This is a genomic window from Pedobacter sp. AC402, assembly GCF_979252805.1.
The window spans coordinates 56,555-517,927 of record NZ_CEEDAI010000007.1 but is presented as its reverse complement, the minus strand read 5'-3'; the positions used below and the strand labels follow the sequence as shown (position 1 = coordinate 517,927).

Genomic DNA, 461,373 nt, shown 5'->3' with positions numbered 1-461,373 from the left:
CTGTACTTTCGATATGGGCGTGCTCACCAAGCTTAGCCGCTATAAATTGTGGGAAAGGGGTGAAGCCTATGGAAACGATTACTCCTATAACCATGGTAACCCTAAAGGGTGGACACTCTGGGGATCGGCCAAAACCGCACCGGCAGATATCGATTTACCTGTAACATCAGCAAAAGGTACTGTAGTTGGCGATTGGATTAATCTTGGCAATTTTACCTGTCCGCCTCCGCCATCAGGCAATGCGCCCGGGCAAACCACACCCCTTGATCTTGCAGCTGTAAAAGCTGGCTTTGAGTTTAATATCGCTTTGGATATACCGAAAGTGAGGTTTATCAGGCTGGCCGTTAACACTACGTGGGGCAATGCAGATTTTGCACACGTAATGGAATTATCTTTTTGGGGAAACACCAATTAAAAATTAATGAAGATGACAACTAAACATATAAATGGCATTTTAATGGTTTTTATGGCCATTGCAGTGCTTTGTGGCTGTAGTAAAGATGCGCTCGACTACAGAAAATACCTCGATGGAAAAGAAAGAATCTATCCTGGCTTTGCGGGTAAGGTTGGTGCAGCACCAGGAAATTACAGGGTTAAACTCAATTGGAAAGCAAGTCCTGATCCGAGTGTTACCCATTACAGAATTTTTTGGAACAACTTTGCTGATTCTTTGGAAATGAAAGCACCAGATCGGAACATTACTGATGTATCGGTAATTATTCTTAAACTGGTTGAGTATAACTATTCTTTCACCATTTATTCTTACGATAAAGCGGGCAATAAATCGGTGCCTGTTCAAATCAGTAACATAAAAATTTATGGCGATAGTTACAAAGCCAGTTTAACCAACAGGTTTCTGGTTTCAGCAGATCCTTATCAGCTGGATGATACAGGCATTACGCTTCACTTTGAAAAGCCCGATACCATTAACATTGCAACAGAAATAAAATACACTTACAAAGATGGAACAATCCATAAAAGCTCGTTAAGGCCGGATGAAAATTCGATCAGGCTGGCCGACTACAAAACCGGAACAAAAATTTATTTTAAATCAGCATATATCCCTGTTAAATCGGCAATTGATACCTTTTATACAGCAGATTATGATTCTTTGAGCAACATCTTAATAACCTGTGGATAAATCGCTCTTCCGCCCGTTAAAACTCGCCAATGATGTTGGCACTTATTCGGATGAAACCACATTATCTCAACTGTGGAATGGAAATAAAACACCAACAGATTATCCGGATATTTTCCATAGTGACGATCAAACTCCGCTTCCACATCACTTTACCTTTGATATGGGTAAACAGATAAACAACCTCGCACAGTTCGAAATTATCGGGCGCAACGGCTACAATAACCCCACTAAATTTGAGATCTGGGGAATTGCAAATCTTACAGGAGCAGTAAACGCAGTCGCCAGGTAATTCGCCAGGCTGGACCGCAGAATCTAAAGGAAGAGGGTGGACTTTGCTTAAAACTGTAGAACGTTCAGATGATGGATCGGCACCATTTAAAGTAAGCCTCCCCGATGGTTTGCCTGCAATACGGTATATCCGGATCAGAGTGATTCAGGTAGCCAGTGGCGATGCCTATTACAGCAACATCAGTGAAGTTACTTTCTGGAATAAATAGGTTTGCTCTGGTAAAATGGAAGAATAATGTAAATGATGAATAAGAATAAAACAATAATTTATGTGCTTGTCCCAATTTTATTATTGGGACTGGTTTCAAGGTCTGAAGCGCAGATTAAGGATCAATTTAATAAAGCCACAAGTACTCCCGATTCTGTTTGGAAAGAACATTGGTTTGAACACCATGAAGAGCTTAAACTGGTAGCAAGCAATGCTGATGTGGCTGTTTTTTACGATAAAAATATGCCGATAAACATTAAATGGCCTGTTTCGGTAATGGCCGATTGTTGGGCATATGTTAAGCATAATTATGGAAATTTTGGACCTGATCCGAAACTGTATGTGATTTTGCACCGCGCAATGGGTAAAGATTATGGTGGTGGCCACCCATCACCATTTTTTGATGCCAGTCATGATTATCGTAACGTTATCGATTGTGGTTTGGGGCAATGGGATAATCCAGGCGGAGAGCAGATTGGCATGCCGATACATGAGATGGGTCATATTGTAACCAGTGCCAGTCATGGCACCAAAGGATCGCCTTCTGATGTACTCTGGGGAGATAGTAAGTTTATGGAGATTTTTAATTATGATGTACTTAAAAATATAGGAATGGCCGATGAAGCCAATAGGGTGTTTACGCAGATGCAAAGCCAGTACGACGACTTTCCGAGGCCGGGTACGCAGTGGTTTAAAAACTGGTTCTTTCCTATTTATAGCAAGTATGGTGAAGGAAAAGTATTGAACAGGTATTTCGAAGTGCTGGCTTTAAATTTCCCTAAAAATAAAAACGGACGTTTTATCAGGGATTTAAATTTTGGAGAGTTTATTCATTTCTGGAGCGGTGCAGCTGGAATTAACCTACAATTGGTTGCAGAAAAAGCTTTTGGCTGGCCGATTGAGTACGATCTTCAGTTTAAACAGGCGCAAAAAGATTTTCCTAAAGTACATTATAAAACTGAAGGCAATACCAGGTAGGAAGGTGCTTAGCTAACAAAATGTTCACATAAATGGGGTACTTGTATCAAGTATCGGCATAAACCATTTATGGATAAGATACCCGGTGTGGACCGGTCATAATAAGCTTAGGTGAGGTTTATGCTCATTAAAAGCTAATTTAAATTTGGTAAAAACATAGGTTGTGGTGGATACCCAACCTATGTTTTATTTTTAACACAATTTTTTTTCAAATCTGTCATCCTGAGCCAGCCGAAGAACCTTTTTGAATATTATAAAGGCATTTCTACAAACTTAATTGCACAAATTCCAAAAACGGTCGTCTTTCCCGCGCAGGGGGGAATTTTAATACAACCTACCAAAGCATTATGATTCCCAATCGAGTTGGGAATGACGCAAGATTTTTAGCGATTTTTCACCTTAATTAATGATAAATTGCGATAAATCATCATTTCGAATGAAGCGTAATCTGTCATTCTGAGCCTGCCGAAGGACCTTTTTAACCAATTTACAAGGCATTTCGACAAGCTCAATATGACAGTTTTGTTTAAAAAAACTTACGATTTAATAAACGCTAAAAGATCTTTATTAATCGTTTCTGCTTCCGTAGTTGGCATACCGTGAGGGAAACCCGGATAAGAAATCAATTTTCCGTTTGTTAAAAGCTTCGCTGCTCTTGGTGCCTGGTTAAAAGGAACAATCTGATCGTCTTCACCATGTAAAACCAATACCGGAATTTCTACACTTTTTAAATCTTCAGTAAAATCAGATTCTGAAAATGCTTTAATACCTTCATAATGTGCCAATACAGAACCCATCATGCCCTGGCGCCACCAGTTGTGTTTAATACCTTCCTGAACTGTTTTACCTTCGCGGTTCCAGCCATAAAATGCCACAGGAAAATCGTAGAAATATTGTGCTCTTGTAAAACCGGTACCTTGACGGATTTCATCAAATATCGACATTGGCACGCCTTCCGGATTGTTTTCGTTTTGAATCATTATTGGTGTTACTGCACTAATTAATACCGCTTTTGCAACGCGGCCTTTGCCATGTTTTGCCACATAACGGATAACTTCACCACCACCGGTTGAGTGACCAATGTGTATGGCATCTTTTAAATCGAGTGCTGCTGTAAGCTCTGCAATATCGGCAACATAAGTGTCCATATCGTTGCCATTTGCACTTTGTCCAGAACGGCCATGTCCACGGCGATCGTGTGCAATTACACGGTACCCTTGTTTAAGGAAAAACATCATTTGTGTATCCCAGTCATCTCCCGATAATGGCCATCCATGATGAAATACGATTGGCTGTCCTGTACCCCAATCTTTGTAATAAATTTCAGTTCCGTCTTTTACTTTAATAGTACTCATAGCTTTTTTAGATTAAATTTTAATTATTTAAAGCAGCTTCGCTAATCACCGCATCTGGATCACCGCTTAGCCTCGATATTTTACAAATCCATTTATTCAAATTATGGGCCATTGCTTTAAATGTTTGAAATATAGGGGTTTACGATTGGGATGTGGATTATTCTATTGGCTTTATTTCGTTAATTTACGGTAATGATTTAGTAAAATGAAATTACCTGCTTTATGTATTTCTACTGAGGTGTTGCATTGTTTAATCTGCCTTCCATTATTTAGTAATAATTAATTTTTTACTCCATTAAAAATTGTGTTGATGGCTTGCTCGTTTAGGTTTAATAGAATAGCTAAACGGCATATTTTTGTGTAAAATCACGATATATCGTCATTAATTTTTTTGTGTTTTAATAAATCCGGCAGTCAAATAACTGATTGTTTGTTGATTATATTTGTGGTTTATTCTTTGAAGAGAAAAAGCCATGCATTACACCCTTTTACAGTTTCTTATTTTGCTTTCTGCTGCTTTCCTGTTGATTATGCTGGCACAAAAGGTAAAAATTTCTTATCCTATCTTTTTGGTAATTGCGGGCCTGGGAATTAGCTATATTCCGGGTATCCCGCCAATGTCTATCGATCCGGAAATGATATTCCTGATTTTTCTTCCTCCATTGCTTTATGAGGCAGCCTGGTACACCTCATGGAATGATTTCTGGCGTTGGCGCCGGCCAATCAGTTTGCTTGCTTTCGGCCTGGTTATCATCACGTCAGTAGCAGTGGCATTTTTAACCTCATCCATGATTCCGGGTTTTACCCTTGCTATGGGCTTTTTACTTGGCGGCATGGTTTCTCCCGCCTGATGCCATTGCAGCAACCTCGGTTTTAAAAAATATAAAAATTCCAAAGCGAATTACCACTATTTTAGAGGGTGAAAGCCTGGTTAATGATGCATCCAGTTTAATTGTACTCCGTTTTGCACTGGCAGCCGTAATAACCGGGCAGTTTTCTTTTTCAAATGCAGCAGGCGATTTTTTCTTAAGCACTGTGATGGGCATTGTAATCGGTTTGGCGGTAGCACATGTACTGTATCTGATTCATCGTTTTTTACCTACTACACCGAGTATAGATGCCGCAATTACGTTAATTTCTCCTTATTTCATGTATCTGGCTGCCGAGCAGTTTCTCATTTTTCGGGGGTAATGGCTGTAGTTAGTGGAGGTTTGTTTTTATCATACCGTTCGCACGAGATTTTTGTAGATGGCCAGAGCCGTTTACAGGCCATTAATGTATGGGCAACATTAACGGTGATCCTTAATGCGCTTGTATTTATATTAATCGGGTTAGCGTTACCCATCATTATGGCTGGTTTAGAGGGGTATTCCCTTTGGGAAGCTTCTGCTTATGGTTTGGTTATCAGTGCCCTGGTAATTGTGCTGCGTATTGCGTGGATTTACCCTGTTGCGTTTATTCCAAGGTGGTTATCGGCAAAGGTAAGAAAGAGTGAAGCCCATCCGGGTTGGAAAGGACCGTTAATTATCGGCTGGGCTGGTATGCGGGGTGTAGTTTCTTTGGCGGCGGCACTCTCATTGCCCATTACCACTGCGGCAAACATTAATTTTCCGCATCGAAACTTAATTATCTTCATCACTTTTGTAGTTATTTTGGTAACCCTGGTTTTTCAGGGCCTTACGTTGCCTTATATCATCAAGGCAATTAATATTTATGAAATTGATCCATTGGTGCCTGATGAACAGCAAGAAGCCAGCATTAAACAACGCTTGTTAAGCGTATCATTAAAAAGGCTGAAAGAAAATTACGCCGTTGAAATTGAAGGGAATGGCTTGATAAATGGTTTAAAAAATGAGTTGGAAAACAGTTTAAACCACGCAGCCAGGCGGTTAGAATCGATGGAGTGCGAAGCCATAGAAAGTGCAGAGATGGAAATTTACAACCATATTTTAAAAGATATCTATCATATTCAAAGACAGGAACTGCATAAAATACGGAAAGAAAAACAGTTTAGTGATGAAGTAATCAGGAAGCAAGAAATGCAGATTGACTTATCGGATACGAAAGTTCCACACCAAAAATTGGGTTAATTTAATTAAAGCAAAGTATTTGTTTAATTGTTAATTAAAGCAGGAAAATCGAGACTGATTTTAACGCCAGCATCGGAGGTTATACTCACTTCACCGCCCAGCTGACCGCCTAAACCTTTAATCAGTGTAATGCCCAAACTCGAGGCATTTTCATCTTCATGGTAGTTTGCCAAACCAATTCCATTATCTTCTATGCTGAAATGGTAATGGCCGTTGTTTAAATCGGATAGCGAAATTAAAACCTTTCCTTCGGCATTATTTGGAAAGGCATATTTAATAATGTTTGTTATGGCCTCATTAATAATCAGCCCCAGTGGCATGGCCTGTATGATATCCAATTCAATTTCCGGCACGTCGAATTCGAATTTTATTTTTTGATTTACATGAAAGGTATCGCATAAAAACTTCATTAAATCCACAATGTAGCTGTGTATGTTGATTGAGGCCACATGATCAGACTGGAAAAGTTTTTGATGGATAAGTGAAATGGATTGAATCCTGTTCTGGCTATCTTTAATTGCTGCCAAAGCTGCGTCGTTTTGCAGGTAGTTGCTTTGTGCGTTCAGTAAACTGGTAATTACCTGTAAGTTATTTTTTATCCGATGGTGAATTTCTTTAATCAACCATTCTTTTTCCAGTAATAATTTGGCTTGCTTATCAATCAGGTGTTGTAACGATTCATTTTTAAATTCAATTTCATGCTGATGCGATACCAGTAAACGGTTAGCTTTCTGCCGGTTACTAAAGCCGTATAACGAAAGCGCCACAATTACCAAAAGTGCTAAAAGGCCAATAACGGTTACCTTGGTTAACCATTCTGCCCTTTGTAATTTATTGTGTTGTAAAGTACTTTCTTTACGTAAAAGCTCATTGTCTTGCTCTTTTTGGTTGGCTTTGTATTGAATGAGCAACTCCTGCATATCGCGGCTGCTCCTTTGCCTTAAGTAACGAATCGTTTATCTGTTTATAACTTTTATAATGCTCAATGGCTGCTTTGAGGTTATTTTGGGCAGAATCGGCCTGGTATAAATTATAATAAATATTTCTGATACTCGATAATGGGGTAACACCTTTGGGCAATGCCAGTACCTTTTCGTAATAATACTTTGATTTTGCAAAGTTGTTTCGTGAGGCGTAAAATTGGGCTATGGTATAAAAGCTTTCGGCTGAATGAAAAAGATTGGATTGCATTTTCGATTCCCAATCGATCATTTGCAGGTAGTATTTTTCGGCAATATCATACCGTTTTAAGCTTTGGTATACATTGCCTTTTACGGTAGCCAGTATTACTTTTGCAAGTGGTGTTTTGCTGTCGGCCTCGTAAATTTTAGTGAGCGATAACACTTCACGATAGTGCCCTTCTCTAATCAAGCCATCGGCCAGCATTTTTAAACTGGTAAGCCTGGCTTCGGCACTCTGAAACTGCATGGCCTCAAGCGATTGCTGGTAAGCTTTAACACTTTCTGGTGTATTGCCCAATTCGGCATAGGCACTGCCCAGGTTGTTTAAAAAATAACCTTTAGCTGCATCGCTTCCTGTAAGTTGCATGTACCTGATGGCCAGGAGCGAATTGGATAACGACTCTTTTAATTTACCCTGCAGCCTGTACACAACCGAAAGTAGATCGTAAGTAAACTGCAGGTTTTTGTAGCGTAAATTTTTATATTGAGCAAGTACGGATAATAAGCCTTTTTCTGCACTCTGTAAATCGCCCATATTTAACTGAACATCTGCAATGGCTTTTTGCATACCTATATATTCCTGTACATTGCCACTCTGTTGGTACAACCTAGCGGCAGCTTGATAATAAGCTAATTTTTGCTGCGAAAAGGGCAGGTGATCTCCCCATCTGGAACTTGCGGCTGCTGCGGTTTCATCATCGCCCGCTTTTTTACATTTGTCGATTAATGTTGTAAAAGCAATCTGAGCACGTAAATTTTCGCCCCGTTCCCGGTACACATCACAAATATAAAACTCTGCTAAATGCTCAAGTTTAGGTAAGGTGAGGGTTTTTGAGCGCTGTAATGCCTGGTTAAGGAAAAGCATAGCACTGTCCAGGTCACTTTTTTCTTCTTTGGCTTTATAGAGGTAATAAGACCCTGTTTCAATTAAAAACTCAATTTTTGTGTCTTGCCGCTGCGGCTTTAGTTGAGTTAAAATAAAACCAACATCGTTAAGTTTTAACTTTGCTTTTATCAGGCTTAACTGGCTTTGGCCGTATAATTTACCTGTAAGCTGAGCTGAACTTTCTTTTTGTGCAATATTTGCGAAATAGATGGCACTGTCGATATTTTTTTTACTGAAAATTTTATTGTTTGCGTAAAAATTGCTGATGCGGTTGTTGTAAGCAATCCGTTCTTCTGCTGTTTTGCTGTTTTTTAGTAATTGATGAAGTTCTGGTAAAGAATATTTCAGCTCAGTTTGCGCAAACAGCTTTTGGAGCGGCAAACTAAGTAAAAATAATATCGGAAATATTTTCAGATACTTCAACATAATTCTCTTTTATTCCACATCAATTACCTGTGTAGATGTCTGAAATTAAAATATATACATTCAGCCTTAAACTGTTATTTAACATATTCGAATTTTATTCCCAATTTTTTAATTTTTGAATTTAAGGTTGTTGAGGGAATGTTAAGAATTTCTGCAGCACCACCCGGACCAAATATTTTGCCTTTACACATTTTTAAAATGCTCATAATGTGTTCCCTTTCCATCTCTTCCATGGTTTTAACTTTAAAATGGTCTCCTTCGGCAAAGTTAGTGGCAGCAGTAATATTAGGAAGTTCAACTTTGGTTATTGTATCTCCTTCTGTGAGGCAGCATGGTTCTTTCAATGAGGTGTTCCAGTTCCCTGATATTTCCCGGCCAGTCGTAATCCTGCAGTTCATTCAGCGCATCAGCAGCTATCGCAGTAACCGATGAAGATCCTTTTTTGCCATATTTATCAATAAAATAAGCAACTAAAGCAGGTATATCCTCTTTTCTATCACGTAAAGAAGGTAATTCAATCGGAAAAACATTCAATCTATAATATAAATCCAGGCGGAAACGGCCTTCTGCAACTTCTTTCTCCAGGTTTCTGTTGGTGGCCGTAATAATCCTGACGTTTATTTTCTTGGTGTAATTTCCGCCCAAACGTTCAATTTCTTTTTCTTGCAGTACCCTTAAAAGTTTTACCTGTGCTTCTAAAGGAAGTTCTCCAATCTCATCAAGAAAAATCGAACCTCCGTCGGCCTGTTCAAATTTACCGATACGTTTATCGTTAGCACCTGTAAATGAACCTTTTTCATGTCCAAAAAGTTCCGATTCTATTAATGTTAAAGGCAATGCCGCACAGTTTACGGTAACCAGTGGTTTGTTTTTCCGCGGAGATAATTTATGAATGGTTTGTGCTATTTTTTCTTTTCCTGTACCACTTTCGCCCAAAATAAGCACCGAAGTGTCATCAGGTGCCACCAGCTCCAGCTTTTTAAAAGCGGCATGCAGTAAACTGCTGTTCCCGATAATGCCATTAAAATCTTTAGGCTTTTCTATTGCCTGCTCCTTTTTAATAATGTTTTTTTCAACTGCTGGTGCGGTTATCACAGGAGCTTCTGCAACACTATCCTTACTTAAAATGATTTTATCTAAAACGAGCTCAAGGCTTTTTTTGAACTGATTAATTATGCCCGAATGCACTTTGGTATAAATATCTGAAAGTTTATTAAAGAAAACGAACTGAAACACTTCGCCATCCCTTTCAATTTCGGTAATTAAGGCCGATTCAAGATTGTAATGATTAGAAAGTGCCTGGATGTACAAACTTTCCATTCTCAATTTTCGAAAATCGTAACCGTTAAAAATCGATTTTCCATTATAAATAATCGCATTGCTGTTCCATGCCTTAAAATCCCGACCAGAAATACCGGTTTCTTTTAATAAGGCATCGGTATTCAGGATGTTGAATTTACCCTCCGCGCTGCGGCTGATGTATACATCTTTCGTTGTGGTACGCGGTGTTGATCGGGTAATCCACAAAAAATCAAAAGGTACCACAGGGTGCAAAACGGTGCTGATTTGTTTCAGCCTTTCTGAGCCAGATTCTTGCTTTTCGGCAATATGTTCGATTTGGTTTTGTAGCGATGGCTCTGCATGGTGATTGTATTTCTGGTTTTGTTCATGCCTGTAGCGGGCAATGTCCAGCATCACCATCAAGTCTTTCTCGCGGAACGGTTTAACCAGAAAGCCATAGGGCAGGGTTGCTTTTGCGGCTTCCAAAATCCCCTGGTTGGTGTTTGCAGAGATATAAATAAAAGGAATGCCCATTTTGGTAAGTTCACCAGCTAAATCGATTCCTGTTTTATCACCCTGCAAAAAAATATCAAGCAAAATCCAGTCGGGTTCTTTTGTTGCGATTAATTCAAGAGCCTTTACTACCGATGGTGCAATCCCACACACTTTATAACCAGCTTTTTCGAGCATAATCCGCAGATCGTTGGCTACAATAAATTCATCTTCTACAATTAAGATCTTCTGTTTCATGTTCAATTTCAGCGAGCGTAAGAATAAACCCACAATTAAGGTTTGTGGAGGTTAACATGGTCTCATCAAATCAAGAAAAATACCATATACTAAGCTTTTGTTTATCAGCACTTTATTTGCTTTACTATATTTTAGAATTGATGATATATCGTCGATTTACTAAATATCATGAGCGTTGAATATTGAGTTTTTTTATTTTTGAATTTAATGTGGTTGCCGGGATGCCCAATAGTTCGGCTGCGCCACCGCTGCCGGCAACCTTGCCTTTACAGAGTTCTAATACCCTGATAATGTGATCTCTTTCGTTTTCGCTGATTGATTTTATTCCACTTTGCGAAGTAACATCATCATTTTTAATTCCGGGTTCGAGCACAGATGGATCGAGTTTGCCGTTTGAAGAGAGGAGGATGCTCCGAAGCATAACATGTTCCAGCTCACGGATGTTACCCGGCCAATCATATAGCATAAGTTTATCCATAAAATCGAGCGTTATTTGCGGCACACTTTTTCCAATGGCTTTAGCGTGTTTCTGCGCAAAAAAATCGGCCAATACCGGAATGTCTGTTTTACGCTGCCGGAGTGGAGGAGCCTGTATCGGAAAAACATTGAGTCGGTAGAAAAGGTCAAGTCTGAACCTCCCTTTGGCAATCTCTTTTTCTAAATTGAGGTTGGTGGCTGCAATTATCCGTAAATCAACCGCAATGGGAGCTTTACCACCAATGCGCTCAATTTCCTTTTCTTGCAATGCCCTAAGCAGTTTTGCCTGAAGATCGAACGGCATTTCACCAATTTCATCTAAAAAGATGGTGCCGCCATTGGCCTCTTCAAATTTCCCTATTCTGGTATCAATTGCACCTGTAAAAGCTCCTTTTTCGTGCCCAAATAAAATAGATTCAATTAAATCGCCTGGTAATGCAGCACAATTTACCGCCACCATGGGTTTTGTATTTCTGTGTGATAAGCGGTGCAGGCTTTTTGCAATTTCTTCTTTTCCTGTTCCGCTTTCTCCGGTAATTAATACCGATGTATCCGTTGGAGCAACGATTTTTATCTTATCTAAAACGCTCAATAAGGCCGTGCTTTTGCCAATAATGTTTTCGAAATCTTTTTTTGCCAGTGGGTTATGATCGCTTTCTTTATGTGAAACAGGTTCTATTCCGGCTTTTTCAAGTTCGATGATATGTACCAGTTTTTTTGCCAGTGTGCCTGATAAGAAATTAAGCATTTCCATATGTGCCTGATGGTAAATGTTTTCTGTTCTGCTGTAAAATGAGAAACTGATCTGATCGCCATTTTCGAGGTGAAATGTTTTTACCAGATTGGAATGAAGGTGATAGGTGGTGGCAATTAAATTTTTCATCGCGGCAGCTTTTTTTACCGCTTCAAAATCATCGCCGATATAAATGGCATCGGCTGTGGTTTGTGGCACCAGCTGGTTAATTTTGTTGTATTCGGCCCTGCTTAAACCCGTGTAGGTTAAAAATTCGTTTACAGTAAATAAATCATATAAATCGAAATTTTTTCTGGTAATTCCAATTTCGCTGTACCGCTTTTTATCTTTTCCAATGCCCGAAAGTGCGATAAAATCAAATGGAATATAGGGCTGAAAAGCGCGTGCAATCGACAAAATTTTCTTTTGCCAGGTTAACGATTTTAAGGAAATATCAACAATAAAATCGCGCATAAAAAGCTCGCTGCTCATTTTCATGTTGTTGTTGTTTTCCTTTCGGTACCTGGCAATATCTATGCTCATTAAAACGTCACGATCCCGATAGGGTTTAACAATAAACCCATAAGGTGCGGTAGATTTTGCCGCCTCCAATACTTTTTCGTTCGAGTTTGCCGAAATATAAATGAAAGGAATCTGGCTTTTCATCAGCTGCTGTGCCAAATCAATTCCGGTAAGCCTGCCTTTTAGGTAAATATCCAAAAGAACAAGATCTACCGATTGTTTTTCGAGTATGGCCTGTGCACTTTTTACTGAATCGGCAATGCCTGCAACGGTATATCCGGCACGTTCTAAAATCATTTGCAGATCGTGGGCTACAATAAACTCATCTTCAACAATTAGAATTTTTTCAGTCTTCATCTTCATTTAATCATTCGATAATAATAAGTCTTCCGGTGTGTTTGCAAAAATCAGGCTTACCAATACACCGTTATTATCTTCCATGTTAAAAATACCATCAATTTGCGCACTTAGGCCTTTCATTAAGGTAAGGCCCAGCGTACGGCTTTGTTCATAGTCAAAATCAGGTGCTAAACCAATTCCATTATCTTTTATTGATAATTTATATTGTGTTTCCTGGTACTTTTTTAAACTAACCGAAATCTGTCCGCCAGTTGTGTTTGGAAATGCATATTTAAAAATATTGGTAATGGCCTCGTTAATAATCAAACCCATCGGTACTGCTTTTGTAATATCCAGTTCGAGGTTTAAAATATCCAATTCAAAATTTAACCTTTTATCATCCGAAAGGCTTTCTTTTAAATACTCAACCAATTCCATAATATACGGCTGAATATTGATCGTGGAGACATTATCTGTTTGATAAAGCTTTTGATGAATTAATGCGATGCTTTTAAGCCGGTGCTGGCTCTCTTTTATGGCTTCAATTGCCGAAACATCTTCAAGGTAATAGCTCTGGCTGTTTAACAAGACTCATGGTAAGCTGAAGGTTGTTTTTAACCCGGTGGTGCACTTCCTTAATTAAGCTTTCTTTTTCTTCAATCAGTTTGTTTTTTGTTGCACATTAACTTCAAGTGCTGCATAGGCGAGGTCTATATCTGCTTTTTTCTTCACCAATGTATCATGAAGTTTCTTTTTCAACCTAAACCTGCCATAAATGAGGAGGATTAAAACGGTTAAAAAGGCGAGACCAACAACTGTAGCATTTTTTATCAGTTGAATGCGGTTAAGCTCCTGGCTCTGCAATTGTGATTTTTTACGCAGAATTTCATTTTCATTTTCTTTTTGCGAGGCCTGAAACTCTACCTGTAAACGCTCAATGGTATTTAAATTTTCCTGACTAAGCATGGAATCCCTAAGCTTGTGAAAAGTTTGGAGGTGGGTAATTGCTTCTGCCGGATGCTTTGTAGATAAATCAATTTTGTAAAGAATTTCATTTAAACGGATCTGCCTCGGCAACGTCATGCTGATTTGGTTTTCGCGAGCCTTTTCGGCAAATTGTAAGGCAAGTTGGTATTTGTTCTGTGCAAAGTAAAATTCGCTTATGGAGAAGAATACAGAAGTTTGAAAAGTATTGGAGTAGTTTTTTAAGGTGCCATCTACAAGCAGTTGATCGAAGTACTTTTTAGCGAGATCGTATTTTTTTAATGCCGAGTAACATTCGCCAAATGCCAGAAACATAAAATATTCGTGGCCGCTTGAAGGATTATTAACTTCCTTCCAAGTTCTTTCCAGTATGGATAATGCTTTTTTTGCCTGCCCCAGTTTAATCATCTGGCTGGTAATAGAATAGGCGGTAACAAACCGGTAAGGATCATTTTTTTCCTGATTGTTAAGGGTTTTACTGTACCAGGCAATGCTTTCTTTTGTTTTGCCCATGGCTTCGTAAGCAGAACCAACGCGGTTTAAATACGTATCAAGCACATCTTCGTGATTGTTTTGGGCAATTTTTACGCTTAGCAAAGCGCAATTTAGTGCCTTACTTAATTCTCCCTTTCTTTCGTAAACTGCAGAAAGTAAATCATAAGCCATTGGCAAATCGGGCAGTTTAAACTTTCTATCCAGTGCAATAACCTCAAATAGTTCTTTTATCGACAGATCAAACTTTTCTTCCTCTAAATGAAAATCGGCCATAGCCTTTAAAACTGTTGCCTCTCTGTATTTTCTCGTCAAAAGAAGTGCCGATTTCCTTATATAAAGCATGTGCATTGGCGGCACGGTTGTAAAATGATTTGTTTTTGTAATCCGAAACCGTATCCGGCACATTAATATAATAGGTGTACCAGGCGTTCGCCTCAAATTGTTTGTTTTTGATTGCTTTTGCTATAGAAATTGCTTTTTCATAGGCCAAAGCCTGTTGCACCCTAAAATGTTTTTTATTGTAAAACCGGCCGTACATCATCCAACTGCGGTATTCCCAATTTGCGGAAATAATTTTTTCGGATAGATTTAATGCATTTCTCAGGTACAATGAAGCGCTTGCCAAATTTTTAGGATTATTGCCTTTTTGCCTGATATAATGGCTGGCAAGACTTAAAAAGTATTTTACCCTGTTCGTATCGGGTTTAGACTCAGCAAGAAGTGTTTTTAATGTTTCTAAAGAATCTGTATTTGAATTGTTTAACTGGATTCGGGCTGAGGTATTTTTGCTTTTGATGAGGATTAAACTAAAAATTCCGAACATAGCAAAAAGCAGCACAAGTTTATTGATGCTTTTTCTTGCAATCGTATATTTAAGCAGTTTTTTTAAATCAATCATCAATTTTACTTATTCAGAATATGTTCTCTTGTAATTTTAAATTTTTTAATTTTTGAGTTTAGGGTAGTAGCAGGAATATTTAAGATTTCTGCAGCACCACCAACACCGGAGATTTTACCTTTACAGCGTTTTAGTATTGATAAAATATGGTCGCGTTCGTTTTCGTGGATACTCTTGATCTTTTGCTCCTCAGTATTGTTTATGGCTTCATTCCGATCTATTTTGGGTAAATGTATTTCCTTTAACACGTTGCCCGATGTTAACAATATGCTCCGTTCTATCAGGTGCTCAAGCTCCCTCACATTGCCCGGCCAGGGGTAAAGCATTAGTTTGTTTAAGGCACTTTTTGAAATAGAATTTACCTGGCGACCTGTTTTTTTCGAAATGCGCTCAATAAAAAATCCTGCCAGGTTTGGGATATCGTCCAATCGCTCTCTCAGTGGCGGAATAGAAATGGGGAATACATTTAATCTGTAATATAAGTCGCTTCTAAAATTCCCTTTTTCTACTTCTTTTAAAAGGTTTCTGTTGGTTGCAGCAATAATTCTAACATTTGTTTTAATTACGGTTTTACCGCCAATTCTTTCAATTTCCTTTTCCTGCAAGGCCCTTAACAACTTCACCTGGAGATCAAGCGGAAGTTCGCCTATTTCATCCAAAAAAAGTGTTCCGTTATGGGCCAGCTCAAACTTCCCGATCCGCCGCTCTGTTGCGCCTGTAAAACTGCCTTTTTCATGTCCAAAAAGTTCACTTTCAGCCAAACCTGTGGGAATTGCAGCGCAATTAATTTTTACCATCAATTCCTTTTTCCGTAGTGAGGCGTTGTGTAATGCCCTTGCTATCAGTTCCTTTCCGGTTCCGGTTTCTCCAATAATGAGCACTGTGCTATCAGTAGTCGCTACATGATCAATGAGGTGAAAAATTCCTTTTATTTGCTGGCTCTGACCAATAATTTCTGAATGGTTGTATTTGTGTTGAATTTCTTCCTTCAGGTAACTTTTTTCGCCTTCTAATTTCTCTTTGTATGCATTGATTTCTACTAGTTGCCGCTCGATTTTTTCGTTTGCGATAATGTTCGATATTGCGATTGAAATTTGTAACGAAATACCGTGAAGTAAATCAAAATAGATGTTGGATAAAGAATTTATATTTTTAGTGTAGAGGTAAAAGAAACCAATGCATCCCGATCGATCGACCATTTTAAGTCCGATCATTTCTTTAATGCCTTTATTGTGCCAAAATTCCAGCCAGGCAGGTGCATCATCCCAGGTCAAAACATTTTTTACGTTAAAAACGATTGGTTTTTCTGATGAAATCATTGCCCTGCACATGCCATCATCAAGTGTATATTTCTTAGAAGCTTCTGGCGCTACACCTGCTGTTTTAAGGAAATCTTCTTTTTGGTTATAGATAAAAGCACTATGGGATTTCCGGTCTTCATTGATCAAACAGATTACAAAATCATTGAAATCGAAGAGTTTTTTAAGCTTTTGGTCAATCACTTCAAAAAGATCAAGCTTATTGCGAATGGAAGCTATTGAATTGCTTAACGATAACAGCACTGCATTTTCTCTTTCTTTTTGCTCAAGCTTTTTTTTCAGAAGTGCATTTTCATTTTCAAGAGAGGACGCTTCATCAAAACTTACGCCGGCATGTTCTTGATTTTGAACTTCAGATAAATTGCCCTTGCTTTCCATGCTGCTAAAGTAAGGTTTATAATTTTAATTAATGATTACTGGTGTGTTAAATGTGTAACGAAATTTCGTGAGGAAGTTTATTTTGTTTTTGACTTTTAGCAAGTTATGGTTGTTTATTATGATTTATATTTTTTGTATTATTTCGTTATAAGTATTGTTTTCTCGGGCAGATTTCCGAGATTTTATCACCCATATTTCGTCCTGCTCAACTTGTTTCTGTCATTCACAGCGAGTCGTCCTGCTGAACTTGTTTCAGCATCTTATCTACACAAAAAAAGATCCTGAAATAAATTCAGGAAGACGATGTGACGGAAGAAGCTTCTAATTATTCAGCTCCGTGTTCTCTGTGGTAAAAACCAAAATACCAAGTCGTCCTGCTGAACTCGTTTAAGCATCTATCAACACAAATGAACAGATCCTGAAATAAATTCAGGATGACGGTGTGACGGAAGAAAACTCTAATTACCCAGCTTCGTGTTTTCCTTTGTGTTCTCTGTGGTAAAAACCAACAAACCAAGTCGTCCTGCTGAACTTGTTTTAATTACTACACATGTATCGTCCTGCTGAACTCGTTTCAGCATCTATCAACACAAATGAACAGATCCTGAAATAAATTCAGGAAGACGGCGTGAGGGAAGAAGACTCTAATTACCCAGCTTCGTGTTTTCCTTTGTGTTCTCTGTGGTAAAAACCACCACACCAAGTCGTCCTGCTCAACTTATTTCAGTTATTCACAGCGAGTCGTCCTGCTGAACTCGTTTCAGCATCTTATCCACGCAAAAACAAATCCTGAAATAAATTCAGGAAGACGATGTGACGGAAGAAGATTCTAATTACCCAGCTCCGTGTTTTCCTTTGTGTTCTCTGTGGTAAAAACCACCACACCAAGTCGTCCTTCTGAACTTGTTTTAGTCATTCACAGCGAGTCGTCCTGCTGAACTTATTTCATCATCTATCAGTACAAGTGAACAGATCCTGAAATAAATTCAGGAAGACGAAGTAGTGGAACTATTTTCCTCAGCACCCGTGTTGTTAAAAAACTCAAAATTCGTAAATCAACGATATATAGTTAATTGTAAACTAGCTTTTTAATTGTAAATAATTGATATATAATATCTTAACTGATGGTATGTTTCTTGGAAAGAGGATAGAAACAAAAAATATTATAATTATGAAACCATCACCAGACTTATTATCCCCAGAAAACCACGCCTTAGTATTAATTGATTTTGAAGGACAAATGGCTTTTGCAACAAAGAGCATTGCCATTACCGAACTCCGTACCAATGTAGCCATTATTTGCGGTGCATCTAAAATTTTTAATATACCAACCATTGTAACCACCGTTGCTGAAGAATCTTTTTCAGGACCAGTTTTTCCGGAAGTTGAAGAATTTTATCCTCAGGCCACTTCAAATTATATTGATAGAACTTCGATGAATACCTGGGAGGATGAACCTGCTTACAAAGCAATTACCGGAACAGGAAAAAAGAAACTTGTATTGGCTGGTCTTTGGACAGGCGTTTGTATCGTTGGTCCGGCATTATCTGCTTTATCAGAAGGTTTTGATGTTTTCGTAATTACCGATGCCTGTGGCGATGTAAGCAATGAGGCACATGAACGTGCAGTACAGCGAATGGTACATGCAGGGGTAAAACCAGTAACATCGGTTCAATATCTGCTCGAATTGCAGAGAGATTGGGCAAGAACAGAAACCTATGAGCCTGTAACTACATTGATGAAAAAATATGGTGCGGGTTATGGTCTTGGCATTCAGTACGCACACAAAATGTTAAAACATTAATCCTCATTTACAATAAAAATGAGAACCAATTATCCCCATTTGGCATTTATTTTGGCTATTTGTTTTTGCTTATCAACAGCAACTGCATTTGCCCAGAGCATTAAATTAATGCGCTACGATGAGGATTATAGCAATCTGAAAGATTCGGACAGGAATTTCTACAATACATTAAAATTCCTGCCGCTTTCTGCCAGTAAAAAAGTTTACTTCAGTTTTGGTGGCGAATTAAGAGCCGAATATGGGGGCGAAATAAATGAAGACTGGATTAAAAGCCAGGGTTATAACCACTCATTTCTGCAAAGGTACTCGCTTTATACCGATTTAAATATTGGTACAAGATTGCGTTTTTTCGCCCAGGTAAACAGTGCCCTCGAAAATGGCAGTAAATACGGACCATCTCCGGTTGATGAAGATCAGCTTGCGGTACAAAATTTATTTGCAGAATACAGGATTCTTAAAGATTCTACACAAAAATTAGCCATTAGGGTAGGCAGGCAGGAGATTAATTATGGTTCGGGCAGGCTAATATCTGTTCGCGAGGGTACAACGGTGCGCCAGTATTTTACAGGGGCCAAACTGATGTATAAAACACCGCGTTTTACTGTGGATGCATTTGTGCTGGCGGCTGATGAAGTTAATTTCGGCGTATTCGATAACCATACAAACCACCAGGCCAACCTTTGGGGAGCATATTCAAATTTAAATATCCAGCAAGGTGGAAACTTCGATTTTTATTATTTAGGTATCAGGCGTGATAATGCCGAATTTGAAGAAGGTATTGAAAAAGAAATCAGGCATACCCTGGCTACACGTTATTGGAAAGGTGGAGGTGGCTTTATTTATAACCTGGAAGCGGCCTACCAGTTTGGAAAGTTTGGAAATGGATATATCAATGCCTGGACAATGGCCATTGAGTTTGGCTATACTTTTGAAGAAATCAAATTTAAACCTTCTTTAAACCTGCGTAATGATTACATCTCCGGAGATAAAAAAGCTGGCGATGGAAAGCTTCAAACTTTTAATCCTTTATATCCAAAGGGAGGTTATTTTGGATTCAACCCACTCATCGGGCCTTCCAATTTAATCGATCTGCACCCATACCTAACCCTTAACCTAACCGATAAATTAAGTGCACAGGCAGATGTTGTTTTCAACTGGAGATACTCCTTAAATGATGGGATTTATCGCCCAAGCGGAAATTTTAACACAGCAGGCTCACTTTCAAACCACCGCTTTATTGGTACAACTTATTTGCTCAGTGCAGATTATAAATTCAATAATCATCTTTCATTCAGCTGCGGAGGGCAATATTTTAAGGTAGGTGGCTTTATTAAAGATCTCGTACCACTCAACGATAACTCAAAGTTTTTTAATGCACAAGTATCATACAAATTTTAAATAAAAGAAAATGAAAAATAACTTCACAAAACAATCAAAATCTGCTTTTAGAAGCATTAGGGTAGCTATAACTATATTTTGTGTATTTGTAGCAGGAACAACTTTTGCACAGAGCACAACAACCGCAATTGGAACCTCAAAAGTATGGGGAACAGTAGATGGAATTGCAATCGAAGGCGTAGTTCAAGGTCCTTCAGCGCAGGTTAGCGAATTACAGGTAGCTTGTGTTTTCGAATACACTGAAGGTGATATTTTTAATTCGCCCCCAGCGCTGCCACCAGCTTTAAACGGTTTGGTACATTTAGATCAGGATACCAAAGGTTTATTAACTGAAATCCGTAAGAGTGGTAAATTTCTTGGTTACGCCAACGAAACATTACTAATAACGCCCCCAAAAGGCATAATTGGTGGCAAACATTTGCTTTTAATCGGTTTGGGTGATCGCAGCAAATTTACACCAGAACTTATGACAGGCGTAGGCAGCGTGGCGATGAGAGAGGCATTAAAACTTGGTGTTAACAATTTTGCTTTCGCAAGCGATTTAAAAGACGCCGGAATTGATTCGCCAACAGCTTTGGTTGCAGGCAATGTGGTAAAAGGTATTTTCGAAGCGTACCGTACCCAGGTTTGGTTAAAAGAAAAGAAAATGACTGCTATTAAACCCATCACAAAGGTAATTCTACTTGCAGGTCCGGCATTTTTTACCACAGCGGGAGAAGGAATTCAGGAAGCCATTGCAGCAATTAAAAATTAATCACCATAAAACTGATGAACACGATGAGTGCAGACATGATTTTATTCAATGGTAAAATACATACCATTGCCAAACATACAAGTGAAATAACTGCGGTTGCCATTAAAGACGGAAAGTTTGTTGCCGTGGGTACCGATGCAGATGTAATGGCTTTTTCAGGTTCAGAAACCAGGCTGATCGATCTTGGAAAAAAACGTGTGGTACCTGGTATAAACGATTCGCATATCCATTTAATCCGTGGTGGGTTAAACTTCAACCTCGAATTGCGTTGGGATGGCGTGCCATCACTTGCCGATGCACTCAGGATGCTTAAAGAGGCAGGTAGATATTACCCCTTCGCCTCAATGGGTACGCGTGGTAGGAGGTTGGTCTGAATTTCAATTTGCAGAAAGAAGAATGCCAACGCTGGAAGAAATAAATGCCATAGCACCCGAAACCCCGGTTTTTATCCTTCATTTATACGACCGTGCTTTTATGAACCGCGCTGCCCTTAAAGCAGTTGGCTATACAAAAGATACGCCTGCGCCTCCGGGTGGCGAAATCCAGAGAGACGCAAATGGCGAACCTACCGGATTAATTATCGCCAGCCCCAATGCCATGATTTTATACTCAACTTTGGCCAAAGGACCGAAACTATCGTACGAACACCAGGTAAATTCTACGCGTCATTTTATGACGGAGCTAAACCGCTTTGGTATTACCAGTGTAATTGATGCAGGGGGTGGTTTTCAAAATTTTCCTGATGATTATAAGGTAGTAAACGAACTCAACGAACAAAAGCAACTCACCGTTCGAATTGCCTATAATTTATTTACCCAACGCCCAAAACAGGAATTTGAAGATTTTGACAACTGGACCAGCTCGGTAAAACTTTACCAAGGTGATGACATGTACCGTCATAACGGAGCAGGCGAAATGCTTGTTTTTTCTGCAGCTGATTTTGAAGATTTTCTTCAGCCAAGGCCCGATCTTTCTGATAATATGGAACCCGAACTTGAGCGTGTAGTGCGTTTACTGGTGGAGAAAAGATGGCCGTTCAGATTGCATGCTACCTATAACGAAAGCATTGGCCGTTTTTTAAATGTTTTTGAAAAAGTAAACCGGGATATCCCTTTTGCAGGCTTGCCTTGGATATTCGACCATGCCGAAACCATTGATGAGCGGAATATCGAACGTGTAAAGGCGTTGGGTGGAGGTATCGCAATTCAAAGTAGAATGGCTTATCAGGGCGAATATTTTACCGAACGTTACGGTGCTAAAGCGGCATTGCAAACACCGCCGGTTAAAAAGATGCTCGAAATGGAAGTTCCTGTAGGTGGTGGTTCTGATGCTACCCGGGTAAGCAGTTACAATCCATGGGTTTCGATGTTTTGGCTAACCGCTGGTAAAACAGTTGGTGGCTTAAAAATATACAATGAAGAAACTGTTCTCTCAAGAGCAACCGCTTTAGAACTTTATACCCGGGGCAGCGCATGGTTTTCCAACGAACAGCAAAAGAAAGGTGATATCGAAGTGGGCATGCTGGCCGATTTAGCCGTACTTAACCACGATTATTTCGAAGTGGCTGATGATCAGATCAAAAGTATCGAATCTGATTTAACCATTGTTGATGGTAAAATTGTGTATGCAAAAGGAGATTTTTCGCCTTTTTCGCCGCCAAAAATTCCAATTCTGCCCGATTGGTCGCCAATAAACAGTTACAACGGCTATTATTCAGCAGCTACCCACAAAACAAATCAGCAGGGAAAAACAAAAGGAGCGAACGGAACCGATGCTGTTTTAGCCATGGTGCACTCGTGTGTAGGCAGTTGTAACGTGCATAACCATAACCACGATGCAGTAAGAACCAGTAACCTACCTGTAAACAACTATACCGCTTTTTGGGGCGCACTGGGTTGCTCATGTTTTGCTTTTTAAATTATGGAAAATATCATCAAATACCTGCTTTATTCTGACTTAGGGTCAGACATAAACAATTGGGCCGTACTAATTTTCAGGGTGTTGCTCATGCTTGAACTTTTCAGGGTTCATGGAATGAAAAAATTCCGTGTACAAAACGGAGAAAAAGAACATGTTCCCAATCCGCTGGGTTTACCAGATAAACTGAATGGGCTTGTGGCTACTTTTTCTGATACCATTGTGCCATTTCTGGTTGCAATAGGGTTCGGAACCAGGCTTTTCCTGCTGCCTTCAATAGGGGTAACGGCAATCGGTTATTTTGTAGTGCACCGTAAAGATTCGATAGAAGTACGTGATGTACCCTATATGTACACCCTCGCCATGCTTTTTTTATGGCTCATCGGACCAGGAACATTATCAATAGATCATTACATATTGAACAATTTTTTTAACTAATAAATAACATCAAAATCACAAAAACATGGAAGCTAAAATTGGAATCAGCGCAGAAAACCTCGCAGAGGTGGCACATTCATTAAGCAAAATTCTTGCTGATGAGTACGTTTTATACACCAAAACCCGCAAGGCACATTGGAATGTAGAAGGACCGGATTTTTACAACAAACACAAGTTCTTTGAGGAACAATACACGCAATTGGAAGATATTGTAGATGAAGTTGCAGAACGGATCCGCAAACTCGGTCACTTTGCCCCAGCCTCACTTAAACAGTTTCTTGAATTAACCCACTTAACAGAAGATGACCGCGGTAAAAACGATGCCCCAACTTACATTAAAATGTTATTGGCAGATCATGAAAGTATTTTAATTCACCTAAGAGAGAATATCGATAACTATGCTGGCGCACTTAAAGATGCCGGAACCAGCGATTACATTACAGGTTTAATGGAAACGCACGAAACCATGGCCTGGATGTTAAGGGCCCACTTATCATAAATTACAAATAGAATGGAAGAAAAACAGAATAATATCTGGTTTGTAACCCTTGTATTAACCATCATTGCGGGTTATTGTGATACGATTACTTTTGTATCTGCTGATAAAATTTTTTCGGCACACGTTACCGGGAACTTTATTGTATTTGCCTATCAAATGATTAAAGGCTCTGATGGTGACGCATGGATCAAACTGCTAACTTTTCCAATATTCATGCTCTCGGTAATGGCTGGCGGCTGGATATCGGCAAAATTTTCGAACAGGCATTTTCTGCTTTTATGCGAAGGGATTATTCTTTTGCTCGGTGGCGCATTGGCCTACTCACTAGGCTATATCGATAATACCGAAATTACCTGGCCAATGTACCTGGTTACCATGATAGTGGTTTTTGCTATGGGTCTTCAAAATGCTTTCGGAAAACTTTTTGCCAAAGAAACCTACGGACCAACTACCATGATGACGGGTAATGTAACGCAGTTTGCGCTAGATATCAGGTCTTTTTGCAACTCAGGATTTAAGAATACCGATTTCCTTTCGGGTATAAACAAAGGTTTAATTACGCTTGGAGGGTTTTTAACCGGCTGTATTTTGGGAGCGTGGATTGGGCAGCTTTTTGGCCTGGTGGGTATTGTGCTGCCAGGTATTGCCATGGTAATTTGCTACTACAGCACAAAACCGGTTAAAAACGATGTTATAAGCTAAGCATGCCAACCCATAACAAAATACACCATTTTTGCAGCCATAGGTTTTGGTTAATTACTTTAATGCTAATCAGCCCTGCCCTTGCAAAAGGGCAGGGCATTAGAACCGCAAAAGAAGTAGAAACTGCAGAAATTAAACTCCGCAGGCTTGGCCAAACAGAAAGTAAAGTAGATTTATGGATCGATTTGGGTACTTATTACCTCAATTTACCCGGCGAATTAAAAACCGACCTCGCTAAGGCGATGCAACTCCGTGAACAGGCTTTTTCGCTTGCAGGCAAAATCGAATATCCTAAAGGCATTGCCAAAAGCTTGGTGCTTAAAGGCAATATTTTACGTGAATCGGGTAATAAAACTTTGGCAACAAAAATATATGAACAGGCAATTGCTTACACCTCAAAGTTAAACCTGAAAGATCAATTGGCAGAGGCATATTCTGCCATGGGTAATCTGTATGGTAACGAAGGGGCAGATCTGGACAAAAAAATCGCTTACAATGAGAAATCGCTGAAATTATACCGCCTTGCAGAAAATAAGTTAGAAGAAGGTAATTCGCTTAAAAACCTGGGCGATTATTACAATATAAAAGGTCAGCCAGCCTATGCCATAAAGCTGATGGACACTTCGCTTGCCGTTTATAAAACTGTTGGTTTTAAAGAACTGCAAGGGGTTTACAATAACATGTGTATTACCAATATCAGTTTGGGTAACTTTTCAGAATCCCTAAAGTATGGTTTACTGGCCGAAAAAACTGCCGATCAACTGGCCGATACAAGTTTGCAAAGGAGTTCAATAAATAACCATTTAGGTTTAACCTATTATTACCTCAGGAACGATCAAAAAGCCCTTGATTATTGGTTAAAAGCAAAAAATATTGCTGAGCGATACAAAGATCCCGGTTATATGCAAACCATCATTGCCAATGTGGCCACAATTTATGTCAGGATGAAAAGGTTTGAAGAAGGAATTGCAGCACTGAAAGAACTGATAAAAAAATATCCGCCAACAGATACACAGATGAAGCTGCGCATTCCCTACATTTTATTCAATACCTATTATGATATAGCACAGTATGCGAAGGCAGAACCCTATTTTAAAACCTTAATTAAATTTCACCATGAACTACCGAAAGATGATCCGAACCAGATTTATTTATACCGGAGTATTATCAGGAAACTGATTCATGATAAGCAATTTATAGCTGCCGATAGCTATTTAAAAGAACACGAAAAACAAAGTATACAGCAAAAAAACTTACTCGCACTCTCACAGTTGCACAGGCTTTGGTATGATGTAGATTCTGCTTTAAATAAACCATGGTCTGCTGTGGCGCATTATAAAACCTATAAAAGGTTAACAGATTCCATCTGGAACAATGATAAAAACAAACAGATTTCAGGATTGGAAATTGAATATCAAACAGAGAAAAAAGACAAGGATATTGCGCTGCTTCATCAAAAAAATCAGTTGCAACAGTCGCGTATCGGTAATGAGGAACGGGCAAGGTATTTTTTTATCGGTGGCTTAATTATAGCAGCACTGTTTGTTGGCCTCATTTATAACCGTTACCGTTTAAAAAAACGGAGTAATCTTATTTTAGAGCAAAAGCAGGAAGAAATTAACACACAAAACGAGCTGCTGCGAAAAATACTCGGAGAAAAAGAATGGCTGCTGCGCGAAATTCACCATCGGGTAAAAAACAACCTTCAAATAGTAATCAGTCTGCTCAATACACAATCCGCTTATCTCGATAATGAAGATGCACTGGTTGCCATAAGGAATAGCCAAAACCGGATGCACGCCATGTCGCTCATTCATCAAAAACTGTATCAGTCTGATAATCTGGCAGAAATAGACATGAAGTGGTACATTAAAGAACTGGTAGAATATATGATCGAATGCTTCGGAACCGAAAAAAGAATTCAGTTTGTTTTAGATACAGAAGCCATTAAGTTAGATGTGGCACAGGCAGTTCCGCTAGGATTGATTTTAAATGAGGCGATTAGTAACGCAATTAAATATGCTTTTCCTGCCGGAAGAAAGGGAAATGTGAAAATAACTTTTAAAGCAAAAGACGATGGAACCTGCATACTCAGTATTTATGATGATGGAGTAGGTTTGCCCCTGAATTTTGATGCCGATGATAGCGAATCGTTGGGCATGAGTTTAATGACGGGGCTTACCGATCAGCTAAACGGTAAAATAGAAATGTGGAATGATAACGGTTTAACCTTAAAGGTTTCTTTTTTGCGCCACAATGAATTGTTAGTAGAAAACACCAGATAACCATAAATAAATAGTCAATCAATAAAATAAATTTAACAATATGAACAACAATATTTTAGGCTTGCACCACATCACAGCGATAGCGGGCAATGCGCAACAAAACTTCGATTTTTATACCAAAACAATGGGTTTAAGGTTGGTTAAAAAAACCGTAAATTTTGATGATCCTGGTACTTACCATTTATATTATGGCGATGAAACCGGCTCAGCAGGTACCATTCTTACTTTTTTTCCATGGGATGGAATAGGCCCGGGTACCGAAGGTGTTGGTATGGCGACAGAAATTGGTTACTCAGTACCTGATGGCAGTCACCAGTTTTGGCTCGAAAGATTTGGTGCGGCAAATGTTAAAACCAAAGAAATTATAGAGCGTTTTGGTGAACAGGTACTGGCTTTTAAAGATCCTGATGGTTTATCATTAAGTTTAATTGTACCCAAAAATGCAGATGTTAGAAATCCATGGGAAACTGCTGAAATAAAGAAAGATACTGCTACCAAAGGCTTTCACAGTACCACGCTAACTTTGCAAAGTATCGATCAAACGGCAAAAATTTTAACCGATTTATTTGGTTACCGATTACTAGGACAGGAAGAAAACCGCTACCGTTTTATTACCGATACAGTAGAAAATGCAGCAATTGTAGACCTTTTAGAAGTGCCCGCTGGTCATAGAGGCAGAAATGCAGCAGGTACAAATCACCACGTTGCATTCCGCGTTAAAAACGAAGATATTCAAATGGAATTAAGGGAGCAGATACTAAGTAAAAACCTGCAGATTACCCCTAAAATCGATCGCGATTATTTCTATTCACTGTATTTCCGTGAGCCGGGAGGCGTGCTTTTCGAAATTGCGACCGAAAATCCTGGCTTTACTGTTGATGAACCGCTTAATGAATTGGGAACACATTTAAAATTACCACATCAGCATGAGCATTTACGCGAAGATTTAGATAAATTACTTCCAAAATTAATTTAGAAAGTTATGGCACAAGTAAAATTAAATATCCAGGAAGGCGAACCAAGTTCATTCGATATCTACGATGAAGACGGAAAAGTTGGCGAAATGATTTTTGATATCAAAGATGCAGACCTAACCGTTTACCACACCGAAGTAGAACCTGCAAAAGAAGGAAAAGGTTATGCCAAAATGTTGCTCGATGCAATGGTAGCTTATGTACGCGAAAATAAATTAATGGTTATTCCAATGTGTCCTTACGTGCATGTTCAGTTTAAACGGCATGAAGCGTTGTATGCAGATATCTGGAATAAAACAAACGAAGAAGAATAAAATGAAAGAACTTATAAAAGCCGGTAAAAACTTTAATCAGGCAGAAAAAGTGCTGATCATGATTCATGGTCGCGGCGGTACTGCGCAGGATATATTATCAATGTCCGAATACCTTAATGTGTCTAAATTTGCACTCGTAGCCCCGCAAGCAGAAAATAATACCTGGTACCCACAGTCGTTCCTTGCACCACGAACAGCCAATGAGCCATCGCTAGGCAAGGCACTACAAACCTTAAAAGATACTGTCCTTTATCTCGAAGATGAAGGTTTTTCAAAAGAACAGATTTACTTTTTAGGTTTTTCACAGGGTGCCTGTTTAACGCTTGATTTTGTTGCAGCCAATGCTGCCCGCTATGGTGGTGTGGTGGCTTTTACAGGTGGACTTATCGGCGAGCAGGTAGATCACCGCAATTATCATGGTAATTTCGATGGCACACCCATTTTTATTGGCAGCAGTGATCCTGATATGCATGTGCCTGTATCAAGGGTAAAAGAATCAACAACTTTACTCGAAAGTATGGGTGCACAGGTAACCGAAATTATTTACGAAAACATGGGTCATACCATCAGCCATTCGGAAATTGAACAGGTAAATAAGCTGATTTTTAAAGATTAGTAAAGCGAATGGAAAAGGAAACAGAAAGAATAGAAGCCTTTAGTGATGGTGTTTTTGCCATTTCAGTAACCCTTTTGGTGCTCGAATTGCATGTGCCTGCACTAAAAGAAGGCAATACTGCCCTTCATTTATTTGAAGAACTAAGGCTCCAGTGGCCCGGTTACATTGCTTTTATCATCTCTTTCTTTAGCATTTTTATTATTTGGGTTAATCACCACAAGGTTTTTAAACAGATATACAAACGAAACACAGGGCTGATGTTTGCTAACGGGCTCATTTTGTTCCTGGTTTCGCTTGTTTCTTTTCCCAGCGCCTTATTGGCCAGGTTTTTTTTAACAGATTCCAAACAGCTTTCAGTAACCATCTACACCGGCTTGTTTGTTTTAATTAACCTTGCATTTAACCTGCTATGGCAACAGGCCACTGCTGATAAAAAAATATTGCGCCCAGGGATAAGCAACGCTGCCATCAGGCAACTCAGAAATAACTATCGCTATGGCTTCCCCACATATTTACTCGCATTTTTGCTCTCATTCTTTTATCCCAATTTTGCGCTGCTCATCTGTATTCTGCTTTGGATATTCTGGGCAGCATCATCAAAGAAAATTAACTTTACCGAAACACAACCCCTGTAGTTAGAGAGCTTTAAATTCATAAAATATGCAAAAATATAAAATTGCCATACTTGATGATTATCAGGATGTGGCAAAATCATATGCCGATTGGACCGTACTTAGCGAATATGCCGATATTAAAATATTTACCGACCATTTGCACCAGGAAAATGAAATTGTAAATCGTTTAATGCCTTTTGATATCATTTGCGTAATGCGTGAGCGTACTCCTTTAACCGCAAGCCTGTTGATGCAATTGCCCAACCTGAAATTGATAGTATCCACAGGTGCCAGAAATCGATCTATCGACCTTGTGGCCGCAGAAAAACTGCAAATTGAAGTGCGAAATACAGGTTATTTAGGTCATGGCGCACTAGAGCTCACCTGGGCTTTGTTGATGGCTATTGCCAAACATATTCCGCAAGAAAATGCCAATCTCCGTGCCGGCGGATGGCAGCATATGGTAGGGAACGATTTAAAAGGTAAAACCCTGGGTATTTTGGGCCTTGGTAATCTTGGTGCACAGGTTGCAGCAGTAGCCAAAGTTTTTGAGATGGATGTAATTGCCTGGAGCGAAAACCTAACCACCGAAAAGGCAGAAGCAGGTGGGGCAAGGTATGTTGATAAGAAAACGCTATTTGAGGAATCGGATTATTTAACCGTGCATATGGTATTAAGCGATAGGAGCAAAGGAATTGTTGGTGCTGATGATTTGGCTTTAATGAAAACAACGGCCTACCTGATTAATACTTCAAGAGGACCTTTGGTTGATGAAAATGCATTAATTAAATGTTTGCAGGAAAATAAGATTGCCGGAGCAGCTTTAGATGTTTTTGATAAAGAACCACTAGATGCCGATCATCCTTTTAGAACATTAAAAAATGTGCTGGCAACACCGCATATTGGCTTTGTTACGCAAGATACCTATCAGCTTTTCTTTAACGATATTGTAAAAGTTCTGGAGGAATGGCTGCCGCAACATTCAAAAAATTAAATTTAGTATTTGAATTAATTCCCCTCTTTCAGAGGGGTGTCCGCAGGACGGGGTGTTCTTTTGTTGTAGCCTTTGCTTTTATATTCTATAAGGACGTTATTCCCGCTCATGCGGGAATCGTAATGCGGTAGCTATGTTTTACTGATATGTTGGCCGCTATGCCTAAGGCGATCGTCATACTGATCCAATTGCTATCGGATTTATTTCAGCACCTTTCTTGCTGTGTTTAAAACGTTGAGGGAATGCGTTAAATTCGTCATTGCGAAGCTGGGGGAGAGCGAGCTGAAGCAATTTTTTTAATGGTATTTATAACACGGTCGTCATTCTCGCGCATGCGGGAATCGTAATGCGGTCGCTATGTTTTACTGATATGTTGGCCGGTATGTCTAAGGCGATCGTCATGCTGATCCGATTGCTATCGGATTTATTTCAGCACCTTTCTTGCTGTGTTTAAAACGTTGAGGGAATGCGTTAAATCCGTCATTCATGGATTAATCCTAATGTTTTCGCTCCGCTCGGGCTTGCCTCGGTTCGCCGCCACCGAAGGGCTCTTACTTTTGGCTTGGCCCAAAAGTAACAAACCTGAGCGCAGCGAAAGCATGACTACCTATAAAAACAACAAACAATAAGGCATAACTGAAAGGCTTGGAACTGATGTCGGATAAATTCGTTAAAGCTTTTTGGTCGTCAGCACAAGTTCCGCCGAAGGGGGCGGAAAGTGTGTGCTGCCTTAATGCAACGATGGAAGGAAAGGTAATGATAAAGCTTTAACGTTTTCTCCTTCCATCATTTCCTATGCCGGATAGCAAGGAGGAAATAGCAAAGCGCATCTCGGAGGTGCAGTAAGTTTTTAATACGGTCGTCATTCCCGCGCATGCGGGAACCGTAATGCGGTCGCTATGTTTTTCGCTCCGCTCGGGTTTGCCTCGGTTCACCGCCACCGAAGGGCTCTTACCTTTTTCTTGATAAAAAGGTAACCAACCTGAGCGCAGCGAAAGCATGACTACCTATAAAAACAACAAACAATAAGGCATAACTGAAAGGCTTGGAACTGATGTCGGATAAATTCGTTAAAGCTTTTTGGTCGTCAGCACAAGTTCCGCCGAAGGGGGCGGAAAGTGTGTTCTGCCTCAATGCAACGATGGAAGGAAAGGTAACGATAAAGCTTTAACGCTTTCTCCTTCCATCATTTCCTATGCCGGATAGCAAGGTTCAAATAGCATCATGTAGGGAATGTGTTAAATCTGTCATTGCAGTTAATTCCACATTTTGGAAACCAACTTTACTAACCTGAACAGCCGTTTTAATGGGTAATGATAAAGAAACTTCAGATTAACATTCAATCATACTCTAAATCATTTAATACTAGAAACCTCCTTACTTTATTTCGTCTCCAAAGTCGCTTTTTAGCGAAATATCGTGAGCCATTTAAGGTAAATAGATCATCCTTTAGCCTTACAAGGCACATTTCTTCCTTTGGCATGTTCTTTGAATTCGCGGAATAAATAATCACAGCAAAAAATCCCTATTGAATCTGTATTCAATATGCTGTAATGTCTAAAAATGCAGCATTTGGTCCAAGATGGTGATTGATGTAATATTTAGTCAACCCAATTCCTTTAGGTATTTGGGAAAATCAATTTTGAAAAGAATGAGAAAGCAAGAATCAGATTATCGCTCTACTACAAATGTTGATGAAAACGATGCTCAGCATATTGCAAACACTTATTTTAAACAAAGGGCTGAAACGATTGCTGAACTTGAAAAGAATTTTAGTTTAAGTGAACTGTTTCAAGGCGTGTTTTCTAAGTTGAACCCCTTGTTTTCGATTGATTGTGCTGCATTGGTATTGTATAATGAAAACATAGATCACATTACGCGTGCTTACCTCACCGAGGCTATTTCCGGCCAGGTATCCTGTACCGAAATCATATCCGATCCCATCAGTCTTTCGCTCATTACAAAAGAAATTTCGGATTTTGATTTTCCTGTGCTTAAATCTCGGCTAGATTGGATTGCTGATTTTGGCGAAAACCATTGCTTAATCAATCATGCTACAGAGTACCATTTTCATTGTTATATTCCATTAGAAAATAACGGACGCATATGGGGCACTTTCGAGCTACACAACAATAACCGAGAATTAAGTGCAGAAGGCTTAACTTTTTGTTGTAACATAGCCGATTTTATTGCAGGCTTATTGGCCGTAATGGAAAAACGGAATACTTTGGATTTTAATCTTGAAACAGTTCACAAAACTCAGGTTACAGATGTTCCAGGAATATTGCTTGCCGAAGCAAAAATTAAAAATTTAGAAGACGAAATTGAAAGATTAAATACACAACTGGCCCAATTTTTAGTTTTTACACCCGAAAACGATGTGGAAACCTTTACGAGCACCGAAATTGTAGGCACCAGTGCAGAAATGCAAGAAGTTTACAAATTACTCAACAGGATCTCTTCCTCAGAAACAACCGTATTAATTTTAGGTGAAACAGGAACCGGAAAAGAACTGATTGCAAAGGCTATTCACAATGGATCACAACGAAGAGAAAAAGAAATGGTTAAGGTGAACTGTGCCGCCATTCCGCCAAATTTAATAGAATCAGAACTTTTTGGCCACGAGAAAGGAAGTTTTACCGGTGCCACAGAAAAAAGAATAGGTAAATTTGAACAGGCCCACAAAGGCACCATATTTTTGGATGAAGTAGGAGAATTACCGCTCGATTTACAAGTAAAACTCCTTCGGGTTTTACAGGAAAAAGAAATAGAACGTGTAGGTGGCAAAACAACCATTCCGACTGATGTACGCATTATATCAGCAACCAACAGAAATCTTTTAGCAGAAGTAGAAGCAGGAAGGTTTAGACGTGATTTATTTTACAGATTAAATGTTTTTCTTGTTTCGCTGCCTCCGCTTAGAGATAGAAAATCTGATATTCCGGTACTCGCGTCTTATTTCCTGGATAAATTTGCAATAAAATCAAATAAAAAGCTCCAGGGATTATCAAAAAAAGCAATTTCAACAATGATGGCCTACAGCTGGCCTGGTAATGTTAGAGAGTTGGAGCACCTGATAGAAAGGCAGGTAGTAATGGCGCAAGGAGCTTTAATTAAAGATGTCGAAATTCCTGCCAGCACAGAAAAATCCAAATCTGTTGTTGCCGGAGTTAAAACCATTTTTGAAAATGAACGCGATCACATTTTTGCTGTTTTAGAATTGTGCAACGGAAAAATCTCTGGTAAAAATGGCGCAGCAAAATTATTGGGTGTTCCTGCAACAACACTTAATTCGAAAATTAAAAGACTTGGTTTAGCTAAAAAACACATTTATTAATCACTGTAATGCAAAAGCATTTGCGCCGGCTATTTAAAAAGTCTTGATAAAAAATGGCGATACCTTGTAATTAAAGATATCGCCATTAATTTTTTAAGTTACAATTGGCTTAAATATCCAATTCGTAAGATGATCTTGAAGCTTTATCAGCTTGATCGAGTAAATCAGCATCGTGTTCGCCAGCCATCTCATCACTTATTACCGTGCTTTGATTTAAGGCATCTTCTTCACTTGTTAATGCATCTTCCTTATCGTCAGAAAGTTCTTCTTTATTTGGGTCTATAATCATGGCTTTTTTATTTAAAGATAGCCATTTAAAATAGTTTAAAGCTAATTTTTTTGCATCAAAAAACTCAATTTTTAATTGTCTTAATTACTGTAAAACACATTTCCTGAAACTGATCATAAATTCACTTTATATCGTCAGTTTTATAATTGTTGTATGTATTTAAGTGTTTGTTTAGCAATGTGTTGTGTGTTGGTTTGTTTTTTGGTAAATTAAACACGTCATCCTAAAACAGTACACGATTATGGCCAACGATAATTTGAAACACATTGGAGAAATGACTTCACTTTCTGAAGTAATCAATGCACTTGCAGCACAAGGTTATACTTTGGATTTTAACCTGAGAAGTAGCCAGATCAATGGTGGAGAAAATCCACTGCAAGAATTTCCTGAGCAATTTTTGATTGATAAACATTACCGCTTCGAAGGCGAATCAGACCCGGAGGATGAGGCCATTGTATATGCCATATCTTCTGTGGATGGCAAAACCAAAGGAATACTGGTAAACGGTTACGGAACTTCATCCGAAAATTGTGGTGAAGAAATAATCAGCAAATTAAAAACAAGAACCGAATAATATTTTATCCATGAATAAACTGAAGCTCTACGGTAAACCAGATTCTCCAGAAATTTATCCAATAAGGGATTTTTTAAAACGCAGTGTTGTCGATTTTGAATGGTTTGATATTACCCATGACGATTTGGGCTGGGGACAGGGAATAACCTCCTTTAATAATCCCGATAAACTTCCAGTTATAGAATTTCCTGATGGCAAAGTTATCATCAACCCCAGTTTATCACAAATTGCCTGCAACCTCGGCTGGATTACGCAACCAAAATATACAGAATACGACCTTTCCATTTATGGAACAGGTCCCGCCGGTTTAAGTGCTGCGGTTTATGCAGCATCAGAAGGTTTAAAAACCATCCTGATTGAACGCGAAGCTATTGGCGGGCAAGCGGGAACAAGTTCCCTGATCGAAAATTATTTAGGCTTCCCCGAAGGTATTTCCGGAGCAAACCTTGCTGAAAGGGCCAGGCAGCAAGCCCTGAAATTTGGTGTAGAAATACTGCTTTTAAAAGAGGGGATTAAAGGCACATTTTATAATAACAGAATACATGTTGATTTTGCTTCCGGTGAAAAACTGGTTGCTAAAACGAATATTTGTGCCACAGGTGTAGAATATGCAAGGTTGAACCTTCCTGATGAAAACCGCTTTTTTCATAAAGGTGTTTATTACGGGGCTGGTGCAAGCGAGGCGTTTTTCTGTCAGGATAAAGACCTGTATATAATTGGTGGCGGTAATTCGGCAGGGCAGGCAGCCACTTATTTTTCTGGCTTTGCCAAACGGGTTTTTATGGTGATCAGAAAAGGAAATCTTGCAGAAACCCTCTCTGAATACTTAATTAAGCGCATAGCTTCTATCAAAAATATTCATGTATTGTATTATTCGCAGGTAACAGCACTCGAAGGAGATGATTATTTGCAACGCATTAAAATTGTTAACAGCCAAAACGGAACTGAAACTTGGCACGATACCTCAAAATTGTTTATTTGTATAGGAGGGAAACCGAATACCGAATGGGCCGCCGAAACCGCAATCTGCAGAGATCGGAACGGATACCTGTATACCGGAAATGATTTAATCAATCTCGATCAATATCAGGGGTGTTGGACGTTAGACAGACCACCTTATCATTTAGAAACCAGTGTTCCCGGATCATTTGCCGCTGGCGATGTAAGGTTTAATTCAGTTAAAAGAGTAGCATCAGCCGTTGGAGAAGGGGCCATGGCCGTTACACAGGTTCATCAATACTTATCAAAACTATAATTATGGAAAGCAAAAATATATGCAGCCATATAATGGCCGTAAAAGCTTTAAAAACAGCAAAAGAGCGCGTTTGTGAAGAATGTATAAAACAGGGTACCGATTGGGTACACCTTCGCACCTGCCAAACCTGTGGAGTTACTTTATGCTGCGATTCATCTCCAATGCAGCACATGTCGCACCATTGCCGTGCAGAAAAACATCCGGTTGTTATTTCATCAGAACCTGGAGAAAGATGGTTATATTGTTTCGTAGATGATGAAATGGCAGAATATTAGGTTTTGCCATTCATCAATTTTTAGCTTTTTGTTATTTGCATCCAGACAAGATTAAAACAGGTCTCGTTACAATTTTCCCTTGTTTATCGGTTATTTCTTCAGTAATTTTCTTTAAGCCGAAAGTTGTAAAGCCTGCTTTATAAAAGAAATCCTGTACCTGGTCGGTTTCATAAAAAGTAAAATCCATTTGCGTCCATGGCAAATCTCCCCCGAATTTTTTTTCAATAAAAGCCAGGTCAAATCTCCCACCAGGAGTTAAAACCCGATAAATTTCTTTGAAATATTCTACCGGATTCTTCCAGAAATAAAGGCTGTTTACCGAGAAACAGTAACTGAAAAAATGATCCTCAAAGCCTAATTTTCCACTTTCTTCAATCCTGATGAATTGTCTCCACTTTTCTTTATTCGTTAATACATTGCTCGATAATGCCTGTTGCAGCTGAATTTCGGAAATGCTAGCACTGTAATATTGACTTTCGGTTATTTTTTGAAATAAAAAAGGAAGATGTTCCCCATCACCAGCACCAATTTCCAATACTTTGGTGTCGGCCTCTAATTCCAGTTCATGTATAAGTTTAAAAACAATTTTATTTTTAGGCAGCGGTGTATCAATTTCAACATCTTTAACACCCGTTTTGCTAACAATAGCCATTTGTTTGCCTTTTGCTGTAATATCTGTCTGCTCGTCCATAATCACATTTTTTTCTCCTCCCGGAATTTTTTCCGTTCAGCGGTTTAACAAGTCGGCAAAGGTGGATAATGCCCATTTTATGTATTTACACAAAAGGGATTTTCTTTTACAAAAAATAGAATTGTTGATAACCGATTTATAATAGTTCCGTTTTTTTTATGATAATTGTCATTATGGGAATCAATGTTGGTAAGGATTACGGGAGCTGGAAAAAGGTAGGGGGCAGTTTTGATGATTTTCCGGTAGAGGAACAATTGGTAACTGAACGGAAAGAGAAATACAGTTTTTCATTTAGTGATGCAGAGCTCGTTCAGATTAATACACCAGATATTTATATCGTTTATGGCGACATTCTTTTTAAACAGCATTATATGTACTTCAGGCCAACTTATGATGTTCCTGATATGATAAAATTGCGCTTTACACTATCCGGTAAGGGAACAATATTTAATAAGGTTAACAATCAGAAATATATTTTTAATTCCAATCAGCAGAACATCATTTATATGCCTGAGTTGGATGGCACCGGTGAATATGATACCGGAAGCAACTATCGTTTTTTTGAAGTACATTTTTCAAAAGAGAAATTTTTGCAGCTCGCTGAAAATTCTTGCAGAACGCTGCAGGTTTTAGCCGAACATATGGATTCAGGTCATTATGCCCAACTGGCAGAATATAATCTTCCCATTTCTTGGGCAATGCAAAATTGTATATCCGAAATACTAAATTGTAAGTATTCGGGAGGATTAAAACTCATGTTTCTTGAATCAAAATGTATCGAATTGCTTGTATTGCAAGCCAATGCTTTTGAAGCAAACACATTTAAAATGAAACAACCTTTATTGGCCACATATGAAAGAGATTGTTTGTTTTACGCACGGGATTATTTAATTGACCATATTGATCAACCACCATCAGTAGCTGAACTCGCTAAAATTTGTGGTATTAATGAATTTAAACTTAAACAGGGGTTTAAAAGCCTGTTTGATAACAGCATTTTCGGTTACTTAAGCGATTACAGGTTAAATTTTGCAAAAACTTTATTAAGTGAGGGTACGCCGATAAAATCTGTTGCTTTTGAAATGGGGTATTCCTCTGTTCAGCATTTTAGCAACGCATTCAGAAAGAAATTTGCAACATCACCAGGGAAATATTGCCATTCTTAATTCAATATAAAAGGTTATCTCTGTAATGGATTGATACTACACCCAATATCTAAAAATTAAATATACAATTTAAATTAATTCCCCTTTTTCAGAGAGGTGTCCGCAGGAAGGGGTGTTCTTTTACTTTAGTCTTTGCTTTTCTAAAACGGTCCTCATTTCCGCCTATCAAGCAACCACGTAGTCCTCAGTGCAACTAATCTTAATGCAGACAGTTATAACCCCTCCTTTTACACCGCGATATTATTCGTCATTTTATATTCAGAAGGAGTGATTCCTGTTTGCTTTTTAAAATACTTGCCAAAAAACGAAGAATTACTAAAACAGAGTTCATTGGCAACTTCTGAAATATTCATAACATGACTCGTTAACAGTAATTTAGCTTCCCTGATTACCATTTCGTCGATAATTTCTCCTGCTGTCCGGTCTGTAACCTGTTTAACCACCTGCGACAAATGTCTTGGCGTAATCCGCAGGCAATTTGCATAAAAAATTACCCGTTTTTCCTCCTTAAAATTTTCCGATACCAAGGCCAAAAAACGGTTTGTGAGCTCTGTTTGGCTATTATGCACAAATGGAGAAGTCTCTTTCTGCTTGTTTTTCAATAGAAATATATCATAAACAAGCTCCAAAAAGCTGTTATGTACAATGTTTTGAATCTGCGGCATGTCTTTAGGCACATTAAGTTTTTTGTGCAATGCCAGCATATCATAATAGATAAAAGTATATTCCTCTTTAGATAGTGAAAATTTATGCGATTGGCTATCCTGCGACATTCGATAGGTTTCGCCGCTATTAAAGAATACGCCTTTGTTTTTTAAGTAACTTTTATTGAAGTGGATGCTGATAAATGAAACGTTGCCATTATCGGTAATTTCGTAAACAGAATGTGGCAAAACCAATAAAATATCACGGTGATTGAGTATATGATCCACAAAATTAATCTTAATGTTCAGCTTACCTTTTGTGATCAGTATCAAGGCATAACTGGATACGCGGAAAGGTTCAGAACTGCAATAATTTGGATCGTTGCTGTTGTGGATTTTGGCCATCAATCCATCATTTAAAGACAGCGCTTCCTCATGGTTTATTTCTGAAAAAGTTTTATTAAGTAACTGTTGTTGCATAAAATCGTTCAGCGGTTTTTTAATAATTTCTTAACAGATACGATCATCTTTTACACACCAATTCCAGCCATCTTCTTTTTGATGGATTTTGCCCTTTATCTGTCGGATTTTGTAATGGCAAATGTAATATTCGAGATCAATTTTGCAAGTATTTTTTTTTAAAATGACTAATTCGTGATTGATTTTTAAGTTTTTGATTAATAAGCACTTTTTCTGTATCGTGCTTTATTACAGTATATTATGTTGTTTTAAACGAATTTTTGACTGGTTTTTATTTTTTTACTATTTTATAATAAAAGTCAGATTGTCAATTGGTCAATTCATTTGAATGTCACATTTTGCCAATCCTACATTTTGACCAATATATCCCACATTTGAACCTTTTTTTCGCTTCAATTCCGCGTTAAAATTGTGTTATCAAATCGTATGGTTAATGCAACCTTAATCTACAGGGTTGATTTCGGTATCAACATATAGTTACAGGAGCAGGCCAAACTTTCAGAACAGGGTTTTAAAAAACTGAAGAACAATAGCGTTCAGTATGCGTAAAAAATTACAAGATAGAATTGCCTCTTTTAAGGATGCAGCTATGATAAAGGAAAAGGGATTATATCCTTATTTCAGGTCGATAGAATCTGCTCAGGATACCGAGGTAGTAATCGACGGGAAAAAGGTATTGATGTTTGGTTCAAACTCTTATTTAGGGCTTACCAATCATCCCAAAATAAAGGAAGCAGCAAAAGCAGCCATCGAAAAATATGGTACAGGTTGTGCCGGCTCAAGGTTTTTAAACGGATCACTTGATATTCACCTCGAACTGGAAAAACGCCTTGCCGATTATGTTGGTAAAGAGGCTGCTGTGCTTTTTAGTACAGGCTTTCAGGTAAATTTAGGTGTAATATCCTGTTTGTTGGATCGTAACGATTATTTGCTGCTTGATGAATACGATCATGCTTCAATTATTGATGGGAGTCGCTTGGCTTTTGCACGCACCATTAAATATGCACATAACGATATGCAGGATCTGCGCCGCAAAATAAGCCGTTTGCCAGAAGATGCAGCTAAATTGATTGTATCAGATGGTATTTTCAGTATGGAAGGTGACCTGGTTAATTTGCCCGAAATGGTAGAAATAGCCAATGAATTTGGTGCAAATATTATGATGGATGATGCGCACAGCTTAGGGGTAATTGGCTTTAACGGATCAGGAACCGCTTCACATTTCAACCTTACCGAAGATATAGATTTGATTATGGGCACGTTCAGTAAATCGCTGGCCTCATTAGGCGGTTTTATTGCTGGCAGTACCGAAACTATCGAATACATTAAACACCGCGCCAGATCGTTAATGTTTAGCGCAAGTATGCCTCCATCGGCTGTAGCGAGTGTTATTGCAGCCCTTGATATTATAGAATCGGAGCCAGAGCGCATCGATAAACTTTGGGCCAATACCGAGTATGCAAAAAAACTTTTAATCGAAGCTGGTTTCGATATCGGGCATAGCAACAGTCCGATTATTCCGGTTTACATCCGCGATAACATCAAAACTTTTATGATAACCAATATCCTGCAACAGAATGGGGTATTTGTAAATCCTGTGGTTTCTCCTGCGGTTCCTTCAGATTCATCATTAATCAGGTTTTCTTTAATGGCCACACACAGCTTCGATCAGATCGAATCGGCTATAGAAAAATTAAGTGCAGCTTTTAAGGCCGTTAACGTAGAATTAGTAGGAAGCCAATCATGAGAGAACTTATAAAAGTTTCAGGTAAAAAAGCATTGGCCGCATTTGTCGATTTTCCACATGAACTTTATGCGGGCGATGTAAATTACGTACCAGAACTTTTTATTGCCCAGCGCGATCTGCTTACCCCAGGCAAACACCCTTTTTACGAACATTCCGAAATACAGCTTTTTTTGCTGTACAATGATGGCAAAATAATAGGCAGAATTGCCGCAATAAATAATACCAACCACAATAAGGTTTACGGCGGACAAGATGGTTTTTTTGGCTTTTTCGACTGTATAAACGATGTGGAAGCTGCCCAACAGCTGTTAAAAGCAGCACAAGACTGGCTTTTGGAAAAAGGGCTTACAAAGGTTTTAGGACCGGTAAATTTCTCTACCAATGAGGTATGCGGATTATTGATTGAAGGTTTCGATGGACCTCCAGTGGCCATGATGCCATACAATCCGCAGTATTATTTGCCGCTTTTGGAACAGATTGGATTTAAAAAAAATGTTGATTTAAGGGCTTACCGTTACACTGCAGGTAATTACAGTGAACGATCAGTTAAACTGCTGGATAGGATAGAAGAGCGTTTACTCCGGAATGATATCGTGTTGCGCAAAATCAACATGAAGAAATTTAAGGAAGAATGTAATGCTGTAAGAGAGGTGTACAACAAAGCATGGGATAAAAACCTGGGTTTTGTACCGATGACGGATAAAGAATTCGATTATACAGCAAACGACCTCAAAATGATCCTTGATCCTGAGTTTTGTATTCTTGCCGAACAGCATGGTAAAATTGTAGGCTTTGCTTTGGCCATACCTGATATCAACCAGATCCTAATCAAGATTAAACGCGGCAGGTTATTTCCTACAGGGTTGATTAAACTATTGGCCAATAAAAAGAAAATAGACGGCATCCGTATTTTATTGCTGGGTGTGGTAGATGGCTACCGTAAAATGGGTATCGAAGCCTGCTTGTATGGGCGTATCATTAAACATTTTAAGGCCAAAAACATGAAATATGCTGAAGCCAGCTGGACTTTGGATCATAACGACATGATTAATAAGCCTATTGAAGATATAGGTGGCAAACTGTACCGAAAATACAGGATTTTGGAAAAAGCGATATGAAAAAGCGCGTGTTGATAACAGGAGCAACGGGATTTGTGGGCTATCACCTGATTAAATCTGCTTTGGCCAACAATTTGGAAGTTTATGCAAACGTTCGCCAATCTGCTAACGCAACGCATTTAAAAGATTTTCCGATCAACTATGTAGATCTCGATCTTTCTTCGATATACCTGTTAAAAGAGAATATTGAAGATAAAAAGTATGATTATATCGTGCATGCTGCTGCGGTTACCAAAGCAAAAAAACTCGATGATTATAATCAGGTAAATGCTATTTATACCCGAAACCTTGCTGTAGCGGCTTCAAAAGCAACACACCTTATTAAAAAATTTGTATTCATCAGCAGTTTGGCTGCATTGGGGCCTTTAAATCAAAAAAGCGAACGGTTAACTGATAAAAGTGCATCACATCCGGTAACCAATTATGGCATCAGCAAGGCACTTGCAGAAACTTACCTGGCTCAGGTTCCAAATCTGCCCTTAATTGTATTCAGGCCTACTGCGGTTTATGGTCCACGGGAAAAAGATATTTTCATCCTCATTAAAACCATAAAAGCTGGCCTGGAGCTTTACATCGGCAAACAGGAACAAGAACTTAGTTTTGTGTATGCAACAGATCTGGCCAGTATCATTATTAACGCATTGGCCTCTGATGTGATTGGCAAAAGCTACAATATTTCAGATGGAGCTGTATATAGCCGCTCATCGCTCGCAAATTATGTAAGTAAAGCACTTGGCAAAAAAACGCTGACTGTAAATGTACCTGTGCCACTTATTAAAGGCTTAGCATGGTCTATGGAACGTGTATACAGCATATTTAATAAAATTCCAGCCTTAAACGTAGATAAAATTAAAGAACTCACAGCCCTGAACTGGGGTTGCGACATAAAAAATATCCAGAAAGACTTTGGCTTTACACCTCAATTTGGGCTTGAGCAAGGTATTAATGAAACGATAAACTGGTACCGTAAAAACAATTGGTTATAAGATTTTAAATAAAAATAGAATGAAACAACAAGTAAAAGCAGCTGAAGGCAAGTTGGGTATATTAATGCCAGGACTTGGCGCTGTAGCAACAACCATGATTGCCGGAGTTGCTGCAATTAAAAAAGGGATATCTAAGCCTATTGGTTCGTTAACCCAGATGGGAACAATCCGTTTAGGTAAAAGAACTGAAAATAAACAACCAAAAATTAAAGATTTTGTGCCTTTGGCAGGTTTGGAAGATTTAGTATTTGGTGGCTGGGATGTTTACGAAGATAACGTTTACGAAGCAGCATTAAATGCCCGCGTACTCGATGCAAACCTTTTGCGCGATGTGCGTGAAGAATTGCAGGCCATTAAACCAATGCGTGCAGCTTTTGATAGAAATTATGTAAAAAACCTTGATGGCAAATACGTAAAAGATATTGATAACCGTTACGAACTGGCTTTAGCCGTAATGGAAGATATTAAAAACTTCAAAGCAGAAAATAATTGCAATCGTATTGTTTTGGTATGGTGCGGTTCTACTGAAATTTATTTCGAAGCATCGGAAGTGCACGAATCGCTTGCTGCATTTGAGCAAGGTTTAAGAGATAACGACCCACGCATTGCACCAAGTATGATTTATGCTTATGCTGCTTTAAAATTGGGTATTCCGTTTGCCAATGGTGCGCCAAATTTAACGGTAGATATTCCTGCATTAATCGAATTGGCTAAAGAAACCAATACACCAATTGCCGGTAAAGATTTTAAAACCGGACAAACTTTAATGAAAACCATTTTAGCCCCAGGTTTGGCTGCACGCTCTTTAGGTGTAAATGGTTGGTTTTCTGATAATATTTTAGGTAACCGTGATGGTTTGGTACTGGATGATCCGGATAACTTTAAAACAAAAGAAGTATCTAAACTAGGCGTACTGGAAGATATCTTCAAACCAGACGTTAACCCGGATTTATATGGAGAAATGTACCACAAAATCAGGATCAACTATTATCCGCCTCACGGTGATAACAAAGAAAGCTGGGATAACATTGATATTTTCGGTTGGTTAGGTTATAAAATGCAGATCAAAATCAATTTCCTTTGCCGCGATTCTATTTTAGCTGCGCCAATTGTGTTGGATCTTGCCTTGTTTATCGATTTGGCTAAACGTTCAAATATGTCGGGCATTCAGGAATGGTTATCATTTTACCTTAAATCGCCACAAACGATACCAGGTGTACCTGCAGAAAACGACATTTTTAAACAGTTAATGAAACTTCAAAATACCTTGCGTTACATCATGGGCGAAGAATTGATTACCCATTTAGGTCAGGATTACGAAGAAGAACTGATAGAAACCGTATAGTGTTTATCCACAAATTTCTTTCAACGGCTCTGGGAATAGGTTATATCGGCAAAGGTGCTGGTACTTATGCTGCTATAGCAACCTGTATCTGCTGGCACCTTACCCAGAGCCCTTATAGCAACCCCTACTTATGGCCTGTATTAATCACCATATTAATTATAATGCTGGGCATAATGAGTGGAGATCGGGTTGAAGAAATTTGGGGAAAAGACCATCAAAGGGTGGTAATTGATGAAGTGGCCGGAATGTGCATTACGCTGTTATTTGTGCCATTAAAGTGGCAATATACGCTTATCGGATTGATACTTTTTAGGTTTTTTGATATCCTTAAACCTTTTTATATCCGCAAAATGGAAGAATTGCCAGGTGGCTGGGGTGTAATGGCTGATGATGTATTGGCTGGTATTTATGCCAATGTGGTTCTTCAGCTTGTTGTTGTTTTAGCACTTTTTTAATACCATGTTTACTTTTTTAAAGGCACAGGGATCTTCATTAATCGCTTCAGCAATTGATTTTGGCGTAACGGTTATGGCTGTAAATCTTTTAAGTTGGTGGTACCTCGCAGCAAGCATAACCGGAACCGTTTGCGGTGGGATTGTTAATTTCTCGATAAATCGCAAATGGGTTTTCGAAAGCCAGTCTAAAGCCATCAAATGGCAAATATTAAAATACATTTTGGTATGGGCGGGCAATTTGGCCATTGTTACAACCGGTGTATTTGTTTTTACCCACTATTTTAACCTCAATTACGTACTCGCCAAAGTTTTTAGCTCTGTTTTAACGGGCGTAAGCTACAATTATATCATGCAAAAGCAGTTTATTTTTTCAAGTTAAATGAAACCCAACTATTCGTTTTTTCTCACTGTAGCGCTCAGTTTTATCCTGCAGGTAAATGCTTTTGCTCAACGCACCGCAGTTTCGGGTACCATACGCGATGCCGTAACCAAAGAAACTTTACCAAATGTTTCTGTTTTTTTTAAAGATACCCAGATTGGTACACAAACAGATGTAAATGGGAAGTATACCCTGGTTTCGCCAAATCCGCAAAGCGAAATCAGTTTTAATTATGTAGGGTACCGTACAGTTTATAAAAATATTCTGCCAGGTGCAACTCAAGAATCTGATGTGACCCTTGTGCCTGATGCCAAAGCTTTAGATGAAGTAATCATTGTTGGAGGCAAAAAAATAAAATACCGCAATAAAGATAATCCAGCGGTAGAACTTATCCGCCAGGTAATTGACCATAAAGAAGAAAACCGCATAAAAAGTTACAATACGGCATCGTACAGGCAATACGAAAAGATGTTGTTTTCGTTAAGCAACGTTTCGGATAAGTTTAAAAACAAAAAAATGTTCCGCAATTACCAGTTTTTGTTTCAGGAACAGGATTCGACTTTAATTGGTGGAAAAAATCTGTTGCCGGTATATATCCAGGAGAAACTTTCTGATAGTTACCTCAGTAAAAATCCTGAAAAAAATAAAACCATTGTAATTGCCGAGAAACAGGTAAACTTCGACAGTAGATACATTGATAATAAGGGAATGAAAACTTATTTCGACCGGATGTATCAGGATATCGATATTTACAAGAACAACATTTCGGTTATCAGTAATGAGTTTTTAAGTCCCATTTCGGATGGTGCGCCAGCTTTTTACAAGTTTTTTATCACCGATACACTAAAGAATCAAAAACCTCAGATCATTGAGCTTTCTTTTACGCCCCGTAATACGAATGATATGTTGTTTGAAGGCAAAATATATGTAACCAATGATAGTCATTATGCCGTTACCGGTGCTTCATTTGGGGTAAACAAAAACATTAACCTCAACTTTGTACGCTCACTAAAAATCGACCTTAATTTTGAAGCAAATGACAAAGGAAAATACAGCCTGAGTAAAAGCAACCTATTGGCCGATTTTGGTATAGGTAAAACCAAAGGCATAGGCTTTACAGGAGAGCGAACGGTTACTTTTAAAAATTATCAGTTCGATACCGTATTGCCTGATACTATATTTGAGGGTAAAAGTACTGTTGTATTGGCCGATGCAGCCAAGAGGGACGATAAATTTTGGGAAAAGAACCGTTTGGATACGATTTCGAAAGATCAATTAAAAATTTATGGAAATATAGATACATTGCAAAACCTGCCGTCGTTTAAACGCACAATGAAAATTGTTACCCTTTTATTTGCAGGTTATCAGAATTTAGGACCCTACGAAATTGGACCGGTAAATACCTTTTACAGTTTTAATAACGTAGAAGGTTTAAGGTTGCGTGTTGGCGGAAGAACCACACCAGAGCTGAGCAAGCGATATTATTTCGAAAACTATCTGGCTTATGGCATTAAGGATGAAAAATGGAAGTTTTTCCTATCGGCAACCTATTCGTTAAATAACAAATCGATCTATGAATTCCCTCAAAATTATGTAAGGGCAAGTTTTCAGCGTGATACCAAAATACCAGGGCAGGAGCTACAGTTTGTACAGGAAGATAACTTTTTACTATCCTTTAAAAGAGGGGTTAACGATATGTTGCTGTACAACGATTTTTATCGTTTAGATTATGTAAAGGAATTCGAAAATCATTTTTCTTACAATCTTGGCTTTAAAAAATGGAGTCAAACACCAGCAGGTGGACTTAATTACATCAATTCCAATAATCAATTCGTTAACAGGTTAACCACCAGCGAAGTATCCTTACAGTTAAGGTATGCACCAAATGAAAAGTTTTACCAGGGAAAAATTTACCGGGTGCCCATTGCCGATCGTTATCCGGTATTTAATTTGCGCTATACCGCAGGTTTAAAGGAGTATTGGGTGGAGAATACAATTACCATAATATTATGGGGAGCATTGATAAACGCTTTTATTTATCGCAGTTGGGTTATAGCGATGTAACTTTTGAAGGCGGTTATATTGCCGGCAAAGTGCCTTTTCCATTGTTGGATATACACCGCGCCAATCAAACCTATGCTTATCAGCTCAACTCATATAACCTGATGAACTTTTTAGAGTTTGTGAGCGATCATTATGTAAGCATTAATATCGATCACAATTTTAACGGCTTCTTTTTTAATAAGGTGCCTTTAATAAAACGTTTAAAATTAAGAGAAGTGGTATCATTCAAAGCATTGTATGGTGGTTTACGGAATGAAAATAATCCAAATTTTCAAAGCGGATTATATCAGCTTCCCATTTATGAAAACGGTGCACAAAGAACTTATGCTTTAGGTAACGAACCTTACATGGAAGGAAGCGTTGGCATAGGAAACATTTTTAAATTATTAAGGGTTGATTTGGTAAAGCGTTTCAATTACCTCAACAATCCAGAAGTTTCGGAATGGGGAATAAGGGCAAGGGTTAAATTCGATTTTTAATAAAAAGTTATGGAAACTAAATTGCGCGACAGACTGCAGCAAGGCATCTACAAGGTAATTAATCCTTTTGTTAAGGGCTTAATTAAGATTGGCTTAACGCCAAATATGGTAACCTTAATTGGCTTAATTCTGAATATTGGAGTGGCGGTTATTTTTGTACTTGGTGCCGAAAAATCAAACCGTGGCGATATGTCGTACATCGGTTGGGGAGGAGCATTGGTACTCTTTGCAGGCCTTTTTGATATGCTCGATGGCCAGGTAGCCCGGTTAGGAAACATGAGTTCCAAATTTGGTGCCTTGTTCGATTCGGTTCTTGATCGTTATAGCGAAATGATTATGTTTTTGGGCATTTGTTATTACCTGGTGGCGCATCATTATTTCTTAAGTTCCCTGTTTGCTTTTATTGCACTAATTGGCTCAATGATGGTAAGTTACACCCGTGCCAGGGCCGAAGGTTTAGGGGTAGAGTGTAAGGGCGGTTTAATGCAACGGCCAGAAAGGGTAGTTACTATTGGTGTATTTGCCATTGCCTGTGGTGTTGCAGGGCATTTTATTGGCGGCGATTATAAGGTGTATATGCCGGGTATTTCATTCCATGTGTTCGAAACGATGTCTATTTTTACCATGCCCATTACCTTAATGGCGGTATTAACAAATATTACCGCTGTAAAACGTTTGCAAGATGCTAAGAGGGGCTTAGAGGCGCAGGAGTATAACGAGCGTAAAGGCAATAACAGGGCGGCCCTGGTTGCTGGTTTGGTATTGATGGGAAGTTTAAGCCTTGGGTTATCTTTCAATGCAAATGCACAGGGGGCAGATCCTTCTCCAATTACTTTTCCTACACCAAATGGCATCAATAACCAGTTGTTTTATTTACAGCGCGATCCGAATACAAATACCATTATCTGCCAGTTAAACGTAGATAAACGCGGTGTAGTGGATAAAAACCAACCCGTTAATGTATTTTGGATGCGGTATGGTGACAATGGAGAGAAGAAAGATTTAAGTTATATCCAGCGGAAATTTGCCTACGGAATTATTAGTAAAGATTTGGGCAATGGCCAGTTTGAGCTTCGATTTACCTCGCATAAAAAGTTACCAATGTACCTCAATAAATTAGGTGCAGATAAAAAGTACCATGTATTTGCCACCATTAATAATAAAAAAATGCAGGTAGAGCGCATATTTCTTCGCATTGAAGGAGGTACATTCTGGTTTCCAAATGTGAAATATGTAGAAATAAAAGGGTTTGATGCTTCAGAACCCTCAAAAGTGTTGGTAGAGCGGATTAAGGTTTAGCGGAGGGTGTTGAGCGTTTTGCGGGTGGCGTTCCCACCCAATCCGTCATTGCGAGAAGGCTTTTTCAGCCGACGAAGCAATCTCTCTTGAATCGTCATTTCGAGCGGACCCTATAGCTATCGCGTGCAACGGAGCCGGGAAATCTAATAGCAAAGATCTCTCCATTCCGCTACCGATGAAGAATTGGAAAGCTACAGTCGAGATGACGACCGAACATAAATAGAGTTGAATGTCAGTCCAAGCGTAGGCGAAGACAAAAAATAATTTTATCAAATGAAAAAGAATTTTGTATCTAATTCAACTGCATCCATCAGGATGTTTAAAAACGACTTTTTAGAAAGCCTGTCGAAAGTGCGGTTTTATGTACCATTGGTTGTTTATATCCCTGTAATTGCCTTCCTTTTCTGGAAAGCACTTGGCGAATTACAAATGCCTGTCTTAATTTTTGCGGGTTGGTTTCTGCTCGGTTTGGCCATCTGGACCATCACCGAATACATCCTGCACCGTTATGTTTTTCATTTCGAACCTGATGTAGAATGGGGTAAAAAGATCCATTTTATTTTCCACGGCGTACACCACGATTATCCCAATGATGCCAAAAGATTGGTAATGCCACCTTCGGCCAGTATCCCTATGGCTTTGGGCTTTTATTTTCTTTTCGATTGGTTATTTCCAGAAACGATGGTTTATCCGTTTTTCTCTGGCTTTATGATTGGCTATTTATTTTACGATATGGTGCATTATGCGCTTCACCATGCCAATTTTAAAAGCGGTTTCTGGAAACAGTTAAAACAACACCATATGCTTCACCATTATTCTGATTCGACAAAAGGCTATGGGGTAAGCTGGACTTTCTGGGATCATATTTTTAGATCTAACTTTGATAAAAAATAATATGCAGCAAGAGATTTTGCTCAAAAACAATTTTTATAGCATTCGCAATGTTTATCTAACAGTTGCTATATCTGTTGGGTATCTATTGTTATCAGCATTTCTGGTCGGCTTTAAAACCGATCAGCTCGTATTGATTTTTATTTTTAACAGTCTTTTTTACCTCTCTGAAGGTACCCGTCGCTTTATACTGGGCTTTTCGATTTTCATCGTATACTGGATTCTTTTCGATTATATGAAAGCATTTCCTAACTATCTTTTTAATGTAGTTCACATTAAAGATTTATACGAAATGGAAAAAAATGTATTTGGCATACATCAACATGGCCTAACACTTACGCCCAATGAGTATTGGCAACTGAACAGCAACTCTTTTTTGGATGTATTAACAGGTATTTTCTACCTGATGTGGGTACCGGTTCCCCTTGCTTTTGCCACTTACCTTTTCTTTAAAAATAAGGAACAGTTTGTACGGTTCTCGCTCACTTTTGTTTGGGTAAATTTATTGGGTTTCGTGGTTTATTATGCTTTTCCGGCAGCGCCACCTTGGTATATTCAGGAGCATGGCTTTACATTTGTTGCCAAAACTGCAGGCAATACAGCAGGCTTGGCCAGGTTCGATCATTATTTTAATATTACCCTTTTTCAAGGGATTTACAGCAAAGGTTCTAACGTTTTCGCAGCTATGCCCTCGCTGCATTCATCATATCCGGTAATTGTGGTATATTATGGGTTAAAGAACAAGCTTGGAAAAATTAATATTTTCTTTTTGGTAGTGATGATAGGCATCTGGTTTTCTGCTGTTTATACCAGTCACCATTACTGCCTTGATGTTTTAGCTGGAATAAGTTGCGCTGTAATTGGGATTATTAGTTTTAACTACCTGGTTAAACAAACCAGATTAAGGGAGTTTATCGGGTATTATGTTAAGGTATTAGCAAGGCACTAAGATCATAGAAATAGCGATAAACCCTTATTGCAAAGATGCTTTTTCTGCCGGATGAGTAATCTTTCGATGATCTCTACAAATGTACGCATTAAGATTGTTCCCTCAAAAATCGGCGCAGGCTGTGCTTCGAAATTCCTAATGCTCTTTGAGGTTAGTTAATGGTAGCGAATTGAAAAACACTTTAATTAATTGGAGTTAAAAATATAAATTGAACCATTTTTTTTATGCGGGGTATTAAAAAGTTGTAAATTGAGTGCTCAAACCCTGCATGAACATGAAATACAACCGACGGAATTTTATTGGAGGAAGCCTAGCCTTAACGTCTGCTTTATTTTTAACCCCAACAGATACATTCAGTTATCCTGATACTGAACCAGTAAAAACATCAAATGGATTTGCTTTACTCATTATGGCACCATATTGGGGATTTAATGGCTCGGTATCTGATTTTTGCAAAAAAGCAAAAAAGGATGGTTACGATGGAATAGAAATTTTATGGTCGGCAGAAATTGCAGATGAATTATTTAAGGCCTTAAAAGAACATCAGTTAGCAGTTGGTTTCCTTTGCCGAGGAGATGAAGCCCAGTTCGGTACACATTTTACAACGTTTAAAAAAGTATTAAAAGAAGCTGCAGAAAATAAAGCGCAAAAACCACTTTATATCAATGTTCATTCGGGCAAAGACTTTTTCACTTTCGAAGAAAATAAAAGATTTATTGATTTTACTGTACAGTATGCTAAAGAAAGCGGTGTTCCGATTTATCATGAAACCCATAGATCCAGGATGCTGTATTCGGCACCGGCATCTTTACCGTATTTAAAAGAAAAGCCTGATTTAAGACTTACGCTTGATATTTCTCACTGGTGTAACGTAAGCGAAAGCCTTCTAGAAGATCAACCCGAAACAGTTGCACTCGCCATTTCCAGAACAGACCATGTACACTCAAGGGTTGGCCATGCGGAAGGACCACAGGTAAGTGATCCGAGGGCTCCGGAATGGAAGGAGGCAGTAGATGCCCATTTTAAATGGTGGGATAAAATAGTGGCCCTTAAAAAACAGCAAGGGAAAATCCTTACGATGTTAACCGAGTTTGGCCCACCTAGTTATATGCCAACAATTCCATATACCAACCTTCCAGTGGCCGATCAGTGGGCAATAAATGTTTACATGATGCAGGTTTGGAGAAAAAGGTACCAGTAATTTAGCAATTGCTTTTTTCCATAAAACACAAAATCCGCTTTGGCCAGCAACTTATTTAGCCAATTGTACCAGTGATTGTGCAGTTAATGTTTCTTGAGATTTATCAACATTTGGCAAACGCATTTTAACCACTTTAGTTTCCAGATTTAAAGATGGGTTGTTGGTTTTTGTAAGTGCTGCGATGTCTCTGGTTGTTGTAGATAACATTTTTAATGAAAGCAGGAATAACCTTTCATTTTGAAAATCGTTATCAGATTTTTCACTGTAGCTGTATTGAGCGACTATCCAGCAACACTAGTTTTTGCGTAATTTGAGCAAGTACCTCCGTAGATAAAGCTAAACCTTGTATGCCTATTACGCGATTATTTTTTACAAGGTAATCAAGGCCGTTAAAGGTAATGATGGTTAAATTTTCTCTGTTGATAAAATACTCAGGTTTAGAAAGTTTTCCTTTTTTACGGTTCTTAATAAATTCGTCACCCAATCTTTCGATCATGTGATTCCCATTTATTCTGTCAACATTTTCGAAAGAAACAGCTTGTTTATTTAAGTTTTGAGCCAACACCTGGATTGATGTTGAAGAGATTGAAGTAATTACAAGAAATATAAATAACGTTTGTTTGGCAATTTTCATGGCGCAAAGATAAAATTTCATTTTCTATTTCGGAACTTTATGTATTTTTAATACTACAGATTTTAACGATTCTTGAAATTTTAATGATGATAAAAATCAACATTTTAATTTTTACACATATTTTGCCTCATAATACCCTGATAATTGTAATTATAGTGTCAGCCAGCTCTTGTATCCGTTATTTTTCCGTTCCTGTAACACCTCGTTTGCAAAAAGAGGTTAAGCGATTTTAAATGCTTAAATTTTGGTAACAAATTTTTAGGCATCGCCTGCTTCATTTTTGGAATATCTAAATGCCTATGTTAAATATCCTGATATTAACACAACCTTAATATTTGGTTTATAATTCAGTCCTACTTTTGTGGTGTAAATATTTGGTTAGTATTATACAGTTTAGTTAGTTGATTAGTAAAAGGCTACAATGGATATTGTAGCCTTTTCCGTTTTAATAACTTAAATAATCTATTTTCTGAGCTAGAGAGCAAGCCAATGAAGGGTTGTTAATAATTAATTTCTGGTAATTTTTCTTTGACACTTCTTGCTTTTTTTGTAATGCCTGGTTAGTTAACTTAAAGAAGATCAGGCAATATCGCCTAAATAAAGAAATAGATCAGTGTTAAAAGAAAAGGATTAATTGATGTGAATGCTTCATTGTTAATAAAATTATTAGTTTTGCGGTCCGTTTATTGTAGATCGGAAAGAATATATTTAATTACGGATGGTCTATCATCCTATTAAAAAGAAAACATTATGGACAAATTTAAAGAAGTACAAGATCTGATTTCTTCAGTTGAAGCAGATGTAACCAAGTTTTATGATGGTGGTAATGCAGCTGCTGGTACACGTGTACGTAAAGCAATGCAAGACCTTAAAGTTTTAGCTCAAGATATCAGAGCTGAAGTAACAGAAAAAAAGAATAGCGCGAAATAATAACATTATTGCGTTTTGGGAAAAACAAAGCCTCCTGCCTCACGGTTGGAGGCTTTGTTGTTTTACAGGCATTACATAACCTTACACAGTTGCGTGTGGAACAAACATGAGTTCTTGGATGTACCCTTTGAGATAATATTAAGTTACTTTCCTGCTGTTTAAATACTAAGGGGATGAATATAATCCTCATTGCGAAGATTTGGGAGAGCGAGCTGAAGCAATCTTTTAAGTTGTGTTTCTAATATAATCGTCATTCTTGCGCATGCGGGAATCTTAATGTTTTCGCTTCGCTTGAGCTTGCCTCGGTTCGCCGCCACCGAAGGGGCTCTTACCTTTTTCTTGATAAAAGGTAACCAAAAATCAAGGCTTGGAACTGATGTCGGATAAATTCGTTAAAGCTTTTTGGTCGTCAGCACAAGTTCCGCCGAAGGGGGCGGGAAGTGTGTGCTGCCTTAATGCAACGATGGAGGGAAAGGTATTGATAAAGCTTTAACGTTTTCTCCTTCCATCATTTCCTATGCCGGAAAGCAGGGTGCAGATAGCTAGGTTTAAATAGCATGATGCAGGGAATGCGTTAAATTCGTCATTGCGAAGCTGGGGGAGAGCGAGCTGAAGCAATCTTTTCAGTTTTAACTCGCGGTCGTCATTCCCGCGCATGCGGGAATCGTAATGCAGTCGCTATGTTTTGCCTCCGATCGGGCTTGCCTCGGTTACTGATATGAAAGCGGTACAGGTCAGCAACCACCAAGTGGCTCTTACTTTTGGCTTAGCCCAATATTAACAAACCTAGCGCAGCGAAAGCATGACTACCTATAAAACAACAAACACTAAGGCATAACTGAAAGGCTTGGAACTGATTTCGGATAAATCAATTAAAGCTTGTGCTGCCTCACTGTAATAAAAGAAGAAAAGTTAATGATAAAGCTTTAACGCCCTGAGCGTAGTCGAAGGTCTCTTTCCATCGTTTCGCAGGGGCCTAAAATCGCGCAAAATTATCAGTCGCAAACTTGCAGGAGATCAAAATCGCATAAAATTGGTCGTTACATTTCTGCAGGGGCCCAAAATCGCGCATAATTATCAGTCGCAAACTTGCAGGAGATCAAAATCGCATAAAATTGGTCGTTACATTTCTGCAGGGGCCTAAAATCGCGCATAATTGGCAGCTGCAAACTTGCAGGAGATCAAAATTGCATAAAATTGATCGTTACATTTTTGCAGAAGCCTAAAATCGCGCATAATTGGTAGCTGCAAACTTGCAGGAGAGTAAAATCGCATAATATTGGTCGTTAACGATATGCACATTGATTAAAAGTTTGAAAAATTTAAGTCCGCTGATCATCAGCTGTATTTATTCGGGATTCCACTTGGATGATATGCCGGCTCAAGTTAAAAATATGAGCAAGGGCAAACTTATGTTGGGGTTTGAACAGTCAGATATAGCAGATTTAACAGCTCAACCTTTCGATGTTTGGTTTGCTGCAAATCTTAAACAATCATTATCTTGGTACTCAAATCAAATCCCTGATAAAAAAATAAGCGCATATCCCATGACAGATTTCAGCAAACTTAAAATGCATATCCAAAAACGCCATGCTTTCACAGATAGCGAAGCCGATGATTTTTGCGGGAACTTTAAATTGATGAGGGTAAAGAAAAGACAGTTTATTGTTCAGCCCGAATTTATTGCGAAAAACAGATTTTATGTAGTACAAGGAAGTTTCAGGGCTTATGTAATTGGTGATGAGGGCAGGAACATACCATTCAGTTTGCCATAGAAGATTGGTGGATAACCGACTACAATAGCTACATTTTTCAACAGCCGGCTTCAATGTTCGTAATGGCCCTGGAAGACAGCATTATTTTGCAAATCAGTTATGAAACAGAGCAGCAACTAAAAAAACAGAAACATCTCTTCGAAACTTTCTTTCGGGTGCTGGCCGAGCATACCGCTGCACACATGGCCCGCCGTGTAATTTTAAACTTAACCAAAACGGCAGAACAGCGTTTTGAATTTGTTCAGGAACGTTATCCCGATATTGTAAATAGAGTACCACAATATGCACTGGCATCTTTCCTGGGCATTACTACAGAATACCTTTCAAAGTTGCGCAATAAGCGTGTAACTCAAAAAAGTTAATCTACTTCAACTTTTTACATTGAACCAGTTTGTGCTCATTTCCTAAACCAGTTCATCGTTAGAGAGATAAAGACTTGCCAACTTTGTATTGTTACTGAAACACATTTTAAAAAGTAAAAACACAAAATATAATGGCAAATCTAACGAAAACCCAGGTATTGATTATGGCTACTACAGCAGGAATTGCAGTTGCCAACGTTTATTACAGCCAGCCTATTTTACAGGCCCTGGCAACACATTTCCACATCAGCATTGAAAAGGCCGGTAACATTTCTGTATTTTCTCAAATTGGCTACGGGCTTGGCCTGTTCCTCCTTACACCCATAGGAGATATGATTGAGCGTAAGCAACTGATATTTTATCTTCAAATTGGATTGATAGTTTCTCTTCTGCTTATGGCTTTTGCGCCGAACATCATACTTCTTTATTTAGGCAGTTTACTGATAGGAGTTTTTTCAGTAGTGGCTCAGGTAATTCTGCCCATGGCTGCCAGTTTAGTAAAAGAAAACCGTGGTAAAATAGTAGGGCAGATATTTACCGGTCTGTTAATTGGAATTTTGGTTGCAAGAGTCTATAGCGGTTTTATAACAAGTATGTTAGGGTGGCAATACGTATATATTATTTCTGCAATTATGGTATCGGTTACAGCAGTGTTAATGCAGCGCGATTTCCCTTCAACAGCAGAGCGTTTTAGTGGAACCTACACAGGTTTGCTAAAATCTACTTTTGCCCAGCTTGGCAGGTTCCCTTTATTGCGAAGAACTGCACTTACCGGTATGTTGGCATTTGGTACCCTTAGTGCTTTCTGGGTAAGCCTTACTTTTTACCTCAGCGGTGCCCAATTTAATTATTCATCATCAAGCATCGGCATGTTTGGTTTGCTTGCAGCCGCAGGTGCCCTGGTTGCTCCGGTTTTTGGTAAGATGGCAGATAAAGGATCTCCTGCAAGATCACTGATATTTTCAACCGCACTAACCCTCATTAGTATACTGCTGCTAAAGCTGTTTCCAGGATCAATTGCTGTTATCTGGGTTACTGTTATGCTTTTGGATATTGGTGTACAGGCCACTCAGGTTACCAATATAGCCGTAATATATACACTTGATGAAAAGGCAAACAGCCGCATAAATACGGTTTACATGACCAGTTATTTTATTGGTGGTGCATTGGGTTCTTACATTGCTATTCAATTTTACCAATTGGGAGGGTGGAGCTTATCCACTACATTCATGGCCGTGCTGGCTTTGGTGGCCATTGCAAATGTGGTACTCACAAAACGTTTTTCTAAAAACACTCAACAACTTAAGAAATGAAAATAACAATAATAGGAGGCTCAATTGGTGGGCTATGTGCCGGAATTGCACTGATGGAGAGGGGCTTTGATGTAGATATTTATGAACGCTCAGCTAATGAATTGAAAGATCGGGGTGCAGGGCTTGTAATCCAGCCCGATATGATGGATTACCTTATCGAAGCTGGCGTATCTACAAAGGAAATCTTTGGTGTTTTGGCAGCCCAACGTCAGGTACTCGATGATAAGGGGAATCCATCATTGATTTATCCAAACGATACGGTTTTTACTTCATGGAATTACCTGTGGAAACAACTCAGAAATGCTTTCCCATCCTCAAAATATCATCAGGGATATGAGTTAACAAGTATTCGTAATGAGGAAGGACAGGTTTGGGCGAGTTTTAAAAATGGCCGGGTTATCCAGGCCGATCTGCTTATCGGTGCCGATGGAGTAAACTCTGCAGTAAGAGCACATCTATTTCCAGGAATTCATCCGAGGTATGCAGGTTACATTGCTTACAGGGGTTTGATTTCGGAAAGCGAGCTCAGCACAGCTGAAATTGATTTCTTTTCAGATAAGTTTTCAATATATCCCTATGCAAACTCACATTTGCTTTGTTATACCATCCCAGGGCCTGGTGGTGAACTCGGAGAAGGAAAACGTATCCTGAACTGGGTATGGTTTCAGAATAAGTCATTACAAGAGCTTAAAGATCTTCTTACCGATAAAAATGGAAACGTCCATGAATTTTCCCTTCCCGCCGGCTGACCTGAGTGATAAAAACTTAAGTGAGCTTAGGGCAAGGGCAGATGCCGAACTACCAGAAATTTTGAGAAAAAGAGTGTACCAAACTAAAGCACCCTTTATACAGGCTATTATGGATATGGAAGTGCCGAAGATGTTTAAAGGGCAGGTTGCTATATTGGGCGATGCAGCCTTCCTGGTGCGCCCCCATACGGCCTCAGGTTCGGCCAAGGCATATAGGGATGCAATTACGTTAGCCATGGCCATTCATGATGCTGGCAATCTTCAGAGCGCACTCGAAGGCTGGAACAATCAGCAGATTGTACATGCAAGAGCGTTGGCTATCCATGGCACACAGCTTGCATTAAGGAGCCAGCTAGGCCAGTAATATCAGTGTACATCATCATGAATTGTAGACTGGCAAGCCAGAAAGGTTGGATAAAATGCTGGCGATGGTGGCGGTTTAGCTATCAGGTTATTTGTAGGTATCGATAACAAATCGTTATCGTTCCAGATCAATACCTTTCGAAGTATTCAGGCAATTAAATGCTACTATTTTTATTATGGACGTAAATCCTCATTTTCAAAAACGGTGCTGCTTAATTTAGGCAATATAATTTGTCCTTCCTCCGGATTACCTATCGACTCATATTGACCAGCAATGAAAAACAGACCAGCTATAGCAGCTGTAATGGCATCTGCTTCATCATGGCTTATATTTGTTTTTAAATACTCACCTCTTATACCCAATGCCGAAATGCCTGCAATAAGTTCTGGCAAACCTTTTTGCTTGCGTGTTAAACCAAGTATATCCTGGCAGCCGCCGGGAAACGTCTCAATTACAGTATACCCAAGTTGCCTGAATTGCAATGCCAGTGATTTACCTCTTTGGGTAAGTTGTTGCATGCTTTTAATCAACGGCGGATAAGATCTGATGCCACGCTTTAACAACAAGCGTTCGCACAACCTGGTAATTCCGAATTCACTTCTTCCAGGGTCGTCGTCAAAAACCGTAAGCCTGCCATGGGGCAGTGTAAGCGGAGCATCAATGGAGATAACTGCTGGTTGTTGTTCAATAGCCAGGTCAATCATTTCCTGATCAGTTTTAACCCTTTTGGTTTCAACAATATTGTTCTTCAAAACTGCCCAGCCAGAAGGTTTCTTTTCGGAACCGGTAAGATCAATACCAATTACCGCTTGCTGAGCAATATTACCAGTTTCGGCATTGTTTTGTTGATATAAGGATGTTAACATTTTTTTAGTGGGCTCTATAATAAATTGCTGATCATTTTTTGATAGCCATTAAGGCTTTCGCCTTTTACAATGAACGTTACAGATGGCAAATATCGGTGAAAGTAAAATGATATACTGAAGGATTCATACTGCCGAACCATTTTAACGGAATTATGATTTTAGCTTATAAATTAACATCATTTTTTAATAGGATATGAAGTTGGAAGCTTTATAGAAACATAAAGGGGAAGGTTTTTTCACATTATCCTTTGTTTAAGTTAAACAGGTTCGAAAAAACACTTTTGTAGCGGTTTATTATCAAACTGTTAAGCTTTTGGTTAACGCTTTTTAATGTCAGCTAAGTCACTACTTTTGCGGTGATCAATAGAAAATGATCGATGTAGAGCGCTTTTTGGTAGCAGGCTGAAGGTTCGATTCCTTCCTCTACAACTCCAATAACGAAAGATTTGTCGTTCATCTGTTCAATGCCCTGCATTGATAAAACTTCATTTATTTTTCATCTTCCCGTGTTAGTTTTGAAGAATAAATATCATAGATATTGGTTATATTTGGTTAGTAATAAGCTGCAATGGATGTTGTGGCTTATTCTGTTTTACCTCAAACCATAATTCAGCTAATTGAAATCAGGCAGTTACATTCTTCTCGAAGTAAATGATATTATTATCGAACTTACCCTGGTAAGGATTCCCTTTTTGCCTAAAACCATTGAACAGCAAAAAAACGCTGACTGCTGGGAGTGGCCGTAGTTGAAAAACAGGATGCCCTGGTGATCATTGATTTTTTTGAGTAACATTCGTTTCAAGGTACTGCTGATTCCTTTTCTCCGGACAGATTCACGCGTAAAAGAGTAACCTACCTCCAGAAAATTTTGATGGATTCCATTGCTTATATCAGCTTTTTGATGTACATCTTTCAGATAAGTTAAGCTAGGCTTTTTAATGGCTGAAATACCTACCAGCCTTTTGCCATTGTAGCAAAATGCCAGAAAAGCTGCACTGAAAATCTTTAGTGGCAAATCTACAGGCGAAACCTTGTTACCCTTTTTTAACAACATATAAAAATGGTGGAGTTGTGTGATAGAACAATCTGCCGGTTTTTTGATCTCGAAATAGCAATTGCCAAGAAAATTCGGCTCATCGTATTGGTCCTGGTAATATACCAGGCCGGTAGGGGCATGCTGGTTCATAAGAATAGGTTTAGGTAAAAAGCAGAGATGGTTCAGCCTTTAGGCCAGCTTATCTGCGTTTGGCTCTCATTGATTCTTTTAATGATCCGGACAGCGAAAGCATTTCACAAACCTTATCATTCCAATCGATTAGGGCGTCTTCAGGCGAGGTGCCCAGGCCCGAAACATCGTGTTCATCTTCGAATGATAATACGGCATAGTAAGAATCACCATCCTGATAGACGGATGGTTTAAATTGCATCACAAATGTAGGTAGCCTGTACCTGTTATAATCAAAATCCACAAGTCTTCCCGGATCGTTCTGGCCTGTTGTTTCATAATGTATCCGTTTTTTTTGATTGTTATGCAATCGCTAACTGTTTCCGACAAACAAACGTGTTTCCAAATTAAGTCTTTCATGTTTCCTTAAGGTTAGAACCTTGTTGTCTGTTTGTTAAATTTATTTGAGTATGCTCGTGGCTTTCGGTCAGCGTCGTAAGCTTGACCTGAATAAACAGCATAACTCACAAAAATATCTTGTCGGTTAAAACGGATTTAGACTTTTTTGAGACCGGGAAATTATGCTTACTGAATTAAGTTTAAGATAGGAAAAAGAGGATGCTGGTATACACCCTCTTATTGAATTCGCTGGAATTTTGAATATCAGGAAAAATGCCAATGCGCTAAACCTTTGCTACTGGCAAAAGTTGTACGGCGGGATCTGATAAATGGTTATGGTTTGGTTTAGAATAGTCATCCGAGCCCCTTTTATTACTAAATCCCAATCAAATAAAAAAAGCCTGCAATCATACGATTTGCAGGCTTTTTTATTTTTAAACCATTTAAGCGGAGAGCGAGGGATTCGAACCCCCTGGACCTGTTACAGTCAACAGTTTTCAAGACTGCCGCATTCGACCACTCTGCCAGCTCTCCGCTGCAAAAGTACAAACTCAGCTTAAAACTGCAAACTCCGAATGCTTTTTTTTTATTTAAACTTGATAATTCCTTAACACAGAGGGAGAAAAAATTATTTTTTCTGTATGTTTTCTTCTATTGGCTCAGATTTTTTGAAAAGATTAAACGTAGGGCGGATAATCTTAACGCTCCGTTTGCTTACATCAACGCTGGCATTTAATTCGAAACCGATTAATAAAATCAACGAATTTAAATATAACCAGATCATTACAACGATTAGTGTACCAATGGAGCCGTAAACTTTGTTATATGAAGCAAAGTGATTGATGTAGAAGGAAAAACCCCAAATGGTAATGAAGGCTAAAAATTGTGGCAAGCCACGATCCAGCACTAAACAATCGCCATTTTTTGGTATGTGAGGGCCCATATCGGTATAAAATAGAAATGGTAATAAAGTAGAGGGTAGCCAATAAAGCCCATCGTGTAAATTGAACAGCGTAAACTAAAAAGCTATCTTTAATGTGCAATTCGTTGGTAATTTTATTTAATAGTACCTCGCCAAGGGCCATTGCACTAATGCAGATAATAATTGAAAAGCAAATAATTGTGGTAAGTACCAAGGCTATTAAACGCTGTTTTAACCAGCCTCTGGTTTCAATAATCAGCGATGATTTATTAAAAGCTTTCATCAGGTTTTTAACGCCATTGGTAGCAAAAAATATCGCCGAAAGGAAACCAAAAGATAATAAGCCCCTGTTCTGGTTTTTGATGATATCTTTTAAAGTGGCTTCAAAAGCATCAAAGGCATTGTGTGGCAATACCAGTTTGTATTAAGTTTAAAAGCTGATCCTGGAAACCTTTAATCGGGATAAAGGGAATTAATGTAAACAGGAAAATAATACCCGGAAAAATGGCCAGCATAAAACTATAAGCCAGAGAAGAAGATTTATTTACCAGTGAATCTTTTCCGATTTCGCGAAAGAAAAAATGTGGCCACGGTATACAATGGGAGTGGACTAAAACCGGGCAATATACAGCCTTTGGTCCATTCGATAAACCGCGAATAGAGCTTAACATGTAATAATTGCCTGTGTAACCATTCCATTTTATTGTTACTTAAAAAATACCGATAACTTCTCCATAAAGTTCTGTGGCGGGTTTGTGGGTTCGTTTTTATGCATATCCACAAATACAAGGGTGGTAGCCCCGATATTTATCAATTCTTCTTTCTCATTATACAACTCATAATCAAAGAAAATTCTGACACCCGGTAATGTTTTAATAATTGTTTTTACGGTAATCTCCTGATCGTAAAGTGCAGGTTTAATGTATTTGCATTTCAATTCTAAAACAGGCATCATAATGCCGTCGGCTTCCATTGCGCTGTAACTCATGCCCAAACTGCGCAACATTTCTACACGGCCAACTTCGTAATATTGGGCATAATTACCATAATACATATAACCCATCTGATCGGTTTCGCCATAACGAACCCTGATTTTTGTGCTGTGGCTATACATTATTTAAATATATTTCTTTTATTTAAAGCCTCGCGGTATTTCCTTGCATTAATTTCGTGCTGTGCTTTATCAGCCGCAAAGTTATGGTAGCCCGAAAAATCTTCTTTCGCACACATGTAAATGTAATTGTTCTGGTCGCGGTTAAGCACGGCATCAATGGCATTAATACTCGGCATCATAATCGGGCCCGGAGGCAAGCCGGCATATTTATACGTATTGTAAAGCGATTGTACCTGCAATAATTTGCCAGTTACCCTTTTAACAGTAAAATCATTATTGGCAAAAATAACTGTCGGGTCGGCCTGCAATAATATTCCCTTATTTAAACGGTTCAAATACAAACCAGCAATAATCGGCATTTCTTTATCGTAAAGTGCTTCAGCATCAACGATAGAAGCCAGAGTATATACCTCGAAGGAGTGAGGTTTAAACTTGCTGCCTTTTGCTTACGGTCTGCCGTCCAAAATTTATCGTATTCTTTATGCATACGCTCAAAAAAATCAACTGGCGAAATATTCCAGTACATTTCGTAAGTATTGGGGATAAACATGGCGTAAACATTATCCTGGTTAAAGCCATACTTGCTGCTTAATGCAGTCGAATCCAAAACATGAATAAAACTCAAAGAATCAGCCTCCAGGTTACTGGCTAAGTAAGCTGCAAAATTTTCTTTCTTGCGGATGTTGTGAAATTTCAATTTAACAGGATCCTGGTTACCCGCTTTAATTAAATTGATCAGGGTACGGTTTGTCATCCCTTTCTTCAGGCGGTAACGCCCTGGTTTAACATTGGTAGCCAGGTTCATTTTTCCAGCTGCGGCACTAAAAGAAGAAATACTTTTTACCACGAGTCTTTCTTTTTCATTTCAGCAACTAAATCGTCGTAGCTGCTTCCGGTTTTAATGTATAGGTATTTTTGGTTTTCGGTAACGTTAGGGGCAAAATATAGCCTGTAAAGGTTTAATGCAAAGTAACCGGCAATTAAGATCACAACAAGGGCAGCAATAATTGCCGCTTTTTTGCCAGTAGATCTCATGTTCTTTTTTTTTCTACTTCAGTCATCTGTATAATGTGCGTATTTTATTGTTGTTTGTTAGATAATGTAATGTTGATTTTTGTGCCGATAGCTACTTTTGTTACCGAATCAACCAACATAGGATCCTGTTTGGTAATAATGGCTGCAGCACTGTCGGTAATTGGTCCATCGTAAATAATGGTGCCCAAACTTAAATTTGAACCCCTTAAACTAAATTTAGCCTCATCCATGGTTAATCCCATTAATTGTGGAATGTCCACTTCCTCATTGCCACGTCCGTCTCCCAATACCAGATTGATTCTCGAACCTACAGGTACAATCTGCCCGGCTGTAATCGGCTGACCGCCAAAAGAGGCTTCTAAAACTACATCACGGCTTACATCAGGTTTATAAGTGGTATCGCCAAGTTTTAATCTCGAACTTTCAATTATGGCGGTGCCTCCCGTAAGGTTTTAAACGCAACATCAGGGAATTTGGTATTAGGTGTTTTGCCTGCATTAATGGTTAAATAAATCGTCCGGTTATCTTTAACAAAGGTATTTGGGTCAGGATCCTGATCAATTACAATCCCCGCTGGCTGATCCATGATGAAAACAGAATCTACTTCATATTTCAATCCGGCATCTTCCAGTTTCTTTACCGCCTGCTCAAAAGATAAGCCTTTCACCATTGGCACATTTAAGCCTTCGCCATGTTTTGTATAATACCTTAGGCTAAAAAAAGCGATCAGCAGCAGGGCAACAACAGTTAATATAGCAGCTAAAATGTTGTTTCTAAACGATTTGGTTTTTAAATAATCTATAAATTTAGACATGAATCTTAATTTGGGTTATGCGTACAAGCTCAAATGTAACTATTTTAATTATCGAATGACTTACTGAATCTGATTCACCACTCAATCAATAACTAATTCTCTCATTCAATCATTTAATATTTCTATCCTTCGATATTATTAAAGCACAAAGATATTTATATTTTTGAGGATATATTTACATTCAAATTCAATTTAATTAAGGATTTCTGACATGAAGAAAACGATTGCGTTGTTAACAGGCGGTACCACAGGCGAATGGGTTGTTTCGGTAAAAAGTGCAGCTACAATTGCCCAAAATATCGATCCAAACTTATACGATGTATATAAAATTATGCTTAACGATAAGGGATGGTTTTATGAGCCTGCCGATTCTGTTAAAATTGATGTAGATAAAAACGATTTTTCGATAACACTTGAAGGAAGAAAGATAAAGTTCGACGGGGTGTTTATTGCCATTCACGGTTCGCCGGGCGAAGATGGAAAACTCCAAGGGTATTTCGATATGCTGGGCATTCCTTACACCACTTGTGATGCCTTAACTTCATCAATTACAATGAATAAAGGGTACACAAAAGCCATTGTAGAAGGAATTGACCACTTGTATACAGCCAAATCAGTTCAGATATTTAAAGGTGGAAACTACAGTCTGGATAAGATTAAACAAGATTTAAAATTACCCTATTTTGTAAAACCAAACAGTGGAGGCAGCAGCATCGGCATGAGCAAAGTGAAACATGCTGATGATCTTGACGGGGCGATTGATAAAGCTTTTCAGGAAGATGACCAGATTTTAATCGAAGAATTTGTTAGCGGGAGAGAGTTTTCAATCGGCGTTTTTGGTGCCGAGGGTAATATCACGGTTTTACCTACAACGGAAGTAATCCCTCAGAATGAATTTTTTGAATTCCGAAGCCAAATATACACCAGGATCTACTGAAGAAATTACCCCGGGGAGGATGAGCGATGAAGAACTGGTTCGCGTGCAACAGGTAGTTACAGCCGTTTACAAAAAGTTGAATTGCAGAGGTGTGGTAAGGGTCGATTATTTCCTGGAACACGAAACTGGTTAAGTTTTATTTTATTGAGATCAATACCATTCCAGGCGGCAAACCGCTACCAGTTTTATTCCTCAGCAAGTAGCTGCAATGGGCATTACATTAAAAGAATTTTATACACGTTTGATGAAAGAGAACACTTGGCTAGTTTTGTTCGTTCGCAGTCATAAGCCTTATAGTTGAAGATTAAAGCGAGTAAGGAATTCAGAAATTAACAGATTAATCAAACTACTCAATGACATAATTTGTTGAGAGATTATGGCGGTATTATCGAAATTTCAAGCTTTTATACAATGTAAATGTCCACGCTGCCGTAGAGGGAGATATCTTTAGCGGAAGTGCCTATGCTTTTAAATTACAGAAAAACAAATGTGCACTGCCCGCATTGCAATTTAAAATTCGAGCGCGAACCTGGTTTTTTCTGACGTGGCAATGTTTGTGAGTTACGCCATGAATGTTGCTGAAATTATCACCATCGGTGTTGCATCCTATGTTTTAGTGTCTCTGATTCGGTTTATGAAAACCTCTGGTATTATGTAGGTTTCATATTGGCCGGTATTTTATTGCTCTCCCCAATTAATTATCGTTATTCGAGGGTTATCCTATTGCATTACCTCACACCTGGCTTGCATTATGTGCCCGGAAGTCGGCGATTAGGTCGTATTTTGATAAGAAAAGCGAGAAAATTTATCGTTGTATAGTTTTGCATAAGTGCCATTTCTTAAGGATAAACCTTAAATATGCTTGGCTAAAGAATGCTTTCGTTTGGTTAAACCAGCAATTAAGTTAATAATAGGTAAAGATTGAAACAAGTATAAAGCCAGAAATTGCTACCATAATTTGTGTGTTTGTAATGCTGGAAATAATCAATCGAATTTTCATCTGTTAATTCTGCCAAAGCAAATAACTTACTCAACCGGTAACTCATAAATGATGCAGCAAAATATAGCGAAAATTGATAGTAGAACATGCTATCCAGCTTAATGTGTTCCAGGCTAAATAGGGGCTCAATAGTTTATACAATAAAGCGACGATAAATAAGAAAATAGCTAAATATCTTATACAATTGATGTTTGTAATTACATAATAAGTATCATGTAGATTAATATCCAGATTGACTAAAGGAATGAAAAATGAAATAATTAAAAGCAAAACGCCTAAAAGCACAAGAAAGTTGTAAGTTTTAAAAAGTAATTTCATTTTTAGTCTTTGTGTATCAAATATTAACTTGATCGTCAGCTTGAGCATAGTCGAAGACGGCTTAATTCATCGTGTTCTTTTGTAACAAGGATGACAGAGAAAGGCGATTTTATCGCCATAATTAACGCATTAAAAATGCGAATCTCTTGAATCCTCGTTAAAAACGAGGACTATTTACCTTTTGATTCATCGTCCTCGTTTGTAACGAGGATGATCGAGAAAGGCGATTTTATCGCCATTAATTCTGATTATTTACGCATTAAAAATGCAAATCTCTTGAATCCTCGTTACAAACGAGGACTATTTACCTTTTGATTCATCGTCCTCGTTTGTAACGAGGATGATCGAGAAAGGCGATTTTATCGCCATTAATTCTGATTATTTACGCATTAAAAATGCAAATCTCTTGAATCCTCGTTACAAACGAGGACTATTTACCTTTTGATTCATCGTCCTCGTTTGTAACGAGGATGATACGAGAAAGGCGATTTTATCGCCATTAGTGCTTATAATTACGCATTAAAAATGCGAATTTCATAAATCTTTGTTAAAAACGAGGGCTATTTACCACTTAATTCATCGTCCTCGTTTGTAACGAGGATGATCGAGAAAGGCGATTTTATCGCCATTAATTCTGATTATTCACGCATTAAAAATGCGAATTTCAGAAATCCTTGTTATAAATAAGTACTATTCACCTTTTGATTCATCGTCCTCGTTCGTAACGGGAATGACTGAGAATGGCGATTTTATCGCCATTAATTCTGATTATTCACGCATTCAAAATGTGAATTTCATAAATCCTCATTACAAACGAAGACTATTTACATAATAATAAAATTGTCAGTCTGAGCGTAGTCGAAGATCTTATCAAATACCTCTTAAACGCTAAATACAACTTCTTTTTCTACTGCTTAGCTAACAACTTCATTTATACAATCAACCAAAGCCTTAACTTTTTTTTCTGAAGTGAGCTCGTATTGGTATTCATCTTCAATGCTACCCATTTTGGTTTCGGTGTTTCGGAACTTCATTTTGCTGGCTACAAATTCTTTCGCCGAAGCATGAAACTGCGTTGCACCCGTTAGTTCCATTAAGTTTTTAATGTTGTTTTCGTTTATGCCTGCACCGGGCATAATGATGATGCGGCCATCTGCTTGTTTTATGAGTTGGGCGAGCTTTTCGGCACCAAGTATGGCAGAAGGAGCGCCTCCTGAAGTGAGCAACCGCTTAATTTTAAGTGAAATTAAATCTTCCAGAGCCTGATCCATATCATTACTCATATCAAACGCACGGTGGAAAGCAACTTCCATCGGTTTCGCAAGTTCAATAAGTTCCGCACATCTTTGTATATCAATAGAACCGTTTTCTTTAAGTATTCCTATAACAATGCCTTCGCATTTTAATGATTTACAGATTTTTATATCCTCTTTCATTAACTCAAACTCTATGTCGTCATATAAAAAATCGCCACCCCTCGGGCGGATAATTGGCCACACCTCGATTGATAAATTCTTCTTTGCCAAAGCAATCTGAGCATAACTTGGTGTGGTACCACCTTCGGCAAGGTTATCGCAAAACTCAACCCTTTTGGCACCACCGTTTTGGGCAGCCAATGCCGAACGGTAAGAATTTGCACATACTTCCAAGCAACCAATTACCTTTTCACTATTCATATTTCTGTTTAATTGATTAAAATTATTCCTGTGGTCCTGCCGGACCTAAAACCACCCATCCCTTTGGCGATTTGTAAGTATTAAGCAGTTGTACCGATTTTCCTCCGTCAGGGTACCAGCAAACCTCAGTAATCAGGTAGTGGGTATCGTCGATTTTTTTACGTTCAGGAAAAGCATTTTGTACGGTAGAGAAATCTGGAAAACCATGTTCTTCGATGCTGTTTATGAAAGATAATTCGAGCTACTTCAGCGGTTTCATTAATAATGTCATGGTTGATTTTCATATTCATTACCGAAAGCAGTGATTTAGCTTCCTCATAAAAATCTTTACAAGCTAATGCTGCATTTAAATCTTGATTGATGTAAGCCTGTTCAATTGCCAGAATAGCACCTTCAGGTGTATCGAGATTTGCTTTAAAATGATCTATGCCTTCGTCAATGTATAAGCCTATGCTATTGTCAAAAGCTGCTCTATCTTTTTCCGGAACGCCGTCTCGTATCGCCCTTATGGTATATCCCCCTATTAAACGGCCATTTTCTTATACTCATCCAGTCTGATATCAAATTGCGGTTAATTCCAATTTTTTGATTCAAACGAACAGTTTTTACATCTACAGGTTCATTACCAACTGTACCGAAAAGATTGCCTTCATCATCAAAATGCGGCTCTGTTAACCAAATATGTTCACTGTTTTTGCCATCGATAATATGAACCTTAACCGAGAAATAAGCATGGTGTGGTTGTGGGTTGGCAAGGCTTTCTTCGAAATACCAAAGTGTTAACCTGGCTTTTTCTATTGCCCATTTCATGCGTTCATCTTCGTTGGGGATATAAACCATATCAGGTTCACCCTTACGCTCCTCCACATTTTTTTTGCCGAAAATTTTAGATAATAATCCCATCGAGCGTTTTTTTTATATTTTTTGGGATGTTACTTAATAATAACTTTTACCTTTTATTAAAAGATCTTGTTTCTCTGCATTGCAAACCGCATAACTGAAACCTTGTTGAATGGCATAGGCACCATATTCGCCCTTTTTGTTGATGGCCAAAAAACCCACCTGAATATTTTTGGCTGTTTCTGGTTTCTTTTTGATAATTCGCATAACTGCCTCTTTACAAGCTGCTTCTGGAGTATAACCCTGGCGCATTAATTCTACTACTAAGAACGAGCCAACATTTCGCACCACTTCCTCGCCAACACCCGTTGAAGTTGATTCCACCTACCTCATTGTCTACGTATAAACCAGCTCCAATAATCGGACTATCGCCAATACGGCCATGAAGTTTGTAAGCCATGCCACTTGTAGTACATGCACCAGAAATATTTCCTTTGGCATCAATTGCCAACATGCCAATGGTATCGTGGTTGTACTGGTTACCTGGCAATTTTTGTGGAGCGGCTTTTTCGTAAAGTTTATTCTCGATATTCATTACCGGAGCATACTTCGCTGTTTTTAACCACTCTTTCCATGCCTTTTCGCTGGCAGGCGTAAGCAGGTTTTCTTTTTTAAAACCCTGTTCCAAGGCAAACTGTAATGCTCCATCGCCAGCCAACATTACATGTGGTGTTTTTTCCATAACCTTGCGGGCTACTGAAATTGGATGTTTAATGTGCTCTAATGCCAAAACAGCACCACAATTGCCCAGTTCGTCCATAATACAGGCATCAAGTGTTACATTACCATCGCGATCAGGCAAACCGCCATAACCAACTGATTGATTTTTTTCATCAGCCTCGGGCACCCAAACCCCTTGTTCAACAGCATCTAATGCTCGTCCGCCAGATGATAGTACTTTCCAGGCATCGGCATTTGCCGCAATTCCGAAATCCCAGGTAGATATAACAATAGGATAGTTTTTTTCCTTTGAATCTTTTTGAGGCACTATTTCGGCAATACTACTTTTATCAATAGCCAGTAATCCGGCAGATAGGGCAGATGTTTTAATGAATTTACGGCGGTTAAACATGTAGGTGGTTAATTGTTAGAATGGGGGTTAACTGGTTAAATTGTTGAAATTAGTTAATCGTTTAACTGATTGCTGGGTTTTTTAATGCTAAATTATGAATTTGCTCATTGGTATTGTTCAAGCTGTTGATTGATTTTTTAGATCATCAGTTACTCAATGGTAAACCTGTCTGCATCTTTAAGAAAAGGGAATTGTCGTCTGATTTTTACCAGTTCCTCATAATTTATGCTAAAGGTATACAAATCTTCATCTTCTGGTTTGTAATAAACGGTATTGCCATAAGGATCTAAACACATGGATAATCCGCTGTGGTAAATCTGGTTTCCGTCATGACCAACGCGATTAACGGCAATTACATAACTTTGGTTTTCTATCGCCCTTGCCGGAATTAAAGCCTTCCAGTGTGCCGAACGTTTATCAGGCCAGTTGGCAACCAAAAGCAGGATATCATATTCCTGGTCTACATTGCGCAACCATACAGGGAAACGGAGATCGTAACAAATGGCCAGCCTGATTTTCCATCCTTTAAGCTCAACAATCAATTTTTCTTTACCTGGGCTAAAATGATCGTCTTCATTGCCCATACCAAAAAGATGGCGTTTATCGTAATGCTGGTGTTTACCATCTGGTTCCATCCAGATTAATCTGTTGTAATATTGGTTGTTTTCTTTTATAATTAAGCTGCCGGTAACCACACAATTGTATTGGTGGGCCATTTTTTGCATCCATTGCATGGTTTTTCCACCCATTTCTTCTGCCAGCGTTTCCGAATTCATACTGAAACCTGTATTAAACATCTCTGGCAAAATAATGATATCTGTTTTCTCCCGAACACCCATCGATAAACGTAGGGCCAGGTTTAACAGGTTTTTTTCTATGTTTTCCCAAAAAAGATAAGCTTGAAAGACAGTTACTTTCAGGTTTTCTATTTGAGTGTAAACAGGTGCTTCCATTTTTATTTATTTGGGATGGTTAAACATTTTTTAATTTCTCTGCAGCCAAAGCAAGCGTTGCATTTTCTTTGGCAAAGCAAAACCTGATAATTTTATGGTCGGTAGCTCTTTGATAAAATGCAGAAACCGGAATAGTAGCTACGCCAAATTCTTTAATGAGCCTCATACTGAAATCGGTATCTTTTTCATCACTGATATCGCTGTAACTAACGCATTGAAAATATGATCCGTTGCAGGGCAGGAGTTTAAATCTGCTATCAGCTAAAAGTGTTCTGAAATAGTCGCGCTTTTGCTGAAAGAAACCAGCGATTCCGTTATAATTTTCAGGTTCTTTAATGTAATTGGCAATAGCCTGCTGCATGGGACTATTAACGCTGAAAACATTAAATTGGTGTACTTTCCTAAATTCTTTCATCAGTTTCTCTGGCGCTAAACAATAACCCAGTTTCCAACCAGTGGCATGCAAAAGCTTGCCAAAAGAAGCTATAATGAAGCTGCGGAGTCTTAATTCAGGGTAGAGGATCACACTTTGATGTTTTTGTTCATCGTAGATTAAATGTTCATAAACCTCGTCGCTTAAAATTAAAATATCGGTGCCAGTAACAAGTTTTATCAGCGATTTCATATCATCTGATGATAAAATACTACCTGTAGGGTTATGTGGCGTATTTAAAATAATCATCCTGGTATTGGCGGTAAAAAGTTTTTTTACCATGTCCCAATCTATGCCGTAATTTGGTGGGGCAAGCTCATAAGTTTTAACCAAACCGCCTAAAAGTTTTACCGTGGGCGCATAACTATCGTAAGCTGGTTCGAAAATAATTACCTCGTCGCCAGCACTAATAATTGAGGCCAATGCCGTAAATATCGCTTGTGTACCGCCAGCGGTAACGGTTATTTCTGTTTCAGGATTATATTTTACATTGTAAAGTTTTTCAACTTTCTGAGCGATGGTTTCTTCAAAAAGTTGGCTCCTGGCATTGGCGCATACTGATTAAAACCATCTTTCATGGCCTCATTTACCAAATTTATCAATTTTGGGTCGCAGGCGTAGTCGGGAAATCCCTGTGCAGTAAATTGATGGCGATTGTGTTCTGCACGCAAGTTTCGCGATTGCCGAAAAAATGGGTGAGTGCTTACGCCGGGAGGTTTAAGATTGTATATTAAGACATCGTGTTAAGCGAAAATAGGAAAAAAAAAGCTTAAACCTTAAAAATAGGAGGTAAAAGCTGCTTAGAAATTGGTGATTATTGGAAAAATATAATCAAATTTTGAAAAAGTGGATAAAAATATCCTGAATTGTAATTAAACCCTTGATCGATACGATGGTCAATAAATTTTAATAAGACGAATCGATTTAACCCCTGTAAAAACGAGCTGATTGTATTATTTCAAATATATTTTCATCTTATTTAAAATTATTCCAAATAAACTATTTTCTTTGCATTAAAAATCTCCAAATTATCCATAACATATGAAGTTTAGACATCTAGTCGCAGCCTTTTTAGTGGTAATAACTGCATCAGCATTTGTTAACCCAAAAAAAACCTTAAGAACATACGTTTCCAATTATGAAAATGTATTGGGAACATCATTAGAATTAAAATTTAAAGCAAACAATCAATCCGATGCAGATCTGGCAGAAGAAAATGCTTTAAATGAGATCGATCGTTTAGATAATATTTTAAGTGCTTATAAAACAACTAGTGAGTTTAATAAATGGATAAATAACGGAAAACAAACAACTAAAATCTCCGCCGAATTATTTGAAGTGTTGCAACAGTTCGAAAATTATAAAGGTTTAACCAATGGTGCACTCGATGCTTCCGCTGCTGTAATCGGTAACGTTTGGAAAAAAGCAGCCAGCGAAAATCGTTTGCCATCTGCGCAATCGCTTCAAGTTGCGGTTAATCAGGTTAAACAACAACACTATGTGCTCGATGAAAAAACAAATCCGTTACCCGATTGGATGATGTGCCTTTGGCATTAAATTCTTTCGCAAAGAGTTACATCATTAATAAAGCTGCTGAAAAGGCAATGCAAACCTCAGGCATCGAAAATGTTGTGGTAAACATTGGTGGCGATATGGTTATTAAAGGAAATCAGCCAGAAGCCATTGAAATTGCCAACCCTAAAGCCGACGCTGAAAATGATGCTGCGCTAACAACCATCAAAGTTTCTAATATGGCTGTTGCTACCAGTGGTAATTACCGCAGGGGTTTTAGTGTAAATGGAAAGTGGTACTCGCACATTGTTGATCCGCGTACTGGAAATCCAGCTACAAACATTATCAGTGCTACTGTGATTGCAGCTAATGCAAGTGAAGCAGGTGCGCTGGCAACTTCATTCAATGTGCTCTCGGTTTCAGAAATCGAAAAACTAACCGCAAATAGGAAAGATATTGCCTATTTATTGGTTACCAAAGATGGAAAAGAGCTTAAAAGCAGAGAGTGGGCAAATTACGAAGTGGCCTTAAATAAACCTGCACTTGCCATAACTAAGGCAAATAAACCAGAAAAACCATGGAATACGAAATATGAATTGGTCGTAAATTTAGAGATTGCCAATATCGAATCAACTGATGGTAAGCGTGTTCGCCGTCCATTTGTTGCTGTTTGGGTTGAAGATGCTGCGAAAACACCAGTGCGTAATCTTGCAATCTGGTACAATAAACCACGTTGGTTGCCTGATTTAAAGTCGTGAAGCACGTGCCAATGGCGACGAATTTAAAAAAGGAGCAGAAGGCAAATTAAGTTCTACAAGTTCGGCTACCCGTGGCCCTGGCAAATACAGCCTTTCATGGGATGGAAAAGATGATAGCGGCCAATTGGTAAAAGCCGGAACATATACCGTTTTTATCGAAGTAGCCCGCGAACATGGATCATACCAGGTAATTTCTAAAGAAATGAAATTTACCGGTTCAGCACAAAAAATAGAATTAACCCCAAATACAGAATTAGCATCAGCATCCCTTGACTACAGAAAAATCCCAAAAAAGTAATCCAATTCCCGTACCAAGTGGCCTTGGGAAAAAGCCGGTTAAAAAGGATAGCGGAAAAGGAAAAGGTAAAAAACGTTTAGCCGGACTATCACGATGGCTGCATATTTATTTGTCGATGGTGAGTTTTACCATCCTGCTGTTTTTTGCAGTATCGGGTTTAACACTTAACCATGCAGACTGGTTTACTTCTGGGAAAGAAGTGGTAACCAAAGATTCTGGATCGGTTGATTTGAAGTGGGTGAACCAACCAGATACCAATAAAATTAATAAGCTTCAGATTGTTGAGTTTTTTAGGAATAAGCACCAGGTTAAGGGGGCTTTAAGTGATTTTAGGATGGATGACAGAGAATTGAGTTTAACCTTTAATGGCCCGGGTTACCTGGCTGATTCTTTTATTGATCGCGAAACCGGTAAATATGAATTAACAACAACAAGATTCGGAGCTGTAGCTGTAATAAATGATTTACATAAAGGAAGAGATTCTGGTAAGGCCTGGTCGTGGATTATTGATATTTCGGCAGTACTGATGACTTTAGTGTCCATTTCAGGAATTATCTTAATCTGTTTTATTAAAAAGAAACGATTAAGTGGCTTTATCATCGCAGCAGTAGGTACACTTGTTTGCTATCTGATTTACAAGTTATTTGTACCATAATAAAAAACCACAAAGGCAAGAAGAAAATTGCTTTTGTGGTTAAAAAATTAATGCGCAACAACAGCCGAATCAGCAGAGGCTTCTACTTTAGTGGTGATAAATCTTCTGCCGATTAATAAACAACCTAAAGCAATAAATGCAGCAGCCGTCATTACCAATGGCATAGGCACAACAGAATGTTCGCTGAATAAACTTACCATTACAGATGCTAAAGCACCCAGGCCCATTTGCAGGGCACCCATTAATGCCGAGGCACTTCCTGCATTTTTGGTAAATGGTGCAAGTGATAAAGCGGCAGCATTTGGATTGATTAAACCTAAACAGGCCAGAAATAAAGCAATAAAGCCAATGGTTGAGTATAAATTTAACCAGTTGTTTAAAGCAAATATCAAAAATATCAGGCTAAAAATACATTGTGCAATAAGCGCATAGCTTACAATTTTTTTGCTCGTAAACCACCTTAATATTAAGCTGTTTACCTGGCTCGATCCAATAAAAGAAACAGAAAGCAATGCAAAAATCCACCCGTAACCCGTTTTGCTTACTTCATATATCTTCATAAAAACCTGAGGCGAAGAAGATACATAAGCAAATAACCCTGAAAATGTAATCGAACTGATTAAGGCATAAGTGTAAAATTGAGGTTCTTTTAAAACCGTTAAGAAATTGGTTAAAATAGGCTTTGGCTTTAATGAATAGTTCGGATCAGGTTTATAACTTTCTGGCAATTTAAAAATAGATGCCAAAAGCATTAATATGGCCATTAATCCTAAAAATACAAACACATATTTCCAACCTAAGGCCGAAATTAAATAGCCTCCAGCCGTTGGGGCCAGCATTGGCGAAACAGCAATAACCAGCATTAATGAAGCAAACACTTTTGGGCTTTCTTCAACAGAAAAAAGATCCCGTACCATCGCTACAGATGCCACAGCAGTTGCACAACTCCCAATAGCCTGTACAAAACGTAAAACAATCAGTTGGTTTACATCTGTTACAGCCAGGCATAAAAAGGAAGCAACAATATAAAGGGCTAAACCAAAGTATAAAGGTTTTTTTCGGCCAAATTTATCCAATAGCGGACCATACAATAACTGCCCGGCAGAAATTCCGATAAAAAAGCTCGATAAGGAGAGTGCTACAGTAGATTCTGTGCTTTTTAAATCTTTTGCAATATCAACAAAACCAGGTAGATACATGTCAATTGAGAAAGGGCCAAGTGCTGCCAATGAACCTAAAATGAGTATAAGATAGAAGTGTTGTTTTTTAGCCATGAAAATTACTGGTTTTGAAGGCGCAAAGATTGGGAGATTTAATTGGTTAACCTATTTTTAAGGTCGAATGATTGTAAAAATCATATTTTTAGTTAAAATAGCTGTATATGCGTAATCTTTGTGTTATCTCTGTTAAAAATACACTAATCAATATACTAAATAGGCTATTTATTTCTAGATTTATAGTCTATGACTTTTAAAACAAAAGAAAGCCGTTTGCTCCTCATTCTGGGAAGCTTTTTTGTGGCAAATGCTATATTATCAGAATTTATCGGGGTTAAGTTGTTTAGTGTTGAAGAAACACTTGGAATTAAAAAGTTCGATATCAATCTGTTGGGGGTGCCCAATTTGTCATTTGTGATGTCTGCAGGCGTATTAACCTGGCCCATCATTTTTATCATGACAGATATAATAAATGAATATTTTGGCGTAAAACAAGTCCGTTTCCTTTCCATTATGACTTCGATTTTAATTGCTTTTGCTTTTTTGGTTGTATGGGGATCAATGCATTTGAGTGCTGCCGATTTTTGGGTGCATCAAAAAATCAATGGTGAAGATTTAAACATGAACAATGCTTTTGCCGGCATTTTCGGACAGGGAATGTGGATTATTGTAGGTTCAATCACCGCTTTTATAATCGGACAGCTGGCAGATGTGGTCATTTTCCACCGGATAAAAAAAATTACCGGAGAACGTGCCTTGTGGTTGCGCGCAACAGGATCAACGCTGGTTTCGCAGTTAATTGACAGTTTTGTGGTGATTTTTATTGCGTTTTACTTAAACCCGCAATACCATTACAGTTGGCAAATGGTTGCTGCAATTGGATTGGTTAATTATACCTATAAATTTGTGGTAGCCATTTTAATGACACCAATATTGTATGTGGTGCATACTATTATTGATGGCTATTTGGGAAAGATCTTGCGCACAAATTAATTAAGATGGCTGGGAGGGGATAATTTTAAGAATACCATAACCAAATAATTGTACTTATGAGATTAAACATTGTAACGTTACTTGCTGCGCTTACATTGGCCTCTTGTGCCAATAAAGATAATAGCAAAAAAGAGAATCTTGATATTCAAGGTAACTGGCAGTTATTTTCTGCTACAACCATCGAAAATGGAAAAAGCCAGACCACCGATTATTCAGGTAACTTAAAAATGATCAAAATGTTCAACAATACACATTTTGCATTTTTAAGACATAGCATTAACCCTAAAGACACAAGTAGTTTTGATGCTGGAGGGGGGCAACATTTACCTTAAACAAGGATGATTATACCGAACGCCTTGAATATTATAAAGATAAAAACTGGGAAGGCAAAACCTTTAAATTTAAACTGGCCGTTCATCAAGATACGCTGATTCAAAAAGGTATTGAAAAAGTAGAAAAGCAGGGGTTGACCGGGTGATTATTGAAAAATATATCAAAATTAAATAGAAATTAATTCGATCCCTGTTGTTTAATATCAGGTTCTCTGTAATGGGAATAAATAAACAATTTATGGGGTTGATTGCGTTGTTCTATAATCCATCATTATATTGTTTTATATTAAAACATTTGTATCTTTGGGTATGGGATACGAATTATCAAAAAAAGAAATCGGAGAAGGAATTGCTAAACTTCGATTAAATAAAGGCTTTTCTCAAGAAGATTTGGCTAAGAGTATCGCCATTTCAAGATCATCATTAACTCAGATAGAATTGGGCAATAGAGTGGTGAGCCTGAGCGAAATGCAGAAATTATCGATGGTATTGGGCTTTTCTCTTGATGGTTTTATGGCTAAAGATTTTCTGATCTCCCAGGATTTAAATTTATCTGAAGAGACAAACGAAGATGTTATTGAGGAACGTATTTCTGTTCCAACCCTGAATGTAAATAAATTCAAAAATGTTTTGCTTTATATTTTAGAGCGTTGCGCAGGCAAGCCGAATGTTGGTGAAACTGTACTTTATAAATTGCTTTATTTCTCTGATTTTAATTACTATGAATTATATGAAGAGCACTTAACAGGAGCAAAGTATAAAAAATTACCTTATGGCCCGGTTCCTCAAAAACTAGATGCAGTTATAAACCAAATGATTGATGCCAATATGCTCCAAAGGATTAAAACGGAGTTTAAGGGCTATCCACAGAAACGTTACTTACCATTGGAAAAAGCAGATTTAACTGTACTTAAAGCAAGTGAGAAGGATGTTATTGATAAAGTGATCGAACAAATGAGTGATTGGTCTGCCACGGCGATAAGTGATTATTCACATAAAGATTTACCTTGGGAAGTTACAGAAGAAGGCAAAGATATTAGTTACGAATTGGCCTTTTACCGGGAACTGCCATATTCTGTTAGGGTGTATGATGAAGATGATAATTAAATTATGCACTTCAATTCGCTCAATGAATTTAATAGAGATTTAAAGTTTTTATTAAAAAAATATAGAACATTAAACGACGACTTAGAAATGGTTAAGGCAATTATAAATGTCAGACCAAGTCAGCAGCCACCATTTAGTTTTACCATAGATAATTTGGGTATTCAAACCTGTGTGATTAAAATAAAACGGATGGCTTGTAAATCTTTAAAAGGCCGGGGTGTAAATTCTGGATTGAGGTTAATATATGCCTACTTCGCCGAAGAAAAAAGATTGTTTTTATAGAGCTTTACCATAAAAACGACAAGCAAAACGAAGATAAGCAACGCATTTTAGAAAATTTTAAATAAACGCAAAAGGTCGGAATCGCTCCGACCTTTGTACTTAACAACAAAACAAATAAAAAAAATAACCCTAAAATAAATTATAGGCTTGCCAGCTCCCGGGCAAAAACATTTTCACTTAATTGCTCTTGTTTGTAAATCTGCCTGCCGGTATATGCCACAAAAACAGATTTATCCAAAAGCAAGTCGCGGTTTTTAATTAAGCTTTCTAGCTTAACGGTTCCAACCACATATTTATAGCTGCTGGCAGCATAACGTTCGCTAATGATATCAAATTCCAATAGCGTAATCAAATCTTCATCTGCATAACGCAAATAGATTTCCAATAAAATTTCTTCAGTATGTTTTACACCATTTTCCGAATGGTACTTTTTATATTCATAACGGTAATCATAGCGTAATGCTGCAATATCCGAAAGTACAGCTGCGCCAGTTGGATGGCCGCCAGCACCTTTACCATAAAAAAACTGTTTATCTGCAAAAGCAGCCTGAACAGCAACCGCATTGTATTCATTTTCTACATTGTATAGAAAATCATCTTTAGCTACTAGTTTTGGCAATACATAAGTCACTATTTCCTTTGTGTTCACTTTACGTGCTGTAGGAACTAATTTGATTTTAAAATTCTTTTCACGTGCATATTTAATGTCGTATTGAGAAAGATTCTGTATTCCGATGTTCAATATAAAATCAGGATTTACAAATAATCCATAGGCGTGCGCTGTAGCGATAGCCAATTTGTATTTCGGATCGTAGCCTCCTACATCGAGGATTGGATCTGTTTCAGCGAAACCTAAATCCTGTGCTTCTTTTAAAGCAGAATCATAACTTTGGTTTTCGTTAAATATTTTCGATAAAATGTAATTGGATGATCCATTAAAAATGCCGCTTAAAGCATGGAAAAGCTCATTGTCGTAATATTCTTCCAGGTTTCGAATAATCGGAATACTACCACAAACAGCTCCTTCGTATAATAAAGATGTACCATGTTCCTGCTGTAAATCAACAAGTTCTTTCAAATGTGTAGCAATCATTTTTTTATTGGCCGATACTACATTTTTGCCATTTTTTAAGGCTGTAGTTACAATTTCGTAAGCTGCATCAGCATCATTGATTAACTCTACAATTGTATTGATCTCTGTATTATTCAGTATTTCGTTACGATCGGTAGTAAACAGATCTTTATTTAGGGTACGTTTCTTTCTTGGATCTTTTATCGCAATTTTAATAATCTCCAAATTCAGGTTCTGGCTTTGGATAATATCCAATAAACCTTGTCCTACAACTCCGAAACCAAATAAACCGATTTTTAAATTCTTACTCATTATTGTATTTATGATTACGCACATAGATGGTTTATCCCCACACTAACTGCTTTTATTTTGTGATTTGTTTTAACTTGCGGCATCTGGTATTTAACTTTCAATCTTTACACCCTCAGCCTTGTAGCTTTTTAAGCCGTATGCTGTAATTTGATTATCTTTTTATTACGGCTTTCTTTAATAAAATTCCCGATTACATTGGTAAGCGCATCGGTTTCAATTAGAAACCCGTCATGTCCATAATCAGAATGCAATGCGATAAATTCTGCACCATCAATATGATCAGCTAAATATTTTTGTTCGGATAATGGAAACAAAACATCATTTTCTATTCCTATTACCAGCGTATTTGCCGTAATTAATTTTAAAGCTTCAGCAATGCTTTTGCGGTTTCGGCCTACATTATGACTGTCCATAGCTTTAGTTAAATAATAATAACTATATGCATTAAAGCGGTTGATCAGCTTTTCTCCCTGATAATTCTGGTAAGAAGACGACCTGAAATTATCGGTTTTATCATTTACGCTTTCTACCTGAGTACTGCCATAAGCACTGTACGTTCTATAACTCAAAAGTGCAATACTACGTGCAGTTTTTAAACCTTTGCTGCCTCCGTTTGGCTGGTTGGCATAAAAAGTTCTGTCGGTTGTAATGGCCAAACGCTGACTTTCGTTAAAAGCAATTCCCCAAGGTGAATGTGCAGCATTAGTTGCTATCAAGATCAGGTTTTCAATTTTGCCAGGTTCAGAAATACTCCATTCAACAGCTTGTTGCCCACCTAAAGAACCACCGATCAACAGTTTAATGTAATCAATACCCAAATGCGCAGCCAATAATTGATGGGCTGATACTAAATCCCTTATCGTAAACTGTGGAAAGGATAAGTAATAGGGCAGGCCATTTACAGGATTTGTACTTAATGGATTTGTACTTCCATAATGCGAACCCAAAACATTGGCGCAAACGATATAATGATCTTCCGGATTAAATAAAGCATTATCGCCAAACAGGCCTTCCCACCATTCAAAAACATCTGCATTGGCTGTAAGTGCATGGCAAACCCAGATTACGTTATCCTTATTCGCATTTAATTTGCCATAAGTTTGATAAGCAATCTGAAGGTTTCGGATCTTTTTCCCGCTTTCTAATTTGAATTGTTTATTGTAATTATATGTAGCGCCTAAATTTCCCGAAGAAGATTTTGGAGTATTATCATGTTTAGCGTTATGCATTTTGTAATGTTGTTGTTTTTTAATCCCTTAGGCAGGGTTGGGTTAAGCTTGTAAATGAGCTGCTGTAGTTAAATTATTGATACTTGCGAATGCCTGTTCGAAATCGGCTTTAATATCATCAATATGCTCAATACCGACCGAAACCCTTAATGCGTTTGGTTTTACGCCAGCCGCCAGCTGTTCTGTTTCACTTAACTGTTGATGGGTGGTTGCTGAAGGCTGAATAATAAGCGTTTTCGCATCGCCCACATTTGCCAGGTGAGATACCAGTTTTAAATTATCAATAACCTGTGTTGCGTTTTCTTTGCTTCCGGCCAACTCAAAAGATAAAACTGCGCCAAAACCATTGCTTAAATATTTTTTAGCCAGATTGTTGTATTTACTACTCGCTAAGCCCGGATATTGAACTTCTTTAACCAGCGGATGGTTTTCTAACCAGGTGGCCAATTCCAATGCATTATCTACATGGCGTTGAACGCGGAGCGATAGCGTTTCTAATCCCTGCAACAAAAGAAAAGAATTAAAAGGTGATAGGGCAGGGCCAAGATCTCTTAATCCCTCAACCCTTGCACGGATGATAAACTGAATATTGCCAAATGGTCCACCGATGCCAAAAACATCGCTGAAAACCAGTCCATGGTATCCTTCAGCAGGTTCTGAGAACTGCTTAAATTTCCCGTTGCCCCAATTGTAATTTCCACCATCAATAATAACACCTCCAATACTTGTACCATGACCACCAATCCACTTTGTTGCAGATTCTACAACAATGTTTGCGCCATGTTCTAATGGTTTAAATAGATAACCACCTGCGCCAAAAGTATTGTCTACAACCAAAGGAAGGTCATATTTTTTAGCAATTGAAGCAATTTTTTCAAAATCGGGGATACTAAAAGCAGGGTTGCCGATGGTTTCGAGGTAGAGCGCTTTGGTTTTATCCGTAATTTTATTTTCAAATTCTTCAGGCACATCCGGGTTGGCAAAATCAACATGTATGCCTAATCTTTTAAATGCTACTTTAAATTGGTTGTATGTTCCGCCATAAATATGAGAAGAGGAAACGATGCTATCTCCGGCTTCTAAAATATTGTTTAATGCAATAAACTGAGCCGCCTGACCAGATGCTACCGCTAGTGCTGCAACGCCACCTTCTAATGCAGCGATACGTTTTTCGAAAACATCATTTGTTGGATTCATAATCCTGGTATAGATATTTCCGAACTCTTTTAATGCAAATAGATTTGCGCCATGTTCTGCATTTTTAAACCCATACGATGTGGTTTGGTAAATAGGTACTGCTCTGGAACCTGTTGTTGGGTCTATTTCCTGACCCGCATGTAATTGTAAGGTTTCAAATTTATATGAAGTTGACATAATTTCTTTTTTTTTAATGTTGATTGATGAGCTACAGGTAAAGGCTTAGCCTAATATTAACCTAACAGGGCGTATCCCGATTTCCCGGGACCTTCCAGTTTGAATGAAACAAAAAAGGAAGATTTTTAAACTACTGTATGCAACAGCACATACAAGTAACCTCACGCATGTTGCAACAAATAAAAGAAATAGAATTTTTTTCTGACTTTTTCAGGTTTGCAATGGGCTCGCTTAGCGATTGAAGATTTAATGTTTTCATCAGTTCTAATTTTATATCTCCAAATAACACCTTGTTATCCGGTCAGGAATTGGCACCTTCTCTCTCGAGGGTTGCCAGTGGGTCGTCGAGCCAGTCTCTCGCCACTTCTTTATAAATCAACCTGCGAAGATTGACTTTTATTTAGCTTTCCGCCAAATAATATTTCAAATGTCTGAATTTAATTTTAATTCACAAAATAAAATTCCGAATTTAAGTTAACTTTATGAAAATGAGGTATGTATTTTTTGTTAAAATATTGGCTTAAAACTTTTAATATAAAATTAACGCTTAAAATTCTAAGTTTGTGTTACCTATCTAAATTTAATCATGATGAAAAATACAAAATCCCTATGTTTAGTGCTACTATTTGCCATAGGAAGTTTAAACAATGTAAGCGCTCAATTCGGAGGTTTAAAAGATAAATTATTAAAAGTAGGCACTGCCCAGGGTGCTAAAGCTTTAGGTGTAGATAGGTTTTTGAAACAACCAGCAGCCATTACAACTAATTTTGAAGATGTAAACAGAGGGGCCAAAAATTGCCAGATTTTATCACCACTTTAAATTTAAAAGCACAACCTTTATATCTATTGCCGAAAAATCCTGATGGAGGATTTGTACTATGTGAAGGCCTTTACGAAATGACCAATAAAAGTTATTGCTTAAAAGCAGGAACTTTTGCTCCATCAAAAGGAGACGGTTATATGTTTGCGCCTGTTTTAGGTCCGAAAGAGGAAATTGTGGTATCTATTTTAAAAAGTGCTGAAAAACATCCAGATGTAGAACAACACGATATCCAGGCTTTATTATGGACAATAATTGCAAGAACTAAATTTGCTGATTATAACGGTCAGATTAAATTAACTGCAATTAAATTATTAACACCAAAACAACTTACTCAGCTGGAAGGTGGTGCATTGGGCGTTTTGCCATTTGATGTGATGGAAAAAGCAAAAGATCAATTGCCATCGGGTGTGGAAAGCGGTTTTTGAAGCTGAAAATAACATTCGCCAATTGGTTGCTTCCGGAAATTATACCTATGCGGATCTTGAAAAATATGCAATTGTTGCGGGTATGGCTCCGCCAAGAAGTGATGTGCCAAGTGGCATCTGGACGAAACACCCTGATGGTTATTATGTACGTCATCTTCCTTCGGGATACTCAATTACCAAAGTACAGGTATACGTACCGAAAGAATTGTTAGCGAATGGAACCAAATTAATTTGACGATGCAGCAGGAGATATTGCCTGTCCTGCCAATACAGGTTCTCAACGTTTGGCAGCAAAACTAACGGAACCATTGGAAGCAAACTATTCGTTAAAGTTGAGTACGGTTTGGTAATCCGAAGTAAATTTTAAGGCCACGCAGGTTTTAAAACCTGGCGCGGTTTAATTAAATTAACCCAGTGCCTGCGCTAAATCGGCTGATAATATCATCTACGTGCTCTAGGCCTACAGAAATTCGAAGAAAATTTTTTGGTGTTTTACTATCCGGTCCTTCTACTGAATAGCGGTGTTCTATTAAACTTTCCACGCCACCTGAACTGGTTGCCTAGCAAATAACTGAACTTTGTTCACCACCTCACGTGGCAGCTTCAACATCTCCTTTAACTCAAAACCGACATCATTCCGCTAAAATCTTTCATTTGTTTTTTAGCAATTTCGGTGCTGTGGGTGGCTTTCAAGTCCTGGGGCAAAAAAACAGCCTCAACTTTTGGATGGTTATTTAAATAATCGGCTACAATTTTTCCATTTTCGCAATGGCCTTTCATGCGATAAGCCAGGGTTTTAATGCTCCTGGTTAATAAAAAACAATCAAAAGGAGAAGGAACAGCCCCACCAGTTTGTTGAATATATTGAAATTTCTCCCATCAGCTCATCTTTTTTTGCCGTAACTCAAAATTCCACCAAGCACATCACTGTGGCCGCCAAGGTATTTAGTGCTGCTATGCATCACAATGTCGGCTCCTAATAAAATCGGGTTTTGCAAAATTGGAGAGGCGAAAGTGCTATCGCAAACCAATGTAATGTGATTTGATTTGGCTATATTAGCAATTGCTTCAATATCAGTTACTTTTAATAACGGATTTGATGGTGTTTCAATCCAGATCAGTTTGGTATTGGTTTTAATGCTCGATTGTATCAGATTTAAATCAGTTTGATCTACAAAATCGAATTCCAGGCTATCATTAAAAATGGTTAATAACTGTTTTTTAATTCCCCAGTACATATCATCGGGTGCAATAATATGACTACCCGGTTTCAGTGCTTGGAACATGGCCAAACCGCAGGTGTTACCAGAAGAAAAAGCTGCTGCATCTTCGCCATACTCTAATTTAGCCACAGTGTTTTCTAAAGCAGACCGGTTTGGGTTGCTTACCCTGCTAATACGTGTGCCCGCCGGGATAACCGCCATCTTCTCCACGAAAAAAAGTTGTTGACAGATTAATTGGGGGCGTTACATCACCTGTGGTACTTTTTAACTAGATTAAGAAGCGTGAATAGCAAGGGTTTCGGGTTTCATGAGGATTTATGTTTATCGAAATAATATTGGAATACAATTTAATAATTTGGTGCTAATTTAAGGTTCGTAATCGTTTTGGCAAGATTTATGTATAAAGTTTGACGAAAATTAAATTAAACAAAAATGAAAAGATTATTTATAGCTATCGCAATAGCATGTTCTACTTTAGTAATGTTACAAAGCTGTAATACCGCAAAAAGAGTAACTGCAGGTGTAACGGGTAGCAGGGGTACTGTTGTTCGTGAGTGGGTAGTGAGTAATATTGCTTTGGAAGGTTTACCAGATGGTGCTGTTCAAGGATTATTTGGAGAAAAATCATACAAATGTTTTCGGGAAGTACCTGGAATTTAACCAATAGCGGTAATGGTTCTTATACTTTACCTGCATCAAGTGCATGTGGTTCGGTAATGCAAACCATTTTCTGGTCGGCTGCACCTAAAGACCAGACTTTCCAGTTCAAGAAAATATTTGAAGGAGATAAAGCTAAAAATGTAACTGAAGGTTATCGTTTGGTATTAACTGATCTTTCTAGCACACAAATGATCTTAAAATCACCAATTGAATTTGGTGGTAAAACGGCAAACATCGGTACTTACATTTGTACCTGCTGCAAGATAGTTAGCTTAAACATTTACCTGTGAAAAACATAATAAGAGCACCTCTGTAAAGAGGTGCTTTTTTTGTTTACCATCTTTTAGGATTGCCACGAAAACACGGATTTACACGGAGTTTCTTAGACTCTTTGTAGTAGGTTTTTAACCACAGATATAAATTAGAATCAGGTTTTGTCTTGCATATCTTGCCATCAAGCGGGGAAACATCAATTTATACTTGAGTTTGACTGTTATTTTCAGTGACTTCCGTTTTTCCGTGGCTAATATTAACGCCACAGCTAAGCTCACCTAAAAAAGCAATCAATATCTGTGTTTATCCATTTTCATCTGTGGCTAATAATCAAGAACAACATTCAAAAATCGCGGTTTGTTACAAGAAAATGATTTTCAAATCAGCTCATTATTGTATTTTTGTTCAAAATAAATCAGGAATGAATACAACTGAGCAAGTTGAAAAAATATTAGCTGATACCAATTTATCAACTGAATTACAAAACATAGCACACAAAGTTCTTCACGGAGAACGGATTACATTTGATGAAGGTGTGCATCTTTACGAGCACGCCGAACTGGGTTACCTGGGTGTTCTCGCAAATTATATTCGCGAAAAGAAACATGGCGATAAAACATATTTTAATCGTAATTTCCACTTAGAACCAACAAATCTTTGCGTTTACGACTGTAAATTTTGTTCTTATTCTCGTTTAATCAAGCAAAAAGAGGAAGGTTGGGCATTAACCATGGAGCAAATGCTCGATATTGTTAAAAAATATGATGGCGAGCCTGTAACCGAAGTCCACATTGTAGGTGGGGTACTTCCTCAGTATGATGTAGCATTTTATTCTGCTTTATTTACCGCAATTAAGCAACACCGCCCTGATTTACATGTTAAAGCCTTAACACCTGTTGAGTATCATTATATTTTTAAGAAAGCCAAAATCGATTATGCAACAGGTATGCGTTTGATGAAAGAAGCCGGATTGCAATCGATACCAGGTGGTGGAGCGGAGATTTTTCACCCTGAAATAAGAGAGCAGATTGCCAAAGATAAATGTACCGGACAACAATGGTTGGATATACATGAAGAATGGCATAAACTTGGTATGCGCAGTAATGCAACGATGCTATACGGACATATCGAGAAATACTGGCATCGGGTAGATCATATGGAAAAACTGCGTGAGCTGCAAGATCGTACGGGTGGTTTCCAGACATTTATCCCATTGAAGTTTAGAAATCAAAATAACCAGATGAGTAATGTGGCTGAATCTTCAGTAATTGAAGATTTAAGGAATTATGCCATTGCCCGTATCTACATGGATAATTTCGACCACATTAAAGCCTATTGGGCAATGATCAGTCGTGAAACAGCGCAGTTATCTTTAAACTATGGCGTTGATGATATTGATGGCACTTTAGATGATACCACCAAAATTTATTCAATGGCCGGTGCAGAAGAACAAACCCCTGCTATGAGCACTAAAGAGTTGGTTAATTTAATTAAACAGGTAGGGCGAAAAGCAGTTGAACGGGATACTTTATATAATGTGGTTACGGATTTCGAAAATGTAGTTTTTGAAGAAGAAAAAAAGCCACAATATTATAAGTTACCTGTTGTGAATTAAGGATTGATTGAATTTAATAGGCAATTCCCATTAAATTATTCAAATTTTCTAATTCGAGAATCAATAACTCAACTATTCAAAATCAATCATTATTAATGAAGGAAATATACATCATACGCCACGGCGAAACGGAACTTAACAGGCAAGGCATAGTACAGGGCAGAGGTATAAATTCTGACTTAAATGATTTAGGAAGAGCACAAGCTGAAGCCTTTTATCAAACTTATAAAGATATTCCTTTCGAGAAGATTTATACATCAGATTTAAAACGTACCTGGCAAACCGTTCAGAAGTTTATCGATTCAGGCTTGCCTTGGGAAAACTTTCTGGGCTGGATGAACTGGCCTGGGGTGTTTGGGAAGGAAAACCGAATACTGAAGATGCACGTGATGCCTTTCGTGAGATGTTACAAAGCTGGCAGGATGGCAATTATACAGCTCATTTTGAGGGTGGCGAAAGTGTTCAGGATGTTTACGAACGTTTAAAACAGCCCATGGAAGTATTGATGAGCAGACCTGAAGAAAAAACAGTTTTAGTTTGCATGCATGGCAGGGCAATGCGTGTTTTCTTTTTATGTTTATTGCTCGGAAAACCTTTAAGCGAAATGACTGAATTTCCACATCAAAATACAGTACTTTATAAAATGGGTTTCGAAGATGGTAAATCTTCTGGTCTCGAGTTTAACAGTGCCGTTCATTTAGACGGCTTAGTAATTGAATAATACGCTTATTGCAAAACGCGAAGCGCAAAATATAACACCTTGAATAAGATTAAAATATCGGCTGTTGCCTATACCAATACCAAAGCGTTTATATACGGATTAACACATTCGGACATTATTAATAAAGTTGATTTAAGTTTAGATATCCCTTCAGATTGTGCTGCCAAAGTGATTAACGGTGAGGCAGATCTTGGTTTAATGCCGGTAGCTGCAATACCTTTGGTTCCGAATGCAAATATTGTGGCCGATTACTGTATTGGAAGCGATGGGGGAGTAAATTCGGTATTCATTTTTAGCGATGTACCTGTAACTGAGATTAAAACAGTTAGGTTAGATGCCCATTCGCGTACATCTAACAATTTAGCCAAAGTTTTACTGAAATTTTATTGGAAAAAGGAAGTGGAGTTTACGACACATCCAACGGTAAAAACAGATGCATTCGTTTTAATCGGCGATAGAACTTTTGGTAAAAAAGACGATTTTGCTTACGCTTATGATATGGGAGAAGAACGGAAAAACTTTACAGGATTACCATTTATGTATGCCGCCTGGCTGGCAAATAAAGAAATCTCAAAAGAATTTAAAGAAGAGTTTAATGCCGCTTTAAAATTTGGACTTGAGCATAGAAAAGAAGTTTTGCAAGAGCTACCGATAACACAAAATTTTGATCTTGAGGATTATTTATACAACAAACTTCAGTTTGATGTTACAGAAGATCGTAAGAAAGCATTAAATCTATTTTTGGGTTATATTGAGCAGTTGTAGAATTTGATATTTGTTAGAACGTCATTCCCAACTTGATTGGGAATCTTAATGCATTTGCTTTTAGTGCATTAAGATTACCGCCTGCGCGAGAATGACGTCCGTACTATAATTACTTAGTGACTTTTCATTTTTCCAGCCACTTTTTCCAATGCGCTTTTCAATTTTGTTAATGCTCCGGTAATGGCTAAATCGTAAGTATTGCCTAAATTGGTAACAGCAACAGGTTCTTTGCCAGAAATTCTGGCCTCCAACAAGCATCTTTTATCGTCTAATCCTTCTTTGCTTCCGTTTTCATCTGATAAATGCACCTCCAAGCGTGTAATTAAATCACTATATCTGCTCAAACCTTCATTTAGCTGAGTTTGAATTTTTTCGTCGTATTCCTGGTGGATGGTTAAATTTTTGTCGGTATTAAGTTGGATCGTCATAATTAAAAAATTAGGTTAAATTTATAATAGTTTAACATACAAGTAGGTGAATTGTTTAAATTGTTAAGGTTGCTTAATCTATTAATCTTTTATATTGGTTAACTGTAATATCCTACGATAAACCAATTCAAATGGTTAAACAGCATTTTTTTTAACTTTTCAACAAAACAGTTGTAAAATGCTTATTCGTGTTATCTTTATGGCTTTTGTAAATTAATTTCAATTTTGGCTAAAGACACGAATAAAGAAACCCCGTTAATGCAGCAATACAACGCAATTAAAGCGAAGTATCCGGGCGCACTTTTACTATTTAGGGTTGGCGATTTTTATGAAACCTTTGGCGAAGATGCCATTAAAACGGCACAAATTTTAGGTATAGTACTTACAAGAAGGGGTACTGGCCCAAATGGCGGTGCATTGGAGCTGGCTGGCTTTCCGCATCACTCTTTGGATAACTACCTTTCTAAACTGGTAAGGGCTGGTCAAAGGGTAGCCATTTGTGATCAGCTTGAAGATCCAAAAACTACAAAAACCATTGTTAAACGTGGTGTAACAGAGTTGGTTACCCCTGGTGTAGCTTATGGCGATAATATTGTAAATCAAAAATCAAATAATTTCCTAGCCTGCGTTTTCTTCGATAAAACACAATTGGGAGTTTCTTTTTTAGATATATCAACTGGTGAATTTTTAATCGCACAGGGCAACAGCGATTATATAGATAAACTTTTACAAGGATTTAAACCTACAGAAGTAATTTTTCAGAAATCAAAGCGACAGGTTTTTACAGAAAACTTCGGCGATCGTTTTTACACCTTTGGCCTGGATGAATGGCCATTTACTACTGATTTTGGGAACGAAACCCTGATGAAACATTTTGAAGTTTCTTCCTTAAAAGGTTTTGGTGTAGAGCGTTTGCAAAGTGGTGTTGTTGCTGCCGGGGTTATTTTACATTACTTGGGTGAAACTGAGCACCGCAACTTGCAGCATATCAGCTCGATAAGCCGTATCGAAGAAGACCGTTACATGTGGTTAGATCGTTTTACCATTCGTAACCTCGAACTGGTGAATTCGCCAAATGATAATGCGGTAACCTTATTCGATATTTTAGACCATACCTGTACCCCAATGGGTGCACGTTTGCTGCAAAAGTGGATTATTATGCCACTTAAAGAATTAAAACCAATCCAGGAACGTTTAGGAATGGTGGATTATTTTGTACAGCATGAAGAACTTCAGGGTGAGTTTATAAATAACATTAAACAAATAGGGGATCTGGAACGCCTGATTTCTAAAGTAGGTTTACAACGTGTTGGTCCCCGAGAATTGGTGGCTTTAAAACGTGCGTTATACCATATAGAAGCAGTTAAAAAACTGGCTGCTGATTCGAAAAATCCTTTTCTGATCAAAATAGCTGATCAGTTAAATCCATGTTTGGCCATTAGAGAAAGAATTGAAAAAGAGTTACAGCCCGAGCCGCCAGCCTTACTGATTAAAGGAAATGTTATCGCGGATGGAATTGATGAAGATTTAGACCAGCTGCGTAAAATTGCTTTCGGAGGTAAAGATTACCTGGTTCAGATTCAGAAACGGGAGGCAGAAGCAACCGGTATTCCATCTTTAAAAATTGCTTTTAATAATGTTTTTGGTTATTACCTGGAAGTTACCCATACCCATAAAGATAAAGTGCCCGAAGGTTGGATACGGAAGCAAACCCTTGTAAATGCCGAGCGATACATTACCCCCGAACTTAAAGAATATGAAGACCAGATTTTAGGGGCGGAAGAAAAAATTCAGGCTATTGAAATCCGTTTGTATAACGAACTGATGTATGAAACGGCCAGTTACATTAAACCAATTCAGCTCGATTCCTTTTTAATTGCCCAGCTGGATTGTTTATTGTGTTTTGCGCAATTGGCAGTTAAAAACCATTACAATAAACCTAAAGTTACTACCGATAAAGTTCTGGATATTAAAGGTGGTCGCCATCCGGTAATAGAAAAGCAATTGCCTGTAGGCCAAGAGTATATTACAAACGATGTTTACCTGGATACCGAAAGTCAGCAGATTATCATGATTACCGGTCCCAATATGGCAGGTAAATCGGCTATTTTAAGGCAAACGGCTTTAATTGTGCTTATGGCACAGATGGGCTCATTTGTTCCGGCGAAAGATGCAGAAGTGGGCATTGTAGATAAGATTTTTACCCGTGTAGGGGCTTCAGATAACATTTCTTCCGGAGAAAGTACGTTTATGGTCGAGATGAACGAAACGGCCAGTATTTTAAATAATATTTCTGATGACAGTTTGATTTTATTGGATGAGATTGGTAGGGGAACCAGTACTTATGATGGAATTTCAATTGCCTGGGCCATTGCAGAATTTTTACATCAGCATCCTACCGCCAGACCGAAAACACTTTTCGCAACCCACTATCACGAATTGAATGAGCTGGCCAATACCATGCCACGCATCAAAAACTTTAACGTTTCGGTAAAAGAAATGACCAATAAGGTAATCTTTTTAAGGAAACTGATTCCTGGTGGAAGCGAGCACAGTTTTGGTATACATGTAGCGAAAATGGCGGGTATGCCATCCAAATTAATTGGGCGCGCGAATGAAATATTAAAGAAACTGGAAATAGACCGCACAGAAGGACAAAGCATTAAAGACAGTATTAAGAAAGTGCAAAACCAGGCTTACCAGTTGCAGATGTTCGCTATTGACGATCCTGTGTTGGTGAAGATTCGTGATACACTGAACAATTTGGATGTAAACGCATTAACCCCGGTAGAAGCATTATTAAAGCTGGATGAAATACAGCGATTGATAAAAAATTAACCAAAAATTCGAATGATGAATACTGCAGTTCATTAAAATAGTTGAGTGAATGTTGATCAAGGAATTAAAAATTATGCTAAAATCTAAATATTCTTTTTCTATAATTTTAGTGCTCTCTATCTTCATAACTTCTTGTGGAACAAGAAAATATACCGTTAAAAGTGATACAAAAGCTTCCAAAGCCGCCGATGCCATGGCAAATTTAAAAAGTAAACCACTTTACCGTTTTATCACTGATTGGACAGGGGTGAGGTACCGTTTTGGCGGGCTTGATAAAAGTGGTATTGATTGGCTCTGGTTTTGCTTTTTTATTGGAGAAAGAGATTTATGGCATTACGCTTCCACGCATATCACGCGATCAGGCCAATGCAGTAAGAAGAAAAGATATCGATAACTTAAAAGAGGGAGATCTAGTATTTTTCTCATTCGGTGGTAACGATGTAGATCATGTTGGTGTTTATCTTAATAACGGTTTTTTTGTGCATGCCAGTACCACAAGGGGGGTAATTGTTGATGATTTAATGTTACCCGCCTATCAAAAGGTTTTGGTTAAATCAGGATCGGTGAACTAATCATTTTCGTAATTTCGACTGGAGTGCGCTTCCTATTAGAAATAGGTGACGTCAGTAAAAATGACTATCGCTTTCTAGGTTACAATCAATAAAACAAACGCTATCATTTTTCGTTATTCTTTTATGCGTATATTTTTTATAATCTGCTTATCTTTAGTTACTTATTCAGTTAATGCACAGGTGAAATTGCTTAAACTTGATGATTTGGATAAACGCATTGCCAACGGGAACGATACTACCTATGTCATCAATTTATGGGCAACGTGGTGTTCGCCATGTGTAGCCGAATTGCCAAATTTTGAAAAATTACGTTTAGCCAATTTAAAAAAGCCGGTTAAAGTACTTTTGGTGAGTTTAGATTTTAAGTCAAAATTGCAAAAGGAAGTGATTCCATTTGTGAAAAGTAATAAAATTAATGCTGAAGTATTTCTTTTAAATGAGCCTGATCAACAACAATATATAGAAAGGATCGATAAGAAATGGTCTGGTGCTATTCCGGCTACTCTTTTTGTAAATAAGAAAATCAGGCGTTTTTATGAGCGGGAATTTACAGAAACAGAACTGAAAAATACTTTGTTAAACTTAAAATAGATGGCAATGAAAACAATTATTTTGATGGCATTTATGCTGATTTCACGATTCGCATTTGCACAAACTGAAGGCTATAAAGTGGGCGATGTAGTAAAAGATTTCTCGCTGAAGAATGTAGATAACAAAATGGTAACCTTAGCCGATTACAAAGATGCAAAAGGATATATTTTTGTTTTTACCTGTAATACCTGCCCTGTGGCTAAAGCTTATCAAAATCGCATCGCTGCTTTAAATGAAGTTTATGCGCCAAAGGGTTATCCAGTTATAGCCATCAATCCGAACGATGCAGGCACTATTCCTGATGAAAGTTTCCAAAAAATGCAGGTGCTGGCCACAGAAAAGAAATTTAATTTCCCTTATCTCTTAGATCCTGACCATTTGGTAACCAAACAATTTGGTGCTTCAAGAACGCCCCATGTTTTTGTGCTGAATAAAACCGACATGGGTAATAGAGTTGAATATATCGGAGCGATTGATAATGACCCCGAAGAAGCCAGTCCAACAAAAATCGAATATGTAAAAATTGCCGTTAACGAATTATCTGCTGGTAAAAAACCGATAGTATCATCCACTAAAGCTGTTGGTTGCAGCATAAAATGGAAAAAAGCTTAAACATAGCTTAACCACCACTGTTTGTGGGTTTCTTTGTATTTCTTAAACCATTTACATGGTAAATAAAGGGATGCTACGGCACAAAACCATATCAGGTATACAATAGGGAGATTAAAACCAAATGTTGCCGGCCTAAACCAGAACGGAATTTGTACAATTTCTTTATCGGTATGCCCTGTGGCAAAAAATACGATTACTAGTAGCGTATGCAGCAGATAAAAGTGTAGCACATAATAAAAAAATGGCACAGCACCATATACAGATGTGATTCGGGTAAACCAGTTGCTTATGTTTTCAGTAAAGGCCAAAATCAGCATTGCCGTGCCAAGAGTCATTGTTGCATATTGTAATGACGGCGGGTATTTATTGACGTTAAAAAAAGCAAGCAGGTTTTTAAATAGATCATGGTATTCTTTTCTAGGCACCAGGATCTCCATATACATTGATCAATCTTAATGCTATAAATGTAAAAAGAGTGAGTGACCCAACTATTAATAAATTACGTTTTCTACGATCAATATTGTAGCCTTTTTTGTACCATGCGCCAATGCCATAACCCACAAACATAATTCCCGTCCACGGGAGTATGGCATAAAAATCGCCGATAAGATGGTTATTGGATAAGGGAATTACAGTTCCTGATGCCGTAAAAAACACTTTCAGAAATAAACCGCCATTGCCATCCGCTGTTGCAGGGAATACATTAAAAAGATTATGGCCGAAAACCAATACCAAACCAGTAATTAAAACCATTTTATAAGAAATACGGCTAAATAGTGCCAAAAAAATCATGCTAAAGCCAATAGCCCATATTACCTGAAGGATAATAAAATTGTAAAATGGATTAAAGGTTAAACCAATCGTAATCAATGCAATTTCTATTACAATTAGCCATAAGCCACGCTTTAATAAAAATGAGCTTTGCTTGGGCTGGGGTTTTAACTTTGGGCAGATAAGTATGCAGATAATCCGGATAAAAATACAAATGTGGGTGCGCAGAAATGAGTTATCCAACGGGTAAAGAACAAAATTCCGGTTGTGGTATCAGGATTTAATGGATCAGCAGTCATTGCACCAATGTGGAAGAAATCTCTGGTATGGTCTAAAGCCATAATGATCATAACTAAGCCACGCAATATGTCAATGGATAATATGCGCTTTGATGGGGTACTGCTGTCGGCACTCATAGCAATTAGTTTGGTTGCTTAAAGATAACAATTCACAATTATTTATAAGACCTTAATTTATTACCTTTAAATTTACCATATTGATCTTTACAGGTATTATAATGTATTGTTTAAGAAAATCGATTTAGGAATAGTTTAATTGCTGATAATGATTTTGATGTTCCGAAAATTATAATAATATTTGTTAAGCGCTAACCGAATAATATCTTATCCTTAAATTGATCATGATCAATACCAGATGGCTTTCGGTTATTTAAAATTGACCAAATTATCATAACACATCATAATGAAAAGAAGAACATTTATACAAAACACAGGCTTGTTGGGAGCAGGCGTAGTCGCATCGAAATTCTCCTTTGCGGCTAATCTCGCACCAGAATTTCCTGTGGTACGTGTGGCTGCTGCTAAACGACATTTCCAGAGTAAAGCTGTAGATGCAGCAATCAAAACTTTTCAGGCAAACGTAAAAAACCCTGAGCTTGCCTGGTTATTCGAAAATTGTTTCCCGAATACGCTGGATACTACCGTTTATCATTCTGAAAAAAATGGCAGACCAGATACTTATGTAATCACTGGTGATATTGATGCGATGTGGTTGCGCGATAGTTCTGCACAGGTTTGGCCTTATCTGCAATTTGTAAACGAAGATGCACCACTTAAAAAGGTAATTGCAGGTGTAATCATTCATCAAACACAATGTGTTTTGAAAGATCCTTATGCCAATGCATTTTACGGGGATGCTACCAAAGTTGGCGAATGGAAAACAGATAAAACCACCATGCAGCCCGGCGTACACGAGCGCAAATGGGAAATAGATTCTTTGTGTTATCCAATCCGTTTAGCTTATCATTATTGGAAAAAAACAGGTGATAAAACCCCTTTTGATGGCGATTGGAAAAAAGGAATTGAAGCAACTTTGAAAACTTTCAAAGAGCAGCAGCGCAAAACAGACAAAGGTCCATATCATTTCCAGAGAGAAACTACCCAACCTACAGATTCGTTGCCAATGGCGGGTTATGGTTTCCCGGTAAATCCGGTGGGCTTAATCTGCTTTTGCTTTTCGTCCGAGTGATGATGCTACAATTTTCCCTTTCCTGGTGCCTTCAAACTTTTTTGCAGTATCTAGCTTAAAACATGCAGCAGAGATGATTAAAGCTTTGCAGCCTGATAAAACTTTGGAGAGCAATTTATTAAATCTTGCCGATGAAGTTAATGCAGCTTTGCAAAAGCATGCGATAGTTAACCATCCAAAATATGGTAAAATCTACGCTTTTGAGGTTGATGGTTTTGGAAGTTCATACCTTATGGACGATTCGAACGTACCGAGTTTGCTTGGTTTACCATATTTAGGAGCAATGAAAGTAGAAGATCCCATTTACCAGAATACAAGGAAATTCGCCCTTTCAAAAGATAATCCTTACTTTTTTAAAGGTACAGCAGCAGAAGGTATTGGTGGTCCGCATGCCGGGCAAGATATGATCTGGCCAATGAGCATTACCATGCGTGCCTTAACCTCAAAAGATGATGCAGAAATTAAATACTGCATCGATACTTTACGTAAAACGCATGCTGGTAAAGGTTTCATGCACGAATCTTTTAATAAAGATAATCCTGCTAATTTTACCAGGGCCTGGTTTGCATGGTCTAACACCTTATTTGGTGAATTGCTTTGGAGAACCTATCATGAAAAACCAGCTTTATTGAAAGCTTAAAATCAAGACGGTATTTATTCAAAATCGATTGCCAATAAATACAGCTTGTTCATATAATTTTAGAGTGGAATTGAATTAATTCCACTCTTTTTGTTCTTTTCTGATTCAGCAATCAATTTGTTCTGATCACTTTGGCAGTAAAAAGTCCTGTTACGAATACTCTAAAGCCATATTTTAATGTTTTTATACATTTTATATCCAAAATGTTACATTCTTTGGTCGAATTGTGTTATTTTTATTCAACATGAATTGACCGTCTATCCGTTCACTGTAAATAGGTCTGTTTAATTTGTGATGACTTTAAACAGGAAAAGGGCGAACGTAAATAATGTTTGCCCTTTTTTGCATTACAAATTGTTGCACAAATATATAATTACATTGCAGTTCAATAATAGACCTTAAATAATACCATTTATAAGTTGATTGATACAATAATTAATCATGTTCGGGTTTTTACCTTTGGTAAACGAATTTCATTATGGAAAACACAATTAACAATCAATTCTCAGATTTAAAATTAAGTAATCAAAAAACCTGGCGGTTTCTCAATGGAGTGGTTTTATTCATTCAAAATGCCCTAGGTGTAGAATGGGATCGGTTTTTACCGGAGCAGTTTACGGACTTAAAATTCAAAAAATGAATGAATTTTGTAAGGTGTGTGCATTAAAATTCGAACGTGAACCTGGTTATTTTTATGTATCAATGTTTGTGAGTTATGCCATGAATGTTGCAGAAATAATTTCGATTAGCGTTGCGGCCTATATTTTAGGTCTTGATATTGTTTATGAAAACCTGTGGTATTTCGTTTTGGTAATATTTACTGGGGTTGCTTTGCTTTCACCTTTTAATTACAGATATTCCAGAATGGTATTGTTGTATTGGCTTTCTCCGGGATTGCACTATGATCCAAGTCGGATTAATGAGCATACCGTAAAAAAATAATTTCTAATTGAAGCGCTTTCTTAAATGCATTACCTTTCGCAATTGTTAAATTTGCGAATGAAAGACGTTATACCAATTCTGGATTCCTGTACATTAATTGATGGCAATCATGGTGATATTTTAGTAGATCACCTAAAGCATTATTTAGCGGTACACCAGAATCTGATCTTTCCACACCGCCACACTTTCTATCATTTCGTTATTTTTACCGCAGGCTCCGGCACTCATTCTATCGATTTTAATAAATATAAAGTTACGCCCTGGCAAATTTATTTTATGTCGCCAGGACAGGTGCATACCTGGAATTTTGATGATAAGGTAGATGGTTACATTTTCAATTTTGAAAAGGATTTTTTCCAGTCTTTTTTGTTGAAACCAGATTATTTGGAAGGTTTTTCTTTTTTTGCAGGGGCAGACCAAGGAAATGTGAAAGATTTACCGCCAGGAATTAGAAATGATGTAGAGGTACTATGTAATCAATTATATACCCAGGTAAACATAAATTCAAATAAGAATACTGATTTTCAAAGGGTGCTGCTACTTTCTCTTCTGCATTTGGTAGAACAGCAAACGGCTGTTACACAATTGCAGCAATTTCAAACCCATAACATGGTGGTATTGCGTAATTTTCAGAAACTGGTTGAAGAAAATTACTTGCTGAAAAGGATGCCAAAAGATTATGCCGAAATGCTGTTTATTACTCCAAACCATTTGAATGCAATTTGTAAAGAATTAATAGGAGCTACAGGCGGGAGAGGTTATCAGGGAACGTATTCTACTTGAAGCTAAACGTTTGCTGGTGAGTGGTGAAGTAAATATTTCTCAAATCGCTAATGAACTTAACTTTAACGACAATTCTTATTTCACCAAATTCTTTAAAAAATACTCAGGTTTAACCCCAGAGCAATTCAAAAGGGATTACACCACATAGGTTACTATTAAAAGAATGTTTTGAATAAAAAGCTATCCTCATCAAAATTATGCCAATAATAATAAGCTAACATACCTATCTGAACGCAATTTAACAGCCTTTTGTTAGCAGATTTATAGGCTCATTTTAAAGAAACCGCATTTATAAAAATAAATAAGAAATTATTCAACCTCATTTTCAGTTGATTGATAAATTGCCCTTGTGGTTATGAGATAGGTTTTTATTTTTGCACACATGGTGGTTACGGTATTGGCTATCCTGGAAACTGATTTTGTTCCGGATAAGGCACTTTCGAAGTTGATGAATGAACGGTTACAGCGGGCAGCAGAAGAATTGCGTGATAAACATCTCGAATTCCTATCCGATGTTGGAGAGCGTAATGCAGACCTTATTATCTATATCAGTTATAATCCTAAGTATAAAATACGTTTTCGCGTTGTAAATGATGTGCCTGCAAAAATTGAAGAGCAAGTAATCGAAATCTGTGGCAACCTGGGTTATCTGCATTGGCGAACAGGAGTACTAAACGTAGTCAGGAATCTTGGTATTGCTTCCAACGATGATGAAGCAGGTTCGTAAAAATAAATTGTAATTCAAGACCAAAACCCTTTAATGCGGATATTGGCATGCCCTAAGCTTTTTAATAATTTGCGCAATTCCGTAACGAAATGGTGGTTACCAACAAGGTAAAACCAGGTGTGTGTTGTGCAATATCCTTGTTTTAACAGCCAATCTGTAATTTCTGTAACTGTGGTTAAGGGATTTAAGGATACAGAAAAATATTCAGATAGCAATTTTCCGCAATTTAGGTTTGGAAGCAGTGCAGCACCCTCAAAGCGGGCTTTTGGCATGGTGAGTTGTTGCAAAGCAAGCAGATGACCAAGGCTGCTGGAATCGCCCAATCCCACCACAAAATCTGTTGGATGTGGTGCCTGGCGCGTACTTTCCATTTTTAAATAGTGAATGGTATCACCGTTATGAAGTGCTTTGGCCCAACGACTCCCCGGACCGTCATGATCAGTATCAATCAAAAGCGAGCAGGTTGCTGTTTCCGCATCCCAGCCAAACGGTGTATAGTCACGAAAAGTAAAATCATCCACACAGAGTTTGATGTATGGAATCTGGTTCCAATTTTGCATTTCTGCATGGGGAAGGTGGAGATCAATTTCAATCATATCAGAAGATTCCCAATACCGCACATCCAATACGCGTCCTGGTTTAAGCAATTGGCTTTCAATTACTCTTCCTGCCTTTTTTCTGATTCGTGTTAATATAGAGGTTTCCATTTCGTATGTTTTTACACTACAAAGAAACCTGGTTTTTGAGAAGGATAAAATAGCCGAATCGTTGTAATGATAGGACTATTTCCGGTATTGCTGTCTAAACGCTATTGCTGGGGTTCCCGTTACCTTTCTAAATAAACGGCAAAAGTATGAGTGATCGTTATAACCTAAACTATGGGCAATTTCTTTAACTGTGAGTTCGCTGTAGTATAACAATCTTTTGGCTTCCATCATCACTTCCTGCTGTATCCAATAACTTGCATTAAAACCAGTATGCTTTTTAAGGGCTTCACTCAGATAAGATTCAGAAATATTTAAAAGTGAGGCATACGCAGCCGGACTTTTATTAGAATGCATTTCAGCACTCAGCAATTGTTTAAACTGCGAACTGATCTGCGCCGGACGTGACAAATTAAGGTTTAACCCAGTATGTTGACTGTAACAGCCTGCCGCCATCCCGATAAAGGATTGAAGTAAAGAATGTACAATGGTGGTGTAAAACGGACTGTTGGTGTCATCACTCTGTTTTTCGGTAAGAAGAAGCAATAGTTCGTGGCATTGCCTCAGTTCGTTGGTATTGAGTGGGTAGGGCTGCTGGAGTGATAACTGCCCCTCAAAAACATTCCTGCATTCGCGTGGAATGAGGGAAGTATCTACAGCCACAAACCATCCTGTTGCAGCTTCATTCCGGATTCGGTGATGCACCTGGGCAGGTAAAACATAATATAGCATATTTCCCGACAAGTGTACTTCATTAAAATCAATCATTAATGATCCAATACCTTCTTCCAGCAGAAAGAAAATATAGTGGTCATCACGGTGCGCACCAAGTGTTATTGCATCATCATTCGGCAGCTCATCTTTATTAAAATGTTTAATCTGCAAGCCATGTGCAGTTCTGTCCTGTAACGAATGTACCGGGATGTAGTTCATGCCCAAAGTTACTTGTTTTGTACGCTAATTAATTTCTAATTAACTGAATTTGATTCCCCATATCGATTAACAAATTCACATTTTTGATTCTAAAACGATATAAACTTTAAGGTGAATTCACCACATATTGGCATGGTTTATGAATAAGTAAATGAAGAGCAAATAAACTTTATGAACAAATTGATCAGTGCAGAAAAACTACTTTTTGAATGCCTTTTAGAACTTTCTTGCAAAGATGGGCACGAACAGCTTGAGGTAAGTAGTGCAGTTAATGAGGCTGTTTTATGCGCCATGCACCGCCATACCGAGCAATTTCTTCTTCCTTTATCAAAGCTATTGAAAAAGTTTTCGAAGTTAAAATTGATGAAATCTAACTCAACCATCAAGGAGCTTGAACGCTTTCGGAAAAAGATTAAATCTTATCTTGGAGATAAAGATCCAAAAGAACAAAATGCAGAATAAAGCCAATTGAATTCTGATGATTTGTTAAAGTCAATCACAAATTATTTATGCAGTCCCAGGTTCAAAAAAGTACAAAAAATCGCCGCTTTTAGCGGTTGTTAACAAAATATTAAATAGCAGTATATAATTTACATATTTTAATGCAAAAAAAGCATTCAGTTTAAATAACTTTGTTTTTGAATAAAGAATCGGGAAATCGATTTAGCTTGTTTTAAACCAAATAATTTAAAATGCTTTTAATTATCCTTAACATTATTTTTTGTATCTCGTTTTTAGGTTTTGCTTATGTAAACTTAAATGATAACGATGCTTTTCTTTGGGTTTCCATCTACTTAAGTGCCGCTATATCATGCGGATTGGCTGCTGCAGGTAAATTTTATCCTTTTGTATACCTTTTTTTAATTGCCTTTTACCTTATTTATGCCATCATTCTTTTTTTTGCAAAGGATGGGGTACGCGATTGGATTACAAAATACAGGCGCGAAAGTTTAGTACAAAGCATGCAGGCAACAAAACCCTATATTGAGCAAACACGTGAATTTTTTGGCCTACTGATTATTGCAGGAGCTTTGCTGATCAATTATTTTGTTTCAGCCGGAATGACAAGTTAAAAGCGTTTATGATGATGAGAGCGGATGATAAGAAATTGATCGATGAAATTTTATCGGACATTGTAAAAAGTAACGTAAACCACGAGTGTAAAAACTGGCTTGATGTAACCCTGCAATCAACCGATAGCAATGCACAGATTAGCAAGGCTTTTGTAATGGTGCCGCGAAAGACAGGGAAAGCCAGTATTAAAATTAATGATGCACAAAAGAAATTGTTGGATAAAGCTGGAATCGGCTACATTGATACGTGGACAATTGATAGGCTAAGCAGGTTATGGCTATTAAGTACTTTAAATTCAGAAAATCAGGATCAGTTATATTCCACCATAGATAGGTTATTTTTATCGGCCGAGATGAATGAGGCTGTGGCATTATATTCAGCATTACCGTTTTTAGCCCATCCCGAAATTTGGGTAAAGCGTTGTGCAGAAGGAATCAGAAGCAATATCGGTTCTGTATTGGAAGCTATTATGGAAAATAATCCATATCCATCAGAAAACCTTAATGAAGCCGCCTGGAACCAATTGGTGCTAAAAGCCTTTTTTACCGAAAAAAATGTTAAACTGATTGTTGGTTTGGATGAACGTGCTAATTTAGCACTGGCTTTAACGCTTACCGATTATGCAAAAGAACGTTGGGCAGCAGGGCGAGATGTAAACCCACAACTATGGCGCCTGGTGGGCAAATTTATCAATGCAGAAATTTTTGAGGCCTTAAAAATTGGTTTACAGCGTTATAATCAATCCGAACAACGTGCCATAGCGCTTGCAGTTGATGAATCTGAGTATCAACCTGCTAAAGATTATATAAATACCTTTCCGGAACTTAAAATCGCTCTTGCTGATGGGCAGTTAAACTGGAATTCATTTTAAAGATTAAAAAATCAAAATAGATAGTATATGTGTTGCAGTAGTTCAATTGAAAGAGATAAAGCATTAATGGGAACGCCTGAGGCTTTTGATATCAGTGCAGTAAAGGGGATGAAGTTTTTCGATCCGCATGTGCATATGACTTCTAGAACAACAGATGATTACCAGGCGATGGCCGATGCAGGAGTTGTTGCGCTGATAGAACCTGCATTTTGGTTAGGCCAGCCACGTACAGGATTGGATAGCTTTCGAGATTATTATAGTAGTTTAATTGGCTGGGAACGCTTCCGTTCATCACAGTTTGGCATTAAACATTATTGTACCATTGGCCTTAATTCAAGGGAAGCGAATAATGAAAGTTTAGCCGAGCAGGTGATGGAAATATTGCCTTTATTTATTTATAAAGAAGGTGTGGTAGGTATTGGTGAAATTGGTTTCGACGACCAAACCGCTGCCGAAGAAAAATATTACCGCCTGCAACTCGAGCTGGCTAAAGAAGCTGGCTTGCCTGTGCAGGTACACACCCCTCACCGCGATAAGAAAAAAGGAACACAACGGAGTATGGATATTGCTTTGGAACATGGCCTTGATCCTTACAGCATAATTATCGACCATAATAATGAAGAAACCGTAAAAGAAGTATTAGACAGAGGTTTTTTTGCTGCTTTTACCATTTACCCTTTTACCAAAATGGGCAATGAAAGGATGGTAGAAATTGTAAAACAATACGGAGCCGAACGCATTATGGTTAATTCTGCCGCAGATTGGGGTATCAGCGATCCATTGGCTGTGCCTAAAACAGCTGCCTTGATGAAAATGCGTGGTTTGAGCGATCAGGACATTGAGTTGGTTACTTACCGAAATGCGATTACTGCATTTGCTCAGAGCGGACAGATTGAGGAAGCTGATTTTAATGTACAAAAAAATGTAGACCTAACCGAGAAATTTGAAGGTAATACCATTTTACGTGGCGGACAGCAACCAAAACCAGACAAATCTTCGATTATTATTAGTTAAGCGTATTGAAAAAAATAATTGTTTATCTGCGCATGATGCGCCCAGCCAATATTGTTACATCGGTAGCTGATATTTTGGCCGGAATTGCTATTTCTGGCATTTTAAGTAACGGTTTGTCCATTCCATGGCTATCCATTGTACTTTTGGCCGTATCTACAGCTTGTTTATATGGAGGTGGAATCGTTTTTAATGATGTTTTTGATGCCGATCTTGATAAAATAGAACGGCCCGAACGTGCGATTCCAAGCGGATTAATCAGCCTAAAAAAAGCTGCTGTTTTAGGGAGCTTTTTGTTGATCGCTGGGATAGTTTTGGCTACATTAAATAGTGTTACATCGGGCATATTTGCTTTTTTAGTCGCAGTTTTTGCATTGCTTTATAATAAATTTGGCAAACACCATTCTTTTTTTGGTCCATTAAACATGGGATTATGCAGAGGCTTTAATTTACTTTTGGGTTTAAGCATCGTTCCGGCTATGCTTTACAGCCATTACTATTTGGCCATTATTCCGGTAATTTACATTTTTTCTATCACCATAACCAGTCGTGGAGAAGTGCATGGCGGTAATACTAAAAATTTGTATCTGGCTGCAGTTTTGTATGCCATTGTAATTTGTGCCATTACATATTTCGCTTTTGTAAACGACAGGCTTTTGTGGTCGTTATTGTTTTTGGTTCCTTTTACCTTTATGATTTTTAAGCCTCTTTTAAAAGCAATAAAACAGCCTGTTGGTAAAAATATAGGTGCTGCGGTGAAGGCAGGCGTAATATCCCTCATTTTAATGGATGCTGCCTGGGCAGTAACTTTTGATGCCCTTATTTTAGCTTTTATAATTGCTGCATTGTTGCCACTATCCATGTGGCTATCTAAATTATTCGCCGTTACTTAACAGAACATTACATTATCCAATAAAAATGGAACATTTACAACAATCTTTTACGGTACAGTACAATTACAATGTATTTTTTACTTCAGCACTTTTCTCACCTGAAAACGAGTTACTGAACAGTTTTTTAGTGAACCTAAATCCAGCTGTTACCATAAAAAAAATCCTTTTTGTTATAGATGAAGGCGTAGCAAACACACACCCAAACCTAAATAATCAGCTTAAAGCATATTTTTCAAAATATGCTCAAACGCAGCTTATTCAGGATATTTTAGTAATTCCAGGCGGAGAGCTGGTGAAAAACGATACAAAGTATTTCGACCAGGTTTTGGAGGCGATCAATGTTCATGGTATAGACAGGCATTCTTTTGTGGCTGCAATTGGCGGCGGGGCTGTACTCGATATGGTGGGTTATGCTGCTACAGTTGCCCACAGAGGTATAAAACACATCAGGATACCAAGTACAGTGCTTTCGCAGAACGACTCTGGTGTAGGCGTAAAAAACGGCATTAACTATTTTAATAAAAAGAATTTCCTGGCACATTTTCACCTCCGGTTGCTGTTTTTAATGATGAATTATTTTTGAAAACATTATCCGACCGTGATTGGCGTTCAGGCATTGCAGAAGCGATTAAAGTTGCATTGATAAAAGACATTGAATTTTTCGAATGGCTTGAGGCCAATGCTGCTGCACTTGCGGCCCGCGATATGGCTGCAATGAATTATCAGATCTGGAAATGTGCCAAACTTCATATGGAACATATCCGTAGCGCCGATCCTTTTGAAAACGGTTCGGCAAGGCCGCTTGATTTTGGTCATTGGAGTGCCCATAAACTCGAGTACTTAACCAATTTCGAAATCAGACATGGTGAAGCGGTTGCCATGGGTATTGCATTAGATACTGTATATTCCAATTTGTCCGGAAGGATCAGTGCTGAGGATGCACAAAGGGTAATTGCCTTAATTCAGGTGCTTGGTTTCGAATTAACCCATCCATTATTGCAGGTTACTGAAGGCAACAGTCCGATTTTGCAAGGATTGGAAGAATTCAGGGAGCATCTTGGTGGTGAGTTAACTATCACTTTGTTAACGGCACTGGGTAGTGGTGAAGAAGTACACGAAATAGATACCGAAATTTTGAAAAAGGCAGCCGAAATTTTAAATAATCAAGCACTATTTATCCAACAATAAACACATGAAATTAACTTCCGGACATTTAACTTTCTGTACCAATATTTATGCAGGCGAAAACTGGATGGCGCATTTTGAAGTGTTAAGGGATAGTTTTCCCATATTAAAAGCACAATTATCGCCCGATGCACCCATGGGTATTGGTTTGCGCCTATCTAACCTGGCCTGCATAGAACTATTGCAGGAAGATCATTTAATCACCTTTAAGCAATGGCTTGATGTAGCGGGTGGTTACGTGTTTACCATGAATGGATTTCCGTATGGTGGTTTCCATAATACAAAGGTGAAAGATCAGGTACATGCACCCGATTGGACCACCAGAGCACGGGTAGATTATACACTTCGTTTGGCTGAAATCCTTACGCAGTTACTTCCAGAAGGTATGGATGGTGGCATTTCTACCTCACCATTGAGCTATAAACCCTGGTTTAAAGATGCTCAGGAAAGGCAGGCAGCAACAACTACTGCAACATCGAACATAGTAGAAGTGGCCACTGGTTTAGCAGTTTTGCATAAACAAACCGGTAAAATTATCCATCTGGATATTGAGCCTGAACCCGATGGTTTTTTAGAATCGGGACCTGAATTTATCAACTGGTATCAAAATGAACTTTTACCCGCCAGTAAGGATCATGATGGAGAAACGATAGTTAAAACACATATCTGTTTGTGTTATGATGTTTGTCATTTTGCCATTGGTTACGAACCGCATACAGCCATCATAAATGAGTTGAACGAACAAGGCATAAAAATTGGGAAAATACAGATTAGTGCTGCCCTGAAAGCGAAGTTACCAGCAATTGTTTCTGAACGGACGGTAGTTTTGGATCAATTGAGGGGTTTTGATGAGCCTACTCTATCTCCATCAGGTAATTGCCAAAAAGAAGGATGGTAATTTAGTGCGGTACCCCGATTTTCCCAATGCATTACTTGAAGGAGGAGACACAACAGTAGAGGAGTGGAGAGCGCATTTTCATGTGCCGATTTTTGTTGAGGATATGGGATTGATCCAATCTACACAATCTGATATTACAGAGGTATTAAATTTGCACAAAAGCAATCCCTTTACCAACCACCTGGAGGTAGAAACCTATACCTGGGAAGTTTTGCCTGCTGCTTTAAAAGCACCTTTGAACGATTCAATTATCAGGGAGCTGGCCTGGGTGAAAAATTTATTAACATCTTAAAATCATGCACAAAACAGTTGTTATCGATATTGTAGGTTTATCTGCTTCCGTAATTGGAGCACATACACCTTTTATTCAAAAATACATTTCTGAAAATCATTTAACTCATATCGAACCTTTATTGCCAGCGGTTACAACAGCGGTTCAATCCAGTTATCTAACGGGTAAGTTTCCTGCTGAAAATGGCATTGTAGGCAATGGATGGTACGATCATGCAGATGCAGAAATTAAATTCTGGAAGCAATCCAATAAACTGGTAAATGCCGAAAAAATATGGGATCAGGCTAAAAAAGAAGATCCAGATTTTACCTGTGCCAATATGTTCTGGTGGTACAATATGTACTCTACTGCCGATTATTCGGTAACACCACGCCCGAATTACCTTGCTGATGGTCGTAAACTGCCTGATTGCTATTCACAACCTGCCGAACTCCGTGATCATTTACAAAATAAACTTGGGCAATTTCCATTGTTTCAGTTTTGGGGACCAGGTGCCAATATTAAATCTACTAAATGGATTGCTGATGCCTCGATTGAGACTGAAAAGCTTCATAATCCAACATTAACACTGATTTACTTGCCACATTTGGATTATTGCCTGCAAAAATTTGGTCCTGATTTGGAAAAAATCAGTACAGAACTCACAGAAATTGATCAGGTGGTAGAAGAAAGCTGGTGCGCTTTTACGAAAGCAGAGGTGCTAAAATTATGCTGCTTTCCGAGTATGGTATTTCACCAGTAAATAACCCGATCCATTTAAACCGTTTGTTGAGGGAAAATGGTTTACTACAGATCCGTGAAGAAAGAGGGTTAGAACTTCTGGATGCAGGAGCATCTAAAGCTTTTGTTGTGGCCGACCACCAGATTGCGCATGTGTACATTAACGATAAAAGTGTAACCGAAAAAGTGAAGTCGATATTAAAAGGTGTTGCTGAGATTGAGTTGGTACTTGATAAAGAAGAACAGAAAAAACATCACATTAACCACGAACGTTCTGGCGATTTGGTGCTGGTAGCGAAGGAGGGGAGTTGGTTTACTTATTATTTCTGGTTGGATGATGCCAAAGCCCCAGATTATGCGAGGGTGGTAGATATTCATAAAAAACCAGGATATGATCCGGTAGAAATGTTTATGACCTCCAAACTCAGGGCAGGCTATAAACTGTTAAGAAAGAAAGCCGGATTCCGCTATGTGATGGACGTTATTCCGCTTGATGCTACCCTGGTTAAAGGATCTCACGGTCGTACAAATGTTGAAGATGCATTTAAACCTATTCTGGTGACTTCAAAAGCTGTAAATAAAAAATTACAGGCACCCGATGTATATCAGGTAATTTGGGATAGTTTAATGGGATAATTAAATGTTTTATTATTTGCCTATGTTGGTGCTAAGCCCTAGCTACGGGCAAACTTAATTTAACACAGATAAAAAGAATGGACACAGATATAATCCGTGTTTATCTGTGTCCATCTGTGACTAAAAAAACGCTTTTAATCGAATTGGTACCTCATCAACCGAAACTGAATGTGATTTGCTTCTAATTTAAGCTTGAAATTGCTTCGCACGCTGAAAAAGCCTTTTCGCAATGACGACGCCTTGATGGGATTTGATCTATAATGTTGGTGTTAAGCCCTAGCTACTGACAAATTTAATTTACCACAGATAAAATGGATGGGCACAGATATAATCCGTGTTTATCTGTGTCCATCTGTGGTTAAAAAAACGCTTTTAATCTTTCTACCAAGATAATCCGCTTTCTCATTTGAAGTTAAATAGTCATATTTGATTATGAAAACTAGTGATGAATACAATGGTTACAGGATACCAGTGCCAGCTGAATTTGACGAACTGATTTCACATTTCTACTTTGCCGAAAACAAATCAAGCAATCCCATCATCCAGACCTTTTTGCCCACTTTCCAATCAATAATGGTATTTAACTTTGGTGCGGCAATTTCGCTTATTACAAAAGAAAAGGAAGAAATATCAATGGATAAATGCCTGGTTTTAGGGCCCGTTAAGCAAGCTTTTACGTATGTGATGCCATCAGGGGGTGAAATGCTGGTAGTGAATTTTAAAGACGATGCTTTTTTCCGTTTTTTTGGTACAGCGTCACTAATGGAACATGTTCATCCGGATGATTTGTTAAATGATAATTGTTTCACCATGCTTTGGAAAAGCCTGAGTAAAATGGATCAGGTTAGTGATAAAGTTACGCAGTTGCTCCAATTTAGTAAACCGTACATCCAAAACCGGCATCCACTAACCGAACAAATTATTGCTTTTGGCAATAGTGCAGTTAGCCCTGTGAAACAAATCGCTGATCAGCAAAAAATATCAGAACGATCGGTACAAATGAAAGCAAAAAAACATCTGGGCTATTCATCTAAAGAGATTGGCCGTTACATGCGTTTTTTAAAAGCGGTTGAGCTTGTTCAGCAATTAACTGTAAATAACAATGACGTAAATTGGTTTGAAGTAATTGAGCGTTGTGACTTTTACGATCAAAGCCAATTAATTCATGATTTTAAACATTACCTTAATTTAAGTCCATCCAGGTATTTAAAATTTCAACAAGGTATTTGTAATTCGAGGAGCTAATGCTGCTTTTACGTTATTCTTTCACAAATTTATAGCCGCATCCTTCAAAGCAGGGAGGATTAAGTTCCAATGCTTTTGCTGAAACTTTGTAACGATAAATAAGCGGCCTTTTATAGGTATTATTATAAACTTCCATTTGAACACTGTCTAAAATCTTAAAAGATGATAAGTCTGGAAGAGCATCTCCCTGAAGTTTTCCTGATTTCTCAATTGTGAGGTATTTTGCATCGCCCATTACTTTTCTATATTTACCACTTCCATCACCGGGATCTTGATAAGTTTCTGTTAGTTTCCATTTGCCATAAACTTCACCAGGTCCGTCGGTACTATTTGTTTTTTTACACGATAAATAAAGAGTGCAGGCAATTGCAAAGAGAGATAATAATATTTTTTTCATAAGGCATTAATTTAAAGCTTAAACGGTTGTGAAATGGAATACGCTACATAAGCACTAAACTTTTGTGAATATACATGTTCTTTTATTCCTCCAAGTTTGGAGAGGTTTAATGGTGGTTATAAATAAAGAATTTGTTGCAACCATAATTTTAAGCGTTTTTTCGTAACTATTGTTTCCTTTTAGCAGGTAATTACTTTCCATGGCGTTGCACCAGCCAGTAATGTGATCTATATGGTAAAATCCTGTTGAGTTTATTTCAGTAATTTGATTCCCCGTTTTCTTAAACCAATTATTGAAATCGGTGATATTCATGAGGTTTTCACATTCACCAGAAAAGGTAATCAAATGGCCTGTTGCTGAGGTTTGAAGTAGCCACTTCTCATTAAGTTTGATGGGGAATGGGCATAAGCCGTGTACTGTTCGTTTACAGGTAAAGGTATCTTGGTGAAAGACGGCATCATATATCGCCCTAAAATATTCGTTAAGAAATAAATCTTCCATAATGTAATTGGTTATGGCTGCTCCCGGCAACATTTTCTGATCAATCTCTTTCAGCGCAAAATCAATCCAATTTCCAGTAAAGCTATCTGCCAGGTTAGCTCGTATAGCCAACCAATTTAACCAAAGTTCATTTTGTTGTTCAATACCTATTGGCATTCCATTAAAACCTAATTTAAAGGTGATCTGATGTAGCGTTGTAGAAACCTGTTGCATAAATGCATCAGCAACATTATGGGCTAAATCATTTATTGAATTAAGTCTTCGAATTATTTTTATGCGCTGATTTCCTGTCCAAAAAGAAGTTTCATCTGGTAAAATATCTATTTCATAAAGCCTTGTTGTATTTTTAATTTTTAGAGGCGTTTTTTCAGAGATTTCTACATTAAAAAATAACTTTAGCGGGCTTAATAAAGGTTTGTAGGAGTATTCTCATTGTTCAATGTTTTCTTTATTTAATATTACATATCGCCGCCATACCCTATAATCATAAAGTAAATAATAAATTCTGCCACGAATGAAAAAGCGGTAAATAGTATAATGATAACAGCGGAACGATTATCTAATTTTTTTAGAGATCTAATTAGAAATAATGCAATAGAAATGCACAAAAGCAATAAAGATAAAAACGGTGCAAACAAAACAACTAGCCCCAGATCCAAGCTTTCAAAATTTAAGTAAAAAACCAAAATTATAGAGATTAGAAAAGCTATCAATAGTATGATATTAAGGTATAGTATTATTTTCCAAGGTCTTTTCATTTCAAAAATTGTTTTTAATTGTCTTCTGCATCCTTAACTAATAAAACTAATTCTCTAAAATTTCTTGCCTTAGTATGTACCTTGCATTTGCAGCTTTTATCCTCAATAGCTTCATATTCGCCATATACAACTTTGGTTCCGCTCTTTAATACCACTTCTTTGGCAGCATTAAAACTTATATTTCCATTTGTGGCTACCCATTTAATACTTCCTGCATTTTCGGTTATGGTTTTAGCAATATATTTAATAGTTCCCATTTTAAAACAGCTTTACTTTACTACCACTTTTGTTTGTAATCTCTTTAGAACTGTGAAATTCAATGTTCTCCTTAGTACTGTTTATATTAATTTCTTCGGCATTTTTTTCAATTTGAGTGGCAGTTTTACTAACGTTGTCATTCGCAACCATCATGATGTTTTGGGCCATTAATGAATAATTTTCGCCGGCATTACTCGCAATATTTTCTGCAGCATTATTATAAATATGGTTTCCTGCTGATAATGAAATGTTTTGCTGGGCATTAATATCTATATTTTTAGCTTTAATACTAATGTTTTCAGGTGCAGAAATCTCTATACTTGAGGCATTGGTATCAAACCTGATGATGTTCTTATTTTTATCCGTTATAGTAATGGTTTCAGCACCTGATGTATCGTTAAACTCAACCAAATGCCCACTTTTGGTCGAAATCGATTTTAAATGATTGTTTTCGTAACCTCCAGCACCGTTATTGCCATGAAAAATACTTCCCATTACAATTGGTCTGGCAATATTCCCTTCTTCAAAAGTTACCGCCACCTGGTCGCCCACTTCAGGAACAAAAACAAAGCCCCTGTTTGTATTTACCTGTACGCTACTGCCAGCATCTGGTGTTATAATTCTCAGCCATTCGGTAACATCATTGCTTAAACAATCCCATTTAAATTTCACTTTAATCCTGCCTTTCCCTAGTGGGTCATTATTATCTACCACATCAGCCAGATGCGTATCCGAATGAGGTTTTCGGAAATTTTTAACTGAAATACGTTCAGTTGTTGCCACTAAACCTTCAAATGTGTTGTGGTATTTACCCGCTACATTGATGTGGTGATTAACGCTTGTAATCAGGAATTTACCTAAACTTTCGTTCATGAAATCAGCATCCTGCTTAACGCTCATTATAATTTCTGCAATACAACCAATGCCAAGTGCAGCATTATCACCTTTGGCATTTATTTTTAAAAGCTCCGAAACAGTTGCTTTTTCTAAATCATCTACATGGTTTTGTATCTCATTATGGTTATTTACCCTAATTAATGATGATTGATTAAAGCTTTTGCTGAAAGTATTATTTGATGCCTGTATTGCATGAAGCAAGATTTGGTAGATTATCACTTTCAATAGTATCTTCACTTTGCAACATTTCATCTTCGGTTGGATGGTAGGAAAAATGTTTTGATTTGATCGGGGCAACTTCCATGGCATATTGCAGCTGCTGCACATCGCGACCATAAAATAGAGAAACTTCCTTCAGTTCGTCTGGTTTGCCAAAATTTAGTTGCTTACCATCATAAAAAAGCCATTCGTGGTACTCTCCAGATAACCGGTTAAGAAATTCAAAATCACTTTCCTTATACTGGATAATATAATCTATGGGTGTTTTGCGCCTCGTATTGCAAACAATTTTAAGGTCATTAGCAGGAGTATCCTTTGCAATTAAGACAGCAATTTCATTTAAATCTTTGCCTAGATAGGAACCTAAATCTGCTCCGCGATCTATTAAGATGGTTGGACTATATCCACTTACAATCAATTCGCCATGATAACCATGGCTTTGGCTGAGCTCCACCTTGGTAATGAGGCCTGCAAATTCCTGCATTTTCTCTGCATGATATCCAAATGAAATGGTAAGTGTTTTGCCAACATAATCCCGACTATTATCAAGGGTAATTAAACCGGGTAGGCCAATTTGGTTAGGCTTAAACCGAAGTTCGAAATGGTGGTGACTGTTAAATTGTTGTTTTAAATCAAAAGAATCGAAATGGGTAATGCGTTTGCCTTCAATATTAATTTCAGTAATGAGTTTGTTTTCCATGAGCGTTAGTTAGAACAAATTAAGTTAGTGTGCATCATTTGCCAGCTATCTCTAAACAAACCTTTAACCAGTTTTGAAATCCGAAGGATATAAAACAGTTTTTGAAGCATGTTAGGTACTAAATTTCCGGTAAAATGTTCATTTGTTGTTCGCAAATGGTATTTATAGACTTTTGCTAAGACTGTGAAAAAATAATAACATTGACATTTTTGCTTTTAAGATTTATTGCAAATGGAGCTAATTTTCCCCGATTGGGTTTGTAGTTGTGGAAATACTTCTACATGTTTTAATTATGGAATTGTATTATGACTAAAGTATTTTGGCTGTTGCAAAAAATTAGTCAATCGTTTGCGCTGTGATTTATGTTGTTTTGCTCATTTGCTTGTTCTACTTTTAAAAAATACAAATCAACAAAACCGAACAAATGCGTTATCGTTTGCTTAAAACATCTCTACACTGGTGCTATAATATAATTGATGCATTCCCGTATGACAGAAGCAATTCAGTCAACATGTTCAGGCTTAGTGATTATTAATATATAGAATAACCTGTGCGAAGTTAATTGTCATAAAAAATGCTTCAGCAAGGGATGGATACAAGCTTAACTTACGCAATTGAAAGATTAAAGTTATTGTAATGGCGGATATTGCAAATGGAAGGTAAGATGTTAAAGGGAATACTTTAAAATAAACACCACTTAAAAAGAATTTAGCAGAATAAAAAGCGCGAAAGCAGAGTTAGTAAAACGTTTGTTCAGCACATTAAGGGATCAATTAAAAAACTAAACAATAAATATTAAACAACACAAATGGAACGTAGAGATTTTATCAAAAATGGGGCATTTACGGCTGCTGGTTTAACCATCCTGCCAACCGGAAGTTTATTTGCTTCATCAGACAGTGGGAAAGTAAGATTGGGATATATCGGAGTAGGGGCCCGTGGAATGAGCCATATTTCTGAAGGTGCACTAAGAGATGATGTAGAAATTGTTGCAATTTGCGATACACAAGAAAGCTCACTTAAAGTTTGCCGTGCATTTATTGCCAAAAAAGGCAGACCAGCTGCAACCGAATATACAGGTGGTACCGATGCCTACAAAAAATTAATCGAGCGTAAGGATATTGATGCCGTAATTATTGCTACACCATGGCAGTTTCACCGCGACCAAGCCGTTGATGCCATGAAAGCAGGTAAATATGTAGGCTGCGAAGTTATTGCGGGTTTAACCGTACAAGATCATTGGGACATTGTAAATACATCCGAAAAAACCGGTATGCCTTACATGACTTTGGAAAATGTTTGTTACCGCAGAGATGTGATGGCAGCTTTAAATATGGTTAGACAAGGTCTTTTTGGCGAATTGGTACATTTAGAAGGTGGCTATCAGCATAATTTACGAAATGTTCTTTTTAACAATGGTAAAGATTATTATGGTGGTGGGGTAGAGTACGGGCCTAAAGCACTCAGTGAGGCGCAATGGCGTACCCAGTTCAACATCGATCAGGATGGCGATTTATACCCAACACATGGGGTAGGGCCACTCATGCAATACGCCAACATCAACAGGGGTAACAGCTTTACCAGTTTGGTTTCATTCAGCTCTAAAGCAAAAGGTTTGGCTGCATATGTAGAAGAAATGTCGCCAGGCCACCCAAATGCCAAAATAAATTATAAAAATGGTGATGTAACCACTACAATGATCAATTGTGCAAATGGAGAAACCGTTTTATTAAGTCACGATACCCATTTACCGCGGCCATATTCTATTGGTTTCAGGGTTCAGGGCACAAAAGGTTTATGGATGGATGTAAACAAATCTGTTTATATCGACCACAAATCGAAAAAGGATGATGTTTGGGATCCGGCTAAGGAATGGTTTGCTAAATATGACCATCCACTTTGGAAAAAATACGAATCAGAAGCTGTGGGTGCCGGGCATGGCGGTATGGACTGGTTTGTGTTTAATGGATTTATCCAGGCGGTTAAACAGAAAAAACAAACGCCAATTGATGTTTACGACTCGGTTACAATGAGTGTAATTATGCCCACTTTCTACAAAATCGTTGAAAGAAGGAAATATGCCACAGAAATTCCCTGATTTTACAAAGGGAAAATGGAAAGACAGAAAAAATACTTTCGCTTTAGACGATAGCGGCTTTTAGTCTCGTTTGCGTGGCAATGCTTTAGGGCTTGCCCGCCCTTTTTAACAAGAAACTTTATCCAGTTACCTGGAACTATTTTTATATAAATATATCACCATCTTATGTTTCAAGCAGTATTAGGTGCTTATGGACTTAACGCAGAACAATTTAAAGTTGAACCTTTCGGCTCGGGTTTAATTAACCATACCTGGAAAGTTTACAACGAACAGCAGGCCTACATTTTGCAAGAGGTTAATACGGAGGTTTTTCGTGAGCCTCAGCACATTGCACATAATATAGAAACCATCAAAAAATATCTTGATCAAACCGCACCAAAATATTTATTTGTTGCACCAATCGAAGCCACAAATGGCGGTGATTTTGTTGTGATTGATGATCACTTTTACAGGATTTTCCCTTTTGTTGAAAACTCTTGCTCCATTGATTTTGTGCACCATCCTGAGCAGGCTTACCACGCTGCAAAGCAGTTTGGTAAATTTACAAGGATGCTTTGCGCTTTTAATGTGAAAAAATTAAAAGCCACCATCGAAGATTTTCATAACCTGCCGCTGCGGGTTGAGCAATTTAAAAAAGCTTTGGAGCAGGCTAGTAATGAAAGAATTAGTGAAGCAAAATTTGCCATCGAAGAAATTATCAAACATTACCACATCGAGGAACAATATGTGCACATGGTTGATAGTGCTGCGCATTGAACCTGCGTGTAATACACCACGATACCAAAATTAGCAATGTACTTTTACAGGTAGAAACAGGTTTGGGTTTATGCGTAATTGATTTGGATACGGTAATGCCTGGCTATTTTATTAGCGATGTAGGAAGATATGATGCGTACTTATTTATCAGAAGCGAATGAGGAGGAAAGGGATTTTAACAAAATAGCCATCAGAACAGATGTATTTGCAGCCATCCATAAAGGTTATATGGAAGAAATGGACCAGGTTTTGGGTTTTGCCGAGAAACAGTTCTTTATTTATGCTGGTAAGTTTATGATTTATATGCAAGCTGTACGGTTTATTGCCGATTTTTTGAATGGTGATATTTACTACAAAACCACATATCCTGAACACAACCTGGTAAGGGGTTTAAACCAGATCGATTTATTGAATAAATACATTGCTAAAGAACCGGAATTTGAAGAAATCATTAAAAAGATTAACGAAGATAGACTTAGCGATTCTAAAACAATATTAAATTAATAAGGTAATTTAAGGTGTTCAGTTTTTTATGCTTCATCGTTTGAGCTGGACATCCTTTTGCCTTTTTTAGCTAATTATTTCGATTTTTTTGCATAAAAATCAAGTTCTCATACTCAATATTATTGCTTTTAAGATTCATTCATCAAGCGAAAAATCTGCTCAATAATTACGTCATTTCGATAACAATCATTTCTTACTTATTTAACATAAGCTAATGGTTTGAAAAAAGCGCAAACGTTTGATGGGGCTAAATTATGTGTACTGAAGAGGGTAGAAGCATATAATTAAGCCCTTTGTTTTTCGCCAAACTGCTCATAATAATCTTCTTCGTCAGCCTCATAATCGCTGAATTTATTGATCTTGAATACCCAATATTTCATTAATGGATAATTAAATCCATAAGAAACCACGCTATCAATTAAAAGTCTGCCGATTTTATAATCCACATTCAAAGTTTGCTGGAGCAGGTAAGTTCCACCGGATTTTAATGAGATACTTCCTAAAACCACGGTAAAAAATCGAATCAACTGTCCGCTTGTAGAACTGCAATAGCCCTCATTGGTTTTAAATGCCCAGAAACGGTTGATGCAGAAATTAACAATGCCTCCCATTGTTCCTGAAATTAAAATGGAAATGGTAAAATGAATGTGCAACCATTCTGTGAGCAAAATCATTAAGCCATAATCGGTTACACCACCAGAAAAAGCCGATACTTGTGCCTTGAGGAAAAGTTTAACTGAAGACCAGGTCATGATATTTTCTCCTCTTTATCTTTAGCATCGCCAGCTTTTAAAAGCTTAAACGTATCGCTAATATTGATAACCAGTAAAAGTGCTACCATAGCAATTGCAAAATAAGTAATGGAACCTGTAAATAAGGTTTCGGCAATTAAGACAAGTGAAATAATTACCCGCAATTCCGTCGGACCTAAAGCGCCTGCATCAATTTGATAAAAGCCTGTAATTTTATAACGAAGTTGAGAAATAATCATCGACCAGCCGTATAATACCACAAAGAGAAACGCAAAAATCTGTGTGCCGCCATCGGCATAATAATAGTAGCCTAAACCAATCAAGATGATGCTCAGCCAATCCATCACAATATCGATGGCAAAGCCATACCATTTTCTAGGAATTTTACGGAAGTAAGCCAATCGGCCATCAAGCGAATCGCCAAGCCAATTAATAACAAAGCCTAAAATTCCGATTAATAAACAGCTTTTTGCATAAAAACTTGCTAAAATGAAGCTTAAAAACACAATCAGTGAGCCAAACATGCCAATTCCGGTCATTATATTTGGTGTAATCCACGCAGGAACCCTTTGAAGCAAAAATAAGATCAGTGCTTGTTCGCCTTTGCGTAAAACATTCGTTCTTTCGCGGTCTGCAAATACCCTTTTGCCATCTAGATGGTCTTTTTTTAGTTTAATAATAGCCTCCAATTTAAGTGCCAACCAAAATTACACCAAAGAGGATGGCTGTTTCCGGTCGGTAAAATTTTAAACTGATCTTCTTAGGAATTCCTTTAGAATAATCAGTTATTCGCTTTAGCTTCCCCGATCTGACCAGGTAAGTAAACAATAGGGCAAATAACATAAAATTATTTTACAATTCCGGCGAAGCGCTGATAAAATACTGTTGGACTATTCTCATTTTTTGGGGCATATTTACCAGCAATGATCGGTACATAAATTACACGTCGTCTACTTTCTTCACCACGTATTGCCGATTCTGCAACCCTGTGCCATAACCTGCCATCATGAATGGTTAAATCACCTGCTTCTGGTAAAATCGATACTTCTTCAGCATCTGGTTTATTATCCAGGAAATATTTCTTGCGGAAAAGCATCTGGTAAATACTTTGTTTGTGTGTGCCCGGAATAATCTTCAATCCGCCATTTTCTGGCTTTAAAGTACTCAGGTGGATTCCAACATTCAACATTGGGTTCAGTTTTGCGCCATAAAAAATATCCCTTAAACCATCTGTATGCCAGCCCATTTTACTGAATTTGCTATCTGGTCCGTTAATGTAATGGTTAAAAACCATACCGTCTTTTTCTTCGGTGCCCAGGCGAGCACCATCACCAGCCAATTGCAATAGGGCATTAAAGCGTGGGTCTAACAGCAATCCGCTTAAAGTTTGATGTTGTTGATTAATAAACGCGAAACGTTGTACAATTGCTGAGCCATCAAGATCTTTTCCATACTTAATCGGTACGCCATTTATTTTTTTAATATCTTGCTCAATCCATTTTTGCTCTACCTGTTTAGAGGCATCAATGATGGATGAAACAGTTTCTGGTTTAATGAAATTTTTGAAATGGATAAACCCATGTGTGTTAAAAAAATCAAGCTGCTCTGCTGTTAATTGTTCAGATAAGGTGAAGGTTGGATACGATGTGGCCATGTGTAAAAAGTTAAAAGATTAAAGGAAATAATAGATAGAAAATAGAATTATGCGCAGCAACAGCACATTCGCATTCGCACGTGGTTCGGTACTGAAGGAAAATAAAACAGGGTTGTTTTATCCGACATAGTCTATAGAATTAGTAGTATTTAATACAAACGTAACATAATTTTAATACTCCAAAGAATTTTATTTAAAATATTTTAAAAATAATTTCTTTATGATTGAAGTGATGGCCAAACGATAGTTGCTTTGGGGCACGGAGGTATTCGAATAATTGAGTTTATGGATACCTTTAAACTTAGACTATTTGTTATGAAGGTAGCATCTTGCAGCACCAAATCTCGGCTAGACTTATGTACCCACACAAGCCAAACTTCCAACTCTTTACATCCAACTAGCAGTGTTTTATGTCTTATATATCCCTGCGGCCATTTTTTCTATAAACCCTTTTGGTAAAATCCTGTTGGCATACACACTAACGATATTGGTGAAACCTGGAATAATTTCTGATTTTTTAGCGAACATACCATTTAAGGCAATTTCGGCTACAACATCCGGTTTCATGTTAAATTTCTCGGCCATTTTACTAAAAGCATCCAAGCCTGCGCGGTGTGCAAAACCAGTATCAACAGGGCCCGGACTCAAACAGCTAACCGAAACAGGTCCATCTTTAAGTTCAAATCTTAATGCCCTTGTAAAGGATAAAACATATGCTTTAGTTGCCGAATAAATGGCTAATGTTGGCACCGCCTGATAAGCTGCAGTGCTTGAAACATTAAGGATATAAGCTTCATGGTGTTGTGAAAGTGCAGGAAGAAATGAATGACACATTGATGTAACAGTATTCATATTTAACTGACACATTTCTAGCTGGCTGGCCAAACTAAGCTCGCCGAATTTGCCCCACAAACCATAACCAGCATTGTTAATCAGAATATCAATGGCATAACCTTTTTCTGTTACCCAATTTAATACGAGCTGTGGAGCTTCAGGTAGACTAAGATCTGTTGGTAAAATATCTACCTGAACGCCATATTGCGCAATAATGTCTGTTTTGAGCGCATTTAATTCATCAGCTGAACGGGCAATAAGCAACAGATTTCTTTTTCTTTTGGCAAGGGCAACGGCCATCGCTTTGCCAATGCCTTTACTAGCTCCGGTTACCAGTGCATACTTAATTTCTGTTTTCAACATCCTTCTTAAATCAATATGGTTGATGCACAAATATCAAATAAATAAAATCTTATGCCTTATTTATTTTCAAATGTTGTGCAATTACTTTTGATCTTTTTTAACTTATTATTTTTAACCAGTCTAAATAATGTTAGCTTTGCCGAAAATTCCAACTTCATGAAGCACTTATACCTCCGATTTTTATCTATATCGCTTTTCACATTATTGTCGATTACCTTATTTGCACAAACACAACAGGGAGCAATTAGCGGTAAGGTGGTCGATTCGTTAGGAAACAACATTCCCTTTGCCAACGTACAGATCAAAAAGCAGAATTTAAAAACCACTTCAAACAAATCAGGAGCTTTTAAATTAGCCGCTGTGCCTGCCGGATATCAGGAGGTTAAGGTTTCGATAACCGGATACGATCAGTTTGAGCAGCGTGTTATGGTTGTTGCGAATGATACCACCCAGGTTACTTTTATTTTAAAAGAGCAGCATTCAGAACTGAACGATGTAATTGTTTCTGCAAGCAGGCGACCTGAATCTTTATCGCAAACACCATCATCAGTAACGGTGCTTACGGCAAAAGAACTTAACACTCAATCTACCATCAGTCCTAATTTAGCCAATATACTTTCTTACAGCGTACCGGGTTTGGGTTTTTCTACCAACCAAACAGGTAATTCTGGTCAAACTTTACGTGGCCGGAATGTTTTGGTATTGATTGATGGTATTCCACAATCTACACCTTTAAGGGCAGGAGGGAGGGATATCCGCAGTATTGATCCTTCGGTTATTGAGCGGGTTGAAGTAATTAAGGGTGCAACTGCCATTTATGGAAATGGTGCAGAAGGTGGTTTGATCAATTATATCACCAAGAAAGCAGATAATGGCAAATCATTTGGTGGATATACACAGGCCGGTATTACCGGAAACTTAAAAGGCGATAGCACTATCGGTTACCGTTTTTCGCAGCAATTATATGGCAAGGAGGGTAAATTTGATTACCTGGTAAGTGGTATGTTCGAAAAAACGGGCGTTTTCCGTGATGCAGATGGTTTGGTACTTTCACCTGAGTATGGTTTAGGCGAAACCAAATCATACAATGGTTTTGTAAAGCTGGGCTATAATTTTACGCCAAAACAACGCTTACAGGTAATGTACAATTATTTTAGCTCGAGGCAGCATTCTAAATATGTTACCAAAGATGGTGTTTATGGTCAATTGCCTGCCATTGGTATTTACGGTACGCGTTTGGGCGAAGATGAAGGTACAAGGTTTAATCACAATGCCAATTTACAGTATACCAACCAGCAAATTTTTGGCAAAACCGATTTAACTGCCAATGTATATTATCAGGATTTTTATACCATTTATTCCAATTCTGCATCATTTTTTGGAAGCGGTCAATCGGCCATTACCTCCACTAAAAAGGGAGCAAGGGTAAACTTAAATACACCATTTAACATTACCACACAGGTACCAATGCAGTTAAATTACGGTTTGGATTTAATGAACGATAAAACAGCTCAAAGTTTAACTGATGGCCGTTTATGGGTGCCCAACATGAATATGATAAACTTTGCACCTTATTTACAGGCTTCGGCAACTTTAATAAACGATTTAACAATTAAAGGTGGTTTAAGGGTAGAAAATATCAATATTGATGTAGATGATTTTAATACGCTTGCAACTGGTGCAAATGGTGCAGGAAGCATTGCTGTGCAGGGTGGTAAATTAAACTACAATGCTTTGGTATTTAATGCAGGTGCGCGTTATTCTAAATTCAAGTTTTTTAACCCTTTTATCAGTTATGCACAGTCTTTTTCGGTATTTGAGCTGGGCAGGGTTTTAAGGGCAGCGAAAAGTAATACTTTATCTCAATTGGAAACTAAACCGATTATTGTAAACAATTACGAGGCTGGTTTTAGCAGTACAATAGGCAAATTAAATTTTAGTGCCGCATACTATTACAGTACTTCTAAATTGGGTGCAAACTTATTGGAAGTTAACGGAACATACATTTCTCAACGGATACCTGAACGTGTTTATGGATTTGAAATTCAGGCAGATTACCAAATTTTAAGCGATTTAAGCGTTGGTGGTAATTACGCCCAGGTAGAGGGTAAAGGTGATGTAGATAATGATGGCAAATTTGATGGCGATAAAGATGTGTACCTGAATACCACACGGATCCCACCATCTAAAACCACGGTATACCTTAAATATTCGGGCATTAAAATGTTAAGTGTGGATGTAAACTGGATGCGTGTAGGCAACCGCGACCGTTTTAAAACCAATGCTGCGGGTAAATACTTAATTGGAGAAGGACCGGTAAAGGCCTTTAACTTATTTAATGTTGCTGCGGTTTACCAGGTAACGCAACCTTTAAAACTATCTTTAGGGGTAGAAAACTTATTAAATAAAGTTTATTATCCTGCTATATCTCAATTTTATGGCAGCAATGTAAATTATGTACGCGGAAATGGCCGGAGGTTTAACCTTTCTGCCGGCTATGCTTTTTAAGCAATGAAAAACAAGAAATTTAAAAATGCCATCAGGAACATTCACCTTTGGCTAGGCCTCGTTACTGGCCTGGTGGTTGTTATTATTAGTATAACGGGAGCGCTTTACATCTTTGAAGAAGAAATCAGGGAAGCTACCCAAAAAGATTTCCGATATGTAAAAGCTCAGCCGAAACCTTTTATAGGCTTGGATAAAGTTATTTGGGGTTTCGAAAAACTTTCGCCTAAAGATCCCCTAAGGTTAATCAGGATTGGGGATGCTTTGCCAAATGCTACGGTAGAGCTAACGAGTAAAAAGGGTAAGGTTTATTATTTTAATCCTTACAATGCCGCTTTGGTAAAAAAGGGAAGTGAAGATTGGCTGGAAACTGTTGAGCATATTCATACTTCGCTATTATTGGGCAAAACCGGGCAATTTATTATGCAGTGGTCGGTGGTTATTTTTGTGCTGATGCTGATAACGGGGCTCATACTTTGGTTCCCCGGGCAAATGCGTTTGCTAAAACAATCTTTAACCATTAAAAGAAAAGCCTCTTTTAAAAGGCTCAATTACGATTTGCATAATGTGCTGGGTTTTTATGCATCTGTAGTACTATTGGTAACTGCTTTAAGTGGTTTATATTTTGCCTTTAAGGGTGTAAAAAATGCAGCAAGTTTTTTTACAGGCAGTAAATTAAGTCAGGGGAAGGCTATTGTTGCTGCCAAACCCTTACAAATTGATCCGATACCTGTACGGTACAATAAAATTTATACTGAAGCTAAAGCCAAGTATCCAGGTGCGGTATCTACCAGTTTTTCGTTACGTGGTAAAGGCGAGTTGCGGTTAAGAATGGTTTATCCTTATCGATGGGCACGAAACCAAAATACCTTTTTTTACGAGGAAGCTACGGGTGCTATGACTAGGGCCAAACTGTATAAGGATTTTAACGGCGCCGACTTGATAGAGGCCACCAATTATGATCTGCACACTGGCAGACTCCTTGGATTGCCGAATAAAATACTTTCCTTTTTGGCTGCTTTAATTGCAGCTAGTTTACCCATTACAGGTTTTATCATCTGGTTAAAAAAGAGAAAGAAAACTAAAAAGAAGCCTGTTATATTTGCTCAGCATAAGCTTTAAGCTGATTAAGCCCCGATTGGCAGAATTCATGTTGCATTTTAAGATCAAGACCTGCAACGGGTTCAAAAATCTCGGTAAGTGTTACCGGGTTATTCCCTTCAAAAATGATCAGGCTTTTTCTATGATCATCCAATGTATAGGCAATGCGCTGATGTTCAATAATCTCAGTATAGGTGCCTCTGAATTCGAAATTTTCACTGCCATCTTTTTTGGCCATAACGTACAAAAAACATCCGCCCAGGCTGAGGTTATTTTCAATGTTCTTGTTTATCCACTCGTTAGCTGGCGCATTCCATTTGGCAATGTGCTCTGGTTCATTCCATACTTTCCATACCAGATCGATTGGTTGGTTTATGGTAACGCTTGCTGTTAAGCTATCTTTGTTCATATTGAAAAAATATGTCCTAAATTACATGCTATCGATTTAATTTTGATGGTCATTACAGACAAATAAGGGGCTGTTTGGGTAAACTTATTTAATTTTATTGCCTTGCTTTACCGCTTGGTTAAAATGACATTCCTTTTGGGTGTATGTTGAGTATTATTTTTATTGGTTTTCTTTCATTAAAGGCATCAATCTATATTTTAGCTGTGTAATGCTTCAATAAAGGTAATTTTAACCGGCTTTACGCCAAATGCCAATTTAGTTGGCAGTATAATTGTTGAGAAATGAAATCTTCTGCTTTCCCTGAGCATTGGATTTCCTTCAAAAAGATAGTCAGAAATGTCAGATAAAAGAAACTATGATGCAGAGTTCTGCGGAAATTTACCTATTCACCACATCAATTCTATCCAGGATTATGGATACCTCCTTGTATTGGATAACAAAACATTAAATCTTATTCAACTCAGTGAAAACCTAGTGGAAGTTACCAACCAGGTACCGGCACAAATGGTTAATAAGCATTTATCATCATGGTTTAGCCAACAGGATGTAGATCAGATTGCGAAATTGATTAAGGGAGATGCCAAGGATAGGATTCCAATTACACTAAGCTCGGATATTGAAGGCAAACAACTGCGTTTTGACGGTTTGATTCACATAAAAAAAGATTTTACCTTATTGGAAATAGAAGCGGCTTCAACGGATGGACAGAAAAGTTTTTCGGATGTTTTTCAAGAAGTTAGGCAGTTTATATCGGCGATGGAAAGTGCAGCTACGCTTGAGGAAGTGTGTAGTGTTGCCATTAAGCAATTGCGTAAAGTTTCGGGCTTTGATGGCATAAGAATGTATCAGTTTGATGCTGCCTGGAACGGGACGGTAATTGCGGAGGAAATTTCTGGTGAGCTGGAAAGTTATCTTGGGCAAACTTTTCCAGCTTCTGATGTACCAAAGCAGGCGAGGGCCCTTTACCTTAAAAACCCCTTCAGGCTAATTTCCAACAGGGCATATAAAGCCTTTAGGTTATTCCCGGTTATCAACCCTATATCCAATGCTTTTATCGATTTATCTGATTGCAACCTGCGTGGTGTGGCATCAGTGCATCTGGAGTATATGCAAAATATGAATGTTAGCGCGTCAATGTCTATCAGGGTGCTGCGTGATGGTAAACTTTGGGGCTTAATTTCCTGCCACCACATCGAACCAAAACATCCAAATGTGGATATGCGTTATATTTTTGAATGGCTTTCGGTAGAAATTTCCAACCGGATTACCGCTATCATAAACCAGGAAGATTATCAGGAATCGGCATTGAGACTTGAGAAAAGAACTTCAGTTACGGATCTTATTTATGCTAAAGATGATATTATTGAAGGTTTGCTGGAAGATGAAAACCTAAACATTCTTTCTTTGTTTAGTGCAGGTGGCGTTGTGGTAAAAATCGGTAACCGGATCGAATCGCGTGGCGATATACCCGATAAAAGTGAGGTTTATAACCTGATGCTTCTGGCTTGAAGGAAAAGGAATTGAAAAAGTATATTTCAGCGATCAGCTTAGCGGCCAATATGAAGAGGCAAAAGCTTACGAAAAACTGGGAAGCGGGATTCTCGTAATCCCTATTGATGGCAGAAATGGCGATTATATAATCTGTTTCAGGCCGGAGGTTATCCAGCAGATTAAGTGGGGCGGCGATCCTGAACAGGTAATTAATTTTGATAAAGATGGTAAAAACTATCATCCAAGAAATTCGTTTAACCTCTGGCTGCAAACTGTATATGGCCAATCATTACCATGGCATAATAATGAGCTGGAAATAGCAGAATCGTTGAGGAATTTTATATTTGAATTTAGAACAAAGCAACTTTATAATTAGCTTAATGGACAACAAGCAGGAAAAGGAAAAGCAAGAACTGGTATTAAATAAGCGTTACGACAAATATATTGTTGCCATTGGCGCATCGGCCGGGGGCTTGGAAGCTATTCACGAATTCTTTGATCACATGCCGGCAAATTCGAGTTTCTCGTTTGTCGTAATCCAACACCTTTCTTCAGATTATAAAAGTTTATTGGTTGAGCTTGTAGGTAAACACACCCATATGAAGGTGTTTGAAGCTGCAAATGATATGGCTATTCAACAGGATTGTGTGTATATCATTCCCAATAATAAACTGATGACTTTGGTTAAGGGCAGGCTCAGACTTGCAGAGAAATCGCAGATTAAAGCTCCTAATACCGCTATTGATCATTTTTTACATACCCTCGCAAAAGATAAAAAAGAGAAAGCCATTGCCATAATCCTTTCAGGTACAGGTACTGATGGCACAAAGGGCATACAAAGTATAAAAGAAAACGGAGGGATGGTTATTGTTCAGGATCCATCTTCTGCCAAATTTGATGGCATGCCTAATTCTGCCATCGCATCAGGCAATGCCGATCATGTAATGATCCCGTCGCGGATGCAGGAAGAACTTTTTAGCTATGTAAATGAAGAGCCTGTTAAGGTGCTCGAAAACGGCAAAATTAATGAAGAACTGCTTGATGAGGTTTTTAAACTGGTGCATAACAGTAGCGGCAATGATTTTAACCTTTATAAAACCCCAACCATCATCAGGCGTATTGGCCGGAGAATGAATGAACGGGGCATAAAAAAGCTCGATCGTTATGTTGATTTTTTGCGCAGCAATGCTGAAGAAGTAAAAATTTTAGCTCAGGATTTTCTTATTGGTGTAACTAAATTTTTTAGAGATGACCAGGCTTTTGCGCAGCTTAATGAATTTGCCATTCAGGATATCGTTAACCGTAAGGAAGATGGTGATGTAATTAAAATCTGGGTTTGTGCCTGTAGTACCGGGCAGGAAGCATATTCTATTGCTGCTCTTGTAAACGATTGCGTAGAACGATCGGGTAAAAAGATTGATATTAAAATATTTGCTTCTGATATTGACGAGAAAAGCATCGAAATTGCTTCGAAAGGACAATACCCGATTTCGGTTAAGAAAGAGATACCGGCTAAACTTTTTAAAAAGTATTTTATACAGGAAGGAAAATTTGTTAGCGTAGTGGCCAGCTTGCGTAAACAGGTGGTTTTTGCCAAACATGACGTAATTAAATCGCCTCCTTTTATTAAAAATGACCTGGTTACCTGCAGAAATATGCTTATTTATGTAAATAGCATCCTTCAGGAAAAAATACTTTCGATTTTCCACTTCTCCCTTTTACCAAACGGATACCTTTTTCTTGGATCGAGTGAAACGGCTTCTTCTATGAAGGCCGGCTTAACAGAAGTTTCGAGTAAATCAAAAATTTATAAGAAAACCGGAAAAATCAACTATTCTACCTATAATACTTACAATACTGGTGCTAAAACTGCCTTGGGCCAGGAGCGTAAAAAAGGAAGTATTACCGAAGCAATTCAAAGTCCTTTAGAAAAACGTTTGGCCGATTTTCTTTCATCAGATCTTGGTTATGTTGCGGTATTTATTGATAAAGGGTACATAATGCAGGATGCCGTTGGCGACTACCGCAAATATTTATCCTTGCCTGAGCAAAGTATCGAACTTAATATTTTAAAAATGGTACCGCGTGAGGTATCGATTGTAATCAATACGGGTTTAAGAAAAGCCTGGAAAGAAAACATAAAGATAGAGTTAAAAAAGATTCGCTTTAAGCAGGGTGCTGAAGATGTTTTTGTGGATATTTCCATAGTGCCTGCATCCACAGATCATACCAATGGTTTCACGATGGTTGTTTTTGCAGAGCATCTTTTAGAAATTGTTGCCGACAGGGATGAATCTGCCGTGCCTGGTTTCCATGATGCAACGCATTCTGAATATGTATTTGAGCTCGAAGCGGAACTGAACGAAACCCGCTCTAACCTACAGATGGCTGTAGAAGAGATGGAAACCACAAATGAGGAACTCCAATCAAGCAATGAAGAACTGCTTTCTGCCAATGAAGAACTGCAATCGAGTAATGAGGAACTGCAATCATTAAACGAAGAACTGCATACCTTAAATACTGAACACCAGTTAAAAATCAAAGAACTGATTGAGCTAAATGATGATTTGGACAATTATTTCAGGAGTACCGATATCGGGCAGATTTTTCTGGATTCAGGCATGTTTATCCGCAAATTTAATCCTGCGGCAATAAGTATGGTAAACCTTATTGAGGCTGATATAGGCCGTTCGATAGAGCATATTTCGAATAACATTAAAGCTGAAAACCTTACCGGCGACATTAGAAAGGTGTTGCTGAACGGACATGTGATTGAAAAGGAGGTGCAACTGAAAAACAATACACGCTGCCTGATGCGGGTGATGCCTTATTTAAGAAAAGATAAGCGGGCAGATGGTGTAGTGATTTCTTTTGTGGATATTTCTAAAATTACCGAACTTAACAACATCATCAGCGGTGTTTTTAATGCAAGTTTGAATGGTATTTTAGCATTTAAAGCGGTTAGGGATGCCAAACATTTCATTATCGATTTTGAGTGCAGCACCTTCAACGATTCGGCTTTAACTATTTTAAAGAAAACAAAATCAGAGCTAACTGGTGCAAGGATAATGAAATTGATTCCTGAGCTTACGGTAAGTAATCTTTTTAACAAATATGTTGGCGTGGTAGAAAACGGTAAGGTGCTCGAAATAGAGCTTCAGTTTTCTAAAGAGCAGTGGTGCCAGTTAATCGCCGTAAAAATGTCTGATGGTTTTGTAGCGACAATAACCGATATCAGTCAGCAAAAGTTGGCCGAACATAAGCTGAAAAAGAACTATAACGAACTTTTAGGTACGCGGGAAAACCTGCGCCAACTTAACACCGATCTCGAATTGAAGGTGAAGGAGCGTACAATGAAACTTTCAGAAAGTGAAGAACGTTTCAATCTTGTATCGCATGCCACCAACGATACCATATGGGATTGGAACCTGGCACATAATACCATGTGGCGCAGCGATAATTTTACTTTGATGTTTGGTTATCCGAAAGAGCTGCAAACGGAAAGTGTTGCATTTTGGTTTGATAAAATTCATCCGGAAGATAGGGAACGTGTTAAAAATAGTGTTTACGATGCTATAAACCACAACGAAACCCAGTGGACAGCCCAATACCGCCTTGAAAAAGCTGATGGAAGTTATGCTACATTGCTCGATCGTGGGAGTATCTTGCTCGATGATCTGCAAACGCCTTATCGTATGGTTGGCTCTATAGTAGATATTTCAAAACTGGTTGATACAGAGGTGAAATTGAATTCTACAGAACGCAAATTCAGGAAAATTTTCGAATCAAATGTGATTGGCATTTTGTTCAGCGATATTGAAACCGGAAGAATTGAAGATGCAAACGATATTTTCTTGAAGCTATTGGGTTATTCGCGTTCTGATTTCGAAGATGGAAATATCGATTGGAGGCAAATCACACCTGAATCTTTCTTACCGATTAGTAATATATCAGCTAAATTGTTAAAGGAAGAGGGCTTTTGTCCGCCGTTCGAAAAACAATACCTCACTAAATCAGGCACCCCTGTTGATGTTTTGGTTGGTTCGGCATTATTGGATGAAGAAGTTGCAAATGGTGCAGTAACCTATGTAATCGATATCACGAAACAAAAGCATACAGAGAAAAAACGGAGTGAACTGCAAAAGCTGATCAAAAAACAGCAAGATGAGTTTTACAGCATCTTTAAAAATGCTCCGGCATTAATTACCATCCGCAGGGGAAAAGATCTGAAGTACGAATTTGTTAACGAAGCTTTTAAAACCTTTGATGGCGGTACCGATTATATCGGGCGATCAAGAATTGGAAGTGGTTCTAAATTTGAATCGCCTGAGTTGTTGGAGATAGAGAAAAACGTATTGGAAACGGGCGAAACTTATGTGGCTAACGCTTACCGGATTGAGCAGGTAAACAATGCAACAGGTAATGTAGTAGAAAAATGGTTTGATATTATTTTAAACCCGGTTTTTTCTGATCATGGGGTAATTGACGGGATTGCTTTCTTTGGGTTTGAAGTAACCGATTTAATGAAAGCGCAACAGGCTACCAAAGAACTGATGCACCGTAAGGATGAGTTTATGAGTATTGCCAGTCATGAGTTAAAAACACCGATTACGAGCATTAAAGGATTTTTGCAGTTTGCTTTGCGAATGGCTGAACAGCAGAAGTTTGAGAAAATTTATGAGTTTGTAGATAAAGCAAACCGCCAGATTGGAAAACTGACTGCCCTTGTTGAGGATTTATTGGATGTAACTAAAATACAGGCTGGTAAAATGACATTCAATTTCTCTGATTTTAACATCGCTGGTGTTATTGAAGATGCTATTGATGGTTTACAGGAAAGTATGCATGGGCATAACATTATTCAGGATATTACTGATGTTGAGGTGCATGCGGACCGAAATCGTATTGAGCAGGTGCTAAGCAATTTTATGTCTAACGCGATTAAATATTCGCCAGATGCTGATAAAATTATTGTGCAGGCCAAAACAGAAGGTAATTACCTGATGATTTCGGTACAGGATTTTGGAATTGGTATCCCTCATGATAAATCGCAGTTTGTGTTCGATCGCTTTTTCCGTGTGGAAGCTTCTTCTTATAGTTTTTCTGGTCTTGGTTTAGGATTATATATTTCAGCAGAAATTGTAGAGCGCCATGGAGGTGAAATTGGGGTAAACAGCAAAGAAGGTGAGGGCTCTGTATTCTGGTTTAAGATTCCGTTAAAAGATAAATAAGCGTGTATTTATTTACAGACCAACGATGTATGATGATCTAGATGAAGCAAACAAAAAGTGCTTAATAAATGTAATTATAATTCCTCTAACACGGGAGTAATTAGAAAGGGGTAACTATGGATATGGTTACCCTTTTCTATTTTGACAACAGTTTACGTAAGCAGTTGTTTAGTTCATTTTGTTCAGTTATCAGTCTTGCTTACCCTCTCAGGTTGTATATAATTCTCAACTATTCATTAATAGTGGTGTTGTTTAGGTATGGACGACAGGGCAAATTTAATTTTAGGGATTATATTTTTATTGGCAGGTGTATTTGTTTTCTATATTATTTTTAAGCCTGATCGAGAGAAGAGGAGGTGATGGTTTGGTAGGATTTTTTGGTTATTCATTCTCGCGCGTGCATAATGCTTTCGCTCCGCTCGGGCTTACCTCGGTTACCGATGTAAAATCGGTACAGGTCAGCCACCGAAGGGCTTTTACTTTTGGCTTGGCCCAAAAGTAACAAACCTGAGCGCAGCGAAAGCATGACTACCTATAAAAACAACAAACACCAAGGCATAAACCCAAGGCTTGGAACTGATGTCGGATAAATTCGTTAAAGCTTTTTGGTCGTCAGCACAAGTTCCGCCGAAGGGGGCGGAAAGTGTGTGCTGCCTCAATGCAGTGAGGAAAGAAAGGTAATGATAAAGCTTTAACGTTTTCTCCTTCCATCATTTCCTATGCCGGATGAGCAGGGAGGAGATAGCGAAGTGCAGATACAGGCATGTGTAAATTGATTATTCTAAAACTATGAGGGAACGCATGAATTCGTCATCTCGACCGTAGTGGAGAGATCTTTGGATTTACTATCTATATAAATTCGTCATTGCGAGGCAGGGAGAGAGCGAGCCGAAGCAATCTTTGTTGTAATGTTTCTAACACGGTCGTCATTCTCGCGCATGCGGGAATCGTAATGCGGTCGCTATTTTGGCCACTTTGCTATATTTCGCTCCGCTCGGGCTTGCCTCGGTTGGCCACCGAAGGGCTCTTACCTTTTTCTTGATAAAAAGGTAACCAAAAATCAAGGCTTGGAACTGATGTCGGATAAATTCGTTAAAGCTTTTTGGTCGTCAGCACAAGTTCCGCCGAAGGGGGCGGAAAGTGTGTGCTGCCTCAAATACTGTGATGAAGGGAAAGGTAATGATAAAGCTTTAACGCTTTCTCCTTCCATCATTTCCTATGCCGGATAGCAGTGAGGAGATAGCGAAGTGCAGATACAGGCATGTGTAAATTGATTATTCTAAAACTATGAGGGAACGCATAAATTCGTCATCTCGACCGTAGTGGAGAGATCATTGGATTAGCTATCACCAAGTTTCTACAACGGCCGTATTATATAGTTCTGAAGTCGCAGTAGATAGTTCTGAAGTCGCAGTAAGTAGTTCTGAAGTCGCAGTAGACAGTTCTATACTCGCAGTAGACAGTTCTATACTCGCAGTTGATAGTTCTATAGTCGCAGTAGATAGTTCTGAAGTCGCAGTAGATAGTTCTGAAGTCGCAGTAGATAGTTCTGAAGTCGCAGTAGATAGTTCTATACTCGCAGTAGATAGTTCTGAAGTCGCAGTAGATAGTTCTATACTCGCAGTTGATAGTTCTGAAGTCGCAGTTGATAGTTCTGAAGTCGCAGTTGATAGTTCTGAAGTCGCAGTTGATAGTTCTGAAGTCGCAGTAGATAGTTCTGAAGTCGCAGTTGATAGTTCTGAAGTCGCAGTTGATAGTTCTGAAGTCGCAGTTGATAGTTCTGAAGTCGCAGTAGATAGTTCTGAAGTCGCAGTAGATAGTTCTGAAGTCGCAGTAGATAGTTCTGAAGTCGCAGTAGATAGTTCTGAAGTCGCAGTAGGTAGTTCTATACTCGCAGTAGATAGTTCTGAAGTTGCAGTAGGTAGTTCTGAAGTCGCAGTAGGTAGTTCTATACTCGCAGTAGGTAGTCGGGTCTGTTCAATAAACTGTGTCCAAAAGAAAATTAATAGTTTTATACTTGCAGTCGCTTCCAATTTACCTCTTTCACCATTTTTTGTAACTTGTGTAAAAATACTACAATGGAAAAACCACTCATCAGTATCACTTATTGCCCTAAATGCGGGTGGATGTTACGTTCGGCATATATGGCACAGGAAATTTTAACCACTTTTGTTGATGAGGTAAAAGGTGTGGTTTTAATGCCAAGCGAAACATCTGGTGTTTTTACTGTATTGGTTGGCGAAAAGCTCATCTTCGATAGAAAAGAAATGCAGCGATTTCCCGAAATTAAAGAGCTGAAACAGCTTATCCGCAATGAGGTAGATCCTTCAAAGCATCTCGGTCATTCGGATATTAAATAGCTCATGTTTAATGCATCAGCTTATTCAGCACCTTTTTATAATCATTTACTTTATTAAGCGATCCTGATTATAAACTTAAGAAATACCGTCTCAAATACTCCTTGTAGGAGAAATTTCATGGTTTTTACTATTAAATCCTAAATAAACGTCCATGTAACAGTTTTAGGAAAATATGTATATTCGTTTCATACCAAGTATATGCCAGTACTGTTCTCCTATGTTTAACCTAAAAAAGATTTCCGTATGTTTTATGCTTATCGCATGGATGTATGGAGGTATGTGTTTTGCCCAGCCTTCAACTATTCCGATTAAATATCTGGGGGTAGAAAACGGACTGTCTAATAACGTGGTAAACTCCTTATACCTTGATCGTTTTGGCTTTATGTGGATGGGTACCTACGATGGCTTGAACCGTTACGATGGTTACCATTTTAAAGTTTTCAGGAATGGTTGGGGCGACGAGCATTCTTTGGTAAACAACCACATTACGGTACTTAACGGCGATGCGGAAAACCGGGTATGGGTAGGTACACAAAAGGGAATTTCATACTATGATTATGCCGATTCTAAATTTCATCAGCTTATTTATGAAGAAAAAGGGAAAAAAAACGAGGTAAGTTATGCCATCACTTCTATTGCGGTTAGTAAGGCTACAGTGGTTTACGTTGCTACGGATGAAAAGGGATTGTTTATGCTTAAAAAAGACAGTGAAATTGCTCAGCGCATTCCTTTCGGAAAAAACAGCGACTTCTCTGTTAAAGCCTTGTATGTTGATGAAGCGCAAACGCTTTGGCTTTTTATTAAAGATGTAGGCTTGTGCCGGTTCGATCCTGGCAAAAATACCCTCCGTTTGGTAAATGCGGCACTGCGTTCGGTAACCAGTATTACAAAAGGCGATAAGCAAAATATATGGGTTGGAACGGAACGCGGCCTTTATCAATTTGATACCGTTAATGAAACTTTAACCCGCTTTAACCAGCATCTTGGCAATGAGAACATCATGAACCTTTTGGTTGATAAACAACAAAAGTTATGGATTTCTACAGACGGGGGTGGAATTACGGTTTATGATACCAAAACCCATAAAATCAATTATTTATCGGCCGGTAAAGAAAAAAGTTTATTAAGCAGCAACTCCATTGCGCAGGTATATGAAGACCGTGAATCGAGAAAATGGATTGCTACTTTACGTGGTGGGGTAAACATCATCGATCAGGAAAGCGAACAGTTTAGTACTATCAAACATGATCCTTTAAAAAGCAATTCGCTCATTAACAATTTCGTACTTTCATTCAGTGAGGATGAATACAATAACATTTGGATAGGCACTGATGGCGGCGGTTTAAGTGTTTGGAACAAGAAGCTGAATACCTTTACCAATTATGCAAAAAACAGCGATCCCAATTCTTTAACAAGTAATTTTGTAACGAGTATTTTAAGCGATTCGGATCGGAATACCTGGGTGGCTACCTTTAGCGGCGGGATAGACCGTTTTGATAAAACCACCAAAAAATTTGTTCATTACAACTGTTACAATACTTTTAAGGGGGTAGATGATATCAACATCTGGAAACTTTATCAGGATAAACAGCAAAACATCTGGGCAGGTACTACCAAAGGTGGCGCACTGTACCGATACAATAAAAGCACTGATAAATTCGACCTTTTTGATCATCAGCTAAAAGATATACATACATTATTCCAGGATGCCAAAGGCAGGCTTTGGGCCGGTAACTATACACAACTGATTAAAATTGATCCTGTAAATAGGAAGCACGAGTATACCAAGATCAATTTTGCAATCAGGGCCATTCAGGAAGATTTTAACCACCAGATCTGGATCGGAACTGAGGGTGGTGGCTTATTGCTTTTCAACCCTGAAAACAAAAAAATAAAACGCTATATCCAAAGCGACGGACTACCGAGCAATTCGGTGCTTAATATTCTGCAGGATGGGGCTGGTAATTTATGGTGCAGTACCTATAACGGGCTATCTAAATTTGATGTAAAACACCATACCTTTAAAAATTATTATGCTACCGATGGTTTGCAAAGCAACCAGTTTAATTATAATGCAGCTTTAAAGCTTGCCAATGGCAACTTTTTGTTTGGTGGCATTGGCGGTTTCAACCTCTTCTCGCCAGATCACATTAAAAAGAATAAACGCACACCCAAAATGGTGCTTACCGATTTTAGGATCAACAATATTCCCCTCGATCAGGATTCTGGATACAAAAATATATCAGTGGTAAACTTAGCGAAGATAGAAATACCTTACAGTGCCGCAGTAATTTCTGTGGATTATGCGGCGATCGAATTTTCGTTTCAGGAGCAGATTTCTTATGCCTACTACCTGGAAGGATGGGATAGGGATTGGAATTATGTAAATAAATTAAGTACGGCCTATTACTCCAGGTTAAATGAAGGGCAGTATAAATTGCACATTAAAAGTACCGATACGGAAGGGGCCTGGAGCGATAACGAAAAGGTGGTAATCATCAAAATTTTACCACCATGGTACCGCACCTGGTGGGCTTATACCTTCTACGTTATTTTGGGTTCTTCTTTGTTTTACCTTTTTCAAACTTACCGCAACCGCCAGCGGAGATTAAAACATGAGGTAGAAATAACCAACCTTAAAATGGAGCGGGAGAAGGATTTAAACGAGAAAAAACTAAATTTTTTTACCAATATTTCTCATGAACTCCGAACTCCCTTAACCTTAATTGTGAATCCAATTAAAGATATTATTACTAAAAAGGATGCCGGACCGGAGAAAAATGATTTGAATGTGGTTTACCGCAACTCCAGGCGTTTACTTAGTTTGGTAGATCAGTTATTGCTTTTCAGAAAAACGGAAAGCGAAAACGATGTGTTAAAAATTGTACGGATTAACCTCTACAAGTTTACCCACGAAATTTTTCTCTGTTTTAATTACCTGGCCAAGCAAAACCACATCGATTATACTTTTGAATGTGATGAATTGGAGCTTGATATTTTTGCCGATAAGGATAAACTTGAAATTGTATTTTTCAATCTGCTTTCCAATGCATTGAAATTTACACCAAAAGGCGGTTTTGTAAAGTTTAGTGTTAAAACGGTGGGCATGCGCGTGCAGGTAGAGGTAAGCGATAGCGGGCCGGGCATTCCTGTACATGTAGGAGAAAAGTTATTCGATAAGTTTTATAAAGTAATGTCTAACGAATCGTTAAAAATGGGTTTTGGCATTGGTTTATACCTGGCCAAAAACTTTGTTGAGCTGCATAAGGGAAAAATATCTTTCCGCTCCAACCAGGGCAAAGGAACCATATTTTTGATTGATATTCCGGTGGGTGAGCCTAACCTGCAACAGGGTGTAGTTTTTCAAAACGAATTAACCTACGTAAACGAATTGATTGCCCAGGAGGAGGAGGCCGAAAGTAGCGACAGTGAAAATGTAGGCAATCTGGAGCTGTTGATTTCTGATCTGCATTCGATTTTAATTATTGATGATAACCCTGAGATTATCGATTACATTAAACATATTTTTCAGGATAACTTTAAAATATACCGTGCCGCAAATGGTACCGAAGGATTAAAACTTTGCAAAGAATATTTACCCGATATTGTAATTTCTGATGTAAACATGGATGGATTAAATGGTATCGAACTCTGCAAGGCAATTAAAGAAGATTCGGCTTTAAGCCACATCCCGGTAATATTGTTAACAGGAGACCCTAGTCCTGAAGTAAAACTCCGCGGAATTGAAGTGGGTGCTTATGATTTTATTACCAAACCTTTCGATAAAGAATTGTTTACGGCAAAAATTAACAGCATTATTAAAAACAGAACCAATCTTCAATCTTATTTTTATAATGAAATTACTTTAAAATCCGATGCCCATAAAGTTTCTCAGGAGGATAAAGGTTTCCTTCAAAAATGCATCACTTTGATTGAAGAAAACCTGATGGAAGATAGTTTTAATGTTAAAATATTAGCTTCTGAACTTGGTATGAGCCATTCTAACCTTTACAAAAGAGTTAAGGCAACCTCAGGCCAGTCTATTAACGGTTTTATCCGTTTTATCAGGTTAAGAAAGGCTGCCGAGTTGTTAATCAATACCAACCTGAACATTAATGAGGCTGCTTTTAGGGTAGGTATTAACGACAGTAAATATTTTAGGGAGCAGTTTCAAAAACTGTTTAAACTTACCCCATCTGAGTTTATTAAAAAGCACCGCAAAAGTTTTCATAAATATTATAATATTAATGCTACCACATAAAAGTTACGCTATTTTAGGCTATAAAGGGCACTTATGCTAATACGCCCCCTGCAAAGTATGATTTAACCCCCTGTATAAAATTTAAAAATTTCGGTACTTCGGCATTACCAAATGTAAAAAACCGAGCATCCCCAAACCATATAATGTATCCATCCCTCACCAAAAGTGTATTTTTAATTTGCGTTTTTATAGGCATAAACTTCATCAGCGTTGCGCAAAATGCACAACTCAGTACCATTGCCGGTAACGGGTGGGCCAACAACTCGGTTAATACCGTTATATTCCGTAAAAATGCTTTGGTCACCTTTAAAGGTTTTCAATATGCTGCTTACTACGATAGTGCACAACATGTTGTTTTGGCGAAACGGAAAAGTGGCACTGCCACTTGGATTACCCAAACCACACTTTATAAAGGCGATGCTACCGATGCGCATAAATCAATCAGTATTATGGTTGATGGTGATGGTTTTTTGCATGTTGCCTGGGGCCAGCACAACAACAATTTAAATTATGCCAAATCGGTTTCTGCGGGCTTGCTCACTTTAGGCAATAAACAACCGATGCTTTCGGTTAAAGAAAATAAAGTGAGTTACCCTGAGTTTTACAAACTGGCCAATGGCGATTTGTTGTTCTTTTACCGTGATGGCGGATCGGGCAATGGAAACCTGATGATTAACCGGTATAGTTTACAAACTAAAAAGTGGACGAGGGTACAGGATGGGATGATTAACGGTGAAGGGGAGCGCAATGCATACTGGCAGGTTGCTGTAGATCTGGTTGGCACAATCCATTTATCGTGGGTTTGGCGCGAAAGCCCTGATGTGGCGAGCAACCATGATTTGTGTTATGCAAAATCTACCGATGGTGGCTTAACGTGGTTAAAATCTACTGGCGAAAAGTATGCGATGCCCATTACAGCAGCCAATGCAGAATATGCACTTAAAATTCCGCAAAAAAGCGAACTCATTAACCAAACATCAATGTTTGCTGATGCAAAAGGCAATGTATTTATTGCTGGTTACTGGCATGATGTGAATGAGAGCGTACCACAATATCACCTGGTTTTTAAAACCGGAGGGGATTGGAAGGTGAGTAACCTCAAATTTAGAAAAACAGCATTCAGTTTAAGTGGTACGGGTACTAAAAAGATTCCGATTTCGAGGCCACAGATTGTGGTTTGGTCAAAAGGAAAAGAATATGCTGCAGGTTTACTTTTTAGGGATGCTGAGCGGGGCAACAAAGTTTCAATCGCTATAAATGAAGCACTTGGATCAGAAAATTGGAGCATTAAAGACCTTTCTCAAACAAGCATGGGTGAATGGGAACCCACATACGATACCGAATTATGGAAAAGTAAAAAGATACTGAGCCTGTTTCTGCAAAACGTTACCCAGGTAGATGGTGAAGGAAAAGCCGATCAGGCACCAACAAAAGTGCAGGTATTGGATTGGAAACCTAATTATAAATAGCAAAATAGCCCATTAAATGAAATATCCCCATATAAATAATAAACTCGCTCTGCTGGCGGTTACGTTGCTGTTATCAGTACAGCTGTTAAAGGCGCAAACCAAAAACACCGCATATTTATTTGCGTATTTTACCGGAAATACCAAAGCAGAAGAGGCCATCCGTTTTGCGGTAAGTACCGATGGATATCGTTTCAGGGCCTTAAATAACGATAATCCAATTGTTTCATCTGCGCAGATTAGCAGTACAGGCGGTGTGCGCGATCCACATATTTTACGTGGCGAAGATGGCAAAACCTTTTATATGGTGGCAACGGATATGGTTTCGGCAAATGGCTGGGATTCGAACCGGGCCATGGTATTGTTAAAATCCACTGATCTGATTAACTGGACTTCGGCTGTGGTTAATATTCAAAAACGCTTTCCTGATAATGAAGATTTGTTGAGGGTTTGGGCACCGCAATCCATTTACGATAAAGCCACAAAAAAATACATGGTTTATTGGTCGATGAAACATGGTAATGCACCTGATAAAATTTATTATGCTTATGCCAATGCCGATTTTACCGACCTTGAAACAACACCAAAACAACTCTTTTATAGTCCAACCAACGGCTCTTGTATTGATGGCGATATTATTTACGACAATGGAAAATACAACCTGTTTTTTAAAACAGAAGGCAATGGTAACGGCATAAAAAAAGCAGTTTCTACCAGCTTAACTGAGGGTTATGTATTGCAGGATCAATACCTGCAACAAACTAAAGATGCGGTAGAGGGTGCTGGCGTTTTTAAATTGAAAAATGGTACAGGATATATTTTGATGTATGATGTGTACATGAAAGGCCGCTACCAGTTTACTAAAAGCAGAGACCTGGAGCATTTTAGCGTGGTGGATCAGGATATTTCGATGGATTTTCATCCCAGGCATGGAACAGTTATGCCGATTAAACAGGAGGAGTTAAACCGCCTGTTAAGCAAATGGTACAGCGCAGAAGCAGTTTTGCAAAACCCATTAAATGCATCCATCAATCAGAACAACATTGTTTTGGATAGTACAAATCAAAAACTGTATTTGCCGGTAAATTATGGAACTGATTTGAAGGCTTTCGATCCGCAGTTTGGTCAGTTTAATCAGATCGGTATTAATCCAAAAGGTAAACTTGATTTTTCTAAAGGTCCGCAAAAAATTAAAGTAACAATTCCCAATCAGGAGTCAAAAACCTACACGGTAAGCATTGCCGTGGCCAATAATCCTGTGTTAAAGGGCTATTATGCCGATCCGGAAGTGTTATATTCCAATAAAACCGGTAAGTATTACATTTACCCCACCAGCGATGGTTTTAACAACTGGAGTGGCACCTATTTTAAATGTTTCTCCTCAACCGATCTGGTAAACTGGAAGGATGAAGGAAAGATATTAGACCTGGAGAAAGATGTTTCATGGGCGAAAAGGAATGCCTGGGCACCTACCATTATTGAGAAAAAGGTAAATGGCGTGTACAAGTATTTCTATTATTTTACAGCGGCACAAAAAATCGGTGTAGCGGTTGCCGATGGCCCTACCGGTCCGTTTAAAGATAGTGGCAAGGCATTGATTTCGGGTAAGCCTAAAGGAATTAAAGGTGGCCAGGAGATAGATCCTGATGTATTTAAAGATCCTAAAACGAATAAAAGCTACCTGTATTGGGGCAATGGATACATGGCTGTTGCACCCTTAAATGATGATATGATTTCGATTGATACCAATGCGGTTAAAATCATTACACCAAATAGGGGCTTTAGAGAAGGAACCGAGGTTTTTTACCGCGCGGGTAAATATTATTTTTTATGGTCGGAAGATGATACCCGGAGCGAAAATTACCGGGTGCGTTATGGCTTTTCTGATTCTCCTACAGGTAAAATAACAATTCCGGAGCATAACCTCATCCTGGCGAAAGATGCTGCACAGGGCATTTATGGTACCGGGCACAACAGTGTAATTAAGGTTAACGGGAAAGATGAATGGTATATGGTTTACCACCGGTTTACCCGGCCAAAAGGGATTTCGATGGGCCAGGCCGCAGGTTATAACCGCGAAGTGTGCATTGATAAGATGGAATTTAATCCCGATGGCACCATTAAACCTGTAATACCAACCGTTAATGGCATTAAACCAATACGCTAATGAAAATAAAATTATTTAAATATCTTTTTTTGCTGCTTTTCTTATCTACTATCGCTGCTAAAGCGCAAAATAAGGTAAATAAAGAAGAAGTACTTGAAATGCTTAACAGGGCAAATGTATACTGGCAAAGCAATAATAAAGCAGAGGTTCGCGCTTTTTGGGATCATGCTGCCTACCATACCGGAAACATGGAAGCTTACGCACTTACCAAAAATGAGGCCTATCGTAAATATTCTGAAGATTGGGCTGAATATAATAAATGGATGGGGGCAAAATCTAAAGATCAATCGAAATGGAAATATACATATGGCGAAACGGATGACCATGTACTTTTTGGCGATTGGCAAATCTGCTTTCAAACCTATATAGACCTCTATCACTTAAAACCGGAAGACTATAAAATTTCAAGGGCCAAAGCGGTAATGGAGTACGAAATGAGTACCCCAAATAACGATTACTGGTGGTGGGCTGATGGTTTGTATATGGTAATGCCTGTAATGACCAAACTGTATAAAGTTACCGGAGATCAAAAGTATCTTGATAAACTGTACGCGTATTTTATGTACGCCAATAGCATTATGTACGATAATAAGGAAAAACTTTACTACCGCGATGCCAAGTATGTTTACCCAAAACACAAAAGTGCCAATGGTAAAAAAGATTTTTGGGCTAGGGGCGATGGGTGGGTTTTTGCCGGGCTGGCAAAAGTGTTAAAAGATCTTCCTGCCAATGATGTACACCGTGATGAATACTTAAGCAAATACCTAAACATGGCAAAGGCAATTGTTAAAAGCCAGCAGCCCGAGGGGTATTGGACCAGGAGTATCCTCGATGCGCAGCACGCACCCGGACCTGAAACCAGTGGTACAGCATTTTTTACTTATGGCTTGCTTTGGGGCATTAACAATGGTTATTTAAAGGAAAAAACATACCTGCCTGCCGCAAAAAAAGCCTGGGGCTATTTAACTAAAACAGCATTGCAACCCAATGGAAAATTAGGGTATGTGCAGCCAATAGGAGAGAAAGCTATTCCGGGCCAGGTGGTTGATGCAAATTCTACAGCAAACTTTGGTGTGGGTGCTTTTTTACTTGCAGGATGTGAAATGTACCGCCATTTATCAAACAACAATTAAACATTAACACAAAAATGAACTTAAAAAATAGCTGCATTTGCCTATTACTGATTGTTTCGGTCGGGGGATCTGCCTTTGCTCAAAAAAAGACTAAAACCACCAAAAACGTAGTGTTAAACGACCGTCAGTTTTGGTTACAGCAAATGGATAAGATGGTTAAGCCTGTATTGTACAATCTGGCAAAAGATAGCCTCCGCATTGCAATGCCGAAAGTTACCTCAATTCATATTGATAATAAAGAACACCGCATTAAGGTGCAGTATGTAGAGGTTTTAGGAAGGGTTTTAAGTGGCATTGCGCCATGGTTACAGTTAGAAGGTGGTTCGGCAGAGGAAGTAGCCCTCCGGAAACAGTATCGCGAATGGGCGATTCAGGGATTAAAAAATGCGCTTGACTCTAACGCCAAAGATTTTATGAATTTCGATATCGGCGGCCAACAATTGGTAGATGCTTCTTACGTAGCCCTGGCGTTAGTACGTGCACCATGGCTTTGGGAGAACCTGGATAAGAAAAATCAGCAGCTGATGATGCAATCTATTGTTACTACCAGAAGATTTAAACCTGTGTTTTCTAACTGGTTATTGTTTTCGGCCATGAACGAAGCTTTTTTGGCCAGGTTCGGTTACAACTGGGACCCTATGCGTGTTGATTATGCCCTGCAACAAATGGAACAATGGTATACTGGTGATGGCATGTACACTGATGGCACATCTTTCGCATTTGATTATTACAACAGCTATGTAATTCATCCTTACCTGGCTACACTGGCCAACATTATAGGTGCCAAAACGAACAGTTATAAAGAGATGTTCGAAAAGATTAAAAAACGCAATGAGCGTTATGCAATTATACAGGAAAGGTTAATCAATGCAGATGGTTCTTACCCTGCCACAGGCCGCTCCATCATTTATCGTGGTGCTGCCTTTCATCATTTAGCCGATATGGCCTGGCGGAAAGCTTTACCAAAACAACTGAGTGCCGCCCAGGTGCGTTGCGCTTTAACTGCCGTGATTAAGAAAACTTTAGAAAGCCCAACCACTTATAAAAATGGCTGGTTAACGATTGGTTTATATGGAGATCAACCAAATCTGGGCGATTTTTACAACAATCAGGGTAGCCCATACATTGCTTCCAATATCTTTTTGCCCTTGGGATTACCTGAAAATGATCCATTTTGGGCCAACCCGGCTGAGAAATGGAGTGCGCAAAAAATATGGAGTGGTGAAAACTTCGAAAACGACCACAGTGCAAGTTTAAAATAATTAAATACAGCCAACTGTATAAATAAGAATAGTTGATTGAAATAAAGTTTATATAACGTTAAAAATTATTAATTAAATGATGAACAAGAGAATCAGTTTTATTTTGAGATTTATCGTCTTCGGTTTATTACTGAACACCCATGTATCGGCGCAGCAGGCTTATACCTCTTTCAATCCGGGTAAAATATGGAAAGATGATAAAGGTGTTCACATTAACGCACATGGTGGCGGTATTGTAGAATATAAAGGAACCTATTACTGGTTTGGAGAGCATAAAATAGAAGGCGAAAAAGGAAATAGTGCGCAGGTTGGCGTGCATTGTTATTCATCTAAAGATTTATACAACTGGAAGGATGAGGGCATTGCGTTGCCGGTTTCAGATGATCTGAAGAGTGATATTGCCAGGGGATCTATCCTGGAACGCCCTAAAGTGGTTTACAACAAGAAAACCAAAAAGTTTGTAATGTGGTTCCACCTGGAGTTGTTGGGGAAAGGTTACGCGGCAGCACGATCGGGCGTTGCAGTGGCCGATAAACCAACCGGGCCATATACTTTTATTAAGAGTTATCGCCCAAATGCTGGTAAAATGCCATTTTATGCAGCCGGAACGCCTGAAAAAGATCAGGTAAACTGCGAAAAGCCAGCAAATAAAAGTGATGGCTTTTTCTGTAGAGATTTACCTGGTGGCCAGATGGCAAGAGATATGACCGTTTTTGTAGATGATGATGGGAAAGCCTATCATGTGTTTTCTTCGGAAGAGAATTTTACGCTTCATTTAGCAGAGTTGACTCCAGATTATCTGAGTCATACCGGAAAATTTATCAGAATTTATGTCGGACAGCAAACTGAAGCTCCAGCTTTATTTAAGAAAAATGGAATATACTATATGATTGGTTCTGGCTGTACAGGTTGGGCACCAAACCCTGCAAGGTGGTTTAAAGCAACATCAATTTGGGGGCCATGGACATACATGGGCAATCCGTGCGAGGGAGAGGGTGCTAAATTAACTTTTGGCGGTCAAAGTACTCATGTATTGCCTGCACCAGGTAAAAAAGGGCAATTCATTTTTATGGCAGATAAATGGGAACCAAAAAATGCGATCGATGGTCGTTATTTATGGCTGCCTATCAAATTTGATAACGATAAAATTTCAATTAACTGGATGGATCAATGGGATCTGAGCGTATTTAAAAAGTAAAGAAAAAACACATTTAATATAATAAACCGGGATTGATGGATTGCGTAGAAATGCGCAAATTGGATTCTTTTTGCCTGATAAAAGCCAATCATCTCATAAAAAAAATTAAAAATGAAAACAAGATTAGTATGGCTGGCGGCACTATGTTTCTCCTTATCGGCTTTTGGTCAGCAAGCCAAACACAGTTTTAAGTTAGGGGATAACAGTTTTCTGTTGGATGAAAAGCCTTTTCAAATTATTTCCGGGGAGTTACATTATCCGCGTGTACCAAAAGAAGCCTGGCGCGCCCGTATGAAAATGGCCAAAGCCATGGGCCTTAATACCATTGGCACTTATGTTTTCTGGAACCTGCATGAGCCACAGAAAGGTAAATTCGATTTTGCTGGCAACAACAACATTGCCGAATTTGTAAAAATTGCACAGCAGGAAGGTTTGTGGGTTATTTTAAGGCCCAGCCCGTATGTATGTGCCGAATGGGAATTTGGTGGATATCCGTATTGGCTGCAAACAGAAAAAGGCCTTGTTGTACGCAGTACGGAAAAACAGTACCTGGCCGAATATAAAAAATATATACTGGAGGTGGGCAAACAGCTTGCTCCATTGCAGATTAACCATGGTGGCAACATTATAATGGTACAGGTAGAAAACGAATATGGTTCTTATGCCGCCGATAAAAACTATTTAGATATTAACAGGAAGCTGTTTATCGAAGCTGGTTTTGACGGATTGCTTTACACTTGTGACCCTGCTGCAGATGTGAAAGATGGCCATTTAAACGGCTTATTGCCCGCCGTAAACGGAATCGATAATCCGGCAAAAATCAGGCAGCTTGTTAATGAGAACCATAATGGTAAAGGGCCATATTTTATTGCCGAATGGTATCCTGCCTGGTTCGATTGGTGGGGAACGCCTCATCATACTGTTCCGGCGGCACATTATACCAAAAAACTAGATTCGGTATTGGCAGCAGGCATTTCGATTAATATGTACATGTTTCATGGTGGTACTACCCGCGATTTTATGAATGGTGCCAATTATAAAGACATTTCACCTTATGAACCACAAACCAGTAGCTACGATTATGATGCACCTTTAAACGAAGCAGGTAATGTAACTGAAAAATTTAAAGCTTTTCGAAGTGTAATAGAAAAATATTTACCTGCCGGGCAAAGTTTGCCACCTATACCGGCTGCTAAACCGAGTATTGCCGTTGCACCTTTTAAACTGAGCAGCAAGGTGGCTTTGTTTAATGTGCTTCCTCAACCCGTAAAAAATATTAACCCGCTTACTTTTGAAGCACTAGGCCAGGATTATGGTTATGTATTGTACCGCACCACTATAAAAGGTGGTAAAAAAGGCGAATTGCAATTGAAGCAACTCCGTGATTATGCTTTGGTTTTTATCAATCAGAAAAGGGCAGGCATTTTAGACCGCAGGCTTAACCAGAATACCTTAACACTAAACCTTCCGGCAGGTGATGTACAGCTCGATATTTTTGTTGAAAACATGGGTAGGGTAAACTTTGGTAAATACTTACTGGAAAACAAAAAAGGCATTACCGAGCAGGTAACTTTTGCAGGTGCAGAGGTTAAAAACTGGTTAATGTATGGTTTCCCTTTCAGTAACGACCGCTTAACTGCTAAAACAACAGCCAATGCAAGTGGAAACGGACCAATTTTACAAAAGGGATCGTTCGAGATTTCGACGATAGCCGATACTTATTTAGACATGAGCGATTGGGGTAAAGGTGTGGTTTGGATTAACGGACACAACTTAGGGAAGTACTGGGCTATTGGGCCGCAACAAACCTTATATGTTCCGCAAGAGTGGTTAAAAAAAGGGAAGAATGAGGTTGCTGTTTTAGAACTGATCAAACCTGACCAAAATATGTTAAAGGCAATTGACGAACCGATTTTAAACACACTCAAAAAGTTAACCGTAGATTAAACGTTTAAAAATCTTAAAAATAGGGGTTAAAGGCTAAAATCAAGCAAAAAGTAACGATTTAACCCCTATTTATTACCGTATTACCCCTCAATAGAGGGGTTTTTTAATAGTTACTTTGCCATAACCAAATCCCTATTCATGAGTAACTTTCACAGCAGATCAGACTAAGCGGTTGTACCGCATTAATTTCCCCCTCTATTTTATCCTTAATCCCAAACAATTAATCATATGAAAAAAGATTTACTACTGCGCTAGTCGGTTGTAATTATCATCTCTAACAATTTTACCAATTGTTACCGGGTGATTAAATACGCTAAACCAATATGGCTATAGTCATTTTGGTGCCTAATTTTTATCAACACTGTTTGCGAAATCCCTAATTCGAAACCGCTGCAAGCTGTGTAACCAACTAACTAATATAAAATTATGAGTGAAAAAAGAATACTCAAACTCCTGGGCTTCGTCCTTGTATCCTTGGCATTTCTGAATTTTGGCAACCTGAGTTATGGCAATTCGGTAAATTCAATCCTCCGTCAGGATACTTCGCAGCTTAAGCGCATCACATTTGCCATCCTTGATGAGAATGATTTCCCATTAATAGGGGCTGATGTAATCAATGTCCGTTTAAATAATGCCATTAAAACAGATAGTACCGGAACAGCAAAGTTAAATGCTGAGAATAATGATGTTATACGCATCCAATATAAAGGTAAACTATTAAAAGATTATACGGCTAACGGCAATGTAAATCAAATTATCAGAATCGATGGTAACAATACTCTTGTTAAGTTACAAAAGCAAGTGGTATTAACCAATGATATTAAACTGGCAGCAAATTTAACAACATCATCTACACAGGCTGTTTACAATAACGATCTGATAAAATCAACAGTTACAAGTGTTAAAAATGCACTTACAGGTCGTTTGGCAGGTTTATACACCAATCAAAGCAGCGGTCGCCCCGGGCTTGATGAGGTATCTGTATTGTTGAGGGGGCAGAATCCGATTGTACTTATTGATGGAATACCAAGAGATCTTACGATGATCGATCTGGAAGAAATTGAATCTGTAACTGTACTTAAAGATGCTGTTTCTACTGCAATGTTAGGTCTTCGATCATCTGGTGGTGCAATTGCAATTACAACAAAGAAAGGTTTTATTGGTGCACAGCAAATTTCACTAACCGCACAGGCGGGTATTCAAAGTCCACTTAAATTACCCAAAACATTAGGTGCTTTTGATTATGCCAACTTATATAACGAAGCGAGGCGAAATAGTGGCGACCAGCCGGTTTACACACAATCTGACCTTGATGCATTTAGAACCGGATCTGATCCTATTGGGCATCCGGATGTAAATTGGCAAGATCAGGTTTTAAAAGATAAATCTACATTTAGCCGTTACGATCTTAATTTCAGAGGCGGTGGTAATACTGCACGGTACTATGTTGGCTTGGAATACCAGAATCAAAAAGGCCAGTTTAACGAAAGTGATTTAAACGAATACTCTACCAATACAAGCTTTAGCAATTATACTGTACGTTCTAATGTAGATATTAATCTTACGCCAAAAATGACACTCGGACTTCATCTTTTTGGAAGGATTGGTAATTACACACAACCTGGAAACACCGCAGCCACCATTTTTAATTCTATATTGAATACTCCAAATAATGCATATCCTATTTACAATGAGAATGGTAGTTATGGAGGCAACACACAGTTCCAAAATAATATTTATGCGCAAACTGTTAACTCTGGTTACCGCTTAAATTACAGACGGGATATTATTACAGACTTAACTTTGAGACGGAATTTAGATGACATTGTACCTGGTTTATGGGTACAGGCATTGGTATCATTTTACTCGGGTTTATCAGAAAATACGGATAGAAGCAAATCATTTGCGGTTTATAAACAGAATGGTTCAGGTTCTACAGCTTCTTATCAGCTTTTTGGAACAAACGGAACTCAGAACAACAATACCTCTACCGATTACCAAAACAGGCAATCATACATTGAAGGCGCAGTTGGGTATAAGAGAAATTTTGGTTTGCACCAGATTGATGCACAAATTAGGGCCACCAGCGATAATGTTAATAATGGGGGAGACCTTGGCCTGAATTATTATGGGGGATCGGGCCGGGCGGCTTATAGTTTTGATGAGCGTTATACCGCTGAGGTAGCGTTTGGATTAAATAAAACCAACAGGTATCCAAAAGATTCTCCGATGGGATTTTTTCCTGCTGTGGGTTTAAGCTGGACATTAACCAAGGAAAAATTTATGCCTCAGCTGGAATGGTTAAATGATTTAAAATTATTTGCAAGTTATGGCCGTACGGGTAATGATGCGGCAGGTTATTTTGTTTTTCAACAGTTTTATGTAGGCAGTCCGAGTTCGTATTTCTTTGGTACAAGTGCTTCAAGTAGTTCTGCCTTACGCCAGGATGTATTGGCCAACCCTAATGTTACCTGGGAAAAAGGCGATAAGCTGAATCTGGGTTTAAAAACTACCCTATTTAAGAACCAATTATTTATGCAGGCAGAATATTTTAACAACAAATATTCAGATCTGCTTACCTCGCCAAATTTATCTACCATTGTGGGTACAACATTAAGAAACCTGAATGTAGGTATCAATAGGTATAGCGGTGTAGAACTGCAATTAAACTGGCATCAATCTTTTGGAGATTTTAGTTATTTCATAGCTGGTAACGCAAGTACGTTAAAATCAAAAGTAATTTATCAAAACGAGGTTTATAGAGCATACAGTTACCAAAGCCGTACCGGCCAGCCGGTTGGGCAGCAGTTTGGTTACATTGCCGACGGGCTTTTTCAATCGCAGGCAGAAATAAATTCAGCTGCTAAAATTGCAGGATATAATCCAGTTCCGGGAGATATCCGCTATAAAGATCTTAATAGTGATGGCGTAATCGATCAGTTTGATCAAGCCAAGATAGGCACCGATAAACCTTTGGTTTATTATGGCGCAAACATTGGTTTTTCTTATTCTGGCTTTGATTTTAGTGTGTTGCTGCAAGGAGTTGCAAACAGGAATTTATTGTTAACGGGCAACAGTGAATGGGAATTTCAGAACGGCGGGTTTGGGCAAGCTTATGAGCATAATTTGGAGCGTTGGACGCCAACAACGGCTGCAACAGCCACCTATCCCAGAGTTACTGTTGGCAATAACTTCAATAACAATATTGTTTCTTCATTCTGGATGCACAGTGGCAATTATTTGCGGTTAAAAAACATCGAACTGGGTTATACCATTTCATCGCGGTTTACCAATAAAATAAAAGTTTCGAGCATCAGATTATTTGTAAACGGTACAAATTTGTTTACAAGTGCCTCGTTTGAACGGGTTGATCCGGAAACCAATGGTGGAGTATATCCCATTCAGAGGGTAATTAATGGCGGTTTAAGCGTTAAATTTTAATCTCATCACAGATGAATACGAGAATAATACTTTTCATGATTGCGCTAGTAGCCATGGCATCATGTAAAAAATATGAAGAAACCCCATTACAGGGAATTAATAAGGGCAATGTTTACGATCCTTTGGATAAAAATGGCGATTATGCCAGGCAGGTACTGTCGGATTTATATACTTCACTTCCTGATGGTTTTAACAGGATTAGCGGTGATGGTACCGTTGGTGATTTTCTTGATGCCGGCAGTGATGATGCAATTCCATCAAGACCAAATAAAGTTGTAGAATATTTCACCAATGGAAGGCTTAATTCAACCAATAATCCGGATAATAACTGGGAAACTGCTTACCGGGCAATTCGTGCCGCAAACGATTTTTTAGCCAATATAGATGTTGTTCCTGTTGATGCTAATGCACCTAAAACACTTCAATATTGGAAAGCTGAAGCACGTTTTATCAGAGCGATTAATTATTTCGAAATGATTAAAAGATATGGTGGCGTACCGTTAATAGGTGATAAAGTATTATCTCCTGACGATAATTTACAGATTCCACGTAATACTTTTGAGCAATGTGTAACGTATCTGGTAAGCGAATGCGATGCCATTAAAGGCTTATTGCGGGTAGAGCCGGTTGCAGATTCTGACTTAGGCAGAATTACACGGGGTGCAGCTTATGCACTAAAAGCAAGAGTATTGCTATATGCGGCAAGTCCACTTTTTAATGGTGGAGGAATAGCAGCTGATGCAACCAGAAAAGCACTGGCAGGTTACCCAACATTTGATGCCGGAAGATGGACGTTGGCTTTAAATGCACTGCAAGATTTAATCAACTTAAATGCTTATCAGCTTACATCAACATTTAATGCTGCATTTATTGGCAGAAAAAATACAGAGGTAATATTGGCCAAACAAAGGGCTAAAACTTTCGATCTGGAAACCAACAATGCACCTATAGGTTATACCACACCACTGAGTAATGGTTTTACGAGTCCAACGCAAGAACTTGTAGATGCATTTCCGATGCTGAACGGGTTGAATATTACAGATCCGGCTTCTGGTTATGTGGCTGCTAACCCTTATGCAGGGAGGGATAAAAGATTGGATAATACTGTTTTTTATAACGGAATTAGGTGGTTGAGCCGTAATGTAGAAACTTTTGATGGTGGTAAAGATAAACCTGGAGGGGTGGCTGTACAAACCAGAACAGGCTATTACCTAAAGAAATACATGGCAGATTTTTCTGCTGCAACGGCCTATGCTACGCAGGATCATAACTTTATTATTTTTCGCTACGGTGGCATATTGCTCGATTATGCAGAATGTTTAAATGAGGTAGGGCGAACGGCAGATGCTTATGCACCGTTAAGATCACTGCGTTTAAGGGCTGGAATTACAGCTGGTACAGGTGCAGATGCCTATGGAATTAAAGCCGGAATGTCTCAAACAGATATGCGTGCTTTTATCCAAAATGAAAGAAGGGTGGAGATGGCTTTTGAAGAACAGCGCTTCTGGGACATCAGACGTTGGAAAATTGCAGGCCAGGTGTTAAATGGTTCACTCCATGGTACACAAATAACAAAAGCAGCAACGGGTACTTTAACCTATACACCTTTTACGGTAAGCAATACCACATTTAATCAGCGGTTTTACCTAATGCCTATCCCATATTCAGAGGTGATTACAAACAGAAGCCTGATACAGAACGAGGGTTGGTAATTAATAACAATTAAGTTAAAACTGAAAGCATTTATGAGAAAATATATATTCTTTTTAGCATTTACCATTTTGTCGAAGTTACTCTTTGCGCAAAATGTTAATATACAAGGCCAGGTTAGCGGATAAGGATGGCGGAATTCCTGGAGCGAGCATTATTGAGAAAGATTTTCCGGGTAACGGGGCATCTACCGGAACGGATGGTAAGTTCCGAATTACCTTACGGGGTAAAAGCCGGATATTGGTGGTTAATGCTATCGGTTATCTTGCAAAAGAGGTAACAGTTGGCCAGTCGGCTACCATTAACATAGCTTTAGAAACTGATGTAAAAGGTTTAGAAGAAGTGGTTGTGGTAGGATACGGAACCACTAAAAAAGCCACCTTAACAGGAGCAATTAGTTCGGTATCAGGGCAGGATATCAGAAGAAACCCATCGGCAAGTTTGCAAAATACATTGGCTGGTAGATTGCCAGGTTTCAGTTCACAACAAACCAGTGGCCAGCCAGGATCGGATGGAGCAACATTTTTTATCCGTGGAACAGGTTCTTACACGGGCTCAAACCAACCACTAATTATTGTTGATGATATTGAATTTACTTATGCCCAGTTTGCACGCCTTGATGCAAATGAGATTGAAAGCCTAAGTATTTTAAAGGATGCATCAACAACGGCTGTTTATGGTATTAAAGGGGCAAATGGGGTTGTTTTGGTAACTACCAGGCGTGGGGTAGTTGGCCCGCCCAACATTACCTTCCGTACTGAATATGCACTGTCTCAACCAACAAGATTGCCTAAATTTCTGAATGCTTACGAATCTGCCAAGCTGTTTAACCAGGCACGGATAAATGATGGCCTTGCCGTACAATATACCGATGCCGACCTTGAACACTGGAGAACGGGTGATGATCCATACGGGCACCCGGATGTGGATTGGAAAGAAGTTCTTTTTCGCAAATTTAGTTACCAATGGCGCAATAATTTCGACATTAGCGGCGGTAACGATGTGGTTAAGTATTTTGCATCATTAGGAATGGTTACGCAAAATGGTATTTTAAACGATTTTGGGAAAGGTGAAGATGTAAATAACAATTTCTATTACAAACGGTATAATTACCGCTCTAACATTGATATTAAGGCAACCAAAACCTTAAACGTTAAGCTGGATCTGTTTGGTAATATTGGTGAACGGAATAATCCGGTAATTCCAAATATTAATGGCATTCAGAACATCTTTTATTTTTATAACAGTTATTTAACACTGGCTCCTTTTGCTTACCCCATTAATAACCCCGATGGAAGTTATGGTTACAGCTATGCGCAACCAAACCGTTATTCATCACCCAACATTGTACAGGCATTAACGCTGGGCGGATACAGCAGAGATTTCGAAAACAATATGAATATCAATGCCGCCGCAACACAAAAGCTTGATTTTATTACACAAGGCTTATCATTAAGAGGGGCTATTGCTTATGGCAGTACATATACCTATTCAAGAGGATTATCGAGAGGAACTTTTCCTGCCTTCATTTATAATCCAGTTGATGGAAGTTATACACCAAAGGATCCGAATGTGTTCAGGGTGGGTACTTATTCACTAAATTATAGTCCAGGTTCAACCACAAGAACAATTAACCCTCAAGCCTCATTAAATTACGATCGTACTTTTGGTGCACACCACATTTCAGGTTTGGCATTGTATAACAACAGGAGTTTTTTCGGCTATCGTGACCCTGCCAACACCAATAGGATTTTAAACTTTATCCCTATTCCAACAAGTGGTTTTTCAGGTCGTGTGGGTTACGATTATAAAGGGAAATACCTGGCCGAATTTAATGCTGGCTACAATAAATCAGAGGTTTTTGCTTCAGGTAAAAAATATGGCTTTTTCCCTGCCGGATCAATTGGTTACAACATCTCAGAAGAAAAGTTTTTTAAAGATAACATCAAGTTTGTAGATCGGTTAAAATTCAGGGCTTCTTATGGTCTTGTTGGTACCGATGATATTGGTAACTATGCATATGCATACCTACAAACCTACAATAACAGTGGTAACGTATCTTTTGGAACATCGCACAATGCATACAATGCCATATTTGAAGGGCGTTTAGCCAACTCGGATGTGACCCTGGGAAAAGGTTAAGAAGTTAAATATCGGTATGGATTTAAGCATGTTTAAAGGTCGTGTAACCTCAACATTAGATGTGTTTAACGATAACAGGTACGATATTTTAACCAATAGAGGAACAGTATCTTATGTATTTGGTCAATCTTTGCCTCCCGTTAACTTAGGAAAAACAAATAACAGGGGTTTTGAACTCGAAATTGCGTATAATGATAAGATCGGTAAAGATTTTAATTACCGTGTTGGTGGCAATATCTCTGTGGCAAAGAATAAAATTGTTTTTCAGGATGAAGCTTTACCCGTTGTTCCCATATCAGCAATATACCGGTAACCCGATTAACACACCAAGGCAGTTTAAATTCTTAGGTTTTTATCAGGATGCAGCAGATGTTGCCAGCAGTGCCAAACCTTTAACCGGTGTAAAACCTGGCGATATTAAATATGCTGATTTAAATGGCGACGGTGCAATTACCGATGCCGATCAATCTTACTTTGGTTACTCAAATACGCCTAATACAATTGTAGGTTTTAATTTAAGCGCAAATTACAAAACGCTGAGTTTGAATGTACTTTTTCAGGGAGCATTAAATTTTAACGTTGCGGGTATCCGTGAATCCATCCAGGCATTTGGTTCTAATTTACAGGCCATCCACCAACAAAGCTGGACACCAGAACTTGGTCAGAATGCCAAATATCCAATTTTATCAACGTCTCCAAATGCGATTTCTATTCCTACAGCACCTTCAGACTTCTGGAATGTAAGAGGAGATTATTTACGTCTTAAATCGATTGAACTGAGTTATGGAATTCCACAGAGTTGGGTAAATAAAGTTCGTTTAAAAGGGGCAAGGATCTATGTTAATGGTACAAACTTAATTACCTGGACAAAGCTTGGCTCGTTATATGAGTACGATCCAGAAATATCGAGTAACAATACCAACACCAACTATCCGCCACAAAGGCTATACAATATGGGTTTATCGGTAACATTTTAAGTTTTAACCATGAAAAGATATATTTTATTTGTTTTAATATTGGTAGGATTAGCGTCCTGCAAAAAAGCAACCAGTTATCTCGATCAGCAAAATGCTGGTCAGGATGCTACAGTTGTGTTTAGCGATAGTGTAAGAACACTGGGTTTTTTAAACGGTATTTATCAGGGCAGGGGCTTTTCCTTTAATAAAGGCCGTTGGGATAGCCATGGCAACCTTGAGGAAGCTACAGATGATGCTGAATACCGGTACAGTGGCTCAGGCCAATATGCTGTAATTCTGTATTCGGGCAACGTAAACCCACTCAATGTTGTAAAAGGTACAACGACTGATTTTTATGTACAGCCATATCTGCAGATACGTGCAGTAAATTTATTTCTGTCTAAATTGCCAACAACGCCCTTAGCCCCTTCAACACAGAAAAGGGTTGCTGCTGAAGCCAGATTTTTACGTGCATGGTATTACCATTATTTGGTTAAATCTTTTGGTGGCATAGCTCTTTTAGGCGATAAATTGTTTGATAAAGATGACATTATCGATATTCCAAGAAACACATATGAAGATTGTGTAAATTACATTGTAAGCGAATGTGATGCTGCGGCTGCAAACCTTCCGTTAGATCAATTGGATCAAGACTATGGCAGAATTACCAAAGGAATGTGTCTTGCATTAAAATCAAGGGTATTGCTTACGGCTGCCAGTCCGTTATTTAATGGAGGTGGCATAGTTAAAACAGGTGCAATTGCCAATATAATTGCATACCCAACTTATGATGCAGGCCGATGGGCAAAAGCGGCACAGGCTGCAAAAGATGTAATAGACATGAATAAGTACGACCGCTTGTTGTAGATAACACTACTGCGCCGGGTTTTGGTTTTTATAAAACGTTTATCAGCCGCGCCAACAATGAAATGATTTTTACTTTTACGCAAGCTCCAAATAAAGATTTTGAAGGTCATTTTTTACCGCCATCGCGCAGTGGAGGATTTTACTCGACACCTACGCAAAATTTAGTCGATCAGTTTGATATGCGTAACGGTAAACAAATTACAGATCCAACTTCCGGTTACAATGCTGCAAATCCGTACATCAACCGCGATCCAAGGTTTGGATACACTGTTATTTACAACGGTTCTGCTTATGCAAACAACAGCGGTGCCCAAACGCCAGTTTTTACTTATGTTAATGCACCAAGTGATGGTAACGGAATAGGAACAACTTCAGGGTATTACGGCCGTAAAATGTGCGATGTAAATGTAAGTTATGGAGGCAGTGCCAACGCAGATAGGGGTTATCCGTTAATGCGTTACGCAGAAATATTGCTTAATTACGCTGAGGCCCTAAACGAAACCGGACAAAGCAATGATGCCCTTGTTTATATTTTTAAAATAAGAGAACGTGCAGGTATTTTACCTGGAGCTGATGCAAGGTTTGGCATAAAGGCGAATATCAGCCAATCAGAACTCAGAGATTTGATTATTAAGGAACGCCGTACCGAAATGGCTTTTGAAGATATGCGTTTTTATGATGAGAGAAGATGGAAAATTGCCGAAGTAACGGAGAATGCTTTTAACAAGGTAATGTTGATTACTCCTAAAACCGGCACCACATCTACATCTACCGACGGTACCTCTTATAATTATCAAATTGCCAACTCGATTAGAAGACACAACTTCCGGCCAGCAAATTATCTTCTTCCTATTCCGCAAAGTGAAATTTTGAAACTTCCTTCATATTTGCAAAATCCGGGTTATTAAGTAATAACGCTCAAATTCAATGCGCTGCAACTTTCAATTTAGAAAGTTGCAGCGCATTTTTATTTTAGGGTAAGTTTTTTAATAAATCTTACGCAATGCCATAACAGTCATATTTAGGTTTATTTTAAATAAATTCAGAGTGTTGAGGTAATATATTCAGTTATTGGGCACTTTAACATTTGAATAGAGACTTTAAGATACATTCAAAATGTTTTTTATTAAACGTTGTTTCGACGTTTAATTTTTGTCAAAGTGATTGTTTGCATCAAAAAACACTAAAAAGTAACGATTTAACCCCTATTTATTACCGTATTACCCCTCACTACATTGGCATTTTTTATGGTTAATTTGTTTCAACCAAGTATAACAAGCTCCGATGCACCTATCCAAGATTAACTACCTAGGATAATTGATGGTTGTAACTTCATTAACGATTGTTACCGCCAGTTCTTCAGCATACCAAATAACATTGATAAGATTATGACCAGAACAACACGATTAAAATTACTTTATTGCTGTGCACGCAATGATGAATAGCCCGGTCGTTCTTGTCTACCCTCAAACCTAACTCACTACAAACTCAGAAATCTATCTTTATGAAGAAATTTAAAACAAACCATCCCTATCATTAAGGCACAGTTTTAAACTGCAATTACTGCTGTAAAACAATTACATCAAAAGCATTGGGCTAAATTCCCACAAAGCATTACCGATTGAATATTCGACCGGATTGGCTTCCTATTGCCTAACTGAAGCTTAAGGAATCTAATTAATGCGCTGATTAATAATAAACTAACCAATTTAAACCAATTTTATGAAGAAAAAATTACCGAAGAAGGTCCCGCGCCAAAAGCAGGGTATTGCTTTAAAATCGATCTTAAAACTGTTGTTCTTTTTATTTACCACCGTTTCGTGCGTTACTGCATCAGCACAAAACGATGTAACCGTAAAAGGATTAGTTAAAGATACTTTAGGCGGCTTGCCAGGAGTAAATGTAAAGGTTTCTGGTACCAACAGGGGAGTATCAACAGATGAATTTGGCCGTTATTCGATTAAATTACCACGAACTGGTAAACTGTTATTTTCATTAGTTGGTTACAAAGCTAAAAATGTAGCCATAGCCAATTATGATAAAAATGCCGAAGGTGTTTATGTAGTTAATGTAACGCTTTTATCAGATGATAATTCTTTGGATGAAGTTGCTGTTGTAGGCTTTCGTACCCAGAAAAAAACAAGTGTCATCAGTTCTATTACGGCCATTAATCCTAAGGAGCTTAAAGGCCCAACCAGTAACTTAACTACGATGATGGCCGGCAGGGTTGCCGGGATGATTGCGTACCAGAGAAGTGGCGAACCTGGTGCTGATAATGCACAGTTTTTTATTCGCGGCCTGGGCACTTTTGGTGCTGGTAAGCAAGATCCATTAATTCTTATTGATGGAATAGAGTCAAGCCAAAATGATATGGCGCGCCTGCAACCAGATGATATTTCATCGTTTAACGTACTTAAAGATGCTACAGCTTCGGCAGTGTATGGTGCAAGAGGTGCAAATGGCGTTGTACTCATTCTCACAAAATCTGGCGTAGCCGGACAAACCAAATTTGGTTTTAGGGCAGAATCATCATTATCCTCAAACACCAAAAACTTCCAGTTTGCAGATAATGTAACCTATATGAAATTGGCCAACGAAGCCGCTTTAACGCGCAACAGGTTAGCCATTTTGCCATATCTGCAAACCAAAATCGATGCTACTGCCGCAGGAGAAAATGAATTGCTTTATCCCAACAACAACTGGATAGAACAGCTGATAAAAGATTATACCATTAACCAGCGTTATAACCTTAATATTTCTGGCGGTGGTACAAAAGCAAGCTACTATATCGCGGGTACTTATAACATCGATAATGGAGTATTAAAAGTTGCCGATTTAAATAATTTTAACAGCAACATTAAGTTAAAAAATTACTCAGTACGTTCCAACGTCAACATCAACCTAACCAATACTACAGAAGCAATTATACGTGTTTATGGTCAGTTTGATGATTATACCGGACCTGTAGGGGGTGGTGGTGCTACCTTTAACAGGGCAATTTGGTCTAATCCGGTTATGTTTCCGGCTGTTTATCCCGCCAGCTTATCACCTTTCAGCAATCACCCGCTATTTGGCAATGCCATTTCTCCACGCGGAGGCCTTTATATGAATCCTTATGCCGAAATGGTGAAAGGTTATCAAGATAAAAACTCCTCAACCTTACAAACTCAGATCGAAATTAAGCAGGATTTAAAATTCATTACACCGGGTTTAACCGCAAGGATGATGACTTATGCCAGGAGGTACTCGTATTTCGATATTTCGCGTGCTTACAATCCATTTTATTATTCCGCTACCGAGCAACCGGATAAATCTATCAGCCTAAGCTTAATTAATGGTGGTGGTGCGCTTTCCATTGGCAATGTTGGTACCGAATATTTAGGTTATTCGGAAGGCACTAAAGACCTTAACTCCACCTTTTATGCCGAATTTTCTGCAAACTATAACCGTACTTTTAAAGAGAAACATGCTGTAGGCGCAATGCTCATTACCACAATGAGAAATTACCTGGCGGCCAATCCCGGCAGTCTTCAGCTTTCGCTTCCATCACGCAACCAGGGTGTATCAGGAAGGGCTACCTATGGATACGATAATCGTTATCTGGCCGAGTTTAACTTTGGTTATAATGGTTCAGAACGATTTGCAGAGAACAACCGCTTCGGTTTCTTCCCATCATTTGGTTTAGGGTATGTTGTTTCGAACGAAAAATATTTTAAGCCACTTACAAAAGTGATTAACAGTTTAAAGTTAAGGGCAACTTATGGCTTGGTTGGTAATGATCAGATTGGTAATGCTGCTGATCGTTTTTTCTACCTATCGGAAGTAAACATGAATAATGGAACCTTTGGAGCAAGTTTTGGTGAGGATGGCTTGTACTACCGTGATGGGATTTCGATTTCGCGGTATTCTAACCCATTAATTACCTGGGAAAGATCCAAGCAAACAAATATTGGTTTGGATATGACCTTGTTTAACAGCTTAAACTTAACCTTTGATATATACAAGAACGAACGTTCGAATATTTTAACGGATAGAACCTTTATTCCAAGTACAATGGGCTTACAGGCCGCAGTAAGGGCAAATACTAACAAAGCAGAAAGTAAAGGAGTAGATTTTTCTGCGAGTTACAACAAATCATTTAGCAACAGTATGTTTCTTCAGTTAAGGGGTAATTTTACTTACGCTACCAATAAAATTTTAATCTATGATGAGCCATCATTCAAAGCAAATGAAGCTTACCGTTACCACATCGGTTTACCCACTACACAAGCATTTGGTTACATAGCCGAACGTTTATTTGTTGATGATGCCGAAGCCAAAAATTCACCGGTGCAATTTGCAGGCGTACCTGGGTTAGATTATGGTGGCGGAGACATTAAGTACCGCGATGTAAATGGAGATGGTATAATCAGTGATGTGGATCAGGTACCCATAGGTTTACCTACAAGTCCGGAAATTATTTATGGCTTTGGTGGCACCTTTGGATTTAAAGGTTTTGATATCTCTGCATTCTTACAAGGTTCTGCCCGGTCATCATTTTTTATCAATCCGGGCAACATTTCTCCATTTGTGCTCAATAACGAAAGTGGAAACCCAAATGTAACGCAAAACGGCTTATTGGATGTAATTGCAAATAGCCATTGGTCTGAACAGAATAGAGATAGTTATGCTTTCTGGCCACGTTTGAGTCCTAATTTTGTGAACAATAATACCCGCACCTCAACCTGGTGGATGCGCAACGGCGCATTTTTAAGGCTAAAAAGTGTAGAACTTGGTTACAACTTACAAACTAAGCTTCAAAAAAGACTTGGCCTCAACAGTGCCCGGATTTATGCCAATGCCACTAACCTTTGGGCTTTAAGTGCATTTAAACTTTGGGATCCTGAAATGGGCGGAAATGGTTTGGGCTATCCTGTTCAAACAGTATATAATTTAGGTTTAAATGTTTCATTCTAACGATTGAACTTAAAAAAGAAAATATGAAAATCAATAATATATTATTTAGAAAATATATGGCAAAGCTTAGTGTAGCAAAACTTATGCTAACCATGCTCTTTATCATTTTATCCACAAGTTCTTGTAAAAAGTATCTGGATATTGTGCCTGATAACGTGGCAACCATCGATAATGCCTTTACCTTAAGAAATGAGGCCGAAAAATACCTGTTTACCTGTTATTCATATCTTCCAAAAGATGGGGAGCCGTTATTGAATGCGGGTTTTATGGCAGGAGACGAAATTTGGACCTCATTAGATGAAAGGGAATTTATTTCTTATGGCTGGAGAATGGCCAGGGGAAGCCAGGGTGCAGAAAACCCATTTCTTGATGCCTGGAACGGCCGTTACCAGGGTGGTGGCAATGTTTTTAATTATACTGATAACCCCGATGGCAATTATGGATTGTTTAAAGCCATTAGAAATTGTAATATCTTTTTAGAAAACGTACAGGATGGAAGCAAAATACCAGATTTACGCCTGGATGAAAGGCAGCGCTGGATAGCAGAGGTGAAATTTTTAAAGGCCTATTATAATTTTTATCTCCTGAGGATGTATGGCCCAATTCCGATTATTGATGCCAATTTGGGGATTAGTGCTACCGAAGAAGATGTGCGGGTTAAAAGAATGCCTTTTGATGAATGTGTAAATTACGTGGCCGGATTACTGGATCAGGCTATCCCCAATCTGCCTCAGATCATTACTGATAAAAGTACTGAATTAGGACGCATCACCAAACCGATCGCCCTTGCAATTAAAGCCAAACTTTTACTCATGGCAGCAAGCCCGCTCTTTAATGGAAATACAGATTATAGCAATTTTAGGGATAAAGACGGTGTTGTACTTTTTAATACCACTTACGATGCCGGAAAGTGGAAAAGAGCAGCTGATGCTGCCAAAGCAGCAATTGATGGTGCAGAAGCTGCGGGATTTAAATTGTACCAGTTTCCGGGTACTACGTTTAAACTATCAGATACCACACTAAGACAGCTGACTATAAAAGGTGCCGTAACAGAGCGTTTTAATGTGAATTTAGAACATGTTTGGGCAAATCCGAATTCCCGTACTTTCAATATGCAAAGAGCGGCTATGCCACGTTTGGCTGCAACTGTGGTTGTAGGTAGTGCCAGGCAACAGTTGGCACCACCCTTAAAAATTGCTGAAATGTTTTACAGCAAAAACGGGGTGCCGATTAATGAAGATAAAACGCTCGATTTTACAAATAAATATACTTTACGTACTGCTGTTAAAAGCGAGCGGTTTTATGTTAAAGAGGGCTACACCACTGCAAGAATTAATTTCGACAGAGAGCCAAGGTTTTATGCTGATTTAGGTTTCGACGGAGGTATCTGGTACAAATACGATAGTCCAACAAATTCTGATGAAGGAACTTTTGTTTTAGAAGGCAAATCTAATCAGGTAGCCGGTGCCAATAACTTCGGCTGGTATAATGAAACAGGTTATTTTATAAAGAAACTGGTAGACTGGAATATGATTAATGGTACAAACGGTGCGAGTTACCGCGATTATCCATGGCCACAGGTAAGAATGGCAGATTTGTATTTAATGTATGCCGAAGCTTTGAATGAAAGTTTATCAAGCCCATCTGCTGATGTTTACGAATACCTTAACCGGATTAGAACCAGGGCAGGGCTGCAAACGGTGCAAACCTCATGGTCAAATTTTTCAAATAATCCTGCCAAGTACACTTCAAAGGATGGTTTACGTGAAATTATTCAACAGGAACGGCTTATTGAAATGGCATTTGAAGGGAGCCGCTATTGGGACATTAAACGCTGGAAACGTGCTGCTGAAATGTTCAATCAGTCGATTACTGGTTGGAGTGTTTACCAGCCAACAGCATCAGAATATTACCGCGTTAGAACCATTTTTAACCAAAACTTTGTTGCACCACGCGATTATTTATGGCCTTTAAGAACATACGATTTAACTGTTAACCCTAAACTGGTACAAAACCCAGGCTGGTAGTTTTAATTTTTATAAAAATATTCAAAATGAAAAAGATCAATAAAAGCCTGATGGTATTGCTGTTTGGTTTAACAGTAGCGTTTTCGAGCTGCAAGGAAGATGTACTTTCTCCATTAGAAAACAATACAACGCCTCCCGGAAAAATTTCAAACATATCGGTTACTAATGGACCAGGTAATGCATCCATAACGTTTAGTTTGCCAACTGATAAAGATTTGTTATATGTTAAGGCTGTATATTACCTGGCAAATGGGCAGGAAATGGAGGTAAAAACTTCTTATTATGGCAATACACTTCTGGTAGAAGGTTTTGGTGATACCAAAGAGCATGAAGTGAAAGTTTATAGTGTAAACAGAAGTGAAACTGCTTCGGAACCAATTATTGTTAAAGTTAAGCCACTCGAAAATCCGATATGGGGTGTTTACAGGAGCCTTAAGGCTGTAGCAGATTTTGGGGGCCTAAATTTTAAAGGCAGTAACCCCTCAAAGGCAGATCTGGCAATCGAAGTACTGGTTTTCTCAAAAGGAAAGTACGTACCAACATCAAAAAATATCTATACGGCAGCTATCGATATCGATCAATCTATCAGAGGGTTGGATACCTTAAGTCAGAAATTTGCCATTACCATTAGAGATCGCTGGTTAAATTACAGTGATACCCTTTTTACAACCTTAAAGCCCCTTTATGAAACCGTGTTATCTAAATCTACCTATAAAGAAGTTATTCTACCGTATCGATACACCACAAGAATATTCAAATACCGGAGTATCAAAAATGTGGGATGGTAACATTATTGACTGGCCTAGTGTATGTTTAACCAAAACTACTGTATTAACGCCACAGTGGGTAACTTTCGATCTTGGTAAAACTGCAACCTTAAGCCGCATTGTGGTATGGAATTATCCTGAATACCTAAATGCTGGGCGTACGTACTATTATGGTGGCAATTTAAAGGATTTTGAAATCTGGGGAACCGATAATCCTCCTGCTGATGGGAGTTACAATAATTGGGTATTGTTGGGTAAATATACTTCACAAAAACCCTCTAAAAGTGCTTATGGTGTGCAAACCAGCGAAGATTATGCATTTGCCAATGCAGGTATCAGTTACAATTTTGCTGTTGGCCTTAAAAAAGTTAGGTATATCAGGATTAAATCCATCAACAATTGGCAAGGTACTTCTTTTATGAGTATATCAGAAGTTCAGCTTTACGGAGATCCAAGATAAGGGCAATTATTTAAAAGAATTTTAAGATGAACAATCGAACAATAAATTTACAATCCATAAAACTGGCTTTTATGGTAATTTTGGCAGGGGTCTATTTTTCCTGTACAAAATCTGATGATTACAAAAAGTTTACTGAGCAAGGTGAAATTTCTTACACTGGTAAACTAGATTCCGTTAAAATAATGTCTGGTAGTAACCGTGTATATATCCGCGGCTTGTTTCTATCCGATCCTAAAGTAACGCAATGTAAAATTTTCTGGAATAACAGGGCCGATTCTGTCATTATCCCAGTTAAAAAGAAGTATGCAATAGATACCTTGAAATATTTTGTTGAAAATGTAAAAGAAGGTGTTCAAAATTTTGAAATTTATACTTACGATGGCATTGGCAATAAATCAATTCCTGTATATAAAACAGGAAGATCTTACGGGGCCAGGTATCAGGCTTCGTTATTTAATCGGCCAATAGAATCTGCATTTACCGATGCGAGTGGCGCAACTAAAATTTCATGGCAAGGGATGGATCGGTTAACAGGCGTATTTGCCACAGAGGTAGAATATACCAATCTGAATAACGTGCTGAAAAAAATCAGAACAAAGATTGACGAAACCACAACAGCTATTGCCGATATTAAACCCGGAACAAATTTGAGATACCGGACGCTGTTTTTACCAGATACAGTTTCGATTGATACTTTTTCTACAGCTTTCCAAACCCAAAGGGTAGGTGCGGACATTACCGCAACCTACTTTAAAAATAAAGGCAATCCCTTTTTGGCTGCTGCAAGTGGTGGAAGGTGGAGAAATATTGCCGATTGGATAGTTACACCTAACATTAAAAATCATGGTGGTTTAGGTGGTTGGTGTGCTGATTCTGGAGGCTGTTTGGCCATGGAAATGGGATGGGATGGTACCGCTAAAATTACCAATGGTAAAATTTTTCAAACCTTTACGTTACCTGCAGGGAGTTATAGTTTCGAAATTACCATGGCTAAAAATGAAGCACTTGATCCCGTTTATATTGTAGCTGCGGCCGGTAATACTTTACCGGATGTTGCCGACATTGCTACTTCACTGGGATATACCAATTTTGCCAATAATAAGTTTCAATTTACATTAACACAATCAACAATGGTTTCGCTGGGTTTTCTGGCTACCATGACTACAGGAAATCAATTTTGGATTGTGAAAGAAGTTACACTAAAATCTCTTTAACCTACCTTATAATCCATTGCCAATTCTCTGGGATATTCACAATGAATCCCAGAGAATATTTTATTTAAGATTAACTTTAAATTAGCAAATCAAAAAAAATGATATGCAACGCAAATTTCGATTTCCTTTTATATGTTTTATTCTACTAATCCAATCCTGTGCGCTAAAAAAAGCTCAAAATTTTTCTAACGCTTACTCCACCGAAGGTTACAAACTCGTTTGGAGTGATGAGTTTGAAAAAGATGGAAAACCCAACCCTGCCAATTGGGATTATGAGAAAGGTTTTGTGCGCAACGAAGAGTTACAATGGTATCAACCAGAAAATGCTTTTTGCAAGGGCGGTAAACTGATTATCGAAGCCCGAAAAGAAAAAAAACCTAATCCATTGTATGTTGAAGGAAGTAACGATTGGCGTAAAAAACCAAAAAACATCCAGTATACTTCTGCCTGTATCATTACCAAAGGTTTGCAAAGCTGGCAATATGGCCGGTTCGAAATGAGGGGGAAGATTGATATTTCTGATGGCCTTTGGCCTGCATTTTGGACGCTGGGAGTGAAAGGCCACTGGCCTGCCAATGGAGAAATTGATATTATGGAATATTACAAAGGTAAATTACTGGCCAATATTGCAAGCTTGGGTGCCAATAAGAAAGCAAAATGGTATAGCAATACCAAGCCAGTTAGCGAACTCGGTGGTAAAAAATGGGCTGCAGCATTTCATACATGGCGTATGGATTGGGATAGTGAAGCAATCAGCCTTTTTGTAGATGGAATGCTTTTGAACAAAACTTTGTTAAGCGACCTAAAAAACGACGACGGATCAGATTTTAATCCCTTTAAACAACCCCATTATATATTATTTGATTTGGCAATGGGTGGTATGAACGGTGGCCCGTTGAACGATAACAAATTTCCCAATCGTATGGAAGTAGATTACGTTAGGGTGTACCAAAAATAAATATTGTTTAATATGTTACCCTTAGCGTAATGGAAGGGCTTATAACTTAAAGACCTCGCAGGTTTTTAAAACCTGCGAGGTCTAAATAAAATTACTTCTAATACTTGTATCGTCATTGCTGCAAGGCTTTTTCAGCCGACGAAGCAATCTTACAACGATTGCTACTCAAACGTGCTTAGATGTTTCGTATTTCGCAATACCGATTATTCTACTGTAGTCTATTACCTGAGCGTAGTGTAAAGGCTTATAACTTAAAGACCTCGCAGGTTTTTAAAACCTGCGAGGTCTAAATAAAATTACTTCTAATACTTGTATCGTCATTGCTGTAAGGCTTTTTCAGCCGACGAAGCAATCCTTAAAACGATCGCTACTCATCAAGCTTTAAGATGTTTCGTATTTCGCAATACCGATCCATCTACTCATCTTTTACCCTAAATGTAGTGGAAGGGTTTATAACTAAAGACCTCGCAGGTTTTAAAAACCTGCGAGGTCTAAATAAATTACTTCTGAACTTTAATTTCTGTTCTTCTGTTCACCATTCGGCCTTCCTCACTGTCGTTTGAGCTGATTGGTTCTTTTTCTCCATGCCCAACAACAGTAAAATTGCTGCCATTTAAACCTGCGTTAATAAAATACGATTTTACTGCATTTGCACGGTCTATAGAAAGTTGCATATTGTGATCAGGTGTACCTTCAGCAGAGGAGTGCCCATTAAGAATAAATTTGGTGGTTGGCGATTTTTTCATTTCAGCAACGGCCTTATCTAAAATAGCGAATGAAGAAGTTTTAAGTACAAAGGAATTAAATTCGAACTGAATATTATCTAAATTAAAGTTTGGTTTTTCCTCAGGAGCCGGAGCTTCTTCTTTTTCAGGAGCCGGAGCTGGTTTTTTCTCTTCAACCGGTGGTGCTGGCTTTGCAACAGGCGCAGCCGGTTTTGCTGCCAGTTTTTTTGTTTTACAAGAATACATGGTGAGTGTAAACAATGCAATAAGCGTGGTAAATAAAAGGTTTTTGGTAATGTTCATGTTTTAAAATTAATTTAAGTTTATTGTGCGTTTGTTGCCCAAACATACTAATAAATGATTACAGCTATAACGATCTTTTTTTGCAGAACTTATATTTTTACATTTTAACCTTAAAAAATGAAGTCTGTTTTTCGCATTGTTTTCACTTAATTTATATTCAGTCCGGACTTTTTTTAATACAATTTCTTCAAACATATTCCTTGAAATTTACTTTATCTATTATAATATTCTGATATGAACCGATTTGAAAACAAAGTAGCTTTAATTACTGGAAGTAGCCAGGGCATTGGTGCAGCATGTGCCTTAAGATTGGCTAAAGATGGCTGTGATATTATTTTAAACGGCCATAAATTTGATGAAAGAGGAGAAAAACTTATTGCTGAAATTGAAGGGATGGGAAGAAAAGCAGCCTTTTTGGTAGCCGATTTAAGTAAAGCAAAAGAAGCCATTAAACTCGTTACCGACGCTGTTGATACATTTGGCCGTTTAGATATTTTGGTAAATAATGCCGGCGTAGAAAAAAATGCAAACTTTTGGGAAGTAACAGAAGAAGATTATGACCTGGTAATGGACACCAATTTAAAAGGGGTTTTCTTCGGAGTCCAGTCGTTTGTAAATTATTGTAGAAAAAATAAAGTGGAAGGAGCGGTAATTAACATGAGTTCCGTTCATGAAGAGATTGTATTTCCACATTTTGCAGCCTATTGTGCCAGTAAAGGCGGTTTAAGAATGCTAACCAGAAATTTGGCCACAGAATTAGCTCCTTTTAACATTAGGATTAATAATGTAGCACCTGGCGCGGTATCAACACCAATTAACCAGGATTTACTCGAAGACAAAGCGCAATTGGAAAAAGTGCTTCAAAATATTCCATTAAGAAGAATGGGAAAGGTAGAAGATGTAGCTGGTGTAGTGGCTTTTCTCGCTTCTGATGATGCCGCCTACGTAACCGGATCTACCTATTTTGTTGATGGTGGTTTAACCTACCATTACGAAGAGCAGTAAATAAACTTAACTGGTTTCACGATTAAGCTGTTTATTTAGTTCAACGGCAGCACTGATTAATGCCAGGTGCGTAAAAGCCTGCGGAAAATTACCCAGGTGTTCACCTTTACGGCCAAGTTCTTCACTAAACAATAAAAGATGGTTGGAATAACTGATCATCTTTTCAAAATTTTCTACTGCACGTTCCAGTTCTCCACTTTTGGCCAATGCCTCAATAAACCAAAACGAACACATGTTAAAAGTGCCTTCTTCGCCTTCCAAGCCATCAATTTTAGTCATTCCGTTTATATAGCGGTAAACCAGAACATCAAGCACCAGTTCTTCATCAATCTTTTTCATGGTCGAAAGCCACCGTGGTTCAAGGGGAGATATAAAATGTGTCAAAGGCATCAGTAATGCGCTTGCATCAACATGTTCTGCGCCTTTATATTGTACCCAGGCACCGAGTTTTTCATTCCAGAAATTGTGGTAAATATCTTTGTAAATTTCGCTGCGGATGCTGTGCCATTCATTTTCAGGGTAGGGGAATGATCGGTTTTCTGCAATTTTTATAGCCCTATCCATGGCCACCCAGCACATTAAACGCGTATGTAAAAATTCTTTTTTATCGTTCCTGATTTCCCAGATACCATGATCGGGTTTTTTCCACTGTTTAATTACACATTCCACCTGTTTTTCTATCAATGTCCAAAATTCATAAGTAATCGGTTTGTGCGATTTGTTATAAATATAAACCGTATCAATCAATTCGCCATAAATATCTATCTGCAACTGTTGAGCAGCTTCGTTGCCAATGCGTACTGGTTTAGAATTCTGGTAACCTTCAAGTTGGTCCAGCTCAACTTCCCTAATTTTTGGATTGCCATCAATTTGATATACCAATTGTAAATCTATTTTGTGGCATAAATTAAATATCCATTCCATAAAGGCCGTAGCTTCATCAAAAAAGCCAAGCCTTTAAAAACGCATACATGGTAAACGCAGCATCCCTGATCCATGTAAAACGGTAGTCCCAGTTGCGGTTGCCGCCAATGGTTTCCGGTAAACCGAAAGTTGGTGCAGCCACTACAGATCCAAATTCAGCAGATGTTAATAATTTCAATGTTATAGCCGATCTTCTGATAATTTCATCATAGCGGCCTTTATAAGTAGTTTGATTAATCCAGCTTCTCCAGTAATCAATTGTCTTGCGGTAACCGTGCTCAGTATAATGGTTTAATTGAGACGTCTGCCTTTTCCGCCTCAATAATTTCCATAACAATATGAACCGTTTTCGATTCCTGAAGGGTAAATTCAGCGTAACCACTTCCTTTTTTGATGTGTAAAGGCACATCCGCTTTCAATTTGATGGTCAGTTTTTCTGCTTCAGAAAAAAATACAAGTTCATTGTTTTCATGCTTGGTACTGTGCTCACTTTCGGTATAACCAAAACTCGGCACACAAAATACTTTGAAAGTAATATCGCCCCTAACTGATTTTATTTGTCGCACTATTGCACTCGGAAAATCAGTTTCTTTCGAAAGTGGCATATAATCGGTAAGTTCGGCAATGCCTTGCTCAGCAAAAAAGCGCGTTAATAAAACCGCTGTCCGGGCAGGTAAAGCTGTTTGCTGGTGTAATTTTCCAATTGTGGCTCCACAGAAAAATAACCTCCTTTTTTCGAATCCAGCATGGTGGCAAAAACAGTGGGCGAATCGAACCTGGGTGCGCACAAAAAATCTATTGAGCCTTGTAGCGAAACTAACGCAACAGTTTTCAGGTTGCCGATAACACCATAGTTTTCTATCGGCTGGAATGTTCTTTTCTCGTGGTTGGCCATATTAAAGTATATCCTACCAAAGGAATGAAACCGTGGTTTTGTTTTACCTATTATAGCACCAGAAGCGCTGAAGATACAGCATATGGCTAACTCTTTAAATTGGGCATTAAGTTTAAAAAGGCCTGGGCATTAGCAGCATATTTCTTTTTATCCAGTTTAAAATAAAAAGCACCTTTTTAGATCCTGTTTATCTTTTTCTGCCAACTTAATCAATAAACCCGTTGAAGTAATTTTACGGCTGAAGTTGCGCGTATCTATTTTAGTATCGTTAACCTCCTCAAAAAGAATGTGCAATTGCGGAATGGTAAACTTTTTAGGCAGCATTTCGAACAGAATAGGATGGAGCGCAGCCTTATACCTTAGTTTTGTTCGCGCATCGGCAACCATTTGGTTATGGTCGAATATGAGTTTAGGCCGTTCGTTAATCAAAAACCATTCCGCCTCATAATCATCATTTAACTGCGCCTCATATTTATGGATGTCGATTAAAGCAAAATAACCTACAGAAAGTGTACGCTCTATAGGATCGCGGGTGGGCTCGCCATAAATTTGCATCTGCTCCAAGTAAACGCCTTCTAAACCAGTCATTTTTTTGAGTACCCTGTTCGCTGCATCATCCGGACTTTCATCTGCACCAACAAAACCGCCCATTAAACTCCATTTGTTTATTTCGGGCTCTAAACCACGTTTAACCAACAGAATTTTAAGGTGTTCGCCATCAAATCCAAATACAATGCAATCAACAGCAACAAGATAATGCGGCTGCCTGGAATATTCAATCATTTTTTGTCAGAGGTTTTAAAGGGCTTAATATGTTCAAATTTTTACGAATATAAAAATTAATATTAATTGTCGTTTTGACAATTAATATTAATTTTATAATTTGGCGGCTTAGATGGGTTAAGCTAAGTGGCTTTCTTTTTTCTAACCAATTGAAAAATATAAAATGAACCAAACATTCGAACTCGATAGTAACCCGCATACCAGGTTAAATATATTAACTGGCGAAAGGGTATTAGTATCTCCACACCGCACTAAAAGACCATGGCAGGGTAAGGTTGAAGACATTACGCCTGATAACCGCCCAGAATACTGATCCTAAATGTTATTTATGCCCGGGCAATGGCAGGGCAGATGGCGATAGCAATCCTGATTATACTGAAAGCTTTGTTTTTAACAATGATTTTGCTGCCCTGCTCGAAGATACTCCCGAAGGCAGGATGAATGAAGATGATTTGTTGGTAGCCACTAACCAGCGCGGCCTTTGCAGGGTAATCAGCTTTAGCCCTAAACATAACTTAACGCTCCCAGAAATGAGTGTAGAGGCGATAACTGCCGTGGTAAATGTTTGGCAGAATGAATTTAATAGCCTGGCAGAACATGAATGGATAAAATACATTCAGATTTTTCGAAAATAAAGGCGAAATAATGGGTTGCAGTAATCCTCATCCACATGGCCAGATTTGGTCGCAGAGTGATATCCCTTTAGAAATTGCCAAAGAAACTGAGCGTCAGAAAACTTATTACGCCATCCATAGGAGGAGTTTGCTGGCCGACTATTTAAAGCTGGAGCAAAAGAAAAATGAGCGCATTATATTCGAAAATGATCATTTTGCAGTATTGGTGCCTTTTTGGGCAGTTTGGCCATACGAAACCATGATTATCAGTAAACGTCACGTTAACAGCATTAAGCTTTTCACTGCTGACGAAAAGAAATCACTGGCCGAAGCAATTAAAATATTAACAACCAAATACGACAACCTTTTCGAAACCTCTTTCCCTTACTCGGCAGGTATGCACCAGGCACCTGTAAATAACGGTTATTACCCCGAATGGCACTGGCACATGCATTTTTATCCACCATTATTACGCTCGGCATCTGTTAAAAAATTTATGGTAGGTTATGAAATGCTGGCTAATCCACAGCGTGATATCACCCCCGAGTTTGCCGCCAACCGTTTAAAAGAAATGTCTACAATCCACTATAAAATCAGCAAGGCTGAAGACTAAAATTTATTAAATAATGAATGCACAACATTTAAAAAGTACATTTAAAAAGCTTTTCAATGCCGAACCGATTTTGGTACGTTCGCCGGGAAGGATCAATATTATCGGTGAGCATACTGATTACAATGGCGGTTTTGTGATGCCGGCTGCGATTGATAAAGCCATTTATGTAGCCATATCTAAAAGAGAAGATGATGAAATCCATTTATTTTCAGAAAGTTACCAGGAATTTGATATTTCATCTGTAAAAAACCTGAAAAAATCCGAAAATAGCTGGGCCAATTATATCTTAGGGGTTGCCGATCAATTAAAAGAAAGAGGTTACCAGTTGGGTGGCTTTAACTATTACATTGATGGAGATGTGCCGCTGGGAGCAGGTTTATCCTCATCTGCTGCTGTAGAGTGTGCTACAGGATTTGCACTCGATCAGCTTTTTTCGCTTAACGTTCCGAAAATGGACATTGCTTTAATTGCACAAAAGGCAGAACAAACCTTTGCAGGCGTAAACTGTGGCATTATGGATCAGTTTGCATCTGTATTTGGCAAAAAAGATCAGGCGATTATGCTCGATTGCAGATCGATGAAACACATTTACATTCCACTAAAATTAGATGGATATAAGCTTCTGCTCTTAAATACCAATGTAAAACATGCGCTTGCAGATTCTGCATACAATAAAAGAAGAGCACAATGCGAGCAGGGGGTGGCCTGGGTTAGGGAGCAATACCCAAATGTAAATACCTTAAGGGATGTTGATTTGAGCATGCTGGAAACACTTGTAAAACCAAAAGATTTAGAAGTGTATACCAAATGCAGTTTCGTGGTTAAAGAAATCGGCCGTTTGCTTACCGCTGCAGAACAGCTCGAAAACGGTAATTTAAAAGGTTTGGGTAACCTGATGTTCGAAACACATGAAGGTTTAAGCAAAGATTATGAAGTAAGCTGCAAAGAATTGGATTTTCTGGTAGAGGCTGTTAAACCGCTCGACTATGTATTGGGTGCCAGGATGATGGGCGGCGGCTTTGGTGGTTGTACCATTAATATTGTTAAAGAAGAAAAAATTGACGAGCTTACGGAAGAACTAGCCGCTAAATATTTGTTGCAGTTTGGTTTAAAGCTTGATGCTTATACCGTACAAACCGATAATGGAACCAGTTTATACAATTAAATATAAAATTACTCAAGGTATACTAACCAAAATAAATCAATGAAAAACAATTTATTAGACACGAAAGATTACATTGTATTTGCAGTCTATTTCGTTATTGTAGCGGCTTATGGGCTCTACATTTACAATAAGAAAAAATCAGAATCCACAGGTTCCAAAGATTATTTTCTTGCAGAAGGCTCTTTAACATGGTGGGCCATTGGTGCATCGTTAATTGCATCAAATATCTCTGCAGAGCAGTTTATCGGAATGAGCGGTTCAGGCTTTAAAATGGGTTTGGCCATTGCCACTTACGAATGGATGGGCGCACTAACCTTAGTGGTGGTTGCGGTATTTTTCATTCCCGTATACCTCAAAAACAAAATTGCCACCATGCCGCAGTTTCTGCATCAGCGTTATAACGGTACCGTGGCTATGATTATGGCTGTGTTCTGGTTATTGCTGTATGTGGTGGTTAACCTTACCTCAATCCTTTATTTAGGTGCATTGGCAGTAAGCAGTATTTCTGGTTTCGACCTTAACTTCTGTATGTATGCAATTGCAATTTTTGCCATTATCATTACCCTTGGAGGGATGAAAGTAATTGGTTATACAGATGTAATACAGGTGTTTTTCTTGATTTTAGGCGGCTTGGCAACAACCTACCTGGCTTTAAACCTTGTATCTACCCATTATGGCACAACTGGTATTTTTGAAGGTTATAGTTTAATGACTTCTAAAGCATCAGAACATTTTCACATGATTTTAAAGCCTGATAATGAGAATTATATAGATTTACCAGGATTAAGCGTATTGGTTGGCGGTATGTGGATTGTAAACCTGAATTATTGGGGCTGTAACCAGTACATCACACAACGTGCTTTAGGTGCCAATTTGGAAACTGCGCGGGGTGGTATTCTTTTTGCCGCTTTCTTAAAACTGTTAATGCCAATTATTGTGGTATTGCCAGGTATAGCAGCATATGTTTTATATAAAGATGGTGCATTTCAATCCGAAATGATTCAGGGCGGTTCTGTAAATCCGGATCGTGCTTACCCGGTATTGTTAAACTTGCTTCCTGCCGGATTAAAAAGGACTTTCGTTTGCTGCATTAACAGCTGCCGTTGTAGCTTCATTAGCTGGTAAAGCAAACAGTATTGCCACCATTTTTACTTTGGATATTTATAAAAAAGTTTTAAATGTAGAAGCTTCAGAAAAAAACCTGGTAACAACAGGAAAAATTTCTATTGTTGTGGCTATGTTTCTTGGTGTAATCATTGCACCATTTTTAGGGATTGATAAAAAAGGTGGTTTTCAATACATTCAGGAATATACAGGTTTTGTATCGCCTGGTATTTTTGCCATGTTTATTTTAGGTTTCTTCTGGAAAAGAGCAACATCAGGTGCTGCATTGTTTGCAACCATCGGTGGTTTCGGCTTATCTATTTTCCTTAAATTCCTCCCTAACATGGCCGATCTTTCTTGGTTGTCGAAATCAGGTTTCTCTGTTAAAAATGCAGCTGGCGTATACGAAATTCCATTTTTAGATCGTATGGGCTTCGTATTTATTTTCTGTATTGCAGGTATGTTCATCATCAGTATGGCCAGTAATAAAGCTAAAGCAGAAGAAAAAGGACTTGCAATTGATGCCAAAATGTTCAAAACATCAACTAGCTTTGCAGTAGGTGCACTATTGATTGTTGGCTTATTGGTTGCACTTTACAGTGTGTACTGGTAAACAATTGCTTAATATTTAGAAAAGGGATAAAATCGGAAGATTTTATCCCTTTTTATTTATGATCTTTCCGTAAGATGCTGAAATAGCTTTAGAGTGAAATTTGAACTTGGCAGTTACTTTAGATTGTTAACAGCAATTACTTTTCCTCATCAGTAGCCAGCTTTTTAACCAACCAGGGTAAAGTAAGTCCTTGCCCAATTAGTGTAAAAAGTACCACCACCACCGATATAAATATAATGGCATTACGTTGCGGAAACGCACTTCCATCAGCTAATGTTGCAGGTAATCCAATTGCAATAGCTAATGATACTATTCCGCGCATACCCGACCAGCTGATGATTAAACTATTTTTAAAATCCAATAATGCATCTTCGGTAATCCGGTGTTTCCCTTTCTGAAAAGCTTTTTGTAGATTAAACCTTTGCAGAAAAACACGGGCCATTCTCAATAGTAAAGCCACAACGGTAATTACCAGCGAATAGCCGATATAAGGTAATATATCTCCACTGTTTATGTTTTTATATACATAAGGAAACTGCAATCCGATTAAGATAAAAATGAGTCCGTTCAATAAAAAGATAATGATGTCCCATATATTTTTCGATTGGTTTTTAAGCGCTTCAGGAAATACCATATTACTGAATCTCGATATGCCCAAACCCAGCATCACCACGGCAATTACTCCCGAAACATGTATTTCTTCTGCAATTAAATAGGTTACAAAAGGCATTAACAATAAAAAGCTAATGGTTGCCAGTCGGTTATCATGTATTTTTTCAATAATAAAAGCCAGTATTCTTGCCATTACTACACCCACTAAAAAGCCTCCAACCATTAAAATGGCAAATTCGAGCGATGCTTTCCAGAAAACGAAAGCGGTGCCGGTTACAGCAGCTACAGCAAAACGATATGCTACCAATGCAGAAGCATCATTTACCAAACTTTCGCCCTCCAGTATCGTATTCGTTTTGTGCGATAAACCTAAGCCCTTGGTGATACTCATGGCCGCAACAGCATCTGTAGCCGATAAAATAGCACCCAATACAAAAGATATCGGCCAACTGGTCCAGGGATCATGTAATGTGCAACCACAGCAATGCCAATAGCGGTTATAAATACCAGTGTTATGGCCAGCGCAAATATGGTATTGATATTCGTTTTAAATTCCTTAAACGAAATGTTAAAAGCAGCATCGTAAAGCAATGGAGGTAAAAAAATCAGAAAAATAATTTCAGGATTAATATCAATAGGCGGTAAAGAGGGTATAAAACCAACGGCAATACCGGCAACAATCAATAAAATAGGATAGGGGATTTTAATGCGATCGGCAATGGATGAGAGGCCAATCATTACCGCTAAAATAAATATTACAATGGCATAATTTTCCATACTGTTTATGTCGGTTGTTTAATCAGTATCAAAACAACAGGCACAAAATATACGTTTAGTATGGCATTACAAAGTTTTGAGTCAAAAACTAATCAATAGAAGCAAATAAAGATCAGGAACTTCTGTATTATAGATGAAGCAATTTAAAATGACAACATGAAAAAAGATTAACGCTGTAACCTTGGTCTTTTACTTTTAAATGGTTGACTGCCTTGTGGTTTTGCTGTTTTGGCAGGAGTTTCCTCTTCAGAAATTTTAACTGTAATCACGTTGCCTTTAAAAGTTTCCCCATTTAAGGTAGAAACAATATTTTTTGCATCGGGCAGGCTGTATATTTCAAGAAAAGCATAGCCCTTGCACTTTCCCGTTGATCTATCGCGAACAATTTTAATCGTTTCTACTCTACCGTGGAGGCTGGCCAATATTGCCAAATCCATTTCTTGAATATTGTCCGGAAGGCCACCTATAAAAATCTTAACCATTTATGCTTTAATTTGAGAGAACGTCCGGTAGAATTGATCTTAAATCCAGAGCTGTTCTTTTAGACCTGCAAAATAAGCAAAATGATATTCTTACCCAAACTAATTGAATGAATTTTGATTCATTTTTATCATAAATCAATGATCAGCAGATATATGTATTGATGTTGAGCCACAGAAAATGTACATTCGCTTTCTAATCATCAAAAAATAGGTAATATATGAGCAACTATAGGTTAAAATCTGTAATTCTAATCGCGTTTCTAGTATTCAGTTCAAAGTTTATACAAGCTAAAATTTTATTGCCTTCGGTTTTCAGTGATAATATGGTTTTGCAGCAAAAAACGAATGCAGCCATTTGGGGTAAAGCCACTGCTGGTAAAGCTGTTAAAATAAATGTATCATGGAATAAAGTAAATTATGGAACCATAACCGATGCCAACGGCAACTGGAAAATTAAAGTTGCAACGCCCGCTTACGGTGGCCCATACACCATCACCATTTCTGATGGCGAATTACTTGTGCTTAATAACGTACTAATTGGTGATGTTTGGATTTGTTCAGGCCAGTCGAATATGGAAATGCCCCTCGCCGGATGGGGTAAAATTCTTAATTATGAAAAAGAAATTGCCGATGCTAAATACCCAAATATCCGTTTGTTGCAGGCAGAGCACATCACCAGTAATGTTCCTTTGAATGATGCTAAAGTCGCAAATAATGGCTGGCAGGAATGTAGCCCTAAATACATTGCCGAATTTTCTTCTACAGCTTATTTCTTTGCCAGGGAAGTTTACGAAAAAACAAAAATTCCGATCGGATTGATACATACCTCCTGGGGAGGAACAATTGCCGAAGCCTGGACAAGTGCCGAATCACTTAAAAAAATGACCGATTTTTCTGCCGCAGTCGATAAGATTAAAGCAGAAGCTACAAATCCTTCAACTGTTTCTTACGAGGAAAAATTGCAAAACTGGATTAAAATAACCACCGATAAAGATTCGGGATATCAGGCCGGACAGTTAAAATGGGCCACCGCAGAAACCACCAATTGGAAAAGCATGAATTTGCCAACCTTATGGGAAGATGCAGCACTTAAAAATTTCGATGGTATCGTATGGTTTAGCAAAACGATTACCATCCCTCAAAATTGGAAAACAAGTGGCATCAAATTGAGTTTAGGTGCCATTGATGATAATGATATCACCTATGTTAATGGTGTAAAAGTTGGCGAAACAGCAGGATGGAGCCTCGCCCGTACCTATACCATTCCTGCAGATTTACTTAAACCAGGCGAGAATATTATAACCGTAAGGGTTTTTGATAGCAGTGGTGGCGGTGGTATATATGGTGAAGCCAAAGAATTGAATTTAACCAATAATGCAGGAGAAAAAATTTCATTAACCGGCGATTGGAAATATAAAGTTGGCCTTGATTTTAAAAATATAGCAGCAAAACCCTATGAAGACAATGGCCCTAACCGCCCAACCGTTTTGTATAACGCCATGTTGCACCCTTATCTCCAGTTTTCAATAAAAGGTGCCATTTGGTATCAGGGAGAAAGCAATGCCGATGAAGAGCTTATCAATACCGTGATTTGTTTCCTATAATGATTAAAGATTGGCGTCAGAAATGGGGACAAGGCGATTTTCCATTTTATTTTGTGCAACTGGCTAATTTTATGCAGGTAGATAACACTCCGGTAGAATCGGCATGGGCCGAATTGAGAGAAGCACAGCAAAAAACACTGGCATTATCAAATACAGGTATGGCCACCATTATCGATATTGGCGAAGCAAAAGATATTCACCCTAAAAATAAACAGGAAGTAGGCAGAAGATTGGGATTAATTGCGCTTGCTAAAACTTACGGACAAAAAAATAACTATTCAGGTCCTGTTTACCAAAGCAGTAAAACCGAGGGGAAACAGATTCGGTTGTCTTTTTTAAATACGCAAAACGGATTAAAGGCCGGTGGTGATAAAGAATTAACAGGTTTTGCCATTGCAGGGGCTGATAAAAAGTTTTATTGGGCAAAAGCAAGCATTCAAGGCAATCAGGTGGTAGTGAGTAGCAGCCTGGTGGCAAATCCTGTTGCCGTCCGCTACGCCTGGGGAAATAATCCGATATCCAATCTTGTTAGTAACGATGATTTGCCAGCTTCGCCATTTAGAACCGATACCTGGCAGGGCATTACCTTCGGAAAGAAATAATTTACTTAAAATTTGTGCAATTTGTGTGTGTAAATCCGTGTAATGCAGGCAATATTTAAAGTTCCATAATTCTTTGTGGCTTACTTTTATACTTTTACTGCCTAACCGGAAATTATGCCAAACACTTTATCCGATCAGGAAACAATTCTTCTGATTGCCGAGCTTGAAGAAAAATTACTAGATGGGTTTAAAAAAACAGATCTGCCAACACTCGATTTGTTGTTTGCCGATGGAATGCTTTTTCATGATCAATATGGTAACGTACTGGATAAGGAAATGGATATGGAGGCTTATCGAACCGGTATGATCAGGATCAATAAAATCGATGTATCCAGGCGCGAGATACGTGTTTTCGAATCCATAGTTATTGTTTCGGCATGCCTGTTTATAAAGGGAAGTTATTCGGATATTTTACTCAATGGCAAATACCAGTGGTTACGTGTTTGGGGGAAAGTGCGCGAAGAATGGAAAGTAATTTCGGCCAGCTGCACCAGCATTTCTGTATAAAAGATTAGCTAAAAAATAAGAACGGGGAATAACCAATGGCTACCCCCCGATTCTAAATTAACGCTCTCTAAATCTAATATAAAACTAATCTCATCTTCTACCAAACTCACGGTTAGTTGGCACTAAAATTAGCCCACAACCAAGAGGTAAAATTGATGAATAAAGAATAATAGTTGTAAAATACTACCTAACTAACTGTGCAAATTATTTATTTAACCAATTGCGGTAATGAGCTGTTCAGCAAGGTTTTTCAAGATCAGTATTTGATTGAGATTATTTAAAAGGTAGTTTAGTAAAACGTTTTATTATTCGTTCATAATGATTAGTTTTATGGCATAATGATCTAACCAATAATCCCTTTATGAAAAAAGTAGTAACCTCAATTTGTTTCTTGGTTTCCTGTATATCCATTAATACCTTAAAAGCGCAAAATTTAACCGAATTTAATAAAACACCATTAAAACAAGGCGTTTATGTACAATTGCCAATAGGCAGCATAAAAGCCAAAGGATGGTTGTTAAAACAGCTTGAGCAACAAAGGGATGGGGCAACTGGTATGGCAGAAGAACTCTATCCGGAAAAAGATAATTTAGGAAAAGATTCTGATTGGCTCGGCGGAGATGGTAATGGATGGGAACGTGTACCATATTACGTTAAAGGTTTGGTGGCTTTAGCTTACACCTTAGATGATGCTGCCCTTAAAGCAAAGGCTCAAAAATATATCGAATGGACTTTAAACAGTCAGCAAACCAATGGATTGTTCGGCCCGCCAAAAATGAAAGATTGGTGGCCACGCATGCCAATGATGTATGCGCTGCAAAGTTATTACGAAGCTACAAACGATAAAAGGGTAATTCCTTTTTTATCTAAATATTTTAAATACGAACTGGCAAATCTCGATGCCGATCCATTAAAAGAGTGGGGAAAATCCAGAGCTGGTGATAACATGGAAATTGCCATTTGGCTTTACAATAAAACAGGAGATCAGGACCTGTTAAAATTGGTAGAAAAATTAAAGCAGCAGGCTTACCCCTGGATCGATATTTACACCAATAATGAGTTTTACTTTTATGGTGATGATTTTCAGCCAAAACATATGGTAAATGTTGCTCAGGCATTAAAATTTCCAGTTGTTTACGCACAATTAGAGGATAATTTAACAAACCGGGATGCACTGGCCAAAGGCATAAAACACATTATGCACGATCATGGTCAACCAGAAGGCTTAGGTTCGGGTACAGAATTTTTGGCAGGCACCAGTAGTGTAGAAGGTGTAGAAACCTGCACAGTGGTAGAATGGATGCAAAGTTTAGAAACAGCTGCAAAAGTGCTTCATGATGCAAACATTGGCGATCAGTTGGAAAAAGTAGCATTTAATGCCTTACCCGCTCAGTTTAGCAGAGATTTTAAAAATCATTCTTATTACACCCTGCCAAATCAGGTACAAAGCGTGCATGGAGAACATGGTTTTAATCAGGATTATAGTTCCGGTATTGTTTCCAGTCCCTATTCTGGTTATGGCTGTTGCCGTTATAATATGCACATGGGTTGGCCATACTTTGTTAAAAGTAGCGTGGTAGCAACACCCGATCATGGCCTTGCAATAATTACTTACGGACCAATGGAGATTGAAACGTTGGTTGCCGGAAATAAAAAAGTAAAAATTAGCGAAGAAACAAATTATCCTTTTGAAGAACAGATCAAACTAAAAATTAATCTTCAAACTTCAACAGCATTCCCGCTTATCTTAAGAATTCCGTCATGGAGTGTAAAACCAACAATTTCCTTAAATGGCAAAATACTAACTGGTATAAAAGCTGGAGAAATGTTTACAATTAACCGCCAATGGAAAGATCAGGATCAATTGACACTTGATTTTCCTATGGAAATCGCCTCGCAAAAACAGGTAAATAACTCGGTAAGTATCACACGTGGCCCTATTGTGTATGCCCTCGAAATAAAAGCTTCAAATAATATTACCAAAACGCATCCTGTACCTGGTTTTACAGATTATGAAATACGGCCGGAATCAGCATGGAATTATGGTTTATCTTTAAGTAACGGCAACCTCAATCACGCAGTTAAAGTAGTAAGATCAACCATGACTGAAAATCCTTTTATTGCAACAAATTCTCCGGTAAAATTAAAAGTGATGGGTAAAAAAATTCCATCCTGGGGCATGGGTTACAATAAGGTTTCAGCCTTTGATGTGCCTTACAGCCCCGTTATATCAAATGAAAAGGATGAAGAAATTACCTTGGTACCTTATGGATCTGAAAATATCCGTTTAAGCTGTTTTCCGGTAATTGGTCAGCCTAAAAAAGTGAATAAGACTTTAACAGAAAATTTTGAAAATGGAATGGCTTCTGATTGGGTTTTTTATGGTGGCGGTTGGTTCTGGAAAGATGGTCAGGTAAATTCAGCTTCAAATGCAGGTTCAGGCGGTTATGGCATAAACGGTGCTAAATATGTGGCCAATGGAACAGATTTTAAAGACTTTACCTATCAGGCCGATGTTAAAATTAATACTGCTGGCGATGCAGGCCTGATGTTCAGGGTCTCTAATCCGGCAATTGGTGCTGATGCCTATGAAGGTTATTATGTTGGTTTGAATCAACTTAATGGTACCGTACAGATAGGAAAGGCGAGCGATCAAAAATGGATTGTTCTGAACTCGGGAAAATACCCGGTTGAGATGAACAAAATGTATACTTTAAAGATAGTGGCCAAAGGGGATAAATTTGATGTTTTTATTAACGGATCAGCGAAACCAATACTATCTGCAACAGATGCCCAATACAAATCTGGTAGCATAGGTTTAAGAGCTTACAAAGCTTTGGCCAGCTTTGATTCTGTTAAGATTAACGCTTTTTAACACCACATAAACACGATAAAAAACATTGCGGCAAGGAATTTGTTAACGTATTATCAATAACTAAAAATAAAATTATGAAATTATACAAATCAATACCACTAATGCTCTTTGGAATTGCACTTGCAGCAGGTTGCGTAAGCAATAAAAAATATGCCGAGCTCCAGGATACTTATTCAAAACTGAGAGAAAGAAATCAGGAACTAAGCAATAAATATCAGGATAGCCAACGCGAATTAAGCGGCACCACCAGCAGAGTTAAAAGTTTAGAAGAGCAGATTGCTTCAGAAAAAGCCAATGTTACCGCTTTACAGGATGCGCTTAACAAATGTTTAAATTCAAGTAGCCAGGGGAATGTAAACATTTCTAAACTGGTTGATGAGATAAACAGTTCGAACAAGTACATTAAACAATTGGTAAATGCTAAAAATAAAAGTGACTCGCTTAATATGGTGTTAACCAATAACTTAACCCGTTCATTAAGTCGTGAAGAACTTGGAGATGTTGATGTTCAGGTACTTAAAGGTGTAGTTTACATCTCTTTGGCTGATAACATGCTGTACAAATCTGGTAGCTATGAAGTATCTGATAAAGCAGGAGAAACCTTAAGTAAAATAGCTAAAATCATTAAAGATTACGATACTTATGATGTTTTAATCGAAGGTAATACAGATAATGTGCCGATTACCCAAACAAATATCCGCAACAACTGGGATTTAAGTGCTTTACGTGCTTCATCAGTTGTACAGGTATTACAAACAAAATATGCGGTTGACCCTAAGCGTTTAACAGCTGGCGGACGTGGAGAATTTAATCCAATTGCCGATAATGCAACAGCAGGAGGTAAGGCCAAAAACAGACGTACCCAAATTATTATTACGCCTAAGTTAGATCAGTTTATGGATCTGATTGGAAAAGCGCCTGAGCAATCTCAAAAATAAATTTTAGATAAAAAAAACAAAAAAGGGTTGAAATTAATATTTCAACCCTTTTTTGTTTATATAATTTGTTGATTGATTCGTATTTAAGTTATAATGGAACGCTGGTTGAAAGCAATTTTATAGCATTTTGTATTCCATACTTCTTTAAAACTTGTGGTTAAATGCAGTAGTATAATTTGTTCTTTCCTATAGCTTTTTAATTCATTGTTTCCTTTAGATTGACGATTTTATCATGCTAAAACAAATGTATTTTTAAAGAAAATCAACATCAAGCCTAAAAACATAAAAAGATACGTAACTAGATCTCGTTCTTCTTTCGTAATTATAAGTATTTTTCGAAAAAGAATAAACTTGGTTGTGCATCCTGAATAAGACCTCGGAACACAAAAAAAGCAATCTGAAAACGATCGCTATTAGCGTTATCTTCAAATTGCTTTCGGTATTGCAACAGCTAAAATTAGAATCGTTACTGTTATTCAATACTAATTATTCAAATGTGAAATAACTGGTGTGTTATTCTGCAGCTGCTTCTTGGTTGATGAAACTTTCAGCAATTTCTGTTAAAGTTACATCTGTGGCTTTTTCATTCTCTAAAGTTTGCGCCAATAAATCAGCCACTTCAGTATGGCCCATATTTTCAGCAAAAACTTTTAAGGTACCGTAAGTAGCAATTTCATAGTGCTCTACTTTTTGCGCGGCTAAAATTAATCCAGCATCGCGAATCATTGTACCTTTTTCTGTTTCTTCAATAATTCCATTGGCCTCTTCCAATAATCCAGCCATGGCTTCGCATTTTTTCGCACTGGCTTTCTCGTCTAAAAGAGAGAATATCTGTACCAATGTTTCAATGTGGGTTTCAGTTTCTGCGGTATGCTTATCAAATGCAGCAGCCAATTCGCTACTGGTTGCAGCTTTTTTCATTTTAGGCAAGGCTTTAGCCAAATGTTGTTCTGCCCAATAAATATCTTTTAATTCATCTACAAAAAACTTGTGGAATTCAGAATCTTCCATTTTACCAGTTTTATTCTGAGGTTTTGTCGAAGATTTTAAATTCGCTGATGATGATTTTGTAGCAGCACTTGCTGTTTTGCTTGCTGCTGTCTTTGCTTTTGTAGCGGTAGACTTTGTGCTTGTTTTTGTTGTGGTTGCCATAATTCTATTTTTTTATAGGTATTTGTATAAAGAACCATGGCTTTTGATAAAAGGTTTAAACAATCTCATATAATAAAAAAAGCATCAACCAATGGCCAATGCTTCTGCGCAAATAAATACAATTTTATAATATAGTTTATAAAGAATTAAGAAATACTGATGGTTTGCTTTTGCTGATTTAAATAAGCAGTTACCTGGTTTAAAGTAATGCATCTTGTTGCCCTTACTGCAGATTTAAGTGCTTCTGATGTTACTCCTAAACGGTCTGCCCAGTAATTTCGGTCTGTTTCTTCAGATAATAAGATGATTTCTTCTTTAATGCCTGATGTTTGGTTGAGATTTTTCATAATTGGGATGATTAATTCGGTAAATAACAATACAAGCTCGTTTTTGTTTTATAAAAATAACTTTTTTTATTTAAAATAACAATATGCTAATCAGTTAGTTGCGTAATTCTTTGTTTTAATACGCTTTTTGCGAATTATTTTATCCTTTAGTAATTATAAATCACCAAGGGATTCATATTTAATCAATTAATACAAACAATTTGCTGATCGGAAGTGTAAAGCATTAGAACAATAATTTTATACTTTATAATGGTTGACTGGAATTCTCGTAAAACGATTTAATAGTACTAAAAGTTGTGCTTATTTTTATGCTGATGTATTTTTAATTCTACGAATTTTTAGTATAATTGTCCACTTTTTATAAAACCTTATGAATGATAGAAGAAACGGAAACGTTACACTGATCGATAATGAACGTGGCTATGGAGTTATTATTGATGCAAATGGCCAGGATATTCAGTTTCTTTTAGCCGAAACCTTAGTCAACATCACTGTGAATTCGAAGGTTACTTTTGAAATTGTACTTACAAGAAACGGATTAATGGCTGCAAACGTAATACTTGATCAGGAATTGGTTAACGTTCGTTCGTAAGCATTTCTTCTACAGGCAAACTAAAGAAGAATGTAGAGCCTTGTCCAAATTTACTTTCTAACCATATTTTGCCTTTATGTCTTTCCATTACCTCGGCACAAATATATAAACCTACCCCAAAGCCCGCTATGGTTTGCGTACTTATACTTTCTACGCGATAAAAACGATCAAAAAGCTTAGGGATATCGCTTTCTTTAATACCAATACCTTCATCTTCAACACTAATAATTGCTTCGCCTTTTTGTTTCTCGCACTTTATGGCAATTAACGATTCTTTTTTCGAGTATTTGGCAGCATTACTGATCAGGTTGTTAATCACATTGCCAATTTTTTCACGGTCTGCATTTACAATAATCTCTTCCAAACCAACAACTTGTATAAAATGACTTGGTAAAATCACCCTGTTTTCTTCAGCTATAGTTTTGATAAGTTCCACCAGATCAAAATCCGTTTTATGCAGTAAAATTTTGCCAGATTCGAGCAGTGATACATTTAAAAAACCATCTATCATCAGCGACATTCTTTTTAACTGTACATTTATTTTATCGAGCGTTTCAATCGTAAAAGAATTATCGGTATCTTTTAGTTTAAATTGTAAAAGCTGTGCGTATGCACTTAAGGCTGTTAAAGGTGTTTTCAATTCATGACTTACCATGCCAATAAAGTCGTTTTTTCTAATCTCATCCTGTTTATGCTCAGTAATATCCAGCACAGCCCCGGCAATGTAAATGGCTTTGCCATCTTCATTATAATAGGCTTTACCTGCCGTTCTTAGCCATTTGGTTTTGGTATTGATACCATTTATATTAATCCGGTATTCTATATTAAAAGCTTTCCGATGGTGCAATGCATATCGGATTCCTCCGGTAAGTGCAGAAAAATCATCAGCGCTGATTAAAGCTTTAGCTTCTTCAATGCTTAAATTATTGCTTTCCAGTTCATAAATTTGTTGTGCCCTATCGGATAACAGCACTTTTCGGCTTTCAATATCTATATTCCAGGAGCCCATTTCTGAAGCATCCATGGCTATTTTGAGGATATCTTTCGCCTTAAGCAACTCTTTTTTAAAATTTACCTGTTCTGTAATGTCCTTAATAATGACTAAAATTCTGGTTACTTCATTTTTGTCGTTTTTTAAAGGTTGGTACATGGCAATAAAAAAGCCATCAGTAAGTGCCGTTGCAATCTTCAACTCATTTAATACCAGGGGCTCACCAGTTTTAAAAATGCCTTTAACACGGTTCAATAGCGATTTTTGTAAACCTAATTCAGGCCTGGCCTCAACTTGGGGTATACCGATGATTTCTTTTCTTGTTTTTCCCCAAAGTTTTAAAATATTATCATTCGCATATTCAGTTACAAGCTCTTTACCTCGCAACACACACATGCCTAAAGGTGCCTGCTCAAAAAAACCTCTAAACCTGGCTTCACTTTCTGATAGCTCCAGTAAAATCTGTTCAATGCCGTTTTCATTCGTTGGTATTTCTTTTAATGAGCAGATGATGTACTCAATAGGCTGGTTGCTTTGTAAAACAGGGGAGAATGCCAGTTCCCAATTTACATTCGGCGAATTGGAATAAATGGGATGAATAATCAGGTTTGCCTCTTCCTTTCGTTCGCTAACCTGATTAACAGTTTCAATCAACAACTCTTTTTCCTGATCGGATATGAGGTTGGGAATAATATTGATATCATAAAAAGCTAAATCTACTCCAATCCGCGCTATTAAATTCCGGTAGACATCATTATGCTCAACAACTACAAGAATTGGTTTTATCTTAAATATAATGATCGGCGATTTAGAATGCTTTAATAGTGCTTTTAAAAAAGAGGAAGTTAAATCGATCATAAATTTAAGTGGCGCTTACCCAAATATACTTCTTAAGACTTTAATTGCCAACCCGTTTGCTGTAATTGTATAACATTTATACTACAAAAACGTCTAACACATGCTATAGGGGCGTATTTTGCTAGAAATTGCACGCTACTTCAACTAAGAAAGGGCTTTTCGCAAAACATTTTCGTTTATTTTACTGTTCAAAAAAAGGGTAGATAGTATTTTCGTTTGCCACCAAATGGTGGCTGTTTGCAGTTACATTTTAGATAAGCTTATGAGTCCCGAAAACATTTATACACAAGATAAATGGTTGCCATTTAATGGATACTCCCCATTAATCAGGGTTTATAGATCATTTCATGATTTAACGCCAGAGATAGAGTTCATCATCAACAACCATACTTTTCCTGTAAGTTTTAAAAAGAATAAATTTATTTCATCTCCGCTACACCGCGATAAATACACCTACCTGTTGTTAAATGGTGTTGCCAGGGGTTATATGAAAGATGACGATAAAGAAATTACGACCTGGATTGCCAAGGAAAATGAATTTGTAGGCAACATCAGCAATTTTTGGGATGAAGCTTTGCCAAGCGAAGAATATGTGCAGGCCATTGAAGATGTGGTTGCAATTGCGGTGCCTTACAGCATGTCGAAGCAGTTATACCTCAATCACCATATTGCCAATTATGTGAGCCGGAAAATGACACAACTCCATTATCTGCAAGCCTGTGAGCGGGCATTAATTTCGAGGTTGCAATCAGCCGAAAAACGATACCTACGTTTTGTGAAATCTTACCCTGATCTGATCAATAGAGTGCCATTAAAATACATTGCTTCTTTTTTATGCATGAGGTTAGAAACGTTGAGCCGAATTAGATCTAAACTGGCTTCCGGTACGAGTGCTTTATCTCCGTCTTAACAAATATTCAATGAATTTTAACATCGATAATTTTTAATTTACTGTTATGTTAATAACAAATAATTGTAAAGGCAATTACTCAAATTACAGGGCAAATCATTAGGTGTATTGCCTTATTGAGTAAAATTGACTGATTTGTAAGACATATTTTTTGATAATGTTGTATAAAATCAAGCTTTTTTAACACAAAAATCAGTTTTTTGTTATTTTTCGCGAAAATTATTTACCTGTATTTCAGTGTGTTATATTTAGTATTTGATTTATGTCCGTCATTTACACGATTTAACACTTCTCACTTATATTTTTTTAAAAATTTATATATATTTGTTCTTACCCTTTCGAGGGTATGTTTTTCATAGGTAGATGTAGGGTCAGAACAATGTTCTGGCCCTTTTTTATTTAGTATCTTTCACAAAACCTATTTTTGTATGATGATAAAAAAGAAAGTGATTGTTGCGGTTACCGGAGCTAGCGGTTCGATATATGCAAAGGTGTTATTTGGACAGTTATTGAAACTTAAAGACCAGATTGAAGCAGTAGGGGTAGTAATGAGCGACAATGCTAAAGAAGTATGGAAATTTGAGCTTGGAAACCAGGATTATGACCAATTCAGTGATTTTACTTTCTACAATAAAAATGATTTTAATGCCCCTTTCGCATCAGGATCTGCAAAATATGATACAATGATTATCGTTCCATGCTCTATGGGTACGCTAGGGCGTATTGCACATGGTATTTCCAACGATTTGATCTCCAGGGCTGCTGATGTAATATTAAAAGAACGTAGAAAGTTAATTGCTGTGGTTAGAGATACACCTTTTAGTTTAATCCATATCAATAATATGAAAACTATTACCGAAGCAGGTGGAATAATATGTCCTGCAAATCCTTCTTTTTACAGTTTACCCAAAAGCATTGAAGATGTTGCCGGAACAGTTGTGAGCAGGGTATTGGATTTAGCCGGCTTTGAGCAGGAAAGTTACCGCTGGCAGGAAAATTAGCTGGGCGTGTTGAGTTGTATGTTTGCCGTAAGTTAATCTATTTAGGGAATTTTTAAGCTCCAAACGCTCAAATCTAAACCTATCTTTTGTTAATTCACTGTAATATGTGCGGTATAACTGCCGCAAACTCCCAACTCCAAACAAATTTCTTATCTTTGCAACCTCAATGAAAAAGGTCGCATTTTATACATTAGGTTGTAAACTAAATTTCTCAGAAACTTCAACCATTGGTAGGTTATTTACTGATGCAGGATATGCTGTAGTAGAGTTTCAGGATCAGGCTGATGTTTATGTGATCAATACTTGCTCGGTAACCGAACACGCAGATAAAAAATGCCGTAAAGTTGTTAAAGAAGCATTAAAATATTCTCCTAATGCTTTTGTAACCATAGTAGGATGTTACGCACAGTTAAAACCACAGGAAATTGCCGAAATAGAAGGCGTTGATATGGTTTTAGGTGCTGCAGAAAAATTCAGGATTGTTGAGTACATTACCGATTTAACAAAACAACCTAAAGCTGTTGTTCATCAGCAAAATATAGAAAAAGTAAACCACAATTTTATTGCTTCTTATTCTATCGGCGATAGAACCCGTACTTTTTTGAAAGTACAGGATGGTTGCGATTATCCATGTACCTATTGTACCATTCCGTTGGCCCGTGGCGCAAGCCGTAGCGATACCATCGAAAATGTGGTGAACCGGGCAAAAATGATTGCCGAAAGCGGTGTAAAGGAAATTGTGTTAACAGGGGTAAACCTGGGAGATTTCGGGATTCGTAATGGCCAGCGGGAAGATAAATTCTTCGACCTTGTTAAAGCTTTGGATGAGGTTGAAGGAATTGAAAGAATCCGTATTTCATCAATTGAGCCTAATCTCTTAAGTAATGAAATCATTCAGTTTGTGGCTACATCAAAAAGATTTGTTCCACATTTTCATATTCCTTTACAATCAGGTTCTGATAAAATTTTAGGTTTAATGCGCCGTCGGTACCGTACCGATTTATATGTAGAGCGTGTTGCTAAAATTAAAGAGGTAATGCCACACTGCTGTATTGGTGTAGATGTTATCGTTGGATTTCCTGGCGAAACCAAAGAAGATTTCCTGGATACTTACCAGTTTTTAAACCAACTTGATATTTCTTATTTGCATGTATTTACCTATTCAGAACGTGAACTTACGGCTGCTGCCGAAATGAAAGGTGTTGTTGCCGGTAGCGTACGCAATGAACGGAGTAAAATGCTCCATATCTTATCTGATAAAAAACGCAGGGCTTTCTACCAATCGCAAATTGGTACTGAAGGAGAAGTGCTTTTCGAAGCTGATCAAAAATCAGGTTACATGCATGGGTTTACAAAAAACTATGTTAAAGTTCGTGCTAAATACGATCCGGTGATGGTAAATGAACTAAAAGCAGTAAAGCTTTTGGAAATTACTGCCGATGGCGAAGTAGAAGTTGCCGAATTGGAAACCGCTTACGCACATCACTAGCCTTATTTTGCTTCAATAATTTTTTTAATTGTAGGCCATCTTTCGTTTTGTGAATATTACTTCAAATCATTATTGGTGAAAAAATAAAAGGCTTTCTGATCAGATCAGAAAGCCTTATTTCATTAGTGTGTTTTAATGTTATTTAATTGAGGCAATCTCTTTTTCTACCGCAACAGTTTCTATCGAACTGATGTTGGTTTTTAAAGCTGCAAACCTATCTATGGTTAGTTTTTGGGAGTTGCCCATCACCAATGAATGGTTATCGGTAAAGCTCGCTTAATTTTAAATCTGCATTTTCTGCAATTACAGTATATAAACCTTCAGTGCTGGTATTGATTTCTGCATGGGCATTTCCTTTTAAAAAGATTTGAAGATATTTTGTAGTTAATTTTCCTTCAGTTTTAACAACGGCATTTTCTGATGCTTCAATTCTGTAGAAGTCGTTTACATAAATTGTTAGTTTTACTTTTTCAATGCTGGTTGATGTAATTTTTAAATTGTCTCCATCTTGCATCACTTTAGCGGTTCCGGTATTGTCATCATTATATGCAACACCGATAGCATTTCTCTGTATAATGGTTAGCTCGATATTTCCTTTTACAGAAACTCTTTTAAAAGCGGCAATTTTGATAATGTTTTCAGGATCTTTTTCTCTTGCTGATACACTTGTGGTAAATGCAGCTGAAGTAAGAACGATTGCTGTTAATGAAGTTGCGATTAGGGTTTTGAATGAGGTTTTCATAATATCTTTATTTAAAAATTAAATGTTAATTAATTGTTATTTAAATGTTTAAGTGTTTTTGTTTAAGTTTTGTAGATAAGACGCCATGAAATGAAAAACGTTGCAGGCCATATTGCATTATTATACAACCGATAACTAATAGTCGACGAACAGGCATTAATTCAAGACGAAAACTTGAAATTTTCTTTTCCAATTGTAAAATATTTTAAGAAGCATTCCAGGATTCTAGTTTTTCTTTATATTTAACAAGATTTTAGTCTGTTTTATTTATGAAGAAAAAGGTTGTACTTGTTCAGGATAATAAAGATATCCTTGATATAATGGACCAGGTATTGGAAGAAGAAGGTTTTGATGTTACAGCATCACTTACCACTGAACCGATAGACAATATAGATAGAATAGATCCAGACCTTGTTATTGTAGATGACCACATCAAAGGAAGAAAAAAAGGTTCGGAAGTAATTAAAGCATTAAAATCTGATCCGGATACTGAAGATGTATCTGCCGTATTAACCTCTACATCCAACAATCTCCCACAGCAGGCTGAAGATTGCAAAGCTGATGATTATATCGAAAAGCCATTCGATATCGACCATATGGTAGAAGTGGTAAAGAAAAACGCTTAATAAAATACAATCATTTCTTATACCAGATAGTGAGGTGCTGATAGTAACATTGAGGGACCGCTTAAAAAAGATTTTTCTGAATTATAGATCATCGTCATTCCCAATTACTAGAGAATGACGGTTTATATTTCTTTTTAAAGATTAACATGTGGTTTAAAAGTATCTGTTTTAACAGTTGCTTTCAACTCATGTAATATGGTATATAAACCAAAGTTGGTGCGGTTTACATAAATGAAGTGTTTTACGCCACGGGCTTGCTTAAACTCAGGCATTTTGGAAATCTTTTCACCATAAATATACAGTTGCTCGAAGAAATCAGGTTTGCTAAAATCAAAAGACTCACTGATATATGGTTTTGCAAACAGGCTGATCATTTCCTTGTAGGATTTGTGGTAAAATTCTACTTGTTCCGGAGTATCATCTGTATGAATCATATCCAGTTTTCTAAAGGCATCAACCGTTTTGTTTTTATCGTTAATCACATCAGTAGAAATTAATGCGAAAAATGGATAGTAAAAATCATCAGGTAGCTCTTTAATACATCCAAAATCGATTACGCCAAGGTTTTCATCAGGGGTAATCATAAAATTTCCCGGATGTGGATCGGCATGTACTGCCCTGAGTTCGTGTTGTTGAAAATTATAAAAATCCCAAAGGGCCTGGCCAATTTTGTTCCTCAATTCCTGCGAAGGATTTGTTTGTAAAAACTCTTTTAAGTGCAGCCCTTCAATCCAATCCATGGTAATAATCCGTTTTCCTGATAGCTCTGGATAATATTTTGGAAATACAACATGATTGAGGTTTTTGCAGGCTTCAGAAAATTCAATGGAGCGTTTAACTTCCAGTTCATAATCTGTTTCTTCCAATAAACGTTCTTCAACTTCTTTAATGTAAACATTTAATTCCCTTTCAGACATGCCGAGTAAACGGAATGCGAAAGGTTTTACCAGCTTCAAATCAGAAGAAATACTGTCGCCAACCCCTGGATATTGAATTTTTATTGCAAGTTTTTTTCCATTGAGCATGGCTTGATGAACCTGGCCAATTGAGGCGGCATTGCTCGAAATAAGGTTAAAACTATCGTAAATATCTTCAGGTGTTTTGCCGAAATTTTTGGTAAATGTGCGTACAATTAAAGGACCAGAAAGGGGTGGGGCATTGTAATGCGATTGTGTAAATTTATCGACGTAAGATTTTGGCAGGATATTTTTATCCATGCTCAGCATCTGTGCAATTTTTAAAGCACTTCCTTTTAGTTCGCTTAGCGATTTATAAATGTCTGTTGCATTATCCTCATTCAACTGATCGCGATCCATATCCGGATTGAACAGTTTTTTTGAATAATGTTTTATGTAATTGCCCCCGATTTGGATTCCTGTTTTAACAAATTTTGCAGAGCGTTCTACTTTCGTGGTAGGAATACTTTTTTGTGTCTTCATTTATCGTTTAAAACCTCATCTTATCTGCAAACTTTCCATTTCTAGATAAAAACTTGCCGTATTCTAGTAAATTGTCAATTGGCGAATGCTGAAAAAGATCAAAGGTTACGTTAATGCCTTTTTCTATTGCTTCGTCACTTTTTTCAAAACCTTCACTGTCATCGTTAATCCAGAAATTAACAATAAAAGCAAATTGGATCCATAAGGCATCTTTATATCTTTTGCTTAAAAAACGGCGTTCGGCAAGTTCTCCGCTGTCTAAACCTTCTTCAATAATCTCCTGTGCAAAGTTTTCAAAAATGGGTTTTACACCGGCTAAAACATCAGGGGTAGCAAATTTACCGCGGTGATTTTTTAAACTGTATATAATAAAACTGCGTTGATTTTTAAGGTTTTCCAGGTAACTGTAAAAGAAAGAAAGCATTTTTTCTCTTGCTGTATACTGGAGCCAAACTTCCTGTTCTTTTATTTTGCTGATGGTTTCAAACGTAAGCTCAAACCAAATGGTTTTTTCTATGCTTTCAAAAGAAGAGAAGAATTGATAAAAATCCGCTTCGGTAATTTTAATTTTCTTTGCGAAAACATAAACCGATTTTGGTTTTTCATTGTTGCTTAATACATAATCTAAATATGCATTTCTTATTTGTTGAGCGGTTGCCATAGCTGTTTTTTTACAAGTATAACGTTTAATTTACTGGCTTGTTTTTTCGCCATAGGCTTTGTTGATCATTAAATTGTAATAATAGCTTTCAAAATATTTGAAAGTTGGTTTTTAGGCTAATTATTTTAGCTTTGATTATTTTTAATGTGGATAAATTTAAATGATAAAGCTAAATTATTTAGTATTTTTGAGCCTGATTAATCCCTAAATTTAAATTTGAAAATATGATTCAGCTTAATGATTTTTTATACGGCAAAATGGAATTACCTGAAGTATTTTCAGATCTTTTAGAAACAGCTATTTTAAAAAGATTGGCGGGGGTACATCAAAGTGGTGCCATATTTTTGGTTAATCCTGATATCTGCCATTCGCGTTTAGAACATGCCATCGGAGTAACCATGTTGATTAGAATGCTTGGTGGTTCTGAACTTGAGCAAATTGCGGGTTTGCTACATGATATTTCGCATACGGCTTTTTCTCATGTTGGCGATTATGTTTTTGGTAATACAGATGAAGATTACCATGAAAAAGTTTTTGCAGCGGTTTTGTGCAAATCGGAAGTACCTGATGTATTGTTAAAATATGGATATGATGTTAACCAGATTTTATATGGCACATTTGATATTTTAGAACAGCCTTTGCCAGCGCTTTGTGCAGATCGGTTGGATTATACTTTACGGGATGGGGTGCATGGAGGGATAATTTCGCGCCAGCGCGCACGCGAATTTTTAACCGCTATTGTTTTAAAAAATGGGAAAATTGCGGTAAATGCAGAAACTGAGGCAAACTGGATTAATGACGTTTTTGAAAAACTAAACAATGAAGTGTTTAAACTCCCGCTGCACCTTTATGCCAATGGGAAGATGGCCGAATTGATTAAAAATTTTTTAAGTAAAGGGATTTTAGTGGAAAACGATATGTTTAAAACAGATACCATGTTGCTGAATAAAATCAGAACATCATATGAAGGATATGAGGCCATTAAATCCATTAAACAATTAAAAGGTTACGCTGAATTTTTAAGACATGGTGCAGTACCAAAAATTAAAAAAAGAACTTTAAATGCTATTTCTGTTTAGGGTTTAAAGTAGAATATACTATTATCGGATTGCTCATTGAAGTGCTGAGATAAATTGTAATTGTGTGTGGGTATTTTATGTTTTCAGGATCTTTCTTGCTGATGGTAAAGCATCTTGTTCCGGTTGGATCTCATTACAAAAATCTAATTAAACCAATTCAGGAGAATTAACGTATATTGTTCAAAATATATAGGGATATGTCGGCAATAGAAATTATTTTAATAGGAGTGGTGATTTTGCTCATTTTCGGGGGTAAAAAGTTACCAGAGTTAATGCGTGGGATAGGGAAGAGTGTTAAGGAATTTAAAGATGCTAAAGATGAACCTCCGGTTAAATAATTGCGGTGAATAAAACTTTCTAGTTAAGGTGATGTTTTAAATGAAATAAACCTCAAAATGGATAATCAAAAACAAAACCAGGCCAAATCTAAATCCGATTTTACTGAAGAAAATAAACAACATCCTGATCAGGGATTGAATGATTGGAATGATCGATTAGATGAAAATTTAGAACCGGAAGATCATAACAACGTTAATGCGGATGAGCAAGCAAAAGATTTCTCTGCAAAATATGGGAGCGGAGATCAATCCGATCAAAGTAACAACTGAATATTTATATTATAGCCAATTTTAATAAGATTGGCTTTTTTGTTTTCTGTTCTATCCGATTTCAAAGGATTTTTTTTGCAAAATTATTCCCTAAACTGCTAATTGAATACTCCTCAGGTGCTATTTGCTTCAAATTTGTTAAATTGCAGTAATTGTTTTTCTTGTGTGCTGATTTGTAGTATATTGCCTACTATATCAAACAAAAATGTATAACGTTTTCAACTAAACTGATAGGTAATGAAAAGGCATTGGTTATTGGTTTTATTGGTGTCTTTGTTTTTTCTTAAAGCATTCGGACAAAATATTTCTAATGAAGGAACTGATTTTTGGACGGTTTTTCCAACCCATGTGCCCTCAAGAGCTGTTAATGGCGTAGTTCCATATGGAAATATAGCGGTTTTTGTTACTTCAAGATCCACTTCAGAGGTAACTGTTACCTGCGGAAACGCTGCCCCGGTTACTAAAGTTATCCCTGCCAATACAGCTGTTAGGTTTGATGTACCAAGAGCCAATGCCTATATTGATGGACAAACAGAGGCAAACCAGGTTTTAACAAATAAGGGGATACATGTTAAGGTTACAGATGGCAAACCAAAGGTTTCTGTTTACACGCATATTTATGGTGCAGCAAGGTCTGCGGCTTCTTTAATTTTGCCTTTCGAAACTTTAGGGCAAACATATTATTCCATGAACTTTACCCAAAGCAGCGGTGGAAATAATTTTTTAACCTTAATGGCGGTAGAAGATGAAACAAATATTATTTTACATGAAAGCAATAATACAACAATACCTATAACCCTACATAAGGCTGGCGACGTTTATGAATATCTGGCTTCGGGAACACAGGATTTGACTGGGGTTTTTGTAGAAACTGATCCCGCAACATCATCCTGCAAACGTTTTGCTGCATTTTCTGGAACTTCGGTAATAGGTATTGTGTGTAATACTTCTCAGGATCCATTGTTCCAGCAGCTTTATGCTACAAACAGTTGGGGAAAAAATTATGGTGTTGTACCTTTTATAAACAGGAAATACATCGTCAGGATTCTTGCTCAGGAAGACAATACCAGTGTTACTTATAATGGCAATACCTACACCGTTAATAAAGGCAGATTTATAGAAAGCGATCAGTTAACAGCTTCTACTTTTATCACTGCTAATAAGTTAATCAGTGTAGCGCAGTACTCCTTATCGCAAGATTGTTCTGCAGCCAGCGGAGGGGGGATAATCGGCGATCCTGAAATGGTAATCTTGAACCCGATAGAATTTAACATTAAAAGTGTTACCGTTTTTTCATCTGGTTTACAGAATATTAGCAACAAATATGTAAACGTATTAATTAAGACTGACAAGATAGCGGGCTTTAGGTATAATGGGATAGCCCCTGGTACCAACTGGACGGTATTGGATGGTAATCCTACTTATTCTTACACACAAATACCTGTTAATGCGGAGAGTATAACGCTTACCGCTGATGATGGTTTTAATGCGATTGCTTATGGCTTTGGCGATCATGAATCTTATGCTTATTCTGCGGGTACAAATTTATCGTCGAACAACTACCTCACAGTTTTTAATACTGCTAAAAATGAAGAGGGACAAAACGGATGCGTTGGGGAAACGTACAATATTAAGCTTTCGCTTCCATATAAGCCTGATTACATCAATTGGTCGCTGGATAATGAAACTGTTATTAATCAAAATCCACCCGTGCTTATCGAAACTAAAACTTTGCCTGATGGATCGAACATCTTTACTTTTGAATCGCCTTATACCAAAACCTATGCTGAAAAAGGTAAGCACAGTTTAGAAATTGTTGCCCATGTGCCCAATACATCGTCATGCGTATCGGGTGATTTAACAACAAATTATACGTTTAATATTTACGATCTTCCGACTGCAAAGTTTGATCCTGTTGTTGGTTGTTCAAATGCTGCTGTGAAATTTACAGATGCGAGCATACCTAATAATGCCGATTTCGCTGTAACCAAGTGGTTATGGGATTTTGGTGATGGTAGTACGCCTGCTACCGCACAAAATCCGGAGCACATTTATACCAAAGCAGGTAAATATATAGTAAGGTTAACTGTTACCACGGGTTCGAATTGTTCGGATACTTCGGATCCTGTCGAAATTTTAATAAATCCTTCGCCATTGGCCAATTTTGATGTGAACGGATTGTGCACCAATACGCCAACTGTTTTAACAGATCAATCAAGCATCGAGGCCACCGGAACCATTGTAAAGTGGACCTGGAATTTTGGTGATGGAAGTACTCCTGCAATAACGGATAATCATGTAGCCCCTGTGCATCAATATGCTGCTCCTGGTGCTTATACCATTACTTTAACTGTTGAAAGTGATCTTGGGTGCTCAAATGTTAAGCGCGTTAATATAAATGTGTATGATCCTCCTAAGGATTTGAATTTTACACTTCCTGATTTCTGTTTGGCTGATGGGGTAGCCAGGTTTAAAAATACTTCTAAAAATACCGATGTTAGTACAACAGGTTTAACTGCAAAATGGACTTATGCCTTTAATGGCAATACAGTTGCTACATCTACCGGTTTTGATGGGGCTTTTACGCCAACAAGTTTAGGAGTTTACACGGTTACACTAAGTCTTAAAAATGCTGAAGGCTGTGAAACATCTTTCGCGCAAACCTTTAATGTTAATGGTGATGTAAAAGCTGCTGATTTTGAAATTATAAATAATAATAGCTGCGCAACCGAAGATATTTTGATTAAGAATACTGCTTCTGTATTTACCGGTCGCATTACAAAGATTGAAATTTACAGAGATTTTGGCAGGGAATCTTCCATTTATAAAACAATCAATTATCCGGATGATAACGAAATTTTTGTTCTTAAATATGATAACTTTGGTGGTGCTGCCGACCAAACTTTTACCATCAGGCTTGTAGCTTATTCAGGAGAAAACTGTTCTAAATTTTCAGATCAAACACTTACCTTAAAACCAGTTCCTCAATTGGTATTTGATGATATTCCCCCTGTTTGTGAGGCCGATGGTACGGTTTTAATCACGCAAGGCAAACAGAAAACCGGATTAGAACTGAATGGGCCTCCCGGCGTATACAGTGGTGATGGTATGCGTGCAAATGGCACTTTTAACCCTAAAATAGCCGGAGTTGGGCCACACACCATTACTTTTACCTTTACCGGAGATAATGGCTGTTCCACTTCCATTTCAAATACCATTACAGTATACAAATCGCCAGTGGCTAATGCTGGTACGCTGATTTATCTTTTGGCTGGCGGACAAGTTGAAATTCCGGCAAGTGCTGAAGGAAATAATTTAAAATACGAATGGGCTCCGGCAAAGGGGCTGAATAGAACCGATGTCTTAAATCCGGTGGCCTCGCCGGATGAGGATACTGAGTATACTTTAACGGCCACTACGCAGCCCGAAGGTTGTGTAACCACTTCAAAAGTATTGGTTAAGGTACTACAGGTTTTAACGCCTCCAAATTCTTTTACGCCAAATGGGGATAATGTAAACGATACCTGGATTATTAAGTATTTAGAATCTTATCCAAATGCAACTGTAGAAGTTTTTAACAGAAACGGAAATAAGGTGTTTTTTAGTACTGGGTATAAAATTCCATTCGATGGTACCTACCAGAACGAACCATTACCTGTAGGGGTTTACTACTTTATTATAAATCCGCGTAATGGCAGGAAAACTATAACCGGACCGCTTACTATAATCAGATAAAATTGAAAAGAATCATCTTCATATTTGCACTTTTAGTGTCGGTTAAAGCTTTTGCGCAACAAAAACCACAATATACCCAGTACATTTTTAATCAATATTTATTAAATCCGGCACTTTCGGGCATCGAAAATTACCTTGATTTTAAAGCAGGTTACCGCAAGCAGTGGTCGGGTATTACCGATGCGCCGCAAACATCTTTTGTTTCTGCACATTGGGCTTTGGGAGATAAGCAATTATGGAGTAATGCGTTAACTTCTTTTCCGGAGCAAACCGGAAATCCGATGGATCGGAATTACATGCAAAACTACATGTCGTCGCCTTCACATCATGGGATGGGGGTTACAGCTGTGCTGGATAAAACCGGGCCGATAAAAAGGTTGGATGCAAATGTTACCTATGCTTACCATTTGCAGTTAAGCAATAATTTTAACTTATCGGCTGGTATTGCCGCTGGGATTTCGAGTATATCATTGGATGTTAATGCACTTACTTTTGATATGCCGATTGATCCGGTATTAAACAGAGCCTTGGTTAACCAGATTAAGCCTGATTTAAGTATTGGTTTATGGTTATACGGCGCAAGGTTATTTGCAGGTTTATCTGTTCAGCAGATTTTGCCACAAAAACTAAGTTTTTCAGGTGATAATAATTATAATTTAGGAAAGGAAGTGCCGCATTATTTTGCCACAGCGGGATATAAATTTTTTGTTGATGATGAAATTGCAGCTATCCCGTCGGTGATGTTTAAATACGTTTCTCCAGCACCGGTATCTGTCGATTTAAACCTGAAACTGGCTTTTAAAGATAAAATATGGTTGGGTGCGAGCTACCGTAAAGATGATTCTTTTGCCGCAATGGCGGGTTTTAATATTGGTAAAATGGTTAACTTAACCTACTCTTACGATTTTACTACTTCGGAACTGAACCAGGTAAGTAGTGGGAGTCATGAAATTGTTTTAGGGCTGTTGCTGAATAATATTTATAAAGTACCGTCTTATATTAAAATGTGGTGATGAGGGGGAGCTGTTTGTAGTTTTTCAGCATTGAAGGGATGTATAATATCGTCATCTCGACCGTAGCGGAGAGATCTTTGGACTTGCTAGCACCATAAATCCGTCATTCTCGCGCATGCGGGAATCGTGATGCTTTCGCTCCGCTCGGGCTTGCCTCGGTTCACCGCCACCGAGGGGGCTCTTACCTTTTTCTTGATAAAAAGGTAACCAAAAATCAAGGCTTGGAACTGATGTCGGATAAATTCGTTAAAGCTTTTTGGTCGTCAGCACAAGTTCCGCCGAAGGGGCGGAAAGTGTGTGCTGCCTCAATTCAGTAATGAAAGAAAAAGGTAACGATAAAGCTTTAACGTTTTATCCTTCCATCATTTCCTATGCCGGAAAGCAGGGAGCAGATAGCATAATTCAAATAGCATGATGCAGGAAATGCGTTAAATTCGTCATTGCGAAGCTGGGGGAGAGCGAGCTGAAGCAATCTTTTCAGTGATGTTTCTAAACGGTCGTCATTCTCGCGCATGCGGGAATCGTAATGCGGTAGCTCGGTTTTACATACATGTTCGTCTCTATGCCTAAGGCGATTGTCATGCTGATCCGATAGCTATCGGGAGTATTTCAAAAACTTTTCTGCTGTTTAAAACATTGAGGGAATGCGTTAAATCCGTCATTGCGAGGCTGGGAAAGAGCGAGCCGAAGCAATCTTTTTAGTAAGTTTTTAACACGGTCGTCGTTCTCGCGTATGCGGGAATCGTAATGCGGTCGCTATTTTGGCTAGTTTGCTCGGGCTTGCCATTCTCGCAGTCTTGCCTCGGCTCACCGCCGCCGAGGGGGCTCTTACCTTTTTCTTGATAAAAAGGTAACCAAAAATCAAGGCTTGGAACTGATGTCGGATAAATTCGTTAAAGCTTTTTGGTCGTCAGCACAAGTTCCGCCGAAGGGGGCGGAAAGTGTGTGCTGCCTCAATGCAACGATGGAAGGAAAGGTATCGAGAAAGCTTTAACGTTTTATCCTTCCATCATTTCCTATGCCGGAAAGCAGGGAGCAGATAGCATAATTCAAATAGCGAGGTTTAAATAACATGATGCAGGTAATGCGTTAAATTCGTCATTGCGAAGCTGGGGGAGAGCGAGCTGAAGCAATCTTTTTAGTAATGTTTCTAAACGGCCGTCATTCTCGCGCATGCGGGAATCTTAATGCTTTCGCTACGCTCGGGTTTGCCTCGGTTAGCCACCGAAGGGCTTTTACTTTTGGCTTGGCCCAAAAGTAACAAACCTGAGCGCAGCGAAAGCATGACTACCTATAAAAACAACAAACAATAAGGCATAACTGAAAGGCTTGGAACTGATGTCGGATAAATTCGTTAAAGCTTTTTGGTCGTCAGCACAAGTTCCGCCGAAGGGGGCGGAAAGTGGGTGCTGCCTCAAATACTGTGATGAAGGGAAAGGTAGTGATAAAGCTTTAACGTTTTCTCCTTCCATCATTTCCTATGCCGGAAAGCAGGGAGCAGATATCATAATTCAAATAGCGAGGTGCAAATAGCATGATGCAGGGAATGCGTTAAATTCGTCATTGCGAAGCTGGGAGAGAGCGAGCTGAAGCAATCTTTCTAGTAATGCTTCTAACACGGCCGTCATTCTCGCGCATGCGGGAATCTTAATGCTTTCGCTCCGCTCTGGCTTGCCTCGGTTGGCCGCCACCGAGGGGGCTTTTACTTTTGGCTTGGCCCAAAAGTAACAAACCTGAGTGCAGCGAAAGCATGACTACCTATAAAAACAACAGACACCAAGGCATAACTGAAAGGCTTGGAACTGATGTCGGATAAATTCGTTAAAGCTTTTTGGTCGTCAGCACAAGTTCCGCCGAAGGGGGCGGAAAGTGTGTGCTGCCTCAATTCAGTGATAGAGGAAAAGGTATTGATAAAAGCTTTAACGTTTTCTCCCTCCATCATTTCCTATGCCGGAAAGCATGGAGGAGATAGCATAATTCAAATAGCATGATGCAGGAAATGCGTTAAATTCGTCATTGCGAAGCTGGGGGAGAGCGAGCTGAAGCAATCTTTTCAGTAATGTTTCTAATACGGCCGTCATTCTCGCACATGGGGGAATCTTAATACTTTCGCTTCGCTCGGGTTTGCCTCGGTTACCAATATGAAATCGGTACAGGTCAGCCACCGAATGGCTCTTACCTTTTTCATGATAAAAAAGTAACAAACCTGAGCGCAGCGAAAGCATGACTACCTATAAAAACAACAAACACCCAGGCATAACTGAAAGGCTTGGAACTGATGTCGGATAAATTCGTTAAAGCTTTTTGGTCGTCAGCACAAGTTCCGCCGAAGGGGGCGGAAAGTGTGTGCTGCCTCAATGCAACGATGGAAGGAAAAGGTAACGATAAAGCTTTAACGTTTTCTCCTTCCATCATTTCCTATGCTGGCGCAAGATATCACTGTAGTTAAAGCACCATAGCCAACAATAGCAGATAAGTTGCTTTTAGGTAGCGAGTCGGAGCTTTTAGGTAGCGGGTCGGAGCTTTTAGGTAACGGGTCGGAGCTTTTAGGTAGTGAGTCGGAGCTTTTAAGTAGTGAGTCGGAGCTTTTAGGTCAAACGATTAGGGTCAGAGGTCAAACGATTGAGGTCAAAGGGCAAACGATTGAGGTCAAAGGGCAAACGATTGGGGTCAGAGGTCAAACGATTGAGGTCAAAGGTCAAACGATTATGGTCAGAGGTCAAACGATTGGGGTCATAGGTCAAACGATTGGGGTCAGAGGTCAAACGATTGGGGTCAGAGGGCAAACGATTGGGGTCAGAGGTCAAACGATTAGGGTCAGAGGGCAAACGATTGGGGTCAGAGGTCAAACGATTAGGGTCAGAGGGCAAACGATTGGGGTCAAAGGGCAAACGATTGGGGTCAGAGGTCAAACGATTGGGGTCAGAGGGCAAACGATTGGGGTCAGAGGGCAAACGATTGGGGTCAGAGGTCAAACGATTAGGGTCAGAGGGCAAACGATTGGGGTCAGAGGGCAAACGATTGGGGTCAGAGGTCAAACGATTAGGGTCAGAGGGCAAACGATTGGGATCGGAGGTCAATTATAAAGTTCGCCATTTAAGTTTTAGAAAATTTGTAGTAAACTAAAAACCGAAAATCAAAAACTACAAACTGACCTATAGTTCTTTTCTTAACCTTGCAACTGGAATATTCATCTGCTCACGGTATTTAGCAACCGTTCTCCGCGCAATATTGTAACCTCTTTCTTTTAAAATTTCGGTTAGCTTTTCATCTGCCAAAGGTTTACGTTTGTCTTCGTTACCGATACAATCTTCCAATATTTTTTTAACTTCTTTATTCGAAACTTCTTCGCCATTTTCGGTTTGAATGGCTTCTGAGAAAAATGATTTTAACAAAAACGTACCGAATTCTGTTTGTACATATTTAGAGTTGGCCACCCTTGATACGGTTGAGATATCCATATCAATCTTATCAGCAATATCTTTTAAAATCATCGGGCGCATTTTACGCTCATCAGCTGTTAAAAAGTATTCATATTGATAATGCATAATGGCATTCATCGTTTTTAACAAAGTTTGTTGTCTTTGTTTAATGGCATCTATAAACCACCTGGCCGAGTCTAATTTCTGTTTAACAAACTGAACGGCTTCTTTTAGTTTTTTATCTTTTGATGAAGCTTTATCGTAATGCTCAAACATTTCTTGGTACGAACGGCTTACTTTTAATTCAGGAGCATTTTTTGAGTTTAAAGTAAGAATTAATACACCGTCATTATTGCTGATGTGAAAATCAGGAATAATCTGCATTTGTTTGGTGGTTACCTGGTTGGCATCACCCGGTTTAGGGTTTAAACGCAAAATTTCGTTTACAACCTCTTTTAGTTCTTCGCTATCTAAACCTAAACTTTTTTCTAGTTTATCGTAATGCTTACGCGTAAATTCATCAAGGTAGTTTTCTACCACATTCATTGCTTTGATAATGATGGGGTTGCCCGGATCTTTTCTCTTTAACTGAATCAATAAACACTCTTTCAGATCTCTCGCACCAATACCCGGAGGATCAAAACTTTGAATCAGTTTTAACATTTCCAGTACGTCTTCTTCCTCAACCATCACATTTTGCGAAAAAGCAAGGTCATCAATCATCGAACCTAGCGGGCGGCGTAAATAACCATCATCATCTAAACTTCCTATTATTTGCTTTCCAATGATAAAATCCTGATCGGAAAGGGGAATAAGGTCGAGCTGCTCTTGTAAACTTTCAAAAAAAGTACTTTCAATAGCGATTGGCGTTTCTTTTTTCTCCTCGTCGTCGTCACCATTGTTATAATTGGTGCTATAATCGTTTGCCGAATCATCCTGTAAATAATCATCTACATTAAATTCGTCCATGCTGGTATCTTCTGATGACTGTTCGTAATCTTCCGGACCGTCGTTTAAGTCGTCGTATTCGCTTTTTGGCTCATCCTGGGTCATTAAACTCGGATCTTCAAGTGCCGGATTTTCTTCCAGTTCTTCTTTTACGCGGGTATCTAAAGCAACGGTTGGCACCTGTAACAGCTTGATAAACTGTATTTGTTGAGGTGATAACTTTTGTAATAATTTTTGTTGTAAGTGTTGCTTTAGCATATTAATTATAAAAGAATGGGCCAAAAATAAACAATAGATTTCAGATATTATGCTGATTTGCCTTAAATGCTATCGATATGTTTGGTTTTAAAATTATTTCCTAAACGTTTGTATTGAATTTAATGTTTGCTACTTTAGTAAATATTTAAACTAATACTAAACAAAATATGGGGTTTGTAAAAGAATTTAAAGAGTTTGCCGTAAAAGGTAATGCCTTCGATTTAGCTGTCGGCGTAATTATTGGCGGTGCCTTTGGTAAAATCGTTACCAGTATAATTGAAGATTTGATTATGCCGGTTGTTGCCGCCATGGTTGGTAAGCCAGATTTTAGCAGCATTTATTTTGCTATGGGAAAAGGTGCAGAACTTATCCCGGCAGGAGCCTCACTAGCTGATGCGAAAAAAGCTGCCCCCGATGCTGCAATTTTTGCCTATGGCAATTTTATTACGGTTGCCATCAATTTTCTGCTGCTGGCACTTATTGTTTTTATTATGGTTAAAGCCATAAACAGAATGAAGAAGAAAGAAGAAGCGGTGGCTGTTACTGCACCTGTTGTACCAACAAAAGAAGAAGTGCTTTTAGCAGAAATAAGAGATTTGCTAAAAGCTAAAGCATAATACATAAAAGCCGTTTCGTTAATACATCGAGACGGCTTTTTTGTTATTGATAACTTCTTTTTACGGCTGGATTGGTTATAATAATGTAATCGCCAAGATTTGTAAATTTTCCCCAATCAGGATTGGAAAAGCTTTCATCAGAAAAAGATGAAATGTTCAGGATTTTTAATTTAGGGTTGGCTTTTGCCAGTTTTGCTAAGGTGCCCAATTTTTCATCACTATGAAAACGCCCGTTAAGCTGTAATACTTTTGTTCCTTTATTGGCTTTAATAAATTTGTTGATAGCCCACGCCATTGTAGCATCCCATAAATTTTGAGTCTGATAAATTTTCATCGTCCCCATGTTATGGCCGCCCAGGGTTTCGTTAAACTTTTCATAATATCTGCCATGTGCGGTATCGATAGGCAATGATGGCAAAAAATTAAATGATGTTTTAGGAAATTTTTCCAACGCTTTCAATCCACCCATGGTAACTGCGTTGCTATAGCGCGTGGCTGCATTTGCCGCAATTACCCGGAGTTGGTGCTGTTTGGCATAATCTACCATAGGTTTATAGTCGCTATAGTTTCCCCATGCCCTGGCTTCTTTTATAAAATTCTTTTCAGAAATTACGCCTGCCAAAAATTCATCCATTTCCGGCTGTACATCTGTAGCGAACATTTCTAACGATAATGCTGTTTTTGGGTATTTGGTGTTAAGTTTTTTAAAGAGTTCTGCTTCCAGGTAATGTCCTATAGAATCGTTATGGTCTTCGCCATAAAATAAAACATCAGTTGTGTTCATATCATTAACAATTTCATCTATCGAAATTGTTTTCTGCTTTTTTACATCGTAAATCTTATACTGCTTATTAATTTCCTGCGCACATAAGCCGGTAGAAATTGTAAACATCATTATAAACAGGGAAATTTTCATATCTCAAAATAACAAAAATATTTTCACCGATAAAATAAGGTTACTTACCGCCATTTATGCGCTTGTTGCATGGATCATCTATTTGGTTCGGGTGCTTATCAATACTTTTGGATTATTAAATATGAACACACATGGAAAATATTAATCATAACGATAACAACCAGCTTAAAAATTCGGGAAGGGTTTGGAGGGGTTTCCTCATCGTAATTATAGGGTTTGCATTTTTATTAAACAATATGGGGCTAAATATTCCGAGATGGATTTTTAGTTGGTCTAATTTTTTAATCGTTTTAGGTGTATTTATCGGTGTTCGTCGTAACTTTAAAGGAATAGGCTGGCTGGTTTTAATTTTGGTTGGTGCTTATAATACTTTAACCAATATACCGGGATTAAATTTTGATCTTTCTAAATATGCCTTGGGAATGGGTTTGGTAATAGTAGGCGGTTTCTTAATCTTCAGGCCAAAGGATAATGCTTTTTTTAAGAAAAAACGTAAAGACAAGAATAGACCTGAATTTGATTTTGGCACTGCCACCGATGACAAAAACGCAAATAATAACGATGTTATTGATGTAATGGCGGTATTTGGAGGCAGTAATCAAACGGTTTATTCTAAAAACTTTCAGGGGGGTGATATTACGGCTGTATTTGGAGGGGCGGATATTGTAATGACGCAGGCTGATTTCCCCGAAACGGTATCGCTTGATGTTACTGCTGTTTTTGGAGGCGTAAAACTAATTGTGCCGCAAAATTGGGCCATAAAATCGAACGTTACTGCATTGTTCGGTAGCGTGGAAGATAAAAGATCGCATTTGATGCCAGTAGCTGAAATGACAAAAACATTAATTTTAGATGGGACAGCACTGTTTGGGGGGATTGAGATAAAAAGTTTCTAAACATTTAATAAAACATCGCCTATGAAATGGTTTGCAGTAAATTGTATCTATCAGGTAATTTGTGGTGAGGGGAAACATAGTCCCCAGTTTAATGAGCAAACGCGTTTAATCCTAGCAGAAAGTATAACGCAGGCCTTAGATAAAGCCAAATTAAATGCCGTTCATTTTAATCCCTCTTTTAACAATTGCCAGGGAGAAAAAGTAGTATGGAAGTTTATCGGTGTAGGTGGAATATCGGAAGTGGCAGAACTTACCGATGGTGTGGAAATCAGTTCGAAAATTGTTGAGCCGAAATCAGTAGACCATTATCTGGAAAAGCTGAAACACCACAATAAATCATTAACTAATCAAAACCATTTTGACAACTAGACCTTTATCCGTTCCGCAAATACAGAAAACATCCCTTTCCATTGCAATAGTATGGACTGTACTGTGTGGTGTTGGATTGCATTATGTAGTAAATTTTTCGTGGTGGATTTCGGTAACGGATAGCCTGATCAATAATTTTTTACTGGCCCTGGCCTGTATTGGTATCAGCAATATGCTGGGTTACTATCAACCTAAAAATGAACGGATATTGTATGTGCTCATTATTACGCTTGCACTTACCTTTGTAATTATTTTTGCTGCTAAATATGCAGTGCTCTATATTTTTGCCGATTATAAAGAGTATAAAGATTTCTACAATTTTTCTTTTGCTTTTAGGGGATTGATTTCATTTATGTGTTTGGCCTGGTGTGCTTTGGCCAATATTCTATGGTATAGGTTAGAAGAACAATCAGAAACGCACGAAAGGCTTTCTGCGGTCAAAAGTTTGGCTAAAGAGGCCGAACTGAATAAATTAAGGCACCAATTACAACCACACTTCCTTTTTAACAGCTTAAACTCGGTATTTGCCTTAACCATGGTAAACCCGAAAGAGGCAGGGGTAATGATTACCAAACTGGCTTCTTTTCTTCGTGGAACTTTAAAACGTGATGATGAATTGTGGGTTTCGGTAGAAGAAGAAATGGAGTATATTCAGTTGTACCTGGATATTGAGAAGGTAAGGTTTAGCCATAGGTTAAATATCGAAGTAAATGTTGCCGAAGATACCTTAAACCTTTGTTTGCCCGGTACATTGTTGCAGCCTATTGTAGAAAATGCCATAAAATTCGGCCTTTACAATACTTCTGCCGGCATTACTATTAAAGTAGATGTTACGGTTGAACACAACATTCTGCAGTTGCGTGTACAAAATCCTTTCGATCCGGAAATGAAAGCAGCGGGAGGGACAGGATTTGGTTTAACTGCCATAAAACGAAGGTTATATCTGTTATTTGCGAATACTCATCTGTTGCAAACCGATATTGAGGCAAATAATTTATATATTACAACCCTAAAAATTCCACAAAAAAATGATCAGAACAATACTAATTGACGATGAGCCTTTAGCAAGAGATATTGTAAAATATTACCTTTCAGATCATGCAGAAATAGAAATTGTAGCCGAATGTGGTGATGGGTTTGAAGGCTTAAAAGCGATTACCTTGCATAAGCCTGATTTAATTTTTCTGGATATCCAGATGCCCAAAATCAGTGGTTTCGAAATGCTCGAACTGGTTGAAGATAAACCTGCGGTAATTTTTACCACTGCTTTCGATGAGTTTGCGATTAAAGCTTTTGAAGTTAATGCAGTAGATTATCTGCTGAAACCTATTGATAAATCGCGTTTTGATGCCGCGATTAAAAAAATACCCAACAAATTAAACCAAACCGCAAATACCGAGGCTGTTTTGGATGCTGCAGCTTTAAGTCCGGCGCAAAACAATAGGGTAGTGGTTAAAAAAGATGGCGTAATAAAGATTATTCCTGTCGCTGATATCAACTACCTCGAAGCGGATGATGATTATGTGAAATTGAGTACGGTAGATGGTGCTTTTTACAAAAATAAAACAATGGCTTATTTCGAACAAACACTCGATGTGAGCCAGTTTATCCGCATACATCGGTCATACATCATTAATCTCGCACAGGTAACCAAAATAGAGCTCAAAGAGAAAGATAGTTACGTAGTGTTGTTAAAATCAGATATCTGGTTACCGGTGAGTAAAACTGGTTACGTAAAGCTAAAGGCAGCGCTGGGTTTGTAATTAACCCTTCAATTCCATCAATCGGTTGGTGTTTTACCGGATTAATATTTTTTGGAAGGCAATTGAGTGCTAAAGTTATTATTAGTTCTGCTTTTCATTACATTTAATTACGGTTTCTTATGAGTAAACGCTTCAAAGTAGCTTAAAAGATGCTGAAATAAATCCGATAGCTATCGGATCAGCATGACGATTGCCCTAAGGAATGTTTAATGAAGAGCAACAAATAATGCAAACAATCAATTATAAACAGACCATTAGTCGCGTTTTTCGAAAGATTTTATAAATTTGCATCAAATAGAAAAAATAATAATTAATCACTCTTGCATTTGTAGAGAAATCGCTTTATATTTGCACCTCTTAATTTTACAATAGATAATATACAGTCATGAAAAGAACATACCAACCTTCGCAAAGAAAGAGAAGAAACAAACACGGCTTCCGCGAAAGAATGGCAACAGCTAACGGCAGACGAGTATTAGCATCACGTCGTGCTAAAGGAAGAAAAAGATTAACAGTTTCTGACGAACGCAAGCATAAAGCATAATTTTTGATTGCTTTTCCGTTAATTCGGAATTGGCAGATCAAAATCTGCAATTATCAATCAAAAATATATGTACACATTCAGAAAAGAAGAACGGTTATGCAGCAGGAAACATTTAGACCTGTTGTTTAAAAACGGTTCTTCTTTTTTATTATACCCATTTCGGGTTTCCTATCTTTTTATAGATCATCCGGCTGATGTACAGGCGCAGGTGGTGATCAATGTTCCTAAAAAAAGATATAAACGGGCAGTAGATCGTAATCTGCTTAAACGCCGTATCCGCGAAGCTTATCGCTTAAACAAACAAGATAAATTGTATCTGCCATTGCCTACAGATAAGGGCTTGCTTTTATTTTCTATTCAGTTTGTGGGAAAAGATAAATATGAATTTGCTTTTATCGAGAAAAAATTGATTGCAACCTTTAAACGCTTTCAAAATTTAATCCAACCCAATGAAATTCATCAATAAAATTTTCGGTTGGTTTTTTTTAGGACTGATTAAAGTGTATCAATACGCTATTTCGCCAATGTTAGGGGCAAACTGCCGGTTTACACCTACCTGCTCGCAATATGGAATTGAAGCCATTAAAAAGCACGGACCATTTAAAGGTGGCTGGCTTGCCTTGAAACGTATTGGCCGCTGTCATCCCTGGGGTGCACACGGCCACGATCCTGTTCCTTAGTAGGTTTATTCATTCCGTTATTCATTAGTCATTAGTTTTATCTTTCGACCACGCTACTATTGACAGGCTTCAGTAGAGCGGTCGACATTGCTGGTACGAAGCAAATGCTAAAGCCCACGCTAGTAGCGATTGTTATAAGAGTGCTTTGTCGGCTGAAAAAGCTTTCTCAGCAATGACGCCCCTCAGCGTAAATTTATTTACCTGAAATTCTTCTGTCACTTATATTAGTTAAATAAATCACCCCTCAGGATGATATGCCAAGAGGGATAGTTTTTCAAACGAGGTCTTAAATAGTTTATCTACTCCAAACGACTAACTCCAAACTTATCTTTGTTTCATTTTTACTTATCTTTGGGCAATGGCTAATATACTTCAAATAGAAACGGCTACTGCTATCTGTTCTGTGGCGTTATCTGTAAACGGCGAAACAATTTCATTAAAAGAAGAGCAGGGGCAAAACCTGCATGCGGCTAACCTTACTTTATTTATAGATGAAGTAATTAAAGCTGCTGGATTGAACTATCAGGAATTAGATGCCATTGCAGTAAGTAAGGGGCCAGGATCGTATACCGGTCTTCGCATTGGGGTTTCTACGGCTAAAGGACTTTGTTATGCTTTGGATAAGCCTTTAATTGCAATTGAAACTCTGGCCATGATGGCCGCAGGCTTTCTTGCTAAAAATCCTCATTATACCGGTTTAATCTGTCCGATGATTGATGCCCGCAGAATGGAAGTTTATACCTCTATTTTTGATCTTTCTTTAAGTGTAATTACGCCAACTGAAGCTAAAATTATTGATGAAACAAGTTTTGGCGATTTTCTTCTACAACAACCTGTAACCTTTTTAGGCGATGGTGCTGCAAAATGTGCAGCAGTATTAACGCATGTACATGCAGCGTTTGATGCAGCAAATTACAATTCGGCAACTTATATGTCGCGTTTGGCAACCGAAGCTTTTAATAAAGGCAATTTTGAAGATGTAGCTTATTTTGAGCCTTTTTATTTAAAAGATTTTGTGGTTACGCAATCTAAAAAGCAGCAGGCGCAAAGTTAGTTTGAGTTATTTCCGCTTAAAAACAGAAAATAGATTTTTAAAGAAACTTCCCTCTTCTTTATCATTAATGCCTGGTATTACATCTGCAAACTGTGGATGGTTAACCACATTGCCGAATTTTATGCCAACACCCATGTAAAAAGAAGCCCCGTTTGGACCACTGCCTATAGTTGCATCTTTTTTAATGAGGCCATAAGTTTGAAAACTGGTTGCAACTAAATTATCGGTACCCATAAAGATTTCGAAATTAGGAGTTTGGTATTTCCCTTGCAGTCCGACCATAAAAACGTCGTTAAAATTATATAAAGGAGTAATACTTCCCGAAAAGTTATTGGCAATAAAAGTATTTACAAGGGCTATATCTCCACCTTTGTAAAACAAACTTTTAGAAACCGCTAAACCAGGTTTATAAAAACCATAGCGTTTAGATAGATAGATATCTAATTTTGCATTAGTTGGTGTTAAAAATTTTTTGCTTTGTTCTGAAAGGAGAAAAATATCTTTTATTTCCTGGTTGGTATTGTTTCGATCTTCTAAATCCTCAATTATTTTAGATTGGTTAACCGTAGTTCTTTGGGTATTGCTTCTCCACCAGATAAAGCCTAAATCTTTAATATTAGCCATTAAAAACAGCCCTTTTTTTGTGGTGTAATTTGTTCCAAAGCTTAGTGATAAACCTGGGTTTTTAAAATTTGGAAAGAAATTTTTCTTATCTACTTCATTAAAATCGGAGAAATTACTCGAATATGTGCCATTTAATCCAATCAATAATGCCGATGCGGTAGGATCTATATATAAGTATGAATTGGAAATATCAAGTTTGTTGTAAAGTATTCCGCTTAACACACTGGCCTTAAGCCCAAAAGCCAGTCTTTTGTTCCAGTTTTCACGGTAAGTAAAGCTAAATTGATGGTAACTTTGTTCGTATCCTTTGGTATCGAGTAGGCCATAGTATTGCTGGCCTTTATTAAACCGTTCAAAGGAATCGAAAATTGCCAGGGTTTCATTCGTATAATCAATATTTGCATCAGACCTGATCTGCCAGGAAAATCCCATTTCTTTTTGGTACTTATAGGATTTAAACAGGCGGAAGGTAGCCAGATAAATGTTACTGTTTTGGAAGAAATGATTAATCTCTCCTGTTCCTATCGGTATCCCTGTGGTATTATATTCGCCTTCCTGCGTCAGTCTGCGGATAAAAAATTTAGAACCTCCCTTGTTAATCGCATTTACGCCAAAATAGGGCAGCAGAAAATTTGAAGAAAATTTTCGGGATGAATCAAGGGTGAATGATTTTTGGGAAGGGTTCTCGAAAGCATCAAACATTGTTTTCGTTCCGAAAAGTGCATACTGTTGAGCATTTGCAACCCCGAAGCTGGCCAAAGCCAGTAACGCAAGTAAAAGTTTCTTCATGTAAAATGGTTTTCTGGCTTGTTTCTAATTAACGGTTACTTAACGAATCTGGTATTTCCGGTTTTAAATATTTGTTTAAAAGCAAGTTAGTAATAAACTTGTTCTTGTCTGCACTCATCTGATAATAAAAAGTGTCGAAACTTTTTAAACCACTATCTGCCCTTAAATGTTTGTAAAATGGAAGTTGAATATTGTTCCTGAAAATTTCTGCCGAGTTTTTAGTGTTAATGTAGTAGCTAACATTAGAGGTTGTCGAAATTTGGTTTACCGCATTCAGGTATTGTGGCGTTTGGATTAAAAGCCTGTTGTTTTTATAATCATTTAAAAATGACTGCACTGTACTTGCGTTGTTGGCCACCACCAAATTGTTATCAACAATGGCATAGTAAGGCCTTCCGAATTTTTTAAAAGGCTCGCCAAAATAGCTGTATAAAATGTCTGATGATTTAAACAACTTAATGTCTTCATTGTAATCGGCACTAACATCCAATAGCAGCTGTTTTGCTTTTTCTCCGTTTGATAATGCCACAGCGCCCAGTTTTTCGGTAGTACTGAGCTGAAACAGGATAAACTGGTTTTTAGTGTAGGTAGAAAATATGGCGTTTAAATCTATCCTGTAATTATTCTTAACGTTTTCAATAACGCCATTAACTTTGTTTGTTACTTTGGTTTGCTCTTGCCAGGCTTTAAGCTTTTTGAGCCATTTATTATAATCATCGTAAGCATAAAGGGCATAATTTGCTGTATTATCAGGTAAAATATTTTGTATGGATGTGTTTTGGGCAGCGGTATTTTCGAAAAGTTTAAGGTAGTTAAGCTGGTCTTTCAATTCTGTATTTCCACTGAAAAGTACTTTTTCTTTACTAAAATTATAATTGAGTACGGCAAAACTGTTCTGCTGATTAAAAATCGATATTTCGCCGTTCAGGTTACCTGCTATAATACTTTTCAGCAATAATGGAGCTTGATTGAAGTTGATATACACGTGGGCCAATACATTTTTAATCTGCCTGTTGTTCTCTTTAATGTAATCAGTAAATGGATTTTCAGTTAAACGCACATTGGCATCATTAATCAGTTTTAAAGAGGTAGAAGCAGTGAGTACCTGGTTGTTGATACCCAAATAAATAGATAAACTATCATTCACTTTAACGGTATAGCGGTTTTTCGACTGTTCGGAAATTGCTTTTTTAAGTTTCAATTGCTCGTACAATTTTTTTAAGTCCTTTTCTTCCTGGAGCTGTAGCGTAATCAGAAAATTTAATGTTTTGTTCGAATCCGGAAGTACACTGATGTAAATCTGTTGATCTTTAAGGTATCGGTTAAGCTGATTATCGTTAATGATAGCTGTTTTAAGTTGTTTTAAGAGGTTTGTTTTGTCTTTACCTAAAACCTGCTGGATCAGCTGTTGGCCTTCCATAATGTCGTAAAAACCCTTGTCGTTCTGGAAAGAAAATACCAGTGCCGCATTGTTTGTGGCAGATTGCAAGGCAAGATCTTTTGCATCATTATCCGTTCCCAATTTAGAAAAATAGATGTAGGCCATAAAGGCTACACCCAAAAATAATGCACTTGTTAGAATTACGATTTTTTTCATCTGCTATGCAACAAATTTAATTTATTACATTGATTAGTGAGAAGTTCTTTCTCAATTTATTAATTTAGCGATTGCTATTGGCAATAATTATGAATAAACGAATAATCCTTACTGCTTCTTTTTTTGGTGCTGTTGCTGTTTTACTGGGTGCATTTGGTGCCCATGGCCTTAAGGCCTTAATTGATGGTCCGTCATTAGAAATCTGGCAAAAAGGTGTTGATTATCAGTTCTATCATACGTTTGCTTTGTTATACCTTTCTACCTTTGCACGTTACCGGAACAAGCTGATTAATATTGCCTATTTCTGCTTTACATTTGGTATTATTCTTTTCTCGGGCTCATTGTATTTATTGGCCACCAGAAGCATATCCCACTTAGGATTTACTGAATTTATTGGCCCGATAACGCCAATTGGCGGTTTGTTATTTGTATTGGGATGGATAATGCTCTTTTTTGCAGCATTTAAAGATAAATAATGAATATTTACGAAAACGATATTTTTGCAGAAAGAGAAACACTTTTTGTAGAAGTTATTTTGCCATTATCTTTGGCAAAAAACTATACTTATCGTGTGCCTTTTGATCTCAATGACCAGATTGCGGTTGGGAAACGTGTTGTAGTGCAATTTGGTAAACATAAAATTTATACCGCACTCATCAGCGGGATTTCTACAGTACCACCTACCGTTTACGAGGCGAAATATATTATTGATGTAGTAGATCACGAACCGGTAATTACGCCAACGCAGCTTAAATTCTGGTCGTGGATGACGAATTACTACATGTGCAACGAAGGCGATGTAATGGCAGCTGCCTTACCGGCAAGTTTAAAACTGGCGAGCGAAACCATACTGATGTTGCGCGAGGAGTACAATGAGGATACTGAACTTACTGATAAGGAAGAAATTATTATTAATGCCTTAAAGCAACAGCAAAAACTAACAGTTAATGATGTTTCTAAACTCTTGGGGCAGAAAACAGTTTATCCGATTATTAATCACCTATTGGATAAAGAGCTGGTTTTAGTTGCTGAAGAAGTGGTGCAGAAATATAAACCTTTACTAAAATCATTTATCCTTTTAAACGATTTTTATAGCGAAGAGGAGCACCTGAAAGAACTTTTTAACGTTTTGGAAAGAGCACCTAAGCAGCTTGATGCGCTGTTGGCCTATCTGAAATTACAAAAATCCAATCTTCCCATTTCTAAAGAACAGCTTTTAGAAGAAAGTAATTGCGGCCCTGCGGCATTAAAAGCATTAACCGACAAAGATATTTTTGTGGTAATGAAAAGGCCTGTTAGTCGTTTGGCTGCTCATGATGAAGAATTTAGTGTAAATTTTGAGCTAAATGAAGGTCAGCAGAAAGCTTTAAATCAGATTAACCAACATTTTGAAGAAAAAGAGGTGGTTTTATTACATGGCGTTACGGCATCAGGAAAAACGCAGGTATATATTAAACTGATCGAAAAGATTATCCAAAATACAGATGGCCAGGTGCTATTTTTGCTGCCCGAAATTGCTTTAACTACGCAGATTGTAGAGCGGATTAAACGTTATTTTGGCAACTCAATCGGGGTATACCACTCCAAATTTAACAACAGTGAGCGCGTAGAAATCTGGAATAAAGTACGTACAGGTGCCTATAAAGTAATTTTGGGTGCACGATCTGCTGTTTTTCTTCCTTTTGAACATTTAAAACTTATCGTGGTTGATGAGGAGCATGAGCCTTCTTATAAACAATATGATCCGGCACCACGTTACCAGGCCCGTGATGCAGCTATTTACCTGGGTTATCTCCATCAGGCTAAAGTTGTATTAGGATCGGCCACACCCTCATTAGAAAGTTACTATAATGCCTTGCAAGGTAAATATGGACTTGTAGAAATGAAAGAACGTTTCGGTGGGGTTCAGCTTCCGAACCAGCAGGTGGTGAGTATCTCCGAAGAAACAAAGAAAAAAACAATGAGCTCGTACTTTTCGAGTGTGTTGATTAAAGATATAGATCTGGCCCTAGCTAAAAAAGAACAAATAGTTCTGTTTCAGAACAGAAGGGGTTATGCAACCATCTTGATTTGCGCTACCTGTGGCTATACCCCTAAATGTGTAAACTGCGATGTAAGTTTAACCTACCATAAAAGCAGTGGTAAATTACATTGTCATTATTGTGGCTATCAGCAAAGTAGTGTTAACATTTGTCCGGCTTGCGGCTCAGTGCATGTAGAACAAAAAGGATTTGGTACAGAGCGTATTGAAGAAGAACTCAGGTTACTTTATCCTGAGGTAACAATTGCCAGACTGGATATGGACAGCACCCGCACAAAAAACGGCCTGCAACAGATTTTAAACGACTTTCAGGAGAAGAAAACGGATATTCTGATCGGTACACAGATGGTGGCAAAAGGATTGGATTTTGATAACCTGAACCTTATTGGGGTAATCAATGCGGATACGCTTTTGGGTTACCCTGATTTCCGTGCTTATGAACGCAGCTTTCAACTACTGGCCCAGGTTGCGGGTAGGGCAGGGCGAAGGGCCGACCAAGGGAATGTGTGCATCCAAACGTACGATGCCGAAAACCGCATCATCAAACAGGTTGTAAATAACGATTATGAAGGGATGTATAACGATGAAATTGTAGAACGGGAGAAATTCCTGTATCCACCATTTTCACGGATGATATTTCTTTACGTAAAACACAAGGATTCGCATGTTTTGGACCACGCTGCATTTACGCTTGCCAATATCTTAAAAGCAAAGTTTGGCAAAAGGGTTTTAGGGCCCGAACAACCTTTGGTTAGCCGTGTGCGCAATCTTTATATTAAACAGATCATTATTAAAGCCGATAAACATACTGCCATTCAGAAAGTTAAAGATGCCTTAAGAGAAACCCTTACGCAATTTAACGCGACCAAAGAGTTTAAGGGCGTTTTTACACAAATCGATGTAGACCCGTATTAAACTGGGTGAATAATTGAGGGATGGAATGACTGAATGATTCAAAGAAAACCAATTATTTAAAGCTCACCCATTCAAAATTCATTCATTCCATAATATTTTCAATGTGGAAAATGTATCAATCTCTAATTCAGGTAATCCATTTATTAATTTAATCATTCTCACATTTTGCCATTGTATCACCGTTTAAAAAAAGCTAATTTTGATGCTCATGGCGTATAAATTTGTTGATAATTACCGGGAACGTGGAGCGAGAAAAAAACTTGTAGAGTTGTTGAGATCTCGAGGGATTGAAGATGAAAATGTATTAAAGGCTATTGGTAAAGTTCCCAGGCATTTCTTTTTTGACGAAACTTTCTGGAACCAATCTTACAAGGATATAGCTTTTCCGATAGGTGATGGGCAAACCATATCACAACCTTATACCGTTGCCTATCAAAGCGAACTTTTACACATTAAAAAAGGAGATAAGGTACTCGAAATCGGAACCGGTTCTGGCTATCAAACCTGTATTTTAATGGAACTGGGCGCAAATGTTTTTACGATTGAAAGACAAGAAAATATTTACAACAGAACCGTTCAGGTTTTGCCTGGCATGGGGTACCGGCCAACCTTTTATTGCGGAGATGGCTCAAAAGGTATCGCAGCTCATGCGCCATACGACAAAATAATTGTAACTGCCGGAGCTCCTTTGGTTCCTGAAATTTTATTAAAGCAATTAAGGATAGGTGGCATTCTTGTAATTCCGGTTGGCGACGAGAAAACACAAAAAATGGTAACTGTTATCCGCGTAAGTGAAACCGATTACGAGAAAATTGTACTGGATACTTTCAGGTTTGTACCTTTAGTAGGCGACCAAGCATGGTGATTGAGTTGGGAGTTTGAGTTAATTTAACTCCCAGCTCCAAACCCTCAACTCCAAACTAATTTACCTCTTCATCGCTCTATCCAACTCCCGTTTTGTATCCCGATCTTTAATGCTATCGCGTTTGTCGAATTCTTTTTTACCCTGAGCAAGTGCAATTTCCATTTTAGCAAAGCCTCTTTCGTTAATAAAAATACGCAGGGGTACTATGGTATAGCCCTTTTCTTCTCCCTTTAGCTTTAATTTTCTAATTTCTTTTTTCTGTAACAATAGGGCACGGTCACGCTTAATATCGTGGTGGTAAAAAGAACTGTGAGAATATTCAGAAACATGAAGATTGCGCACGTAGAGGTTGCCTCCTATAAACATGCAAAATGCATCCGTCATGTTGGCCTTCCCCTGTCTTATTGCTTTTATTTCTGTTCCTAAAAGGGCAATTCCTGCTACGTATTTATCTAAAAGATTGTAGTCGAAATAAGCTCTTTTATTTTTTATGTTGATATCGTTTTTCAAAATTTAATAAAGTATGTGATGTTGTAATGCCCAACAAGTATGTGAAATATAAATGTTGGGTTGCAAATATCCTAAAAATTGGCGTGATAATTTTTTTTAATTTTTTATAGCAGCGATTAAATATGTGAAATTTGAGTGGCCAAATCGCTAAGAAACATGAATCCTCCATATGTGGATATCATTTGAAAATGTGTGGTGAATGCTATTGGCAACTTCAATCCCGCTTTTTGCTGCAACAAAAGCAGAAAAAGCTTTTGGTTTCCGCGTCAATCGGGTTTATTTAACACAGGCCTGTGCATTGTACTTACACCTTTCATCCGCCTACCAAACCCTTGTTCTTAAACCTGACAGGAGCGAACATTCCGATCCTTCATCGGAATAAAGTGGATGGCGGGGCTGCAATTGCTATGGAATGCCGGCAATCATTTCCAAAATATTACAACGCAACTGAAGCTTTAAAATACATTATACTGTGCATGTAAGCTTACTTGGCTATTAAATTTTTCATCTGTTTGTAAAAGCTAAGGATATATTATTATGTTCGTATTTATTCGTTTAAGTTTGAAGTTTAAATATCTAAAATGAAATTCAGAAACCTACTTTTAATCTTATTATTCGCCATCACTTTCCAGGTAAAAGCACAGCAGCCTACCTTATTGCCCCAATTTACCTTTTACCGTTTAGATGGAAAGGCATTTTCCAATACTGATATTAAACAAGGAAAGAAAAACCTTTTTATTCTGTTTGATTGTACCTGCGAACATTGCCAGAGAGAGAGTAAAGTTTTAAATGCCAATTATGCAAAGTTTAAGGATGTAAATATTTACATGATTACGATGGATGAGGGCTATATTATTCCGCAATTTTTCAATTCATACGCTAAAGGTTTAAATGCGAAACCCAATGTATTGGTGTTGCAGGATAAAAAACGCATGTTTATTCCAACTTTCTTACCTAAACAATACCCGGCAATGTATTTATATTCTCAGGCAGGTAAACTGTTAATGTACGAATCTGGCGATGGTGGCATTAAAAAATTAATGACAGTGGTAAACAAATAATGCCCATTGCTTTAGTGCTGTTTAATCAATTTGGTTGTGTTCAATTTTAGCAAACAATCATAATTTTAGCCCTGCGTTAGGTAAAACAAGTTGTTTATAATTTTTCCAAGCAGCAGGTGGCAGAAAGGTATCATGACCCTCATGATTGGTCGCTGCCCAGCGCAGGAAGGTTTCATGACCCTCATGATTGGTCGCTGCCCATGGCAGGAAGGTTTCATGACCCTCATAATTACTCGCTGCCCAGCGCAGCGAGGTTTCATTAAAATTACCTTATAATGAGTACCGGGATGTTAACCTTATGCCTAACAGAATCAACAGTGGTACCAAAAACAAGGTCTTTTAAACCCTTGTGGCCATGTGCACCCATTACTAGTAATTCCATTTCATTCCTGTTGCTGATATCGGCTATGGCCTTTCCTGTATTTCCGAAACCAATAAACGGTGTGGAGTCGTAGCCGAGATCTTCAAGATTGGTTCTGTATTTTTCCAGGTTAGCTGCATCACTTTGAGTTTCATGGTCCATAACGTTATTGCCATGATATCTTGCAGCAGCCGTTTCTACCACGTGGATCAGGAAGTAATGTGCTTCTTTTCCGCCCTGAATTAATGCATGACGAATGGTATTCCGGTCATTTTTAGAAAAATCTACTGCAATACCGATTCTTTTATAATTTATCTTATCTATTTTACCAATATCCAATGCATTTCCATGTGGCACCATCTGCCGTGCATCATTTTTCTTCTTTTCTAAAAGAGGATGAAGAAATACATAAAGAAGTAATAAAACGATCAGGATTAATGCTGGCAATACGATTACGTAAATCCACCAGTTGTTGCCGCCTTTTGCCCATCCGCTTATTTCTTCTATAACCAGTTTTACATTAAGGGCAATAATAACAACCGCGCTTGCCCAGGCCAATACCTTAATCCAGGGTTTAATTGCAAAATCTTTCATCAGTTTCCTGTCTGATGTGAAATGTATAAGCGGAATAATTGCAAAGCCCAATTGTAAACTTAATACCACCTGACTGAGCACCAATAAACCGCCCAGGGCATCATCGCCATAATGTAAAATGGTAAAAAAGGCGGGTATTATGGCCAATAAACGGGTAATCAAACGCCTAAGCCATGGTTGGATCCTTAAGTTAATATGGCCTTCCATAATAATCTGTCCGGCTAAAGTACCCGTAACCGTAGAGCTTTGTCCGGCGGCAATTAATGCAATTGCGAATAGGGTTGGGGCGATATTGCCAAAAATATTCGACAATAATTTATGTGCATCCTGTATTTCGGCAACTTCATGTAAGCCATTTTTGTAAAAGGCAGCAGCCGCAAGTATTAAAATGGCAGCGTTAACAAAAAAGGCAAGGTTAAGGGCTACAGTGGTATCAATCAGGTTAAATTTTAAAGCCTCTTTAATTCCTTTATTGCTCCGCTCAATTTTTCTGGTTTGCACCAGTGATGAATGCAGGTACAGGTTATGTGGCATTACGGTGGCACCAATAATCCCGATGGCGATATAAAGAGGCATCTCCATTTAATATAGAAGGTTCGAAACCTCTTGCAACTTCTTTTAGGGAAGGTTCTACAATAAACATTTCTACCAAAAACGAAATGCCCACAATAAAAACCATCGATACGATAAAGCCCTCCATTGCACGCATGCCTTTGTTAAGCAAAAAGAGCAGTAAAATGGTATCAAATATGGTGATAGAAATTCCCCAGATTAGTGGCAAACCAAACAGGAGTTGTAAACCAATGGCCATACCGATAATTTCGGCTAAATCGCAGGCTATAATTGCCGTTTGCGCCAAAGCGAATAGTGGAATGTTTGCCCAGCGCGGATAGGCTTGTTTAGAAGCCTGTGCAAGATCTAGCCCCCTAACAATACCCAAACGGGCACTTAACGATTGGAGGAGCAGCGCAATGAGGTTCGACATCAATAAAACCCAGATCAGTTGATAACCGAATTTGCTACCCCCGGCAAGGTCTGTAGCCCAGTTGCCAGGGTCCATATAACCAACGCTAATTAAATAAGCGGGACCAATAAAAGCCAAAATCCGCTTCCAGCCCTTTCTTTTATCTGTATTTACGCTTTGATGTACTTCACTTAAGGATTCAGTTTTTGCCATTACTGCTGATTAAAATGTGTTTTGCAACTTCTCTACTAATATTAACTTGTTTATCGGATAACAGGATTTCTACCGAACCATCAAAATCGGTAACATCATTGATCTGGATTTGTTTGCCCAGAGTGAGCCCTAATTTTTCTAAGTGTTTTAAAAATGCTGAGCTATGCTGACTAACGCCTGTAATGGTACCAGCATCTCCAACTTTTAACTCAATAAGTTTTATAAACTGGGTTTTAGCAAACCTACCGTTTTTATCAGGTATGGGATCTCCATGCGGATCTGCCTTAGGGAAGCCCAAAAATTCATCTAATCTTTCAATCAGTTCAATAGATTTGATGTGTTCGAGTTCTTCGGCCACATCATGCACCTCATCCCATTTAAAATTTAATTTATCAACCAAAAAAACTTCCCATAAACGGTGTTTACGTACAATATCAATCGCAGTATTTTTTCCCGTTTCAGTTAAGGTAACGCCCTGATATTTGATGTAATCTATTAAACCTTTATCGGCCAATTTTTTAATCATATCGGTAACAGATGCAGGTTTGGTTTGCATTTGTTCTGCAATTGCATTGGTTTGAACGTTAGTAGTTTTATCTGCTAAATGATAAATAGTTTTTAGATAGTTCTCTTCGGTATAACTTTGCATTTATATTTATCTAATTTTATTTTTAGGTAAATCTAAAAATAATTATTTAAAATATATATGATAAATTATGTTAAAATTTAGAATATAATTTGGTTATGTTTGTATTCTCAAATACCTTTAACACCATATGGCATCTGAATTAGATAAAATTGACTTCAAAATTTTAAGAATTCTTCAAGAAAACGGAAGAATTACCAATTTACTTTTATCCCAGGAAATTGGTTTATCACCTGCACCAACTTTAGAGCGTGTACGCAAGCTCGAAATGGCAGGCTATATTAAAAGTTATCATGCACTGGTAGATGAAGAAAAGCTGGGTTTAGGGATTAAAACCTTTATTCAGATTCAGCTGGATTTTCATAAGAACAACACTATACAAATCTTTTTAGATGAAGTAAACCAGATTAAAGAAATTACGGAATGCCATCATGTTACGGGGCAGGCCGATTTTTTATTGAAAGTTTACGTAAAAGATATTAAAGCATACGAGCGTTTAATTATGGATAAAATCAGTAAGATATCTGTGGTTAAAACCTTTCAAACGATGATGATCATGTCGACCACGAAAAAGGAACCGATTGTGCCATTGGAGTATTAAATCCATAAACAGCTTATTAGTCTCTGAAATAACTTTATGCTAACGTGTGGGGTTATTGCGTATTACTAAGTATTACGTCTTGCTGAATTTATTTCAGCATCTATATATTAAGTCCCTGAAATAAATTCTGGGTGACGTTGGGGTAAATGCGTCTTGTGAGTTTTACGTCTTGCTAAGTATTGCGTCTTGCTGAATTTATTTCAGCATCTATCTATCTGTTAAGTCACTGAAATAAATTCAGGGTGACATGTGGGGTAAATGCGTCTTGTGAGTTTTACGCCTTGCTAAGAATTTCGTCTTGCTGAATTTATTTCAGCATCTTTCTATCTGTTAAGTCCCTGAAATAAATTCAGGGTGACGTGTGGGGTAAATGCGTCTTGTGAGTTTTACGTCTTGCTAAATATTGCGTCTTGCTGAATTTATTTCAGCATCTACTTATCAGTTAATCCCTGAAATAAATTCAGGGTGACGTTGGGGTAAATGCGTCTTGTGAGTTTTACGTCTTGCTAAATATTGCGTCTTGCTGAATTTATTTCAGCATCTACTTATCAGTTAATCCCTGAAATAAATTCAGGGTGACGTTGGGGTAAATGCGTCTTGTGAGTTATACGTCTTGCTAAGTACTGCATCTTGCTAAGAATTACGTCTTGCTGAATTTATTTCAGCATCTATTTATCTGTTAATCCCTGAAATAAATTCAGGGTGACGTATAAGATGAAATTAGTCGGTTCCGTTATTCAAGATAATATGGTCAATAATTCCTGATATTTCCTTAGCATTTTGATAAACCATGAAGTGCGTGCCGCTCTTAATCACATAATCTGGTTTTGCTTTTTTGGAATATAAAATCTTATCATTTGTGCCATGGATGTGATAAGTGTTTAATGGCCGGATATTATTCTTCCAAGCCAAAATACTGCCAATGGCCCATTTCAAAAAGTAAGGATCAGTATCCTTTATAATCTTGCTTAATAAGCTTTTTTCACTCCCCGAGCGTGTACCGAAATAGTAATTTTGTGTGAGTTTGTTCGATGATTTCAAGAATTTTGCAGGTATCAGTTTCAATAGTCCTAGTTTACCTGCAAAACGATAAAGCATTGGTAACTGAAGCAGCCAAAACTGTACTCGAGATAATGATTGTTTTTGTTGGGTTTAAAATTTTGGCAATCTCAACAGCAATCATTCCGCCAAAAGAAACACCAACTAATGCAAAGGGTTTTGTGGTGTCGATAACATTGCTTAACCGCTTTGCATAAGAAGAAAGTGATTCACTTTTATTAGGCTGAATCCAATCGATGTGTATTTCATTGAGTTGATCGTCAAACTTTAATTTTGAGAAAATCCTTTTGTCGGCACCCAAACCGCTTATAAAATAAACATTCATTAGGCTGGCAGGTTCCAGTCAATCGGTTTAAGGTTATTCTGTACCAGAAGTTGATTCGCTTTAGAGAAATGCTTCGAGCCGAAAAAACCATTATACGCCGAAAACGGTGAAGGGTGCGCTGCGGTTAATACATAATGTTTCTTTTGGTCGATTAAAGCTGCTTTTTGTTGTGCATATTTTCCCCATAATAAGAAAACAATGTGTTCGCGTTTTTGAGATAGCGCCTTAATAATTTCGTCTGTAAAAATTTCCCAGCCTCGGTTTTGATGCGAGCCAGCTTCAGATGCCCGAACCGTTAATGTTGCATTTAAGAGCAATACGCCTTGTTCTGCCCAATGCGTTAAATGCCCGTGATTTGGTGTTTTAAAACCTTCAATATCTGTTTCTAATTCTTTGTAAATATTTTTTAATGAGGGCGGAACGGTAACACCACGCTGAACAGAAAAAGATAAACCATGGGCCTGCCCAACACCATGGTAAGGATCCTGACCTAAAATAACCACCTTAACCTGATCAAAAGGTGTTGTATTTAAAGCATTAAAAATATCTGCTCCTTTAGGGTAAACCGTTACCCCATTATTTTTTCTTCCTGTAAAAAAGACTTCAGGTTTTTCATGTAGTCTTTTTCAAATTCTTCTTCTAAAACGGCTAACCAACCTGGTTCTAATGCTGCAGACATGTTTTTAAATGTAAAATGTATAATGTAATGTGGTTAATAGTATAATAGTTGATAGTCAATGGTAAGGTGTTGAACAGAAGCCTATGGAGTGACTATAACCATTGATTATATGACTATCAATCTATCAACCATTGACCATCAAACTATCAAGCATGGACTATAAAACTATGAACCATCGCACTCTCAACCATGGACTATAAGACTATGAACCATTGACAATCAAACTATCAACCATGGACTATAAGACTATGAACCATCAGGCTATCAACCATTGACCAAAAGACTATGAACCATGCCCCATCAATCTATCAACCATAATTCTTTTCAAATTTTATGATTTCTTCTTATAAATTGCTAACAAATCTCCTTCAAGGGTTGTTTTCGGGCCTTCAATAATTCTACCCAGCTCTTTACCCTTTTTATCCAAAACAATAAATGTGGGAACTCTTAAAATATCCAAGCCGTCTAAAATGCCATTTTCGGCCTTCTTATTACCGTCAACAGCAATAATTTCTACGTTTTTTTCTTTGAAATGAAGTGCATCCAAAATTTTGAAGAAATTAGGGACATTCACTTTACTATCTCCGCACCAGGTACCAAAAACGATTTTAATTTTTTCATTTTTAATCAGTTTTTTAAGTTCGATCATTGTTGCTGCATCTGGTACGTAAGCTGCATACAGTGGATCGTACATTTCTTTAAATTCTGGGAAAGTGCTTATACCTTCGCGGGTGCAGGCGTTAATCAGAATATCTTTATTGTGGACTTGATCGTGGATTTTTTTATTCAATTCCTGTGCAGAAACGTTCATTGCAAGTACGATTAGGGTTATAGATAAGAGGATTTTCATATTTGTTAGATGCTTTATTGTTGCTTTGAAATTTTTAATGAAATTATTGTTTTAAAATCTAAATTCTGCCATTTAAAAACGATATTTGCAAAAAAAAAATAATTAGAATAAAATTTATGCCAAATATTATCAGATTAATTGCGGGGTTTGCTTTACTGGGTGGCGCAGTAGCTTTATTTATTTTCGGCTTTTGGCCTTGGGGCATTGTTGCCATCTTATTGGGAATAATTGTGCTGGTAACTTACTTCTTTAACGAAAACATGCTTTTAGCACAATGGTTTCTTAGGAAAGACAACATGCCTAAAGCTAAAATGTTTTTAGATCGGATTACCAATTACGAAAGTCAGTTGATAAAGGTTCAACATGGTTATTATAATTTGTTAATTGGTTTAATTGAAAGCAGAACTGCTCCAATGCAAAGTGAAAAATATTTTAAAAAATCGCTTGCTTTAGGTATGCAGATGGATCATAATATTGCTTTAGCAAAATTAAGTTTAGCGGGTATTGCAATGGCGAAACGCAACAAACGTGAAGCAACCATGTATCTGGCCGAAGCAAAAAAAGCAGATAAAAATAAATTATTGGCTGATCAGATTAAACAAATGAAAGATCAGATGGGCATGATGGATAAACAACAGCAAGTTCGTTACCGATAGAATTGAATAATACTGAGAGAAGCCATTTCATCATTTGAAGTGGCTTTTTTTTTGAAAATATAATCGCAAGATGTCTATTTCTGATTAAGGTTTATCCCTCCCGATGAATCTTTCTTTACCCAAAAGAAAACGAATAGCCCGTTTAACATTTTGATCTACAGATTCATCTGTTTTGAGATTGGCGATATAACGGCTAATCTCTTTTTGCAAATAAGGAGGAAGGTTCTCGAATATTTCTTTTGCTTGTTTATTTTTTGCCAAAGCATTGGTCAATTTTGGATGCACGGCTATTAACCTTTCTTTAGTATCAAATTCTATTTCAAAATCTGCAGTGTCCCCCACATCCTTACCAGCAGCTTTACGCATGGGCATATTCAGGTACAAGCGCCAATCGCCAGCATACTTAATGAGGGTTTGCTTAAACTCAAAGCCATCAATTTTCATTATGACCGGCAGTTTACCTTTGTTTTTTCCGGCCTGATTAAAAATATAATTTAATGTTTCTTCTGGTACAAATACATAAGGATTGATGCCTATAATTTGAATCTGAACGTTAAAAGGTTTTGGTTTTTTTACTTCCATCAACTAAAGTTATTCTGTTTCATTAAATGCTATAATTTTATTCAACAAAATATGGATTGGTTTCACTCCGAATGCTTTCACCATGCACTTATTGCTTTTCCTGCTGTACACAACACAAAAACTCAAAACTAAACTCCATCTTCCATTGTAGTTTATATAAAAATATATTAACTATGGCAACATCACAAGAAGGGAGTACTAACAATACTCAGGAAGAAAATAATATCAAAGATTTAGGTGGCAAAGCGGCTATCGATAAGTTAAGAGAATTGGCAGACAAAGCCGAAAGCTGTTTTTTTTGTACCAATATTAAAACGGGTATACCTTTATCTGTTAGGCCTATGGCCATCCAACAAATTGATGATGAAGGGAACATCTGGTTTATGAGTATGAAAGACAGTCATAAAAATGAAGAGATTTCAACCGATCCTTTTACACATTTGCTGTTTCAGGCCGGTGCACATTCGGGTTTTGTAAATATTTACGGAATCTCTGAAATTAGCAGGGATCAGGCGAAAATAGATGAACTTTGGAGTCCGTTTATTAAAACCTGGTTTCAAGGTGGAAAAGACGATCCAAATATTACATTGATCAAAGTTATCCCTTCAGAAGGATATTATTGGGATACCAAACACGGTACAGCAGTTGCATTTTTGAAAATGGCAGCATCTGTTATTACCGGAAAAACTATGGATGATTCGGTAGAGGGAACTTTGGAGGTTGATTAAATTTTTCGTCATGCTGAATTTATTTCAGCATCTTATAGACCCTGAAATAAATTCAGGGTGACGGTCGTATTTTATTTATCTCCTAAATAATCAAATCCCTCAAATTCTTCTCTTTGGGCTCTTTTGCTTAAGATATCTTCTTCTTCGGCTTGAACTCTTGAGAAAAATAAGGCTTCGGCCTGGATTCTTTTTATTAATTGGCGTACCAGGGTTAAGTCAAAAGCATCTTTACTTAGTTTGATGCAGTACTCTCTTTCGTTGATTTCTAAACTTGACGTATTCATAGGGCAATGATTTATTTATCGATTGCTGTAAATATAGAAAAGGCTTGCTAAACAATTGTTAGCAAGCCTTTTAAGTTTATGTTATGTTTTTGTTAAAATCAAATCCACTATTCCCGTTTAGGAACATCAATTTGACTACTTATGTGATAAGAATAAACCTTCGTCGGTTTTATTTACTTTTAAGATATTTTTACCGGTTAGGGCTTTCAATGTAGTATCCCACTTCTTATTGCTCCAATCTGCCAGTTTTGCCTTTACCTCAGTTAATAAATATTGCTCACCTTCGGTAATTAATGAATACAATTCAGTTTCTTCCGGTGTCATTTCGATTTTCTTTTTCTCCGGGCGCATCTGCGGGAAGAATAAAACTTCCTGAATGGTGCTTTGGTTGGTCATTAACATCACAATACGATCGATACCGAAACCTAAACCTGATGTAGGCGGCATACCGTACTCTAAAGCACGAACAAAATCATCATCCATGGCCATTGCTTCTGCATCGCCACGATCGGCAAGTTTCAACTGATCTTCAAAACGCTCTTTTTGATCAATCGGATCGTTAAGCTCTGAATAAGCATTTCCAATTTCTTTACCATTTACAAATATTTCGAAACGCTCAACTAATCCGGCCGCAGTACGGTGCTTTTTAGCAAGCGGAGTCATCTCAATTGGATAATCGGTAATAAATGTAGGCTGTATTAAATTGGCCTCTACTTTTGCACTAAAAATTTCATCTACCAATTTACCTCGACCCATTGTAGAATCGGTTTCAATGTTTAACGATGCACAAGTTTGTAAAAGTTCATCTTCGGTCATTGCAGATACATCAATCCCAGTATATTTCTGGATCGATTCGTACATCGTTAATTTTTCGTATGGTCCTTCGAAATTGATGTTGTTTTCGCCAACTTTAACTACTGCCGAGCCATTTGTAGCGATGGCTACTTTTTCTAAACATTCTTCTACCATAGCCATCATCCAGATATAATCTTTATAGGCTACATATATCTCCATCGAAGTATATTCTGGATTATGCGTACGATCCATCCCTTCATTACGGAACATTTTACCAAATTCATAAACGCCATCAAAACCAGCAACAATTAATCTTTTAAGATAAAGCTCATTAGCAATACGCAAATAAAGCGGCATATCCAATGTATTGTGGTGTGTAGCAAAAGGACGTGCAGCAGCACCACCGTGGATAGGTTGAAGGATAGGGGTTTCTACTTCCATCCAGCCTTGCTCATCAAAGTAATTGCGCATGCTGTTAATTACCTTGCTTCGTTTGATGAAAATTTGTTTGTAATCAGGATTTACCGTTAAATCTACATAACGCATGCGGTAACGCAATTCAGGATTGGTAAAACCATCGTATACGTTTCCTTCATCATCACGTTTTACAATCGGTAGCGGACGTAAAGATTTTGAAAGTACTTTAAATTCGGTTACATGTACAGAAATTTCTCCTGTTTGTGTGGTAAATACATAACCTTTCACACCAATGAAATCGCCGATATCCAAAAGCTTTTTAAATACGGTATTGTATAGGGTTTTATCATCGCCAGGGCAAAGCTCATCACGCTTTAGGTAAATCTGAATTCTACCGGTAGAATCCTGCAGCTCAGTAAAAGAAGCAGCACCCATAATGTTGCGGCTCATAATTCTACCCGCCAAAATTACTGTCTTATATGCCGTCTTATCTGCTTCATAATTGGCTAATATATCTGCGGCATATGCATTAACTTCAAAAGCTTCTGCCGGATAAGGCTCAATGCCCAATGCGCGTAATTGTTTTAGCGACTCACGTCGTAATATTTCCTGTTCTGATAATCCTATACTCATTTTGGGTATTTTTTGCAAAAGTAATGATTTGCAATTTGTTTAAAATTTGTAATTGCAATCTAGTTATTAAAAGAATAATTAATTGTTACCAATAAAAATTATCTTTTAAAAATAGATTTTGGCAAAGATAAGAAAGGTATTGTAATTAATAAATGCTTTATTGGAGATTACAGCGCATTTAATCACTAGAGATCATTTAATGGATCCCAAAATATCTTTTTAAGGTTTTGAACTTTAAGGTTCCTGACCTCAACACCTTCATGCTCCAAAAATTGTTGTCTTTTTTGAGTAGAAGATGGATCTCCACTGAGTGCACCATTGCTACTGATTACGCGATGATAGGGTACAGGCGGCCTGGCGTTACCACATGCACCTATGGCACGGGCAACCATTCTTGATAGGTTTGGTGCACCAATGGCTTTGGCAATTGCACCGTAAGATGTTACCCTGCCTTTAGGGATTTCGCGGGTTAAATCCCAAACCTGTTCAAAAAATAAATCCTGTTTCATGTGGTGCAAGTAAAATATAAAGCTATTTATTTTATTAAATATTTTTATAACACTTACCCTTATAATGTATCGGGGTATTATCAGCCGAATTTGCGCACCCTGTATATTAATGACAGCATAAAGTATCTGCCCAGGCGATTTACCTGCCTATCTACAATCACATTATCGAAAACATCTCTTGATATACCCGAATTCTGATCGAAAAGGTCAAATCCTTCTACCCGGAGTGCAGCCATATCGTTTTTCATAAATTTATATTCCATTGATAAGCGTAATAATGTAGGGTTTCGCACTGCACGCATTATCAAAACCAGAATTGATTTGTTTGCTAAAATCATAACCGAGTGTTAAGTTCTTAAAAAAATAATTCCGGCCTTCAATACCGTATTCAAAGCGGTTCGATTGGCGATCGGCAAAGGTATCGCTACTGTAATTGGTTAGGTTTTGCGAATAAGAAGTTTCGATCTCAAAATTTGTAATGTCTTTTAAATCAACCCTGAATTCAAGTTCCTGTCGCCATGCAATATTCCTTGCTTCAATTTTACTGTTGTCGGTAAATGTGATGTTATTATTTACCTGTCCGGAACCAGAATAACCAATGGTAAATTTACGTTCAGCAGAAAGCGGTTGGCTAATGTTGTAGTCGCCTTGCAGGGTGTAATAACCATCTGCATTGATATAACTCGTGCGCTGGTTCACGGTATTAGATTCCTAAGACTCCTTAGTGGTTACAATCCTGTCGTTTGTCTGTTCGAATTTTAAATTGGCCTGAATCACTTTTCCAGCATTCCAATCTGCTTGTTTGTAATGTGCGTTAATGCTGTGGATAAATTCAGGTTTCAGGTTTGGGTTTCCTGTAATGGTATTCTGGAGGTTAGAATTGTCGGTTATAGGTTGCAGTTGGAGAAAGCCAGGCTGATTGTTTCTGCCCCAGTAATTAATATCAAATGATTCCTGGTTGGAAAATTTATAAGAAAAACGCCCTGAGGGTATGAGGTTAAAAGTACGGTTAACTGTTTGAATATCATTGTTTAAATTCTGTCCGCGTAGCAATGCAGGCTGTGCATTTAAACCGAGGGTATAATTTAGCTTTTCGCCTATGTAACGGTAATTTAATCCAACTTTATTGGTAATAAACTGGTAATTGTAAATGTTGCTTAAGTTTTGGTTAAAAACCTGTTTACCATCAACAACATCATAGGTATCTTTAGCATTATTGGTTGCCGATCGGTTCCAATTGTAATTCACTTCGAAAAAAGTTTTTTTCCAGAGCGGTTCCATATACGATGCACCGGCGTTTAGCCCGAAGTTTCTGTTATCCTGGTTGTTCAGCTGATTTTGGATTACAGAATCGGCAACATTGCTATGCGTATTGATGTAGCTGTTGTACGAATCGCGGTAATTTTCGCCATTAGTGTAATTAATACTGCTCCAAACTGTTAAGTTGCGTCCTTTTTTTGCGAACTTATGGTTAAAGAATAAGTTCGTTCTTGCATTTACATTGTTTGAATTACTAAATCCTGAACTTTCTTTGCGCGTAGACAGTGTATCCTCTGTAATTATAGAACCTCCTGTATTATTTCCATTATTGATGCTATAAGAAAAGTTTGGTGAGATTTTGAGGTAATTCATCGTATCTATTTTATACTCCAGATTACCGCCAAACCAGTGATTGCGATTGTTGTTTATACTGTTGTTATTTGCATTTTCCAGTCGGCTGATTGGATTTTGAGCAGCATCCTGTAAAAAATTTTGTGTGTACGTGTTGCTGATGGTGTTATTTTTATCATTGTTGAAATTATAAGCAGCATCTGCAGATAATTTAGTGCCGAACTCATTTTTGTAGTTTAATCCGATTGCATTCCTGGTGGTAACCCCATCGCCTCCGCCTCCGCGCATATTGGCATTGGCAGATGTTCCGTCAAAAGAGATTTGCTGTTCGCCTTTCATGCTATTGCCTCTGATGTTGGTATTGTAACGGTCTGAATTGCCTACACCGGCAGATGCCCTGGCAAAATAGCCTTTCTTTTTATCTTCCTGGATGGTAAGGTTTAGTATCTTTTCCGGCTCGCCAGTTTTAATTCCAGTGAGTTTTGCCTGATCACCATAATCATCTATAAATTGAAGGTTCTTTATAATATCGGCAGGAAGGTTTTTAATGGCCGTAGCTACATCTGTTCCAAAAAAATCTTTCCCATTCACCCGTATTTTGGTAACAGGGGCTCCCTGACTGGTTACATTACCATCTTTATCTACTTTTATACCCGGGAGCCTTTTCAGTACCTCATCAACTGCATCCCCATCCCTTACAGGAAAAGCTTTTGCATTAAAACTTACCGTATCTTCTGTAACTTTAACAGGCGGTACGCCCGAAATCACTACAGCATCTAAAGTGTTCGATGATGGTTTCAGTTTAATATCGGTTATATTTATACTGTTGCCTTTTTCAATCAGATACTTTTTGATAAAAGTATCATAACCAATAAATGCAGCCGATAGGGTGAATTGCTTGGATTTAATTTTTCCAATTGAGAATGTGCCATCTGGGTTGGCAGAAGTACCTATGCTATCTGTAATTGATTTTATCCTAACCACAGCACCTGGAAGCGGCAGACCTGCAGTATCCAGTACTGTGCCTTTTACAGTGTAGCTTTGCGCATTACTGCTTTTGTAAAGTACTGCCAGGAGCAGGAATAAGAAAATCGATTTAGTAAAAACCCTCATTAATTTATTTGTGTGTGGTATAAAAATACAGACAGGATTTCTAAACCTATTGTGCGTAATCAACATGTTACTGATGTTAACAACTGTAAATGTGCAACTTGTAGGGTAAATATGCCATTGCAGATGGTATAAAGTAAGGGTTAGCCCTTCATTAAAATTTCTGTTACTTTCTAATAGTAAGATGTGATTGATATTTTTTTACTAAAAATATTAGTAATATTGTGGTTTAAAATGCATATTTGTAATATTAGAATGCGTTCTATTTAAGGCCGCAGATGTGCCATGTTTATAATCAATGATTGAATTAAATTACTTTTTTGAAACACCGGATGGGAATAAATTTACCTACCAGTTAATCCAGTTTACTAACGGCGGTTCTTGGTCTATTTTAGATGGAGATGAGTTTTTAGGCAGTATAGAAAAAAGAGCAGGGAAGTGGGAAGCAGTTTTAGGTGAATGCCTTCCTCCTGAAATGATTAGAGGAGCTGGGAAATTGATCGACCGGCAAAACTATCATATTTTATCAGCAGAAATTTGTAACCGATGGCCCAAGTTAATTGCGGAGGTTATTGCGAAATCAGATTGCGAATTTATGCTTATCTGTAAGCCAGCAGTAAATTTTGAAGCTTTTGAGCGCATTTTTAGCAAATATGTATCAGGAATGATTAAAGATGAATGGCCGATTGATTTCCACATCTACAATCATGATTTTAGTGAGGATTTTATATTAAAATCTGTAAGTAGGGTAGAAGAGTTGCCGAATGAACCAATGATTCGGTGGAAGTGTTAATGTACAAAACTTTCTAATTACCTATTTGAGTAGGTTTTAAATCAATGAATTATTAAAAGCAATTTTGTTGCATTTACTTTGGAATACCAATAATGATCTTTACTTTTGGTTTAAGTTATTAGGTTAATAAGTTGATGATTTGGAGGGGTAGTGGTTCACCCCTCCTTAATTTAACCTTAAAGATGATTTCTTTTATCAATTACCCCATAGGAGAGCATATTTCTAGTAAAAAGCCATTGATATCCTGTACATAGGCAACTGCTTGTCCCCAGGGTTTTATTTTAATTTTTTCAAGTGGAGTAGCACCCATTTCAACTGCCTGGTTAAAAATAAGTTCAACATTTTCAGTTGTAAATCCCAACTCAATTCCAAAAGGTTTTTCGCCTTTTAAACTTTCTTTAAAACCGTTTGATAGATTTGAATTGGCAAGGTGAATATCGGCAAATGATAGGGTAGTGTCACCACTTAGTAATTCTCCATAATTATTTTCGGGAGTAATAAATTTTCTTTTGAAACCGAATGCTTTCTCATAAAATTCTATCGATTCAAGTACGTCTTTAACGTAGAGTATTGTGTAGCCAAATTTTACCATGATGTTATTTTTTATCAAATATAAGGCTAGAAATAACCCTGTTTTTGGAAAAATGCGACAAAATCTATAAAAGTGTAGGAACTGAGCCGGTAAATTTTTTGATCTCATTGGTGAGATGAGCTCTGGTCATAGTAACCTGATTCGAATGCTATTTCGCCCAAACATTTATTCTGATTATGTTTCTTAATTTGGCGATGCGCAAATTGATAACGCACAAGATTGATAAATTCTTTTGGACTTACGCCCATTGAATTTTTAAAAGAGCGTTCAAGTTGCCTTGTTGTGGTGTAATGTTTCTTAGCAAGCTCAACTACTCTTAATTTGCCATGCTGAGCCCGAATATCTTCCACAATAGTAAGGATAGGATGCTTTGGTAAAGATAATTTATTGAGAAAAAAATGAATCGAGTTTTGCAAAAGTGTACTCATCTATGTAACGTATTACAGGGAGCAGCCTATCTTTTAACTCAACACTTTCATCAGTAAGTTCATGTAATGATGGAAATTTGAAGAAATGGGTGAATGCGGCAGGTTTAAACCGAACGCCCAAAATTTTTACTTTACCAATTGTATTATATTCTTTGAAGCGCATCATTGTACCAATAAGATAAATGGCTTCACTTCTCATTAACACACATCCATCATCAGTACGGTAATCATCTTCAATATTAAAAATGATGTCTATACATCCATCTGGTAAAATCTTGTTCTTGTAAAGCGTATATTCAGTAACTTCAACTACCCAATAGGCATCAATATAAGGTTTTAAGACCAAATGAGGCTGTATTTCTGAATAGGCCATTATTTAGAATATGTAAATCAATACAATACGTGATCCTTTGTTTTAATATTCTTTATATACTACAGATTACCTTTTAAAGGCATTCTATTCGGCCTCAATACCTTCCTCATACATTTCATCAATCGCCTCAGCATATTTTTTTTCTACAATACGGCGTTTCACTTTCATTGTTGGAGTAATTTCACCTTCATCTATGTTGAAAGGATTACGTTTGATCTTAAAATTTTTGATACGCTCAAATTTGGCAAGTTCACTTGATATTTTTTTGATATCCAGTTCCATCCAATCCAGAATTTCCTGTTCACGGATAAAAGGGTCTGACTCATCGAAAAATGATGGCTTAAGCTTAAATGTTTCTTCTAAAGTTTCTCTGTTCGGAATAATAATAGCAGTGATAAATTCGCGTTTATCTCCAATTAAAAACAGCTGATCAATCTTCGGGCTTTTTAAATAAATGTTTTCAACCGGGGTAGGATAAACATTTTTACCATAAGCATTTACGATCATATTTTTCAACCGGTCTGTAATCTGTAAATTACCCTTGTAAAAACGGCCAATATCCCCAGTATGGAACCACATGTCTTTATCAATCGCCTCTGCAGTTTCAGCAGGTTTATTAAAATAGCCTTTCATTACACAATGGCCGCGAACAATTACTTCGCCTTCTGCACACTCAAATTCTTCATTAAAAGTATTATGTGTTTGAATGCTCAACATTTCTTTGCTTTCTACATCCTGAATACCCACTTCGATGCCAGGAATAACACGACCTACAGTACCATAAACCTGTCTGTGGTATTCAGTTACCGACATTACAGGTGATGTTTCTGTTAATCCAAAACCCTCCAATATTTTAATACCCAGATCGCCAAAAAACTCACCTACATTTTTCGGAAGGGCAGCGCCGCCAGAAATCATAAATTTCAGCCGGCCGCCTGTTTTCTCTTTAATTTTACTAAAAACCAGTTTCTCTGCTATTCCTTTTTTAACGGATAACAGCAACCCTGGATTTTTACCTGCTTCTTTTGCTACGCGGAATTTATTGCCGGTTTCTAAAGCCCAGGTAAATATTTTTGCTTTTGTACCTCCGCCAGCGGTTCCACCTTTAATCGCTTTATCATGTATCCGCTCTAACAAACGCGGTACACAGCTCATTACCGTTGGTTTAACTTCGCCCATGTTTTTTGCCAACAACTCTAAACTTTGCGCAAAGGCAATTTTACAGCCTTGGGCACAGCAAACATGATAAGTTGCGGTCCGTTCGAATACGTGAGAGAGTGGTAAAAATGATAAAAAGGTTTCAGTTTGATCGATTACGGGTATTTGCTGTAAACAAACTTCAACATTTTTTACAAAATTATAATGAGTAAGCATTACGCCTTTTGGTGTTCCTGTGGTTCCTGAGGTATAAATTAATGAAGAAACATCATCAGGTAAAACCAGACTTCTACATTGGTCGATTTCTGCTTTTTCTGCTGCAGTTACCTGATGTTTCAGCGCAAGGATGTCGGAAAATGCAATTACCTCTACATTTACTTCTGAAGGAATAACAACTTTTTCAAAATCCTTAAAAGCAGGAATGATATATTTTAATGCTTTACAATTGGCTGCAACTTTGAGTACTTTACGATAAAGAAAATTATTCCCAACAAGAATGGCTTTTATGCCAGAATCGTTAATGATGTAAGCCACTTCCTGCTCAGAAAGGGTTGGGTAAATCGATACGTTAATTACACCGATCTGTTGTATGCCCTGATCATAATAAACATATTCTGGCGAATTTTCAATCATCAAACCTAAGCGGTCTCCTTTTTTTATTCCTTTTTCTAAAAAGAAAGCAGAAACCGCATCAGCCCTTTTTAAGGTATCTTCATAAGAAATTTCAGTCCATTCTGCACCTTGTTTGTGAATCAAAAAAGTTTCTTGTGGCTTATGAATGTTTTTTACAACATTTCTCAATAAGGTAGGAACAGTTGAAAATTCGTTTATTAATGGCATGCTCGTAATTTGGTTCGCTAATATAATTGACAATTATAAGGCTTTTTGGTTTAAAAATACAAATTGGGGCTGGTGTTTCGTTGGTCAGGTAGCTTTAAGATTGCTTTGGTTGTTGATTTTTTCGGCAGATTAGACAGAAAATAGGTGCAGATTAAACTGATTTTTATTTAAGGTGCTGAATGTTTCTTTCACATAATAACCAAAATTATGCAACAGGTTTAAGAACTGTGTAAATCTTAGAAAAAAAATTAAAGGATAATGAAATCTCTTAAAACGCAAAAAAGGTTCCATAAAATGAAACCTTCTTGTATAATTTATTGATTAGATTAAACTGAAAAACTTTCGCCACAGCCACAGCTACGACTGGCATTTGGATTTATAAAGTTAAAACCTTTTCCATTTAAACCATCAGTGAAATCTAATTCAGTACCGGCCAAATAAAGGAATGATTTCAGTATCCAAAGCAATTTTAATTCCTCTGTCTTTCAAAAAACTGATCGCCCTTTTGTTCTTCGTTATCAAAATCTAAGTTATATGATAAACCCGAGCAACCACCACCTTTTACCGAAACACGCAAAAAGTAATCAGAACCCATTTCTGAATCCTGCATTAAGTGTGTGATTTTATCTTTTGCTTTATCTGTTATTGTAATCATTGTGATCGAGATTTGTGATTTGAGAGATTAGATTTGAGAAATATTTGAGACGCCCCTAAGTTAGGTGCTCTCGCATCTCAAATCTATTGTCTCACATCTATTCTAATGGTGCGATTTTTCCAATACAATTGCTTCTAAGCCATTTTTAACGCGGTAATCGTTAATAGCCGATTTAATTGCATCTTCTGCTAAAACTGAGCAGTGAATTTTTACTGGAGGTAAAGCCAATTCTTCAACAATATCCATGTTATCGATAGATAATGCTTCATCAATTGTTTTTCCTTTTAACCATTCTGTAGCTAATGAAGAGGAAGCAATAGCCGAACCACAACCGAATGTTTTAAATTTGGCATCTGTGATTACGTTATCTTCTCCAACTTCAATTTGTAAGCGCATTACGTCGCCACACTCAGGTGCGCCAACTAATCCTGTCCCTACAAATTTGCTGTCTTTATTTAATGTACCTACGTTACGTGGGTTATTGTAATGGTCAATTACTTTTTCTGAATATGCCATGTTTTCTATTTCTTAAAACTCCTTTCGGAGATAGTTTTATTTATTAATTATCAGTTTCAATTATCATTTAGCAACTCAATACTGCGAACTGCCAATTCAAACTGTCCTAGTGTTCTGCCCACTCAATTTTACTCAAGTCAATTCCTTCTTTAAACATTTCCCAAAGTGGAGAAAGTTCTCTTAAGTGGTTAACTGCTTTTTGAGTAACTTCAATAGCCTGGTCAATTTCTTCTTCTGTAGTAAATCTTCCTAAACCGTAACGGATAGAAGAGTGCGCTAAATCATCAGATAAACCCAAGCTTTTTAATACATATGATGGTTCTAATGAAGCTGAAGTACAAGCCGATCCAGAAGATACTGCTAAATCACTCATGGCCATCATTAAACCTTCACCCTCAACATATTTGAAAGAAATATTGGCTACATGCGGTAAACGGTGTTGTGTATTACCATTAACATAACTCTCTTCCATTTGGTTTAGCGTGCTTTCCAATTTATCACGTAGTGCAGATAAACGGATTGATTCACTTTCCATTTCTAAACGGCAAAGTTCGCAGGCTTTTCCTAAACCAACAATACCAGGAACATTTAACGTACCAGAACGCATTCCACGCTCGTGGCCACCGCCGTCCATTTGTGCAGTTACTTTAACCCTTGGGTTTTTACGACGAACGTAAAGTACGCCAACACCTTTCGGACCATACATTTTATGTGCCGAGAAAGCCATTAAGTCAATTCCGTCAGTATTTACATCAACAGGTATTTTACCAACTGCCTGCGTAGCATCAGTCATAAATAAAGCACCGTGTTTGTGCGCAATAGCTGCAATTTCTTTAACCGGTTGTATTACACCAATTTCGTTGTTGCCATACATAATCGAAACTAAAATCGTTTCAGGAGTCATGGCAGCTTCCAATTCAGCTAAATCAATTAAACCATCTTCTTTAACGCCTAGATACGTTACACGGGCACCGTTTTTTTCTAAGTGTTTACAAGTATCTAAAACTGCTTTATGTTCAGTAACCGCAGTAATAATGTGGTTACCTTTTTCTTTGTACATTTCAAATACACCTTTAATCGCCAGGTTATCGGCTTCGGTAGCACCTGATGTAAAAATAATTTCTTTTTCAGTACAGCCGATTAATTTGGCTACCTGCTCACGAGCATAATCTACACCCTCTTCAGCCACCCAGCCAAACGCGTGATTACGACTTGCGGCATTTCCAAATTTCTCTGTAAAGTAAGGTAGCATTGCTTCCAACACCCTTGGATCTAGTGGGGTTGTTGCATTATTATCTAAATATATCGGCTGTTTCATCTCTATTCTGTTAATTATAACACAAAGATACGAAAAAACTTATTTAACAATTATAAATATTAGCTATGACCTTATAGAGAAAAGCCGCATTTTTACATTCACATAACCTTATAATCTATGAATAAGATAGAACACATCGGAATCGCGGTAAAAGACCTTAACAGTTCGATAGATCTTTATCAAAAACTATTAAATACCGATTGCTATAAAACAGAGCAGGTTGCATCAGAATTTGTAAATACGGCTTTCTTTAAAACAGGCGAAAATAAGGTTGAGCTCCTTCAGGCTACGGCTCCGGATAGTGCAATTGCTAAATTTATTGAGAAAAAAGGGGAGGGAATCCACCACATTGCTTTTCTTGTTGATGATATCCTGGCCGAAATGGAACGGTTACACAAAGAAGGATTTGTGCTGCTTAGCGATTCGCCCAAAAAAGGGGCGGATAATAAAATGGTGTGTTTTGTGCATCCAAAAGATACCAACGGTGTGCTGATCGAAATTTGCCAGGAAATTAAATGGATTTAACTCGGGCGTCACCCTGAATTTATTTCAGGGTCTTTTGAAAACGATTGGTCCCGCATTCCATAGCCTTTTCAGTCCTGCTAACCGCTATAGTTCCGATGAAGAATCGGAAGCTGCCGCTTTTATGAGGTTTATTTAATTTTGGCCTGTGGTTCTTCTGTTGGTGCAAATTACCTAAGGCTAATGTTATAAAACTGACCATTGTTTCTTCAACTCTAAAAACCTTTTCCATGTCATTAATTAGCATTATCAATAAAGATTTCGATATACCAGCTAACCTTTCAGAAAGTCAGCTGCGTAGTGCAATAGTAGATGCTTTCGCTTACCTTATCGATAACGATTTTCCAAAACTGATTCAGATTTTATATAAAGCGGATGTAGATCAGTATAAATTAAAAGAATTATTAGAAACTGTGGAAGGCTCAAGTTCGGCTGAAGTAATTGCCGATGCTTATATCGCCCGTCAGAAAGCCAAAATAGAAACCTGGGCACAATACAGCCCTAAGAAAGATTAGTTTAGCGTATTTATTCCTGCGCCGGATTAAAACGGTTATACATATCCATATCAAAAAATGAAACTGAATTAATTTTATCTGCTTTTAATACAAGGTCGGTTTTTAATTCATTTGTATTTTCAACAGAGCCATCTTCAATATAACTGGCGTAAACCGTTAAATATTGCGTGGTAAAAACCAGTTCTTTATCGTCAGCCTTGCGGTAGCCGCTAAATGCAGGGGTAATGCGGATATAACTTGTGGTAAAAGGTTTGGGAAGCTCTTTAACCCAACCTACATAAAATTTGCCGCTATCCATGGTAAACTGTAAAAGGTGCGCATCAAAAAAAGACGAACTTAATAACAACTCAAATTCATTTCCTGAGGTAGCAATTGCACTTTTAATGGCTTTTAAACGGTTAATAAAAAGATTTGCAATTTCTGTTGCAGCTACGGCTACAAATAACGACATGCTGGTGGTTCCGAAATAAGAGGTATGTATTGGGAGTAATTTACTTAGCTGTTCAACTGTTTCCGGCCAAATGGCGATCAGTATTGCCCTGAATATAAAACATGCACCAAGTAAAAGGATGCCGGCAAAAGCAGAGTTTAATAATATGCGTTGACTTTCGAGCCGATATTGCACATACCTCAGGTATCTGAACCTGATTAAGATATAATAGCCACCTACAAGAGGAAAGAGCAGTAGGTTAAAGGGCATTATAAACTATTTTCTTTTTTTATCTTTTTCTATTTTTTTAAAGATGCTCGATTCCATTAAGGAGCTTACCATTTGGATAACCCTTGGCTGTGCAAAGAAATCGGGACTTTTAATGTAGAGTTTTCCGCTGCTGTTGGCATGGATTATTCCATCAAATTCGCTGTCTTTTCTCATATATCAAAATTACATATATTTTTTAAATATCTGAAAAACAATATTAAATCCAAAAAAGTTTAATTTTGTTGCGGTTATGGTTAACTGTGGTATCATTTCAACCAAACATTTTGATGATCTGTTTTTCAAAATTAAGAACCGAAATGTCTTATAATTTAAAATTTTAATTTTGGCTTGTAAATCAGAAATAAAATTAAGATATTTGCATCCTCTAAAATAGAGGTAGAAAGACTAATAGGAAATGTCATAAGCGTTGTTGCCAGCAAATTGCAAAAATGTTCTTGATGCTTTCACACAAATAACTAAAAATAATATTCAAATGAAAAAAGATTTGCACCCAACAAGCTACAGACCAGTTGTTTTTAAAGATATGTCTAACGAATATGCTTTCTTAACAAAATCTTGCGTAGATACTAAAGAAACAATTAAATGGGAAGATGGTAACGAATATCCTCTTTATAAATTAGAGATTTCTCATACATCACACCCTTTTTATACTGGTAAAATGAAATTGGTTGATACAGCAGGACGTATCGATAAATTCAAAAACCGTTACGCTAAGAAATAATTTTAGCAGTAAAAAGCATTTTTTGAAGTCCCTTTGCCAAAAGCATCGGGACTTTTTTTATTTTTGTGGCTTATGACAATCAATCTATTTGATGATGCTTCCTGGATGTCGCTACGTCCGCTTACCTTTACCAGGCCGGTAGCCGATTTACGCATTGGTATTTTAACCATTGCCGAAAAATGGGCCAAATATTTAAAAGCTGATTTTGGTTTTCATACGCAAGATTACCTTTCTGTAAAATTCGCCCCGAAACCTAATGCCGATTTATGTATAAATGGTTCCATTTGTCCGGATGAAGCTTTAGTAAATGCTGTAAATAGTTTAAAGAATGGAGAAGTACTCTATAAAAAAGATGTAATTATTGCTTATATCTCAGCAAATCATGATATAGAGTCCGTTAAGTCAGTTAAAACCAATTGAGTATGCACGTGATTTTGTGCAAATTGTGTATCCTGAGCATATTTTTATTAATAATCCAGGCGAAATCAGGAAAGATTTTAAATTATTAACTGAAGGCCGAGTTTCAGCTAAATTAAGTGGCACCAATCAATTACTGGGCGAAGATATTTTTCTTGAAGAAGGTGCCAAAGCCGAATGCAGCGTTTTTAATACCACCTACGGCCCAATTTATCTGGGTAAAAATGCCGAAGTTTGGGAGGGTAGTTTAATAAGAGGATCTTTTGCGCTTTGCGAAAATTCATCAATTAAAATGGGTGCTAAAATATATTCTGGCACTACGATAGGTCCAAACAGCCGTGCCGGAGGCGAAATTAACAATTCAGTTATCTGGGGCAATTCGGCAAAAGGGCACGAGGGTTATCTTGGTAATTCAGTAATGGGCGAATGGTGCAATATTGGTGCTGATACCAATAATTCGAACCTCAAAAATAATTACGCTGAAGTAAAACTTTTCGATTACGAAAGCAAAAAAATGCGCAATACCAATTTGCAATTCTGTGGTTTAATCATGGCTGATCATGCAAAGAGCGGTATTAATACCATGTTTAATACCGGAACTGTAGTTGGAGTTGGAACGAATGTTTTCGGTGCAGGTTTTCCGCCAAACCATGTTCCTGATTTTAGTTGGGGAGGGGCTAGTGGTTTTGAAGCCTACAGGCTGGATAAGATGTTCGGAACAACGGAAAAGGTATTTTCAAGAAAAGATTTGTTGTTTGATGAAACTGAAAAAAACATTGTTGCCAAAATATTTGAATTAACTGAATCGTATAGACGATTTTAATATAAAACCGATCTGAAAAAGATCAACCAACCATTAAATAATACAAAATGAGAAAAAAGATTGTTGCCGGTAACTGGAAAATGAACTTAGATTATAATGAAGGCGTTTCGTTATTCAGCGAAATTGTAAATATGGTTAAAGATGAGCGCAAAGGCGATCAACTGGCCATTATTTGCTCACCATTTATTCATTTAAACAGCTTGGCAAAATTGGGTGGTAACGATGTTAAAATTGGCGCTCAAAACATTAGCGATAAAGAAAGTGGTGCTTATACGGGCGAAACTTCAGCTAAAATGGTAAAATCTGTTGGTGCAGAATATGTTATTTTAGGTCACTCAGAACGCAGACAGTATTTTGCAGAAAGCGATGCTTTATTGGCTGAAAAAACAAAGGTAGCTTTATCCAACGGTTTAATTCCTATTTTCTGTATTGGCGAAACTTTAGATGAAAGAAACAACGGCAGCTACTACGAAGTATTAAAAAAACAATTGGTAGAAGGTATTTTCAGCTTAACTGAAGAAGATTTTAAAAAGATCGTTATTGCTTATGAGCCGGTTTGGGCTATTGGCACAGGTTTAACCGCTTCGCCAGAGCAGGCACAAGATATACATGCTTTTATTCGCAGTGAAATTGAAGCCAATTATGGTTTTAATGTTGCTGATGATACAACCATTTTGTATGGTGGTAGCTGTAATCCTGGTAATGCAGCAAGTTTATTCTCTCAAAAAGATATTGATGGTGGCTTAATTGGTGGTGCATCATTGAAATCACGTGATTTTACAGATATTATCAAAGCATTAAATAGCTAAATGCAATACATAAAAGCAATATTTACATTCAAAGGTATCGAAGATTATCAACAGGATTTGCTGATCAGCGATCTTGCCGATTTAGGCTTCGATACCTTCGAAGATAGTGAAAGTGGATTTACAGCCTTCATTATAAAGGATAGTTTTAACGAAAAAGAGTTAAAAGAACTTTTAGCAAATTATATTGAGGAGTTTGCAACAGATTATGTTTTGGAAGATGTTGCCGACGAAAACTGGAATGCTGAATGGGAAAAAAACTTCAGTCCGCTGATTATTGATGACGTTTGTTACGTAAGGGCAACCTTTCATGAGCCTCAACCTTCATATCCATACGAGATTGTAATAGATCCTAAAATGGCTTTTGGCACCGGTCATCATCAAACCACAACTATGGTGATGCAATATATTTTAGCAGCCGATTTAAAAGATAAAGATATTTTGGATATGGGTTGCGGTACTGGTATTTTAGCGATTTTGGCCTCAAAATTAGGTGCTAAAAGCTTAATGGCAATTGATTATGATGATATTTGCTATGAAAGTACCATAGAAAATGCTGCGCTTAATAATGTAAATAATTTAAAGGCATTATGTGGCAGTAAAGAAGTAATCCCCGACGAAGAATATGATGTTATTTTTGCCAATATCAATAGAAATATTCTTTTAGATCAGATCCACCGTTATGCCGGGGTATTAAAAACTGAAGGTAAAATCTTCTTCAGTGGCTTTTATTTAGATCCTGATTTGGGTATGATTACTGCAGAATGTGCTAAATACGGCATTAAGTATGTCGATCATAAACAAAATGGCGACTGGGTTGCGGCTCAGTTTGAGAAAAAGGTAGAAGGGTAGAAGGCGTAAGGTTTAGGATGATGGGATTAAGGTCTACAACGCAAAACTTGTTTTCACATATCCAGTCTCCAATCTTGTGTCTCATATCTCAAATCTAGCATCCCAAATCTAAAACAGAAAAAATATGCGCATACATTTTATAGCAATTGGTGGCAGTGCAATGCACAATCTGGCTATTGCTTTACATAAAAAGGGTTATCAGATTACAGGTTCTGATGATGTTATTTTCGAACCTGCCAAATCCCGTTTGGATAAATATGATTTATTGCCTGCCGAAATGGGCTGGGATGAAAATCGCATTGCGAAAGATCTTGATGCTGTAATTTTGGGTATGCACGCGCGGATCGATAATCCTGAATTAGTGAAAGCACAGGAGCTTGGTGTTAAAATATATTCTTATCCGGAATATATTTATGAGCAAAGCAAAAATAAATTACGTATAGTGATTGGTGGCAGTCATGGTAAAACAACCATTACCAGTATGATTTTGCATGTGCTTAATTACTATAAACATGATTTCGATTATTTAGTTGGCGCACAGCTGGCTGGTTTTGAAACCATGGTTAAAGTTACCGAAGAAGCGCCGGTAATGATTATTGAGGGAGATGAGTATTTATCCTCTCCAATTGACAGAAGACCTAAATTTCATCTGTACAAAGCAAATGTTGCTGTAATTAGCGGCATTGCCTGGGATCACATTAATGTTTTTCCTACGTATGCCGATTATACCTTGCAATTTGATAAATTTATTGATACGATTGAGGAAAACGGAACCTTAATTTATTGTAAGGCTGATCATGATTTAAATGAAATAGTAGAACATTCAAAAGCAAATGTTACCAAAATTGGATACGCTATCCCTGAGCATGAAATTAGAAACGGAATAACCTATTTGCTGCCTGAAAAAACAGCATTAAATGTTTTTGGTGATCATAACCTGATGAACCTAAATGCAGCCAAACTGGTATGTAAGCAGTTAAATATAAGCGAAGATGAGTTTGATGCTGCCATTGCCTCATTTACGGGTGCTGCCAAGCGGTTAGAGGTTATTTCTGCCGATGATTCAACAAATGTTTATAAAGACTTTGCACATTCTCCATCAAAATTAAAAGCCACAATTGATGCCGTTAAAGCGCAGTTTGCTAACCGCAAATTGGTAGCTTGTATTGAGTTGCATACTTTTAGTAGTTTGAACAAAGATTTTTTAAAAGAATATTCCGGAGGCAATGAATAAAGCCGATGAGGCAATTGTATTTATCGATATAAAATCTTTTGAACAAAAACGGATGGAACCATTTTCTGAGGATGATGTTCAACAGGCATTCGCCAATCCAAAGCTGAAGTTTTTTAATAATGCGGCAAAATTAAAAGCTTATCTGTTAAGTCTCCATTATGAAAACACCAATCTGCTAATGATGAGTTCTGGTAATTATGCAGGTTTCGATCTGCCTGAATTGGCGGCTGCTTTGGAGAAGTGAGATTTGAGAAATGAGATTTGAGAGGTAAGATTTTAAAGATCAAACCCCTCTCAAATTTAATATCAAGGAATCTCAAATCCCTTTTTTGTCTCATATCTGGTATCTCAAATCTCATATCTAATCAATGAAAAGCATCGGAGAAAATATCAAACAAAGCAGATTGGCCTTAGGTTTAAGTCAGGCTGATGCTGCTAAAAAATTAAATATCTCTACCCCGGCTTTTTGTAAAATAGAAACGGGTCAAACCGATCTCAATATTTCCCGTTTAATCCAGATTTCCAAAACCTTTAAAGTTCCTGTTGTACAATTGATCGATGGTAAAACAGCAGGATCAGAACCATCCGCTGAATTGACTTTGCTAAAGAAAGAATTGCTAGAAAAGGAAGATGAAATCAATAAACTTCGTAAAAAAGTAATCGACCTATACGATAAACTTGGGATATAAAAATTCGGTTTATTTTATATTTTTAAGATTTATTGTCCTTATAACGCTATATGAAAGAATAATATTCATTTTTATTATAATTATTTTGAATTTTATTCAAAATAATTATAATTTTATCGAATGGTAATCGATAACAATTTTAGTTTAGATCATATCGATCTGGCTATCCTCAGACTGATGCAAGATAATGCACGCATTTCGAATGTAGATTTAGCCAGGGCATTAGATTTAGTCCCTTCAGCTGTACTAGAAAGGGTTAAAAAGCTTGAAAAGAAAAATGTGATTACCGGGTACAATGCAAAGGTAAATCCCATTGCTGTAGATTTGAGATTGCTTGCTTTTATTTCCATGAAATCATCACAGAGTTTTAGTTGTAATGATACCGCTATCGAGCTGGCAAAAATTCCTGATGTGCAGGAAGTGCACGTAATTGCGGGAGATGACTGTTTTCTTGTTAAAGTAAGAACCGCAGATTCAGCTTCATTAATGGCCTTGCTCCGTGATGAATTTAGTAAGGTTCCAAATATTTTATCTGTGAAAACTACAATCGTGTTAGAAACGGTAAAAGAGCAGCAACAATTGGTTATCCCTCAAAAATAATTTATGGCAAATTTAAACAAAACAGCATCTCCGGTAATGGTTTACATTGCTTTTGCTATTGTATACATCGTTTGGGGCTCAACATATTTTTTCATCCAAAAGGCATTGGTCGGTTTTCCTCCGTTTATTTTGGGAGCTTTCCGGTTTTTTGTTGCCGGAATTTTAATGTTGACCTGGTGCAAGGTTAAAGGGGAGCAGATCTTTAACCTTAAAACGATAAAAATTGCTGCTGTCAGCGGAATTTTAATGCTGGGTTTGGGAAATGGCATCGTAATTTGGGTAGAACAGTATATACCTAGTGGCCTTGTGGCCATAATGGTAGCCTCTGCTGCAATCTGGTTTGTGATATTGGATAAATCGCACTGGAAAGAAAATCTGAGCAATAAATTTATTGTGTCCGGATTGGTTATTGGCTTTTTAGGTGTTGTGCTCTTATTTGGCAATCAAATCGTGCAGGCATTGGATAAACAACAAAGTAATTTGCAGATTATAGGCATGGTATTGCTTGTTTTCGGGCCAATTGCCTGGGCTGGAGGATCGCTTTATTCCAAATATCACCCCACTACAGAGAGTTCGGTATCCGCAAATACAGGCTGGCAAATGTTGATGGCTAGTTTGGCATTTTTACCAGGAGCAATGTTGAAAACAGAATTTAAATTATTGGATTGGAATCATATATCACTAGATGCATGGCTATCAATTATTTACCTGATTCTTTTTGGATCAATTGCTGCATTCAGTGCTTATGTATGGTTGCTCAAAGTACGTCCTGCAACTCAGGTAAGTACTTATGCATATGTAAATCCTGTGGTTGCAGTTTTATTGAGTTTAACCTTTACCAACGAGGTAATTGGCCTTACGCAGGTTAATTGGACTGGTTATTATATTAGGTAGTGTGCTTTTGATTAACCTGCCGAAGTATAAAAGTGCGTAGACTCAAACTCATGTAATCCATGGTTGGTGGCTCAACAACCACATCTTTTAAAAAAGAAATGGAGAAACCTATATCAGAAAATTTAAAAAGCTTGGTGAGTCACCAAGCTTGGATTAGTAATATAAACCTCATTTGCAACGGGGATTAACGAGGTCTGCATTTATAATGAGAAGTAAGAAAGTTCGATGGCGATGAAATCGCCTTTCTCCTTCATCCTCGTTACAAACGAGGACGATGAGGACTTAAAAAGCTTGGTTGATGCATTAAGCTTTTTAAATTTATACGTGTTTTATGTGTTTCCGTTGCAAAAAAAAAGGTTCGAAGACATGAACCTTTGCAGGTGAAGGGCCTGTTAAGGTTAAAATACTTTGCGCATCGTTAAATGCTTTTTGCCAAAAGTTGCGCCTGTAGCTTTGTGTATAGCAATCATTTGTTCATTAAAATCACCAACCCAGCTCAATTCAAGCTCTTTATATTGATTTTTAGGCAACACATATTCACCTAAACGGATAAAAAGTACCGATTCTAAGCCATGTTTCTGAAATTTAGGTTTAGTGCCCATAACAATTGCGCGCATACGTGTAACACCAACCCAGCGGCGATAAGCAAACTTTAATTTTTCTATTAAACCTAACTTTCCGTTAAAACCCTTAATCATCTGGTTGGCATCAGGAATTAATACTACAAAAGATGCCGGTTCGCCATTAAAGTAAGCAAATTGAATCAAATGCTCATCCATAATAGGCTCCATGCTTTTGAAGCTTTCTTCGAGTGTTTCCTTCTTAATTGGAACAAAGTTTTCAAAATCCTGCCAACCATCATTGTAAATTTCCATTAAATCATTAATGTATTTAGTCGAATTTGCCTTGCTGAAATATTCGAAAGTATAACCTGGTTTATTTCTTACCCAGTTGGCAATTTTGGTGAAACGCTCTGGGAAGGGAATTGTAAGGTTTATATGATTGGTTAACTGTTCGTATTGGGTAACAAAACCATATTTTTCAAAAAAATTCTGATAGTATGGGAAGTTATAATTCATTCCGAAAGAAGGAGGAGTGAAGCCCTCTACCAATAAACCCCAAAAAGTATCGTTTTCGCCAAAATTAATTGGACCGTCCATCGCTTTCATTCCATTTTCAATTAACCAGGCTTTAGCAGTATCGAATAAAAGGAAAGCTGCTTTTTCATCATCAATACATTCAAAAAAGCCCATTCCTCCAGTTGGCTGATCATAATGGTAAGCTTTTTTCTCATTAATAAAAGCTGCTACACGGCCAATCAAATTTCCTGCATCATCTTTTAAAACCCAACGTATACACTTTCCATGCGCGAAAAAAGTATTTTTTTCTGGATTAAAAACATTTTCTACTTCGCTATCTAAAGGACAGATCCAGTTTTTATCATTTTTGTAGAGAATTTTTGGGGTATCTAGAAAGTCCTTTTTTAATGATGAATTGTTTACAGCTATAACTTGCATGGGCAGATTTTAAAATAAAAAGCATCCAACCAAGCGGGCGGATGCTTTTTCATATATATGTTTTTTTAAATATTAATAATCGTCGTCGTCGTCATCGAAATTATCGAAGTTGTCAAGGTCATCTAATGGCAGATCAAAATCATCATCATCTTCATCATCCTGAGGCTTCTTGTTCGTTGTCTGAATATCGTCATCATCTTCAAGATCATCATCTTCATCTACCTGTTTTTTGGTAGTTGGCTTAGTTGGTAGTTTCTTTGGCGCTTTCATAACACAAAAATAAAAATTGCTTTTATAGTTTAAAAATACAAAAAAACTTTTTTTAATAACAATCTGGAAGCAAAGAAATTAATTTATTTATTCAACATTTTCCCCCACCGAATTTTCCTCTTTTACGATGTCTTTTAACTGTGGAAGCTGGCTAAGGTTATTCAATCCGAAGTAATCCATAAATAGCGTACTGGTGGTGTATAGAATGGGCCTGCCAGGCGTTTCAGCCTTTCCTTCAATGCTGATAAGTTCTTTCTCCAATAACCTTTGAACAGAATAATCGGAATTAACTCCCCTGATCTGTTCAATTTCCAATTTGGTAATGGGCTGGCGGTAAGCTATTATGGCCAATGTTTCCATGGCGGCCTGACTTAATTTTTTCTTTGAGCGATGTAACTGAAGTTGATTAACAGTTTCGTGATAATCTTTTTTGGTAAGAAACTGATAACCGTTATTTAAAAATACCAGTTCGATGGCAAAATCATCATGGTTATACTTTTTTTTAATGAGCTCAATACTTTCGAATACCTGTGTTTCTATAAATTCTTCCTTGAAAACGGCATTTAAGGCAAGTATAATTTCTTGTGTACCGATGCTTTGGCTGGAAGAAAATATAAGGGCTTCGATGTGCCTGGTGATGTTATGATTGGCCATATGCAAAAATAGAATTTTCAGGCATAAAAAAAGCGGTCTCGCTTTTAAAAACAAGACCGCTTTCAACACACAAATGAAACCTGAATTAAGATATAGTTTTAGGTTAGGTTATTAAATATCTATATCAATTCTATAAGAACGTCTTTGATAAACACTATCGTTTATTTCTAACACAAGTTTAAGGCTAAAGCAGGTTTGATTGTGATTCTATTTAGTGAGTGGTATTAATAATTGAGTAAACGGTAAATTTTCTATTTTAACGGTATAGAAATGGATACAGTTGTACCATTTATCGTATTTTGTGTTACGCTTAGGTGTATAGGTTTTGCTCCAATCTGCCCTAAAAGGTGTAATCTTTCTTTCGTAAGTTGCATACCCTTGCTGATGTGGGTATCCTTTTTCTCCTTTAAAGAGTTATCAATTCCAATTCCATCATCAATAATTTCAATGTTTAAATAAAATTCATCCTGCAATTTAATATTGATCTGTATTTCACCCCCGGTTTCTTTGGGCATTATGCCATGCCAGATCGCGTTTTCAACATAAGGTTGCAGAAGCATAGAAGGTATGAACGTTTCCTCCTTATCAATTTCTTCGTCAATATTAAAAATGTACTTCAATTTATCACCAAAGCGGTTTTTTTCCAATTTTAGGTAAAGGTTTAAATATTCCAGCTCTTCTTCTAAAGAAATATAGCTTTTTGTACAAATTTCAAGATTTTTTCTGATCAACCTGGCAAAACCTGTTAATACTTTGTTTGCAGAGGCTGTATTTTGAGTATTGATATAGTGTTGAATGGAATTCATTACATTAAATACAAAATGCGGATTCATCATGGCTTGCAGAGCTTGTTGTTCGAGCATCAAAACTTTATTTTTCGAATAATAGTTGCTCTTGCTCCTTATCTTTTTGCTTGCGGGTAATGTAAACAGCCACTTTGTAGAATATATATGCTACAAGGAGTATTAAAATTGATAAAAACCACAAACTTTGCCAAAAATGTTTTTTAATTGTGAAGGAGATTTTGGCAGGTTGGCCCCAATTCCCATTCTGACTTTTTGCACTAACTTCAAAAACATAATCGCCAGGTTGGAGAGAAGAAAAATCCAGTCGCCTTGTTCTGGTTTCTACCCATGCCGAATTTTCGTTTAAACGGTACCGGTAAGTAATATCACTTGTGGTAAAATCTACCGCACTAAAAGTAAATAATATGGTGTTATTGCCTGTTTCAAATGTGAAATTTCCCTGGTCCACAGGTAGCCGCTGCATTGTCTTTAATAATAGAGGTAACATATACCTTCGGCAAATTTTTAATAATATTTTTGTTATTGTATTTAAATAAAATCAAGCCCTTGTTTGTGGCAAAATAGGCTGTGCTGTCATCAATAAATAAACTATTGATATCATCACTTAAAAGGTCTTTTCCATAATCGAAATTGGCCACGCTGGGTTGATTTGGATAATCTGCTATTTTATTTACGCCTTTATTGGTTAACACCCATATTTCGTTGTTTTTAACAAATATTTTGGTGCAAATATTATTGGTTAATCCATCTTTTTGAGTTATCTGCCTGGTGATTTCATTATTTTTATAAAAGATTAAGCCATATCCATCTGTAGCTAAAATTAACGTTCCATCAGCAAGTTGTTTAATGTCATTTATCCTTTTAGTAAGTAATGGATGATTTTCATAGTGTTTAATCAGTTTTCCCTTTGAAAATTGAGATAAACCGTTAATATTGGAAAACCATAAACTGCCTTCGCGATCATAAAAAACATGATAAGACCGATCTTTAAAGAAATCTTCTTTTTCGCGGTATTTTGCAGCGTTAAATTCGAATTTGTTTCTCCTGTCTGATAAGAAAACAACACCTGAAGAAAGTGCGAGTGCTAAATGATCATTATTTTCACTTACACTGAAATGTTTGATTACAAACATCGAATTATTAGATTCCTTTAAATAACTTACCTCATTATTTTTGCTGTAGATATTTTTGAAAACACCCATTCCATAATCGGATGCGAAATAAATGGATTGATCTTTTGGATCGAAGGTAATCTGTTTAATTGTTTTGTATTTCTTAAAATCGTCTAAACCAATTTCATCTACCTGATAATTATTGATTGTTAAAACGTCAATCACCGCATCATCCGTTCCCAGCCATAGTCGGTTTTTAGCATCTTTTGTAATGCTTTTAATAACGTTACTGCTCAAACCCGATTCTGCATCAATAATCGATAGCCTGTTGTTCGCATTAGGAAGCATATAAATGCCCTGATTGGTGGCAAACCACATATTTTGATTACTGTCTTTAATAACTTGGTTAACCGAAATATCCTGTAAATATTGAACAGTTTTTCCACTCTTGTTTAAAGCAAAGGCACCATTTGCATTTGATAACCATACTTCTTTACTGGTGTTATCGTAATAAAAGTATCCCGACATGTTTTTGATCAGGTTCTGAGGGATAGGAATGAGATCGTTAATGCTTCCATGCCGATACTGTTTTAAGCCCCCGGCATCTAAGTAGAATAAAGATCTGTGACTGGAGTTGGCGGCCGTCATATAAGAAAGTGGCTGAACTTTCGACTTCACCATGGAAAAAGTTTTTCCATTAAATTGTTGAACGCTTAAATCGCTGTATGCAATTATATTGCCCTGTTCATCCTCATGTATAAAGGCATTTATAAACTTATCATTCGGATTAGGAGAAATGTATTTTTTGATCGTTTTACCATCCCAGCATACAATTAAATTGGCATTTGTACCTAACCATATTTTTCCGCTCCTATCCACTAAAAATGAAACAATTACCGTATTGAAGTTTAACTTTTTTAGTAATTCGTCATTATCCTGGTTATAGAACTTGCCTTCTTTTAAGTAACTGAGCTGGCCATTGAGTGCAAAAAACCACAAGCGTCCCTCTTTATCTTCTTTCATTTGAAGAATCTGGGTATCGGGCAAGCCATCTTCAATTGTAAAATTCTGAAAATTTGTGCCATCAAAACGGCTTAAGCCATTATCTGTAGCAATCCATATAAAACCTTTTTTATCCTGTAAAATGTAATAGCAATTATTGCTGGCTAAACCGTTTTTAGAGGTGTAATGGGGGAGATAAGTAGTTTGAGCTGCTGTATTTTTTGAACAAAATGAAGCAAGAAGCAATAGCAAAAAAACATAAAAAGTACGTCCGATGGCTAACCCCGGTTTAACTGAAAAAACTTTTATGTGTTGATTAATGATCACTATTTGTTTTTGTAAATAATTTTATTTTCTCGAAAAAATCGCTTGCTCTTCTTCTGGAGATGTTAATGCTTTCTCCATTTTTTAAAAAAACCTGAAGTCCGTTTTTAGAATTGTATTCTTTTAAATGGTTAAGGTTAATGATACTGGATTTATGAATTCTAACAAACTGATCGCTCGGTAAAAGTTCTTCAAACTCACGTAAAACTTTCGATACGGTAATTTTATCGTGGTTGTTTAAATGCACGATAGAATAGTTGCTGTCCGCTTCTATGTAAATAATGTCATCAATATCAATCATTTTAAAGCCTTGACCATAGGGGAGGGTAAGCTTTTTAATTTCCGATCTCGAACTTAAACTCGATGCCAGGTTGTTAATTCTTTCGTCGTTCTCATTTTGACCTTTAAAAAGCTTTATATGTTGAAAAACCTTATCTACAGCAACTTTAAGTTCATCAATATCGATTGGCTTTAATAAATAATCCAGTGCATTTGCCTTAATGGCTTTTAGTGCATATTGATCGTATGCAGTGGTAAATATAACAGCCGCATTATGCTTTTGTGCATCAGGTATGAGTTCAAAACCATTACCTCCTGGCATGGCAATATCCAGAAAGATTAAATCGATCCGGTGGTTTGCTAAAATATCCTTTGCCTCCGCTACAGATCTGGCTATACCGGTAATTTCTACCTGTTGACAATTCTGTTGCAATAAAAAAAATAACGACGATCGGGCAAACTCCTCATCATCAACAATAATGGCTTTTAATGTAGTCATGGCTATAGGTTGGTGAATGTATTAAAATGCGCTTATAAAAAAAAATGCAAATCAAAAAAACCAGCGTGCAAATTGTCACGTATGTATCACCAAACGAATTCAAAACCACTAAACATAGATGACTATGAAAAACAATGAACTAGAAACAAAAAGTGAACTTCGGGAAGAAAGTTTATTTGACAAAACTGTAGGCAGAAGATCTTTTTCTTCAGTATGCAGGTGCTGGTGCAGCAGGTATTGCATTAGTAGCGGCCGGTTGTAAAAAAGATCGCGGTTACGAAAACCCAACAATGAATGGGGGAGTAACGTTAGATTTTAAAGATGATTTCGGCGTATTAAATTATGCTTATGCTTTAGAGCAATTAGAAGCTGCATTTTATATTAAGGTTGCATCAGCTCCAGCTGCAGATTTTACAACAATTCAAAAAAATTATTTTACTGATGTACAATTTCATGAAATTGCCCACAGAGAATTCTTTAAAAAGGCCTTAAGTACTGCAGCAATTCCTGGTTTGGAAGTTGATTTTTCTAGTATAGATTTTACAAAAGCTTCAAGCGTACTAGCAGCTGCAAAAACTTTTGAAGATTTAGGAGTTGCAGCATATAATGGGGCTGGTAGGTTATTGGTAAGTGGCGATTTTCTCTCTGATAGCAGGTAAAATTGTTTCAGTAGAAGCGCGTCATGCCTCATGGGTTAGGGATCAGATAACTCCAGGGTCATTTTCTGATTTAGCTTCGCTTTCAGCATTTGGTGCAGATAATACCAATGCATTAGATGGAGCTTTATCTCCAGATAAGGTTTTGCCTTTAGCAGCACCATTTATCAAAACAAAAATTAATGTTATCAACCTTAAATCTCAAAACTAAGCAATCATGAATATCTTAAATATATTAGAAGAAATTGAAAAAGTTGATGGAGAAATCTATGAAAGATTAAATCCACGACGCAAAGCCATGAAAGATTTTTATAACATGGGTAAAAAAATCTCCTTAGCTGCACTTCCATTGGCTATGGGTTCAATGTTTCAAAAAGCATACGGTCAAACAGCTACAAGCACTGTTACGGATGTGTTGAATTTTGCTTTAGGGTTAGAGTATTTAGAGTATAATTTTTACAATCACGCTTTGGCAGCTCCAGTTCCAACTCCAATTCCATCTGGCGCAGCAACTGCGGCAATTACGCTTATACGTGATCATGAACGTGCACACGTGAACCTATTAAAATCGGTATTAAAAGTTACTACCCCCACAGATCCTGCTAGTGATGGTACTAAATATGCTGACTATCAATTCGAAGCTGTATTAGCTGATGTTTTTACCAACTATACAAGCTTTTTGAAAGTTGCTGTTGCGTTAGAAGATACTGGTGTAAGAGCTTATAAAGGCCAGGCGGGTATTTTATCTCAAAAAGGAGATTTAGCTAACAATGCTGTTTTAAGAACGGCTTTACAAATCCATTCGGTAGAAGCACGTCACGCTGCACATTTACGCGGAATGGCTGCAGCTGCTGGTTTGCCTTTAAAACCATGGATTGCTTATGCAGCCAATGGCAATGATACCGGTATTGGATTAGTTGATGCTAACTATGCTGGTGAACAAAATACCATGCAAGCAGGTGTTGAAATTAATGGTTTAGGTGGTGCATCTCAAACTCAAGCTGCAGAATGTTTTGATGAGGCATTAGATGGTGTAAGTGTTAAAAAGATCGCAAATCTTTTTATTAAATCATCAAGCGGTAAACAATTCACATAAGAAAAACCACAATATTTACATTATTGATTAGGTAATGTTTAGTTTAAGGTAGGGAGGTAGAACTTAGGTTTTACTTCCCTTTATTATTAGTTTTTTTTTCTTCAGAAAATCGAACACAGCCTATGGTTGTGTTTTTTTGTTTTTAATTTAATTTCATTAAAACTATTTGAATTATAATTAGTATATTAGTTGTAATTAATATTCTACATAATGTATGTTAAATAGCAATGTGTAAACAGTTTAATTTCTTGTGTTTATATTTAAAATCCATCACTAGGTTAAACGCTTAAGCTAAAATTAAAATCATTTCTCAAAAATCTATCTAAAAACTCAATTATGAAAAAAAACATCTTATTAACGTTACTCATTGGTGCTACCGCATTAATGTTTTCTTGCAGAAAGCAAAATTTAAAAGAAGATTTTGCTGAAAAAATCTCAGCTAAAAACTCAAAAATACCTGATAGTTTACAGTATTTAGTGAATTATTTAGTGTCAAGAGGCGATAAAGCCTCAAATATCGAATTTTCAAGTTCTGATTCTTCTTTTCGAATTGATAAGGATATTATTATGTTCAAAAAAGATGTAAAGCTAGCTATGGAATTAGAATTAGGCAAGAGTAGCCTTAACCAAAAGAATTTAACTATTGATCAATTGGCATCTCTAAGGAAATCATCTGTTAGGCCAGATGTAATAGGGCAGCGCCAATTTTTATATGGAAGCGGCGGAAGCCCATGGTTTGTAAACGATCAGTTTATAACAAGTATAAAGGTGAAAATTAACTGTTCATCTGCTGAATGGCTGAGCGCAGCACAAACAGCTATCACAAATTTTAATATAGCAAGTTTAAAAACGATATCGAAAATACAGATACGCGAAACTTACATAGGAGAAGCAGGTAATGTAACAGTATATGAGACTGGTACAACTCATGAGAACCCTGGCGTAATAGCTGATGCCGAAAGACCACATTATGCATTAATACCTCCCGGACAATTTGTAGTTGTTCCTGGTTCAAATGTTAGAATATATAATAATCATGCAAACCTAACATTAGATGAGAAAATTTTAGCAATTACTCACGAGTTAGGGCACACAATTGGATTGGCTCATACAGACGGTACAGATACAGACGAAATTCAAATTTCTGGTACAGCAGCTAGTGATGCTTTTTCTTACATGAATAGTACTTTGATTCTTGATTCATTTAGTGGTTTCACCAATAATGATCTTATCGCATTAAGAACAATGTATCCAAAAGCAATAGGGGCTTGGCAACAACTTCCATCAAAAGCAAGTACTATATCTGGTAGTGCAGGTTACGAAGTATTTTCAACAGGGAATGTGATTTCAGGAAGTGGTAATTATAATATGCAGCATTGGAATTCATCAACAAATGTGTGGGATATCCTCCCGCCTTCTTATCAAGCTGTTAAAGTTGCTGTTGCTATAGCGTATGCAGATAATTATTTTTACTGGATAAATAGTGCTAACCAAATTTTTAGAAATGATTATCCTTCAACAACTCCGGTGCAATTACCAGAGACAGCAACCGACATTACAATTAATGGAGGTAATGAGTTGTATATAATAAGCACAACACCTGCCGTAAACTATCCTGGTAATTATATAATAAAAAAATGGAATGGGAGTAGTTGGATTGATGACAGTTCGTTTGGCGCGGTTAAAATTGCTTCAGGGAGTGGCCTTGCTGTTATAAATAATGAAGGTTATGTATATTTTAGAAATTACGGAACTTCTAACTTTTATAGGGCTGGTAATATTAAGGCTACAAGCATTGCTGTTAACGGTATTCCAGGAAATGTTCAGAGTCAAATATTTATTACTACTGATAGTCAAGAAGACGCCGATGGAAATCATTCTATAATGAGATGGACCGGAAGTGACTGGTATAAATTACAAGCTACTGCAAAAAGTATAACAACTGATAATTTCGGACACCCATGGATTGTTAAGCAAAACGGTGATATATATAGAAATTTAACTTTATAGAAATAAAAAGGGCTACAAGGTGTAAAAAATTGTAGCCCTTTTTTCCTATGTTATTGTCGTTAATAAGTAATCACCTGTTCTTCCAAATGCTCAGGTAAATCCCTGTAATTATATTTCTGGCCACGCAATTGTGGTTCAAAACCTGCCGATTTGATAGATTGTTGTATGCCATTAGCTGTAAAACGGTGTGGTGCACCAGCAGCTGATACTACATTTTCTTCTATCATAATCGATCCGAAATCATTTGCTCCTGCATGTAAACATAATTGTGCAGTTGCTTTACCAACGGTTAACCAGCTGGCTTGGATATTTTTGATATTCGGTAACATAATACGGCTCAAGGCAATCATGCGGATATATTCATCAGCAGTTACATTGTTGCTTATTCCACGTAATCTTTTTAGTAAAGTACCATCATCCTGAAAAGGCCAAGGTATAAAGGCAAGAAATCCATTTGCATCAGCAGGCTTTTCGCTTTGTACCTGGCGGATCCATACCAAATGTTCAAAACGTTCTTCAATGGTTTCTACATGGCCAAACATCATGGTAGCTGAAGTCGTAATATCCAATTGGTGGCAGGCACGCATCACGTCAAGCCATTCTTGCCCGCCACATTTTCCTTTTGAAATTAAACGCCTAACCCGATCGTTCAAAATTTCTGCTCCAGCTCCTGGCAAAGAATCCATTCCTGCTTCTTTTAAAGCTTTTAACACTTCAGTATGCGTCATCCCTTCCAATTTTGCAACGTGTGCAATTTCCGGTGGACCTAAGGCATGAAGTTTTAAATCAGGATATAATTCTTTGAGTTTTTTAAAAAGATCAGCATAAAAAGATAAACCCAAATCCGGATGGTGGCCGCCCTGCAACAACAATTGATCCCCACCTAAGCGAAAAGTTTCTTCAATTTTTACTTTATAGGTTTCAATATCAGTAATATAACTTTCATCATGACCTGGTCTGCGGAAGAAATTACAGAATTTACAGTTGGCAATACAAACGTTTGTGGTGTTTACATTCCGGTCTATCTGCCAGGTTACTTTGCCACTTGGCACCTGGATTTTTCTTAACTCATTGGCTACAAACATCAATGATGCCGTATCGGCGTGATGATATAAATGTACGCCTTCTTCGAGGCTCAGAAAATCAAAATGTAATGCCCGTTGCAGTAAATCGGCTGTATTCATAGTACAAAGATAAATAAAAGTCGTTAGTCAAAAGGTGTAAGTCGTCAGGCTTTAGTAAAAGAATTACCACTTTATAAGTAATATATTCTAATGTTTTAATTTTGTGTCCTTCCTCTTACATTTTCCATCTTCCAGTTTCCCTTAAAATAATATCTTTACGGTTCTAAAAATTGATATGGTAGATTTTAATCGTTTTACGCTGGCCAATGGCTTAAAAGTTTTGGTGCATGAAGATGCAACAACTCCAATGGCAGTTTTAAATATTTTATATGATGTGGGTGCCCGCGACGAGGATCCTGAAAAAACGGGTTTTGCCCATTTATTTGAGCATTTAATGTTCGGCGGATCGGTAAACATTCCTAATTATGATGAACCGCTGCAACGTGTAGGGGGCGAAAACAATGCTTTTACCAGTAATGATATCACCAACTATTACATCACTTTGCCTGCAGAAAATATTGAAACGGCATTTTGGTTAGAGAGCGATCGTATGCTGAGCTTGGCCTTTTCTGAAAAAAGTTTAGATACACAGCGGAATGTGGTAAGTGAAGAATTTAAGCAACGTTATTTAAACCAGCCTTATGGCGATGTTTGGTTAAAATTACGACCACTAGCTTATAAAAAGCATTCTTATCGTTGGGCAACAATCGGCAAAGAACTTTCGCACATAGAAAATGCGACGATGGATGATGTAAAGTCATTTTTTAAAAAGCACTATACCCCACAAAATGCAATTTTGGTTGTTGGTGGGAATGTGAAAACCGAGGATGTGAAAAAGCTTGCCGAAAAGTGGTTCGAACCGATTCCTGCCGGAGATAAATACAACCGTGACTTGATACAGGAAGAACCGCAAACGGAGGCCAGACATGAAACGGTAAAAGCCAACGTACCTTTAAACGCCATTTATATGGCTTTTAAAATGCCTGGAAGGTTAAACCAGGATTATTATGCTTTTGATTTATTGTCTGATATTTTATCACGTGGACAATCATCACGTTTGTATAACAGTTTGTTAAAAGAACAACAGCTATTTAGTGATATAAATGCATATATATCAAGTAGTTTAGATCCCGGGTTATTCATTGTAGAAGGAAAACTTATAGAAGGCGTATCTATTGAAACTGCCGAAAAAGCGATCTGGGCAGAATTAAATAAATTAAAAACAGAACTTGTAACCGATATCGAATTAACCAAAGTAAAAAATAAAGTAGAATCAGTGCTTGTATTTTCTGAAATGAGTTTGTTAGATAAAGCAATGAACCTGGCTTACTATGAGCTATTGGGCGATGCGGCTTTATTAAACAATGAAACTGCGGAATTTTTAAAAGTGAATGTAGAGGATATCAAAAGAATTTCTAACGAAACCTTTAGTCCTAATTCATCATCTACCTTATATTATTTAACCGAAGAAAATGCTTAACAGACAACAAGCGCCTGATTTTAAGCAGGTATCGACAATAAATTTTATCCAGCCATCGAAAAAGGAATTAGACAATGGTGTACCTGTTTTTACAATATATTCTGGTGAACAGGATTTGGTGCGAATCGAATTTATATTTGAAAACGTAAACTGGAAACTCGAAAAACCATTACAGGCCATTGCTGTAAGTTCGCTTATCAATAATGGAACAAATAAACTATCGGCAAAACAAATAGCCGAGCAGATTGATTTTTATGGTGCATTTTTTCAAACGGAATATGTTCAGGATCAATCTACGGTAACACTATACACCTTAAATAAACACCTCCATTCGGTGCTACCACTTGTAAAAGATGTTTTATCAGAAAGTCAGTTTCCTCAGCAGGAACTGGATATTTATATTCAAAACCAAAAACAAAAGCTGCAGGTAAACCTGAAGAAAAATGATGTTCTTTCGAGAAAAGAATTTGCCAATGCTTTATTTGGCGATACTGCTTACGGTGTTAACATCAATGCAGACCATTACGATGCTTTAAAGCGAGATGATCTGGTTGATTATTTTAAAGCAGCTTATGCGCCAAATAATTGTACTATCGTTATTTCTGGAAAGTTTGATGATGGCAGCTTCAATCTTTTAAACGATACTTTTGGAAAGGATTGGGAAAAGAGTAATGCTGTAAAAAACAGTTTTAGTTTCACTACCACAGAAAAGCAGTTCGTTTACACTGAAAAACCAGATGCCTTACAATCGGCTATCCGTATTGGGCAGTTGGCCATTAACCGTAAACATGAAGATTTTTCTGGTTTGCAAATTTTGAATACGGTTTTAGGCGGTTATTTTGGTTCACGTTTAATGAACAACATCCGTGAAGATAAAGGCTATACTTATGGTATCGGTTCTGGTATTTCTTCGTTACAACAAGCTGGTTATCTTTTTATTGCTACAGAAGTTGGGGCTGATGTTTGTTCGGCTGCATTAACAGAGATTTATAAAGAAATTGATATTTTAAAAAATGAACCGGTAGGAGAAGAGGAGTTAAATCTTGTTCGTAATTACATGTTAGGTTCGATGTTGGGCAGTTTGGAAAACGTTTTTTCACATGCCGATAAATTTAAAAATATTTACTTCTCAGGGCTTAACTACGATTATTATACCAATTATATCGAAAAAGTAAAAACTGTAACTGCTGAAGAATTGCTTGCCCTTGCAAACAAATATCTCATTACAGATCAATTTACCGAAGTAGTAATCGGGAAGAAATAGATAAGTTACTTAATTTAAATAGTCTTAATTATTTCACTAAATATTAAAACTGAGTCTGTCGAAATGCTGAACATGTTATATGTATTTTCCGACAGGCTCAGAATGATATCTATAATAATTTACGGCTTTTTACCGGTATTGGCAAAGGTATGCAGTTTGAACGATAGCTTTAACCTTAAATGATGAATTTTCAGTTACTTCAAAGCTGCTACCCGCTTTAATACTTTTCCATTCTGTTTCACCTGGAAGCTGTGCAAATAATTCACCTTCAATAACATGCATAGTTTCTTTTTGGGTGGTGCCAAAAGTATATTCTCCGGGATTTATAATCCCAATGGTCGATTTACCCTCTGTGGTTTCATATCCTAACGATTTAACATTTCCCTCAAAGTATTGGTTCTCGGTTATCATATCTAATTTAATGTAGTTTGGTTAAAATTGCCCCTTTTTCGTCTGCATGATCATTAATGTGCCAACTTATCAGGATTTTTTGAGTAAGTGCAATTATATAAACATTCTACCGATTATCCATAAAAACTGTTGTCGGTTAAGAAACTTCCTGTCTGCGTTTTTCTAAATATTCCATTCTCACCAGTTTTGCTGTCTTATGGTCTTGGTTGTGGCTCCATCCAGGAGGCATAAAAATGTAAAGAAATTTGTTTTTCAGTCCCGGAGCGCGCCATACATCCTTGGCTAAAAGAATAATTTCACCAAAATAAGCATCTAAAAAACTATTCTTTTTCATTTCACGGGTAATGCCATATTCAATTTTAATGGTTTTATCCTCTTCCTGGTAGGTTTTAAAAATTCTATCCCAAATCGGTAGCAGATTGCAGAAGTTGGTATCCATATACAAGGCATTTTTTGCATGGTGCACACGGTGGTGGGAGGGAGTGAGGATAATTTTGTTCAAAAAACCAAAACGGCCATCTTTAGAAATATTCTCGCCGATATGAATAAATGAGCCCCAGAAACCATCAATAAACATAATTAAAAAGAGCAGTGCAGGACTCACCCCTAAAAGAATGCAGGTGGTGGTACGGATGAGATCGGCATAGGGAGCTTCCAGAAAAAAGTGGGCAAAATTAACAGATAAATTCATGGTTTCGGGCGCATGATGAGTGGAATGAAGACACCAGAATAACCTGACCTTATGTGCTAAAAAATGATAAATAAAATGCCCGAATTCCCATATTACGTAACCATAAATAAGCCAGTACCAGGTAATCTCAGTTTTAAATATGGCATATTTTCCAAAAAGCCCGATACATAGTGAAACCATACCGATGGAAATTATGCGACCAATGAAAGAATTGATTACCAGTGAAAAGAACGAAATCCGGTAATCAACCACCTTAAAACGGCGGTAAAATGTCATCCTGATAATTTCGAAAACCAACAAAAAAGGAACTAAAGGGCCAATGAGGGCACCAATTCCATTCCAGGTCATAAACTGACTGTAATCGTTTGTTTTAAGCAGGTTAAATAGGCCTGATAGACCGAAAAAACCTGTGAGCCATTCTTTTACACTTTCAAAAAAATCTAACATATCATATATTTGGTTTGATGAATTTATATAAAACTTAAACTTTAATCAAATATTTATGCTTTTGCTGATAATAATGTTGCAATATTTTTTTTTCAACAGTAATTTTTAGCAAGCTGACATTTGTCAGCCAAGCTCAATATTTAAGCATTTTTGATTTTATAATTTTATATTCCCTCAATTTTCGTATCTTTGCCTGGCAAATAATAAATCCTAATTTATTTGCTATGCAACTCGATTCCACAAAGTTTATTGCTACAGGTTTAACGTATGACGACGTACTATTAGTACCCGCATATTCTGAAATTCTGCCCCGTGAAGTAAATACATCCACTTTTTTAACAAAAAAAATCAAACTTAATGTTCCATTGATTTCTGCCGCAATGGATACAGTAACAGAAGCCGAACTCGCCATTGCCATTGCGCAAAATGGTGGTATTGGCATGTTGCATAAAAACATGACTATCGAAAGACAAGCTGCAGAAGTTCGTAAGGTTAAGCGTTCTGAGAGTGGCATGATTCAAGATCCGGTTACTTTGCTTGAAACAGCAGTTGTGGCCGATGCTTTCAAAATTATGAAAGAGCATAAAATTGGTGGTATTCCGGTAGTAAGCAGCGATAATAAATTGGTTGGAATTATTACCAACAGGGATTTGCGTTTCCAAAAAGACATGAAAAGACCAATTTCTGAGGTGATGACCAAAGAAAATCTGATTATTGCACCAGAAGGTACTACTTTGGTACAGGCCGAAGAGATTCTTCAGAACCATAAAATAGAGAAACTGCCTGTAGTAAGTAAAGATGGCTACTTAAGCGGCTTAATTACTTTTAAAGACATATCAAAAGTTAAAAATTACCCGGTAGCCTGTAAAGATGAGCGTGGCCGTTTACGTGTAGGTGCTGCCGTTGGTGTTACTGCCGATACCTTAGAACGTGTTGATGCTTTGGTACATGCAGGTGTTGATGTAATTACAATTGATACCGCTCATGGCCATACTAAAGGTGTTGTAGATAAATTAAAAGAAGTTAAAGCTAAATATCCTGATTTACAGGTTATTGTTGGTAATATTGCTACTGGTGCGGCAGCCAGATTTTTAGCAGATGCCGGTGCAGATGCCGTTAAGGTTGGTATTGGTCCGGGTTCTATTTGTACCACCAGAATTATTGCCGGTGTTGGTGTACCACAATTATATGCTGTTTACGAATGCGCCAAGGCTTTAAAAGGCACAGGTGTACCCGTTATTGCCGATGGTGGTATTAAACATACAGGTGATATTGCGAAGGCAATCGCCTCTGGAGCAAGTACTGTAATGGCAGGTTCGTTATTTGCAGGAGTAGAAGAATCGCCAGGTGAAACCATTATCTATGAAGGACGTAAATTTAAATCTTACCGTGGCATGGGTTCAATTGAGGCCATGGAACAAGGTTCTAAAGACCGTTATTTCCAGGATGTAGAAGATGACATTAAAAAATTAGTGCCAGAAGGAATTGTTGGTCGAGTGCCATTTAAAGGTACATTGGCAGAAGTAATGTACCAATACATCGGTGGTTTACGTGCGAGTATGGGCTATTGCGGAGCAGCCAATATAGAAGCCTTACAAGAAGCACAATTTGTACAGATTACTGCGGCAGGTATGCGCGAAAGCCATCCACACGATATCACAATTACGAAAGAAGCACCTAATTATACCAGATAGTAGTTTTTCCAATAATTAATATTACAGGAAACGAAGCAATCTCATTAGGCAGAATTTTTATAGATTAATACAGCGGGGCATCTTTACGATTGCCCCGTTTTTATGTATAGCTATTTTATAAATTTAATCATAAAATTATTACGGGCGTTACCCAAGCTGCGCAAGGGGCGGGCTTTTACAGGGCTGCGCTTTGCTCCGGTACGGTGAAGAACCGGTACTAAACCCTTTCAATCCCTAACGCAAAAATACAGGTCTAAAATCGAGGCCCGTAAATCTTTAAACTTCTAAGAAAACAGAAAAATAACAAAATAAAATTTGGCAGCTAGAAAATTTTAATATATTTGTCGACTAAATCTATAGGTTTTATATAATTATTATGAATATGGATCAAAAATCACGCTCTTATTGTTGTTGTAGTCATTCACAAACATTAATCGAATATTTTCGAACTTGTCATTATTAAACAACACTTAAACAAACTATATAAACAATCATGAACAAAAGTTTATTTTTTCTCTTTTCATTTTTAATCTTTGCAAGCTTTACATTTGCCCAAAGCCCTTTAACCGGGGTAATTAAAACATCTAATGGCACTACAATTCCGCATGCAACTGTAAAAGTAAGGGGCACTAACCAGGCTGTGGTAGCCGATGATAATGGAGTTTTCAGCATTAACATAAAACAAGAAACCCCATTTTACCTGCAGGTAAGCTCAGTAGGCTTTAAACCTCAGGATTTTCAAATATTAAAACTTCAGGATACTCCGATAGAATTGGTTTTGGTAGAAAACGCACTTTTGGATGAAATCGTGGTAACTTCCAGAAGGCGTTCAGAGGTATTACAGGATGTGCCAATTCCAATTACCGTTATCGGTGGTCAGGCAGCAGAAAATGCAGGTGCATTTAATGTAAACCGATTAAAAGAATTGGTGCCATCAGTACAGTTATATGCTTCAAATGCAAGAAATACAACTTTAAATATCAGGGGATTGGGGTCAACATTTGGTTTAACCAATGATGGTATCGACCCAGGTGTAGGTTTTTATGTTGACGGCGTTTACCATGCCCGTCCGGCAGCAACCTCTACCGATTTTCTAGATATCGAACAAATTGAAGTAATCCGTGGCCCACAAGGTACATTATTCGGAAAAAATACTACAGCTGGTGCATTCAACATCACCACCACAAAACCAACTCAAACGCCAAGTGCAAAAGTAGAAATGAGTGTTGGTAATTATAACTTTTTGCAAGCTAAAACATCAGTTTCAGGAGGCGTAGCAAAAAATCTGGCTGTAAAAATTTCAATTTCCGGTACACAGCGCGATGGTACCATCTGGAACACCAGGGAAGAACGTAAATATAGCGGGCAGAACAACCTAGGCTTTAAAGGACAACTGTATTTTACACCATCCGATAAATTACAGATTTTATTGAGTGGAGATGTAAGCATTCAGCATCCGGCAGGTTATCCATTGGTTATTGCAGGTGTAACCACTACAGAGCGAAGTGCTTATCGCCAGTATGCAAAAATTGTATCCGATTTAGGTTATCAACAACCTAAAATTGATCCTTTTTCAAGAGAAATCAATACTAATACCCCTTGGAAACATAACCAATCGATTGGTGGTATCTCATTAAACGTAGATTACAAAATAGGCGGAGGAACACTTACTTCGACAACGGCATGGCGTTTTTGGAACTGGGATCCTACAAACGACAGGGATTTCTCAGAGCTGTCTGCTTTAACAAAATCACAAGGGACTTCCCGTCATGATCAATATTCGCAGGAAATCAGGTACGCAGGAAACATTACTGATAAATTGAGTGGTGTAATTGGTGTATTTGTGCTTGCACAAAACTTAAAAGGCTTATCTCAAACAGAAGAAGTTGGTAAAGACCAATGGCGGTTTGTACAAACCAGCAACACTGGTAGTCAGGCCTTATATTCAACCCCAGGCTTATTAGATGGTTTCGGCATTAAAACAAATTCAACTATTAAATCATTAAGTGCAGCCATTTTTGCCCAGGTAGATTGGGAATTTCTTGAACATTTTCACGTTTTACCAGGATTAAGGTATACTTACGACAAAAAAGATGTTGATTACGACCGTGTAACTTACGGTGGCTTACAAACTACAGATGCTGCTTTGCTTGCTTTAAAATCGGCAGTTTATAGCAATCAGCAGTTTACAACCAAGGTAGATAACAATAATCTATCTGGTAACGTAACAGTTTCTTACCGTCCGAATACCAAATTAAACGTATATGGTACTTTTTCTACTGCATATAAACCAGTTGGTGTAAATGTTGGTGGTTTGCCAACCACCTCAACCGGACAGGCAGATTTGTCGCTAGCCGTTGTTAAACCAGAATATGTTCAACACTACGAATTGGGTTTAAAAACAAAACCTGTTAAAGGTGCTATACTAAATGTTACTGCATTTAATACAGATATTAAAGATTATCAAACCAATGTACAATCGCCACAATTAGGGGTAAACAGAGGTTATTTGGCAAATGCAGAAAAAGTTAAGGTAAAAGGTTTGGAAATTGACGGAACCTATCAATTGGAAAGATTTTTAACATTAAATGCAGCAGTAGCCTATCTAGATGGTAAATATGTAAAATTTACCAATGCTCCGCTTCCATTGGAAGAAACGGGACATACGGAATTGGTAAATGGCGTAGCAACGCAAGTGGCATTTAAAGATGCATCAGGAGGCAGGTTACCAGGTATTTCAAAATGGAATATTTCAGGTGGATCGGAGTTTAGCACGCCTGGCAATTTAGCTACTAGAGCAGGCCGTTACTTTATCGCTGGCGATGCAAGTTACCGTTCTGAGTACTCTTCAAACCCAACACCTTCAAGCGTTTTAAATGTTAAAGGTTATGCCTTATTCAATGCGAGGTTAGGTTTTAAATCTGATAAATTTTCATTGTTTGTATGGAGCAGAAACATTGCCAATAAAAACTATTACGAACAATTACAGGCTGCAGCAGGTAACTCTGGTTTGTATGCTGGTGTACTTGGCGATCCTAGAACTTACGGTGCAACCATTCGCTATGCTTTTTAAGGTAAACTAAATTATATTTTTAAAAAGGAGTGGCCAAATGCTACTCCTTTTTTGTTTTGAGGTTATAATTTAATGATGTTAAACACACCTCTGAGTCTTCTAATGCCATTGCACTAATAAAGTAATGGCTTATGCATTATTCAAATATCTATTTTAACCTATACCATATTATATACCTTAATAAAGGCTTATTGATACTTAATCACGATCTGTAACAGCTTTGTGCAGAATTAAAATTTACATACAAGCGATAAAGTATTAACTTCGGAAAAATTTTAATCAGATGAACAAGCTTAAATCCGTTTGTGTGTATTGTGGCTCAAACTTTAATGGCGATGTACAATTAAGGAATGCAATAAAACAATTGGCAGCAACGCTGGTAACACAACAAATCAGGCTGGTGTATGGCGGTGGTAGTGTTGGGGTTATGGGTGTTTTAGCTAATGATGTACTCGAATTAGGAGGTTTGGTGACTGGCATTATCCCTCAGTTTCTAATGGATAAAGAAGTTGGTCATAGGGGATTAACCGAAATGATCGTAACTGAAAATATGCACCAGAGAAAACAAAAAATGGCTGATTTAAGTGATGGTTTCGTGATTTTACCTGGCGGTTTTGGTACATTGGAAGAATTTTTTGAGGTATTGACATGGCTGCAGTTGGGCTTACACCATAAACCAATCGGTGTACTTAATGTAAATGGCTTTTACGATCCTTTATTTGCCCAGATGGAGATGATGGTGCAAAGTAAGTTTTTAAAACCTGCCAATCGCGACCTCGTTTTTAACGAATCCAATGCTGAAGATCTGATCAATAAGATGGATAATTTCTCTGCCGTACCCGATGAGGTTTGGTTTAGAGAAAGAAACCTGAGTTAAAAATTAATTATTTATAAGCAATTATCAATCCCCCATGCGCAAAACGCCTGGTGCTAAAATACATATATAATGCAAATCATTACATCCCACGCAGAATTTGAACAATACCTTGGCAAGGAATTAGGCGTTTCTTCATGGCATACCATTACACAAGAACAGATTAATAAATTTGCTGATGCAACACTAGATCATCAATGGATACATGTTGATGAAGAAAGGGCACAAAATGAAGGACCTTTTAAAGCAACTATTGCGCATGGCTATTTAACATTATCATTAATTCCTTATTTATGGAAAGAGATCGTCGATATTCAAAAATTAAAAATGGAAATCAATTATGGCATCGAAAGTTTAAGGTTTGCACAAGCTGTTACCGTAAACAGCAAGGTAAGGTTAAAAGCTAGGTTGGCATCAATTATCAACTTAAGAGGAGTTACAAAGGTTAATATGGCTATTGAAATGGAAATTGAAGATCAGAAAAAACCTGCCTTTAGTGGCGAAGTGGTTTTCTTGTATCATTTTATAAATTAATTATTTACTATGTAGCGTTTTTAAAGTAATGAACGTTTTGATAAGAAAAAACGCTCATGAAAAATACTTACCGAAATGCCAGCTTAATTTTAATGTTATTTGTGTGCTGTGCTTTTGGCGCATGTAAAAAAGAAAAAGAACAAGCAAACAATAATTCTTTTTTGCCCATGCAAATAGAAAATCTATGGTACCACAACAATGAAAATTTTACCGAAATTACAGATACACTTCGCCTAAATAATAAACTTTTTTACAAGTTTTATTCATTGATAGGTGGCGATGCTGAAGCCATTTCCTACTTAAGAATTGATGAGCAAAACCGGTTAATAGAAAGCTATCCCACTGCGCCAGCAAAGAATTATTTAAAAGCCGATTTTAATGCAAAGGTAGGGGATAAGTTTTTCACAACTGGCGCAAAAGATGTTAATGACAATGAAGTTACTGTTGTTCAAAAAACAGATTCAGAAATGGTTTTTTCATTCGATATCGTTTATCAGGAGAACTTAAAAGGCCATCCATATCAGGTAAAATACGTTAAAGGTGTAGGGTTTTCTGGAAATTGGAAGAAATTGATTATAAACGGTGTCGTTACTCAAAAATAAGCTCATATTCGAGCTTTACTGCTCACCTGAAGTATTATTCTTATCAAATTTCTTTTTTAATCTTCCTACAAGTGTTGGGTTTTCGAGTTCTTCTAAACTGCTTAGTTCGAGTTCGAGTGCTTTTGTACTGATTTGAATTTCAATCAGCGAAATGACAAGAGAAATCATAAAAAATACCAAGCTGAGTGCAAAAAGTATTTCTGCAAAGGTATTCCACTTCAAATAAATAAAAAACATACAAAAAAGACAACATGCAAAGCTTATTACTCCAAAAGCCTGCATGTTTTTGATTAATCTTAATCTATAGCGCAGGTTTTCAATCTGCTTATGAAGCACCACATTTTTATCACCACCCTCATACTTCGATTTTAAGCTGCGAACAAGCGTGGCCAAGGCCAGAAAACGGTTGGTATAAGCCAGCATGATTAAGCTAATGGCTGGAAATAATAACGCAGGAATATTGATGGTTAGTTCCATTTTTAGGGTTTAACCAAAAATATCATTTTAAACGGATATTTAACTACAGCGGGAGCAGAGTTTTTACACAGCGTTAAACGGGTAAAAAACTTTAGTTATGGCTCAAATTGTAGGTAATCCAATCTTAAATAAAGCGTTGAGATCTCTGTGTCCTCATTAATTGCTCTTGTTTTTACTGTGGTTAAAAATTGCTTTGTACCAGAAACCGTTTTGGTCAATATTGTTTTTCTAAAAATAAATTTAAATTGCCTCCATGAATATCGAATTCAATAAAAATGAGGATGTGAACAAACAGTTGGTTTACGAACTGAAAACCAAACTCAAAAAAATATATCTCGGCGGTGGCGAAAAAAATGCTGTCAAACAAAAAGAAAAAGGTAAGCTGTTGGCCCGCGAACGTATTGCTTACCTGATTGATAAAGACACTGATTTTTTAGAAATCGGTGCATTTGCCGCTGACGGTATGTACCTGGAACAAGGTGGCTGCCCAGCTGCGGGGGTAGTTTGTGGAATTGGTTATGTAAGTGGAAGGCAATGTATGATTGTTGCCAATGATGCCACGGTAAAAGCTGGTGCATGGTTCCCGATGACGGCGAAAAAGAATCTTCGCGCACAGGAAATTGCGATGGAAAACCGTTTGCCTGTAATTTACCTGGTAGATAGTGCCGGAGTGTATTTACCCATGCAGGATGAAATTTTTCCGGATAAGGAGCATTTTGGAAGAATGTTCCGCAACAATGCCATCATGTCATCAGAAGGAATTGTTCAGATTTCGGCTATTATGGGTGCTTGTGTTGCAGGTGGGGCTTACTTACCCATTATGTAGCGATGAAGCCATGATTGTTGATAAAACCGGATCGGTATTTTTAGCAGGATCGTATCTCGTAAAATCCGCTATTGGTGAGGAAGTTGATAATGAAACCTTGGGTGGAGCAACTACACATTGCGAAATTTCGGGTGTTACCGATTATAAACATCCCAATGATCAGGCTTGTTTGGATAGTATCAAAAACATCATGAGTATGTTAGGTGCACCACAAAATGCAGGATTTGATCGGATAAAGCCTGCAAAGCCAAAAGAAAATGAGGAAGAACTTTACGGTATCTTACCTGAAAACCGTGATAAACCTTATGAAATCATGGATATCATTAATCGATTGGTTGATGGATCGGAATTTGAAGAATATAAAAAAGGTTACGGACAAAGCATTGTTTGTGGTTTGGGGCGTATTGATGGTTGGGCTGTAGGTATTGTAGCAAATCAACGCAAAGTGGTAAAATCAAAAAAAGGGGAGATGCAGTTTGGTGGCGTAATTTATTCTGATAGTGCAGATAAAGCCAGCCGTTTCATAATGAACTGTAATCAAAAGAAAATTCCATTGGTGTTTTTGCAGGATGTAACTGGTTTTATGGTGGGCAGCCGATCTGAGCAAGGCGGTATTATTAAAGATGGCGCTAAAATGGTTAACGCTGTAGCCAACTCTGTGGTGCCAAAATTCACAATTGTATTGGGAAATTCTTATGGTGCTGGTAATTATGCCATGTGCGGTAAAGCTTACGATCCAAGATTGATATATGCCTGGCCAACTGCAAAAATAGCCGTAATGGGTGGCGCACAGGCCGCCAAAACATTATTGCAAATTCAGGAAGCTTCCTTAAAAGCAAAAGGCGAGGTAATAACGCCAGAAAAAGAAGCAGAGTTGTTAAAAGAAATCACTGATAAGTATGATAGCCAAACCACTCCATATTATGCAGCTTCGCGCCTTTGGGTAGATGGCATTATCGATCCACTGGAAACAAGAAAAGTAATTTCAATGGGCATTGAGGCAGCCAACCAATCGCCAGTTACAAAGAAATTTAATGTGGGTATTATACAAACTTAGGTGTTGTGGGATTTTGCCAGCTATTGTTTACAATATTCCCATATAAGGATATCAATTATAAATTTAATCTCAGCCTAATGGAAACACCTGAAACCACAAATCACACATTTTATTAGGCCTAAAGTTGCTTTATGCCCTGCCTCTTAACCTCAGCTGTTAATAAGTAAACTATGTTGACAATGTAAGTTTGTTAACAATTAATTAAAGCATTAAATTTGCGCTACAATTAATGAATTTCAAACACACAATATAATGTCACAAGAAAACGAGCACGTTCAGTGTTTAATTATAGGCTCAGGCCCTGCAGGTTATACTGCTGCAATTTATGCTGCCAGAGCCGATTTAAAACCAATTATGTATACTGGTATGCAAGCTGGTGGACAGCTTACGCAAACTACTGATGTTGAGAATTTTCCAGGTTACCCGCAAGGAATTATGGGGCCAGAAATGATGGAAGATTTCCGTAAACAAGCAGAACGTTTTGGTACCGATATCCGTTTTGGTTATGTAAGCTCAGTTGATTTTTCTTCTACACCACATAAAGTAGTTGTTGATGAAATTAAAACCATTACCGCTGATACTGTAATTATTGCTACCGGTGCAACAGCAAAATGGTTAGGCTTACCAAGCGAGCAACAATATAATGGTTTCGGGGTTTCTGCATGTGCCGTTTGCGACGGTTTCTTTTTTAAAGGACAGGATGTTGCTATTGTAGGTGCTGGTGATACCGCTGCTGAGGAAGCAACTTATTTAGCTAAACTATGTAAAACTGTTCATTTATTGGTTCGCAGAGACGAATTCAGGGCTTCAAAAGCAATGGTAAGTCGTGTTTTAGCAACCCCAAACATTGTGGTACATTACAACACCGAAACCCAGAAATTTTAGGTAATGGTAAAAATGTTACTGCTGTTAAAGTTTTAAATAACAAAACAGGTGAAGAATCTGATATTGAGGTAGAAGGTTTCTTTGTGGCCATCGGTCATAAACCAAATACCGATATTTTTAAAGGCCAGTTGGATATGGACGAAACCGGATATTTAGCTACTAAACCAGGTTCTACATTAACCAACATCGAAGGCGTTTTTGCCTGCGGCGATGTTCAGGATATGTATTACAGACAGGCGGTAACTGCTGCGGGTTCTGGTTGTATGGCCGCACTTGATGCTGAAAGGTATTTGGCTGCTAAAGAACACCCTGTAGAAGCATAAACACATTTAAATATTATTTTAGAAAGAGAAATCAGTAACGGTTTCTCTTTTTTGTGATTGATGTTTTTGGAAAGCAATTGCAGCAGCTCTTTTTATTGTTAGTCCTGCTTTCCATTACAAGTCCTCGCTGCACTCCGGGCTTTGCATTGCAATCAGGTTTATATACGCAGGTTTTTGCTGCTATTGAGAGTTGAATAACACCGTTCATCAATTGTCTTCTGCATTTTGCAACTCTAACGAGTACCGTTGACGGCGCCACCTAAACCCGATCAAAGCGGGATGCAGATTTTTCAATCGGCAGAAGCGGGACTGTTCCAACCCAAAACGCTACTGCATTTGATTTTCACAAAAAAGACTAGGATTTTTATTATACATGTATTATCAAAAGCATTAGAAAAAACGCATAAGCCTTCGGGTTAAAATTTATCTGCATTGGGCAGTCCAGTCAAACGGTTGATTTAAATTGTAACAAAAATGTGAGGTTCAGGATCTGCCCATAATCTCTATATTGGTTGTAATAATCAAATAAATTTAAAACCAAAAACACAACATGAACAAAGCATTATCGATTTTTATTGGAGTATTAATCAGCACAAGTGCGTTTGCGCAGAGCGATCCCAATTTGGGAATCATACCTGCACCAGTCGCCATTACAAGAGCAAATGGAAATTTTACTTTGGATAAAACCACTGTTTTAGTAAACCAGAGCATCGACGGAGCAAAGATGTCTGATTTATTAAACGCTTTTATCGTTACAAAAGCCGGTTTTGCCTTAAGAGAAAATAAAGTAACTCAACCCAATCAAAAAGCACTTATACTTACTTCTGTTGGCGCAGATAAATTGCCTGCCGAAGGTTACACCATTAAAGTTACACCCAGCCAAATCGTTTTAACAGGAAAGGGTGCCGGACTTTTTTATGCCGTACAATCGCTGATGCAAATGTTGCCAGATAAAGTTGCAGATAAAATTACATTACCTGCGGTAAACATTAACGATTATCCTCGGTTTGCTTATCGTGGAACCATGTTGGATGTGTGCCGTCATTTTTTCCCAATATCTTTCATCAAAAAATATATCGATCAATTGGCTTATTATAAAATCAACACTTTTCACTGGCATTTAACAGATGATCAGGGTTGGAGGTTAGAGATTAAAAAATATCCAAAGCTAACCGAAATCGGCTCTTCACGCAATGGAAGTATTATTGGGAATTATCCAGGCAATGGCAATTACCTTACACCTGTTAAAGGTTTTTACACACAAGAAGAAGCTAAAGAAGTTGTTCGCTATGCAGCGAGCAAATACATCACCGTAATTCCGGAAATTGAGTTGCCTGGTCATGCTTCAGCTGCCATTGCTTCTTACCCTGAGTTAAGCTGTTTCCCTGAGCGTGATACTTTTATAAGTGATAAAACACCATGGGCAGGCAGTAGAAAAGGAAAGCAGGTGCAACAAACCTGGGGTGTTTTTGATGATATTTTTGTACCATCAGCCAATACCTTTACCTTTTTAGAAAATGTTTTGGATGAAGTGATTGCTATTTTTCCTTCTAAATACATTCATATTGGTGGTGATGAAGCTCCTAAAACCTATTGGAAAGAATCTACATTCTGTCAGAATTTAATGAAAGAAAAAGGTTTGAAAGATGAGCATGAATTACAGAGTTATTTTATTCAAACCATAGAGAAACATGTAAATGGAAAAGGACGCTCAATTATTGGCTGGGATGAGATATTGGAAGGTGGTTTAGCACCAAATGCAACAGTAATGAGCTGGAGAGGTGAAGATGGTGGAATTGCTGCTGCACAACAAAAACACGACGTAATCATGACTCCAGGTTCGATGGGTTTATATATTGACCATAAACAATCCAATTCTCCCGATGAGCCGGTTACTATTGGTGGATTTGCGCCATACCAAAAGATTTATGCTTACGATCCAATTCCTAAAGTGTTAACTCCCGATGAGCGTAAATACATTAAAGGAGTGCAAGCAAATATGTGGACAGAGTACATTAAAACAACAGCGAAGGCAGAAAATCATGCTTTCCCGCGTTTGTTGGCCTTGGCTGAAATTGCATGGTCGCCGGTGGAGCGGAAAGATATTAAGAATTTCTCTGAGCAACGCCTACCTGTGCATTTGGCACGTTTAGATAAAATGAACATTAATTTTTGGGTGCCAACACCAATTGGTCAAAGTGATAAACCTTTAACCGGTGGCGATTTTACCATTGATTTGAAAGCACCTGTTACCGGTGCAAAAATTTATTATACTATCGATTTGGCGCGTCCATCCGAAAATGCATTCTTATATACTGCTCCTCTAAAAATTACTGTTCCGCAAGGAGAGAAGAGAGTTCTAAAAACCATAGTTATTGCACCAAGTGGTAGAAGAAGTGTTACTGCAGAAACTGTTTTAAATAACGGTGCGCCTGAAGTAAAGGCAGAGGCAAAGAAATAATGTTGCTTAGGTAAGCTAAAATACTTAATTTGGGGCAACCAAACGTCCCAAATAGAATGAAACTACAGAAATATACAAAACAGCATCTTTTGTTAATAGCAGGGATGCTGTTTTGTTTTGCATGCACAGAAGAAAAACCAAAACCAGTTATAACCGAAGCTACTAAAATTGAAAAGAACCCTTTCCGTTTTTATAAGGATATAGAAGTAAAACCGGGTTTGAATTTCGAGATTTTAAGCTGGGGGAAAGGCGTTGATTCAATTGGCGGGTATCAAATTTTAATGTCTGATTCCGTACGTAACAATTATAAATCTGCTGCGGTAGATCGCAAAGGAATAATTACGGATGCATGGAATATGGACCTGGATAATGATGGTAACCCGGAAATCTATATCCAGTTACTAAGCAAAAAAAACGTTTCAGATCTTAATGTTTTCGAATATGCTGGTGGAGATTTTAAAAAGATAGGTTTTCCTTCTTTAAGTGCTAACCAGAAAAAAGGATATGCAGGAAATGATAAATTTTTTATTAAAAATGGCGATCTTTTTCGCTCTTTTCCTGTTAAAGATACTGTAGATAGCGCTAAAACAATTACCAAGACTTATCAATATAAATTAAGTGGTAGCAGTTTTTCTACGAGCGAAGTAAAGCCTGAAGAAGGGAACGGTAAAAGCTAACTTTTAAGGGTTAAAAATCACATGCTTCGCACATATAGGGCATATCTTATTTAAGATGGCTATGCTGAACTTGTTTCAGCATCTTTAATGCCTAGCTAAAATTAAAATAATGAGCAGCCAGAAATTTTCAATTATAGAGCGGGTAAGGAGCTTTAAATATGCTTTTAATGGATTAAGGTTGTTTTTCGTTAATGAACACAATGGGAGGATTCATTTAGTTGCAGCAATTGTTGCGGTTGCGTTATCTTTTTATTTAAAAATTTCTGGCTTAGAATGGATTGCAATATTATCTGTGATTGTTGCAGTTTTTATGGCTGAAATAATAAACACAAGCATTGAGAAACTAGCAGATGTTGTTTCACCAGATTATCATCCAAAAATTAAAGTGGTAAAAGATTTGGCTGCGGCGGCTGTTTTGGTTGCAGCATTTTTGGCCGTAGCTGTAGGTTGCATCATATTTGTGCCGAAGCTATTTTTGTAATTCTGCTGTTGCTGCTCTTGATTCTTCAATTTTATCCTGAATAATTTCATCCCATCTGGCCTGCATTTTATGGTTGCTGCCATGTTCAGTTTCCTCGTCGTAATTGCGTTGCATGGTATCAAAATACTCGCTGATCTGGTTTGCCAGTTCTGAAATTTGTGCTTTGTAGTTGTTTACTGAATAGTTTCTGTTCTTTAGCACCCTTTCGGCTTCTAAAAGTAAAACATATTGAATATCAGCGTGTCCTTGTTCGTGGTGCAACAAACTTGCTCTAATGTCAGGATCTTTAATCTTGTCCCATTTCACCCAAGATCTTGTTTTATCAATTGTGGCTTCATTCTTTAAATTGATGGCAACCCGGTTGCGGTAAACCGTGCTTGAGTAGCTGTATTTCCAGGTCATTGCCGTTAAAGCAAAAAAGGGCGATTGCATATCTGGTTTACCTTTAAAATGAGTTTCCCAGTCAAGTTGTACTGGTTGGCTCAAGTCTTGTTTAAACGCAAATGTGCATGGCAGGGCCAGCAAAAATAGTATGGATAAAATTTGTTTTTTCAACGGTATAATTTTAGTTTAAACTGTAGTGAAGTCATTATGATTTAACAATTTCATTATCTGGCGATAAATCATAATGTTTTCAATATATCAGTTTTTACAATGAAAAAACCGTGCCTAAAATTATTCCGGGGTAGAAATCTGTTCGCTAATGCGTTCAAATTTTTCAATCAATAAAGCAATGCGTTCTTTTTCTCGGCTTATTACCGCTTTTCTCAGAATTGTTGAGCAAAATACCATCCAAAATGCTGTAAATCCTATTGCCAGTACCTTTTGAATGGTATTAAAACGAGAAAGAATTTCTACAAAATAGAACATAATGCCTAATGAGAGGGCAATTGCATAAAACCAGTATAAAGAATTGTAAAGCTTATAGCGGTTTAACTGATAAGTTTTTAGGTTATTCAGATACTGATGGGGATGAGCTGTAAAATCAGTTTTCGAGAATTAAACGGTAATCACGGTAAAGAATCAATGTATATACACCAATTGCAATAATTGTGATGCTGATGCCCACGTGGGTTGTCCACGATTCGAAATGAAAAAATATCCATAGTGCAGCAATAGCAATAAATGATGCCAGCATCCCCAGGATGTTACAAAGCAGATTTAAGCTTTAATCCATTTACTTCTTTCTTCACTTGTTGTAGCATTTCATCTGCAGAAACCTTAACTTCTACTTTGTGATTTTGCCACAGCTCCTGTATTTGATCAAACGCTTGCATACTGACTATATAATTCTGTTAACTTTTGTTTAATTCGGTGAATTTTTACTCTTAAATTGCCTTCACTTATTCCAGAGATATCGGCAATTTCGTGATATGGTAATTCATCTAATACCATTGTTATAATCAAGCGGTCATTTTCTTCGAGTTTAGATATACATTTATAAAGAAGGGCAACCTGTTCGTTTTTCTCCGAAAACTCTTCTATTTTATTTTCAATTATGTTGTCCGTTAATTCGTCTTTTGCCTGTCGTTTCTCAGATCTTAAGTAGGTTAAACAGGTGTTTACGGCAATTCTGTAAATCCATGTAGAAATTAAAGATTTGTTCCTGAATTTATCCAGGTTTTGCCAAACCTTTAAAAAAGTTTCCTGTAAAAGATCATTGGCAGCGTCGGTATCGCCAGTATAACCATAACATAAATGGAAAATCTTTTTGGAGTTTGAATCAAAAATTTCTTTAAATAGCTTGTCTTTTTGTTCCATTTAGGGGTTGAAGGTTGCGTTTTAGATGATGTTGAGGATTTTTTGTTACAACAAAGTGCCAAAAATAATATATTTTTTAATTCCAGCTGTTATCAAAATTTGTTACAAGCCGTAAATATCGTAGTTTTACCAAATTAAGAGTACCACAAACTTTTTATATTCATGAAGAAAAACAAACTCACGCTTTTTATTTTCTTAGCGCTGATTGCGGGTATTGCACTGGGCTATATTTTAAATGTCAATTCAATCGATGTTTACAACCAGAATATACTTAATGCTGATGCAAAAGTTAAAAGTATAGAGGTAAGTATTGCTAAAACAACCGATACCACCAGTATTGTATATACCCAACTTAAAGCAGAGCGTAAAGCGAACGCTAAAATCAAAAAAGAAAATGAAGATATCAGAGAGAAAAAACTAGAATATTTCACTCTGTTAAGCGATATTTTTCTTCGCCTGATTAAAATGATTGTTGCTCCATTGGTATTTACAACCCTTGTTGTTGGTGTGGCTAAAGTTGGCGATATTAAAGCAGTTGGGAGAATTGGCGGTAAAACATTAGGTTGGTTTTTGGCCATGTCGTTAATGTCGTTAGTACTGGGGATGATTCTTGTCAATTTATTCGAACCTGGAAGACATATGAAATTATCCTTGCCAGATCAATTGGTGAATACCGGAATCCAGAAAGCTGCAATGAGTGTAAAAGATTTCATCGCACACGTTTTTCCTAAGAGTATCGCCGAATCTATGTCAACCAACGAGATTTTACAGATCGTTGTTTTCTCGTTATTTTTTGGTGTAGCTACAGCTGCAATTGGTGATTTGGGTCAGATCGTAATTAAAGCTTTTGATGCCATTGCGCACGTTATTTTAAAGATGACCGGCTATGTGATGAATTTTGCACCATTTGCTGTTTTTGGAGCCATGACAGCCATTGTAGCCAAACAAGGACTGAATGTGTTGAATACTTATGCCATTTTTATCGGTGAGTTTTATTTAGGGTTGGGCATACTGTGGATGGTATTGATTTTCTTAGGCTTTTTGGTGTTAAAAAAACGCATTTTCCGTTTGGTTAACGATATGAAAGAACCTGCGCTTTTGGCCTTTAGTACTGCAAGTAGCGAGGCAGCTTATCCGAAAACGATGATGCTTTTGGAGCGGTTTGGATGTAAAGATAAAATTGTAAGTTTTGTATTGCCACTTGGATATTCTTTTAACCTCGATGGTTCGATGATGTACATGACGTTTGCTTCCTTATTTATTGCCTCAAGCTTATGGAATCCATTTGGGTTTTGAGCAACAAATTTCGATGCTTTTAATTTTAATGCTTACCAGTAAAGGCATTGCAGGGGTACCACGGGCATCGCTGGTGGTAATTGCTGGTACCATTGCCAGCTTTAATATTCCTGAAGCAGGTTTGGCGTTATTAATAGGCATTGATCCATTATTGGATATGGGCCGTTCGGCAACTAATGTTGTTGGAAATAGTATTGCCACTGCAGTGGTGAGTAAATGGGAAGGGGAGTTAAAAGAATCAGCGGTTTAGCATTTTATTTAATCTCAATAATTCATCCCTTATAATAATTTAAACATTCAATCAATAATTTAATATCAAGTGTCAAGTAAAGGAAAAAAAATATTCTTAGCCCTTAGCATCATCCTTCCGATGATTATTTATTGTTATATTTATTACAAGCCAATCATTCAAAATGCACCGTTCAGGAAAAAGGATTTTGTATCGATGGACTACAAATGGGGGATAAAAGATACATTAGAAAATCATTATAATTCTGCTACTGGCGAATATCGGTATGTAAATAATGTAGATTCTGTTGTTCGGAAAAAGGTGTTTTTAAAAAGCGACGATATTTTGTTTATGCATTCAAAAGCAAATGAAATCGGCCTTTGGAATTTTCCTGATACCATTGGAAAAAAGAGTGCTAAAGCTTTGGCTGTTCCACGCTACGAGATTCTTTTCAAGTATAAAGAAAAATCTAAACACGTTGTGATTTATGGTGATTTTGATGGTAACCCAAAATTGTTGGATGCTGCGGTACAGATGAGAAAAATTATCGAAGAAACGTTAAATCAAGCTGAAAAAAGAAGCGGCAAATAATAAGAAGAACAAAGATTTGTTAAGGTTTCATGTCATCGTTAATCTTAAAACAGACTGAAATTAAAGGTTGGCATAAAAATAAAATATATACAGAAAATATTTTCGATATGTATTTGTGTGTTAATTGAATTTGTTCTATATTTGCACCTCGTTAAATAAAAATTAAAAAACTAATATTTAAACAATGTACGCAATAGTAAATATAGCAGGGCAGCAATTTAAAGTTGCTAAAGACCAGCACCTTTTTGTACACAGATTACAAGGAGATGAAGGCGCTAGTATTGAATTTGATAATGTATTGTTGGTTGACAACGGTGGTGCAATTACTGTAGGGGCTCCTGCAGTTAAAGGTGCTAAAGTTTCAGCTAAGATCGTATCTCATTTAAAAGGTGATAAAGTGATTATTTTCCACAAAAAACGTAGAAAAGGTTACAAAAAGAAAAATGGTCACCGCCAGTTTTTCACTAAGATTCAGATTTCTGACATCACTCTATAATTAATTGTTAACCCAATAATTCGCTTTTTAGCGAGTTACAAAATATAAAATCATGGCACACAAAAAAGGAGCCGGTAGTTCGAAAAACGGACGTGAATCGCATAGTAAGCGTTTAGGTATTAAAATTTTCGGTGGGCAATTGGCTATCGCTGGAAACATTTTAGTACGTCAACGTGGAACAAAACACCACCCAGATAAAGGTGTTGGTATTGGTAGAGACCATACTTTATTCGCTTTAGTTGATGGTACTGTAATTTTCAGAAAGAAACAAGATAACAAATCTTACGTTTCAATCCTTCCAATTACTGAAGCTGAAATCGAAGCGGCTATAGCTAAAGCACCAGTTGCTAAGAAAGCAGCTGCTGAGCAAGAAGTTGTTGCTGTTGAAGCTGCTCCAGCTAAAAAAGCACCTGCTAAAAAAGCAACTAAAAAAGACGAAACTACTGAAGAAGCTGCACCTGCAGAATAATTAGTAACGAACTTATAATAAAAAGTCCTGATGCAAATCAGGACTTTTTTTGTTTCTATAGTTTTTTGTTGTTTGGTCAATTTTCAAATTCCTTTCGATTAGGTTAAGGGTGGTACAATTGGGTTATAACGAATTCCATCCTTAGATTGCCAGGTATGCGTTCTGCTGAATTCATTTAAGCATCTATTTATAAAAACAACTCAAGTTAAAGATCCTGAAACAAGTTCAGGAAGACGATTGCTCATAGGATTCAGGAATACGATTGCTCTTAGGATTCAGGAATACGATATTGCCAGATACGCGTCTTGCTGAATTTATTTCAGCATCTATTTGCAAAAACTACTCAAATTAGAGATCCTGAAACAAGTTCAGGAAGACGATTGCTCTTAGGATTCAGGAAGACGATTGCTTTTAGGATTCAGTAAGACGATATTGCCAGATACGCGTCTTGCTGAATTTATTTCAGCATCTATTTACAAAAACTACTCAAATTAGAGATCCTGAAATAAGTTCAGGAAGAAGATTGCGCTTAGGATTCAGGAATATGATATTGCCAGATACGCGTCGTGCTGAATTTATTTCAGCATCTATTGTAGCAGAACAAATCAATTTAAAGATCCTGAAACAAGTTCAGGAAGACGATTGCGCTTAGGATTCAGGAAGACGATTGCGCTTAGGATTCAGAAAGACGATATTGCCAGATACGCGTCCTGCTGAATTTATTTCAGCAACTATTGTAACAGAACTACCCAAATTAAAGATCCTGAAACAAGTTCAGGAAGACGATTGTGCTTAGGATTCAAGAAGACGATTGTTCTTAGGATTCAGGAATACGATATTGCCAGATACGCGTCCTGCTGAATTTATTTCAGCATCTATTTACAAAAACTACTCAATTTAAAGATCCTGAAACAAGTTCAGGAATACGATTGCTCTTAGGATTCAGGAAGACGATATTGCCAGATACGCGTCCTGCTGAATTTATTTCAGCATCTATTTTAGCAGAACAAATCAATTTAAAGATCCTGAAACACGTTCAGGAAGGCGATTGCTCCTAGGATTCAGGAAGACGAGTTTTGAATGCCACAATCAAAACTGATTTTCAAGTGATTTCCTTGATTAATCTCCCGTCAATTTTCTACATAATTGTTAAAGCCTGTTAAATAACAAAATTTAACAATTCATCGCGATACATTCGCATATAAATTAAATTACAATGAATTTCAAAATATTCAATTTAGCTGTTTTTTCTATTATACTGGGTGGTCTTTCGGTTCGAGCACAAGATGTAGAAGAAAATATCCGGATGGTTAAAGCTTTCAAGGCCGATGGCGTATCAAATGAATGGAACGAGCCGCTTAACCAATACAATGATGCCACTAAACTTGCTTTTGCCCTTGCAAACGATGATAAAAATCTATACATCATTATCGAATCGCTAGACCCACAAACCACTTTTAGCGTTCTAAGAGGCGGAATTACGCTTAACATCAATACTGAAGGCAAGAAAAAGGATGGAATGAAGTTGACTTTTCCTTTAATGGATAGGCCTCCAATGCCAACAGAAGGAGAAGAACACCATGCGCCTCTATCGCCTGATGGAGCAACACACGATCCTGTAGCGATGAATAAAAGCATTCGAGTTTCGGGATTTAAAAATATACCCGATGGTGAGTTGCCAGCTACGAACCAAGTTGGATTAGAAACTGGAATGAGCATTCATCCCAATAGAGACCTCATTTACGAGTTGAGCATTCCATTAGCACAATTACAGGTAGGTTTAGATCTTAAAAAAGCTTTGGTTTATAATATAAAAATTAATGAACCAAATAAATCTGGCTTTAAGAGAGAAGGTAAACCTGGAGGTGATGGCAATAGTAGAGGGAGAATCAGGTGGTAGAGGCGGAATGGGCGGTGGGGGCCGTGGCGGTATGGGCGGCGGTGGAAGAATGGGAGGTGGAGGTCAGCGACCATCGGACGGTGGTGAATCGACAGCAAAAACTTCTGATTTTTGGATAAAGTATAAGTTGGTAAAGGCTTAACCTAATGATTTTACCATTATGTATAAACACTTCACTATGAGATAGTTCAGGTAAATATCTTTAAATTTTAACGTAAAATTAATCAACAAATTCAGACTGAAGTGTAAAAGGAAATACAGAGTTGTCAACTTTCTGGCCGTTTGGCTATAGAAGTTGACAACTCTCCTTAATTAATATTCCCTGGCCATTAATTGCTCTGTAAGCGTTAATAGATTTGATTTCTTTTCATCACTCACATTAATCTGTGCAAATACTGCTAAAGCTTTGTTAAGGTAATTGTTCATGCTTTCTTTGGCAATATCCTGAATGTCCAAAGTATCGTATACCTGCCGTACAGTATCTATTTTTTCTTGTGAGTTAAATTCTTTATATGCCGTCCAGGTATCTAATGAAGCCCTGGTTTCTCCATCGGCAAGTTCAAAGGCTTTTAATAAGAGAAAGGTTTTTTATTGGCAATAATATCGCCACCCACCTGTTTCCCGAATTTTTCAGGATCAGCGTAAACATCTAAAATATCATCCTGTAATTGAAAAGCAATACCAATATTTTCGCCAAACTGATAAATTAAATCGGCATCTTTTTCTGATGCACCAGCGATGATTGCTCCAAGCTTTAACGCGCCACCTAAGAGAACAGCCGTTTTTAACCTGATCATGTTGATGTATTCTTCAATACTTACGTCATCGCGGCCTTCAAATTCCATATCCAGTTGCTGGCCTTCGCAAACACCTTGCGCAGTTGCATTAAATGTGTTTAATACAGGACCTAAGAATGCAGAATTAACTTTTGCGAGGTTTTTGTTCGCTTCCACCATCATCACATCTCCACTTAAAATGGCAATGTTTGTGCTCCATTTTTCGTGTACAGTAGCTTTGCCTCTGCGCAGTGGTGCATTGTCCATAATGTCGTCATGAACAAGCGTGAAGTTATGAAAAACCTCAATGGCCATTGCGGCGTGGATTGATTCATTTGCATCTTCTCCAAACAATTCTGTTGCCATCAAAACCAGAAGTGGCCTAACACGTTTGCCACCAAGGTTGATAATGTATGTAATCGGATCGTAAAGCTGTTTTGGGTGATCCGGAAACTTTAAATTTTGTATTGCAGTATCTAAAATTTGTTGTAATTGCTCTGTAGTATGCATTTGTAATTATTGCGAAAACACTGTGTTTAAGACACAATTTTATATTTTTAATCTGGAATTAAGGTGAAATCGATTTGCCGTTTAGAAAGATCTACTTTTTTCACCCTAATCATCACCTCGCTCTCCCAATTGGTACTTTTTCTTTTTACGCTGACCAACAATACAGTAATTTTTCTCATCGAGTACATAAAAATCGTCAGATATATCCCTTAAACGGATCATTCCTTCGCATTTGTTCTCTTCGATTTCTACATACATGCCCCATTCAGTAACACCTGAAATAATGCCTTTATATTCGGTACCGATATTGTTTTCTAAGTATTCGGCCTGTTTGTATTTAATTGAAGCGCGTTCTGCATCTGCAGCTCTTTTCTCCATCGCTGATGAATGTACACAGGCCACTTCGTAAAATTCCATATCAGCCGATTTGCCACCATCCAAATAAGTTTGTAAAAGCCTGTGTGCCATTACATCGGGATAACGACGGATAGGGGAAGTAAAGTGGGTATAATATTCGAATGCCAGGCCATAATGACTGGTTTTTTTAGTCGAATATATGGCTTTTGCCATTGAGCGGATCGCAAGCGATGTAAGAATATTTTGTTCTTTTTTTCCTTCAACATCAGCCATTAAATTATTTAAAGATTTGGCAATTTCTTTGTCTGATTTTGTGTTGATTTTGTAACCGAAACGGGAAGCAAAAGTTGCAAAGGTATTTAAGGTTTCCATGTTTGGCGAATCGTGTACCCGATAAACAAAAGTTAATTTATCTTTTCCCTTTGTTTTCTTGGCAATAAATTCGGCTACTTTCCGATTGGCCAAAAGCATATAATCTTCGATGAGTTTATGCGCATCTTTACGTTCTTTAACATATACACCTATTGGTTTTCCAGATTCGTCTAATTTGAATTTTACTTCGGTACTTTCGAAACTGATGGCACCATTTTTAAATTTACGGTCGCGCAGAATATAAGCCAATTCATTCAGTTTTAAAATCTCCTGAGCGTAGTCTCCAGCCTTATTCTCGATTACTTCCGTGCTTCTTCATAACTGAACCTCCTGTCTGAATGGATAACGGTTCTTCCATACCATTCGGATTGAATGTTGGCTTGCTCATCCAGTTCGAAAACGGCTGCAAAGCACAATTTGTCTTCTTGAGGACGTAATGAACATACACCATTACTTAAGCGTTCGGGCAACATCGGAATTACACGATCTACCAGGTAAACAGAAGTGGCACGACTGTACGCTTCTTTATCCAGTTCAGTTCCTTGAATTACATAGTGTGAAACATCAGCAATATGTACTCCGATTTCATGATTTCCGTTAAGAAGTTTTTGATAAGAGATGGCGTCATCGAAATCTTTCGCATCAGCCGGATCTATGGTAAAGGTTAAAACACTTCTAAAATCTTTTCTTTTGGCAATTTCAGATGAAGGAATTTCTTCAGGAATGGCGTTTGCTTCACGTTCTACCTGTGGAGGAAATTCGAGTGGGAAACCGTATTGTGCTAAAATTGCATTCATTTCGGTATTATTCTCACCCTGGTTGCCCAAAACGTGTTTAACAATTCCTATTGGATTTTTAGCACTTTCGGGCCAATCTGATAAGGTTACCAATACCCGTTGACCGTTTTTTGCATCATGGGTATCGGCCAGAGGGACAAAAATATCGTGCATCATTTTTTTATCGTCTGCAATTACAAAAGCAAAACGATCGGATATTTTAATTACACCGGTGAAATCTGATTTGGCTCTTTTTATAATTTCAACAACTTCGCCGTCATTTTTACGGCCGCTTTTCTTCGCGAAAACATAAGCCTTTACAGTGTCGCCGTGTAAAGCATTTTTAAGCTTACGTGGGGCAACGAATATATCTTTCTCAAATTCATCTTCGGGTACAATGTATGCGGAACCATCGGCAGTCATATCAACCGTTCCGATTATGAAGTTTTGAAGTTCTTTAAGTTTAAATTTACCTTTTTCAGGCTCTAAGAAAATTCCTGCACTTTTTCCCTCTTTTAAGATTTCCAGAATCGTTTCTCTAGATTCCTGATCGTTCAAATTTAATTTCGCCGAAACCTGCTTGTAATTAAGCAGCTGATTATTGTTTTTTTCAAAAACATCACTAACCAATTGATTCAGAACCAATTTTATATTTGCCGATTTTTTCTTTGCCATATGCTAAACTGAATTTACCGAAGATACAGAAAAGATGCTCAGGATGGAAAATATAGCAGACAATATGTAAAATGAATGATGGTTTATAGTTCATCTGTTTATCGTCTATTTGTGGATTGGTATTTGAAATTTCCGACGGTTTTATGTTTCATAATTCATTTTCAATAACAGTGAAGCTAGCGATCTGAGTATTAACTATCGACAAACATCCATTAAAAAATAAATAAAATTTCATTTTTAACCCTATTTCCGGTTAATCGTAGCGGCTTATAAGCTACAAGCCCGTGCTTAACTTAATCTCAGCATAATTAATCTTTTTTCTTTCTGCTGTGTAGGTTAAATGTATGTTTTCTTTTTTGTCCTGAATAATTGCTGGGTAGCTGTATTCACCTTTGTCGTGCTTTTCCAAAGTGTAAATGTCCTGCCAATTTTTTCCATCTGCAGAAATAGCTAATTTCAAAATTGATCTGCCTTCCCACCAATTTTTTCCTGATGTTAAAGGGTTGTAAATCAACAATTGCCTTCCATCCGCTAAAGTAACTGCATCGCTTCCTGAATTTGGATTTGGCAAAGTTGTGGCACTTAGTTTAGACCAGTTTTCGCCATTATCTTCCGACCAGCTTTCTACAATTACATTTTGCCTGCTTCTACACAATAACTGTAATTTTCCGTTCGGATAAGTTAAAATAGAGGGTTGTATTACTCCGAAAGTATCACAATTGATTTCAATTTTCTTCCAGTTTTTTACATCACTATCAGATTTTTCAATGTGAATTTTCCATGTTTTTTCATCTAAGCTCTCGGTGCTTGATGGATATAGAATTGTTCCGTTTTTAAGCTGAACAGGTTTATTTTTTATCGGACCTAAAAACCCCTAGGAAGCTTTTTAGCAGCCGACCAGGTTTTGCCTTCATTATTTGATGTTTTATATTCTGCCCACCATGCCCTGGGGTTTGCACCAACTTTATAATGTAAAAATAAAGTTCCGTTTCTGGTTTTAAACAATACAGGGTTCCAACAGGCTATCGGAAGGTTATCGCTTGTTATGCCTGTGGCAATTTTAATGGGTGTACTCCACTTGCCATGTTCTTGTGTTGCTATCCAAATTGCAACATCGTTACTTCCTTCATGTTTTCCGCCAAACCAGGCGGCCATTATTGTGCCTTTTTTCAGCTCGCAAAGTGTAGAGGCATGGCAGGCTTCAAATGGTGCATGCTCAAAAATACTCTCTCTTTTTATAACTGTAACCAACGTATTTTGTTGAGCAATGCAGTTAAAACAAAGTAAAAAGAGTATGATTAACAAAAATATTTTTTGCTTAGGCATAGCTATTAATTTCCAGGAATGGCGGCGATTAATTTTTTGGTGTATTCTGCTTTTGGGCTATAGAATATTTGTTCAGGAAAACCTTCTTCTTCAATTTTTCCTTTATTCATAACCAATATCCGATCTGAAATATGTTTTACAACGGCTAAATCATGAGAAATGAAAATATAGGTAAGTCCAAATTCGCGCTGAAGATCCTTAATGAGGTTTAAAACCTGGGCCTGTACGGAAACATCCAGGGCGGATACGGATTCATCACAGATGATGAATTTAGGTTTTAAAGCCAAAGCCCTGGCAATTACTACCCGCTGTCGTTGCCCGCCACTAAACTCATGTGGATACCGGTTATAATGTTCAGCTTTTAAACCTACTTTATCCAACAATTCCAACACCTTTTGTTTACGTTCGGCATCGTTGTGGTGTAGTTTATGAACTTGTAAGGGTTCTAATATCGATTGACCTATACTTAATTTAGGATTTAGTGAAGCATAGGGGTCCTGAAAAATGATTTGAATGTTTTTCCTTAATTTTCGCAGATCATTTTTTGAAATGTGTGTAATATCATCTCCATTAAATATGATTTCGCCAGATGTTGGCTGGATCAATCTTAAAATGGTACGCCCCAGCGTAGTTTTACCACAGCCAGATTCACCAACCAAACCTAAGGTTTCGCCAGGAAACACTTCGAAATTTAAATTATCAACAGCTTTAACATAATCAGTTGTTTTGCCAAATATACCCTGGTTTATAGGATACCAGGTACATAAATTCTTAATCTGGAGCAAAGGTTGTTGTGCATACAATTTCTCCCTTCGCGCTTCAATTTCAGTTGTAGTTAATTGATTTGCTGCTTGTAAATGTGCTGAAGCATCTTCAATCTTTCCGGTAAGGAAATCAGCCACGATAGGCAATTTCTTTAATTGTAAGTTAGGGGAGGGCCTGCAGGCGAGTAAACCTTTGGTATATGGATGTTGAGGGTTTTCGAAAATTGATTTTGCCGGTCCTTGCTCTACAATTTCACCTTTGTACATTACGGCAACTTCGTCGGCAATTTCATTTACTACCCCCAAATCGTGAGAAATAAAAATCATTGCCATATTCCGTTCCTGTTTCAGTTTTAACAGGAGCTGTAAAATTGTTTTCTGAACAGTAACGTCTAAAGCTGTGGTAGGTTCGTCGGCGATTAATAATTTTGGATCGCAACTTAATGCCATGGCAATCATTACCCTTTGCTTTTGTCCGCCTGATATTTGGTGAGGGTAACTGTCGAAAATTTTTTCTGGTCGTGGTAACTGCACTTCGTTAAAAAGTGCGATGGTATGTTTTTTTGCTTCAGTTTTATCCACTTTTTGATGCAGCATAATGGCTTCAGCCACCTGTTCACCACAAGTAAAAACTGGATTTAGAGAAGTCATAGGTTCCTGGAAAATTATTGAAATCTGATTTCCCCTGATCTGACGGATTTCGTTTGAGCTGAGATTGAGCAAACTAATGTCTTCAAATTCGATATCTCCGGTGATTTTTGCTGATTTTTTATCATGTAAACGCATAATGGAGAAAGAGGTTACCGACTTCCCGGAGCCTGATTCGCCAACAATACCTAAAACAGTTCCTTTTTTTACATTAAAACTAATCTGTTTTACAGCTTTAAACCAAGTTTTCTCATCTTGGTTATAAAAATCGATATTTAAATGCGCAACGTTTAACATTAGGCTACAATTGTAATGTTTTCTGCTGGAATAACATCCATACCTTTAAATTTTAACAGTACCTGGGCGGTAGTAATTACATCTTTCTGGCAATAGGTAACAATCCGATCGAGATTTTTTTCTTCATAATAAACCTGCCTTACCTGAGCGCCATTAATGTCATCTTTAGGTGTGGGAATGTTCAAAATTGCTGCCAATAAATTTAAAGAGGTAAAATGTTTGTAATCGCCAAATTTCCAGAGTTCCATCGTATCAATATGATTTACTTCCCAAGGTTTTTTACCTGAAAGTTGTAGCTGAACAGGTATTTCAATTCCATTTACGAGTAACCTGCGGCAAATATAGGGGAAATCGAATTCCTTTCCATTGTGTGCACAAAACATTAAGGTTGGTATCTGTTTACTTAATAATGATGAAAATTGTTGCAATATTTCCTTTTCATCGTCACCAAATAAGGATTTGATTCTCAAAGTACTTGATTTTTCGTTCTCATTATAAATCCCCATGCTGATGCAGATGATTTTTCCAAATTCAGCCATTATTCCGGCTTTTTCGTAAAACTCTTCTGCCGTTTGTTCAGAATTTCGCTGATAATGCGTTTTTTGATCCCAAAGTTCTTGAAATTGAGGAGGTACATCTTGATAAGATGGGTATTGTGGTACAGTTTCGATATCGATAACCATAACCTGATTGAGATCTAACGCCTTTAGCATAATATAAATAGGTTTCTGTTAACAATTTACAATTTTGATTTCAAAATCTCCTATGCAAACAATTAAACATTACAACTTAAATTTTTATAAGTTTGGATTATGGCGAAAAGTAAATTTGAGCAATCTTTAGCAGACGGCGCTCACCAACAGCTTCAAAGTTTAATAGGCACCTGGAAAGGGACAACCAAAACCTGGTTCGAAAAGGATGTGCTCGCAGATGAATCTCCAGTTGAAGCAAAAATTACTTCAATTTTGGGTAACCGTTTTATTTCTCTTGATTACCAGGGAAGTTTAGAAGGAAAGGCTTTTGAAGGCAAAATGATTATCGGTTTCGATATTCCTTACCAAAGATTTACAACAAGTTGGATAGATAGTTTCCACATGGGTACGCAGATTATGCTTTCGAGCGGTGAGGTTACATCAAAAGGTTTTTCTGTTTTTGGCGAATACGGCAATCCGGAATATGGTGAGCAGCTTTGGGGCTGGAGAACAACTTTGGAAATTATTACAGATAATGAATTTATCTTAACCGCCTTTAATGTTTCTCCGGAAGGTGAAGAAGCAAAAGCTACAGAAACGGTTTACAAGATAAAATAATTTAGTGAAGTCGTCATTCCCAACTTGATTGGGAATCTTAATGCCTGGTGTAGAATGCATTAAGATTCCCGCATACGCAGGAATGACGTGCCAAAAAACTAAAATAAGCTTGGTGAAGCCTGATTTGCCATAACCGGAATTTTTAAATCTGTTCCTACAGCTTTATTCAATTTCTCTGTAAAATAAGCAGAAAACAAAGGTGAGGAAAGCTCAACATTCTGGTGTACAAAGAAATATAGGTTTTGTAAACCTTGTTCTTTCCATGTTACAATTCTTTCAATCCAGTCGTTTAAACGTTTTTTATCAATTTCATCATCATTTGCACCTACAAAGCGCACAAAAGCTGTTGGGGTAGTTAAACGCATGTGGAGCATATCTCTTCGGCCAGAAGTATCAACAATAATATTTGAAATGCCATTTTCCTGAAATAACTGTGCAAATTCATTGGCAATAGCAGGGTTTGAAAACCATTCGGTATTTCTGACTTCAACCCCTAAAGGAATTACTTTAGGAAACTCATTAATTACAATTTTTAACCTTTCGAAATCTTTGGGTTTAAAATTATCATGCAATTGAAGAAAAGCCATTCCTAATTTATCTTCAAAATTACTGATGGCATCGCAATATTGTTCTACAGGTTCTTTAACGTTGATTAATCTTTTAAAGTGACTGATGGTATTGGTCAGTTTTGGGAAGAACTTAAAATCTGCCGGTGTTTTTTGCGTCCAGGTAATTACTTGCTCGCTGGTTGGCATTCCATAAAATGTAGCATTGAGCTCAATCGAATTAAATTGTGTAGAATAATAAGTTAATTCATCTTTTGTTCCTTTTGGATAAAAACCTTTCAAGTCGGCCTTATTCCATTTTGCACAGCCTACATAAGCTTTAAATGATTGTTTTGGTTTATTTGCTGCCAAAACTGCTTCCGTTTCAGGAGCATCCGCAGGGAGGGTATAATCTATAATCGAAGGGTCGTCTACTTTACCGAATTGCATTTAAAAATTTATTAAGTGATACTTATTACATTTACTTCCTCTTTTTTATTTAAAAGAACTTCTAATGCTGAATTAATCTTTGGTTCTAATTTTTGCCAAAAAAGTTTATTTGAACAATTGCCGAATTTAATAAGAATAAGCTTGGGAGGAGCACCAAACCAATCGATTAATTCTTTAAAATCTGAATCCTTGGATATAATTATAACATTCTTTTTAATTTGAGCCATTCTAAAAATGGTAAAGTCATCTACCGAATGTAAGTTTAGACTAAAAGAAGATTTGGTTTTAAAATTTGTGTATTCTGAAAGCCATTTGGCAATAATAGGGGATATATTGGTGTCGGTCCAAATTTCCCAATTATTCATACATTAAATCCTCATTTACTTTTTGTGCGCTATACAAGAGAACCGCTCTAATATCTTCTTTCTCGAGGATGGGATGTTCCTCTAATATTTGATCTTCACTCATGCCGCTTGCCAATAATTCCAGTACATCAGAAACTGGGAATCTTAACCCACGTACGGTAGGTCTTCCTCCCATCAAACCATCTGTTGCAATGATCCGATCGAATAACTTAATTTGTTCATGTGCCATACTCAAATATAAAAAAAATACCCCAGTAAAAAAACCGGGGTATTTGTATGTTTTGTAATGTTTGACTTTGTTTTTTGTGTATCTCAGATTGAGAACTGTGACTGATTTAGTAACCCAGAATCTTCAATACTTGCTTGCTGTTTTGTTCTTCTCCAAAAACCTCAAAATTGAAACTTTCATCGCGGTTTCTGCGGATTAAAACATGTTTCGGGCTAGGCAATAAACAGTGATGAATACCACCATAACCGCTTAGTACCTCCTGGTAAGCCCCGGTATGGAAGAAGCCTAAATACTGAACTTTACGTGTTTTAGGCATAAATACGCTGTTCATATGTGCTTCCTGGTTATAATAATCCTGTCCATCACAGGTTATTCCACCTAAATTAACCCGCTCATATTCAGCATCCCAGTTATTGATTGGCAATAAAATGTATTTTTGGTTTAGTGCCCAAACATCAGGTAAATTTGTAATGAAAGAACCATCCAACATTAACCAGCGCTCACGGTCATTTTGCTGTTTACGGCCCAATACTTTGTAAAGGATACCAGAAGCCTCAGCAACCGTATATTTACCAAATTCAGTAATAATATCTGGCTCCATTACTTCGTGGATAGCGCAGATTTCTTTAATCCTTTTTACAATTTCATTTACCATATATTCGTAATCGAAATCGAATACTAAAGAATCTTTAAATGGCATTCCACCACCGATATCCAGGGTATCTAAATCAGGATTAATTTTTTTGAACTTGCAATAAAGTGTTACGTATTTTTCTAACTCATTCCAATAGTATGGTGAATCTGTAATTCCTGAGTTGATGAAAAAGTGTAATAATTTAACCCTGAAATTAGGATTATGAACGATTTTGTTATTGTAAAAATCAATAATATCTTCCATACGCACACCTAAGCGCGAAGTATAAAATTGCGAATCAGGTTGCTCCTCAGCAGCAATACGGATACCTAGGTTACAAGGGGTATCAATATCAACCTCATCATCAAAAAGATTAAACTCTTCTTTATTGTCTAAAACCGGGATAATATTGGTATAACCATCATGCAACATATCAATGATATATTGTTTGTACTGATAGGTTTTAAAGCCGTTACAAATAATGGTGGTATCTTTCGTTAACACACCTTTTTTCTCCAAGGCATCAACCATTGGCATATCAAAAGCCGAAGAAGTTTCTAAGTGGATGTTGTTTTTTAAAGCTTCTTCTACAATATGCTTAAAATGCGAGCTTTTTGTACAGTAGCAATATTTGTAATCGCCACGATAATTGTTCTTTAAAATAGCGGTCTGGAAAAGAATCTTCGCCTGCTGAATCTTCTTACTCACCATTGGTAAGTAGGTGAAACGTAGGGGAGTACCGTAAGTTTCGATCATTTCCATCAGGTTTAAATCCTGAAAATATAACTCATCATCTATAACATCGAAACCCTCTTGAGGGAAACCAACACTTAGATCAAGAAATTCTGAGTAACTCTGCATTTACTTTTAAATAATTTTTGCAAAAATGTAATTTTAAATCGAGAATTAATCTTTAATAAAAATATTTTTACTGTAAGGAAACGCTTAGCTTAACTACAAAAAATATTGGTAAATTGTTTTAGTAAGGAAATGTGTAGTTATTTTTAAATAATTACCTGTAAATCAGTGCTTTGTATAGAATAGGGTTAAGCGTTTTTAAAGCAAGTCACTATTTTTATGGGTTTAGGTTGGCCCTGCGCTAAACTGTATCCTTGTAAGAATGGGATGATCGTTCCGATCCAGGTATATTTTGCAAAAACTGTGCTTTTATTTTGGTTTGAAAACAAGCAGTCTTATCAAACCTAAAATAATACTTTATCCTTTGCGAAGGTATTTGGTTAAAATTACAATGGTTTGTCCTTCAACCTTACCTTCAATTTGCTCAGTATTATCATGAACCAAACGGATATTTTTGACTACGGTACCCAATTTAGCGCTCAAAGTTGATCCTTTAACATCAAGGGTTTTAACCAATACCACGGTATCGCCTTCAAATAAGCGCGTTCCGTTACTGTCTTGATGAAATTCTACTGTTCCATCTTGCTCGTGATCGCCGGTTTTTTTAGCCCAATCCAAAGTTTCCTCTTCAAGGTATAAAATATCCAAACTATCTGCTGCCCAACCTTCATTTCTCAATCTGCTCAACATTCTCCAGGCAACAACTTGAACAGGGGCAAATTCCGACCACATGGTTTCCGTTAATATTTTCCAATGTTCGGGATTAAGCTGTTCGGTTTTTTCAATCTGGTTTAAGCAGGTTTTACAAACTAAAATGCTATTATCGCTATTGGCATTGCTGGTTGGCGGTACTTCGTACACCGATAAATTGGTTTCAGCCGAGCATAATTCGCATTTATTGCCCGAACGGGATTGTAATTCTTGTGCTAAAGACATATTGATACTGGATTTTTGGCGAAAGTAATAAAACTAATCGGAATAGATGATTGTAAAAGGGGAGAAGTAAATAGATTGTCATTTCGCCGGAATTAGAGAGAGACTGTTTTCTGATCATTTGGAAAGCAGGTTTCTGTTTTATAGGTTGGGGTTATTCCTGCTCTTCATTTTACTTCGTTGCACTCGTGTTCATTCCGATCAGGTTTATTAAATCAGCCCGGTGCTGCTATTTGAAGTTTGAATAGCGAGTTAGCTAACGCGATAGATTTTCCGTGTGGTCCGAGCTTCCGTGGCAAAACTAAAAATGGTTCGTGGAGACACGAACCATGGCGAGGGATAAATACAGTTCAAAGATTTCTCCATTTCGCTGCGCTCCAGTAGAAATAACGACTGATTTTTACAACATTTCATTATATAACTCATTCACATGATTGTTGGCTAACGAGCTAATCTTTTACAGCTACGATCTACTTGGCAAATGTATCTCAGCCAGCATACACCTTGCACTGCCGCCGCCATTTTTTTCGATCGTGTAAAGTGGTGCGTAAATGATTCTGCTGTATTGTTCAAGTGCAGTTATCTGTTCGGTGTTTAAAGATAGATAAGCTTGCTCAGACATCACCAATAAACTTTCATCATCCACATTGGTAACCTGTAGCATATTACCTGCAAATTTGTTCATTTGCTCAAGGCTGATTTCAATGATTTCTTTCCCACTTCCTTTTAAACTGATGGTTACATTTAATTTTTCTTCCGGATCTTTAATGGAGTCCAGGCAGATAACCGCAAAGCGATCGCCAATGCACATCATCACATTGGTATGGTAAATTGGGAAATTTGATCCATCAACGGCTTGAAAAGCTACTGGCTCATATCCGGTTAGCATACAGAAATTGTTCAACACTTCTTCATCAGTGCGCACACTTAAACAGGCATAAGCAATTTTGTTGGTACGATCCAATACCATACTTCCTGTACCTTCTAAAAAAGCATGTTGCTGTTCGTAAAAGCTTAAATCGCTGATGTGGTTTACTTCGAATTTTTCTTTTAAGCCATCCAGAATTTCTTTCCTTCGCTCTAAGCGGCGGTTTTCAGAAAACATCGGGTAAAGATATACTGAGCCATCATCATGAAAAGAAACCCAATTATTTGGGAAAATGGAATCAGGTGTTTCGGGTTGTAAAGTATCATCTATAACCGTTACATCAACATTATTTTTTCTTAATAAATCTACAAAGGCATCAAACTCTTGTAAAGCCGCTTTTTGCACATCAGTTTCTGTAGATAGAATTTGAAACTTATTATTTCCGGCCGTTTGTGTGTTGAATTTAAAATCAACGGGACGGATCATGAGGATATGGTTGGTTGTTTGCATTCCTTTTCTTTATGCGTCATTATGAATTCATTTCAGGAAATCTTTTTATTAAGATGCCAAAATAAATTCGGTATGACGATGGGTAAATTTATAAATTGTCTCTTAAAATTGGCAGACTCATACAATGAAAACCACCACGGGCACGCGATAGTTCTGCCGAAGGCATTAAAATCAATGTATCGGTTATGGTTTCCGCATTTACTTTGCCACTTTCTAAATCCTCAATCAAATCTTTCACATCCACTACATCAAAGCCAGCAGCTTTAAAGGCTTCAACGGTTTTATCATTTCTATCGTAACCTAAAACAACACCTTCTTTAATGGCTAAAAGGTTGCAAGAATCCGTCCATTGCTCACGAGAATCGTAAGGGAACTGATTGTTTCCGCTATAGATGATCTGTGTTGGTTCGGTACTTTTTAAATCGTTCTGACTAATATCATCCAATAAAGCTTCTACATGTTCGAAGTGCTTTGGCTCCTGTGGTTTTGCTTTCGTAAACTGAATTGCGGTGGTAGCTTCTAATTTTTCGGGCTCTTTTAAAAAATTAATAGGCTCGTAAGGATTATATTTAGGCGAATGGGCAATAGAATTCAAAATTACCCAGGTATTGCGCTTAACCTGCGTGAAAACGGTGTCTAGGTGCATATAATCACGTTTGCTTGGTATTTTAACCACCGTAACTTTTTCTACCACATCCTGATCGAACAACAATTTTATCGCTTCGTTGGCGCCATGTTCTGAGGTTCTTTCACTACAACCAATCAGCACATGGTTAGGGCTCACCATCATCACGTCGCCACCTTCCAACGTGGTGCTGAAAGCAGGTTCATCTCCCGGGCGTAAAAAGTGCATGGTAACATCCGGAATTTCAAGAATGTTATTGCGATAGCCCTCAAACAGAGGATGATTGAAGAAAATATAGCGCATTAAAAGCGTCTCTCTTACGCGGGCTTTTTTTGCAGGTTTATTTAACAGGATGTGGTTATTGATTGTTGTACCCACATCCCTGGTAAAAATTAAATTGGGAATCGGCGCAAAAATCATGGTATCGTTGGCCAAAGTACCTGAAATGAAAATCTCTGCCAATTGCTTTGGATCGGTATTGGTTAATGCTAACTGCACTTTGTAAGTACAGCCTTCAATCGCACAAACAGCAGCAACCAGTTTTTTGCGGATAGATTCATTCTCCAGCATTTCACTTAACAAATTCTGAATCTCGATTACAGATGTAGAATTATGAAAATCAGGATGATTGGGTTTATAAAAATTACGTGCGGAGGCTTCTGAATCTATTTCGGCCAATTTTCCTTTAATCTTATTAGGATCAAGAAAATACATTAATAGCTTAATATAATAATCATATTCACCTTTACGGATAGTATCTAAATGTACAATATCTTCGAAAAGCCAATCCTGCGCTTTAGAAGGTACCACTTTGCCTAATCCACTATCCGGACTGTGTATCAATAATTTACGCAAGCGACCGATTTCGGTATTTACGCTCACTTTAAAATTTTGGTTCTGCTCGCTCATAAAAAAGTTAGTTATTGCAAATCTATTAGAAAAATTCAGATAAGAGAATTGAGTTGATAGATTTGAGATAGACCAATATGGAGATAGGTTTATTTATTGCACAAAACTAACCTCCTTAAACCTTATTGAAGCGACAACTCCCGATTCCTTCAATCGGGACTATAGCGGAAAGAAGGACTATCGGAACCGACCGGCACTATATTAGCTTTCCAAACCCTTTAAAAGCTCGAAAAGCTTCCACCTTAAACCTTTCACCTTCCACCTTTTTTACATATTTTTGGCGCATGAATTTTATTATTGCCGAAACACAAAAAGCCATTTCTGAACTTTATAAAGAAGAGATAGCCGAAAGTGTAATCAACATACAAGAAACCCGTAAAGAATTTGAAGGACAAGCAACTATAGTTGTTTTTCCGATTACTAAAATTTCGAAGAAATCGCCAGAGCAAACCGCTACAGAAATTGGCGAATATTTGGTTGCTAACGTAGCCGATATTACTAAATTTAATGTGGTAAAAGGCTTTTTAAACTTAAGCATTGCCGAAAGTTATTTCTTAAAACAGTTTAACGAAGAAATCTTATCGCCCAATTTTGGCGTTTTTGCACCGAACGGTAGAAAGGTAATGGTAGAATATTCTTCGCCAAATACCAATAAGCCGCTTCACCTTGGGCATGTACGTAATAACTTGTTGGGTTATTCGGTTTCAGAACTGCTAAAAGCTTACGGTTACGATGTAGTGAAAGTAAATTTGGTGAACGATCGTGGCATCCACATTTGTAAATCGATGTTGGCCTGGCAAAAATGGGGCAATGGCGAAACGCCAGAAAGTACCGGTTTAAAAGGCGATCACCTGGTTGGCAAATACTATGTAATTTTTGATAAAGAATACAAAAAAGAAATTGATGATTTAAAAGCTGAAGGACAAACAGAAGAGGAAGCTAAGAAAAATGCCCCATTAATTAAAGAAGCGCAACACATGCTTTTGAAATGGGAGCAAGGGGATGAAGAAGTGGTTTCGCTTTGGAAAACCATGAACGAATGGGTATATGCTGGCTTTAATGTTACATATAAAAACCTGGGAGTTGATTTTGATAAATTTTATTACGAAAGCAATACCTACCTGTTAGGGAAAGGAACAGTTGATGAAGGTTTAGCAAAAGGCGTTTTCTTTAAAAAGGAAGATGGTTCGGTATGGATTGATTTAACTGCCGATGGTTTAGACCAAAAATTAGTTTTGCGTGCTGATGGCACTTCCGTTTACATTACCCAGGATTTAGGAACTGCTGAGATGAAACACGACGATTTCAATATGGATGAGTCGATTTACGTTGTGGGAAATGAGCAGGATTACCACTTTAAAGTATTGTTTCTGATTTTAGAAAAACTGGGCAAAAGCTGGGCGAAAGGTTTATATCACCTTTCGTATGGAATGGTAGATTTGCCAAACGGTAAAATGAAAAGCCGTGAGGGAACTGTTGTAGATGCCGACGAGTTAATTGAAAGCATGGTTACTACCGCCCGCGAAAAAACGGAAGAATTGGGTAAAACCAACGATTTTAGTGAAGATGATAAAGAAGAACTGTATAAAAATATTGGTTTAGGGGCTTTAAAGTATTTTCTTTTAAAGGTGGAGCCTAAGAAACGTTTGTTATTTAATCCTGCTGAAAGTATTGATTTTCAAGGTAATACAGGTCCTTTTATTCAGTATACGCATGCAAGGATAAAATCTTTACTAAGTAAAACCGATTATAAGTTCACAGTGGGTAGCGAGCATTTTTCAGGAATATCAGCAGTAGAATTGGAAATGATTCTGCAACTGGCCAAATACCCTGCAGAAATTGCTATTGCGGCTAAAGCTTATAGTCCGGCAAGTTTGGCCAACTATCTATACGAACTGGCGAAACTATTCAATAAATTTTACCATGAGGTGCCACCAATCGTAAAAACCGAAGAAGGTGAAACGAAACAGTTCCGTTTAAACCTGAGCAAAAAAACGGCTGATATTATTCACGCCGGGATGTTAATTTTAGGTATTACTTCGCCGAAAGCGGATGTAAAGTGGAAGAGGTAGGATGGAAAATGGAGAAGAGATTATGGATGTGCGCATAGAATCTTACTATATTAAAAATCTAGTTCTGTGATGTACGAATTGATATTACTCTGTCTGGTGGCGTTTGCTGCCGGATTTATAGATGCTATTGTAGGTGGCGGCGGTTTATTACAAACTCCCGCCATTTTGCTTATTTTACCCCATTATCCTGTAGCAACCCTTTTAGGAACTACAAAAATTCCCTCTTTAGCAGGTACCACGCTTGCAGCATTTAAATATTCTAAACAGGTCCGTTTTAATTATAAGGTACTTACCGCTTGTGTGCTTACTGCATTTTGTGCTGCGCTTTTGGGTGCATTTCTGGTGAGCAGGATCGATAATTCGGTCATCAAACCTGTAATCCTCGTTGTGCTAATTTTGGTTGCACTTTATACCTACTTTAATAAACAATTCGGTATACATCAGGTAAAAGATCATTCTGTTAAAAAACAGGTATTAATGGCGGGTTTGTTTGGGATAGTGATTGGTTTTTACGATGGATTAATCGGGCCGGGGACGGGCTCTTTTCTTATTTTAGTATTTATAGCGGTATTGGGATTTGATTTTATCGGGGCCAGTGCACATGCAAAAATTGTAAATATGGCCACAAATTTAGCAGCAATTATCTATTTCAGTTCTACCGGACATATTCTGTTTCAATACGCAATTCCTATGGCTATTTTTAACTTAACAGGTGCTTTTTTTGGGACGAAATTAGCTTTGTTAAAAGGGAATAAGTTTATCAGGGTATTTTTCCTGATTGTAGTTTTCGGAACGATTTTAAGGTTTGCCTATGATATTGTTAAAGTCTGGATATTATAATGGAAGTACAGAGATAAATAATTAAAGATCAGATTTTTCACAAATCATCCTTTCAATAAAAATAGCATATCCAAAAAAGCATCGCTAGATTAAACCAGCGATGCTTTTTCATTTTATGAACAATCAACAATTGACTATAAACTATTGACTATTAACTATTAGCCATTTACTCTCAACTATCAACAATTAACTATAAACCATTGACGATCAGCTATAAAACATCAGCTATCCTTCTCAATCCCAGTTTTAGTTGCCACAGGTTTCCTTTTTCTAAAGATTGGAAAAGTCATTGGGCTTCTAGCGGGCCGTTCATCACCAAGCAGCACGCCCCATTGTTTAAATGATTCAGTACGGTCGAAAATAATTTTTAATACCGCCACAATTGGGAGCGCGAGGAACATCCCGGAAATACCAGCTATACTTCCACCGATAAACACGCCTAGAATGGCAAAGAGTGCATTGATTTTTACTTTTGAGCCTACAATCCTAGGCATCAATATATTGTTATCCAGAAACTGAACAAAAGCAATTACACCTAAAACTGTAACCACCGGCCACAATTCTTGTGAGGAGGTTAGGGTAAGCAATACACCAATTACATTACCAATTAATGCACCCACATAAGGGATCAGGTTTAAGATGGCAAAAATAACACCTATTAAAAGCGCATGTTTAATGCCAATCAGCATCAATATACCACCCAATAAAATCGTCATATAGGTGATTTGAATCAGGAGTCCGATTAAATAGCTTTTGATAATGGATTCTGTTTCGTAAATCGCTTCTTTAACTTTAGGGTGATCGTCGGTTTTAAACCACATAAAAATGAAGCGCAATAAAATGTCTTTATAAAAAAGCATCAGGTAAATATAGATGGGTAATAAACCTATAAATACAAAAATGCCACTTAGCGTTACAGCTGCACCACCAGCAAGCGAGGTGCCCATATTCATTAAATCGTCGCTTTTGTCTTGTATAAATGCTTTTTGCTGTTTATCGTTATAGTGGGTAATTCTACTGATCCAATCGCTTAACGAATTGATATGCTGGGTGACATTGGCTTTTATTTGAGGGAAATCTTTAACTAAAATGCCAATCTGATTGGAAAAAAACCAAACAATTAGTCCAACAAAAAGCGCAACCAACAAAATTGATATAATAATGGAAAACGATTCGGGGATTTTCTTCCTTTTTAAAAAACGGTAAACAGGTAAGAGCATAATGCTAATGAAAAAGGCCATTAACATTGGCATGATAATATCCCGTCCGATTACCATAACCGCTACAATAGCCATTAGGCCCATTAACTCAATAGATCGTTTAACGGTTAGTGGTAAATTGTTAGTCATAAAAAGCTTAGTCTGATTTCAGTTTTAAACACCATTGTTGTGAAAAAGTTTTAATTAGTTGGTTTAGCATCAGGGTTTAGGGGTTTGGCGACTGTTGACAGGCTAAGCCTAATGCTAGGTGTGTATATTTTATAATTTAATTGATTACCACTTACTTTACCTATAGGTGAAGCAATGAGGAGCAATTAACCAATTATACCATTAACTAATGAGTCGACAATAAAAAAAATTACTTCTCTCACACGATAATACCCTTGATTAGGCTTATTTTTGCAGCTTTAAAAATACCGCATGTACAATCAAGATACCATTATTGCTCTATCAACTCCTTCAGGTTCTGGGGCCATTGGCGTTATCCGTTTATCTGGTCCGGAGGCTATTTCTTTAACCAATACCGTTTTTGCCGGAAAAGATTTAGAAAAGCAAGCTTCACATACTTTACATTTTGGTTTAGTTAAGGATGTCGATCATATTGTTGATGAAGTAGTTGCAGGATTATTTGTTGCGCCAAAATCCTATACAAAAGAAAATGTGGTTGAGATTTCATGCCATGGTTCTAATTATATTATTCAACAGATTATTAACTTGTTGATAAGTAAAGGTGCACGTGCCGCCAAGCCTGGCGAATTTACTTTACGCGCTTTTTTAAATGGTGCTTTCGATTTAAGTCAGGCAGAAGCTGTAGCAGATTTAATTGCTTCAAACTCTAAAGCTTCGCATGATGTAGCCATGCAACAAATGCGCGGCGGTTTTGCAAATGAATTAAAAGGATTACGTGAGCAACTGATCCATTTCGCGTCGATGATTGAGCTCGAATTGGATTTTGCCGAAGAGGATGTAGAATTTGCCAACCGTGAGCAATTAAAAACCCTGGTTAATAAAATCAACTATGTATTACAGCGCTTAATATCCTCTTTTGAAATGGGCAACGTAATAAAAAATGGCGTTCCGATTGTTATTGCCGGTAAACCGAATGTTGGCAAATCGACATTATTAAATGCTTTGTTGAATGAAGAGCGTGCAATTGTTTCTGATATTGCAGGTACAACACGCGATACCATTGAAGATGAATTAACGATAGGAGGCATAGTTTTTCGCTTTATCGACACGGCCGGAATCCGCGATACTGCTGATATTATTGAGGCATTGGGCGTTGAGCGTACTTTGGAAAAAATGAAGCAGGCTAAGCTAATTATTTATATGGCCGATGCCGCTCAAAGCATCGAAGAAATTGAAGAGCAAATACGCGGTTTGGAACAATTGGCCATTCCATATTTAATTTTAGTAAATAAAGCAGATTTGATTGCTGATGCCCAGCGTAAAGCCTTCGAAGCGTTAAATGTGGTTTTTATCTCTGCAAAAGAGAAACAAGGTATAGATGAATTGAAAATTACTTTACTGGAGCAGGTGAATTTGCACCACATCAATACCAGCGAAACTTTGGTAACAAACATCCGCCATGTAGAAGCCCTTAAACAAACCGAACATGCCTTACAAAATGTATTGGCCAATGTGGATAATCCTGTTACTTCAGACTTTTTAGCGATGGATATTAAGCAGGCTTTACATTATCTTGGTGAAATTACCGGTACCGTTACAACAGATGATTTATTAGAAAATATTTTTACCAAGTTTTGTATTGGGAAATAGATAGGACAATTTCTGCTAATAAATTATAACCACCAATAAATTAGTTTCTTTATTCTAAAGATAATATTAGGATATAAAACTCACTATTTCAATTCATTAACTTCAAGTTGTTTCGGTTTTCGTAATAAATTCACAGATACAAAAATTATAAATCCGAATAACCATGTTGAGAATAGTACGATGAAGAAAATCGTTCTGATGGACGAATGAAAATAACTTGGCTGGTAAAAAAGCCGGTTCAGGATTTTGACTTTTTCAATTAAGGCATTTCTATCAAAGTTGTTTCGGATCTGATTCAACTCTTGCTGATCTTTATCCCGAAAACGAAATACATCCTGGGTAAGAGCTGTTGGATTAATAGACGATTCAATCTTATATCTTTTAAATAGTGTATCAAGCTTTTTAAAAGACTGCAATAAAGAATCCTTGTTTAATTTATAAAGTAACCTATACCGTTGTATGGCATTTTGCCGCTGCTGTTTAGGTACATTTTGATCTTCAATCGGACTGATCAACATCTTGTTTTCGAGAAAAATGCAAATGTTGTCATCATATTGCGGATTAGCTTCAGATCCTCTGAATATAACTTCTGTGCTGTCTTTTCTAACTGTTTTTGTAATAATTCTTTTCAGTATTTCCTTCTGATCAAAGCCAAAAAAACTGGACGCAGAACTGGTCGCGCTCTTTAACTTTTCATAATCAGAAGTAAGCATTTTTAAGGTATCGATGCTGTAGTATGCAGTTTGCAGACTAAAATAATCTTTATTGGTTAAATCGTAAAATACAGTGTCCCTCACCTCAACCACGGGGTAGGGCTTTGGATAAAGAATATTGGTTACATTAAATAATGTTTCTGAATTGTAGGCAGAACCAGGGTATAAAAAAGGATTTAGAACATTTAATAAAGTTTTATCAGCGTTGAATTTTTTCTACAGGTAATTCTTGCCTAAGCTTGGCATTTAAGCCGAAACTATAACTGATAAAGAAAGTTAAGGATAGTAAGACTATAGGAAGTAAAACAGTCCCGATAGTAAGCAGATTTTTAGCAGAGTACTTTTGTTTAGTGTGATTTCTAATTAATAAAATAAGAACCGTTAATAGAAATAAACCCGTTATAAAGAAATGGGAAATGGATACGTCATCATAAAACTTAAAACGATAAAATTCAGTATAAATATTGATTTCTTTTATGCCCGCAAATTTAAAATATCCATAAATAAAATAGGCAAAGTGTATAACAGCAAGTACAATGACAGATTTTAAGAGAAACTTTTTTAGATTATGGCTCATATGATTTAAAGCTGATTTTTACGGCTAAAATTTTTAGGTTCGGGATATAATGAAACTTTAGAAAATTTAATGCTAAAAAACACACATATTATCGTTATGATTTGTGCTTTTTATGCTAAAATAGTTTTTTATTTTCTTAACAACTGGCAAAAGATTTCTTTCACATCATTTAAAGCTAAAAACGGCAGATTAAATAATCATAAGTTTAAAAAAGATAGTTCATTTATCTTTTAAATAACCTCACAGATTTTACCTTTGTGATCAACCACAAATTCTCGAATCCTTTTTACAAGCTAAATATGAAAAAATATTTCAATAAAGTTTTACTGCAACTGATATTTACGGTTTCCTTTTTATCCCTGGCCAATGCGCAGCTAAAGAAAGAAGCCAGTGTAAAAATTATCGGCGAAATTACAAAACCATTCGTGTTAACTTTAGCAGATTTTGCCAAAATGCCAAGGGTAGAAGTAATTCGGAAAGATCGTGATAATAAAGACCATCAATATTCTGGTGTATTATTGACCGATTTACTCATAAAGGCGGGCGCAACAATGGGGAAGGAGCTTAGGGGAAATAATTTAACTAAATATGTAATGGTAGAGGCCAGCGATGGTTATCGGATTATTTTTTCACTGGCCGAATTAGACCCACAATTTTCTGATGATAAGATTATTTTAACAGATACAATGGATAAAAAACCACTTCCTGTTGCTGATGGACCTTTCAGAATTATTGTGCAAAATGAGACAAAGCCGGCAAGATGTATAAAACAGGTAACCAGCATTAAAATCGGCTTTGCAAAGTAACATTCCCTATAAATTGTTAATTTTAAAAAACATGAATCCATTTAAAATTGTCCGCATTGGGTTTTTATTGTTGATTTTTCTTTCTGTACATTTCTGTGCATCTGCTCAGAAATTGCGGATTGCCGTAGCGGCCAATGCACAAGGACTGATCAAAAAACTTCAGCTCGATTTTAAAAAACAAACAGGGATCGAAACCGAAGCCATTATCGGAGCATCTGGTAAATTAACCGCGCAGATTATAAATGGTGCACCATATGATCTTTTTCTTTCAGCTGATACCGAATTTCCGGAGAAACTTTTTAAAGCAGGTTACGGAATCAAAAAACCAAAAATTTATGCCCTTGGCAGCCTGATTGTTTGCAGTACTTTTAATGGTGATATCAGCAACTGGCAGGCCATGATTAAAAGTGAGCAGGTTAAAAAAGTCGCCATTGCGAACCCAAAAACTGCTCCATATGGAAGGGCTGCTCAAGAATCTCTAAAGTTTTACCAACTGGATGGTCAAATTGCGCCTAAATTGGTATTTGCCGAAAGTATCTCTCAGGTAAACACCTATCTCCAAACAGCTGTAGTAAGCATGGGTTTTACAACTGAGGCTTTTTTATATGAAAACAGCAATAAAACCAAACTTAAATGGACAAGAATTATCCCGGAAAGTTATGCCAAGATTGAACAGGCTGTTATCCTATTGGCTAATGCAAATAACACAGGTTTAGCAAAAGCGAGTAAATTTTATGATTATCTTTCATCGGCATCAGCGAGAAAAATAATAGCAAGTAATGGTTATCATCTGCCAAAATAGAAAAAAATGGATATGGAACCGATTTGGTTAAGCATCAGGCTAGCCATAATTACAACAATCTTTCTGCTCATCATCGGTATTCCAATCGCCTATTGGTTATCCCGTAGACAAACTATTTTTAAGATCATTATTGAGGCTTTTATTACCATGCCTCTCGTGCTTCCACCTTCTGTGCTTGGCTTTTACCTGTTATTGGCTTTTAGTCCAAATAATGGTTTGGGCAAGTGGTTACATCAGTATTTCGATTTACAGCTTGTATTTTCTTTTAAAGGACTGGTATTTGCATCCATTATTTACAGTTTGCCATTTATGGTAAGTCCGATTAAGGCTGCATTTTCGCATCTACCGAGGTCGCTTGCAGAAGCATCTTATGTAATGGGCAAATCAAAACTAAAAACGTTTTTCTATGTCCTTTTGCCAAATGTTAAGCCATCTATTTTTACTGCTGCGGTGCTTACATTTGCACATACTCTCGGCGAATTCGGTGTGGTATTAATGATAGGCGGCAACATACCAGGAGAAACCAAAGTAGCCTCGATTGCCATTTACGACGCCGTAGAAACGATGGATTATCATTCAGCAAATTCATATGCACTGGTGCTCTTCGCTATAACTTTTATCATCGTAATTACAGTATTTTTGATTAACAGAAATGCAATTAAAAGCCCTTTCGAATGATAAAGATTGCTATTGAAAAAAGAATCGACGGGCGATACGGCAATTTTGAACTTAAAGTAAACACAGCCTTTAATTTAAACGCCATCACCCGAATAGCAGGCCCTTCCGGAATAGGAAAAACAACACTATTGAAAATTATTGCCGGATTGGTTTTACCAGACAGTGGAACCGTTAGTGTAGAAAATGTGTTATGGTTTGATCAAAAAAGCGGTTTTTCAAAAAAAGTTCAAGATAGGCAAATTGGTTTTGTTTTTCAGGATTATGCGCTTTTTCCAAATATGACGGTAGAAAAGCACCTTAAGTTTGGAACGGATGATGACAGCTTCATTACTCATTTGCTGGAACTTGGAGAAATGACTCAGCTGAAAAACAGGCTACCAAAACAACTGTCTGGCGGTCAACAACAACGCCTTGCGATACTGAGGGCATTATCAACCAAGCCTAAATTGCTTTTAATGGATGAGCCCTTTGCCGCGCTTGATCAGGAACTAAAAAGCAGGTTGATTACTAAACTTAGCCATTTTTTTGCTGAACAGCAAACTACTGTTATTCTGGTTACCCATCAAGATGATCAGTTTGTGGATTACAACAGTTACTCGTTTGAACTTAAGGGTATTGGAGATTAAAAGTGTGTAAAAACTATTTATATATTGCTTTTTTTCAATTAGATGGACCAAATTTTTATTGAATGAAGGCAGTTTTTTGTGTTTTAATTAAAAATCTTTAAATCATCATTTGCTACCGCTACAATTGTTTTTTGTAAATAAGCTCCCCGCTGCATGTTAACCGGATTATTTTGCCCTGATACCCGTCAGGTGTTCCTATTTGGAATGGATGGCTCCAACTTAGTTAGGTTGCATCTGCTACCCGCCATTTTAGCTTGATCTCTGAAATAATTGTGGCCATAAAAATTAAGCCTCCTCCAATGATAAGCCGGGTTGTAATGTGCTCACCCAATATAAAATATGCTGCAAACGCTCCAAAAACAGGTTCAAAAAGATAAATGATGGAAACCCGTTCGGCACTAATGTATTTTTGCGAGATATTCGAAATCGTATACATATAAGCGGTTGAAAATATTGCGCAGAAAATAATGCCCATCCAAAAGGTATTTTCCTGAGGAATCCAGATCATGTTCTGTTGGTTCACACTTAATAAAAATGTCAGTATTGCGCAGCTTGCAAACATGGGAACAATGGTTGGGATAATATCCCTGGTTTTCGATTCCCGTTCGATCTGAATTAAATATATTGCAAAGAAGAACGCACCAGCAATGGTATAAAGATCGCCTGAACCGATGTTAAAGTTCTCTTTAATCGAAATAATCGACAAGCCAATAAGCGCTACAACCGTAGCAAGCCATATTTTTAATGGAGCTGCTTTTTTGTAAATGATCAACTTAAAAACGGGGATCATCACTACGGTAATTCCAGCTACGAACGAACATTGTGATGCAGAGGTATGCGTTATACCAAGCGTTTGTAAGTAAATACCGAGCATTAACGGAATGGCCAAGCCAGCACCGGTTTTAAGGGCAGTTAAATTCAGATTTTTTACATGTTTCCAAAAAATAATTGATAAAACGAATGTTGCCAGCAGGAAGCGGTAAAATAAAAAGAGCGCAGAAGGATTTTGTCCGATAGCGAGTTTAGTTACAGAAAAGGAAATTCCCCAAAAGGCAGTTCCAAATATCAACAATATGAGAAAGGTGTTTTTCTTTTCCATTATGATTTCGATTCACTGGTTAATACCAAAGCTTTTTTCATCATCAGGTCCGTCTGCTCATCATCACCCAGCCAAAAGGTATGCTTGCTAAAAGTTTCAAAACCGTTTTTAGTGTAAAATCCTATCGCTCTTTCGTTTTGTTCCCACACACCAAGCCATACGTATGATGCACTTATCTGATGCGCACGATCAATGGCTTTTTGATAAAGTAACTGACCAACCTTCTGTCCGTGGAATTCTTTAATGACGTAAATACGCTCAATTTCAAGCGCATCCAGATCTAATTTTTCTGTTTGAGCTTCTTTAAGATTAATCTTTAAATAACCGATTATATTATTGTTGAGTATGGCAAAGTATATTTCAGAATCTTTATTGCTGAGCTCCAGATTTAATTTTTCTATCGAAAAACTTTCCTGAAGGTATTTTTGCATATTTTCCTCACTGTTGAGTTCGGCAAAGGTTTGGCCAAACGTAGTTTTGCCTATTTGCTGAAGTTTTATTACATCCTGAAGTGTTGCCCTAACAATTTCGATATTTTCCATAGCACGAATGTAATTACTTATTAAATGTGTTAAAATGCTATTTATTCATTTATTAATGCATAAATTGCATTAATGGATTTACAGAGGATAAAATATTTTTTGGCACTTTCAGAGCAGCTTCATTACTGGAAAACCGCAGAGAAAGTTAACATTACACAATCTGCGCTTAGCCGACAGATCCAGTCGCTCGAAAATGAACTTGGCTTACAGCTTTTTGACCGGAATAAAAGAAATGTTAAACTCACACCAGCCGGTCAGTTTTTAAAAGAGAAATGGGAAGTAGAGCTGAGTGAGCTCGATTATATACATCAGTTTGCAAAACAGATCCATTTAGGCGAACGTGGTGCCATTACCATCGCACATCCTGATTCGATATCAGCGTCTATAATGCCCGATATTCTGGTTAAAATCAGTCAGGTATTTCCTCAACTTCAAATTAAACTGGTGCAGGTTTTATATGAGAATCAGCTGGATTTTTTAAAGAATTATAAAATTGACCTGGCCATTACCAGAGACATTAATAGTGAGGCGGGGATAAATTCGAGAAAATTGCATTCTGACCATTTGGCTTTGGTGGTTCCGGAAGAACACGCATTAAAATCATTTGGAGATTTATCTGCCGAAAGCCTCCGCAACGAAAAATTTATTCTGCCAACCAGGGATGAGGGGAGTAGTTATAGCGAAATTATTCATTCCCTGTTTAGGTCTTACGGTTTCGTACCGGATGCATTTCTGCACTCAGAATTTGGTTCAACAATTATAGCATTGGTAAGGAGAGGGCTTGGAATCGCAATTTTACCAGATTCTTATCTTTTTCATCAAAGTCCGGGTTTGCGGTTTATTCCCTTGCCTTTTAAAACTGATATATTTATTAATTGGCGTGCTGATGATCATAATCCGGTGCTTGCCAATATTTTAAATCTACTGATTGAACATTATGGCGGGCATGAAGAACGCTAATTGATGCTTTTTTAATGTAACAAAAAAAAGGTGCTACCTTAACGATACCACCTATTTTTTTTATGGATAATATGATTTTATTTACTTAAAGAAGCGGTTTGTAAGATTGTTTCAGGAGTATTCATTTCTGTTTTTGAAGCAGAAAAACGATCTAAATCCAATTTTTGTGTTCTACCCATTACCAGGTTATGGTTTTGTGTTGCTCCGCTTAATTTAAGGTCAGAATGATCTTCGATAACGGTATATAAGCTTTCTGTATTGGAGTTTATTTTAGCTACAGCATTTCCTTTAAAAATACCTGAAGATATTTTACATCAAGTTTACCCGCTGTTTTTACCACAACATTATCTGATGCCTGTACGCGGTAAATATCATTTACAAAAACGGTAACTTTTGCCAAGCCTTTATCTGCTGAAGAAATTTTAAGGTTATAACCATCCTGTATAACTTTTACTTTTCCGGTATTGTCATCATTATAAGTTATGCCTTCGGCTCCATTTTGAATAAGTGTAACTTCTACATTGCCACTTACCATAATTTTATTAAAGTTTTTTGGTGCAGAGATTTTAGCAGGTTGTTTTTCGTTTGCTGTTACATTGGTAACAAAGATTGATGAAGTTAAAACGATTGCTGCGAATAAAGTTTTTGCGAGTGTTTTGATAGCGGTTTTCATAATATTGTTGTTTATATTTTTAATTAATATTTTGTGATTGTTTGATAATGAGACGCTGTCAGTTACAAAACGTTTCAGTGATTATTGGTACTTTATACCAACGCAGCTTAATTGTCGACGTACAGGTTTTATAAATCGGCCAAAATCAGTTCATTTTATCTTCAGATAGGAATTTATGGATATAACCAGCAGATCAATCAGACGGTAAACGCTTTAATTTTGGTTAGCGAATGCAGTAATCATTTGGTAACTTTATATTAACTTCTATTCACTTTGATATAATACTTAATCGATTTAGGAATAAACGGATTAATTTGTGTAAAACAAGTGTTAGAAGATTAAACAACAGTTTTTTAAAAAAAGAAATATTCGTAGATTGGCGAAATTATACATCCCTACATTGCAAAATTCTAATAAATTAATCCTCTCTGATATGGAGGCAATAGGCAAAATACCCGCTGTTGCCAATATTTTGGAAATTGTTTGCCGAACAACTGGTATGGGCTTTGCCGCTATTGCCAGGGTAACTTCTGATAAGTGGATTGCCTGTGCCGTACTTGATGAAATTAATTTTGGCCTTGAGGTTGGTGGCGAACTAAATCTTGAAACAACGATTTGCAACGAAATCAGGCAGCATCATCAATCTGTTGTGATCGATCATGTAGATCAGGACCCTGAATTTAACCACCACCATACGCCTTTATTATATGGCTTTCAAAGTTATATTTCGACACCTATAAAGTTAAAAAACGGTGATTTTTTCGGAACGCTTTGCGCGATTGACCCTAAGCCTGCTAAATTAAAAAATCCAACAATTACGGGCATGTTTGCCATGTTTGCCGATTTAATTGCATTTCATTTAGATGCGCTTGAAGAACTTGCCCAGGCAGAAAAAAAATTAAAGAAAGAGCAGGAAGTAGCAATTTTAAGAGAACAGTTTATTGCTATTTTAGGTCACGATTTACGAAACCCACTAAATGCAATATCAAGCAGTGCACAGCTTCTATCCCGTTTAAATTTAGATGAGCGGGGTGGCCGGATTACAAAAATTATTAAAGATTCATCTTTTAGAATGAACGGGCTGATTGAGAACATGCTCGATTTTGCTACTGGTCGTTTAGGTGAGGGCATTACGCTTAACAAAACACCAGATGAAGATTTGGAAAAATTGCTGGTTCAGGTGGTAGATGAATTGCAAGCCATTTGGCCTTCAAGAAACGTTAAACTGAACTTTACGCTAGATCATCCTGTTAATGCCGATGGCAAGCGTTTGGCACAACTTTTTTCTAACCTGCTGGCCAATGCTTTAAATTATTCTCCGGCAGATTCTACGGTAGAAATTACCGCATATAGTAATGCAGAAGAATTTAACCTGTGTGTAGCAAATAAAGGCAAGCAAATTCCTGCTGCTGCTATGGAGCGTTTATTTCAGCCTTTTTCGAGGGGCGAAGTAGAACCTAATCAAAAGGGGTTAGGCCTTGGTTTGTATATTGCTTCAGAAATTGCAAGTGCGCATAAAGGAACCCTTGATGTTTCTTCCACGCCCGAAAAAACCTGTTTCACTTTAAGCATACCTTCAGAAAAATGACCGTTGTTAGCGATAGCCTCCCAACATCAAGCCTTTTAGATTTGAAGGTTGGCGATGAAATTTCAGATAATCAGCATTCTGGTATTATTAAAAGTATCGAAATCAGTGAAACGGATGAATTTTTAATGTTTCTATTTCAACTGGAGCATAAAAACATCATCGTAAAAAAGCTTAAACAAATCTGCTAGTTTACATTAGCCGGAAGATACCGCAATAGTAATTAAGGTAAATTATCCTCTCATTCAAAACTATATGTTTTTCCTGCCTGCGTTTTAAAACTATAAACAAAGTCTTTTCCTGATTTCTTTTCTTCTATACCCTTACTTTTAAGTGCATTCGGACTTCTAACTATGCAATCTTCACCAGATAATGATTTGATGGATAACTTCACAATTTTACCACTTTTCCATTGCAGGTTAGCGATTTCGAAATTGCCTCTTGCTCTTAAGCCCTGAATACTTCCTTCATCCCATTTATCGGGTAGTGCAGGTAAGAACTGCAATTCTCCGGCCTGGCTTTGTAATAACATCTCCGAAATACCCGCCGTATATCCAAAATTTCCATCGATCTGGAAGGGTGGATGTGCACAGAAAAGGTTTGCATAAATTCCTCCACCTTTATTGTAATCAGTACCCGATCCGCCCACCGGGGTAATAAAATTCTGTAAAATTTTGTAGGCGTGATTACCATCCTGTAACCTTGCCCAGAAGTTCATTTTCCAGGCCATAGACCAGCCTGTTGATTCGTCGCCACGGGCAGTTAGAGATAACTTGTGCCGCTTTGGCCAGTTCTGGTGTTTTAATGGTACTGATCTCCCTGCCAGGGTGAAGGCCAAAAAGATGAGAGATGTGTCTGTGCTGATCTTTCGGATCATCGCGATCGGTTTCCCACTCCTGTAATTGTCCCCATTTTCCAATTTTAGGTTTCAGTAAATGCGCTTTAAGATCGGCGATGTGTAGTTTATATTCTTTATCTATTCCTAATATTTCGGCTGATTCAATGTAGTTGGTAAACAAATCATATACAATCTGTTGATCGTGCGTAACACCATCTTCAGTAGGGCCATGCTCAGGCGACCAGCCCATTGGCGAAACCAAAGTACCATCTGGTCTTCTTTTTAAATGATCATCCCAAAACTCAGCGATTTCTTTTATAATCGGGTAAGCAAAATTCTTTAAATAATTTTTGTCTTTCGTAAAAGCATAATGTTCCCAAAGGGCCTGTGCATACCATGCGCTACCAGGTGTATTCCATAAAAAGCTCATGCCACCAAAAATATTGTTCTCGGTTTTAACTGTCCAGCCCCTTGTATTAGGGTATTGTTTGCGTGTGGCGATAGCACTTACCTCCCGCATACTGTTAATGTAATCAAGATAGGGGATTTGACACTCTGAAAGGTTTGTAGGTTCGGCAAGCCAGTAATTCATCTGGATATTGATGTTCGAATGGTAATCACTTCCCCATGGTGGCGTGTTGCTTTCATTCCACAAGCCCTGAAGGTTTGCCGGTAAACCACCTTTTCGCGATGAACTAATCAGTAAGTACCTTCCATATTGAAAAATTAAAGATTCTAATCCCAAATCAGCCTTCTTTTTGTAATCAATTAACCTTTGGTAGGTTGGAAGTTTATTTTGCGCTAAATCGGCATGACCTAATGTGATAGCAACACGGTTAAATAAAGATTGATAATCCTGAACGTGGTTTTTTAATAATGATGAATAAGATTTAGTTGCCGTTTGTTTAAGTATCGTTTCTATTTTTGTTCCTGGCTCTTCACCTTTCCAATTTTGCTCGCGTTTGTTGCTGTAATTTGTCGCTCCGGTTAAAATAATCGTAATGGCATCGGCACCATCTACTTTTAATTTGTCACCGTCATTATCTTTAACCGAATGACTGCTTCCATTTTCAATTTTAACTAAGGCAGTGGCCTGGTAAGACATTCCGTTAGGTAATTTACCCGTAAACTCAATGGTATTCCCTTTTACCGTAATATCGCCCTGATGTGCATTTTTGAGCCTGATTACAGCAGAGTAAGCAGCTTTTTTATCAGCCGTTAGCCTTAAAACCATTACTTTATCCGGAAAACTGCAAAAATATTCACGGTTATAATTTGTTCCATTTTGCGTGTAACCGATGGAATGTATGGCATCAGCAAGGTTGAGTTGACGTTTATAGGCAGTAAAGTTTTTATCTTTTTGATCAAAATCTATAAATAAATCACCGAAGGCCTGATACATCCCCCGGTCGTTTTCATCACCTGTCCAAAGTGTATTGTCGTTAAACTGGACATCATCCTGGTTTACACCTCCAAAAATCATCCCGCCGATGCGTCCGTTTCCGATTGGATATGCTTCTGTCATCCATTTTGTTGCAGGCTTATCGTCCCAAAGTAAAAGTGGTGATATAGTTTTCTTTTGTGCGGAAACACCATTTGAAAAGCCAATGGCCAATAACAAAAGTAAAGTGCAATGAATAATTTGCCTGGATTTAAAAAGCATAGAATATTTGATTAGTGTGTATCCAAATATATAGATAATCAAGTGATTGTACTGTTATTTGCATATGGGAAAGCATATTGATAATTGGCATTATATTCAGTTATTTAAGCATTGGTATTAAGAACATCAAAACTTTAATTGGTAACTATTGTGATATTTAAAGTTGGATTTTAATAGATTTTATATATTTGATAGTACATACTAAAACGTTTTATGTAAATGAAATCGCTAACCAAATTTATCTTCCTGTGCTTATTTTTAAATGTAGCGGGCATATATCATGCTCAGAGCCAAACGAAAACATCGTTTACCAAATATGTAAATACATTTATTGGCACAGCACCTTTAACCGACCCTAAAATTTTGGGTTATGAATTGCCACGGGCTGGCGATCATGGGCGGGTTTAACCTTTCCTGGCAGTTCCCTTCCAAATGCAATGGTGCAACTGAGTCCGATTACCGAATTTGGCTCTGGTGCAGGCTATGAATATGAAGATGATACCATTTATGGTTTTGCACATACCAATAAGGGGCATTGGAACCTGTGCAACATTCCGATTTTACCATTATCTAATCCCGGAGATAAATATGGATCTAAATTTTCGCATAAAAATGAAAGTTCGGCACCTGGTTTTTATCAGGTTTACCTGGATGATTATAAAGTGAATGTGAAACTTACTTCTACTTTAAGGGCTGGATTTCATCAATACGACTATAAAAATAACAGCGACAGGCAAATTTTATTCCTTTTGGGCAAGGCAAACAGTGGGGTTTCTACATGGAATATCGAACAGGTGGGTAATGCTGCGGTACAAGGTTTTCAGGGAGGTGAAAACATTTATTTTTATGCTACGGTTAACGGAAAAATCGAAAAACTCGATCAAACGGATAAGGGAAAACGTTCGGGATTTGCCATATTACACCTTGCCGATGGCAGCAAAGGACCTGTTGAACTTAAAATAGGCTTGTCGTTTGTAAGTACCGCTAATGCCAAAGAAAATCTGGAAAAAGAAATTGGTGATAAAACTTTTACGCAAATCCGAAATGAAGCAACAGCTAAATGGGAGAGTCTGTTAGGTAACATTGAGGTTAAAGGCGGCTCGGAGAAACAAAAACAAATGTTGTATTCTTGCTTGTACCGGTCTTTTTTATGGCCTGCGTTGAGGAGCGATGTAAATGGAGAATTTAAAGATGCCAAGCATAATGTAGTGAAAGGTAACTTTAATTATTATACAGAACCCTCACTTTGGGATACTTACCGAAATAAAGATGTGCTTTTGGGCTTAATTACTCCTAAAGTTACGTTAGATGTAATTAAATCGATGAAAGATGTTGGTGACAAAACAGGATTTATTCCAACTTTTTTTCATGGTGATCATGGTGCATCATCTATTGCCGGAGCTTATTTAAGGGGAATAACCGACTTTGATATTAAGGGCACTTACCAGATTTTATTGCGCAATGCGAATGTAGAAGGTGGTGCACGTCCGTTTATAAAAGAATACATAGAAAAGGGTTACATTTCTGACCCTGATGTTAAAAACCCACATGTAGAAACCAAAGCAAAAGCGGGGGTTTCAAAAACATTAGAATATGCGTATGATGATTACTCGCTGGCACAGCTTGCAAAGAAACTGGGCGATAGCAGCAATTACCGTATCCTGATGGCCAGATCTAAAAACTATAAAAACATGTTCGATCCTGGTACACGTTTTATGCGGGGCAGGTTGGAAAATGGCGATTGGATTAAACCTTTTAATCCACAGTACCCTTATTATGAGTACATGTACAGAGAAGCCAATGCCTGGCAGGTTTCTTTTTATGCCCCACATGATATGCAAGGTTTAATTGAACTTTATGGTGGTGCGAAAGGTTTCGAATCGAAGTTGGATTCGTTGTTTACCTTGCCATGGAACCCAAAATATATTGCCCGCAACGTAGAAACCATGATTGGACAATACTGCCAGGGCAACCAGCCAGATCATGAAGCGCCTTTTGCCTATACATTTATCGGAAAACCTGAGAAATCACAAAAAATAATCGATAAAATATTAAATGAACTGTATGGAATAGGAAGTGACGGTTTAGCATTATCGGGTATGGATGATGCCGGTGAAATGTCGGCCTGGTATGTATTTACTTCATTGGGTTTATATCCTTTCTCGGCTACCGACCCAAATTATATTGTTACAGCACCTCTTTTTGATGAGGTGAAATGGAAAACGAGTAGCGGTAAAGTATTAACCATTAGTAAACCTGGAAAAGGAAGGGCAATAACTACCATTAAAGTAGATGGAAAGGTAAATCAGGGGTATTTTATTTCTCATGATTTGTTTAAGAATGGAGGGAAGGTTGAGGTTGATACGAAGTAATGTTATCAATTATTTTTTTGGTTTTTAACACGGTCGTCATTCTCGCGCATGCGGTAATCTTAATGTTTTCGCTCCGCTCGGGCTTGCCTCGGTTAGCCACCGAGGGGCTCTTACTTTTGGCTTGGCCCAAAAGTAACAAAAACCCAAGGCTTGGAACTGATGTCGGATAAATTCGTTAAAGCTTTTTGGTCGTCAGCACAAGTTCCGCCGAAGGAGGCGGGAAGTGTGTGCTGCCTCAATGCAGTGATGAAGGAAAAGGTATTGATAAAGCTTTAACGTTTTCTCCTTCCATCATTTCCTAGGCCGGATAACAGGGAGCAAATAGCAGGGTGCAGATAGCGGGGGTTTAAATAGCATGATGCAGGGAATGCGTTAAATCCGTCATTGCGAAGCTGGGGGAGAGCGAGCTGAAGCAATCTTTTCAGTTTTAACTTGCGGTCGTCATTCTCGCGTATGCGGGAATCTTAATGCGATTGTTATTTTGCTTTATCACATCCGCCACTGTGAGGCAAAATGTAATCTCATTAGTTATTTTGGTTGGTTTATAACAGGGTCGTCATTCTCGCGCATCCGGGAATCTTAATGCAATCGTTATTTTGCTTTATCACATCCGCCACTGTGAGGCAAGAAACAATCTCAGCAGTTATTTTGGTTGGTTTTTAACACGGTCGTCATTCTCGCGCATGCGGGAATCTTCATGCAATCGTTATTTTTTGCCCTTCAATATTTCCGTTATTGGGGATGCACGAAGCAATCTTAATGCAGTACCTACGTTACATATACTTCTAAAAAAAGCCATAAATAGCCAAATAGTGTTCTTTCGTCTTATAATTCCGACAAATTTGCTTTATTCTGTTAAATATGAGCTCGTTTTGACTTATAATTCTGCTTAATTTGTAGATTTGACGAAATGTCACCCGACAAACTGCGCGATAAGGAAGAATTAAAGTACCTGGAAGACCTTAAAAATGGCCATCGCCATGCTTTTGACTTTATTTACGCCAGGTATAGTAAAATGTTGTTGCCAAAAATGCAGCGCATGATTAAGCTCAATGAAGTGGTTGATGAGCTTATGCAGGATGTTTTTAAAAGTTTGGACGAGCAGGGAAGAAATAGATCTTGATAAATCTTTCAAAGGTTGGATTTTTACCATTGCACAAAATGTTATTTACGGCTATTACCGAAGGTTAGCGCTTGATGTAAAAATGCAAAGGCACTTGATTGAAACTTTTGCTGAATTTTATAACCAAACGGAAGATTACATTTTCAACAAAGAAAGAATCGAATTACTTAATCAAGCCATAGAAAAACTCCCTGCGCAGCGTAAAGAGATATTTAAACTTTGCAAAATAGAAGGTAAAAGCTATCAGGAAGCTGCCGAAATCCTATCATTAAGCCCATCTACCGTAAGCAACCAATTGGTTAGTGCTACAAAATACATTAAACGTTACGTCTTTTTTCACGCTCAAGAATTTATTATTTTCTGTATTGCAGCCTATTTAAAGGGTTAAAGAAAATATTTTTAAAAAAAAATCAAGTTGCGATAGTGTGTTTGTCCAGCTCGTGCATATTATATATTGACAACGATGGAAAAAAAACCTTTAAGCCCAGAATTATTCGAAAGATTTATTGCCAACAAAAGCAATGCAGCAGAACTTGAGCAACTGTTTGATTATTTTGGAATTGCAGAAGAAAGGGAACTGCAAAAACTGATTGGTGCTAGTTTTGAACAAAACGACACCTTGTTTGATGGTGCTGAAGATGAACGCCTTGCTACCATCCATGCCGGATTATCGGATAAACTTTTTCCAAAGCCTGAAAAAAACAGCTTAAAAGTGTTTAAACCTAACCGCTTTATCAGGGTGGCAGCAGCAATTCTGCTAGTGGTTTCTGTTACTTTGCTCATTGCTAAGTTTTGGAATTCAAACCAGATGGTTGTTCCGGGTTCGGCTAATGCCATGTTAAACCTTAGCGGAAAAGCAGTGTTGCAAGCTGGTAAAAAAGACACGGTATTATACCACGGCAAAGGGGTTACAGTGAGCACAAAAGCAGATGGAACAATGGTTTTTATGGCAAATGGTGCAGATTCTACCGAAGCATCGAAGCTGAACACCTTAACTACTCCAAACGGTGGCGAGTACCGTATTACTTTGAGCGACGGCTCAATAGTAATGCTGAACGCTGGCTCGAAACTTAGTTTTCCAACTGATTTCCGCGGATCAAAAAGGAGAGTTTACGTAGAGGGCGAGGCTTTCTTTAATGTAGCCAAAAATCCGCTTAAACCTTTTGTTGTTAGTGTGGCAGGCAATGAAATCCGAGTGCTGGGTACGCAGTTTAATGTAAGCAGTTATCCTGAAGATGAAGGTACGCAAACCACACTGCTGGAAGGAAGCATCCGTTTTACAAATCCAAACAGGGATGAGGTGGTTTTAAAACCAAATCAACAGGTTATTTCTCAACATGGCAAACTTGCGCTCTACAATGTTTCGGCAAAAGACTTTAATGCCTGGACGAATGAGGAGTTTCTGTTTAATGATGTGCCTTTATCAATTGTGATGCAAAAACTGGCAAGGTGGTACAATGTAGCTATAGATGTGAAATCTATCCCACAGAAAAACCTGTACCTGAAAATATCCCGTAAGGCGGATATTGATGCGGTATTGGATGCCATTTCTACAGCAACAGCTTACAGGTTTAAAATCAGAGAGAATAAAATTGTGCTTAAGGAATAAGGTTGCTCCAACGTTGATCAATTAACCAACCAAACTAAATTTTTATGACAAACCATTACTTTCGCCTCGTCCGATCTGGATGCAGGTATTTACTGAACTGGCCAATTGTTTTTTGTCTGTTTGCAATGTTATCAATGCAGGCAAAGGCACAAAATATCCAGTACACTTTTAAACAAGCCTCTCTAAATACCGTTATATCGCAAATTTCGGCTAAAACAAACTATGAATTTGTTTATGATGCAGCTTTGGTTAAACAAGCCAAACCCATCAGCTTTAGCTTAAATACTGCCGATATTAAAACCATAATGGAAGCGGTAGTTAAAGGCCAGGATTTCGATTATGAAATTAATAACAACCGTACCATCATTTTAAAAGTACCCAAAGTGGACACTGAAGATGAATATGTGCTACATGGTATGGTTACCGATAGTTTAGGTTCTCCATTGCCAGGTGCCTCAGTAAAAATCAAAAATACCAACAAATATGTACTTACCGATGGTAACGGACACTTCAATTTAACTTTATCCAACCAATACAATACGCTCGAAATCAGTTATATCGGTTATCTTTCGAGCACCCGGCGGTTTGATAAAAATGCCGCTTTAAAGGTGGTAACTGTTAAGTTGGGTGCCAACGCATCTTTATTGGCAGAGGTTGTGGTAAACGGTTTTCAGTCGCTTCCGCTTGAAAGAAATGCAGGCGCATTTGCGATTGTTGACCAAAAGAAGCTGAATGAGCAAATTAACCCTGATCTTGTAGGTGCTTTAGAAGGTCGTGTGGCGGGTTTGGCTTATAATAAAAATCCTTATGGTATAGGTGCCGATCAGCAGGTGATTAGGGGGAGAGGTACATTTTCGATCTTCCAGACTGGTGTTAGAACTGATCCTTTGATTGTGATTGACGGATTGCCATCTGAAACCGCTTTGGAAGATGTTAATCCTTACGACATCGAATCGGTAACGGTTTTAAAGGATGCTGCAGCAGCCTCAATTTATGGTTCAAGATCGGCCAACGGGGTTATCATCCTAACCACTAAAAAAGGAAATACCCCTGCTAAAATTTCCTTAAACACCGATTTTTTTGTTGATGCTAAGCCGAGCTTTAATTCAATGCATTATGCTTCAACAAGTGATATACTCGATTTAGAAACCGATGTATACAATAAGGAACGTGCCAGGTACACTACAACAGAATCGATGTTTGCCGCATATGGAACCGCTGCAAATGGTTCGATTAAATATTACAGTCCGCTTTACCAACTGTACCGCGATCGTGACGCGGGTAAGGTTACAGCCGATCAGGTAAATCAACAATTGGCCTCCTGGCGCAATGCAGATTATTATGAGCAGTACAGAGATAATGTTTGGCAGAAAGCTTTCCGTCAGCGTTATAACCTGTCTTTCAGTTCTTCTAGTGCAAAATCAAATACTTTCACATCCATAAACTTCGATAATTCGGTACAAAAAATAATTCATAACAATGATCAGAAGCTTAATATCTATTTTAAAAACACTTATAACGTAAGCAAGTGGCTAACCACTACTTTGGGCTTTAATGGCACATACACCAAATCGGTAACTACTGATGGTTCTTATGATGCTTACACCACAATTAGCCCACGTTATGCTTCTATTGTAAATGCAGAGGGCAGCCTTGTTTATGCAGATTATGTAAACCTGCCAGATGGAATTGCTGGTGGAAATATTAACGGTGCTATGGTTGATGCGTTGAAAAATAATGCGCAGTTCCGTTCATATAGATTCAATATTCTGGAGTCGTTAAACGAAGGACTGGTCAATTCTACCAATATCTCATTAAGGGGTTTTGCGAATGTACAGGCCAGGCTTATGGAAGGTCTAAGTCTTTCAAGTCAGTTACAGATCGAAAATGAAAGTGCAAAAACGGATCAGTACTATGATGTTAATTCTTATAAAATGAGATCTGCCTACAATGCATTGGTTGGTTACACGCCCGCCACAAATGTATATGCTTTCGGACTTCCTACAGGGGGCAGGTATAGTCAATCGGATAGAGGAAGTAACAGTTATACTTTTAGAAACCAGTTGAGTTTCGACCGTTCTTTTGATAAAGGAAAGCATGCCATATCTGCCATTGCGGGCTTTGAGATGCGCCAAACCTTTTCGCCCAGAGGCATTGAAGATTTAAGATATGGTTATGATCCGATAACGCTTACCTCTACACTGATTAATACGCAAACGGCAAGCCAAACAGGTTTTCCGAGCTACATTTATGGTGGTACCAAAACATTATCTACTGTGGGCCGTACACAGTTAGAAAGTAAACACCGTAACCTTTCTACTTATGCAAATGCAGGTTATACTTATTTAAATAAATATAATATTACGGGTAGTGTGCGGGTAGATCAGGCTGATTTTTTTGGTGTAGATCCTGAATTTAAAAACCGTCCGTTATGGTCAGTTGGTGGAAGCTGGAATGCCAGCAATGAAGCTTTTATACAAGAGCAGAAATGGATCAATTTGCTAAAACTGCGCGCCACTTATGGCGTAAACGGAAATCAGAACTCCGAAAGCTCTAAATACTTAACTGCAAGAAGAAGAAGTGATAACCTTTTTACATCATTGCAATACATTGATATTACTGCATTACCAAATCCGAAATTGCGTTGGGAAAAAACAGAGACATATAATGGTGGCGTAGATTATGCCTTTTTATCGAACCGTTTAAGGGGAAGTGTTGATGTTTATTATAAAAAAGAGTACCGATTTAATTGTAAATGCAGAGTTAGATCCTACTGTGGGTGTAGCCTCACGGATGATTAATAATGGTACATTGATTAACCGTGGTATCGAATTTACCCTAAATGGCGACTGGTTAAAATCAGGCGATTTAACTTTGAGTTCTACCTTTATCCTGGGTTTTAACAGAAGTAGAATCGGTAAAGTTAACAGCTCACTTTCCAGCGCAGGTCAATTACGTGTCATCTCCGGCAATTTATTATATAGAAGGTTCTGCCTATAACACTTTATATGCTTACCGCTATGGAGGAATGGTAAATGGCTATCCGTATTTTTTGGATGAAAACGGTAAAGCGAGTATCGATTTTGATGCAAACGGCAACCCCATTGTATCAAGCATTAAAAGCTTTAACAATTTTGGCAGTTTGGTAAATATGGGCAGCTTAACGCCAACGTATACAGGATCTTTTTCTCAACGGGTTTCGTATAAAAGTTTCGAGCTAGCCGCTTTACTGGTATTTTCTGGTGGTAATGTAATCAGAAGAGATGTAACCAATATCAGTGTTTACGATGTTACTGATGAAAACATTACCCAACGTTTTAAAAATGGAAATGTACCTGATGTACCTCGCTTACTGGTCGATTATCCTGAAGCTTTAATTAACAGTGCCAGTACCATTAATACCATGTGGCAAGCTGCAGATGTAAATGTGGTGAAGGGCGATTATATTAAACTCAGAAATATTTCGCTATCGTACAATTTGCCTAAAAGCCTAACCGGCAGGTTCAAACTTCCATCTGCCAGGTTTACTGCGCAGGTAAACAATCTGTGGTATGCAAGTGCCGCGGGTGATGATATCGATCCGGAATCTATTCGGGCATTACAGGTACCACAGCCCTTGAAAATCCTAAATCATTTGTATTTGGCCTAAACTTAACCTTTTAACAAAATGAAAAGAAATATCATATTTATAGCATTCATCTTCCTTTTTGCAATGGGCGGATGTAAAAAATATACCGATTTAACACCAACAGGCTCATTGCTTGTAGAAAATGCACAGGATTATTACGACCTGGTTTCTTATCCAAACAGGGCTTACATCATCAGCAATTTCCAATACCTGGTTGATGACATGTGGATTAAGGAATCAAATTTTATTGGCGTAACACCTAATTTAAACACGGTACATTTTAGTTTTAACGAAAACATCGACCGTGTTTCGTTGATACAGAGTTCTAATTTTTATGAACGTGCTTACGTATACATCAACCGTTGGAATACCATTATATCCCTAGTTGATGGCAGCAAAGGCGACGACCGGGTAAAAGCCTTGGCCAAGGCAGAAGCTAAAGTTTTAAGGGCTTTCGATCACTTTTTATTGGTAAACGTATATGCCAAAGCTTATAACGCGGCAACAGCAGCTAATGATGGAGGCATCTGCATTATGGATAAATACGATTTAGAGGCACAGCCGGTAAAATCGACTGTAGCCCAGGTGTATGATTTTATTCAAAAAGATTTGGATGAAGCACTTCCATTATTGCAAGAAAAACCAGCAGATCCTTACCACCCCTCATTGGCTTTTGCCTGGGCACTAAAGGCTAAAGTGCATTTGTTTAAAAAGGAAATTGCACAGGCTAAAGCAGCGTGCGAGAAATCACTATCTTATAACAACCAGATTTTTGATCTCGTTAATTATACTACCAAACAAGGAGGCCCTTCGGTAACTCCAATTGTTGCGCCCAATAACCCTGAAGTATTAAGTTACATGTACATCCAGGGCTATAATGAAACCAATTTTGGTTATACCTGGCTAATCAGTCCCGAATTAAGAGAATTGTTCGGTACCAATGATGCACGTTTCAATATGTTTTTTAACACCACCAGTGCAAGCTTTTTAGATATTGGTGCTAATGCAGCATATTATAGCATAGCGTATACCAGGTTTTTTTATCCAACTGTTGGTTTAAAAACAACAGAAGTGTATTTAATGCAGGCCGAATGTTTGGCCAGAGAAGGTGATTTTGCTGGTGCAATGGCAGTGGTAAACAAACTCCGCGAAAAGCGCATCCTTTCGGGTACAAATTCACTCTCCGGTACCGGCAACCAGGAAAGAAACCATGGATATTATTATAAATGAACGTAGAAAAGAGCTGTTTTTAGGTTTTAATAGGTTTATGGATTTAAAACGCTTAAATACCGAGCCTGAATATGCTAAAACGGTAGTGCGGAAGTATCCGATAGTAAATAAAACGGTACCACAACAAACTTATACGCTTTTGCCTACATCAAGGTTGTATATTATTCCTTTTCCGCTTAACGTACTCAAGAAAAATCCCAATCTTACTTTAAATACAGACGAAAAGCTCCCGTTTTAACATGAATATTAAACACATTATATTTCCAATCGCACTCTTACTCTCTATAACTGCTTATTCACAAAAAACACCTGTTGTTAAGGCCGATAGCACCAGCCGTAAAGCACCGGTTGATTACAGCAAGCTGATTCCTGCAAATTCTTTTAGCGAAACAGGGCTTTTTGATGTTAAGCGTGTAGAGCAGAAATGGTATTTCGAAATACCAGATAGTATGCTTAACCGCTACATTTTAGCTGTTACACGTTATGTAAGCACGCCACAGGGCATGGGGAGTTTTGGTGGTGAAGCGGCCAATGAGCAAACCATATATTTTGAAAAAGGGAACAACAATAATTTATTGCTAAGATCGGTGCTTTACAGGCAGGATGTTAAAAGCAATGATGAAGCCATTTACAAAGCGGTGCTGCAATCGCAGGAAAACCCAATCGTTGCTGCTTTCGATATCAAGGCAAAAAATCCCTTAACAGGAAATTATGTAATTGAGGTTACCGATTTTATTAAAAAAGATAATCCTGTTATTTCAATCGCTGCTGATGAAAAATCAAACAAGAAACTGGGAAGCGTGGCTGATGACCGTTCTTTTATCGAGAAAATAAGCACTTATCCCATTAATATTGAGATTAAGAGTACTAAAACCTATTCTACCTCTGCAGGCATCATCCCATCAGGTGCACTTACGGGGGTTGTAACACTAAGGTTGAACACCTCTTTTGTGCTTTTGCCTAAAATACCCATGCGCAAACGTTTTGCAGATGATCGAGTAGGTTTTTTTAACAACAAGTACATTCTTTTTGATGAGGAAAGGCAACACGCTGATGTTAAATATTTTATTGAACGTTACCGTTTGGAGCCTAAAGCTGAAGATATGGATAAGTATAAAAAAGGCAAACTTGTTGAACCTAAAAAGCAGATTATTTATTACATCGACCCGGCAACACCGAAAAAATGGCGACCTTATTTAATTGCAGGCATTAACGATTGGCAAAAAGCTTTCGAAAAGGCGGGTTTCAAAAATGCCATAATTGGAAAGGAATGGCCGGAGGCAGATACCACCATGAGCCTTGAAGATGCACGTTTCTCGGTAATCAGGTATTATGCTTCTGAAACGCCAAACGCTTACGGACCAAGAATTAGCGACCCCAGAAGTGGTGAAATTATAGAAAGTCATGTTGGCTGGTACCACAATGTAATGAAGCTGGTGCAAAGCTGGTACATGATCCAGGCGGGTGCGCTTGATGAGCGGGCAAGAAAGATGAACTTCGACGATGAGCTGATGGGCCAGCTGATCAGGTTTGTTTCTTCACATGAAATTGGACATACACTTGGCTTAAAACATAACATGGGGGCTAGCAGCCAAACTCCAGTAGAAAAACTTAGGGATAAGAAATGGGTAGAGGCAAACGGACACACGGTTTCAATAATGGATTATGCACGGTTTAATTATGTGGCGCAGCCCGAAGATCATATTTCGCCTGCTGGCATTTACCCGCGCATTGGAGCTTATGATAAATGGGCAATTAATTGGGGCTACCGTTATTATGCTGGAATTAAAGATGAATATTCGGAAGAAAAAATTACTAAGAAGATGATTCTTGATTCGCTTTCTGCCAACCCCAAACTTTGGTTTGGTGGTGAAGGGAAAGAAGAAGATCCGCGCAGCCAGACAGAAGATATCGGTGATGATGCCATTGCTGCAAGTGATTACGGGATAAAAAACCTAAAGCGCGTGGTGCCTAACCTGGTTAAATGGACTTATGAACCTGGCGACCTTTACGATAATTTAAGTGATATGCACAAAGCAGTTGTTCGCCAATACAGCAGGTACCTTTATCATGTAATGAAAAACATCGGCAATAGTTATGTAACCAAAAGAAGTGCTGATGAGGCTGGAGTTGTAATTACCGAGGTGCCGAAAAAACGTGTTAAGGCTGTTGTAGATTATGTAGGCCGACAGGTATTTGAAGCACCGTTGTGGTTGTACCCTAAAGATATTACCAGCCGGATTAATATTAAACCGATGGATGAAATGGTAGATCAGCAAAACCAAATGCTGAATATGTTCTTAAGTCAGGGGCTATTGTACAATTTAAGCCAAAAAGCACTTGCTTCAGCAAATCCTTATCCGGTAAAAGAGTTTTTAGTGGATTTAAAGCATGCCACCTGGATTAAGTTTACCGGAGTGGAAAGCAGTGATGTTTACCGCCGCAGTCTCGAACGCTCTTACATTGAAAAGTTAAACACGCTGATTAACCCGAAAGATATTGCTGATGGCAAAGCGATGACTACAGCCCAAAGGAGCGATGTAAGGTTGGAAGCTATTGTACACCTTAATGATGTAAAGGAAACAATTAAGTTGCTAATGCCGCAAACTTCAGGCATTAACCTGTTGCATTTGAAAGATATGCTTTTAGAAATAGAAAAAATTAATAAGAAATCAAACACAATCTCATAATATGAAAAGTTATTTAATTGCTTTGCTGGGTGCAGCATTACTTTTAAACTCAGGATTAAAAGCACAGGTTAAAACATCGGCTCAGGAAGTGGCCACACCAGAACTGGCGCAAAAAAGAGAAGCTTTAAAAGAAGCGATCATCTCCAATTACCTGGGTATGAAAAACAGTCTGGTAAAATCCGATTCGGTTCAAGCGGCTAAATCTGCCACAGAATTTGTTGCTGTATTAAACCAGTTTAAGTTTAAAAAACTCTCATTAACTGATATGAATGCGGCCACAACAACACGTGAAGAGATTAAAACACTTGCTTTGGCTATTGCTGCTACAAAATCAATCAATAAACAACGCAGCGAAATGGATAAACTTTCAGTTAAAATATGGTCGATTATTGAAAGGTTTAAACCAGAGAAGACCACCCTTTACAAACAGGTTTGCCCTATGACGGGTACTACATGGATTAGTGATGAAAAGGCGATACAAAACCCTTATTACCCAAAAAACATGCTTACCTGTGGCGAAGTAAAAGCAAGTATTTAATACCACATCAAAATAATAGTTAATGATTAAAAGCGGTTTCCCGGATAGGAGCCGCTTTTTTTGTTTATCATGGTGGTGTTATTAGGTGGTTAATTCCACTTTTATCAAAATAAGCTAATTCTTAAAAATTAGTCTTATAAACATCATCGAATATATATTATAACTTTTTGAGATTAAATTCAGCTAATTTTTCCCTATTTCTGAGCAAATGATGATGAAATTTTCAAAACCTTTGCGTTTTCGATATTATATAATCATTTTTATGGCTATGCTTTTGTGTTGTTCCATATATAATGAGGTTATATGCTAAAATTTTTATCAGATTGTTAACATGACGGAAGAAAGCGCATATTTTACGCCTGATTATTCGGTTAATATTTATGGATTGAGTGAGCAATCGGTTACTGTTGAATTCGGAACAGTAATTAGTGAAGAAATATTGCAGCTTATTACAAGCTACAACCTTGCTTTAATGCAAAATCCTTTTCCAGGTTTAATCACTACGGTGCCTGCATATTGTACACTTACCGTATTTTTCGATCCGCTTTTAGTCCACACATCCAATCTTCCGGGCGAAACTTGCTTTGATAAAGTATCGTACTTCCTGAGTCACATTAAACAGTCAGAAAACAGGCAAGCTATAAATAAACCTGTTGAAATCATTATTCCGGTATGTTATGGAGGGAGTTTTGGGGCTGATATTGAAACAGTTGCAAAAACAAATCAACTTTGTATAGCAGAAGTTATCGAAAGGCATTCCTCCATGCAATATATTGTATACATGATAGGTTTTGTACCTGGTTTCGCCTATATGGGTGGGATGGATGCAAGTTTACAAACCCCGCGCAAGCAGGTGCCAGATGCAACAATACCAGCAGGATCAGTTGGTATAGCGGGTATGCAAACGGGTATTTACCCGATGGAAATACCCGGCGGATGGCAGATTATAGGGAGAACACCCTTAAAAATGTTCGATGTAAACAGGGCCGAACCTTCATTATTAAAAGGGGGCAATTTGGTTCGCTTTAGAGCCATCAATATTGATGAATTTAATACTTATGGCAAACAATGAGTATGAAAATCAGTATCCTAAAAGCAGGTTTGTTAACCACAGTACAGGATATGGGCCGGTATGGCTACCTTTCACAAGCTGTACCCGTTTCTGGTGCGATGGATCAACTCGCTCATCGGCTGGCCAATAAAGCGGTTGGTAACGATGATGATCTGGCAACCATTGAGTTTACTTATGCTGATGCATCTTTTAAAGCAGAAACCGATCTTTTGATTGCATACTCTGGCGATGGGGCATTTCTGGTTGATCATGATCAGGTGATGCCTGCAGAAAAGCCGTTATTTATCCGTGCAGGTTCGGTAATTAAATTAATCAATAACCCTGTAGGGATTAGAATTTACCTTGCAATTGCCGGTGGGTGGGAGGTGCCCGAAGTAATGGAAAGTAGGAGTACATTTCTTGCTGCTGGTTTCGGCGGTTTTAATGGAAGGGCATTAAAAAAGGAGATGTATTAAGCAATAATGTAAGTTTAGCAAAGGTTTCGGAAGCGATATTGAACCATCTTAAAAATAAGCACTTAAGCTATCCGAACTGGCGTATCTCTCGGGAGAGTTTAATACCCGAAAACAGGCACACCATTAGGGTAGTATTGGCTAACGAAATCAATTGGTTTGATGCCACATCCATTATCTCTTTCCTAACCAAAACATATCAAATAGATAAAAGAAGTAACCGGATGGGATACCATTTAAACGGCAAAACCCTGGTTAGAAAAGTTAAAAAAGAATTGCTCAGTACCGCTGTAACTCCCGGAATAATCCAGGTTACAGGAAGTGGCGATTTGGTAATCCTCATGGCCGATTGCCAAACCACTGGCGGTTACCCGCGCATAGCCCATGTTGCTGCTGTTGATCTACCTTTGTGTGCACAGTTAAAGCCTGGCGATGAAATCCGTTTTTCTGAAATATCCAGAGATGAAGCAGAAGAACTATATCTGGAACGCGAACATGATTTATCGTTGATTACCACAGCGATAGGCCTTAAATATTTAAATATATGAAAACAATAGACCTCAATTGCGATATGGGGGAAGCATTTGGAAATTATGCCATGCCCAATGATGAAAAACTGATGGATTATATCTCTTCGGCCAATATTGCATGTGGTTTCCATGCAGGAGATGCATCAGTAATGCAGCATACTGTTGTTTTGGCGGTAAAAAAAGGAGTTGCAATAGGCGCACACCCGGGTTTGGCAGATTTACAGGGCTTTGGAAGAAGAGAAATGAAGATATCTGCAAATGAGGCTTACCAGCTTACCTTATATCAAATTGGTGCGTTAAGCGGTTTTGTTAAAGCTGCAGGAGGCAAACTCCATCATGTAAAAGCACATGGTGCATTGTATAATATGGCAGCAAAGGATGAGGCTTTGGCCACGGCAATTGTTCAGGCAGTTTACGATTTTGATCCTGGTTTAATTCTGTATGCACTTGCCGGTAGTAAAATGATCAGCGAAGCACATAAGAAAGGTATTGTTACTGCATCAGAAGTTTTTGCCGACCGTACCTACCAGGATGATGGTTTGTTAACCCCGCGTACAGCTACCAATGCGCTAATTACGAGTGATGAAGAGGCCGTTGCGCAAGCACTAGGTTTCGCCATTAAACAAGAGGTGAAAAGTGTAAATGGAAATAAGATAACAGTGAGTGCAGAAACACTTTGTTTGCATGGAGATGGTAAACATGCGGTTGCTTTTGCTAAATTAATTTCTGAACGCTTAACGAAAGAAGGCATATCTATTAAAGCACCCACGGCATGAAACCAAAATACAATTGGAGTGTACTTTTAGGAGCTGCTTTTTTAATGGCTTCATCGGCCATTGGTCCGGGGTTTTTAACGCAAACTGCCGTATTTACCCAACAATTGGGTGCCAGTTTCGCTTTTGTAATTTTGTTATCCATCATACTGGATGCCATTGCACAACTAAACATCTGGCGGATTATTGCCGTTGCCGATAAACCCGCACAGGATATTGCCAATAAGGTATTTCCTGGCTTGGGCTATTTTATATCATTCCTCGTTTTTTTAGGTGGTATGGCATTTAATATCGGCAACATAGCCGGGGCAGGTTTGGGTTTAAATGTGCTGTTTGGCATTAGTGTAGGTAAAGGTGCAGTAATCAGTGCTATAATGGCTATTGGTATCTTTATTTACAAAGAAGCCGGTAAAGCCATGGATGTTTTTGCCAAAACCATGGGCTTAATCAAAATCGTACTGGCTTTAGTTATCGCCTATACCAGTTCTCCGCCTTTGGCCGAAGCTGCACTGAGGGCAATAAACCCAACGCAATTTAGTTTTACCGCGGTATTAACCATTGTTGGGGGTACGGTTGGTGGCTACATCACCTTTTCGGGGGCACACCGTTTATTGGATGCCAGGCAAACAGGTATACAAAACCTGGCTGCGGTAAATAAAGGCGCATTAAGTGCAATCGGCCTTGCATCAATTATGCGTTTATTGTTGTTTATTGCCGCTTTAGGGGTGGTAAGTAAAGGTTTAACCTTAGATCCTGCCAACCCGGCTGCTTCGGTTTTTAAACTGGCCAGTGGTGAAATTGGTTATAAAATTTTTGGTATGGTCATCTGGGCGGCAGGTATTTCATCTGTTGTGGGTTCGGCCTATACTTCCATATCTTTTATCAAAAGCTTCCATCCCATAATCTTAAAGTACAACAGGGAAATTATTATTGCTTTTATATCCATCTCCTGTGTTATTTTTATCCTTATTGGCAAACCTGTTAAAATATTACTTACAGTAGGGGCCATAAATGGTTTTATACTGCCAATTGCCTTGGGCATTATGCTTATCGCTGCTTATAAAACCAAAATTATTGCCAATTATAAACAACCGCTCTGGCTTACGCTTACTGGTTTGGCTGTGGTACTTACCATGGTTTGGATGAGTTATGGCACCATTTTACAAATGGTGAACGGAGAATAAAAATTTATACGATGAATACGATTACAAAATATACCTGCCTTTTTTTATTATTGAGCGCTTCCTGCTTTGCGCAAAATAACACACCAGCTATCCCTGTAACACCAGGGGTTTCACTTGCGCTGGCAACATCAAGAAGTGCTTCCATCAGCAATATTCAGTATCAACTTCATTTCGATATTCCTGCAGAACAAACAGCATTAATAAACGCTACAGAAAGTATTGTTTTTAAGTTAAATAAGCTGGCTCAACTGCAAATAGACTTTAAGCAAAATGCCGATCATTTAAAGCAGGTTTTAGTTAATGGCAAAGTGATAACGATTAATTTTAAGGAAGAACATATTCTGATCGATCAGCAATACCTAAAAGCCGGAAATAATACTATTAAAATCGAATTTGTTGCGGGCAATGAATCATTAAATAGGAATAAGGATTTTCTTTATGCACTCTTTGTTCCCGATCATGCCCGAACCGTGTTTCCCTGTTTTGATCAACCTGACTTGAAAGCTAATTTTTTACTTTCATTAACGGTGCCAATTGATTGGAAAGTAATGGCCAATGCAATTAAAAAGGATTCACTGGTAAATAGAAATGCCGTTACGTATCATTTTAAAAATTCAGATAAACTGCCTACTTACCTGTTTTCTTTTACTTCAGGGAAATATGCTTTTATTAAAAAGAAAATGAATAACCGCGACATGGAATTTCTGCACCGCGAAACCGATTCTGCTAAAATTAAACTCAGTGTAGATTCTGTTTTTGTGGCACACCGTGATGCAATTGACTTTTTGGAGGAATGGACGGGCATTAAATATCCTTTTCAGAAAGTGGGTTTTGTAGCAATTCCTGATTTCCAGTTTGGCGGTATGGAACATCCCGGAGAAGTACAATATAAAGCATCGGCCCTGTTTCTGGATCAGGGAGCAACAAAAGATCAGTTTATTTCGCGTTCCAACCTCATCTCGCACGAAACGGCACACATGTGGTTTGGCGATCTGGTTACCATGAAATGGTTTAACGATGTTTGGATGAAAGAGGTTTTTGCCAATTTTATGGCTGATAAAGTGACAGAAAAACTGATGGGTAAAAGTACGTTCGACCTAAAGTTTTTGCAAGATCATTATCCCGCAGCATATGGCATAGATCGAACGTTGGGTGCAAATCCCATCCGCCAGCAATTGGATAATCTGCAGGAAGCAGGTTCAATGTACGGAAATATCATTTACCATAAAGCCCCGATTATGATGCGCCAGTTGGAGTTATTAATGGGAAAGGAGAGTTTTCAAAAAGGAATACGGGAATACTTAAAAAAATACAGTTATGGCAACGCTACCTGGAACGATCTGATAGCGATTTTAAGTAAATATAGTAAAAGAGACCTGTACAGTTGGAATAAGGTTTGGGTAAACGAACCTGGCAGACCAGTTTTTAGTTATGATATTAAGTTTGATGGCGACAAAATAAGCGACTTAACCATCAGTCAGAAAAGCGAAGTGGGCGCGCAAAGAATATGGCCTCAATCTTTCACCATGAAACTGGTATATGCCGATAGCAGTAAGGTATTAATGGTTAATTCGATGAATGCAAAAACGTTTATAAATGAGGCAAAGGGACTTTCGAAGCCTCAATACATTTTGTTTAATGCGAATGGTGCAGGTTATGGTCTTTTTCCAATCGACCAGCCCTTAACCGCTAATCTTTATAGTTTGGTAGATCCTTTAGAAAGAGGCATCGGCCTATATCAATGCATATGAGAATATGCTTTCGGGCAGCGGCAATAAACCCGATGCACTTTTAAATGTTTTGCTTAAAGGACTCAATGTAGAACAAAATGAAATGAACCTGAGGTTGCTTTCAGGGTATTTAACAAATATTTACTGGACATTTCTCACCCCAGCTAAAAGAAATGCGTTACATGTTGGTGTAGAGAAAACAATCTGGACCGCGATGGAAAAGCAGCAAATGCAGAACAATAAAAAGATTTTATTTAATGCTTACCAAAATGTTTACTTGAGTGCCGAAGCAGGTAAAAAAATGTATAATTTCTGGCTAAAACAATCTGCACCTGAAGGAATTAAACTTTTAGAAGATGATTATAGTGCCTTGGCTTTAACTTTAGCCCTCAAAACGGATACAGCGAACAGCATTTTAAAAGAACAGTTGGCAAGGACTAAAAATGAAGACCGTAAAAACCGCCTACTTTATTTAATGCCAGCACTATCAACAGATGTTAAAGTGAGAGATGGTTTTTTTGATAGTTTGAAGGAGCGGAAAAACCGTAACAAAGAAGCATGGGTTACAACGGCGTTATTTTATCTACACCATCCAATCAGGCAGGCTAGTTCAGTAAATTACCTTGCCGAAAGTTTAAATTTATTGGAAGAGATACAAAAAACCGGGGATATATTTTTCCCTCAATCATGGCTGGCTTCTATATTTTCGAATTATAATACCAAGCAGGCAGATAGAATAGTAAAGGATTTTTTAAACGTGCACCCAAATTACAACCCTAAATTAAAGGATAAGATTTTGCAGGCTACGGATAATTTAAGGCGAGCACAGTTTATCGTAAACTAAGCATGCTGTAATTAAATTATTCAAACGTTCTGAAATAAATTTAGGGCGATAAGTTTTAATTTATTAAATTGCTGCAAGTCATTTCGAGCGGAGTGCAACGAAACAGAGAAATCTTTTAAATTAGATTTCTCCGTTCAGCTACCTAATGAAAAATAGACTTGCTACAATCGAAATAATGATTCAAGTATTTGTTATTAGTTTAACCTGAAACCTTAACGCGCCCTAAATTTCACAAAATAAAACCTATCAATTACTCTCTAATTAACGATTCAGTTTCGCTGTTCAGGTTATCTAATAAACCATTTAATAAAATTTCTCTTTTGTCTTCGATCGAATGATCATCCTGAATATAAACGGTTAGGTTCGTGTTTTCTGTCGATTGAGTATACATGGCTTCGGTAATTTATGTTTGTCAATTAATTGTCTACATTTATTTAACGTAGCTTTTTAAATATAGTTTGTAACTTTTTTATTCGAACTTAGGGTGAGCACTTTCTTTCGATTAATCAGATAATAACTAGCCATGATCAAACATTGAGCTACCTATTGAGGTTATAAGTGTCAGAACAAAACAAATCCTTTTAACCTAAGAATCAATGAAACAATATGATGCAATAATTATAGGAGCAGGGCAGGCTGGCACTCCATTGGCTAAAAAACTGGCCGAAGCGGGTAAAAAAACAGCCATTATCGAAAAAAGGCTTGTTGGTGGTACCTGTATAAACGATGGTTGTACACCAACCAAAGCTATGGTAGCCTCGGCAAGAGCCGTATATCAGGCAAAAAAAGCTATTGATTTAGGTGTAGATGTAGGTACTGTGAAAATTGATTTTAAAAAGATTAAACAGCGTAAAGATGATATTGTAACACAATTTAGGTCTTCATCAGAAAAAGGCATTAAAGGCACTAAAGGACTTGACCTTATCTTCGGTACAGCCAGGTTTAGCGGAAAGAAAGAACTTACCATATCACTCAACAACGGCGGTGAAGAAAAACTGACTGCCGATTTAATTTTTATCAATACAGGGGCAAAAACCTCCATACCGGATATTGAAGGATTAAATGAAATTGATTACCTCACCTCAACAACAATTTTAGATCTCGAATCCGTTCCAGCGCATTTGGTTGTTATTGGTGGTAATTACATCGGCCTCGAATTTGGACAAATGTTTAACCGTTTTGGAAGTAAAGTAACCATTCTAGAAAAATCAACCGGAATATTGGCTAAAGAAGATCAGGATATCTCATCAGCGTTAACCGAAATCTTAACTGATGAAAAGATTGAACTCATTACCGGAGTTGAAATCGATAAAATTGAAAAAGACAAAAATCAGATTCACATTGAGCTCCATTCCGGTAAGCGCAAGAAAAAAATCAGTGCAACGCATTTGTTGATTGCCGTAGGCCGAACGCCTCAAACAGCAGATTTAGGACTTGAAAACTGTGGCGTAAAGCTCGATGACCACGGACATATCCTGGTTAATGAAAAACTGGAAACCAACATAAAAGGAATTTATGCGCTTGGTGATGTAAAGGGAGGTCCGGCGTTTACCCATATTGCTTATAACGATTATACCATAGTTTACCGCAACCTGATTGAGGGTACCGATTATTCTATTCACGATCGCCCGGTGCCTTATTGCATGTTTACTGATCCACAACTCGGGCGAATTGGCATTTCGGAAAAAGAAGCAAAAGAAAAGAAACTGAATTATAAAGTAGCTGTCCTTCCGATGAGGAGCGTGGCCAGGGGCATAGAAACAGGCGAAACACTTGGCCTGATGAAAGCCGTGGTAGATGCCGATACAAAAGAGATATTAGGTGCTGCCATATTAGCTTCAGAGGGTGGAGAAATTATGTCTGTTTTGCAGATGGCCATTGAAGGCGGAATCACTTACGATAGAATCAGGTATTGTGTTTTTGCGCATCCTACCTATTCAGAATCGTTGAACAACTTATTTATGAAACTCGACAATTAAATATGATCGAACTCAAGGAGATAAGCAAGAAATTTGGCCATACTCAGGCTGTAAATAACATTTCATTTAAAGTAGAAGAAAAAGAAACGCTCGTACTATTGGGTACAAGTGGTTGCGGTAAAACAACTACCTTAAAAATGATTAACCGTTTGATTGAGCCAGATACCGGGCAGATTATCATCAATGGAGCCGACATTACCAATCAAAACCCTGATGTATTGCGGAAAGGCATTGGTTATGTGATGCAAAACATCGGGCTTTTTCCGCATTATACCATTGCCGAAAATATTGCTGTAGTACCAAAACTGTTGCAGTGGGAAAAGGAGAAAATCAAGAGCCGTACACAAGAACTTATTGGTAAACTTCATCTTCCTGAAAATGTATTAAAAATGTTTCCCCATCAACTCAGTGGCGGGCAGCAGCAACGCGTTGGCCTGGCACGTGCTTTGGTTACCAACCCGGCAGTATTGTTAATGGATGAACCCTTTGGTGCACTTGATAATGTAACCCGGAGCAGCATTCAAAAAGAGTTTAAAGCACTTGAGGAATTAAAACGAAAAACCATTGTTATGGTTACACACGATGTTCAGGAAGCTTTCGAACTGGCAGGCAGGATCTGTTTAATGGATAAAGGAAAAATTATTCAGATCGGTACACCAAAACAATTGCTCTATCAACCGATGAACGATTTTGCGAAGAAATTCTTAGCCAGTCAAAAACTTGCTTTAGAATTTAAAGTGGTTAATATACAGGATATTTGGTCGTTTTTACCTAAAGGAACACTACAAGATGGAAAAGCCTTTCCGGCAAACCTTAATATATGGGAAGCTATGGAATTGCTTAGGAATACCGACAGGTCTGAATTGTTAATATCTGCCGATAATAAGGAAAGCAAAACGGTTACTTTTGAGCAATTGACACAAGGTTTTAATCAGTTTCAAACTTCGCAACCGCATGAATGAACAACAGCAAACCTTATGGCAGTTTATGCAGGGGCAATCTGATAAATTGCTTAACCAAACCTTGCAGCATGTAGGTTTAACTTTTATTTCACTTTTACTGGCCATAGCCATTGGTTTGCCTCTGGGTATCTTAATAGCACGAAAAAGAAAGCTTTCGGGTACAGTTTTGGGTATTGCAGGTGTGCTGCAAACCATTCCGAGTATTGCCTTATTGGGTTTTATGATTCCTGTTTTGGGTATAGGTGCCAAGCCCGCCATTGTGGCCTTGCTTATTTATGCTCTTTTGCCCATTATCCGCAATACCTATACGGGTATTATTGGTATTGATCAGCATATAAAAGAAGCTGCAAGGGCTATGGGGATGAGCAGAAGTCAGATTTTATTAAAAGTAGAATTGCCCTTAGCCATGCCGGTAATTTTGGCGGGCATCCGTACCGCTACGGTAATTAATGTTGGTGTAGCCACACTGGCCTCTTTTATTGCCGCCGGCGGATTGGGAGAGTTTATTTTTGGAGGCATTTCGCTTAATAATACCAACATGATCCTTGCAGGAGCAATCCCCGCGGCACTGCTTGCAATTATTCTGGATGCTTTACTTTCATTAATTCAGAAAATGAATTTTAAAAAGTTAAGGCGGGCACTCTATGTTTTTCCTGTTGTAATTTTATTTTTGGGTGGTTTTTACGCGCTCCCATCTGCTTATGGTTCTACGCTAACAGCCGGATTTACCCATGAATTTATGGGCAGGCAAGATGGAGATCTAGGCTTAAGATCGGTATATGGTTTAAAGATTCATACCATCGTAATCAGTGATGCGGTAATGTATAAAGCAGCTTACGCTAAAGAACTCGATGTAATTAGTGGTTATTCTACCGATGGCCGTTTAAAAGCTTTCGGCCTTAAAATTCTTAAAGATGATAAAAACATTTTTCCACCATATTATGCAGCACCAATAGTTCGGAACGAAGCATTAAAGCAATTTCCTGCGTTGGAGGAAACATTAAATCTCCTTGCAGATAAAATTACAGATGCTGCGATGACCGATCTAAACTATAAAACGGATTACCTGCACCAGTCTCCAGAACGGGTAGCTAAAGATTTCCTGATCAGTATCGGGTTATATAAAGCCCCTAAAAATGGCCATAACGGCACAATAAGAATTGGTTCCAAAATTTTTGGTGAGCAATATATCCTCGCAGAAATGTACAGTATGCTGATTAAAGGCTACACAGATTACGATGTATCAACAAAAACAGGACTTGGCGGTACTAAGATATGCTTTGATGCACTAACCAATAACCAGATCGATTTTTATCCTGAATATACCGGAACCGGCTTGCTGGTTTTGCTGCAGCCAGATGCAAAAGTAGCAAAAGAAATGGCTCACGATAAAGAAAAAACCTACAATTATGTATCGGCAGAATTTGAAAAGAAATTCAAAATCAAATGGCTTAAACCTATTGGTTTTAACAATTCTTATGCATTAATGATGCGGCGAAAACAATCAAAAGATCTGAATGTTAATACCATCACAGATCTTAAAAACTATCTAGATAAAAATTAATGACACTGGCAGAAGAATACTTGGAGATAAGGAAATGCTCCGAACAAATTTGCGATCCACTGCAAACAGAAGATTATGTGGTACAGCCTGTGGCAGATGTAAGTCCTCCGAAATGGCATTTGGGGCATACTACCTGGTTCTTCGAAACCTTTATATTAAAGCCGTTTGCTATTAATTACCAGGTATATAACGATGATTATAATTTTGTTTTTAATAGTTATTATGAAACTGTAGGCAATCGGGTAATCCGTACAGACCGCGGAAATTTAAGCCGCCCGAGTGTAAATGAAATTTACCAGTACAGGGCTTACGTAGATAAAGCCATGGTAAAATTTTTAACTCAACCAATTAGCGATGAAATTAAAGCGTTATTGGTTTTAGGTTTTAACCACGAACAACAACATCAGGAACTTTTGCTTACTGATATTAAATACATTTTGGGCAATAATCCACTCTTTCCAGTATATTCTACGCTTAAAAAGGAAGTTTTGCATCACAATAATGGGGATGATGGTTTTATTGATATTAAAGAAGGTATTTATGAAATTGGCTATAACGGAAATGATTTCAGTTTCGATAATGAACTGAACAGGCACAAAGTTTACCTGCAAAATTTCTCCATCAGTAAAACATTGGTAAGCAATGCCGAATTTATTCAATTTATTGAAGCCGGAGGTTATGAAAACTTTAATTACTGGCATGCTGAAGGTTGGGATTGGTTAAAAACCAACCACATTACCTCACCCATGTATTGGCATTTAATTGATGCAAAATGGTTCAATTATACATTAAGCGGCCTTTTACCTGTTGATCTAAATGCCCCGGTAACGCACATCAGTTATTACGAAGCCTATGCTTTTGCAAGCTGGAAAGGTATGCGTTTGCCCACAGAGTTCGAATGGGAAATTGCTGCACAAAACTTCAACTGGGGCGAACGGTGGGAGTGGACAGAAAGTGCATATCTGCCTTATCCCGGTTTTAGCAAAGCACCAGGCGCAATAGGCGAGTACAATGGTAAGTTTATGGTTAACCAAAAAGTACTTCGGGGCGCATCAATAGCTACACCCGATAACCATTCGAGAATCACTTATCGAAATTTCTTTCACCCACATTTAAGATGGCAATATACAGGCCTCCGCCTGGTAAAATAGTATAGATATGACCACCACCACTATCGAAACAACAACAGACCAAAAAACACAGTTCCTTCAAGAAACCTTAACGGGTTTGCAATCTGAACCGAAATTTATGCTTTCCAAGTATTTTTATGATGCTACCGGAGACCGTATTTTTCAACAGATTATGGATATGGAGGAATATTATTTAACAAATGCCGAAATGGAGATCCTTCAATATCAGGCCGATCAGCTTTCGCAGGCAATTGCTGCAGATGGGAGTTCTTTTGATCCGATTGAATTGGGAGCCGGGGATGCCACAAAATCTATACATCTGCTTAGTTCATTGATGAACAGCAATTTGGAGTTTAGTTATTTACCCATCGATATTTCAGCACATGTAATTGATGATCTTGAAGAAAACCTTCCGAAAAAGCTTCCGGGCTTAAATATGACTGGCTTAAATGGCGATTATTTTGACATGCTCAAAAGGGCTGCAGAACTATCAAACCGTAGGAAAGTAGTATTGTTTATGGGTGCAAACATCGGAAACATGAATATCGCCGATGCCGAAAAATTCTGTATTTCGTTAAAAGAGATACTTTCACCCAACGATTTTTTAATTATTGGCTTCGACCTGAAGAAAAACCCTCAAAAAATCCTTGCAGCCTATAATGATCAGGCGGGTATTACAAAATCGTTTAACCTTAACCTGCTCAACCGCATTAATAAAGAACTCGATGGTAATTTTAATCTCGAATATTTTGATCATTATGCAAGTTACGATCCAGCATCAGGTGCCTGTAAAAGTTACCTCATCAGTTTAAAAAACCAGATTGTGAACATTGGCCACCAGGCCATACATTTTGCTGAAAATGAACATGTTTACATGGAGATATCACAAAAATATTCACTTGCTGATATTGATCAATTGGCTGAAAAAACAGGATTTAAGCCGCTTCAACGCTTTTTCGATCAAAATCAATACTTTGTAGATGCCATTTGGAAGGTAGATTAATTTCTGCCATCCAAAACTGTTAAAAGGCGGTTTAAATCTTCCTCTGTATTGTAAAAATGGAACGAAATCCGGGTTCCCGTTCCCCTGGGCGAACATATTATTTTTGCCTCGGCAAGTTGGTTTACTTTGTTTTCATGCAACGGCATACTCATAATAGTTGATTGGTATTTTCTATCCAGCATCCAGTCTGGTATTAAACCCCTCGAATTTAATTCTAATCTGGCTTTGTTGCTTAACGTTTGTGTCAGTTTCTCAATCGAATCGAAACCGATTGCAGCAAGCTCCGCTAAACTTTCGTTTAATGCACCAAAGTTTAACGTATCCAAATGCCCCGGTTCAAAACACATTGATAAATGAATTTTTCCCTTCAAAAATGGAGCTTTGGGTAATTCTGCCAGTTTCTTTTGGCTGTAAACTGCCTCTTTCATTTGATCAGAAAGAAAAACATATCCATTTCCAAAGCCACCTAAAAGCCATTTATAACCACTTCCAATCAAGGCATCCAATCCTGATTTTTCAAAATCAAACGCTGTTGTGCCTGTAAACTGTGTGCCGTCACCAACTAATAAAAGTTTAGGGTAGTTACTTTTAAGTTTCTGAATAAATTCATCGTCCATTCTTAATCCGCTGATGTACTGCACCATGCTAAATGCAAATACTGTGGGCTTAAAAGTATCAATTGCGTGAATAATATTTTCCTCTAAATTTTTATCAATTGCCACTGTACGGTATTCGAAACCACCACTGCATACAGGATAACTCACTGACGGATATTCTTCTTCCAGCAACAGAAAACGATGGTTTTTATCCAATCCGGCCAACAAAGTATTAAACCCGACCGAGAAATTTTGAACAAGAAAGGTGTTTTCAGTTTTCGATCCGAAAAGGCCGCTAATAGTATTTCTCAGCTTATCGATTAATGGCAGGTTTTCTGTTCTGAACATGCTTCCTCCGGCAATAAAATCATCATCATGTTTGGTTCTCCAGGCTGCAATATTTTGAGATAAGATGCCCGCATTTGCAGTATTGAGATAAGTATAAGCTTCGAGGATCGGAAAAGATAGGTTCATGCTCAAAATTAGCAGAAATACGTATAAAACAAACAGTCTAAGTTTTTAAACTGAATTTTATACAAACCTATGAGAAACACGATTGTTATTTATACAATTCTAGACGTTACTATGGAAAATCAAACATCAATACTGATTACAGAACTGAAAAAGCTATTAAACGGAGGAGGGGCCCATGTAGGTTTTAAAGATGCCGTTGCCGATCTGCCATTTAGTTTATTAGGAGAAAAGCCCCACAATTTGCCTTATAGCATTTGGCAACTGGTAGAACACATAAAAATTGCCCAATGGGATATGCTCGAATTTAGTAAAGACGGTTCGCACCAATCGCCAAAATGGCCCGATGAATATTGGCCTGAAGCGCTTGCTCCAACAGATGAAGCAGCCTGGAACAATACACTGAAACAGATTGATAGCGATTTAAATGAATTTTTTGCGCTTTTGGATGCTGCTGATTTATTTGAGGCAATTCCACATGGCGATGGACAAAGTATATTGCGTGAAGCTTTGCAGATTGCCGATCATAATGCTTATCATATTGCTGAAATTGTAGTCATCAGGCGTTTATTGGGGGCATGGAAAAGTTAAGTGTTTCATCACAGATTTACACCGGTAATTCGGATTTAAATTTGTTTGTATTGCACAAAAACATCGCTGAGAAAGATGTCTCATTCAGGCCTTAATATTGACGCTTATGCAACCAAAATTTGTAAAAATAACCCGCTACATTTAATTATGCGATTTTACATAACTGAATTAATTAAATAACTATGTTACAAAATTACAAAGCATTCAGCTCATTTTCTGTAGATGATTTACAGAAAGCAAAAGATTTTTACCAGGGGATATTGGGTATTGAGGTTAAAGATAACCCGATGGGATTGATTGAGTTAGTAATATCTGGCTCAACTAATGTATTACTATATCCAAAGCCCAATCACGTTCCGGCAACGTTTACTGTGCTTAATTTTCCGGTTGATAATATAGATCAAACTGTGGATGAACTTATAGCAAAAGGGGTGCAATTCGAGATTTACAATCAGGACACGGTTAAAACTGATGAAAAGGGTATATCCCGCGGAAATGGAGGACCAAATATTGCCTGGTTTAGAGATCCTTCCGGTAATATATTATCTATTCTGGAAATGGCTTAAAAGCTTTAACAAACTTCCGAAGTTCGCACAAGGCCAACTTCGGATTTATTATGCTAAAAGTCCAAAACACTGATAAGCAATTTCATATTCCTCGTTTGTGGGTATTACCAAAATCTTAACTTTCGAATTAACAGTATTAATTTCTTTTAATTCGCCTTTGTATGCAATATTTTGAGCGTGATCCAATTCAATACCAAGGTAATTGAGTTCAGCACATACGGCCTCTCGCATATTGCTATCATTTTCGCCAACCCCCGCAGTAAATATCACCGAATCAATACCATTTAACACTGCTGCATAAGCACCAATAAATTTCCTAATCCTGTAAGCGTACAGTTTTAGGGCTAAAACAGCCGCTTGATTTCCTTCGCTTACCAGTTTTCTGATATCACGCATATCGCTCGAGCCACCTACACCTAAAAGACCTGATTGTTTATTAACCAGGGTACTCAATTGCTCCAAGGTATAACCCGCATGCTCCATTAAATGGAAAATAACCGAAGGATCAATATCTCCGGAACGTGTACCCATCATTAATCCACTTAATGGGCCAAAACCCATACTGGTATCGATAGATTTACCGTCTTTTATGGCTGTAATGCTGCAGCCATTGCCCAGATGGATACTGATAATTTTACTGTGCGACTTGTTTAACCATTTTATGGCCTGTTCGCTTACATATTTATGGCTTGTACCATGAAAACCATACACCCTGATGTTATGCTCTTTATAATACCATTCGGGAATGGCATAGCGGTAAGTCTGCTCGGGTATGGTTTGATGGAACGCAGTATCAAATACGGCAATTTGCCTGGCATTAACAAAAGTTTGTTCTGCTACCTCAATACATTTGTAATTAACAGGATTATGGAGCGGTGCCAGCGAAAATAGCTTTTTAATCAGCTTTTTTACTTCATCAGTTATAATTACCGGACCCGAAAAGTTTTCGCCACCATGCACTACACGGTGTCCAACTGCATCAATATCATCCGGACTATTAATCACCGCAAGTAATCCTTCTGTTAACAAGGTGAGCACTTGTTTTAAACCTTCTCCATGGTTGGCAATAAAACCAGTTTCTTCAATACTGTGTTTTTCTGCTCCCTTGTAAACGGTGTGTTTTATAAATGAACCTTCAATGCCAATACGTTCTACCAAACCACTGCAAACAGGGGCTTTTTCTGGCATTTTAAAAAGCTGGTATTTTAAGGAACTGCTTCCTGAATTAATTACTAAAATGTTCATGTTAAATATCTTGACATTGGATCGCTGTAATTACAACGGTATTAAAAATATCATCTACGGTACAACCACGGCTTAAATCGTTTATTGGTTTGTTTAAACCTTGCAACATTGGGCCAATGGCCAATGCACCGGTTTCGCGTTGCACGGCTTTGTAAGTGTTGTTACCCGTATTTAAATCAGGGAAAATGAGTACACTAGCCCGGCCTGCAACCTCCGAACCCGGAAGTTTTTGCTTACCCACGAGTGGATCAACCGCGGCATCGTATTGTATTGGGCCTTCTATTTTCAGTTCCGGATGTTTTGCTTTAACAATGGCGGTGGCTTCGCGTACCCGTTCTACATCTTCACCCTCACCTGATGTTCCAGACGAATAAGAAAGCATTGCAATGCGCGGCTCAATGCCAAATTTCGCACTGCTTTCTGCTGACGAAATGGCGATTTCTGCCAGTTGCTGCGCAGTAGGATTGGGATTTACCGCACAATCGCCAAATATGGCCACACGCTCGGGTAAACACATAAAGAATATCGAAGAAACTACTGAAACTCCCGGTTTGGTTTTAACAAATTGCAAGGCAGGCCTGATGGTGTGCTGGGTAGTATGCACCGCTCCGGAAACCATTCCATCAGCATCACCTTTGTAAACCATCATGGTACCAAAATAAGAAACATCAGTCATCATATCCCTTGCCATTTCCAAGTTTACATTTTTAGCCTTGCGCAACTCATGCAGCGTATCTACATAATCATTGTAATGTGCAGACTGACCGGGATTATGGATTTTTATTGCATTGGTATCTAAATTCAATCCCAACCGTTTAATGCTATTGGTAATTTCAACCGGATCGCCCAATAAGGTAAGGTCTACAATGTCTTGCGCAATTAATTTTTCTACCGCTTTTAAAATGCGTTCATCATTTCCTTCAGGCAAAACAATATGTTTTTTATCACGCTTGGCCCATTTAACCAATTGGTATTGAAACATATGCGGCGTAATGCCCTGATAGCTAAAGGTGATAATTTTATCGTCTAAAGCTTTTATATCTACATATTTTTCGAAAAGCTCAATCGCAGTGGCGATCTTTTTCTTGTTTTCAATCGTTATTTTTGAATGGATACCGCCAATTGTAGTGGTGGTTTCGAAAGTGCCTTTCTGTACCGAAATAATCGGAATAATGGTCTGTAAACCCTCAATCAGTTTAATAATTGGTTCATCAGGTAAACTCCCCGCTGTTAAAACAATCCCTGCAATTTTTGGGTAATTGGCAGATAAATTAGCCTGTAAAGCCCCAATAATGATATCACCACGATCGCCGGGCGTTACAATCAACAGATTATCTTTAATGTGCCTTAAAAAGTTTGGCAACATCATCGCTCCGGTAACAAAATTATCAACCTGGTTATCAAGCAATTCAGATCCGAAAAGTACCTCGCCACCTAAAGCCAATGCAATTTCTTTCATGGTTGGGCTTTGCAGTCCTGTTTCGGTAGGGATTACTGCAATAAGCAATTCAGCAGGCAATTGGTTGGTTAAAGCCTGTTTTATCCGATCGGCCTCCTCAGGATTTACCATATTGGCCACCACGCCCAAAACCTGTACATCGCGCAGTAAAAAGTTACGGTAAATGTTAATGGCAGTTTTAAAAAGCTGGCTCGCCGTTTTGTTTTTTCCCGATACCACAATTAATACAGGAGCACCAAGGTTTTTGGCCATTAAAGCGTTCGATTCAAATTCGAAAGCCATGCCTTCACCTAAAAAGTCGCTACCCTCAATTACTGTAAAATCATAATTATCTTCTAGTTTTTTATATTTACTAATGATGGTATTGATAATTATTCCGCTATCTTCTGATTGATGCAGCATTTCTTGCCGGGTAAAAGCAAAAGCATCCTCATATTTAACAGGAAGCGAAAAATAATCAAGCATGGCTTCTACATGTTCATCTTTTTGATTTGGATCATCCTGTGCTATAATAGGCTTAAAATAGCCCACTTTTTGAGTTTTTGCCAACAACATGTTAATCATGCCGAAAGCGATTACTGATTTTCCGGTGTAGGGTTCGGCTGAAGCAATAAAAATATTTTTAGTCATAAAATAGGGATCAATTATAGGAATAACCAACAATGGCCAATATAGTTGGAAATATTTATTTTAAAAACTAAAGCAGCCTAAGTTTTAAATGCAAATGAAAAACTGCCGTTAAAATGACTTTAAAGCAATCGCCACAACGATAGATTTGATGATCAAAAAGTGGAGAAGCTATACCTTTAAGCGTTCGATTCGATAAGTAACTTTAGCATTTTTAGTCTGTGAATAAGCGGTAAATTCACTTTTGCATCCGGATTAAGCCGAAGCGGCATAAAATGGCTTTCCAGGAAATGTTCATAATCTGTAATTATGGTAGCTTGGTTAAGATAAATAGGAACCTGTTGTTTTCCGGCCTGTGTAAAAAAATCCTCTAACTGCTGTACTTCTTGGATGGTCATAACGCAAAGTTATCATTATGAAACAACTGATGTGAAATAAAATAAAGCTTTATCGCTTATCTATCTCGGGTTCAATCTAAATAAATTTTAAAAAGAATACCTTTTTTAAGTGATTGCTCTTCTAATGGTTATTTTTTTTAAATGTTGTTTGGTGCTAAAAATTTTAGTTTAAATTTGCAATTCCCTAATTAAATTATCCGGCATTCTAATCCTTAATGAAGAATGAACAAAAGTGAAGTGAATAAAAATATCCCTCATCCTGAGATCATTCAGGATGTTTCATCACTTGGAAAAGTATATTACCGCAAAGAAACCGCCTGGCACCGCGATTGGAAACTGGCTTTTCCACCCTCATTCAGAGAGGTTGCTTTTTATGATGCCGCCAATACCGATATTCATCGCGCAGATGTTTTTACACCGTCAGGCTATACCATCGAATTTCAAAATTCGCCAATTACAGTTGCCGAATTAAATAGCAGGGAAGCCTTTTATCCAAATCTGATTTGGGTATTAAATGGCAAAAAGTTTAAAGGATTTAAAATTTTGAAACATTTACCTGATGTAGATGATCCGAAACTTGCCGATTATGAATTTTGCCATTCCGATCATTTATCGATGGTAAGAAAAAACGATGTATTACAGGGTGTTATAAATCCTAAAATACTCAATTTTTATCATCCGGAACTAAAGGATACTAAATTCACTTCTGATTTATATTCTTTCTGTTGGAAACAACCGCATAGTGTATGGTATTTAGCTACTGCGAAAATAATTGTAGACTTAGGTGGACATTTTTTATACGAACTTAGACAAAGAAAGCAATCGAATGGAAATTATCCATATTTAAAAATGATTAGCAGAAAAACTTTTATCAATTGGCATACCCCTCCTGAACAATAAGAAATGATCGTGTTAAGGTGTATTAATACAAATTTGTAATTGTTTAAGTACATAATTATTCCGTAAAAATGACTTTTAACAGAATTTTTAATGGATTCGATTTTAATTAATAACTATAAAATCGAATTTTTAAAATTATTCTTTACTCCTACAGGCTTTTTTCAAAAGATTTAGGCATGTTTCTTGGCTTATTAAGCAAAACGCTTAATCATAATGCACTCAATTAATGCCGCTCAACAAACATGCATCATTATAGATGATGACGAAATTAGTATCAGTATTTTAAATAATTTTATCGATCGTATTGAAAACCTAAATGTTACCGCCACTTTTACAGACCCAATTGATGGGGTTTTAGCAATTAGAGAAATGCAGGAGATAGATTTCTTGTTCCTTGATATTGGGATGGAAGTTTCAGGATTGGATATTGCAAAACTATTGAGGGATCATGTAAAATACCTTGTTTTTATTACCTTCCACGAAAAATATGCGCTTGATGCCTTTAATGTATATTGCGACAGGTTTATTGTAAAACCCATAACCTTTGAGAAAATAAATTCGACAATTTTGGAACTGACGAGGAGAGATAAGCGATAATAAAAATTAAAGTGGTTGTAAACAACCACTTTAAAAGGTAAGCATAGCCTATTTAATGCTATCATTAATTTTGTTAATCATCACCAAGTGGGTTTGTACAATTGGTGCTGTTTTGGTAGCAAATGCTTTTAGGTCGGCATCTTTTCCATTTTTGGATTCATCTTCCATTAATTTAAGGGTCGATTTGTGTCCGTCTACCATTGCACTTACATAAGCTTTGTCAAAATCTGCTCCTGTTTTTTTACTCAGGTCGTCGATTTTTTTCTTATGCTCATCATCAACAGTACTTGGTAATGTAATGTTTTTTTGTTTTGCAATGGCCATTAGTTCTGTATTTGCCATACCATGATCTTTAACCATCATGGTTGCAAACTCTTTAACCTGTGGGTTGCTGCTTTTTTCTAATGCCATTTTACCCAATTCCACTTCGGCCATACCACCTACGGCTGCCTGAGTGGTAAATTTAGAATCGGCTTCATCTACCGCAATTCCGCCTGTTGCAGCAGCATTGGTGGTGGTATCTTTTGCCATATTCAAACTGTCGGCACTTTCTTTGGCATCTTTATTTCCGCCGCCACAGGCCTGAAAAGCCAGGGCAGAAATTGCCATTACATACATTAACTTTTTCATATTTACTGGTTTTGTTGTATGTACATAACATACACATGCTGTAAACGGTTTTTAACTTTTTTCTAATTATTTAAGGAGGAGTAAAGTTCAGTTTATCAGCTGTATATAATCTTTTTCGCAGGGAAAAGGCTTAAACAAAACAGATATGTTGCAATTGTTATTTGGACTTGATCTAAATAGAGGCTATATTTGCCAAAAATAAAAATGCCACACGGTTCGGACCCGTGTGGCTAACCGGAAATCCGGCTCACCTTTAATCTCCATTAAAAGCCATGCAAATTAAGAAAATTTTGCTATTGGGCATGCTATGTGCCTGTGTAATTTTTGCTTCTGCCCAAAATCGACTCTCGGGTATCTCGGGGCAAATCAAAACCAGCGATGGAACTCCGCTTCCAGGGGCTACAATTAAAATCCACAAAAGCAATTATGGTACTTTAACGGATCAACGAGGTGAGTTTAAAATCTTAAACATGGTTTCTGGTCGCTATACACTACAGGTATCCGCTATTGGATTTAAAACGCAAAAAAAGGAAATCACTATTACTGATGGACAAACAATAGCTTTAAATTTTAGCTTGTCAGAATCCTCAGAGCAGATGGAAACCGTAAACGTTATCGGCAGAACATCCAGTCAGGAAGTAAACAGGCAGGCCTTTAACGTAACAGCTGTCGACGCTAAGAAGTTGTACAACACCACGCTTGATATTTCTGGTGCATTAGATCGTGTAGCGGGTATAAGGGTGAGGGAATCGGGAGGCGTTGGTTCGAATTTTAACCTTTCATTAAATGGTTTTTCTGGTAATCATGTGCGCTATTTTATCGATGGCATCCCGATGGATAATTTTGGATCTTCATTTCAGATCAATAATATTCCAATCAACATTGCTGATAGAATTGAGGTGTATAAAGGTGTAGTGCCGATGTGGCTGGGATCAGATGCTTTGGGTGGTGCTATCAATATTGTAACTGGCGATCGTTACCGCAATTATATTGATGCTTCTTACTCTTTTGGCTCATTTAATACGCATAGGAGCGTAATTAATGCAGCAGTAACATCAAGAAGTGGCTTAACTTATCAATTAAACGCTTTCCAGAATTATTCGGATAATGATTATAAAGTTAATGTAGAAGCATCAGACATTTATACTGAAGCTTCTATGCGCCAAAAGCCGCTTTAAGAAGATTTAATGATACTTACCATAACGAAACCTTAATTGCAAATGTAGGTGTTGTGGGTAAAAGTTATGCAGATAAGCTTTTGTTTGGCATAACAGTAGGTCAAAATTATAAGGAAATTCAAACTGGTGCCAGGATGGTTTCTGTTTTTGGTGGTTGGCACCGCAGGGCAACATTCTTATGCCTACACTAAAATATAAAAAAGAGAACCTGATTAAGGGTTTAGACCTAACCATTAATGCCAATTACAATTTAGGTACCGAGCAAAATATAGATACTTTAAATGTACGCTACGATTGGTACGGAAACAGTAAACCAAACGGAACAAATGGCGAGCGTTCGCGCAGTTTATACAAATACAAAAACAACAATGGCCTGGCAACAACCATGTTGAATTATAAAATAGATGATCACCAATCGGTAGCCTTAAGTAATGTATTTACAACCTTTAACCGTAAGGGAAGTGATGAGTTAAATCCTACCAATGCAGATTATGAAAGGCCCCGTAAAACCAATAAAAACGTATTGGGCCTTGGTTATAGTTTCGATGTTAGAGACCGTTGGAGTGCAACATTGTTCGGGAAATACATTAACCAGGCTAATGTTAACGGAAGTGGCAGCACAGCTGGTAAAAACAATATTGAGCGGTTGGGTTATGGTACAGCGGTAACTTATTTCGTAAACCGGAATATGCAGTTAAAAGCATCCTATGAGCTTACCAACCGGATGCCGGAAGCGCAGGAGATTTTTGGTGATGTAGAAAACCAGGATGCAAACCCAGGTTTAAAACCAGAAAAAAGCGACAATTTTAATTTAGGCCTCAGCTATGGCTTTGCTTTAAATAAAGATCACAATTTCTCTTTTACTGCCAATGCCATATACCGCAATGCCACTAATTTTATCTACAACAGGTTAAATCAAAATCAATCGAAATTGGTAGCCGATAACCGCGATGGGGTAAGAACGGTAGGTGGTGATGCCGAAATCAGGTATTCGTATAAAAACTGGTTAAGCGTTGGTACTACCTTAACCTACCAGAATCTTAAAAATCTGCAGAAGTATGAAATTAATCCAAGCACAGGAGAAAAGTTTACCAATATAAGTAATGTGTATCTCGATCAGATGCCAAACATTCCTTACCTGTATGGCAATAGTGATGTTTCTGTTTCATTAAAAAACGTTGGCCACAAAGGCAATAACCTCTCTATTGGCTATAACCTGTTATATGTTCATGCTTTTTGGCTTTATTGGCCAAGTCAGGGAGCTGTAGGTGATAAAAAAGTGATCCCACAGCAGTTTAACCATGATTTAAACTTTGTGTACAGTTTAAAACAAGGCCGCTATAATATTGGCCTTGAAGCCAAAAACATTACCAATGCGGAACTCTTCGACAATTTTAGTCTTCAAAAACCAGGTAGGGCATTCTACCTCAATCTTAGGTACTTCATTAATAAAATCAATAATTAAAATAAAATCAGTTCATATGAAAACAAACTTTACAAAAGCGTTTATTGCGCTTGCTTTCGCTGCGGTACTTAGTTCTTGTTCAAAAAAAGAAGAAGGTGAAAATGTACCCGAAAACCCTGGGAATTATATTTTGGCAGTAACTCCTGTTGCTTCTACCGGTGTTGCAGATTACTTGCTTACTGCCAGCGATTTGGATAAAGGAACCATTTCTACTGCCGGAAACGGTGTAGAGCAAGACGGAACTTACCGTTACTATGTTACCCACAACAATAAGTTCTTCAGTATGCTTTACGGACAAGGAAATCCTGGAGCAGTAACCACTTACAATATTTTAGCTGGTAAATTAAATAAGGTTTCAAATTTCCAAACCGAAACCGTACAGGCTTTTGCACCGGTTAATGATGACTTATTATTGGTTAAAATTCCAAGAAACCTAACCGCCCCAACAGCTAATTTTTACCGTGTAAATACCAACAGCCTTTTAATTTCAGGCGAAGGTACACTAGATGGCCTGGCACCGGCAAACAACGGAGAAATTGCTCACTTTAGCTGGATTAAACAGGTTGGAAATAAGGTTTACGCGCCGTTTTTCTGTATTAACGGAAGCAGATTCTGGACAAAATATCCAAATACGGCATGGATAGCTGTTTATTCTTATCCAGATATGAAATTGGAGAAAGTAATTAAAGACGACCGTACCAGTTTTATCGGAAGATATTTTACCGATGGATTGGGTGTAGTAGAAAATGGAGATGTTTATGCATTTTCGAGCTCAGTAGCTGTTGACGATAATACTGAAACCCCTGATGTGCTTACTGATTCTAAAATCACCTCTACCAAACCATCTGCCATTACAAAAATCAAAGCTGGTACAACCGAATTCGATTTAACCTATTTCCTTGATTTCGAATCTGTATCAGGTGGTTATGTAATTACCAACTGGATTTATATTGGTGGTAATAATTTCATCGTAAATGCGGTATTAAAAGCCAACAAAGGTGCCTATGTAAATGGAAAAACGATTGGCGTTTTAAACGTGGTTGATAAAACCTTCAAAAAAGTATCTGGCCTTCCTGCAGAAACAGCCATATCAAGCATCACTACAAACAACTATACCCCAAAAGATGGAAAACTGGCCTACCTGGGTTTCAATTTAACAGATGGTACCAGCTACGTATACAAAATAGATGCTGCTACAGCAACTGCAACCAGAGGCTTAAAAGTTGAAGGCGGAGTAATTACAGCTGTTCAACATTTAAAATAACCGCAAAATTATTACCTCAACAAACAAAACAGAACAATGGCAACGGTAAACAAAACTACTCCAGCAAAGAAAAAAAATAAAGATTCATTATTTAACCGGATCAATAAATGGCTTCACCTCTGGCTTGGCCTTATATCCGGAGTCATTGTTCTTATTGTTTGTATAACAGGCTGTATCTGGGTTTTTAATGAAGAAATTACAGGTTTTTTAGAACCCGAAACCAAAATTGAAAAGCAGGATAAGCCTGTTATTACACCTTCGCAGCTCAGTGCGATTGCTTTTAAGCTTTATCCAGAAAAAGTTCCTTCTTATGCACAGTATCAGCAGGGTAGAGCAATTAATTTAAATCTAAGAGGGAAGAAAGACGAAGGAAGAAGAGGCGGTGGCACAAGTTTGAAGATTAATCCATATACAGGGGAAGTAATCAGCAAAGTGGTGCACAAAAAAGGAGAGGTTGATTTTTTTAGATTTATCCTTAATGGTCATCGATTTTTGTGGTTACCTTTTGGCATCGGGCGGCCGATTGTAAATTACGGCACCATGGTGTTTGTTGTTTTATTAATTACCGGATTGATTTGGTGGTATCCAAAAAAATGGAACAAATCTACCCGTGATAAGAGCTTTAAAATTAAGTGCGGTGCTTCGTTTAAAAGGGTAAATCTTGATTTGCATAATGTGATGGGCTTTTATTCTTTGATTTTTTTGCTTTTTATCGCTTTAACCGGCATGGTATATGGCATTAAATGGTATAGTGAAGGTTTATATTGGGTAACTTCAGGAGGCGAAAAACTAGGCGATTTCCAACGTTTGGAATCTGACTCTTTAGCACTTGGAAAATTCTACACGCCACAAAAAGCAATGGATTTGGCCTGGCAAAAAGTGATTACCCGTCATCCTAAATCGCAGGGATTCTATTATACCTTTCCAGATACATCCAAAGCAAAAGCAACGATTAACATTACGGTTTACCCCAATACCGGCCAGTTTTACAACAACCAGGGTTATACTTTTGATCAACACACTTTAAAAGAATTTAAACGCGAAGGGGTTTATTCAATTCCTTATGAAGAAGCAGGTTTTGGTGGCAAACTTAGAAAAATGAACTACGATATTCACGTAGGAAGTATTTTAGGCTTTCCAGGTAAAGTACTGGCATTTTTAGCTTCGCTTATTGGTGCAAGTTTGCCAATAACGGGTTTCCTGATTTGGTATGGTAGAAAATTTAAGAAAAAAAAGAAAAAGAAAGAACCCGTTTTAACCGAAAGTGATAATAAACCTAGGGGTTTTAAGCCAAGGGCGAAAATTCCGGTTAAAAAGGTTGAAGAAGTCTTGGAATAATATCTTTTGCATTTATGCAACCGTATTGTTTTTGCAAATAAGCGGGATCAGCATATTTCTCGCTGGAACCTTAAATAAATTCAAGGTGATTAAAAAAGAAAACCCGGAAATGATTCGGGTTTTCTTTTTTAATGTTTTTTACAATTTCACCTTTTTTGCTTTAGGTTCAGGTTTTTCGGGTAATTGTATTGATAAAATTAAATCAATGCTTTCCGAATTGGTTTCATAATCGGCTGCAATTTTTTCCCATCTTTTTAATTCTGCCTGTAAGGTTTCAATTTCCTTACCTAAGGATTCGATCTTATTTTGGATTGATTTTCTAACATTTGTATTTGCCATAACACAAAATTATGATTTGGAGGCTTATGTTTAAACTTCTTTATGCAAATTATGGATGTAAATAACGCTAAGTGTTCTATTTCAATGAGTTTTATTCTTAAAAAATTTTCAACAATAGTGAAGAACAGATAAAAAGCACAACCCAGGATAAAAATGTGCAATCATTTGTTATTTTTACCCTACATCCCTAACAAACATGAAGAAAAATAACAGCTGCGATCTTAAAATCTGTTTTATGTGCCAACTTTCCTTAAAAGAATGGCATCCTGCTATTGCAAATCATAAAAGAAATTTCATTGCAAAAAAAGGGGAGGTTATAATCAGGGAAGGCGATCCGGTAAGTGGGGTATATTTCGTTACTTCAGGAAATGTAAAAGTGCATAAACAGTGGGGCGACAAAGAATTGATTTTGCGTTTTGCCAATGATGGGGCTATATTCGGTCATCGGGGAATCAGCAGCAGCATTGATATTTATCCAATCTCAGCAACCGCTTTAGAAACCACTAAACTATGTTTTGTTGACATCGATTTTTTTAAAGCCACAATAAAGGTAAACCAGGAATTTGCTTATAGTTTATTAATGTTTTATGCTGATGAGTTACATTCTTCAGAAAAGAAAATGCGTAATCTGGCATTAATGTCTGTTAAAGGCAGGTTAGCGGTTGCCATTTTAGGATTGAGGGATCAATTTGGCCTTGATGGAGATGGATTTTTAAACCTGGCTTTAAGCCGTCAGGATTTAGCCGCATTTACCGGTGCAACTTACGAAACCGTTTTTCGGACGATGAATGAATTGCTTGCAGAAAAATTAATTATAGTGAACGGCAAACAGATTGGTATTTTAAATGAAGTTGGCCTGATTGATTTGAGTAGTAAATAACGATTGTTTTATACCGTTAGTTTTTTAAATAAATTGGTGTTACACAGAGGGATAATTTATTTTATAAAAATCAAATTAAGTGATAGGGCACTTAAAAAATTAATTATCAGCATCTTATGTTAGGAATCATTTTGTGTGGAGGGCAAAGTTTACGGATGGGCACTGATAAAGGTTTGCTCAGCCATAAAAATAAGCTTTGGGCACAAATTGCATACGATAAATTGAGTACTATGAATTTATCGGTTCAATTTTCTGTCAACCCATTGCAGCAAGAAACCTATACCGATTATTTCGGAAAAGAAAATCTTATTGTAGATCACCATTTGCCTGATGTAAAAGGGCCATTATTGGGTGTGCTTTCCGCTCATTTATCCAATCCTGACGAAGATTTATTTCTATTAGCTTGCGACATGCTGATGATGGAAACGCATTTATTGCAACAACTTATGCAAGCGTTTAAAACTGATGATGGTTTCGATGCCTATGTTTTCAGTAAGGATGCTCATCAAGAACCCTTATGTGGAATTTATAAAGCTCAAGGCTTAAAAAACATTGTTGAACTGCTTAACAGGAGTGGTTTGGGCAGGCACAGCATGAAATATGTTTTAAGCAAATTACATGTATGCGAAATTGCTATAGCAGATGAGGATTACCATTATTTTGGAAATTTCAATTCAAAAGAGGAAATAAACGACCTCAAGTAATCCTGACTTTAGTTAAGTGACTATTCGTAAGAAAAATGCCAACTAAGTTTAGGTTAAACGTAATTTCACATTTACAAAATCTGCAAAACCGATTGATCAATTTTTGTGAAGTTATTTTTTTCACCTTCGCAAAGTGCACAGCAATAATCTGCTGGTAAATCGCTAAATGCGGTTCCAGGGACAATGTTATTTTCAATTTCGCCAATACTTTCGCTATAAACAGTTAAGCAGTTATTGCATTGGTATAAAAAGCCAGCATCTTTTTTTTGATTTTCTTCTGCCTGGATACTTTGTACTTGTTTACCGGTTTTGATGGCATTTATGCGGTATTTGTAAAATTTAAAAATCGCACGCCTGAGTTGTTCGGGTAAGAGAAAACCAGGGTTACTTCGGCTAAAAATTTCTCCTGTACGCTCATTCGGATTAAAATCCTTTGCACATAAAATATCATAAACGGCAAACAGTTTTAAGCCTTAAAAAATTAATCAAATGGCGTTTTTGAATTAATATGCTGCTAAAAACCTCACTTTTTTTACGGGTTTTAATGCCAAAACAAATTCCAAACGTTCGGGTATCATCGATACTTAAATGTTTAACCAGTTCGCTTTTCAAAGCTAAACCTTCATTGCAGTTGTCTTCCACCTGAAAATTAAGCTCGTTGGCTGCATGCCTCATGTTAACCTCAAATTCCTCGAGCAAAGTATTCCAAAGGCATTTATCTTTTTCATCAATCCCCTTTACAATGATTGTTTTCCATGAAGTGCAACACAATTGCCCTAGTTTGGTATCTAAGCAAAGCAGACAGAGTTTTTTTAAAAATGCAATACTAAAAAGTTCATCGCGCCTGTAAATGCCCAACCAATATTTGTTGTTGTAGCGGTTTAAACCCTCGTAATATGGCAGGTTGAATGAAGAGAGTGAAACCGTATTTTCAGCAGGTTTAAGGATAAAGTTTTTCGGTTCTAAGCGTGCAAAAAGATCTTCGCCACTTGCTAAAGCATTATCCACAAAATCTGCTGCATTATTTTTAATGATGTTATCCAAAGCTTTGGTAACCTGCGCAATGTGATTGGTGTAACAGAGTTGGTTCCATTCGTAGGTTACATTGGTTTTTGGGAACCGGATAATTAAATGCCAGTAATGTTCTGATTTCGATGAAGCAATCCAGTTGATGTTGCCAGTTAACATTGGTGTAAAACTCTGGTCGTTATCGCAAATATTCACCTTTATTGAAGGTTTAAAATCAATTTCATCTAAAATATCTTTATAAACGCCTTCAGTAAGCCAGGTTTTACGGATAAAAATCTCTTCAGCAGGATAGGAGCTAATGATATTTGGATAATTGATGGCATCAACTTCGAAATCAACGCCCAATTTATCCAGTTCGCTGGTAAAAATTTCTATGTTGTAGGTGGTTGTATCAAGTAACAGTTGCTGCCGTAAACCAAACCGCACATATTGGATCCTAGCTTTTGCTGCGGCCACAAGAATGTTGTAGAGGTTACCAGGGGAGATAATTCCGCCAGGGAAGTTTATAAAAACAGTTTGATACATAGCTTTAAGTATTTAGCAATCCAAATTCTGCTATGGCTTTAGCAAAATTTTTGTTTTCGTGCCCAGGTCGGCATAATTTCAGAAGTGCAAATCTTTGAATGTTAGTGAGTTTTCGCCATTGTTCAATGGTTAACTGGAACGCTAACGCTGCTGATTTATCTTGAAGCATTTCAGGGATTTGATGCAAATTACCCCAGTCGGGCAATGGATCTATAGGTATTGTGGTGGCCTGGTTTCCGGTGTATTTAGCTATAAGCCCGATCAGATACTGATGATAGCGATCTGTTTCATCCTGTGTAAAAACAGGCATAAGTGCCAGCTTAACCCGCTCTGATGCATGGAATTTGCTCCATTCGGCTAATTTTAGCTTTATTCCCGCTGCATCCATCTTAAAACGGACTACCATAGGGATGCAGCGCATATTTTCTTCAATAAAATCTTCTTCGAACTGAAAATATTCAATCCCTTTAAGGTTTATAAATTCAGAAGGGGTGAGTTTTACTTTCATCATTTTGTTTAATTTTTAAGTTGTTTTTGGTCACTTTGTCTAAAGCGATCTCAAGCTTAGGCTCTGTTTTTAATACGTTTACAAACGAATCTAAAATCGCTTTAACTTCGGGGCGGCAACTGCCACAACCCATTCCGGCACCCGTTAACTGGCATAACTGCAAATGATCTTTACAGCCATCCTTTATTTTGTTAATGAGATTTCCTTCGCCAACATTGTTACAGCTGCAAACCGTTTTGCCAATAATCGGTTCAGTTGTTTTACCGCTCCTTAAAAGTTGAAGCCGCTTTTCGCTAAGCTCCATTTTATTTTCAATCAGGTTTCTGAATTCCAAAAATTCACTTTTATCGCCAATCAATATTGCACCAACCAATTTGTCATTATGCACAATACATTTCTTATAATATCGCTTTGCTTTGTCGATAAAAACAATTTCTTCATAGGTAGGATCGTTATTTGGTATTTCTGCCAAGCCCAAAGAGCAAAGTTCTAAGCTGTGCATTTTAAGAATGTTCATCAATAAGCTGCCCTGATAAAATTTGGCAATATCACCACAGATAAAGCGGGCAACAATTTCGGCCTGTTGTTCTGCTGCTGCGGTAATACCGTACATTTGTCCTTTAAATTCTGCAATTTCACCGATGGCATAAATGTCTTTTTCGCTTGTTCTCAGGTACTCATCAACAACAACTCCCCGTATGCATTCAATACCTGCTTCCTTAATCAGTTCTGTATTGGGAACGGTGCCGATAGCTATTACGAGTGATTCGCAATTGAGCAATAAACCACTTTTTAAACGGATGCCAGCAATACTTTTTTCTCCGATAATGCGGTCTACCTCATCATTATAGAAAATTTCGATGCCTTTGCTGATTAATTCTTCGTGCAATAACTGACTGCCAAGTGCATCTAACTGGCGGCCCATTAATCTCGATATCCTTTGAATAATGGTTACTTTTGATCCTGTTTCGGCTAGGGAAGTGGCCAGTTCTATCCCTAATAAACCTCCGCCAACAATTACCACTTTTCCGCTTGTGCTATCAACATGTTTTTTAAAACTGTCGGCATCGTTACGGCTGCGCATGGTAAATATTCCATTTATTTTAGGAATGTCTTTAAGCGCAAAAGCCCTGCTTCCGGTTGCCAGAAGCAGAATATCGTAATGATGGGTTTTGCCATTGCTATCGGTAACGGTTTTATCCCCTTTATTAATTTTATCAATGCCTAAACCACGGTGTAACTTAATGCGGTAGTCGGTTTCTTCGCTATCGCTCATTTTAATGAGGTTATGCCAGGGTAGGGTGCCGATAATATAATCGGGAAGAAGTACACGGTTGTAAAACGGAAAATTTTCTTTACTAAAAATCTCAATATCATCTTCGGTATTTAAGGCCCTGTAGCTTTTAACAAAACCACAAGCTCCGGCACCTGCACCTATAACAATAATTTTTTGCTTTTCTTTTTGATATAGTTTTACCTGTACCGCACTAAATTTGAAATCAGGTTCTTTGCTCTGCGGATCAACCAGGTTATTGGTAAGGTTATTTACACGATTTAAATCACTTGTTAAGATTTTACCCCAATGCATGGGCATAAAAACGACTCCTGGTTTAATATCTACCGAAAATTTTGCTTTTACACGTACATTTCCACGTAAACTCGAAATTTCAACTATTTCATTGTCTTTTATGTTCCTGTTTTCAGCATCAATCGGATTAATTTCTAAAAAAGATTCACTGATGTGTTGATTCAGCTTATTTACCTTGCCCGTTTTACTCCTTGTATGCCATTGATCTCTAATTCTTCCAGTAGTTAAAATAAGTGGATGTTCTGGTGTTAATGGTTCTGATTGGTTCTGGTCATCAAATGATAAGATATTTGCTTTTTTATCATGAGTATAAAATTGATGATCGGTAAATAATCTAGCCGTCCCGAACGTGTTTTCTTCTTTGGTGTAGGGCCACTGAACGGCTCTTTTTTCTTTTAGGATCTCATAATTAAGACCGCTGATATCGATGTTGGTTCCGGCAGTTAAGGCGGCGTGTTCGTGATATATCTCAGCCGCATCTTTAAAATCAAAGCCATGGTAACCCATTTTTTTTGCAAATCGGCAAATAATTTCAAAATCTGGTAAAGCCTCGCCCGGTGCTTCTATCACTTTACTGAGGTAAGAAATATAGCGGCCGGCATTGGTCATGGTACCTTCTTTTTCTACCCATGCAGCCGCAGGCAATACTACATCTGCATATTTTAGGGTTTCAACCGTATTGCTAATGTCTTGCACAACAACAAACTTTGCATTTTTTAATCCTTCTTCAGCCTTCCGCACATCGGGTAAACTAATAAGGGGGTTGGTACACAAGATCCATATTGCTTTAAGTTTTCCGCTATTCAGTTCATCAAACATTTCAGTTGCGGATAATCCCGGTTTAGCTTGTATGGTGCCTAGTGGAATCTGCCAAAATTTTTCAACTTCATTGCGGTGATTTTCATCACTCAATATGCGGTGTGCAGGCAATAAATTACTCAATCCGCCAACTTCACGACCACCCATAGCGTTAGGCTGTCCGGTTAATGAAAAAGGACCGCTGCCCGGTTTGCCGATGTGCCCGGTAATCAGGTTTAGGTTAATGAGCGAAAGGTTTTTATTGGTGCCTACCACGCTTTGGTTAAGTCCCATCGTCCACATGGTGATAAAACCCTTTGCTTGGCCAATGTAAGATGCAGCTAAGCGAATATCGCTTTCCGTTATCCCACAAATTGCAGCTGCCTCTGCCAAAGAAGTTTTAAAAACTGTATGATGGTACTTCTCATAGCCATTGGTGCTGTTTGTGATAAAATTAGCATCTATTTTTCCATCTTCAATTAAGCATCTGCCAATGGCATGGTGCAGCGTAATATCTGTGCCTGGATTAAGCTGTAAATGAACATCTGCCAGCGAGCAGGTTTGTGTTTTTCGGGGGTCGCTAACGATAATTTTCAGATTAGGGTTTTTCTGTTTTGCGGCTTCAACACGGCGCCATAGGATAGGATGGCACCATGCCGGATTTGCTCCTGCCACAAAAATACAATCGGCAATTTCTATATCATCGTAACTAATGGGTACGGCATCTTCACCTAAACTCATTTTATAACCAACAACCGCACTGCTCATACATAAGCGGCTGTTGGTATCGATGTTATTGCTACCGATAAATCCTTTAATTAATTTATTTACTACATAATATTCTTCAGTTAAACATTGGCCACTGGCGTAAAAAGCTACACTATCCGGACCATGTTTTTTAATCAGTGCTTTAAAAACTGCTGCTGTTCTTTCTAGCGCGGTATCCCAACTTACCCTTTGGAGCGGCATATTTTTATTATAGCGCATTTCCGGGTAAAGTAACCTATCGCTTTTATCATTTGCCGTATAGTGAAGGTTCATCCCCTTGCTGCATAACATCCCTTTGTTTACCGGATGGTTTTTATCTCCTTCAACTGTTATCCGCTCGTGGATATCCTTATTTACAACAATCCCACAGCCCACGCCGCAGTAGCAACAGGTGGTTGTTTGGTTGGGCGATATGTTTTTTTCTTCTTTCAAATCAGATCAGCTGGTAGGGTAATTTCGTTGGTGTTTTTTATTTGCTTGGTGTAAGCACCAAATCTTCAACTGCCGATCTTTTCTGCGCCATAACGGTTCTGAATATGAAAACCGCAATCCCGACCCCAAGTATAATAAAACCAAGAAGTGTAAATGCACTGGTATAATCAATCAGATCTTTTTGAACGTTAATTCCGTTTTCAATAACATTTTTGGTAGCATGATTGGCTTTGGCTTTAAACATGAAGGCTATTAGCATGGCACCAATGTTGCCGCCAGCACCAACAATACCAGCTACACTGCCCACAGCAAGTGGGTTAATGAATGGAACAAGGCTATAAGTTGCGCCATTGGCCATTTTTAAACTTAGGCCGAAAACAAACATCATGAAAATGGCCATTCCGATATTGCCTGATTTTGCGAACCAGATTAAGCCGATTCCCTCTACTAAAAGCAATAAAGCGAGTAAAAGTGTTTTGCCATCAAATCCCCAGGTTTTGCCAATTTTATCGGCAACAATTCCACCTAGTGGCCTGGCGAAAATATTAATCCAGCCAAAAATACCTGCAACCATACCTGCAATAGCTATTGTTGCGCCAAATGAGTCGGTAAAAAAGATCGGTGCAAAGTTATCTACAGTAATTTCTACGCCAAAACAGGCTGCATAAGCAATGGTTAAAATCCAGGTGCGGTAATCTTTTGCGGCTAATAAAAAAGTGTTTTTGGTACTTTTTACGGTTTCATCCTTCACGTCTTTAAAATCGCCCTGTGGTGTATCCAAAGTATACCGGTTGTATAAGAATGCACAGATAAGCAGCATTACACCAGGAAAAATCATGGCATATCTCCAGCTATCTTCTGTACTGCAAAATCCCAGCGCTGTAAAACCAGATGCAATTAAAGGCATAAATAGATTGGCAGCACCACCACCGGCATTGCCAAAACCACCTGCTGTTGCATTTGCCGTTCCTTTAATACTGGAAGCAAACATTATTGAGGTATGAAACTGGGTGATTACGAATGATGCGCCGATTACGCCAATCGCTAAGCGGAAAAGTAAAAATGATGTATAAGAATGGCTGGTGCCGATTAAGAGTACCGGAATGGCGCAAAGCACTAAAAGCCAGGTATAAATCAGTTTAGGCCCAAATTTATCAATCAACCTACCTATAAGTAAACGGGCAATTATGGTGGCCGATACTGAGGCAATTTGAATATTGCCAACCTGATCTTTAGTGAGGTGAAGCTGCTCTCTTGCAATCTTCATCAAAGGGGCCATTCCAAACCAGGCGAAAAAACAGAAGAAAAATGTAAGCCAGGTAATGTGGAAGGTCTTCATCTGAACACCCTTAAGCGAAAATATATTAAGTTTATCCAGTGGTTTAGTTGTGGTATTCTGTATCATAATGTTCGGTTTTAGCGTGAAACGGTTCATGTTAAAATTTATAGCCTAAGCCTACACCCGCGTTCCATTTACCATTTTTTACGGCAGTTTTAGGATTATAATATAGCGGAACCTGTAGTGCGATATGCCGGAATGCTGCCGTTAAGCCAAAACCAAGGTTTGGCGTAAGGGCCGCATTTTTTGGGGCACCGGCAGCAACTTTATCTTCTTTGATTCGTAAGCTTGGAAGTAGCCCCAGTAATATGGTATAAGGTTTTTTGCTAAATTTTATACTCGGACCGGTACAGTTGATAAAAGCACCGTGATCAACATAACCTGCAACGATGGTACCATCGAATAAAACAGCTTTAGTTTGCGATTTTGCCGAAAAAAAGAACAAGGTAAGTGCGAGGCAGCCTGTTATGGCTACATAATTAGATATTTTCATGATGTTTTGGTTTGGTTAAATTTTTAATCCGGAAAAGTTTAAATCTTACTGGGTCAGGTTAAGATTTTGGCGTTGTGCCAATGTAAACAGTTCCGTTTTCTATCTTTACAGGATAGGTTTTTATGGCGCATTCATCGCCGCTTAAACATTCGCCGGTGCTCAATGAGAATGTTTTTTTGTGGAAAGGGCATGCTACCTTAGGTTCATCGGTAGTAGAGCCAATCATGCCACGGCTTAGTGCCATCTGCTTTTTATGCGGGCATTCATTTTGAGTGGCATACCACTCATTTCTTCTGGTGAAATAGAAAAGTGCAATCTGCTCTTCACCATGTTTTACACACACGCCACCGTTTTCAATGGCATCCTCGACTCGGCACGCTGCCAGCCAATTCGATTGTTCTTTCATAATTTTGGGTTTTATAAAGTTTGTAAAGGATTAGTTTATAAGGTTTTCCATTCTGCGGTTCTTTTTTGTCCGCGCATTTCAACAAATTCGATTGTTGGGTCTTTATCTTCAGGTGCGTTTACAAAATGAGAGAATCTTTTTCTGATTGCAGGGTTCTCAACAGCTTCTTTCCACTCACATTTATACGAGGCAATTAAATTTTCAATTTCATTTTCCCATTGGGCCGCCATACCCAAACTATCATTGATGATTACATTTCGCAAATAATCTATTCCACCTTCCATTTTGTTCAGCCAGGTTGCCGTACGGGTAAGTGGATCAGCGGTACGGATGTAAAACATTAAAAATCTGTCGATGTATTGGATGCAGGTTTCGCTATCCAAGTCTGTAGCCAGCAAAAGGGCATGTTGTGGTTTGCTCCCTCCATTACCACACACATACAAATTCCAGCCTTTTTCGGTGGCAATAATGCCAAAATCTTTACTTTGGGCTTCTGCGCACTCTCTTATACAGCCACTTACAGCCGACTTAAATTTATGAGGCGCCCGTATGCCTCTGTATCTTTCTTCAATCCTGATGGCAAAACTAACACTGTCGTGTAATCCAAACCTGCACCATGTGCTACCCACGCAACTTTTAACTGTTCTTAAACCTTTTCCATAGGCGTGCCCGCTTTCAAAGCCGGCCGCAATTAATTCCTCCCAAATGATGGGAAGATCGTTAAGGTGTGCGCCAAACATATCTATCCGTTGCCCGCCGGTTATTTTGGTGTAGAGGTTGTATTTTTTAGCAACTTCGCCAATTACAATCAATTTATCAGGTGTAATTTCTCCACCCGGCACCCTTGGCACTACAGAATATGAACCTCCTTTTTGGATGTTGGCCAAAAAACGGTCGTTACTGTCTTGCGCTACATCGTTTCCTTTTTTAAGGATCATTTCGTTCCATAAGCTGGCAAGGAGTGACGATACCAGTGGTTTGCACACTTCGCAGCCATCATTTTTGCCTAAGGCATCCAGCACCTCATCATAACTTTTTAATTCGTGGATATGGATCAGGTCAAAAAGTTCTTGCCGGCTATAATTAAAATGCTCGCAGATTACATTTTTAATGTATTTGCCTTGTGATTTTAAGGTGTAAGTCATTAAATCCTTTACCATTGGTAAACAACCACCACAACCGGTACCTGCTTTGGTGCATTTTTTCAGGTCATCGATGTTTTCGCAAGAACCATCTGCTACCGCAGCACAGATATCGCCTTTAGTAACACCTTCGCAACTGCATATTAATGCACTATCCGGTAAACCGGTAATTCCGGCCCCGCCAGCTGGTTCACTTCCTCCCCGTGCACCAAGTATCAGTTCTTCAGGGTTTTCTGGTAAAACAATTCGGTTATTAGAGGTTTGCAACAGCAGGTTGTACGCTGTTGCATCTCCAATTAATATACCTCCTAAAAGGTATTGCCCGTCATTACTAACATTTATTCTTTTGTAAACTCCTTTGTGTTTGTTTTCGAAAATGATGGTGCGGCAATCTGGTTCAGTAATAAAGTTATCGCCGAAACTCGCTACGTCGATGCCGATGAGTTTGAGTTTAGTGCTCATGTCAAATCCGGTAAAAGCTTTATCGCCTTGGCAAAGGTTTGTGGCCAATACTTCGGCCATTTCATAACCTGGGGCAATTAAACCATAAATCATTCCATCGTATAAAGCACATTCACCAATGGCATATATGGCAGGATCGCTGGTTTGCATTTTTTCGTTAACGATAATTCCCCCTCGTGCACCAACTTCAACACCGCAGGCTTTTGCCAGTTCATCACGTGGTTTAATACCGGCAGAAATCACCAGCATATCAACATCTATAACCGTATCATCGCTAAATTTTAATGCGGTAATGCGGCCGTCGCCTTCAATACTGGTGGTGTTTTTATTTAAGTGGATGTGTAAACCTAAATCTGCTAGTTTCGATTTAAGCATGTCGCTACCGGCCGCATCAATTTGCCTCGGCATTAAGCGGGGAGCAAATTCAATGATACTCGTTTTCTCAATTCCCAGATCGATTAACGCTTTAGCGGCTTCTAAACCCAATAAACCGCCTCCAATAACCGAAGCCGTTTTAGCCTTTTTTGCATAACCACTAATCAAATCCAGATCTTCTATTGTGCGGTAAACAAAAACGCCATCTTTTTCAATTCCGGGTATATTGGGTACAAAAGCACCAGAACCCGTAGCGAAAACTAAAATATCGTAACTGTAGTCTGCTCCGTTAGCGGTGTAAACCTTTCTATGTTCACGGTCTATTTGTGTTACCGGATTATTTAAAAATAAGGTAATATCCTGTTCTTGATACCAGTTTTCTGTAGAAAGTGAGAGATCATCAGCTGTTTTGCCGTTAAAGTATTCGCTTAAGTGTACACGGTCGTAAGCCCTGCGAGGTTCTTCGCCAAAAACAATAATTTTGAAAGATTTTGTCTTTGATCTTAACTTTTCGCAGAATTTATATCCCACCATTCCATTTCCTATTACGATTATCTGTGGTTCTTTCATAAATCTTAAAGGTATTTTGAGTTTGTTAGTTGTATCAGTCGTTTTATTTATTCAATTATTCATCACACTATGTTTTTCAACGTAAATAATTGGTTTTTTAAATCATGATATTGTTTTTATATGATTTTTGATATTCAAATATAGATTATTATTGAGTAAAAAGTTATTTAAAAGTGATATTTATCATAAAATATTTACTTTTTTAATAAAATTTCATCACTTTTATCATTAAATAGTTAAATCATTAAAATTATGGTAGAAAAAACGACTGATTTTGGGCTTTTTATAATGGGTGGAGGTCCTGGTGATCCAGAATTAATCACTATCAAAGCATTTAATGTGCTAAAAAGGGCAGAAGTTATACTTTACGACAACCTAAGCAACGAAGAATTGCTAAAAATTGCTCCAAAAAACTGTAAAATGATCTATGTTGGTAAACAACCTTATGGAAATTACACCCCACAGGAGAAAATAAACGATTTAATTGTAGAAAATGCTCAAAATTTTAAAGTTGTAGTGCGATTAAAGGGTGGAGATCCATTTATTTTTGGCAGAGGGTTCGAAGAATTGATTTATGCAGAAGCCAGAGGGATTACATGTCATTATATACCAGGAATAAGCAGTATGCAAGGTGCAGGTTTTATAGATGTACCTTTAACCCACCGTGGGATAAGTGAAAGTGTTTGGATTCTTACCGGAACCAAGAAAGACGGAAGCTTAACCAACGACCTAAAATGCGCCATGAAGAGTTCGGCTACAGTTGTGATTTACATGGGTATGAAAAAGGTTGGTGAAATTGTTAAAGCCTATTGCGATGCTGGTTTAGGTAATATGCCAGCTGCAATAATTCAGCATGCTACCTTGCCTCATCAGAAACAGGTAGTATGTACAGTGCAAAATCTGCAAAAATCGGCCGAAGAAGCAGGATTAACTTATCCCGCTATTATTATTATAGGTAATGTGGTGCAGGCCAAAGCTTATGCGAATTTAAACCAGGGTGAATTGTTATCTGCATAAATAATTTAGTAGTCCAATGTTTTATTTGTGATATACAACAATGTAAATAACCTTTGGGCTTCCCTAACCAACTGATCTTAGTAATCAGTTTAATAACTTAGCTAAAAGTACTTATCCAATGTTAAACCATAAGTAAGGTTTAAGTTTTCACTTTGGGTTATATTAAGCTTATTGTAAGTAAGCGCAGTTGTAAGGCTTATCCATTTGCGCAATTTTAAGCCAAGCGTGGTGCTTGATCGGATGATATAATCGCCTTTTCTGTCGAAAGAATTTTGTAAAAAATGATTTCCATCAATAGTAATCAATTCTTTAATAGCGAAATGATATTGTAATCTCAAAGAATTCCTATAAGTATGGTAACTATCGCCAACAATGAGGCTACTTTGATCAAAAAGCACACCGTTGCTTAAATTAATATAGGCATTTGTTCTATCTAAAATACTATACGCAATTCCTCCTCCGGCAAGCAGCTGATTTTTAAGTTTTAGCGAGTAGCTGGTATTGTAATTTACCAAACCCCAATAATAAAAGTGAGGAAAAGTTTTGTACAGGTTGAAGTTAAGCGTGGTAGAAAAGTCGTTATTGGTTAAATTGTTATTTTGTTTGCCATAAAGCCAGGCCGAACTGGAGTTTAAAACAAAACTTTTCTTTTTCATGCCGAAATTTAATGCGTTGTTTAGTAAATAGGCACGATCTTCATTTGTTCGGTTAATTGATCCTGTTGAGGTAAGCAATACATGGTAATTTGTACTATCTGTATACTGGGCAAAGGATGTTACATAACAGGAAAAGAATAAAATTAGCAGGACAATAAACTTCATAATTATTTTAACATCATTTGGCATCAATATGTTTAATATGATTTAATTCAGATCGTACCATTTGGGCACCGGGATATACTCCTGATTCCATGTAATTTCATTGTGCTCATTTTTATAACCTGCAGAAATCCATCCAATATTGGGTTCTTCCTCTGCAATTTCTCTTTTAAATTTGTAGGCATCTATCGTTAAATAGTGATAAAGTTTATCCTGATCTGTTTTGCTTTCGGCTAGGAGGATTAAAGCTTTTTCACCTGTTTCGAGAGGGTAAACAAATGCACCTTTTACTTTCATAATGTTTTTATTTGTAGACAATAAAATTCTGAGAATGTTTTGTTCATTTCCGGATAAGGTTTGTTATGCAGTTCAAAAAAAACAACCCGCAAGAATTAACTTACGGGCTTAACTTAAAAATAGGTAGATTAATTTAAAGTCAGTTCGATTACCGGAATCTCAAAATCAGGTTTCCTCTTCGGAAGTTTTAAAACAAGGTTATTCCCGGTAGATTTTTCCACATCGACCTGTATTTCTGAATTATCATGTAAAAACTGGGCATATTTTGTTTTGTCTTTATATCCCTCTAAGGTGAGGTATCCAGTGTTGGGGTATTCGAAAAGGTGTACATAAAGCTTTTTAGTATCCTTATTATAGGTTAGTTTTATTCCGTCGGCTGCTTTATATCCGGCAGGAGCAAAAGTGCAATGGTAAATAGATTTCGAGTTGGCATGCATCCATAAGGCCAAACTATCCAATGCGGTATTGGCTCTGCTATCGAATTCTCCGCGGGCAGTCGGACCAACATTTAACAATAAATTGCCGCCATTGGCTACTGAAGTAATGAGCAGATCCAATAATTTTCTGTTGCTTTTCCAGGTGTTTTCGTCGCGGTGATATCCCCATGAACCTGAAAAGGTTTGACAGGTTTCCCAAACTTTACCGCGGTATTTTTCCAATTCTTTCGGACCAACCTGCTCAGGGGTTTCAAAATCAGTACCATCTTCATAATCATTAAGGTCTAAACGATTATCTACTATAATTTGCGGTTGCAGTTTCCTAATCTGCTTAAGCAGTTCTACCGAACCCCAATCATCACGGCCTTTGCCATACTTGCCGGGATAAGAGAAATCGGCCCAAAGAATATCAATTTTTCCATACTTGGTTAGCAATTCTGTTACCTGATTGTACAAATACTTTCGATACTTTGCCATATCACGGTTTTTATTTAGGTCAGCGTAAGCTTCATCACTTTCTGTCTGTGGCCTTAAAGGATGGTATTTGTCAACCGGAAAATCAGGGTGGTGCCAGTCTATCAGTGAATAATAAAAGCCAACTTTAATACCCTCTGCGCGAAATGCATCTAAAAACTCTTTTACTAAATCTCGTTTAGCCTGAGTATTGGTGGCCTTATAATCGGTGTATTTACTGTCGAATAATGTAAATCCTTCGTGGTGTTTAGTGGTTAATACGGCATATTTCATTCCTGCCGCTTTAGCTTCCTTTGCCCATTTTTTAGGTTCAAAGAGATCGGGATTAAACTGATCGAAATATTTCTGATAATTTTCGTTTGTTATGCGTTCTGCATTTCTTACCCATTCGTGGCGCGCAGGTAAAGCATAAAGCCCCCAATGGATAAACATTCCGAAGCGGGCATCCGTCCACCATTCCATTCGTTTGGTTTTTTGAGCAGCAGTTTCGTTTCCCAATCGCTTTTGGGCCAAGCCTGGTAAGGCAAAACTAAGCAGCAGCAAAGCTGATAAAAATGTTTTTCTCATTTTGTGGTTTCTTTTGGTTAGGGTTTAAAAGACTAATTTACCGAGCAATTGGCATTAAAAATGTTGGTGTATGAGCAAAATATTAAGGGAAATTGGTTTAAATTTCCTTTAACTTTAACCAGAATTAACTGTTAATATGGCATCAAACCCCTCAAAAGATTGGCGTTTCAAACTACACGAAATCATTTACGAATCGAACACGCCCGCAGGTAAGGCTTTTGATGTTGGCCTATTGATTGCCATTTTTTCGAGTATTATTGTGGTAATGCTCGATAGTGTGGTGAGTATTCATCAGCAATATGGCAAATTATTCAATATTACTGAATGGGTTTTTGCATCGCTTTTTACTATAGAATATATTTTAAGGCTGGTAAGTATCAGAAAGCCAATTCGGTATGTATTCAGTCCGTTGGGTATTATTGATCTGGTTGCACTATTGCCCTCATATTTAAGTATCTTTTTTATCGGTGCGCAATCGTTATTGGTATTTAGGGCTTTGAGGTTACTTAGGGTTTTCAGAATATTTAAACTTGGCCATTTTTTAACCGAGATTAATTTCTTAACGCAGGCACTGAAAAATAGTGTTCGGAAAATAAGCATTTTTCTGCTCACTGTATTAACCATAACGGTTATTCTTGGATCGATCATGTACCTGGTAGAAAAACGTGAAAATGGTTTCTCTAATATTCCAGAAAGTATCTATTGGGCTATAGTTACCATAACTACAGTAGGATATGGCGACATTTCGCCCATTACACCGCTGGGCAAGTTTGTAGCTTCGGTTGTAATGCTAATCGGTTATGCAATTATCGCTGTACCAACCGGAATTATCACCCACGATATCGCAGTTGCTTCCAGGCAGAAAAAAGAACTACCAGAATCTTGTCCAAATTGCAGTAGGGAAGGGCATGATAATGATGCACTGTTTTGTAAATATTGTGGCTCATCTTTATTTAAATAAAAATGCCAGACTGGTTTTCAATCTGGCATCTTTTTAATGCTTTTTTTAATTTACAAAAGCTCACTGTCATCCTCATCATAAGCATTCGGATCTTTATCCAGCTCTTCTATATCTGATTCATTGTAGTCGTCGCCTTCTTCCACTACATCATCATCGCCCAAATCCTCATCATCTTCATCATCAGGCCCTTCAATTTCATCATTTAACAAAGTACCTTCTCCATCTGCAAACGGCACTTCATCTTCAGTGTATTCATCATCATCTGGCTCAGGAGTATTGTATCCTTCAGCTGCATTTCCTTCTGAGCGGTTAATCTGAAACTGCTCAATATTTTGAATTTCTTCCTCTTGGTGATTGTTCTCTTGATTTTCCATAATGTAAATGTTTTTATTATAGAACAGGATGAAAACAAATTAGGTTTAGGAAAAAATAAATTATTAAACCCTGTATGTTGTGCGGTATTTGAATCAACAATAGCAATCGATGAAACTTTTTAAGTATTAATCGGGTTATAGTAATGCATTTAACCTTAATTAATTAACCATGAAAAACCATTTTAATACCAAAAAAATAGCAGTAGTGGGAATGATTGTTTCAGCCACATCATTTAACGCAATTGCAAACACTGATTGGCACTATGCTACAACATTTGATTATATCCAGAAAGCGGATAGTTTAACAACTGAACAGTTTTTGCAACAAGCAGCGATTGCCGGAATGAAAGAGGTATTAACAGGAAAACTTGCTGCCGATAAAGCTGCCGATAAAAAAGTTAAGGCATTTGGCCGAATGATGGTGGATGATCATACCAAAGCCAACGAAGAATTAAAAGTTTTGGCAAAGCTTAAGAAAGTTAATTTGCCAAATAGCACGCCAGATGATGGTCAAAGACCTGATGGAAGGGTAGACTCGGCCCCAGAAAACTTGAAAGATACCTCAAGAGTGAAAAATACCGGTGGTGAAGCTGGCAATACCGGCCTAACTACTAAAGGAGGAAATGAATATGATGTAACAAATGCTACAGAACAACTGAACAAACTCAGCGGAACTTCATTTGATAAGGCTTATGTTCAAATGATGGTTACCGATCACCAAAATGCAGTGGCATTATTTGAAAAAGCATCGCAATCAACAGACGCGGCAGTTAAGGCCTATGCCAATAAATATTTGCCAGTTTTAAAAAAACACCTAAAAGAGGTTAGTACTTTAAATAAATAATATTGATTTAAGCAATTAAATGAAAGAGTCGGCAAACGCCGGCTCTTTTTTTTCGTGCGCCGGGCATGGCAATCGACTATAGGGTTCAAGTCCCGAACACGCTTAGCAGTAGGAAGTGTTAGCTCGAGACAAGGGTGTCGTGGGTGACTGCGAATCTGAAGGAAGTCCGCGGCAAATATGGGGGCTTACGAACAGAAACTGTATACGAGGCGGATTTAGTCCGGGTGATGTTGCGAAACAAACAGAAGCCCAATACTGCACGGGGACTATTACGCAGATACAGAGGCCACATCCATAGGAAGTAGATTGTCTTACCCCGGGAGATCTGAATGAGTTCTGTCAATTGTAAGCGCGATTACAGGAGAAGAAACATTTGGCAGAGATGTTAAATGCCTCAATCAGAAGTCAGCAGCGGTCGTAGTACTGCATTTTTCGGATGCAGAAAGGACCAAATGTTAGGATGGCAAAGGAAACAGGAAGTTTATGGCAGAGCGTTTACAGCGGAACCACATTAGAGAACTGCTTATATGAGGGTAGGACGGAATCCGAGAGTAAATTATAAGAGGAGCTGAGCTCGAGCCGTGCAACCAATGTACACAATGCCTGGGAAGGAGTTTTTTTTTAGTATTATGCTTGAAGAAATATTAGACATCCGAAATGTACAAAGAGCCTTTAGGCAGGTTACTGCCAATAAGGGTGCTGGTGGTATTGATGGTATGCAGACCGATGAACTTCGCGACTACCTGAATGCTAACTGGCAGGCATTACGGAGTGATATTTTATCAGGCCATTACCGACCGAACGCTGTAAGAAAGGTAGAGATACCCAAAGGCAGTGGTGGTAAGAGGATGCTTGGCATCCCAACGGTCATTGACCGGTTGATCCAGCAGGCCATCTCTCAATGGCTGAGCCCCAAGTACGAGGGCGACTTTTCCTCTGATAGTTATGGTTTCCGGCCAGATCGCAATGCCCATCAGGCAGTGTTAAAGGCTCAGGAATATCTTAACACAGGTTACACCTGGATTGTGGAACTTGACCTGGACAAATTTTTTGACCGGGTAAACCATGATAAACTTATGCATCTGCTGTCAGTAAAGATAAAGGATAAGCGGACATTGAAGCTTATCCGTCTTTATTTGAGTGTGGGGATCATGGAGAATGGATTGGTCAGCCCAAGAAAAGAAGGAACGCCACAAGGCAGTCCATTAAGTCCGTTACTATCAAATGTTATCCTTCACGAACTCGATGTTAAGCTCGAAGAGCGTGGGCACAGGTTCGTGCGATATGCTGATGATTGCAGTATCTATCTAAGAAGCAGGAAATCAGCACACCGGGTAATGAGAAGTATTTCAGTATATCTGGAAGACTGCCTGAAACTGAAGGTTAACAGGGAAAAAAGTAAGGTTAGCAGGCCAAGCCAAAGTAGTCTGCCCGGGTTTTCATTCTATGGTAGCAAAGAGGGATGGAAGATGCGAATTTCATCCAAATCTCTAAGAGCGATCAAGGAGAAAATCCGGGAGCAAACTAAACGTAGCCAACCAGTTCCATTCCAAGAAAGAATATTAACGCTTAAGGAAATCATTCATGGTTGGGTTAATTATTTCTCTATTGCAGAAGCAAAGAGTCATATGACCAGACTGGACGAGTTGATGAGGACCAGACTGCGGATTGTTCTTTGGAAGCAATGGAAGAGTATAACGGGTAGAGCGCGGAATTTAATGAAGATGGGGTTGGTAAAATCAAGGGCCTATCAATTGGCCAATACCCGTAAGGGGTACTGTAGGACTGCAAACAGCCCGATATTACTTACAACCCTTGACAAGAAGTTCTTTTTGAGGCATGGACTTGATGGATTTACCAATTATTACTATTGGAAAACGACACACCAAACGAAGTTATTCTAACAAACCGCCGTATACCGAACGGTACGTACGGTGGTGTGAGGAGACAGCAGGGAAACTAATTCCCTGCTTCTTACTCGATTTAACGTTTTTTAAAGCAGAGTTTTTCTTCAAAAATGTTGTTAAATCCAAAACTGTCATTAACTTTAACTTACTAAATCGTTTTATCGATTGATTTAATAACAATAACCAAGTAAATTCTCACAAAGAAAACCTAATCAAACATGAAAAAACCATTATCAATTGTTATTTTATTGCTGGTATTTGCCATTAAACTTTTTAGCGCGCCTATTGAGCTGGTATCGCCCGATAAAAGGATTAAAGTTGAGGTAAATATTAAGGAAAAGATTGCCTATTCGGTAACCTTTAACGGAAACCCTTTTTTAACCAATTCATATTTACAGTTAAACCTTGAGCAGGCAATGCTTGGCGATCATGCTAAATTGTTGAAGAAAACACTTTCTTCTGTAAACAGCAGTTCAAACCCAATTGTTCCACTTAAAAACAGTACTGTAGAAAATCGTTATAATTTGTTAAAGCTTGATTTTAAAGGTGATTTCAGTGTAGAATTCAGGGCCTATAACGATGGCATAGCATACCGTTTCATTACCAATAAAAAAGATTCGATTATTGTAAAAAATGAAGATGTACACATCAATTTTAATGATGCAGTTAAAGCGGATTATTTGGAAACAGGCGAATTTAAAACTTCTTACGAAATCCTTTACCGCCAAAACGAACTTGGTAAAGTAAATAAGGAAAAAATGAGTGTACTGCCGATCCTTTTTGATACCGGCAAGTATAAAGCATTGTTATCAGAAGCCGATTTATATGATTATCCATGCTTATTTGTTAAAGCTATTGATAATAAATCCATTGACGCAGTTTTTCCTAAAGTGCCACTTTCTTTTGGAGAAGATGGAGACAGAAGCAAGAAAATTTTAAAAGAGGCCGATTATATTGCAAAAACCTCAGGTAAAAGATCATTTCCGTGGCGTTTTTTAGTAATTACAGATAAAGATACCCAATTAGCAGCAAACCAGATGGTGTATAAACTCAGTACACCCAACCAGTTGAAGGATACAAAATGGATAAAACCCGGACAGGTAACTTGGGAGTGGTGGCACAATGCCTATGTTTATGGAGTAGATTTTAAATCAGGTTACAATCAGGATACGTATAAATATTACATCGATTTTGCCTCGAAATTTGGCATTCCATATATTATCATGGATGAAGGATGGGCAAAAACAACCTTAAATCCCTTTGAGCCAAATCCAACAATTAACCTACAGGAGCTGATTGCTTATGGTAAGCAAAAAAATGTAAAAATTGTACTTTGGTTTACCTGGCTGGCTGTAGAAAATAACTTTAACATTTTCGAAACTTTGGATAAATGGGGAATTGCAGGGGTAAAGATCGATTTTATGGATAGGAGCGATCAGTGGATGGTTAATTACTACACCAGGGTTGCCAAAGAAGCAGCAAAACACCATATTCTGGTCGATTTTCACGGCGCATTTAAACCGGCTGGTTTGGAAGTTGCCTATCCGAATGTACTTTCTTACGAAGGGGTTATTGGAATGGAGCAAAATATTGGCGGCGGATTAGCTACCCCAAATAATAACTTATTTCTTCCTTTTCTACGTAATGCAGTTGGCCCTATGGATTATACACCTGGAGCAATGCGTTCGGCGCACAAGCAAGATTATAAACCAAGTTGGGTAAATACCATGAGCATTGGTACAAGGGTACATCAGCTGGCCATGTATATTGTTTTTGAAAGCGGTTTTCAGATGCTTGCAGATAATCCGTTCAATTATTTAAGAGAGCCAGAAACCACTTCTTTTATTACCAGTGTTCCGGTAACCTGGGATGAAACTAAAATTTTGGATGCCAGTGTTGGCGAATACATTGTTACGGCAAAAAGAAAGGGCGAAAAATGGTTTATTGGTGCCATGGGTAACGATCAAAAACATGATTTAAAGGTTGATGCAAGTTTTTTAAAAGCAAATACAATTTATCAGATCACGCTGATTAAGGATGGTATCAATGCCGATTTCCAGGCGATGGATTTTAAGCGAATTGTTAAACCGATTAGAGCCGGAGAAACAATTGATATCAATATGGTTAAAGATGGTGGTTTTGTTGCTGTAATAGAAGCGTTGAAATAACATAATCGATATTTTCTTCTTGCCGTCGTTCTCGCGTATGCGTAAATCTTAATGTATGGAAGCTTTAAGATTGCCCATTTTGGAGAGTGACGGTTGTACATATTATCTCGATCAATTTTAAAAGATAAAAATTTCAACTATACCAAAGGATAGTGCTATCCTTTGGTATAGTAATAGCTTTTTGATATTTCCTATCCATAGTTTTGCCAGACAAAAAAAGGCAAAAAAATGAAAATATTACATCTTATATCGAGCCCAAGGGGCGGAGCATCTTTCAGTATTAAATTGGGAAATGCAATAGTCGAAAAATTACAGGCCGCAAATCCTGGCAGCACGGTAACCGTACATGATTTAACCAATACACCGTTTCCACATTTGGAAGAAGTGCACATCAATTCTTTTTTTACTCCGGTAGAGCGACCATACACCAGAGTTTACACAAGCCATAAAACATTCTAATGAGGCCATTGCCGAACTTAAAGATGCTGATGTGATTGTTATCGGTGCGCCACTGTACAATTTTGGCATTCCATCTACTTTAAAATCATGGATCGATCACATTGCACGCGCTGGGCACACTTTCCGTTACTCAGAAAACGGACCAGAAGGCTTGGTGAAAAACAAAAAAGTATATCTGGCAATCTCTTCCGGTGGTGTATATTCAGAAGGACCAATGAAACCTTATGATTTTACAGAATCTTATCTTAAATCGGTATTGGGTTTTATGGGTATGACTGATATTACAACCTATAGGGCCGAGGGGGTAAGTATTCCAGACCTAAAAGATAAAGCTTTGGATAAAGCAATTGAAAGCATCTCATTTAATTAATTTTTAAGTTAAATTGTCATTAGTTCATCGGTAGTTGGTAAATCTTAAATGATTAGCCATAAATGAAGTGAACTAATGACTTTTATTCTTAAACTAAGCCGCTAGATATTTCTCTATCCGGCTCGCAAAATCATTAAGGTCAAATGGTTTATTGATGAAATCTTCTGCATCACATTTAGCTTTCACAGCATTTAAGTGGTTATTAGCCGACATCATCATCACAGGGATATCATGTGTTCTAATGTTCCGTTTCAAAGTATTGCAAATGTCAAGTCCATTTCCATCAGGTAGCATAATATCCAAAATCACCATGTCTGGTATCTGTTTATCCATCTGAAGCCAAAATTCATTTGTATTTGGACAGGTTCTTACTTCATAAAGTTCTTCAATTAGTAAGAATTCGATAATCTCCCTGATATTTGGATTATCTTCCACAACATAGATGCACTTTTTCATAAGCTCTACTTTTATATTAGGATAACTTATCTTACTATCAGATGTTTATAATATTTATGCACATATTTAAAGTTATCAACTTCCCTATAATTATTGTCACACTTATGGCATAGTTTAAATTTTACTAAAAAAATGCATTAAAAATTTTAATTACTAATATTTTTAGCATAAATTTGTTTGAAGAGCATGATACCTTAATAAAGAGTCGGCAGACATTTTTAGTTTAATAACAGATTAAATGCTTTTTAAACCGTTGCTTGCTAATATATTTTTATGACAGTTACCGTTTTACCTATATTCGAAACTGATTTTAGACCAGACGCATCTTTGGGCAAAATTATGAATGAGCGACTGAGGATTGCTGCGGCAGATCTTCAGGATATTCATTTGCAACATTTAAACGCCATAGGGCAGCGCAAAGATGATTTGGTTGTGTATATCAGTTATAATCCTAAGTATACCATAAGGTGGCGCGTGGTAAATGATGTGCCAGAAGAAATCGAGAATTTTGTAGCACAGATCTGTGGTAATTTAGGCTACCTCCAATGGAAAACAGCTTCAATTAATATATTTAAAGGGAGTGAATAATTTTTTTGTAGTTATCGTCACCCTGAATTTATTTCAGGGTCTGTGAGGTAGAGCCACAATTATAATCTGCCGATTATTTTAATTTTTACTTATCAAATAGAATCGGAAAAGATGCTGAAATAAATTCAGCAAGACGGTTCTTTATGTGATACTTTATTTTTCGCTCGTCACCCTGAATTTATTTCAGGGTCTGAGAGGTATAGCTACAGTTATAATCGACCGATTATTTCAATTTTAACTTATCAAACATGATCGAAAAAGATGCTGAAATAAATTCAGCAGGACGGTTCTTTATGAGATACTTAATTTTTCGCTCGTCACCCTAAATTTATTTCAGGGTCTGTAAGGTATAGCTACAATTATATTCGGCCGATTATTTTAATTTTTACTTATCAAACATGATCGAAAAAGATGTTGAAATAAATTCAGCAGGACGGATCTTTATGAGATACTTAATTTTTCGCTCGTCACCCTGAATTTATTTCAGTGTCTGTGAGGTATAGCCACAGTTATAATCGACCGATTATTTTAATTTTTACTTATCAAATATGATCGAAAAAGATGCTGAAATAAATTCAGCAGGACGGTTTCTCTTGTGATACTATATTTTTCGCTCGTCACCCTGATTTTATTTTAGGGTCTGTTAGGTATAGTCACAACTGTACTCGACCGATTATTTTAATATTAACTTATCATATATAATCAAAAAAGATGCTGAAATGAATTCAGCAGGACGGTTTCTTTATGAGATACTTTATTTTTCGCTCGTCACCCTGAATTTAATTCAAAATCAATCTTCCTAGAATAACTCCTAATTAAAATTAATTAAACTAAGAAACCTCCGCCCAATAAATCATTTCCTTCATAAAATACAGCCGATTGACCAGGAGCAATTGCAGAAACGTTGTGATCAAACACAACCCGCATTTTATCTTTTTCCTGCACAATGGTACTTAGCATACCTGCATCTTTATAACGGATTTTAGTAATTACATCATTCATCGGTTCTTCAATACTTGCGTATTTTACGAGGTTTACATTACGAACCATTGCTTCCCTGCGTTCCAGCTCCTCAGCTTTACCTAATACTACCGTATTGCTTTCTGGCAAAATTTGAGTTACGAACATAGGCTCGCCAAAAGCAACGCCCAAACCTTTACGTTGGCCAATAGTATAAAAAGGATAACCTTTGTGTTGCCCAACAATCATCCCATTGCTTAAAATGAAATTTCCACCGGCAACCCTATCTTCAAGATCTTCTACTTTGTGTTTTAAAAAAGCTCTGTAATCATTATCCGGCACGAAACAGATTTCGTAACTCTCCGATTTTTTGGCCAGTTCTTCCTGACCCATATCTAAAGCCATTTGCCTGATGTCAGATTTAGCAAAACTGCCCAATGGGAATTTTGTGCGCGAAAGGTTTTCCTGAGAAACACCCCACAATACATAAGATTGATCCTTGTTTTCGTCTTTACCTTTCGAAATTACATAACGGCCACTATCTTGCTGGCGGATATTGGCATAATGCCCGGTTGCAATAAATTCGCAATCCAGTTTATTGGCACGTTTTAATAGAGCTTCCCATTTAATGTGGGTGTTGCATAACACGCAAGGATTTGGTGTTCTTCCCGCCAGGTATTCATCCACGAAATTATCAATCACGTAATCGCCAAACTCATCGCGAATATCCAGTATATAATGTGGAAAGCCATAGTTTACGGCAAGCGTACGGGCATCATTAATACTATCCAATGAGCAACAACCAGTTTCCTTGCTGCTACCACCAGAACTCGCATAATCCCAGGTTTTCATAGTTAATCCAATAACCTCATAACCCTGCTCATGCAACATTACAGCCGCTACCGAACTATCAACCCCGCCACTCATGGCAACCAGAATTCTACCGTGTTTACTCATCTTAAAATTATTGGTTGCAAAAATAAGGTTTATTTAGCTGAAATTATTTAAAGGAAGTCAGTTACTTGTAAAAAGCGGTAGCTAAATTGTATGAGCTTATCACTTAGATGTTTTAAGGTGACTTAGGTGGTCAATAATATTTGAAAATGATTGGTTCTGTGTTAATGGCTGCCCGTAGTTTTGCTATCACTGCAAGTCCTCACGCGATGAAAATCGGGTTGCGGGCTTTCCGTTTCATCAGATTTATTAACAAAGTCTGTCGTTTAAGCACATAAACCTCGCAGGTTTCGAAACCTGCGAGGTTTAAATCACAATAAATTGTATCTTCATGCTCCTATATTGTATTTTTTGTTTTACTTAAACGTTTTAGTCTCATATTTTATTGACATTTGGAGTTTAATTAATACCTTAGAATTTTCAAACAAAACAAGCTAATTTTTAAAAATATGTTTAAAAAAGTTATCCTGCCTTGTCTTTTGCTTTCATCCATAATGGCATCGGCACAGCAGAATTTGGTACAGTATGTAAAACCAATAATCGGTACATCAAAAATGGGGCATACTTATCCGGGTGCCACAGTTCCATTCGGTTCGGTACAGTTAAGTCCTGAAACAGATACCTTATCTTATGAAGTAAATGGAAAATACAATGGTGATGTTTATAAATACTGTGCTGGTTATAAATACGAAGATAAAACCATTACGGGCTTTAGCCATACACATTTCAGTGGCACCGGGCACTCAGATTTAGGCGATTTCCTAATTATGCCTACACAAGGCAAACTTCAGTTAAATCCGGGTACGGCTTCAGATCCTAAAGGTGGCTATCGCTCAGCATTTTCGCATGCCAATGAAGTTGCAGAGGCCGGTTACTATAAAGTAAAACTGGATGATGATAACATAACAGCAGAATTAACCTCAACCACGAGGGTAGGGATGCACCAATATACTTTTCCTAAATCAGATCAATCGCACATTATACTCGATCTGATGGCTGGCATTTACAATTATGAAGAAAAAACCGTGTGGACTTACGTTCGTGTGGTGAACGATACCTTGATTACAGGTTACCGCCAAACCAATGGTTGGGCCAGAACCAGAACCGTTTATTTTGCGATGAGTTTTTCTAAACCTTTTAAAAGCTACGGAAGAAAAAGCTATGATGCAAAACAAGCCTACAGAGGCTTTTGGGGTAAATTTAACCAGGAACAAAACTTCCCGGAAATTGCAGGCAAAAAGTTAAAAATGTTCTTCGATTTCGATACCCAGGAAGGGGAGAAGATTAAAATTAAATTTGCTTTATCTCCGGTTAGTCAGGAAAATGCTTTGCAGAACATGCGTGCAGAAATTTCGGGCTGGGATTTCGAAAAAGTAAAAGCTCAGGCGCAGGCTACCTGGAACAAAGAACTTAATAAAATTCAGGTAACTACATCAAACGATAATAAAGTAAATTTTTATACCGCTTTATATCATGCTTTCATTAACCCAACTACTTATACCGATATTAACGGAGAATATAAAGGTTTAGATCAGGGTGTACACAAAGCTGATGGTTTTACCAATTACACTACATTTTCACTTTGGGACACTTATAGGGCCTTACACCCATTTTTTAACATTGTACAACCTGGTCGTAGCAACGATATGGTAAAATCGATGTTAGCGCATTACGATCAAAGTAGTTTGCATATGTTGCCAATCTGGTCGCATTATGCCAACGATAACTGGTGTATGGTGCGGTTACCACAGTGTTTCGGTAATTTCTGATGCCATTATAAAAGGTACTTACAACGGAGATGCAAATAAAGCGTTGGATGCCTGTGTTGCAACGGCTAAACACCGCGATTATGAAGGTATTGGTTATTACATGGATAAAGGTTATATCCCGGCAGAAAAATCGGGAATTTCAGTTTCCAATAACTTAGAATATTCGTACGATGACTGGTCTATTGCGCAATTGGCGAAAAAATTAAACCGTATGGACATTTACAACGAGTTTATCAAGCGTTCTAACAACTGGAAAAATAACTACGATAGTGCTTCCGGTTTTATGCGTCCGAAGTTGGCTGATGGAACTTTTAAAAAGGAATTTGATCCAAAAGATACAGAAGGACAGGGTTTTATTGAAGGTAATAGCTGGAATTATAGTTTTTTTGTGCCACAGGATCCTGCTTCGCTGATTGAAATGATGGGGGGTAAAAAGAAATTTGCAACACGATTAGATACCTTGTTTACCATGCATTTACCTGATGAGTTTTTTGCACATACAGAAGACATCACCCGCGAAGGTATTATTGGTGGCTATGTGCATGGCAACGAACCAGCACATCACATTGCATACCTTTACAACTGGACCGATCAGCCATGGAAAACACAAGCACAGATCCGCCATATATTAAATATGCAATATAAACCTACCGCTGATGGTTTGGGTGGAAATGATGATTGCGGACAAATGAGTGCCTGGTATATGTTTTCTTCATTAGGTTTTTATCCGGTATCACCTGGTTCTGATGTTTACTCTTTAGGCAGTCCGTTGGTTAATAACGCTATCATCAATTTAGAAAACGGAAAAACCTTTACGGTTGAAACGATTAAACAAAGCGATAAAAATGTTTACGTAGAAAAGGTTTTATTGAACGGCAAAGAAATTACCGATCATAAAATTAAACATTCAGACATTACCAACGGTGGAAAGCTTACCTTTTACATGAGCGCAAAACCAAAGAAATAATTTTCTTCATCCCTATATAAGTTGAACCGTTGACTAATTTTAGTTAACGGTTTTTTTTAGCTTTTGAGATTCCTCATTTGGCTATGATTTATGATTGAAATAAATTTTGATTTCTGATTCTTCTATCGTAATATTGCGATATAAAATTATGGGACTTACCAAAGCAGAAATCTTCACTGAAGAGCAGAACCAGATGGCAGCGTTGTTAAAAGCAATGGCTCATCCGGCGCGGATTGCGATTCTTCAACGCATCCTTAAATCAAATACCTGTATTTGTGGCGATTTGGTTGAGGAATTAGGTTTAGCTCAGGCCACCATTTCTCAGCATTTAAAAGAACTTAAAAATGCTGGTATAATTCAAGGCACTATAGAAGGTGTGAGTATTTGCTATTGTATAGCACCTAAAACCTGGAAGTTACTAGAAACACAGCTAGGCAATTTCTTTGCCTCATATAAAGGCGGGCAAAACTGCTGTTAAAATTTTTTACATAAATCAATCGTTAAATTGCAATATTATGATTAATACATTTTCTATTGAATGGAGCAGCTTTAAGGCTCACCTTCAACAACATCCCGAATTAACCTTACAGTTTCAATATGCTCCGGGTAAATGGGTAAATGCCAATTATCACATCACCGAAATTAAACAAGCGCCCATCGTTTCAGTAGATTGTGGAGGCGTGATGAACGCCTGGACGGAAATTATTGTACAATTATGGGAACCTGCCGAGGAAGAAAAGGATAGGGCTATGGAGGTGAAAAAAGCATTGTCCATTATCAATCTTGTAGAAAGTAAACTTCCACTAAACCCGAATGGAATTGTAAAAATTGAATTTGGTAATTCTGCGTTCGATACGAGACAAATGTTTCCGGGGGAATTTAATATTGAGGGAGAAAATTCTGGTTATAGACCTAACACCCGATGCTACCCAATGTAAAGCCATTAACCCGGGCGGGAGTTGTGGTACCACCGAAACTGGCGAAGAATGCTGCACACCAGCCCAGCCAGAAAAGAAAGAAATAAAACTTGTTAACCTTACAGCAGGCCAAAATAGTTGTAGCCCTGGAAGTGGCTGCTGTTAATCATTAAAAATTTACAGTCATGAAGAATATATTGGTGCTTTGTACCGGAAATAGTTGCAGAAGTCAACTTGCAGAAGGTTATTTAAAATTTTTCACACAAAATAAAGCTAAAATTTACAGTGCTGGTATTGAAGTACACGGCGTAAACCCCAGGGCAATAAAAATAATGGCGGAAGATGGAATCGATATTTCCAGCCAAACATCAAACAATATTGAAGAATATTTTGATGTTCCTTTTGATTATGTGATTACGGTTTGCGATCATGCGAAAGAAAGTTGTCCGTATTTCCCAACTCAGGCCATAAAATTGCACCATAATTTTCCCGATCCGGCTAAAGCGGTAGGTACTGAGGCAGAAATTATGGCACAATTCAGAAGCACAAGAGACATGGTTAAAGCTTACATGGAGGATTTTGTAAACGAAAACTTAAAAGGATAAAGATGTCGGCAAATAATTGTGCGCCTGTAGTTAAACGAAAACAGCTCAGTTTTTTAGACCGGTATTTAACGATCTGGATTTTTTTTTCGATGCTTTTAGGCGTATCGCTAGGCTATTTATTTCCTTCTTCTGCGGTATTCATCAATTCATTTTCCAGTGGAAATACCAACATTCCCCTGGCAATTGGATTAATACTGATGATGTATCCGCCCTTGGCAAAAGTAAATTATGAAAACTTGGGGGAAGTATTTAAAAATACCAGGGTTTTGGGGGCTTCGCTGGTTTTAAATTGGATTGTTGGCCCATTTTTAATGTTTTTCCTGGCGATTATCTTTTTACATGGTTATCCTGAATACATGGTCGGTTTAATTATGATCGGTTTAGCCAGGTGTATTGCCATGGTGGTGGTGTGGAACGATCTTGCCGACGGAAACCGTGAATATGCTGCTGGTTTGATTGCCCTGAACAGTATTTTTCAGGTATTGCTTTACAGTGTGTTCGCCTATTTCTTTATTACCATTTTGCCACCTTTATTTGGTTTAAAAGGCTTGGTTGTATCCATTTCTATTGTAGAGATTGCTAAAAGTGTAGGGATTTACCTGGGCATTCCATTTTTAACGGGCATTTTAAGTCAAAAAATACTGATTAAATGGAAAGGCGAAAAGTGGTTTCGCACAATTTTCATCCCAATGATTTCTCCGATAACCTTAATCGCGCTGTTATTTACCATTGTGGTGATGTTCAGTTTAAAAGGAGAATTAATTGTGCAGATCCCAATGGATGTGCTGAGAGTTGCCTTACCATTGGTAATCTATTTTGTGGTAATGTTTGTGATCAGCTTCTTTGCCGGCAAATATTTTGGTGCAGATTACAGCAAAAGTACCGCTATTGCTTTTACCGCTACCGGCAACAACTTCGAATTGGCCATCGCAGTGGCCATTGGTGTATTCGGCATTCATTCGGGTCAGGCATTTGCTGGTGTAATCGGTCCGTTGGTAGAGGTACCAGCATTAATTGCGCTGGTTAGTTTGGCGAAATGGTTACGGAGGAGGATATTTTGATGTGTAAGATCGAGTAGAAAAGTCGTCACTGCGATTCACAAAACAATCTTAAAGCGGATGCAAAAAAGCGATCGTTTAAGATTGCTTCGTCGGCTGAAAAAGCCTTCTCGCAATGACGATTCATTTTGACCGCCACTGCGATTCACGAAGCAATCTTAAAGCGGATGCAAAAAAGCGATCGTTTAAGATTGCTTCGTCGGCTGAAAAAAGCCTTCTCGCAATGAAGATTTATTTTTGTCAATTGATTTTAGATAATTCTATCCATAATTAAATTAAATACTAAGCACCAACCTCTTCAAAATTCGTGGCGGTTGCCAAAAACTTCCAATTGGCCATATCTCTTTGTACATCAGTAATTTTTGCATCAGCTACCTGATAAGCATCTGGGCCTAGGAACAAATGTAGTGGTGGGTTTTCACTTTTTGCAGCTTCAATAATTACTTCAACTGCTTTTGCAGGATCACCTGGTTGTTGGTTATTGATGTCGTTCTGGTGCGCTGCCTGCGAATCGCGTACTTCTTTATAAGCATCGATAGGAGAACTTGGAACAGCTAATGAGCCTCTTCTGTAAGAAATGCAGTTCTAAAATAACCAGGTTCTACAACAGTAGCCTTTATTCCTAGTGACTTTACTTCAGCTGCCAATGATTCGGTAAAGCCTACTACTGCAAATTTTGTAGCACAATAGATTCCAAAACCAGGGAAGTTGCCTGAAAAGCCACCAATAGAGGAAATATTAAAAATGTGACCAGATTGTTGTTTCCGCAATTGAGGAAGTACCTTTCTGATTACATTTAACGAACCGAAAACATTCACATCGAAATTTTGGCGTGATTCCTGATCGCTTAATTCTTCTAAAGCACCAAGCATTCCATAACCTGCATTGTTTACCACTACATCTACCTGGCCGAATTTGCTGATTGTTTGACTTACCGCTGCTTCTACACTGCTCTCATCAATAAGATCAACTGTTAAGGGTAAGAAATTTTCGTGTTCACCAACCGCTTTTATTAAATCATTTAGATTTCTTGAGGTGGCGGCAACGTTATTGCCATTGTTTAATAATGTTTTTACTAATGTTAATCCCAGACCTTTGGACGCGCCTGTTACAAACCAAACTTTTTGATTTTCCATGTTATTATTTTTATAAGTATAAATGATTGATTGGCAGGCAGTCGCGGATAATTTCCTAACTGCCGCCTTTTTTGATTGCTAATGTTAATATAGCATAGGCTAGTTGTCGAAATCTGTCGAAATCGTAATCGCTTTCCAGTCTTTAAATTCCTTTTGAAGTGCTTCCAGCTTACCATTAGCTCTTTGGAAAGCATCATTGCCAAGCAGGAGGTGAACTGGCGGATTTGGCATACTTGCCAAAGAGATCATAGCTGCAGCAGCTTTCTCAGGATCTCCAACCTGTTGTCCATCCATATTTAAATACTTTGCATGTATTGCCCTTACTTCTTCGTAATTTGCTATAGGGTTAGTTGCCAGTATCAGTGAATCAGCAGTTAAGAAACTGGTTCTGAATGCTCCTGGCGCAACCACAGTTACTTTTACGCCAAATTCTTTTAAATCTTCGGCCGATACTTCTGATAATGCGATTACTGCAGATTTAGTAGCTGCATACACTGCCCATCCTGTTGCCCCGGCGATACCGGCAATTGATGCAATATTGATGATGTGCCCTGCACGTTGTGCCCTTAAATAAGGTGTAGCTTTTCTGATTACATTTAATGTTCCGAAAACATTTACATCGAAACTGTTGCGTGTTTCTTCATCACTCAACTCTTCAATGCTACCTCCAATGCCGTAACCTGCATTATTGATCACAACATCAATTCTTTCAAATTTTGCAATGGTAGCTTTAATTGCTTCTTCAACACTTTTTTCATCGGCCAGGTTAACCGCCAGCGGAAGAAATTTTGCGGCTTCACCGGTTACTGCTTTCTTAAGTTCATCAATATTTCTTGAAGTAGCCGCAACATATTGACCGGCTTTAAGCAATTGATGAACTAAACTTAATCCTAAGCCTTTTGAAGCTCCGGTAATAAACCAAACTTTTTTCATGCCCATAGTTTTATCCTTTTTTGTTAAGACAAAATTACAGTAGAAATTACTTCAGCTTATTACGTTAATCAAACTGATGATTACGAAATTCAAACAATTCGATAAGAAGTAGGGGTATGTTTGGTTAGTTTTTTGAAAAAGTTGTTAAAATGAGTAGGCTCTTCAAATCCAAGGCAGTACCCAATTTCTGATATATTCCAATCCGTGTGTTTTAAAAGTGCTTTTGCCTCACTCAATAAACGTTCGGTAATATAATGTGTGGTGGTTTTGCCAGTTGTTTCTTTTATTGCGCGGTTTAAGTGGTTTACATGTACCGAGAGTTGTGTTGCGTAATCTTTAGCAGAGCCCATGGTAAACCTTTGCGTAGTGGTTTCTATAGGGAACTGGCGTTCCAATAACTCCGTAAAAACAGAGGTAATCCGAGCGTTGGCATCAGTATGTTTAAATAAATTTTCTGATGGTTCTGTTTTTAATGCGAAGTGAGTAATTTCTGTTATGTAATTGCGGAGCAAATCATATTTATAAATATAATCGGTATTAATTTCCTCAAACATTTTCGCGAAAATAGCTTCTATCTGTTTGTCTTGCTGAACATTAAGAATGTAAGCGGGTTTTCCACCTGGTGTAAACATAGGTAAATCGCCGATGTTGCCTCTAATTTTTTCTTTAAAAAAAGCCTCTGTAAAAATGCAGAAATAACCCGTTACCTCGCTTTGTTTGCCACTGGCAAGTTCCCAGGTGTATGGCACAAGCGGATTGAAAAAAATTAAGGCAGTTCCATCAATCTCAATACTTTTATCTGCATAATGATACACATTATGTCCGCGGGTTAAGCATATTTTATAATAATCCCTTCGGTTGTAACTCATTGGTTTGTGGTCATCCCTCAAGCAGTCTTCCAGCTTAAAAACATTAAAATGGCCTACGCCATTTTGAAGGTTGTCTGGTAAGAAACTAAATTTATTCTGATAAAAATCTTCAATGGTTTCTGGCTTGTTCATAAAGCAAAGTTACAAAATTCAAACTTAATTCAAATATTAGCTTTTTTAAGCATTATTCATGGTATCGCAAAAGGAGATTGCCATGATAAATAAATTTGTTTTTAATATACCGATTGGTATATATTTGCATCGTCAATTTAAAAGAACATGAGCAAAGCAGAAAAGACAAGAAATTTCATCGTAGAGAAAACAGCACCCATTTTTAATAAAAAAGGTTACGCAGGTACTTCTTTAAATGACATTACTGCCGCTACAGGTTTAACCAAAGGAAGCATTTATGGCAACTTTGCAAACAAAGATGAGGTGGCACTGGCCGCTTTTGATTATAACTTAAATAACGTTTCATCCATAATAGATGCTGAAATGAACCGGCAGGTAAGTGTTAAAGATAAGCTGCTGGTATATATTAATGTTTATCAAAAATTTATCGATGGTTCAGTTGCAGAAGGGGGTTGCCCTGTTTTAAATACTGCTGTTGATGCGGATGACACCCACCCTGAATTGCGTGGAAAAGTTTTGAAAGCGGTTATTGGATGGAAGAATAAAATTGCCAAACTGGTTGAAGATGGAATTGCAAATAAGGAGTTCCGCGCAGATAATAACCCTGAACAGATTGCTTTAACCGTTATTGCCATTGTTGAGGGAGGCATTATGATTTCCAAACTCACCGCTAATACCAATTATTGGAGCCTTATCATGGACTCCCTAAAAAAATATATAGATAGCCTAGGCTAAAAAATTTTAATTTAAAATATACCGATTGGTATTTTATATGAGCAGAACCAGAACAATAACCTGGCACGACCCGATGGAAGGTGCGAAGGAGGCCATGCAGATGGATGGCATCGATTATCTGCAGGCAATGAGCGATGAGAAGTTTTCAATGCCACCGCTTTTGCATACGCTTGATTTTACTGTAACCTTAATTGAAAAGGGAAATGTGGTTTTCGAGTTTGTGCCTCAGGAATTTCATTATAACCCAATTGGAACCGTTCATGGAGGCGTAATCAGTGCAATTTTAGATTCTGCTATGGGTTGCTCTGTGCATTCACTATTGCCTGCCGGAAAAGGCTATACCACTTTAGAACTGAAAGTCAATTTTTTGAAAGCGATTACCATTAAAACGGGAAAGCTAAAAACCATGGGTAAGGTAATTAACCTGGGCGGGCGTACCGCTTTGGTAGAGGCTCAGCTCGTGGATGAAAATAATACCATTTATGCTCACGCGGTGAGCACTTGTTTAATCTTAAATTTTTAAAAAATAATATAAATGAAAACTTCAAAAAATACCGTTTTATTAATCGGTGGAACAGCTGGTATCGGCTTGGAAATTGCAAAACAATTAACTGCATTGGATAACCATGTAATTATAACCGGCAGAAATCAGGAAAGGTTAACTGCAGCAGCAGCTTCATTGCAAAATGTAACTACCATACTATCTGATGTAAGTAAAGCTGAAGATGTTGACCATTTGGTGAATACAATTAAAGAAGATTTTCCTCAACTGAATATCGTAATCAATAATGCTGGTAGAGCAATACTGTACGATTTAGCCGATCACAATCAGGATGCTTTTGCAAATGCAGAAGATGAAATGTTAACCAATTACCTGTCTATCATCAGAATAAATCAAAAGTTATTACCTATTTTAAAGAAACAGGCAGCATCGGCAATTGTAAATGTATCATCAGTTGTGGCTTATGTGCCAGGGGTTACTTTGCCAACTTATGCCGCTAGCAAAGCAGCACTACATTCATACAGCACTTCCTTAAGATTAAGTTTGTCAGAAACAGCGGTTAAAGTTTTCGAATTAATGCCTCCACTGGTAGATACCGAATTTTCGAAAGAAATTGGTGGACATAACGGCATCAAACCTGCTGTTGTTGCGGATGAATTTTTAGCTGCATTAGCCAACGATGAATTCGAAATCAGGGTGGGAGATACTGCAAAGATTTATGAATTATTCAGACAATCGCCTGATGATGCTTTAAACCTGTTGAACGCAAATAGACAGGCCTGGATCGATTCTGTAGAAAATTAATCACTTGGCAGGAATGAAAAAGAAGGTGGCATTTGCATTTATTATGGCGGTTTTTACTACAGGAATAGTTACTTTCGCGGCGATAAGTGTTAATCTTGGATTTACATCGGCTTTTATGAGGGTTTGGTTAAAATCGTGGGGCATTTCTTATATCGTGGCCATTCCTGCCATATTAATTATTTCCCCACGCGTACAATCATTGGTCGATTATTTATTCAGGAATGTTGACTAAAAATTATTAAAATGAATAGAGTAGTAGTAACAGGTTTGGGCGCTATAACCCCTTTAGGCAATAGTGTAGAAACGTTTTGGCAACAAATATTAGCCGGAAAAAGTGGCATTGGCCCGATTACAAAATTTGATTCGAGTAAGTTTAAAACGCAGTTTGCTGGTGAAGTGAAGGGTTTCGATCCTGAAAAATACCTGGAGAAAAAAGAAATCAAAAAGTACGATCTTTTTACGCAGTATGCAATTGGCTCAACCGATCAGGCGATTGCAGATGCAGGATTGGATTTTAGTACAATGAGTAATGATGAACTTGCTGAAGTTGGGGTAATTTGGGCCACTGGTAATGGTGGTATTGGTACTTTTGAGGCGCAATTGGAAGAGTTTCATGCAGGAGACGGAACGCCAAGGTTCAATCCATATTTTATTCCTAAAATGATTGTAGATATCGCAGCAGGGGCCATTTCTATCCGTCATAAGTTGCGTGGCCCTAATTATTGTACCGTATCTGCATGTGCATCATCAAATACAGCTATTATTAATGCTTTTGATACCATTCGATTAGGTAAAGCAAGTGTAATGATTGCCGGTGGCTCAGAAGCTGCATTAACGAAATCATCAGTAGGAGGTTTTAATGCAGCGCAGGCATTGTCTAAAAATAATGAAGATCCACAAGGTGCATCCAAACCTTTTGATAAGGATAGGGATGGTTTTGTGATGAGTGAAGGTGCAGGTGCCCTTATTTTAGAGGAGCTAGACCATGCATTGGCTCGTGGTGCGCACATTTATGCAGAGATTATTGGTGGTGGAATGGCTGCTGATGCTTATCATTTAACCGGCACACCTCCTGATGGAATAGGTGCTGCTTTAGGGATGACAAAAGCTTTAAAAGATGCAGGAATTACGGCTGATAAAATTGATTACATCAATGCACATGCTACTTCAACTGGTTTGGGTGATTTAAGTGAATTACAGGCAATTAATACAGTTTTTAATGGATTGCCAGTTGTAATTGGTGCAACAAAATCGATGACAGGTCACCTGCTTGGTGCGGCCGGAGCAGTGGAAAGTGTAATTAGTGTTTTATCCATTAGGGATAATGTTATTCCGCCAACAATTAATACCAAAAATTTAGATGAAAGTATCCCTAAAGGATTGAATATTGTGTTGGGAGAACCGATTGAAAAAGAAATAAATTATGTTTTGAACAACACATTCGGTTTCGGTGGACATACGGCCAGTACGATTTTTAAAAAGTACGAGGCTTAATTGATTTGTTGTTCCTAGTTGTTTAATTAGGGACTTATAAAGTGTTTGGTTAATCACCAAGCACTTTTTTTGTTTTAGATTTGTTTTGAGTCGATGCGTCATTTTCAACTTGATTGGGAATTGTAATGCAACAAGCTTTAAGATTACCACCTGCGTAAGAATGACGATCACTAAAAAATTTTATACTGTTCTCGGCGTCTCGCTAAGACGCTAATAATTTTCTTCCACGGAAACAAAGAAGCACTGAAATGTAATATAATAGCCTTCAACTACGCTCAGACTGATAATCGCTTAAGGTTATCCCAATGGGTTAAAAACAATGAACCATTGTTAGTGAACAAATGAACTACTTATCCATCAGTAAATTAACCAGTTCTTTTAATTCCTCTAATTCAAGTTCCAGCTTTTCTATCCTGTTTTCCAGTTCAGTTGAATCAAAGGTTGCGGGTGCAGTTACATCAGTTTCTGGCTCAGTAGTGGTTTCGGCCTGCTCACCCAATAGATGAATAAAACGGGCTTCCTTTTGTCCGGCTTTTTTAGCCAGTTGCTTTACAAAGGCAGGTTCCTCATCGGCTAATTTTTGAAGTTGTTCCAGAACTTCTTCAATGCTTTCAAATTCATACAACCTTCCTGAAGTTGCTGTTAATTTCGCCTGGCGTTAGCGGTCCACGTAAAAGTAATAAACAGATAATGGCCAATTCGGAAGGCACTAAAGGATATGCTATTGCAAGATTATGCTTGTATTTAGTTGCCCTGCTCGAGCCGCCTGTAGCAGTGGATATTAAGCCTTTTATTTTAAGTTGGTTCAGGGTTAAGGAAATGGTTTCTTCATCGTAATTTACCACTGGATTTCGTGAGCTTTTTTGGTTACAGGCAGCCGTTAAACTATTTAAAGTCATTGGGTAATAGTCGGGCGTAGTTCTGCTTTTTTCTATTAACGCACCTAAAACACGTTGCTCTTCTGCTGATAAATCGGGTAGTGGTTTTACATTGTCCATTTTATAAAAGTATACATTGGTTGAAGATTTTAAAAATTATTTTGCTAATGGTTTACGCTTAATGAGTTATATGAAAATATTACTGAATAGAACAATTCTAAATTTCTGATTTACTAAAATTTGAGGTTTAGAATTGCGAACTTAGAAAAAATCCCTTATCTAAATATTAAATTATGAAATCTTCTGATCAGAAACCAAATCAGGGCGATAGCAGACGCGATTTCCTTAAGAAAAGCTCTGTGATCACTGCGATTGCTTTAACACCTGGCGTTGCAGTAAAGGCTGCAGAAAACAATGCTGATGAACGTTTTGCCGAGCTGTTTGAGAAAATTCCCCTAAACCTTACGGTTAATAATAAAGCCTATAAAACCTCGGTAGAGCCAAGGGTAACGCTTTTGGATTACCTGCGCGAAGAATTGCACCTCACGGGAACTAAAAAGGGCTGCGACCATGGGCAGTGCGGTGCTTGTACCGTTCATGTTGATGGGCAAAGGGTAAATTCGTGCCTCAGTTTGGCCGTAATGAATGAAGGCAAAAAGATTACTACAATAGAAGGTTTGGCAAATGGGGATACCTTGCATCCTATGCAGGCTGCCTTTATTAAACACGACGGTTTTCAATGCGGATACTGTACGCCGGGGCAAATTATGTCGGCAGTGGCTTGTGTACGCGAAGGGCATACCAATTCGAGAGCAGAAATAAGTGAATATATGAGTGGAAATATCTGCAGGTGTGGAGCTTACCCAAACATTGTTGATGCAATAGTTGAAGTTAAGGAAGGAGGAGCAACAGTATGATCAATTTTCAATACTTAAGAACAACCACCGCAAAATCTGCAATTGCTTTATTGGGAAAGGATAAAAATGCAAAGTTCCTGGCCGGTGGCACAAACCTTATCGATTTAATGAAAAGAGGGGTTTCGGCACCCGAAAAGCTTATTGATATTAACCACGTTCCGCTGAAACAGATTGAACAGGTAGGAACTAAAATCCATATTGGTGCTTTGGCATCAAACACAGCCGTGGCAGATAGCGCATTGATAAAAGAAAAGCTTCCCCTACTTTCGTGGGCCTTACAGGCAGGTGCATCTGCACAATTGCGAAATGTAGCTACTGTTGGTGGTAACATGATGCAGCGTACCCGTTGCGGCTATTTTTATGATACTGAAATGCCTTGCAATAAACGCCAGCCAGGCACAGGTTGTGGAGCCATGGAAGGTTTTAACCGCATGCATGCAATTTTTGGTACTTCAGCTCAGTGTATTGCCGTTCATCCTAGTGATATGTGCGTGGCTTTAATTGCTTTAGATGCCGAAGTTGTGCTGGCTAACAGTAAAGGGGAACGTAAGATTTTATTTAAAGATTTTCATCGCTTACCCGGAGATATGCCGCAGTTAGACAATAACTTAAAGGCAGATGAAATGATTATCAGGTTGGAGATTCCGACAAATAATCTTGCTAAAAACTACCATTATCTTAAAGTCAGAGATCGTGCATCTTATGCTTTTGCACTGGTATCAGTAGCTGCAGCATTCGAAATTAACAATAATAAAATTACCGATGTACGCTTGGCTATGGGCGGTGTAGCACATAAACCCTGGCGTTTAACGGCATCCGAGAGTTTCTTAAAAGGAAAGGAAGCTACCCAATCAAATTTTAAACAGGCTGCTCAGTTGGCCATGAAAGATGCCAAAGGATTTGGCGGAAATGATTTCAAACTTAAACTTGCACCAAATACAATTATCGAGGCCTTAAATCTTGCAAAATCGAAAGCTTAGTTATGGAAAAGAGAATTTTAAAAGACGATAACGACCGTGTAGATGGCTTTTTAAAAGTTACCGGACAAGCTAAATATTTTGCCGAATATGAACTGCCCGGCCTAACTTATGGTGTTTTGGTTACAAGTACCATAACCAAGGGTAAAATTACGGCATTGGATACCAAAGCGGCAGAAAAAGCCCCGGGTGTTATTGCCGTGGTTTCGCACCTTAACAAACCATCTGCAGCTGCTTACGAGCAGGAGGGCGGACCACAGATGAAGATTTTTTATACGGATAGAATCTTTTATAATGGCCAGCCGATTGCCATTGTAGTGGCCAATACCTTCGAAAGGGCAACTTATGCGGCTTCGCTGGTTAAAGCAACATATGCAAAGGAAGAATTTAATACCGATTTCGAAAAGGCTTTAAAAGATCCGAAAGCGAAAAAATTTCAAGGTCAGGCTGATTACAAGCGCGGTATCGAAAACGCTTATAAAACGGCAGAAGTAAAGGTAGAAGAAAGATATTTTTTACCCATTGAAACACATAACCCGATGGAGCTCCATGGCATCATTGCCGATTGGCGGCCAAATAACCAATTAACCGTTTATGCTAAAACACAGGGGGTAAAAGCTACTCAGGGCACAATAGCCAATGTTTTTAAAATCCCGATGGAAAATATCCAGGTCAACTCAGAATTTGTGGGCGGTGGCTTTGGTATGGCATTGCGTACCTGGCCATTGGAAATTGCAACTGTAATGGCTTCGAAACATATTGGTAAGCCAGTAAAGCTTGTGGTTACAAGGATGCAGATGTTTACAATGGTTGGTAACCGGCCAGCTGCAATACAAACGATAGGTTTAGGTGCAAATAAAGATGGTAAACTAACCGGCATTACCCACAGGGCATATGGCGAAACATCCAGCTATGAAAATTTTACTGAAGGAGTGGTAAACATGGCCAAATTTATGTACCAGTGTGATAATGTAAACACATCTTATGCCATTGTACCGGTTGATCTTGGTGTACCGATCTGGATGCGCGGACCGGGCGAAGCAACGGGAGCATTTGCCCTCGAAAGTGCAATTGATGAGATGGCGCACGCTTTGGATATGGATCCATTGGATTTCAGAATAAAAAATGATCCGGAAACCGATCAGCAAAAAAACAAACCTTTTTCGAGTAAGAATATCAAAGAAGCTTATAAAATTGGTGCTGATAAAATAGGATGGAACAATAGAAAAAATAAGCCGGGAAGTTTAACTGAAGGGCCATGGCAAACGGGTTATGGAGTAAGTGTGGGTGTATTTAATGCGAATAGAGGTAAGGCCAGTGTTAAAGGGATTTTGAAAGCAGATGGCTCTTTACTGTTGCAAAGTGCAACAAGTGATATTGGGCCTGGTACAGGTACTGGTATGACTTTAATTGCAAATAAAGTGATGAACATCCCGGTAAATAAAATCACTTTCGAACTTGGCGACTCATCATTGCCGCCTGCACCAAGCCAGGGAGGTTCGGCAACACTTTCTACCGTTGGTTCGGCTGTAAACGATGTTTGCGTGGCTTTAAAATCAGCGGTTGCAGAGTTAGCAGCAAATTCAAATATGGATGCCACAGCTAATTTTGTTGATGTACTGAAAAAAAATAACCTTCCTCAGATAGAGGTAACCAAAGAAAGCCAGGGAGGAAAGGAGCGCGACAATTACTCAATGTATTCTTTTTCAATTCATTTTGTTCAGGTTAAAGTGCATTCGCTTACAGGTGTGGTTAAAGTAAATAAAATTGTTTCAGTGGGCGATTCTGGTACAATCGTTAGTCCGAAAACGGCCCGCAGTCAAATGCTGGGTGGTGCTGTTGGGGGTATCGGAATGGCTTTAACTGAAGAATCGATTGTTGATCACCGCTATGGAAGATACATTAATAATAACTTCGCCGATTACCATGTTCCGGTAAATGCTGATGTGCCAGAAATCGATGTTAATTTTATCAATAAGCCCGATCCTTATATTAATCCAATGGGTGCAAAAGGTATGGGCGAAATTGCTTTAATCGGCTTTTCTGCCGCAGTAGCAAATGCGGTTTTTAATGCAACAGGGAAAAGAATCAGAACTTTACCAATTACACCAGATAAGATATTGGCGTAGTTTATTTAGTTACCTGTATATTATTAAGAAGCAAATTTTTATTACCTTACTATTGGTAATACCTGGAAAAGATTGCTCTTTGCCCCAGGAAATGATGTTTATGATGCTATTAAATTGATTTAATTAAAAGCGGGGGCATCATTATAAAAAGCGGGGGCATCAAAATAAAAAGCGGGGGCATCATTATAAAAAGCAGGGGCGTCATTATAAAGAGCGGAGGCATCATTATAAAAAGCGGGGGCATCAATATAAAAAGCGGGGGCAATAAAATAGAATCCATAGCGGTATTTATAGATTAAATGCAACAAAATCTCACCTGCTGAAATGAACCGGCTATGACGAAGCCTAAATGTTAATCTCCTAGATTTGGGCAAAATTTAAGATATTATGATAGCTGCAAAAGGATATGCTGTTCACAGCAAAACTGATAAATTGGCTCCATGGAATTTCGAAAGAAGGAATGTTGGGCCGAAAGATGTATTAATTGAAATTTTGTTTAGTGGCATTTGCCATTCTGATATTCATCAGGTGAGCAGCTTTAATGGGGACCTGCCCGTTATCCGATGGTTCCGGGACATGAAATTGTAGGCCGGATTACAGAAGTGGGATCTGCTGTTTCAAAATTTAAAGTTGGCGACCTTGCTGGTATTGGTTGCATGGTTGATAGCTGTAAAGAATGCCCAACCTGTAAAGGCGGCCAGCAACAGTTTTGTGAAAAAGGAGAAACCGTTTGGACGTATAATAGTGTTGAAAGAGATAAAACTACGCCAACATATGGTGGTTACTCAAATAAAATTGTTTGTACAGAAGAATTTGTGGTACACGTTGCCGATAACCTTCCATTAGCGGGTGTAGCACCATTGTTATGTGCTGGTATAACTACCTATTCGCCAATTAAAAGATGGGGAATTACCAAAGGCCATAAAGTTGCAGTATTGGGTTTAGGCGGTTTAGGCCATATGGCAGTTAAATTTGCTGTCGCTTTTGGTGCAGAAGTTACGGTATTAAGTACTTCGCCATCAAAAGAAGAAGATGCAAGAAAATTAGGCGCGCATAACTTTGTGATCACCAAAGATCCTGAACAGTTGAAGAAATACGCCAAACATTTCGATTTTATCATCGATTCAGTTTCTGCACCGCATGATTACGAAATGTATTTTAAGTTATTAAATGTTAACGGTGTACATATCTGTGTTGGCATACCTGCCGAGCCGATAAAATTTCCAGGTTCTGGTTTAATGCAGGGCAACAGGGTTTTAACCGCTTCGAGTATTGGTGGGATTGAAGAAACACAGGAGATGCTTGATTTCTGTGCCGCACATGATATTGTTTCAGAAGTCGAAGTAATCAATATCAACTACGTTAACGAAGCCTATGAGCGGGTATTAAGCAGCGATGTAAAATACCGTTTCGTAATTGATATGGATACGGTATAATTAGAGAAGTCAAGTTTAATGGGCAATATGCCTATTAAAATGACTTCTCCGAATGTTATACAAAAAAGCGTCCTGATTTTACATCAGGACGCTTTTTTGTTTTATTAAATAATGGCTGAAAGATTCTTCGACTTGCTCAGAATGACAAATTGAGATAAAATACTCCGTGTTTCTGTGATTCCGTGGCAAAAGAATCAACCTACTACCATTGACAAGCTGTTTTAATAGTCCTCGTTTGTAACGAGGATTTTTGAGGCCTGCATTTGCAATGCGAAAATAATTCCTTTATGAGCGATAAAATCGCTTTACTCGTACATCCTCGTTACAAACATGGACGATGTAGAAGATTGCTTCGTCGGCTGAAAAACTTAAATAGTCCTCATTTGTTACGAGGATTTTTGAGGCCCGCATTTGCAATGCGAAAATAATTCCTTTAAGAGCGATAAAATCGCTTTACTCGTGCATCCTCGTTACAAACGATAACGATGTAGAAGATTGCTTCGTCGGCTGAAAAAGCCTTCTCGCAATGACGATAGCCAAAAGATACTCCGTGTTTCTGTGATTCCGTGGCAAAAAATAAACCTACTACAACTGACAGGTTGTCTTAAATAGTCCTCGTTTGTAACGAGGATTTTCTGAGGTACGCATTTGCAATGCGAAAATAATTCCTTTAAGAGCGATAAAATCGCTTTACTCGTACATCCTCATTACAAACGATAACGATGTAGAAGATTGCTTCGTCGGCTGAAAAAGCCTTCTCGCAATGACGATAGCCAAAAGATACTCCGTGTTTCTGTGATTCCGTGGCAAAAAAAATCAACTTACTATTGACAGGTTCTCTTAGATAGTCCTCGTTTGTAACGAGGATTTTTGAGGTACGCATTTGCAATGCGAAAATACTTCCTTTAAGAGCGATAAAATCGCTTTACTCGTACATCCTCGTTTGTAACGAGGATTTTTGAGGCCCGCATTTGCAATGCGAAAATAATTCATTTAAGAGCGATAAAATCGCTTTACTCGTACATCCTCGTTACAAACGAGGACGATGTAAACAATATGCCTATCAAAATGACTTCTCCGAATATTATACAAAAAAGCGTCCTGATTTTACATCAGGACGCTTTTTTTGTTTTATTAATAATGGCTGGAAGATTCTTCAACTTGCTCAGAATGACAAATTGAGATAAAATACTCCGTGTTTCTGTGATTTCGTGGCAAAAAAATCAACCTACTTTGCAGTTGCTTTACCAGTGTATGTTGCTGCTAATTTTAATGCATTATAAGTATTTACGATACCACCGCTAATACAAAGATCAGAGAAAGGAACCGAAACTTTTTCTGCTCCAGGCTCTTCACCTTTTGCGTACTCCACGTTGTGGTTCACTTTAGTTACCGATTTAACAATGATTTCTTTAACCTGTGCTGCCGTTAATTTTGGATAATACGAACGGATTAAACCAGCTAAACCAGCTACAACAGGAGAGGCCATACTGGTTCCATCAAGGTTTTTGTATTTAGAGCCTGGCACGGTAGAATAAATCTGAACACCAGGAGCGAAAACATCAACTTGTTGTTTGCCAAAGTTAGAGAAGCTTGCTTTAAGCGTTTCATCATCTTTCGGACCAGAAGCACCAACAGTGATCCATGAAGCAATGGTTTTTTCGTCTAAATCTTTATGGTTAGGAAAGTTGTTTTCTACATCAATATTTTTGTTTTCGTTACCAGCTGCCTGTACAATTAATACATCCTTAGAAGCTGCATATTTCATCGCTTCGTTTACAATTTCCTTGTTCCAGCTGTAAGCTTTACCAAAACTCATGTTGATCACTTTTGCACCATTATCTACCGCATAACGAATGGCATTAGCAACATCTTTATCCCTTTCGTCACCATTTGGCGTACAACGCACACCCATAATGGCAACATTATCAGCCACACCTAAAATACCAAGTTTATTGGTTCTATCAGCAGCTATAATACCTGCTACGTGCGTACCGTGCATGGCATCAGGTCCGGCTACATCATTATTGCCATAAAATTTCTCTTTTACATTGTTCGGGTCATCACCAACTATCGAACGAGGATCGTAATCAAGATTTAAGTTGTAATTGGCCTGGCGGGTATAGTAGTCTAAACCTTCAACAATCTGATCTTCATAAAAATCTTTAAAGCTGCCTTTTTCAAGCTGTTGGGTTAACACACCCTGAATTCTGCCTTCAATTTCTGTAGCTGGTTTAAAGTTTTTAAAGTCTTCGATAGTTGGGTTTTCCTTACCAATTTTCTTTACCACAGCATCTAAAGCGGTTTTAAAGCTAGTTATGCCAGCAAGATTCTCTTTAGCTTCTGCCAGTTGCTTTTCTAAATCTGCTCTTTCTGCTTTAAATGTTTCGTAATCTTTTTTGTCTTTTTCAGCAACATTTGCATCCGTAGTATTTGCAAATCGAGCCTGATCGCGACGTACTAAACGGGTTAACTCCAGTGTTTCGAAGTTTACGGATTCCTTTGGTCCACCAATAAAATTCCAACCGTTAATGTCGTCGATATAACCATTTTTATCATCGTCTTTTCCATTGCCCGCTATTTCTTTGGTATTAACCCACATAATCCTTTTCAGGTCTTCATGCGTAGCTTCAACACCACCATCATTAACTGCAACAATAACTTTTACTGATTTTTTACCTTTTAAAAGTTCTTTATAAGCTTTTTCGGTACTGATCCCAAAAGTGGTATCACTTTTAAGGTCAAGGTTTTGCCAGTTGGCTTTTTGCGCATTGGCTAAAGTTGGCAATGCACTTAAGAAGGCTGCACTTATAAGGGCGCTAAAAATTCTACTCTTATTCATTTATGTATTTTTGTATTAAACGTCGAAAGTTAATTTTAATTTTTTTATTGAAAGAAAATGTATTAAAAATAATGGTTTTGGCACGTTTTGTTGTTGATTCCGATTTTATTTTTCTTTAATGAGATCGTCATGTTCAATTTATTTAAGCGTCTTTTATGCAAAATAAATGCTGAAATAAATCCGATAGCTATCGGATCAGGGTAATGCCTGCCTGCGCCTAAATGAAAGAAATTTGGGTTAAAAAAAAATCCTGAAACGTTTTTCAGGATTTTCATCTATATAAATAATACGATCTACTTCAAATTGGCCACAATTTTTTTTGCCATTTCATCGTGCGATTGTATCACAGTTAAGGTATTGGTTGCCCAGGTTTTTACTGCCTGATCGCGGTTTTCAGTTCCCTGTTTAAAAAGTGCAACGGTTTTATCATGGTCGGTAACCATCATATCCATATAATGTTTATCAAAGGCTGCTCCAGTCATTTTTTTCATTGCATCGATGTGCATCTGATCTTCGGCCGGAAGTGCATCAGGAGTAATGATCTTTTTATTTACAGCCAAAGCTTTCAACTCGGTATTTGCTTTGGTATGATCGGCCAGCATTTTAGCTGCAAAATCTTTCACTTCGGCACTTTTGGCATTTTTTTGAGCAATCTTTGCTGCTTCAACTTCCATAATACCGCCAACGGCTGCTTTTCTTAAAAAGGTTGCTCCAGCTTCGTCAACCCCAGTTTCTGTGGTTTCTGCACCTGCAACATGGTTTCCGTTTACCATGGTGGTATCGCCCGAAACACTGTCTTTTGTAGTTGCTGATTTTTTATCCGCAGTTTGGCAAGCCTGGAAAGAAATGGCCAAGGCAAAGGCTGTAGACAATAGAAATATCTTTTTCATGTTTTCTTTTATTTTGATGTGTATTGAAAACAAGAGAAGTTAAAAAAGGTTTTTACCGTTAATCCTGCGCTTGTTTATAGATGTTTGGATTGGCAATAGCCATTTGTCTTTCAGGATTTTGGATCTGTGAAAAACCAAACTGTTCATATAGGCCATGCGCATCCAAAGTAGCCAGTTGATAACGTCTTAAACCCTGCAAATCTGGGTGGAAGATCATAAATGACATCATTTTTTTTGATAAACCCAAACCGCGGTAAGTTTCTTTGATATACACATCGCAAAGCCAGCCAAAAGTAGCCTTATCGGTTATCCACCTTGCAAAACCAACCTGCTCAGGACCCTTGTAAATACCAAAACACAATGAATTTTCTATGGAACGTTTTACCGTTGCAAGCGGGATGCCTTCTGCCCAATAAGATTCTTCACTCAAATATTGGTGTATGGCTTCAATATCCAAATGCGCTTTATTATCTGAAAATATGAATCCATTTTCGCTGATTTCCATTTTGATGCTGGTTAACCGTTTAATTGTAAAAGTTGATTATCGTAAATCAGTTTACTGGTGAATCATATGATAGGCTTATCGCATGGATAAGTAACCGATTTACCAGTTTACGCAATTAACCTTATTAGTTACGCATATTTATAAACTGCAGGGGTTGACCAAAATCTTCATTTCTGCAAAGATTGATTACAGCTTGCAAATCATCAATTTTCTTTGCTGTAACACGAACCTGATCATCCATAATTGATGGCTGCACTTTTAATCCGCTGGCTTTAATTTTAGCCACAACTTTTTTTGCGGCTTCTTTATCCAAGCCCTCTTTAATGCTGATTTCTTTTCTTATCATGTTGCCAGAAGCCTGGTGCTCATCACCAAAATCGAGACTTTTTGGATCTAAATTCTGTTTCATCATTCGCGAAATAATAGAACCTTCGATGGCTTTTAAACGCATATCATCTTCGGTTACGATGGTAACAACGTTTGTTTTTTTATCCAGATCGATGGTGCTTTTTGAGCCGTTGAAGTCGAATCGGTTTAAAATTTCCTTTTTTGCATTGTTAATCGCGTTGTCTAATGTTTGCGCGTCAACTTTACTTACTATATCAAAAGAAGGCATGGTTTTAGTTTTAAAGTAAAAAAATAAGTAGATTTAATAGAAATTAATCCAACCTCACAAAAAAACGAAAAATAATATGAAAACCACTAAGCCGAAGTCTCAAAAAAAAATCACCAAAAAAGAAGTTAAGAAACAATTGGAGCAATCTATTACAGATAAGTTTCTGGATGTGATTAAAAGCTTAGGTCATGATGTATCTGAAATTAGCACAGAGGTTGGGAAAGCAAGTAAGCGTGTGGCCAAAAAATTAACTAAAAAATTCACCATCGTTAAGGCCGATGTTGGTCAGAAAATTGATGATTTATTGCATGCCTCGAAAGAAAAGGCAAAAGAGGCTAAAAAACCAGCTGTTAAGGCAACAACAAAGGCAGAGAAATCTGCAGCAAAAGTGGTAAAAAAGGCTGTTGCAAAAGCCAAACCTGTGGTACAGAGTATTAAGGTAGCTGCCATAGAAACAGAAGAAAAGGCAGAAAAAGTATTGGCAAAGCCAGTTACAGCAGTAGAGGAAGCCGTAGCAGCATCGCCATCTGTAGCTAAAAAAGCAGTAACTACAGCAGCTAAAGCCCCCGCAAAAGCAGCAGCAACAGTTAAAAAAGCTGTGGCACCTGTGGCTACACCAGAAAAAGCAAGTTCGGTTGTTAAAAAAACAGTAGCTAAAGCTGCGCCAGCGGTTAAGAAAGAAGTGAAAACACCAGTTAAAAAATAGATTTGTTAACATTAAAGCGTGGATGAATTAACATCGATTTAACAAATTAATGTGCAGTTTTGAACATCCCTGTTATGGCAGGGATTTTTTATTTTTTTAAATGAGCAATAAGAAGATCCCATTTTTTAACCGAGAGATAAGTTGGCTTTACTTTAACGATCGCGTATTGCAGGAAGCAGCCGATGAAACCGTGCCGCTCATCGAAAGGATTAAGTTTCTATCAATATTTTCTTCCAACTTAGAAGAGTTTTATCGGGTTCGTGTGGCTACAATGACCAGGTTAACGAATTTAAACGATAAAGCAAAAGCACTTTTGGGCTTTAATCCCAAGAAAATTCTTAATGAGATCAAAAACATTGTGGTAAAGCAGGAAAGAAAATTCGACCAGCTTTTTCAAGCCACTTTGATCAATGAACTTGCGCAAAACAGAATTTTTATTCTAAATGATACGCAACTCAATGTAAGCCGGGGGGAGTTTGTTAAAAACCACTTTAGAGATAAGATTTTATCCAACGTAGTACCGATTATGCTGGATATGGAGAAGCCTTTTCCAGAACTTAAAGACCGGTACCTTTATTTCTTTGTTAAACTTTCGAAAAAAGATACAAAAATTAGAGAAAAGTATGCTTTAATTGAAATTCCACCGAATTTGCCAAGGTTTTTGGTGCTGCCAGAAACCAACGACCTGAAATTTATCATCCTTGCTGAAGACATTATCAGGTATTGTTTAGATGATATTTTTTATGTTTTTACCTACGATAATTTAGAGGCTTATTCGATTCAGTTAACACGTGATGCTGAACTGGATATTGATAAAAATATCAATGATAAATTTATTGAAGATTTAAAAAGCAGTTTGGAAAAGCGAAAAAAGGGGAAACCCATGCGTTTGCTTTACGATTCTGCTATGCCTTTGAATATGCTTACTGTTTTGGTAAATAAACTTAAACTCGAAGCCGAAAGTTTAATTCCAGGCAACCGTTACCACAAATTCGGCGATTTCATTGCTTTCCCAAATGTGGGTAAAAAGGAGCTGGAATATGCGCCAAACGTGCCGCTTAAGGTACACGATCTGCACCGCACACAAAGCATGTTCAATAAGGTGGCCCAACGGGATTACCTGGTTAATTTGCCCTACCAATCTTACGATTATATTATTCTGTTTCTGCGCGAAGCGGCCCTCGACCCTAAGGTAACCGAAATACAGATTACTTTGTACCGCCTCGCCGAAAATTCTAAGGTGATTAACGCACTGATTAATGCCGCTAAAAATGGCAAAGCTGTTTCGGTTTTACTAGAGTTAAAAGCACGTTTTGATGAGCAGGCGAATATTTTTTGGACTACCCGTTTGATGGAAGAAGGGGTGAAAGTAAATTATGGTTTAACTGATTATAAAGTGCATTCTAAAATCTGTTTGGTAAAACGGATGGAAAAAGAAAAACCTGTTTATTATGCCAATTTGGCCACAGGTAATTTTAATGAGAAAACAGCAGGTTTATATTGCGATCACAGTATTTTTACCGCTAAAAAAGAAATTACAAACGATTTGGTGAAGCTTTTTGATGCCCTGAGCAAAAGAACAGTAACCAAAGGTTTTAAACACCTGATTGTTTCGCCTTTAGAAAGCCGTTCGAAACTGGTTAATTTTATCAACCGCGAAATAAGAAATGCCAAACAAGGAAAGTTGGCTTACATCATGTTAAAAGTGAATAGTTTAGCTGATGAGGGCATTATTGCAAAACTGTATGATGCCAGCAATGCGGGGGTTAAAATTCAACTTATTATCCGTGGTATTTGTTGTTTAGTGCCTGGTGTGAAAGGATTTAGCGAAAACATTACAGCCATCAGTATTATCGATAAGTTTTTAGAGCATGCCCGTGTGTATATTTTTGGCAATAATGGAAAAAACGATATGTATTTATCGTCTGCCGATTTAATGAGCCGAAATTTTGAACACCGTGTAGAAGTGGGTTTTCCGGTTTTAGATCATGATGTGAAACAGGAAATTCAGGATATTATCGATCTGCAATTGCAGGACAATACAAAATCGCGGCAGATAAACGCCTTAAATAACAACAAATACCATAAAAACAGGTTAAGCAAAAAAATAAGGGCGCAAGTAGACATTTATAACTATTTAAAAACCAAGCATCAATCATAATGTTAAGATACGCAGCTATAGATATCGGTTCGAATGCCGTGAGGTTACTCATTGCCGATATCAGTAAACAGGACGGAAAATATAAATACAAGAAAAATACTTTAATCCGTGTGCCTTTAAGATTGGGTGATGATGCATTTTTGGATCAGTACATTTCGGATAAGAAATCTGCAGATCTGGTGAAAACGATGACTGCATTTAAAAATCTGATGGATGTTTATCATGTTTCAGAATATCTGGCCTGTGCAACATCTGCCATGCGGGAGGCAAGTAATGGTCAGGATATTGTTAAGCTGATTAAAGAACAAACAGACGTTACTTTAGAGATTATAGAAGGGCAGCGCGAAGCAAATATTATATATGCCAATCATATTGAAGAGGAATTGGACGAAAATAAAACCTATTTGTATATCGATGTTGGTGGTGGCAGTACAGAGTTATCGGTTTTTGTAAAAGGAACACCTGAGGCTTCACGCTCATTTAACATTGGTACAATCAGGATGCTTGATAACCAAGACAAAGAAGAAACCTGGGATGAGATGAGAGAATGGGTGAAAGAGCACACAAAGGCTTATAAGCACCTTGCGGGCATTGGTACTGGAGGTAACATTAACAAGCTATTCAGGATGTCTGACGAAAAGGAAAACGCGCCTTTATCCTTGCAGAAATTAAATTCGATGTATAACAAATTGACCAGTTATTCATTAAAAGAAAGGATTAACACATTAGGACTAAATCCTGACCGTGCAGATGTGATTATTCCTGCCTGCGAAATTTATTTAACTTTAATGAAGTGGACAGGCATTAAGCAAATTTATGTGCCTAAAGTGGGGATGGCCGATGGGATTATTAAATTGCTGATTGAAGAGAAGCTGGATTAGATTGTAGTTATTGGATTGTCAATTCAAACGAAACGGAGGAATGACAAGTTTTATTATATAAATCGTCTTCCTGAACTTGTTTCAGGATCTTTATGGCTTGAAATAATTTATGGACTATAGGCCCTGAAATAAATTCAGGGTGACGCGTGTATTATAGGGTGACGCATATTTTTTTAGGGTGACGAGTGTATTAGGTAAATCGTCCTCCTGAACTTGTTTCAGGATCTTTTATGGCTTAGTATAATTCTTAGATTTTAGGCCTTGAAATAAATTCAGGGTGACGCCTATTTTTTAGGGTGACACATACTTTTGACGGTGACGCATATTTTTTTAGGTTAACGCACGTATTAGGTAAATCGTCTTCCTGAACTTGTTTCAGGATCTTTTTGCAACGAAATACATTCATGGATTTTAGGCCCCTGAAATAAATTCAGGGTGACGCGTGTGATAGGTAAATCGTCTTCCTGAACTTGTTTCAGGATCTTTTTGCAACGAAATAAATTTAAAGATAATAGGCCCTGAAATAAATTCAGGGTGATGAGTGTATTAGGTAAATCGTCTTCCTGAACTTGTTTCAGGATCTTTTTGCCACGAAATACATTTATGGATATAGGCCCTGAAATAAATTCAGGGTGATGAGTGTATTAGGTAAATCGTCTTCCTGAACTTGTTTCAGGATCTTTTTGCCACGAAATACATTTATGGATATAGGCCCTGAAATAAATTCAGGGTGACGCGTGTATTTTATGGTGATGCATATTTTTCAGGGTAACGCATATATAGGTAAATCGTCTTCCTGAACTTGTTTCAGGATCTTTTTGCAACGAAATACATTTATGGATTACAGACCCTGAAATAAATTCAGGGTGACGCATGTATTTTATGGTGATGCATATTTTTCAGGGTAACGCATATATAGGTAAATCGTCCTCCTGAACTTGTTTCAGGATCCTTATGGCTTGAAATAATTCATGGATTATAGGCCCTGAAATAAATTCAGGGTGACGCGCGTGTTTTAGGGTGACGTATATATAGGTAAATCGTCTTCCTGAACTTATTCAGGATCTTTACGGCTTAGTATAATTCATAGATTATAGGCCCTGAAATAAATTCAGGGTTACGCGCGTGTTTTAGGGTGACGTATATATAGGTAAATCGTCTTCCTGAACTTGTTTCAGGATCTTTTTGCTTAGAATAATTAATGGATTACAGGCCCTGAAATAAATTCAGGGTGACGCGTGTGTTATAGGGTGACGTATATATAGATAAATCGTCCTCCTGAACTTGTTTCAGGATCTTTTTGCAACGAAATACATTCATGGATTTTAGGCCCTGAAATAAATTCAAATGCCACTGCGCCTCATTCGAAATAGTGAGTGCTGTTAGATGTATCTATCTACTAGTAAATTTTACTCTTACTAAGTTTCAGAAACATCCGACAGCACAAAACAGGAAAGATTTTTAAGCTTATTTAAGATTCTAAAAGCGACACGGCCTTATCATCTACAAACCAGGTCAATTTACCATCGATTGGGTTAATTAACTGAGAAGGGTAGGTATCTACATCTTTGTGTTCATCGCCGATTACATGTTTCAATGCTTCAGCTTTGTTTTCGCCAAAAACTAAAAATGCCACATTATCAGCTTTATTAATTAAAGGTGCAGTAAAACTGATCCGGTAAGTATCCAATTTTTCTACATATACAGAAGCGACATTTACTTCTTCATCTTTTACCAATGTGGTATGAGGGAAGATAGAAGCGGTGTGTGCATCATCGCCCATGCCTAAAAGAATCAAATCGAAAACAATGTCTTCTCCGTTGAAATGCTTGTCAATCGCTTTTTTATATTCAATCGCTGCTTTTTCTGGAGCTAAAGTTGTATTTACATAAAAAATATGGTCTTCTTTGATTCCTAATGGATCTAAAATGGCTTTTTTTGCCATTAAACCATTATAATTATCATCATCTGCCGGAACATTGCGTTCATCTCCAAAGAAGAAATAAACTTTTTCCCAATCAATTCTATGTTGACCTTCGGTAGCAAGTAAATGATAGAGTGCTTTAGGAGAACTACCGCCTGTTAAAACGAAATTAAAGCGGTCGTTTTCTTCGATAGACATTTCTGCAATTTTAATTACATAATCCGCCAGATCCTGATTAAGTTCTTCTAATGTTTTATATATGAGTAGATTCATGTTGTAGTGGTTAATAGTTGATGGTTCATGGCTAGAGACTATCCGGCCATGAACCATCAACTTATTTATTCTTTATTCTTCAAAGGCAGGTTAAACCAATGGAAACCATCTCTTGCAATAAGTGCTTCTGCTTCTTCCGGTCCCCAGCTATCGGCAGGATAATTAGGGAAGTTGATTGATTTTTTGCTTTCCCAGGTATTTAAAATTGGCATTACCAACTCCCAGGCCGCTTCTACCTGATCGCCACGCATAAATAACGTTTGATCGCCCATCATCGCATCCAGTAATAAGGTTTCGTAAGCTTCAGGTGTATCACCTTCGTAAGTTCCTTTGTAATCGAAAACCATATCAACAGGATTTAACACCATATCCAAACCTGGTCTTTTGGCCTGTACCTGCATACGGATACTCATTTCTGGCTGAATACTGATTACCAATCTGTTTTGCTGCCAGTTTTCGGTTACACCTGATGAGAAAATCTGATGTGGTACATCTCTAAACTGAATGGTAATTAATGATGAAGTTTGGTTTAAGCGTTTTCCTGTTCTCAAATAGAAAGGAATGCCCTGCCATCTCCAGTTATCGATATGAAATTTAACTGCTGCAAAAGTTTCGGTGTTGGAGTGAGGATCTACACCTTTTTCCTGGCGGTAGCCCGGAACTTCTTTGCCTTCTACCCAGCCTTTACTATATTGGCCCCTAACGGTATGGAAACGGATATCTTCTGCAGAAAAAGGACGCATTGCTTTTAAAACCTCTACTTTACGGTTTCTGATTTCGTCGGCATCGAAGTTAATGGAACTTCCATTCCGATTAAACAGAGTAATTGCAACAGGTGATTCTGAATCATATCTCTCAACGCACCAGAACCCTCGTAATAGCCACCACGATCGCCTACGCCTAATTGTTCTGTTACCGAAATTTGAACGTGATCGATATACGACCTGTTCCATAAAGGCTCGAACAAGGCATTGGCAAAACGGAAAGCCATCATGTTTTGAACGGTTTCTTTACCTAAATAGTGATCGATACGGTAAATCTGTTTTTCAGTAAAAATGGTAGCCAATAAAGCATTTAGCTCTTTTGCCGATTCTAAATCATGGCCGAAAGGCTTTTCGATAACAATACGGCTGTTATCTTCATCCTGGGTAAGTTTGTATTTTTGCAAGCATTCTGCAATAATAGGGAAGAAGTTAGGGGCAACTGCGAGGTAGAAAATTACCTGTGTACCTGCACCATACTCTTTTTGATATTTTTCTACAGCTGCTTTTAAATTTTCGAAGGTTTTTGGCTGTGCAAAATCAGTTGGGCAGTAATGCATTGTTTTTGCAAAATCGTCCCACTTATCTTTTTTTACTTTTCCACTGCGTGAAAATTGGTTTACGGCATCTTCTAAGGCAGCTTTATAGCTATCGTCGGTAAATTCGGTTCTACCTGTACCAATAATGGCAAACTTATTTGGCATGTAACCCTCTATAAACAAATTATATAGGGCAGGTGCTAATTTTCTTTTGTTTAAATCACCTGTTCCACCAAATATTACAAAAATGGTAGGGTTTAATGCAGTTTTGCTTTTCATTTTATGTTGTTGTTCGTGAATCTAATAGGTTATGATAATTTATTCCAGTCAGCATGGAAAACACCATCTTTATCAATACGCTCAAAAGTATGTGCGCCAAAGAAATCTCTTTGTGCCTGGATTAAATTAGAAGGCATGCGGCCTGTGGTAATGGTATCGAAATAGGTTAGGGTTGATGCAAATGCAGGAATACCTAAGCCAGAACTGATACAGGCACCGATTGTTTTGCGTGTGCCGCTTAATGTTCCTTTAATGATGTTTTGAATACCAGCATCACCGAATAAATGTTCTAATGAATTATTTTTCTCGTAAGCCTGATAAATATCTTCTAAAAATTTGGCCCTGATGATACAGCCACCACGCCAGATTTTTGCAATTTCCTGTAGCTGTAAATCGTATTTATATTCCTTTGAAGCCTGAACCAATAAATGCATACCCTGTGCATAGGCACTGATCATAGCAAAGTAAAACGCATCTTCAAGTTCTTCAATGGTAACTGCTATCTGGGTATCTTTTTTGCCAAAAGCCTCTTCTAAAGAAACCCTTAATTGTTTAAACTTGGATAAATCGCGGTTTGAAACAGCCTCGTTAATGGTTGGAATTGGCAATTGAAGTTCCATTGAAACCTCTGACGTCCATTTTCCGGTACCTTTTGAGCGGGCTTCATCTTTAATCTGATCTAAAAGATCATTTTGAGTTTCTGCATCTTTAAAAACAAAAATTTCAGCAGTAATTTCTAATAAGAAAGATTGCAACCTACCTTCGTTCCATTTTTTAAATACTTTGTATATACCATCGTTGGAATAGCCTAAACCATTTTTCAGGATTCCGTAAACTTCGGCAATGAGTTCCATAATGGCATATTCAATTCCGTTATGTACCATTTTAACAAAGTGACCGGAAGCACCCGGGCCAATGTAGGTTACGCAAGGATCGGTTCCGACTTTTGCAGCTACCGCATCAAAAACATCTTTTACTACATTGTAAGCTTGTTTATCGCCACCTGGCATCATACTCGGACCAAAACGTGCGCCTTCTTCACCTCCAGAAATACCCATGCCGAAGAAATGCAAACCATCTTTCTCCAGTTCATCAACGCGGCGGTTGGTATCGGTAAAATGAGAGTTACCGCTATCAATGATAATATCGCCTTTGCTTAACAATGGTTTTAACTCTGCAATAACACTATCAACAATTGGTCCGGCAGGCACCAGTAAAATCAGTGTACGTGGCGTTTGCAAGCTTGCAATAAAAGTTTCAATATCATCAAATCCTTCCAGATTGTGCGTTTTGCCTTCTTCTTCAAGTTTCGAGATCATTTTTCTGTCTTTATCGTAACCTGTTACAGAGAAGCCTTTATCAGCCATGTTTAACAATAAGTTTCGGCCCATTGTGCCTAAACCGATCATTCCCAATTTATATTTTTTTGAATCGTTACTTGCCATTTTTTATTTTTTAGGTTGCACCCAAAATTAGGGTTTACAAATTAATATTGCAGATATTGTTGTTAAAAGATTGTAATAAAGATCAATTATTTTTCAGGCTCAACAGTGAAGATGTTGTACTTATCGGCCAGTTTCCAAAGCTTGGCACCACCTTTAATTCCATCTCTATTGGTTACAATTCTAATATTGCTTTCCAGTTTAAAATCTATCTGTTTAGAATTACCGCCACCTATATATAAGGTATCGTAATTAAAAACTGTTTTGTAGATTTCGATTACTTTTTTAAGCCTTTTATTCCAACGTTCCGAGCCGATTTTTTCGAAAGCTTTATTGCCTATATAATCATCGTAATCTTCATCCTTGTCAATTGGTAAGTGTGCCAGTTCTAAATGTGGCAACAATTCTCCATCAAACAACAATGCAGTACCAAAACCGGTACCCACGGTAAACACAATTTCAAAACCTTTACCTTCTACAACGCCCAAACCTTGCTGATCGGCATCATTTACCAGTCGTACCGATTTGCCCAGTTCGTTGGCCACGCGTTGGGCAAGGTCTACATCAGCCCATTTATTTTTAGCGAGATTTGGAAGCGGTTTTAACTATTCCGTTTTTTACATAGCCAGGAAATCCGATTGAAACACGGTTGTAGGTGTTCGGAAAGGGGGCAATTAGTTCAACAATACCAGAAACAATGTCTTTAGGTGTAGCTTCGGGCGGAGTTTTACTTTTTATATATTCGGTAAGCATGTTTCCGCTTTCATCCAAAAGAACCGTTTTAATGCTTGTGCCGCCAATATCGATGGATAATATATTGTTTTCAGCTTTTTTCTTTTCAGCCATAGTAGTGTATTTATAATTTCGAAGTTCTACAAATAAATTAAAACGACAAACATTAAATCACTATCGAAGTAATTTATGTGTAATAATATATTCTATAAAATCTATGTATTTAATAGAATATATTTAAGTTTGTTCCGTTAAACTTAAAATAGACCAAAGTTGTTATGACGGTAAATTACCTTGCATTCGCTATTCCGGCGTTTTTTATTTTTGTATTTATAGAGTTTAAAATAGCCCGGCATCAAAAAAGGGCAGAGGTATTTAAATATGAAAGTACGGTAGCAAATTTTAGTGTAGGGATTGCCGAAAGGTTGTTGAATTTATTTATTGCAGCCAGTTTTTATCAGATTTATAACTGGGTTTACACCAATTATGCCATTTTTGATATCAGCACCAAATGGTACATATGGATATTGCTATTGTTGGCTACAGATTTGGTTTGGTATTGGTACCACAGGTTGGGGCATGAAATTAACTTTTTATGGGCAGCACATATTGTGCATCACCAAAGTGAGGAATTTAATTTATCGGCAGCAGCAAGAATCACTACTATCCAGGCTATTTTTCGGAATGTATTCTGGTGTATTCTTCCATTGATCGGCTTTCATCCGAATATGATTATTGCCATACTATTGGCACATGGAGCCTATTCTTTTTTTACCCATACCCAATTGATTGGGAAGCTGGGCTGGTTGGAAAACATACTGATTACACCTTCCTTACATGGCGTTCATCATGCTTCTGATGAGAAATACCTGGATAAGAATTATGGAGATGTTTTTGTGTTTTGGGATAAGCTTTTTGGTACTTTTCAAAAGGAAGAAGAAGCTCCGAAATATGGTTTAACACATCCCATTAAAAGTTATAGTTTTTTATGGCAGCATTTTCATTATTACCTGGAAATTGCAGAGGCTTACAAGCGTGCGAATGGTTTTAAAACAAAATGGGATGCCGTTTTTGGTAGTCCGGCTTTGATGAATCAGAATATCCGGCCAATTTTAGAAGCGCGCTATTATCAGAACAAAAAGCAGGAAGTGGCCAAACCTAAATTTAAAATTTACTTAAATATCCAGCTGTTTATTGTGGTGGCCATGCTTACTACAGCAACTTTATTTTATGGCTTTTTAACACCAGTAAACAAGGTCGCGATCCTTATATTTATTTTGGTTACGCTTATAAATATAGGCGCACTGTTAGAGCAGCGCAAATGGATTTACTACCTGGAATGTTTCAGGCTGATCTTAATATTTGGCTTCTTTTTTTACACTTATAATCTACTTGGTTTTTTAATATTCCCCGTTATTATTTTAATTACACTTGAGCGGACATTCTCTTTACGTAAACTTTACATGAAACATGTTTTTGAGTATGTAGAAGCCCGTTAGTGTTATTTCTTTAGCTTTCGATTTTAATTTATACATTATTGTTACAAGATGCTGTTTCGTTTTGTTGCAGTATATTGATGCTTATTTATTTAATGTGTAATGAAATTATTACGCGTGGTGGTTAGCTTAACTTATATTGATGGATTGAGATCAAATTTATTGCTTTAAACACTCTTATTTGGCTGATTTCTATTTAATCCTTTTCAAAATATCTTTTCCGGATTTTCTTCAATCATCTTTAATTCTGTCTTTTTAATCATTCAGTTATTGAATGTTTGCTGTTCGTGTGTTTTATTGTTTTTTGTTTCGATTTGTTTTTATAATTTTATATAACGAAACTTATAATAAGTAAAATTAAACTAAACGCAACATTTTAGTGAGGCTTTTAATACATTAATATTTACTTAACATAGTTTTAACATAAACAGACTTACTTTGCCCGCAAATCCGGTCGAAATAAATCGAAATTATGAACCCTATTACTAACCGGATATATAAATAATTATGATTAAAAATTTTACTCAACAGATTTCGTGGTATCAGTGCGTTCTGCATGTAAAGAAAAGCAATCCCGATAGCTTTAAAACAATTACCCCTTTTTTTAAAGGTAGGCTAAAACGCTTTAGTATTTTAGTGTTTGCATTGGTATTACAATTGGTTTGCATAAACCAAGGTTTTGCACAAACGCCAACCCAAAAAATTGTTATTAAAGGTACTGTGTTAGATGATGCGGATGGACAGGTGTTAATTGGTACTACCATCACCGATAACAATAAGAAGTTTTTGGCAGTAACAAATGAGAAAGGAAATTACTCAATCAGTGTTGCGAAGGGAACAACCATTTTGTACAATATGGTGGGTTATAAAACTTTAGCTAAAGTTTTTAATAACAACGATAATGATGCTGTGGTAAGGTTACAATCTTCTACAAGTGCTTTAAATGATGTTGTGGTTACGGCCCTTGGTATTAAACGTTCTGAACGGGCACTGGGTTACTCAGTTGCAGTTTTAGATAGTTCTGCATTTACCAATGCGGTTTCTACCAACTGGACTGATGCTTTATCGGGTAAAGTTGCAGGCTTAAACCTGGTTCGTAACAGCGGTTTGGCTGCATCCAATAAAATTATCCTTCGGGGAGAAAATAATTTAACCGGCGATAACGAAGCGCTCATTGTAATTGATGGTGTAGTTGCCAGTAGCAGTGCTAAACGTACAGCCGGAACAGGTGGAGGCGTTTATGGTACATCAGGAGATATTCTGCCTACAGATTTTGGAAGCGCGCTAAATGATTTAAGTCCAGACGATATTGAGAATGTAACCGTATTAAAAGGACCTGCTGCATCTGCACTATATGGCCAGCGTGGAGCAAATGGAGCCATTGTAATTACCACTAAATCTGCTGGCAGCAGCAAAAAAAAGTTTAACATTACGTTTACTTCCAATACAGCATTTGAGCAAATTAACAGAGGTCCGGATATTCAGCAAGAGTATGGAGCAGGCGTAAGTGGTGCAAGCTATTACAGTTTTGGAACCAATGCCGATGGTGCCGATACCCATGCAACTAGTTCTACCTACGGACCGAGGTTTGATGGCACGAGCATTTTTTTTCAATATGATCCAACTACACAAAAAGGTGGCACCACCCGTACACCTTGGGTGGCTTATCCAAATGCTTTGGATGCGTTTTTCAAAACAGGTGTCGAAACTACCAATTCTGTAACATTAGATGGAAACGCTGGAAAAGTAGGGTTACGTTTTACTGCAAACCATGGCAACAATGATTGGATTGTTCCCAATACAAATTTAGAGCGTACTTCCCTTGCGCTATCTGGAAATAGTAACATAACCAAAAAACTAAACATTGTTTTTAAAGCCAACTACAATAATAGGCATAGTGATAATTTACCAGCAACCGGTTATGGTAATCAATCGTTAATGTATTGGTTTATGTTTGCGCATCCAAACATGAATTTGGATTGGTTTAAGAACTATTGGGTAGCCGGACAGGAAGGTCGGAAATTTGTTGATTTAACATCCAGCTTTCCAGAAGGTCCTTATGCAATTTCTGAACAATATTTAAACGGACAGAGAAGAAATGGTATTTTGGGTAATATCCAGGCGACTTACAAGTTTACCAATGATTTAAGTTTACTTGTGCGTTCTTCTATTGATTATAATCATGATATCCGCGAAACTAAGCGTCCGTGGGATGCTGCAGGAGCGAAATTTGCTCAGGGATTCTTTCGTGTTCAGGATATAAATTCTTATGAAGTAAATGCCGACTTTTTATTAAGATACAATAAAGATTTATCTAAGGATTTAAAACTTTCTGCTTCAGTAGGTGGTAGCCAATTGAGAAATCGATACAACAAATCAGAATTGCGTGCTGATGGATTGGTTGTTCCGGGAGATTACAGGTTAGAAAACAATCAAAATCCACTGATTTCTGTTCCGGATACTGCCCGTTTTAACATTAACAGTTTGTACGGTACAATGTCGCTTTCACTAAAAAATTATTTGTTTTTGGATTTAACAGGCAGACAGGATTGGAACAGTACTTTGGCATCTCCGTTACGTACCGATAATGTGGGTTTCTTCTATCCATCTGCAAGTTTATCTTTCATTGCTTCCGATTTTTGGCAAATGCCTTCACAAATTAGCTATTTTAAACTTCGCGGATCAATTGCCTAGGTGGGTAGTGGAGGTACAACACCATACCGAACTGCATATAACTATACCCTTGCCGCAAACGGAATTTATCCTGGCGGTGCAATGACAAACCCCAAGTGTACTCCCAAACAATAACTTAAAGCCATTATCTACCACAACAATTGAAGTGGGTGCGGAATTAAAATTGTTTAAAAACAGATTGAATTTTGATTTTGCCGCTTATACCGGAAATACAAAAAATCAGATATTAAGTCGCTCAATTGATCGTGCAACTGGTTATTCTATTGCCGTATTCAATGCAGGACGAGTAGATAACAAAGGTTTGGAAATGTCATTAAACGCAATACCATTGCAAACCAGATCATTTAAATGGACGGTTAACGGAACTTTTTCAGCAAACAGAAACACCATTAAAGAACTTGCAGATAGCTCAGTGATATTGCGTACCGGCCCAATTGGAGGTACTCAAATCGTAGCCAATGTAGGAGGTAGTTTAGGCGATATTTATGGTTTTGGCCTAAAGCGTTCACCTGATGGACAAGTAATATTCGACAATACGGGTAAAGCCATTCCAGATCAAACCCAGTTAAAATACCTGGGTAATACTATGCCTAAATTCAGATTTAGCTTTGGTACTGGTGTAACTTATAAAGGCTTTGCTGCCAATGTTTTATTTGATGCACAACTTGGTGCTTTTGCCCATTCTTTAACCTTTGCAAGAATGGCCGGCCTTGGTAAATTGAAATTAACCTTACCGGGAAGGTACGGCGGTTTAATCGGGGATGGTGTAATGTTAAATCCTGATGGTGTTACTTATAGTCCTAATACCACAGTTGCAACTGATGTGGGTGCATTTTATGAAGCCATGTACGGCTCAACCAATGCAGAAGGAAGTACATTTAGAACAGATTATTTAAAATTCAGAGAGGCTAATATTAATTATACATTCTCAAAAAGATTGGTTTCTAGCTTAGGCCTGAGCAGGATAACCATAGGCGTGTATGGCCGTAACCTGTACACCTGGTCGCCATGGCCTGCCTTCGATCCGGAGTTTGGTACACTGTCGGGCAACGATATTGTACAAGGTTTTGAGGTAGGACAACTGCCATCAACCAGAACTTTTGGTGCACGTTTAGTAGTGGGTATAAACTAATAAGAAAATGAAAAAGATTAAAAATATTACAGGTTATGCTTTCTTACTGGTGATGGGGACTTCATTTTTCTCCTGCAAGAAAGATTTCGATAAAATTAATACCGATCCAATAGGTGTGCCAGAAGTTACCGCAGATAAATTGCTGGCACCTACGTTAACCAATGTGTTGAGTGCAAACTTAATCCGCAACAGAACCATTAACAATGAACTGATGCAGGTTACGGTTTCTACATTGGATGAGGTACTGGAAGGTAGGATCTACCGCTATGATATCAGAAGACAATTATCTGACGCAATGTGGAATTCATGGTATTCTGAATTGACTAACATTAAAGATATCAATACAATTGCCAGTAAACCAGGTGCGATTAATACTTCCTATCAGGGAATTTCGAGAATTGCAGAAGCATGGACAATGCAATTGCTAACCGATACTTACGGAGATGTACCTTACACCCAGGCAAATCAAGGTAGAGATGGAGTGCTGGAGCCAGCATTCGATAAGCAAAAAGATATTTATGCTTCACTGTCAAGCAAACTGGAAGAAGCCAATACATTGCTAACAGCGGGGCAGAAAATTGAAGCAAGCAGTGATCCGGTATTTAACGGAGATATTAGTAAATGGCGCAGATTTGGAAATTCGCTGTACTTAAGGCTGCTGTTACGTATTTCTGGCAAGGCAGAAGCAAGTGCTCAGGCCATTGCAAAAATTAAAGAAATTGTTGATACCAACCCTGCCAAGTATCCAATAATGACTGACAATACACATACCGCTAAAATTCTTTGGAATGGTACAAATAGCAGTACTGCGGTTTATTCGTCTCCATTTATGGTAAACGTTAGGCCAGCGGATTTCAGGGGTTCGGCCATTGTTGATTTTTTTATGAATAACCTTACCAGTTGGAACGATCCAAGGATAGATCCAAATCTTGGAAAAAATGGGGTAAACAGGTGGAGCATAGCTGCTGGTCCGGCAGGATATATTGGTGTACAGAGTGCTTATCCAATAGGTAGCGGGGCACCGGCAAAACAAGCTTACTTTTATTCAGATGCACAGTCGGGTAACCCCACAAGTTTACAAACAGATGCATCAACAGGTGTGATAATGAACGTGGCTGAAGTTGATTTTATTTTAGCTGAAGCAGCTGCCAAAGGTTGGATTAATGGAACGGGTGAAAATTATTATTATAAAGGTGTAGCCGATGGAATTAATTATTGGTTGCCAACTTTATATGCAAACAGTAATGATGCAGCTGTAAGAAATTATGCTTTAAAAGGTGATTTTAGCTGGAATAATGCATTGCCATTGGATAGTAAAACAACAGGTGCAAACAGCAAACTCGAACAAATTCACTTACAAAAATATTATGCACTTTTTTTGGTTGATTTTCAGCAATGGTTCGAATATAGAAGAACAGGCCATCCGTTGCTTCCGAAAGGATCAAGTTTATTAAATGGTGGCAAAATGCCGGTTCGTTTATACTATCCTATACTTGCACAATCAACCAACCCTACCAACTATAAAAACGTTTTGGCCGCTCAAGGTCCGGATGATGTAAACACTTTAATGTGGTGGCAAAAACCTTAAATATTATTGACGATGAAAAATAAATTAAAATATTTTTTCTTGCTTGCAATTCTTGTAGTTGTTTACGCAAGTTGTAAAAGAGATGATGACTATAAATATAAATTTTCTGAAAGTGGTTTCATTTCTAACTTTGATTTAAGGAGATACTATAAAGGCTCGGATCTTTCACTTAATCCAGATGCTATAGGTGGTGCCACAAGCATAAGAGGTGTGGTGGTTTCTGATTTTAGATCGGGCAATTCGGTAACAGGATTAATTGCTTTGCAAAACAGCCGCATTAACGGTACTGCAGATTCGCTTAGAGGGATTTCATTCAATCTTGGAACTGCGGCGGCAAATTTTATTCCAGGAGATTCACTGCACATTAAATTGGATGGAGGAGTATTAAAAAGGGTTGATGGCATTTTACAAATCACTGGTTTAACGGGTTCGGCGATAACCAAAGTGGCATCAGGAAGAACAATTAAATTACAGGCAGCAAATACGAGTGCTATTTTAGCCAATCCAGATCGTTATGAAAGTACGCTGGTTGCAATTAACAATGCGGTTTATGATCCGGAACCTGCAAGCGATGTGGTATATTCTGGAGATAAAATATTAAACGACGGTTTCGGCCTGGCAACATTGCGTACCAGTACCAATGCAACTTTCGCCAATGCAATTGTACCAAGACCTTCAGGAAATTTTACAGGCATTGTTTACGTTACAGGAACAGGAACTTCGAAGAAGATCGAATACCGGATGCGAACTGTTGATGACTTCTTTTACGTTCCTATGCCTAAACTATCACCAGCAATTATTTCGGGCTTCGATGTAGATCCAAATGGTACGGATGGTAATTATGAATATATTCAGTTTTTAGCTACAAGGGATATTGATTTTGCAGTAACTCCATTCTCAGTGTATACGAGTAATAATGCCGGTGCAGCTTCTTTCCCTACGTTAGGATGGAATACAGGCGGCGTAAGAACCTACAAGTTTAACCTCATTTCCGGAACCGTAAAAAAAGGTGAGTTTTTCTATGTTGGAGGCGCAGGTCAACGTATTAATGGCTCAGCCTCAACAGTTATACCTGCTTCAAAATGGATAGCCAGTTTAGATTATAGCGTGTTAGCAGGTGCTAATGGTATTGGCGATAAAACAGGTAACCTGTTGGCCAATAGCGGTAATGTTGCCGGTATCGCATTATTTGAAGGTACAAATGTAACTCCAGCTTCAACACCTTTAGATGTTATCTTTTATGGAGGCGATAAAGGAAGTTTTTATACTGCCGGTCCGCCAGAGTATGGATTGAGGATTACCATTACCGATAAATTTGCCACCTATGCAGGAAAAGTTCCTCAGGAGTATTACGGAAAAGGAACCAATGATGTTTCTAAACGTTTTGCTGGTTTTCCAACAGCAACAAGTTTTGCAAAATTAGGAGGCGTTTACAAAGCCACCAAAGGCGGCTGGGAATCGGTTAGAACTATGACAAGCGTTCCTTTAACCAATACTTCTGTACTCAGTGCAATCGAAACAGGTGGCGTTACCACTTTAATAGATAAGTAAAAACAGTGAGAGGGCCAGCAAGTACTGGCCTTCTTAATATTGAAGAATTTAAATCCTATGATTTAATATCCTTAAAAAATCATGAACAGAAGATCCTTTATTCAAAAATCAACTTTATTAACCTCAACAATCTTCATCAGCTTAAAATCTTTTCCGTCATCCTTATTTTCTGTTGATGGATTAGTGAGTGGAACCGTAACCAGTAAAGGTAAAGCTGTAGCTGGTGTGGTAATTTCGGATGGCTATAGTGTAGTACAAACTGATAAAAGCGGCAATTATCAAATCCAATTGCACGAACTTGCTCGTTTTGTTTGGATCAGTACACCATCTGGTTACGAATTTAAAACAGAAAGCAGTATAGCACGTCATTATTATAAACCAGATACAGCTGGCAAATTAAACTTCGACCTTAAACCTTTAAAACAGAACGATAATAAACACAATTTTATCATTTGGGCAGATCCGCAGATGAAGAACAAAAAAGATGTTCAGCAGATGATGGAAACTTCTGTTCCCGATACAAGAGAAGTGGTAAAAAGTATGGGTAAAACACCAGTCCATGGAATTGGTGTTGGCGATTTAGTTTGGGATAATTTCGACCTTTTTCCTGCATACGATGAAGCCATTGCTAATATCGGAATCCCGTTTTTCCAGGCATTGGGAAACCACGATCAGGATTACAGACAAGGGGGAGATGATACCTCAGATCGTACCTTTCAGGCGCATTACGGACCAACATATTATTCTTTCAATAGGGGGAAAGCCCATTACGTTGTTTTAGATGATGTTCGTTATTTGGGTGTAGAAAGAACTTACGATGGTTACATTACCCCAACGCAACTCGAATGGCTGGCGAAAGATCTTCAGTTGGTGCCAAAAGATTCATTATTGATCATTTGTCTGCACATTCCGGTGCACAATTCGGTTAAAAATAATGAAGATTTTTATGCAGTATTAAAAGATTTTAAAAACGTTCACATTATGTCGGGCCATACACATTTTAATAAAAATGTAATCAAAAACGGCATTTATGAACATAATCACGGAACTGTTTGTGGTGGCTGGTGGACAGGCCCAATTTGTGAGGATGGAACGCCTCGAGGTTATGGTGTTTATGAAGTAGACGGTACCAATTTAAAATGGTATTATAAATCAACAGGCAGAAACCGTAAAGAACAGCTTGATATTTATGTAGATACACTTACCAATCAGAAGAGATTAATTGCCAATGTTTGGAATTATGATCCCGAATGGAAAGTAGAATATTACTTGGATGGTAAAGCAATGGGTGTGTTGGCACAAACAGATGGGTATGATCCGTTAGCGGTTAAACTATATAAAGGAGATAAATTACCAAATCCACGGCCATTTGTAGAGCCCAGGTCTACTGATCATTTATTCATGGCACATTTCGAACCATCAGTAAAAAAAGTTAAAGTTGTGGCTACCGATCGCTTCGGAGAAAAATTTGAAGCTGAAATTAAAGCTTAATCCATTCTAAATATGAAACTTAAAACAACAACAATTTTTATCTTATTTTCTGCATTTGCAGCTAAATCATTTAGTCAGGAAGTTAAATTCCCTGCTTTTAGTGCAGAAGCGCACCGTGGAGGAAGAGGACTAATGCCCGAAAATACAATTTTGGCAATGTTAAATGCCATGAAAATTGATGGCATTACCACACTTGAAATGGATACTCATATTTCAAAAGATGGTAAAGTAGTGGTTACCCATGATGATTATTTAAGTCCTGCATTTATGCTAAGCCCTGATGGTAAAGATATCCCAACAACAGATGCGAAGAAATATCCCATTTTTGGAATGGACTATGCTGAAATTAAGAAATTCGATATCGGCACAAAGTATTATGATTTGTTTCCTCAGCAGAAAAAAGAAAAAACGCATCTTTCATTATTAGCTGATTTAATTGATGCCGTTCAGCAGGATATAAAAGCCAATAAAAGGAAGCAGTTCTTTTATAATATCGAAACCAAATGCAGCGAAAGCGGTGATGGAATTACCAACCCTAAACCTGAAGAATTTGTTAAGCTTTTAATGGAAGTAATAATTAAGAAAAAGGTAACTGATTTTGTTGTAATCCAATCTTTCGATAAAAGAACAATACAGATCATCCATGAAAAAGTATCCAAAAATGAAAACATCTTTTTTGGTGGCCAATAAAAAAACATATGAAGAAAATATTGCTGATTTGGGTTATAAGCCATTTATTTTAAGCCCGTTATGGCAAATGGTAAATGAAGAATTGGTGAAAAAAGCACATGCTGATGGTGTAAAAATTATTCCCTGGACAGCAAATACTTTAGCTGATATTCAAAAATTAAAAGCTTTAAATGTTGATGGTATTATTTCTGACTATCCGGATATTTTAGTGCAGGCAAAATAGTATTTTAGTCCCTAATAACTAAATATAATATGAAAGCACACTTTAAAAGGCTATTACTAGCTGCCTGTACATTATTACTGCTTAATTTAACAGGATTACAAGCGCAGGAGGTTAAATGGGACAGTACTTACCGACCAGGGAAATATGTAGAACTGGTTGCAAAATTTAAAGCTGATCCTGCATCAAAGAAAGATTTCATCTTTTTAGGCAATAGCATTACAGCCGGTACCGATTGGGCCAAACTTTTGGATCTTCCGCAAGCAAAAAACAGGGGAATATCAGGCGACATTACTTTTGGCGTTTTAGACACCTCTGCAAGATGTGATAGATGGTAAACCGGCAAAAGTTTTTATTTTAATTGGAATAAATGATGTTTCGAGGAATATTCCCGATAGTGTAATTTTAAGAAATTATAAAACCATCATTGCCCGGATTAGGAAAGGATCGAAAAAAACACACATTTATTTTAACACACTTTTACCTGTGAACAGTGCTTTCGAAAAATTTAAAAATCATTATGGTAAAGACGAACATATTCTTTGGTTAAATGATGAAATCAGAAAATTTGCGGCTAAAAATGTTACCGTTATTGATTTGTATCCAAATTTCACCGATCAGGACAAGCATTTAAGGGCAGAACTCACTAAAGATGGTTTGCACCTTATTCCGGCTGGATACCAGGTTTGGGCAGATTTTCTTAAAAAAACTGGTTATTTAACTGAGAAATAATATGATTTGGAAAGAAGTCAAGTTTCAAAAACTTGACTTCTTAGGAGTTAAATAGAAAGGTTTTGGCCAAGAAACTGCACTTTTTCTTTATCAATATTTTCTAAGCTAGGTACACCACCTAGCTTTTTTATTTTCGAATATTGCAATATGTATCTTTCTGTTTCTAAATTTTCATCGCCATTAAAAATAATGCCTTTAATAGGAATTTGATATTGTTTAAGCAGATTAATTGATAAAAGCGTATGGTTAATGCTGCCTAAATAATTTTGAGAAACCAATATCACTTCTACATTCAGTTTTTTAATTAGGTCAACAATCAATTCATGTTCATTTAACGGAACCATTAAACCTCCGGCACCTTCAATAATTAAATTATTATCGGTTTCAGGAATGTTGATGTTGTTGAGGTCGATTTCAATGCCATCCAATTTTGCTGATAAATGGGGGGATAAAGGCTGGTTCAGTCTATAACTTTCTGGATGGATAACCGTTTTGCTGTTGCTGATTAAATTTTCGATGGTTAGACTGTCGCTTGTTTCTAAGTCTCCAGATTGGATCGGTTTCCAATAATCTGCTTTTAATTTTTCAGTTAAAATGGCACTGATTAAAGTTTTTCCAATTCCTGTTCCAATTCCTGTTATAAAATATTTAGCCATTTAATTTAATGCTTTAAGGTGATTAACCAACGAAATAATTTCTTCATCGGTATTAAAAGTGTGCAGGCAAATCCTTAATCTTTCTTTTCCTACTGCCACAGTTGGGCTTAATATTGCCCTTACATCAAAACCCTGGTTTTGCAATGTGGTTGCAGCCATTTTTGTGTCTTCATTGGTTTCGAATAAAACCCCTTGGATAGCACTTTCGCTGTCAAGGGTACTAATATTCAGTTCTCTTATGGTTTTCCTGAACAAGGCAATTTTTTGATGAACCGACTCATGATCAATTTTCGGTAATAACTGATAGGCAGATTTTATCGCTACAATGTTATGAACAGGTGCTGCGGTAGTGTAAATAAATGATCTTGCGAAATTAATCAGGTAATGGCGCAAATTTTTACTCCCTAAAATAATTGCTCCGTGTGTACCCATGGCTTTTCCGAAAGTTACAATGCGTGCAAAAACCTGATCGGTTAAATTAAGCTGATCAATTAATCCGCTTCCGTTTTTACCGAATATACCTGTGGCGTGTGCTTCATCCACAATCAGATTTGCATTGTAAAGCTTACAAAGATTCGATATTTCAATCAAAGGGGCAAAATCACCATCCATGGAATAAACACTTTCTATCACCACAAAAATATTTCCCCTGGCAAGTTTCAGTTTGCTTTCTAGATCAATTATATCGTTATGAAGAAATTTGTATCGCGTGGCATAACTTAATTTGCAGCCATCTATAATACTAGCATGGATCAGCTCATCGGTAATAATAGTATCACCACGTTGTGGAACAGATGATAGGAGCCCCACATTTGCATCGTATCCCGAATTGAAAATCAATCCGCTTTCAGATTGGTGAAAATCGGCAATAAATTGCTCAGTTTCTTCTATAAACTTGGTATTTCCGCTTAAAAGGCGTGAGCCACCTGCACCATTTAGGTAATGTGGTAGTTTACTTAATGTTAGATCGATTAAATCTTTTAATTCGACAGACCTGGCAAAACCGAGATAATCATTAGAACAAAAATCAACAGGAGGAAAGTTCGTTGATAAATTTCTGATGGAAAAATTATCTTTTCGCTCCTGAAGTTTGCCATTAAGAAATTGCTCTATTTTGCTCATCGGTCAAAAGTAAAAAAAGCGTCCCGAATAATCGGAACGCTTTCAAAAATATAATTAATTACTGTTTACTCAATTTATCCTTGTGCAGGTGGATTTGAAACCACGGGGCTTTATCTTTTCTGCCTCTTCCGCCCATTCCTTTTCTCATTTTTTCACCTTTTTCTTTGGCTTCTGCACGAAAAGCATCCAGCTTTGTTTTTTGATCGGCGGTTAAAACAGCATCAATTTTAGTTTTTTGCTCATCCATGGCCGCTTTACGCTCTTTCATTTTACCTTTAATATCACCTTGATCAGCAGTTCTCCAAGTCTCCATTTTTTTTGCATTGTCTAATTGAATGGCATAAATTTTGGTTTTCTGATCAGCTGTAAGGCTTAATTCTTTCTCCAGTTTGGCGGTTACTTTTTCAGCCCTCTGTTCTGCGGTCATTTTAGGCATTGCCCGTCTTGCACGCTTTGTAGTGTCTTGAGCAAATGCAGCGGTTAATCCCATTACTGCAATTGCTATTGTTAAAATTGCCTTTTTCATGTTCTGTTTTTTTATGTGTTTGTTAATTCAATAGATACATAAAAACGCAAACGGTTTAATCGGCTGTTGTTAAAAATTGTTAATTTTTATTTAATTGCGAAATTGATTTCTGCATTTGGGCCATCATCTGTGTTAATGTTTCCATGGTAGGGTCTGGTGCAGGTTCTGGTAATGAGGTAGAGATATACGCTTTAGCTTTCCAGATTTCCAAAATATCTTCTGCAGCAATTGTATAGGCATCGTATACCTTATTATCAGATATTAATTTCAAATCTTTATTTTCTCTGAAACGGTTGCCAGCCCTTTTATAAACAACGCCTTCATTTTTACTGATTACGATATACGTTTCTCCGGTTTTTACTTCGTTCCAATTGTCTAAATACTCGCCAATAATTACGCTACCTGGCTGAACGGGTAACATACTATCGCCCATAATTTCAAATGCCCTAAATGTACCCTGCCTTAAGGCAGCAAGAGGAAGCTGAAATTTTGGAAGATCACTAATATATTGTGGGTCTGAAAAACCATTTAAATAACCAGCACTTGCTTTAACCGGAACCAATTCGATGTTCTCACGATCATTTTGATCTACAGAAATGCTAAGCACCCTTAGGTTAGATCCCTGGCTTTTCGGCTTCGGTTTCCAGCTGTCAGATATCTTCTCATTAATAAATTCATCGATGGTCAGGTCGAAGTATTCTGCTATTTTTTTTAGTAAATCATACTTCGGTTCTGCCCGGTCTTCCTCATAAGCGCCAATCAGCGATCTTTTGATTTCCATAATATCAGCGAAATTCTGCTGTGTATGGCCTTTTTTCTTCCTGAGGTACTTTAAATTATTTGAAATATTTGACATAAAAATAAATTTTAAAATAAATTTGGAATTACTAAAATAGTTAGTAATTTTATGCTCATAAAGTTAGTAATATTATTTTGATTTGCAAGAGGGTATACTAAATAGTTTAGTTTTAATTTTTAAACACAGGATCATGAAAAAGTTTGTTTATATCGTTACCGACAGAAATCGTACAAGTATGCACGTGGGCATGAGCTCAGATTTGATTAAGACGCTGGATTTCTACAAACAGATGCCAAACTTATTTTTCGATAGCGGGCAGCAATTAACGCGGTTGGTTTATTTTGAAGAGTTTAAAACGGAAGCACAGGCATTAGGCCGATTCAAAACAATTAGCAGGTTTACCCGTATGCAAAAAGAGCGCTTGGTTAGATCTTGTAATCCAGATTGGATTGATTTAACAATTGGTCTTGATTTTGAAAATATTCTTTTAGAAAGAAATATTACCAATCAGGTTAAACTCTCATTTTCCAGTTTATCTTAACCAGGTTTTAAGGTATAGATACTTAATAAAAATACGAATGAAATTTAGGCTTATAAAAAAAAATGCTTGAATGATCAGAATAGTTTTCCAATCATTCAAGCAATCTTTAGCTTTATATTTGTTTTGTTATTTAATTATTCTTACGTTAAATATTGAATAATTCTCTCATTCCATCATTCTCTATTTTAACTCGTAACCCTACCATCCGGGTGCAAAAGTTAAACCAAATACTCCGGTTTTAACATCTTTACGCTGAAACGGAATGGCATAATAAGGTTCGAGTACGAAATAACCGAAAACATTTACACGCAACGATATACCAACGCTCATTGCCGGCACACGCTCAGTTGTAGATTGATAGGTAACAGGCTTTTGCTTATCATCCAGCACAGGTGCCCCATTATTATCCAATAAAGGTAAAGTGGTATAAGTTGGCTCACTTTTAAATTTTACCTTCGTATCATTTGTCCAGGCTAAACCTGCATCAAAGAATAGATTTAAATCAGAAAACAGAAATTTAGAAGGAATAGCGGCTAATTTTTTCGGACCTGTAAATGGTAAACGTACTTCAAAATTAAAAACTGCAATTTTACTTCCTGTTAACTGGTTAATATCAAAAGATTCCGAAGATTGAGCTGAAGTACTCTTGTAAATAGAATTGGATTCATAACCCCTTATTAAATAAGGATAACCAACATACAATGGATAGAGCCTGTCTGCATCTTTACCAATCCTTAAAGTATTGTAACTTCTAACCGCAAAAGTTACTGGCTTTGCGCGCCAATATTTGCGAAGGTCGGCAGTTACTCCGGCAAAATTATAGGTTCCAAAATATTTTTCTCCGCTTACACGATACCTAAAACCATCAAGCGGACCTGTTAATCCGAAAATTGAGTTATCACCAACAAAACCAGCATTTAATTGATAAAGCGTGAAGGAATTAAATGGAATGCCATAATCCTGAGAAGCAACATCATTAGAGATTCTTGTTTTATCTTGTCCAATGAAATTTCCGGCTGAGTTATAATAATTGCTATATCTGTCAATGCGATAGCTGTAATGAGAAAAGGACCCACCCAATTCAAATCTATGTATTTTGCTGAATGGGTATGCGCCGAAAACCTGAATCTGATCTTCAAACGTTCTGATAATATCAGTTCTATCTGCCAAGGCATTAATGGTTTGATCATTCCCATCTTTATCTTTCCCTACTGGAATATTCTCATATCCATAAGATCTAAAGCCCGATACATAGGGTATATGCGAAATTGCCGCTCCCCAGTTTATTCTACTTTTTTGGTTGATATAACCTACCAAACCACCAGCATCATAAATCTCGCCATTTACAGATATATTGGCAATAATCTGATTGGTACCTAATATATCGCTAAACATGCCCACAATACCGCCTGATACCCCTGTTCCAAATCTACTTGTTGATACACCAACACCGCTGTTTGCTAAATAATCCAATCTGAATTTTGGTTTATAAGGAACCGTTTTCATTGAATCTGCCACAGTTTTTTCGAAACGGTCGAAATTATTTAGATTGGAATTGATGATATTAACTCCAATATTTTCCATAGGAGGAGGATAGCTGCATCAAAGTTTTCTTCTTGATTGCCAATCCGCTTTGCTTTAAAACTGCTCAATTTAGCGTTGTACAAAGTGTAACGCTGGTAGCGGTAGTAGCTGTATACAATTTCATCTGTGGTGGATACAGATATTGCAGGTGAAAATTCAGTAATTCCGCTTATCCCTGTAAAATAATCCGTTAACTGATCAACTGAATTGTCTTCAAAATTGTATTTATATAAATTTCTGAAACCATCCCTGTTAGAGAGGAAATAAATATTTTGACTGTTAGCAGAAAACTGGGCATTAAGGTTATTGGCACCCGGAAAAACATTAAGATTACTTACCGTTTTGGAAGCAATATCGTAAACGGCCAAATTAATCGGCAAAACCGCATTTACAACATTTGCCTGAATGGCAGCTCTATCTGAAGAGAATACCAGTTTTTTGCCATCTGGAGAATAATTCGGTGCATAGTCCGAATATACATCATTGGTAATTTGTGTTACCACTTTGGTATCCAAGTTGTAAGAGAAGATATCACTTTGTCCCTCAACCATACCCGAAAAGGCAACATCTTTTCCATTTGGCGACCAGGTTAAATTACCAAACTGCTGCACCTGATCCATTGCTGTTTGCGAAACAGTGAGAGCCGTTTGCAACATTAATAATCATCATCTGGTTTTTACCATGACTGAAAATACTAAATGCAAATTGTTTACTGTCTGGCGACCAAGCTCCTGCTGATTCGATAAAGTTAAAATCATCAATGTGACCATTGGAAATCTGACTACTTAACTTTCTGATAATCCGCCCGGTTTTTGCATCTGCCAGAAATAAATCTATGCCAAATAAATCTTTTTCAGACATAAAGGCCAAATATTTCCCATCAGGACTTAACGCCAGGGCAACATTCATATTCCCCGCATTTTTATTATCGATAATTTTTGTACCTGTAATTTTAATCTGCGAACTATCGGCCTTCAACATTGGTTTATAGTGCGCATCTATTGAATTTTTCCAAAGTCCTGAAAGTGTTTTGTCATCATAACCAAAAGTATATCTGATCGCATTTTCGTAACCGTATTTTGCGGTGTTTTTAAATAATGGTACAATGGTTGTATCTCCATATTGCGAACCTATATATGTCCAAAATGCTTGTCCGTAACGGTAAGGAAAATATTTGTTGGAATTGGTTAAATCTTTTAATGAAGGAATATCGCGGTTTAACATGGCATCACGCATCCACATGGAAGTAAATGCATCTTTTTTTCCTATGGATAAATATTCGGCCATCCCTTCAACCATCCATAGCGGAGTTTGACCTACATTTTCAAGGCTAATAGAATCTTTTTCAAGCAGCAGATGGTATTGAAAAGCATGTACAAGCTCATGGCCTAAAACGTGCCTGGTTTGGCTGTTAAGTTCCATCACCGGCATAATAACCCTGTTTTTCAATGCTTCGGTAACCCCACCTGTGCCGATTCCTATTTCTCCGTTTAAAACAGTTGTTTGCTGAAAATCAGGATGGTTATTGTATAAAATAATAGGATTTTTCTTTAAAAAAGTATCTCTAAAAACTTCCTGATGCATTTTATACCAGGTTTCTGCATCTTGAGAGAAGCGTTTTAAAAGTTTTTCATTTTTGATGTAATAGTATATTTCAAAATGGGGAGTTTGCAAAACTTTAAAATCAAGTGTTTTGTATCTCACTTTATTTTGTCCGAAATATTGAGCTTTAACCGAAAAGGAAAGAATAAGCAGGAGTAATAGAGAAAAGTATCGCTTTAATAAAGTAGAGCCTATTTTCATATGTTTGGTTTTAGTATTGATATTCAGTAATTTACGAAAATTAAATAGTGAAAGATTCAGAAACTAAAAATAGCAATAGTTTAAAATACTATTGAAATTTTAACACTTTTACAAAGTTTTCTATCATTAAACTCAGATATGCAATGGATCTGAGCCATTTATTCAGAAATAACGTCTTATTGTTGATTATTTTCGTTCTTTTTCTTTTCCTTTTCTTCCTGGCGCTGTTTTCTTCTCAATTCTCTTTCTTCTTTTCTGGTCAGTGGTACAGTAGTTGCGGGCGTGGTTTGTGCAGGATCTGTTTTCTTTTCATCCTTTTTAACTTCCGGCTCAACTGTTACAGGAACTTCTGTTGCAGGTACTTCCGGTACTGTGAATTCTGTAGAATCGACAACAGCACTATCTGTTGATGTAGTATCCCTTATAATTTGAGGACTAGGGCAATTGTAAGTTCTAGTAATATCAACAGTTGCTTTTGGAAAAGCACCATAAGTGTATCCTGATTTAGGATCAAGATAAACCTTCTCCATAAATTTAGCAAAAATGGGCAATGCCGTTCTTGAACCTTCACCTTGTTCGCCATTTTTAAAGTGCGCTGTCCGCTCATCACAGCCCACCCAAACACCTGTAACAAGGTCTTTCGTTAATCCCATGTACCAGGCATCAACATAATCAGAAGATGTACCTGTTTTACCGCCAATCTGGTTGTTCTTCTTAAATAGGTTTGGCCATTCCCACAAGGCTTGCGATGTTCCTCCGGGTTCTTCCATACCACCACGGAACATATATGTCATTAACCAGGCAATTTCTTCGGTTAAAACCCTTTTTGTTTTTGGCTTAAACTCATCAATTATTTTATTGTCTTGATCGGTAATTTTTTCCACCAAAATTGGATCAGTTTTAATGCCCTTATTCATGAAGGTGGCATAAGCTTTCACCATTTCGTATACGGTAACATCATTAGAACCTAAACTTACTGACGGAACAGACTCTAAATGACTGTCAATACCACATTCGTGTGCAGATTTTACCACATTATCCCAGCCTACTTTTTCGGTAACCTGAGCAGTAATGGTATTCACTGATTTTGCCATGGCCCAACGCAGGCTCATTTCGCGGTACGAAACACTGTAATCAGCATTTTTAGGTTCCCAATATTTGGTTTCGCCTTTATCCTGATAGGCTATTTTCACAGGTTTATCTGTGAATTTATCACATGGGCTCATGCCTTGCTCTAGTGCTGTTAAATAAGCAAAAGGTTTAAATGTAGATCCGGCTTGACGCTTAGATTGATTAACGTGATCGTATTTAAAAAATTTATGGTCGATGCCACCCACCCAAACCTTGATTTTTCCACTGGCTGGTTCCATGGTCATCATCCCTGTATTCATGATTTTTCCGTAATAACGGATAGAATCTAAAGTCGAAAATGAGGTGTCACGGTCACCTTTGTAAGTGAAAATCTGCATCCTTTTCTTTTTATTGAAATAGGCTTTAACAGAATCTGGATTATTTGGGAATTTCTTTTGTAAAAGGGCATAAATAGGCAGGTTTTTCATTGCTCTGTCCGGATAATCAACTTTTTGCTTTTCCGAATCGTACCATGGATCTTCATTGCCCCAAACACTATAAAACCTGCGTTGCAAAATTCTCATTTGATCTGCAACAGCTTCCTCTGCATACCCCTGAAGTCTGGAATCAATAGTGGTATAAATTTTAAGTCCATCTTCGTAAAGGTCATAGCCATTATCCGTGCACCATTTTTCAAGATATTTGGCTACAGCAGCACGTAAATAGGAATCGCCATCACTACCGTCCTGTACTTTACCTTCTTTTAATTTAATCGGTTCTTTTGATAATTCAGTTAAACTATCTTTACTCAGGTACTTATATTTGTTCATTTGCGCAAGCACCACATTTCTTCTTTCTAATGCTTTAGCAGGATTTTTAGTCGGGTTATATAAGGTTGTGCCTTTAAGCATTCCTACAAGCATTGCAGCATCAGTAGTAGATAAATCTTTTGCTTCTTTATCAAAATAAATGCGACTAGCGGTTTTAATCCCATAGGTATTGTTACCAAAAGAAACGGTATTGAGGTACATTGTAATGATCTCATTTTTAGAATAGTTAGACTCTAACTTTACTGCGGTTTGCCATTCTTTTAATTTTACGATCAATGTTCTTACCAGAGGGATTTTAATTAATAAGCCCTGAGATTTATTATACCTTGTGCGGTAAAGGTTTTTGGCCAATTGTTGTGTAATGGTACTGGCCCCGCCATCTTTTCCAAAACCCACAACCGCACGGCCTACAGCTTGTACATCAATACCCCAATGTTTATAAAAACGAACATCTTCTGTTGCTACCAAAGCCTGTATTACACTAGGCGCAATTTCTTCATAATTGATAGGTGTTCTGTTCTCTTTGAAGTACCTGCCGATCAGTTTTCCATCTGCAGTGTAGAGCTCAGAGCCAACGCGAAGGGTAGGAGCTTTAATATCATGAACACTTGGTGAGTAACCAAATAACCATAAAAAGTTTAATTGTAGTGCTGAAAAGAAAATTATTATAAAAAATAAAACAATTGTAGGATAACGTAAGTACTTGTTTTTTATCTCTTTAAACATATTGAATAAGATGATCTTTAGGTAAAAGCTGTGGCGTTAAATATAAAAAACTCTATATGCAAATTAACGTATTTAATTTACTTATTTTTTAGTTCTATATTTAAATTACAGATGCATCAATTTAGCTAATATAATACACGATTATGAAAAACGAATTTAAGGGACTAATTGTACAGGGCGAGAAGAAATTTTCATTAAAAAACCATAAAACAGATTTTACCGGAGGCTACAATAAGGAAAAAGCCAAGGATGCATTGGTAAATTCTAAAATAGAGCTTAACCACTTGCAGGAAAGATTATACGCATCTGGCAAACATTCAGTTCTGATAATTTTTCAGGCGATGGATGCCGCAGGGAAAGATAGTGCAATAGAACACGTTATGAGTGGTTTAAATCCTCAGGGATGCCAGGTATACAGTTTTAAGGTACCAACTTCCGAAGAATATGAACATGATTTTTTATGGAGACATTATAAGGCTTTGCCGGAGCGTGGGCGCATTGGAATTCATAACCGTTCTCATTATGAAAACGTGTTGGTTTGTAAAGTACACCCAGAATATATTTTAAGTGAAAATATCCCTGGTTTTGCAGACGTAAAAAAGATTAATAAAAATTTTTGGCAGCAACGTTACAAGAGTGTAAGAAACTTTGAAGAGCATTTAACAGCAAATGGAACTGTAATTCTAAAGTTTTTCCTGAATGTGGGTAAAGATGAACAAAAGCAGCGTTTTTTAGACCGGATTGACGACCCCACTAAAAACTGGAAATTTTCATCAGGCGACATTAAAGAAAGGGCGCTATGGGATAAATACATGAACGCTTACGAAGATGCCATTAACGAAACCAGTACCGAAGATTCACCATGGCATATTATACCTGCTGATAAAAAATGGTTTGCAAGGTTGGCAATCAGTGAAATAATTGTAGATAAATTAAAAAGTTTAGACCTTAAGTTTCCCGTATTGGGCGAAGAAGAAGTTGCAAAGCTCAACGAAACAAAAACGATCTTATTGAATGAATAAAAAAATGCAGGTCTATAAGCCGGGTTCTGTTTCCTGATTGCTCAGGATTTCTATCATTTATCCACTATAAACGTTGCCGTTTATCTCTAACGACCTACCCACTAACATCGGACGGGCAGCCCTTTATCCCGACGTAAAGTCGGGATGTTAGCCTATTTGGTCTTTCAACTCCCGGGGTTTACAAACCACTACAGTCGCCTGTAATGCTCGTGCGCTCTTACCGCACGTTTTCACCCTTACTCCGACAAAGTCGGGGCGGTATATTTTCTGTTGCACTAATCCGTAATTCAAGTTTTCATTCCTAAATCCCTTTCCGTTAGAAAGCGGGATGCCCTGCGTTGCCCGGACTTTCCTCTCTTCCGGTTTTATCCGGAACAGCGATAGAACAACCTGCATTTTGCGCAAAGATGGGTTTTTTATTCATATTATGCGAATTTGCATTGTACTATTCATTTGCCAGTAAATATATTTCATCAAGCACTTTTTTAGAAAATCTAAAATTTGTTTGTTGTATTTTTTGAAAAATAGGTTTAACTGAAGTGATAAGTCCGTAATTTTTTGCTTTCAGAATGATGCCTAAGGTGCCTGTATAAACAAGATTAAACCGCTCAGCTGCTTTTCTACCTTTGTTATCATCTAAAATAAGAAGTGTGTTTTTTGATTCCATAGCTAATGCAATAGCACTTGCTTCACCAGCATCAATATCGAGAGAATTTTGAAATGAAATGTTCTTTGGCGTTCTGATCTCAATCCACTTAGGTAAGGGAGACCCAAATTCAGAAGCAATGGTTGTTGTAGTAATAATTTTTGAGAAAAGTAATTTTAAAAGGCCGAGTTCTCCAACTTTTTCCAGAAGAATGAAGCAACTGGTATCAGCAATTACTAGCTCATATTTTTTCTGCATCACTTAACATTTCTGAAACGGGATAGTTAAGTATTGAAACACCATAATTAGAAAGCAAATCAGAAAAAGTACGTTTAGATAGGCCCACCATAGATGCTGCTTGACCTAAAGATAATTTTCCAGATTCATATAACTTTGCTGCGATAAACCGCACGGTATCATGCTCATGTTCGCCTAAGCTATCTGGAACTTGTAGGGTTATCGTTGTCATAGTTTAAATATACGAAATTATATTTATTTACAATTCTGCAAATCTTGTGATACCTTTGAATAAGGAATAAAACCCTGTTTATTTCCAAATGAATTGGTTATGAATACCATAACCTGTGCCACATCAATATCGGCAAGTTCGGGGAAAGCCGGCATTTTTTCCTTGTATTCTTTACCATGAATAATCAATGATTCGTTTGCACCATTTTTAATGAAACAGGCCAATCGGGTTTTATTTGCCTTTAAAAATACCGAATCAGTGAGTGGGGGCGCAAGCTGACCTAATCCTTCTCCATTTTCACCATGGCAGTTCTGACATTTAGCTTTATAAATATCTTTACCATTAGACATATAATTCTGAAGATCAATAGTTTCCTGGTTTTGGCAAGAAACAATAATGGCGATAAGTGAAAGTAAAAATAAAGCGTTGATGATGTACTTGCGCATAATGTTTTTTTATAATTAACCACCGATAAAGAAAGATAAACACAGATTTTGTTGCTTATCTGTGTTCATCCTACATAGCTGTGGTAAAAAGGAAATAGCTTATTTTGTCGTGAAGACACTTAATTTTCTTAAATAACAATTTTTTATTCCGTGTAAATCGGTGTTTTCGTGGCTAATAATTTTACTTTTTATATTCAGCCAATAAAACAGGAATATCCTTTTTTAATTGTTCTACCTGTTCTTCTTTCGTTCCGTCGTATGCACCACGGATACGTCTGTCTTTGTCGATCAAAACTAGATAACCCTGGTGGATGTAACCATCTTTAGCAGTACTATCTTCGCCCACAGCCACTAAATAATTTTTCTCAGCCAAAGTATATACACTGTCCTTACTTCCATAAAGAAATTGCCATTTTGGTCCATCTACACCTAGTTTTTGAGCATATTTTTTCAAAACGTGAGGTTTGTCGTATTTAAAATCTATCGTATGTGAAACAAACATCACATCCGGATTTGTTTTAAATTCATTATAAACCGTCATTAAATTGCGGTGCATAGTAGGGCAGATGGTTGTGCAGGAAGTAAAGAAAAAATCTGCAACATATACTTTACCATCGGTAGCTTTATTGGTAGTGATTATACTGTCTTGATTCAAGAACGACCAATCTGGAATGGTTTGATAAACGGTATCAACTTTTTCTACACCAGCTGCATCTTTGACCGTTTCTGCATGACGCTCACCATAAAAAGGGAGCTTTTTTTCTTGTTTACAAGCTGTAAATATGGAAATGGCTGATAGGGTGACAGCCAGGTAAGCAGTAATTTTATTCATGATTTTATTTTAAAATGTAAATATACAACGTATTTTGTTTGAGGTATCTTCGTACTGAATTTATTTCAGCATCCATCCGGCATTAAAAACCCTGAAATAAATCCGATAGCTATCGGATCAGGGTGACGAAGATAAGCTCCGACTAATTATTTTTTTACATACTTTGCCGGCTCAGCCACAAACTTTTGCTTACAGCTTTCTGAACAGAAACTATAGGTAACTTGATTGTAAACCGTTGTTTTTGATGCATTGGCTTTTATTTTCATTTTGCAAACCGGATCTACCAAATTCTTTTTTACTGAATCGGTTAAATTTGTTTTTGAAAAATCCTTTACGGAGTTTGCATTTGATTTTACCGCTATTATTGTTAATCCAATTAGGATTATTGCTAAGATTGATTTTTTCATTTTGAATTTATTTTAAGTTTAAAGCTGGTAGTTAGAAGACTAAAGTTGGGGTGTTTAACCGCTATTTTCCTATACTTCGACTCCAGTCTTCTAACACACGAATTGTTGACCATTTATTTTACCTGATACATCCTTATTAACGAATCCGATTCTCTGGTAACTTTAATGTAACCGTCTTCCACAGCCCTGATTTTAATCATTTCAGATTTATAATAATCAAGATTTTCCTGTGCTGTTTTCCCTTTGAAATCATCTTTAAAAAAATGCATCCAATCCATCATTTTTTCATCTGCAGCATTTAGTTTAATTATTAAGGTATTAATCTCTTGCTTACGCATGGCTGAATCCGGAGCGTTTTTAATTTTGTCAGAAACCATTAAGGCGTCCAACTTCATTTTGTTTTTGATTACTTTTTCACCATCAATCATCAACTTATCATGGATATTTAATACTTCCTGCCGTACAGCCTTTGAATCGGGTTCAGTTTTGCACGAAATCACAAAAACGGTTATCAGGCATAACATTGCAACATTTAATCTGTTCATATTACTAGATTTAAAAATTATAGGTAACTCCAACATAAGCTTTTCCAGCACTCATCGGGTGATCGGTTTCTGCCTCCCAAATGTTTTTTTGTACCCCAACATTTAAGGCCACATTTTTATAAAAAACATCAACACCAACGCCACCCATCAGGTTATTCATCACATGTTCTCCTGTTTTTTGGCCTTTATATTTTTCTCCGCCAGAATATTCATAAAAGAACTGTGCCGATGGCATAATTTTTACATCCTTACCAATACTTTGCGTATAAAAAATATTAAGGAAACTGGTTGTACTATTGGCAATGCCCTCATCTCTGCTATTGGTTCCATTAACTTTATAAGAGGTATTTAAACTTGCTCCAAATTTACCCAAACCAACCATGTAATTGAGATAAACAAAACCATCTGTACTTCCTGTTCCTGCCTGCATTAATGATGAATAACGGATACCTGCTGTATTTTTAAAATCATTTTTACCAGTAGGCAATTTTATTCCGGCCCCGGCAATTAGCTGTTGCTTAAAATTATCTTCCAGTTTCTGAACAAGGTGGTAGCCTGCATACAAATTGATATCACCGATGCCCGAAATTGAAGAGGTGTAGCCATTGTACCGCTCACTGTTGGAAACATAAGGTAAAATGGCATTGATTTCCAGTTTGCTGTTAATGAAATATTTTCCCCTGACCTCCAAGGATCTGTAAAGTTCATAATCGGTAGGGTTGCCGGCATGATTGGTAATTGGGAGCATCCTGACTTCGGGCAGGAATAAAGAAACTTCCCCCATTTGGAAATAGTGAGTGTGATTGTCCTTCGTATCCGTTAAAAGAACGGTAACGGTATAATAAGCTGATGCTGTTGCGGTTGTAGTAGGGGGTAATACCCATAAAACAGCCACAGATATCGCAGGCAAAAACCTGACTGCTCATGAGTACGAAAACTAATACCAAGAGTTTACGACTCGCTGTATAGTGTGTTTTTGATAAATTCATTGTCTGTTAATGTTTTTAAAAAAGCTTTAATCTGTTCTTTTTCAGTTGTATTTAAAGGGATACCATTTTTAAGTTGGGCATCGAGGTTAGTTGATGCTTTTACGCCTGAATTGTAATGTTCCAGAACTTCATCCAGGCTGTAAAATCGGCCATCGTGCATATATGGGCTGGTATATTCGATGTTGCGTAACGTAGGTACGCGGAACTTTCCAAAATCTGACGCAACTCCGGTAATATGCGAACGTCCTTCGTCTGCACTTATCAAATCCAAACCATTGCTCCGGTAAGAAAAATCTGTAAAAAATGGTTCTGCGTGGCAGGAAGTACATTTTTCTTTAAACAGGTTGTAGCCTGCCAGTTCTGTAGATGTAAAAGAAATGCCGCCTTCTTTACGCATTACCTTATCATATTTGGAATTTCCTGAAACCAACACTGCTGTAAATTGTGTAATCGATTTTAAAATGAGCTGTGAGTTGATTTCCGTTGAACCAAAAGCTTGTTTAAATAAATCTGGATAAGGTGCCGTATTTTTAAGAAATGCAACAATGGTTTGTATATCTGTACCCATTTCGCAAGCGTCAGTAATGGCATTTAATGGTGAAGTTTCGATGTTTTTTACGCCACCATCCCAAAAGAACGCCTTTTGCCAGGCCAAATTAACAAGTGGGGGCGTGTTGCGCTTACCCTGGCAGTTATTTACGCCATGGCTTACCTTATGATCAAGCTGTGTAAAGCCGGCAAACTGTTGGTGGCAGCTTCCGCACGAAACACTTTTTATCGGCCGATAGCCTTGCTTCATAAAACAGCTTTTTACCAAGCGCAAAACCTGCATTGGTTAACTTATTGTCTTCGAAATTGTATGCAGGAGCAGGAAAGTTAGCCGGTATGGAAAAGGTTATCTTCTTTTCTTCCTGGGCAACCTCATCTTCATTCTTACTACAGGCATACATCAACGCAATGCTTAAAAAAAGCATTGCGAAGACAGTTATTTTCCTTAACATTAGTTATGGATATGATCTAAACGGAATAAACCATTTGCATAATTATTAGCTACGATAACCGAATTTGTTCCACCCATTGTAAAATTCAAAAGTAGCGAAACTCACATCGGTTTTACCGGTAAATAATGCAGCTGCATTTACAATAAAGTGCATATTCGGTTTGCCATCTGCTCTCCAACACGAAGTGGATTTGCTGAATTAATTTCTGTAGCAAACGTTCTGATCGTATTATTTGGATCGGTTACGCCGCCAATGTGAAACGTTAGCAAATTTTTGTCGGCTGTAGATTGCGGCGAAGTTCCTTCCAGTTTAACAAAGATATAGCCGCTGTTCCATGTCCAGAACATGCCGTTGATGGGATCTAAAGCACCGGTTTGTGCACCAGCAAAATTACGTGCGTAATCTACACCAATTGTATATTCTATTTTTGTATAATCACCTGTTGGCACATCATTTAAGGTGATATTGGTCGATTCTGATTTTGAAGCATCAATCAAGAAATAACTTTCCGGAATAAGGTAGGTTGTTCCATCTGCTTTGCTTAATTTAATGTTGCTTATATAATATTTAAATACGTTAATCTTAAAATCTTCGCCTTTGGCATTTTTGTAAGATGTAGTATTTAAAATCAGCGGACTTCCGTTTACCTGATTTTCGAACTCGATAGAGAAAGTAGATTTATTATTGGCGGTTACTTCTTCTGCATCTTTTTTGCAAGAAGATAAGAGTATAACAGGGCATAATAAGGCCAAAAAGTATGTTGAAATTTTCATTTTAAGGAAATTGGATAAGTAAAAAATTGATTAGCCAGTCGCTATGATTCGTGAGGGCACAAATCGAGGCGAATGAACATTAAAATATTTAAAGAAATTCTAATACAGTCGTCATGCTGAATTTATTTCAGCATCTAGTTGATAGTATACATGAATACCTCCTAATACCCATTTATTGGAACAAGGTGATAACCACAAAAGAAAGACTGCCTTAAACCGTTTTCGGTGGATGAAAAATTGAGATTGAAAGATCTTTAACAGGTTTTTCGATATAAAGATTTTCAGAAGTGATAATAAAATAAGAAAGATGGTGATTTATGGCTAAAGTTTGGAACTGAGGCTCAGCTTCTGCAACCCTTTTCAGATTTTCTTGGGCCTGTTTATTTTTACCATCAAGATCTTTTAATTTTTTTGCTAAAAAACACTGGCCATCACAATGTAGCTCCGGATGTTCTTTATTGATACAGAATACACTTGTAATGTATTCTTTGTTCATCTTATAACCAGAATAGATAACCAATTGCATGAAACCGTTGCTCACGGTACACGTAATGATTAGATATATTAAGATTTTTTTGAACATGGTATTGCGATGCAAAAGTATTAAAGAAATTGATTGCAGCAAAGAAAAAATATAAAGGTGTGTAAATTTCTTAAAACCCTAGATCGGATTGAAATTGTATAACAGAATATTTTTTAAGAATTTAAAGTATTTAAGATATCCCATAGAACCATTATCTTTTCCAGGCATTTTTACGAAGCTCAATGTGTTTTTTGTATCCTGGAAAATCTTATGAATCTTTCAAAGATTCTTATTTTGCGCTCCCATACTTTACATTAAACACATTACGATATAAGTTTTTAGTGAATTGCAATATAAACTATGATTAATTTATTAAAAACGCAAAAGCTTCCCTTTACCTGTATTTTTAGTTATATCATTTTTTTATTTATCTTGCATAACACAAAAAAATGAAACCTATGAAATTACTTAAAACTATTGCCGTAATGATGGTATTATCATCATGCGCTAAAAAAGAGGTACCGGACGTTCCGCCAACATTTAACGATCCAAACTGGACAAGGATTGAAATTGCAAATGGGAGAGAAGCACACGCCGTTTATGGAAGTATTGATGATACTTTAATGGTATCTACCCTTACTGAGATTTATCAAACCACTGATAAAGGCAAAACCTGGCGAAAAACGAAAGTAAATCATCAGCCTATATATGGTTTTCTGTCGGTTAAGGACACCATCTTTGCTTTGGAAGCAAATAGCCTGAAAGATAAAGCAAATCAGCGATTAGCAACTTTTAGTCAATACTTTAGTTTGAATAAGGGATTTACCTGGGAACGGTGTTCTACGTATAATATTTCAGAACAAAGGTCTCAAGAGTATGCAAGTCTCCTCCTGGATAATCAGGTTAAAATAAAAATAAAAGAGAATTTAGAGCCAATTAACGGAAACCCCGATCATAATTATATTTTAAAAAGTGATATCGAGGTGGTGAAAAACGGATTTCCAGAAATATTGAAAGTTCCATTTGATAATCAGCTTACCAATATACATCTGGATAAATTAGGAAGGCTTTATGTTTCTGCAACAAGGGCTATTCATGATAAGAAAACAGGGAAGGCTTTATCTGCCGAAAAAAATGAACCCGCTATTATTTATATTTCTAAGAAAAATGTATCGCAACTGATTGATTAATCGTTAGCAGATTTCTCCGTGTCAATCTGTGTTTCCGTGGCTGAAAAGCGATGCCTCCAGTCAAGACAATACTAAATAAAAAACACAGATGAATGACTTTCATCTGTGTTTATCCTTTTTATCTGTGGTATCTGTACTGAAAAACTATGCTTGTAGATCAGTCATTACTGCTTTGATTTTTTCAGCAAGTTGCGCATTAACCGACTCAAACTCTTTTCTGTCAGCTAATGGTGCGTTTACACTGCAATAGAATTTAATTTTAGGTTCTGTACCACTCGGGCGGGCCGAAACAATACTTCCATCTTCAGTAATGAATTGTAATACATCCGAAGTTGGATAATCCAATTTAGTTACTTTTCCTGTAGCTAAATCAGTTTCCTGACTTAATTCGTAATCTTTTAATACCGAAACTTTAGAGCCACCCAAAGTTGCAGGAGGGTTTTCTCTAAATTTAACCATCATGGCTTTAATTTCTTCCGCACCCGATTTACCTTTTTTGGTTAACGAAACCAAATCTTCTTTATACAAGCCATATTCTACATACATATCCAATAATGCGTTGTATAAACTTGCACCTTTATCTTTGTAATAAGCTGTCATTTCAGAAATAAAAGCAGCAGAAACAACCGCATCCTTATCACGTACTAAATCGCCGATTAAGTACCCATAACTTTCTTCGCCACCGCCAATAAAGTATTTTTTACCTTCTAACTCAGTCATTAACTGACCAATGTATTTAAATCCGGTTAAGGTATTATAATAGGTAACATCTTTCTTTTTTGCAATTTCTTCAATCAGGTTAGAAGTTACAATGGTTTTCACAATAAATTGATTGCCATCCAGTTTTCCGCTTTCTTCCCAGGCAGATAAAAGATAGTTAATTAACAAACTTCCTGTTTGGTTACCATTAAGCAATACCCATTCGCCATTGTTATCTTTTACTGCGATACCAACACGGTCTGCATCAGGATCGGTAGCTAAAACCAAATCAGCATCAATTTCCTTTGCTTTATTCATCGCAAGGGTTAATGCATCTTTTTCTTCAGGGTTAGGATATACCACTGTAGGGAAATTACCGTCAGGTGTACTTTGCTCTTCAACCAAAGTAACGTTGGTAAAGCCAAATTGCGCCAAAGCTTTAGGTACCAAAGTAATTCCGGTTCCATGAATAGGCGAGTATACAATTTTTAAATCGTGTTGTCTTTTAATGGCTTCAGGAGAAATTGAAAGTGCTGTAATGCCATCTAAATATAATTTATCTACATCTTCGCCAATCAGTTCAACATTCGCCTCAACACGGTCGAATTTCACTTCATCAATACTTTTAATCTTGTTAACCTCATCAATTACCAATTTATCATCAGGAGAGGTAAACTGGCCACCATCGGCACCGTATGCTTTGTAACCATTGTACTCTTTTGGGTTGTGTGATGCAGTTAACATTACGCCGCTTTTGCAACCGAAATGGCGTACAGCAAAAGAAAGCTCAGGTGTTGGCCTTAACGCAGAAAAAAAGTAAACGTGGATGCCGTTTGCAGAGAAAACATCCGCAGTAATTTTGGCAAAGTAATCAGAATTGTTGCGGCTATCGTGCGCAATGGCAACTTTAATTTTCTCGTTAGGGTATTTGTTGTTCAGGTAGTTGGCTAATCCCTGTGTAGCCGTTCCAATGGTATATTTGTTAATCCGGTTAGAACCAGCACCCATAATGCCGCGTAAACCGCCTGTTCCAAATTCTAAACTTCTGTAAAATGCATCTGTTAGTTCTGTAGTTGCATCTTTGTCTACAAGGGCCTGTATTTCTGCCTTGGTATTCTCATCGTAATTTCCACTTAACCACTGGTTGATTGTAGCTTGTGTTGATTGGTCAATTGCCTGCATTGAGCTGTTTTTTTAATTTAATATCTGGTGTTGAACAAATTTTAATGAATGATGTTTTGCTGAAACGTATTTATTTCAATCCATCCAAATTTTATTTTGTTGAGGGTGTTGCTTTTAAGCTGCTTTTGTTTAATTTCACGCCCCGATACAATAATAAAGAAAATCCATTATTAATATGATGTGATTGTAACTTTTTTAAAATAGTTGTAAAGCTTTTACAGTTACCGTCATATAATCAATGGGTAAAAAAACAATTACTAAATAGATGAAGATATTAAAATTTGGGGGTACTTCTGTAGGTAGTCCTAGCGCATGACGAAGTTGTTGGATATCGTTAATCCAAATGAAGAGCAGATTGTAGTGTTATCAGCAGTGTCTGGTACTACAAATAGTTTGGTAGAAATTGCAAATTATTTTTTAGCTGGAGATAAGAAGAAGGGTAGCGAGTGTGTTGAAAATCTATATCAAAAATATAAATCCTTTGTTGTTGAGTTATTGCCTGCTGCCGAATTTCAAGAGCAGGGAAATGAAGTGATCGATTACCATTTTGGCTTTTTAGCTGGCCTGGCAAACGATATTTTTACTTCAATAGAAGAAAAAGTGGTATTGGCACAAGGCGAATTATTGTCTACAACCCTATATCATATTTATTTAAAGTCGATCGGTGTACCTTCCGTATTGCTGCCCGCTTTGGATTTTATGAAAACTGATGAAGATAATGAACCTGATATTCCTTTTACTACAAAACATTTAATGCCGCTTTTAGAGCAGCATAAAGACAATAAATTATTTATTACGCAAGGTTATATCTGCCGCAACAGTTTCGGCGAGGTAGATAACCTGCGTCGTGGTGGAAGCGATTATACCGCATCATTACTAGGTGCAGCAATTTTGGCAGAAGAAGTTCAAATCTGGACGGATATTGACGGAATGCACAATAACGACCCCCGTGTTGTTAAAGGAACCAAACCGATTGCTCAATTATCTTTTGATGAAGCAGCAGAACTGGCTTATTTCGGCGCAAAGATTTTACACCCTCAATCTGTTTTTCCTGCACAGAAGTATAAAATTCCTGTTCGTTTATTAAACACAATGGAACCTTCTGCAGCGGGTACTTTAATTACACACGATAGCGAAAAAGGTAAAATTAAATCGATTGCGGCCAAAGATGGTATTACTGCTATCCGCATTCAGTCAAGCCGGATGCTACTTGCTTATGGCTTTTTGCGCAGGGTTTTTGAAGTTTTTGAGCGCTATAAAACGCCTATCGACATGATTACCACATCTGAAGTTGCGGTATCGTTAACTATTGATGAAACTGCACATTTACCACAGATTATTGCAGAACTGGAAAGTTTTGGAACTGTAGAGGTAGATACCGATCACAGCATTGTATGCGTGGTTGGCGATTTCGGATCAGAGAAACATGGTTTCGCCAGCAGGGTTTTAGAAGGTTTAAAGCACATCCCAATCCGTATGATTTCTTACGGAGGTAGCAATTATAACGTATCGCTTTTAATTTTAAGTGAATATAAAACCGAAGCGTTAAGAAGTTTGCACAACAGGTTATTCGAATAAGAGGAAAAAGGCGCCTATTATTACCAGCAATCCGATGAGGAAGTGAAAAGCCAGAAAGCTTGATGGTAATAATCCGTTTTTATATTTTTTGTATGAGTTATACAGTCCCGCAGAAAGAATAAGAACGATAAATATGGCAGCTGCTATCTTCATTTTTTGATAAATAAAAGGAACAGTACGATGAAAAGTAATACGATAAAAAATCGGATTTTTCCATTGTATTGTTTCTGGGTAATTCTTCCATGCTTTAAATCCAGGTAGTTACCCAAATAAATTAGCCCAAAGAATAAAATTAAAATTATAATAAGGAATTTGAACATGTTCGCCGATAAAGATATATCAAAGTTTAACAATATTGAAACGCCTTTTTACTACTATGACACCGATTTGTTGCAAAAAACCTTGCGCACCTGTGCAGATGCAGCGGCTCCGTATCAGTTTCATATCCATTATGCCCTAAAAGCAAATTTTAACAGTGTGCTGTTAAACCAGATCAAAGCTATCGGTTTCGGTGCTGATTGTGTGAGTGCCGGCGAGGTAAGGAGAGCAGTAGAAGTTGGTTTCGACCATAAAAAAATTGTTTTTGCCGGGGTGGGTAAATCCGATAAAGAAATTAACGAGGCCTTGGATCTTGATATCTTCTGCTTCAATGTAGAATCTATCCAGGAGTTGGAGGTGTTAAATGAACTTGCGGCCAATAAAGGCAAAACAGCTCAGGTGGCTATCAGGATCAATCCGAATGTAGATGCGCATACACACCACAACATTACCACAGGTTTAGATGAAAATAAATTCGGAATCAATTCATGGGATTTGCCAGAGTGTGCCGAAACCTTAAAAGCATCGCCAAACCTTAAGTTTATTGGCATTCACTTTCATATTGGTTCGCAGATTACTAACCTCGATGTATATAAAAACCTTTGTGTGCGTGTAAACGAATTTGCGGCCTGGTTTGAAGATAAAGGATTTAATCTTCAGGTATTAAATGTTGGCGGTGGTTTGGGTATTGATTACTATAACCCAGATCATCAAATTCCGGATTTTGAAGCTTACTTTAAAATTTTTAATGAATTTTTGACAGTTAAAACTGGTCAGGAAGTACATTTTGAACTGGGAAGGGCTTTAGTCGGACAATCAGCTTCATTAATTACCAGGGCACTTTACATTAAAAAAGGGAAGAAGAAAAACTTCGTGGTTTTAGATGCAGGTATGACAGAATTGATGCGCCCGGCATTGTATCAGGCTTATCATAAGATCGAAAATCTTAGTCAGTCGGAAGTTGGTAACCAGAAATCAGAAGTCATTAAATATGATATTGTAGGTCCGATCTGCGAGAGTACTGATTGCTTTGGAAAAGAAGTAGAACAGCCAGAATCTTTCAGGGGAGACATTTTTGCCATCCGTAGTGCTGGGGCATATGGAGAAGGTAATGGCTTCGAAATATAACCTACGGGATGCAATAAGATCAGTTTATAGTTACGAGCTGTAGTTTACAAAGAAAATATGCATAATTGAATCTGTTATTGATGCCTGGGTTAGGTATCAATAACAGATTTTTTATTTTTAAGGCACATCAAAGTGTATATCGAGGCTTTTTTATAAATATTTAAAAGTTATGATCTTTAAAAGCCGGTTTATTTTCTAATTTTTGCCCCTGCAACTTTGCGGCTAACAATTACACGCGATTTTGGGCTCCTGCATAAATGTAATGCCCAATATTATGCGATTTTGATCTCCTTCAACTTTGCGGCTAACAATTACACGCGATTTTAGTCTCCTGCAGCAATGTAATGCCCAATATTACGCGATTTTGGTCTCCTGCATAAATGTAATGCCCAATATTATGCGATTTTGATCTCCTGCAACTTTGCGGCTAATAATTACACGCGATTTTAGTCTCCTGCAGCAATGTAATGCCCAATATTACGCGATTCTGGTCTCCTGCAACTTTGCAGCTAATAATTACACGCGAATTTAGTCCCTTGCAACTTTGCGGCTGGCAACTACCTACGATAGAGGAGTGTTATTTTTTCTTAGCAGCCACAAAAACAATAACCCCTGCTACCAGAATAATTCCGCCAGCGAATGGGGGCCAATTAACCGATTTTTCCTTATCAGCAGATATTTGAATTGGGCCTGCATCTACAATTTTTTCTTTTTTTGTATAGCTAAATCCCGTCCAGATGAGCATAGCGATACCCACAACGATTAATATAAGTCCTACAGTTTTGTTCATGGTATTTAATTTATAGCAGAACAGCAATAGGTCAATTATGTTTTATCTGAATGAATATCCTAAACTTAGTTTTTCTGAATAGTTTACACTGTTAGCAAGCTCAAAACCGAGTGAAAACCGCTTTACATAAAGGAAATAGTTAAAAGCCCATCCCAATGAATTTTTATCACGGATATCAATAGCGGCTTCACTTCCGGATCTAAAGCTCTTTACCAAATCAGGAGTACCACCGATAAAAAGCCTGAAAGCATGTTTAATCTCGTGTTCCTTTCTTGCCCTCCAAATTACCTCGGTAGATAGCCCCGTTGTCCAGATTACTTTTCTATCGGTAACACCTACATGATCAGGAATTTTGCCGTTAAAAATTTGCTTCCTGAAAGCAGTATAACTGCCTCCTTCAAAACTTACTGCATTCTCAAAGTTGACGAACCTAAAGTCAGTATTTCCATTTGCAGAAGTGTGATGCAAACCTGTGGAAAGCCTAAACCCAATGCCGCCGATTGATTTTTTAAAGGATGGCAGGTAATTATCAGAATTGTCTACCACGCTAGCGTCGTTTCCACCTTTGGCAACGCCCGCGTAACCAAAAATTCCATATGAGATGTTTGCTTTTTCGAAAGTATGTGATCGGCTGATGTTCGCCATTCCAAATTCAAAGCCAACATTGGCATCCGGTGATATGGAAGCCGCATAACTTCCCGATAAGGTGGTTAACGTTTTAACCGAATCTGCACCCATTGCTTTGGGCATGTAGCCCATATTGTTGCCGAGGATGGCCGGGGTAAGAAATGTTGTGCAGGAGCTGATTGAGATGATAAAAAGTAAGCTGGAAAAAAGAGCGGTAATTTTAGTTTTCATATTGATGTTTTGTTTATTCGTCAAAAAAATCTACCAGTCCACCCAGAAAATATTCCTGAATGCCCGAGGTAAAATCTTCATAATCTTCATCAGGAATATTAGTTTGTTTAAACTCCAGTGAAGTGCCTTTTTTATCTTCGTGCAGTTTTATGGTTACAATAGAAGCTTCGTTATCTTCGCCAAAATACCATTGTTGAACAATCTGTTTACCGTAAGTAAATTCTATGTTTTTGCCGGTGATATCGCCATCCCAAAAAGAGAATTCAGTGCCGGGTACTTCTTCAAATTCAACATCGGCACCAGTCCACAATTTTATACTGGTTTCTTTGGTGAGTGCTAAATAAACTTCTTCGGGTGGGGCAGGGATGTAGGTGTATTTTTTAAAGTCCATTCTGTATCATGATTTTTAGGATTTAAAGATTTTCTTGATTATAGTTCGAGAAAAATCATATCCTGATGTTTTATTAGTTAGTATTAATCTTTGTCTCAATCCTTAGCTCTTGTTTAACCCTGATTTATATTTATTTATTATCGGGTTATAAATCTTTTTAAACTGAAGGCTTGTGGCGCCAAAATTAATTAATAATCCGACATTGAAATTATAAGCGACAATATAATTTTTCGCTTGGGCTAAATGATGATTTTCCAGATTAATACAGGCCTTAAGCTCAACAGTTAATAAATCTTCAACAACAAAGTCTGCACTTCTTTTCCCAACAACCAGGCCGTCGTAATAAATCTCTTGTTCAACTTCCCGTTTAAATTTTATGCCAGCTTTTTCCAATTCAATTGCCAGGCAGCGTTGGTAAATAACCTCTTGGAAACCGTTTCCTAAAGTATTGTGCACCTTCATGGCACAACCATTTATGGTGTAAGTTATCTCCTCTATTTCCATCTTGTAAATCTTGTTAAGACTTGGTTTAGGTAATAGTTCGGGATACAACTATTTATTTTGCCAACATCATTTATAATTTATGGTTTGCAGTTTTATTTCAGTATCCTGAAAATCCTTTAATCCTGCTTTTATTTAAAAGCGTTTAATCCTGTAACATCCATTCCGGTAATCAGTAAGTGTATATCATGGGTGCCTTCGTAAGTTACTACAGATTCCAGGTTCATCATGTGGCGCATAATCGAATATTCGCCTGTTATGCCCATTCCACCCAGCATTTGGCGTGCATTTCTGGCAATGTCCAATGCAATTTCAACACTGTTCCGTTTCGCCATTGAAATCTGTTCTGCCGATGCTCTGTTTTCACTTTTCAATACGCCCAATCGCCAAACCAGTAACTGGCCCTTTGTAATTTCGGTTACCATTTCTGCAAGTTTCTTCTGTTGCAGCTGAAAACCACCAATAGGTTTGCCAAACTGAACCCTTTCTTTCGAGTAACGCAAAGCAGTATCGTAGCAATCCATTGCAGCCCCTAATGCTCCCCATGCAATACCATAGCGAGCCTGGTTTAAACAGCCCAACGGACCTTTTAATCCACTTATTTCAGGGAAAATATTTTCTTTTGGCACTTTAACGTTGTCAAAAACCAATTCACCGGTTGCCGAAGCACGCAAACTCCATTTATTGTGTGTTTCCGGGGTAGAAAATCCTTCCATCCCGCGCTCCACCACCATACCTCTTATTTTTCCAGCTTCATCTTTGGCCCAAACCACCGCAATATCTGCAAAAGGAGCATTGCTGATCCACATTTTGGCACCGTTTAGAATATAATGACTTCCGGCATCTTTAATATTGGTTACCATTCCGCCTGGGTTAGAACCATGATCAGGCTCTGTTAAACCAAAACAGCCCATCATTTCGCCACTGGCTAACTTGGGAAGGTATTTTTTACGTTGTTCTTCTGTGCCATAAGCATAAATTGGGTACATTACCAACGAGCCTTGTACTGATGCAGTAGAGCGGATTCCAGAATCGCCACGTTCTATTTCCTGCATCAAAATTCCATAAGCAGTATAATCCAATCCTGCACCACCATATTCAACAGGGATTGTTGGTCCAAAAGCACCAATATCAGCAAGACCCTTAATCAGGTGTTTCGGAAATTCTGCCTTTTGCGCATAATCTTCAATAATCGGACTTACTTCTTTTTTTACCCAATCTCTGGCCGTAGCACGGATTAATTTATGCTCATCGGTTAACAGTTCGTCCAATAAATAATAGTCTGGCGCTTCGTACAGGTCTTTTTTTGCTGATTTGCTCATTTAATTTCGTGTTATCTGGTTAAGAAATCGCGTTAATTTCAAAGGTAACAATTTACCGCAATGGGCATTATATTCATGAATAAAAATTTAATTTTGCAGCATACAAAACATACATGAGCCATTTTAAACAAACCGTAGCTTTAAAAGATGTAAAGTGTTTCGCTTTACACGGGTATTATCCCGAAGAACAACTTATTGGAAATCATTTTGTTGTTGATTTAGAAACCACGTTTGTACCAAAAGGCTTTAACGATGAACTTGCTCAAACCGTTAACTACGAAGATTTAAACGCAATTATTCTCGAAGAAATGAAACACACCCAAAAACTTTTGGAAACCGTTTTAAAAAATATTATTTCGAAAGTGATTGAACTGTATCCCTTTGTGGAAACCGTTGATGTGAGCATTAAAAAATTAAACCCACCTATGCCAGGACAGATTGGCTACTCTTTTGTTAAATTAAACTATACATCAGCAAACTAAGAAATGAATTTTACCAAAATAAATCCTGAAATTTTAGCAGAAATCAAGGCTGCTATCGGAGCAGATAAAGTATTTACTGATGCAGATAGTTTAACAAATTACAGTCATGATGAAACAGAAGATTTGCGTTACCAACCAGAAGTTGTAGTAAAACCGACTACGCCCGAAGAAGTTTCTGCTTTATTGAAAATCTGTAATGCACACCATGTTCCGGTTACACCCCGTGGAGGTGGTACTGGTTTAAGTGGTGCTGCTCTGCCTATTTATGGTGGCGTTTCCTTATCCATGGAAAAATTTAAAGCTGTTATTGATATTGATACAGAAAATTTGCAGGCCACAGTAGAGCCCGGCGTAATTACAGAAGAATTTATTAATGCCGTAGCCGAGAAAGGACTTTTATACCCGGTTGATCCGAGTAGCAAAGGATCCTGCTTTATAGGTGGTAATGTGGCTCATGGTTCTGGCGGGCCACGTGTTGTAAAATACGGAACAATACGTGAATATATTTTGAATCTTGAAGTGGTTTTGCCTAACGGGGAGATCATTTGGACTGGGGCGAATACTTTAAAATATGCTTCAGGATATAACTTAACCCAGTTAATGATCGGTTCAGAAGGTACTTTGGGTGTAGTAACGAAGATTGTAACCAAGCTCTTGCCAAAACCTTCACAATCTGTATTAATGATGGGCTCTTTTAGTACCAATGAAGATGCTTGTGCCGCGGTTTCGGCAATATTTAGGGCAGGAGTAACGCCATCTGCCTTAGAATTTATGGAACGTAAAGGAGTGGAGTGGGTAATTAAATTCGATGATATTAAATTCGATTTAAAAGATGATGTAGCCGCGTTGCTTATGATAGAATTTGATGGCGATGATTTAGACGATATTTTTAAAAATTGCGAGAAAACAAATATCGTTTTAGAAGCGCATCAATGTACCGAGGTTTTATTTGCAGATACCGCTTCACAAAAAGAAGAATTGTGGCGAATGCGTAGAACCATGGCCGAATCGGTTAAATCCAACTCCGTTTATAAAGAAGAAGATACCGTAGTACCACGCGCCGCTTTACCAAAGTTAATTAACGGAATAAAGGAAATCGGTGCCAAATATGGCTTTGAAAGTGTTTGTTATGGCCATGCAGGCGACGGGAACCTTCATGTAAACATTATTAAGGCGGGTATGAGCGATGATGACTGGAAGAATAAACTTAAATTCGGGATTGCGGAGGTATTTGAGCTCACCACAAATTTAGGAGGAACACTATCTGGTGAACATGGTATCGGTTTGGTACAAAAGGAGTTTATGCCTATCAAATACTCCGAAATTCACCTTAATTTAATGAGGGGGATTAAGCATGTTTTCGATCCAACCGGAATCTTAAATCCTGGTAAAATTATGCCTGATGAATTAAAGAAGTCAAGTTTTTAAAACTTGACTTCTTAACCAAGTTGCTCAAAACCGAGCATTTTTTGTTTTTCATCTTCAGGTATTATGGTTGGTTTGCCTGTGGTGTAATCAACTGCAATGCATACCGTTTTTCCTTTGCTGCAAATAATCTCTTCGCTTCCTTTTAATTTAACGATCTGGTAATCAAGATCAAAACTTGTATTCCCAATACGCGATGTTTTTACATGAATTGCAATCTTGTCATTCATAACGATGGGTGAAATGTAATCAAGTTCAGCATGGGCAATAACGATTCCGGTTTTTTTCCAATCCCATTTAATAATTTCTTCCCAGTATTTAGTCCGGGCAATTTCTAAGTAGGTAAAATAGATGGAATTATTCACGTGGCCCATCATATCGAAATCAATAAAGCGCAAATGAATATTGGTTTTGTAGTTGAATTTGTCTGAGAAATTCCTTATTTCTGCCAATTTGTCTTTTGATTTGGATTTATTTTGCCAAAATGTCTTAAAAATCATAAATTTTTGCTTTGGTATGTAAGTTGAATATGGTGTATTATCAATTTAAAAATAAATAATAAGCGATATGACACTAGTAAATTTTAACAACAGAACCCGTAACACAGCTCCATACTTTAACAATGTTTTCGATTCATTGTTTAGCGATGCCGTAACTAAAAACAAAATGGTTGATAAATCACCAAATGTGAATATTTACGAAAATGAAACTGCTTATGTAATCGAGTTGGCTGCTCCAGGTTTGAAAAAAGAAGATTTTCAAATCAATTTAAAAAAAGATAACCTTTCTGTTTGGGCAGAAGTTAAAAAAGACGAAACCCCAGGTAGCAAAAGATTTTACACGCAAAGAATTTGATTACAGCTCATTTGCAAGATCATTCAATTTGCCTGATAGTGCTGATGGTGATAACATTACCGCCGAATATAAAGACGGTATCTTATTGATCAATATCAGTAAAAAAGACGATGCTAAATTACAGCATAAAGAAATTGTAGTATCGTAAATAAGATTTTCTCGAGAGAGGATTTTCATAATAGTTTAGTTTTTCAAAGGTTATGAAGCTTGCATTTAGTGGTTTTGAATGAGAGGTAAGGAATGATGCAGGCTTCATAATAGTTTAAGTTTAGGTTTTATAAGGTTAATGCTGGATGGCATTAACCTTATTTTTTTTAAGAAACTTTTATCTCGACCCGAGAAAAAAAAATCTGACTAGTTGAATAATAGTAATGGATGTTTTAAGTCTACTGAGCTTAATTGATATGAAGAATTGAGGACTTTAGTATTTAGATTGATTTTAAGTTGCATTCTTAAAATCACCTTAATCTCATTTTTTGTATTTTTGCGGCATGGAGAGAGAAATTCTGGATACGAAACGCAAAGCACTTAAAATAAACCTTGACCCAAGAATCTACGGCACTTTTGCCGAAATTGGCGCGGGACAGGAAGTTTCCAGGAACTTTTTTAATGCTGGTGCAGCTTCTGGAACCGTTGCAAAAACAATGTCGGCTTACGATATGACTTTTAGTGATGCCATTTATGGCGCAGAAACCAATGGTCGGTATGTAAGTCAGAACAGGCTTTTACAAATGCTCGATCATGAGTTTGGTTTGCTTAATGAGCGTTTATCAGGCGAGAAATATGAAAGCCGTACCTTTTTTGCTTTCGCAGATACCGTAACTACCCTCAATTATAAGCGTACCAATGAGCCTCATGGTTGGGTTGGTATCCGCTTTCAGAACGAACCAGGAGGTTTACCTAACGAAATATTTTTCCATGTCAGGTTGTTGGATACAGATGTAAACATGCAACAGCGTGTGCTAGGTATTATTGGTGTAAACCTACTTTATGCAGCTTTTTACCATTATCAGGATCCCAAAATGATGGTAGAATCCTTGGCTGATAATTTAACTATCGGATCAGTGGAGATTGATTTGATTTCGGTTAAAGGACCAGCTTTTCCAGATGTGGATAATATCCTGCTTAATCTGTATATGATTATGAAAGATTTCTCTGCCGCGGCAATATTCGATGCAGATGCGCACCCACGCCAGGCTAAAGATCTCTTATATAAAAAGGATATTATGATTTTAAGAACCAAGTATGGTCAGAAATCATTGCCTAACTTTAACTTATTCAATAAAGCTACCGATCAGTTTAAACGCACAAATAAGGTTGAAGATGGGAATTTAGCCGTTATGATTGAGGTTTTATTAACCAATGTTTTAACTGATGCGCAGGAAACACCTGATGACATCGACCTCGAAACAGTAGCCAAACGGGCCCAGGAAATGTGCGATACAGGAAATATTGTGATCGTTTCTAACTTTACGCGCCATAACCGCCTTGCAAAATATTTGGCCCGGTGTAAGCCAAAAAGCGTTGGCTTAGCTACGAATATTAATAACTTAAAATTTGTGTTCAATTCTAAAAACTTCACCGGAGAAAATTATTCAGGTCAGTTATTGAGTTACGTAAATGATATGTTTAATACAAATGTTAGGTTGTTTGCCTATCCTTTCTTAGATAAAAAGACAAATGAAGTAATCACAACTGCTAATATGCCGGTTACTCCGGATGCAAAGCCATTGTTCGATTTTCTTTTAATTAATGGTTATATTACTGATATTAAGGATTATAACGAAGATGAAGTAAAAACGGTTTAATTTATTTATCTCCGTAATGGCCAAGGGCGGAGATGATGGTTACCGTAACAATATCATCTTCAATTAAATATATAAGCCTGTCTTTTCGGTTGATCTGCCTTGACCAAAAACCTGTCAGATCATATTTAAGTTTCTCTGGATTTCCAACTCCTGTTTCAGGATGCTCATAGAGCTCAAAGATAATTTCATTAACTTTTTTAATTGAGCCTTTGTCTCCAGATTTCTGTATCGCAAGTAAATTCTTTTGGGCTTTTTCTGATACAATTACTTCAAATTTTCCCACAATGATTTACTTGGATCTAATCTTACATAATTACCTTTCTTAACTTCAGCCACACTCTTTTTTATCTTTGCAACAAATTCAGGATTATAAGGGCTTTCCTCTTCTTTTTGAAAAGAAACATTTAAAGCTTTTAAAACAGCCTCCACTGCAGCCTCTTGTTTTTTGTTTTTAGGATGTGCGATTATAGTCATAACAATTATTTTATATCAAAAATACGAAATTATTCGATCAACTTTCCTGCCAGTCTGCTTTTAACTATCGTTATGAAAAAATTATCCTTTGAGTTGAAATCGTTTAACACTAAAAGCCAAAAAGTTTACCAAGTTAAATTGTGCGTAATGTAGAGCCTGTTTCGTTTACGATTAAAGTATGGTTTATGCCGCATTTTAAAGCGAAGTTATTTCTTTGATGCCCTACAGGGAAATCAAAAGCAATTGGATAACTGTATTCCTTTACCTTTTCTATAACAATATCATAAATGGTTTTGCCAAATTCTTCACCAGCATCATCAGGTTTAACTTTAAAACCACCTACAATTAATCCTTTTAAGTATTTTAGTTTGCCACTTCGCTTCAGGTTCCATAACATTCTATC

General features: G+C 37.6%; 454 protein-coding genes, 1 tRNA gene, 1 other RNA gene, 22 pseudogenes and 1 riboswitch (2 of these 479 only partly in view). Of the genes and pseudogenes, 278 read left to right on the top strand and 200 right to left on the bottom strand.

Features of this window, described 5'->3' with window-relative positions:
* The 5 genes in view from AC0IWE_RS09085 to AC0IWE_RS09065 are tightly spaced (at most 43 nt apart) and all read left to right on the top strand, a layout consistent with a single transcriptional unit that may run on beyond the window.
* A protein-coding gene (locus AC0IWE_RS09085; protein WP_471792815.1) for a DUF5000 domain-containing lipoprotein crosses the window boundary here: on the top strand, positions 1-415 show its end. 482 nt of this gene lie to the left of the window's left edge; the window shows 415 of its 897 coding nt (coding positions 483-897); its start codon lies beyond the left edge, outside the window; its stop codon occupies positions 413-415.
* 12 nt (positions 416-427) lie between these two features.
* Positions 428-1,141, top strand: coding sequence for a DUF4998 domain-containing protein (locus AC0IWE_RS09080; protein WP_471792814.1), 714 nt, complete (start codon positions 428-430; stop codon positions 1,139-1,141).
* Positions 1,134-1,430: a DUF5000 domain-containing lipoprotein gene (locus AC0IWE_RS09075; RefSeq protein WP_471792813.1), complete on the top strand. Its 297-nt coding sequence runs from the start codon at positions 1,134-1,136 to the stop codon at positions 1,428-1,430. Before AC0IWE_RS09080 ends, AC0IWE_RS09075 begins: the two co-directional genes overlap by 8 nt.
* A gap of 43 nt (positions 1,431-1,473) precedes the next feature.
* Positions 1,474-1,638 (top strand): DUF5000 domain-containing lipoprotein, encoded by a 165-nt coding sequence (locus AC0IWE_RS09070; protein ID WP_471792812.1) that lies wholly within the window; start codon positions 1,474-1,476, stop codon positions 1,636-1,638.
* A gap of 32 nt (positions 1,639-1,670) precedes the next feature.
* On the top strand, positions 1,671-2,615 hold the full coding sequence (locus tag AC0IWE_RS09065) for a hypothetical protein (protein WP_471792811.1): 945 nt from the start codon (positions 1,671-1,673) through the stop codon (positions 2,613-2,615).
* Between the two features lie 536 nt (positions 2,616-3,151).
* On the opposite strand, the gene AC0IWE_RS09060 is transcribed toward AC0IWE_RS09065, so the two are convergent.
* Positions 3,152-3,970 (bottom strand): alpha/beta fold hydrolase, encoded by an 819-nt coding sequence (locus AC0IWE_RS09060; protein WP_471792810.1) that lies wholly within the window; start codon positions 3,968-3,970, stop codon positions 3,152-3,154.
* Between the two features lie 473 nt (positions 3,971-4,443).
* Between AC0IWE_RS09060 and AC0IWE_RS09055 the strand changes: the two genes are divergently transcribed.
* The 3 genes from AC0IWE_RS09055 to AC0IWE_RS09045 are packed head-to-tail and all read left to right on the top strand — an operon-like array spanning position 4,444 to position 6,060.
* Positions 4,444-4,821 carry a cation:proton antiporter domain-containing protein gene (locus AC0IWE_RS09055; RefSeq protein WP_471792809.1) on the top strand — a complete coding sequence of 126 codons (378 nt, stop codon included), beginning with the start codon at positions 4,444-4,446 and terminating at the stop codon, positions 4,819-4,821.
* Entirely contained in the window at positions 4,796-5,161 is a 366-nt protein-coding gene (locus AC0IWE_RS09050; RefSeq protein WP_471792808.1) for a cation:proton antiporter domain-containing protein, read from the top strand. Before AC0IWE_RS09055 ends, AC0IWE_RS09050 begins: the two co-directional genes overlap by 26 nt.
* The gene (locus AC0IWE_RS09045) at positions 5,161-6,060 is read left to right on the top strand and encodes a cation:proton antiporter (protein WP_471792807.1); all 900 of its coding nucleotides are present in this window, start codon (positions 5,161-5,163) and stop codon (positions 6,058-6,060) included. Before AC0IWE_RS09050 ends, AC0IWE_RS09045 begins: the two co-directional genes overlap by 1 nt.
* Before the next feature lie 23 nt (positions 6,061-6,083).
* Here the strand turns inward: AC0IWE_RS09045 and AC0IWE_RS09040 are convergent, their stop codons facing one another.
* From AC0IWE_RS09040 to AC0IWE_RS08995, 10 genes are all read right to left on the bottom strand, one after another.
* A complete protein-coding gene (locus tag AC0IWE_RS09040; protein WP_471792806.1) occupies positions 6,084-6,980 on the bottom strand; it encodes a sensor histidine kinase in 897 nt (298 codons plus the stop codon).
* Positions 6,928-8,553 (bottom strand): tetratricopeptide repeat protein, encoded by a 1,626-nt coding sequence (locus AC0IWE_RS09035; protein WP_471792805.1) that lies wholly within the window; start codon positions 8,551-8,553, stop codon positions 6,928-6,930. Before AC0IWE_RS09035 ends, AC0IWE_RS09040 begins: the two co-directional genes overlap by 53 nt.
* A 74-nt stretch (positions 8,554-8,627) precedes the next feature.
* Positions 8,628-8,897 carry a hypothetical protein gene (locus AC0IWE_RS09030; protein ID WP_471792804.1) on the bottom strand — a complete coding sequence of 90 codons (270 nt, stop codon included), beginning with the start codon at positions 8,895-8,897 and terminating at the stop codon, positions 8,628-8,630.
* Positions 8,848-10,584, bottom strand: coding sequence for a sigma 54-interacting transcriptional regulator (locus tag AC0IWE_RS09025; protein WP_471792803.1), 1,737 nt, complete (start codon positions 10,582-10,584; stop codon positions 8,848-8,850). The genes AC0IWE_RS09030 and AC0IWE_RS09025 overlap by 50 nt, the downstream gene beginning before the upstream one ends.
* Before the next feature lie 166 nt (positions 10,585-10,750).
* Positions 10,751-12,673 (bottom strand): sigma 54-interacting transcriptional regulator, encoded by a 1,923-nt coding sequence (locus AC0IWE_RS09020; protein ID WP_471792802.1) that lies wholly within the window; start codon positions 12,671-12,673, stop codon positions 10,751-10,753.
* Positions 12,674-12,679: 6 nt separating this feature from the next.
* Complete coding sequence (locus tag AC0IWE_RS09015; RefSeq protein ID WP_471792801.1) at positions 12,680-13,243, bottom strand: sensor histidine kinase; 564 nt, start codon at positions 13,241-13,243, stop codon at positions 12,680-12,682.
* The gene (locus tag AC0IWE_RS09010; RefSeq protein ID WP_471792837.1) at positions 13,215-13,295 is read right to left on the bottom strand and encodes a histidine kinase dimerization/phosphoacceptor domain -containing protein; all 81 of its coding nucleotides are present in this window, start codon (positions 13,293-13,295) and stop codon (positions 13,215-13,217) included. Before AC0IWE_RS09010 ends, AC0IWE_RS09015 begins: the two co-directional genes overlap by 29 nt.
* Before the next feature lie 20 nt (positions 13,296-13,315).
* Positions 13,316-14,446 carry a tetratricopeptide repeat protein gene (locus AC0IWE_RS09005; RefSeq protein ID WP_471792800.1) on the bottom strand — a complete coding sequence of 377 codons (1,131 nt, stop codon included), beginning with the start codon at positions 14,444-14,446 and terminating at the stop codon, positions 13,316-13,318.
* Entirely contained in the window at positions 14,373-15,032 is a 660-nt protein-coding gene (locus AC0IWE_RS09000; RefSeq protein WP_471792799.1) for a hypothetical protein, read from the bottom strand. Before AC0IWE_RS09000 ends, AC0IWE_RS09005 begins: the two co-directional genes overlap by 74 nt.
* 5 nt (positions 15,033-15,037) lie before the next feature.
* Entirely contained in the window at positions 15,038-16,729 is a 1,692-nt protein-coding gene (locus AC0IWE_RS08995; RefSeq protein WP_471792798.1) for a sigma-54 interaction domain-containing protein, read from the bottom strand.
* 1,171 nt (positions 16,730-17,900) lie between these two features.
* Between AC0IWE_RS08995 and AC0IWE_RS08990 the strand changes: the two genes are divergently transcribed.
* From AC0IWE_RS08990 to AC0IWE_RS08920, 15 genes are all read left to right on the top strand, one after another.
* A complete protein-coding gene (locus AC0IWE_RS08990) occupies positions 17,901-18,533 on the top strand; it encodes a hydrolase (RefSeq protein ID WP_463495841.1) in 633 nt (210 codons plus the stop codon).
* 18 nt (positions 18,534-18,551) lie between these two features.
* Positions 18,552-19,931, top strand: a complete 1,380-nt coding sequence (locus tag AC0IWE_RS08985; RefSeq protein WP_471792797.1) for an alginate export family protein — start codon at positions 18,552-18,554, stop codon at positions 19,929-19,931.
* A gap of 10 nt (positions 19,932-19,941) precedes the next feature.
* Positions 19,942-20,685: a M17 family peptidase N-terminal domain-containing protein gene (locus AC0IWE_RS08980; RefSeq protein WP_471792796.1), complete on the top strand. Its 744-nt coding sequence runs from the start codon at positions 19,942-19,944 to the stop codon at positions 20,683-20,685.
* A gap of 14 nt (positions 20,686-20,699) precedes the next feature.
* Complete coding sequence (locus AC0IWE_RS08975; protein ID WP_471792795.1) at positions 20,700-21,059, top strand: amidohydrolase family protein; 360 nt, start codon at positions 20,700-20,702, stop codon at positions 21,057-21,059.
* Entirely contained in the window at positions 20,980-22,602 is a 1,623-nt protein-coding gene (locus tag AC0IWE_RS08970; protein WP_471792794.1) for an amidohydrolase, read from the top strand. The genes AC0IWE_RS08975 and AC0IWE_RS08970 overlap by 80 nt, the downstream gene beginning before the upstream one ends.
* Positions 22,603-22,605: 3 nt before the next feature.
* On the top strand, positions 22,606-23,040 hold the full coding sequence (locus AC0IWE_RS08965; protein WP_471792793.1) for a DoxX family protein: 435 nt from the start codon (positions 22,606-22,608) through the stop codon (positions 23,038-23,040).
* Between the two features lie 25 nt (positions 23,041-23,065).
* Entirely contained in the window at positions 23,066-23,539 is a 474-nt protein-coding gene (locus AC0IWE_RS08960; protein WP_055907198.1) for a Dps family protein, read from the top strand.
* A gap of 12 nt (positions 23,540-23,551) precedes the next feature.
* Complete coding sequence (locus tag AC0IWE_RS08955; RefSeq protein WP_055907200.1) at positions 23,552-24,241, top strand: YoaK family protein; 690 nt, start codon at positions 23,552-23,554, stop codon at positions 24,239-24,241.
* A gap of 62 nt (positions 24,242-24,303) precedes the next feature.
* Positions 24,304-26,526, top strand: a complete 2,223-nt coding sequence (locus tag AC0IWE_RS08950; RefSeq protein ID WP_471792792.1) for a tetratricopeptide repeat-containing sensor histidine kinase — start codon at positions 24,304-24,306, stop codon at positions 26,524-26,526.
* A 40-nt stretch (positions 26,527-26,566) separates the two neighbouring features.
* Positions 26,567-27,502, top strand: coding sequence for a ring-cleaving dioxygenase (locus AC0IWE_RS08945; protein ID WP_471792791.1), 936 nt, complete (start codon positions 26,567-26,569; stop codon positions 27,500-27,502).
* A gap of 6 nt (positions 27,503-27,508) precedes the next feature.
* Positions 27,509-27,814, top strand: coding sequence for a GNAT family N-acetyltransferase (locus AC0IWE_RS08940; RefSeq protein ID WP_055907208.1), 306 nt, complete (start codon positions 27,509-27,511; stop codon positions 27,812-27,814).
* Position 27,815: 1 nt separating this feature from the next.
* Positions 27,816-28,430 carry an alpha/beta hydrolase gene (locus AC0IWE_RS08935; protein ID WP_471792790.1) on the top strand — a complete coding sequence of 205 codons (615 nt, stop codon included), beginning with the start codon at positions 27,816-27,818 and terminating at the stop codon, positions 28,428-28,430.
* 8 nt (positions 28,431-28,438) lie between these two features.
* On the top strand, positions 28,439-29,065 hold the full coding sequence (locus tag AC0IWE_RS08930; RefSeq protein WP_471792789.1) for a TMEM175 family protein: 627 nt from the start codon (positions 28,439-28,441) through the stop codon (positions 29,063-29,065).
* Between the two features lie 25 nt (positions 29,066-29,090).
* The gene (locus AC0IWE_RS08925) at positions 29,091-30,038 is read left to right on the top strand and encodes a D-2-hydroxyacid dehydrogenase family protein (protein ID WP_471792788.1); all 948 of its coding nucleotides are present in this window, start codon (positions 29,091-29,093) and stop codon (positions 30,036-30,038) included.
* Positions 30,039-31,689: 1,651 nt separating this feature from the next.
* Positions 31,690-33,375 carry a sigma 54-interacting transcriptional regulator gene (locus AC0IWE_RS08920; protein WP_471792787.1) on the top strand — a complete coding sequence of 562 codons (1,686 nt, stop codon included), beginning with the start codon at positions 31,690-31,692 and terminating at the stop codon, positions 33,373-33,375.
* A gap of 109 nt (positions 33,376-33,484) precedes the next feature.
* Here AC0IWE_RS08920 and AC0IWE_RS08915 read toward each other — a convergent pair whose 3' ends face one another.
* Positions 33,485-33,664: a hypothetical protein gene (locus tag AC0IWE_RS08915; RefSeq protein ID WP_055907223.1), complete on the bottom strand. Its 180-nt coding sequence runs from the start codon at positions 33,662-33,664 to the stop codon at positions 33,485-33,487.
* 241 nt (positions 33,665-33,905) lie between these two features.
* On the opposite strand from AC0IWE_RS08915, the gene AC0IWE_RS08910 reads away from it, so the two are divergent.
* The 3 genes from AC0IWE_RS08910 to AC0IWE_RS08900 are packed head-to-tail and all read left to right on the top strand — an operon-like array spanning position 33,906 to position 35,768.
* Complete coding sequence (locus AC0IWE_RS08910; protein ID WP_471792786.1) at positions 33,906-34,238, top strand: phosphoribosylpyrophosphate synthetase; 333 nt, start codon at positions 33,906-33,908, stop codon at positions 34,236-34,238.
* 10 nt (positions 34,239-34,248) lie between these two features.
* Positions 34,249-35,493: an NAD(P)/FAD-dependent oxidoreductase gene (locus AC0IWE_RS08905; RefSeq protein WP_471792785.1), complete on the top strand. Its 1,245-nt coding sequence runs from the start codon at positions 34,249-34,251 to the stop codon at positions 35,491-35,493.
* Positions 35,494-35,495: 2 nt separating this feature from the next.
* Positions 35,496-35,768, top strand: a complete 273-nt coding sequence (locus AC0IWE_RS08900; RefSeq protein ID WP_055907230.1) for a UBP-type zinc finger domain-containing protein — start codon at positions 35,496-35,498, stop codon at positions 35,766-35,768.
* Positions 35,769-35,799: 31 nt separating this feature from the next.
* Here AC0IWE_RS08900 and AC0IWE_RS08895 read toward each other — a convergent pair whose 3' ends face one another.
* On the bottom strand, positions 35,800-36,459 hold the full coding sequence (locus tag AC0IWE_RS08895) for a class I SAM-dependent methyltransferase (RefSeq protein ID WP_055907233.1): 660 nt from the start codon (positions 36,457-36,459) through the stop codon (positions 35,800-35,802).
* Between the two features lie 173 nt (positions 36,460-36,632).
* On the opposite strand from AC0IWE_RS08895, the gene AC0IWE_RS08890 reads away from it, so the two are divergent.
* Positions 36,633-37,625: a helix-turn-helix domain-containing protein gene (locus AC0IWE_RS08890; protein ID WP_471792784.1), complete on the top strand. Its 993-nt coding sequence runs from the start codon at positions 36,633-36,635 to the stop codon at positions 37,623-37,625.
* 227 nt (positions 37,626-37,852) lie between these two features.
* Here AC0IWE_RS08890 and AC0IWE_RS08885 read toward each other — a convergent pair whose 3' ends face one another.
* Positions 37,853-38,749: an AraC family transcriptional regulator gene (locus tag AC0IWE_RS08885; protein ID WP_471792783.1), complete on the bottom strand. Its 897-nt coding sequence runs from the start codon at positions 38,747-38,749 to the stop codon at positions 37,853-37,855.
* A gap of 541 nt (positions 38,750-39,290) precedes the next feature.
* Between AC0IWE_RS08885 and spt the strand changes: the two genes are divergently transcribed.
* The 11 genes and pseudogenes from spt to AC0IWE_RS08830 all read left to right on the top strand — a co-directional run bounded on the left by spt (position 39,291) and on the right by AC0IWE_RS08830 (position 51,662).
* On the top strand, positions 39,291-40,496 hold the full coding sequence (gene spt / locus AC0IWE_RS08880; protein ID WP_471792782.1) for a serine palmitoyltransferase: 1,206 nt from the start codon (positions 39,291-39,293) through the stop codon (positions 40,494-40,496).
* Positions 40,493-41,614, top strand: a complete 1,122-nt coding sequence (locus AC0IWE_RS08875; protein WP_471792781.1) for a hypothetical protein — start codon at positions 40,493-40,495, stop codon at positions 41,612-41,614. Before spt ends, AC0IWE_RS08875 begins: the two co-directional genes overlap by 4 nt.
* The gene (locus tag AC0IWE_RS08870) at positions 41,611-42,600 is read left to right on the top strand and encodes an NAD-dependent epimerase/dehydratase family protein (RefSeq protein ID WP_471792780.1); all 990 of its coding nucleotides are present in this window, start codon (positions 41,611-41,613) and stop codon (positions 42,598-42,600) included. The genes AC0IWE_RS08875 and AC0IWE_RS08870 overlap by 4 nt, the downstream gene beginning before the upstream one ends.
* Positions 42,601-42,619: 19 nt before the next feature.
* A complete protein-coding gene (locus AC0IWE_RS08865; RefSeq protein ID WP_471792779.1) occupies positions 42,620-43,945 on the top strand; it encodes an inositol-3-phosphate synthase in 1,326 nt (441 codons plus the stop codon).
* Complete coding sequence (locus AC0IWE_RS08860) at positions 43,945-44,400, top strand: phosphatidylglycerophosphatase A family protein (protein ID WP_235526040.1); 456 nt, start codon at positions 43,945-43,947, stop codon at positions 44,398-44,400. Before AC0IWE_RS08865 ends, AC0IWE_RS08860 begins: the two co-directional genes overlap by 1 nt.
* Positions 44,401-44,404: 4 nt before the next feature.
* A complete protein-coding gene (locus AC0IWE_RS08855) occupies positions 44,405-44,779 on the top strand; it encodes a GtrA family protein (protein WP_471792778.1) in 375 nt (124 codons plus the stop codon).
* A pseudogene (locus AC0IWE_RS08850) lies at positions 44,780-47,322 on the top strand (DUF5686 and carboxypeptidase-like regulatory domain-containing protein). It abuts the gene before it with no gap.
* A 9-nt stretch (positions 47,323-47,331) separates the two neighbouring features.
* Positions 47,332-48,621, top strand: a complete 1,290-nt coding sequence (locus AC0IWE_RS08845) for a DUF4833 domain-containing protein (protein ID WP_463495774.1) — start codon at positions 47,332-47,334, stop codon at positions 48,619-48,621.
* A gap of 273 nt (positions 48,622-48,894) precedes the next feature.
* Positions 48,895-49,515 (top strand): sterol desaturase family protein, encoded by a 621-nt coding sequence (locus AC0IWE_RS08840; protein ID WP_471792777.1) that lies wholly within the window; start codon positions 48,895-48,897, stop codon positions 49,513-49,515.
* Position 49,516: 1 nt separating this feature from the next.
* Positions 49,517-50,461: a phosphatase PAP2 family protein gene (locus AC0IWE_RS08835; protein ID WP_471792776.1), complete on the top strand. Its 945-nt coding sequence runs from the start codon at positions 49,517-49,519 to the stop codon at positions 50,459-50,461.
* Positions 50,462-50,735: 274 nt separating this feature from the next.
* Positions 50,736-51,662 (top strand): sugar phosphate isomerase/epimerase family protein, encoded by a 927-nt coding sequence (locus tag AC0IWE_RS08830; RefSeq protein WP_471792775.1) that lies wholly within the window; start codon positions 50,736-50,738, stop codon positions 51,660-51,662.
* Positions 51,663-51,713: 51 nt separating this feature from the next.
* On the opposite strand, the gene AC0IWE_RS08825 is transcribed toward AC0IWE_RS08830, so the two are convergent.
* Positions 51,714-51,869 (bottom strand): hypothetical protein, encoded by a 156-nt coding sequence (locus AC0IWE_RS08825; RefSeq protein ID WP_471792774.1) that lies wholly within the window; start codon positions 51,867-51,869, stop codon positions 51,714-51,716.
* A 52-nt stretch (positions 51,870-51,921) separates the two neighbouring features.
* Positions 51,922-52,296: a hypothetical protein gene (locus AC0IWE_RS08820; RefSeq protein WP_471792773.1), complete on the bottom strand. Its 375-nt coding sequence runs from the start codon at positions 52,294-52,296 to the stop codon at positions 51,922-51,924.
* Positions 52,297-53,046: 750 nt separating this feature from the next.
* Here AC0IWE_RS08820 and AC0IWE_RS08815 point away from each other — a divergent pair.
* From AC0IWE_RS08815 to AC0IWE_RS08790, 6 genes are all read left to right on the top strand, one after another.
* Positions 53,047-53,226 (top strand): histone H1, encoded by a 180-nt coding sequence (locus AC0IWE_RS08815; protein WP_055907279.1) that lies wholly within the window; start codon positions 53,047-53,049, stop codon positions 53,224-53,226.
* A gap of 1,394 nt (positions 53,227-54,620) precedes the next feature.
* Positions 54,621-55,001 (top strand): hypothetical protein, encoded by a 381-nt coding sequence (locus tag AC0IWE_RS08810; protein ID WP_471792772.1) that lies wholly within the window; start codon positions 54,621-54,623, stop codon positions 54,999-55,001.
* 53 nt (positions 55,002-55,054) lie between these two features.
* Positions 55,055-55,363 (top strand): cyclic nucleotide-binding domain-containing protein, encoded by a 309-nt coding sequence (locus AC0IWE_RS08805; RefSeq protein ID WP_471792771.1) that lies wholly within the window; start codon positions 55,055-55,057, stop codon positions 55,361-55,363.
* Between the two features lie 131 nt (positions 55,364-55,494).
* A complete protein-coding gene (locus AC0IWE_RS08800; protein WP_471792770.1) occupies positions 55,495-56,676 on the top strand; it encodes an MFS transporter in 1,182 nt (393 codons plus the stop codon).
* Entirely contained in the window at positions 56,673-57,425 is a 753-nt protein-coding gene (locus AC0IWE_RS08795) for an FAD binding domain-containing protein (protein ID WP_471792769.1), read from the top strand. The genes AC0IWE_RS08800 and AC0IWE_RS08795 overlap by 4 nt, the downstream gene beginning before the upstream one ends.
* Positions 57,400-57,789: a hypothetical protein gene (locus AC0IWE_RS08790; protein WP_471792768.1), complete on the top strand. Its 390-nt coding sequence runs from the start codon at positions 57,400-57,402 to the stop codon at positions 57,787-57,789. Before AC0IWE_RS08795 ends, AC0IWE_RS08790 begins: the two co-directional genes overlap by 26 nt.
* A 173-nt stretch (positions 57,790-57,962) precedes the next feature.
* Here the strand turns inward: AC0IWE_RS08790 and AC0IWE_RS08785 are convergent, their stop codons facing one another.
* The 10 genes and pseudogenes from AC0IWE_RS08785 to AC0IWE_RS08740 form a co-directional block, all read right to left on the bottom strand.
* Positions 57,963-58,655 carry a DUF429 domain-containing protein gene (locus tag AC0IWE_RS08785; RefSeq protein WP_471792767.1) on the bottom strand — a complete coding sequence of 231 codons (693 nt, stop codon included), beginning with the start codon at positions 58,653-58,655 and terminating at the stop codon, positions 57,963-57,965.
* A 631-nt stretch (positions 58,656-59,286) separates the two neighbouring features.
* Positions 59,287-59,841: a hypothetical protein gene (locus AC0IWE_RS08780; protein WP_471792766.1), complete on the bottom strand. Its 555-nt coding sequence runs from the start codon at positions 59,839-59,841 to the stop codon at positions 59,287-59,289.
* A 49-nt stretch (positions 59,842-59,890) separates the two neighbouring features.
* A complete protein-coding gene (locus tag AC0IWE_RS08775) occupies positions 59,891-60,190 on the bottom strand; it encodes a hypothetical protein (RefSeq protein ID WP_471792765.1) in 300 nt (99 codons plus the stop codon).
* A gap of 477 nt (positions 60,191-60,667) precedes the next feature.
* Positions 60,668-60,753, bottom strand: a tRNA-Ser gene (locus AC0IWE_RS08770).
* Positions 60,754-60,847: 94 nt separating this feature from the next.
* A pseudogene (locus AC0IWE_RS08765) lies at positions 60,848-61,840 on the bottom strand (YihY/virulence factor BrkB family protein).
* Positions 61,841-61,847: 7 nt separating this feature from the next.
* Positions 61,848-62,255, bottom strand: coding sequence for an acyl-CoA thioesterase (locus tag AC0IWE_RS08760; RefSeq protein ID WP_471792764.1), 408 nt, complete (start codon positions 62,253-62,255; stop codon positions 61,848-61,850).
* Positions 62,255-63,060: pseudogene (mltG, locus tag AC0IWE_RS08755) on the bottom strand (endolytic transglycosylase MltG). The gene AC0IWE_RS08760 and the pseudogene mltG overlap by 1 nt, the downstream one beginning before the upstream one ends.
* Positions 63,061-63,095: 35 nt before the next feature.
* Positions 63,096-63,290: a hypothetical protein gene (locus AC0IWE_RS08750; RefSeq protein ID WP_471792763.1), complete on the bottom strand. Its 195-nt coding sequence runs from the start codon at positions 63,288-63,290 to the stop codon at positions 63,096-63,098.
* Between the two features lie 44 nt (positions 63,291-63,334).
* Complete coding sequence (locus tag AC0IWE_RS08745) at positions 63,335-63,577, bottom strand: PASTA domain-containing protein (protein ID WP_471792762.1); 243 nt, start codon at positions 63,575-63,577, stop codon at positions 63,335-63,337.
* A gap of 140 nt (positions 63,578-63,717) precedes the next feature.
* Positions 63,718-64,104 (bottom strand): PASTA domain-containing protein, encoded by a 387-nt coding sequence (locus AC0IWE_RS08740; protein ID WP_471792761.1) that lies wholly within the window; start codon positions 64,102-64,104, stop codon positions 63,718-63,720.
* Between the two features lie 211 nt (positions 64,105-64,315).
* On the opposite strand from AC0IWE_RS08740, the gene AC0IWE_RS08735 reads away from it, so the two are divergent.
* Both AC0IWE_RS08735 and AC0IWE_RS08730 read left to right on the top strand, forming a co-directional pair.
* A complete protein-coding gene (locus AC0IWE_RS08735; protein ID WP_471792760.1) occupies positions 64,316-65,041 on the top strand; it encodes a D-alanine--D-alanine ligase in 726 nt (241 codons plus the stop codon).
* A complete protein-coding gene (locus AC0IWE_RS08730; RefSeq protein ID WP_471792759.1) occupies positions 65,004-65,174 on the top strand; it encodes a hypothetical protein in 171 nt (56 codons plus the stop codon). The genes AC0IWE_RS08735 and AC0IWE_RS08730 overlap by 38 nt, the downstream gene beginning before the upstream one ends.
* A gap of 2,099 nt (positions 65,175-67,273) precedes the next feature.
* On the opposite strand, the gene AC0IWE_RS08725 is transcribed toward AC0IWE_RS08730, so the two are convergent.
* The 6 genes from AC0IWE_RS08725 to AC0IWE_RS08700 all read right to left on the bottom strand — a co-directional run bounded on the left by AC0IWE_RS08725 (position 67,274) and on the right by AC0IWE_RS08700 (position 71,912).
* A complete protein-coding gene (locus tag AC0IWE_RS08725; RefSeq protein ID WP_471792758.1) occupies positions 67,274-68,035 on the bottom strand; it encodes a copper homeostasis protein CutC in 762 nt (253 codons plus the stop codon).
* A gap of 471 nt (positions 68,036-68,506) precedes the next feature.
* A complete protein-coding gene (locus tag AC0IWE_RS08720) occupies positions 68,507-68,938 on the bottom strand; it encodes a YegJ family protein (RefSeq protein ID WP_471792757.1) in 432 nt (143 codons plus the stop codon).
* Between the two features lie 33 nt (positions 68,939-68,971).
* A complete protein-coding gene (locus AC0IWE_RS08715; RefSeq protein ID WP_471792756.1) occupies positions 68,972-69,187 on the bottom strand; it encodes a hypothetical protein in 216 nt (71 codons plus the stop codon).
* The gene (locus AC0IWE_RS08710; protein WP_471792755.1) at positions 69,153-70,007 is read right to left on the bottom strand and encodes a N(4)-(beta-N-acetylglucosaminyl)-L-asparaginase; all 855 of its coding nucleotides are present in this window, start codon (positions 70,005-70,007) and stop codon (positions 69,153-69,155) included. The genes AC0IWE_RS08715 and AC0IWE_RS08710 overlap by 35 nt, the downstream gene beginning before the upstream one ends.
* A 149-nt stretch (positions 70,008-70,156) precedes the next feature.
* The gene (locus AC0IWE_RS08705; RefSeq protein ID WP_471792754.1) at positions 70,157-70,960 is read right to left on the bottom strand and encodes a nitrilase family protein; all 804 of its coding nucleotides are present in this window, start codon (positions 70,958-70,960) and stop codon (positions 70,157-70,159) included.
* Positions 70,961-70,979: 19 nt separating this feature from the next.
* Entirely contained in the window at positions 70,980-71,912 is a 933-nt protein-coding gene (locus AC0IWE_RS08700; protein ID WP_471792836.1) for a methionine aminotransferase, read from the bottom strand.
* 522 nt (positions 71,913-72,434) lie between these two features.
* On the opposite strand from AC0IWE_RS08700, the gene AC0IWE_RS08695 reads away from it, so the two are divergent.
* The 4 genes and pseudogenes from AC0IWE_RS08695 to AC0IWE_RS08680 all read left to right on the top strand — a co-directional run bounded on the left by AC0IWE_RS08695 (position 72,435) and on the right by AC0IWE_RS08680 (position 74,616).
* The gene (locus AC0IWE_RS08695; protein WP_471792753.1) at positions 72,435-72,950 is read left to right on the top strand and encodes an FAD:protein FMN transferase; all 516 of its coding nucleotides are present in this window, start codon (positions 72,435-72,437) and stop codon (positions 72,948-72,950) included.
* On the top strand, positions 72,935-73,663 hold the full coding sequence (locus tag AC0IWE_RS08690) for an FAD:protein FMN transferase (RefSeq protein ID WP_471792752.1): 729 nt from the start codon (positions 72,935-72,937) through the stop codon (positions 73,661-73,663). The genes AC0IWE_RS08695 and AC0IWE_RS08690 overlap by 16 nt, the downstream gene beginning before the upstream one ends.
* A 46-nt stretch (positions 73,664-73,709) precedes the next feature.
* Positions 73,710-73,961 (top strand): annotated as a pseudogene (locus tag AC0IWE_RS08685) (DUF2271 domain-containing protein); the annotation flags it as partial.
* Positions 73,933-74,616: a PepSY-associated TM helix domain-containing protein gene (locus AC0IWE_RS08680; protein ID WP_471792751.1), complete on the top strand. Its 684-nt coding sequence runs from the start codon at positions 73,933-73,935 to the stop codon at positions 74,614-74,616. The pseudogene AC0IWE_RS08685 and the gene AC0IWE_RS08680, both read left to right, overlap by 29 nt.
* Before the next feature lie 47 nt (positions 74,617-74,663).
* On the opposite strand, the gene AC0IWE_RS08675 is transcribed toward AC0IWE_RS08680, so the two are convergent.
* A complete protein-coding gene (locus AC0IWE_RS08675) occupies positions 74,664-75,890 on the bottom strand; it encodes a multidrug effflux MFS transporter (RefSeq protein WP_471792750.1) in 1,227 nt (408 codons plus the stop codon).
* Between the two features lie 189 nt (positions 75,891-76,079).
* Between AC0IWE_RS08675 and AC0IWE_RS08670 the strand changes: the two genes are divergently transcribed.
* From AC0IWE_RS08670 to AC0IWE_RS08655, 4 genes are all read left to right on the top strand, one after another.
* A complete protein-coding gene (locus tag AC0IWE_RS08670; protein WP_471792749.1) occupies positions 76,080-76,826 on the top strand; it encodes a queuosine precursor transporter in 747 nt (248 codons plus the stop codon).
* 56 nt (positions 76,827-76,882) lie between these two features.
* The gene (locus AC0IWE_RS08665; RefSeq protein WP_471792748.1) at positions 76,883-77,158 is read left to right on the top strand and encodes a hypothetical protein; all 276 of its coding nucleotides are present in this window, start codon (positions 76,883-76,885) and stop codon (positions 77,156-77,158) included.
* A gap of 309 nt (positions 77,159-77,467) precedes the next feature.
* Complete coding sequence (locus AC0IWE_RS08660) at positions 77,468-78,265, top strand: type II toxin-antitoxin system antitoxin SocA domain-containing protein (protein WP_471792747.1); 798 nt, start codon at positions 77,468-77,470, stop codon at positions 78,263-78,265.
* Positions 78,266-78,268: 3 nt separating this feature from the next.
* Positions 78,269-78,547 (top strand): hypothetical protein, encoded by a 279-nt coding sequence (locus tag AC0IWE_RS08655; RefSeq protein ID WP_463495606.1) that lies wholly within the window; start codon positions 78,269-78,271, stop codon positions 78,545-78,547.
* Positions 78,548-78,686: 139 nt separating this feature from the next.
* Here AC0IWE_RS08655 and AC0IWE_RS08650 read toward each other — a convergent pair whose 3' ends face one another.
* The 3 genes from AC0IWE_RS08650 to AC0IWE_RS08640 form a co-directional block, all read right to left on the bottom strand.
* Positions 78,687-79,931: a homoserine dehydrogenase gene (locus AC0IWE_RS08650; RefSeq protein ID WP_471792746.1), complete on the bottom strand. Its 1,245-nt coding sequence runs from the start codon at positions 79,929-79,931 to the stop codon at positions 78,687-78,689.
* Positions 79,932-80,059: 128 nt separating this feature from the next.
* Positions 80,060-81,160 (bottom strand): homoserine O-acetyltransferase family protein, encoded by a 1,101-nt coding sequence (locus tag AC0IWE_RS08645; RefSeq protein WP_471792745.1) that lies wholly within the window; start codon positions 81,158-81,160, stop codon positions 80,060-80,062.
* A 42-nt stretch (positions 81,161-81,202) separates the two neighbouring features.
* Positions 81,203-82,534 (bottom strand): O-acetylhomoserine aminocarboxypropyltransferase/cysteine synthase family protein, encoded by a 1,332-nt coding sequence (locus AC0IWE_RS08640; RefSeq protein WP_471792744.1) that lies wholly within the window; start codon positions 82,532-82,534, stop codon positions 81,203-81,205.
* A gap of 267 nt (positions 82,535-82,801) precedes the next feature.
* A riboswitch (SAM riboswitch) is annotated at positions 82,802-82,911 on the bottom strand.
* Positions 82,912-83,120: 209 nt separating this feature from the next.
* Here AC0IWE_RS08640 and AC0IWE_RS08635 point away from each other — a divergent pair.
* From AC0IWE_RS08635 to AC0IWE_RS08625, 3 genes are read left to right on the top strand one after another with little or no spacing between them, the layout of a single operon-like run.
* Positions 83,121-83,354 carry a hypothetical protein gene (locus tag AC0IWE_RS08635; RefSeq protein WP_471792743.1) on the top strand — a complete coding sequence of 78 codons (234 nt, stop codon included), beginning with the start codon at positions 83,121-83,123 and terminating at the stop codon, positions 83,352-83,354.
* Positions 83,330-83,782: a hypothetical protein gene (locus AC0IWE_RS08630; RefSeq protein WP_471792742.1), complete on the top strand. Its 453-nt coding sequence runs from the start codon at positions 83,330-83,332 to the stop codon at positions 83,780-83,782. The genes AC0IWE_RS08635 and AC0IWE_RS08630 overlap by 25 nt, the downstream gene beginning before the upstream one ends.
* Positions 83,763-84,017 (top strand): hypothetical protein, encoded by a 255-nt coding sequence (locus AC0IWE_RS08625; protein ID WP_471792741.1) that lies wholly within the window; start codon positions 83,763-83,765, stop codon positions 84,015-84,017. The genes AC0IWE_RS08630 and AC0IWE_RS08625 overlap by 20 nt, the downstream gene beginning before the upstream one ends.
* Before the next feature lie 380 nt (positions 84,018-84,397).
* Here AC0IWE_RS08625 and AC0IWE_RS08620 read toward each other — a convergent pair whose 3' ends face one another.
* Both AC0IWE_RS08620 and AC0IWE_RS08615 read right to left on the bottom strand, forming a co-directional pair.
* Entirely contained in the window at positions 84,398-84,643 is a 246-nt protein-coding gene (locus tag AC0IWE_RS08620) for a PLP-dependent transferase (protein WP_471792835.1), read from the bottom strand.
* Positions 84,644-84,666: 23 nt separating this feature from the next.
* A complete protein-coding gene (locus tag AC0IWE_RS08615; RefSeq protein WP_471792740.1) occupies positions 84,667-85,206 on the bottom strand; it encodes an aminotransferase class I/II-fold pyridoxal phosphate-dependent enzyme in 540 nt (179 codons plus the stop codon).
* Positions 85,207-85,437: 231 nt separating this feature from the next.
* On the opposite strand from AC0IWE_RS08615, the gene AC0IWE_RS08610 reads away from it, so the two are divergent.
* From AC0IWE_RS08610 to AC0IWE_RS08590, 5 genes and pseudogenes are all read left to right on the top strand, one after another.
* Positions 85,438-85,665 (top strand): hypothetical protein, encoded by a 228-nt coding sequence (locus AC0IWE_RS08610; protein WP_471792739.1) that lies wholly within the window; start codon positions 85,438-85,440, stop codon positions 85,663-85,665.
* Positions 85,638-85,955 carry a hypothetical protein gene (locus AC0IWE_RS08605; protein WP_471792738.1) on the top strand — a complete coding sequence of 106 codons (318 nt, stop codon included), beginning with the start codon at positions 85,638-85,640 and terminating at the stop codon, positions 85,953-85,955. The genes AC0IWE_RS08610 and AC0IWE_RS08605 overlap by 28 nt, the downstream gene beginning before the upstream one ends.
* A gap of 404 nt (positions 85,956-86,359) precedes the next feature.
* A complete protein-coding gene (gene mqnE / locus AC0IWE_RS08600) occupies positions 86,360-87,553 on the top strand; it encodes an aminofutalosine synthase MqnE (RefSeq protein ID WP_471792834.1) in 1,194 nt (397 codons plus the stop codon).
* A 95-nt stretch (positions 87,554-87,648) separates the two neighbouring features.
* Positions 87,649-88,274 (top strand): annotated as a pseudogene (locus AC0IWE_RS08595) (histidine phosphatase family protein).
* A gap of 39 nt (positions 88,275-88,313) precedes the next feature.
* A complete protein-coding gene (locus tag AC0IWE_RS08590) occupies positions 88,314-89,039 on the top strand; it encodes a menaquinone biosynthetic enzyme MqnA/MqnD family protein (protein ID WP_471792737.1) in 726 nt (241 codons plus the stop codon).
* Positions 89,040-89,152: 113 nt separating this feature from the next.
* Here the strand turns inward: AC0IWE_RS08590 and AC0IWE_RS08585 are convergent, their stop codons facing one another.
* Positions 89,153-89,467: an HPF/RaiA family ribosome-associated protein gene (locus tag AC0IWE_RS08585; RefSeq protein WP_055907827.1), complete on the bottom strand. Its 315-nt coding sequence runs from the start codon at positions 89,465-89,467 to the stop codon at positions 89,153-89,155.
* A gap of 225 nt (positions 89,468-89,692) precedes the next feature.
* On the opposite strand from AC0IWE_RS08585, the gene mutS reads away from it, so the two are divergent.
* From mutS to AC0IWE_RS08565, 4 genes are all read left to right on the top strand, one after another.
* On the top strand, positions 89,693-92,305 hold the full coding sequence (mutS, locus tag AC0IWE_RS08580) for a DNA mismatch repair protein MutS (protein ID WP_471792736.1): 2,613 nt from the start codon (positions 89,693-89,695) through the stop codon (positions 92,303-92,305).
* A 260-nt stretch (positions 92,306-92,565) separates the two neighbouring features.
* The gene (locus AC0IWE_RS08575; RefSeq protein WP_471792735.1) at positions 92,566-92,877 is read left to right on the top strand and encodes a C40 family peptidase; all 312 of its coding nucleotides are present in this window, start codon (positions 92,566-92,568) and stop codon (positions 92,875-92,877) included.
* Positions 92,878-93,000: 123 nt separating this feature from the next.
* Positions 93,001-93,468 (top strand): TlpA disulfide reductase family protein, encoded by a 468-nt coding sequence (locus AC0IWE_RS08570; protein WP_471792734.1) that lies wholly within the window; start codon positions 93,001-93,003, stop codon positions 93,466-93,468.
* A gap of 6 nt (positions 93,469-93,474) precedes the next feature.
* On the top strand, positions 93,475-94,080 hold the full coding sequence (locus AC0IWE_RS08565) for a thioredoxin family protein (protein WP_471792733.1): 606 nt from the start codon (positions 93,475-93,477) through the stop codon (positions 94,078-94,080).
* Here the strand turns inward: AC0IWE_RS08565 and AC0IWE_RS08560 are convergent.
* The 3 genes from AC0IWE_RS08560 to AC0IWE_RS08550 form a co-directional block, all read right to left on the bottom strand.
* A complete protein-coding gene (locus AC0IWE_RS08560) occupies positions 94,077-94,415 on the bottom strand; it encodes a hypothetical protein (protein WP_471792732.1) in 339 nt (112 codons plus the stop codon). The two genes, AC0IWE_RS08565 and AC0IWE_RS08560, sit on opposite strands and share 4 nt — an antisense overlap.
* A gap of 82 nt (positions 94,416-94,497) precedes the next feature.
* Complete coding sequence (locus AC0IWE_RS08555) at positions 94,498-95,094, bottom strand: acetyltransferase domain-containing protein (protein WP_471792731.1); 597 nt, start codon at positions 95,092-95,094, stop codon at positions 94,498-94,500.
* Positions 95,019-95,267, bottom strand: coding sequence for an acetyltransferase domain-containing protein (locus AC0IWE_RS08550; RefSeq protein WP_471792730.1), 249 nt, complete (start codon positions 95,265-95,267; stop codon positions 95,019-95,021). The genes AC0IWE_RS08555 and AC0IWE_RS08550 overlap by 76 nt, the downstream gene beginning before the upstream one ends.
* Before the next feature lie 286 nt (positions 95,268-95,553).
* Between AC0IWE_RS08550 and AC0IWE_RS08545 the strand changes: the two genes are divergently transcribed.
* From AC0IWE_RS08545 to AC0IWE_RS08520, 6 genes are all read left to right on the top strand, one after another.
* The gene (locus tag AC0IWE_RS08545; protein WP_471792729.1) at positions 95,554-96,339 is read left to right on the top strand and encodes a glycoside hydrolase family 125 protein; all 786 of its coding nucleotides are present in this window, start codon (positions 95,554-95,556) and stop codon (positions 96,337-96,339) included.
* 25 nt (positions 96,340-96,364) lie between these two features.
* Complete coding sequence (locus AC0IWE_RS08540; protein ID WP_471792728.1) at positions 96,365-96,979, top strand: glycoside hydrolase family 125 protein; 615 nt, start codon at positions 96,365-96,367, stop codon at positions 96,977-96,979.
* 588 nt (positions 96,980-97,567) lie between these two features.
* The gene (locus AC0IWE_RS08535; protein WP_471792727.1) at positions 97,568-97,921 is read left to right on the top strand and encodes a DUF983 domain-containing protein; all 354 of its coding nucleotides are present in this window, start codon (positions 97,568-97,570) and stop codon (positions 97,919-97,921) included.
* A gap of 57 nt (positions 97,922-97,978) precedes the next feature.
* On the top strand, positions 97,979-98,704 hold the full coding sequence (locus AC0IWE_RS08530; RefSeq protein ID WP_471792726.1) for an AraC family ligand binding domain-containing protein: 726 nt from the start codon (positions 97,979-97,981) through the stop codon (positions 98,702-98,704).
* A 16-nt stretch (positions 98,705-98,720) separates the two neighbouring features.
* A complete protein-coding gene (locus AC0IWE_RS08525) occupies positions 98,721-98,852 on the top strand; it encodes a helix-turn-helix domain-containing protein (protein ID WP_471792725.1) in 132 nt (43 codons plus the stop codon).
* A gap of 234 nt (positions 98,853-99,086) precedes the next feature.
* Complete coding sequence (locus AC0IWE_RS08520; RefSeq protein WP_471792724.1) at positions 99,087-99,431, top strand: hypothetical protein; 345 nt, start codon at positions 99,087-99,089, stop codon at positions 99,429-99,431.
* A gap of 14 nt (positions 99,432-99,445) precedes the next feature.
* Here the strand turns inward: AC0IWE_RS08520 and AC0IWE_RS08515 are convergent, their stop codons facing one another.
* Positions 99,446-100,138 (bottom strand): ferredoxin reductase domain-containing protein, encoded by a 693-nt coding sequence (locus AC0IWE_RS08515; protein WP_471792723.1) that lies wholly within the window; start codon positions 100,136-100,138, stop codon positions 99,446-99,448.
* A gap of 75 nt (positions 100,139-100,213) precedes the next feature.
* On the bottom strand, positions 100,214-101,068 hold the full coding sequence (locus AC0IWE_RS08510; RefSeq protein ID WP_471792722.1) for a helix-turn-helix domain-containing protein: 855 nt from the start codon (positions 101,066-101,068) through the stop codon (positions 100,214-100,216).
* A 171-nt stretch (positions 101,069-101,239) separates the two neighbouring features.
* Here AC0IWE_RS08510 and AC0IWE_RS08505 point away from each other — a divergent pair, with 171 nt between their 5' ends.
* The 12 genes from AC0IWE_RS08505 to AC0IWE_RS08450 all read left to right on the top strand — a co-directional run bounded on the left by AC0IWE_RS08505 (position 101,240) and on the right by AC0IWE_RS08450 (position 109,893).
* Entirely contained in the window at positions 101,240-101,530 is a 291-nt protein-coding gene (locus AC0IWE_RS08505) for a hypothetical protein (protein WP_471792721.1), read from the top strand.
* Positions 101,531-101,760: 230 nt separating this feature from the next.
* Entirely contained in the window at positions 101,761-102,141 is a 381-nt protein-coding gene (locus AC0IWE_RS08500; protein ID WP_055910808.1) for a transmembrane 220 family protein, read from the top strand.
* An 8-nt stretch (positions 102,142-102,149) separates the two neighbouring features.
* Positions 102,150-103,013 (top strand): EboA domain-containing protein, encoded by an 864-nt coding sequence (locus tag AC0IWE_RS08495; protein WP_471792720.1) that lies wholly within the window; start codon positions 102,150-102,152, stop codon positions 103,011-103,013.
* A gap of 66 nt (positions 103,014-103,079) precedes the next feature.
* Entirely contained in the window at positions 103,080-104,027 is a 948-nt protein-coding gene (locus tag AC0IWE_RS08490; protein ID WP_471792719.1) for a TatD family hydrolase, read from the top strand.
* 5 nt (positions 104,028-104,032) lie between these two features.
* A complete protein-coding gene (gene eboC, locus AC0IWE_RS08485; protein ID WP_471792718.1) occupies positions 104,033-104,917 on the top strand; it encodes a UbiA-like protein EboC in 885 nt (294 codons plus the stop codon).
* Positions 104,918-104,942: 25 nt separating this feature from the next.
* Entirely contained in the window at positions 104,943-105,500 is a 558-nt protein-coding gene (locus AC0IWE_RS08480; RefSeq protein WP_471792717.1) for a dehydroquinate synthase/iron-containing alcohol dehydrogenase family protein, read from the top strand.
* The gene (locus tag AC0IWE_RS08475) at positions 105,497-106,105 is read left to right on the top strand and encodes a 3-dehydroquinate synthase family protein (RefSeq protein ID WP_471792716.1); all 609 of its coding nucleotides are present in this window, start codon (positions 105,497-105,499) and stop codon (positions 106,103-106,105) included. Before AC0IWE_RS08480 ends, AC0IWE_RS08475 begins: the two co-directional genes overlap by 4 nt.
* A gap of 4 nt (positions 106,106-106,109) precedes the next feature.
* Positions 106,110-107,000, top strand: a complete 891-nt coding sequence (eboE, locus tag AC0IWE_RS08470) for a metabolite traffic protein EboE (RefSeq protein WP_471792715.1) — start codon at positions 106,110-106,112, stop codon at positions 106,998-107,000.
* Positions 106,951-107,292: a hypothetical protein gene (locus AC0IWE_RS08465; RefSeq protein WP_471792714.1), complete on the top strand. Its 342-nt coding sequence runs from the start codon at positions 106,951-106,953 to the stop codon at positions 107,290-107,292. Before eboE ends, AC0IWE_RS08465 begins: the two co-directional genes overlap by 50 nt.
* Before the next feature lie 4 nt (positions 107,293-107,296).
* Positions 107,297-108,034 (top strand): alkaline phosphatase family protein, encoded by a 738-nt coding sequence (locus AC0IWE_RS08460; RefSeq protein ID WP_471792713.1) that lies wholly within the window; start codon positions 107,297-107,299, stop codon positions 108,032-108,034.
* Positions 108,001-108,648: an alkaline phosphatase family protein gene (locus tag AC0IWE_RS08455; RefSeq protein ID WP_471792712.1), complete on the top strand. Its 648-nt coding sequence runs from the start codon at positions 108,001-108,003 to the stop codon at positions 108,646-108,648. Before AC0IWE_RS08460 ends, AC0IWE_RS08455 begins: the two co-directional genes overlap by 34 nt.
* A gap of 432 nt (positions 108,649-109,080) precedes the next feature.
* Positions 109,081-109,893: a DUF6597 domain-containing transcriptional factor gene (locus tag AC0IWE_RS08450; protein ID WP_471792711.1), complete on the top strand. Its 813-nt coding sequence runs from the start codon at positions 109,081-109,083 to the stop codon at positions 109,891-109,893.
* Positions 109,894-109,906: 13 nt separating this feature from the next.
* Here AC0IWE_RS08450 and AC0IWE_RS08445 read toward each other — a convergent pair whose 3' ends face one another.
* The 5 genes from AC0IWE_RS08445 to AC0IWE_RS08425 all read right to left on the bottom strand — a co-directional run bounded on the left by AC0IWE_RS08445 (position 109,907) and on the right by AC0IWE_RS08425 (position 113,623).
* Positions 109,907-110,290: a hypothetical protein gene (locus AC0IWE_RS08445; protein ID WP_471792710.1), complete on the bottom strand. Its 384-nt coding sequence runs from the start codon at positions 110,288-110,290 to the stop codon at positions 109,907-109,909.
* Positions 110,291-110,344: 54 nt separating this feature from the next.
* Positions 110,345-111,004 carry a hypothetical protein gene (locus AC0IWE_RS08440; RefSeq protein WP_471792709.1) on the bottom strand — a complete coding sequence of 220 codons (660 nt, stop codon included), beginning with the start codon at positions 111,002-111,004 and terminating at the stop codon, positions 110,345-110,347.
* A gap of 559 nt (positions 111,005-111,563) precedes the next feature.
* On the bottom strand, positions 111,564-111,806 hold the full coding sequence (locus AC0IWE_RS08435) for a hypothetical protein (RefSeq protein WP_471792708.1): 243 nt from the start codon (positions 111,804-111,806) through the stop codon (positions 111,564-111,566).
* Between the two features lies 1 nt (position 111,807).
* On the bottom strand, positions 111,808-112,905 hold the full coding sequence (locus AC0IWE_RS08430; protein WP_471792707.1) for a phage baseplate assembly protein V: 1,098 nt from the start codon (positions 112,903-112,905) through the stop codon (positions 111,808-111,810).
* Entirely contained in the window at positions 112,877-113,623 is a 747-nt protein-coding gene (locus AC0IWE_RS08425; RefSeq protein WP_471792706.1) for a contractile injection system protein, VgrG/Pvc8 family, read from the bottom strand. Before AC0IWE_RS08425 ends, AC0IWE_RS08430 begins: the two co-directional genes overlap by 29 nt.
* Before the next feature lie 808 nt (positions 113,624-114,431).
* Between AC0IWE_RS08425 and AC0IWE_RS08420 the strand changes: the two are divergent.
* The 4 genes and pseudogenes from AC0IWE_RS08420 to AC0IWE_RS08405 all read left to right on the top strand — a co-directional run bounded on the left by AC0IWE_RS08420 (position 114,432) and on the right by AC0IWE_RS08405 (position 116,981).
* Positions 114,432-115,785, top strand: a pseudogene (locus AC0IWE_RS08420) (Gfo/Idh/MocA family protein).
* 101 nt (positions 115,786-115,886) lie between these two features.
* Entirely contained in the window at positions 115,887-116,477 is a 591-nt protein-coding gene (locus AC0IWE_RS08415; RefSeq protein WP_471792705.1) for an aminoglycoside phosphotransferase/kinase family protein, read from the top strand.
* On the top strand, positions 116,474-116,638 hold the full coding sequence (locus AC0IWE_RS08410) for a phosphotransferase (protein WP_471792704.1): 165 nt from the start codon (positions 116,474-116,476) through the stop codon (positions 116,636-116,638). Before AC0IWE_RS08415 ends, AC0IWE_RS08410 begins: the two co-directional genes overlap by 4 nt.
* Positions 116,607-116,981 (top strand): hypothetical protein, encoded by a 375-nt coding sequence (locus tag AC0IWE_RS08405; RefSeq protein WP_471792703.1) that lies wholly within the window; start codon positions 116,607-116,609, stop codon positions 116,979-116,981. The genes AC0IWE_RS08410 and AC0IWE_RS08405 overlap by 32 nt, the downstream gene beginning before the upstream one ends.
* A 284-nt stretch (positions 116,982-117,265) precedes the next feature.
* On the opposite strand, the gene AC0IWE_RS08400 is transcribed toward AC0IWE_RS08405, so the two are convergent.
* The 4 genes from AC0IWE_RS08400 to AC0IWE_RS08385 all read right to left on the bottom strand — a co-directional run bounded on the left by AC0IWE_RS08400 (position 117,266) and on the right by AC0IWE_RS08385 (position 120,584).
* Positions 117,266-117,733, bottom strand: a complete 468-nt coding sequence (locus AC0IWE_RS08400) for a GtrA family protein (RefSeq protein ID WP_471792702.1) — start codon at positions 117,731-117,733, stop codon at positions 117,266-117,268.
* On the bottom strand, positions 117,730-118,422 hold the full coding sequence (locus tag AC0IWE_RS08395; RefSeq protein WP_471792701.1) for a CDP-alcohol phosphatidyltransferase family protein: 693 nt from the start codon (positions 118,420-118,422) through the stop codon (positions 117,730-117,732). Before AC0IWE_RS08395 ends, AC0IWE_RS08400 begins: the two co-directional genes overlap by 4 nt.
* Positions 118,423-118,580: 158 nt before the next feature.
* Complete coding sequence (locus AC0IWE_RS08390) at positions 118,581-119,387, bottom strand: phytanoyl-CoA dioxygenase family protein (protein WP_055910783.1); 807 nt, start codon at positions 119,385-119,387, stop codon at positions 118,581-118,583.
* A 408-nt stretch (positions 119,388-119,795) separates the two neighbouring features.
* Positions 119,796-120,584 (bottom strand): SDR family NAD(P)-dependent oxidoreductase, encoded by a 789-nt coding sequence (locus AC0IWE_RS08385; protein WP_471792700.1) that lies wholly within the window; start codon positions 120,582-120,584, stop codon positions 119,796-119,798.
* Between the two features lie 204 nt (positions 120,585-120,788).
* Between AC0IWE_RS08385 and AC0IWE_RS08380 the strand changes: the two genes are divergently transcribed.
* Positions 120,789-123,092, top strand: a complete 2,304-nt coding sequence (locus tag AC0IWE_RS08380) for a TonB-dependent receptor (protein ID WP_471792699.1) — start codon at positions 120,789-120,791, stop codon at positions 123,090-123,092.
* Positions 123,093-123,095: 3 nt separating this feature from the next.
* A complete protein-coding gene (locus tag AC0IWE_RS08375) occupies positions 123,096-124,211 on the top strand; it encodes a PepSY-associated TM helix domain-containing protein (protein WP_471792698.1) in 1,116 nt (371 codons plus the stop codon).
* Here the strand turns inward: AC0IWE_RS08375 and AC0IWE_RS08370 are convergent.
* On the bottom strand, positions 124,186-124,599 hold the full coding sequence (locus tag AC0IWE_RS08370; RefSeq protein WP_471792697.1) for an SRPBCC domain-containing protein: 414 nt from the start codon (positions 124,597-124,599) through the stop codon (positions 124,186-124,188). The two genes, AC0IWE_RS08375 and AC0IWE_RS08370, sit on opposite strands and share 26 nt — an antisense overlap.
* Before the next feature lie 336 nt (positions 124,600-124,935).
* Between AC0IWE_RS08370 and AC0IWE_RS08365 the strand changes: the two genes are divergently transcribed.
* The 26 genes from AC0IWE_RS08365 (at position 124,936) to AC0IWE_RS08240 (ending at position 166,613) form a co-directional block, all read left to right on the top strand.
* Entirely contained in the window at positions 124,936-126,108 is a 1,173-nt protein-coding gene (locus AC0IWE_RS08365) for a GAF domain-containing protein (protein ID WP_471792696.1), read from the top strand.
* A gap of 10 nt (positions 126,109-126,118) precedes the next feature.
* Positions 126,119-126,466: a GAF domain-containing protein gene (locus tag AC0IWE_RS08360; RefSeq protein WP_471792833.1), complete on the top strand. Its 348-nt coding sequence runs from the start codon at positions 126,119-126,121 to the stop codon at positions 126,464-126,466.
* 4 nt (positions 126,467-126,470) lie between these two features.
* Positions 126,471-131,321, top strand: coding sequence for a chemotaxis protein CheB (locus AC0IWE_RS08355; protein WP_471792695.1), 4,851 nt, complete (start codon positions 126,471-126,473; stop codon positions 131,319-131,321).
* Between the two features lie 313 nt (positions 131,322-131,634).
* Positions 131,635-131,823, top strand: a complete 189-nt coding sequence (locus AC0IWE_RS08350; protein WP_471792694.1) for a hypothetical protein — start codon at positions 131,635-131,637, stop codon at positions 131,821-131,823.
* A gap of 574 nt (positions 131,824-132,397) precedes the next feature.
* Positions 132,398-132,550, top strand: a complete 153-nt coding sequence (locus AC0IWE_RS08345; RefSeq protein WP_471792693.1) for a hypothetical protein — start codon at positions 132,398-132,400, stop codon at positions 132,548-132,550.
* Positions 132,551-133,399: 849 nt separating this feature from the next.
* Positions 133,400-133,681: an Rdx family protein gene (locus tag AC0IWE_RS08340; protein ID WP_471792692.1), complete on the top strand. Its 282-nt coding sequence runs from the start codon at positions 133,400-133,402 to the stop codon at positions 133,679-133,681.
* 250 nt (positions 133,682-133,931) lie between these two features.
* Positions 133,932-137,942, top strand: a complete 4,011-nt coding sequence (locus tag AC0IWE_RS08335; protein WP_471792691.1) for a two-component regulator propeller domain-containing protein — start codon at positions 133,932-133,934, stop codon at positions 137,940-137,942.
* 143 nt (positions 137,943-138,085) lie between these two features.
* Positions 138,086-139,411 (top strand): BNR repeat-containing protein, encoded by a 1,326-nt coding sequence (locus tag AC0IWE_RS08330; protein WP_471792690.1) that lies wholly within the window; start codon positions 138,086-138,088, stop codon positions 139,409-139,411.
* Between the two features lie 16 nt (positions 139,412-139,427).
* A complete protein-coding gene (locus AC0IWE_RS08325) occupies positions 139,428-141,575 on the top strand; it encodes a glycoside hydrolase family 43 protein (RefSeq protein ID WP_471792689.1) in 2,148 nt (715 codons plus the stop codon).
* Positions 141,575-142,708: a glycoside hydrolase family 88/105 protein gene (locus AC0IWE_RS08320; protein WP_471792688.1), complete on the top strand. Its 1,134-nt coding sequence runs from the start codon at positions 141,575-141,577 to the stop codon at positions 142,706-142,708. The genes AC0IWE_RS08325 and AC0IWE_RS08320 overlap by 1 nt, the downstream gene beginning before the upstream one ends.
* 14 nt (positions 142,709-142,722) lie before the next feature.
* Positions 142,723-143,970, top strand: coding sequence for a DUF2264 domain-containing protein (locus tag AC0IWE_RS08315; protein WP_471792687.1), 1,248 nt, complete (start codon positions 142,723-142,725; stop codon positions 143,968-143,970).
* A gap of 76 nt (positions 143,971-144,046) precedes the next feature.
* Positions 144,047-145,168: a glycoside hydrolase family 43 protein gene (locus AC0IWE_RS08310; RefSeq protein WP_471792686.1), complete on the top strand. Its 1,122-nt coding sequence runs from the start codon at positions 144,047-144,049 to the stop codon at positions 145,166-145,168.
* Between the two features lie 111 nt (positions 145,169-145,279).
* Complete coding sequence (locus AC0IWE_RS08305; RefSeq protein ID WP_471792685.1) at positions 145,280-147,115, top strand: glycoside hydrolase family 35 protein; 1,836 nt, start codon at positions 145,280-145,282, stop codon at positions 147,113-147,115.
* A gap of 426 nt (positions 147,116-147,541) precedes the next feature.
* Positions 147,542-150,556 carry a SusC/RagA family TonB-linked outer membrane protein gene (locus AC0IWE_RS08300; RefSeq protein WP_471792684.1) on the top strand — a complete coding sequence of 1,005 codons (3,015 nt, stop codon included), beginning with the start codon at positions 147,542-147,544 and terminating at the stop codon, positions 150,554-150,556.
* An 11-nt stretch (positions 150,557-150,567) separates the two neighbouring features.
* A complete protein-coding gene (locus tag AC0IWE_RS08295; RefSeq protein WP_471792683.1) occupies positions 150,568-152,268 on the top strand; it encodes a RagB/SusD family nutrient uptake outer membrane protein in 1,701 nt (566 codons plus the stop codon).
* A 94-nt stretch (positions 152,269-152,362) separates the two neighbouring features.
* Positions 152,363-154,408: a SusC/RagA family TonB-linked outer membrane protein gene (locus tag AC0IWE_RS08290; RefSeq protein WP_471792682.1), complete on the top strand. Its 2,046-nt coding sequence runs from the start codon at positions 152,363-152,365 to the stop codon at positions 154,406-154,408.
* Between the two features lie 16 nt (positions 154,409-154,424).
* Positions 154,425-154,721 (top strand): TonB-dependent receptor domain-containing protein, encoded by a 297-nt coding sequence (locus tag AC0IWE_RS08285; RefSeq protein WP_471792681.1) that lies wholly within the window; start codon positions 154,425-154,427, stop codon positions 154,719-154,721.
* Positions 154,678-155,385 carry a hypothetical protein gene (locus AC0IWE_RS08280; protein WP_471792680.1) on the top strand — a complete coding sequence of 236 codons (708 nt, stop codon included), beginning with the start codon at positions 154,678-154,680 and terminating at the stop codon, positions 155,383-155,385. Before AC0IWE_RS08285 ends, AC0IWE_RS08280 begins: the two co-directional genes overlap by 44 nt.
* Before the next feature lie 9 nt (positions 155,386-155,394).
* Entirely contained in the window at positions 155,395-156,231 is an 837-nt protein-coding gene (locus AC0IWE_RS08275; protein ID WP_471792679.1) for a RagB/SusD family nutrient uptake outer membrane protein, read from the top strand.
* A gap of 62 nt (positions 156,232-156,293) precedes the next feature.
* Positions 156,294-157,139, top strand: a complete 846-nt coding sequence (locus AC0IWE_RS08270) for a RagB/SusD family nutrient uptake outer membrane protein (protein WP_471792678.1) — start codon at positions 156,294-156,296, stop codon at positions 157,137-157,139.
* 814 nt (positions 157,140-157,953) lie between these two features.
* Complete coding sequence (locus tag AC0IWE_RS08265) at positions 157,954-161,187, top strand: SusC/RagA family TonB-linked outer membrane protein (protein WP_471792677.1); 3,234 nt, start codon at positions 157,954-157,956, stop codon at positions 161,185-161,187.
* 23 nt (positions 161,188-161,210) lie between these two features.
* Positions 161,211-163,214 carry a RagB/SusD family nutrient uptake outer membrane protein gene (locus AC0IWE_RS08260; protein WP_471792676.1) on the top strand — a complete coding sequence of 668 codons (2,004 nt, stop codon included), beginning with the start codon at positions 161,211-161,213 and terminating at the stop codon, positions 163,212-163,214.
* Positions 163,215-163,240: 26 nt separating this feature from the next.
* Positions 163,241-164,002, top strand: a complete 762-nt coding sequence (locus tag AC0IWE_RS08255; protein WP_471792675.1) for a DUF4959 domain-containing protein — start codon at positions 163,241-163,243, stop codon at positions 164,000-164,002.
* Positions 163,989-164,441, top strand: coding sequence for a DUF5000 domain-containing lipoprotein (locus AC0IWE_RS08250; RefSeq protein WP_471792674.1), 453 nt, complete (start codon positions 163,989-163,991; stop codon positions 164,439-164,441). Before AC0IWE_RS08255 ends, AC0IWE_RS08250 begins: the two co-directional genes overlap by 14 nt.
* A gap of 26 nt (positions 164,442-164,467) precedes the next feature.
* Complete coding sequence (locus AC0IWE_RS08245; protein ID WP_471792673.1) at positions 164,468-165,655, top strand: DUF4998 domain-containing protein; 1,188 nt, start codon at positions 164,468-164,470, stop codon at positions 165,653-165,655.
* Positions 165,656-165,758: 103 nt separating this feature from the next.
* Entirely contained in the window at positions 165,759-166,613 is an 855-nt protein-coding gene (locus AC0IWE_RS08240) for a glycoside hydrolase family 16 protein (protein ID WP_471792672.1), read from the top strand.
* A 500-nt stretch (positions 166,614-167,113) separates the two neighbouring features.
* On the opposite strand, the gene AC0IWE_RS08235 is transcribed toward AC0IWE_RS08240, so the two are convergent.
* Entirely contained in the window at positions 167,114-167,641 is a 528-nt protein-coding gene (locus AC0IWE_RS08235; protein ID WP_471792671.1) for an OmpA family protein, read from the bottom strand.
* Positions 167,642-167,875: 234 nt separating this feature from the next.
* On the opposite strand from AC0IWE_RS08235, the gene AC0IWE_RS08230 reads away from it, so the two are divergent.
* The gene (locus tag AC0IWE_RS08230) at positions 167,876-168,646 is read left to right on the top strand and encodes an SDR family NAD(P)-dependent oxidoreductase (protein ID WP_471792670.1); all 771 of its coding nucleotides are present in this window, start codon (positions 167,876-167,878) and stop codon (positions 168,644-168,646) included.
* Positions 168,647-168,652: 6 nt separating this feature from the next.
* Here AC0IWE_RS08230 and AC0IWE_RS08225 read toward each other — a convergent pair whose 3' ends face one another.
* The 5 genes from AC0IWE_RS08225 to AC0IWE_RS08205 all read right to left on the bottom strand — a co-directional run bounded on the left by AC0IWE_RS08225 (position 168,653) and on the right by AC0IWE_RS08205 (position 171,248).
* Positions 168,653-169,570, bottom strand: coding sequence for a glycoside hydrolase family 15 protein (locus AC0IWE_RS08225; protein ID WP_471792669.1), 918 nt, complete (start codon positions 169,568-169,570; stop codon positions 168,653-168,655).
* Positions 169,571-169,586: 16 nt separating this feature from the next.
* Positions 169,587-169,748 carry a glycoside hydrolase family 15 protein gene (locus AC0IWE_RS08220; protein ID WP_471792668.1) on the bottom strand — a complete coding sequence of 54 codons (162 nt, stop codon included), beginning with the start codon at positions 169,746-169,748 and terminating at the stop codon, positions 169,587-169,589.
* 100 nt (positions 169,749-169,848) lie between these two features.
* A complete protein-coding gene (locus AC0IWE_RS08215) occupies positions 169,849-170,175 on the bottom strand; it encodes a hypothetical protein (RefSeq protein ID WP_471792667.1) in 327 nt (108 codons plus the stop codon).
* A gap of 44 nt (positions 170,176-170,219) precedes the next feature.
* Entirely contained in the window at positions 170,220-170,465 is a 246-nt protein-coding gene (locus tag AC0IWE_RS08210; RefSeq protein ID WP_471792666.1) for a trehalase-like domain-containing protein, read from the bottom strand.
* Between the two features lie 156 nt (positions 170,466-170,621).
* Positions 170,622-171,248 (bottom strand): NUDIX hydrolase, encoded by a 627-nt coding sequence (locus AC0IWE_RS08205; RefSeq protein WP_471792665.1) that lies wholly within the window; start codon positions 171,246-171,248, stop codon positions 170,622-170,624.
* 163 nt (positions 171,249-171,411) lie between these two features.
* On the opposite strand from AC0IWE_RS08205, the gene AC0IWE_RS08200 reads away from it, so the two are divergent.
* From AC0IWE_RS08200 to AC0IWE_RS08180, 5 genes and pseudogenes are all read left to right on the top strand, one after another.
* Positions 171,412-171,561 carry a hypothetical protein gene (locus AC0IWE_RS08200; RefSeq protein ID WP_471792664.1) on the top strand — a complete coding sequence of 50 codons (150 nt, stop codon included), beginning with the start codon at positions 171,412-171,414 and terminating at the stop codon, positions 171,559-171,561.
* The gene (gene galT, locus AC0IWE_RS08195) at positions 171,524-171,883 is read left to right on the top strand and encodes a galactose-1-phosphate uridylyltransferase (RefSeq protein WP_471792663.1); all 360 of its coding nucleotides are present in this window, start codon (positions 171,524-171,526) and stop codon (positions 171,881-171,883) included. The genes AC0IWE_RS08200 and galT (AC0IWE_RS08195) overlap by 38 nt, the downstream gene beginning before the upstream one ends.
* Before the next feature lie 10 nt (positions 171,884-171,893).
* On the top strand, positions 171,894-172,475 hold the full coding sequence (gene galT / locus AC0IWE_RS08190) for a galactose-1-phosphate uridylyltransferase (RefSeq protein WP_471792662.1): 582 nt from the start codon (positions 171,894-171,896) through the stop codon (positions 172,473-172,475).
* A 13-nt stretch (positions 172,476-172,488) separates the two neighbouring features.
* Positions 172,489-173,640: a galactokinase gene (locus AC0IWE_RS08185; RefSeq protein WP_055905456.1), complete on the top strand. Its 1,152-nt coding sequence runs from the start codon at positions 172,489-172,491 to the stop codon at positions 173,638-173,640.
* Between the two features lie 39 nt (positions 173,641-173,679).
* Positions 173,680-175,357 (top strand): annotated as a pseudogene (locus tag AC0IWE_RS08180) (sodium/sugar symporter).
* A gap of 136 nt (positions 175,358-175,493) precedes the next feature.
* Here the strand turns inward: AC0IWE_RS08180 and AC0IWE_RS08175 are convergent.
* The 3 genes from AC0IWE_RS08175 to AC0IWE_RS08165 form a co-directional block, all read right to left on the bottom strand.
* Entirely contained in the window at positions 175,494-176,399 is a 906-nt protein-coding gene (locus AC0IWE_RS08175) for a cation:proton antiporter (protein ID WP_471792661.1), read from the bottom strand.
* The gene (locus tag AC0IWE_RS08170) at positions 176,357-176,746 is read right to left on the bottom strand and encodes a cation:proton antiporter domain-containing protein (RefSeq protein ID WP_471792660.1); all 390 of its coding nucleotides are present in this window, start codon (positions 176,744-176,746) and stop codon (positions 176,357-176,359) included. Before AC0IWE_RS08170 ends, AC0IWE_RS08175 begins: the two co-directional genes overlap by 43 nt.
* Positions 176,747-176,913: 167 nt before the next feature.
* Positions 176,914-177,228 carry an RNA recognition motif domain-containing protein gene (locus tag AC0IWE_RS08165; protein WP_055905448.1) on the bottom strand — a complete coding sequence of 105 codons (315 nt, stop codon included), beginning with the start codon at positions 177,226-177,228 and terminating at the stop codon, positions 176,914-176,916.
* 218 nt (positions 177,229-177,446) lie between these two features.
* Between AC0IWE_RS08165 and AC0IWE_RS08160 the strand changes: the two genes are divergently transcribed.
* The 5 genes from AC0IWE_RS08160 (at position 177,447) to AC0IWE_RS08140 (ending at position 183,754) form a co-directional block, all read left to right on the top strand.
* Positions 177,447-178,832, top strand: a complete 1,386-nt coding sequence (locus tag AC0IWE_RS08160; protein WP_471792659.1) for a sialate O-acetylesterase — start codon at positions 177,447-177,449, stop codon at positions 178,830-178,832.
* Positions 178,832-179,434 (top strand): hypothetical protein, encoded by a 603-nt coding sequence (locus tag AC0IWE_RS08155; RefSeq protein WP_471792658.1) that lies wholly within the window; start codon positions 178,832-178,834, stop codon positions 179,432-179,434. The genes AC0IWE_RS08160 and AC0IWE_RS08155 overlap by 1 nt, the downstream gene beginning before the upstream one ends.
* A 114-nt stretch (positions 179,435-179,548) precedes the next feature.
* Positions 179,549-179,941, top strand: coding sequence for a nuclear transport factor 2 family protein (locus AC0IWE_RS08150; RefSeq protein ID WP_471792657.1), 393 nt, complete (start codon positions 179,549-179,551; stop codon positions 179,939-179,941).
* Between the two features lie 361 nt (positions 179,942-180,302).
* Entirely contained in the window at positions 180,303-182,816 is a 2,514-nt protein-coding gene (locus tag AC0IWE_RS08145) for a beta-L-arabinofuranosidase domain-containing protein (RefSeq protein ID WP_471792656.1), read from the top strand.
* Between the two features lie 74 nt (positions 182,817-182,890).
* Positions 182,891-183,754 (top strand): OmpA family protein, encoded by an 864-nt coding sequence (locus AC0IWE_RS08140; protein ID WP_055905436.1) that lies wholly within the window; start codon positions 182,891-182,893, stop codon positions 183,752-183,754.
* Positions 183,755-184,267: 513 nt separating this feature from the next.
* Here the strand turns inward: AC0IWE_RS08140 and AC0IWE_RS08135 are convergent.
* Both AC0IWE_RS08135 and AC0IWE_RS08130 read right to left on the bottom strand, forming a co-directional pair.
* Positions 184,268-184,906, bottom strand: a complete 639-nt coding sequence (locus AC0IWE_RS08135; RefSeq protein WP_471792655.1) for a YciE/YciF ferroxidase family protein — start codon at positions 184,904-184,906, stop codon at positions 184,268-184,270.
* Positions 184,907-185,052: 146 nt separating this feature from the next.
* A complete protein-coding gene (locus AC0IWE_RS08130; RefSeq protein WP_471792654.1) occupies positions 185,053-185,253 on the bottom strand; it encodes a DUF3606 domain-containing protein in 201 nt (66 codons plus the stop codon).
* Positions 185,254-185,623: 370 nt separating this feature from the next.
* Between AC0IWE_RS08130 and AC0IWE_RS08125 the strand changes: the two genes are divergently transcribed.
* Positions 185,624-185,845: a cold shock domain-containing protein gene (locus AC0IWE_RS08125; RefSeq protein ID WP_471792653.1), complete on the top strand. Its 222-nt coding sequence runs from the start codon at positions 185,624-185,626 to the stop codon at positions 185,843-185,845.
* Here AC0IWE_RS08125 and AC0IWE_RS08120 read toward each other — a convergent pair.
* Entirely contained in the window at positions 185,829-187,694 is a 1,866-nt protein-coding gene (locus AC0IWE_RS08120) for a PAS domain-containing sensor histidine kinase (protein WP_471792652.1), read from the bottom strand. The two genes, AC0IWE_RS08125 and AC0IWE_RS08120, sit on opposite strands and share 17 nt — an antisense overlap.
* A 262-nt stretch (positions 187,695-187,956) precedes the next feature.
* Between AC0IWE_RS08120 and AC0IWE_RS08115 the strand changes: the two genes are divergently transcribed.
* From AC0IWE_RS08115 to mtaB, 3 genes are all read left to right on the top strand, one after another.
* Entirely contained in the window at positions 187,957-188,604 is a 648-nt protein-coding gene (locus tag AC0IWE_RS08115; RefSeq protein ID WP_471792651.1) for a Crp/Fnr family transcriptional regulator, read from the top strand.
* A 431-nt stretch (positions 188,605-189,035) separates the two neighbouring features.
* Positions 189,036-189,605 (top strand): UbiX family flavin prenyltransferase, encoded by a 570-nt coding sequence (locus AC0IWE_RS08110; RefSeq protein ID WP_055905422.1) that lies wholly within the window; start codon positions 189,036-189,038, stop codon positions 189,603-189,605.
* Between the two features lie 166 nt (positions 189,606-189,771).
* Positions 189,772-191,094, top strand: a complete 1,323-nt coding sequence (mtaB, locus tag AC0IWE_RS08105) for a tRNA (N(6)-L-threonylcarbamoyladenosine(37)-C(2))-methylthiotransferase MtaB (RefSeq protein ID WP_463495492.1) — start codon at positions 189,772-189,774, stop codon at positions 191,092-191,094.
* 259 nt (positions 191,095-191,353) lie between these two features.
* On the opposite strand, the gene AC0IWE_RS08100 is transcribed toward mtaB, so the two are convergent.
* Complete coding sequence (locus tag AC0IWE_RS08100; protein ID WP_471792650.1) at positions 191,354-191,836, bottom strand: GIN domain-containing protein; 483 nt, start codon at positions 191,834-191,836, stop codon at positions 191,354-191,356.
* Positions 191,837-192,105: 269 nt separating this feature from the next.
* Between AC0IWE_RS08100 and AC0IWE_RS08095 the strand changes: the two genes are divergently transcribed.
* Positions 192,106-192,462, top strand: coding sequence for a response regulator (locus tag AC0IWE_RS08095; protein ID WP_055905413.1), 357 nt, complete (start codon positions 192,106-192,108; stop codon positions 192,460-192,462).
* Positions 192,463-192,596: 134 nt separating this feature from the next.
* Here the strand turns inward: AC0IWE_RS08095 and AC0IWE_RS08090 are convergent, their stop codons facing one another.
* Together AC0IWE_RS08090 and AC0IWE_RS08085 are read right to left on the bottom strand one after the other, a co-directional pair.
* A complete protein-coding gene (locus AC0IWE_RS08090) occupies positions 192,597-193,901 on the bottom strand; it encodes an ABC1 kinase family protein (RefSeq protein WP_471792649.1) in 1,305 nt (434 codons plus the stop codon).
* 7 nt (positions 193,902-193,908) lie between these two features.
* Positions 193,909-194,562, bottom strand: coding sequence for a TetR/AcrR family transcriptional regulator (locus AC0IWE_RS08085; RefSeq protein WP_055905407.1), 654 nt, complete (start codon positions 194,560-194,562; stop codon positions 193,909-193,911).
* Between the two features lie 224 nt (positions 194,563-194,786).
* Here AC0IWE_RS08085 and AC0IWE_RS08080 point away from each other — a divergent pair, with 224 nt between their 5' ends.
* The 5 genes from AC0IWE_RS08080 to AC0IWE_RS08060 all read left to right on the top strand — a co-directional run bounded on the left by AC0IWE_RS08080 (position 194,787) and on the right by AC0IWE_RS08060 (position 200,997).
* A complete protein-coding gene (locus AC0IWE_RS08080; protein WP_471792648.1) occupies positions 194,787-195,641 on the top strand; it encodes an HD domain-containing protein in 855 nt (284 codons plus the stop codon).
* Positions 195,642-195,838: 197 nt separating this feature from the next.
* A complete protein-coding gene (locus tag AC0IWE_RS08075) occupies positions 195,839-195,979 on the top strand; it encodes a Sec-independent protein translocase subunit TatA/TatB (protein WP_029280163.1) in 141 nt (46 codons plus the stop codon).
* A 57-nt stretch (positions 195,980-196,036) separates the two neighbouring features.
* Positions 196,037-196,249: a hypothetical protein gene (locus AC0IWE_RS08070; RefSeq protein WP_055905402.1), complete on the top strand. Its 213-nt coding sequence runs from the start codon at positions 196,037-196,039 to the stop codon at positions 196,247-196,249.
* Positions 196,250-196,486: 237 nt separating this feature from the next.
* Positions 196,487-199,984, top strand: coding sequence for a PKD domain-containing protein (locus tag AC0IWE_RS08065; RefSeq protein WP_471792647.1), 3,498 nt, complete (start codon positions 196,487-196,489; stop codon positions 199,982-199,984).
* 2 nt (positions 199,985-199,986) lie between these two features.
* The gene (locus AC0IWE_RS08060) at positions 199,987-200,997 is read left to right on the top strand and encodes a PorP/SprF family type IX secretion system membrane protein (RefSeq protein WP_463495480.1); all 1,011 of its coding nucleotides are present in this window, start codon (positions 199,987-199,989) and stop codon (positions 200,995-200,997) included.
* A gap of 1,235 nt (positions 200,998-202,232) precedes the next feature.
* Here AC0IWE_RS08060 and AC0IWE_RS08055 read toward each other — a convergent pair.
* The 4 genes from AC0IWE_RS08055 to rpoN all read right to left on the bottom strand — a co-directional run bounded on the left by AC0IWE_RS08055 (position 202,233) and on the right by rpoN (position 205,625).
* Positions 202,233-202,472 carry a hypothetical protein gene (locus AC0IWE_RS08055; RefSeq protein ID WP_471792646.1) on the bottom strand — a complete coding sequence of 80 codons (240 nt, stop codon included), beginning with the start codon at positions 202,470-202,472 and terminating at the stop codon, positions 202,233-202,235.
* Positions 202,473-202,699: 227 nt separating this feature from the next.
* Positions 202,700-202,939: a hypothetical protein gene (locus AC0IWE_RS08050; RefSeq protein WP_471792645.1), complete on the bottom strand. Its 240-nt coding sequence runs from the start codon at positions 202,937-202,939 to the stop codon at positions 202,700-202,702.
* Between the two features lie 242 nt (positions 202,940-203,181).
* Positions 203,182-203,412 (bottom strand): hypothetical protein, encoded by a 231-nt coding sequence (locus AC0IWE_RS08045; protein ID WP_471792644.1) that lies wholly within the window; start codon positions 203,410-203,412, stop codon positions 203,182-203,184.
* Between the two features lie 740 nt (positions 203,413-204,152).
* Positions 204,153-205,625 (bottom strand): RNA polymerase factor sigma-54, encoded by a 1,473-nt coding sequence (gene rpoN, locus AC0IWE_RS08040; RefSeq protein WP_055905386.1) that lies wholly within the window; start codon positions 205,623-205,625, stop codon positions 204,153-204,155.
* 167 nt (positions 205,626-205,792) lie between these two features.
* Between rpoN and mscL the strand changes: the two genes are divergently transcribed.
* Positions 205,793-206,242 (top strand): large conductance mechanosensitive channel protein MscL, encoded by a 450-nt coding sequence (mscL, locus tag AC0IWE_RS08035; RefSeq protein WP_055905382.1) that lies wholly within the window; start codon positions 205,793-205,795, stop codon positions 206,240-206,242.
* Between the two features lie 43 nt (positions 206,243-206,285).
* Here mscL and AC0IWE_RS08030 read toward each other — a convergent pair whose 3' ends face one another.
* Positions 206,286-207,158: a ChaN family lipoprotein gene (locus tag AC0IWE_RS08030; RefSeq protein WP_471792643.1), complete on the bottom strand. Its 873-nt coding sequence runs from the start codon at positions 207,156-207,158 to the stop codon at positions 206,286-206,288.
* Positions 207,159-207,289: 131 nt separating this feature from the next.
* Between AC0IWE_RS08030 and AC0IWE_RS08025 the strand changes: the two genes are divergently transcribed.
* From AC0IWE_RS08025 to tsaB, 8 genes are all read left to right on the top strand, one after another.
* Positions 207,290-208,054 (top strand): LiaF transmembrane domain-containing protein, encoded by a 765-nt coding sequence (locus tag AC0IWE_RS08025; protein WP_471792642.1) that lies wholly within the window; start codon positions 207,290-207,292, stop codon positions 208,052-208,054.
* Between the two features lie 21 nt (positions 208,055-208,075).
* On the top strand, positions 208,076-208,423 hold the full coding sequence (locus tag AC0IWE_RS08020) for a DUF4288 domain-containing protein (protein ID WP_471792641.1): 348 nt from the start codon (positions 208,076-208,078) through the stop codon (positions 208,421-208,423).
* Complete coding sequence (locus AC0IWE_RS08015) at positions 208,413-209,474, top strand: sensor histidine kinase (RefSeq protein WP_235526012.1); 1,062 nt, start codon at positions 208,413-208,415, stop codon at positions 209,472-209,474. The genes AC0IWE_RS08020 and AC0IWE_RS08015 overlap by 11 nt, the downstream gene beginning before the upstream one ends.
* The gene (locus AC0IWE_RS08010; RefSeq protein WP_463495467.1) at positions 209,452-210,186 is read left to right on the top strand and encodes a LytR/AlgR family response regulator transcription factor; all 735 of its coding nucleotides are present in this window, start codon (positions 209,452-209,454) and stop codon (positions 210,184-210,186) included. Before AC0IWE_RS08015 ends, AC0IWE_RS08010 begins: the two co-directional genes overlap by 23 nt.
* A gap of 385 nt (positions 210,187-210,571) precedes the next feature.
* Positions 210,572-210,730 carry a 50S ribosomal protein L34 gene (rpmH, locus tag AC0IWE_RS08005; RefSeq protein ID WP_010601723.1) on the top strand — a complete coding sequence of 53 codons (159 nt, stop codon included), beginning with the start codon at positions 210,572-210,574 and terminating at the stop codon, positions 210,728-210,730.
* Between the two features lie 67 nt (positions 210,731-210,797).
* Positions 210,798-211,196 (top strand): ribonuclease P protein component, encoded by a 399-nt coding sequence (locus AC0IWE_RS08000; RefSeq protein WP_055905365.1) that lies wholly within the window; start codon positions 210,798-210,800, stop codon positions 211,194-211,196.
* Positions 211,180-211,410, top strand: coding sequence for a membrane protein insertion efficiency factor YidD (yidD, locus tag AC0IWE_RS07995; RefSeq protein ID WP_055905362.1), 231 nt, complete (start codon positions 211,180-211,182; stop codon positions 211,408-211,410). The genes AC0IWE_RS08000 and yidD overlap by 17 nt, the downstream gene beginning before the upstream one ends.
* A gap of 358 nt (positions 211,411-211,768) precedes the next feature.
* Positions 211,769-212,464, top strand: coding sequence for a tRNA (adenosine(37)-N6)-threonylcarbamoyltransferase complex dimerization subunit type 1 TsaB (gene tsaB / locus AC0IWE_RS07990; protein ID WP_471792640.1), 696 nt, complete (start codon positions 211,769-211,771; stop codon positions 212,462-212,464).
* A 6-nt stretch (positions 212,465-212,470) separates the two neighbouring features.
* On the opposite strand, the gene AC0IWE_RS07985 is transcribed toward tsaB, so the two are convergent.
* Together AC0IWE_RS07985 and AC0IWE_RS07980 are read right to left on the bottom strand one after the other, a co-directional pair.
* Positions 212,471-213,877 (bottom strand): DUF5723 family protein, encoded by a 1,407-nt coding sequence (locus tag AC0IWE_RS07985; protein WP_471792639.1) that lies wholly within the window; start codon positions 213,875-213,877, stop codon positions 212,471-212,473.
* Positions 213,878-213,905: 28 nt separating this feature from the next.
* Positions 213,906-215,474 carry a hypothetical protein gene (locus tag AC0IWE_RS07980; protein WP_471792638.1) on the bottom strand — a complete coding sequence of 523 codons (1,569 nt, stop codon included), beginning with the start codon at positions 215,472-215,474 and terminating at the stop codon, positions 213,906-213,908.
* Between the two features lie 89 nt (positions 215,475-215,563).
* On the opposite strand from AC0IWE_RS07980, the gene AC0IWE_RS07975 reads away from it, so the two are divergent.
* The 3 genes from AC0IWE_RS07975 to AC0IWE_RS07965 all read left to right on the top strand — a co-directional run bounded on the left by AC0IWE_RS07975 (position 215,564) and on the right by AC0IWE_RS07965 (position 219,295).
* On the top strand, positions 215,564-215,950 hold the full coding sequence (locus tag AC0IWE_RS07975) for a DUF423 domain-containing protein (protein WP_029279875.1): 387 nt from the start codon (positions 215,564-215,566) through the stop codon (positions 215,948-215,950).
* Complete coding sequence (gene priA, locus AC0IWE_RS07970) at positions 215,950-218,430, top strand: replication restart helicase PriA (RefSeq protein WP_471792637.1); 2,481 nt, start codon at positions 215,950-215,952, stop codon at positions 218,428-218,430. The genes AC0IWE_RS07975 and priA overlap by 1 nt, the downstream gene beginning before the upstream one ends.
* Before the next feature lie 208 nt (positions 218,431-218,638).
* On the top strand, positions 218,639-219,295 hold the full coding sequence (locus AC0IWE_RS07965; RefSeq protein WP_055906551.1) for a protein-L-isoaspartate(D-aspartate) O-methyltransferase: 657 nt from the start codon (positions 218,639-218,641) through the stop codon (positions 219,293-219,295).
* Between the two features lie 60 nt (positions 219,296-219,355).
* Here AC0IWE_RS07965 and smpB read toward each other — a convergent pair whose 3' ends face one another.
* On the bottom strand, positions 219,356-219,805 hold the full coding sequence (smpB, locus tag AC0IWE_RS07960) for an SsrA-binding protein (protein ID WP_055905348.1): 450 nt from the start codon (positions 219,803-219,805) through the stop codon (positions 219,356-219,358).
* Between the two features lie 581 nt (positions 219,806-220,386).
* Between smpB and AC0IWE_RS07955 the strand changes: the two genes are divergently transcribed.
* Positions 220,387-220,866 (top strand): TlpA family protein disulfide reductase, encoded by a 480-nt coding sequence (locus tag AC0IWE_RS07955; protein ID WP_055905342.1) that lies wholly within the window; start codon positions 220,387-220,389, stop codon positions 220,864-220,866.
* Positions 220,867-221,131: 265 nt separating this feature from the next.
* Here the strand turns inward: AC0IWE_RS07955 and AC0IWE_RS07950 are convergent.
* Both AC0IWE_RS07950 and AC0IWE_RS07945 read right to left on the bottom strand, forming a co-directional pair.
* Positions 221,132-222,998 (bottom strand): annotated as a pseudogene (locus AC0IWE_RS07950) (Nramp family divalent metal transporter).
* A complete protein-coding gene (locus AC0IWE_RS07945; RefSeq protein WP_471792636.1) occupies positions 222,985-223,647 on the bottom strand; it encodes a metal-dependent transcriptional regulator in 663 nt (220 codons plus the stop codon). Before AC0IWE_RS07945 ends, AC0IWE_RS07950 begins: the two are co-directional and overlap by 14 nt.
* Positions 223,648-223,774: 127 nt before the next feature.
* On the opposite strand from AC0IWE_RS07945, the gene AC0IWE_RS07940 reads away from it, so the two are divergent.
* A complete protein-coding gene (locus AC0IWE_RS07940; protein WP_025142637.1) occupies positions 223,775-224,245 on the top strand; it encodes an Lrp/AsnC family transcriptional regulator in 471 nt (156 codons plus the stop codon).
* A gap of 720 nt (positions 224,246-224,965) precedes the next feature.
* On the opposite strand, the gene AC0IWE_RS07935 is transcribed toward AC0IWE_RS07940, so the two are convergent.
* From AC0IWE_RS07935 to AC0IWE_RS07920, 4 genes and pseudogenes are all read right to left on the bottom strand, one after another.
* Complete coding sequence (locus tag AC0IWE_RS07935; protein ID WP_471792635.1) at positions 224,966-225,343, bottom strand: hypothetical protein; 378 nt, start codon at positions 225,341-225,343, stop codon at positions 224,966-224,968.
* Complete coding sequence (locus AC0IWE_RS07930) at positions 225,321-225,629, bottom strand: alpha/beta fold hydrolase (RefSeq protein ID WP_471792634.1); 309 nt, start codon at positions 225,627-225,629, stop codon at positions 225,321-225,323. Before AC0IWE_RS07930 ends, AC0IWE_RS07935 begins: the two co-directional genes overlap by 23 nt.
* Positions 225,629-226,308 (bottom strand): annotated as a pseudogene (gene ung / locus AC0IWE_RS07925) (uracil-DNA glycosylase). The gene AC0IWE_RS07930 and the pseudogene ung overlap by 1 nt, the downstream one beginning before the upstream one ends.
* Positions 226,309-226,639: 331 nt before the next feature.
* Positions 226,640-227,158 carry a thioredoxin family protein gene (locus AC0IWE_RS07920; protein WP_471792633.1) on the bottom strand — a complete coding sequence of 173 codons (519 nt, stop codon included), beginning with the start codon at positions 227,156-227,158 and terminating at the stop codon, positions 226,640-226,642.
* A gap of 116 nt (positions 227,159-227,274) precedes the next feature.
* On the opposite strand from AC0IWE_RS07920, the gene AC0IWE_RS07915 reads away from it, so the two are divergent.
* Positions 227,275-227,814, top strand: coding sequence for a DUF2892 domain-containing protein (locus AC0IWE_RS07915; RefSeq protein ID WP_463495439.1), 540 nt, complete (start codon positions 227,275-227,277; stop codon positions 227,812-227,814).
* A gap of 84 nt (positions 227,815-227,898) precedes the next feature.
* Here the strand turns inward: AC0IWE_RS07915 and AC0IWE_RS07910 are convergent, their stop codons facing one another.
* Positions 227,899-228,396 carry a YdeI/OmpD-associated family protein gene (locus AC0IWE_RS07910; protein WP_471792632.1) on the bottom strand — a complete coding sequence of 166 codons (498 nt, stop codon included), beginning with the start codon at positions 228,394-228,396 and terminating at the stop codon, positions 227,899-227,901.
* A gap of 173 nt (positions 228,397-228,569) precedes the next feature.
* Here AC0IWE_RS07910 and AC0IWE_RS07905 point away from each other — a divergent pair, with 173 nt between their 5' ends.
* Positions 228,570-229,124: a pyridoxamine 5'-phosphate oxidase family protein gene (locus AC0IWE_RS07905; protein WP_055905320.1), complete on the top strand. Its 555-nt coding sequence runs from the start codon at positions 228,570-228,572 to the stop codon at positions 229,122-229,124.
* Between the two features lie 71 nt (positions 229,125-229,195).
* Here AC0IWE_RS07905 and AC0IWE_RS07900 read toward each other — a convergent pair whose 3' ends face one another.
* From AC0IWE_RS07900 to AC0IWE_RS07875, 6 genes are all read right to left on the bottom strand, one after another.
* Positions 229,196-229,408, bottom strand: coding sequence for a hypothetical protein (locus AC0IWE_RS07900; protein WP_029275714.1), 213 nt, complete (start codon positions 229,406-229,408; stop codon positions 229,196-229,198).
* Positions 229,409-229,543: 135 nt separating this feature from the next.
* Positions 229,544-231,253 (bottom strand): lysine--tRNA ligase, encoded by a 1,710-nt coding sequence (gene lysS, locus AC0IWE_RS07895; protein ID WP_471792631.1) that lies wholly within the window; start codon positions 231,251-231,253, stop codon positions 229,544-229,546.
* 185 nt (positions 231,254-231,438) lie between these two features.
* A complete protein-coding gene (locus AC0IWE_RS07890) occupies positions 231,439-231,762 on the bottom strand; it encodes an MGMT family protein (RefSeq protein WP_463495430.1) in 324 nt (107 codons plus the stop codon).
* 80 nt (positions 231,763-231,842) lie between these two features.
* A complete protein-coding gene (locus tag AC0IWE_RS07885; RefSeq protein WP_471792630.1) occupies positions 231,843-232,025 on the bottom strand; it encodes a hypothetical protein in 183 nt (60 codons plus the stop codon).
* Positions 232,015-232,461 carry a hypothetical protein gene (locus AC0IWE_RS07880; protein ID WP_471792629.1) on the bottom strand — a complete coding sequence of 149 codons (447 nt, stop codon included), beginning with the start codon at positions 232,459-232,461 and terminating at the stop codon, positions 232,015-232,017. Before AC0IWE_RS07880 ends, AC0IWE_RS07885 begins: the two co-directional genes overlap by 11 nt.
* A 12-nt stretch (positions 232,462-232,473) precedes the next feature.
* Positions 232,474-234,486, bottom strand: coding sequence for an outer membrane beta-barrel protein (locus AC0IWE_RS07875; protein ID WP_471792628.1), 2,013 nt, complete (start codon positions 234,484-234,486; stop codon positions 232,474-232,476).
* 295 nt (positions 234,487-234,781) lie between these two features.
* Between AC0IWE_RS07875 and AC0IWE_RS07870 the strand changes: the two genes are divergently transcribed.
* On the top strand, positions 234,782-235,276 hold the full coding sequence (locus AC0IWE_RS07870; RefSeq protein WP_471792627.1) for a hypothetical protein: 495 nt from the start codon (positions 234,782-234,784) through the stop codon (positions 235,274-235,276).
* A gap of 199 nt (positions 235,277-235,475) precedes the next feature.
* On the opposite strand, the gene AC0IWE_RS07865 is transcribed toward AC0IWE_RS07870, so the two are convergent.
* The 7 genes and pseudogenes from AC0IWE_RS07865 to AC0IWE_RS07835 all read right to left on the bottom strand — a co-directional run bounded on the left by AC0IWE_RS07865 (position 235,476) and on the right by AC0IWE_RS07835 (position 241,156).
* The gene (locus tag AC0IWE_RS07865) at positions 235,476-235,868 is read right to left on the bottom strand and encodes a VOC family protein (protein ID WP_471792626.1); all 393 of its coding nucleotides are present in this window, start codon (positions 235,866-235,868) and stop codon (positions 235,476-235,478) included.
* A 104-nt stretch (positions 235,869-235,972) separates the two neighbouring features.
* On the bottom strand, positions 235,973-236,218 hold the full coding sequence (locus AC0IWE_RS07860) for a helix-turn-helix domain-containing protein (protein ID WP_471792625.1): 246 nt from the start codon (positions 236,216-236,218) through the stop codon (positions 235,973-235,975).
* Positions 236,219-236,252: 34 nt separating this feature from the next.
* Complete coding sequence (locus tag AC0IWE_RS07855) at positions 236,253-236,669, bottom strand: DUF6597 domain-containing transcriptional factor (protein ID WP_471792624.1); 417 nt, start codon at positions 236,667-236,669, stop codon at positions 236,253-236,255.
* An 84-nt stretch (positions 236,670-236,753) separates the two neighbouring features.
* Positions 236,754-238,667 (bottom strand): AMP-dependent synthetase/ligase, encoded by a 1,914-nt coding sequence (locus AC0IWE_RS07850; protein ID WP_471792623.1) that lies wholly within the window; start codon positions 238,665-238,667, stop codon positions 236,754-236,756.
* Between the two features lie 326 nt (positions 238,668-238,993).
* Positions 238,994-239,322, bottom strand: a pseudogene (locus AC0IWE_RS07845) (HesB/IscA family protein).
* 102 nt (positions 239,323-239,424) lie between these two features.
* Positions 239,425-239,838, bottom strand: coding sequence for a Fe-S cluster assembly scaffold IscU (gene iscU, locus AC0IWE_RS07840; RefSeq protein ID WP_025142622.1), 414 nt, complete (start codon positions 239,836-239,838; stop codon positions 239,425-239,427).
* Between the two features lie 106 nt (positions 239,839-239,944).
* On the bottom strand, positions 239,945-241,156 hold the full coding sequence (locus AC0IWE_RS07835; protein ID WP_463495416.1) for an IscS subfamily cysteine desulfurase: 1,212 nt from the start codon (positions 241,154-241,156) through the stop codon (positions 239,945-239,947).
* 117 nt (positions 241,157-241,273) lie between these two features.
* Here AC0IWE_RS07835 and mce point away from each other — a divergent pair, with 117 nt between their 5' ends.
* On the top strand, positions 241,274-241,681 hold the full coding sequence (mce, locus tag AC0IWE_RS07830) for a methylmalonyl-CoA epimerase (RefSeq protein WP_055905290.1): 408 nt from the start codon (positions 241,274-241,276) through the stop codon (positions 241,679-241,681).
* A gap of 227 nt (positions 241,682-241,908) precedes the next feature.
* Complete coding sequence (locus tag AC0IWE_RS07825) at positions 241,909-242,193, top strand: hypothetical protein (protein WP_471792622.1); 285 nt, start codon at positions 241,909-241,911, stop codon at positions 242,191-242,193.
* 10 nt (positions 242,194-242,203) lie between these two features.
* On the opposite strand, the gene AC0IWE_RS07820 is transcribed toward AC0IWE_RS07825, so the two are convergent.
* Both AC0IWE_RS07820 and AC0IWE_RS07815 read right to left on the bottom strand, forming a co-directional pair.
* On the bottom strand, positions 242,204-242,893 hold the full coding sequence (locus AC0IWE_RS07820) for a hypothetical protein (protein WP_471792621.1): 690 nt from the start codon (positions 242,891-242,893) through the stop codon (positions 242,204-242,206).
* A gap of 6 nt (positions 242,894-242,899) precedes the next feature.
* Entirely contained in the window at positions 242,900-243,067 is a 168-nt protein-coding gene (locus AC0IWE_RS07815; protein WP_157255353.1) for a hypothetical protein, read from the bottom strand.
* A 319-nt stretch (positions 243,068-243,386) separates the two neighbouring features.
* On the opposite strand from AC0IWE_RS07815, the gene AC0IWE_RS07810 reads away from it, so the two are divergent.
* The 9 genes and pseudogenes from AC0IWE_RS07810 to AC0IWE_RS07770 all read left to right on the top strand — a co-directional run bounded on the left by AC0IWE_RS07810 (position 243,387) and on the right by AC0IWE_RS07770 (position 249,950).
* Positions 243,387-243,635, top strand: coding sequence for a type B 50S ribosomal protein L31 (locus tag AC0IWE_RS07810; RefSeq protein ID WP_025142617.1), 249 nt, complete (start codon positions 243,387-243,389; stop codon positions 243,633-243,635).
* 72 nt (positions 243,636-243,707) lie between these two features.
* Entirely contained in the window at positions 243,708-244,055 is a 348-nt protein-coding gene (locus AC0IWE_RS07805; protein ID WP_471792620.1) for a putative sugar nucleotidyl transferase, read from the top strand.
* 16 nt (positions 244,056-244,071) lie between these two features.
* Positions 244,072-244,875 carry a hypothetical protein gene (locus AC0IWE_RS07800; RefSeq protein ID WP_471792619.1) on the top strand — a complete coding sequence of 268 codons (804 nt, stop codon included), beginning with the start codon at positions 244,072-244,074 and terminating at the stop codon, positions 244,873-244,875.
* 47 nt (positions 244,876-244,922) lie between these two features.
* Positions 244,923-245,684: a triose-phosphate isomerase gene (gene tpiA, locus AC0IWE_RS07795; protein ID WP_055905276.1), complete on the top strand. Its 762-nt coding sequence runs from the start codon at positions 244,923-244,925 to the stop codon at positions 245,682-245,684.
* A complete protein-coding gene (gene prmA / locus AC0IWE_RS07790; RefSeq protein ID WP_471792618.1) occupies positions 245,685-246,533 on the top strand; it encodes a 50S ribosomal protein L11 methyltransferase in 849 nt (282 codons plus the stop codon).
* A gap of 124 nt (positions 246,534-246,657) precedes the next feature.
* Positions 246,658-248,011: pseudogene (locus tag AC0IWE_RS07785) on the top strand (UDP-N-acetylmuramate--L-alanine ligase).
* A gap of 124 nt (positions 248,012-248,135) precedes the next feature.
* On the top strand, positions 248,136-248,456 hold the full coding sequence (locus AC0IWE_RS07780) for a helix-turn-helix domain-containing protein (RefSeq protein ID WP_471792617.1): 321 nt from the start codon (positions 248,136-248,138) through the stop codon (positions 248,454-248,456).
* Positions 248,457-248,576: 120 nt separating this feature from the next.
* On the top strand, positions 248,577-249,056 hold the full coding sequence (locus AC0IWE_RS07775) for an Lrp/AsnC family transcriptional regulator (RefSeq protein WP_055905263.1): 480 nt from the start codon (positions 248,577-248,579) through the stop codon (positions 249,054-249,056).
* A 3-nt stretch (positions 249,057-249,059) separates the two neighbouring features.
* Positions 249,060-249,950: an EamA family transporter gene (locus tag AC0IWE_RS07770; protein ID WP_471792616.1), complete on the top strand. Its 891-nt coding sequence runs from the start codon at positions 249,060-249,062 to the stop codon at positions 249,948-249,950.
* 398 nt (positions 249,951-250,348) lie between these two features.
* Here the strand turns inward: AC0IWE_RS07770 and AC0IWE_RS07765 are convergent, their stop codons facing one another.
* From AC0IWE_RS07765 to AC0IWE_RS07735, 7 genes are all read right to left on the bottom strand, one after another.
* Entirely contained in the window at positions 250,349-251,467 is a 1,119-nt protein-coding gene (locus AC0IWE_RS07765) for a GNAT family N-acetyltransferase (RefSeq protein WP_471792615.1), read from the bottom strand.
* A gap of 72 nt (positions 251,468-251,539) precedes the next feature.
* Positions 251,540-251,737, bottom strand: a complete 198-nt coding sequence (locus tag AC0IWE_RS07760; RefSeq protein WP_055905253.1) for a hypothetical protein — start codon at positions 251,735-251,737, stop codon at positions 251,540-251,542.
* An 87-nt stretch (positions 251,738-251,824) separates the two neighbouring features.
* Entirely contained in the window at positions 251,825-252,391 is a 567-nt protein-coding gene (gene scpB / locus AC0IWE_RS07755) for an SMC-Scp complex subunit ScpB (protein WP_471792614.1), read from the bottom strand.
* Positions 252,392-252,642: 251 nt separating this feature from the next.
* The gene (locus AC0IWE_RS07750) at positions 252,643-253,254 is read right to left on the bottom strand and encodes a sensor histidine kinase (RefSeq protein ID WP_471792613.1); all 612 of its coding nucleotides are present in this window, start codon (positions 253,252-253,254) and stop codon (positions 252,643-252,645) included.
* A 7-nt stretch (positions 253,255-253,261) separates the two neighbouring features.
* Positions 253,262-253,660, bottom strand: a complete 399-nt coding sequence (locus AC0IWE_RS07745) for a triple tyrosine motif-containing protein (RefSeq protein ID WP_471792612.1) — start codon at positions 253,658-253,660, stop codon at positions 253,262-253,264.
* Positions 253,620-255,638, bottom strand: a complete 2,019-nt coding sequence (locus AC0IWE_RS07740) for a ligand-binding sensor domain-containing protein (protein WP_471792611.1) — start codon at positions 255,636-255,638, stop codon at positions 253,620-253,622. The genes AC0IWE_RS07745 and AC0IWE_RS07740 overlap by 41 nt, the downstream gene beginning before the upstream one ends.
* Positions 255,628-256,413: a LytR/AlgR family response regulator transcription factor gene (locus tag AC0IWE_RS07735; protein ID WP_471792610.1), complete on the bottom strand. Its 786-nt coding sequence runs from the start codon at positions 256,411-256,413 to the stop codon at positions 255,628-255,630. Before AC0IWE_RS07735 ends, AC0IWE_RS07740 begins: the two co-directional genes overlap by 11 nt.
* Positions 256,414-256,537: 124 nt before the next feature.
* On the opposite strand from AC0IWE_RS07735, the gene AC0IWE_RS07730 reads away from it, so the two are divergent.
* The 5 genes from AC0IWE_RS07730 to AC0IWE_RS07710 all read left to right on the top strand — a co-directional run bounded on the left by AC0IWE_RS07730 (position 256,538) and on the right by AC0IWE_RS07710 (position 260,175).
* A complete protein-coding gene (locus AC0IWE_RS07730; protein WP_471792609.1) occupies positions 256,538-256,675 on the top strand; it encodes a hypothetical protein in 138 nt (45 codons plus the stop codon).
* A gap of 28 nt (positions 256,676-256,703) precedes the next feature.
* Positions 256,704-257,072, top strand: a complete 369-nt coding sequence (locus AC0IWE_RS07725; protein WP_471792608.1) for a ferritin-like domain-containing protein — start codon at positions 256,704-256,706, stop codon at positions 257,070-257,072.
* Positions 257,044-257,280: a hypothetical protein gene (locus AC0IWE_RS07720; RefSeq protein WP_471792607.1), complete on the top strand. Its 237-nt coding sequence runs from the start codon at positions 257,044-257,046 to the stop codon at positions 257,278-257,280. Before AC0IWE_RS07725 ends, AC0IWE_RS07720 begins: the two co-directional genes overlap by 29 nt.
* A gap of 6 nt (positions 257,281-257,286) precedes the next feature.
* Positions 257,287-258,165, top strand: coding sequence for a ferritin-like domain-containing protein (locus AC0IWE_RS07715; RefSeq protein ID WP_471792606.1), 879 nt, complete (start codon positions 257,287-257,289; stop codon positions 258,163-258,165).
* Positions 258,166-258,501: 336 nt separating this feature from the next.
* Complete coding sequence (locus AC0IWE_RS07710; RefSeq protein WP_471792605.1) at positions 258,502-260,175, top strand: M57 family metalloprotease; 1,674 nt, start codon at positions 258,502-258,504, stop codon at positions 260,173-260,175.
* A gap of 59 nt (positions 260,176-260,234) precedes the next feature.
* On the opposite strand, the gene AC0IWE_RS07705 is transcribed toward AC0IWE_RS07710, so the two are convergent.
* Positions 260,235-261,359: a CofH family radical SAM protein gene (locus AC0IWE_RS07705; protein WP_471792604.1), complete on the bottom strand. Its 1,125-nt coding sequence runs from the start codon at positions 261,357-261,359 to the stop codon at positions 260,235-260,237.
* A 175-nt stretch (positions 261,360-261,534) separates the two neighbouring features.
* On the opposite strand from AC0IWE_RS07705, the gene AC0IWE_RS07700 reads away from it, so the two are divergent.
* Positions 261,535-262,779 carry a M16 family metallopeptidase gene (locus tag AC0IWE_RS07700; RefSeq protein ID WP_471792603.1) on the top strand — a complete coding sequence of 415 codons (1,245 nt, stop codon included), beginning with the start codon at positions 261,535-261,537 and terminating at the stop codon, positions 262,777-262,779.
* Positions 262,772-264,043, top strand: a complete 1,272-nt coding sequence (locus tag AC0IWE_RS07695) for a M16 family metallopeptidase (protein ID WP_055905229.1) — start codon at positions 262,772-262,774, stop codon at positions 264,041-264,043. Before AC0IWE_RS07700 ends, AC0IWE_RS07695 begins: the two co-directional genes overlap by 8 nt.
* A 129-nt stretch (positions 264,044-264,172) precedes the next feature.
* Here the strand turns inward: AC0IWE_RS07695 and ppnP are convergent, their stop codons facing one another.
* A complete protein-coding gene (gene ppnP, locus AC0IWE_RS07690; RefSeq protein WP_471792602.1) occupies positions 264,173-264,454 on the bottom strand; it encodes a pyrimidine/purine nucleoside phosphorylase in 282 nt (93 codons plus the stop codon).
* A gap of 136 nt (positions 264,455-264,590) precedes the next feature.
* The gene (locus AC0IWE_RS07685; protein WP_471792601.1) at positions 264,591-265,592 is read right to left on the bottom strand and encodes a sterol desaturase family protein; all 1,002 of its coding nucleotides are present in this window, start codon (positions 265,590-265,592) and stop codon (positions 264,591-264,593) included.
* 224 nt (positions 265,593-265,816) lie between these two features.
* Between AC0IWE_RS07685 and guaB the strand changes: the two genes are divergently transcribed.
* The 5 genes from guaB (at position 265,817) to AC0IWE_RS07660 (ending at position 272,369) form a co-directional block, all read left to right on the top strand.
* Complete coding sequence (guaB, locus tag AC0IWE_RS07680) at positions 265,817-267,286, top strand: IMP dehydrogenase (RefSeq protein ID WP_471792600.1); 1,470 nt, start codon at positions 265,817-265,819, stop codon at positions 267,284-267,286.
* Between the two features lie 493 nt (positions 267,287-267,779).
* Positions 267,780-270,359: a TonB-dependent receptor gene (locus tag AC0IWE_RS07675; protein WP_471792599.1), complete on the top strand. Its 2,580-nt coding sequence runs from the start codon at positions 267,780-267,782 to the stop codon at positions 270,357-270,359.
* A 283-nt stretch (positions 270,360-270,642) separates the two neighbouring features.
* Complete coding sequence (locus AC0IWE_RS07670; RefSeq protein WP_471792598.1) at positions 270,643-271,236, top strand: LOG family protein; 594 nt, start codon at positions 270,643-270,645, stop codon at positions 271,234-271,236.
* Between the two features lie 69 nt (positions 271,237-271,305).
* Positions 271,306-271,767 (top strand): MaoC family dehydratase, encoded by a 462-nt coding sequence (locus AC0IWE_RS07665; RefSeq protein WP_055905211.1) that lies wholly within the window; start codon positions 271,306-271,308, stop codon positions 271,765-271,767.
* A 56-nt stretch (positions 271,768-271,823) separates the two neighbouring features.
* A complete protein-coding gene (locus AC0IWE_RS07660; RefSeq protein ID WP_471792597.1) occupies positions 271,824-272,369 on the top strand; it encodes a hypothetical protein in 546 nt (181 codons plus the stop codon).
* Positions 272,370-272,384: 15 nt separating this feature from the next.
* Here the strand turns inward: AC0IWE_RS07660 and AC0IWE_RS07655 are convergent, their stop codons facing one another.
* Positions 272,385-272,846, bottom strand: a complete 462-nt coding sequence (locus AC0IWE_RS07655; protein WP_471792596.1) for a DUF2721 domain-containing protein — start codon at positions 272,844-272,846, stop codon at positions 272,385-272,387.
* Between the two features lie 253 nt (positions 272,847-273,099).
* On the opposite strand from AC0IWE_RS07655, the pseudogene AC0IWE_RS07650 reads away from it, so the two are divergent.
* The 5 genes and pseudogenes from AC0IWE_RS07650 (at position 273,100) to AC0IWE_RS07630 (ending at position 279,556) form a co-directional block, all read left to right on the top strand.
* Positions 273,100-274,729: pseudogene (locus AC0IWE_RS07650) on the top strand (acyl-CoA carboxylase subunit beta).
* A 252-nt stretch (positions 274,730-274,981) separates the two neighbouring features.
* A pseudogene (gene trxB, locus AC0IWE_RS07645) lies at positions 274,982-275,937 on the top strand (thioredoxin-disulfide reductase).
* 550 nt (positions 275,938-276,487) lie between these two features.
* Entirely contained in the window at positions 276,488-278,398 is a 1,911-nt protein-coding gene (locus tag AC0IWE_RS07640; RefSeq protein WP_471792595.1) for a beta-N-acetylhexosaminidase, read from the top strand.
* A 56-nt stretch (positions 278,399-278,454) separates the two neighbouring features.
* Positions 278,455-279,075 (top strand): hypothetical protein, encoded by a 621-nt coding sequence (locus AC0IWE_RS07635; protein ID WP_471792594.1) that lies wholly within the window; start codon positions 278,455-278,457, stop codon positions 279,073-279,075.
* Between the two features lie 109 nt (positions 279,076-279,184).
* Complete coding sequence (locus AC0IWE_RS07630; protein ID WP_471792593.1) at positions 279,185-279,556, top strand: diacylglycerol kinase family protein; 372 nt, start codon at positions 279,185-279,187, stop codon at positions 279,554-279,556.
* Here the strand turns inward: AC0IWE_RS07630 and AC0IWE_RS07625 are convergent.
* The 5 genes from AC0IWE_RS07625 to AC0IWE_RS07605 form a co-directional block, all read right to left on the bottom strand.
* Positions 279,545-280,111: a DUF922 domain-containing protein gene (locus AC0IWE_RS07625; protein WP_162235794.1), complete on the bottom strand. Its 567-nt coding sequence runs from the start codon at positions 280,109-280,111 to the stop codon at positions 279,545-279,547. The genes AC0IWE_RS07630 and AC0IWE_RS07625 overlap by 12 nt on opposite strands.
* 120 nt (positions 280,112-280,231) lie before the next feature.
* The gene (locus AC0IWE_RS07620) at positions 280,232-280,426 is read right to left on the bottom strand and encodes a hypothetical protein (protein WP_471792592.1); all 195 of its coding nucleotides are present in this window, start codon (positions 280,424-280,426) and stop codon (positions 280,232-280,234) included.
* Positions 280,427-280,541: 115 nt separating this feature from the next.
* Entirely contained in the window at positions 280,542-280,694 is a 153-nt protein-coding gene (locus tag AC0IWE_RS07615; protein ID WP_471792591.1) for a hypothetical protein, read from the bottom strand.
* A 10-nt stretch (positions 280,695-280,704) separates the two neighbouring features.
* Positions 280,705-280,833, bottom strand: a complete 129-nt coding sequence (locus AC0IWE_RS07610; protein ID WP_471792590.1) for a hypothetical protein — start codon at positions 280,831-280,833, stop codon at positions 280,705-280,707.
* Positions 280,820-281,317, bottom strand: coding sequence for an RNA polymerase sigma factor (locus AC0IWE_RS07605; RefSeq protein ID WP_029275756.1), 498 nt, complete (start codon positions 281,315-281,317; stop codon positions 280,820-280,822). Before AC0IWE_RS07605 ends, AC0IWE_RS07610 begins: the two co-directional genes overlap by 14 nt.
* A gap of 162 nt (positions 281,318-281,479) precedes the next feature.
* Here AC0IWE_RS07605 and AC0IWE_RS07600 point away from each other — a divergent pair, with 162 nt between their 5' ends.
* The 7 genes from AC0IWE_RS07600 to AC0IWE_RS07570 all read left to right on the top strand — a co-directional run bounded on the left by AC0IWE_RS07600 (position 281,480) and on the right by AC0IWE_RS07570 (position 286,440).
* Positions 281,480-282,613, top strand: coding sequence for a dicarboxylate/amino acid:cation symporter (locus AC0IWE_RS07600; RefSeq protein ID WP_471792589.1), 1,134 nt, complete (start codon positions 281,480-281,482; stop codon positions 282,611-282,613).
* A 13-nt stretch (positions 282,614-282,626) separates the two neighbouring features.
* On the top strand, positions 282,627-282,863 hold the full coding sequence (locus tag AC0IWE_RS07595) for a cation:dicarboxylate symporter family transporter (protein WP_471792588.1): 237 nt from the start codon (positions 282,627-282,629) through the stop codon (positions 282,861-282,863).
* Between the two features lie 120 nt (positions 282,864-282,983).
* Complete coding sequence (locus AC0IWE_RS07590) at positions 282,984-283,433, top strand: hypothetical protein (protein ID WP_471792587.1); 450 nt, start codon at positions 282,984-282,986, stop codon at positions 283,431-283,433.
* 184 nt (positions 283,434-283,617) lie between these two features.
* The gene (rplU, locus tag AC0IWE_RS07585) at positions 283,618-283,929 is read left to right on the top strand and encodes a 50S ribosomal protein L21 (RefSeq protein WP_025146774.1); all 312 of its coding nucleotides are present in this window, start codon (positions 283,618-283,620) and stop codon (positions 283,927-283,929) included.
* A 52-nt stretch (positions 283,930-283,981) separates the two neighbouring features.
* Positions 283,982-284,398 carry a 50S ribosomal protein L27 gene (rpmA, locus tag AC0IWE_RS07580; RefSeq protein WP_082458656.1) on the top strand — a complete coding sequence of 139 codons (417 nt, stop codon included), beginning with the start codon at positions 283,982-283,984 and terminating at the stop codon, positions 284,396-284,398.
* 1,216 nt (positions 284,399-285,614) lie between these two features.
* Positions 285,615-286,298, top strand: a complete 684-nt coding sequence (locus AC0IWE_RS07575) for a hypothetical protein (protein ID WP_471792586.1) — start codon at positions 285,615-285,617, stop codon at positions 286,296-286,298.
* Positions 286,267-286,440 (top strand): hypothetical protein, encoded by a 174-nt coding sequence (locus AC0IWE_RS07570; RefSeq protein ID WP_471792585.1) that lies wholly within the window; start codon positions 286,267-286,269, stop codon positions 286,438-286,440. Before AC0IWE_RS07575 ends, AC0IWE_RS07570 begins: the two co-directional genes overlap by 32 nt.
* A 170-nt stretch (positions 286,441-286,610) precedes the next feature.
* On the opposite strand, the gene AC0IWE_RS07565 is transcribed toward AC0IWE_RS07570, so the two are convergent.
* The 7 genes and pseudogenes from AC0IWE_RS07565 to AC0IWE_RS07535 form a co-directional block, all read right to left on the bottom strand.
* Complete coding sequence (locus AC0IWE_RS07565) at positions 286,611-286,754, bottom strand: hypothetical protein (RefSeq protein ID WP_471792584.1); 144 nt, start codon at positions 286,752-286,754, stop codon at positions 286,611-286,613.
* Positions 286,755-286,867: 113 nt separating this feature from the next.
* Positions 286,868-287,584: a polyprenyl synthetase family protein gene (locus AC0IWE_RS07560; RefSeq protein ID WP_471792583.1), complete on the bottom strand. Its 717-nt coding sequence runs from the start codon at positions 287,582-287,584 to the stop codon at positions 286,868-286,870.
* Positions 287,585-287,631: 47 nt separating this feature from the next.
* Positions 287,632-289,764: pseudogene (gene rnr, locus AC0IWE_RS07555) on the bottom strand (ribonuclease R).
* Positions 289,765-290,038: 274 nt separating this feature from the next.
* Positions 290,039-290,587 carry an exo-alpha-sialidase gene (locus tag AC0IWE_RS07550; RefSeq protein ID WP_471792832.1) on the bottom strand — a complete coding sequence of 183 codons (549 nt, stop codon included), beginning with the start codon at positions 290,585-290,587 and terminating at the stop codon, positions 290,039-290,041.
* Between the two features lie 41 nt (positions 290,588-290,628).
* Positions 290,629-291,015, bottom strand: a complete 387-nt coding sequence (locus AC0IWE_RS07545; RefSeq protein WP_471792582.1) for an exo-alpha-sialidase — start codon at positions 291,013-291,015, stop codon at positions 290,629-290,631.
* A gap of 80 nt (positions 291,016-291,095) precedes the next feature.
* Entirely contained in the window at positions 291,096-292,799 is a 1,704-nt protein-coding gene (locus tag AC0IWE_RS07540; RefSeq protein ID WP_471792581.1) for an ABC transporter ATP-binding protein, read from the bottom strand.
* Complete coding sequence (locus AC0IWE_RS07535) at positions 292,799-293,512, bottom strand: 3'-5' exonuclease (RefSeq protein WP_471792580.1); 714 nt, start codon at positions 293,510-293,512, stop codon at positions 292,799-292,801. The genes AC0IWE_RS07540 and AC0IWE_RS07535 overlap by 1 nt, the downstream gene beginning before the upstream one ends.
* A gap of 99 nt (positions 293,513-293,611) precedes the next feature.
* On the opposite strand from AC0IWE_RS07535, the gene AC0IWE_RS07530 reads away from it, so the two are divergent.
* Positions 293,612-294,109, top strand: a complete 498-nt coding sequence (locus tag AC0IWE_RS07530) for a DUF1579 domain-containing protein (protein ID WP_471792579.1) — start codon at positions 293,612-293,614, stop codon at positions 294,107-294,109.
* Positions 294,110-294,207: 98 nt separating this feature from the next.
* Here AC0IWE_RS07530 and AC0IWE_RS07525 read toward each other — a convergent pair whose 3' ends face one another.
* From AC0IWE_RS07525 to AC0IWE_RS07495, 7 genes are all read right to left on the bottom strand, one after another.
* Complete coding sequence (locus tag AC0IWE_RS07525) at positions 294,208-295,104, bottom strand: DUF72 domain-containing protein (RefSeq protein WP_471792578.1); 897 nt, start codon at positions 295,102-295,104, stop codon at positions 294,208-294,210.
* Between the two features lie 11 nt (positions 295,105-295,115).
* Positions 295,116-295,469, bottom strand: coding sequence for a DUF5615 family PIN-like protein (locus AC0IWE_RS07520; protein ID WP_055910253.1), 354 nt, complete (start codon positions 295,467-295,469; stop codon positions 295,116-295,118).
* Positions 295,462-295,698 carry a DUF433 domain-containing protein gene (locus AC0IWE_RS07515; RefSeq protein WP_082458783.1) on the bottom strand — a complete coding sequence of 79 codons (237 nt, stop codon included), beginning with the start codon at positions 295,696-295,698 and terminating at the stop codon, positions 295,462-295,464. The genes AC0IWE_RS07520 and AC0IWE_RS07515 overlap by 8 nt, the downstream gene beginning before the upstream one ends.
* Positions 295,699-295,804: 106 nt before the next feature.
* Positions 295,805-297,193: an arginine decarboxylase gene (locus AC0IWE_RS07510; RefSeq protein ID WP_025146786.1), complete on the bottom strand. Its 1,389-nt coding sequence runs from the start codon at positions 297,191-297,193 to the stop codon at positions 295,805-295,807.
* Positions 297,194-297,547: 354 nt separating this feature from the next.
* Complete coding sequence (locus tag AC0IWE_RS07505) at positions 297,548-298,126, bottom strand: PhnA domain-containing protein (RefSeq protein ID WP_471792577.1); 579 nt, start codon at positions 298,124-298,126, stop codon at positions 297,548-297,550.
* Between the two features lie 460 nt (positions 298,127-298,586).
* On the bottom strand, positions 298,587-299,501 hold the full coding sequence (gene ctlX / locus AC0IWE_RS07500) for a citrulline utilization hydrolase CtlX (RefSeq protein WP_471792576.1): 915 nt from the start codon (positions 299,499-299,501) through the stop codon (positions 298,587-298,589).
* An 88-nt stretch (positions 299,502-299,589) separates the two neighbouring features.
* A complete protein-coding gene (locus tag AC0IWE_RS07495; protein ID WP_471792575.1) occupies positions 299,590-301,035 on the bottom strand; it encodes an arginine deiminase family protein in 1,446 nt (481 codons plus the stop codon).
* Between the two features lie 284 nt (positions 301,036-301,319).
* On the opposite strand from AC0IWE_RS07495, the gene argS reads away from it, so the two are divergent.
* A complete protein-coding gene (gene argS, locus AC0IWE_RS07490) occupies positions 301,320-303,107 on the top strand; it encodes an arginine--tRNA ligase (RefSeq protein WP_471792574.1) in 1,788 nt (595 codons plus the stop codon).
* A 69-nt stretch (positions 303,108-303,176) separates the two neighbouring features.
* Positions 303,177-303,947, top strand: coding sequence for a sulfite exporter TauE/SafE family protein (locus AC0IWE_RS07485; protein WP_471792573.1), 771 nt, complete (start codon positions 303,177-303,179; stop codon positions 303,945-303,947).
* Positions 303,948-304,168: 221 nt separating this feature from the next.
* Here the strand turns inward: AC0IWE_RS07485 and AC0IWE_RS07480 are convergent, their stop codons facing one another.
* Entirely contained in the window at positions 304,169-305,296 is a 1,128-nt protein-coding gene (locus AC0IWE_RS07480) for an AI-2E family transporter (RefSeq protein ID WP_055910267.1), read from the bottom strand.
* Positions 305,297-305,587: 291 nt separating this feature from the next.
* Between AC0IWE_RS07480 and mnmE the strand changes: the two genes are divergently transcribed.
* The gene (mnmE, locus tag AC0IWE_RS07475) at positions 305,588-306,946 is read left to right on the top strand and encodes a tRNA uridine-5-carboxymethylaminomethyl(34) synthesis GTPase MnmE (protein WP_471792572.1); all 1,359 of its coding nucleotides are present in this window, start codon (positions 305,588-305,590) and stop codon (positions 306,944-306,946) included.
* Between the two features lie 83 nt (positions 306,947-307,029).
* On the opposite strand, the gene AC0IWE_RS07470 is transcribed toward mnmE, so the two are convergent.
* On the bottom strand, positions 307,030-307,659 hold the full coding sequence (locus AC0IWE_RS07470; RefSeq protein WP_471792571.1) for a hypothetical protein: 630 nt from the start codon (positions 307,657-307,659) through the stop codon (positions 307,030-307,032).
* Positions 307,660-308,535: 876 nt separating this feature from the next.
* Here AC0IWE_RS07470 and AC0IWE_RS07465 point away from each other — a divergent pair.
* From AC0IWE_RS07465 to AC0IWE_RS07450, 4 genes are read left to right on the top strand one after another with little or no spacing between them, the layout of a single operon-like run.
* Positions 308,536-309,042, top strand: coding sequence for a molybdopterin-dependent oxidoreductase (locus AC0IWE_RS07465; RefSeq protein WP_471792570.1), 507 nt, complete (start codon positions 308,536-308,538; stop codon positions 309,040-309,042).
* A gap of 31 nt (positions 309,043-309,073) precedes the next feature.
* Positions 309,074-309,844, top strand: coding sequence for a molybdate ABC transporter substrate-binding protein (gene modA / locus AC0IWE_RS07460; protein ID WP_471792569.1), 771 nt, complete (start codon positions 309,074-309,076; stop codon positions 309,842-309,844).
* Positions 309,845-309,856: 12 nt separating this feature from the next.
* Positions 309,857-310,522, top strand: a complete 666-nt coding sequence (gene modB / locus AC0IWE_RS07455) for a molybdate ABC transporter permease subunit (RefSeq protein ID WP_471792568.1) — start codon at positions 309,857-309,859, stop codon at positions 310,520-310,522.
* Positions 310,519-311,148: an ATP-binding cassette domain-containing protein gene (locus AC0IWE_RS07450; RefSeq protein WP_471792567.1), complete on the top strand. Its 630-nt coding sequence runs from the start codon at positions 310,519-310,521 to the stop codon at positions 311,146-311,148. The genes modB and AC0IWE_RS07450 overlap by 4 nt, the downstream gene beginning before the upstream one ends.
* 223 nt (positions 311,149-311,371) lie before the next feature.
* On the opposite strand, the gene AC0IWE_RS07445 is transcribed toward AC0IWE_RS07450, so the two are convergent.
* Positions 311,372-312,247 (bottom strand): DMT family transporter, encoded by an 876-nt coding sequence (locus AC0IWE_RS07445; protein WP_471792566.1) that lies wholly within the window; start codon positions 312,245-312,247, stop codon positions 311,372-311,374.
* Positions 312,247-312,789 (bottom strand): GNAT family N-acetyltransferase, encoded by a 543-nt coding sequence (locus tag AC0IWE_RS07440; protein ID WP_471792565.1) that lies wholly within the window; start codon positions 312,787-312,789, stop codon positions 312,247-312,249. The genes AC0IWE_RS07445 and AC0IWE_RS07440 overlap by 1 nt, the downstream gene beginning before the upstream one ends.
* Positions 312,790-312,861: 72 nt before the next feature.
* Between AC0IWE_RS07440 and AC0IWE_RS07435 the strand changes: the two genes are divergently transcribed.
* Positions 312,862-313,749 carry a LysR substrate-binding domain-containing protein gene (locus AC0IWE_RS07435; protein ID WP_471792564.1) on the top strand — a complete coding sequence of 296 codons (888 nt, stop codon included), beginning with the start codon at positions 312,862-312,864 and terminating at the stop codon, positions 313,747-313,749.
* Between the two features lie 274 nt (positions 313,750-314,023).
* On the opposite strand, the gene AC0IWE_RS07430 is transcribed toward AC0IWE_RS07435, so the two are convergent.
* Positions 314,024-314,422 (bottom strand): hypothetical protein, encoded by a 399-nt coding sequence (locus AC0IWE_RS07430; RefSeq protein ID WP_471792563.1) that lies wholly within the window; start codon positions 314,420-314,422, stop codon positions 314,024-314,026.
* A gap of 433 nt (positions 314,423-314,855) precedes the next feature.
* Between AC0IWE_RS07430 and AC0IWE_RS07425 the strand changes: the two genes are divergently transcribed.
* Positions 314,856-316,010 carry a GAF domain-containing sensor histidine kinase gene (locus AC0IWE_RS07425; protein ID WP_055910297.1) on the top strand — a complete coding sequence of 385 codons (1,155 nt, stop codon included), beginning with the start codon at positions 314,856-314,858 and terminating at the stop codon, positions 316,008-316,010.
* A complete protein-coding gene (locus AC0IWE_RS07420) occupies positions 316,007-316,198 on the top strand; it encodes a hypothetical protein (RefSeq protein WP_471792562.1) in 192 nt (63 codons plus the stop codon). Before AC0IWE_RS07425 ends, AC0IWE_RS07420 begins: the two co-directional genes overlap by 4 nt.
* 50 nt (positions 316,199-316,248) lie before the next feature.
* Here the strand turns inward: AC0IWE_RS07420 and AC0IWE_RS07415 are convergent, their stop codons facing one another.
* From AC0IWE_RS07415 to AC0IWE_RS07405, 3 genes and pseudogenes are all read right to left on the bottom strand, one after another.
* Entirely contained in the window at positions 316,249-316,617 is a 369-nt protein-coding gene (locus AC0IWE_RS07415) for a glycoside hydrolase family 95-like protein (RefSeq protein WP_471792831.1), read from the bottom strand.
* Positions 316,594-316,743, bottom strand: a pseudogene (locus AC0IWE_RS07410) (glycosyl hydrolase family 95 catalytic domain-containing protein); the annotation flags it as partial. The pseudogene AC0IWE_RS07410 and the gene AC0IWE_RS07415, both read right to left, overlap by 24 nt.
* Positions 316,694-318,508: a glycoside hydrolase family 95 protein gene (locus AC0IWE_RS07405; RefSeq protein ID WP_471792561.1), complete on the bottom strand. Its 1,815-nt coding sequence runs from the start codon at positions 318,506-318,508 to the stop codon at positions 316,694-316,696. The gene AC0IWE_RS07405 and the pseudogene AC0IWE_RS07410, both read right to left, overlap by 50 nt.
* A gap of 219 nt (positions 318,509-318,727) precedes the next feature.
* Here AC0IWE_RS07405 and AC0IWE_RS07400 point away from each other — a divergent pair, with 219 nt between their 5' ends.
* The 18 genes and pseudogenes from AC0IWE_RS07400 (at position 318,728) to AC0IWE_RS07315 (ending at position 338,283) form a co-directional block, all read left to right on the top strand.
* On the top strand, positions 318,728-318,916 hold the full coding sequence (locus tag AC0IWE_RS07400) for a hypothetical protein (RefSeq protein ID WP_471792560.1): 189 nt from the start codon (positions 318,728-318,730) through the stop codon (positions 318,914-318,916).
* A 29-nt stretch (positions 318,917-318,945) separates the two neighbouring features.
* Positions 318,946-320,880: a GH92 family glycosyl hydrolase gene (locus AC0IWE_RS07395; protein WP_471792559.1), complete on the top strand. Its 1,935-nt coding sequence runs from the start codon at positions 318,946-318,948 to the stop codon at positions 320,878-320,880.
* 910 nt (positions 320,881-321,790) lie between these two features.
* Positions 321,791-322,003: a hypothetical protein gene (locus tag AC0IWE_RS07390; protein WP_471792558.1), complete on the top strand. Its 213-nt coding sequence runs from the start codon at positions 321,791-321,793 to the stop codon at positions 322,001-322,003.
* The gene (locus AC0IWE_RS07385; protein ID WP_471792557.1) at positions 321,960-322,391 is read left to right on the top strand and encodes an RNA polymerase sigma factor; all 432 of its coding nucleotides are present in this window, start codon (positions 321,960-321,962) and stop codon (positions 322,389-322,391) included. The genes AC0IWE_RS07390 and AC0IWE_RS07385 overlap by 44 nt, the downstream gene beginning before the upstream one ends.
* Before the next feature lie 75 nt (positions 322,392-322,466).
* Complete coding sequence (locus tag AC0IWE_RS07380) at positions 322,467-323,612, top strand: FecR family protein (protein ID WP_471792556.1); 1,146 nt, start codon at positions 322,467-322,469, stop codon at positions 323,610-323,612.
* Between the two features lie 44 nt (positions 323,613-323,656).
* On the top strand, positions 323,657-326,413 hold the full coding sequence (locus tag AC0IWE_RS07375) for a SusC/RagA family TonB-linked outer membrane protein (protein WP_471792555.1): 2,757 nt from the start codon (positions 323,657-323,659) through the stop codon (positions 326,411-326,413).
* Positions 326,388-326,612, top strand: coding sequence for a hypothetical protein (locus AC0IWE_RS07370; protein ID WP_471792554.1), 225 nt, complete (start codon positions 326,388-326,390; stop codon positions 326,610-326,612). Before AC0IWE_RS07375 ends, AC0IWE_RS07370 begins: the two co-directional genes overlap by 26 nt.
* Positions 326,569-327,261, top strand: a complete 693-nt coding sequence (locus AC0IWE_RS07365; protein WP_471792553.1) for a hypothetical protein — start codon at positions 326,569-326,571, stop codon at positions 327,259-327,261. Before AC0IWE_RS07370 ends, AC0IWE_RS07365 begins: the two co-directional genes overlap by 44 nt.
* 18 nt (positions 327,262-327,279) lie before the next feature.
* Entirely contained in the window at positions 327,280-328,470 is a 1,191-nt protein-coding gene (locus AC0IWE_RS07360) for a RagB/SusD family nutrient uptake outer membrane protein (RefSeq protein WP_471792552.1), read from the top strand.
* A complete protein-coding gene (locus tag AC0IWE_RS07355; protein ID WP_471792551.1) occupies positions 328,451-328,708 on the top strand; it encodes a RagB/SusD family nutrient uptake outer membrane protein in 258 nt (85 codons plus the stop codon). The genes AC0IWE_RS07360 and AC0IWE_RS07355 overlap by 20 nt, the downstream gene beginning before the upstream one ends.
* Position 328,709: 1 nt before the next feature.
* A complete protein-coding gene (locus AC0IWE_RS07350) occupies positions 328,710-331,160 on the top strand; it encodes a zinc-dependent metalloprotease (RefSeq protein ID WP_471792550.1) in 2,451 nt (816 codons plus the stop codon).
* A 1-nt stretch (position 331,161) separates the two neighbouring features.
* On the top strand, positions 331,162-331,698 hold the full coding sequence (locus tag AC0IWE_RS07345; RefSeq protein WP_471792549.1) for a DUF3347 domain-containing protein: 537 nt from the start codon (positions 331,162-331,164) through the stop codon (positions 331,696-331,698).
* A 331-nt stretch (positions 331,699-332,029) separates the two neighbouring features.
* Positions 332,030-332,770: a 5-oxoprolinase subunit PxpB gene (gene pxpB, locus AC0IWE_RS07340; protein WP_471792548.1), complete on the top strand. Its 741-nt coding sequence runs from the start codon at positions 332,030-332,032 to the stop codon at positions 332,768-332,770.
* Positions 332,767-333,770, top strand: a pseudogene (locus AC0IWE_RS07335) (5-oxoprolinase subunit C family protein). Before pxpB ends, AC0IWE_RS07335 begins: the two are co-directional and overlap by 4 nt.
* Positions 333,767-334,528 (top strand): LamB/YcsF family protein, encoded by a 762-nt coding sequence (locus tag AC0IWE_RS07330; RefSeq protein WP_471792547.1) that lies wholly within the window; start codon positions 333,767-333,769, stop codon positions 334,526-334,528. The pseudogene AC0IWE_RS07335 and the gene AC0IWE_RS07330 overlap by 4 nt, the downstream one beginning before the upstream one ends.
* Entirely contained in the window at positions 334,525-335,709 is a 1,185-nt protein-coding gene (locus tag AC0IWE_RS07325; protein ID WP_471792546.1) for an NRAMP family divalent metal transporter, read from the top strand. The genes AC0IWE_RS07330 and AC0IWE_RS07325 overlap by 4 nt, the downstream gene beginning before the upstream one ends.
* A gap of 11 nt (positions 335,710-335,720) precedes the next feature.
* Positions 335,721-337,460 carry a M1 family metallopeptidase gene (locus AC0IWE_RS07320; RefSeq protein WP_471792545.1) on the top strand — a complete coding sequence of 580 codons (1,740 nt, stop codon included), beginning with the start codon at positions 335,721-335,723 and terminating at the stop codon, positions 337,458-337,460.
* A gap of 4 nt (positions 337,461-337,464) precedes the next feature.
* Positions 337,465-338,283 (top strand): hypothetical protein, encoded by an 819-nt coding sequence (locus AC0IWE_RS07315; RefSeq protein ID WP_471792544.1) that lies wholly within the window; start codon positions 337,465-337,467, stop codon positions 338,281-338,283.
* A gap of 250 nt (positions 338,284-338,533) precedes the next feature.
* On the opposite strand, the gene AC0IWE_RS07310 is transcribed toward AC0IWE_RS07315, so the two are convergent.
* A complete protein-coding gene (locus AC0IWE_RS07310) occupies positions 338,534-338,674 on the bottom strand; it encodes a hypothetical protein (RefSeq protein WP_157255431.1) in 141 nt (46 codons plus the stop codon).
* 205 nt (positions 338,675-338,879) lie between these two features.
* Here AC0IWE_RS07310 and AC0IWE_RS07305 point away from each other — a divergent pair, with 205 nt between their 5' ends.
* From AC0IWE_RS07305 to AC0IWE_RS07285, 5 genes are read left to right on the top strand one after another with little or no spacing between them, the layout of a single operon-like run.
* Positions 338,880-340,262, top strand: coding sequence for a mercuric reductase (locus AC0IWE_RS07305; protein ID WP_471792543.1), 1,383 nt, complete (start codon positions 338,880-338,882; stop codon positions 340,260-340,262).
* A gap of 2 nt (positions 340,263-340,264) precedes the next feature.
* Positions 340,265-341,224, top strand: a complete 960-nt coding sequence (locus tag AC0IWE_RS07300) for an ABC transporter ATP-binding protein (RefSeq protein ID WP_471792542.1) — start codon at positions 340,265-340,267, stop codon at positions 341,222-341,224.
* Entirely contained in the window at positions 341,217-342,788 is a 1,572-nt protein-coding gene (locus AC0IWE_RS07295) for an ABC transporter permease/substrate-binding protein (RefSeq protein ID WP_471792541.1), read from the top strand. Before AC0IWE_RS07300 ends, AC0IWE_RS07295 begins: the two co-directional genes overlap by 8 nt.
* Positions 342,788-343,939: an ergothioneine biosynthesis protein EgtB gene (gene egtB / locus AC0IWE_RS07290; protein WP_471792540.1), complete on the top strand. Its 1,152-nt coding sequence runs from the start codon at positions 342,788-342,790 to the stop codon at positions 343,937-343,939. The genes AC0IWE_RS07295 and egtB overlap by 1 nt, the downstream gene beginning before the upstream one ends.
* A 7-nt stretch (positions 343,940-343,946) precedes the next feature.
* Positions 343,947-344,921 (top strand): L-histidine N(alpha)-methyltransferase, encoded by a 975-nt coding sequence (locus AC0IWE_RS07285; RefSeq protein WP_471792539.1) that lies wholly within the window; start codon positions 343,947-343,949, stop codon positions 344,919-344,921.
* On the opposite strand, the gene AC0IWE_RS07280 is transcribed toward AC0IWE_RS07285, so the two are convergent.
* Positions 344,918-345,991, bottom strand: coding sequence for an aminotransferase class V-fold PLP-dependent enzyme (locus tag AC0IWE_RS07280; RefSeq protein WP_471792538.1), 1,074 nt, complete (start codon positions 345,989-345,991; stop codon positions 344,918-344,920). The genes AC0IWE_RS07285 and AC0IWE_RS07280 overlap by 4 nt on opposite strands.
* A gap of 111 nt (positions 345,992-346,102) precedes the next feature.
* Between AC0IWE_RS07280 and AC0IWE_RS07275 the strand changes: the two genes are divergently transcribed.
* Together AC0IWE_RS07275 and AC0IWE_RS07270 are read left to right on the top strand one after the other, a co-directional pair.
* Entirely contained in the window at positions 346,103-346,579 is a 477-nt protein-coding gene (locus tag AC0IWE_RS07275; RefSeq protein ID WP_471792537.1) for a DinB family protein, read from the top strand.
* 182 nt (positions 346,580-346,761) lie between these two features.
* The gene (locus tag AC0IWE_RS07270) at positions 346,762-347,145 is read left to right on the top strand and encodes a VOC family protein (protein WP_471792536.1); all 384 of its coding nucleotides are present in this window, start codon (positions 346,762-346,764) and stop codon (positions 347,143-347,145) included.
* A gap of 48 nt (positions 347,146-347,193) precedes the next feature.
* Here AC0IWE_RS07270 and AC0IWE_RS07265 read toward each other — a convergent pair whose 3' ends face one another.
* The 3 genes from AC0IWE_RS07265 to AC0IWE_RS07255 all read right to left on the bottom strand — a co-directional run bounded on the left by AC0IWE_RS07265 (position 347,194) and on the right by AC0IWE_RS07255 (position 350,874).
* The gene (locus AC0IWE_RS07265; RefSeq protein WP_471792535.1) at positions 347,194-348,390 is read right to left on the bottom strand and encodes an acetate/propionate family kinase; all 1,197 of its coding nucleotides are present in this window, start codon (positions 348,388-348,390) and stop codon (positions 347,194-347,196) included.
* 1 nt (position 348,391) lies between these two features.
* Entirely contained in the window at positions 348,392-350,479 is a 2,088-nt protein-coding gene (gene pta / locus AC0IWE_RS07260; protein ID WP_471792534.1) for a phosphate acetyltransferase, read from the bottom strand.
* 176 nt (positions 350,480-350,655) lie between these two features.
* Positions 350,656-350,874 carry a DUF6965 family protein gene (locus AC0IWE_RS07255; RefSeq protein ID WP_055910370.1) on the bottom strand — a complete coding sequence of 73 codons (219 nt, stop codon included), beginning with the start codon at positions 350,872-350,874 and terminating at the stop codon, positions 350,656-350,658.
* A 222-nt stretch (positions 350,875-351,096) separates the two neighbouring features.
* Here AC0IWE_RS07255 and AC0IWE_RS07250 point away from each other — a divergent pair, with 222 nt between their 5' ends.
* Together AC0IWE_RS07250 and AC0IWE_RS07245 are read left to right on the top strand one after the other, a co-directional pair.
* Positions 351,097-351,774: a competence protein CoiA family protein gene (locus AC0IWE_RS07250; RefSeq protein WP_471792533.1), complete on the top strand. Its 678-nt coding sequence runs from the start codon at positions 351,097-351,099 to the stop codon at positions 351,772-351,774.
* Positions 351,775-351,987: 213 nt separating this feature from the next.
* Positions 351,988-352,371 (top strand): LytR/AlgR family response regulator transcription factor, encoded by a 384-nt coding sequence (locus tag AC0IWE_RS07245; protein WP_055910377.1) that lies wholly within the window; start codon positions 351,988-351,990, stop codon positions 352,369-352,371.
* Positions 352,372-352,419: 48 nt separating this feature from the next.
* Here AC0IWE_RS07245 and AC0IWE_RS07240 read toward each other — a convergent pair whose 3' ends face one another.
* The gene (locus AC0IWE_RS07240) at positions 352,420-353,001 is read right to left on the bottom strand and encodes a DUF4142 domain-containing protein (protein ID WP_471792532.1); all 582 of its coding nucleotides are present in this window, start codon (positions 352,999-353,001) and stop codon (positions 352,420-352,422) included.
* A gap of 272 nt (positions 353,002-353,273) precedes the next feature.
* Between AC0IWE_RS07240 and AC0IWE_RS07235 the strand changes: the two genes are divergently transcribed.
* The 4 genes from AC0IWE_RS07235 to AC0IWE_RS07220 all read left to right on the top strand — a co-directional run bounded on the left by AC0IWE_RS07235 (position 353,274) and on the right by AC0IWE_RS07220 (position 358,246).
* Positions 353,274-354,179: a carboxypeptidase-like regulatory domain-containing protein gene (locus tag AC0IWE_RS07235; RefSeq protein ID WP_471792531.1), complete on the top strand. Its 906-nt coding sequence runs from the start codon at positions 353,274-353,276 to the stop codon at positions 354,177-354,179.
* A 178-nt stretch (positions 354,180-354,357) separates the two neighbouring features.
* Entirely contained in the window at positions 354,358-355,644 is a 1,287-nt protein-coding gene (locus AC0IWE_RS07230; RefSeq protein ID WP_471792530.1) for a TonB-dependent receptor domain-containing protein, read from the top strand.
* Between the two features lie 16 nt (positions 355,645-355,660).
* Positions 355,661-356,908, top strand: a complete 1,248-nt coding sequence (locus AC0IWE_RS07225; RefSeq protein WP_471792529.1) for a DUF4374 domain-containing protein — start codon at positions 355,661-355,663, stop codon at positions 356,906-356,908.
* A 36-nt stretch (positions 356,909-356,944) separates the two neighbouring features.
* On the top strand, positions 356,945-358,246 hold the full coding sequence (locus AC0IWE_RS07220) for a PepSY-associated TM helix domain-containing protein (protein ID WP_471792528.1): 1,302 nt from the start codon (positions 356,945-356,947) through the stop codon (positions 358,244-358,246).
* Between the two features lie 138 nt (positions 358,247-358,384).
* Here AC0IWE_RS07220 and AC0IWE_RS07215 read toward each other — a convergent pair whose 3' ends face one another.
* Positions 358,385-358,585, bottom strand: coding sequence for a hypothetical protein (locus AC0IWE_RS07215; RefSeq protein ID WP_055910391.1), 201 nt, complete (start codon positions 358,583-358,585; stop codon positions 358,385-358,387).
* A gap of 196 nt (positions 358,586-358,781) precedes the next feature.
* On the opposite strand from AC0IWE_RS07215, the gene AC0IWE_RS07210 reads away from it, so the two are divergent.
* Together AC0IWE_RS07210 and AC0IWE_RS07205 are read left to right on the top strand one after the other, a co-directional pair.
* Positions 358,782-359,465 (top strand): Crp/Fnr family transcriptional regulator, encoded by a 684-nt coding sequence (locus AC0IWE_RS07210; protein ID WP_471792527.1) that lies wholly within the window; start codon positions 358,782-358,784, stop codon positions 359,463-359,465.
* A 116-nt stretch (positions 359,466-359,581) separates the two neighbouring features.
* The gene (locus AC0IWE_RS07205) at positions 359,582-360,169 is read left to right on the top strand and encodes a molybdenum cofactor guanylyltransferase (protein WP_471792526.1); all 588 of its coding nucleotides are present in this window, start codon (positions 359,582-359,584) and stop codon (positions 360,167-360,169) included.
* 71 nt (positions 360,170-360,240) lie between these two features.
* Here the strand turns inward: AC0IWE_RS07205 and AC0IWE_RS07200 are convergent, their stop codons facing one another.
* The 8 genes from AC0IWE_RS07200 to nirB form a co-directional block, all read right to left on the bottom strand.
* Complete coding sequence (locus AC0IWE_RS07200; protein WP_471792830.1) at positions 360,241-360,456, bottom strand: rubredoxin; 216 nt, start codon at positions 360,454-360,456, stop codon at positions 360,241-360,243.
* 160 nt (positions 360,457-360,616) lie between these two features.
* Entirely contained in the window at positions 360,617-361,723 is a 1,107-nt protein-coding gene (locus tag AC0IWE_RS07195; protein ID WP_471792525.1) for a rubredoxin, read from the bottom strand.
* 4 nt (positions 361,724-361,727) lie between these two features.
* Positions 361,728-362,234: a nitrate reductase associated protein gene (locus AC0IWE_RS07190; protein ID WP_471792524.1), complete on the bottom strand. Its 507-nt coding sequence runs from the start codon at positions 362,232-362,234 to the stop codon at positions 361,728-361,730.
* Positions 362,206-365,817, bottom strand: coding sequence for a molybdopterin-dependent oxidoreductase (locus AC0IWE_RS07185; RefSeq protein WP_471792523.1), 3,612 nt, complete (start codon positions 365,815-365,817; stop codon positions 362,206-362,208). The genes AC0IWE_RS07190 and AC0IWE_RS07185 overlap by 29 nt, the downstream gene beginning before the upstream one ends.
* Before the next feature lie 37 nt (positions 365,818-365,854).
* On the bottom strand, positions 365,855-367,222 hold the full coding sequence (locus AC0IWE_RS07180) for an MFS transporter (protein ID WP_055910436.1): 1,368 nt from the start codon (positions 367,220-367,222) through the stop codon (positions 365,855-365,857).
* 31 nt (positions 367,223-367,253) lie between these two features.
* Positions 367,254-367,649, bottom strand: a complete 396-nt coding sequence (locus AC0IWE_RS07175) for a hypothetical protein (protein WP_235526097.1) — start codon at positions 367,647-367,649, stop codon at positions 367,254-367,256.
* A 58-nt stretch (positions 367,650-367,707) separates the two neighbouring features.
* The gene (gene nirD / locus AC0IWE_RS07170) at positions 367,708-368,055 is read right to left on the bottom strand and encodes a nitrite reductase small subunit NirD (RefSeq protein WP_055910407.1); all 348 of its coding nucleotides are present in this window, start codon (positions 368,053-368,055) and stop codon (positions 367,708-367,710) included.
* Positions 368,056-368,090: 35 nt separating this feature from the next.
* Complete coding sequence (gene nirB, locus AC0IWE_RS07165; RefSeq protein ID WP_082458787.1) at positions 368,091-370,604, bottom strand: nitrite reductase large subunit NirB; 2,514 nt, start codon at positions 370,602-370,604, stop codon at positions 368,091-368,093.
* Positions 370,605-370,856: 252 nt separating this feature from the next.
* Between nirB and cobA the strand changes: the two genes are divergently transcribed.
* Positions 370,857-371,621, top strand: a complete 765-nt coding sequence (gene cobA / locus AC0IWE_RS07160) for a uroporphyrinogen-III C-methyltransferase (protein WP_055910410.1) — start codon at positions 370,857-370,859, stop codon at positions 371,619-371,621.
* Between the two features lie 101 nt (positions 371,622-371,722).
* Here the strand turns inward: cobA and AC0IWE_RS07155 are convergent, their stop codons facing one another.
* From AC0IWE_RS07155 to AC0IWE_RS07145, 3 genes are all read right to left on the bottom strand, one after another.
* Positions 371,723-372,442 (bottom strand): DUF481 domain-containing protein, encoded by a 720-nt coding sequence (locus AC0IWE_RS07155; protein WP_055910445.1) that lies wholly within the window; start codon positions 372,440-372,442, stop codon positions 371,723-371,725.
* A 42-nt stretch (positions 372,443-372,484) separates the two neighbouring features.
* Positions 372,485-372,736 (bottom strand): hypothetical protein, encoded by a 252-nt coding sequence (locus tag AC0IWE_RS07150; protein WP_055910413.1) that lies wholly within the window; start codon positions 372,734-372,736, stop codon positions 372,485-372,487.
* 128 nt (positions 372,737-372,864) lie between these two features.
* Positions 372,865-374,214 carry an alpha-L-fucosidase gene (locus AC0IWE_RS07145; protein ID WP_055910417.1) on the bottom strand — a complete coding sequence of 450 codons (1,350 nt, stop codon included), beginning with the start codon at positions 374,212-374,214 and terminating at the stop codon, positions 372,865-372,867.
* Between the two features lie 136 nt (positions 374,215-374,350).
* Between AC0IWE_RS07145 and AC0IWE_RS07140 the strand changes: the two genes are divergently transcribed.
* Entirely contained in the window at positions 374,351-375,175 is an 825-nt protein-coding gene (locus AC0IWE_RS07140; protein ID WP_055910420.1) for an ion transporter, read from the top strand.
* A gap of 50 nt (positions 375,176-375,225) precedes the next feature.
* Here the strand turns inward: AC0IWE_RS07140 and AC0IWE_RS07135 are convergent, their stop codons facing one another.
* The gene (locus AC0IWE_RS07135; protein ID WP_055910426.1) at positions 375,226-375,549 is read right to left on the bottom strand and encodes a hypothetical protein; all 324 of its coding nucleotides are present in this window, start codon (positions 375,547-375,549) and stop codon (positions 375,226-375,228) included.
* A gap of 169 nt (positions 375,550-375,718) precedes the next feature.
* Here AC0IWE_RS07135 and AC0IWE_RS07130 point away from each other — a divergent pair, with 169 nt between their 5' ends.
* From AC0IWE_RS07130 to AC0IWE_RS07110, 5 genes are all read left to right on the top strand, one after another.
* Positions 375,719-376,393 (top strand): DUF4142 domain-containing protein, encoded by a 675-nt coding sequence (locus AC0IWE_RS07130; RefSeq protein ID WP_055910429.1) that lies wholly within the window; start codon positions 375,719-375,721, stop codon positions 376,391-376,393.
* Between the two features lie 629 nt (positions 376,394-377,022).
* Positions 377,023-378,297, top strand: coding sequence for a group II intron reverse transcriptase/maturase (ltrA, locus tag AC0IWE_RS07125; protein WP_471792522.1), 1,275 nt, complete (start codon positions 377,023-377,025; stop codon positions 378,295-378,297).
* 221 nt (positions 378,298-378,518) lie between these two features.
* Positions 378,519-380,468: a glycoside hydrolase family 97 protein gene (locus tag AC0IWE_RS07120; RefSeq protein ID WP_055913378.1), complete on the top strand. Its 1,950-nt coding sequence runs from the start codon at positions 378,519-378,521 to the stop codon at positions 380,466-380,468.
* A gap of 228 nt (positions 380,469-380,696) precedes the next feature.
* Entirely contained in the window at positions 380,697-380,927 is a 231-nt protein-coding gene (locus AC0IWE_RS07115; RefSeq protein WP_471792521.1) for an NAD(P)H-dependent oxidoreductase, read from the top strand.
* Positions 380,914-381,297, top strand: a complete 384-nt coding sequence (locus tag AC0IWE_RS07110) for an FMN-dependent NADH-azoreductase (RefSeq protein ID WP_471792829.1) — start codon at positions 380,914-380,916, stop codon at positions 381,295-381,297. Before AC0IWE_RS07115 ends, AC0IWE_RS07110 begins: the two co-directional genes overlap by 14 nt.
* 93 nt (positions 381,298-381,390) lie before the next feature.
* Here the strand turns inward: AC0IWE_RS07110 and AC0IWE_RS07105 are convergent, their stop codons facing one another.
* A complete protein-coding gene (locus tag AC0IWE_RS07105; protein ID WP_055913384.1) occupies positions 381,391-381,753 on the bottom strand; it encodes a response regulator transcription factor in 363 nt (120 codons plus the stop codon).
* Positions 381,754-382,026: 273 nt separating this feature from the next.
* Here AC0IWE_RS07105 and AC0IWE_RS07100 point away from each other — a divergent pair, with 273 nt between their 5' ends.
* Positions 382,027-382,341: a hypothetical protein gene (locus tag AC0IWE_RS07100; protein WP_055913387.1), complete on the top strand. Its 315-nt coding sequence runs from the start codon at positions 382,027-382,029 to the stop codon at positions 382,339-382,341.
* 825 nt (positions 382,342-383,166) lie between these two features.
* Here the strand turns inward: AC0IWE_RS07100 and mnmA are convergent.
* The gene (gene mnmA, locus AC0IWE_RS07095; RefSeq protein ID WP_055913390.1) at positions 383,167-384,258 is read right to left on the bottom strand and encodes a tRNA 2-thiouridine(34) synthase MnmA; all 1,092 of its coding nucleotides are present in this window, start codon (positions 384,256-384,258) and stop codon (positions 383,167-383,169) included.
* 446 nt (positions 384,259-384,704) lie between these two features.
* Between mnmA and AC0IWE_RS07090 the strand changes: the two are divergent.
* From AC0IWE_RS07090 to arsB, 5 genes and pseudogenes are all read left to right on the top strand, one after another.
* Positions 384,705-386,991: pseudogene (locus AC0IWE_RS07090) on the top strand (GH92 family glycosyl hydrolase).
* A gap of 148 nt (positions 386,992-387,139) precedes the next feature.
* The gene (locus AC0IWE_RS07085; protein ID WP_055913393.1) at positions 387,140-387,469 is read left to right on the top strand and encodes an ArsR/SmtB family transcription factor; all 330 of its coding nucleotides are present in this window, start codon (positions 387,140-387,142) and stop codon (positions 387,467-387,469) included.
* 37 nt (positions 387,470-387,506) lie between these two features.
* Positions 387,507-387,929 (top strand): DUF6428 family protein, encoded by a 423-nt coding sequence (locus AC0IWE_RS07080; protein ID WP_471792520.1) that lies wholly within the window; start codon positions 387,507-387,509, stop codon positions 387,927-387,929.
* Positions 387,930-388,093: 164 nt separating this feature from the next.
* Positions 388,094-388,513 (top strand): arsenate reductase ArsC, encoded by a 420-nt coding sequence (locus tag AC0IWE_RS07075; RefSeq protein ID WP_055913399.1) that lies wholly within the window; start codon positions 388,094-388,096, stop codon positions 388,511-388,513.
* 2 nt (positions 388,514-388,515) lie between these two features.
* Positions 388,516-389,574 carry an ACR3 family arsenite efflux transporter gene (arsB, locus tag AC0IWE_RS07070; RefSeq protein WP_471792519.1) on the top strand — a complete coding sequence of 353 codons (1,059 nt, stop codon included), beginning with the start codon at positions 388,516-388,518 and terminating at the stop codon, positions 389,572-389,574.
* Positions 389,575-390,125: 551 nt separating this feature from the next.
* Here arsB and AC0IWE_RS07065 read toward each other — a convergent pair.
* The 3 genes from AC0IWE_RS07065 to AC0IWE_RS07055 form a co-directional block, all read right to left on the bottom strand.
* Complete coding sequence (locus AC0IWE_RS07065) at positions 390,126-390,707, bottom strand: SDR family oxidoreductase (protein ID WP_471792518.1); 582 nt, start codon at positions 390,705-390,707, stop codon at positions 390,126-390,128.
* A gap of 99 nt (positions 390,708-390,806) precedes the next feature.
* Positions 390,807-391,640 (bottom strand): SDR family NAD(P)-dependent oxidoreductase, encoded by an 834-nt coding sequence (locus tag AC0IWE_RS07060; protein WP_471792517.1) that lies wholly within the window; start codon positions 391,638-391,640, stop codon positions 390,807-390,809.
* An 89-nt stretch (positions 391,641-391,729) separates the two neighbouring features.
* Complete coding sequence (locus AC0IWE_RS07055) at positions 391,730-392,641, bottom strand: helix-turn-helix domain-containing protein (protein WP_471792516.1); 912 nt, start codon at positions 392,639-392,641, stop codon at positions 391,730-391,732.
* Positions 392,642-392,788: 147 nt separating this feature from the next.
* Here AC0IWE_RS07055 and AC0IWE_RS07050 point away from each other — a divergent pair, with 147 nt between their 5' ends.
* The 5 genes from AC0IWE_RS07050 to fabF are packed head-to-tail and all read left to right on the top strand — an operon-like array spanning position 392,789 to position 396,176.
* A complete protein-coding gene (locus AC0IWE_RS07050; protein WP_055913414.1) occupies positions 392,789-393,376 on the top strand; it encodes a TetR/AcrR family transcriptional regulator in 588 nt (195 codons plus the stop codon).
* A gap of 37 nt (positions 393,377-393,413) precedes the next feature.
* Positions 393,414-393,899, top strand: a complete 486-nt coding sequence (locus tag AC0IWE_RS07045) for a PaaI family thioesterase (RefSeq protein WP_471792515.1) — start codon at positions 393,414-393,416, stop codon at positions 393,897-393,899.
* Between the two features lie 12 nt (positions 393,900-393,911).
* Entirely contained in the window at positions 393,912-394,682 is a 771-nt protein-coding gene (locus AC0IWE_RS07040; RefSeq protein WP_055913420.1) for an SDR family oxidoreductase, read from the top strand.
* 13 nt (positions 394,683-394,695) lie between these two features.
* Positions 394,696-394,914, top strand: a complete 219-nt coding sequence (locus AC0IWE_RS07035; RefSeq protein ID WP_082458882.1) for a DUF2798 domain-containing protein — start codon at positions 394,696-394,698, stop codon at positions 394,912-394,914.
* A gap of 11 nt (positions 394,915-394,925) precedes the next feature.
* A complete protein-coding gene (gene fabF, locus AC0IWE_RS07030) occupies positions 394,926-396,176 on the top strand; it encodes a beta-ketoacyl-ACP synthase II (protein WP_055913423.1) in 1,251 nt (416 codons plus the stop codon).
* A 346-nt stretch (positions 396,177-396,522) separates the two neighbouring features.
* Here the strand turns inward: fabF and AC0IWE_RS07025 are convergent, their stop codons facing one another.
* Both AC0IWE_RS07025 and AC0IWE_RS07020 read right to left on the bottom strand, forming a co-directional pair.
* A complete protein-coding gene (locus AC0IWE_RS07025; protein WP_471792514.1) occupies positions 396,523-396,801 on the bottom strand; it encodes a hypothetical protein in 279 nt (92 codons plus the stop codon).
* On the bottom strand, positions 396,794-397,174 hold the full coding sequence (locus tag AC0IWE_RS07020) for a DUF480 domain-containing protein (protein WP_471792513.1): 381 nt from the start codon (positions 397,172-397,174) through the stop codon (positions 396,794-396,796). Before AC0IWE_RS07020 ends, AC0IWE_RS07025 begins: the two co-directional genes overlap by 8 nt.
* Before the next feature lie 173 nt (positions 397,175-397,347).
* Here AC0IWE_RS07020 and AC0IWE_RS07015 point away from each other — a divergent pair, with 173 nt between their 5' ends.
* From AC0IWE_RS07015 to AC0IWE_RS06995, 5 genes are all read left to right on the top strand, one after another.
* Entirely contained in the window at positions 397,348-397,971 is a 624-nt protein-coding gene (locus tag AC0IWE_RS07015) for a (2Fe-2S)-binding protein (protein ID WP_055913429.1), read from the top strand.
* Entirely contained in the window at positions 397,968-398,951 is a 984-nt protein-coding gene (locus tag AC0IWE_RS07010; protein ID WP_471792512.1) for an FAD binding domain-containing protein, read from the top strand. Before AC0IWE_RS07015 ends, AC0IWE_RS07010 begins: the two co-directional genes overlap by 4 nt.
* A 2-nt stretch (positions 398,952-398,953) precedes the next feature.
* A complete protein-coding gene (locus AC0IWE_RS07005) occupies positions 398,954-401,077 on the top strand; it encodes a xanthine dehydrogenase family protein molybdopterin-binding subunit (RefSeq protein WP_471792511.1) in 2,124 nt (707 codons plus the stop codon).
* 387 nt (positions 401,078-401,464) lie between these two features.
* Positions 401,465-401,665, top strand: a complete 201-nt coding sequence (locus AC0IWE_RS07000) for a hypothetical protein (protein WP_471792510.1) — start codon at positions 401,465-401,467, stop codon at positions 401,663-401,665.
* Positions 401,641-402,513, top strand: a complete 873-nt coding sequence (locus AC0IWE_RS06995; protein WP_471792509.1) for an NAD(P)-dependent alcohol dehydrogenase — start codon at positions 401,641-401,643, stop codon at positions 402,511-402,513. The genes AC0IWE_RS07000 and AC0IWE_RS06995 overlap by 25 nt, the downstream gene beginning before the upstream one ends.
* A gap of 1,228 nt (positions 402,514-403,741) precedes the next feature.
* On the opposite strand, the gene AC0IWE_RS06990 is transcribed toward AC0IWE_RS06995, so the two are convergent.
* The 4 genes from AC0IWE_RS06990 to AC0IWE_RS06975 all read right to left on the bottom strand — a co-directional run bounded on the left by AC0IWE_RS06990 (position 403,742) and on the right by AC0IWE_RS06975 (position 407,366).
* Positions 403,742-405,355, bottom strand: a complete 1,614-nt coding sequence (locus AC0IWE_RS06990) for a S8 family peptidase (RefSeq protein ID WP_471792508.1) — start codon at positions 405,353-405,355, stop codon at positions 403,742-403,744.
* 293 nt (positions 405,356-405,648) lie between these two features.
* On the bottom strand, positions 405,649-406,245 hold the full coding sequence (locus AC0IWE_RS06985) for a DUF4142 domain-containing protein (protein WP_471792507.1): 597 nt from the start codon (positions 406,243-406,245) through the stop codon (positions 405,649-405,651).
* A gap of 58 nt (positions 406,246-406,303) precedes the next feature.
* Positions 406,304-406,750, bottom strand: coding sequence for a GNAT family N-acetyltransferase (locus tag AC0IWE_RS06980; protein WP_471792506.1), 447 nt, complete (start codon positions 406,748-406,750; stop codon positions 406,304-406,306).
* Positions 406,751-406,874: 124 nt separating this feature from the next.
* Positions 406,875-407,366: a YajQ family cyclic di-GMP-binding protein gene (locus AC0IWE_RS06975; protein ID WP_463495110.1), complete on the bottom strand. Its 492-nt coding sequence runs from the start codon at positions 407,364-407,366 to the stop codon at positions 406,875-406,877.
* Positions 407,367-407,442: 76 nt separating this feature from the next.
* Here AC0IWE_RS06975 and AC0IWE_RS06970 point away from each other — a divergent pair, with 76 nt between their 5' ends.
* The 3 genes from AC0IWE_RS06970 (at position 407,443) to AC0IWE_RS06960 (ending at position 411,114) form a co-directional block, all read left to right on the top strand.
* The gene (locus tag AC0IWE_RS06970) at positions 407,443-408,072 is read left to right on the top strand and encodes a hypothetical protein (RefSeq protein ID WP_471792505.1); all 630 of its coding nucleotides are present in this window, start codon (positions 407,443-407,445) and stop codon (positions 408,070-408,072) included.
* A gap of 100 nt (positions 408,073-408,172) precedes the next feature.
* Positions 408,173-410,233 carry a polyphosphate kinase 1 gene (gene ppk1 / locus AC0IWE_RS06965; protein ID WP_055913459.1) on the top strand — a complete coding sequence of 687 codons (2,061 nt, stop codon included), beginning with the start codon at positions 408,173-408,175 and terminating at the stop codon, positions 410,231-410,233.
* Positions 410,233-411,114, top strand: a complete 882-nt coding sequence (locus AC0IWE_RS06960; protein ID WP_055913462.1) for a Ppx/GppA phosphatase family protein — start codon at positions 410,233-410,235, stop codon at positions 411,112-411,114. The genes ppk1 and AC0IWE_RS06960 overlap by 1 nt, the downstream gene beginning before the upstream one ends.
* A 1,471-nt stretch (positions 411,115-412,585) precedes the next feature.
* Here AC0IWE_RS06960 and pgl read toward each other — a convergent pair.
* The 5 genes and pseudogenes from pgl to AC0IWE_RS06935 form a co-directional block, all read right to left on the bottom strand.
* Entirely contained in the window at positions 412,586-413,311 is a 726-nt protein-coding gene (gene pgl, locus AC0IWE_RS06955) for a 6-phosphogluconolactonase (protein WP_471792504.1), read from the bottom strand.
* 65 nt (positions 413,312-413,376) lie between these two features.
* Positions 413,377-414,890, bottom strand: a pseudogene (gene zwf, locus AC0IWE_RS06950) (glucose-6-phosphate dehydrogenase).
* Between the two features lie 29 nt (positions 414,891-414,919).
* On the bottom strand, positions 414,920-416,335 hold the full coding sequence (gndA, locus tag AC0IWE_RS06945; RefSeq protein WP_471792503.1) for an NADP-dependent phosphogluconate dehydrogenase: 1,416 nt from the start codon (positions 416,333-416,335) through the stop codon (positions 414,920-414,922).
* 86 nt (positions 416,336-416,421) lie between these two features.
* A complete protein-coding gene (locus tag AC0IWE_RS06940; RefSeq protein WP_471792502.1) occupies positions 416,422-416,877 on the bottom strand; it encodes a hypothetical protein in 456 nt (151 codons plus the stop codon).
* 34 nt (positions 416,878-416,911) lie between these two features.
* On the bottom strand, positions 416,912-417,178 hold the full coding sequence (locus tag AC0IWE_RS06935; RefSeq protein ID WP_471792501.1) for an ROK family protein: 267 nt from the start codon (positions 417,176-417,178) through the stop codon (positions 416,912-416,914).
* Positions 417,179-417,342: 164 nt separating this feature from the next.
* Between AC0IWE_RS06935 and AC0IWE_RS06930 the strand changes: the two genes are divergently transcribed.
* The 9 genes and pseudogenes from AC0IWE_RS06930 to AC0IWE_RS06890 all read left to right on the top strand — a co-directional run bounded on the left by AC0IWE_RS06930 (position 417,343) and on the right by AC0IWE_RS06890 (position 428,658).
* Positions 417,343-418,563, top strand: a complete 1,221-nt coding sequence (locus tag AC0IWE_RS06930; protein ID WP_471792500.1) for a sterol desaturase family protein — start codon at positions 417,343-417,345, stop codon at positions 418,561-418,563.
* A gap of 504 nt (positions 418,564-419,067) precedes the next feature.
* Positions 419,068-421,254, top strand: coding sequence for a TonB-dependent receptor plug domain-containing protein (locus AC0IWE_RS06925; protein WP_471792499.1), 2,187 nt, complete (start codon positions 419,068-419,070; stop codon positions 421,252-421,254).
* A gap of 145 nt (positions 421,255-421,399) precedes the next feature.
* Complete coding sequence (locus AC0IWE_RS06920; RefSeq protein ID WP_471792498.1) at positions 421,400-422,386, top strand: hypothetical protein; 987 nt, start codon at positions 421,400-421,402, stop codon at positions 422,384-422,386.
* 7 nt (positions 422,387-422,393) lie between these two features.
* Positions 422,394-423,974, top strand: a complete 1,581-nt coding sequence (locus tag AC0IWE_RS06915) for a SusD/RagB family nutrient-binding outer membrane lipoprotein (protein ID WP_471792497.1) — start codon at positions 422,394-422,396, stop codon at positions 423,972-423,974.
* A gap of 12 nt (positions 423,975-423,986) precedes the next feature.
* Positions 423,987-425,525 carry a DUF5689 domain-containing protein gene (locus AC0IWE_RS06910; protein WP_471792496.1) on the top strand — a complete coding sequence of 513 codons (1,539 nt, stop codon included), beginning with the start codon at positions 423,987-423,989 and terminating at the stop codon, positions 425,523-425,525.
* An 81-nt stretch (positions 425,526-425,606) separates the two neighbouring features.
* Positions 425,607-427,016, top strand: coding sequence for a calcineurin-like phosphoesterase C-terminal domain-containing protein (locus AC0IWE_RS06905; protein ID WP_471792495.1), 1,410 nt, complete (start codon positions 425,607-425,609; stop codon positions 427,014-427,016).
* Between the two features lie 12 nt (positions 427,017-427,028).
* Positions 427,029-427,929: pseudogene (locus AC0IWE_RS06900) on the top strand (glycerophosphodiester phosphodiesterase family protein).
* Positions 427,930-427,958: 29 nt separating this feature from the next.
* Complete coding sequence (locus AC0IWE_RS06895; protein WP_471792494.1) at positions 427,959-428,264, top strand: hypothetical protein; 306 nt, start codon at positions 427,959-427,961, stop codon at positions 428,262-428,264.
* On the top strand, positions 428,251-428,658 hold the full coding sequence (locus AC0IWE_RS06890; RefSeq protein ID WP_471792493.1) for a GDSL-type esterase/lipase family protein: 408 nt from the start codon (positions 428,251-428,253) through the stop codon (positions 428,656-428,658). Before AC0IWE_RS06895 ends, AC0IWE_RS06890 begins: the two co-directional genes overlap by 14 nt.
* 47 nt (positions 428,659-428,705) lie before the next feature.
* Here the strand turns inward: AC0IWE_RS06890 and bioD are convergent, their stop codons facing one another.
* The 4 genes from bioD to AC0IWE_RS06870 all read right to left on the bottom strand — a co-directional run bounded on the left by bioD (position 428,706) and on the right by AC0IWE_RS06870 (position 431,818).
* A complete protein-coding gene (gene bioD, locus AC0IWE_RS06885) occupies positions 428,706-429,314 on the bottom strand; it encodes a dethiobiotin synthase (RefSeq protein ID WP_055913493.1) in 609 nt (202 codons plus the stop codon).
* Positions 429,315-430,436, bottom strand: coding sequence for an aminotransferase class I/II-fold pyridoxal phosphate-dependent enzyme (locus AC0IWE_RS06880; RefSeq protein ID WP_471792492.1), 1,122 nt, complete (start codon positions 430,434-430,436; stop codon positions 429,315-429,317).
* A 58-nt stretch (positions 430,437-430,494) separates the two neighbouring features.
* Entirely contained in the window at positions 430,495-430,962 is a 468-nt protein-coding gene (locus AC0IWE_RS06875; RefSeq protein ID WP_471792491.1) for a hypothetical protein, read from the bottom strand.
* Positions 430,963-431,041: 79 nt separating this feature from the next.
* The gene (locus AC0IWE_RS06870) at positions 431,042-431,818 is read right to left on the bottom strand and encodes an XRE family transcriptional regulator (protein WP_055913502.1); all 777 of its coding nucleotides are present in this window, start codon (positions 431,816-431,818) and stop codon (positions 431,042-431,044) included.
* 133 nt (positions 431,819-431,951) lie between these two features.
* On the opposite strand from AC0IWE_RS06870, the gene AC0IWE_RS06865 reads away from it, so the two are divergent.
* On the top strand, positions 431,952-432,302 hold the full coding sequence (locus AC0IWE_RS06865; RefSeq protein WP_463495085.1) for a GIY-YIG nuclease family protein: 351 nt from the start codon (positions 431,952-431,954) through the stop codon (positions 432,300-432,302).
* A 198-nt stretch (positions 432,303-432,500) separates the two neighbouring features.
* Here AC0IWE_RS06865 and AC0IWE_RS06860 read toward each other — a convergent pair.
* Together AC0IWE_RS06860 and AC0IWE_RS06855 are read right to left on the bottom strand one after the other, a co-directional pair.
* Positions 432,501-435,689, bottom strand: a pseudogene (locus AC0IWE_RS06860) (TolB family protein).
* A gap of 176 nt (positions 435,690-435,865) precedes the next feature.
* The gene (locus tag AC0IWE_RS06855) at positions 435,866-438,316 is read right to left on the bottom strand and encodes a transglycosylase domain-containing protein (RefSeq protein WP_471792490.1); all 2,451 of its coding nucleotides are present in this window, start codon (positions 438,314-438,316) and stop codon (positions 435,866-435,868) included.
* 143 nt (positions 438,317-438,459) lie between these two features.
* On the opposite strand from AC0IWE_RS06855, the gene AC0IWE_RS06850 reads away from it, so the two are divergent.
* Positions 438,460-439,338, top strand: coding sequence for a polyphosphate kinase 2 family protein (locus tag AC0IWE_RS06850; protein WP_463495079.1), 879 nt, complete (start codon positions 438,460-438,462; stop codon positions 439,336-439,338).
* Here the strand turns inward: AC0IWE_RS06850 and rnpB are convergent.
* The 12 genes from rnpB to AC0IWE_RS06790 form a co-directional block, all read right to left on the bottom strand.
* Positions 439,338-439,735, bottom strand: an RNA gene (gene rnpB, locus AC0IWE_RS06845) — RNase P RNA component class A. The genes AC0IWE_RS06850 and rnpB overlap by 1 nt on opposite strands.
* A 48-nt stretch (positions 439,736-439,783) precedes the next feature.
* Entirely contained in the window at positions 439,784-440,242 is a 459-nt protein-coding gene (locus AC0IWE_RS06840) for a PIN domain-containing protein (protein ID WP_471792489.1), read from the bottom strand.
* The gene (locus tag AC0IWE_RS06835; protein WP_055913522.1) at positions 440,226-440,453 is read right to left on the bottom strand and encodes a UPF0175 family protein; all 228 of its coding nucleotides are present in this window, start codon (positions 440,451-440,453) and stop codon (positions 440,226-440,228) included. Before AC0IWE_RS06835 ends, AC0IWE_RS06840 begins: the two co-directional genes overlap by 17 nt.
* A 23-nt stretch (positions 440,454-440,476) precedes the next feature.
* Positions 440,477-440,899 (bottom strand): c-type cytochrome, encoded by a 423-nt coding sequence (locus AC0IWE_RS06830; RefSeq protein WP_471792488.1) that lies wholly within the window; start codon positions 440,897-440,899, stop codon positions 440,477-440,479.
* Between the two features lie 181 nt (positions 440,900-441,080).
* Positions 441,081-441,731, bottom strand: a complete 651-nt coding sequence (locus tag AC0IWE_RS06825; RefSeq protein WP_471792487.1) for an SCO family protein — start codon at positions 441,729-441,731, stop codon at positions 441,081-441,083.
* 146 nt (positions 441,732-441,877) lie between these two features.
* On the bottom strand, positions 441,878-442,138 hold the full coding sequence (locus AC0IWE_RS06820) for a YHS domain-containing protein (protein WP_471792486.1): 261 nt from the start codon (positions 442,136-442,138) through the stop codon (positions 441,878-441,880).
* 113 nt (positions 442,139-442,251) lie between these two features.
* Positions 442,252-442,683 (bottom strand): hypothetical protein, encoded by a 432-nt coding sequence (locus AC0IWE_RS06815; RefSeq protein WP_471792485.1) that lies wholly within the window; start codon positions 442,681-442,683, stop codon positions 442,252-442,254.
* Between the two features lie 10 nt (positions 442,684-442,693).
* A complete protein-coding gene (locus AC0IWE_RS06810; protein ID WP_471792484.1) occupies positions 442,694-443,593 on the bottom strand; it encodes a transporter in 900 nt (299 codons plus the stop codon).
* Positions 443,594-443,634: 41 nt separating this feature from the next.
* Entirely contained in the window at positions 443,635-444,471 is an 837-nt protein-coding gene (locus AC0IWE_RS06805; RefSeq protein WP_471792483.1) for a cytochrome-c peroxidase, read from the bottom strand.
* The gene (locus AC0IWE_RS06800; RefSeq protein WP_471792482.1) at positions 444,392-444,646 is read right to left on the bottom strand and encodes a hypothetical protein; all 255 of its coding nucleotides are present in this window, start codon (positions 444,644-444,646) and stop codon (positions 444,392-444,394) included. The genes AC0IWE_RS06805 and AC0IWE_RS06800 overlap by 80 nt, the downstream gene beginning before the upstream one ends.
* Positions 444,647-444,810: 164 nt before the next feature.
* The gene (locus AC0IWE_RS06795) at positions 444,811-445,446 is read right to left on the bottom strand and encodes an MbnP family protein (protein WP_471792481.1); all 636 of its coding nucleotides are present in this window, start codon (positions 445,444-445,446) and stop codon (positions 444,811-444,813) included.
* 211 nt (positions 445,447-445,657) lie between these two features.
* On the bottom strand, positions 445,658-445,942 hold the full coding sequence (locus AC0IWE_RS06790) for a hypothetical protein (RefSeq protein WP_157255496.1): 285 nt from the start codon (positions 445,940-445,942) through the stop codon (positions 445,658-445,660).
* A gap of 485 nt (positions 445,943-446,427) precedes the next feature.
* Between AC0IWE_RS06790 and AC0IWE_RS06785 the strand changes: the two genes are divergently transcribed.
* Positions 446,428-447,159, top strand: a complete 732-nt coding sequence (locus AC0IWE_RS06785; RefSeq protein ID WP_471792480.1) for a hypothetical protein — start codon at positions 446,428-446,430, stop codon at positions 447,157-447,159.
* Between the two features lie 144 nt (positions 447,160-447,303).
* On the opposite strand, the gene AC0IWE_RS06780 is transcribed toward AC0IWE_RS06785, so the two are convergent.
* Complete coding sequence (locus AC0IWE_RS06780; RefSeq protein ID WP_471792479.1) at positions 447,304-449,040, bottom strand: phospho-sugar mutase; 1,737 nt, start codon at positions 449,038-449,040, stop codon at positions 447,304-447,306.
* Positions 449,041-449,305: 265 nt separating this feature from the next.
* Between AC0IWE_RS06780 and AC0IWE_RS06775 the strand changes: the two are divergent.
* A pseudogene (locus AC0IWE_RS06775) lies at positions 449,306-450,618 on the top strand (aspartate kinase).
* Positions 450,619-450,936: 318 nt separating this feature from the next.
* A pseudogene (gene lysA, locus AC0IWE_RS06770) lies at positions 450,937-452,107 on the top strand (diaminopimelate decarboxylase).
* Positions 452,108-452,641: 534 nt separating this feature from the next.
* Here the strand turns inward: lysA and AC0IWE_RS06765 are convergent.
* From AC0IWE_RS06765 to AC0IWE_RS06745, 5 genes are all read right to left on the bottom strand, one after another.
* Positions 452,642-452,854, bottom strand: coding sequence for a hypothetical protein (locus AC0IWE_RS06765; protein WP_055913566.1), 213 nt, complete (start codon positions 452,852-452,854; stop codon positions 452,642-452,644).
* Between the two features lie 42 nt (positions 452,855-452,896).
* Positions 452,897-453,712 (bottom strand): hypothetical protein, encoded by an 816-nt coding sequence (locus AC0IWE_RS06760; protein WP_471792478.1) that lies wholly within the window; start codon positions 453,710-453,712, stop codon positions 452,897-452,899.
* 13 nt (positions 453,713-453,725) lie between these two features.
* Positions 453,726-454,103, bottom strand: coding sequence for an SRPBCC domain-containing protein (locus AC0IWE_RS06755; protein WP_463495053.1), 378 nt, complete (start codon positions 454,101-454,103; stop codon positions 453,726-453,728).
* A gap of 102 nt (positions 454,104-454,205) precedes the next feature.
* Positions 454,206-454,607, bottom strand: a complete 402-nt coding sequence (locus AC0IWE_RS06750) for a GxxExxY protein (RefSeq protein WP_471792477.1) — start codon at positions 454,605-454,607, stop codon at positions 454,206-454,208.
* 128 nt (positions 454,608-454,735) lie between these two features.
* Positions 454,736-455,926 carry an acyl-CoA dehydrogenase family protein gene (locus tag AC0IWE_RS06745; protein ID WP_471792476.1) on the bottom strand — a complete coding sequence of 397 codons (1,191 nt, stop codon included), beginning with the start codon at positions 455,924-455,926 and terminating at the stop codon, positions 454,736-454,738.
* 113 nt (positions 455,927-456,039) lie between these two features.
* On the opposite strand from AC0IWE_RS06745, the gene folB reads away from it, so the two are divergent.
* Both folB and AC0IWE_RS06735 read left to right on the top strand, forming a co-directional pair.
* The gene (folB, locus tag AC0IWE_RS06740; protein ID WP_471792475.1) at positions 456,040-456,408 is read left to right on the top strand and encodes a dihydroneopterin aldolase; all 369 of its coding nucleotides are present in this window, start codon (positions 456,040-456,042) and stop codon (positions 456,406-456,408) included.
* Between the two features lie 3 nt (positions 456,409-456,411).
* On the top strand, positions 456,412-457,836 hold the full coding sequence (locus AC0IWE_RS06735; protein ID WP_471792474.1) for an FAD-binding oxidoreductase: 1,425 nt from the start codon (positions 456,412-456,414) through the stop codon (positions 457,834-457,836).
* 11 nt (positions 457,837-457,847) lie between these two features.
* On the opposite strand, the gene AC0IWE_RS06730 is transcribed toward AC0IWE_RS06735, so the two are convergent.
* The gene (locus tag AC0IWE_RS06730; protein ID WP_471792473.1) at positions 457,848-458,333 is read right to left on the bottom strand and encodes an acyl-CoA thioesterase; all 486 of its coding nucleotides are present in this window, start codon (positions 458,331-458,333) and stop codon (positions 457,848-457,850) included.
* A gap of 67 nt (positions 458,334-458,400) precedes the next feature.
* On the opposite strand from AC0IWE_RS06730, the gene AC0IWE_RS06725 reads away from it, so the two are divergent.
* From AC0IWE_RS06725 to AC0IWE_RS06715, 3 genes are all read left to right on the top strand, one after another.
* Complete coding sequence (locus AC0IWE_RS06725) at positions 458,401-458,688, top strand: Hsp20/alpha crystallin family protein (protein WP_471792472.1); 288 nt, start codon at positions 458,401-458,403, stop codon at positions 458,686-458,688.
* A gap of 28 nt (positions 458,689-458,716) precedes the next feature.
* Entirely contained in the window at positions 458,717-458,836 is a 120-nt protein-coding gene (locus tag AC0IWE_RS06720) for an Hsp20 family protein (RefSeq protein WP_471792471.1), read from the top strand.
* Between the two features lie 343 nt (positions 458,837-459,179).
* Positions 459,180-460,496, top strand: coding sequence for a hypothetical protein (locus tag AC0IWE_RS06715; RefSeq protein ID WP_055913593.1), 1,317 nt, complete (start codon positions 459,180-459,182; stop codon positions 460,494-460,496).
* Between the two features lies 1 nt (position 460,497).
* Here AC0IWE_RS06715 and AC0IWE_RS06710 read toward each other — a convergent pair whose 3' ends face one another.
* The 3 genes from AC0IWE_RS06710 to AC0IWE_RS06700 all read right to left on the bottom strand — a co-directional run.
* Positions 460,498-460,779 (bottom strand): Txe/YoeB family addiction module toxin, encoded by a 282-nt coding sequence (locus AC0IWE_RS06710; RefSeq protein ID WP_471792470.1) that lies wholly within the window; start codon positions 460,777-460,779, stop codon positions 460,498-460,500.
* On the bottom strand, positions 460,761-460,970 hold the full coding sequence (locus tag AC0IWE_RS06705) for a DUF2683 family protein (protein WP_471792469.1): 210 nt from the start codon (positions 460,968-460,970) through the stop codon (positions 460,761-460,763). Before AC0IWE_RS06705 ends, AC0IWE_RS06710 begins: the two co-directional genes overlap by 19 nt.
* Positions 460,971-461,103: 133 nt before the next feature.
* Positions 461,104-461,373 carry the 3' end of a S66 peptidase family protein gene (locus AC0IWE_RS06700; RefSeq protein ID WP_471792468.1) on the bottom strand. Its footprint extends 753 nt past the window's final position, so the window shows 270 of its 1,023 coding nt (coding positions 754-1,023); its start codon lies off the right edge, out of view; the stop codon is at positions 461,104-461,106.

Coding starts and splice junctions, on each gene's coding strand:
- AC0IWE_RS09080 (WP_471792814.1), top strand. CDS start 428: ATGACAACTAAACATATAAATGGCATTTTAATGGTTTTTATGGCCATT.
- AC0IWE_RS09065 (WP_471792811.1), top strand. CDS start 1,671: ATGATGAATAAGAATAAAACAATAATTTATGTGCTTGTCCCAATTTTA.
- AC0IWE_RS09060 (WP_471792810.1), bottom strand. CDS start 3,970: ATGAGTACTATTAAAGTAAAAGACGGAACTGAAATTTATTACAAAGAT.
- AC0IWE_RS09055 (WP_471792809.1), top strand. CDS start 4,444: ATGCATTACACCCTTTTACAGTTTCTTATTTTGCTTTCTGCTGCTTTC.
- AC0IWE_RS09045 (WP_471792807.1), top strand. CDS start 5,161: ATGGCTGTAGTTAGTGGAGGTTTGTTTTTATCATACCGTTCGCACGAG.
- AC0IWE_RS09040 (WP_471792806.1), bottom strand. CDS start 6,980: ATGCAGGAGTTGCTCATTCAATACAAAGCCAACCAAAAAGAGCAAGAC.
- AC0IWE_RS09035 (WP_471792805.1), bottom strand. CDS start 8,553: ATGTTGAAGTATCTGAAAATATTTCCGATATTATTTTTACTTAGTTTG.
- AC0IWE_RS09025 (WP_471792803.1), bottom strand. CDS start 10,584: ATGAAACAGAAGATCTTAATTGTAGAAGATGAATTTATTGTAGCCAAC.
- AC0IWE_RS09020 (WP_471792802.1), bottom strand. CDS start 12,673: ATGAAGACTGAAAAAATTCTAATTGTTGAAGATGAGTTTATTGTAGCC.
- AC0IWE_RS09000 (WP_471792799.1), bottom strand. CDS start 15,032: ATGATTGATTTAAAAAAACTGCTTAAATATACGATTGCAAGAAAAAGC.
- AC0IWE_RS08995 (WP_471792798.1), bottom strand. CDS start 16,729: ATGGAAAGCAAGGGCAATTTATCTGAAGTTCAAAATCAAGAACATGCC.
- AC0IWE_RS08990 (WP_463495841.1), top strand. CDS start 17,901: ATGAAACCATCACCAGACTTATTATCCCCAGAAAACCACGCCTTAGTA.
- AC0IWE_RS08985 (WP_471792797.1), top strand. CDS start 18,552: ATGAGAACCAATTATCCCCATTTGGCATTTATTTTGGCTATTTGTTTT.
- AC0IWE_RS08980 (WP_471792796.1), top strand. CDS start 19,942: ATGAAAAATAACTTCACAAAACAATCAAAATCTGCTTTTAGAAGCATT.
- AC0IWE_RS08975 (WP_471792795.1), top strand. CDS start 20,700: ATGAACACGATGAGTGCAGACATGATTTTATTCAATGGTAAAATACAT.
- AC0IWE_RS08970 (WP_471792794.1), top strand. CDS start 20,980: ATGCACTCAGGATGCTTAAAGAGGCAGGTAGATATTACCCCTTCGCCT.
- AC0IWE_RS08965 (WP_471792793.1), top strand. CDS start 22,606: ATGGAAAATATCATCAAATACCTGCTTTATTCTGACTTAGGGTCAGAC.
- AC0IWE_RS08960 (WP_055907198.1), top strand. CDS start 23,066: ATGGAAGCTAAAATTGGAATCAGCGCAGAAAACCTCGCAGAGGTGGCA.
- AC0IWE_RS08955 (WP_055907200.1), top strand. CDS start 23,552: ATGGAAGAAAAACAGAATAATATCTGGTTTGTAACCCTTGTATTAACC.
- AC0IWE_RS08950 (WP_471792792.1), top strand. CDS start 24,304: ATGCTAATCAGCCCTGCCCTTGCAAAAGGGCAGGGCATTAGAACCGCA.
- AC0IWE_RS08945 (WP_471792791.1), top strand. CDS start 26,567: ATGAACAACAATATTTTAGGCTTGCACCACATCACAGCGATAGCGGGC.
- AC0IWE_RS08940 (WP_055907208.1), top strand. CDS start 27,509: ATGGCACAAGTAAAATTAAATATCCAGGAAGGCGAACCAAGTTCATTC.
- AC0IWE_RS08935 (WP_471792790.1), top strand. CDS start 27,816: ATGAAAGAACTTATAAAAGCCGGTAAAAACTTTAATCAGGCAGAAAAA.
- AC0IWE_RS08930 (WP_471792789.1), top strand. CDS start 28,439: ATGGAAAAGGAAACAGAAAGAATAGAAGCCTTTAGTGATGGTGTTTTT.
- AC0IWE_RS08925 (WP_471792788.1), top strand. CDS start 29,091: ATGCAAAAATATAAAATTGCCATACTTGATGATTATCAGGATGTGGCA.
- AC0IWE_RS08920 (WP_471792787.1), top strand. CDS start 31,690: ATGAGAAAGCAAGAATCAGATTATCGCTCTACTACAAATGTTGATGAA.
- AC0IWE_RS08915 (WP_055907223.1), bottom strand. CDS start 33,664: ATGATTATAGACCCAAATAAAGAAGAACTTTCTGACGATAAGGAAGAT.
- AC0IWE_RS08910 (WP_471792786.1), top strand. CDS start 33,906: ATGGCCAACGATAATTTGAAACACATTGGAGAAATGACTTCACTTTCT.
- AC0IWE_RS08905 (WP_471792785.1), top strand. CDS start 34,249: ATGAATAAACTGAAGCTCTACGGTAAACCAGATTCTCCAGAAATTTAT.
- AC0IWE_RS08900 (WP_055907230.1), top strand. CDS start 35,496: ATGGAAAGCAAAAATATATGCAGCCATATAATGGCCGTAAAAGCTTTA.
- AC0IWE_RS08895 (WP_055907233.1), bottom strand. CDS start 36,459: ATGGACGAGCAGACAGATATTACAGCAAAAGGCAAACAAATGGCTATT.
- AC0IWE_RS08890 (WP_471792784.1), top strand. CDS start 36,633: ATGGGAATCAATGTTGGTAAGGATTACGGGAGCTGGAAAAAGGTAGGG.
- AC0IWE_RS08885 (WP_471792783.1), bottom strand. CDS start 38,749: ATGCAACAACAGTTACTTAATAAAACTTTTTCAGAAATAAACCATGAG.
- spt (WP_471792782.1), top strand. CDS start 39,291: ATGCGTAAAAAATTACAAGATAGAATTGCCTCTTTTAAGGATGCAGCT.
- AC0IWE_RS08875 (WP_471792781.1), top strand. CDS start 40,493: ATGAGAGAACTTATAAAAGTTTCAGGTAAAAAAGCATTGGCCGCATTT.
- AC0IWE_RS08870 (WP_471792780.1), top strand. CDS start 41,611: ATGAAAAAGCGCGTGTTGATAACAGGAGCAACGGGATTTGTGGGCTAT.
- AC0IWE_RS08865 (WP_471792779.1), top strand. CDS start 42,620: ATGAAACAACAAGTAAAAGCAGCTGAAGGCAAGTTGGGTATATTAATG.
- AC0IWE_RS08855 (WP_471792778.1), top strand. CDS start 44,405: ATGTTTACTTTTTTAAAGGCACAGGGATCTTCATTAATCGCTTCAGCA.
- AC0IWE_RS08845 (WP_463495774.1), top strand. CDS start 47,332: ATGGAAACTAAATTGCGCGACAGACTGCAGCAAGGCATCTACAAGGTA.
- AC0IWE_RS08840 (WP_471792777.1), top strand. CDS start 48,895: ATGAAAAAGAATTTTGTATCTAATTCAACTGCATCCATCAGGATGTTT.
- AC0IWE_RS08835 (WP_471792776.1), top strand. CDS start 49,517: ATGCAGCAAGAGATTTTGCTCAAAAACAATTTTTATAGCATTCGCAAT.
- AC0IWE_RS08830 (WP_471792775.1), top strand. CDS start 50,736: ATGAAATACAACCGACGGAATTTTATTGGAGGAAGCCTAGCCTTAACG.
- AC0IWE_RS08825 (WP_471792774.1), bottom strand. CDS start 51,869: ATGTTATCTACAACAACCAGAGACATCGCAGCACTTACAAAAACCAAC.
- AC0IWE_RS08820 (WP_471792773.1), bottom strand. CDS start 52,296: ATGAAAATTGCCAAACAAACGTTATTTATATTTCTTGTAATTACTTCA.
- AC0IWE_RS08815 (WP_055907279.1), top strand. CDS start 53,047: ATGGACAAATTTAAAGAAGTACAAGATCTGATTTCTTCAGTTGAAGCA.
- AC0IWE_RS08810 (WP_471792772.1), top strand. CDS start 54,621: ATGAGCAAGGGCAAACTTATGTTGGGGTTTGAACAGTCAGATATAGCA.
- AC0IWE_RS08805 (WP_471792771.1), top strand. CDS start 55,055: ATGTTCGTAATGGCCCTGGAAGACAGCATTATTTTGCAAATCAGTTAT.
- AC0IWE_RS08800 (WP_471792770.1), top strand. CDS start 55,495: ATGGCAAATCTAACGAAAACCCAGGTATTGATTATGGCTACTACAGCA.
- AC0IWE_RS08795 (WP_471792769.1), top strand. CDS start 56,673: ATGAAAATAACAATAATAGGAGGCTCAATTGGTGGGCTATGTGCCGGA.
- AC0IWE_RS08790 (WP_471792768.1), top strand. CDS start 57,400: ATGAATTTTCCCTTCCCGCCGGCTGACCTGAGTGATAAAAACTTAAGT.
- AC0IWE_RS08785 (WP_471792767.1), bottom strand. CDS start 58,655: ATGTTAACATCCTTATATCAACAAAACAATGCCGAAACTGGTAATATT.
- AC0IWE_RS08780 (WP_471792766.1), bottom strand. CDS start 59,841: ATGAACCAGCATGCCCCTACCGGCCTGGTATATTACCAGGACCAATAC.
- AC0IWE_RS08760 (WP_471792764.1), bottom strand. CDS start 62,255: ATGTATAGCCACAGCACAAAAATCAGGGTTCGTTATGGCGAAACCGAT.
- AC0IWE_RS08750 (WP_471792763.1), bottom strand. CDS start 63,290: ATGAGATCTACTGGCAAAAAAGCGGCAATTATTGCTGCCCTTGTTGTG.
- AC0IWE_RS08740 (WP_471792761.1), bottom strand. CDS start 64,104: ATGTCTAAATTTATAGATTATTTAAAAACCAAATCGTTTAGAAACAAC.
- AC0IWE_RS08735 (WP_471792760.1), top strand. CDS start 64,316: ATGAAGAAAACGATTGCGTTGTTAACAGGCGGTACCACAGGCGAATGG.
- AC0IWE_RS08725 (WP_471792758.1), bottom strand. CDS start 68,035: ATGAATAGTGAAAAGGTAATTGGTTGCTTGGAAGTATGTGCAAATTCT.
- AC0IWE_RS08720 (WP_471792757.1), bottom strand. CDS start 68,938: ATGGGATTATTATCTAAAATTTTCGGCAAAAAAAATGTGGAGGAGCGT.
- AC0IWE_RS08715 (WP_471792756.1), bottom strand. CDS start 69,187: ATGCGCCAGGGTTATACTCCAGAAGCAGCTTGTAAAGAGGCAGTTATG.
- AC0IWE_RS08710 (WP_471792755.1), bottom strand. CDS start 70,007: ATGTTTAACCGCCGTAAATTCATTAAAACATCTGCCCTATCTGCCGGA.
- AC0IWE_RS08705 (WP_471792754.1), bottom strand. CDS start 70,960: ATGGAAGCACCTGTTTACACTCAAATAGAAAACCTGAAAGTAACTGTC.
- AC0IWE_RS08695 (WP_471792753.1), top strand. CDS start 72,435: ATGAAGTTTAGACATCTAGTCGCAGCCTTTTTAGTGGTAATAACTGCA.
- AC0IWE_RS08675 (WP_471792750.1), bottom strand. CDS start 75,890: ATGGCTAAAAAACAACACTTCTATCTTATACTCATTTTAGGTTCATTG.
- AC0IWE_RS08670 (WP_471792749.1), top strand. CDS start 76,080: ATGACTTTTAAAACAAAAGAAAGCCGTTTGCTCCTCATTCTGGGAAGC.
- AC0IWE_RS08665 (WP_471792748.1), top strand. CDS start 76,883: ATGAGATTAAACATTGTAACGTTACTTGCTGCGCTTACATTGGCCTCT.
- AC0IWE_RS08660 (WP_471792747.1), top strand. CDS start 77,468: ATGGGATACGAATTATCAAAAAAAGAAATCGGAGAAGGAATTGCTAAA.
- AC0IWE_RS08655 (WP_463495606.1), top strand. CDS start 78,269: ATGCACTTCAATTCGCTCAATGAATTTAATAGAGATTTAAAGTTTTTA.
- AC0IWE_RS08650 (WP_471792746.1), bottom strand. CDS start 79,931: ATGAGTAAGAATTTAAAAATCGGTTTATTTGGTTTCGGAGTTGTAGGA.
- AC0IWE_RS08645 (WP_471792745.1), bottom strand. CDS start 81,160: ATGCATAACGCTAAACATGATAATACTCCAAAATCTTCTTCGGGAAAT.
- AC0IWE_RS08640 (WP_471792744.1), bottom strand. CDS start 82,534: ATGTCAACTTCATATAAATTTGAAACCTTACAATTACATGCGGGTCAG.
- AC0IWE_RS08635 (WP_471792743.1), top strand. CDS start 83,121: ATGATGAAAAATACAAAATCCCTATGTTTAGTGCTACTATTTGCCATA.
- AC0IWE_RS08615 (WP_471792740.1), bottom strand. CDS start 85,206: ATGGCGGTTATCCCGGCGGGCACACGTATTAGCAGGGTAAGCAACCCA.
- AC0IWE_RS08610 (WP_471792739.1), top strand. CDS start 85,438: ATGAAAAGATTATTTATAGCTATCGCAATAGCATGTTCTACTTTAGTA.
- AC0IWE_RS08605 (WP_471792738.1), top strand. CDS start 85,638: ATGTTTTCGGGAAGTACCTGGAATTTAACCAATAGCGGTAATGGTTCT.
- mqnE (WP_471792834.1), top strand. CDS start 86,360: ATGAATACAACTGAGCAAGTTGAAAAAATATTAGCTGATACCAATTTA.
- AC0IWE_RS08585 (WP_055907827.1), bottom strand. CDS start 89,467: ATGACGATCCAACTTAATACCGACAAAAATTTAACCATCCACCAGGAA.
- AC0IWE_RS08570 (WP_471792734.1), top strand. CDS start 93,001: ATGCGTATATTTTTTATAATCTGCTTATCTTTAGTTACTTATTCAGTT.
- AC0IWE_RS08565 (WP_471792733.1), top strand. CDS start 93,475: ATGAAAACAATTATTTTGATGGCATTTATGCTGATTTCACGATTCGCA.
- AC0IWE_RS08560 (WP_471792732.1), bottom strand. CDS start 94,415: ATGACTCTTGGCACGGCAATGCTGATTTTGGCCTTTACTGAAAACATA.
- AC0IWE_RS08550 (WP_471792730.1), bottom strand. CDS start 95,267: ATGAGTGCCGACAGCAGTACCCCATCAAAGCGCATATTATCCATTGAC.
- AC0IWE_RS08545 (WP_471792729.1), top strand. CDS start 95,554: ATGAAAAGAAGAACATTTATACAAAACACAGGCTTGTTGGGAGCAGGC.
- AC0IWE_RS08535 (WP_471792727.1), top strand. CDS start 97,568: ATGGGATCGGTTTTTACCGGAGCAGTTTACGGACTTAAAATTCAAAAA.
- AC0IWE_RS08530 (WP_471792726.1), top strand. CDS start 97,979: ATGAAAGACGTTATACCAATTCTGGATTCCTGTACATTAATTGATGGC.
- AC0IWE_RS08520 (WP_471792724.1), top strand. CDS start 99,087: ATGGTGGTTACGGTATTGGCTATCCTGGAAACTGATTTTGTTCCGGAT.
- AC0IWE_RS08515 (WP_471792723.1), bottom strand. CDS start 100,138: ATGGAAACCTCTATATTAACACGAATCAGAAAAAAGGCAGGAAGAGTA.
- AC0IWE_RS08510 (WP_471792722.1), bottom strand. CDS start 101,068: ATGAACTACATCCCGGTACATTCGTTACAGGACAGAACTGCACATGGC.
- AC0IWE_RS08505 (WP_471792721.1), top strand. CDS start 101,240: ATGAACAAATTGATCAGTGCAGAAAAACTACTTTTTGAATGCCTTTTA.
- AC0IWE_RS08500 (WP_055910808.1), top strand. CDS start 101,761: ATGCTTTTAATTATCCTTAACATTATTTTTTGTATCTCGTTTTTAGGT.
- AC0IWE_RS08495 (WP_471792720.1), top strand. CDS start 102,150: ATGATGATGAGAGCGGATGATAAGAAATTGATCGATGAAATTTTATCG.
- AC0IWE_RS08490 (WP_471792719.1), top strand. CDS start 103,080: ATGGGAACGCCTGAGGCTTTTGATATCAGTGCAGTAAAGGGGATGAAG.
- AC0IWE_RS08480 (WP_471792717.1), top strand. CDS start 104,943: ATGGAACATTTACAACAATCTTTTACGGTACAGTACAATTACAATGTA.
- eboE (WP_471792715.1), top strand. CDS start 106,110: ATGAAATTAACTTCCGGACATTTAACTTTCTGTACCAATATTTATGCA.
- AC0IWE_RS08465 (WP_471792714.1), top strand. CDS start 106,951: ATGAGCCTACTCTATCTCCATCAGGTAATTGCCAAAAAGAAGGATGGT.
- AC0IWE_RS08460 (WP_471792713.1), top strand. CDS start 107,297: ATGCACAAAACAGTTGTTATCGATATTGTAGGTTTATCTGCTTCCGTA.
- AC0IWE_RS08455 (WP_471792712.1), top strand. CDS start 108,001: ATGCTGCTTTCCGAGTATGGTATTTCACCAGTAAATAACCCGATCCAT.
- AC0IWE_RS08450 (WP_471792711.1), top strand. CDS start 109,081: ATGAAAACTAGTGATGAATACAATGGTTACAGGATACCAGTGCCAGCT.
- AC0IWE_RS08445 (WP_471792710.1), bottom strand. CDS start 110,290: ATGAAAAAAATATTATTATCTCTCTTTGCAATTGCCTGCACTCTTTAT.
- AC0IWE_RS08440 (WP_471792709.1), bottom strand. CDS start 111,004: ATGCAACAGGTTTCTACAACGCTACATCAGATCACCTTTAAATTAGGT.
- AC0IWE_RS08435 (WP_471792708.1), bottom strand. CDS start 111,806: ATGGGAACTATTAAATATATTGCTAAAACCATAACCGAAAATGCAGGA.
- AC0IWE_RS08425 (WP_471792706.1), bottom strand. CDS start 113,623: ATGGAAAACAAACTCATTACTGAAATTAATATTGAAGGCAAACGCATT.
- AC0IWE_RS08415 (WP_471792705.1), top strand. CDS start 115,887: ATGTTTCAAGCAGTATTAGGTGCTTATGGACTTAACGCAGAACAATTT.
- AC0IWE_RS08405 (WP_471792703.1), top strand. CDS start 116,607: ATGATGCGTACTTATTTATCAGAAGCGAATGAGGAGGAAAGGGATTTT.
- AC0IWE_RS08400 (WP_471792702.1), bottom strand. CDS start 117,733: ATGACCTGGTCTTCAGTTAAACTTTTCCTCAAGGCACAAGTATCGGCT.
- AC0IWE_RS08390 (WP_055910783.1), bottom strand. CDS start 119,387: ATGGCCACATCGTATCCAACCTTCACCTTATCTGAACAATTAACAGCA.
- AC0IWE_RS08385 (WP_471792700.1), bottom strand. CDS start 120,584: ATGTTGAAAACAGAAATTAAGTATGCACTGGTAACCGGAGCTAGTAAA.
- AC0IWE_RS08375 (WP_471792698.1), top strand. CDS start 123,096: ATGAAAAACAAGAAATTTAAAAATGCCATCAGGAACATTCACCTTTGG.
- AC0IWE_RS08370 (WP_471792697.1), bottom strand. CDS start 124,599: ATGAACAAAGATAGCTTAACAGCAAGCGTTACCATAAACCAACCAATC.
- AC0IWE_RS08365 (WP_471792696.1), top strand. CDS start 124,936: ATGTCAGATAAAAGAAACTATGATGCAGAGTTCTGCGGAAATTTACCT.
- AC0IWE_RS08355 (WP_471792695.1), top strand. CDS start 126,471: ATGGACAACAAGCAGGAAAAGGAAAAGCAAGAACTGGTATTAAATAAG.
- AC0IWE_RS08345 (WP_471792693.1), top strand. CDS start 132,398: ATGTCGGATAAATTCGTTAAAGCTTTTTGGTCGTCAGCACAAGTTCCG.
- AC0IWE_RS08340 (WP_471792692.1), top strand. CDS start 133,400: ATGGAAAAACCACTCATCAGTATCACTTATTGCCCTAAATGCGGGTGG.
- AC0IWE_RS08335 (WP_471792691.1), top strand. CDS start 133,932: ATGCTTATCGCATGGATGTATGGAGGTATGTGTTTTGCCCAGCCTTCA.
- AC0IWE_RS08330 (WP_471792690.1), top strand. CDS start 138,086: ATGTATCCATCCCTCACCAAAAGTGTATTTTTAATTTGCGTTTTTATA.
- AC0IWE_RS08325 (WP_471792689.1), top strand. CDS start 139,428: ATGAAATATCCCCATATAAATAATAAACTCGCTCTGCTGGCGGTTACG.
- AC0IWE_RS08320 (WP_471792688.1), top strand. CDS start 141,575: ATGAAAATAAAATTATTTAAATATCTTTTTTTGCTGCTTTTCTTATCT.
- AC0IWE_RS08315 (WP_471792687.1), top strand. CDS start 142,723: ATGAACTTAAAAAATAGCTGCATTTGCCTATTACTGATTGTTTCGGTC.
- AC0IWE_RS08310 (WP_471792686.1), top strand. CDS start 144,047: ATGATGAACAAGAGAATCAGTTTTATTTTGAGATTTATCGTCTTCGGT.
- AC0IWE_RS08305 (WP_471792685.1), top strand. CDS start 145,280: ATGAAAACAAGATTAGTATGGCTGGCGGCACTATGTTTCTCCTTATCG.
- AC0IWE_RS08300 (WP_471792684.1), top strand. CDS start 147,542: ATGAGTGAAAAAAGAATACTCAAACTCCTGGGCTTCGTCCTTGTATCC.
- AC0IWE_RS08295 (WP_471792683.1), top strand. CDS start 150,568: ATGAATACGAGAATAATACTTTTCATGATTGCGCTAGTAGCCATGGCA.
- AC0IWE_RS08290 (WP_471792682.1), top strand. CDS start 152,363: ATGTTAATATACAAGGCCAGGTTAGCGGATAAGGATGGCGGAATTCCT.
- AC0IWE_RS08285 (WP_471792681.1), top strand. CDS start 154,425: ATGGATTTAAGCATGTTTAAAGGTCGTGTAACCTCAACATTAGATGTG.
- AC0IWE_RS08280 (WP_471792680.1), top strand. CDS start 154,678: ATGAAGCTTTACCCGTTGTTCCCATATCAGCAATATACCGGTAACCCG.
- AC0IWE_RS08275 (WP_471792679.1), top strand. CDS start 155,395: ATGAAAAGATATATTTTATTTGTTTTAATATTGGTAGGATTAGCGTCC.
- AC0IWE_RS08270 (WP_471792678.1), top strand. CDS start 156,294: ATGATTTTTACTTTTACGCAAGCTCCAAATAAAGATTTTGAAGGTCAT.
- AC0IWE_RS08265 (WP_471792677.1), top strand. CDS start 157,954: ATGAAGAAAAAATTACCGAAGAAGGTCCCGCGCCAAAAGCAGGGTATT.
- AC0IWE_RS08260 (WP_471792676.1), top strand. CDS start 161,211: ATGAAAATCAATAATATATTATTTAGAAAATATATGGCAAAGCTTAGT.
- AC0IWE_RS08255 (WP_471792675.1), top strand. CDS start 163,241: ATGAAAAAGATCAATAAAAGCCTGATGGTATTGCTGTTTGGTTTAACA.
- AC0IWE_RS08250 (WP_471792674.1), top strand. CDS start 163,989: ATGTGGGATGGTAACATTATTGACTGGCCTAGTGTATGTTTAACCAAA.
- AC0IWE_RS08245 (WP_471792673.1), top strand. CDS start 164,468: ATGAACAATCGAACAATAAATTTACAATCCATAAAACTGGCTTTTATG.
- AC0IWE_RS08240 (WP_471792672.1), top strand. CDS start 165,759: ATGCAACGCAAATTTCGATTTCCTTTTATATGTTTTATTCTACTAATC.
- AC0IWE_RS08235 (WP_471792671.1), bottom strand. CDS start 167,641: ATGAACATTACCAAAAACCTTTTATTTACCACGCTTATTGCATTGTTT.
- AC0IWE_RS08230 (WP_471792670.1), top strand. CDS start 167,876: ATGAACCGATTTGAAAACAAAGTAGCTTTAATTACTGGAAGTAGCCAG.
- AC0IWE_RS08225 (WP_471792669.1), bottom strand. CDS start 169,570: ATGGAATGGATATTTAATTTATGCCACAAAATAGATTTACAATTGGTA.
- AC0IWE_RS08215 (WP_471792667.1), bottom strand. CDS start 170,175: ATGCCACTTTCGAAAGAAACTGATTTTCCGAGTGCAATAGTGCGACAA.
- AC0IWE_RS08210 (WP_471792666.1), bottom strand. CDS start 170,465: ATGGCCAACCACGAGAAAAGAACATTCCAGCCGATAGAAAACTATGGT.
- AC0IWE_RS08205 (WP_471792665.1), bottom strand. CDS start 171,248: ATGATTGAATATTCCAGGCAGCCGCATTATCTTGTTGCTGTTGATTGC.
- AC0IWE_RS08200 (WP_471792664.1), top strand. CDS start 171,412: ATGAACCAAACATTCGAACTCGATAGTAACCCGCATACCAGGTTAAAT.
- galT (WP_471792662.1), top strand. CDS start 171,894: ATGGGTTGCAGTAATCCTCATCCACATGGCCAGATTTGGTCGCAGAGT.
- AC0IWE_RS08185 (WP_055905456.1), top strand. CDS start 172,489: ATGAATGCACAACATTTAAAAAGTACATTTAAAAAGCTTTTCAATGCC.
- AC0IWE_RS08170 (WP_471792660.1), bottom strand. CDS start 176,746: ATGGAAAATTATGCCATTGTAATATTTATTTTAGCGGTAATGATTGGC.
- AC0IWE_RS08165 (WP_055905448.1), bottom strand. CDS start 177,228: ATGGTTAAGATTTTTATAGGTGGCCTTCCGGACAATATTCAAGAAATG.
- AC0IWE_RS08160 (WP_471792659.1), top strand. CDS start 177,447: ATGAGCAACTATAGGTTAAAATCTGTAATTCTAATCGCGTTTCTAGTA.
- AC0IWE_RS08155 (WP_471792658.1), top strand. CDS start 178,832: ATGATTAAAGATTGGCGTCAGAAATGGGGACAAGGCGATTTTCCATTT.
- AC0IWE_RS08150 (WP_471792657.1), top strand. CDS start 179,549: ATGCCAAACACTTTATCCGATCAGGAAACAATTCTTCTGATTGCCGAG.
- AC0IWE_RS08145 (WP_471792656.1), top strand. CDS start 180,303: ATGAAAAAAGTAGTAACCTCAATTTGTTTCTTGGTTTCCTGTATATCC.
- AC0IWE_RS08140 (WP_055905436.1), top strand. CDS start 182,891: ATGAAATTATACAAATCAATACCACTAATGCTCTTTGGAATTGCACTT.
- AC0IWE_RS08135 (WP_471792655.1), bottom strand. CDS start 184,906: ATGGCAACCACAACAAAAACAAGCACAAAGTCTACCGCTACAAAAGCA.
- AC0IWE_RS08130 (WP_471792654.1), bottom strand. CDS start 185,253: ATGAAAAATCTCAACCAAACATCAGGCATTAAAGAAGAAATCATCTTA.
- AC0IWE_RS08125 (WP_471792653.1), top strand. CDS start 185,624: ATGAATGATAGAAGAAACGGAAACGTTACACTGATCGATAATGAACGT.
- AC0IWE_RS08120 (WP_471792652.1), bottom strand. CDS start 187,694: ATGATCGATTTAACTTCCTCTTTTTTAAAAGCACTATTAAAGCATTCT.
- AC0IWE_RS08115 (WP_471792651.1), top strand. CDS start 187,957: ATGAGTCCCGAAAACATTTATACACAAGATAAATGGTTGCCATTTAAT.
- AC0IWE_RS08110 (WP_055905422.1), top strand. CDS start 189,036: ATGATAAAAAAGAAAGTGATTGTTGCGGTTACCGGAGCTAGCGGTTCG.
- mtaB (WP_463495492.1), top strand. CDS start 189,772: ATGAAAAAGGTCGCATTTTATACATTAGGTTGTAAACTAAATTTCTCA.
- AC0IWE_RS08100 (WP_471792650.1), bottom strand. CDS start 191,836: ATGAAAACCTCATTCAAAACCCTAATCGCAACTTCATTAACAGCAATC.
- AC0IWE_RS08095 (WP_055905413.1), top strand. CDS start 192,106: ATGAAGAAAAAGGTTGTACTTGTTCAGGATAATAAAGATATCCTTGAT.
- AC0IWE_RS08090 (WP_471792649.1), bottom strand. CDS start 193,901: ATGAAGACACAAAAAAGTATTCCTACCACGAAAGTAGAACGCTCTGCA.
- AC0IWE_RS08085 (WP_055905407.1), bottom strand. CDS start 194,562: ATGGCAACCGCTCAACAAATAAGAAATGCATATTTAGATTATGTATTA.
- AC0IWE_RS08080 (WP_471792648.1), top strand. CDS start 194,787: ATGATTCAGCTTAATGATTTTTTATACGGCAAAATGGAATTACCTGAA.
- AC0IWE_RS08075 (WP_029280163.1), top strand. CDS start 195,839: ATGTCGGCAATAGAAATTATTTTAATAGGAGTGGTGATTTTGCTCATT.
- AC0IWE_RS08070 (WP_055905402.1), top strand. CDS start 196,037: ATGGATAATCAAAAACAAAACCAGGCCAAATCTAAATCCGATTTTACT.
- AC0IWE_RS08065 (WP_471792647.1), top strand. CDS start 196,487: ATGAAAAGGCATTGGTTATTGGTTTTATTGGTGTCTTTGTTTTTTCTT.
- AC0IWE_RS08055 (WP_471792646.1), bottom strand. CDS start 202,472: ATGATGGAAGGAGAAAACGTTAAAGCTTTATCACTACCTTTCCCTTCA.
- AC0IWE_RS08050 (WP_471792645.1), bottom strand. CDS start 202,939: ATGATGGAGGGAGAAAACGTTAAAGCTTTTATCAATACCTTTTCCTCT.
- AC0IWE_RS08045 (WP_471792644.1), bottom strand. CDS start 203,412: ATGATGGAAGGAGAAAACGTTAAAGCTTTATCGTTACCTTTTCCTTCC.
- rpoN (WP_055905386.1), bottom strand. CDS start 205,625: ATGCTAAAGCAACACTTACAACAAAAATTATTACAAAAGTTATCACCT.
- mscL (WP_055905382.1), top strand. CDS start 205,793: ATGGGGTTTGTAAAAGAATTTAAAGAGTTTGCCGTAAAAGGTAATGCC.
- AC0IWE_RS08030 (WP_471792643.1), bottom strand. CDS start 207,158: ATGAAAATTTCCCTGTTTATAATGATGTTTACAATTTCTACCGGCTTA.
- AC0IWE_RS08025 (WP_471792642.1), top strand. CDS start 207,290: ATGGAAAATATTAATCATAACGATAACAACCAGCTTAAAAATTCGGGA.
- AC0IWE_RS08020 (WP_471792641.1), top strand. CDS start 208,076: ATGAAATGGTTTGCAGTAAATTGTATCTATCAGGTAATTTGTGGTGAG.
- AC0IWE_RS08010 (WP_463495467.1), top strand. CDS start 209,452: ATGATCAGAACAATACTAATTGACGATGAGCCTTTAGCAAGAGATATT.
- rpmH (WP_010601723.1), top strand. CDS start 210,572: ATGAAAAGAACATACCAACCTTCGCAAAGAAAGAGAAGAAACAAACAC.
- AC0IWE_RS08000 (WP_055905365.1), top strand. CDS start 210,798: ATGTACACATTCAGAAAAGAAGAACGGTTATGCAGCAGGAAACATTTA.
- yidD (WP_055905362.1), top strand. CDS start 211,180: ATGAAATTCATCAATAAAATTTTCGGTTGGTTTTTTTTAGGACTGATT.
- tsaB (WP_471792640.1), top strand. CDS start 211,769: ATGGCTAATATACTTCAAATAGAAACGGCTACTGCTATCTGTTCTGTG.
- AC0IWE_RS07985 (WP_471792639.1), bottom strand. CDS start 213,877: ATGAAGAAACTTTTACTTGCGTTACTGGCTTTGGCCAGCTTCGGGGTT.
- AC0IWE_RS07980 (WP_471792638.1), bottom strand. CDS start 215,474: ATGAAAAAAATCGTAATTCTAACAAGTGCATTATTTTTGGGTGTAGCC.
- AC0IWE_RS07975 (WP_029279875.1), top strand. CDS start 215,564: ATGAATAAACGAATAATCCTTACTGCTTCTTTTTTTGGTGCTGTTGCT.
- priA (WP_471792637.1), top strand. CDS start 215,950: ATGAATATTTACGAAAACGATATTTTTGCAGAAAGAGAAACACTTTTT.
- AC0IWE_RS07965 (WP_055906551.1), top strand. CDS start 218,639: ATGGCGTATAAATTTGTTGATAATTACCGGGAACGTGGAGCGAGAAAA.
- AC0IWE_RS07955 (WP_055905342.1), top strand. CDS start 220,387: ATGAAATTCAGAAACCTACTTTTAATCTTATTATTCGCCATCACTTTC.
- AC0IWE_RS07945 (WP_471792636.1), bottom strand. CDS start 223,647: ATGCAAAGTTATACCGAAGAGAACTATCTAAAAACTATTTATCATTTA.
- AC0IWE_RS07940 (WP_025142637.1), top strand. CDS start 223,775: ATGGCATCTGAATTAGATAAAATTGACTTCAAAATTTTAAGAATTCTT.
- AC0IWE_RS07935 (WP_471792635.1), bottom strand. CDS start 225,343: ATGCTTTATCGTTTTGCAGGTAAACTAGGACTATTGAAACTGATACCT.
- AC0IWE_RS07930 (WP_471792634.1), bottom strand. CDS start 225,629: ATGAATGTTTATTTTATAAGCGGTTTGGGTGCCGACAAAAGGATTTTC.
- AC0IWE_RS07920 (WP_471792633.1), bottom strand. CDS start 227,158: ATGAAAATCCTCTTATCTATAACCCTAATCGTACTTGCAATGAACGTT.
- AC0IWE_RS07915 (WP_463495439.1), top strand. CDS start 227,275: ATGCCAAATATTATCAGATTAATTGCGGGGTTTGCTTTACTGGGTGGC.
- AC0IWE_RS07910 (WP_471792632.1), bottom strand. CDS start 228,396: ATGGAAGTAAAAAAACCAAAACCTTTTAACGTTCAGATTCAAATTATA.
- AC0IWE_RS07905 (WP_055905320.1), top strand. CDS start 228,570: ATGGCAACATCACAAGAAGGGAGTACTAACAATACTCAGGAAGAAAAT.
- AC0IWE_RS07900 (WP_029275714.1), bottom strand. CDS start 229,408: ATGAATACGTCAAGTTTAGAAATCAACGAAAGAGAGTACTGCATCAAA.
- lysS (WP_471792631.1), bottom strand. CDS start 231,253: ATGAGTATAGGATTATCAGAACAGGAAATATTACGACGTGAGTCGCTA.
- AC0IWE_RS07890 (WP_463495430.1), bottom strand. CDS start 231,762: ATGAAACAGGATTTATTTTTTGAACAGGTTTGGGATTTAACCCGCGAA.
- AC0IWE_RS07885 (WP_471792630.1), bottom strand. CDS start 232,025: ATGGAATATAAATTTATGAAAAACGATATGGCTGCACTCCGGGTAGAA.
- AC0IWE_RS07875 (WP_471792628.1), bottom strand. CDS start 234,486: ATGAGGGTTTTTACTAAATCGATTTTCTTATTCCTGCTCCTGGCAGTA.
- AC0IWE_RS07870 (WP_471792627.1), top strand. CDS start 234,782: ATGATTGAATTAAATTACTTTTTTGAAACACCGGATGGGAATAAATTT.
- AC0IWE_RS07865 (WP_471792626.1), bottom strand. CDS start 235,868: ATGGTAAAATTTGGCTACACAATACTCTACGTTAAAGACGTACTTGAA.
- AC0IWE_RS07855 (WP_471792624.1), bottom strand. CDS start 236,669: ATGGCCTATTCAGAAATACAGCCTCATTTGGTCTTAAAACCTTATATT.
- AC0IWE_RS07850 (WP_471792623.1), bottom strand. CDS start 238,667: ATGCCATTAATAAACGAATTTTCAACTGTTCCTACCTTATTGAGAAAT.
- iscU (WP_025142622.1), bottom strand. CDS start 239,838: ATGGCATATTCAGAAAAAGTAATTGACCATTACAATAACCCACGTAAC.
- AC0IWE_RS07835 (WP_463495416.1), bottom strand. CDS start 241,156: ATGAAACAGCCGATATATTTAGATAATAATGCAACAACCCCACTAGAT.
- mce (WP_055905290.1), top strand. CDS start 241,274: ATGAATAAGATAGAACACATCGGAATCGCGGTAAAAGACCTTAACAGT.
- AC0IWE_RS07825 (WP_471792622.1), top strand. CDS start 241,909: ATGTCATTAATTAGCATTATCAATAAAGATTTCGATATACCAGCTAAC.
- AC0IWE_RS07820 (WP_471792621.1), bottom strand. CDS start 242,893: ATGCCCTTTAACCTACTGCTCTTTCCTCTTGTAGGTGGCTATTATATC.
- AC0IWE_RS07815 (WP_157255353.1), bottom strand. CDS start 243,067: ATGAGAAAAGACAGCGAATTTGATGGAATAATCCATGCCAACAGCAGC.
- AC0IWE_RS07810 (WP_025142617.1), top strand. CDS start 243,387: ATGAAAAAAGATTTGCACCCAACAAGCTACAGACCAGTTGTTTTTAAA.
- AC0IWE_RS07805 (WP_471792620.1), top strand. CDS start 243,708: ATGACAATCAATCTATTTGATGATGCTTCCTGGATGTCGCTACGTCCG.
- tpiA (WP_055905276.1), top strand. CDS start 244,923: ATGAGAAAAAAGATTGTTGCCGGTAACTGGAAAATGAACTTAGATTAT.
- prmA (WP_471792618.1), top strand. CDS start 245,685: ATGCAATACATAAAAGCAATATTTACATTCAAAGGTATCGAAGATTAT.
- AC0IWE_RS07780 (WP_471792617.1), top strand. CDS start 248,136: ATGAAAAGCATCGGAGAAAATATCAAACAAAGCAGATTGGCCTTAGGT.
- AC0IWE_RS07775 (WP_055905263.1), top strand. CDS start 248,577: ATGGTAATCGATAACAATTTTAGTTTAGATCATATCGATCTGGCTATC.
- AC0IWE_RS07770 (WP_471792616.1), top strand. CDS start 249,060: ATGGCAAATTTAAACAAAACAGCATCTCCGGTAATGGTTTACATTGCT.
- AC0IWE_RS07765 (WP_471792615.1), bottom strand. CDS start 251,467: ATGCAAGTTATAGCTGTAAACAATTCATCATTAAAAAAGGACTTTCTA.
- AC0IWE_RS07760 (WP_055905253.1), bottom strand. CDS start 251,737: ATGAAAGCGCCAAAGAAACTACCAACTAAGCCAACTACCAAAAAACAG.
- scpB (WP_471792614.1), bottom strand. CDS start 252,391: ATGGCCAATCATAACATCACCAGGCACATCGAAGCCCTTATATTTTCT.
- AC0IWE_RS07750 (WP_471792613.1), bottom strand. CDS start 253,254: ATGCTCGAACAACAAGCTCTGCAAGCCATGATGAATCCGCATTTTGTA.
- AC0IWE_RS07745 (WP_471792612.1), bottom strand. CDS start 253,660: ATGCAGCGGCTACCTGTGGACCAGGGAAATTTCACATTTGAAACAGGC.
- AC0IWE_RS07735 (WP_471792610.1), bottom strand. CDS start 256,413: ATGACTACATTAAAAGCCATTATTGTTGATGATGAGGAGTTTGCCCGA.
- AC0IWE_RS07730 (WP_471792609.1), top strand. CDS start 256,538: ATGAAAAACAATGAACTAGAAACAAAAAGTGAACTTCGGGAAGAAAGT.
- AC0IWE_RS07725 (WP_471792608.1), top strand. CDS start 256,704: ATGAATGGGGGAGTAACGTTAGATTTTAAAGATGATTTCGGCGTATTA.
- AC0IWE_RS07715 (WP_471792606.1), top strand. CDS start 257,287: ATGAATATCTTAAATATATTAGAAGAAATTGAAAAAGTTGATGGAGAA.
- AC0IWE_RS07710 (WP_471792605.1), top strand. CDS start 258,502: ATGAAAAAAAACATCTTATTAACGTTACTCATTGGTGCTACCGCATTA.
- AC0IWE_RS07705 (WP_471792604.1), bottom strand. CDS start 261,359: ATGAATACAGCCGATTTACTGCAACGGGCATTACATTTTGATTTTCTG.
- AC0IWE_RS07700 (WP_471792603.1), top strand. CDS start 261,535: ATGGTAGATTTTAATCGTTTTACGCTGGCCAATGGCTTAAAAGTTTTG.
- AC0IWE_RS07695 (WP_055905229.1), top strand. CDS start 262,772: ATGCTTAACAGACAACAAGCGCCTGATTTTAAGCAGGTATCGACAATA.
- ppnP (WP_471792602.1), bottom strand. CDS start 264,454: ATGATAACCGAGAACCAATACTTTGAGGGAAATGTTAAATCGTTAGGA.
- AC0IWE_RS07685 (WP_471792601.1), bottom strand. CDS start 265,592: ATGTTAGATTTTTTTGAAAGTGTAAAAGAATGGCTCACAGGTTTTTTC.
- guaB (WP_471792600.1), top strand. CDS start 265,817: ATGCAACTCGATTCCACAAAGTTTATTGCTACAGGTTTAACGTATGAC.
- AC0IWE_RS07675 (WP_471792599.1), top strand. CDS start 267,780: ATGAACAAAAGTTTATTTTTTCTCTTTTCATTTTTAATCTTTGCAAGC.
- AC0IWE_RS07670 (WP_471792598.1), top strand. CDS start 270,643: ATGAACAAGCTTAAATCCGTTTGTGTGTATTGTGGCTCAAACTTTAAT.
- AC0IWE_RS07665 (WP_055905211.1), top strand. CDS start 271,306: ATGCAAATCATTACATCCCACGCAGAATTTGAACAATACCTTGGCAAG.
- AC0IWE_RS07660 (WP_471792597.1), top strand. CDS start 271,824: ATGAAAAATACTTACCGAAATGCCAGCTTAATTTTAATGTTATTTGTG.
- AC0IWE_RS07655 (WP_471792596.1), bottom strand. CDS start 272,846: ATGGAACTAACCATCAATATTCCTGCGTTATTATTTCCAGCCATTAGC.
- AC0IWE_RS07640 (WP_471792595.1), top strand. CDS start 276,488: ATGAACAAAGCATTATCGATTTTTATTGGAGTATTAATCAGCACAAGT.
- AC0IWE_RS07635 (WP_471792594.1), top strand. CDS start 278,455: ATGAAACTACAGAAATATACAAAACAGCATCTTTTGTTAATAGCAGGG.
- AC0IWE_RS07630 (WP_471792593.1), top strand. CDS start 279,185: ATGAGCAGCCAGAAATTTTCAATTATAGAGCGGGTAAGGAGCTTTAAA.
- AC0IWE_RS07620 (WP_471792592.1), bottom strand. CDS start 280,426: ATGTTCTATTTTGTAGAAATTCTTTCTCGTTTTAATACCATTCAAAAG.
- AC0IWE_RS07615 (WP_471792591.1), bottom strand. CDS start 280,694: ATGCTGGCATCATTTATTGCTATTGCTGCACTATGGATATTTTTTCAT.
- AC0IWE_RS07610 (WP_471792590.1), bottom strand. CDS start 280,833: ATGCAAGCGTTTGATCAAATACAGGAGCTGTGGCAAAATCACAAAGTA.
- AC0IWE_RS07605 (WP_029275756.1), bottom strand. CDS start 281,317: ATGGAACAAAAAGACAAGCTATTTAAAGAAATTTTTGATTCAAACTCC.
- AC0IWE_RS07600 (WP_471792589.1), top strand. CDS start 281,480: ATGAAGAAAAACAAACTCACGCTTTTTATTTTCTTAGCGCTGATTGCG.
- AC0IWE_RS07595 (WP_471792588.1), top strand. CDS start 282,627: ATGCTTTTAATTTTAATGCTTACCAGTAAAGGCATTGCAGGGGTACCA.
- AC0IWE_RS07590 (WP_471792587.1), top strand. CDS start 282,984: ATGATTATTTATTGTTATATTTATTACAAGCCAATCATTCAAAATGCA.
- rplU (WP_025146774.1), top strand. CDS start 283,618: ATGTACGCAATAGTAAATATAGCAGGGCAGCAATTTAAAGTTGCTAAA.
- rpmA (WP_082458656.1), top strand. CDS start 283,982: ATGGCACACAAAAAAGGAGCCGGTAGTTCGAAAAACGGACGTGAATCG.
- AC0IWE_RS07575 (WP_471792586.1), top strand. CDS start 285,615: ATGAATTTCAAAATATTCAATTTAGCTGTTTTTTCTATTATACTGGGT.
- AC0IWE_RS07570 (WP_471792585.1), top strand. CDS start 286,267: ATGGCAATAGTAGAGGGAGAATCAGGTGGTAGAGGCGGAATGGGCGGT.
- AC0IWE_RS07560 (WP_471792583.1), bottom strand. CDS start 287,584: ATGCATACTACAGAGCAATTACAACAAATTTTAGATACTGCAATACAA.
- AC0IWE_RS07540 (WP_471792581.1), bottom strand. CDS start 292,799: ATGTTAAACGTTGCGCATTTAAATATCGATTTTTATAACCAAGATGAG.
- AC0IWE_RS07535 (WP_471792580.1), bottom strand. CDS start 293,512: ATGCTAAAGGCGTTAGATCTCAATCAGGTTATGGTTATCGATATCGAA.
- AC0IWE_RS07530 (WP_471792579.1), top strand. CDS start 293,612: ATGGCGAAAAGTAAATTTGAGCAATCTTTAGCAGACGGCGCTCACCAA.
- AC0IWE_RS07525 (WP_471792578.1), bottom strand. CDS start 295,104: ATGCAATTCGGTAAAGTAGACGACCCTTCGATTATAGATTATACCCTC.
- AC0IWE_RS07520 (WP_055910253.1), bottom strand. CDS start 295,469: ATGAATAATTGGGAAATTTGGACCGACACCAATATATCCCCTATTATT.
- AC0IWE_RS07515 (WP_082458783.1), bottom strand. CDS start 295,698: ATGGCACATGAACAAATTAAGTTATTCGATCGGATCATTGCAACAGAT.
- AC0IWE_RS07510 (WP_025146786.1), bottom strand. CDS start 297,193: ATGCAGAGTTACTCAGAATTTCTTGATCTAAGTGTTGGTTTCCCTCAA.
- AC0IWE_RS07505 (WP_471792577.1), bottom strand. CDS start 298,126: ATGTCTTTAGCACAAGAATTACAATCCCGTTCGGGCAATAAATGCGAA.
- ctlX (WP_471792576.1), bottom strand. CDS start 299,501: ATGCAAACAACCAACCATATCCTCATGATCCGTCCCGTTGATTTTAAA.
- AC0IWE_RS07495 (WP_471792575.1), bottom strand. CDS start 301,035: ATGAGCGAGCAGAACCAAAATTTTAAAGTGAGCGTAAATACCGAAATC.
- argS (WP_471792574.1), top strand. CDS start 301,320: ATGAATTTTATTATTGCCGAAACACAAAAAGCCATTTCTGAACTTTAT.
- AC0IWE_RS07485 (WP_471792573.1), top strand. CDS start 303,177: ATGTACGAATTGATATTACTCTGTCTGGTGGCGTTTGCTGCCGGATTT.
- AC0IWE_RS07480 (WP_055910267.1), bottom strand. CDS start 305,296: ATGACTAACAATTTACCACTAACCGTTAAACGATCTATTGAGTTAATG.
- mnmE (WP_471792572.1), top strand. CDS start 305,588: ATGTACAATCAAGATACCATTATTGCTCTATCAACTCCTTCAGGTTCT.
- AC0IWE_RS07470 (WP_471792571.1), bottom strand. CDS start 307,659: ATGCTTACTTCTGATTATGAAAAGTTAAAGAGCGCGACCAGTTCTGCG.
- AC0IWE_RS07465 (WP_471792570.1), top strand. CDS start 308,536: ATGAAAAAATATTTCAATAAAGTTTTACTGCAACTGATATTTACGGTT.
- modA (WP_471792569.1), top strand. CDS start 309,074: ATGAATCCATTTAAAATTGTCCGCATTGGGTTTTTATTGTTGATTTTT.
- modB (WP_471792568.1), top strand. CDS start 309,857: ATGGAACCGATTTGGTTAAGCATCAGGCTAGCCATAATTACAACAATC.
- AC0IWE_RS07450 (WP_471792567.1), top strand. CDS start 310,519: ATGATAAAGATTGCTATTGAAAAAAGAATCGACGGGCGATACGGCAAT.
- AC0IWE_RS07445 (WP_471792566.1), bottom strand. CDS start 312,247: ATGGAAAAGAAAAACACCTTTCTCATATTGTTGATATTTGGAACTGCC.
- AC0IWE_RS07440 (WP_471792565.1), bottom strand. CDS start 312,789: ATGGAAAATATCGAAATTGTTAGGGCAACACTTCAGGATGTAATAAAA.
- AC0IWE_RS07435 (WP_471792564.1), top strand. CDS start 312,862: ATGGATTTACAGAGGATAAAATATTTTTTGGCACTTTCAGAGCAGCTT.
- AC0IWE_RS07430 (WP_471792563.1), bottom strand. CDS start 314,422: ATGAAAACCGCTATCAAAACACTCGCAAAAACTTTATTCGCAGCAATC.
- AC0IWE_RS07425 (WP_055910297.1), top strand. CDS start 314,856: ATGGAGGCAATAGGCAAAATACCCGCTGTTGCCAATATTTTGGAAATT.
- AC0IWE_RS07420 (WP_471792562.1), top strand. CDS start 316,007: ATGACCGTTGTTAGCGATAGCCTCCCAACATCAAGCCTTTTAGATTTG.
- AC0IWE_RS07405 (WP_471792561.1), bottom strand. CDS start 318,508: ATGCTTTTTAAATCCAGGCAAATTATTCATTGCACTTTACTTTTGTTA.
- AC0IWE_RS07400 (WP_471792560.1), top strand. CDS start 318,728: ATGAAATCGCTAACCAAATTTATCTTCCTGTGCTTATTTTTAAATGTA.
- AC0IWE_RS07395 (WP_471792559.1), top strand. CDS start 318,946: ATGGTGCAACTGAGTCCGATTACCGAATTTGGCTCTGGTGCAGGCTAT.
- AC0IWE_RS07390 (WP_471792558.1), top strand. CDS start 321,791: ATGTCACCCGACAAACTGCGCGATAAGGAAGAATTAAAGTACCTGGAA.
- AC0IWE_RS07385 (WP_471792557.1), top strand. CDS start 321,960: ATGTTTTTAAAAGTTTGGACGAGCAGGGAAGAAATAGATCTTGATAAA.
- AC0IWE_RS07380 (WP_471792556.1), top strand. CDS start 322,467: ATGGAAAAAAAACCTTTAAGCCCAGAATTATTCGAAAGATTTATTGCC.
- AC0IWE_RS07375 (WP_471792555.1), top strand. CDS start 323,657: ATGACAAACCATTACTTTCGCCTCGTCCGATCTGGATGCAGGTATTTA.
- AC0IWE_RS07360 (WP_471792552.1), top strand. CDS start 327,280: ATGAAAAGAAATATCATATTTATAGCATTCATCTTCCTTTTTGCAATG.
- AC0IWE_RS07355 (WP_471792551.1), top strand. CDS start 328,451: ATGGATATTATTATAAATGAACGTAGAAAAGAGCTGTTTTTAGGTTTT.
- AC0IWE_RS07350 (WP_471792550.1), top strand. CDS start 328,710: ATGAATATTAAACACATTATATTTCCAATCGCACTCTTACTCTCTATA.
- AC0IWE_RS07345 (WP_471792549.1), top strand. CDS start 331,162: ATGAAAAGTTATTTAATTGCTTTGCTGGGTGCAGCATTACTTTTAAAC.
- pxpB (WP_471792548.1), top strand. CDS start 332,030: ATGACGGAAGAAAGCGCATATTTTACGCCTGATTATTCGGTTAATATT.
- AC0IWE_RS07330 (WP_471792547.1), top strand. CDS start 333,767: ATGAAAACAATAGACCTCAATTGCGATATGGGGGAAGCATTTGGAAAT.
- AC0IWE_RS07325 (WP_471792546.1), top strand. CDS start 334,525: ATGAAACCAAAATACAATTGGAGTGTACTTTTAGGAGCTGCTTTTTTA.
- AC0IWE_RS07320 (WP_471792545.1), top strand. CDS start 335,721: ATGAATACGATTACAAAATATACCTGCCTTTTTTTATTATTGAGCGCT.
- AC0IWE_RS07315 (WP_471792544.1), top strand. CDS start 337,465: ATGCTTTCGGGCAGCGGCAATAAACCCGATGCACTTTTAAATGTTTTG.
- AC0IWE_RS07310 (WP_157255431.1), bottom strand. CDS start 338,674: ATGTATACTCAATCGACAGAAAACACGAACCTAACCGTTTATATTCAG.
- AC0IWE_RS07305 (WP_471792543.1), top strand. CDS start 338,880: ATGAAACAATATGATGCAATAATTATAGGAGCAGGGCAGGCTGGCACT.
- AC0IWE_RS07300 (WP_471792542.1), top strand. CDS start 340,265: ATGATCGAACTCAAGGAGATAAGCAAGAAATTTGGCCATACTCAGGCT.
- AC0IWE_RS07295 (WP_471792541.1), top strand. CDS start 341,217: ATGAATGAACAACAGCAAACCTTATGGCAGTTTATGCAGGGGCAATCT.
- egtB (WP_471792540.1), top strand. CDS start 342,788: ATGACACTGGCAGAAGAATACTTGGAGATAAGGAAATGCTCCGAACAA.
- AC0IWE_RS07285 (WP_471792539.1), top strand. CDS start 343,947: ATGACCACCACCACTATCGAAACAACAACAGACCAAAAAACACAGTTC.
- AC0IWE_RS07280 (WP_471792538.1), bottom strand. CDS start 345,991: ATGAACCTATCTTTTCCGATCCTCGAAGCTTATACTTATCTCAATACT.
- AC0IWE_RS07275 (WP_471792537.1), top strand. CDS start 346,103: ATGGAAAATCAAACATCAATACTGATTACAGAACTGAAAAAGCTATTA.
- AC0IWE_RS07270 (WP_471792536.1), top strand. CDS start 346,762: ATGTTACAAAATTACAAAGCATTCAGCTCATTTTCTGTAGATGATTTA.
- AC0IWE_RS07265 (WP_471792535.1), bottom strand. CDS start 348,390: ATGAACATTTTAGTAATTAATTCAGGAAGCAGTTCCTTAAAATACCAG.
- pta (WP_471792534.1), bottom strand. CDS start 350,479: ATGACTAAAAATATTTTTATTGCTTCAGCCGAACCCTACACCGGAAAA.
- AC0IWE_RS07255 (WP_055910370.1), bottom strand. CDS start 350,874: ATGACCATCCAAGAAGTACAGCAGTTAGAGGATTTTTTTACACAGGCC.
- AC0IWE_RS07250 (WP_471792533.1), top strand. CDS start 351,097: ATGAACAAAAGTGAAGTGAATAAAAATATCCCTCATCCTGAGATCATT.
- AC0IWE_RS07245 (WP_055910377.1), top strand. CDS start 351,988: ATGCACTCAATTAATGCCGCTCAACAAACATGCATCATTATAGATGAT.
- AC0IWE_RS07240 (WP_471792532.1), bottom strand. CDS start 353,001: ATGAAAAAGTTAATGTATGTAATGGCAATTTCTGCCCTGGCTTTTCAG.
- AC0IWE_RS07235 (WP_471792531.1), top strand. CDS start 353,274: ATGCAAATTAAGAAAATTTTGCTATTGGGCATGCTATGTGCCTGTGTA.
- AC0IWE_RS07230 (WP_471792530.1), top strand. CDS start 354,358: ATGCCTACACTAAAATATAAAAAAGAGAACCTGATTAAGGGTTTAGAC.
- AC0IWE_RS07225 (WP_471792529.1), top strand. CDS start 355,661: ATGAAAACAAACTTTACAAAAGCGTTTATTGCGCTTGCTTTCGCTGCG.
- AC0IWE_RS07220 (WP_471792528.1), top strand. CDS start 356,945: ATGGCAACGGTAAACAAAACTACTCCAGCAAAGAAAAAAAATAAAGAT.
- AC0IWE_RS07215 (WP_055910391.1), bottom strand. CDS start 358,585: ATGGCAAATACAAATGTTAGAAAATCAATCCAAAATAAGATCGAATCC.
- AC0IWE_RS07210 (WP_471792527.1), top strand. CDS start 358,782: ATGAAGAAAAATAACAGCTGCGATCTTAAAATCTGTTTTATGTGCCAA.
- AC0IWE_RS07205 (WP_471792526.1), top strand. CDS start 359,582: ATGTTAGGAATCATTTTGTGTGGAGGGCAAAGTTTACGGATGGGCACT.
- AC0IWE_RS07195 (WP_471792525.1), bottom strand. CDS start 361,723: ATGTATCAAACTGTTTTTATAAACTTCCCTGGCGGAATTATCTCCCCT.
- AC0IWE_RS07190 (WP_471792524.1), bottom strand. CDS start 362,234: ATGATGAAAGTAAAACTCACCCCTTCTGAATTTATAAACCTTAAAGGG.
- AC0IWE_RS07180 (WP_055910436.1), bottom strand. CDS start 367,222: ATGATACAGAATACCACAACTAAACCACTGGATAAACTTAATATATTT.
- AC0IWE_RS07175 (WP_235526097.1), bottom strand. CDS start 367,649: ATGAAAATATCTAATTATGTAGCCATAACAGGCTGCCTCGCACTTACC.
- nirD (WP_055910407.1), bottom strand. CDS start 368,055: ATGAAAGAACAATCGAATTGGCTGGCAGCGTGCCGAGTCGAGGATGCC.
- nirB (WP_082458787.1), bottom strand. CDS start 370,604: ATGAAAGAACCACAGATAATCGTAATAGGAAATGGAATGGTGGGATAT.
- cobA (WP_055910410.1), top strand. CDS start 370,857: ATGGTAGAAAAAACGACTGATTTTGGGCTTTTTATAATGGGTGGAGGT.
- AC0IWE_RS07155 (WP_055910445.1), bottom strand. CDS start 372,442: ATGAAGTTTATTGTCCTGCTAATTTTATTCTTTTCCTGTTATGTAACA.
- AC0IWE_RS07150 (WP_055910413.1), bottom strand. CDS start 372,736: ATGAAAGTAAAAGGTGCATTTGTTTACCCTCTCGAAACAGGTGAAAAA.
- AC0IWE_RS07145 (WP_055910417.1), bottom strand. CDS start 374,214: ATGAGAAAAACATTTTTATCAGCTTTGCTGCTGCTTAGTTTTGCCTTA.
- AC0IWE_RS07140 (WP_055910420.1), top strand. CDS start 374,351: ATGGCATCAAACCCCTCAAAAGATTGGCGTTTCAAACTACACGAAATC.
- AC0IWE_RS07135 (WP_055910426.1), bottom strand. CDS start 375,549: ATGGAAAATCAAGAGAACAATCACCAAGAGGAAGAAATTCAAAATATT.
- AC0IWE_RS07130 (WP_055910429.1), top strand. CDS start 375,719: ATGAAAAACCATTTTAATACCAAAAAAATAGCAGTAGTGGGAATGATT.
- ltrA (WP_471792522.1), top strand. CDS start 377,023: ATGCTTGAAGAAATATTAGACATCCGAAATGTACAAAGAGCCTTTAGG.
- AC0IWE_RS07120 (WP_055913378.1), top strand. CDS start 378,519: ATGAAAAAACCATTATCAATTGTTATTTTATTGCTGGTATTTGCCATT.
- AC0IWE_RS07115 (WP_471792521.1), top strand. CDS start 380,697: ATGAAAATATTACATCTTATATCGAGCCCAAGGGGCGGAGCATCTTTC.
- AC0IWE_RS07105 (WP_055913384.1), bottom strand. CDS start 381,753: ATGAAAAAGTGCATCTATGTTGTGGAAGATAATCCAAATATCAGGGAG.
- AC0IWE_RS07100 (WP_055913387.1), top strand. CDS start 382,027: ATGACAGTTACCGTTTTACCTATATTCGAAACTGATTTTAGACCAGAC.
- mnmA (WP_055913390.1), bottom strand. CDS start 384,258: ATGAGTAAACACGGTAGAATTCTGGTTGCCATGAGTGGCGGGGTTGAT.
- AC0IWE_RS07085 (WP_055913393.1), top strand. CDS start 387,140: ATGGGACTTACCAAAGCAGAAATCTTCACTGAAGAGCAGAACCAGATG.
- AC0IWE_RS07080 (WP_471792520.1), top strand. CDS start 387,507: ATGATTAATACATTTTCTATTGAATGGAGCAGCTTTAAGGCTCACCTT.
- AC0IWE_RS07075 (WP_055913399.1), top strand. CDS start 388,094: ATGAAGAATATATTGGTGCTTTGTACCGGAAATAGTTGCAGAAGTCAA.
- arsB (WP_471792519.1), top strand. CDS start 388,516: ATGTCGGCAAATAATTGTGCGCCTGTAGTTAAACGAAAACAGCTCAGT.
- AC0IWE_RS07065 (WP_471792518.1), bottom strand. CDS start 390,707: ATGGAAAATCAAAAAGTTTGGTTTGTAACAGGCGCGTCCAAAGGTCTG.
- AC0IWE_RS07060 (WP_471792517.1), bottom strand. CDS start 391,640: ATGAAAAAAGTTTGGTTTATTACCGGAGCTTCAAAAGGCTTAGGATTA.
- AC0IWE_RS07055 (WP_471792516.1), bottom strand. CDS start 392,641: ATGAACAAGCCAGAAACCATTGAAGATTTTTATCAGAATAAATTTAGT.
- AC0IWE_RS07050 (WP_055913414.1), top strand. CDS start 392,789: ATGAGCAAAGCAGAAAAGACAAGAAATTTCATCGTAGAGAAAACAGCA.
- AC0IWE_RS07045 (WP_471792515.1), top strand. CDS start 393,414: ATGAGCAGAACCAGAACAATAACCTGGCACGACCCGATGGAAGGTGCG.
- AC0IWE_RS07040 (WP_055913420.1), top strand. CDS start 393,912: ATGAAAACTTCAAAAAATACCGTTTTATTAATCGGTGGAACAGCTGGT.
- AC0IWE_RS07035 (WP_082458882.1), top strand. CDS start 394,696: ATGAAAAAGAAGGTGGCATTTGCATTTATTATGGCGGTTTTTACTACA.
- fabF (WP_055913423.1), top strand. CDS start 394,926: ATGAATAGAGTAGTAGTAACAGGTTTGGGCGCTATAACCCCTTTAGGC.
- AC0IWE_RS07020 (WP_471792513.1), bottom strand. CDS start 397,174: ATGGACAATGTAAAACCACTACCCGATTTATCAGCAGAAGAGCAACGT.
- AC0IWE_RS07015 (WP_055913429.1), top strand. CDS start 397,348: ATGAAATCTTCTGATCAGAAACCAAATCAGGGCGATAGCAGACGCGAT.
- AC0IWE_RS07010 (WP_471792512.1), top strand. CDS start 397,968: ATGATCAATTTTCAATACTTAAGAACAACCACCGCAAAATCTGCAATT.
- AC0IWE_RS07005 (WP_471792511.1), top strand. CDS start 398,954: ATGGAAAAGAGAATTTTAAAAGACGATAACGACCGTGTAGATGGCTTT.
- AC0IWE_RS07000 (WP_471792510.1), top strand. CDS start 401,465: ATGATAGCTGCAAAAGGATATGCTGTTCACAGCAAAACTGATAAATTG.
- AC0IWE_RS06995 (WP_471792509.1), top strand. CDS start 401,641: ATGGTTCCGGGACATGAAATTGTAGGCCGGATTACAGAAGTGGGATCT.
- AC0IWE_RS06990 (WP_471792508.1), bottom strand. CDS start 405,355: ATGAATAAGAGTAGAATTTTTAGCGCCCTTATAAGTGCAGCCTTCTTA.
- AC0IWE_RS06985 (WP_471792507.1), bottom strand. CDS start 406,245: ATGAAAAAGATATTTCTATTGTCTACAGCCTTTGCCTTGGCCATTTCT.
- AC0IWE_RS06980 (WP_471792506.1), bottom strand. CDS start 406,750: ATGGAAATCAGCGAAAATGGATTCATATTTTCAGATAATAAAGCGCAT.
- AC0IWE_RS06975 (WP_463495110.1), bottom strand. CDS start 407,366: ATGCCTTCTTTTGATATAGTAAGTAAAGTTGACGCGCAAACATTAGAC.
- AC0IWE_RS06970 (WP_471792505.1), top strand. CDS start 407,443: ATGAAAACCACTAAGCCGAAGTCTCAAAAAAAAATCACCAAAAAAGAA.
- ppk1 (WP_055913459.1), top strand. CDS start 408,173: ATGAGCAATAAGAAGATCCCATTTTTTAACCGAGAGATAAGTTGGCTT.
- AC0IWE_RS06960 (WP_055913462.1), top strand. CDS start 410,233: ATGTTAAGATACGCAGCTATAGATATCGGTTCGAATGCCGTGAGGTTA.
- pgl (WP_471792504.1), bottom strand. CDS start 413,311: ATGAATCTACTCATATATAAAACATTAGAAGAACTTAATCAGGATCTG.
- gndA (WP_471792503.1), bottom strand. CDS start 416,335: ATGGCAAGTAACGATTCAAAAAAATATAAATTGGGAATGATCGGTTTA.
- AC0IWE_RS06935 (WP_471792501.1), bottom strand. CDS start 417,178: ATGGCTGAAAAGAAAAAAGCTGAAAACAATATATTATCCATCGATATT.
- AC0IWE_RS06930 (WP_471792500.1), top strand. CDS start 417,343: ATGACGGTAAATTACCTTGCATTCGCTATTCCGGCGTTTTTTATTTTT.
- AC0IWE_RS06925 (WP_471792499.1), top strand. CDS start 419,068: ATGATTAAAAATTTTACTCAACAGATTTCGTGGTATCAGTGCGTTCTG.
- AC0IWE_RS06915 (WP_471792497.1), top strand. CDS start 422,394: ATGAAAAAGATTAAAAATATTACAGGTTATGCTTTCTTACTGGTGATG.
- AC0IWE_RS06910 (WP_471792496.1), top strand. CDS start 423,987: ATGAAAAATAAATTAAAATATTTTTTCTTGCTTGCAATTCTTGTAGTT.
- AC0IWE_RS06905 (WP_471792495.1), top strand. CDS start 425,607: ATGAACAGAAGATCCTTTATTCAAAAATCAACTTTATTAACCTCAACA.
- AC0IWE_RS06895 (WP_471792494.1), top strand. CDS start 427,959: ATGAAAGCACACTTTAAAAGGCTATTACTAGCTGCCTGTACATTATTA.
- bioD (WP_055913493.1), bottom strand. CDS start 429,314: ATGGCTAAATATTTTATAACAGGAATTGGAACAGGAATTGGAAAAACT.
- AC0IWE_RS06880 (WP_471792492.1), bottom strand. CDS start 430,436: ATGAGCAAAATAGAGCAATTTCTTAATGGCAAACTTCAGGAGCGAAAA.
- AC0IWE_RS06875 (WP_471792491.1), bottom strand. CDS start 430,962: ATGAAAAAGGCAATTTTAACAATAGCAATTGCAGTAATGGGATTAACC.
- AC0IWE_RS06870 (WP_055913502.1), bottom strand. CDS start 431,818: ATGTCAAATATTTCAAATAATTTAAAGTACCTCAGGAAGAAAAAAGGC.
- AC0IWE_RS06865 (WP_463495085.1), top strand. CDS start 431,952: ATGAAAAAGTTTGTTTATATCGTTACCGACAGAAATCGTACAAGTATG.
- AC0IWE_RS06855 (WP_471792490.1), bottom strand. CDS start 438,316: ATGTTTAAAGAGATAAAAAACAAGTACTTACGTTATCCTACAATTGTT.
- AC0IWE_RS06850 (WP_463495079.1), top strand. CDS start 438,460: ATGAAAAACGAATTTAAGGGACTAATTGTACAGGGCGAGAAGAAATTT.
- AC0IWE_RS06840 (WP_471792489.1), bottom strand. CDS start 440,242: ATGCAGAAAAAATATGAGCTAGTAATTGCTGATACCAGTTGCTTCATT.
- AC0IWE_RS06835 (WP_055913522.1), bottom strand. CDS start 440,453: ATGACAACGATAACCCTACAAGTTCCAGATAGCTTAGGCGAACATGAG.
- AC0IWE_RS06830 (WP_471792488.1), bottom strand. CDS start 440,899: ATGCGCAAGTACATCATCAACGCTTTATTTTTACTTTCACTTATCGCC.
- AC0IWE_RS06825 (WP_471792487.1), bottom strand. CDS start 441,731: ATGAATAAAATTACTGCTTACCTGGCTGTCACCCTATCAGCCATTTCC.
- AC0IWE_RS06820 (WP_471792486.1), bottom strand. CDS start 442,138: ATGAAAAAATCAATCTTAGCAATAATCCTAATTGGATTAACAATAATA.
- AC0IWE_RS06815 (WP_471792485.1), bottom strand. CDS start 442,683: ATGAACAGATTAAATGTTGCAATGTTATGCCTGATAACCGTTTTTGTG.
- AC0IWE_RS06805 (WP_471792483.1), bottom strand. CDS start 444,471: ATGAAGCAAGGCTATCGGCCGATAAAAAGTGTTTCGTGCGGAAGCTGC.
- AC0IWE_RS06800 (WP_471792482.1), bottom strand. CDS start 444,646: ATGCTTTTTTTAAGCATTGCGTTGATGTATGCCTGTAGTAAGAATGAA.
- AC0IWE_RS06795 (WP_471792481.1), bottom strand. CDS start 445,446: ATGAAAATTTCAACATACTTTTTGGCCTTATTATGCCCTGTTATACTC.
- AC0IWE_RS06790 (WP_157255496.1), bottom strand. CDS start 445,942: ATGAACAAAGAATACATTACAAGTGTATTCTGTATCAATAAAGAACAT.
- AC0IWE_RS06785 (WP_471792480.1), top strand. CDS start 446,428: ATGAAATTACTTAAAACTATTGCCGTAATGATGGTATTATCATCATGC.
- AC0IWE_RS06780 (WP_471792479.1), bottom strand. CDS start 449,040: ATGCAGGCAATTGACCAATCAACACAAGCTACAATCAACCAGTGGTTA.
- AC0IWE_RS06765 (WP_055913566.1), bottom strand. CDS start 452,854: ATGAACAAAACTGTAGGACTTATATTAATCGTTGTGGGTATCGCTATG.
- AC0IWE_RS06760 (WP_471792478.1), bottom strand. CDS start 453,712: ATGAAAACTAAAATTACCGCTCTTTTTTCCAGCTTACTTTTTATCATC.
- AC0IWE_RS06755 (WP_463495053.1), bottom strand. CDS start 454,103: ATGGACTTTAAAAAATACACCTACATCCCTGCCCCACCCGAAGAAGTT.
- AC0IWE_RS06750 (WP_471792477.1), bottom strand. CDS start 454,607: ATGGAAATAGAGGAGATAACTTACACCATAAATGGTTGTGCCATGAAG.
- AC0IWE_RS06745 (WP_471792476.1), bottom strand. CDS start 455,926: ATGAGCAAATCAGCAAAAAAAGACCTGTACGAAGCGCCAGACTATTAT.
- folB (WP_471792475.1), top strand. CDS start 456,040: ATGAGCCATTTTAAACAAACCGTAGCTTTAAAAGATGTAAAGTGTTTC.
- AC0IWE_RS06735 (WP_471792474.1), top strand. CDS start 456,412: ATGAATTTTACCAAAATAAATCCTGAAATTTTAGCAGAAATCAAGGCT.
- AC0IWE_RS06730 (WP_471792473.1), bottom strand. CDS start 458,333: ATGATTTTTAAGACATTTTGGCAAAATAAATCCAAATCAAAAGACAAA.
- AC0IWE_RS06725 (WP_471792472.1), top strand. CDS start 458,401: ATGACACTAGTAAATTTTAACAACAGAACCCGTAACACAGCTCCATAC.
- AC0IWE_RS06715 (WP_055913593.1), top strand. CDS start 459,180: ATGGAGAGAGAAATTCTGGATACGAAACGCAAAGCACTTAAAATAAAC.
- AC0IWE_RS06705 (WP_471792469.1), bottom strand. CDS start 460,970: ATGACTATAATCGCACATCCTAAAAACAAAAAACAAGAGGCTGCAGTG.